The organism is Streptomyces afghaniensis (assembly GCF_044327915.1).
Classification (GTDB): Bacteria; Actinomycetota; Actinomycetes; order Streptomycetales; family Streptomycetaceae; genus Streptomyces; species Streptomyces afghaniensis.
The window spans coordinates 113,229-565,579 of record NZ_JBIRGJ010000006.1; the positions used below are offsets into that span (position 1 = coordinate 113,229).

Here is a 452,351-nt window from a genome sequence, read left to right on the forward strand (position 1 = left end):
TCCCGTCAGGGCGGCGCGGGCCGGGCCGAGTTGGAGGCGATCGCCGCCCTGCCTGCACGGCTCTTGACTTCGCAAGGCTCTCGCGCGACATTCCCCACCCCTTCGCGTTCCTCTTCGGGCTGGAGTGGCCATGACCATGAGCACGAACTCCGTCGGGACTCCCGGGGCCCCGTCCCGAAGACGAGTGCTGGCCGGTGCCGCGGGCGCCGGCCTCGCGGTCGCCGCCGGAGTGCAACAGGGCGCCCACGCCGCCGACTTACCCACGCTCGGCACCTACGACGTCGTCGTCATCGGCTCCGGCGCGGCCGGGATGACCGCCGCGCTGACCGCCGCCGGGCAGGGCCTGAGCTGCGTCGTGGTGGAGAAGGCCTCGACCTTCGGCGGCTCGACCGCCCGCTCCGGCGCCGGGATCTGGATCCCGAACAACCCGGTGATCCTCGCGGCCGGCGTCCCCGACACCCCGGCCAAGGCCGCCGCCTACCTCGCCGCAGTCGTCGGCCCGGAGGTCCCCGCCGACCGGCAGCGCGCCTTCCTCACCCACGGCCCGGCGACGATCTCCTACGTCATGGCCCACAGCCCCCTGCGCTTCCGCTGGATGGAGGGCTACAGCGACTACTACCCCGAGCTGCCCGGCGGCTTGCCGAACGGCCGTTCCATCGAGCCCGACCAGCTCGACGGCAAGCTTCTCGGGGCCGAACTGGCCCGGCTGAACCCGCCGTACATGGACGTCCCCGCCGGGATGGTGGTCTTCAGCGCCGACTACAAGTGGCTGGCCCTGGCCGCCGTGAACGCCCGGGGCGCCGCCGTCGCCGCCCAGTGCCTGGCCCGTGGCACGAAGGCCGCGGCGCTCGGCCAGCAGCCCCTGACGATGGGCCAGGCCCTGGCGGCGGGCCTGCGAGCCGGACTGCGTTCCGCAGGCGTACCGGTATGGCTGAACACGCCCCTGAGCGACCTGCACGTCGAGAACGGCAGGGTCACCGGCGCGGTCGTCACCCGCGACGGAAGTCCGGGGCTGGTCCGCGCCCGCCGGGGCGTGATCGTCGGCTCCGGCGGCTTCGAGCACAACGCGGCGATGCGCGACAGGTACCAGCGCCAGCCCATCGGCACGCAGTGGACGGTCGGCGCCAAGGAGAACACCGGCGACGGCATCCGGGCGGGGGAGCGGCTCGGCGCGGCGCTCGACCTGATGGACGACGCCTGGTGGGGCCCGGCGATCCCGGTCCCCGGCCAGCCGTACTTCTGCCTCGCCGAACGCACCCTCCCCGGCGGGCTGCTGGTGAACGGATCGGGCAGGCGCTTCGTCAACGAGGCCGCGCCCTACAGCGACGTCGTCCACACCATGTACGACGTCCACGACACCGACCCGGCCATCCCGTCCTGGCTGATCGTCGACCAGAACTACCGCAACCGGTACCTCTTCAAGGACGTCCTGCCGGCCCTGCCCCTCCCCGACGGCTGGTACGACTCGGGCGCCGCGCACAAGGCCTGGACCCTGGACGCCCTGGCCACGTCGATCGGCGTTCCGGCGGCGGCCCTGCGCACGACCGTCGACCGCTTCAACGCGCAGGCACGGCGAGGCCAGGACCCCGACTTCAACCGCGGCGACAGCGCCTACGACCACTACTACACCGACCCGTCGGTCCTCCCGAACCCCTGCCTGGCCCCCCTCTGGCTGCCGCCCTACCACGCCTTCCGCATCGTCCCCGGCGACCTCGGCACGAAGGGCGGCATGCGGACGGACGCCCGGGCCCGCGTCCTGCGCCCCGACGGCTCGGTGATCCCGGGCCTGTACGCGGCGGGCAACGCCAGCGCGGCGGTGATGGGCCACAGTTACGCGGGCGCGGGCTCGACGATCGGGCCGGCGATGACGTTCGGGTACATCGCGGCGAGGGATGTCGCGGGGGTGTTGTAGGGGAGTGTCGTGGGGGGCGGGTACTCCTAGGACACCGGCTCGGGGGGCCTGCGGGCGACCAGGCACGCCTGGCGGACCGGCTCCCCGGTTTCCTCGTCGGGCTCCCGGACGGTCCGGGAGCGCAGGACGAAACCGGCGGCTTCCAGCAGGGCGGCGATCTGCTCCGGCTGCCGCCGCCGGAAGGTCAGGGCAACCCGGTGCCCGAAGGCCTCCTCGTAGCGGCGGGGCTCGTCACCGGCCTGGAAGCCGAGGAGCAGATGCCCTCCGGGCCGCAGAACCCGACGGAACTCGGCGAAGACGGCCGGCAGCCGGTCGAACGGGGTGTGGATGGTCGAGTACCAGGACACGACGCCGTCGAGCGAGGCGTCGGGCAGGTCCAGCTCCAGCATGGAGCCCTGCTCGAACCGCAGGCCGGGATGCTCGCGCCGGGCGATCGCGAGCATCGACTCCGACAGGTCCAGCCCGAACACGGACAGCCCTCGTGACGCCAGGTACGCGGTCACCCGCCCCGGCCCACACCCGAGATCGGCGACCTCGCCCCCCTCACCCACGAGTTCCGCGAATCCGTACAGCACCCCCCGGTCCAACGGCGTCCCCACGAGCGGCTCGCTGAAACGGACGGCGTAGTCCTCCGCCACGGCGTCGTAGAAGGCCCGGGTCTCGGTCAGGAAGTCGACTTCGGTCATGGCCCGACCCTAAAGCGGGGGTCTGACACCGCGGGGCACTCCTACGGAGTCCCGCCACCGCACTGCCGCGCTCCGGTCAGGCGGGGGCTGTCGTCACGGGTTCGCCTCGTGTCCGGGTGGTGATGGCGGGGGCTCGTGCACCGCCCGGGCCGGTCAGCGTGGGCGGCCGACCCGGCCGGAGTCCGCCACCGCGCCGGGGCGGTCACGACGGGGCCGTGGTCACGGGTTCGTCCACCGTCTGGGTCGGTGATCACGGGGTACTCCGGGACCAGCCCGGCGTGCCCGTCACCCACAACGCTCGCCACGGCCGGCGTCCGCCGTGGAGTGCCCGTCGTGGCCGGTGGTGGTTGCCGTCGGCGTGTCCGTCACGGGCACGCGTCCGCCGCCGGAGTGCCCGCCGGCCAGCGTCCGCCGTCGGCGTGTCCGTCAGGGCCGGTGGTGGTCGCCGTGGGCGTGTGTGTCGCGGCCGGTGCCGCTCGCCGTGGGGGAGTCTGTCGTGGCCGGTGGTGGTCGCGGTGGGTGTGTGGGTCGCGGCCGGTGCCGCTCGCCGTGTGGTGTCCGTCGTGGCCGGTGGTGGGCGCGGTGGGCGTGTCCGTCACGGCCGGCGCCGCTCGCCGTCGGCGTTCCCGTCACGGCCAGTGCCCCTCGCCGTCGGCGTGCCCGTCACGGCCCGCGCCCCTCGCGACGCGGGCCCCGGCCGCGCTGCGGTCGGCGTCGGGGCGGACCCGGTACGGGACCGGGCCCGGGACCGGCGGGCGGCCCGACTGGGCAGGCGATCTGTGTCCTACCGGGTCGGTCCGTCTCTCCGGTCCTCGCCCGTCTGCCGTGCCCCGAGCCCGGCCCCCGCGCCGATCGCCGTGCCCAAGCCCATGCCCAGGGCCAGGCCCAGGCCGATGTTGTCGAAGACGGTCAGGCCGAGGGCGAGTCCTGCTGCCGTGCCGATCGACAGGCCGAGGGACAGGCCGAAGGCCAGGCGTTTGTCGGCGGGGGTGCCGTTGTCTTCCCCCTCGTGCTCCGGGTCTGTCTGCATCCGGCCATCCTCTCAGGGGACACGAGGATCAACGGCCACGGGAAGAATTCGCCGGGAATTCACCGGGGGGTAAGGGATAAAAGGCAGGAGCCCCGCCGCCTGACGGCGCGGGGCTCCTTGGGTACTACTGATCAGACCGGCGTGACGTTCTCAGCCTGCGGGCCCTTCGGGCCCTGCGTGACGTCGAAAGACACCTGCTGGTTCTCCTCGAGAGAGCGGAAGCCGCTCGCGTTGATCGCGGAGTAGTGGACGAAGACGTCGGGGCCGCCGCCCTCCTGGGCGATGAAACCAAAGCCCTTTTCGGCGTTGAACCACTTCACGGTTCCGGTAGCCATAAGCCCTCCTTGGGCCCAAAAGGGTTGCCCTGCTCCAGAACCAGCAAGTGTGAAGATGAATTCTGCACAACTGCATACGTCTGAGAATGACGAGAGCCCGCGGTCACATGCTCCGCAGGCTCTGTACTGCAAGGGAAACCAAACTGCAACTTGCGACGAGCCTAGCACGCAGGCCCCGGAATGCAATAGGGGTCAAGATCACGTCACCCGAATGTTTGAACACACACCGCCGACTGGCCGTGCAGGCGCCGACCACCTGTCCCGGGCCCACGGCGGGGCCGGGCGCAGCCCCTTACGCCATGAGGGCTAGCCTCACGATGTGGACAATCCTCGCACCCGGCCGCGCGTCGGCCACATCCAGTTCCTGAACTGCCTGCCCCTGTACTGGGGGCTCGCCAGAACGGGCACGCTCCTCGACTTCGAGCTCACCAAGGACACCCCGGAGAAGCTCAGCGAGAAGCTGGTGCAGGGCGATCTCGACATCGGTCCGATCACCCTGGTCGAGTTCCTCAAGAACGCCGACGACCTCGTCGCCTTCCCCGACATCGCCGTCGGCTGCGACGGCCCGGTCATGTCCTGCGTGATCGTCTCGCAGGTCCCGCTGGACCGCCTGGACGGCGCCCGCGTCGCCCTCGGCTCGACCTCCCGCACCTCCGTCCGCCTCGCCCAACTGCTCCTCGCCGAGCGCTACGGCGTCCAGCCGGACTACTACACATGCCCGCCCGACCTCAGCCTGATGATGCAGGAGGCCGAGGCCGCCGTCCTCATCGGCGACGCGGCCCTGCGCGCGAACATGCTCGACGGGCCGCGCTTCGGCTTGGACGTGTACGACCTCGGCGCGCTGTGGAAGGAGTGGACGGGCCTGCCGTTCGTCTTCGCCGTCTGGGCGGCGCGCCGCGACTACGCGGAGCGCGAGCCGGTCATCACACGCAAGGTGCACGAGGCCTTCCTGGACTCCCGCAACCTCTCCCTGGAGGAGGTCGGCAAGGTCGCCGAGCAGGCCGCCCGCTGGGAGGCCTTCGACGAGGAGACCCTCGCCCGCTACTTCACGACGCTCGACTTCCGCTTCGGCGGCCCGCAGCTGGAGGCGGTCGCCGAGTTCGCCCGCCGGGTCGGCCCGACGACCGGCTTCCCCGCGGACGTGAAGGTGGACCTGCTCCACCCCTGAGCGGGCCCGCGCTCCCGCACTACTCTGCTGGGACGTGCGCGCGTACGGGGGCCGGCGTGGGCCTGCGGGCGCCTACGGGGGAGGGGTGACGCCATGCGGCCGCTCGAAGTCGACGAACCCACCGTCGTCGGGCCCTACCGGCTGCTCGGCCGGCTGGGCTCCGGCGGCATGGGCCGGGTCTATCTGGGCCGCAGCGCCGGCGGCCGTACGGTCGCGGTGAAGATCGTCCATCCGCACTTCGCGCTCGACGAGGAGTTCCGGGCCCGCTTCCGCCGCGAGGTCGAGGCCGCCCGCCGGGTGGGCGGCGCGTGGACGGCGCCCGTCCTGGACGCGGACCCGGACGCGCGCGTGCCGTGGGTGGCGACGGCGTACGCGGCGGGCCCCTCACTGTCGGCCGCGGTCGGCGAGGGCGGCGCACTGCCGGCCCACACCGTACGGGCGCTGGGGGCCGGGCTGGCCGAGGCGCTGGCGGCGGTGCACGAGCTGGGCCTGGTGCACCGGGACGTGAAGCCGTCGAACGTCCTGCTCACGCTCGACGGCCCGCTGCTGATCGACTTCGGCATCGCCCGGGCCACGGACGGTACGGCGTCCCTGACGTCCACGGGCGTGTCGGTCGGCTCGCCCGGCTACATGTCGCCCGAGCAGATCCTCGGCAAGGGTGTCACGGGCGCGGCGGACGTCTTCTCACTCGGCGCGGTCCTCGCCTACGCGGCGACCGGCGAACCGCCCTTCCCCGGGGACTCCTCGGCGGCCCTGCTCTACAAGGTCGTCCACGAGCAGCCGGAACTGGGCGGGCTGGACGGGCAGTTGCGGGAGCTCACGGCGGCCTGCCTGACGAAGGACCCGGGCGCGCGGCCCGCCCCCGCCGAAGTGGCCCGGCGGCTGGCTCCCGAGGGCGCGGCCCGGATGGTGGCGGGCGGGTGGCTGCCCGGGGCGCTGGTGGAGCAGGTGAGCCGGAGCGCCGTGCGGTTGCTGAACCTGGAGGCGACGGGGCCGGGGGCCGGGGGCGGGGCGGGGGGCCCTTCAGGGCCGGTCGGTTTCAGCAGCCCGTCCGTGGCCCCGCAGGAGACAGTGGCCCCGCAGGAGACAGTGGCCCCGCAGGAAACAGTGACGCCGGCGGAGGCAGTGACGCCGGCGGAGGCAGTGACGCCGGGGGATGCAGTGACGTCGGCGGAGGCGGGTACGGCCGGGGCCGGTGTCTTCGGACCGCCGCCGGTGATGCCCACGCCGCCAGTCCCCTCCACCGCCGTACCCGCGGCCGTACCCGCACCCCGGGACGCCGGTCCGCACGACGACACCGCCGCCCCGTCGTCCACCGGCCGGCGCCCCGGCAGGGTGTCCCTCTCCGTGGCGGCGACGTCCACGCCGGAGGGCGGCGGGCGGGTGCGGAGGCTGAGCTGCACCGTGGCGCTGGCGGTCGCCGGGGCGCTGGCGGCCGTGACGATCGGCTCGGTGTTCGTGTTCGACCTGCTGCCGGGCCGGGGCGGCCAGGACGACGCGGACTCGGGCAGTGGGTCCGACTCGCCTCCGGCGGCGACCGCGAGCTCCGCCCCCTCCGCCGGCGCGGTGCCCGCCGCGTACCTCGGCACCTGGGAGGGCCAGGGCGTGGCCCTCGACGGCAGACTGCCCCTCGGCACATTCCGCATCACGATCGAACGGGTCGCCGTCGGCAAGGAGTTGGGCAGGCTCCGTCAGACCGACCAGATCGGCGGCGTCTGCGTCGACGTGCTCACCCTGAAGCAGGTGACGAAGAAGGAGCTCGTCGCGACGTCGGTCGGCGCGAAGACCAACCACGGCGGCTGCAACCCGGCCCCCACGACGGTGCGCCTCACGCCGGTGGGTGACGATCTCCAGTACCGGTCGGAGAGCGCGGAGTCGGGCCGTCCGCAGGCCCGGATGTCGAAGGTGCGGTAGCGGACGACCTGCGCGAGTCCATCAGGATCAACGGCCACACCCAGGCGATGAACACCAGCGGCATCAGCAGGACGTGCTCAACGCCTCACCCCGGGACGACGACCGTACGCAGCTCCCCGTCGCCGAGGTGGAGCATGCCCTTGCCGGGGGCGACCTGGCCGCCGACCATGCTGCGGGACAGCCGGACGCCGATCAGGTCGCCGCTGGAGGACTCCTGGGGGGAGAGGAGGATGCCGCGGCGGGCCTTCTTCGCGTCGACCTGCCAGCCGGAGAAGCCGCTGCACACGTCCTCCTCGTCACCGGCGATGACGAGGGCGAGGCCGCGTTCGGCGCCGCGTGAGACGAGCTTCTTCAGCTGGCTCTCGGCGTCGCAGTCCTCCAGGATCTCGCCGTCGTCGATGAGCACCGCGATCGGCTCCTCCAGGGACGCCTGGTCGACGAGCTCCTCGAACTCGTCCTCGTCGATGTCGTCGCCGGTGAAGATCTTCAGGACGCCTTCCGTGCCGTCGAGCCCGCGCAGCGGCGACTGGCGCGGCGCCGCGACGACCAGGCGCGTGCCCTGGGCCAGGAAGGAATGCGCGAAGTTCAGCAGGACCGTCGAGCGGCCCGACTTGGCCGGGCCCGCGACGACGAACGCCGGTACGCCCTGGGCCAGATCGGGGCCGAAGCCGATGATCTCGTCGCCGCCGATGCCGACCAGACCCCACAGGCGCGAGCGGGACGCGTCCGGGTCGCGCAGCTCCCATGCCTCCGGGAAGGAGATGCGGCTGGGCAGGCTGTCGACGCGGAACGGGCGGCGCGCGCGAGGGACGGAGGCGTCGCGTGCCGTGGCCGCCTCGCCGATCGCCGCCAGCGCCGCGGCCTGGCCCTGACCGCTGGTGTCCTCGGCGAGCAGCGCGAACTGCGTCTCCGTACCGAACTCGTTGCGGAACGCCCGGCCCGGCGGAATCTCCTCCGGCACCTTGCGGACCGGGATGCCGAGCGCCGAGAAGTCGCTGCGGTCGGCCAGCCGCAGACCGTACTTGTCCTCGGTGAGGGTCGCGATACGGCCCACCAGCAGGGTCCGGTCACCCGTCAGGACCAAGTGGATGCCGACGCTCGCGCCCTCGCGCATCATCGTCTGCAACTCGTCGGTGAGCGAACCGTGGTCGATCTCGCCGAGCGTGGGCACCCAGCCCTCCCAGCGGTCCAGCAGCACCACGATGTGCGGCAGCCGCTCGTCCTCGGAGACCGAGGCCCGCTGCTCGCCGATGTCCGCGAAGCCCTTGTCCGACAGCAGGTCCTGGCGGCGGCCCATCTCGCCCTTGAGCCGGTTGACGAGCCGCACGACCCGCTCGGTCTGGTTACGGCCGACGACCGCGCCGCAGTGCGGCAGCCGGGTCAGCGCGTTGAGGGCGCCGTTGCCGCAGTCGATGCCGTAGAGGTGCACGTCGGCGACGGAGTGGGTGCGGGCGATGGAGCCCGCGAGGGTGCGCAGCACCTGGGAGCGGCCACTGCGCGGGGCACCGCCGATCATCAGATGGCCGAACGACGAGAAGTCCACGACGACCGGGCGGCGGGACTGGCTGGAGGGCAGGTCCTCGATGCCGTACGGGGCCGGCGGCAGCTTGCCGGGGCCGCCCGCGAACGCCGGGACCTCGATCTCGTCCAGGAGCAGCGTCTCGTCGAGGGCGGGCAGCCACGGGCTGTGCTGGGGCGGGATGCCGAGCGACCTGTTGGCGTCCCGGATGGTGTCGACGAGGACCTTCAGGTCGGTGATCTCCTCGTCCTCACGGGCCTCGGCCTTCGGCTTGACCAGCGCCGCCCGGCCCAGATCCTCCCAGGTCAGCGGCCCCACCCAGGGCATCAGCACGGCAGGGTCGGCGGCACCGGGCCGACGGCCACCCACGCGCCCGGACTGGAACGGCACCAGGGAGGCGTGCCCGAGCCGGGCGTAGGCACGACCCGGGGTGTTCTTGGAGATGTGCCCGGCCTCGGGCGAGTCGATGACGTCGGTCGACTCGCCGCCGTCCGTCACACGCAGCGCGATACGGAGGTTGGTGTTGGCACGGATCTCGGGAGACACGACACCGGACGGCCGCTGCGTCGCCAGCAGCAGGTGAATGCCGAGGGAACGGCCACGCTGGGCGATGTTCACGAGCCCCGTGACGAAGTCGGGCAGGTCACGCACCATCGAGGCGAACTCGTCGATGACGATGAGCAGCCGCGGCACCGGCTGGTGGGACGGGTCCCGGCGCACCAGGTCCTGGTAGTCCTCGATGTCCTTGGCGTCGGCGGCGGCCAGGATGTGCTCGCGCCGGTGCAGCTCGGCACCCAGCGACTCCAGGGCCCGCTCCACCAGGTGGGCGTCGAGGTCGGTGACCATGCCGACGGTGTGCGGCAGATGCACACAGTCCTTGAAGGCCGCGCCACCCTTGTAGTCGACCAGCACGAACGTCATGTTCTCGGGCGTGTTCGCCACGGCCAGCGCCGCCACGATGGTCTGCAGCAGCTCCGACTTACCCGAACCGGTCGTACCGGCGATGAGACCGTGCGGGCCGTCCTTGCGGATGTCGATCCCGAACGGCCCGTCGTACGACTCACCGATGACGGCCAGCGTCGACTGCCCGCCCATCCGCCACCGTGCCACGATCGCGTCGCTCGTCGGCGGCTCCAGCTGCAGCACGTCCAGCAGCCGACTGGACCCCGGCAGGGCCGAGTCCTCGGTCTCGCCACTGATGTCCCGTAGCGGCGACAGCGCCCGGGCGAGCCGCAGACACCAGGCGGGCGAGACGAAGTCGGGCCGTACGTCCTTCAGCCGCTCGGCACCGGCCTCCTCCACCCGCAGCCGCAACTTCTCGGTGTGGCCGGCCCGTTCGGGCTGCCGGTCGGTGGCGTGCCAGGCCTGGAAGGAGGGGAAGGCGCCGGCGACCTGCTGGGACTGCTGCTGGACCTGCTGGGCCGGCTCGTACTCCTCGGCCTTCGGCTCGGCGACGACGTACGCCTGGCACTCGCCGGGCAGGAACCGCTCCTCGGCGTCGAGGCAGATGGCGAACATGGACACGGAGGGCCCTTCGCGCAGCAGCCGCACCACACCGGGGAGCGACCGCAGCCGCCGCGACCCGTCCCACACGACGACGATGTCGGGGTCGCTGAAGCTCGAACCACCCTGCGACTTGTTCTGCTCGGCGGCCTTCTTGCGCGCGTCGAGGATCTGCGTCAGCTCGCCGATGCGGGCGCCGACGGTCTCGGCGTCGGTCCCGATGAGCACGTTGACGTCCTGCCCGCCGGACGGCCGGGCGTGCGGCAGCCAGCGCACCCAGTCCCAGGACTCCTGGGCGGCGTTCTCGCTCAGCACGTAGAACTGCACGTCCATCGGGCTGTGCAGCGCCGCGGCCTGCGCGACGGCCCACCGCCCGAGAGCCCGGGCGGAATCCCCGGGCCCGGCCATGCCGATGACACCGAGGGTGCGCAGGTGCAGCGCGACCGGGGCGTCCTCGATCTTCCAGGTGACCTGGCGACGGTGGTCGTCCTGCTCGGGGTCGTCGAGGACGACCTCGGAGGGCAACTGCCCCGTCCCGACCCGGAGGAGGAGATGGTCGCGGTCGGTCCGCCGCCGCTCCCACAGACGCGTACGCGGCCCGGTCCCCAGGGCGAGAACGGTGGCGGGGTCGGGTATGGCGTGCCGCCGGTCGTTCCGCTCCGCGACCAGCGCGTCCTGGGCGTCCTTCTCGATCCGCTCCTTCTGCTCCTCGTACTCCTGGACCTGCTTGGCGTGCGACTTACGCCCGTGTTTCTTGTCGTTGTAGTAGTTCGCGAAGAGCAGGAACGGGCTCAGCGCGGCCATGATCAGGTAGTACCAGCGCTGGAAGATCATCACGGACACGACGGCACCGACCAGCGGCGTCAGCGCCATCAGCCAGGGCAGCGGCCGGGCCTCGTACTCACGGGGCGGCGAGGGCAGCCGGAAGTTGGTCTGCCGCTCGGGCGGACGCAGCCGCGGGGGCCGGTTGTAGTCGAGGCCGATGCCGTCGTCGGACCACTTGAGGGCGGCGTTGGGGGGTGTGTAGCGGGTGAGTTCGAGGAGGGTGTTGCCGAGCCCGATCTGAGCACCGAGGGGCCAGTCGGCGGGCCCGCCCTTCTTCTCCTCCTTCTTCTCCTGCCCCTTCTTCTTGCCGCTCTTCTTCTCGCCCTGGTCGTCTTTTTCGTCCTCGGCGAGGGACTTGCCGTCGAGGGTGACGAGGTCCTTGTCCATGTGCACGGCGACCTGGCAGGTGCCGTCGGTGGCGACGGAGAGGGTCAGGGCCCGGGCGTCGACCTCGGGATCGTCGATACGGACGTAGGAGGCGGCTCCGCTGCCGATGTCGTAGCGCCCGACGCCGAGCCGGTGCACGAAGCCGGCCGCGGGCCCGCCGACGACCCGGAGCTCGACGAGCCCGGTGGGCTCACCGGGCAGACACCCGGAAGGATCCTGGAGGCTGACGACGGCACCGTCGCGCAGGGGCGATCCGACGACGGTGGCGTTCGGATCGACGGCGTACCCGTCCACGTACACGAGGGGCGCGTTGTTGGCCGGCACCTGCCGGTGCTGTCCCAGCGGGATGATCTGCGCGCCACTGTGCCCGACCTGCTTGGCGAGCTCCTGGGCGATGTCCCCCACGGTGGACTCAGGATCGGCATCGAGCACCACGTCGGCGGTCACACCGCCGTACGGGTCGACGACGGTCAGAGTCAGGCGCACGACTAGTCCTCCCCGTGCCACTGGGCCGGTGTGGCCGCGGTGGTTGTGTGGCGGCTGCCCCGTCCGCATCAGTCACACGGGTCACAGCCGTAAGGGACGATATCCGTTCGGTGCGGCGGCGAGGCAATGGGGAGGCGCCGGGACGTTCCCGATGGCAACGTCGTACACGACTTCATGACGGCTCGTTCACAAGCCGGGGATGTGGCACCACAGGTCACACCCGTAAGCTGCTGACGCAAGAGCGGACGATCACACCGGTTGCCACGTGCGACCGGCAACTCGGCCCGGAGGCCGATGAGTCCGCAAACAGGGAGCCACGGGGGTTGGCCCTGCGGCGTTGTGAGAGGGAGCGGCTTCATGGCCAAGGACCTTGACATCACATATCAGGACATGCGGGAAGCTGCCAAGCATGTCGTGAAGGAGAAGGAAAAGCTCCAGGAGAAGCTCGAGGGCCTCCGCAAGTACATCAACAACCTCGTGCAGTCCGGCTACGTCACGAAGTCGTCGTCGAAGGCGTTCGACGAGAACTTCGACGAGTTCGTGCAGGGCACGAAGACGACGCTGGACGGTCTGGACGGCATGGGTGACTACCTGACCATGGCTGCGGACAAGTTCGAGCAGATTGACGAGGAGCTGGCGAAGCAGGCTCGCAAGTAGGCGGACGACGCCTGAGTAGCCGGACGACGCCTGCCCGGTGCGGCAGCGGATGCTGAACGCGCCGGGCAGGCGTCCGGTCGGCCGAGGCCCGTCAGCTGTCGGTCAGGGGCTGCCGGAGCACGTACATGTGAAGATCGCTGCGGAGTTCTTCCGTGTCGACGCGCAGCCAGGATCCGTCGCGGAAACGTATGAGCAGGATCCTCGTCTCGAACTCGCCGGAGAAGGGGTCGACGAGGGCTGCCTCGGAGGCGGGGATGCGGGCGACGATCTGCATGTGCTTCTCCCGCCCCACACTGACGCGCCGCGGCGGGGCCGCCAAGACGATCCCCTCCTTGGTCGCAAGCAGCATGCGCTCGTGGTGGGTGGAGTGGCTGTACCAACGCAGCAGGAACTGCCCGGCGTTGCCGTGCCAGTTTCCGTCGAAGACGTTGTCGAGGTCTTGTTGGGCGATGGTGGCGTCCCGGCGCCTGTCCTCCTCCTCCTTGGCGCGCCGCTGCTCCTTCTCTTCCTTCCTGTCGAGGGATCGCTTGACGGCTTCTTCCGCAGCGGACAGAAGGCGCAACAGCATGAGGAGAGGTATGAACGGTGCACCGAGCAGCGCGCCGATCATGCTGAGTGGAGGCAGTCTGGCAGGGCGGAGACGGGGGTTGCCTGCGGCCTGGAGTACGTCGGCGGGGGGCTGCGGGATCTTGCCGATCCAGCACCAGTCGCCGGCTTCGGCGTGGATGCCCAGGCGGTCCATTGCCACGCGCTGCTTGCCCGTAGGTGTCACGTCAAGACTCTCCTCGCCGACGCGGAACAGGATTGGTGTATCGAGAGCGTATCTCGTACGGGCGCCAGGAGGAATGAGGGAGTCCGCAATCGGGCCCGCCCTCGTCAGATTCGCTCCGAGAAAAGTTGCAGAGCCATAGAGAGGCATCGCTGATGGGGGACCACATAAAGGCGGATCTCGCCGCCATTAAACAGTGTTCACGCGATCTGACCAAGATCCATGGCGAGTTCGAGCGGAACGGTAATCCTGCGGACGAGTACGGCCAGGCGGTAGGCCACGGTGGCCTCAAGGACGCCTTCTCGGAATTCGGGGACACCTGGAAGAAGACCCGGAAGAACCTGATGAAGGAACTTGAGCAGCTGGCCGAGTTCACCAAGACCGCCGCCAAGGCGTACGACGACATCGATCAGGAGCTGGCCAAGGCCATCCGGGATGCCAAGGCGCAGAGTAAGGGGAAGAAGTGAGCAGGACGGACGCCGACTGGCCGCCTCTGTGGCATGACGACCCGACCCCTGGCGACCCGGAGGAAGTCGCTGAACTGGGTCGCAAGTTGCGCAAGATGGCCGACATGATCGAGGAGCAGTCCCGGGTCATCAAGGCGCTCGCCTCGGTGGAGGGTTGGGACAGTGAGGCCGGAAAGGGCTTCCACGAACTGGCTGGTGGCACGGCGGACAAGCTGAAGAAGTCCTTCGAGCGCTATGACGAGGCGGCCAAGGCCATCGGGGAGGACGTGCGCGAAGGCAGCTCGGACCAGTTCGCCAGTGAAATGCGCCGCGCGCAGCGGAAGGCGGACAAGGCACTTGCTGACTATCGCGAGGCCAAGGCCGACCATGACCTCGCGGACGACGAGGTGAAGAAGTTCACCGAAAAGTATCCCGCGCAGAACATCCCCGCCGCGGACAAGGAAGAGTACGAGCGGTGGGTCAAGAAGCGTGATGAGGCCCTGCATCGCATCGGTGATGCGCGCAGGGCGGTGAAGGACGCCAGGGAAATTTATGACGACGCGGGAGACAAGGCGGCCCGTCATATCAGAAACGTGGTGCACCACGATGCGGTCCGGGACCCGGGCGGATTCATGAATCTCCTGGCGGACTGGGCGGATATGTTGTCGAACATCTCGGCCGTCCTGTCCGTGCTTGCGGTGATCTGCGCATTCGTCCCGCCCCTTCAGTTCCTGGCTCCCATATTCGCGGCCCTTGCCGTGGTGACCAGCGCGGCTGCGCTCGCCGGCCATGCATACGACATGACAGTGCGTGGCGGAAAGGTCGATTGGATGAAGCTGGGAGCCGATGCACTGGGAGTGTTCCCCGGACTTGGCGCCCTGAAGGGGATCAAGGCTCTCAAGGGTGTCAAGGGGCTGGCGAAGCTCAAGTTGGGAGGCTCCGCCGCACTCCGCGGTGTGGGAGACAACTTCATGAACGGGATCGCCGTCAAGGGCGTCAACTGGGTTCTGGGCAAGGCAGGTCGCAGCGCAATAGAGGGCAGGAAGATCACCGGAGTGATCAAGGGGGCCGGTCTCGGCAGCGCCCTGCACAGGATGCTCAGCGGCGAGAACGGCGAGAGGACCGGTTACCAGGAGCCTGCCGCCAGCACACCCACACCCACACCTGCGCCGTCGCCTTCGCCCGGTCCCGCTCCGAACGTTTCGCCGAAGCCGTTCAATGCGGCCCTGGCGGCCTAAGGCTTGGCAATCCGTTCAAGGAGGACAGAAGCCATGAGCGAGGCTAATCGGAACCTCGGGCCGCGGGAGTTCATCGGGCGGCGGGGTGGTGACGTGGCTACGTTGGTCGAGAGCTCAGTGATCGCTGCCGTGCCCGAGGCGAAGCGGGCCGCGGAGGAAGCTCGACGAGAGCTTCGGTTCGACTTCCTGGACGACCGAGCGGTGCTCGAACTGCTGCGCCGGCGTCATGTCGACGAAGAGGACATGTTCAACGCGGGCTTCAAGCACGGAGTCCCGCTGGCGCTCGTCGGCTTCGGGGCCGTGACCTATTGGGCCGGCGTGGCTCAGTACTGGGAGACCGCAGCAGCCCGCAACGCCTATCTCGCGGTCGCCGGAGCCGTCCTGGCGCTTGAGATCTTCTTCTTCGTGCGAAGTGCCATTTCACAATGGGGCGATCCGGTCCGGCAGAACCTGCGGGCCCGGGCGGCGAAGTACCGGCAGATCGCCCACGTCGCTCGTCGGGGAGGAGCTGACATTCCCCCTCACTACCCGCACTACGGGCCCTACCCCTTCGCCGCGAGATTCCGTCCCGAAGTGGCTGATCGCGAACAGTCCGAGAGCAAAGGCGCAGATGACCACGGACACCGTTGACGAAGCCCAGCGCAGCCTCACAGAAAGCGGCGGCATAGAGGTTCGCTGGATCATGCCGGAGGGCTTCCTCGAGCTGCCTTTCGAGGCTGATGACTTGGAAGAGCTGGGTAAGCAACTGCTCGAGTTGGCCAAGCAGGCGCTGCCCGGTGCCGACGAGGAAGTGCAGGTGCAGTACGCCGCGATGTGCGTGGCGCACTACGACGAGTTCATCGAGGCGGGTGTGCAGTATGCGGGCTTCGTCACCACGGAGGTCGACGGTGTCCGCTGCACAGCGACGGTGAACGTCAGCCTGCTGGACCTCGATGAGCGAGCCGGCAGCAATCCGGTGGGCTTCATCGCCACCACGATGCGGCACCTGGAGCTCGGACAGATCGGTGAAGTGCAGCTGCCCTGCGGCCCGGCAGTGACGTGCGTCGGCAACCGGCCGTCCAGCATCGACGGGAGCCTGACGCAGTCGGGTCAGGACGAGTCGATATGGACCTCGTTCATACAGGTCCAGATTCCGCTGACCAACGGGACCGTGCTCCTGTTGGAAATGGGCACGCCGACGGTCGAAGGGTGGGACGTCTTCTCCGCCATGTTCGCCGGCATCGTGAAGAGCGTCCGTCTCTTCGACAGCGACGGAGCCCCGCTGGTGATGCCGGGATGAAGGAGACAGCACCAGGCGATGCCTCACCGACGGTGGGGGTGCCCAGGGACTACCGGCTGCTGGTTCCGCGGGAGTGGTTCCGCATCGACCTCATGCAGGATCGCTGGCGCGCCCAACTCAAGACCTTCGTGGACCGGCAGGCAGAGGGCCGGAATGTGTCCGCGGAGCTCACCCGGAATGTGTGGGCCACGCTGCGCAACACCGCGGAGGCCGGCCGGGCGCGTGGCGCCATGGAGTTCTTCCTCCTGACCACATCACGGAACGGCGGCCTTCCGGCCTCGCTCCTCGTGTCCCTCGTGCCGCTGGGTGAGACACCAGCAGATCCGGACAAGTACGCGGCGTGGCTCGACGTACGGGAGCCCGAGGGCCCTTCACGGCGGCAGATCTCGGTGGTGGATCTCCCGGCGGGCGCCGCGGTGCGGGTACTGGGTGCCACGACACTGGACGTCCATACCTTGATGCCCGGCGGCGTGGGCTACTTGACGCTCTCCTTCTCGGCACCGCTCACGGGGATGTCCGGCACGATGGAGCGGTTGTGCGATGCCATCGCGGGTTCCCTGCGGTGGGTCTTGTGACGCGCGCGGGCAGTCTGCGGAGCGGCCTGGGGATGGTCGGGGTGATCCTCGGGCTGGTCGTCGGCGCGGGCGTGCTCCTGCTGGTCATGGGCCTGGGGAAGAGATTCGCCCGTGAGGTGGTGCCGACGTTGGTGGACTTGCCCGGGGGCGCCTGGGCGGTCGGTGGTGTCCTTGGTGCGGTCACCGTGCTCGGGGTGGCCGGCTGGCTGCGGTGTGCCTCCGGGCTCTCGGATCGAACCCGCCTGGCGCGAAACCTGCACGCCGTCGGCACGGCGGTCTGCTGCGCGGCGGCGTTCGGGCCGTTCTTCCTTCTGCTGAGCGGCCTGCCCGGCAGGAACTGCCGGTCGGAGAGTTGTGCCTACATCTCCGGGACCGGCAGCGCGTTCCTGGCCTACGTCCTCAGCGCCGGCCTGGTTGGCTGGTCCGTCCACCGCTGGACCGGCGCGCGGGCCGCGGAGCGGGCGGCCGTGGAGCGGGAACGGGTGCGGAGGCTTCGGAAGAAGGGCAAGGGGAAGAGCCGGGCTGCTGGTTCGCGGTAGCCGACCCCAAGCCCGACCTGACTACCCTGGCGCAGTCGGATGCACTCGTTGATTTGTGCCTGCGCGTAGTGGAGCCCCTCGCCGGTGGCGTAGGCGGTCACGGCGCGTCCTTGGACGTGCGCTCACGGCCGACTGCCCGGTGACGCGGGCCGTCGACTGCGGCTCGGCGACGGTTCGGTCGAGCTGTACGCGACCGGCCGCTATGTGGCAGTCACTCGGCGGACGTTCGGCGACTCGCCGCGGCGCCTCGGCGACCTGCAGCGCGTCATCGACCAGCTGGTGAAGCTGTAGGGCTCGGGTCGGGCGGGGCATCTGCGTCGCGGACCGCCTCACGAAGCGTAGGTCCTCCGAAAATCAGCAGTGCAGCAATTCCCGTAATGCCCAAGATGCTAAGGAACTTAGCCTCGCGCTCGTCTGAAAATGACATGCGAGTGCCTTCTCTGACCCTGGCACTCAGTGAGTGCCTCGGTGTCAGCTTGGGATCGCTACCGTCGAGCAATAGTTTGTAAGTGACGTCCTGCCGATCGTGAATAACATGTGGCTGAACACTCAGCGTGTTTCCGCGAATAACAACAGGCGGTTCCCGTCGATTGTCTGTGCTGTGGGATTCCAGCACGGCTACGATCCGGGCGTTCATATCGAAGTCGATGGCGCTCCGTTGAATTGGTTGGCCTCAAGCTCGCGATGGCCGATGTTGGACAGCCTGAGTGTTGCGGTGTGAGGCTCCGCAATCACGTCTGCACCGAGGCTGACAGTCAGCCCACTATGGACGGAGGAAAGCAAAGGTGTGAACTCAACCGCATACGCAATCTTCCGGCGGGGTACCGTGCGCACTCCCCACCAGCCCACCCACACAGCCGCAGCGATTGCGCCCACACCCGCTAACGCACTAACCGTCGCCTGCCAATCGGCAGCCAGTGTCACAAGAGACATGACGAGGTTATAGCAGCACGCGACGCCCCTTTGCGGCGAAATCATGAAACACCAACGTTTCCTCGGGCGCGCGGCCGGCGAGCCGGTTGGCTGGCCGTGGCATTCGCTGCGTACGCCGCTCGTGCGTATCGTCGCGGTGACCGAGGATCAGACCGACAACCCATGGACGCCGTTGCTGGAGATGGCGCGCGGCCGGTCGCTGTCGACCGCCTACGGGCTCGAAGTCCTCCGCGATCTATCTGCCGCGCCGCGAGATTTCCCCGATCACGTCGTCGGCGACAAGCGCGACCTCGTCTGTTTCGCAAGCCTCGACCAGACCGACGAATGGAAGGCGTTGAACGGCGACGTCAAGCTCGCGAAGCTGATGCGGTTCAACGCCGCGAAGCTGGGCGGGTCGCTGATCGAGACGCCGAACGCTTGAGCCGCGTGGCGGGTTGGGAGGCGGCGTTCGGGCCGTGGCTGCAGGTGCAGGCGACCAGGCAGCATCCGATCGAGTGGCGGGGGTGCAGTCCGCATCAGCAAGACCGGTCACACCCCTAAACTGCTGACGCAAGAGCGGACGATCACACCGGTTGCCACGTGCGACCGGCAACTCGGCCGGGAGGCCGATGAGTCCGCAAACAGGGAGCCACGGGGGTTGGCCCTGCGGTGCTGTGAGAGGGAGCGGCTTCATGGCCAAGGACCTTGACATCACATATCAGGACATGCGGGAAGCTGCCAAGCATGTCGTGAAGGAGAAGGAAAAGCTCCAGGAGAAGCTCGAGGGCCTCCGCAAGTACATCAACAACCTCGTGCAGTCCGGCTACGTCACGAAGTCGTCGTCGAAGGCGTTCGACGAGAACTTCGACGAGTTCGTGCAGGGCACGAAGACGACGCTGGACGGTCTGGACGGCATGGGTGATTACCTGACCATGGCTGCGGACAAGTTCGAGCAGATTGATGAGGAGTTGGCCAAACAGGCCCGCAAGTGACTTCCTGTTGAGGGTTGTGAGGCGGTGTGGCGAGGTGCGCGGGCGCCGCGCCGCACCGTCAGTCTTGAGGATCGACAGCGCGGTACAGCGGGGGCGTCATGTCTGGTGAGGGTGACCACACTCGGGCCGATCTCGATGTGATCAAAGAGATGGGGACCGGGCTCAGTAACGTCAAGAAGGCTTTTGATGGCCTGGAGAAGTTGAGCGGAAAATACGGGGATGACTTCGGGCATGGAGGGCTGGCCGACAAATTCGAGGATTTTGCCAGCAACTGGGAGATCACCCGAGAGAAGCTGACGAAGGAAGTCGAGGCCTTGGCGAAGATCGCTAAGACGGCGGCCAAGGCTTACGAGGACATTGATCACGGGTTGGCCGAGGCGATCCGCGGCGCGCGGAACCCGAAGCCTGCCAAGAGGGGGAAGTAGGCCATGTCGGGACGGCCTCGTGACTGGCATCCGATTGAAGACAGTGATCCGATTCCGGGTGATCCGGATCGAGTTGCTGCGCTCGGTCGCCAACTCCGGAAGACCGCCGAAGAGCTGGAACGGCAGATCAGAAATCTCAAGGCGGTCAGCGAAGTCGACTCCTGGGACAGCAAGGCAGGCAAGGAGTTCCGCGCGAAGGCGAAGGGCAATGTCAAGAAGCTAGAAGCCGCGCTGAAGCGGTACGACACCGCAGCGGATGCCCTTGGCACCAAGGTGACAGAGGTGGGAGGCGGGTACCAGGACAAGCTCCATGCCAAGCCCACTGATTATGCATCGGACTTGAACCGAGCACAGGAGATCGCCGACGCGGCCCTCAAGGACGCCAAGGACGCGGAGGACCGTAAAGGCACGGCCCAGAGGAGCCTGGACGGGCTCGCAGAGAAGGACAAGGGCGACAAGAAGAAGCTGGAAGAGCAGCGGGAGTCCGCCGGAGACGATATCGCCGCCGCCCGAGAAAAGATAGTCCAGGCTAAGGAGATTCGCGACAATGCGGCAAAACGGGCGTCTGAGGCGCTCGAAGCAGTTATCAGCAATGACTCACTGAAGGACGGTTTCTGGGACAAGTTCGACGATTGGGTCGACACGATTGGCAGTTTTGCAGAGACCGCTGCGACTTGGCTGGGATGTGCCGCACTTGCCGTGGGGTGGATCCCCATCGTCGGGCAGGCGTTGGCCGGAGTGCTCGGCGCACTGGCCACCTTTGCCACCCTGGTGAGTACCGTTGCCACGGTTATCCAGGTCATCCGGGGTGACAAGGGGCTGAAGGATCTGGGGTTCGCTGTGCTCGGGCTCGCCATGATGGGAGTAGGGAAGGCATTTTCCAAAGTTGCAGGCAGATATGCAAAGAATGCCCTCAGTACAATGAACAAGGCCGGTGCTGCGAGAACAACAAAACAGTTGGGTCGGGCCGGTAAGAGGCTGAACAAGGCGGCAGGGGATAAGTTCAGAGTCGAGAAGGGGAACGCTTGGGACTCGCTCAAGGACTCCACCAGGAAGAAGCTGGAACCGTTCAAGCTGGAGCCTGGCGATGGATGGAAATCCATGAAGGAAGTCTTCACGGAGCCTTTCTCAAGTAAGTCGTATGGGGAGAACCTCAGAGCCCTGAATCCTTGGTCGGGTAACTACGGTGCTGCCTGGAATAAGGTTGTGATCAGAGGGGAAGGTAACGCGGCAGTGGGGGCGGGGCGTTCCTTCTCCCTAGCAGACCCGGGCGTCGCTTCGGATCTGAAGGATATTAAGTTTGCTGCTCAGGGGCTGAGCGACCACGCGGCAGTAAGCCGGATCTCGAATGTTGCCACGGGAGTCTCCATGGTCGGGGTCGGCGTCACGTCGGTCGGCATGGCCTTGGACAGCAATCTCAATCCCTTGTTGGACTGATAGGAGTCATGGTGGACGAGCACGAAGATGACCGATCGATTGCCGATCATGTGTGTCGTTTTGACTTTCAACCGGGTTGGATCGATCTGACGCTGGACGACGGGACACATTCCGAGGCGTTGGGAATGGCCGGTGCGGCGATGAGGCGTTTCAATCCCTTGGAGCTGACAGTCAAGGAACGCGACCTGTTGAGCGACCTTGTGGATCGGATCCGTGATCTAAATTCGGATCAACCGACTCTCGCGTCCGCATTCTATACCCCTGGTGGGGTAGCACTTGCAGACCTCCGGGTCGATACGTATGGCGAGGATGAGACACCCAGGCCTTCTCCCGCCGAAGCCGTGCCGCTCCTGCTGGACTGGTCGAATGCGGAAGTTGTTGGTGAACCAGATGTCAGGAACCTTGGATTGGGTGTCGGTCCTGCGGTGCGTATCCAAGCAGTACTGAAGACGAAGAGACTGCTGGGTTTTGGTCGCCAGATCGGTGAGTTCATCAAGTATGCTGTATTCCCTCCGGGGGTTAATTACCTGATCGTAATCAGAGTAACGTGGCGGAGTATGCAGCATAGTGATGAAATCGTGCGACTGACGGACGAGCTAGTGTCCACTATGCAGTATATCCCTGTGGATGCCGACGGGAATGAAGTCGGCCATGCTGGCTGATTGGCGTACAGATGAAGACGGCTGATTACTTCTCCTCACCGCCTGCGGACTACAATCTGATCGTCCCCGATGGTTGGTTTCAGATCTCGCTCGATCCAGATGAGCGTGATCAAAGCATTCTTGCTCTAGCTGACCTGCAGTTTCGAGGCATCGACAATGCGCCGCATCTCAAGAAAGAGTTGATGCGTGACCTGCAGAAGCGAGCGCAGAGCGCGTACGGGATCGGTGGCACGGAGATGTACCTTTCTCTGCTCACTGTTGGACCTGTTCCTCTGGCGTCATCCCTGCTCATCAGCGTCCCGGCGGCGGACGAGTGGCCCGTGTGCTCGGATGCGAATGAGTTGGCGGAGCACCTCGCCGTCCGCAATGCAGGGGCTGAGACCGAGCTCGGAGTGACGCAACTGGAGGCGGCCGGCACGGCCGTTCGGCTCCGCCGTCGTGATGCCCCCGATCCCGAGAATCAGATGGGGAACACGCTGCCGACTACGACGCTTACGTACTACGTTCCCATCCCGGCTACGAAGCGCTGGCTCATGCTGAACTTCTCCACCCCGGTGGACCCGTTGGCCGACCAGATGGTGCGCCTCTTCGACACAGTGGCCGGCACGTTGCACTGGACGTGACGGGGCAAGGTGAGGCAGGTCAGGTGAGGATCACTGTGGAGCTGGGCCGACGTGTCCCTTGTCGATGTTGCCCAGCGCGTCGTGGGCAGTTGCCCGACGTCGTCGGCGGTTGTTGACCATGAAAACCCAGATGAGCGCGGTGATGGTTGCCATGGTGGACAGCAGCCCAACGGCCCATAGCCATGGGTAGTTGCTGAACACCCAACTAGGAGAGGTAACGGCGCTTTGGCGCAGCTTGCCACTGTCTTGGGCGTTGAAGACCAGAGAGATGTATGGCACAAGTGCGGTAGTACTTGCGCTGCCCACCACTGTGTTGGCCACAGTGCGTGCTGTGTGTTCCCTCCAGGACTTCCAGTCCATGCGGCTCAGGCAGATGACCGAGAGTGCCGCGGCCAATGGCCCGCACACGCCGACACAGACGGCGAAGCCGTACGCGCCGCCTGGCCAGGCTTCGGATGCCCACTGCCACGTGTCGTCACCCCAGAGCCAGTCAACTGTGGCCAGGAGGACGAAGAGACCGGTTCCCCCCAGCCCGATCAAGCACCCAGGGACGGAAACTTCACTGTCCCTCTCCTTACCGGATGGGCGCCTTGTGGTTGGCTGCTCGCAAGCGAACGCCGACGCCGTTACTGGGCGACGCCTGGGCTGGGGAGATCGTCCCACCTGTAGTCCCTTTCGTGTGGCGTCCGTCCGCTGTGGTCCCTGCCAGAGCGGACGGACGGACCTTTCGTCAAGCCGGTCAGGGGTAATCACACAGATCCGCAGGTAGCCAATCGTCCACGGTCGCAGTCATCGCCGGCCACTCGCTCTTCGTCTCTCGAACGAGTGAATGAGTGGACGACACAGGAACGGACATGACGACGAACACCACCAACGGTCACCCCCCAGCCCGCGCCTCGCTCTTTCGAGCGGCGCCGCTACCCGAGCCTCCCGGCGCACCGGACAGTTGGCCGGACCGCGGTTCCCGCCTGCAAGATCAGGCGAAGGCACTGGGCATGCTGGTCCGCGAGGACCTGTCCCGCGGCCGCGCCCTTGTCTTCCTGCTGTGCGCAGGCGTCGTGACCCTTGTCGCCGGGCTCGTGCCCGCAATGGTCATCGCTGCCGCCGACTCCGAGTCGAGCGACAGCACCGACGTCGCGGTAGCGGTCGTGCTGGCTATTGTGCTGGCCATCCTCGCTGTTCCGGCTCTGCTCGTCCTCCGCGCACTGCGCAAGCGGTCGGTCCGGCGTTTCGAATTGCTTCGGCAGTGGGCAGCAGTGGACCGCGGTCACGACGCGGACTTCCCCACCAGCTACGGCACGGAGGGGTATCCGCACGGCCGTTTCTTCTATTCGGCGCTGATTCTTGTCCTGGCGCTCATCTCGGCGGTCGCTGTCTTCGCGGGAATGTCCGACCCTTCCGTCCTCGGGCTGCTCCCTTGCCTGGTCGTGGTGGGGCTCTTCGCCTGGAGCACGATCAGGAAGTACGGGGCTCGGTACGGCTGGGCCGAACGCGAACGAGTGATCCGTGCCCGGGCACGCAGGAGAGAGCTGCATCGCACACAACTGGAACGGCAGGCGTCGACCCGTGCCGAGTCGCCGAAGACCTACCTGTCCGGCATGCGAATTCATCCGGCGCTGCTCTACGCGGCTCTGTTCGCTCCCGCTGTCATCGTCACCGTGGTCTTCGTCATCGCACGCCCCCAAGACGCCTCTGGTCTGGCCGTAGCAGGACTGCTGGCGCTGCTGGTCATCGTGGTGGGGGTGCCAAAGATCGTACGCATGCGCCGCCGTGAGCAGGCCGAACTCGATTCCGCCGCGGCTTCCCTCGCCCCGGCCTTCGCCAACGGAGCCGTGGTCCACCCAGTGCGCTACGGGCTCGGGGAGCCGGACAACCAGTCCGCCGGGTCGTCCTTCTCTGTCTGGGACCTCGGCCCTTCGCGTACCGGGGCGCTGACAGTCGACACAGGCGTCCTGCTGGCTCGCGGGACGGACGGGGCTGCCCTCGACCTGCCACTCGTTGAAGTACAGGGCGCAGTCCTTGTCGGCAGTGGGGTGGCGTGGCTTCCGTCCTCGGTCGACGTGCTGCTTCGCTCGGGAGAGGCAATCGAATTCCGGTCGCCCGATGCCAAGGCCATCACGGAGGCGCTGGCCGACGCGGGCGTGCCTGTGACGACTGCCTAGCGATACCTTCGCCCGCTGGGTGGTGCAACGGCGAGGCTCCCCCCCCCCGAACCTCGAAGGCCTCAGGCCGAGCTGGTCGAGGGCACTATGCCTGTCCAGGCGTGCTCTGTGCTTCGTTCGACACTCGCAGCTCTACTACGTACGAGTGAGGACTGACACTGAGCCTTTTCCAACTTCGCGTTGGGTGGTGCGTGGCGGAGAGGAATGCCCTGGTTCCTTGCATTTGCTCGCCCGACCACGACGTGACGTCGGCCCGGCACTGGTGATCAGCTGCGGTCTTCGGCGCTGCTGCGGGCGATCTCTCGGAACAGCTCGCGAGCCTGCTCGCAGAACTGCTCGACTTCCGCGATGTCGGGCTCGTCACCGTCCGCCAGCATCCGGGCCTGGAGTTGCTCGGAGCGCAGCCCGCCGTAGCGGGCCCGCACCTCTGCGGTCACCGGCTGGACCGCGATGTGCAGGTGCTTGCGCGCGTCGCGGCCGTGCGACCACATGCAGACGTAGGTCTGCTCAGGCCGACACAACGTCTCCACGACACGAGCGGTATCGCGCAGCAGGGGGCCGAGTTCCGCCGCTGCCGTGTCGTCGAGCTCCGCGATGGCCACGACGTGCTCCCGCGGACCGACGATCAAGGTGCCGAGATTCAACGGACCGACGACGTGGTTCACCACCCAGGCAGCGGTTTCGTGCAGGATGCCTCCGGGCAGCTCGTGGCGACCGGCCAGAAGGTCACACCCAAGGCACCCCGCCACATCCACGCGTACCAGCCTATACAGAGCCACAGTGATGAAGCCGACTGCTTCGGAAGAAGGGGAAGGGTAAAGCCGGGCCGCGTAGGGGACCCGCGACGTTGTCGCCGATTCCGGCGATGTTCCGCTCGATTGTCGTGACGCCATGCCAGGGATGGCCCCGAGCGCTTCGAGGCCCATGCTGAACCAACTGACGTCAGCGCCTCCTGCTTTGGCCAGAAGGTGACTGATCAGCGCGATGCCAGCGGTCACAGCCGCGGCCGTCGCGAAGATGGCTCCCAGAGGCGGGAAGGGCATGGTGATGATGGCCAGCATGCCGAGGATGCCGCTCAGGCCTCCGACCAGGTCATCGATCGTCTTGAAGAGATCGGCGTTGTCGTGGAGCCACCCCTTGGTGTCGTCCCAGAAGCTGTCCTGTTATGAAGGCTTGGCTCTCAGCGGTTGACGGCTTGGATTTCCTGGACGGTGACGTCCTGGTCGTTGCCGAAGGTGCCGTTCGGGAGGTCGCCGCCGGCGCCGCCGGTGCCGGTCCAGTTGATCTCCCAGGTGATGGTGGCCCGGAGCTTGTACGTGCCGTCGCCGGAGGAGCGAAGGTACTTGACCCCGCACGGCGGTGCCTCGTCGGACTTGCCCTTGGCGTAGGGCTCACCGATGGAGTCGTCGGCGTTGATGGTGCACTCGCCGGAGGCGGGGTAGGTCTCGGCGTCCTCGGTGCCCGGCTCCAGCTTGAGGGAGACCGGCTTGGCGGTGGTGGTGGCCTGGATGTTGAAGCCGGGGACGTTGAGGGCCGCCGTGGCCTGGACCTCGTCGAAGACGGCCTTGTCGAGCCAGGCCCAGGTCGGCAGGTTCACCTTGGTGGTGGCCTCGGGAGCGAGGGTGACCTTGGTGTCGGGGAGCTCCATGTGCTGGTAGGCGAGAGCGGCGAGGATCTCCGGGGTGATGGCCTCTTCATACTGGGGCGGCGGGGCATCGCCGTTCTCGACCCAGAAGGGGAGTTCCGTGCACGAGGACCGCTTGAGGGGATCCGGCTCGTTGGGGTTCTCGACGCCGGCCCAGAACATTCCCTTGCCGTCGTTCTCGACGTTGTAGTCCTTGTAGCCGGGCTTCCCAGTCCAGCCGACCCCGTCCTCGTAGTGGCGCTTTGTCTCGCCGAGCGCTGAACCGGCGGTCCCACCCATTCCGGGTGTGTTCAGTTGGCTCTCGATGTGCTTGGACATCTCCTTCTTGAAGTCCTTGGCACCGAGGTAAGGGGCGTACCAGCAGGGAGGCGGTGTCCAGTTGACGTCCGAGGACGTCACGTTTCCGGTCCCGCCGCCCTTGGCGACGGATCCGGAGTACTGGATACGGGCGGCGGCGTAGATGCCCTTGCCGTTGCCGCCACCCGACTGTTCTGTGTTGGCGCCCTGGGTATTGGCCGGCTCTTCCCCGGCGTAGGCCGGTGCCGCGAGGGCGAGTACGCCCATGGTCAGCCCCAGAGCAGCTGCGCCTGTACTGAGGGCCAGGTTAAGTGACCTGTTCACTGGCACTTCGCCGCCTTGCCCTCGACGTACACCTTGGACGCCTGCCACAGACCATCTCCGGTGGGGAGCTTGACCATGATGATCTTGAAGTAGTCGAAGTCCGTGATGCTGGGGGCGCCCTTCAGCACCTTTCCGGTCTTGATCTCTCTGGAGTAGAACTTGCTCGAATCCACACAGAACGCAACCTCCACTGAGTTGCCGTTCGGTGCGGACCGGGTGGTGGCCTGGTAGTGGCGCCGTGTGCCCTGTGCCGTCCAGCCGCCTTCTAGCCGGGCGTTGATCTGCGTCTTCGCGTACCTCGTCCCATCGCCTGTCGAGTAGGCGACCAAGGAGGCGTCCTTGGTCGTGCGCTTGTCGACGCCTCGGTAGATGGCCCGGACGAAGTTCGCCGCATCCTGCATCGCAGCCGCTTCGTTCTTGTCCTTCGGCTCGTCCCAGTCGAAGACCAGGTCCATGTCCTTCGGCAGGGACACGTCCACGCCGTCCGGTTTGTCCCCCGCTGGCACTCCCGAGGGCGATGCTGACTTCGTCGGCGTCTTCGTTCCCTGGTCGGCTCCGGCGATCTTGTCGTTGTCGCCGGGCTTGTCGTCCCCGCTACCGCAGGCCGTCAACAGCAGTGCCGCTGTCGCCGCAAGCGCGGCAGCAACGGGCAATGGGCGGCGCTTCACAGTGGCTCCCCGTGAGAAACAGAAGTTCAGTTAGGGCACTGACGGTACCGGTGAGGTTTCCGGTTTCACCAGAGCGAACTTCCGCGAGAACAGGGGCAATTCGGGATGTGTGGGGCTCCCGCAGGGGTTGCTGTGTCCTGATCGTGCCCGTACAGGGATGGCGCTGGTTGCCGTCGTGGCCCGGCGATCCGGCGCCCTACTGCTGACGGGCGGATTTGTTGAGCGTGTTGCGGAAGCCCGTGATCTGCGCATCTTTCTTGGGGGCGCGAGGTGTCGAGGGCTGCCTCGCCAGCGACGGCGTGCCCAGTCATCCAGTGGCTGCGGATCACAGCCGCAATTGGCGGTATGTCCGTTTGATTCGCCAGTGAGGCGATAGTGCGGCACTGTGACGTTCCCGATGGCAACAGTGTGCGCGACTTCATGACGGCTCGTTCGCGAGCCTGCTACGTGGCATCCCAGGCCACACCCGTAAGCTGCTGTCCCAGAGTGGACGATCACTCTGCTTGCAGAACAACAGCACACGGGGTGGGCCCTCGCGGCCTACCCATCGGGCTGCGCCACTACGTTTCTCAGTGGGGGCTTCGTGTCGGATCAGACTGCCGATATCGAACGAATCAAGGAGAGCGCCAGGTCTCTCTCGAAGATCCACCGGGAGTTCGACAAGAACGCAAATCCTGCCGAAGGGTTGGGGACGGACATCCTGGGCGACCAGGGATTGGTTGGTGTCTTCGACGAATTCAGCGACAACTGGAAGATTCATCGGGAGCGTCTCACGGAAGAGCTTGAGAATCTCTCGAAGCTTCTTTCCACTGCGGCGAAGTCGTATGAAGACATCGACCACGCACTCGCCGAGGCCCTGCGGAATGCGGGCAAGGAGAAGCCGAAAGGGGGAGGCGCTCAGTGACGCGTCCACGCGCTGAAGAGTGGGCAGTGATCGGCGAGGCGTCCGACCCGATTCCAGGGGATCCGGAGGAAGTCGCCAAGCTCGGCCGAGAGCTCAGGAAGACCGCCGAGGCCATCAAAAAGCAGGCGGATGAGATCAAGGCACTTGCATCTGTCGACGAGTGGAAGAGTAAGACCGCCGAAGAGTTCCGTAAGGACGCCGAAGAAGCCGAGGGGAAGCTGCGGAAAGCATTCAAGCGCTACGACGCCGCCGCTGATGCCCTCGGGGAGAAGGTGATCCATGGCGTCTGCTCCAGTCAATACGCCTCGGAACTCGACCGCGCGCAGACCATGGCCGACAAAGCGCTTCGTGATGCACGAGACGCGCACGACGAGCACAACGCGAGCAGTACGGCGATCGATAAACTCCCGAAGGCCACAGCCGACGAAGATCCGGACCGCAAGAAGCTGGAGAAGCGCCAAGATGCCGCGAGTTCGGCATTGGAGCGGGCGAAAAAGCATCTCGAGGCAGCCAAGGAAGTACGCGATGCTGCCGCGCGAAGAGGGCGCGTGACTCCATCCGGTACGCCATCGATCACGACGGCCTGAAGGACGGTGCCTGGGACAAGTTCAAGGACTGGGTCAACGATAATTCCGGATGGATGGAGACGGCGCTCAACGTGTCGGGTTGGGTCTCGATTGTTTGCGGGACGCTGGCGCTCATGGTCGGATGGATCCCCATTGTTGGGCAGGTACTTGCCGGGGTTCTCGGCACCATCGCGCTTGCAGCCACCCTGTTTTCGCTCGTTGGGCACACCCTTCTTGCTCTGGCCGGCAAAGGCAGCTGGTTCGATGTCGCCCTCGACGTCGTAGGCATTGCGACGCTGGGTATCGATCGGGGCGCCCTCGCTGGGGCCAAAGGGGCGTCGGCGGCAGCCAAGAGCCTTGGCCGATCTGCGAGGGCGAGGGCGCTCAGGGAGGGCATCAAGGCGAAGCCCGGCTCCGCCGCGTACAAGAAGGCCGTCAACAATGCCTGGAAGCAGGCCAACCGAGAAAGCGGTGGAGCCCTGCGCGGCAAGGCCGGCGCCGAGGCGATCGCCAAGGCGCCAAAGGGCTGGTTCCCTGGTGCCCAGCGGATGGCGGATGCTTTCAATCCGAAGCTGATCTGGAAGGAGTCGGTGGACAGCCTCAAGGCGGTCAAGGACCTGAGCCCGAGTAACCTCCGGCAACTCGGACGGGCCGATACATGGTCGGGGGTCCGGCCAGGGTTGAATGATCCTGGTGTCACGAGCTTGCAAAGGAGCCTCGACCAGATGTCCGAGGGTCTGCGGGCGGACAGCGCGGTGAAGGCCGCAACCGACGTGTTCGAGACCCAGACCCGGATCTGGGCCGGTTCCACCGCTGTCGCGTCGACCACCGACTTGCTCGACAAGGGCAAGATCACGGGGGAGATTGGTGATCTTGTGGGAGTGCAAGGACTGGGCGACGGGGTTTGGTCGGCAACCGGGATCAAGGATGCCACCACAACGAGTAACGGATGATCAGGGCAAGCAATGGTTGAGCAGCCTGGACTGAGTGCGTCGCTACGGCAACCGGCCGAGCCAGTCGCGCGCCCCGCGGGTGCGCAGCCCCACAATGCCCACGTCGTGCGCCGGGCCCGGCTCTATGCCGAAGGGCACACCCTGGTGGTGCGCGACGCTCGGTTTCGGGAGCGTCGGTACGCGGTCGGTGCCGATGGTATCCGGCAAGCGGTCTTCTACCCGCCTGGCGACCTCTGGGACACCGTGCAGAAGCGTCCCATGGAACGCTGGGGCGTCCTGGCCTTCAAGGGTGAGGGAGAGCGGGACGTTCTGCGTGTACCGCTCGCAGCATGGTTGCCCGAGGCGGGTGTGGTCGGGGCCATGGACCTGGCGCCCTCGAAGTGCTTTGACCGGACCGGACTCAGGGACCTTGTCGCGACTCTTGAAATTCCGCTGAAAGAGGGCTCGCAGCCCGCAGGCGGCGTTGAAAGAGAGGGAAACAGCCGTGGTATCCGACCGGACCGAGCTGTCCATGCCGACCTGCCCCGGTGGCACAGCTGGGCAAGAGGGCTCGGCATGTTCGGGTGGTTCGTCGCAGTCGTGATCGCTTTCTCCGCTGATCTGGTTTGGGCCATGCCTGTTGCGGCGTGCGCCCTCCTCCTGATTCCCGCATCAGATGGCGTCGTGCGAATCGCGGCGTGGTGGCGGAACAGGAAAAGCGACTGGTTCGCCGGAGCCCTGATGTTCAGGCCTTCGCCGGGAGCCGGAGCGACGCGGCGGTTCTTGCGAACGGCGTCCGTTCGGGTACTTCCCGACGACGTGGTCTTGACCAACACGGTGGGGGAAGAACGCTGGCTTGGGCGGGCCGGTGTGCACGGAGTGGCGAGGCTGGTGCGACTTGCCGATCCCACGACAGGGGAACTGATGGCTGTCGAGTTCCAGGATCGCAATGGTGAGGCGCGGGCGCTGCTGCCGTGGAAGCACTGGTTCACGGGACACCAGGGGCGCGATCGGTGGGCTGAGCTGAAAGCGGCCTTGGAAGTTCCTGTTGTGGACGAGAAGCTCCGGCATGCCAAGAACGCCAATGTCTGGTGGCAGGGACACATGCTCAGTGCGGACGTCCGCAAAATGTCACCGATGGAAGCAAAGGAAGCCCGCAAGGAGACCGATTGGCACCGCTCTGTCATCGGCCGGAACGAACTCCTCGCACTCCCGCTCTTCGGTGCTGTGCTGCTGGCCGGCCTCTTCAGTGACGAACTGCCGGCGTTCTTGGCAGGCTTGTTGTCTGCGCTGACCATCGCGGCGGCGCTGGTTCCCGCGCTGGCGAGTGCGCTTGCAAGCCGCTTCTCGTACGACAAGGTGATCGAGAAGGAAGAAGCCAACGTATGAGGCCTGCCGACCACATCGGAGCTACCACGACCACGGCTGGAGGCAGTGACAGCATCGCACCGCCGACTGATTACCGGCTGCTCCTGCCGGAGGGGTGGTTCCGTGTGCGCATCGAACCGGAGCTCCGCGAGCGCTCGGTCGACGCACTGATCAACCGACAGTTCGAGGGAGTCGACAACGCCCCTCACCTCAAGCGGCAGTTGCGTGAGAGCCTGCTGGCGCAGGCAGCCGCGGCGTTCCGGGACGGTGGCATTGAGCTGTACCTGAGTCTGCAGCAGGCTGGCGCTTTCACCATCCCAGCCTCTCTGCTCGTTACGCTCCTGCCGCCGCTGCCCGGCGAAGGTCAGTCGAATGTGCAGGACATCGCCGCCCGCCTCTCCGCCGACGATGAGCTGGAAGTGTCCGTTGTCGAACTGTCTTCGGGGCCTGCGGTGCGCACCCGCAGGTCGACAGGACAGCCCGATCGCCCGGCCCCACCAGGTATGCCGGGTAGTAGTGCCGAGACTCTCCCCTCGGTCACGCTCGACTATCAACTGCCGGTCCCGAGAGCCGGCGCGTGTCTGCTACTGACCTTCTCCACCCCCCTGGTGCAGATCGCGGACGCGATGGTCCAGCTCTTCGACGCGGTGGCCGCGTCGCTGGTGTGGGTGGGCAGTGAGGGCGATCATGAGTGAGATCAGTGCATGCGGCATCGTCGTTCCGACCGACTGGGTGCCGCTCCCGGTCGAGCCATTGGATGACGTCAAGGGCTGGGCCAAGAACACGGCAGCGGAGCTGCGCGACCGTGGCAAGGCAGCGGGCTACGAACTGGACAAACGGACGCTGAGGAAAGAGCTGCAAGCTCGGGCCGAAGACAGCCGCAGCCGAGACCCTTTCTATGCGTTCGCGTTCTTTCCTGACGGCTTCGACACCGCCCTGGCGATTCTGGAAGTCGATTTGATTCACCCCGATGAGACAGTTCCCAGGATTACGTTGGACTGGCTGGCCGAGACCTTCAGCGCCGATGACTTCGGTCCTCCGCAGATCTCACAGCCCGAATTGCCGGTCGGCCCCGCCGTGCGCATCCGTCAGGACTTCGCCGCCGACAATCCTCGACGCGATGGCCCAGGAATGCTGATGGAGACACTGACGTACGGCATCCTGCCAGCTGGGGCCGAGAGCGCCGTCATGCTGTTGGTGTCATGGACGGTGCCCGGTATCACGGACGAAATGGAAACGGCGGCGGACAGCATCGCGCAGACTGTGACGGTGGACTTCTGAAGCCGCGTCCCGGGGCGACCGACAGGGCATGGCGGTATGTCCTCGCGGCTTTCAGACGCGACACGTACGGCGGAGAGGACAGCCGAGGCCGTCCCCGACGGACGAAGTCCCACTGAGGGCTGGAGCCCGTTGGAGCTGACGTAGCCACTGAGCCGCAAGTCCGACACTTGAGCCTGGGAAGTCGGTCCGGCTGTTCGTATCCCGTCGATGCGAAGCAGAGGAGACGCCTTGATCTCGGCCTCTGGCGGCCGGCCTTACCAGTTCACCTTGTTCGCTCCAGGGCTGAATGATCAGCGGAGCCGGAGAAGGGCGGACCCCTCACAGCGGGTCAAGCGTCTTCGTGCGGATCCTCCGATGACTCATTACCCATACCCTCCGCCGGATCGACAAAGGACACCGTCTGCAGCAAGGCCGACATCAATCGGTAGATCTCGGTCCAATGGTCCATCGAGGCCGTATAAAGCGTGAAGATCGCTGTGTACGGGCCCGTCGGGAACGGCACGTGAACCTGGATCTGGCCCGTGAGGAGCTTCGTCTCCTCGCCCCCCGCGGCCAGTTCGGGGCCAAGGCTGTACTCACGCAGGGTGATGCATGACACCGCCGGGCCGCACGGCAGGTCGAGCCAGATGGCGTCGTTGTACGGGTCGCCGGCCAGAGTGGCCAGGATGCCCTGGGCGACGACATCGGTGTCAGCGTCGGCCTGATCCGTTGGGGCAATGGCCACGGTGAGGGCACATTGCGCGATGCCTTCGGCTGGTTCATGCCTGAGCGCCTGGCCGTCTGGGACGTCGCCTTCCTCCGCTGTGGAGAACAGGCCCATCGCCGCGTAGGAGACACCGGTGTCTCCCACGAGTTCGGCTATAGCGGCATAAAAGGGAGCGGCAGGCTCCCATATGCTTTCGTCGCCTCGCGAGTACAGCTCTCGCACGAAGGACAGCGCGCGCTCACTGCGTTCCTCCGGGGTGGCTGCTATGGGAAGGGCGAAGAAACCCTCGGGAGCGAGGAACCAGAGGGGTGGCAGGTTCCCGCCGGCGGCACTTTCGTGCTGTGTGTTCGTGGAGGCAGTGGCGGGGATCATTCGAAGCAGTACGCCGTTCGGGTCGAGTGCAGAGCCAGGGTCAGGTCAGGAAGTCTTCCTGGTGGTACTCCGTCAGGCGGAGTTCGGTGCCGTTCGCGTCCATCACCGTGTTCAGCCCGGAGTGACCGAAGGATGCGTGAATGGTGCTCGGAGCCACAACTTCGATACGGAAGCAGCCGCATGGATTCTGCTTGACCAGAGGCGGTTGGGCATCTGGAGCCTGGGCCGCTGCGAACCTCTCGGCAGTGTTCCGCTGGGCCTGTGTGAGCGATGTCAGCGGGATGAATTCGGGAGGTTCGATCAGATACCGAGTGAGCCGCTCCCGGTTGATGCTGCCCACCCTGCACCAGGAGCCGTCAGCGAATACGATCTTCGCGTCGTTGCCGATCTTGAAGTCCCGTAGTTCCACCCTTGTGATGGCAGCTCGAGGGACCTCCCAAAGGAAGTCATCATCGATGCGTTTCTCATCGCCCTTGATATAGGGGAAGCCCACGATCACGAGTCGGCGGTCGGTGATGACCGCGTGCGTGCGGTACTGGTCCTGAGGGGAGCGGGCGGGGTCCAGTTGCCAGGGCAGGGTGCGGGCGATGGTGCCAGGATCGGCCCACATGACAGGGAAGTCCTCGACCTCGTCGGCCCGGTCGTGAGATGTGTTCGAGCCCTTGTCTGAACGGCCTGGGCCGACGCTGCCGGCCTGGGACGACAGGAGACCCATGACGGCTACGCCTACGGCCATCGCGGCGCCCTTCAGGGTGTTCCTGGCGGCGGTATCGCCTGCGGTCCGGGCGGTGTAGGCAGGGCCCTCGGGCCAGCCGACGAGTTCGTTCTGGATGTCATTGCGTTCGGTGTCGCGAAACCATCGCATTCCTTTGACCTGCGTGGCCTCTCCCGTGGCGAAAGCCAGCGGAGCACGGGCGATCAGGGTTTCGCCTGATGCGGGCAGCCAAACGCTCATATCCTCACAAATCCCTTACTCGTGGTCGCCTGGAGTGAGATGACGAGACTTCGGGCTAGTCGCCCGCCACATGGCCGTAGATCTTGGGGGCAATCTTGAGGCCGGCGTCGAGGGCAATACCTCCTGCCCCGAACGGGTTGATGTTCACCCCCGGAATCAGGTTGGCGCCCTTGGAGCCGATCAACTGTCCTTGATGGTAGCCCGCGTAAGAGAGGCCTCCCATCCGGGACATCAAGCCGCTGCTGCTGTGTGCGACCTCGAAGACGTTGTCGGACATCCCGCCGATCTTCACCAAGCCGGCCTTGCCGAACCCGCCGACAATATCTGCGGACTCTTTTCCGAAGGACATGAGGACTCGAGAGCTGCCGATCTTGGTCGCATTGAAGCTTGTGCCGAGCCGCTCTGCGGTCAGTGCCGCCTTGCCCGCGCCGACCACCTTGATTCCCTTACTGAACATTCCGATGCCGGGCAACAGACCCACTGCGTCGAGTCCGAGCTGGGCCCAGCTCACATCCGCACCGGCAGCCTTGGCCACTCCATGAGTTGCCAGCGTCAGGCCCGCGCCGATGAGCGCGGCCGTGCCGAAGATGGCCGCGAGCGGCGGGAACGGGAGCGTGACGATGGCCAGCATGCCGAGTACCGCGGTGATGTCGCCGAGCACGTCACCGATCGCCTTGATCAGGTCGGCGTGCTCCTTGAGCCAGTCGCCGGTCGCGTCCCATGCGTCCGAGATGCCCTGGCCCAGCTTCTCCCAGAAGCCCGGCTCGTCAGGGGCGATGTCGGCGGCCTTGTCCAGCTCCTTGCTGATTTTTGCCGCGGCCTGCTTGTAGCGCTCCTCGAGGTCGTGCAGCTTGCCGAGAAGGCCGGTCACGTCGCCTGAGGCCTTGCCGTACTCCGGGGTGCCTTCCTTGGCCTCGGCTCTGGCGTCGAGTTTCTCTCCGGCCGCCTTTTCCAGCCGGTCCGCCTCGTCCTGGAAGTCCTGGAGTTCGTTGGCCCAGCGGTGGAGCGCCCGGGACGCCTTGTCGAAGGACTCGTGGCTCTTGCGGATGAGCGGGGTGACGTCCTGGCCTATGTATTCGGTGAAGGCGATCGCGGTCTTGCCCTTCCAGGCGCCGCACTCGATTCGCTCCAGCTCCTGTACCGCTGTGCTCAGTTCGCCGGCCAGCTTCCCCAGCCGTTTGGCGAGTTCCCGGGTGTCCTCCACGCTGCCCGGAGTGGGGTCCCGGCCGATGTGCGGAAACGGGGGCCGCTGCCCAGCCACGTCACTTGCCCTTCTTCTTGGCCTTGAGGGATTCGGCCAGCTCCAGGTCGAGCCCGTCGAACGTCTGGCCGATCTTGTTGATCATCTTCACCGCGCCGTGGGTGTGCTTGCCGAGCTGCTTGATGCCGTAGCTCCAGTCGTCGGCGAAGTCCTGGACATCTTCGATGAGTTGACTCTCACCGACCGCCGAGGCGTCGGCGCCTCGAAGGCTGCGGCGGGCGTCCTCCATGCGGTCGCTGATGGAGGAGAAGGTCTTCTTCAAGTGCTCGAATACGGTGTCTTCGAGGCGCAGGTCACTCATCTTGATCAGGTCTCTGTCGGTTGTGCCGTGGTGGATTACGTGGACGGTCAGAGGTCTTTCGGAGTGATGGCGCCCTGCCTGCCTGACTCGGTCATGAAAAAGCTATGCGTGAGGATGCCGAGTTCGGCTCTCACTCGTTCCTCCATGGCGACTTCGACAAGAAGCTTTCCGCTCGGGCGGCGGGTGATTACAGGATCGACAGAGTGGGCTCGGTTCGGCAGGGACTCCAGGTAGGAGTCGACGTACTTGCGCTGCCGTGGGGTGAGGGCGTCGAGCGGGAAGAGTTCGATGGGGTGGGCGAGATGACGCAGGACGGTCCAGTGCTGCCGGGCGCTCGGGGGAGCGAGCCGGCACCATGAACCGTCCGTGAAGTGGATCCTGGCCTCGCCGCCCACATCGCTGAACCGCATCCGATCGACGCGGGTGATCTTCGACCGTTCGACGGCCCAGAGCACCTCGTCGCGTCGAGGATCGCCCTCCGGCAAGCCGAGGACGATCAGGCGTCGGTCGGTGACGATGACGTGGGTCCGGTAGTCCTCCGGGCGGCGAGCGGGGTCGAGTTGCCAAGGCAGACTTCTGGCGACCGTGTCCCGAGCCGCCCACATGACGGGGAAATCGTCGACCTCGTTCTCCGGCTCCTGTACGCGGCCCGGGCCGCGACCCGGGCCGGGCAGGGCGCTGCCGGTGCCGGCGAGGGTCTCGAGAACGCCGATGACCAGAACGTAGAGTGCTTGCAGCCCGAACAGGCCGGCGGTGCGGACGGGGCGCTTCTGTTCCTCGCGAGGGGAGAAGGCGGGGCCTTCGGGCCAGCCCGGCAGTTCGTCCTGGATGTCCTCGCGCTCAGGGTTGCGGAACCAGCGCATGCCGGCCACCTGCTGGGCTGTCCCGGTCGCGAAGGCGGCCGCGTCCCGGGCGAGGATCGTCTCACCGCTATCGGGTGTCCAAATTGCCATCTTTGTTGTGTTCTCAGTGTGGTGCGGCAGCTGCCTGAGGGCGTCGCCGGGTGGAGGTTTACCGCAGGGTGGTGAACAGGCCGTCCGGTGGGGCTGACGGTATCCGTGAGGTCGCCTGTTTCGCCACCGCGAACATCTCGGAAGTCTCAGTCCGTTGTGGATGTGTGGGTGCGCTGGTGCGTACACCGTGTGAAGGTCACCATCTTGGAGTGGGGACTGTGAACCTCCGCTGAGAATCAGTGGTCGCTACTGTGAAGCCTGCTTCGTGAATGTCGCACAACTGCACAAGTCCCTCACGGCACTTGGATCGGCGGCCGCCCCTCATGGGATCATCCGTTGTCACGCCGATCATCTACCTCTGAGGACGAGCGCCATGCTGACCACGCGCCGGAAGGTGGCTGCGGCCTGCCTCCTAACTGCCGTCACTTTCCCTGTGGCTGGTTGCAGCAGTGATTCGGACGAGGGCTCGGGCGGTGACAAGATCGCGGGAGCTGAAACGGGAGCCGGTTCCCCCACGCCGTCCGCCTCCGCCTCGGCCGAGGAGAATGCGCCGACCTTCGACTTTCCATCAGGCCTCTCGGTGGCCGTCGAGCGCGACTCGACCGGGGACGCCACGAAAGACGCGATCCTGCGGGACACGGCGTACTCCGCCCAGGCCAACATCGAGGCCTTCGCCCTGGGGAACGACCAGACCGCCAACATGAATCGTTATTTCGCGGGGCCTGCCTTGACCCACTGGACCAAGCAGGTGGCGGACTTCAAGAAGGACGGGCTCACGCTCACGGGTGAGTACCGCTACTACAAGTTCGAAGTGACAGACGTCGCGAACAGCAGGACGGCGGCGGTCCGTTACTGCGAGGACCAGAGCAAGGCATTCAGCAAGGAGATCAAAACGAACAAGGTCCTGCGCACCAAGGCCAGCGACAAGAGCTTCGTCCTCTACACGCTCCAGGCGCAGAAGGATTCTGCCGGGGACTGGCAGGTCACGCAGCAAAACTGGAACAAGGGCGATGCCGCGTGCGTGCAGGGGTGAGGGGCGGGGCCGCTCAGCCAGTTCTCAGGGCGACTGTCGTAGCCGGGCTCCTGTTGGTGCTCGGGCAGGGCTTGCCGGCGTATGCGGACGACACCCGAGGTGACGGCAGCACAGCCGGGGGAACCGGCCAACCGAACGCCGACTCAGGCGCCAACTCAGGTAAGGGTTCCATCGGCGCCCACATCCGCATCAACCAGAACACCCCCGCCTCAGGCGGCTCCACCGCAACCGCCACATCCTCCGACGCCAACTGGGAACCTCCGGTGTGCTGGTACGAGCCCATGTACACGCCGGAGGAGTACGAGGAGTTCATCAAGGGCGCGTATGGCGGCGCTGCGGGGGGAAGCCCGGCGGCGGATTACGCGAAGAAGCGGGAGACGGAGAAGTACCACAAGGGTGACGACGGCCTGTGGTGGCAGGTTCAGTTTCCCGATGACACCTACGACAAGGCCTGCCCCGTCACGACGGACAACTGGGAGATCTGGGTTCCTCCGGCGGACCCGCAGCCGGACCCCAACAAGGTGACTCCCGAGATCCTCTCCGAACTGGCCTTCAACTCCACCAAGTTGCCCACTCCGCCGGTGGAGTTGCAGCCGCGTGCGGACCGGCTGCTCGTGAACCTCGGTACACGGGTGGCGTTCAAGGGTGATCTCGACCGCGTCTGGACGACCGCGAGCCTGGACTACAAGGGCGTTCAGCTGGCCGCGACCACCGTCGCCACTCCCGTGGCGCTCAAGGTGGACGCGGGTACCGCCGACGCCGATCCGCAGAGCTGCACCTATGACCTGGTCAAGGGCAAGGACGGCTACACGGCCGACAGCGAGGATTCCGGCTGCAACGTGACGTACCTGCGTTCGTCAGGCACCGGCACCTACCCGTTCAAGGCGTCCATCACCTGGAAGGTGACGTGGACCGACTCGGCCGACCCGGACGGGCCGCCACAGCAGCCGGGTCTGCCCGACGGGCTGTCCACGTTCGAGCAGGACGTGACGGTCAAGGAGGCCCAGGCCGTGAACCGAGCAAGTGGCATAAGCAATGGCTGAGGGCGTGGTTCGAGCCGGGCGGAGTGGGCCCGGGGTTTGGTGGCGAGCCGACGTCGTCCGGTGGTCGGTCTTCAACCTTGCTTGCGCTGGTGGCTCCTTGGGGCTCGCCTGGATCAGCCCCGTCGTGCCGCTGTGGGCGCCGCTGCGCGCGGTAGCCCTGCTCCTTGCCTGGATCGTGCTGCCACTCGCATCGGTCCTGGTACCGGTCCTGCTGTTGCGGAGAGTTCCGCGCAAGCGGCGGAAGGTCGCCTGGCAGCTTGTCGTTCCCGTCGTCGCGGGGGTGGCGTTGGGTATCTTCGGAACCGGGGAAGGCGATCGGGTCGCCCTCGCGGAGCGGGGCGAGTGGGCCGACGCCGTGGTCGTTCGCAAGGACGACGCCAAGACCAACTACTGTGACCTGCGGCTGGTCGGCGGTCGCGAGATGTCTCCCGCGCTCTCGGAAGGTGGAGGGTGCGGGGACTGGGTGGAGGCCGGGGACAAGCTGCGGGTTCGGTACGACCCCGCTGGCGTCGCCAGCCCGACCACCGATGTGGAGCGCAGCTCGAACGCCGGACTCCTCGCGGTTCTTTTCGGTCTCGCGGTCGTGATGGGCACATGGGGCGGCGTGCGGCAGAGTCGGTGGGACAGGGAGTACGTCCCGGCCTGAGCGGACGCCCGGGCTCAGTACATGGCTTCCTTCGGCACCTCGATCTGCCTGAGCTGCACCCACCGCCCCAGCCGTTCATACCCCCCTGCCACCACAAACAGCACGTACGGAGCCGCAAGGCCTACCAGGGCCACCGCCCACACCGGTAGGAGCCAGCCCAGTTGGGACGCGCACAGGCAGCAGGCCAGCATCGACGCTGCCGTGCGGGCGAACGACTTCGCGTCGGCGGTCATCCTGCGGCGGCTGTCCGGCGAGTTCGTGATCAGGGCGCTGGTGCACATGCCCAGCGCGGCGCCCGCCAGCGCGCCCCAGAGGAGGCCGCCCGGCAGGAACATCGCCGGGTAGCCGTCGTGGGGGAAGCTGAAGTTGAAGCCGGAGATCAGGCCTGTGACCGCGCCGAGGAAGGTACAGCAGAGCACGGTGACCGCGGTGAGTTGGTCTCGGATCTGTGTGGAAAGGGAGGTGTCCTTGTCGCTACGTACCTCTCGTACCTCACGGAAGACGCCACCCGAGCCGACGACGAACACCGGCGTGCCGATCACCATCAGGATCGCGCCTCCGAACAGGCCCCCCTCCTTGCCCGAGGAGTCCGGCGCCGGGAAGAAGTCCCGTACCTGCCACGCAACCGCCGCCATCAGTACGACGTACAGCCAGTAGCTTGCGATCAGCGCCCAGCCCGCGCCGATCCGGGCACGGCGTGCGAGTGCAAGGGGGGTGTGGAGCAGGCCTGCGACGGGGAGTGCGACCAGAGCCCAGGCGAAGATGAAGGCGTCCGAGGCGTGGTCCTCGGCCCGGAACCTCTCGGAGACTTCCGGGAACGACGTCAGCAGGAGTGCCAAGGCCAGGGAAACGACTCCCGCCGTGATGCCTGTTGTGATGCGCACGACCTTGGCTCGCCTGGTCGATGTTCTGCCGACCGTTCCACGGCCCGTCCGCGCGGTCATCCCGTTGCCTCCCTGTAGAACCCCATGAACCCTGTGAAGCTCACCGTTCCGCCCCTACAGCCAGACCTCCGAAACTACACTCGCGCCCCATGCGTAACTCCCGCAGCACGAAGACGTCCGCTTCACCCGGTGAGTTCTACGGAAGCGTGTGGAGAAGACGGTCCGCGGGAGTCGGTGTCCGGTCCGGGCCCGGGGGCGGTGACGCGCCCTGACCTCCGCCAAATCCAAAGCCCGAGCCCGTCACAAACAGTCCCGAGACCCCCGCGCCCACTGGCTGTTACTCGCCCTCACCCTCCCCCTCGTCTTCGCCCTCCTGATCTTCGAGGGCTGGACCCAGCACGAGGTCGACGCCGCCAAGACGCGGACGCCCTGTGCCTCGCCCGTGCCGGACGCCGTCGCCAAGGGCGGGCCCGTGATCGGGATCAACCGGGACGGGATCCGGTCCGGCTCGATGCCCGCCCGTACTGTCGCGCTCACCTTCGACGGCGGACCCGATCCCGTGTGGACCCCGCGGCTGCTGGATCTGCTCCGCAGGAACAACGCTCGTGCCACCTTCTTCCTGCATGGCGCACAGGCAGCCCGGCACCCGGAACTCGTCCGTCGGATCCGGACCGAGGGGCACGAGATCGGTTCCAACACCTACACCGGAGCCGTGCTGGGGGAGTCCTCCGCTCCCCGCTTCCGGTCCGAGCTCGAACTGACCCAGAGCGCGCTGGCCGGCGCCACCGGGCTGCGTACCAATCTGCTGCGGATGCCGCGGACCACCACCCCCGAGACCCTGTGCGGTCGTGAGTGGCAGGCGGCGCGGCGGGCCACCGGGTACGGGTACGTGCTCGTCGCCGCCGACAAGGGGGCGCGCAAGCCGGCGCAGGGGATCGTGCGGCAGCTCAGTCAGACGGAGAGTGCGTATCTGGAGGCGCGCAGGCTGCTGAAGAACCGGGCCGTCGACCGGTTCACCACCGTCTCCGATGGGCTCGGGCTCGTTCCCTACACGTCCCCGTCCCTCGTCGAGCGGTGGCTGGGGCAGGGGCTCATCCAGGTCACGAGCCTCGGGCAGGTCTTCTCCACCGCCATGATCTGGATCCTCGGTGTCGCCGGTGGGCTCGGCGTGCTGCGGCTGTTGCTGCTCGCCCTGTTCGCCCGGGCCCATGTGCGCCGGCTGGAGCGGTTCCGGACCGGGGCGCCCTGGATGCGGGACACCACGGGGCCTGTGACCGTGCTCGTCCCGGCGTACAACGAGGAGGCCGGGATCGGGTCGACCCTGCGGTCGCTGCTCGACTCCACCCATCGGGAGCTGCAGGTCGTCGTCATCGACGACGGGTCGAGCGACCGGACCGCCGACATCGCCGAGAACATGGGGGACCCGCGGGTGGAGGTCGTACGGCAGCCCAACTCCGGCAAGGCCGCCGCCCTCAACACCGGGCTCGCGCACGCCCGGTACGACATCGTCGTGATGGTCGACGCCGACACCGTCTTCGAGCCCGACGCCATCGAGCGGATCGTCCAGCCGCTCGCGCATCCCGCCGTGGGCGCCGTCAGCGGCAACACCAAGGTCGGCAACCGGCGCAGTCTGCTGGCCCGTTGGCAGCATCTGGAGTACGTCTTCGGGTTCAATCTCGACCGGCGCATGTTCGAGGTGCTGGAGTGCATGCCGACCGTGCCGGGCGCCATCGGGGCGTTCCGCCGGGACGCGGTGATCGGCGTCGGTGGGGTCAGCGAAGACACCCTCGCCGAGGACACCGACCTGACGATGGCCCTGTGGCGGGCCGGCTGGCGGGTGCTGTACGAGGAGTCCGCCGTCGCCTGGACCGAAGTACCTACCAGCGTCAGGCAGTTGTGGCGGCAGCGGTACCGGTGGTGCTACGGCACGCTGCAGGCGATGTGGAAGCATCGCGGGGCCTTCTTCGCCATGGGCCCCGCCGGGCGGTTCGGGCGGCGTGGGCTGACCTACCTCGCGCTCTTCCAGGTCGCCCTGCCGCTGCTCGCGCCCGTCATCGACGTCTACGCCCTGTACGGCGTGCTGTTCCGCGACCCGTGGGAGTCGGCGGCCGTGTGGTTCGCGTTCCTCGGCGTGCAGATCGTCTGCTCCGGCTACGCGCTGAGACTCGACGGCGAGCCGGTCCGGGCCCTGTGGTCGATGCCGTTCCAGATCGTCGTCTACCGGCAGTTGATGTATCTCGTCGTCATCCAGTCGCTCGTCGCGCTGCTGCTCGGCAGCCGACTGAGGTGGCAGCGGATGAAGCGCTCCGGGACGGCCGCTGAACAGATCGGCGGGCCGGTTCCGTATAGGAGCGTGCCTATGCGTTGACCCACGTGAACCAGCGGGATGGAGGGGCCGATGAACGACTGGACCGACCCTCCGGGAGACCACCGGACGGGGCAGGACCCGAGGAGGGTCCCGCCCCCGTCCCTCCTGGCACCACCGCCGTCGACCCGCACGGCCCCCCTGCCCGGTATGCCCTCGCCGGCCGTGCCCGGCCGCTACGACAGCAGCGGCCACGAGCGCGGGCGGCGGGGCGGCGGCAGCAGGAACCCCCGGCGCCGAGCCGGCAAGGGCCGCCGGTTCGTGCGGACGGGGGCCGTGCTGTCGACCGTCCTGCTGCTCGCCGGCGCCGGTACGTACGTCTGGGCCGACACCCGGCTCAACCAGGAGGTCGATCTCGGAACGCTTCAAGGCCGGGCGCAGCCCGGGCAGGGCACCAACTACCTGGTCGTCGGCTCCGACAGCCGCGAGGGACTGTCGCAGCAGGACCGCAAGGACCTGAACACCGGCTCGACCGACGGCCGTCGTACCGACTCGCTGATCCTGCTGCACACCGGGGCGAACGGCACCACCATGCTCAGTCTCCCGCGCGACTCGTGGGTCACGCTCCCGCCCTACGTCGATCCCGACACCGGGCGCAGCTACCCGGCCGCGCCGGACAAACTGAACGCGGCGTTCTCCCTGGGCGGCCCCGACCTGCTGGTGCGGACCGTGGAACGCAACACCGGTGTGCACATCGACCACTACGCGGAGATCGGCTTCGCCGGGTTCGTCGGGGTGGTGGACGCGGTCGGCGGCGTGGACCTGTGCCTGGACAAGGCCGTACGGGACAAGGACTCCGGCGCCGACCTGCAGGCCGGCTGCCAGACCCTCGACGGTGCCGAGGCGCTCGCCTTCGTACGGCAGCGCAAGCAGGAGGCCCAGGGGGACCTGGGCCGCACCCGCAACCAGCAGAAGTTCCTCGCCGCCCTCGCCCGCAAGGCGGCCACCCCGTCCACCCTCGCCGACCCGTCCAAGTCCTTCCCGACCCTGCGCGCCGGCCTCGACACGCTCATCGTGGACGAGGAGACGGAGCTGCCCGACCTGATGTCGCTGTTCGAGGCCCTGCGCAAGGCCGCGTCCGGCGGGGGCAGACAGCTCAACGTGCCCGTGGCCGACCCGGACCTGCGTACACCCAAGGGCAGCGCGGTGAAGTGGGACGACCGGCGGGCCCGCGCCCTGTTCACGGCACTGCGGGAGGACCGGCCGACCGGCTGATCAACGGGTAGTCGTTCGGCGGGCGTTGAAACCGTCCAGAGGCGACAGCAGCGAGCCGTACCCCGTCGCCGCCCACACACTCCGCGCGGCAGGCAGCTCGAAGTAGGGCACGGTACGGCCGTCCTTGTCCGTGTCGGTGAGCACCTCGGGCGCCCTGCGGGCCTGCAGCGCGTCCGCGCACTCCTGGCACACCGCCACGTCGAGCCGGTCGCGTCGGCCGATTCGGCGCCAGCCGGTGCGCAGGGCGGCGCGGCCGTGCAGGGGGTTGAAGAAGCAGAGGGGGAGGCCCAGGGAGCCGGCGAGGGCGTCGCGGCCCTCCTGCGCCAAAGCCAGGACGCCCGCCAGGTCCGACAGGCCCCGGGCCTCGTCGAGGACCGTGCCGGCGGCGGCGTAGGCGTCGAGAGCGCGCTGGAGATCGGGTGTCGTGGTGGCGTCCGCGGCCTGGGTCGCCTCGCCGAGTGCCAGCACCTCCGCCTCGGCACGGCGCCGCAGCCCCGCCTCGTCGGCGGCCCGGGCCGTCGCGAACACGAGCTGGGGGATGTCCGAGGGGGTCCTGCGGGAACGGACCAGGGCGCGGGTCGCGAGGGCGGTCAGGGCCAGGGCGGGCACGGCGATGAGCGGCCAGAGCCACCACCCCCCGGTGCCGTCCGAGGACGACTCGGACGCCGGTGACCCGGAGGCCTGCGCATCGGGTGCTGCCGAGCCGTCCAGCTCCTTCATCGCCTCCTCGTACCGCTGCTCTCCCTTCCCCTCCGCCACCAGATCCACCGCCTTCGCGCTCAGGTCCGCCAGCCCCGCGTCCCGCGTCTCGTCCAGCAAACCGGCGGCGATCACGGCGTCTCGCGTCTGGTGGGTTTCGGCGGGCCACTCGTAACCGTTCAGGGAGTCCGGGAACTCGCCGTCCGTCGTGATGAGGATGAGTTCGCGCTGGTCCGGGAGCCGGTCACGGACGATTCCGGCCAGCACACCGGAGTCGCCGTCGAAGGCGTCGCCCTTGGTGAGCGGCGTGAGAACGACCTTGATGGGCAGGCCCGTCCGGCGGATCCGGTCCGCCAACTGCCGCTGCCGGGAGGGCGGTACGGCATCGGCGTACGCCTCGTCGACGTAGACGGGCGAGGTGCGCAAGGCGCTCGCGATGCGCTGCCCGGCGCTCAGGCCGTCGCCGTCGGCCGCCTGGGCGGTGGCCGTGGTGAGCACCGCCAGCAGCAGCGCCGCGAGGACGGTGATCAGGCGCTTGCCGTCAGTGGACACCTGCGGTCTCCCTCACCTTGTCGACGAGCCGGGCGATTCCGTGGGGCAGGGCGGTCAGCGGTCCTTCGGTCACGTCGTAGTACGGCAGGCGGTTGTCGCCCGAGGACGGGTCGGGCAGCTTCAGCAGACTGCCCGGGATGCCTCTCGGGTCGGCGATGGCCGTGTTGCGGCAGAACTCGCAGACGGGCAGCAGGCGGCGGGCGACACCCTCGGTCGAGACGCGGACGTGGTGGCGGCTGACGCCGGGCCCGTGCAGGGGGTTGACGCCGCAGCACAGGTCCGTCGTGTCGCCGGCGAGCGCGGCACGGCCCGCACGTGCGAGCACGATGACCGCTACCAGGGTCGCGGGGTCGGTGCCCGACTCCCTGACGCGGTCGAGGTCGCCGTCGACGAGGAGCAGCGCCGCGTCGAGGTGGTCCCAGGCGCGGCCGCGTTCGTCCCGGTCGGCGAATTTCTCGGTGAGGTCGGTGAGTTCGGCGTAGGCGGTACGCCGGAGGTAGGACACCGACGGCTCGGTCGGGGCCGTGAGGGGCAGGCGGTGGGTCGGCTCGGGGGCGGGAGAGCGCCACCGCAGCAGGCCGCCGATACCCCACGTCAGTCCGGCCACGACACCGGACAGCACAAGAGCCAGGAAGGCGCCCACGAACAGGCCGGGCCAGAAGTCGGTGGCGAACAGGGGAGGGAGGGTGTTCTCGTCGGCGGCCCTCGGGGCGGGGGCCGGGGCGGACTCGGATTGCGGCCGGTCAGTGCGTGGGGTCTTGTCGATGAACGTCATGAGCTGGTCGAGGCGCTCGCCGAGGAGGTGGTCGTCGGCCTCGTCCGCCCTGCTGTCGCCCAACGTGACGGAGTCCGGCAGGTCGAAGGAGAGGCGCGTGGAGTCCAGCCGCAGCCCGTGGTTGTAGACGTCGATCGTGCCGTCGTCCGGATCGGCGACGACGTACACCCCGTCCTCGCCCACCTTGGCGTGCACCGCCGCGGCGAACAGCATCGAGTCACCGGCCGACTCGCTCTCGGGCGTCTGCGGCACGAGGGAGACGTACACCGGGCCGCCGCCGTCGGAGCGCCGGAAGTCCCGGATCCGGTCGTGCAGCCGGTCGAGTTGGCGGGAGTCGAGTACGCGCGGGCTCTCCGGGTCGGCATAGACCGGGTCCTGCTTCAGTCCCGACGCGACGCGTTCCACACGGGCGGTCAGATCGGTGGGGGTGGGCGGCTGAGCCGCGCTCGACTTGGTCTGGTCGAAGACGACGGGAGCGGTGAGGGCGATCGCCGTGGCGGTGAGGACCGCCGCCCCGGGTACGACCCACCGGGGGACGCGCCGCTCCGCCCCGCAACGCCGGCGGCGGCGCCGCACGTACCAGGCCCCCAGCACGATCAGCAGCGGTACGCCGGTCAGCAGGCTCCCCGTGAGGAACGACTGGTTGCGGCGGTCCGACGGGCCGATGTACATCTCGGCGGGCTCGTCGTCCTGGTACTTCTGGCGAGCGGCCTCCGCACGGGCGGTGGCCTTCTCCTCGCCCTGCGCGATGACGTCGACGAAGCGCTCGAAACTGCGCAACGGGCCCGCGTCGTAGGGAAGTTCGTACAGAGCGACGGTGGCGGCGGCGTCGGCGGGGGCGCGGACGCCGTAAGCCGTGGCCTCCGCGATATCCGTCCCCTCGAACAGGACGTACAGCCCATCACGCCCGAGCCGGTCGTGCACCGCGCCGAGCAGCTGCTTGCCGTCCGTGCTGCTCTGCATGGGCAGGACCAGGACGTAGGTCGGGACGCCGGTCTTCTTCGCGAGCCTGGCGAAGTCGGGGGCGGTGGACCGGGGGACCTCGCGGGGGAGTTGGTCGGTGACGTGGACCGGATTCTCGCGGAGGCGGTCGGCGAGGTAGGCGGCCTGGGTGACGGGGCTCATGTCCGCTGCTCGGGCCGAGGTGGCGGTTGCGAAGACGGCCGTCAGCGCCCAGAGGGCGACGAACAGCCAGAGGACAAGGGTCCCGCCACCGCTTCTTGCCCATGTCCGTCCTGCGTAGGACTCGTTTGCCGTGACTGCCCTCACCGGTGTGACCCCCCGCGGTCCGATCACTGTCCGCGCCGACTCTACTCGGGGCTTCGCGAGTGCTACAGGTCGGCTGGTTGCGGCCTCGCGCGGCCCCGGGGGCGACAGGGGGGACTGATACTGGTGGCCGAGGACTCGTACCGGCGGCTTCAGCCCAGCTTCGCGTTCTGCGCCTTCACCACCTTCGCGGGAATCTTGGCGTCGCTGGGCCGGGTGCTGTCGGCGATGGCGAAGCCGTTCGCCGAGAAGTAGACGGCGAGCACGTCGCCGTGGCGGACGGCTTCGGTGCGCAGGGTGTGGGTGACACCCCGGAACGTCATCGTCGTTCGGAAGGCGACGGCACCAGTCGTCATGCCCTTCTCGGTGGTGACCGAGTCGTAGGCCGTGGTGTTCTTGCCCGCCTTCGCAGTGAAACCGTCACCGCACTGAGACACGGCCTTCGCCAGACCGGCCAACTCCGACTCGGCCTTGCCCGCCGGCTCGTACGAGGCGAGAGTGATGGACGTGATCTCCTTGCCGTAACCCGCCCCGGCACTGTGCGTGAGGTCGGCCTGCGGTTCACCGAGGGGGAGTTGGTTCATCGCGTAGGCCAGCGGGGCGCAGCCGGGCTTGTCGACCGTGACCTCGTCCGAGGACTTGGCGAAGGCGTACTGGGCTTCGGGCTTGGACACGTTGTAGCCGGGCAGGTCGTCCTTCGTCACCATGACCTTCGCCAGCCGCTGCGCCGCAGTGACCGGCTTGGCCTTGGGCGCCGACGGCGAACTGGCGGACGCGTCCTCGCTGCCCGAGCAGGCGGTCAGTGCGGAGGCCGAGGCCAAGAGGGAGACGGCTGCCAGGGTGACGCGCTTCACGAAGTGACTCCTGCTGGGGGGATGGTGACCGAGATGAGGTCGCTGCCGCACTCTACTGAACCCGCTGTCCGCTCCCGACGGGCCCATGCAGGGCTGCGCGCGCCTTGTGAGTGAATCGTGCAGGCATGATGGCCGGGAGGTGTTGACCGCCCCAGGGCGGGTGCGCACCCGCTCCCGCGGCGAGTTCGCTGCAGCACACCTGACCTGATCGTTCGGCCCTTGTCGCAACGGGCCTTTGCCTGCCAGAAGTTGCAGATGGGTAACGGTGTGGGTGGTGCGTTCCCTGAGTTCGGACGCGCCTTGAGGGGCTTATGTGCGGCTGATACGGTGCCATGGCTTGACACTCACTTCGGCGCTGGCTATTCGGCCAGCTCAGGCACCAATCCAACGGGCCGAGAAGTGCGAAGTGTCCTATTTGGTAAATAACTTCTTGGGTGTACGGGGAGCGGTTGCGTGAAGATCCAAGAGCGTACGGGGGCGGGCGCCGGTCGTTCCGCCGCTCCGGCTCAGCCGTCGGTCGGTGACCGGCTTCCCACACCACCTCGCGAGCGCAAACCGGCACTGGCGGCGCTCGCCGTTCTGCTCATCCTGGTGGGTGCGCTGGGCGCGACGATGCTCGTGCTCCAGGCCGGCGACCGGATCGAGGTCGTCAAGGTCACGAACGAGGTCCAGGCCGGGGAGTCCCTCAAGAAGAGCGACGTGACCTCCGTCATGGTCGCCAAGGACGACGACATCCACTACGTCGAGTGGTCCCAGCTGGCCACCATCCAGACGTACAAGGCCAAGTCCACGATCTACCCGGGGACTCTCGCGGTCGGAGAGATGTTCGCCAAGAAGTCGAGCCTGCCCGCCGGCAAGGCCTCCGTCGGTCTCGCCCTCAAGGCGGGCCAGTACCCGTCGGACATCAAGGCCGGTGACGTCGTCTCCGCCTACCGCGTCGGCACCACCGGCTCCAGCTCGAACAGCTCCGACGACAGCACCGGCTCCGGCGGCACCTCGACCTCCGGCGGCGGCGCCCTCGTCGACAACGCCCGTGTGAACACCGTCGAGGACGACAGCGACGCCACCGTGAGCACGGGCAACCTCTCGCTCACCCTCCTCGTCGACCAGGCCGACGCGGCCGCGCTCGCCTCGGCGGCGGCCGCGAACGAGGTCGCCATCGTGCACGTCCCCGGCAACTAGAAGGCGGCACCCGACCCATGGCGCTCATCGCTCTCGCCGCCGACAAGGGTTCCCCCGGCGTCACCACCGCGGCCGTCGCACTCGCGGCGGTCTGGCCGCGGCGCGTCCTGCTCGCCGAAACGGACCCGGCGGGCGGTGACCTCGTCTACCGCAGTGCCGCCGCGCACGGCGGACCTCTCAACCCCAACACCGGCATGCTGTCCATCGCCGCCACCGCGCGCCGCGGACTCGTACCGGACCAGCTCTGGGACCACGTACAGCCGCTCAGCGGGGGACTGGAGGTGCTCGTCGGGCTCGGTATCGCCGAGCAGGCCGCCGGGCTCGCGGGGCTGTGGCCCACCCTCGGGCACGCCTTCGCCTCCCTCGCCGACTCCCCGAACGCCGCCGCCGACGTCATCGCCGACTGCGGACGCATCAGCGGGGACACCCCTGCCGTCGAGCTGTTCCCGCACGCCTCCCTCGTGCTGCTGCTCTCCCGCACCGAGCCGGAGGCGATCGCACGGGTGCGTGACCGTGCCGCGGCACTCGCCGGCAAGCTGCACGGCGGACCGCGCGGCGCCGCGAGCCTCGCCAACCCGGTGATCGGCGTCGTCCTGATCGCCGACACGGGCAACGCCGGCAAGCTCGCCTCGCAGGTCAACGACATGCTCGTGCACGCCCAGACCGGCGCCCGCGTGGTCGGCACCATCGCCGACGACCCGGCCGGCGCCGACCAGCTGGCCGGCCGCAGGCGCGGCCGTCTCGACAAGTCGCTGCTGATCCGCTCGGCCCGCAAGGTCGCCGCCGACCTCTACCAGCAGTACGGCGCCGCCTGGGCCGCCTCCGCCCAGGCGAACCAGGCCCACCACGTTCAGCAGGCCCACCACGTTCAGCACAACCACCCGGGCCAGATGCAGGGCCACGCGGGGGCCGGCACATGACCGCTGTCGACCACCAGTTGGTCAAGCGGTTCCGCCAGGATGCCGGCGACCGCATCGCCGAGCAGCGCCGACAGGACCAGATCAACAACGTCACTCCGATGTCCACGGAGGACGAACGGCAGTACGCGCGGGCCGTCATAGCCCAGATCCTGGAGGAGTACGCCCGCGCGGAGATCAACGCGGGCCGTACGCCGCTGGACGCCGAGACGGAGGAGCAGTACGCGGCCGCCGTGCACGCGGCGCTGTTCGGCGTGGGCCGGCTCCAGCCGCTGCTGGACAACCCCGAGGTCGAGAACATCGACATCAACGGGTGCGACCAGGTGTTCGTCGGCTACGCCGACGGGCGCGAGGTGAAGGGCGACCCCGTGGCCGAGACCGACGAGGAGCTCATCGAGCTCATCCAGGTCCTCGGCGCCTACTCGGGTCTGTCCTCCCGCCCCTTCGACTCCGCCAACCCGCAGCTCGACCTGCGGCTGCCCGACGGTTCGCGTCTGTCGGCCGTCATGGACGTCGCCCGGCGCCCCGCGCTGTCCATCCGCCGCGCGCGCATGGGCAAGGTGTTCATCTCGGACCTCGTCGGCAACGGCACGCTGTCCCCCGAGGTCGCCCACTTCCTGGCCTGCGCGGTCCGCGCCCGCAAGAACATCATGATCGCCGGCGCCACCAACGCCGGTAAGACGACGCTCCTGCGCGCCCTCGCCAACGAGATCCCGCCGCACGAGCGCCTCATCACCGTCGAGCGCGCCCTGGAGCTCGGGCTCGACACCTTCCCCGACCTGCACCCCAACGTCGTCGCCTTCGAGGAGCGCCTGCCCAACTCCGAGGGCCAGGGCGCCATCTCCATGGCGGAACTGGTGCGCCGCTCGCTGCGTATGAACCCCTCCCGCGTCATCGTCGGTGAGGTCCTCGGCGACGAGATCGTCACCATGCTCAACGCCATGTCGCAGGGCAACGACGGCTCGCTGTCCACGATCCACGCCAACAGCTCCAGCGAGGTCTTCAACCGTATTTCCACCTACGCGCTGCAGGCCTCGGAGCGGCTGCCCATCGAGGCCAGCCAGATGCTGATCGCCGGCGCGGTGAACTTCGTCGTCTTCATCCAGCGACGCAACAACTTCGGCAACGGCGGCCGCCTCCAGCGCATGGTCACCTCCGTCCGCGAGGTCAACGGCGTCGACGGACGCGTCCTGTCCAGCGAGGTGTTCGCGGAGGCCCCCGACGGCCGGATCGTGCCGCACGCCCCCATAGCCTGCCTGGAGGAACTGATGGCACACGGCTACCGGCCGTCCGGGACCTGGGGGTGAGCCGGGGATGAACCAGACTCTCGCAGCACTCGGCTCGCTCGGCTCCATGGGCGGCCTGTTCTCCACCACCGTCCTGTACTCGATAGGAAGCGGCGTCGCCGTCGGCGGCGGCATCGCCCTCCTCCTCGTCGCCGTACGCGGACTGCCCGTCAAGCCCGACCACGAGAAGCAGAAGGCCGCTCAGCGGGCGAGCGAACTCATCCGGTTCGCCGGCCAGCGCGGCTCGCTCGCCGCCATCGTCGGCCTGGTCGTCCTCGTCCTCACCCGCTGGGCCGTCGCGGGTATCGCGGCCGGTGTCCTCGTCTTCTTCTGGGACCGCCTGTTCGGCGGCGCCGGTGAGGAGCGGGCCGCCATGCGCCGCGTGGAGGCCCTGGCCTCCTGGACGGAGTCCCTGCGCGACACGATCGCCGGCGCCGTCGGCCTGGAGCAGGCCATCCCGGCCTCCGCCCGCGCCGCCGCTCCGGTCCTGCGCCCCCACCTCGACGCCCTCGTCGACCGCCTGCGCGCCCGCACCCCGCTGCCCGAGGCGCTCCAGCACCTCGCCGACGAGATCGACGACGCCTCCGCCGACATCATCGTCGCGGCCCTGATCCTCAACGCCCGCCTGCGCGGGCCCGGTCTGCGCCAGGTGCTCGGCGCGCTGGCCAAGTCGGCGCGCGAGGAAGTGGACATGCGGCAGCGGGTGATGGCGCAGCGCGCCTCGACCCGGAGGTCCGTGCAGATCGTCGTGGCGGTCTCGATCGCCTTCGTCCTCGGCCTGTCGATCTTCAACCGTGACTTCGTGGAGCCGTACGGCACCCCCGTCGGCCAGCTCGTCCTGGCCTGTGTCTGCGGCCTGTTCGCGCTCGGCTTCTGGTGGCTGCGCAAGCTGTCCACCATCGAGACGCCCGAACGCTTCCTGGTCCGCGACGAGGCAGCCGTCCAGTTCGTGCGTCCCCGGACGCCGTCGCAGCAGCAGCCCCAGCAGCAGCTGCCGCAGGAAGAGGGGGCACGCCGGTGAACCTCACGATGCCGCTCGTCGTCGGCGCCGTCATCGGCCTGGGCGTCTACGCCCTCATACGCGCCCTCATGCCCAGCAGGCGCAGCGCCATCTCGCAGGTCGCGCGGATCGACGCGATGCGGGCCCGCGGCTCGGCGTACGAGTCGGCGCGCACCGAGCGTGACAAGGGGCGCCTCGGCGCCCTGCGGGCCGAAGTCGGCCTGCGGGTCTCCGAGTTCTACCTCCAGCAGGGCTGGGAGCAGCGCTCGCTGCGCGCCGACCTGGCGGTCCTGGACCGCAGCTGGGAGAAGTTCCTGGCGACGAAGGTGCTGCTGGGTGTGGCTGGCCTGTTCTTCGGCCCCTTCCTGTTCGCCATCGTCTACACGCTCGGCGTCGGCCGCAGCCCGATCATCCCGGTGTGGCTGGCGCTGCTCTTCGCGGTGATCTTTTTCTTCCTGCCCGACCTGGAGGTACGGCGGGACGCGGCCGAGAAGCGGCGTGACCTGCGGCGCGTGATCGGTGCGTACCTCGACCTGGTGTCGATGAGCCTCGCCGGCGGACGCGGTCTGCCCGAGGCCCTGATGGCGGCGGCCGAGATCTCCGACGGCTGGGCCAACCAGCGCATCCGCAACGCCCTCTCCGACGCCCGCATCACCGGCCTCAGCCAGTGGCAGGCGCTCGGCCAGCTCGGCGAGGAGATCGGCGTCGAGGAGCTCAAGGACCTCTCCGCCTCCCTGGCCCTGGTCGCGGACGACGGTGCGAAGGTGCGCGAGTCCCTCGCCTCTCGGGCCGAGACCATGCGCCACCGCGAACTCGCCGAGATCGAGGGCAGCGCGGGCGAGAAGTCCCAGTCGATGCTCGTGGCGCAGCTGCTGCTGTGCGCCGGGTTCCTGGTGTTCCTGATCTTTCCGGCGGCGATGCGGGTGTTCCAGGTGCAGTGAGCCGTGCAGTGAGCGGGCCGTCAGCCGTGCAGTGAGCCGACCTTCACAACTCCAGAACTTCCCGGAACTGATTTCGAAAGGACAAGTCGTCATGATCGGACGCAACTTCCACACGGGCATCCCGGCCGTGGACTTCCTGGTCACCTTCCTCCAGGCCCGTACCGAGCGCGCCCGCTCGGGCGAGCTGGACCGCGGTGCCTCCGCGGTCGAGTGGGTCATCATCTCGGCGGTCGTCGTGGCGATCGTCGGTGTCGTGGCCGCCATCATCAACGCCGCGCTGAGCGAGGGCGCCAACAAGGTCGGCGACTGCATCAAGGGCGCGGACGCGGGCAAGACCTGCTGATCCGTCACAGGGACGGTCGCAGGGGCAGTCACAGGGACAGTCGTACGGACAACGGGATTCACGGGGATGCTGGCGGACGTGAGCAGACGGATACGCCGCAGGGTGCGGGCCGCGCGGAGAGCGGCGGCCGCCCGCGGTGACTCCGGCATGACCGCGATCGAGTTCGTGCTGCTCACTCCCGTACTGTTCTTCATGATCTTCGCGACCGTGCAGTTCGCCCTGTACTTCTTCGCGGACCATGTCGCCCAGGCGGCGGCCCAGGCCGGAGCGCGCAAGGCGCGTGCCACGGCCGACGAACAGCCGGGCGCGTGGCGGGGCGAGGCCCAGGACGTGGTGGACAGCTACATCCGCCAACTGGGCCCGCAGCTCGTGCTCGCGCCGGACGTGAAGATGCTCCAGCCGGACCAGAACACGGTCGGTGTGGAGATCTCGGCCCGGGTGCCGACGGTGTTCCCGGGGCTTGACCTGACGGTGCACGCGCAGTCGGCCGGCCCGGTGGAGCGGTTCGTACAGGAGGAGAACTGATGACTCTCTCTCCTCCGGCTTCCCGGAAGGACGACCGACAGGCGGACGACCGCGGCCTGTCCACGATCGAGGTCGTGATCCTCGCCCCGGTGATGATCCTGTTCATCCTCGTCCTGGTGGCCTTCGGCCAGCTCGTCGACGGCCGTGGGGCGCTCGACGGAGCGGCCCGGGACGCGGCCCGCGCGGGCTCGATCCAGAAGGACCACGCCACCGCCATGGCCGAGGCCGAGAAAGCCGCCGAGGCGAACCTGGCGGACGTCTGCTCCGGCCCCGTGTCGGTCGTCCAGACGAGTCAGGGCTTCGAGCCCGACACCATCTTCACCGTCGAGGTGAGCTGTCAGGTGCGCGGCCTCGCCATGCTCGGCCTCGACGTCCCGACGACGCTGTCGGCGAGCTTCAGCTCACCGCTCGACCCGTTCCGGAGGTCGGCGTGAGACACCTCCCGGCCCACGGGCGGTCGTGGTGGGCGGCCCGTCGCGCACACCTGGACGACCGAGGCTCCGGCGCCGGCGCGGTCATCATCTTCGCGCTGGTCTTCCTCTCCCTCTCCGCGTTCGTGATCGACGGCGGCCTGTCCATCTCCAAGCGGGAACGGGCGGCCGACATCGCGGAACAGGCAGCCCGCTACGCCGCCCAGGACATCGACCGCGAAGCCCTCTACGACAACGAGGGCGGCCCCGCCCCGATCAACTTCGAGAACTGCAACGCCCGCGTGAAGACCTTCGCCCGCGAGATGGACATGACGGGCGCGGACATCGCGGCGACCCACTGCGTGGCGGCGGACGCCCAGCAGGTGCAGGTCGAGGTGCAGCTCACCTACTCCCCGGTCTTCACGGGGATGTTCTACGGCGGCGACGTGGTCGTGCACGGGCAGGCGGTGGCCGAGAACGAGGTCGGTTGACGCCCGCCGCGCCCGTTTCCCGACCCTCTCGGCTCCGCTGAGCACTGAGCACGATCCCCCCACTGGAGGTACAAACCCATGCGCACACGCACGACCACGGCGGCCGCGACCGCCCTGACCGCGGCGGTGGCGCTGCTGCTGACGGGCTGTGGCGGCTCGGACTCGTCGGGCTCGAAGGACTCGGACAAGATCGCGGGAGCGGATGCGGGCTCGGGATCTTCGAAGCCGTCGGCGTCCGTCACCGGTGACGACATCGAGCGGCCGGAGATCAAGCTGCCGTCCGACGTGGAGAACGTCTTCGAGGGCGGTACGACCGGGGATCCGGCGAAGGATGCGGTGCTGGCGGACAACGAGCGGATGATCAACTCGATCGACGAGGCCATCACCGTGGATGCCGACAAGCACCCGGCGCTGAAGTTCTACAGCAAGGACGACGCCCTGCTCGCTGCCGCTACGTACGTCAAGTCGTTCTACGAGTCCGGGACGACGTGGGCCGGCGTCACGCGCTACTACGACCGCGAGGTCACTCTGGACGGCAAGACGTCCGCCACAGTGACGTACTGCGGCGACGAGACGAAGTCGTACAGCAAGGACCGCAAGACCAAGCAGGTCAAGAAGACACCCGGTGACGCGGACGACTACGTCTCGTACACCGCGCGCATGACGAAGAACGCCAAGGGCGTTTGGCAGGCGGTGAAGGTGACCTCCCAGCGAGGAGCGGAGCAGTGCCGGCCGTGACCCTCATGCGCATGCGAGTGCAGATCGCCACCCTGCTCGCCCTGCCGTTGGCTCTCGTGCCGACGATGGCGCAGGCCGGAAGCAAGACGGACGGCGGAGCCAGCCTGGGCGACGCGCAGGGCGGAACCAAGGGCCAGAACATCACCGTACGGACCAAGGTGCGCACGACGGTCAACGGCGCCTCCAGTACTGCCAAGACCGGCTCACTGTCCTCCGCCGACAGCAACTGGACGCCCCCGGCCTGTTGGTACGAGCCGGCGTTCTCGCCCAAGGAAATCGAAGCCACGGTGAAAACCTGGCGGGGCATGGACGGTATCGCGTTCCTCGACGGGATCGGGGACATCATCGGTGAGATGCTGGACCAGCGGTACAAGGAGGGGCACCCGTACAAGAACTACAACCTGGACAAGCAGGGCGAGGGCATGTTCTGGGCGGCCGCGGTGAACCCCAACCGCAAGGACGAGCCTGCGGCCATGTCCTGTGACAAGCCGCCCTTCTGGGTCGACGAGGGTGAACCCCCCAACGAGCCCCTGGCCGTTTCCCCCCAGGTCCTCGCGGAATACGCCTACGACGAACTCCCCGTCCCCGACACCGAGATCGAGATGGCCCCGACGGGCAGGTCGACCGTCAACCTGCCCACTTGGATCTGGCTCGACAAGGCCAGGTTCAAGAAGCTGTCGGTGACGGCGAGCCTGCCCGGCACGGGCCTGTCCGCGACCACAACCGCCGAACCCGTCTCCCTGCACATCGAGCCGGGCACGGCCGACGCCCAGACGTACCCCGCCTCCGGCGAATGCGCGATCAACGAGGACGGCAGCATCGGCGCACCGTACGCGAAGGGCAAGGCCGACCAGACCCCGCCCTGCGGCGTCAGCTACCTGCGCTCCTCCGGCTCCGACGGCCCGTACCCGCTGCGCGCCACGGTCACCTGGAAGATCAGCTGGACGAGCACGAACGGCGAGGGCGGCGACCTTCCCGACGGCACATTCGGTACGACGCAGGACGTGACGGTGCAGGAGATCCAGTCGGTGAACCGCTGATCCGGAACATTCGGCGGATCTGCACACCGTTCACCGCGAGGTCGTGAGAAACGAGGGCGGGAACCGAGCACCACTCACTCACCCCGCAGTGCATTGCCCTCCGGTACCGCGCAGTGGCGGAACATGTGAAGACGACGGGTATTTCGGTGACCGAAGGGTCACATTCATGACTTCGGTCACCGAATTCCGTCGCAACCCGATAACCACTGACTGGCCGTCCCTTCTCCCGACGTGCTTTGATCGGTCGCACTCCAGCACTTCGACTGTTTTAAACGAAGGGAACCGCCCTCCATGGCCTTCACCCCGCAGATCCAGACCGCCCACATGTCCGACGCCGAGCTGGACACCATCGCCGGCGGCCAGGCGGGCGGCACCGCGGGTGCCGGCGCCGCGGCCGGTCTCTACGTCGAGACGTCGGCCGCCGGTGTCACCACCGGTGTCGGCGGCGGCGTGGGCCTCGCCGTCTCGCCCGCGGGCATCGCGGCGGACCTGCACCTCAACGCCGCGGTCGCTTCCTGACCCCAGGCGCGCGAAAGGCCCCGGATCTCCTGATCCGGGGCCTTTTCACGTCAAGGCCGCGGTTTACTTACCGCCGCCACCGCCTCCCTTGCCGCCCTTCCCGCCCCGCTTGTCCTCCGTCTTCATGGCATCGTTGACCTGCTTGGCGAGCTCGTCATCAAGCTTCTTGAATTCACGGACGACGGCATCGGACATACTCGCCAGCGCATCGAGCTGCTGCGTGATGTCCTCACGCCCGTCCTCCCAGTTGGACTCGAAATCCTCGAGCGCGTCATTGACACTGCCGTCGCCGATGTCGTCCTTGTAGGACTCGAAGAGCTTCTTGGTGTGATTCAGACGTGTCTTGATGGAACGCAGTCGGCGCCCGTAGCTCTCCAACTCACTCAGCGGGAGCGCGAGGTCGCTCTTGCTGTTGCCCATATGGCAGCCCCCTGACGTCCAACGCTCCGATCCCACCAGCACCGTACCCCGAGCCGATCTTTCCGTCGAACGACTGTGCCTTGTAAGTTCACGTGTGCATACGGTTGTTGACGTAGATGTGCGCGTGACGGGGGTTGCGGTATGGCGGGGCACAGGCCTGCGGACTGGCATGTCCTGGATCTGGACAAGGACCCGACCCCCGGTGATCCGCAGCGGGTGCGCACGCTTGCGAAGCATCTTCACGACTTCGCCGACGACGTCTCCGAGGCGCTGCGCTTGGTCAAGGGCATGGCGGGCGAGGGCACGCTGCTCGAGTGGGCGGGCAAGTCGGCGGATGTGTTCAAGGAGGACTTCGCCGATGTCCCGAAGAACCTCAAGAAGCTGAAGAAGTCCTATGAGATGTGCGGGGACGCGCTGGCGGACTTCTGGCCGAAGCTGGAGCGGGCGCAGTCGCTGGCGGACAAGGCGCTGATCAAGGGCCGTGAGGCGCGGGACAACCTCTCCGCAGCCCAGTCGCGTCTCGCCTCGGCGGACTCGTGGGTGACGCGGGCCGGCAAGGAGGCGGACAAGTACAAGGACGACCCGGCCGGCAGGAAGTCGGACGCGGACAAGCCGGACGAGGCGAAGGTCCGCACCTGACGCCCGCGCCGGACGTGGAACACCGAGACGAACGTGGAAGGAACCATGGATCTGCTGTCCACCATCAAGGCTTTCCGTGATGTCGCCCCGCTCGAAGGCCTCGACCAGGCGTGGAAGTGGAGCCTGAACCCGGTGCTGCACTTCGCGGGAGCACTTACCGGTGACGGAGCGCGGCTGCTCCAGACCAATCAGCGCGGTAAGCATGACGAGTCCCTCGCGCGAGCCGTGCTGTCCTTCGCCCGGGAACACGAGAAGACGCTCATCGGCGAGGGACAGTACATCGGCTGCGTGGACGGCTTCAGCGCACCCGGCTACGCGTTCGACGCCGTCGCGGCCGCCGTACCGGACGTCCACGGTCATCACAAGGCACAGAACCCCGACCTCACGGCTGTGACGTACATCGTCTTCCCTGCCTACGCCTGCGAATTCTCAGGACGGGAGACGCTGCCCGAAGCGGAAGCCAGGTACACGAAGATGCTCCACCCCGCGGAGATCGGCCGCGAGCCCGTGCCGTTCGTGAAGATGGCCTTCGACAACCCCCGCACCGGTGGCGGCAGCACCAATCCCGGTCGGGCCCTGACCTACCCGAGCATCCTCCTCCAGGAGATTCCCCAGCTGGAGAACTCTCCTGGCGGCTTCGTCCAGTACGAGAATCGCGAGGGCAAGATCTGGCGAGTGGAGTGGGACGGGGGTGACTGGGTGCTCTCGGGAGAATCGGGGCGGCGCGACATGACCCTCGAAGAGGTGCTCTCGTTCACGGAGTCGAGCCTGCGCTGAGGTATTTCACGGCGGCGCTGGTCTCCAACGAGAACCCGTCTGTCTGACCCCTTCGGTTGCAGTGCGGACGTCGCGTCAGCGGTTGATCGACTGAATTTCCTGGACGTTCATGTCCTGGGTCGTCTCGAAGGTGCCGTCGGGGAGGTCGCCGCCGGTGCCGTCGGAGCCCTGCCAGGTGATCTGCCAGGTGACGCTGGCGGACAGTCGGTACGGGGTGCCGTCGGTGGCGCGGAGGTAGCGGAGGCCGCAGGGCGGGGTCTTGTCGGCGTCGCCCTTGGTGTAGGGAGTGCCGATGGAGCCGTCCTCGTTGATCTCGCAGTCGCCGGAGGCGGGGAAGGTCTCGGCGTCGTCCGTACCCGGTTCCAGGTGCAGGGCGACCGGCTTGGCGGTGGTCTCGGCCCACAGGCCCGTTCCCGGGAGTTCGGCGCGGACCTTGACCTCCTTGAAGGTGCCCTTGTCCAGCCACACCCACGTCGGCAGGTTCACGGTCGACCTGGCCGCCGGCTTCAGCTGCACCTCGGTCTCGGGGACCTTGACCTTGTTGTAGGCGTAGTCGGCGAGGGTTTCCGGAGTGGGGGCGTTGGGGACGTCGGGGATCTCGCCGGCGTCCTGCCAGAACATCAGCCGACTGCACAGTGAGGTGTCGTCGACCTCGCTGACGTTGGGAGAGACTCCACGCCAGAAGTAACCGTCCTTGCCGAGGTTGTAGTTCTTGTAGCCCTTCACCGTGCTTGGCGTGCCGAAGTAGTTGCTGGCGTCCTTCTCGTCCCTGAAGTGGTCGGTCCAGAGCTTTGAGCCGACCCAGCCCTGGCGGAGGGCTACATCACCGTTACCGTCGTTCTCCGAGAAGTTCTTCAGCTGCTCGGGCGTGAAGACCGGCTCGTACCAGCAGGGCGGCGGCTCCCAGTTCACGTCTGTCGATGAGAGGGTGCCCTGCTTGCCGCCGGTGGGGCCGGTCGTCTGTGTGACCTTGATCCGGGACTGCTTGGCGGAGGCGGACACTTCGTTGCCGTTGGCTCCACCTCGCGTGTCCGAGCCGGCGCCTCCGAACGCGCCGGCCGGCGTCGATCCCAACAAAGCCACGACAAGTGACGTGGTGATCACAGGTATTGCCCGGTACCGCATCCTCACCTGGAGCATGCCCCTCGCTCGGAATGCACCGACGCGTTCTGCCACACGCCCTGCTCGTTCTTCGCCAGGGAGACCGAGTAGAGGACGTAGGGGTCCGTACCTGCCGGATTCCCCTCAACCTTGCTGGTCTCGCGGTTCTTGGTCTTCGCCTCGCTCTCGTCCGTGCAGTAACTGAGCGATGCTCCCTTGCCGGTCTTGGCCAGGTTCACCTTGGGGTTGAAGGCGGGCAGTTTGCCGATGACGGTGAGGTTCTTGTCCGTGTAGGACTTGATCCACTGCTTGGTCTGCCCGCGGACCCCTTCTGTGTCGTAGAAGGCGACGGCCTCACTGTCCGGGTCGTTCTCGATGATCGCGGCGTACCCGGCCCGGATTTCCTCCTGCGCGTCGCTGAGTACGGCCTGCTCGGCGGGGTCGCTGCTCTTCCAGTTCTCGAAGGTCAGCTGGAAACTGCTCGGGAGAGTGATCTCAGGGCGCTTGGGGCCGGACGGCGTCGACGCGGATGCCGAAGCCGACGGGCTCGATCCTGAATCCGCGCCCTTGATGTCGTCCGACTGCGAATCGCCACCCCCACAGGCGGTGAGCAGCAGCCCCGCTGTAGCGGTAAGTGCGGCGGCAGTGGTGGCCAGAGCGCGGCGTGCCACGGTTCGTCTCCCCCGGTGTTCGGTGTATGCGGCAGAGAACGAAGCTATCAGGGGCCGGGTAATGGACCCTTGAGAGCCCACGGTGGGTTGCGTGGCGAACGTGAAGAGTGTGCGTGGCAATCGTGAAGGGGGTGAACCCTGAAGCCGGCCACACGCGCGAGGGCAGACAACCATGAGGGCAAATCGGACGTCAACGCCGTTCGTTCCCCACGCCCTTCGACGACCTCAATAAGAGTCCATAAGATCTCTGTAGGCTCAGCACACCTCAGGCTCAGCCCACCTCTCGCCCCCAGTTCGCCCCACCGCACTCACACACGACCCCAGGACACCCGCCATGCCGCGACGCCGCACCTCCAGCTCGTCAAGCTCGACGGGAAGTACGACGGGAACGACGGCCCCGACGACGACTCCGAGGAACCGGACGCCGCAGCCGGTGAGGGTGCGGCGGCGGTCGTTCGGGGACTTCGTCAAGGCGTTCCTCGCCTTCGTCGCCCTGGCCGTTCTCCTCGTCGGCGTGCCCGGCGCGCTGGCCACGCAGATCGGGTGGCCGTTGCCGAACGGGGTGCCGAGTCTCGACTGGCTCCAGCAAGAGATCACCGTTCAGACGTTCCTGAACATCCTCACCGTCGTGGTGTGGCTCGCGTGGGCCCAGTTCACCGCCTGCGTGCTCGTGGAGATGAAGGCCGCGCTGTCCGGTGTCGGTGTGCCGGGGCGGGTGCCGGGCGCCGGGCCCAGTCAGTTGCTCGCCCGGCAGCTCGTCGCGGCGCTGCTGCTCGTCGGCGCCACCGCGGCCAGCTTCACACCCGGGCTGTCGCAGCTCGGGCAGAGCGGGTACGACGCCAATCAGAAGCCCACGGTCGCAGCGGCCCAGCAGACCCCGGGCTTCTTCGCCCAGCAGCAGGAGCAGGCCGCCGACACCGCGTCCGCCCTCGCCGAGCAGGCCTCGCACGCCGCCTCGCACGCCGACGCCGGTGGCAGCACCGCCAAGCAGGGCGACACGAAGTACTACCGGATCCAGCCGCCCGAGGGGCGTCACCACGACTCCCTGTGGGAGATAGCGGAACGGCACCTCGGCGACGGGCGTCGCTACAAGGAGATCTTCGACCTCAACAAGGACCGCATCCAGCCCGACGGGTCCAAGCTCTCCGAGGCCAGCCTCATCCGGCCCGGATGGATCATGGAGATGCCGGGCGACGCCCGCGGCGGCGAGCTCGTGGAGATGCCCGACGAGGCTCCCAACGTGTCGCCGGACGTGCAGCAGCAGATCGCCGACTATGCACAGAGCGGGGATCACGCCCAAGGCGGCGGGGGTTCCGGCGCCCAGGGCGGTGGGCACGAGCACGCCGGTGGCGGCGCCACCCAAGTGTCCGTCCCCGAGCAGCAGCGGCCCGCTCCCGACTCCGGTCACCAGCAGGCCACCTCCGTCGACGCCGAGTCCGGCAGCTCCTTCGGTCTGCCCGAAGCCCTCCTCACCGCACCCCTCCTCGCCGCCGGTCTCCTCGGTGCCCTGGGGCGGCGGCGCCGGCAGGCGCTGTGGCAGTCGGCGTTCGGAGCCGTCGGCGGACGGCGCGGTATGGAACCGCCCACGCCGAGCGGGGACGCGCAGGACGTGCAGGACGCGCTGCTCGTCGGGGCCGACCCCGAGGGTGTGCGGTTGCTCGACCGGTCGCTGCGCGGCCTCGCCGCCTCCCTCGCCGAGGAGTCGCGCGCGCTGCCGGTCGTGTACGCGGCCTGGCTCAGCAACGGCGACCTGCACCTCCAGCTCGCCCAGCCCGCCGGGAAGCCCCCGGCTCCCTGGCAGCAGGGGCAGGACCAGACCTTCTGGATGCTGGCCCGGACGGACGCCGAGCGCTACGAAGACGTCGACACGGCCGCGCCCTACCCGGGGCTCGTCAGCCTCGGCACCATGGACGACTCGCGGCTGCTGCTCAACCTGGAGGCCGTGCCCGGCATCGTCTCCCTCTCCGGCCGGGAGGCCGACCGGGCCGCCGTCTTCGCGTCCGTCGCCGCCGAGTTGGCGACCAACGGGTGGTCCGACCGCATGACCATCACGCTCGTCGGCTTCGGTGAGGACCTGACGCCGCTCGCCCCCAACCGGATCCGGCACCTCGAGGACATCGAGGCGCTCGTCGAGACCATGGAGGCCGAGACGCGGCAGCGGCGCGGAGCGCTGGGCGCGGCCGGGCACGACTCCGTCCTCACCGGGCGCACCGGGCCCGCCCAGCACACCCGCTGGGCCCCGCACCTGGTCCTGCTCGCCGCTCAGCCGTCCCCCGAGGACGCCGTCAAGCTCGCCGAACTCGCCTCCGACGCGAGCCGGCTCGGCATCGGCTACCTCGTCGGCACCGAGACCGGCGACCTGCCGGGCGCCGCCTGGGAGATGGAGATCACCGGCCAGGGCAAGCTCCTCGCCCCCCTCCTCGGACTCGAACTCGACGCCCAGTTGCTGCCGGTCGCGCAGCAGCGGGCCGTGGTCGAGCTGTTCGTCGAGGCGGACCCGGAGGGCGAATCCGACAGGCCCGCGAACACCCCGCCGTTCCTCGTCGACATCAGCGAGCAGGGCCGGCCGGCCGTCTACGCCCGGCTCGTCGGGCCGTACGAGATCATCGGCCTCGACACCCCGGACGGGGACCGCAGCGCCCTCCTCCACGAGGCGCTCGCCCTGCTGCTCCTGCACCGCGAGGGCGTGCACCCGCGTGTGCTGTCCTCCGCGCTGTGGCCGCGCGGCGTCACCGACGACGTACGGGGCGCGCTCCTGGACCGGCTGCGCGACTGGCTCGGCGCCGACCCCGACGGCACGCCCCGCCTCGGCAGGGACTCGACCGGACGGCTCACCCTCGCCAAGTCCGTCGTCTCCGACCTGGACGTCCTGCGGTCCCTCTACCACGAGGCCACGCAGGGCAAGGGCGTCGGCAGCCGGGCCGTGCGCGGGCGGCTGCTCACCGACGCCCTGGTGCTGGTGCGCGGGCCGCTGCTCGCCGACCGGCCCGAGGGCCGCTACCGGTGGCTCACCCACGAGATCGTCGACGCCCAGCTGCCCCTGCTCGTCGCGGACACCGGGCTCGCGCTGTGCGAGTTCCACATGGAGAAGAACCGCGCGGAGAAGGCCATCGAGGCCCTCAACGCGGCCCTGCGCACAGCCCCGGCCGACGAGCGCCTGTGGCACGAGCTGCTGCGCGCCACCCACGCCACCGGTGACACGTCCCGGCTGACCGCGCTCGCCACCGATCTCATCGGCCGCAGCGGGGCCCGCGGTCTGCCGCCGCGCACCGAGGCACTGCTCGACGAGCTGCTGCCCACGTGGCGCGACGCGATCGCCGCGGTGGGATGAACACCGGGGTCCTGGTCATCGCCGCCGCGCTGTGGGGCGCGGCGGCGGGCGCGTTTCTGCCGCGCGCGGCATATCGGTTCTCGGCCCCCTCGGGGGAGCCGTGGCGGGAGCGGTGCCCCGGCGGGCACGCCCTCACGGGCCGGCTCACGGGCTGGCTGGGACGGGCCGCGTGCCCGGAGTGCGCGGAGTCCGAGGGGGCCGGGTACGGGCCTCGTACGACACCACTGGTGATCGCCACCGCGCTCGTCTGCGCCGCCCTCGCCGCCGCCACCGGCACCCGGCCCGAGCTCGGCGTCTGGCTGCTGCTCGCGCCCGTCGGCGTGCTGCTGACGGCCGTCGACTTCCGGGTGCGGCGGCTGCCCGACCCGCTCACGCTGCCGTTCGCCGCGGCCGCGCTCGTCCTGCTCGGCCTCACCGCGCTCGTTCCCGAGCACGCGGGGGAGTGGACGACCGCCCTGCTCGGCTCGCTCGCGCTGGGCGGCGGCTACTTCGTGCTGTTCCTCATCAACCCCGCGGGCATGGGCTTCGGTGACGTCAAACTCGCCCTGGGCGCGGGGGCGGTGCTCGGCTGGTACGGGTGGCCGACGGTGATGCTCGGCACCTTCGCCGGGTTCCTGCTGGGCGCGCTGTACGGGGGTGCCCTCGTGGTCGCGCGGCGGGCCGGGCGCAAGACGGCCATCCCCTTCGGGCCGTTCCTGATCTCCGGCGCCTTCCTCGGACTCCTGGTCGGGGCCTACGCGGCCTGACGTCCAGCGGCCCGAACGGCTGGCGTACGCTGGGCTGGTCCGTCCACAACCCTTACGAAAGGGACGCCCGGTGACCGAGAAGGCCGACCTTCAGCCCATCCTCGACCGTGCAGCCGCCGGTGGGCGGATCACCCCCGACGAGGCGCTCCTGCTGTACCGGGACGCCCCGCTGCACGCGCTGGGCGCCGCGGCCGACGCCGTACGCCGCCGCAGGTACGCCGGCACCGAGCACATCGCGACGTACATCATCGAGCGCAACATCAACTACACGAACGTCTGCGTCACGGCGTGCCGCTTCTGCGCCTTCTACGCCGCCCCCAAGGACACCGCCAAGGGCTGGACGCGCGACCTGGACGACATCCTGCGCCGGTGCGCCGAGACGGTCGAGCTGGGCGGTACCCAGATCATGTTCCAGGGCGGACACCACCCGGACTACGGCGTCGAGTACTACGAGAAGCACTTCGCGGCGATCAAGAAGGAGTTCCCGCAGCTGGTCATCCACAGCCTGGGGGCGTCCGAGGTCGAGCACATGGCCCGCATCTCGAAGGTGTCGGTCGAGGAGGCCATCCGGCGCATCCACGCCGCCGGGCTCGACTCCTTCGCCGGTGCCGGTGCCGAACTGCTGCCCGAGCGGCCCCGCAAGGCCATCGCCCCGCTGAAGGAGTCCGGCGAGCGCTGGCTGGAGATCATGGAGATCGCGCACGGCCTGGGCGTGGAGTCCACGTCCACCATGCTCATGGGCACCGGCGAGACCAACGCCGAGCGCATCGAGCACCTGCGGATGATCCGGGACGTCCAGGACCGCACGGGCGGCTTCCGCGCCTTCATCCCGTACACCTACCAGCCCGAGAACAACCACCTGAAGGGCCGGACGCAGGCGACCCTCTTCGAGTACCTGCGGATGATCGCGATCGCCCGGCTGTTCATGGACAACATCGCCCACATCCAGGGCTCGTGGCTGACCACGGGCAAGGAGGTCGGGCAGCTCTCCCTGCACTACGGCGCCGACGACCTCGGCTCGATCATGCTGGAGGAGAACGTCGTCTCCTCCGCGGGCGCCAAGCACCGGTCCAACCGGATGGAGATCATCGACCTCATCCGGAAGGCCGGGCGGGTGCCCGCGCAGCGATCGACCACGTACGAGCACCTCGTCGTGCACGACGACCCGGCGAACGACCCCGTCGACGACCGCGTGGTCTCGCACATCTCGTCCACGGCGATCGACGGCGGCACGGCTCACCCCGAGCTGAAGCTGCTCGCCTCCAACTGAGCGCCGCGGAGAGGTAGTTGGAAACCATTCACACGGCCGACGCCGTCCGCGTCACCTGGGACTCCGAGCCCGTCAAGGGCGGTGCCGTGGCCGTCGGACGGGACCGGATCGGTGCGGTCGGAAAGCTCGACGACGTACGCGAGGCGTTCCCCCGGGCCCGGGTCCGCAGGTGGCCCGGGACCCTCGGTCCCGCCCGGGTCCACGAGGGCCCGCTCCCGGACGCCCCGAGCCCGCGCGAACGCGTCCACGAGGTGCTGAAGCTCGGCGCGGTCGCGGTCCTGGAGGAGCACGTCGACTCGCCGGAACTCCGGTCCGCAGCCGAGCGCAACGACGTCGTCGTCCTGCCGGGTGCGCGCAGCACCGCGATCGTCCCGACCGGCCGTGCCGACCTCGCCGTCTTCGACGACGCGGGGGAGTGCGTCGTGACGGTGTGCGCGGGGCGGCTCGTGCACCGGCGGCGCTGATCAGCGCCCCTTGACCCGGCAGTCCGCTTGACCCGGCAGTCCGCTTGACCCGGCAGTCCGTTTGATCTGTCGGTCCGCTTGATCCGTCGGTCCGTTTGATCTGTCGGTCCGCTTGATCCGTCAGCCCGCGAAGGCCTCCCCGAACGCCCCCGAACGCTGCTTCACCCCGCTGCAATCGGTCGCCGGCCGGTCCGACGCGGAGCCGTCCGCGCACTGCCGGTCCCGCGCGGCCGACCACATCGACACCCAGCCGATGCCCTTCTCCTCGGCGAAGGCCCGGACCTCGGCCGCGTCGGCGAGCGTGAAGGTCTCGCCCTTGACGTCGTTGACGCCGATCATCGAGGTGAGCGCCATGCCCCGCCAGGCGACCGCGTCCGAGGTGCCGAAGACCTCCTTCAGCTGGGCGTGCGCGGCCTTGGCGGCCGAGAGCGCGTAGCCGCCCATGTCGCCGTCGTACGAGCTGCCGTAGTTCATCGTCATCAGGTTGACCGTGGCGACCTGTACGCCGTTGTCGTTGGCGGAGCCGAGCAGCGCCAGGCTGTCCTTGCCCAGGCCCGAGGGCATGACCGGGAGCGTGAAGGAGACCTCCAGATCCGTACGTTCCTTCTGGAGCAGCGCGATCGCCTTCGAGCGCAGGTCGACGGAGGCGGAGTCGGCCAGTTCGTCGCCCTCGACGTCGAAGTCGGCCCGGGTGGCACCGGCCGCGTCGAGGGCCTTGCCGTACGCCGCCGCCAGTTCCGTCGCGCTGTCGCACACCGCCGCGAGTTCCTTGCCGGAGGCGCCGCCGAAGGAGACCCGGACCTGGCCGCCGTCCTTCACCAGTCGCGCGATCCGGGACTTCACCGCCGAGTCGTCGATCGCGTGGCTGCCGTCCCAGCGCGGGGTGCAGTCGTCGCCGTCGGCCAGGACGAAGGCCAGGTTGTACGTCGTCGGGGAGCCGGCCGAGTCCGTGCCGGCGGCATCGGTGGCGCTGACGTACGGGGCGTACGCGGTGCCGGTCCCGGCAGGGGGCGAGGTGCCGGTCCCGGCAGGGGACGAGGTGCTGGGGGCGGCTGTCGCCGAGGGCGCCGGGCGTGCTCGGTCGACCGGTTCGGCCTGTTCGGAGCACCCCGTGGTGACCAGGGCGAGCAGGCCGCCCAGCCCGACCGCCGCCGGTTTCCGGTAACTCCTCATGGCGCACGCTCCCGTTCTCCTGATGTGACTGTCCGCGGTTCAAGACCCCATACGTTTCCCGGCCGCAAACGTCTCACAAGCACATAAACGCCTCCTGGTGTCCGGGGAATGCGTTCCGGGCCTGCCCTCGAAAGCCGCGTCACCCGCGGTCGCCGCCGCAAACGCGGCAATGAGCCCGCAGAAGGGCCCGTGTTCGCTGACAACTCCGGACGCTGCTGTCCGGGTGGGTGCAGGACGTGGCGGCGCGGCGCAAGCCGCGGCTTCTCCCGGGCGGGCGTACTGCAACAATGGGCCCGTGACCCGCGCATCCCTGGACAAGCAGCCGCACGAAGTCGCCTCGATGTTCGACGACGTGGCGGAACGGTACGACCTGACCAACGACGTGCTGTCCCTCGGCCAGGACCGGCGATGGCGCAAGGAGGTCGCCAAGGCGGTCGACGCGCGCCCCGCGCAGAAGGTCCTCGACCTGGCGGCGGGCACGGGCACGTCCTCGCTGCCCTTCTCCCGCACGGGCGCCTACGTCGTCCCCTGCGACTTCTCCCAGGGCATGCTCAAGGTCGGCAAGCAGCGGCAGCCCTGGCTGCCCTACACCGCCGGGGACGCGACGCGGCTCCCCTTCAGGGACGACACCTTCGACGCCGTCACCATCTCCTTCGGGCTGCGCAACGTGCAGGACACGGACGCCGCCCTGCGGGAGATGTACCGGGTGACCCGGCCCGGCGGGCGGGTCGTGATCTGCGAGTTCTCGCACCCGACCTGGCCGCCGCTGCGCACCGTCTACACCGAGTACCTGATGCGCGCCCTGCCGCCGGTGGCGCGGGCCGTGTCCTCCAGCCCCGACGCCTACGTCTACCTCGCCGAGTCCATCCGGGCCTGGCCCGACCAGCCCGCGCTGGCCGAGCGGCTGGGCAAGGCCGGCTGGTCCCGGGTGGCCTGGCGCAACCTGAGCGGCGGCATCGTCGCCCTGCACCGGGGCTTCAAGGAGAGCTGACCCCTACGGGGAGCTGAGAGCCGGGTACGGGTCGCCGGGCTCGTCCAGCTCCCGCTGGAGACCGCCCCTGGGCGGCCTCGGGAGCCGCGGTTCGTGCACGCCCCCGCCGCCCTCGCCGGGGCCGAAGTCGAACCACACGTAGACCATCGAGTCCCGCGGCACCTCGGCACCGGGGTGCGGGTACTGGCGGACGACGTAGTCGACGACGGCGAGATGGATGTCGGGCCGGTCCGGTGCGTTGAGGAGCAGGCCCTGCGCCCGGGCCGTCTCACGCGCGTCCACGGCCATCAGGCCCACCAGTCGCGGTACACGCACTCCGGGTGTTTTGCGGGATATGTGCACAGATGTCACCCCCAGCGGTACAGGAAGGGTAACTCCCGCTCCACAGCGGCCGGAAGCGACAGGTGTCTTTCTGTGACAGTCGACTACTCTCCGCTGCTGGACGCCCGGTTCGCGAAGGCGGCCCTTCAGCCGGGTGATCAGTGCCGCTGCATAGACTGCCCGTGTCCAGTGCCGGTCGGCACGCAGATTCCGAACTGGGGGAGATCCCGCCGTGACCGTCGTGACCGAGCCCCTCTCCGAGAACACCGCCGATGTGATCGTCGTGGGCGCGGGGCCGGCCGGCTCCACGACCGCCTACCACCTCGCCAAGGCGGGCCTCGACGTCCTTCTGCTGGAGAAGACCGAGTTCCCGCGCGAGAAGGTCTGCGGCGACGGCCTCACCCCACGCGCCGTCAAGCAGCTCGTGGCCATGGGCATCGACATCTCGGAGGAGGCCGGCTGGCTGCGCAACAAGGGCCTGCGCATCATCGGCGGCGGGGTGCGGCTCCAGCTCGACTGGCCGGATCTCGCCTCCTTCCCCGACTACGGCCTCGTCCGCAAGCGTGACGACTTCGACGAGCAGCTCGCCCGGCAGGCCCAGAAGGCGGGCGCCCGGCTGTTCGAGCGCTGCAACGTGGGCGCGCCGATCGTGGACGACCGCACGGGCCGTATCACCGGCGTGCACGCCAAGCTCGGCGAGGAGAAGCGCGAGGTCACCTTCCGCGCCCCGCTCGTCGTGGCCGCCGACGGCAACTCCACGCGCCTGTCCCTCGCGATGGGCCTGCACCGCCGCGAGGACCGCCCGATGGGCGTGGCCGTACGGACGTACTTCACCAGCCCGCGCCACGAGGACGACTACCTGGAGTCCTGGCTGGAACTGTGGGACCGCCGCGGCCCCGTGGACCGTCTCCTGCCCGGTTACGGCTGGATCTTCGGCATGGGCGACGGCACGTCCAACGTCGGTCTGGGTGTCCTCAACACCTCCGACTCCTTCAAGGAGCTGGACTGGCGCGAGGTCCTGAAGGCCTGGTGCGCGTCCATGCCGGAGGACTGGGGCTACACCCCCGACAACATGACCGGGCCCATCCGCGGCGCCGCCCTCCCCATGGCCTTCAACCGCCAGCCCCACTACACCAAGGGGCTGTTGCTGGTGGGTGACGCCGGCGGCCTGGTGAACCCCTTCAACGGCGAGGGCATCGCCTACGCCATGGAGTCCGGCCAGATCGCCGCCAACGTCATCGTCCAGGCGCACGCGCGGGCGACGCCGGCCGGCCGTGAGATGGCCCTCCAGCGCTACCCGCGCGTCCTCAAGGACACCTACGGCGGCTACTACACGCTCGGCCGTGCCTTCGTGAAGCTCATCGGCAACCCGAAGGTCATGCAGATCGCGGCCCAGCGCGGTCTCACGCACCCGATGCTGATGAGGTTCACGCTGAAGCTCCTCGCGAACCTCACCGACCCGACCGGCGGCGACGCGATGGACCGCATCATCAACGGGCTGAGCAGGGTGGCGCCGAAGGCCTGATCAGGCACTCACTCGCTCACTCGCGTACTCGGGCCTTCGGTGCCGAAGGCCCGATCAGCCGCTCAGCCGCTCAAGGCCGCGATGTTGGCGGCCCGGCGCGCGAACACCGCCTCGCGCCGGGCCGCCATCTGCCGCAGTGCTTCCTTGCGCTCCCGCCCGGACAGCCGGTCCAGGTACACCTGTCCGTTCACATGGTCGGTCTCGTGCTCCAGGCAGCGGGCGAAGTAGCCCGTGCCCTCGATGACGAGCGGTTCGCCGTCCCGGTCGTAGCCGCGCACCACGGCCCGGTCCGGACGCGGCAGGTCCATCGTGGCCCCCGGCACCGACAGGCATCCCTCGCCCTCGTCGAGCAGCCTCCGGTGAGCGGCGTCCAGCGGCTCCAGCACCGGGTTGACGATGTGCCCGACGTGCCGCACCCCCTCGTCGTCCGGGCAGTCGTACACGAACAGGCACAGATCGACCCCGACCTGGTTCGCCGCGAGTCCGGCACCGTCCGCGGTGTACATCGTCAGGAACATGTCGTCGATCAGCGCGGCGAGGTCCGGACCGAACTCGGTGACGTCCCGGCACGGCTTGTGCAGGACCCCCTCACCGACCTCGGTGATCCGCCGGACCCGGCCGCGCCGGGCCTCGGGCGCGAGCCTCGGGTACGAGTCGACGGGCCGTCCCTGTACGAAGACGCTCGGCATCTGTCTCTCCCTGTCTGCTGAGCATGCTGTGGGTGGCAGGGAACGGGCAGCTTCCGCCTCGGAAGCCCCTCCCCGCCCTCAGGGAGCATCACAGCAGAACACCCGCAGCGGTCCCAGCAGCAGTCCGGCCACACCCGCAGACGCCCCCTGACGGCCGCCAGGGAGCCGCCGGGGCCGTCGCCCAAGGAGTCAGGCCTCGCGGCCGCCGCGAGGCCTCCAGCGGCAGCCAGGCGCCTCGCCCCTCCTCCGGACATGCCGGGAGGGCCGCTGCCCCCGAGTGGCAGCGGCCCTCAAGCCCGTATGCGTGCGGTCAGAGGACGCGCACGGCGCCCGACGCCGGGTAGCCCGACAGGTCCTGGATGACGACGCCCTTGGACGGGTTGGCCGCGTCCAGGTACTGGCCGTCGCCGATGTAGACACCGACGTGGTACGCGGAGCCCTTGCCGCCCCAGTAGAGGATGTCGCCGACCTGGACGTCGGACAGCGGCACGTCCGTGCCGGCCATCGACTGGTCCTGCGAGACGCGCGGCAGGTCCACACCAACCTGCTTGTACGCGGCCTGCACGAGGGAGGAGCAGTCCCAGGCGTTGGGACCGGTGGCACCCATGACGTAGGCGTCGCCCACCTGAGCCTTCAGGAAGGCGATGACGGTCGCGACGCTGCCGCTGGAGGGCGCCGACACCGACGTGGAGGCGGACGCGGACGCGGAGGCGGAGAGCGTGGCACGGTCGGCGCTGCGCGTGGCGCGCTCGGCGGCGGCCTTGCGGGCGGCCTCGGCGGCCTTCTTCTTGGCCTCCGCCTTCTTCTTCGCCTCGGCGAGGTCCTTCTTGGCCTCAGCGGCGGCCTTGGCGGCGGCGGCGTCACGCTCGGCGCGCAGCTCGTAGTTCGCGGCCGCCTGCTGGGTGGCGGCGGCGGACTGGGCGACCTGAGCGGACATGTCGGCCGTCAGGGTGGGCAGTTCAATGGTCTGGGTGACCGGCTCGGCGGCGTTCGCCGAGGCCGACGCACCCGCCGCTGCCATGCTGAGAACGCCACCGGCAACTCCGGCACGCAGGGCGATCGAAGAGGTCGCGCTGCGGCGGGGCTTCCGGTGGCTGCGTATGTGAGCGGTGTGGGACATGGGAACAACCGGTACCAGGGGCTCCTTCATATCTTCAAGAAACGTGGGCTGCGCCACAGTTGTTCAATCGGGCCCTCAAAACCCCCGCCCGAGGCCCTTTATTGACGCCGTAACGGACATTGCGGGCGCACCGTGACCGGGCTGTGATCACGGTCTTTGATCAATACGCCCGAATTGCCCCGCGCCTACCATCGGTTGGGTTCATTGGCCAAGCCCCGTTCTCATGGATCTCTCATGCGTGTGACGGAGGTCACGGAACGGCTGCCATGGCGGGTGCGTCCGGGGCTGGAGATCACGGCCGGATCACGGCCTCGCGAAGATCGTGAACGGATGCACGCGTCCACACCCCGCTCCGCACGCCCTCTGACGTGTGAACGCGCCTCTATCAAGAGATCGATTCCATCGCCAATTTGCATGCAAGGGAACTCTCTTGATATTGAGACGCCCCCTCCGGCCTGCGCTGACGAGCCAAAATGTCACGTCTGGTGATCACTCGGACGCTTCGGGTGTGAAGATCACCGCTCATCCGACTTCATGATCGATCGTCAGGTGGTGGAGATCACAAAGCTTGTGCAATACCCCGTGTCGCAGATCACAGAGCGTCGGGCATAAGATGCACGCGGTTGGGCTTGTGACCTGCTTCACATGTTCCCGATCTTCGCCGGGGCGGGCGGGGTTCGAGGGACAGGTGGGCCGGATGTGAGCCCGACGCAAACCGCCAGCAGTCAGTGCCGACTGAGAGGAGCGAGGAGCGGTGAACGCTTATGCGCCCATCCTCGTACTGGGAGCCCTCGGGGCAGGCTTTGCGATCTTCTCCGTGGTCATGGCCACGTTGATCGGGCCCAAGCGGTACAACCGGGCCAAGCTCGAGGCCTACGAGTGCGGAATCGAGCCGACCCCCACGCCGGCCGGCGGCGGGCGCTTCCCGATCAAGTACTACCTGACGGCGATGCTCTTCATCATTTTCGATATCGAGATCGTCTTCCTCTACCCCTGGGCCGTCACCTTCGACGCCCTGGGGATTTTCGGGCTCGTGGAGATGCTGCTCTTCGTGCTCACCGTCTTCGTCGCGTACGCGTACGTATGGCGGCGCGGCGGCCTGGAATGGGACTGAGGGGCCACAAGTCATGGGACTCGAAGAAAAGCTGCCGAGCGGCTTCCTGCTGACCACCGTCGAGCAGGCCGCGGGCTGGGTGCGCAAGTCGTCCGTCTTCCCCGCCACCTTCGGCCTCGCCTGCTGCGCCATCGAGATGATGACCACCGGCGCGGGGCGATACGACCTGGCTCGCTTCGGCATGGAGGTCTTCCGGGGCTCACCGCGCCAGGCGGACCTGATGATCGTCGCCGGCCGGGTGAGCCAGAAGATGGCGCCGGTGCTGCGGCAGGTCTACGACCAGATGCCGAACCCCAAGTGGGTGATCTCCATGGGGGTCTGCGCCTCCTCCGGCGGCATGTTCAACAACTACGCCATCGTCCAGGGCGTCGACCACATCGTGCCGGTCGACATCTACCTCCCCGGCTGCCCGCCCCGGCCGGAGATGCTGATGGACGCCATCCTCAAGCTCCACCAGAAGATCCAGACCTCCAAGCTCGGCGTGAACGCCGAGGAGGCGGCCCGCGAGGCGGAGGAGGCGGCGCTCAAGGCCCTGCCCACGATCGAGATGAAGGGGCTGCTGCGGTGAGCGACGCGAACGGCACCAACGGCGCGAACGGGTCGAACGGGGTCAACCCCGAGAAGGACCTCTCCGCCTCCAACCTCCCCGGCCAGCGTGGTCAGGGCGGCGAGGAGATCCGAGTCCAGCGCGGCATGTTCGGCGCCAACAACGGCGGCGACACCTCCGGCTACGGCGGCCTGGTCCGCTCGGTCCGGCTCCCGGGACCGGCGACCCGCCCCTACGGCGGGTGGTTCGACGAGGTCGCCGACGAGCTGGAGGGCGCCCTGGAGGAGCAGGGACTCCTCCCCGGGAACGCCATCGAGAAGACGGTCGTCGACCGCGACGAGCTGACCTTCCACATCGAGCGCGAGCACCTGGTCCGCGTCGCGCGCACCCTGCGCGACGACCCGGCCCTGCGCTTCGAGCTGTGCACCGGCGTCAGCGGCGTCCACTACCCGAACGACAAGGGCCGCGAGCTGCACGCCGTCTACCACCTGCGCTCGATCACCCACAACCGGCTGATCCGCCTGGAGGTCAGCTGCCCCGACAGCGACCCGCACATCCCGTCGCTGTTCTCGGTCTATCCGACGAACGACTGGCACGAGCGCGAGACGTACGACTTCTTCGGCATCGTCTTCGACGGCCACCCCGCCCTGACACGGATCATGATGCCGGACGACTGGCAGGGCTTTGCGCAGCGCAAGGACTATCCCCTCGGCGGCATCCCCGTCGAGTACAAGGGCGCCCAGATCCCGGCTCCGGACCAGCGGAGGTCGTACTCATGAGCACGTCGCACGCATCCGACGCCGCCGCCGCGGCCGCCGCGGCGCGCGAGACCACCGAGGGCACCGTCTACACGGTCACCGGCGGCGACTGGGACGAGGTCGTCCAGTCCGCGGCCCGCGCCGACGACGAGCGCATCGTCGTGAACATGGGCCCGCAGCACCCGTCCACGCACGGCGTGCTCCGCCTGATCCTGGAGATCGACGGCGAGACCGTCACCGAGGCCCGCTGCGGCATCGGCTACCTGCACACCGGCATCGAGAAGAACCTCGAGTACCGGACGTGGACGCAGGGCACCACGTTCGTGACGCGCATGGACTACCTGACGCCGTTCTTCAACGAGACGGCGTACTGCCTCGGCGTCGAGAAGCTCCTCGGCATCGAGGACCAGATCCCGGACCGCGCCTCGATCATCCGCGTGCTCCTGATGGAGCTGAACCGGCTGTCGTCGCACCTGGTGTGCATCGCCACCGGCGGCATGGAGCTCGGCGCCACCACGATCATGATCTACGGGTTCCGTGATCGTGAACTCATTCTCGATATCTACGAGCTGATCACCGGCCTGCGGATGAACCACGCGTACATCCGTCCCGGCGGACTCGCCCAGGACCTGCCGCCCGGCGCGGTGGACCAGATCCGCGAGTTCGTGAAGAAGATGAAGAAGAACCTCCCGGAGTACGACAAGCTCGCCACCGGGAACCCCATCTTCAAGGCCCGCATGCAGGACATCGGCTACCTCGACCTGGCCGGCTGCATGGCCCTCGGCGCCACCGGCCCGATCCTGCGCTCCGCCGGCCTGCCGCACGACCTGCGCAAGACGCAGCCCTACTGCGGCTACGAGACGTACGACTTCGACATCCCGACCGCCGACACCTGCGACGCCTACGGCCGCTTCCTCATCCGCCTGGAGGAGATGCGGCAGTCGCTCAGGATCGTCGAGCAGTGCCTGGACCGGCTCCAGCCCGGCCCGGTCATGGTCGCCGACAAGAAGATCGCCTGGCCGGCCCAGCTCGCCCTGGGACCCGACGGGCTCGGCAACTCCCTCGACCACATCAAGAAGATCATGGGCACCTCCATGGAGGCCCTGATCCACCACTTCAAGCTGGTCACCGAGGGCTTCCGCGTCCCGCCGGGACAGGCGTACGCGGCGGTCGAGTCGCCCAAGGGCGAACTCGGGGTGCACGTCGTGTCCGACGGCGGCACCCGCCCCTACCGGGTCCACTTCCGCGACCCGTCCTTCACCAACCTGCAGGCCATGGCGGCGATGTGCGAGGGCGGCCAGGTCGCCGACGTCATCGTCGCCGTCGCGTCCATCGACCCCGTGATGGGAGGCGTCGACCGGTGACCACCTCTTCTTCCGAGCGGGGCGTCAGCCTGGGCATGCCCGAACTGCCCGCACCCGCCTACCCGGACGACGTCCGGGCCCGTCTGGAGACCGACGCGCGCGAGATCATCGCCCGCTACCCGGACTCCCGCTCCGCCCTCCTGCCGCTGCTGCACCTCGTGCAGTCCGAGGAGGGGCACGTCACGCGGACCGGCATGCAGTTCTGCGCGGACATGCTCGGCCTCACCACGGCCGAGGTCACCGCCGTCGCCACCTTCTACACCATGTACCGGCGCCGGCCGAGCGGTGACTACCAGGTCGGGGTGTGCACCAACACCCTGTGCGCCGTGATGGGCGGGGACGCGATCTTCGAGGAGCTCCAGGAGCACCTGGGCGTCGGCAACGGCGAGACCACCGACGACGGCAAGGTCACGCTGGAGCACATCGAGTGCAACGCGGCCTGCGACTTCGCGCCGGTCGTGATGGTCAACTGGGAGTTCTTCGACAACCAGACCCCGGCGAGCGCCAGGCGCCTCGTCGACGACCTGCGCGCGGGCCGGCCGGTCACGCCCACGCGCGGGGCGCCGATGTGCACCTTCAAGGAGACCGCCCGGGTCCTGGCCGGTTTCCCGGACGAGCGGGACGGGGCCGTCGAGTCCGGGGGAAGCGCGGGACCCGCCTCCCTGGTCGGCCTGAAGCTCGCCAAGGGCGAGTCCGCTCCCGCGCGCGTGGTGCATCCGCGCGGTGAGGCACCCCGGGACGACAAGCCGCACGAGCCGTCACCGACGGAGCACTTGAGCTCGCACGACGCGCCGCAGGACACGTCGGCCTCCGACCCCGCCCACCCGGCCGGGCCTGTAGCCGAGGAGGGGGAGTGATGACCTTGGCACCCGAGCTGAAAGACATGAGCCCCGAGAAGCTGCTCGCACCGGTCCTGTCGGCCTTCTGGGACGAGGACAGGTCCTGGACGCTGGACGTGTACCGAAGGCACGACGGCTACGAGGGGCTTCGCAAGGCGCTCGCCATGTCGCCGGACGACGTGATCGCGTACGTCAAGGAGTCCGGTCTGCGCGGGCGCGGCGGCGCGGGATTTCCCACGGGGATGAAGTGGCAGTTCATCCCTCAGGGAGATGGAAAGCCGCACTATCTAGTTGTCAACGCCGACGAGTCGGAGCCCGGGACGTGCAAGGACATCCCGCTCCTCTTCGCGAACCCGCACAGCCTCATCGAGGGCATGATCATCGCGTGTTACGCCATCAGGTCTTCGCATGCCTTCATCTATCTGCGTGGTGAAGTCGTACCGGTGCTGCGGCGGTTGCACTCTGCCGTACGCGAGGCGTACGAGGCGGGCTTCCTCGGCGAGAACATCCTGGGCAGCGGACTCGATCTCGACATCACCGTGCACGCGGGCGCGGGCGCGTACATCTGTGGTGAGGAGACCGCACTGCTCGACTCGCTCGAAGGCCGCCGGGGTCAACCGCGGCTTCGTCCCCCCTTTCCTGCCGTCGCGGGCCTGTATGCGTGCCCGACTGTGGTGAACAACGTCGAATCGATCGCGTCGGTTCCCGCGATCATGAACCGGGGCAAGGAATGGTTCCGGTCGATGGGGAGTGAGAAGTCGCCCGGCTTCACGCTCTACTCCCTGTCCGGCCATGTCGCCAGCCCCGGCCAGTACGAGGCGCCGCTCGGGATCACGCTCCGCCAGCTCCTCGACATGAGCGGCGGGATGCGCCCCGGGCACCGCCTCAAGTTCTGGACGCCGGGCGGCTCCTCGACCCCGATGTTCACCGACGAGCATCTCGACGTCCCTCTTGATTACGAAGGAGTGGGCGCCGCGGGTTCCATGCTCGGCACAAAAGCCCTCCAGTGCTTCGACGAGACGACCTGCGTGGTGCGGGCCGTGACGCGCTGGACGGAGTTCTACGCCCACGAGTCCTGCGGCAAGTGCACGCCCTGCCGCGAAGGGACCTACTGGCTCGTGCAGTTGCTGCGCGACATCGAGGCCGGCAAGGGACGGATGTCCGACCTCGACAAGCTGAACGACATCGCCGACAACATCAACGGCAAGTCCTTCTGCGCCCTCGGCGACGGCGCCGCCTCGCCGATCTTCTCCTCGCTCAAGTACTTCCGCGAGGAGTACGAGCAGCACATCACGGGCCGGGGATGCCCCTTCGACCCGGCCAAGTCGACGGCCTGGGCCGACCGCACGGAGGTGAACGCATGACCGTGACCACCAGCGCTCCCTCAGGCGGGGGAGAGGCGGCGGTCCCGCCGGAGGACCTCGTGACGCTGACGATCGACGGCGTGGAGATCAGCGTGCCCAAGGGCACCCTGGTCATCCGGGCCGCCGAACAGCTCGGCATCGAGATCCCCCGGTTCTGCGACCACCCCCTCCTCGACCCGGCCGGCGCCTGCCGGCAGTGCATCGTCGAGGTCGAGGGCCAGCGCAAGCCGATGGCCTCCTGCACCATCACCTGCACCGACGGGATGGTGGTCAAGACCCACCTCACCTCGCCGGTGGCGGAGAAGGCCCAGAAGGGTGTGATGGAGCTCCTGCTCATCAACCACCCCCTGGACTGCCCTGTCTGCGACAAGGGCGGCGAGTGCCCGCTGCAGAACCAGGCCATGTCGCACGGCGACGCCGACTCCCGCTTCGAGGGCCGCAAGCGGACCTATGAGAAGCCCGTCCCGATCTCCACGCAGGTGCTGCTCGACCGCGAGCGGTGCGTGCTGTGCGCCCGCTGCACCCGGTTCTCCAACCAGGTCGCGGGCGACCCGATGATCGAGCTGATCGAGCGGGGCGCCCTCCAGCAGGTAGGCACCGGCGAGGGCGACCCGTTCGAGTCGTACTTCTCCGGCAACACCATCCAGATCTGCCCCGTGGGAGCGCTGACCTCGGCGGCGTACCGATTCCGCTCCCGCCCCTTCGACCTGGTCTCTTCCCCGTCGGTGTGCGAGCACTGCTCCGGCGGCTGCGCCACGCGCACCGACCACCGGCGCGGCAAGGTCATGCGGCGGCTCGCGGCGAACGACCCCGAGGTCAACGAGGAGTGGATCTGCGACAAGGGGCGGTTCGCGTTCCGGTACGCGCAGCAGCGGGACCGGCTGGAGACGCCGCTGGTACGCAACGCCGAGGGTGAACTGGAACCGGCCTCCTGGCCGGAGGCGCTCCAGATCGCGGCCCAGGGGCTGCTGGCCTCCCGGGGCCGCACCGGCGTCCTGACCGGCGGACGGCTCACCATCGAGGACGCCTACGCGTACAGCAAGTTCGCGCGCGTGGCGCTCGACACCAACGACATCGACTTCCGCGCGCGCGTGCACAGCAGCGAGGAGGCCGACTTCCTCGCCGCGCAGATCGCCGGGCGCGGCCGGGACCTCGACGGCACGGGCGTCACGTACACCGCGCTGGAGAAGGCCCCCGCCGTCCTGCTGGTCGGTTTCGAGGCGGAGGAGGAGGCGCCCGGCGTCTTCCTGCGTCTGCGCAAGGCCTGGCGGAAGCACGGGCAGAAGGTCTTCTCCCTGGCCACGCACGCCACGCGCGGTCTGGAGAAGGCCGGTGGGACGCTGCTGCCGGCCGCCCCCGGCACCGAGACCGAGTGGCTGGACGCGCTCGCGAGCAACGTCGGCCTGGAGGGCGATGGCGCCGCGGCCGCCGAGGCGCTGCGCGCCGAGGGCGCCGTGATCGTCGTCGGTGAGCGGCTGGCCGCGGTGGCCGGCGGTCTCACCGCCGCCGTGCGCATCTCCTCAGCGACCGGTGCCCGGCTGGCGTGGATCCCGCGCCGTGCCGGGGAACGCGGCGCCATCGAGGCGGGCGCGCTGCCGTCGCTGCTGCCGGGCGGGCGTCCGGCCACCGACCCACGCGCGCGTGACGAGGTCGCCACCGTCTGGGGCGTGGCAGGCCTCCCGCACCGCTACGGCCGTGACACCGGCCAGATCGTGGAGGCCGCCGCGACCGGCGAACTCCAGGCCCTGCTGGTGGCGGGCGTCGAGATCGCCGACCTGCCCGACCCGGCACGCGCGCGTGCGGCACTCGACGAGGTCGGCTTCCTGGTCTCGCTCGAACTGCGGCCCGGCGAGATCACCCGCAAGGCGGATGTCGTCCTGCCCGTCGCCGCGGTCGCCGAGAAGGCCGGCACCTTCCTCAACTGGGAAGGCCGGGTCCGCTTCTTCGAGGCCGCGCTCAAGCCCGACCAGATGACCCGCCGTATGGCGCCCACCGACGCGCGCGTGCTGCAGATGGTGGCCGACGCCATGGACGTCCACCTCGGCCTGCCCGATCTGCGCACTGTACGGGCGGAGATCGACCGGCTCGGCGCCTGGGACGGCCCGCGGGCCACCGAACCCCTGGAGACGGCGGGCGCCCTGCCCCGTCCGGCCGCCGGTGAGGCGGTGCTCGCCGGACACCGGCTGCTGCTCGACCAGGGCGTCCTCCAGCAGGGCGACGAGGCGCTCGCCGGCACCCGCCACGCCGCCCGCGCGCGTGTGTCGGCCGCGACGGCCGCCGAGGCGGGCGTCAAGGACGGCGACCTCCTCGCGGTGACCGGCCCCCAGGGAGTCGTCGAACTCCCGCTCCAGATCAGCGAGATGCCCGACCGGGTGGTGTGGCTCCCGCTGAACTCCACCGGCGGGGGCGTCGCCTCCGACGCAGGGGTGCGGCCCGGCTCCCTCGTCCGCATCGGCCCGGCGACCCTCGCCGGCGAGGCCCCCAAGGAGGTGGAGGCATGAGCCCGTCGTACCTCGCTGCTGAAGACCTCTCGATGTTCGGCACCGACCCCTGGTGGCTGGTGGTCATCAAGGCGGTGTTCTGCTTCGCCTTCCTGATGGTGACCGTGCTGATCTCCATCGTCATGGAGCGCAAGGTCGTCGCCTGGATGCAGCTGCGCATCGGCCCCAACCGGCACGGCCCCTGGGGCATGCTCCAGTCGCTCGCCGACGGCATCAAGCTGATGCTCAAGGAAGACGTCATCGTCAAGCGCGCGGACAAGGCCGTGTACGTCCTCGCGCCGATCGTCGCGGCCATCCCGGCCTTCATGGCGATCGCGGTGATCCCCTTCGGCCCGGCCGGCAACGAGATCTCGATCTTCGGCCAGCGCACCACGATGCAGCTCACCGACCTGCCGATCGCGATGCTCTACATCCTCGCGGTCGCCTCCGTCGGCATCTACGGCATCGTGCTGGCGGGCTGGAGCTCCGGATCGACGTATCCGCTGCTGGGGGGCTTGCGCTCCTGCGCGCAGATGATCTCGTACGAGATCGCGATGGGCGCCGCCTTCGCCTCCGTGTTCCTCTACTCGGGGTCGATGTCGACGTCGACGATCGTCGAGCAGCAGACCGACCGGTGGTACATCCTGCTGCTGCCGCTCTCCTTCGTCATCTACATCGTGACGATGGTCGGCGAGACCAACCGCGCCCCGTTCGACATGCCGGAGTCCGAGGGCGACCTGGTCGGCGGCTTCAACACCGAGTACTCGTCGATCAAGTTCGCGATGTTCATGCTCGCCGAGTACGTCAACATGGTGACCGTCTCGGCCGTCGCCACGACGCTGTTCCTGGGCGGCTGGCGGGCCCCCTGGCCGATCAGCACCTTCTGGGAGGGCGCGAACCACGGCTGGTGGCCGATGCTCTGGTTCACGGTCAAGGTCCAGTTGCTGCTGTTCATGTTCATCTGGATCCGCGGCACGCTCCCACGCGTCCGCTACGACCAGCTGATGAAGCTCGGCTGGAAGGTCCTCATCCCGGTCTCGCTGGTCTGGCTGATGCTCGTCGCCAGCGTGCGCGCCCTGCGGAACGAGGGCTACGACTTCGCCGACATCGCCCTCTACGTCGGCGGCGGCGTGCTGGCCCTGCTGGTGCTCTCCTTCGTCGTCGACATGTTCCGCGAGAAGACGAAGCAGGCCGAACAGCCGGCCGAGAGCCCGGCCGCCTTCGACCCGATGGCGGGCGGATTCCCCGTACCGCCACTGCCGGGACAGGAGCTGCCACCGGTCCCGCGACGCCGCTCGCGCCGTGAGCGGGAGCTGATTGTCAGTGGTGGGCCCGATACTCAGAGTGACGGATCTCTGGGCGGAACTACGGATGGAAAGGAGGCGTCCGATGGCTGAGGAACCGAAGGACACCAAGCCCGGTTTCCAGAACCCGGTGGCCGGTTTCGGCGTGACCTTCAAGGCCATGTTCAAGAAGCGGCTGACCGAGCAGTACCCGGAGCAGCAGAAGACCACGGCTCCGCGCTTCCACGGACGGCACCAGCTCAACCGCCATCCGGACGGCCTGGAGAAGTGCGTCGGCTGCGAACTGTGCGCGTGGGCCTGCCCCGCCGACGCGATCTACGTGGAGGGCGCGGACAACACCGACGAGGAGCGCTACTCGCCGGGCGAGCGGTACGGCCGCGTCTACCAGATCAACTACGCCCGCTGCATCCTGTGCGGCCTGTGCATCGAGGCGTGTCCCACGCGCGCGCTGACGATGACGAACGAGTTCGAGCTCGCCGACTCCAGCCGGGCCAACCTCATCTACACCAAGGAGCAGCTGCTCGCGGGTCTGGAGGAGGGCATGGTCGACACGCCCCACGCCATCTACCCGGGCACGGACGAACAGGACTACTACCGGGGCCTGGTCACCGAGGCCGCGCCCGGTACGGAGCGGCAGGTCGCCCACTCCAAGGGCGAGGTCGTCCAGGAGGCCGACTCGACCTTCGGCGGGACGGAACCGGCGTCAAAGAAGGTGATCGACCGATGACCACCCAGCTCGCCGCCTACTCCACCTCCACCGGAGAGGCCGTCCAGTTCTGGATCCTGGGCACGGTCGCGGTGATCGGCGCCCTGTGCACCATCCTCATGAAGAGGGCCGTGCACAGCGCGCTCTGCCTCGCCGGGACCATGATCATCCTGGCGGTGTTCTACCTCGCCAACGGCGCCTACTTCCTGGGCGTCGTACAGATCGTCGTCTACACCGGCGCGATCATGATGCTGTTCCTGTTCGTGGTGATGCTCGTCGGCGTCACCGCGGCGGATTCCCTGAAGGAGACCATCAAGGGCCAGCGCTGGCTGGCCCTGCTGTGCGGGCTCGGCTTCGGTGTCCTGCTGATCGGCGGCATCGGCAACGCATCCCTCAGCGAGTTCAACGGCATCGGCCAGGCCAACGCCGGCGGCAACGTGGAGGGCATCGCCACCCTCCTGTTCACCCGGTACGTCTTCGCGTTCGAGATCACCGGCGCCCTGCTCATCACGGCCGCCGTCGGCGCGATGGTGCTCACGCACCGCGAGCGCACCGAGCGCGCCAAGACGCAGCGCGAACTCTCCGAGGAGAGGGTCCGCGAAGGCAGGCAACTGCCGCCCCTGCCGGCCCCTGGTGTGTACGCCCGGCACAACGCGGTCGACATCGCGGGCCTGCTGCCCGACGGCACACCGTCCGACCTCACCGTCAGCAAGACGCTGCGGGAGCGGGGCCAGATCCGGGACGTGTCGCAGGAGGCGCTCAACGACCTGCGGGCCCTGGAGCAGCGTGCCGAGGAGCGCCTGGAGCGGAAGGCCATCGAGCCGACCACGTTCAAGCGGCCCGAGGAGGCGTCGAAGTGAACCCGGTCAACTATCTGTACCTCGCGGCCCTGTTGTTCACGATCGGCGCCACCGGCGTGCTGATCAGGCGCAACGCGATCGTCGTGTTCATGTGCATCGAGCTCATGCTCAACGCCTGCAACCTCGCGTTCGTCGCCTTCTCCCGGATGCACGGCAACCTCGACGGCCAGATCATCGCCTTCTTCACGATGGTCGTCGCCGCCGCGGAGGTCGTGGTCGGGCTCGCGATCATCGTGTCCCTGTTCCGCGCCCGTCACTCGGCCTCGGTCGACGACGCCAGCCTGATGAAGCTGTAAGGGGTCGGAAGAATCGTGGAGAACCTGATTGCGCTGCTGGTGGCGGCGCCTCTGCTCGGAGCGGCGGTCCTGCTGTGCGGCGGACGCCGGCTGGACGCCGTGGGCCACTGGATCGGCACGCTGCTCGCGGCCGCCTCCTTCGTGCTCGGCCTGGTGCTGTTCAGCGACATGCTGGCCCAGGACCCCGAACACCGCGTCATGTCCCAGCACCTGTTCAGCTGGATCCCGGTGGAGGGCTTCCAGGCGGACGTCGCCTTCCAGCTCGACCAGCTGTCCATGACGTTCGTCCTGCTGATCACGGGTGTCGGATCGCTGATCCATCTGTACTCCGTCGGGTACATGGAGCACGACGAGCGGCGCCGCCGCTTCTTCGGCTACCTGAACCTCTTCCTCGCGGCGATGCTGCTGCTCGTCCTCGCCGACAACTACCTGCTGCTGTACGTCGGCTGGGAGGGCGTCGGTCTCGCCTCCTACCTGCTGATCGGTTTCTGGCAGCACAAGCCCAGCGCCGCCACGGCCGCGAAGAAGGCCTTCCTGGTCAACCGCGTCGGCGACATGGGCCTGTCCATCGCGATCATGCTGATGTTCCTGTGGTTCGGCACCTTCGCCTTCGGGCCGGTGCTCGGCAGCCACACGGAGGCCGGGCTCGCCGGTGCCGCCGGTGAGGACAAGCTCACCGCGATCGCGCTGATGCTGCTGCTCGCCGCCTGCGGCAAGTCCGCCCAGGTGCCGCTGCAGTCCTGGCTCGGGGACGCGATGGAGGGTCCGACCCCGGTCTCGGCCCTCATCCACGCCGCGACCATGGTGACGGCGGGCGTCTACCTGATCGTCCGCTCCGGAGCCGTCTTCAACGGCGCGCCGGACGCGCAGCTGGTCGTCACGATCGTCGGCGCGGTCACGCTCCTCTTCGGTGCGATCGTCGGTTGCGCGAAGGACGACATCAAGAAGGCCCTGGCCGGCTCGACCATGTCGCAGATCGGCTACATGATCCTCGCCGCGGGCCTCGGCCCCATCGGCTACGTCTTCGCGATCATGCACCTGGTGACGCACGGCTTCTTCAAGGCCGGGCTCTTCCTCGGCGCCGGTTCGGTCATGCACGGCATGAACGACGAGGTGGACATGAGGAGGTACGGCGGTCTGAGGAAGTACATGCCGGTCACCTTCGTCACCTTCGGCCTCGGCTACCTGGCGATCATCGGCTTCCCGGGCCTGTCCGGCTTCTTCTCCAAGGACAAGATCATCGAGGCGGCGTTCGCCAAGGGCGGCACCGAGGGCTGGATCCTCGGCGCCTGCGCCCTGCTCGGCGCCGCCATCACCGCGTACTACATGACGCGCGTGATGCTGATGACGTTCTTCGGTGAGGAGCGCTGGCGCAACGCCCCGACGCCGTCGCCGGCCGAACCGGACGTGGAGCCCGCCGCCGAGACGCGCGGCGAGTACACCCCGCCGCACCCGCACGAGTCGCCCAAGGTCATGACGATCCCGATGATCGTGCTGGCCGTCGGGTCGGTGGCAGGCGGTGCGTTCTTCAGCATCGGCGACCGCTTCCTGCACTGGCTGGAGCCGATCACCGGGCACAGTCACGGCAACCCGCCGATCAGCGCGGGTGTGGTCACCGGTGCGACCGTCGCGTGCATGATCATCGGTGTCGCCCTGGCCTGGGCGCAGTACGGCCGCCGCCCGGTCCCGGCCGTCGCCCCGCGCGGCTCGCTCCTCACCCGGGCCGCCCGGCGCGACCTGCTCCAGGACGACTTCAACCACGTCGTCCTGGTCCGTGGCGGCGAGCACCTCACGCGGTCCCTGGTCTACGTCGACCACACCCGGGTCGACGGCGTCGTCAACGGCACGGCGGCCTCGGTCGGCGGCCTCTCCGGGCGGATGCGCAGGCTGCAGAACGGCTTCGCCCGCTCCTACGCGGTCTCGATGTTCGGCGGCGCGGCGGTCATCGTCGCCGCGACCCTGCTGATGAGGGCGGTCTGATACCGATGTCCTTTCCTCTGCTGACAGTGACAGCGGCGCTCCCGGCCGTCGGGGCGATCGCCACGGCAGCCGTACCGGCCGCGCGGCGCACCGCCGCCAAGTGGCTGGCGCTGCTCGTCTCGCTCGCCACGCTCGTCCTCGCGATCACCGTCCTGGTGCGCTTCGACCCGGACGGCGAGCGGTACCAGCTCACCGAGTCCCACGCCTGGATCGCGGACTTCGGCGTCCGTTACGAACTGGGTGTGGACGGCATCGCGGTGGCGCTGATCGCGCTGACCGCGCTGCTGATCCCGTTCATCATCCTGGCGGGCTGGCACGACGCCGATCCGCTGGAGACCGGCAGTACCCGGTGGCGGCCGACGCAGGGCTTCTTCGCCCTGATCCTGGCCGTCGAGGCGATGGTGATCCTCTCCTTCGAGGCCACCGACGTCTTCCTCTTCTACATCTTCTTCGAAGCCATGCTGATCCCGATGTACTTCCTCATCGGCGGCTTCGGGGACCGTGCCCACGAGCACGGCGAGAAGGCGGCGGCGACGCAGCGGTCGTACGCGGCGGTGAAGTTCCTCCTCTACAACCTGGTCGGCGGTCTGATCATGCTGGCCGCGGTGATCGGCCTGTACGTGGTCGCCGGGAACTTCTCGCTCCAGGAGATCGCCGAGGCCCGTGCCAACGGCACGCTCGACATGGCGACCAACACCGAGCGGTGGCTGTTCCTCGGCTTCTTCTTCGCGTTCGCGGTGAAGGCGCCGCTGTGGCCGCTGCACACCTGGCTGCCCAACGCGATGCAGGAGTCCACGGCTCCGGTCGCCGTACTGATCACGGCGGTCGTCGACAAGGTCGGCACCTTCGCGATGCTCCGCTTCTGCCTCCAGCTCTTCCCGGAGGCCAGCAAGTGGGCGACGCCCGCGATCCTCGTCCTGGCCCTGATCAGCATCATCTACGGGGCGCTGCTCGCGGTCGGCCAGCGGGACATCAAGCGGCTGGTGGCCTACGCGTCGATCTCCCACTTCGGCTTCATCATCATGGGCATCTTCGCGATGACCAGCCAGGGCCAGTCCGGCGCGACGCTCTACATGATCAACCACGGCATCTCGACGGCCGCGCTGATGCTGGTGGCGGGCTTCCTGATCTCCCGGCGCGGCTCGCGGCTCATCGCCGACTACGGAGGGGTGCAGAAGGTCGCCCCGGTGCTCGCCGGCACCTTCCTGATCGGCAGCCTCGCGACCCTCTCCCTGCCAGGCCTCGCGCCGTTCGTCAGTGAGTTCCTGGTCCTGGTCGGCACGTTCACGCGCTACCCGGTGATCGGCATCATCGCCACCTTCGGCATCGTGCTCGCCGCGCTGTACACCCTCGTCCTCTACCAGCGGACGATGACGGGCCCGGTGAAACCGGAGGTCGCGGCGATGCCGGACCTCAGGGTGCGTGAACTCGTGGTCGTCGCCCCGCTGGTCGTACTGCTGATCTTCCTGGGCGTCTACCCGAAGCCCGTCACGGACATCGTCAACCCTGCGGTGAAACAGACCATGTCCGACGTACAGAAGAAGGACCCCCAGCCCGAGGTGGAGGCGGCCAAGTGAGCGCAACAGCCGTCCACAGCCTGTGGACAACCGCGGCCGAACCGATCGCCAAGATCGACGCGCCGAAGTTCGAATACGGACAGTTGGCGCCCACGCTGATCGTCGTCGGCGCGGCGATCCTCGGGATCCTCATCGAGGCGTTCGTACCGCGTAAATCCCGTTACTACGTCCAGATGTTCGTGTCCGTCGTCGCGCTCGCGGCCGCCTTCGCCGCGGTCGTCGCACTCGCGGCCGACGGATACGGCACGACCAAGGCGCGCATCGCGGCGATGGGCGCGATCGCCGTCGACGGCCCCGCCCTCTTCCTCCAGGGCACGATCCTGCTGGCGGCCCTGGTCGGCCTGTTCACCTTCGCCGAGCGGCGGCTCGACCCGGTGGTGCACGGCAACCGCGTCGACTCCTTCGCCGCGCAGGCCGCGTCCGTGCCGGGCAGCGAGAGCGAGAAGGCGGCGGTCAAGGCCGGGTTCACCACCACCGAGGTGTTCCCGCTGCTGCTGTTCGCCGTCGCCGGCATGCTGATCTTCCCGGCGGCCAACGACCTGCTGACGCTCTTCGTGGCGCTGGAGGTCTTCTCGCTCCCGCTGTACCTGCTGTGCGCGCTGGCCCGCCGCAAGCGGCTGATGTCGCAGGAGGCGGCGGTCAAGTACTTCCTGCTCGGCGCGTTCGCCTCCGCGTTCACCCTGTTCGGCATCGCCCTGCTGTACGGCTACGCGGGCTCGATGTCGTACGCGACGATCGCGCAGGTCGTCGACGGCACGGTCGCGGACGTCAACCCGGCGCTCGCCGACACCATGGGCAACGACGCGCTGCTGCTGATCGGTGCCGCGCTGGTGGTGATGGGCCTGCTGTTCAAGGTGGGCGCGGTGCCGTTCCACATGTGGACGCCGGACGTGTACCAGGGCGCGCCGACGCCGGTGACCGGTTTCATGGCGGCGGCGACGAAGGTGGCGGCGTTCGGTGCGCTGCTGCGGTTGCTGTACGTCGTCCTGCCGGGCCTGCGCTGGGACTGGCGGCCGGTGATGTGGGCCGTGGCGATCGTCACCATGCTGGGCGGCGCCATCGTCGCGATCACGCAGACCGACATCAAGCGGCTGCTGGCGTACTCGTCGATCGCGCACGCCGGGTTCATCCTCGCGGGTGTCATCGCGACCACGCCGGACGGTGTCTCGTCCGTCCTCTTCTACCTGGCCGCGTACTCGTTCGTGACGATCGGCGCCTTCGCGGTGGTCACGCTCGTACGCGACGCGGGCGGTGAGGCGACGCACCTGTCCAAGTGGGCGGGACTCGGCCGGCGTTCACCGCTGGTGGCGGCCGTGTTCGCGGTGTTCCTGCTGGCCTTCGCGGGCATTCCGCTGACCTCCGGCTTCGCCGGGAAGTTCGCCGTGTTCAAGGCGGCGGCGGAGGGCGGGGCCGCCCCGCTCGTCGTGATCGGTGTGATCTCGTCGGCGATCGCGGCGTTCTTCTACATCCGTGTCATCGTGCTGATGTTCTTCAGCGAGCCGCGGCCGGAGGGCCCGACGGTGGCGGTGCCGTCGCCGTTGACGATGACGGCGATCGGGGTCGGCGTGGCGGTCACGCTGGTGCTCGGTGTGGCCCCGCAGTACTTCCTGGATCTGGCGGGGCAGGCGGGGGTGTTCGTGCGCTGACGCTCCGCTTGCTGCTGAACAGCGGCCCGGTTCCCCTCAGGGGGTGCCGGGCCGCTGTCACATTCAGACCATTCGCAGGAAACGGGCAGGTCTCCCGCGAACGTGTGAACGACGATCGTGTCCTTGACGCAGGCGTTCGGAGCGGCCTGTGGATAACTCGGGGGCTGTCGGTGCGGGCGCCTATGGTGGACGCAGTGGTCGAGGCGCGACACACGGGGGACGGGACGATGGGCGCTACGGGCGGGACGGGTGTGATGACGGAACTGGACGCGGTGACCGGGACCGGGAGCGGTGCGGGCAGCGGCCCCGCCGGGCCCCTCGGCGCCGACGCGAGCGAGGCGCTGGCCGCGCTGCACCGGGTCTTCGGCTACGGGGCCTTCCGCGGTGAGCAGGAAGCCGTCATCGACCACGTCGTGGCGGGCGGTGATGCTGTCGTGCTCATGCCGACCGGTGGCGGCAAGTCGTTGTGCTACCAGATCCCGTCCCTGGTCAGGCCGGGTACGGGTGTGGTCGTCTCCCCGCTCATCGCCCTCATGCAGGACCAGGTGGACGCGCTGCGGGCGCTCGGCGTACGAGCCGGGTTCATGAACTCCACGCAGGACTTCGACGAGCGGCGGATGGTGGAGGCCGAGTTCCTCGCCGGCGAGCTGGACCTGCTGTACCTGGCGCCGGAGCGGCTGCGGCTGGAGAACACGCTCGGCCTGCTCTCACGCGGGAAGATCTCCGTCTTCGCGATCGACGAGGCACACTGTGTCTCCCAGTGGGGCCACGACTTCCGGCCGGACTACCTGTCGCTGGCTCTGCTCGGCGAGCGCTGGCCGGACGTACCGCGGATCGCGCTCACGGCGACGGCCACGCGTGCGACGCACCAGGAGATCACCGAGCGGCTGAACATGCCGGCGGCCCGGCACTTCGTGGCGAGCTTCGACCGGCCCAACATCCAGTACCGGATCGTGCCGAAGGCGGACCCGAAGAAGCAGCTGCTGAGCTTCCTGCGCGAGGAGCACGCGGGCGACGCGGGCATCGTCTACTGCCTGTCGCGCAACTCGGTCGAGAAGACCGCGGAGTTCCTCAGCCGCAACGGCATCGAGGCGGTGCCGTACCACGCGGGCCTGGACGCGGGCACGCGCGCGGCCCACCAGTCCCGCTTCCTGCGGGAGGACGGCCTGGTCGTGGTGGCGACCATCGCCTTCGGGATGGGCATCGACAAGCCGGACGTCCGCTTCGTCGCCCACCTCGACCTGCCCAAGTCGGTCGAGGGCTACTACCAGGAGACGGGCCGGGCGGGGCGTGACGGACTGCCGTCGACGGCCTGGATGGCGTACGGGCTGAACGACGTCATACAGCAGCGCAAGCTGATCCAGTCGGGCGAGGGCGACGAGGCGTTCCGGCGACGGGCCCAGGCCCACCTGGACTCGATGCTGGCGCTGTGCGAGACGGCCCGGTGCCGCAGGGGCCAGCTCCTCGCCTACTTCGGCCAGGACCCGGACCCGGCAGGCTGCGGCAACTGCGACACCTGCCTGACCCCGCCGGAGACCTGGGACGGCACGATCGCGGCGCAGAAGGTGCTGTCGACGGTGGTGCGGCTCCAGCGGGAGCGCGGACAGAAGTTCGGCGCGGTGCAGATCGTCGACATCCTGCTGGGCAAGCGGACCGGCAAGGTCATCCAGTTCGACCACGACCAGCTGTCGGTGTTCGGCATCGGCGACGATCTCACCGAGGGCGAATGGCGGGGCGTCATCCGGCAGTTGCTGGCCCAGGGGCTGCTCGCGGTGGAGGGCGAGTACGGCACGCTGGTGCTGACCGAGGCGAGCGGGGCGGTGCTGCGGCGGGAGCGTGAGGTGCCGCTGCGCAAGGAGCCGAAGAAGCCGGTGACCTCCCGGTCGGGGTCCGCGTCGTCCTCGGGCTCGGGGAGGGGCGAGCGCAAGGGCAAGACGGCTGCCGCCGAGCTGCCCGAGGAACTGCTGCCGGCCTTCGAGGCACTGCGCGCCTGGCGGGCCGAGCAAGCGCGCGAACAGGGCGTTCCGGCGTACGTCATCTTCCACGACGCCACGCTGCGGGAGATCGCGACGGTGTGGCCGGGCTCGGTGGCCGAGCTCGGCGCGATCAGCGGGGTGGGGGAGAAGAAGCTCGCGACGTACGGGGAGGGCGTGCTGGAGGTGCTCGCGTCGCTGGGCGGGCCGGCAGGCTCTGCTCCTGCGGGCGACTCGGCCTCGGCTCAGGCGTCCGGCCGGGCTCCGGCCCACGCCGCCGCCGGTCAGGACGCGGGGGAGCCGGACCACTGGCCGGAGACGGACGCGGAGCCGGAGCCCGACGACTGGATATAGGGCCGGGCTCCGGCCGAGGTCACAGGGGGTGGGGAGCCGGGCCGGTCACAGCGCCCGTCCCGCGTACGCCCTGACATCCGCGTCGGAGTCCGTCGTCGCTGTGGCGAGGGCCGCCCGGGCCTCCTCGGTGGTGCCGTGCCGGGTCAGGGCCAGGACGGCGGCCTTGCGGACATCGGCGTTGCCGTCCGCGAGGGCCTTGGCGAGCGCCGGGACGGCCACCTCGGGGTCGGCGACGGACAGGGCCGTGGCGGCTCCGGCCCGGACCTGCCAGGCCGACTCGGACAGGGCGGCCACCGCGCGTGCGGTGAGGGGCTCGGGGCAGCCGGTGGTGCCCAGTGCTCCGTAGGCCGCCGCGCGGACCAGGGCGTCGGGGTCGTCGAGGAGGCCGGTGAGGGCCGCTTCGATGGCGTCGGCGGCGGGATCGGCGGCGGCCGTGGTGTCATGCGCCGGCCGCTCGGCACCCACCGTGGCGAGGCCCTTGGCGATCGCCACTCGGACTTCGCGGGACGGGTCGCCGGCCGCCGCCCGGGCCAGTTCGCCGGCGGCGTCGACCGATACGAGGGCGCGTACGGCCTCGATGCGGACGGCGATCTCGGAGTCGGCCAGGGAGACCGCGAACAAGGTGGCGTCTCCCAGGCGCAGGGCACGCAGGACGTCCAGCGCCGCGGCGCGGACGACCGGGTCCGGCTCGGCCAGGGCGGCGGCGAGGCCGTCGCGCAGGTCGGGCTCGGCCGGGAGCGTCTCGACGAGCTCGCGCAGTGACGCTGCGGCGGCGGCACGCACCTCGGCGGCGGTGTCGCGCAGAGCGGCGGCGAGGGCGGTCCCCGTCCCCGGCGGCAGCGTCTCGGTGAGCACGGCGACGGCCTCACGGCGGACAGCGGGCACCGGGTCGGTCAGGTAGGGGAGAAGGGCGTCGAGTTCGGGCTCCTCGTCGGCGAGGGCGACGAGTTCGAGGAGGCGGGCGGCGGACCGCTCGCCGGACGGCGCGGCGGGCGAGACATGCGGAGCCGAAGCCGCCTCCGGTTCCGCCGTCCCCGCCCGGCCCGCAACTGGCGCCACGTCCCGCGACCCCGCCGTCGCCACGTCCTCGGCGTGGACCTCGCCGAGGGACCGGGACAGACCGCCGACGGCCGTGAAGCCGTCGACCGGAACGAGATAGGGAGCCACGGGACGGGCCGTGAACTCCATCGCACCAGAGGGGGACTTGTGCAGATCGAGATGGTGGAACCAGGACGCGTCGTCGCGAGCGGGATGGTCGAGGCGGTCGTGGTAGAGGCCCCAGCGGGACTCCGTGCGGGCCAGGGAGGACCGCGCGGCCATCTCCGCGCAGTCGCGGATGAAGGTGACCTCCGCGCACCGCATCAGCTCGTGCGCGGTGCGGGCGCCCATCGCCGCGATGTCGGCGCGCATCCGCTCGAACGCCTCCAGGGCCAGCGACAGGCGGGCACCGGACTTCGGCGGGGCCACGTAGTCGTTCACGAAGCGGCGCAGCTTGTACTCGACCTGAGGCTGCGGCGGGCCGTCGGGGTTGCGCAGCGGACGGTAGATCAGCTCGTGCGCCTCCCGGAGCTGCTCACCGGGCAACTCACCTTCGTACGCCGAGTACTGGGAGGCGTCCGCGCCTGCCAGGTCGCCGAAGACGAACGCGCCGATCATGTAGTTGTGCGGGACACAGGCCAGGTCGCCGGCCGCGTACAGGCGCGGGACGGTCGTGCGGGCGTGGTCGTCCACGCGGACGCCGGAGGCGGAGTGGCCGCCGCACAGGCCGATCTCGGAGATGTGCATCTCGACGTCGTGGGTGCGGTAGTCGTGTCCGCGGCCGGAGTGGAAAGTGCCGCGGGTCGGGCGTTCGGTCGAGTGGAGGATCGTCTCCAGGGCGGAGACGGACTCCTCGGGGAGATGGCTCAGCTTCAGGTAGACCGGGCCCCGGTCGGAGGCCACCTCCGCCGCGAACTCGGCCATCATCTGGCCGGACCAGTAGTCGGAGTCGACGAAGCGTTCGCCGTGCCGGTTGACCTGGTAGCCGCCGAAGGGGTTGGCGACATAGGCGCAGGCGGGCCCGTTGTAGTCCTTGATCAGCGGGTTGATCTGGAAGCACTCGATGCCGGTGAGCTCGGCGCCCGCGTGGTAGGCCATGGCGTAGCCGTCACCCGCGTTGGTGGGGTTCTCGTAGGTGCCGTAGAGGTAGCCGGAGGCGGGCAGGCCGAGGCGGCCGCAGGCGCCCGTCGCGAGGATCACCGCGCCCGCGCGGACCTGGACGAACCGCCCCGTACGGGTGTTGAAGCCGGCCGCCCCCACGGCCCGGCCCCCGGCCGTGAGCACGCGCACCGGCATCACCCGGTTCTCGATGCGGATCCTCTCCCGCATCTCGCGCCGCCGCAGCTGCCGGTACAGGACCTTCTTGACGTCCTTGCCCTCCGGCATCGGCAGGACGTAGGAGCCGGAGCGGTGGACCTGGCGGACGGCGTAGTCGCCGTGCTCGTCCTTCTCGAACTTCACGCCGTACGACTCCAGCCGCTGCACCATGGCGAAGCCGCGGGTGGCGGTCTGGCGGACGGTGGACTGGTCGACGATGCCGTCGTTGGCCCGGGTGATCTCGGCGACGTAGTCGTCCGGTTCGGCGCGGCCCGGGATGACGGCGTTGTTGACGCCGTCCATGCCCATGGCGAGCGCGCCGGAGTGGCGGACGTGGGCCTTCTCCAGGAGCAGCACGTTCGCGCCGTGCTCGGCGGCGGTCAGGGCCGCCATGGTGCCGGCGGTGCCGCCGCCGATGACGAGGACGTCGCAGGTCAGTTCCTCGGCGTCGGTGAGGGACGGGACGGCCAGGGGAGTGTCCGCAGGGGGGTTCACGGAGGTGGTCACCGGGGTGCCTTTCACGTACCGAGCGAGGTGAGGACGTCGCGCCGCAGGGCCAGGCGCGCAGGGTCGTCGAGCGCGCCGCGGTCACGCGGGCGGGGCACGTCCCGTACGGCGACGAGGCGGCCCGCGCCGAGCAGGGCCACGCGGTCGCCGAGGAAGAGCGCCTCGTCCACGTCGTGGGTGACGAAGACGACGGTCGCGCCGGTGCCCTGCAGCACCTCGACCAGCAGGTCCTGCATGCCCGCGCGGGTCTGGGCGTCGAGGGCGCCGAACGGCTCGTCCATCAGGACGGCGCGGGGGCGTGCGGCCAGGGCGCGGGCCAGCTGGACGCGCTGGCGCTGGCCGCCGGAGACCCGGTGGGGCAACTGCCGTGCCTGCGTGCCGAGTCCGACCCGCTCCAGCCAGGCCTGGGCCTGTTCCCGACGCTCGGCTCGGGGCACGCCGCGGATGGCGAGGGGGAGTTCGACGTTGGCGCGCAGGGTGCGCCAGGGGAGCAGGGCGTCCTCCTGGAAGACCAGGGCGCGGTCGGCGGAGGGGCCGGTCAGCGGGTGCCCGTCCTGGGTGATCTCCCCGGCGAGCGGCGGCAGCAGGCCGGCCAGGGTGCGCAGCAGGGTCGACTTGCCGCAGCCGGAGGGACCGACAACCGTGAGGATCCCGCCGGGGGCGACGTGCAGGTCGACGCCGTCCAGGGCGGGCGCGCCGGGGCGGCCGAGACAGGCGCCGGTCAGCGTGAGCCGGGTGCCGGGGACCGGCGCGCCGGCGGCGACGGCCTCGGACGAGGTGCTCACGACGGTCTCAGACGAGGTGGTCATCGCGTACCTCCTCGGATGCGGGGCCGCCGGGTACGGCGGCGGGGGCGGTGGGCGCGGGCTTCACCGGCCGGGCGGGCCTGGGCGGCCGGGCGCCGGGGACGTACGCGGTGCGGGGCAGCCAGCGGGTGAGGCGGCGACCGAGCAGTTCCACGGCCGTGGAGGTGACCCAGCCGAGTACGCCGATGGTGACCATGCCGACGAACACGCCCGGGTAGTCGACGACGGTGTAGTCCTGCCAGGTGCGGTAGCCCACGCCGTACTGGCCGGAGATCATCTCGGCGGAGATCACACAGATCCAGGACACGCCGATGCCGACGGACAGGCCGCCGAACACCCCGGGCAGGGCGCCCGGCAGGACGACGGAGCCGAGGATCCGCCACCGGCCGCCGCCCATGGTGCGCACCGCCTCCTCCCACGTGGGGGTCAGGTCGCGCACCGCGTGCCGGGTGGAGACCAGGACCGGGAAGAACGCGGCGGTGAACGTGATGAAGACGATGCCCTGTTCGTTGGAGGGGAAGAGCAGGATCGCGACGGGGACGAGCGCGATGGCCGGGATCGGCCGGACCACTTCGAGCAGGGGGCCGAGCAGGTCCTCGGCGAGACGCGAGCGGGCCACGAGCACGCCCGTGGTCACGCCCAGGACGGTGGCCAGCAGGAAGCCGGTGAGGATCCGGGTGAGGCTGTCGGTCAGATCCGTCCAGTAGTCCGGCCCGGACAGCCGGGCGGCGAAGGCCCGGGCCACGTCGGTGACCGTCGGGAACTGCGAGAAGCGCAGCCACAGGTCGATGTTCAGGCTGGTCAGCGCCTGCCACAGGCCGAGGGCGGCGGCCAGCGAGACCACGCGGAGCGCATACCGCCTCACGACGCCCGCTCCAGAGCGTCGGCGTACGGGACGACCCGCGCCCCGCCGTGCCCGGCGACGTACGCCTGCGCGGTGTCGGGGGCGACGAAGGGCAGCAGTTTGTCGCCGTCGGCCACCCACACGGCCTTGTCGGCGAACCAGAGGGTGCCGGTGGTGGTGTCGGGGACGTAGGCGGCGCGCAGGGCGTCGCGGTGCCCGGCCACATAACGCAGCAGACGGGAGGGGGAGTTGAAGGTGACGGTCTTCGAGGCGCCCTTGGGCCAGGCCTCGCTCGCGGCCGGTGCGGGCTTCGCGGCGAGCCGCTCGGCGTACGCCTTCGGTCCGAGGGCCTTCTTCAGGTACTGGTCGTCGACGAAGGAGTCGACGTCCACGTCGCCGGTGAGTTTCGCCGACTTGAGGATCGAGACGTCCTGCTTCAGCGCGGAGACCAGCCGGGGTTTGATCGCCGGGTCGAAGGTGGCGATGCCGTGAGCGCCGTTGTAGAGGTAGACGACCTCGGCGGGCAGCCCCGTCGCCTTCGCGACCTTCTCGGCGGCGTCCACCGGGTGGTCGTTCAGGTAGTCGGTCGCCTCCGCCTGGGCCTTCAGGAACGCCTTCAGCACGGCGGGGCGGTCTTTCGCGAAGTCCTCGCGGACGGTGACGCCGTGGAACGTGGGCAGGTCCAGCCGGGCGCCGTCGTAGATCGCCTTCGCCTTGCCCTGGTAGGCGAGCAGGCCCGGCCAGGCGACGAACTGCGACAGTGCGTCCGTGCTGCCCGCGGTGAGGGCGGAGGCGCCGACGGAGGGCTGCTGGTTGAGCTTCTCGATGCCGCTGTCCGGGTCGATGCCGGCGCGCTGGAGAGCCCGTACGAGGGTGCCGTCGGCGGCCGAGCCGACGCTCGTGGAGACCTTCTTGCCCTTCAGGTCCTGCAGCGAGGCCAGCTTCGAATCAGGCGCGGCGACGATGGTGTTCAGGCCGCCGCGCAGGTTGTAGCCGGTGACCGAGACCAGCCGGGTCGGGCTGTTCAGCTGCTTGCCGCGGGCCGCGTTGATGAGCAGCGGGAAGTCGCCCATCGAGCCGATGTCGATCTTTCCGGCGGTCATCTGGGCGGTGATGGGCGCGCCGGTGGCGTAGTCCTGCCAGTCGACCTTGTAGCGGACGCCGTCGTGCAGGGCGTTCAGCTGCTTCTCGAAGGAGCCGAGGGAGCGCAGGAGGGTGCCCGCCGTGACGGTGTTGATCGTCCTGGACTGGTAGCCGACGGTGACGGTGACCGTGGAGCCGCTGCCGGCCTCGGCGTCACCGCCGCAGGCGCTGAGCGGGAGCAGGAGAGCGACCGCGGTCACGGCGACCGCTGTGCGTTTCATGAGGATTCTGGAACGGGTGGTTCGGGACATGGCGGTTCGGGCCTCTCACCGGAGCAGATAGGGCATGTTGACCGTGACGGCTCCGGTGGGGCAGCGGGCCGCGCACGGGCCGCAGTACCAGCACTCGTCGACATGCATGTAGGCCTTGCCGTTGCGCTCGTCGATGGCGAGGGAGTCCAGCGGGCACATGTCCACGCAGAGCGTGCAGCCGTCGATGCACTTCGACTCGTCGATGGTCACGGGCACGTCGGCCCGCTGGGGCGCCAAGGGCATGGATGTCTCCAGGAGAGTGCGCGAGCGGGTGGGCTACTGGGAGCGGTGCAACAGGCCGCTCATGGTGATGCGGTCGCCGCGGAAGCGGATGAACTCCAGGTCGACCGGGCGGCCGTCCGCGAGGTGGGTGAGGCGTTCCAGCATGAGGACGGCGGCGCCACGCGGGGCCTCGAGCACAGCGGCCGAGTGGGCGTCCGCGCTGACCGCTTCCAGGGTGATCTCGGCGTGGCCGAGGCGCCGGCCGGTGACGGCTTCCAGGAGGCGGAAGACGTCGGTGTTCTCCAGGTCGGCGCCGAGCAGTTCGGTGCCGATGTCGAGGGGGATGTAGGTGAGGTCGAGGGACAGCGGGAGGCAGTTCAGGCGGCGCAGGCGTTCGATGCAGAGGACGTCGGTGCCGGGCGCGAGCTGGAGGCGTCCGGCGACGGGCGCGGGTGCCGGGGCGGGGCCCATGGTGCGGACCTCGTTGGTGACCCGGCCGTGTTCGCGGAGGGTTTCCGCGAGACCCATCAGACGGTCGAGGCCGTGGGGGTACTTCTGGGCCACGACCACGGTGCCGACGCCTGGCTGGCGCGCCACGAGGCCCTCGGCCCGCAGCAGGTCGAGCGCCTCGCGGACCGTGTTGCGGCTGGTGCCGTAGTCGCCGGCGAGGGCCGACTCGTGGGGGAGGGCGCCGTCGGGGAAGGCGCCCGTGAGCAGCTGCCGGCGGAGCAGGTCCGCCAGTTGCCGGGCCCGGTCGGCGCGCAGCCGGCGCCGCGCGCGGTGGGCGGCGACGGTCGTCGCGGCTCCCTGGCCGGCGTGGTCTCGGATGCGGTCGCTGGGCATGGCTCGGACCATACCTATCCGATAGGAAAAGTGGTGTTGCGGGAATGTTGCGCCATCTCGGGCGCGACCAGGTGGGCTGTTGAGCTGGACTTTCCGCGTGCGGGTCAGGAGATCCGCCACCGGCCGCCGCTCCGGTACGGCTACGACAGGGCGGTCAGACCCGGCGCGAACGCGATCAGCAGGGGCAGCAGCGGTACCAGCGCGGCCGTGGTCGTCGTCAGGGCCCGGTGCCGACGGCCCAGGCGGGGCGGCGGTTCCAGGAGCCGGTCGACCCGCTCGCCCAGCAGGCGGTGGCTGGAGGCGCAGGACAGGACGCCGCGGTGCTGGTTGAGCTCGATCAGCGCCAGGGCCGTGGTCAGGTGGCCGCAGCGGCGGGAGGCGGTGTCGTCGGCGGCCAGTTCGACCAGGCGGTGCGTCTGGTCGCAGAAGTGGGCGAACAGCGGGATGCGGGGAAAGCCCGTGGCCAGGGCGGTGGACAGGTGCAGCAGCCAGTCGTGGCGGGCACGGGCGTGGCCGCGCTCGTGGGTGAGGACGGCGTCGAGCTGGTGGTCCGTGAGGCGGTGCAGGGCGCCCGTGGTGACGATCAGCTGGGGCGGGCTGCCGGGCATCCACCAGGCGTCGGGGTACTCGTCCTCCAGGACCAGCAGTGGTCCGCGGGCGGCGGGCAGTCCGGCCGGCAGGTCGGGGGCGCGTTCGCGGAGGTGGGCGCGGGCCTGGGCGCGGCGCCGGCGCGCCTCGACGAGCTCACGCGCGAGCATCGCGGTCGTCCAGGCGGCACCGCAGGCCAGCAGCAGGGTGAGGGCGGCGGCCCACAGCGGGGCGGTGGACAGGTCGTACGCCGCCGTCACCGCGGGCGGAGCCGGGGCGAAGAGCTGGGCGCGGACCGTGCCGAAGACGGCGGCGGCGCCCAGGGCGAGTGCCGTCACGCAGCACAGCAGGACGGTGGCGACCAGGCACTGCCACACCCACAGCCCGACCACCGGTTCCCGCTCGGGCCAGGCGGCCCGGGTCAGCGCACGGGGAACGGGTACGGCGGCCGTCACGGCGACAACGCTCAGCAGGAGCAGGCAGACGGTCATGGCCACGGGCTCCGGTGGGTCGGAAAGGGGGCGGCTACGGGTCGTGCGGGGGAGGGCGGCTGCCGAGCGCACCGGTGACGCGGCTGAAGTGCACACCGGCGAGCGCCCCGAACGTGCCGCGCACCGCGCACGTGCGGGCACACCGCCCGACGCCCAGTATGACGGTGCCGGACGGTGTGAGTCAGGAGTCGAGCGGCATCAGGAGCTCCGGGAGGGGCGACCGCCGGCCGGACCAGGGCCGCGCAGCACCGTCAGGCCGGCACCACCCGCCCCGTCACCTCGCCCAGCCCCACCCGCGCACCGTCCGGCCCCGGGGCCCAGGCCGACAGGGTCACCACGTCGCCGTCCTCCAGGAACGTCCGCTTGCCGTCGGGGAGTTCGAGCGGGTCGCGGCCGTTCCAGGTCAGTTCGAGGAGGGAGCCGCGCTCGCGGTCCGCCGGGCCGCTGACCGTGCCCGAGCCGTACAGGTCGCCGGTGCGCAGGGAGGCGCCGTTGACGGTCATGTGGGCCAGTTGCTGGGCGGCCGTCCAGTACATGGTGGAGAAGGGCGGCTCGGAGACGACGTGGCCGTTGACGGCGACGCTGATCCGCAGGTCGTAGCCGCCGGGTTCCTCGTCGCTGTCGTCCAGGTAGGGCAGCAGCCCGTGCGTCCGGGCCGGCGGGGTCACCCGGGCCTCCTCCAGGGCGTCCAGGGGGGTGATCCACGCCGACACCGACGTGGCGAAGGACTTGCCGAGGAACGGGCCGAGCGGGACGTACTCCCAGGCCTGGATGTCGCGCGCGGACCAGTCGTTGAGGAGACAGAGGCCGAAGACGTGCTCGCGGAAGCCGTCGAGGGACACCGGCGCGCCCATCCGGGACGGCACGCCGACCACGAAGCCGACCTCCGCCTCGATGTCCAGACGGACGGACGGGCCGAAGACGGGAGCCGGATCCGTGGGCGCCTTGCGCTGGCCCGAGGGGCGAACGACGTCCGTGCCCGAGACGACGACCGTGCCGGAGCGGCCGTGGTAGCCGATCGGCAGGTGCTTCCAGTTGGGGGTCAGGGAGTCCTCGGCGTCGGGGCGGAAGATCCGGCCGACGTTCCGGGCGTGGTTCTCGGACGCGTAGAAGTCGACGTAGTCCGCGACCTCGAAGGGGAGGTGCAGGGTCACCGAGGACAGGGGGTGGAACATCGGTGCGACGGTCTCGCGGTGGGACGGCACGGTCACCCACGCCGTCAGCGCCCGGCGGACGTCCGACCAGGCCGTGCGGCCCGCGGCCAGCAGCGGGTTGAGGGTCGGCTGCGCGAGCAGGGAGGCGTACGGGGAGCCGAGCGCGTGGGCCGCCGCGCCGGCGTCCAGTACGTGGTCGCCGAGCCGGACGCCCACGGTCCGGTGGGAGGAGCCGGGGAGGGAGAACACGCCGTACGGCAGGTTGTGCGGGCCGAAGGGGTCGCCCTCGGGGACATCGAAGGGGGGCATCGGGTGCTGCCTCGCTTTCGGGTGTGCCGTGTCGTCGCCACGTGTTCGTGGTCGTGCCACACGTTACGGGTGGCACACCGGTCCTGGGCAGTGTCCGAGGAGGCGGATACGGGCGAACGGGGCAGGTGGGTCCGGGTGGGACCGGACGGTGCGACTCCGGCGCGGCGGACGGGACGTCACATTCGTGCGTGCCGGAAGTTATCCACAGGACGCGACGCAATCTTGACGGAGCGGTGCGAACGGGGCGACTCTGGGCGGGTGCCGGAAGGCCTCGGGGAGGGGGCGTTCCGATGGCACACCAGGGGGGCGGATGGCCATTGGGGAGGCCGGTCCGGGCTCGGTGCGGCGTGGTTTGCAGCCGAAGCGGCTGGAAGAGACCATGCGCGTGCGGCTCGGCCGGGAATGCGTGTATGTACCGTCGTGCCGTTTCGGGCTGTACGTGGCACTGCGCCACTGGTGCCCGCCCGGCGGGCGGGTGCTGATGTCGCCGGTCAACGACGACGTGATCTTCTTCGTCGTGCTCGCGGCCGGACTGCGTCCGGTGCAGGCGCCGTTGAACCCGCTCGACGCGTCCATCGACGTCGATGCCGTGCCGGACGAGACGTGGAGATCGGTGTCGGCCGTGCTCACGACGAACCTGTACGGGAACCCGGACCCGGCCCCGAGCCTCAGGCAGAAGTGCGACGCGCTGGGGATCCCGCTGTTCGAGGACGCGGCGCACGCCATCGGCAGCCGGGTGGGGGACCGGCCGGTCGGGGCGTGGGGCGAGGCCTCCGCGTTCAGCCTGTCCAAGCACGTCGGGGCCAAGGCCGGAGGCATGCTCTCCCTCGCCGACCCGGGGTTACGGGAAGCGGTGGAGAAGACCTGCGCGGGGCTGCTCACGCCGCGCCGGCCGAGCTCCGAACTGGCCTATGCGATCCGGCCGTACGCGGAGGCGGCGGTGCGCGGGCTGCGGCTGCGGCGCGCCGCCTGGGCCGCGATCCGGCTGCTGGGGCTGGCGGATCGCGAGGAGATCCGGATGCCGCTGCGCCCGGACGAACTCGCGCGGGCCGCCCGCCATGCGCCCGGGCTCGACGCCCACCACCCCTGGGTACGCGTCGACATGCACGACTACCGCCAGGAGTCCGGCCGGCTGCGGCTGCGGCGCGTCGGACGCAAGCTCGACCGGCTGGACGAGGTGCTGGACGCCTGCCGGGCGGGTACGGAGCTGCTGCTGTCCACGCCCTGGGCCAAGCCGCGTGACGGGCACGTCATCCAGCCGTTGTTCCGGGTCCCGCTGTTCGTGGCGGACCGGGACGCGGCGATCGCGGCGCTGGCACGGCAGGGCATCATCGTCGGCTACCTCTACGACCCGCCCCTGGACGACTACGCCGGGGAGCAGTTCACCGACGTCTCACCGGCTCCCGAGGCGGCCCGCTGGTTCGCGCGGCACGCGCTGCCCGTGGACCCGCTGCGGGCCCGGACGGTCGTCGAGGCGCTGGAGCGCTCCGGCGCGCGGCCGGTCGAGGCACCGGGGGAACCTCCCGGCGGCAGGCCGGCACCGGGAGGGCCGGTTCAGTCCCGTGGCTGAGATCCAGGTGCACGAGCCCGCCCCCACGCGCGCCGACGGCGGCGGACCGAAGCCCGCCGCCGACGAGCACACGCACGACTCGCTGTTCAAGAACGCCTACTTCCTCATGCTCAGCACCGGCGTGTCCGCCGTACTGGGCCTGGGGTTCTGGCTGGTGGCCGCCCGTTACTACTCCGAGGAGGCCGTCGGCCAGGGCTCCGCCGCCATCGCCGCGATGCGGCTGCTCGCCAGCATCACGGCCACCACGATGATCGGTGCCGTCGTCCGTTTCGTCCCCCGTGCGGGCCGGGAGACCGGACGCCTGGTGTGGGGCACGTACGCGGCCAGTTCGCTGGTCGTGGCGCTCGCCGCCGCCGTCTTCCTGCTCACGCTCGACGCGTGGGGAGCGTCGTACGCCCCGCTGGGCACGCCCATGGCGGGCGCGGTGTTCGTCGCGGCGTGCGTGGCCTGGGCGCTGCTCACGCTCCAGGACGGGGTGCTCACGGGACTGCGCAAGGCGGAGTGGGTGCCGGCCGGCAACGCGGTGTTCTCGGTCGGGAAACTGGCCCTGCTGGCCGTCTTCGCCGGCACGCTGCCCGTCCTCGGCATCTTCGTCTCCTGGGCCGTCGCGATCGCCTTCTCCACACTGCCCCTGGGCTGGCTGATCTTCCGCCGGCTCATCCCGCGCCAGGCCGAACTCGAACGTGAGAAGGAGCCCCCCAAGCTCCGCGACATGGGCCGCTTCCTGGCCGGGGACTCGCTGGGCGCGCTGTTCAGCCTGGCGATGATCAACCTGCTGCCGGTGATGGTCGCGGTCCGCTTCAGCGCCGCGGAGAACGGCTACTTCTACGTGGCGTACACCGTCGGCGGCACGATGGAGTTCATGGCCATCAACATGGCCTCGTCCCTCACCGCGCACGCCTCCCACGACCCGCGACAACTCGCCGACGGCGTCCGGGGGGCCCTGCGGCGCATGACGCTGCTGCTGGTCCCGGTCGTGCTCGTGCTGGTCCTCTTCGCCCCGTACATCCTCACGCCCTTCAGCCCGGACTACGCCGAGCACGGCTCGACCGTGCTGCGGCTGCTCGCCCTCGGCGCGCTGCCGCGGGTGGTGGTGGAGCTGTACATCGGCGTACTGCGCGTGCAGGGGCGTACGGGTGTGCTTGCCGCGCTCCAGGGCGCCATGTGCGCCCTGGTGCTGGGCAGCGCGGCCGTGCTGTTCACCCCGGCCGGGATCGCGGGCGCCGGCTGGGCGGTGCTGCTGAGCATGACGCTGATCGCGGTCGTCTCCACGGCCGGGCTGAGGGCGGCCCTGCGGCACAACGACAGCGCGCCCGCGGCCCGTACGCCGGCCGATGCCTCCCATCCCTCCTACGGCACCCGCTGGGCGAAGCTGAACGCCACCGCCGGGTACGGCACGACCTGGGCCCGCCGGGCCGCGTACCAGCCCAAGGACGGCGACGAGGACACGGTCACGTTGTTCATCGGGCGCCCCGGATACGAACGTGAGGCGCTCCAGGCGGACACGCTGGCGCTGATCGTGCGGCCGGATGGGCCGGCCGGTGAGCCACCGCGCCACGAGTCGGCGAAACCGGCGGAACCGGATCAGGAGCCGCAGGAGCGGCGGCTGAGAGGCGCCCTCTGGAGCCTGCTCGGCGTCGCCACGGTCTTCTTCTGGGCGCCGTTGCGCGACCTGCCCTGGCTCGACGGCGCCGGCGAAGCGGCACTGACGGGACGTCAGCTGCTGGAGGGCCTGCCGTTGCCGTCGCTCACGGCGGGAGGCCTGCTGCTCGTGGTGTTCGTCGCCGCCGTCACGCTGTGCGCCCGGCGCGACCCGTGGCTGCCCGGTGCGGCGCTGTACGCCGCCCTGCTCGCCCTGTACGCCGCACCGGCCGCCCTCGGGCGGGAACCGCGGCCGGTGGACGGGGCGTTGTATGTGAAGACGGCCGGCTTCCTCGCGGACGCGGTCGGGCTCGACGGGCCCGAGCCGTTGCTCCGCTGGGCGCCGCCGGTCTGCCTGTTGCTGTGTCTCGTACCGCTGTGGCTGCTGCTCGCGAGCGCGGGCGGACGGCTGACGTGGCCGGGGCGCTGGGGGGTTCTGTATCTCGTCGCGGTCGGCGGCTGGGTGTGGCGTGAGGAGCTCGCACCGGTCGCGCCGCCCCTGCTCGCCGTACTTGTCGTACTCGTCCTGCTCCTGCCGCTCTGCCGCCGTGCCGCGTCGGCCGTAGGACCACCGCACCGCAGACAGCCGAACGGCCGACCCAGCGCCTGATCAAGCACCAGAGCCGAACCGCCAGGGGGGAACCACCGTGCGTCCGCCAGTAACTCCGAGGGAGAGATCCACGCCAGAACCCACACCGGCACGGGACGGCGCGAGCACCCCCGGCAGCAGCCCCGAGACCTCGAGCCAGTCCTCCAGCTCCTCCTCCTCGGAGTCGTCGAGCCCCGCCCATGAGCCCGTGACGGACCTGTCCGACCTGCCCCCCGCCTGGTCCGGGCGGCGCGCACTGGCCTGGCCCGGCGTTCCGCTGCTCGTCGCGCTCGCCCTGTGGGCGTACGCCGTGCGGCACACCGACGTCTCGCGGCTCGACGACTACGGGCTGGTCACCGCGCTGCACCCGGCCTTCTGGGCCGGACTCGTGGTGCTCACCACCGGCTTCTGGTTCACGGTCCGCGATCCACGCCGGCCGGGCGCCTGGGCCGCGGCCTACGTCCTCGGGCTGCTGGTGATGGAGCGGGCCACGCAGGCCGTGCTCTACCCGACCCCGCTGTACGCCTGGGCGTGGAAGCACGAGGCGGTCATCGACCATCTGCTGACGGCCGGCGGTCTGCAGACGGCCGACCAGGTCGGCGACATGGCGGTGTACGACCAGTGGCCCGGCTTCTTCGCCGCGCAGGCCGCCCTGCTGCGGTTGCTGGGCGTGGACTCGGTGGCGATGTTCATGGCATGGTGGCCCCTGGTCTCCAGCCTGATGCTGCTGCTCCCGCTGCTGCTGATCTACCGCACCTTCACCGAGGACCGGCGGCTGATCTGGACCGCGGTCTGGCTCTTCTACGTCGCCAACTGGGTCGGTCAGGACTACTTCTCCCCCCAGTCCGTGGCCTACGCGCTGCACGTCGGCGTCCTGGCCCTGGTCCTGCGCCGCTTCGGCCGGTCCGCCGTGCGGGGCGGGCGGCCCCGGCAGGCCGTGTGGACGGTGGTGCTCATCGTCATGGTCGTGGCGATCGTCATCTCCCACCAGCTCACCCCGGGCATGCTGGTCGTCTGCCTGCTCGCCCTGTGCCTGAGCCGCCGCTACCGCGACTGGGTCCCGGTGGTCACGACCGTCGTGATCTTCCTGGCCTGGTGTCTGACGGCCGCACTGCCCTTCCTGTCCGCTGCGATGCCGGACATGATCCGCTCCGTCGGTGACGTCGGCGCCAACGTGGAGACGGGGTACGGCGCCACCCCGACCGGCACCGGAGCGATCGCCACATCCTGGGCGGCCCGGCTGCTGTCCGCCTCCGCCTTGCTGCTCGCGGCCGTCGGCGTACTGCGCCAACGGGTGCTGCGGCACCGGGCCCGGCCCCTGCTGCTGATCGCGGCGGCACCGCTGCCGATGTTCGCGGCGAGCAGCTACGGCAGCGAGATGATCTTCCGGGTGCTGCTGTTCATGCTGCCCGGTGCCGCGTTCTTCGCCGCCGCCGCGCTGCTGCCCAAGGTCCGCACGCTGGCCGCCGACGCCGCCGCGAAGGAGGCCGGCAGCCGGCAGGCCGCCCCGGTGAAGGCCCGCAGACGTGGGCTCGGCACCTGGGTGGGGCTGGCCGCACTGCTCGGCGGAACCCTGGCGTTCGTCCCGGCCTACTCGGGCAAGGACCGGATCAACTACTTCCCGCCGCAGGAAGTGGCCCTCGTACGGCAGCTCTTCGACCAGGCGCCCGAGGGCTCGCTGGTCGTGGCCGCCAACCGCAACTACCCGCTCGCCTACGCCTCCTACTGGAGCGTCGACCACTACTGGTTCCTGGACGACGCCCGCAGCCACGTCGACCGGATCGTCCGCGACCCGGCCGGCACCCTCGCCAGTGACATGGCCGGGGTGGAGCGGCCGGCCCGGGCCTACTTCCTGCTCACCCAGGGGCAGCTGGCCAACTCCGAGATGAACGGGCAACTCGACCACGCGCAGTTGAGCCGCATCCAGAAGTCCGTCGCCGCCTCACCCCGCTTCCAGCTGGTGGCGGAGAACAGCGCGGGATGGCTCTACGCACTGAAGCAGACTGGGGGAGCGGAGCGATGACACCGCAGGAACTCGTGGTCCGGATGCTGCCACCGTTCAGCGGCTGGCTCGCGCTCGCCGCTCTCGCGCTGCCCGGCGGATCGCCGCTGCGGGGCGCCGCCGTCGCCCTCTTCCTGGCGGCGGGCCCGGGTGCGGCCGTGGTCAGAGTCTGCGCCCCCGCGCTGGGGGCGCGCCCCGCCCAAGGCCCCGTCGAGCGCCGCGACCCGGACTTCGCCCGCCACTCCGACCTGCTGGAGCGGCTGATGCTGGTGCTGTTCGTCAGCATCGGCGCCGTGATGCTCGTCGCGACCGTGCTGATCGCCACACACGCCTTCAGCGCGCAGCGCGTGCTGCTGACGCTGACGCTGCTGACCACACTCGCCGCGTTCTGTCCGCCGCTGCGCGCCTCCCCGCCGCCGAGGACGACACCGAGGACACCGAAGGGTTCTGCTCCGTGAGGTTCAACCGTCCCCACCGTCCCTTTCGCCGCAAGCCGACCACGACCGGACAGCACCGCAGGAGGCCACAGCCACACGAGGAGCAGCCGTCCGCCGGCCCGTTCACATCGAGCCGGCGGCGTCTGCTGATCACGTCCGCCACCATCGTCAGCGCGGTCCTGGTCGGTGTACTCGCCCTCCGGAACGCCTCCGGGCCGGACCCGGGAGCCGCCGGTTCCCAGGCGGACTGCCGCCCCTCGGCGATCCTGGAACCGCCCTGCGGCGCCTGGTTCGGGGCGTTCGTGCCGCACGAGCGGGACGACCTGCCGGAGAAGGTGCGCGCCTACGAGAAGCGCGTCGGCCGTGAACTCGACATCGTGTACACGTACCACGACATGTCCCTGCCCGAGGGCACCCGCCGCGAGGGCCAGTTGCTCACCCCGGAGGAGCAGCGCGTCGGCGAGGACCGTCTGCTGCTGCTGTCCTGGGAGAGCAAGTGGTGGGGCGGCACGAAGGAGCAGCAGCCGACCTGGAAGCAGATCGCCTCCGGCGAGCTGGACAAGACCGTCATCGACGTCCAGGCCGAGCGCGTCAAGGACTACGGCAAGAAGGTGTTCCTCTCCTTCGACCTGGAGATGGACACCCGCACCCCGGCCAACGGCACCCCCGCCGAGTACGTGAAGGCGTACCGGCACATCCACGACCGGTTCCGCGAACTGGGCGTCGACAACGTGGTGTGGACGTGGATCACCACCGGCTACCTCGAGCACGCCGACGAGATGAAGCGAATGTATCCCGGCGACCAGTACGTCGACTGGATCGGCTACAACCAGTACAACTACTACCGCTGCCACAACACGGGCTGGCGCACCTTCGCGCAGACACAGCACTCCGCGCACGACTGGATCCGCGAGAACATCTCCGACGACAAGCCGCTGATGCTCTCGGAGTTCGGCACCGCCGCGGACCCGTCCCGCCCGCAGCGGCAGGCCGAGTGGTACGCACAGGTGCCCGCGGTGCTGAAGGGCCTGGACGGCGTCAAGGCCGCCCTCCAGTGGAACTACCGCGACCCCGGACCGCACTGCAACCTGGCCCTGGCGAACGATGCGGCCTGGGACAGCCTGCGCAAGGCGGTCGCCGACCCGTACTTCGACCAGCCGCTGAAATGACCCCGCAGCACCCTCAGCCCGCGAACTCGGGCCCGCGCACCACCGCGCGGGCCCGCCGGTACCAGCGCCACGCGATCGTCCTGGGCCCGTCCCGGTACGGCGCGACCCGGGCCCCCGCACCCGCCAGCCAGCCCTCGACGTCGGCGACGGTGTGGGTACGCCGGACGATGAGCCGGGCGATGCGGTAGCGCTCGTCGCGGTCGGAGCTGAGCGCGTGCCGCACGGCGGTAGCCGTCTCGTAGCCGGCCCGGGCCGACATCGCCCGCACGCGCGGGCTGTTGTAGCCGTGCGGATAGGCGAGATGGCGGACCTCGTGCCCGAGGGCGTCCTCCAGCACGGCCTTCGACGAGCGCAGTTCGTACGCCAGGTCCGTGCCGGACAGGGTGTCGAGCTGCGCGTGCGTGACCGTGTGGCTGCCGATCTCCATGCCGTAACGTTCCAGCTCCGCCGCCCGGTCCAGGGTCATCATCGGCGCGGGCGGCAGCAGACTGCGGCCGCCCGGGGCGATGGCACCGGTGGTGAGATAGGCGGTGGCGGGCAGCGCCCGCTCGGCCAGCGCCTCGGCGGTGGGGCCGGGCAGATCGGCGAAGCCGTCGTCGAAGGTGAGCAGCACGGGCCGGGGCGGCAGGGGCGCGCGCCCGGCCAGATGGTCGGCGATCGCACTGATCGTGACGGGTGTACGGCCGCTGCGGACCACGGCGTCGAGATGCGCGGCGAACTGCTTCGGCGTAACCGTGAACTCGGCGATCCAGTCGGGCGGATCGTCCATCACCGAGTGGTACAGGAAGACGGGGATGGCCGGGGAGCCGACAGCACCCGGTGGCGCTATCGGCCCTTCACCGTCCTGCGCGCTCTTCTCCGCCCGGCCTCTGCCGTCCCCCTGGCCCTCGTCCCGCGCACGTGCCGACGTCTTCATCTCGCCCCCTCACCCCGCGTGCGCAGCGCCCGCCGCGCGCGCAGATAACCGACAGGCCCGTACACCATCCCCCGGCGCTGCAACCGCGACAGCCGCCGCGGCCACGGATGTGTCCGCGTGTCGTGGTCGCCCGGCGCCCCGCCGCCCTCCGTCTCGCGTACGGCGGTCAGCGCGCGGGCGTGGGCGAGGCCGCGGGGCAGTTTCGCGAGGAACGCCGGCAGCAGCGCGGGGCGGTTCACCAGAACGGCGGTGAGGTACGCGGTGAGTCCGGCGCCGTAGCCGTAGGCCTGGGTCTCCAGGTCCTGCCAGGTCTCCCGGTGGTGGTGCCACACCAGGGCGGACGGGGTGTAGCGCAGCCGGTGGCCCTGGGCGAGGACCCGGACGAAGCCGTAGAGGTCGTCGCCGCCCCGGGCGGCCGTGCCGGCACCGGTCGCCGGGTCGAAACCGCCGACGGAACGCAGGGCGGCCGTCCGGAAGGCCATGTTGGCACCGGAGCCGAACCGCCCCGCCGTGAAGGGGAACAGCGGCTCGTCGCCCGGCGGACGCGCCGGGTCGTACGTCCTTGGAGTGAAGCCTTTGGCGAAGCCGCCGTGGCTCTCCAGCAGTACCTGGGCCGGGGTGGTCAGCCGTGCGGGCAGGATCAGCCCGGTGCTGCACCCGAGTCCGGGGTCGGCGGCGAAGGGCGCGGTCAGCTCGGTCAGCCAGCTCGGATCGGCGACCACGTCGTCGTCCGTGAAGGCGACGACCTCTCCCCGCACGGCCGCGAGCCCCGTGTTGTGAGCGACCGCGAGGCCGGGCACCGGCTCGCGGACGTACCGCACGCGCTCGGCGTACTTCCGCTCGATCAGCTCCCGCGTCTCGCTCGTCACCGGGGCGTTGTCCACGACGACGATCTCGAACCGCGGATGGTCCTGTGCCAGCAGCGAATCCAGCGCCCGGGCCAACTGCCCGGCACGCTCCCGGGTGGCGACGACGACACTCGTGTACGGAGGCTCACCGGCCTCACGAGCCTGCCCGGGCCCGCGACCTTCCCGGGCCTCAGAACCTTCCCCGGCCCCGCCACCGTCCCCGGGCTCACCACCCCGCGCGGCCGCACACTCCGCCCGCGCCCGCGCCGCGAGCACCGCCTTCGCGTCCGCCCCCTCAGGCACCCGCCCGAGCAGCGTCCCCACCGGCCGCCCGCTCCGCCTGACCAGTACGAACACCTCGCCATGCGTCACCGGCGGGCTCCCCGGGCCCGGTCTGAGCACCGCCTCGTCACCGTCGAGGTCCAGCTCGGCGACCTGCACCGCCCCGATGTCCAGGAACCGCCGTATCTCCTCCTGCGCACGTGCTGAACGGGCCATGGGCCCTCCCCCCTCGTCGTCAGGTACGGCGCAGCCGAGCCGCGCCCTTCAGGGTCCGCGCGGCCAGCGCCGCGAGCCGTGGCCTGCCGCGGACGTAGCTGTGCACGCGGCGCGCCGGCTCGCGGCTCAGCCAGTGCAGCGCCGCGCCCGCCCCGGGGCGCGTCACCGCACCCTCGTACACGGGCAGTTCTCCCGTCTTCAGCGCGTCCTTGTACTCGGCCGCGCCCCGCCCCAGATCGAGCATGCCGATGCCCTCGGCGGCCGCCGCCTCGGCCATGCGCAGGTGCAGCACCAGACCGGGCGAGTACTTCGCGAACTCCGGGTCGTAGGCCGGGAACCAGCAGGCCAGGACCGACGCCGAGCGCAGTCCGAAGTGCGCGGCCAGCGGCCGTTGACCGGCGTACAGCACGGACAGCGTGCCGCTGCACTCCGGTGCCCGGGTCGCGGCCAGCCGCCCCACGAGCCGGGTGATCCACTCCTGGGCGAACCGGTCCCGGCGGCCGGTCCTTCGGTACTGCGCCGACTTCCACTCCATGAGCGTGCGCAGCGCGGCCGGCTCACGCTCGTCGAACACGAACCGCAGCTCGCCGACCTGCCGGCCCAGCCTGCGCTCCTTGGCCAGGGTGGTCTTCAGGAACTTCGGCGACTGGGCGCGCAGCACCGACTCGTACGTCTCGTAGCCCTTCTCCACGTCGATGACGTAGGTGGCGTGCTCCTCGGCCGCGTACCGGACGAACAGCCGCTGCTCGGCCTCCAGGTTGTCGAAGGCGAAGCTCGACAGCGAGCAGCGCCGCAGCAGTTCGCCCGTGTCCAGCCGCAGCCCCGGCCGCAGGATCGCGCCCTGCGTGTCCGAGACGCCCAGCCCGATCGCACGGCCCTGCCCCAACGGGCCCCGCTCATGGGGCAGGAAGCCGGCCGGCTCCAGCCCCTCGTACACCACCGCGACCCGTGCCTGTGGCCTCACCAGCCCGACGGCTTCGGTGAACTCCGGTTCCATGAAGGGGTTGCGCGGTGTCTCCGACGCCGCGCGCAGCGCGCGCCAGCGCTCCTTCTCCCCCTCGCCGAGCTCCCCGGGCACACCCACACGAACACGCCCACTGCTCAACCCGACCCCCCGATCAAGTCCCCCCTGGACACTTGGAAGGTACCGCCCGAGACGGCCTCGACGGTAGGTAGCGGACCATGTTGTTGCCAACTGGTGCAGAGGCCTTCAACCGGGCAATCGGTGTCCGCCGCGGGATGAAACGAAAGGGCGCACTGTCCGTATTCTCTGATCATGGCCGCACCCATCGCATATTCACTCATCGCCACCGACCTGGACGGGACGCTGCTGCGCGGCGACGACACCCTGTCCGACCGGTCCCTCGCCGCGCTCGCGCGGGTGGCGGACGCCGGTGCCCAGCACCTCGTGGTGACGGGCCGGCCGGCGCCCAGAGTGCGGCCGCTCCTGGACGACCTCGGCTGTACGGGGCTCGCGGTGTGCGGGCAGGGCGCGCAGGTGTACGACGCCGGCGCGGACCGGCTGCTGTGGTCCATCACCCTGGACCGGGAACTGGCGGAGACCGCCCTCGGCAAGATCGAGGCCGAGGTGGGGCAGGTGTACGCCGCGGTCGACCAGGACGGGGTCGACGGGCTCACGCTCATCGAGCCGGGCTACCTCATGCCGCACCCGACCCTGCCGGCGGTGCGGGTCGACCGGCGCGACGACCTGTGGGGCGCGCCCATCAGCAAGGTGCTGCTGCGCCACCCCTACCTGAGCGACGACGAGTTGGCGGCGACGGCCCGCTCGGTGGTCGGTTCACTGGCGACCGTGACGATGTCGGGGCCCGGCACGGTCGAGCTCCAGCCGTGCGGCGTCACGAAGGCGACGGGCCTGGCGCTGGCCGCCGAGCACCTGGGGCTGCGGCCGGCGGACACCGTCGCCTTCGGGGACATGCCCAACGACATCCCGATGTTCGACTGGGCCGCCCACGGCGTCGCCATGGCCAACGCCCATCCCGAACTCAAGGCCGTGGCCGACGAGATCACCCTGTCGAACGAGGACGACGGCATCGCCGTCGTCCTCGAACGGCTGCTGGGCGGGACGGCTCAGTACGGGCCGTTGACGTTGTCGATCGAGCCGTAGCGGGCCGCCGCGTAGTTGCAGGCCGCCGTGATGTTGGCGACCGGGTCGTACGGGTCGAAGGAGGTGCCGGGCACGTGGTAGGCGGCGAAGGTCGGGTCGATGACCTGGAGCAGACCCTTGGACGGGGTGCCCTTGGCGGCGTTCGAGTCCCAGTTGTTGATCGCCAGGGGGTTGCCGGACGACTCCCGCATGATGTTGCGGTAGATGCCGTCGTACGAGCCCGGGATCCCCTTCTGCGCCATGACGTCCAGCGCCTCGCGGATCCAGCCGTCCAGGTTGTTCGCGTAGGTCTTCGCGGAGGCCTGGGTGGCCTGGGCGACGCCGCCGGCCGGCTTGGCGGGGGCCGAGGACTTGGTGGCCGTCTTCTTCACGGCGTCCGTCTTGGCCGTCTTCACCTTCAGCTTCAGACCCGGGTGGATCAGCTTCGGGTCGTCGCCGACGGCGGCGCGGTTGTCCTTGTAGAGCTGCTTCCAGCCGCCCGACACGTCGAATTTGTCCGCGATGCGGGCGAGCGAGTCGCCCTTGGTGACGGTGTACGTGACGGACTTGGAGGTCTTGGCCTGCGGCACGGACTGCGCGACGGCGGATGCGCTCTGGGCCGGCTGGGCGGCGCCGGCCTGCGTCGCGCCGAGCAGCGGGAGGGTGAGTGCCGCTCCGCCGGTGCCGACGGCTGCGACACGGCGGGTGAGCTGGCTGCTTCTGGGGCGACGGTGCTTGCCTCGGGGCATGGCGATGTTCCTCTCCGGCGCCTGCGAGGTGAGCTGTCGGGTTCGGGCCGGGAGGTGCCCGGCCGCCTACGGCGCTGTGTGCCGTACGCGGCTTCACCCCGAGCCGTTCCGCTGCGCGGACCGGCGACTTACCTGGGTCCCCCGCTCCTGCCCTGCGTGAGTGAGTCGGATGGTGTGGGGCGTCCGGGCGGCGGCAGGATTCGGCGTCCGCCGGACAGGCCCGGAACGTATGCGAGAGCACATGTCGGGAACAAGCACCGGAGTCACATCTCGAGCGGTTGACCTTGGTCAGAGGCTTATGAGGCGCTTGATCCTTTGCTGAAGCCAAGGCTCAACTTGCGTGCGGCGGAAGGAGGTACGGGTCGGTGCCGGAGTGGGATGTCACAGGGGATAACGTGATTCAACTCACTGATCACGAGTCCGTGGGGCAATTTGCACCAAGGGGAATTCGCTTATCCATCACGGCAAATCGTGCATACGTCACTACCTCCTGGTAAGTCGATAAATGTCTGCTCTTATGAGCTGATCAAAAACATGGCGGTCGTGATCGGATACCACCCGGCCTGTAACCCTGGGCGCTGGTGGTGATCGAAACGTGACCGGATACGCTGACTCGAGTGATGGCAGCGACCTATCGACAAACCGCGTGATCACCGGCAGACACCAGCAGACAGGAGACCCCTCGTGACCGACGTCGGGCCGTTCGGGCTGAGCGTGCGGGACCAGGCTCTGGAAGCCGATGTCCAGGCCGGATTGGCGGCTGTCGAGGAAGGCTTGCTCGAGGCCACCAAGAGTGAGGTGCCCTTCATCACGGAGGCCGCCCAGCACCTGGTCCGGGCCGGCGGCAAGCGGTTCCGTCCGCTGCTCGTGATGCTCTCGGCCCAGTTCGGCGACCGGTACGCGCCCGGGATCGTGCCGTCGGCCGTCGTCGTGGAGTTGACCCACCTCGCCACGCTGTACCACGACGACGTGATGGACGAGGCCACCGTGCGGCGCGGGGTGGCGAGCGCGAACGCCCGCTGGGGCAACTCCGTCGCGGTCCTCACCGGTGACTTCCTCTTCGCCCGCGCCTCGCACATCCTGGCCGACCTCGGCCCGGAGGCGGTGCGGGTGCAGGCCGAGGCGTTCGAGCGGCTGGTGACCGGGCAGATCCTGGAGACGGCCGGACCGCAGGACGGCCGCGACCCGGTCGAGCACTACCTGGACGTGCTGGGCGGCAAGACCGGCTCGCTGGTGGCGGTGTCCTGCCGGTTCGGCGCCATGATGTCCGGCGCCGACGAGACGGTCGTGGACGTGCTGACCCAGTACGGCGAGCGGCTCGGCGTCGCCTTCCAGCTCGCGGACGACGTCCTGGACATCGCCTCCGACTCCCACGAGTCCGGCAAGACCCCCGGCACCGACCTGCGCGAGGGCATCCCCACGCTGCCGGTGCTGCGGCTGCGTGAGCGTGCGGCCCGGCTCGGGCTCGCGGACGACATCGCCCTGTGCGAGCTGCTGGACTCCGACCTCACCGACGACGACCGGCACGCCGAGGCCCTGCGCCTGCTGCGGGCCCACCCGGCGCTGGAGCAGGCCCGGCGGGACACCGTCCGCTACGCCCAGGACGCCCGCTCGGCGCTGGCACCGCTGCCCGAGTGCGCCGCGAAGACGGCGCTGGTGGAGCTGTCCGACGCCGTGGTGCACCGGGCCGGCTAGCGCGTTTTCCCCCACGACCCCTACGGGTCGGGGGAGAAGCAGCCCTCTCGTGTCATACCGGAGCAGTACGTGGAGTTGAGCCCGGGGTCTGACGTATCTCGCCGGCCGATTTGGTCAGATAGTCACCACGGAAAACACCACTCCTCACCAGTTCGGGTGAGAATGGCGGCTCAGGGACGAGTGCGTGCACGACACGGACAGCCGCCGCCGATCACGGAGGTAGGGCACACATGGCACCGTACGCATCCGACGACAGCACGACCGCCGGGGAGGTCGACGAGCAGCGCTCCGGGCGGCGCAAAGCCGCGCGGTACATCGTCCCGGTCACGGTGGTGGGGGTGGCGGCCGCGACGATCGGGCTGGTCCCCGCACTCGCCGACTCCGGTGACCCCGACCTCCCGAAGATCACCGCACAGCAGCTCATCGAGAAGATCGCCAAGTCGGACGTCCAGCAGCTGTCCGGCACCGTGAAGATCAGCACCGACCTCGGCCTGCCGGACCTCGGCGGGCTGGAGAGCAGCCTGATGTCCGGTGCCGCGGGCCAGGGCGAGGGCGGCTCCTCCGCCGACCCGACGGCCAAGCTCACGGAACTGGCCTCCGGCACGCACACCCTGCGCGTCGCGGCCGACGGCCCGGACAAGCAGAAGCTGTCGCTGCTGGAGAACGCCGCCGAGTACAGCATCGTCCACAACGGCAAGGACGTCTGGGGCTACGACAGCAAGTCGAACGAGGTCTACCACGGCACCGCCTCCGACAGCCCGGAGCGCGGGAAGGACCAGCAGCCGCCTGCCACGCCCAAGGACTTCGCCGAGGAGGCCCTGAAGGCCACCGACGACACGACCTCCGTCACGGTGGACGGCACCGCCCAGGTCGCCGGCCGGGACGCCTACAAGCTGGTCATCAAGCCCAAGCAGTCCGGCTCGACCGTCGGCGCGGTCACCGTGGCCGTGGACGCGAAGACCGGCATGCCGCTGAAGTTCACGCTGACCCCGGCGAGCGGCGGCGCCGCCGTCGTCGACGCGGGCTTCACCCAGGTCAGCTTCGCCAAGCCGGCCGCGTCGACCTTCGACTTCACCCCGCCCAAGGGCGCGAAGGTCACCGAGGAGAAGGACGCCGCCAAGGACTTCGGCAAGGGCTCCCACAAGGGCTCCGAGAAGGACTTCGGCAAGGGCTTCGAGAAGGGCGGGGCGCGCGAGCACGCCCCCAAGGCCGGGGAGCACCCCGGCAAGGGCCTCGACGGCATGAAGACCATCGGCGAGGGCTGGAGCTCCATAGCCACCTTCGACACCGGCGGCGAGGGCATGCCCTCGGGCAAGGCCGGCGGCGAGTTCGGCGGCTTCATCGACTCGCTCGGCGACAAGGTCACCGGCAAGTTCGGCTCGGGCACGGTCTTCTCCACCCGCCTGGTCAACGCACTGATCACGGACGACGGCAAGGTCTACGTGGGCATGGTCACCAAGGACGCGCTCGTCAAGGCGGCCGACGCCGGGAAGTAAGCCCTCTCGAGAGAACGAGGAAGCCGATGGGCGAACTGTCCGCAGCGGAGCCGGACGGCGCGCGGGCCGAGGACGTGGAACCGGTCATCGCCACCCGCGCGCTCACCAAGCGCTACCGCGGCGGACAGCTCGCCGTCGACGGCCTCGACCTGACCGTCCCGGCGGGCAGCGTCTTCGGCTTCCTCGGCCCCAACGGCTCCGGCAAGACCACCACCATCCGCATGCTGATGGGCCTCATCGAGCCCACCTCCGGCACGGCAACGGTGCTCGGGCAGCCCATGCCCCGGGCCACCCGCGCCGTGCTGCCGCACGTCGGCGCCCTCATCGAGGGCCCCGCCCTGTACGGCTTCCTCTCCGGCCGCGACAACCTCATCCGGTACGACTCCGCCGACCCGGCCGCCGATCCGCGCACCCGGAAGGCCCGGGTCGCCGCCGCGCTGGACCGGGTGGGCCTGACGGCCGCCGCGGGCAAGAAGGCCAAGGCGTACTCGCTGGGCATGAAACAGCGCCTGGGCCTCGCGGCCGCGCTGCTCCAGCCGCGCCGGCTGCTCGTGCTCGACGAGCCGACCAACGGCCTCGACCCGCAGGGCATGCGCGAGATCCGCACCCTCATAAGGGAGTTGGCTTCGGACGGTACGACCGTCTTCCTCTCCTCCCACCTGCTCGACGAGATCGAGCAGGTCTGCACGCACGCGGCCGTGATGACGCAGGGCCGTCTGATCACCCAGGGCCCGGTCGCCGAGCTGTCCGCCGGGGCGCGCGGCCGGCTGGTGGTGACCACGCCCGACCCGGTGGAGGCGGCCCGGGTGCTGAAGGAGCAGGGCGTCGGCGACGTCGTCGTCACGGACGACCGGGTGACCGGCGAACCACCGGACCGCGACCTCGCAGAGGTGAACGCCGCGCTGGTCACGGCCGGTGTGCGCGTCCGCGGCCTCACGGTCGAACGGGCCTCGCTGGAGGACGCGTTCGTGGCGCTGACCGGGGAGGGTTTCGATGTCGCAGGCTGAAGTCGTGGAGACCGTACGGCCGGTGAGCCCGCTGTGGACCTTCGGGCTGCTGCGCAGCGAGCTCACCACCACCTTCCGGCGCTGGCGCACCCTCGCGCTGCTGGCCGTGCTGGCGGGCGTGCCCGTCCTGGTCGGCATCGCCGTCAAGATGGAGACGAGTGACGGTTCGTCACCGGGCGGCGGTGGCGGCGGGGGTCCGGCGTTCATCTCGCAGATCACCAACAACGGCCTGTTCCTCGTCTTCACCGCGCTGGCCGCCACCCTCCCGTTCTTCCTGCCGATGGCGATCGGTGTCGTCGCGGGCGACTCGATCGCCGGTGAGTCGAACGCCGGCACGCTCCGCTACCTGCTCGTCGCCCCGGCCGGCCGCAGCCGCCTGCTGCTCACGAAGTACGCGACCGTCGTCATCTTCTGCCTGGCCGCCACCCTCGTCGTGGCCGTCTCGGCGTTGACCGTCGGCGCGCTGCTGTTCCCGCTCGGCGACCTGACGACGATCTCCGGCACGCAGATCAGCTTCGCCGAGGGCCTGGGCAGAGCCCTGCTGATCGCCCTGGCCGTCGCCGCGTCACTGATCGGCATCGCGGCGCTCGGGCTGTTCGTCTCGACGCTCACGGGCAGCGGCATCGCGGCGATGGCGACCACCGTCGGCCTGCTGATCACGGTCCAGATCCTCGACCAGATCCCGCAACTGCACGCCCTCCAGCCGTACTTCTTCTCGCACTACTGGCTGTCCTTCGCCGACCTCATGCGCGAACCCGTCTACTGGGACGACCTGGCGAAGAACCTCGGCCTCCAGGCCCTGTACGCGGCGGTGTTCGGCTCGGCGGCCTGGGCCCGCTTCACGACGAAGGACATCACGGCGTAGCGCCAGTCCTCGTAGCGCTCAGTCCTCGTAGCACTGAGTCCTCGTAGCCCTCAGTCCTCGTACACGAACCGGGCCGGCGGTGCCTCCTGCGCGAAGAACGTCTTCGCGCGGGTCAGCGCGTCGGTGTCGTTCAGAACGTCACCGGCCTTGCTGCCGTTGCCGAGCAGCACTCCGCCGAACCGCATCCCCAGGTACGCGGCCGAGTTGTTGAGCGTCCCGACCAGCGGGTCGGCCACTTCCGGCTGCGTGTCCGCGAGCGCGGTGACGCCCCACAGGGTGCGTCCGGCCATGGTCGCCTTGAAGTCGAGGCCGGGCGTGCGCAGCCAGCCCGACCAGTAGTCCAGGTAACGCTTGGTGTGCGCGGAGACCGAGTACCAGTACAGGGGCGAGGCGATCACGATGTCCGTGGCCGCCAGGGTGGCGTCGAGCAGCAGCGCCAGGTTGCCCTCGGTCGGGCGGACGTGGTCGCTGTCGTGCCGCAGGTCCTGGAAGTCGGGCACCGGATGCTCGGCGAGGTCGATCCACTGCTGTTCGACATCGGGGGACAGTTGCTCGGCGGCCCGGCGGGCCAGCAGTTCGGTGTTGCCGTCGGTACGGGCGCTGCCCAGGACGAAGAGGAAGCGACGGGTCATGGGTGTCCCCCAGAAAAATAGGCGCGGGTCAATTACACGCGCTTGCATCATATGCGTGCGCATCTAAGCCCGCCAGGTGGGCGTCAGCTCCCGATGCGCAGCTCCGCCTCCCGCGCCACGCCCAGCAGCAGCGCCTCCCGGCCGTGCGGCGCCACCAGCTGCAGCCCGGCCGGGCAGCCGTCCCCGCCGAAGCCCGCCGGGAGGCTCAGCGCCGGATGTCCGCTGAGGTTGAACGCCCAGGTGAGTGAGGTGGAGTAGCGGTCGCCCGGGCCGTCGTGACCGTGCGGCGGGGTGGGTGTGGCCGGCGTCAGCAGCAGCTCCGCCTCGGCGAACAGCCCGGCCAGCCGCCGGTCGTTCTCCGCCCGGACGCGGCGGGCTTCGCCTGGATCGGCACCGGGGGTGCGCAGGGCGAGCCAGGCGGGCCCGGGGTCCGTGAGCCGCACTGGCACCCGCGGTCGTACGAGCCGTACGACGCCCGCCGCCACGAGCCGTTCGACCGCCGTCCGGGCGAGCGCGACGGGCTCCGGGTCGGGCCCGGCGAAGCCCAGGTCGGACGACCAGACGGCGGTGACGGGAAGCCGTGTGCCGGTCGGCACCGGCTCGTCCGACACCACGTGCCACCAGCTCGCCGCGTCCGACGCCGAGCGCGCCAGCACACCGGGGACGGCGAGCCCCGCACGGTCGGCGGAGGGCAGCCGTCCGGCCGTGGTCTTCAGGCCGGTCACCCCGCACCACGCCGCCGGTATCCGCACCGACCCGGCCCCGTCGCTGCCCGTCGCCAGCGGCACCAGCCCGGCCGCCACCGCCACCGCGGCCCCGGCCGACGAGCCGCCCGGCGTACGGTCCGCCCGCCATGGATTGACGGTCCGGCCGCGGGCGCCGAGCCCCCAGGTCTGCCAGGGCGTTCCCGGCCCGGGCACGGAGGTCGCGCCCACGGCGACACCACCGGCCGCGAGCAGTGGCGCCGCCGCACGCAGCCCGTGCCGCCCCTTCACGGCGATCGGCACCCCGGCCAGCGGCAGCGCTTCCCCCTTTCGGGTGACATCCGCGGCACGCCCTTGGAGCAGCGCGTCCACCTCGCGCGCCCGCCGCAAGGCGTCCTCGTGCCACACCTCGATGAACGCGCACAGCTCCGGGTCGGCCCGCTCGATCCGCTCCAGCGCCGCCGTGACCACGTCGACCGCGTGCAACTCCCGAGCCCGTACGCCCGCGGCGATCTCCCTGGCCGACAGGGGCACCGCCGTCAGCGTGCCGCTCCCGTCAGCCGGACCAGGGCCGATGTCTCGCGCGGCGGATGACCCAGCTCGCCAAGCCGCCAGGCCGGCACCCACGGCACGCGGTACACGTCGATGACCGACTCCAGGGACCTGACCCGCTGGGCGAGCGGACGCGGCAGCCGGCCCGGGGCGTCCGCCACGAGGACGACGGCGTCGAGGTCGAGTCCGGGCGGGGCCTGACCGCGCCGGAAGATCTCCACGGCACCGGCGACCGTGTCCAGCCCGGCCGCGTGTGTCCGCGCGACCAGCAGTACCGACGACGGATCGCCCGGGCCCGGCCAGGCGCGGCCGCTGTCATGGCCGCCGTAGACCGCGGCGAGGGTGGAGACACCCGCGCCGCCGTGCGTGCCGACCCAGGAGAAACGCCGTGCCGCGGCATGGGCGTGAGCGGGCTCCGGCGGCCCCGGCTCCCGGGTGGCCACCGGGCCGCGGATCCAGATCTCCGGCCCTTGTCGCATGCCTGTTTGCATGCCCCTCTCCTCCCTCGTGCTACCGATCCTCATGCCATCCGGAACGATCCATACCGGGACCTGGAACCCTTGGGACGAGCCTGTGACACCGCGGTGACGTGAGAAACGGGAGCGAGCGGACACACTCGACAGTAGGACGACGCCGAATGAGGGGACGATGGCTCGACTCAGCCGCGAGAAGAAGCGGGAACAGAAGCAGGCCGCGCGCGCGGCGACCCCGGCGGCGCCGATCGACGTCCGTGTCCCCGGGGCCGGAGCGGACCCGGCAGGAGCGGACCGGGCAGGAGCGGTACCGGGAGCCGGCGCGGGAGGTGTCTCCGACGGTGCGTCGGTCGGCGGTGTCCCCGTCTTCGCGGCCCCCGGCGAGGAGATCCAGCAGGCCGTCCTGAACCGCCTCCACCACATCGCCCTGGCCACCGGCCATCCCGTCCTCGCCACGGTCCACGACGAGCGCATCGGCTACGTCGTGCCGCTCCAGGTCGACCCGGACGGCTCCAGCCGCTTCACCGCCGAGCCGGTCCGCACGGCCCCGCCGGAGGACGCCGTCGCCGCCGGAACGCCTGCGGCAGGTGCGGCGTCGGAGCCGCCCGTTCCACCGCCCGGGCCGACAGCACCCGTTCCACCGCCCGGGCCGACACCGCCCGCGCCAGAGCCGGAGCCGCAGCACCCGCAGGACGACAGGGCCACGCACGTCCTGCGCCCCGTGCCGGAGCCCGGCCGCGGCCCGGCCTCGACGTTCCCGCTGCGGGCCGTGACCGAACCGCAGCCGGCCGATCAGCCCGTACCGACCTTCGAGCTGCGCGCCGTACCGGAACCGCCGCAGTCCGAACCGGAAGACGCACCACCGGGCCCGGCCACGACGCCCCCCGGCACCGTCGCACCCCCGACCGGTGAGTTCGGTCCGCCTCCGCTCATGGACGTCAGGCCGCTCCCCGTCCCCGGCACCGGTCCGGCCCCGCACCGCAGGCGGGAACCCGAGCCGATGTCCGAAGCGGAGCTGCTCGCTGCCGAAGCCGACGCCAAGCCGACCCCCGCCCGCGGCTTCGACGCCGTCGCGGAGGCCGTACTCGGCGACGAACCCCTCGGCGCCCCGGGTGACCCCTCCGCCCCCGCCCTCCTCGCGGAGCCGATCGCCCGGATCAACGAAGCCGTCAAGGAAGGCCGGATCGACGCGGCGGCCGGGCTGGCGGACCGGACCGTCGCGGAGGCGTCGGGGACGCTCGGGCCGGAGCACCCCGAGGTGCTCCGGCTGCGCGAACTCACCGCTTACATCTCCTACTTGGCCGGCGATCCGCTCCGCGCCTTCCGGCTCTCCCTCGACCTGGCCGGTGCCCGCCGCCGTACGGGCGACGCGGAGGCCGCCTACGGCAACGTGCAGAGCGCGGCCACCGCCTGGCGTGCGGTGCGCGACCCGGCGGTGGGGCTGGAGCTGGGGCGGGACCTGATCGGCCTGTGGACCGAACTCGCCGCCGAGGACGGCCCCGCCGCCGAGGAGATCGAGCAACTGGAGTCGGCCCGCGCCCGCATGGGCCGGCTGACCGAACGCGCCCGCAACCAGTAGGCGCCGTTACTCCGACAGCTCCCACACCGCGTACGCGACGGCGTCGCTGTTGCGGTCCAGGGCGGTGTCGTCGATGTTGGCGGTGGTGTCGCAGGAGGAGTGGTAGCAGCGGTCGAAGGCCCGCCCGGCCGTACCGCCCCACTTGGCCGCCTGCGCCGCCGTCTTCGTCCGGCTGGCCCCCGTGAACAGGCCGCCCACCGGTACACCCGCGCTCTTGAAGGGCGCGTGGTCGGAGCGGCCGTCGCCCTCGGTCTCGATCTCGGTCGGGACGCCGAGGCCGCTGAAGTACTCCTTGAAGGTCTTCTCGATCGCCGGGTCGTCGTCGTAGACGAAGTAGCCGGGGTTCGGGGAGCCGATCATGTCGAAGTTGAGGTAGGCGCTGATCCGTGAACGGTCGCCGGTGGCCAGCCGGCTGACGTAGTGGCGGGAGCCGACCAGGCCGAGCTCCTCCGCGCCCCACCAGGCGAACCGCAGGTGCTTGGTGGGCTTGTACTGCGCCCGGGACACGGCGAGGGCGGTCTCCAGGACGGCGGCCGAGCCGGACCCGTTGTCGTTGATGCCGGGCCCGGAGGAGACGCTGTCGAGGTGCGAGCCGGCCATCACGACCTGGTTCGCGTCGCCGCCCGGCCAGTCGGCGATCAGGTTGTAGCCGGTGCGGCCGGAGGCGGTGAACTGCTGGACCGTGGTGGTGTACCCGGCCGCGTCCAGTTTGGCCTTGATGTGGTCGACGGAGGCCTTGTAGCCGGGGCGGCCGTGCGCGCGGTTGCCGCCGTTGGCTGTGGCTATGGACTGGAGCTGGGACAGGTGCGCCTTGACGCCCGCCAGGGGTATGTCGGGCGCGGCAGCCGGTCTGGGGGGAGCGGACGCGGCGTCCGCCACGGCCCCGCCGGTCAGGAGCATGGCGGTGGCCACGGCACCGGCCGCCACGGCACGCGCGGAAACGGAGAGCTTCATGTGGGGGCTCCGAATTCCATGGGGAAGCCCGTGGGGGTGTCCACGGGCAGCCCACAGTGAATGGGGTGCCTGGATGGTGAAGGTGGTACTGACTCTCCGTCAAGAGACGTATTCAGCCAGGGCGTTGGGATGCGCTGGACCGCCCGGCAAGCTCACTGCACGCAGAACTCGTTCCCCTCCGGGTCCGCCATCACGACCCACTCGCCGCCCTGCTCCGCCACCCGCCGCAGCACACGCGCGCCGAGCCCTTCCAGCCGCGCCACCTCCTCCTCGCGCCGCCCCTCGCCCGGGTGCAGATCGAGGTGGAGCCGGTTCTTGACCGTCTTCGCCTCCGGCACCCGCTGGAACAGCAGCCGCCGGCCCAGCCCGGTCCCGCTCTCCTGCTCGAACGGGTCCTCGGGGTGCCGTACGGCGATCAGGTCCCGGAAGGCGCGGCGGCCGTGGAACTCGACCGTGGCCTCTTCGGGCAGGGCGCCGAAGCCGAGCAGCTTCTCGATGAGGGCGCTGTTGTCCTCGGCCTCGTACCGGAGGGCAGCGGCCCAGAAGTCGGCCTGCGCGTGCGGATCGTTCGCGTCGATGACGATCTTCCAGTGCACGGGGGTGGGCGGTGCCGGGGTCTGTGTCATGTAACCACTTATACTGGTTATGTGAGTGGACGCGGAGGGGAAACGCCGGACCGGGCACCCGGCCTGACGCTGGTCTCGCACCAGGGGAAGGCCTACCGCTTCGACCCCGGCGCCCTGTGCCTGGAGCTGCTGACGACGGGCGGCCCCGGGGAGTTCGCGCGGTACGAGGTGCTGCATGAACCCGCCGACCTGGTCGCCTGGGCCGCGCGCAGTCGCCTCCCGGACGGCCTCGACGTCACCGTCACCGAGGATGAGCTGGAGCGTGTGCGCGCCCTGCGCGACGCCGTGTTCCCGCTCGCCGCCGACCGCGCCCACGACCGCCCGCTGCAAGCCGCCCCCTTGGACGTCGTCAACGCCGCCGCGGCCAGGCCCCCGCTGGTCGCCCGCATCGAGCCGGACGGCACCCGCGCCTGGGCCCCGGGCGCCACCGGAGCCCAGCTGCTCGCCACGGTCGCCCGGGACGCGATCGACCTGTTCACCGGCCCCCACGCCCACCGCATCCGGGAGTGCGGCGCCCACAACTGCTACCTGCTCTTCGTCGACACCTCCCGCCCGGGCCGCCGCCGCTGGTGCGCGATGGAGCACTGCGGCAACCGCGAGAAGGCCCGGGCACACCGGTCCCGCCGGGCTCCTAGGACGCCGTAACCTCCGCGGCCCGAGCCTTCGCCGCACGGGCGTCGTAGGCGCTGCGGGCCGCAGCGATCTCCTCCTGGTGCCGCTCCGTCCAGGTCACCAGCGACTGGATGGTCGTGTGCAGGGTCCGGCCGAGGGAGGTCAGTTCGTACTCGACCCGCGGCGGCACCACCGGGTGCACCGTCCGCTTCACCAGGCCGTCCCGCTCCAGCGACCGCAGGGTCACCGTCAGCATCCGCTGGCTGACCCCGTCGATCTCCCGGCGCAGCTCGGTGAAGCGCAGCCGCCGGTTCTCCAGCAGCGCGATGACGAGCAGCGACCACTTGTCGGCGATCCGGTCGAGGATCTGCCGGACCTGGCAGTCCTCCCGGGTGTCCCACTGGAAGGGATCGGCGTCGCCGTGGTCCACGGTGCTCTCGCAGTTACTCGGTGACTTCGAAGTGCCTTCTTCCATGTCTGTCGATGCTGCCGCAGGGTGGTCCTGGTTACAAGAAGGAACCGACCCTCACTTGCGTAACCGATCCCTGGAAGAGGAGTGTTGACTGATGGGCACCCGTGCCTGGGCGCTGCTGTTCGTCCTCTGCGGAACGATCTTTCTCGAAGGCATCGACGTCGCGATGATGGCGGTGGCGATCCCGGACATCCGCTCCGACCTCGGGCTGGCCACCGACACCGCGGCCTGGGTGATGAGCGGCTATGTGCTCGGTTACGCCGGCTTCACCCTGCTGGGCGGCCGGGCGGCCGACCTGCTCGGGCGGCGGCGGATGTTCCTGCTCTGGCTGGGCGTCTTCCTCGCGTTCTCGGGGCTCGGCGGCTTCGCGACCGAGGGCTGGATGCTGGTCGTCGCCCGCTTCGTCACGGGCGTCGCCGCCGCGTTCATGACCCCGGCCGCGCTCTCCCTGATCACGACCTCGTACGCCGAGGGCCCGCAGCGCAACAAGGCCCTGCTGGTCTTCGCCGGCACGGGCGCGGCCGGCTTCTCCCTCGGTCTGGTCATCGGCGGTCTGCTCACCCAGCTCGGCTGGCGCTGGGTGTTCTTCGCGCCGGTACTGCTGGCCGCGGCGCTGCTCGTCGCGGCCGTACGCCTGGTACCCCGGCAGGACGGCCCGCCGGCGCGTCGGCGCGGGTTCGACCTGCCCGGTGCGATCACCGCCGCCGGCGCCATGCTGCTGGCCGCCTACACCGTCATCCGCCTCGAACACGGCCTGCACGACTGGCCGCTCACCCTGGTCTGCGGCCTCGCGGCGCTCGTCCTGGCCGGTGCCTTCGTCGTGGCCGAACGCCGCTGCCCGGATCCGCTCGTCCGCCTCGGCATCCTGCGCCAGGGCCCGGTGGTGCGCGCCGACCTGGGAGCGCTGCTCTTCCTCGGCGCCTTCTTCGGCTTCCAGTTCGTCGTCACGCTCTACCTCCAGGAACTGCGCGGCTGGTCGCCCCTCCAGACGGCGGTGGCCCTGATCGTCATGGGCGTCGACGCCGTCCTCGCCCCGACGCTCACCCCGCGACTGGTCGCCCGTTTCGGCAACGCCCAGGTGATCGTCGGCGGCTTCGTCCTGGCCGTGATCGCGTACGGGCTGTTCCTGCCGGTCGGCATGGACTGGTCCTACGCCGCGATGTTCCCCACCCTGTTCCTCTCGGGTCTCGCCTTCGCCCTGGCCTACGGGCCGCTGACGATCGCGGCTACGGACGGGGTCACCGGGTCGGAGCAGGGCCTGGCCGGCGGGCTGCTGACCACCGCCACGCAGTTCGGCTCCGCCATCGGCATCGCGGCGGTGACCGCGGTCTACGGCCTGGCGTCCACCGGGTCCGGCCCCGAGGCCACGCTGTCGGCGTTCCGGGTGGCACTGACCGTGCCCGTGGCCCTGGTGGTGCTGGGCGCGCTGATCTCGCTGGTCAGTGCCCGGGAGGCCCGGCGGGCGGTGCGCAGGGCGTCCCAGGTGAGCAGTGTCAGCGCCAGCCACACCAGCGCGAAGCCGGCCCAGCGCTCCGGCGGCATCTCCTCGTGGAAGTAGAAGACGCCGAGCAGGAACTGGAAGACCGGCGTCAGGTACTGCAGCAGGCCGATCGTGGACAGGGGCACGCGGATGGCGGCGGCGCCGAAGCAGACCAGGGGCAGCGCGGTGACGATCCCGGCCGAGGCGAGCAGCGCCGCGTGCCCCGCGCCCTCGGCGGCGAAGGTGGACTCGCCCCGCGCGCTCAGCCACACCAGGAAGCCGAGCGCGGGCAGGAACTGGACCACGGTCTCGGCGGCCAGCGACTCCACGCCGCCGAGGTTCAGCTTCTTCTTCACCAGCCCGTACGTGGCGAAGGAGAAGGCGAGGCCGAGGGAGATCCACGGGGGCCGGCCGTAGCCGACGGTCAGCACGACGACCGCCGCGACCCCGGTCCCGACCGCCAGCCACTGCACCGGCCGCAGCCGCTCCTTCAGCAGCAGCACACCCATCGCGATGGTGACAAGCGGGTTGATGAAGTACCCGAGCGAGGCCTCGACGACGTGCCCGGAGTTCACGGACCAGATGTACAGGCCCCAGTTGAGGGTGATGAACGTCGCGGCGATCGCGACGAGGCCCAGCCTGCGCGGCTGCCGCAGCAGCTCACCGGCCCAGGCCCAGCGGCGCAGCACGAGCAGGGCGGCGCCCACGAAGACCAGCGACCACACCATCCGGTGGGCCAGGATCTCCATCGCCCCGGCGGGCTTCAGCAGGGGCCAGAACAGCGGGACGAGGCCCCACATGCCGTAGGCCGCGAAGCCGTTCAGCAGTCCTATGTGCCGCTCGCCCCTCGGCTTGCCGCTCACGGGCCCCTCCTCCGTACGTGTGTTCCGCCACGACGGTAACGCCGAGCACCCCCGGCTGTCATGCCCGTATCGGTATACGGTCATGACAGCCGGGGGTGGGGCTGCTCAAGGGCCCGCCGGGGGAGTTCAGCCCTTGAGCGCCGCGGCGATGGCCTCGGAGAACGGGGTGGTCGGGCGGCCGGTCAGGCGGGACAGATCGCCGGTGGAGACGACCAGCTCACCCTTCTCGATGGAGGCGTCCACGCCCGCGAGCGTCTGTGCCAGCGGCTCGGGCAGGCCGGCGCCAGTCAGGATCCCGGTGAGCACCTCGGTCGAGACCGGGTTGTAGGTGATCTCCTTGCCGGTCTGACGGCTCAGCTCGGCCGCGTACTCGGTGAAGCTCCAGGCGGTGTCGCCGCCCAGCTCGTACGTCTTGTTCTCGTGCCCCTCGCCGGTCAGCACGGCGACGGCCGCGGCGGCGTAGTCGGCACGGGCGGCGGAGGAGACCTTGCCCTCGCCGGCGGCGGCCACGACCGCGTTGTGCTCCAGCACCGGGGCGAGGTTCTCGGTGTAGTTCTCGTGGTACCAGCCGTTGCGCAGCAGGGTGTAGGGCACGCCGGAGTCCAGCAGCAGCTCCTCGGTGCCGCGGTGGTCGTCGGCGAGCGCGGCGGTCAGGGTGCCCGGGGCGCTGGTGTAGGCGAGCAGGGCCACACCGGCCGCCTTGGCGGCGTCGATGACGACCTTGTGCTGCTGCACACGACCCTTGTCGAACTCGTTGCCGGAGACCAGCAGCACCTTGTCACCGGCGGAGAAGAGCCCGTCGAAGGACGCCGGGGCGTTGTAGTCGGCCAGTGCGATCCGCACACCGCGCTCCGCGAAGTCGGCGGCCTTCTCGGCGTTGCGGACGACCGCGGTGATCTGCTCGGCGGGGACCTTCTCCAGCAGCTGCTCCACGACGTGACGGCCGAGGTTTCCGGTGGCTCCGGTGACGATGATGCTCATGAGGGCGACTCTCCTTGTGGGGTGCGATGGCACTAACCCTACGAGAGGCGCTAACTCTTGGAAAGTACCCACTTTGAAGTAAGGTACTGGCATGGCAGTAAGTAATGGCGAGGCTGAGGCCCTGTGCCCCTACCGGCTGGTGCTGGAGCACGTCACCAGCCGCTGGGGCGTGCTCGTGCTGATCGAGCTCCTGGAACGCCCCCACCGGTTCAGCGAGCTGCGCCGGGCGATCAGCCGTTACGGCGGCCGTGGCGTCAGCGAGAAGATGCTCACGCAGACGCTCCAGACCCTGGAGCGCGACGGCCTCGTCCACCGCGACGCCAAGCCCGTGATCCCGCCCCGCGTCGACTACTCCGTCACCGACCTCGGCCGCGAGGCAGCCGAGCAGGTGCGGGCCCTCACCCAGTGGACGCACCGGCGCATGGACGAGGTGGAAAAGGCACGCCGGGCATACGACGAGGCCCGGTCCGCGTCCTGAGACGGTCCCGGGCCCCGCGTCGAGGAGCATGCTCAGCCGACGACCGTCCAGGTGTCGCCGCCCGCCAGCAGCGCCGCCAGGTCGCCCTTGCCGTGCTGCTCGATCGCGCTGTCCAGCTGGTCGGCCATCTGCGTGTCGTAGACGGGCCGGTCGACGGAGCGCAGGACACCGATCGGCGTGTGGTGCAGGGTGTCCGGGTCGGCGAGGCGGGACAGGGCGAACGCCGTGGTCGGGGACTCGGCGTGCGCGTCGTGGACGAGTACCGCGTCCTCGTTGTCCGGCGTCACCGCCACCACCTTCAGATCACCGGTGACCGGGTCCCGGACGACCCCCTTGGCCAGGTCTCGGCCGAACCGGATCGGCTTGCCGTGCTCCAGGCGGATCACGGCGTCCTCGGCCTGCTGCTTGTCCTTGAGGGCGTCGAAGGCGCCGTCGTTGAAGATGTTGCAGTTCTGGTAGATCTCGATCAGGGCCGTGCCCTGGTGGGCGGAGGCCTGGCGCAGCACCTCCGTCAGGTGCTTGCGGTCCGAGTCGACCGTCCGCGCCACGAACGACGCCTCCGCGCCGATCGCCAGCGACACCGGGTTGAAGGGCGCGTCCAGCGAGCCCATCGGCGTCGACTTGGTGATCTTCCCGACCTCGGAGGTCGGCGAGTACTGGCCCTTGGTCAGACCGTAGATCCGGTTGTTGAACAGCAGGATCTTGAGGTTGACGTTGCGCCGCAGGGCGTGGATCAGGTGGTTTCCGCCGATGGACAGCGCGTCACCGTCACCGGTGACGACCCACACCGACAGGTCGCGGCGGGAGCTGGCCAGGCCCGTGGCGATGGCCGGGGCGCGGCCGTGGATGGAGTGCATCCCGTAGGTGTTCATGTAGTACGGGAAGCGGGAGGAGCAGCCGATGCCCGAGACGAAGACGATGTTCTCCTTCGCCAGTCCCAGTTCGGGCATGAAGCCCTGCACCGCGGCGAGGATGGCGTAGTCGCCGCAGCCGGGGCACCAGCGCACTTCCTGGTCGGACTTGAAGTCCTTCATCGACTGCCTGCCCTCGGCCTTGGGGACGAGGGAAAGCGCCTCGATGGTGCCCGTGCCGTGTGTGGACGTCTCAGCCATCGATGGCCTCCTTCAGAGCCGTGGCGAGCTGCTCCGCCTTGAACGGCATACCGTTGACCTGGGTGTACGAGTGGGCGTCCACCAGGTACTTCGCCCGGATGAGCATGGCGAGCTGCCCGAGGTTCATCTCGGGGATCACCACCTTGTCGTAACCCTCGAGGACCGTGCCGAGGTTCCTCGGGAAGGGGTTCAGGTGGCGCAGATGCGCCTGCGCGATCGACTCCCCGGCCCGGCGCAGCCGCCGCACCGCGGCCGTGATCGGCCCGTACGTCGAGCCCCAGCCCAGGACGAGGGTCCTGGCTCCGTTCGGGTCGTCCACGTCGAGGTCCGGGACCTCGATGCCGTCCACCTTCGCCTGCCGGGTGCGCACCATGAAGTCGTGGTTGGCCGGCGCGTAGGAGATGTTGCCCGTGCCGTCCTCCTTCTCGATGCCGCCGATCCGGTGCTCCAGACCCGGCGTGCCCGGGATCGCCCACGGGCGGGCCAGGGTCTGCGGGTCGCGCTTGTACGGCCAGAACACCTCGGTGCCGTCGTCGAGCGTGTGGTTCGGGCCCTGCGCGAACTGCACCCGCAGGTCGGGCAGCTCCTCCAGGTCCGGGATGCGCCACGGCTCGGAGCCGTTGGCCAGGTAACCGTCGGACAGGAGGAACACCGGCGTGCGGTACGTCAGCGCGATCCGCGCGGCCTCCAGCGCGGCGTCGAAGCAGTCCGCCGGCGTACGGGGCGCGACCACCGGGACCGGAGCCTCGCCGTTGCGCCCGTACATCGCCTGCAGCAGGTCCGCCTGCTCGGTCTTGGTGGGCAGACCGGTCGACGGGCCACCGCGCTGGATGTCCACGACCAGCAGCGGCAGCTCCAGCGAGACCGCGAGACCGATCGTCTCCGACTTCAGCGCCACACCGGGGCCGCTCGTCGTGGTCACCGCCAGCGAACCGCCGAACGCCGCGCCCAGCGCCGCCCCGATACCGGCGATCTCGTCCTCGGCCTGGAAGGTCCGCACCCCGAAGTTCTTGTGCTTGCTCAGCTCGTGCAGGATGTCCGACGCCGGCGTGATCGGGTACGACCCCAGGTACAGCGGCAGATCCGCCTGCCGGCTCGCGGCCACCAGGCCGTACGACAGGGCGAGATTGCCCGAGATGTTGCGGTAGACACCCGGCGGGAACGCCGTGGCCGCCGGGGCGACCTCGTAGGAGACGGCGAAGTCCTCGGTGGTCTCGCCGAAGTTCCAGCCGGCCCGGAAGGCGGCGAGGTTGGCCGCCGCGATGTCGGGCTTCTTCGCGAACTTCGCTCGGAGGAATCTCTCCGTGCCCTCGGTGGGCCGGTGGTACATCCAGCTCAGCAGGCCCAGCGCGAACATGTTCTTGCTGCGCTCGGCCTCCTTGCGGGTGAGGTCGAACTCCTTCAGCGCTTCCACGGTGAGCGTGGTCAGCGGCACGGGGTGGACCTGGTAGCCGTCCAGCGACCCGTCCTCCAGCGGACTGGTCTCGTAGCCGACTTTCTGCATCGCCCGCTTGGTGAACTCGTCCGTGTTGACGATCACCTCGGCACCGCGCGGCAGGTCGCCGATGTTCGCCTTCAGCGCCGCCGGGTTCATCGCCACGAGCACGTTCGGCGCGTCACCGGGCGTGAGGATGTCGTGATCGGCGAAGTGCAGCTGGAAGGACGACACGCCCGGCAGGGTCCCGGCGGGCGCCCTGATCTCGGCCGGGAAGTTCGGCAGCGTCGACAGGTCGTTGCCGAACGACGCGGTCTCCGAGGTGAAACGGTCACCGGTGAGCTGCATGCCGTCACCCGAGTCCCCCGCGAACCTGATGATCACTCGGTCGAGGCGACGAACGTCCTTCGTGCCCGCCGCTTTGCGCTGCTCTCCTACGACTGTTTCGTCGGCCTGCTCCGCTGGGCTACTGACCTGGCTGGTCACTGAACTGGACCTCCCTCGAGGCGGCTGTCCTGGGAAGGCCTTCCCGCAGGCGTTCCCAGGATCAACACTACGACCGCAAGGGTCGCCTTCTTCGGGTCATTCGCATCTTGGACACGACTTTGAGATGATCACGGGCCCAGACTTGTCCTGTTTTCCGCTCTCCGGTGTCCGGAATCGCCGCCGGTCAGGAATTCAGATACGTCAGCACGGCCAGCACCCGGCGGTGGTCCCCCTCGCTCGGGGAGAGCCCCAGCTTCAGGAAGATGTTGCTGACGTGCTTCTCGACCGCTCCGTCGCTGACCACGAGCTGCCGGGCGATCGCCGAGTTCGTCCGTCCCTCGGCCATCAGCCCCAGCACCTCCCGCTCCCGCGGGGTCAGCCCCGCGAGCACGTCCTGCTTACGGCTGCGGCCCAGCAACTGCGCGACGACCTCCGGGTCGAGGGCCGTACCGCCCTCGGCCACCCGCACGACCGCGTCCACGAACTCACGCACCTCGGCCACCCGGTCCTTCAGCAGATAGCCGACGCCCCGGCTGGACCCCGCGAGCAGTTCCGTGGCGTAGCGCTCCTCCACGTACTGCGACAGCACCAGCACGCCGAGCCCCGGGTGCGCCTTGCGCAACTGCACCGCGGCCCGCACCCCCTCGTCGGTGTGCGTCGGCGGCATCCGCACATCGGCGACCACGACGTCCGGCAGCTCGCCCTGCGCGTCCAGCTCCGTGATGGTCTTGATCAGCGCCGCGCCGTCGCCGACCCCGGCGACCACCTCGTGCCCCCGGTCGGTCAGCAGCCGCGTCAGGCCCTCTCTGAGCAGCACTGAATCCTCGGCGATGACGACCCGCACCCTGTCCTCCACGATGTTCGGCCCCCCACAGCCCGACGCCGCCCGTCCGCAGCCCACAACGGCTCCGCGCCCACCCGTGCGACGGGTCCAGCATTTCAGGAACGGGCGCTGGATGGGGGTGGACCGGCTTGTTGCCCGGCCGATCCGACCGATTCGGGTGGGGGTGATCCGACCGATGCGGGTGGGGAGCCGAAGGGTCACCTGCCGAAGGTCACCTCACGTGCGCGCCCCGCCACGGCAACTCCGCGGTCACCCGGGTCGGCCCGCCCGCCGGCGAGTCCACCACCAGGATCCCGTCCACCGCGTCGAGCCGTTCCGCGAGCCCCGCGAGGCCGGACCCCTGGGACACGTCGGCCCCGCCCACGCCGTTGTCCACGACCTGGAGCATCAGCCGGTTCTCCGTCCGCCAGACCTCCACGCCGGCCCAGGTCGCCCGCGCGTGCTTGCTGACGTTCTGGAGCAGCTCCGACACCGTGAAGTACGCGATCCCCTCGATCGCCGGCGCCGGCCGCTCCGCCAGGTCGACCTCCACCTGCACGGGCACCGTGCAGCGCGAGGAGACCGCGGACAGGGCCGCGTCCAGACCGCGGTCGGTCAGCACCGCCGGGTGGATGCCCCGGGCCAGGTCGCGCAGCTCCTGGAGCGCCGTCTTCACCTCGCCGTGCGCCTCGTCCACCATCCGCGCGGCCGTCTGCGGATCCTCCTGGAGCTTCTCCTTCGCCATCCCCAGGTCCATGGCCAGCGCCACCAGCCGGGCCTGCGCCCCGTCGTGCAGATCCCGCTCGATGCGCCGCAGATCGGCCGCCGCCGTGTCGACCACGACCCCCCGGTCCGACTCCAGCTCCACCACCCGCGAGGCCAGCCGCGACGGTCCGAGCAGCCCGTACACCAGCAGCCGGTCCACCATCGTCAGCGCTCGCACGATCCACGGCGTGGCGATCGTCAGCAGCAGACCCACCAGCGCGGTCACCGTGATCTCGAAGGGGTTGTCGAGGTAGACCCGGTGCGTCTCGTCGCCGTACAGCTGGACCCCGTCCTGCCCGGCGTACATGGGGAGCACCCAGAACCACAGCGGGTACGTCAGCAGCGCCCAGCCCAGCACCCAGAGGTTCACGGCGACGACGAACGAGAGCACCGCCCACGGCAGATGCAGCACCGCGTACAGCAGGGCCCGCCACGAGGCACCGCTCTTGAGCACGGCCCCCATCCACGCCATGGCGCCCGGCTTCTTCATCCGCAGCGGCTCCGGGCCGGCCACCTCCAGGTCCAGCAGCGCCCGCGCCCGCATCCGCTCCAGGGACCCGAGGCCCCGGCACCCGGCGAGCGCCGCCGCCAGCACCGGAATGCCGAGGAACGTCACCAGCAGTCCCGCCCCCAGCGACACCATCGTGACCGCGTAGGTGAACAGCAGGATGCTGATCGGCAGGCTGAGCAGCACATATCCGAGCTCGCGCCAGGTGCGGCCCTCGACCGGCGCCCGCAGCGCGGCGGGCAGCGGGTGCCGCCGCCCGGTGCTCCCGGAGAGCCCGGGCCTGCCGTCGAGCCCGTACTCCTGTCCGTACTCCGTGGCCATCGGCGTCGTCCTTCTCCCTCGTCCTGCGGCTGTCTTCCCGTACCACCACCCTGCTCCGCCGCAGGTCGGCGGACCATGGAGTCCGTCGGCGTCTTGGACGGGGGGTTTTCCCTACCTCCGGGCACCCCTCAGGGGCTGCCCGTGCCGGAGTCGTCCGTTCGGTCGCGCCAGGGCAGTTCCGCCGTGACCGTCGTCGGGCCGCCCTCGGGGGACTCCAGGACGAACAGCCCGTCGACGGCGTCCAGCCGCTCGGCCAGGCCCCTCATCCCCGTACCGCCGTCGAGACTCGCGCCTCCGCGGCCGTCGTCCCACACCTGAATGAGCAGCCGGTCGTTCGTCCGCCACACATCCACCGACGCCGACTTCGCCGCGCTGTGCTTGCTGACGTTCTGCAGCAGCTCCGAGACGGTGAAGTAGGCGATGCCCTCGATGGCCGCGGCCGGCCGTGCCGGCAGGTCGACCGTCACCTTGACCGGGACCGTGCAGCGCGAGGAGACCGCGGACAGGGCCGCGTCCAGACCGCGGTCGGTCAGGACCGCCGGGTGGATGCCCCGGGCCAGGTCGCGCAGCTCCTGGAGCGCCAGCTTCACCTCGCCGTGCGCCTCCTCGACCATCGCCGCCGCCGCGTCGGGGTCCTCCAGCACCTTCTCCTTCGCCAGGCCCAGCCCCATGGCCAGGTTGACCAGCCGGGCCTGCGCCCCGTCGTGCAGGTCCCGCTCGATGCGCCGCAGGTCGGCCGCCGCCGTGTCGACCACGACCCCCCGGTCCGACTCCAGCTCGGCGATGCGCCGCTCCAGCTCGTCGGAGGGCGACAGCAGCCCCCGCACCATGGCCCGGTCGGCGTTGGCCAGGCCCCGCGCGATGAACGGCAGCACCGGCCACAGCACGAACAGCGAGGTCAGCGTGATGGCGAAGGTGAGGACACCCCACGGCAGCCGTATGAACTCGTACAGCACCGTGCGCCAGCCCACCGGGTCCTTCAGCGACATCCACAGCTTCTGGAGAAAGCCGCCCCGGCCGCGCAGCGGCAGCCGGCTCGGCTCGTCCACCCGCACGCCGAGCAGCGCCCTGGCCCTCGTCCGCTCCATCCGGCCCAGCAGCCGCGCGCCGCCGAGCCCGGCCGCGAGCAGCGGGAACCCGATCACCGTGACCGTCAGCCCGAGGCTGGTGAACATCGCCGTCACGACATAGGTGAAGCCGACCAGCGCCACCGGAAGGTTCGCCAGGAGATGCGCGATCTCCTTCCAGGTGTGCCGGTCGTAGGCGAGACGGGGCGGCGGCGGGCGGTCGTCCGGCCCGGCCGCGGTCGGGGCCGCGCTCGTGCCCAAGGGCGGGATGCGTTCGGTCATATGCCTTAGCGTGCCCGGCGGCGGGCACCCGCGCCATGAGGCAGACCGCCAGGATCGACTGAGGTAAACCCCACCCCCGCATGCCAGGGCGTGACGGGCTGCTTACCCTGCCTTTATCAGGGCCTAGACTCCCGTGCGTACAGATCGTCGAACGGCGGCACCCGTTGTTCGTCGAACGGCGGCGTCCGTTGTTCCCGGCCGTGCCCCGGAGCCGCGGAACCGTCGCAGGATCCAGTCCGAGTTTTCAGGGAGCGAGGGACGGACGTGCCGGAACCGACCGTCGTCACCACGACCGTCGTCGCGGCGGACTACTTCCAGTCCTATTCGGTCGTCGGACTGCTCGCCGTCGTCGGCGTGCTGTTCGTCGCCGTCGCCTTCGGGGCCGGCCGCCTGCTGCGACCCGTGGTCCCCACCCCCGAGAAACTCCTGACGTACGAGTGCGGCGTCGACCCCGTCGGCGAGGGCTGGGCCCACACCCAGGTCCGCTACTACGTCTACGCGTTCCTGTACGTGATCTTCGCCGTCGACTCGATCTTCCTGTTCCCCTGGGCGACCGTCTTCGCCGCCCCCGGCTACGGCGCGACGACCCTGGTGGAGATGTTCATCTTCCTCGGCTTCCTGGCCGTGGGCCTGCTCTACGCATACAAGAAGGGCGTCCTGGCATGGACGTGACCCCCGCCGGCACCGAGCCCGTGCTGCTTCCCGAGCCGAAGCGGCTCGGCGCCCTGGCGCGTCTCGCACCCGAGCCGATGAAGGTGATCCTGAACTGGGGCCGCCGCTACTCGCTCTGGGTCTTCAACTTCGGCCTCGCCTGCTGCGCGATCGAGTTCATCGCCGCGTCGATGGCCCGCCACGACTTCATCCGGCTCGGCGTCATCCCCTTCGCGCCGGGCCCGCGCCAGGCCGACCTGATGGTGGTGTCCGGCACGGTCACGGACAAGATGGCGCCTGCGGTGAAGCGCCTCTACGAACAGATGCCGGAACCCAAGTACGTCATCTCCTTCGGCGCGTGCAGCAACTGCGGCGGCCCCTACTGGGACTCGTACTCCGTCACCAAGGGCGTCGACCAGATCATCCCCGTCGACGTCTACGTCCCCGGCTGCCCGCCCCGGCCCGAGGCCCTGCTCCAGGGCATCCTCAAGCTCCAGGAGAAGATCGCCCGCGAGTCGCTGGGGGAGCGGTACGGAAGCGGCGCCGCCCGTCCTTCGGCAGCGGCGCTCCAGAGCGGTCTGGTGCAGCCGCCGACCCCCGCCCCGGGCTCCGACGCGACGCCGGGGGAGGGACGATGACCGCGGTCGGCTGGCTCCCCGCCGACGCGGAGGAACTCTTCGGGCCGGACGCCACGGCCGAGGAGTCGTACGAGGTCCTGACGGTCGACGTGCCGCCCGCGACCTGGATCTCCGCCCTGGAGACCGCACGCGACCGCCTGACCTGCACGTACTTCGACTGGCTGAGCGCGGTCGACGAACCGGGCACGGGCTTTCGCGTCACGGCCCACGTCGCGGCGCTGTCTCCGCTCCGACGCCTCCTCCTGCGTACGACGGTCCCGCACGAGGCCCCGACCCTGCCCTCGGCGGTCGGTGTCTACGCGGGCGCCGCCTGGCACGAACGCGAGACGCACGAGATGTTCGGCATCACCTTCGAAGGCCATCCGGCACTGGACCACCTGCTCCTGCCCGAGAACTTCGAAGGCCACCCCCTGCGCAAGGACTTCGTCCTGGCCGCCCGCGTCGCCAAAGCCTGGCCCGGCGCGAAGGAACCCGGCGAGTCGGAGCACGGCGGCCCCAAGCGCCGTCAGATGCTTCCCCCCGGCGTCCCCGACCCGAACGAATGGGGTCCCCTGAAGGGCCAACTCCCCCCGGCCCCGGCCCGCGGCGCCGGCCGCGCGGCAGCCGACCGCCCGGCCCGGGGCACCGCCCGCCCCGCGGGCGAACGCCCGGTGCGGCGGACCCGTTCGGCTGCGGCGGGCTCGGCAAGCCAGTCCGCTGCCGGTGACACGGCGACTCCGTCCCCGGCCGCTCCGGCTGCCCCGGCTGTCCCGGCTGTCCCGGCTTCGGAACGACCGCGTCGTAGCCGCTCGGCGGCGGAGGGTTCGGCGAGCCAGACGTCCAAGGGCCCCGAATCGGCGACCTCCGGTCCCGCAGCCACGACCTCCGGCGCCGAATCGGCGACCTCCGGTTCCGAAGCCACGACCTCGGGTTCCGGAGACACCACCTCCGGAGCCGAAGCAGCGGCGACCGCGACCGGCTCTCCACCACCGGCCACCGAGCCGGAGCCCTCGGAAACCGGGCCCGGAACCCCCGCCGCCTCGGCGGAGTCCGCCCCCGGCGACAGCCGGCCGGGCAGGGCAGCACGACCCCCGCGCAGCTCGGACGCCCCCTGGCATCACGCCCGCCCGGCCTTCGAGGAGCCGGCTCCCGAACCGTCCCCCGAGGCCGGCGCGCTGCCGGCTCCCGAGCCGTCGGATGACCCGAAGACCCCGAACCCCACCTCGGAGTCACCGGACACCCCCGAGCCCTCCGGCACCCCTGAACCCTCCGACACCCCCGAACCCTCAGAACCGGCGGACACCCCGCAGCCCACCGACAACCCCGATGACCCGACAGGAGGCCCGCGGTGAACGACGTGCTCGACGTCACCCTGCGTCTCCTGATCGTGTTCGTCGTCTTCCTCACCTTCCCCCTGATCATCGGCCAGACCGAACACAAGGTCATGGCCCACATGCAGGGCCGCCTCGGCCCCATGTACGCCGGCGGCTTCCACGGCTGGGCCCAGCTGATCGCCGACGGCGTGAAGTTCGCGCAGAAGGAGGACGTCGTCCCCGCTGGCGCGGACCGCCGTATCTTCCAACTGGCCCCCGCGGTCGCCCTCCTGCCGTACCTCCTCGTCCTGCTCGCCATCCCCATCGGCCCGGACGAGGGAGCCGTCGGCCAGGTCGTCGACGCCGGTGTCTTCTTCGTCCTGGCCGTCATGGGCGTCGGCGTCCTCGGCTCGCTCATGGCCGGCTGGGCGTCCGCGAACAAGTTCTCCCTCCTCGGCGGCCTCCGCACCGCCGCCCAGCTCCTCGCCTACGAACTGCCGATGCTCCTCACCGCCGCCTCGGTGGCGATGGCGGCCGGCACCGTCTCGATCCCCGGCATCCTCGACGCCTTCGAGTGGTGGTGGCTCCCCTGGCAGATCGTCGGCGCGATCGTCTTCTTCGTGGCAGGCCTCGCCGAACTCCAGCGCCCGCCCTTCGACATGCCCGTCGCCGACTCGGAGATCATCTTCGGCGCGTACACCGAGTACACAGGCCTCCGCTTCGCCCTCTTCCTCCTCGCCGAGTACGCCGGGATCGTCGTCCTGTGCGGCCTGACCACCGTTCTCTTCCTGGGCGGCTGGCACGGCCCGTGGGGCGCCGACGGCCTCGGCTGGGTCTGGACCCTGCTGAAGACCGCCGTCCTCGCCTTCCTCGTCATCTGGCTGCGCGTCACCTACCCCCGCCTGCGCGAGGACCAGCTCCAGAAACTGTCCTGGACCCTCCTCGTCCCCCTCTCCCTCGCCCAGATCGCCCTCACCGGCATCGTCAAGGTGGTGATCCAGTAACCATGGCCCCGATCCCAGGAAGTGGCCTGGCCAAGGGCCTGGCCGTCACCCTCCGCACGATGACGAAGAAGTCCGTCACCGCGCAGTACCCCGACGCCCAGCCCGACCTCCCGCCCCGCACCCGCGGTGTGATCGGCCTGTTCGAGGAGAACTGCACGGTCTGCATGCTGTGCGCCCGCGAGTGCCCGGACTGGTGCATCTACATCGACTCCCACAAGGAGACCGTCCCGGCGGCGACCCCCGGCGGCCGCGAACGCAGCCGCAACGTCCTCGACCGCTTCGCCATCGACTTCTCCCTGTGCATGTACTGCGGTATCTGCATCGAGGTCTGTCCTTTCGACGCCCTGTTCTGGTCCCCGGAGTTCGAGTACGCCGAGACCGACATCCGCGATCTCACCCACGAGCGCGACAAGCTCCGGGAGTGGATGTGGACCGTCCCGGCCCCGCCGGCCCTCGACCCCGGCGCGGAGGAACCGAAGGAACTCGCCACCGCCCGCAAGACCGCCGACAAGCTGGCCGCCCAGCAGGCCCCGCCCGCCACCGAACCGCACGCCGACGAGCAGGCCCGGGCAGCCGAGCGACCGACCCGTCCGCAGGGCGACTCGAAGCAGCAGACGGATCAGCCGGCCCCGCAGACGGATCAGCCGAAGCCGGGGCAGGAGGGCCGGGAATGACCGCGTTCACCACGGCCGCCGAAACCCACGGCTTCCTCTCCCCGACGGGCGTCGAGATCGCCTTTCTCCTCGTCGGCCTGGTCACCTTCGGCGCCGCACTCGTCACCGTCACCACCCGGCAACTGGTGCACGCCGCCCTGTGGCTGGTCGTCACCCTCGGCGGCCTGGCCGTCGAGTACCTCCTGCTGACCGCCGAGTTCATCGCCTGGGTACAGGTCCTCATCTACGTCGGTTCCGTCGTCGTCCTCCTCCTGTTCGGTCTGATGCTCACCAGGGCCCCCATCGGTCGCTCACCGGACGCCGACTCCGGCAACCGCTGGGCCGCCCTCACCGTCGCGGTCGCCGCCGCTGCCGCCCTGGTCTGGGTCGTCGTCGACGCCTTCCGCACCACCTGGATCGACCTGGACGGCCCGGCCGCCGGCTCCACCGAGGCCACCGGCGCGAGCCTCTTCCAGAACTGGGTCCTCCCCTTCGAGGCCCTCTCCGTCCTGCTCCTCGCCGCCCTGGTCGGCGCGATCGTCCTGTCCCGCAAGGCGAAGGCCGCCTCGGCGACCGCGTCCGAGAGCACCCCCGCCGCCCGGAGCGAGAAGGACCGCAGCGAGAAGGACCGAAGCGAGAAGGACCGCAGCGAGCAGGACCGGCGCGAGAAGGAAGGGACGAGCTGATGCACCTCGCCTATCCCGCCGTCCTCTCCGCTCTCCTCTTCTGTACGGGCCTGTACGGCGTCCTCGCCCGCCGCAACGCGATCCTGGTCCTGATGTCGGTCGAGCTGATGCTCAACGCCGTCAACCTCAACCTGGTCGCCTTCGACGTCTGGCTCAGCAGGACCGCCGAGGAGAGCCTGCACTCCGGCCAGGCCCTGACCCTGTTCACCATCGCCATCGCCGCCGCCGAGATCGGCATCGGCCTGGCGATCGTCCTAGCCGTCCACCGCAACCGCGGCACCGCGGACATCGACAAACTCCGCGACACCGCCGAACGGCACGACCCCGACGGCACCGACCACGACGCCCTTACGGCCGAGCAGTCCGGCGAGGCCCAGAAGGCTGAGGCCACCGCGTGACCACGACCACCCTCGCCGTCCTCGTCCCTCTCCTTCCGTTCCTCGGCGCCGTCGCCGGCCTGCTCCTGGGCCGCACGGCACCCGGCTTCGTCCGCCCGCTCGCCGTCCTGCCGACGCTCACCTCCCTGGTGCTCGCCGCGCTGGTCGCCGTCCGGCAGGGCGGTGACGCGGCCGTCAACGCGGCCACGGAACTCACCCCCACCGGGTCCGTCCCGATCGAACTCGCCCTGCACATCGACGGCTTCGCCGCCCTCGTCGCCGTCCTGGTCGGCCTGGTCGCCTCCTGCGTGCAGATCTACTCGACGGGCTACCTGCGCGACGACCCGCGCTACCCCTCGTACGCCGCCCTGGTCTCCCTGTTCACCTCCGCGATGTTCCTGGTCGTCTACTCCGGTGACCTGATCGTGCTGCTGGTCGGCTGGGAAGTCATGGGCATCTGCTCCTACTTCCTGGTCGGCCACTACTGGGAGACCCCTCAGGCCCGCGCCGCCTCCATCAAGGCCTTCCTGGTCACCAAGCTCGGCGACGTCCCCTTCCTCATCGGTCTGTTCGCCCTGGCCACCGACGCCGGTTCGTTCCGCATCACCCGGGTCCTCGGCGCCGTGGCGAGCGGCTCGCTCGACCACCCGACGCTGATCGCCCTGCTGCTCCTGGCGGGCGTGGCGGGCAAGTCCGCGCAGTTCCCGCTGCACACCTGGCTCCCCGACGCGATGGCGGGCCCGACCCCCGTCTCCGCGCTGATCCACGCCGCGACGATGGTCGCCGCCGGTGTCTACTTCATCGCCCGTCTCCTGCCGGTCTTCGAGGCCTCCCAGGCCGCGATGGTCGTCCTCGCCGTCATGGCCGCCGTCACGATGGCCGGCTCGGCGCTGGCCGCGCTCGCCCAGGACGACATCAAGCGCGTCCTCGCCTACTCGACGATCGGTCAGCTCGGCTACATGACCGGCGCCCTCGCCGTCGGCGACCGCGGAGCCGCCGTCTTCCACCTCCTGTCCCACGGCGCCTTCAAGGCGCTGCTGTTCCTCGCGGCCGGCGTGATCATCCACGCCGCCGGCACCAACTCGCTCGCCGCCATGTCCCGCATGCGGAACCTGCGCGACCGCATCCCCGACGCCTACTGGACGATGACCGTGGCGCTCCTCGCGCTCGCCGCGATCCCGCCGTTCAGCGGCTTCTTCTCCAAGGAGGCCGTCCTCGGCGTCGCCGAACACGTCGTCACCGGTCACACCGAGCACGCCCCCGCCGCGGCGGGCTGGATCGTCCTCGTCGCCGGCCTGTTCACGGCCGTGCTCACCGCCGCCTACGCGATGCGCCTGTGGCTGCTGGCCTTCCGTGGCCGGGGCGCCGAAGCCCCCGACCACGGCAGGCAGCCGCTGTCGATGACCGTCGTGCTGTGGGTGCTGGCCGTGCCCTCACTGGCCCTGGGTGGGTTCGCCTTCCGCCTCCTCCCCGACTGGTTCGACGGCCGCGACCTCAGCCCGACCCTCACCACCTCCGTGCTCGGCACGGGCCTGGCCCTGGTCGGCGGCATCGTCACCTACGGCGCCTGGCGGCACACCACCGCGCTCACCGCACGTGTCCCGCTGGGCGCGGTCGCGGCCCATCCCGAGGGCGACGCCGCCCAGGTCGAGGCGGAGGCCATCGCCACCCACGAGCCGGCCTACGGCGACATCGCCTACGCGCCCGACCCCGCCGACCCCGGACGTCTCCTGCTCGGCCCGCTGCACCGCCACGCGGCCGGCGGCTTCCACCTGGACGCCGTGTACCGGGCCCTCTTCGTCCGCCCGGTCCAGGCCGGGGCGAGCCTCGTCCGGTTCCTCGACCGGGAGGTCGTCGAGACCTACGTCCGCGGTGCGGGTGCGCTGCCCCGCTGGCTGGGCGCCGCCGTACGGCGCGCCCAGACCGGCAACGTCCAGACCTATGTGAGCGCGCTGCTCGCCGGCACCGTCGTCCTCGCGGTCGCCGTCGTCCTCGTCGCCACGGGAGCGTGAGCAGGCGTGATCGATATCAACGAGTCCGTGATGCAGTTCCTTCTGGCATTCGTCGTCGTCGGCCCGCTCCTCGGCGCCGCCGCGGCTCTCCTGCCGGCCCCGCCCGGGCTGAAGGGGAAGTCGCCCGAGCAGGCCGTGCTCCGGCACGGCGTCACCGTCACCGGCGCGGTCCTCATCGCGGCGATCGTCCTCGCGCTCGGCTTCGACCACGACCAGCCGTCGAAGATGCAGGCCAGCACGGACATCAGCTGGATCCCCGCACTCGACGTACGCATCCACCTCGGCATCGACGGCATCTCCCTCCCCCTTCTGGTCCTGACCGCGCTGCTGACCTTCCTCTGCGCGCTCTACTCGTACTTCAAGATGCCCGCGGGTCCCACCCCGAAGGCCTTCGTCGCGCTGCTGCTCGTCCTCGAGTCCGGCACCCTCGCGACCTTCGCCGTCCTCGACCTGCTGCTGTTCTTCCTCGCCTTCGAGATGGTCCTCATCCCGATGTACTTCCTCATCGCCCGCTGGGGCGGCGAGGGCCGGAGCCAGGCCGCCTGGCGGTTCATCCTCTACACGCTGCTCGGCTCCGTGGTCATGCTGCTCGGCCTGCTCCTGATCGGGATCAAGGCGGGCACGTTCGACATGATGGCACTCGCCACTGACAACGGCCGGTCGCTGAGCACATCCGTGCAGGTCATCGCCGTTCTGGCGATCGGGATCGGCCTCGCGGTCAAGACGCCGATGTGGCCGCTGCACAGCTGGCTGCCCGACGCCCACACCGCCGCGCCGACCGTCGGCTCGGTCCTCCTGGCCGGTGTCCTGCTCAAGATGGGTACGTACGGGTTCGTCCGGATCCTCCTCCCTGTCGCGCCCGACGGGTTCCGCACCTTCGCGCCCTACCTCGCCGCCCTGGCCGTCGTCGGCATCATCTACGGATCCCTGGCCTGCCTGGCCCTCGCCAAGCGGGGCGCGAAGGGCGACCTCAAGCGCCTCATCGCCTACTCCTCCGTCGGCCACATGGGCTTCGTCCTGCTCGGCATCGCCACGATGACCCCGACCGGCGTGAACGGCGCCCTGTTCGCCAACATCGCCCACGGCCTCATCACCGGCCTGCTCTTCTTCCTCGTCGGCGCCCTGAAGGACCGCACCGGCACCACCGACCTCGACACCCTCGCCGAGGAGACCGGAGCCGCGCTCTACGGCAAGGCCCCGCGCCTCGGCGGCCTGCTCGCCTTCGCCGCCGTCGCCTCGCTCGGCCTGCCGGGCCTGGCCGGGTTCTGGGGCGAGATGCTGGCCCTGTTCGGCGCGTTCCAGCCGGCAGCCGGCCTCAGCCGTCCCGCCTTCCTCACGTTCATGGCGATCGGCGCTTTCGGGACGCTGCTGACAGCCGCGTACCTGCTGGTCGTGGTCCGCCGCGTGTGCATGGGCGCCCTGCCGCAGGACGCCCCCAGGCTCACCGACGTCCGCAGTTACGAGTTCGCGGCCTGGACCCCGCTCGTCGTCCTCACCGTCGTCGCGGGCCTGTGGCCCAAGGCTCTCCTCGGCCTGAGCGACCCGGCCGTCCAGCAGCTCCTCGCAGGAGGCACCCGATGAGCTCCCCGGCCCAGCCCCTGGCCGCGTCGCTGGTCCAGTCCGTCGATTGGCTCGCGATCGCGCCGCCCACCATCGCGGCGGTCGTCGGCCTCGTCGTCCTGGTCGCCGACCTGTTCGTCGCCGAGCACCGCAAGACGCTGCTCGGCTGGACGTCCGTGGCCGGCCTGGCCGCCGCCACGCTGATGCTGCTGCCCCTCCTGGACGCCGACCGCAGCACCTTCTGCCTGACCGGCGACGCCACCGTGTGCAGCTACACGGCCGACCGCTTCACCCTGGTCATCCAGTTCCTGGTCCTCGGCGGCGCCCTCCTCGCCGCCCTCCTGTCGGTCACCGCCCTGAAGGACGCCCGCAAGGAGCTGCCCGAAGGCGAGTACTGGTTCCTGCTGCTGTCCTCCGCTGCCGGCGCCGCCCTCCTGCCCGCCTCCCGCGACCTCGCGACCCTGATCGTCGCCCTGGAGGTCGCCTCCCTGCCCGCCTTCGCGCTGGTCGGCCTCAGGCACGGCGACCGGAAGTCCTCCGAGGCGGCCCTGAAGTTCTTCCTGTCCTCGGTCACCGCGACCGCGGTCAGCCTCATGGGCATCAGCTTCGTGTACGCCTCCACGGGCACCCTCTACCTCACCCAGGTCGCCGACCGCATCCAGAACGTCGACGGACAGCTCCACACGCTGGCCCAGACCGGCGTCGTCCTCACCCTGGTCGGCTTCGCCTTCAAGACGGCCGCCGTGCCCTTCCACTTCTGGGTGCCCGACACCTACGTGGGTGCGCCCCTGCCCATCGCCGCCTATCTGTCGGTCATCGGCAAGGCGGTCGGCTTCAGCGGCCTGATCCTCGTCACGGTCGTCGCCCTCCCCTCGTACGCCGACGTCTGGGGCCCGGCCTTGGCCGCCCTGGCCGCGCTCACCATGACCGTGGGCAACGTCGGTGCCCTGCGCCAGCAGGCCACGCGCGCGTACAGCGCGGTACGCCTGCTCGCCTGGTCGTCCGTCGGCCAGGCCGGCTACCTCCTGGTGCCGATCGCGGCCGCCGCGTACTCCGGGGACGCCGAGAAGTCGATCGGCTCCACCGTCGCCTACGCCCTGATGTACGGCGCGGTGAACCTCGGCGCCTTCGCCGTGGCCGCGCTCGTCGGCCGGACGAAGTCCCTCAACCGCGTCTCCGACTACCGCGGCCTGTACGCGTCGAGCCCCCTGTCCGCGCTGCTCCTGGCGTTCTTCCTGCTCTGCCTCGCCGGGCTGCCGCCCGGCATCATCGGCCTCTTCGCCAAGGTCACCGTCTTCTCGGCGGCCGTCGACGCCGGCCTCGGCTGGCTGGCCGTGATCATGGCGGTCAACGTCGTCATCGCGCTGTTCTACTACCTCCAGTGGACGGCCCTGCTCTTCCGCGCCCCGGAGGGCGAACCCATAAGGCACCGCGTCCCCGCCCCGCTCACCGCCGCGATCGCCCTGACCGCAGTCCTCGGCATCGCCCTGTCCGGAGCACCCCAGCTGGTTCTGCGGTTCACCGACACCGCCCTCTTCTGAACAACAGCCGCATTCGCCACGCGCGCGTGGGGCACCCGCCCTCCACGCGCGCGTGCCGCTTTCCCGGCGCCGTTCACCCGGACGGTCCACACCCCCCGCCGCGCGCACAAGGGAACTAGTGCCTCCCGCCTGGCGTTGACCAGTACGGGAAGGTCCACTGGACGTGAACATCACGGCACCAGTGGCACCGCAATCAGCAAGCAAGGGTCCCCCTGCCGCACCACTTGGAGGGCGTACCGTGCACCGCCGGCACAACGGGCTCAGGACAGCAGTCCTCCTCGGAGGACTGTCCGCACTCATCATCGTCATCGGCAGCTTCTTCGGCCGCATGGGGCTCGTCATCGCCGTCCTGGTAGCGCTGGCCACCAACGCGTACGCGTACTGGAACAGCGACAAGCTGGCCCTCCGCGCGATGCGCGCCCGCCCGGTGAGCGAGTTCGAGGCACCGGGGCTCTACCGCATGGTCCGCGAGCTCTCCACCCAGGCCCGCCAGCCCATGCCGCGCCTGTACATCTCCCCGACGGAGGCGCCCAACGCCTTCGCCACGGGCCGCAACCCGCGCAACGCCGCCGTGTGCTGCACCGACGGCATCCTGCGCCTCCTGGACGAGCGCGAGCTGCGCGGCGTCATCGGCCACGAGCTCAGCCATGTCTACAACCGCGACATCCTCATCTCATCGGTCGCCGGTGCCCTCGCCTCGGTGATCATGTTCCTGGTCAACTTCGCCTGGCTGATCCCGATCGGGCGCTCGGACGACGACGACGGCCCCGGCCTGCTCGGCATGCTGCTGATCATGATCCTGGGCCCGCTGGCCGCCTCGCTCATCCAACTGGCCATCAGCCGCTCCCGGGAGTACCAGGCGGACGCCTCCGGCGCCCAGCTCACCGGCGACCCGCTCGCCCTGGCCAGCGCCCTGCGCAAGCTCGAACTCGGCACGAAGCAACTCCCGCTGCCGCCCGAGCCGCGCATCGAGACCGCCAGCCACATGATGATCGCGAACCCGTTCCGCCCAGGCCAGGGCCTGTCGAAGATGTTCTCCACACACCCGCCGATGGCGGAACGCATCGCCCGGCTCGAGAAGATGGCAGGTGGGAACCAATGAAGACCATCCTGAACGTCATATGGCTCGTCTTCAGCGGCTTCTGGCTGTTCCTCGCCTACATGCTCGCGGGCCTGCTCCTCTGCATCACCATCATCGGCATCCCGTTCGGCGTCGCGGCCTTCCGCATCGGCGTCTACGCGCTGTGGCCCTTCGGGTACACGACGGTCGAACGCCGTGACGCGGGCGCGCCGTCCTGCGTCGGCAACGTGCTGTGGCTGGTACTGGCGGGCTGGTGGCTGGCCCTCGGCCACATCGCCACCGGCATCGCGCTGTGCGTCACGATCATCGGCATCCCGCTCGGGGTCGCCAACTTCAAGCTCATCCCGGTCTCGCTGCTCCCCCTGGGCCGCGACATCGTGCGGACGAACGAGCCGTTCACGGCCCGCTGACGGCGGGCGACGCGGCCCGTTTTCCACAGGGCCGGGGTTGTCCACAGGCCCGCCCGGCTGTCAGCGGCGGCCTGCATCATGAATCCATGACCGCGATCGAGCAGTTGAGAGTCCCCTGGCCGGCCCAGCGCACTCCGGCAGCAGCCAGTAAGACGGGGCCGTGGCCAAGAAGGCCCGGAACACGGCCAAGAGGGCAGCCCTACGCCCTCCCAGCCTTCGCCCGCACCGACCGCCGCACTCCGTACGCAACCGCCCCCACCACCAGCACACCCGCGCCCACGACCACCGAAACGCCGGGCAGCGAGAACGCCAGCACCGCACACCCGAGCAGCCCGACCACCGGCACCACCCGCGCCGCCGGCGCCGAATCAAGCGTCCACGCCGAGGCGTTGGCCACGGCGTAGTACGCCAGCACCCCGAAGGAGGAGAACCCGATCGCGCCCCGGACGTCCACCGTGGCGGCCAGGACCGCGACCACCGCACCCACGGCGAGCTCCGCCCGGTGCGGCACCTGGAAGCGCGGATGCACGGCCGCCAGCGCGCCCGGCAGATGCCGGTCCCGGGCCATGGCCAGCGTCGTCCGTGAGACGCCCAGGATCAAGGCGAGCAGCGACCCCAGCGCGGCCACGGCCGCACCGACCCGCACCACCGGCACGAGCCAGGGCATCCCGGCCGCCCGCACCGCGTCGGCCAGCGGCGCCGTCGCGTCCCCGAGACCGTCCGACCCCAGCACCGAAAGGACAGCCACCGCCACCCCCGCGTACACCACCAGGGCGATGCCCAGCGCCAGCGGGATCGCCCGCGGAATGGTGCGCGCCGGGTCCCGTACCTCCTCACCGAGGGTCGCGATCCGGGCGTACCCGGCGAACGCGAAGAACAGCAGCCCCGCCGCCTGAAGCACACCGCCCGCACCGTCCGAGGCCCCGATGTCCAGCCGTCCGGCATCGGCCTCGCCCGACACCAGACACCCGACCACCACGGCAGCGAGGACAGCCAGAACCACCGCCACGATCACCCGCGTCAGCCACGCGGACTTCTGGACACCGCCGTAGTTCACCGCGGTCAGCGCCACCACGGCCGCCACCGCCACCGCGTTCGCCTGCCCCGGCCAGACGTACGTGCCCACGGTGAGCGCCATCGCCGCACAGGAGGCCGTCTTCCCGACCACGAACGACCAGCCCGCGAGATACCCCCAGAACTCCCCGAGCCGCTCACGCCCGTACACGTACGTGCCGCCCGAGGCCGGGTACAGGGCGGCGAGCCGCGCCGACGACATGGCGTTGCAGTACGCGACGACAGCGGCGACGGCGAGCCCGAGGAGCAGTCCGGAGCCGGCCGCGTGCGCCGCGGGCGCGAGGGCGGCGAAGATCCCGGCTCCCACCATCGAGCCGAGTCCGACGACGACCGCGTCCCCGACGCCGAGAGTGCGGCGCAGTCCAGGATCGGAGGCTGTCATGCATCGCACCCTACTGATCAGTGCAACCGGCGGGCGCTGCGAGGGCGTCCTCCCCACCAACACGGCGTGACGCGCGCGGCGAGGACGACGCACGCGGAACGCCCGGCGTACGACGCACGAGCACGGCCTGCCGGGAGCAAGATCACATGGCAGGGACAGTGCGGGCACAGCGTGAAAGGGCAGGTTCACGGCATGACCATCATCAGCTGGATCATCCTGGGACTGTTGGCCGGAGCCATCGCGAAGTTCCTGCTGCCGGGACGTGACCCGGGCGGCCTCATCGGCACGACTCTGATCGGCATCGCGGGCGCGTTCATCGGCGGCTGGATATCGGCTCGCTGGATGGACCACCCGATCACCAAGGACTTCTACGACGGCGCGACCTGGGCCGCGGCGATCGGCGGGTCGCTCGTCCTCCTGGTCGCCTACCGCCTCCTGTTCGGCAACTCCCGCAACTGACCGCGCCCACGGCCCCCGGCAGGCTCGCGCCCATCGACCGCAGCCAGCAGGCGAGAAGGGTGGGCACCCAGCAGGTGCCCACCCTTCCTCGTCACCGCGCAGGCCGGGAGCCCATCCCGTTCAGGATCCCCGAGGACCCGACCGGACCTACCGGTAGTTCACGAACTGCATGGCGAAGTCGAAGTCCTTGCCCTTCAGCAGGGTGATGACGGCCTGAAGATCGTCACGGCTCTTGGAGCTGACCCGCAGCTCCTCGCCCTGCACCTGCGCCTTCACGCCCTTGGGGCCCTCGTCGCGGATGGTCTTCGCCACCTTCTTCGCGTTCTCCTGGGAGATGCCCTCCTTGATCGACGCGAAGATCTTGTACTCCTTGCCGGAGAGCTGGGGCTCGCCCGCGTCCAGAGCCTTCAGCGAGATGCCACGCTTGATCAGCTTGGACTGGAAGACGTCGAGGATCGCCTTCACCCGGTCCTCGGAGTTCGCCTCCATGAGGATGTTCTCGCCGGACCACGAGATCGAGGCACCCACGCCCTTGAAGTCGTAGCGCTGCGAGATCTCCTTGGCGGCCTGGTTGAGTGCGTTGTCGACCTCCTGCCGCTCGACCTTCGAGACGATGTCGAAACTGGAGTCGGCCATGTCCTGTGGCTCCTTGTATCGGGGTGCGGATCGTGCGTACCGGCGTACGTGGGCGGCCGCCGGGCCTGTTCAGGTCCCGGGCCGCATCCGGACAAGCCTAGCCACCCCCCGCCCTACGGGCGCCGATCAATCGGGTGGCGAAGCACCCCTCTGCATCAGGTATTGTTTACGTCGTTGCCACGGAGCACCGCCCCAGAAGGCGGTACGACGGGCAGCAACCCCGGCGGTGTGCCCGAGCGGCCAAAGGGAGCAGACTGTAAATCTGCCGGCTCAGCCTTCCCAGGTTCGAATCCTGGCGCCGCCACACGGGAACGAAGGGCCCCTGACTTGCGAAGAACGCAGGTCAGGGGCCCTTCGTCATGCAGTCGCCAGATCATCCGGCTGTCTCACTGTGTCTCGTGTCCGACCGTCTTCGACCGTCCCGTCCCGGGCTGTGTGGACGGGGCGAGGACGGCCGTCCACGCCGGTCAATAGTGCGTGAGGAAGATCATAAAGGCCCACTGCGTGGTCGGCGGGCCGCCGGCGGCCGGACCTAGTCGCCCCCGCCGCTGCCCTGTGAACGGGAATTCCGGCTCGCGCTACGGGCCAGTTCGCTGCCGAGCAGCGTCGCCTTGGCCACACCACGTGCCCAGCGCGGGGCGTCGCCCCGGGCCGTCCAGAAGACGCAGACGCAGCCGCCGATGACGAGCAGGACGACGACCGACAGTATGAGCACCAGCATGCTCGACCCCCGTTTCCTGTGATGGTCCGCGCCATCCTGCCAGGCGGGCCTCACCTCCAGCAGGAGGCGAAAAAGAATCGGAACAGCAAGAGGTCGGCGTCGAAGCACGGCAAGAGGCGGAGACGCGGTGGGCGACGGAGGAACCGCGAGGCGGTCCACAGGAATACGCGAGCCGCACGCGCGGCACACTGGCCCCATGTCCTCCCGTCGCAGAACCTGCCCCGAGTGCCGTCGCGAGATCGCCGTCGTCGCCGGGCGGTACGCGCGCCACGACCCGCCCGGCGCCCGGGAACACGGCGAACTCACCTCATGCCCGGGCTCCCGCCGCCAGGCCCGGCCCGGCCCGGAACAGCCCTCCCTGGACGGCTACGCGGTGCCCGACTTCCCGGGGCAACTGCCCCTGTTCTAGGGGAGCTTCCCGGCGGTGTCAGTTCCCCGCCACCGACTTCACCGCCACGGACACCGGAGCCGGCCCGCTGATCAGCTCCAGCGTGAGGCCGGCCGTCGCGGGCGTGTCCACCAGCTCCGCCAACACGGCGGCCACGTCGTCACGCGGAATCGGCCCGCGGCCCGTGTGCGCCTCCAGGCGTACGAGGCCGGTGCCGGCGTCGTCGGTGAGCTGACCGGGGCGCAGAATCGTCCAGTCCAGGGCGTCCAGCCCGCGCACGTACGCGTCCGCCTCGCCCTTGGCCCGCAGGTACACGTCGAAGATCTCGTCACCCTGGTGCCGCGGGTCGGCGCCCATGGACGACACGATCACGAAGCGCCGTACGCCCGCCTGCACCGCCGCGTCCGCGAAGAGGACCGCCGCGGCCTTGTCCACCGTGTCCTTGCGGGTCGCCCCGCTGCCCGGGCCCGCGCCGGCCGCGAACACCGCCGCGTCGGCCCCCCGCAGCCGCTCCGCGACCTCGTCCACGGACGCCGACTCCAGGTCGAGCACGACCGGTTCGGCACCGGCCTCCCGCAGATCGTCGGCCTGTTCGGCCTTGCGGATGATCCCCGCGACCTCGTCCCCGCGCGCGGCGAGCAGCCGTTCCAGCCGCAACGCGATCTGACCATGACCACCAGCGATGACAGTACGCATGCCTTCGACCGTACGCCCGGACAGCCCCGTCCGCCGCACGACTTGAGCCACACCCCGACCCCACGCCTCGACTCCACACGCCGACGCCACCCACCAAGGGCCCTACGACAACTGCCCCCGCCCCTGCCGCGGCAGCCCCAGCTCCACTGAAGCCGCCGAACTGCAGTACTCCCGCACCGCGCTGGTCCGCGCCACCACGAGCCCCCGGTGCACCACCACCCGGCTGTACGCCAGCGAGAGCACCCCCGCGAGCCCGCCCCCGCGCACCGCGAGCAACTCGGCCGGGAAACCCGCCTCCACCCGCACCTCCGGCAGCCCCAGCACCGCCCGCGCCGACCCGCTCACCGTGTCATACGCCTCCTCGGGCGACAGGCCGTAGCGCGAGGCCAGGAGGAACGCCGCCTCCAGCGGGTCCCCGCGGCCCACCGGGTTCGACACGTCCCGCAGCGCTCCGCTCCCGGCGGCCACCCGCACCCCGGCCGCGCGCAGCAGCCGTACCGGAGCCGCGCCCCGCCGGTCCACGCCACCGCAGCCGCCCTGCGGCAGGCACACCACCGTCACCCCGGCCGCCGCCAGTTGGTCGGCGGTTCGCGAGGCCACCTCGGAGGGCAGCCGGCCGAGATCGCCGCACGGGCTGAGGGTCACCCCGGAGCGCAGCCCGCCCGCCATCGCCGCGAGCCGGGCCAGCCGGGCCGGATCCCCGGCGTCCGTGTGCAGGTCGACGGGGCAGCCGTGCTCGGAGGCCACCTCCAGGACCGCCTCCACGTACCCCGTCGGATCCGGGTCGAGATCCGGCCGTCCGCCCACGACCGAGGCGCCCATCTTCACCGCGTCCCGCAGTACTGCCAGCCCGTCCGCCCCGGCCACCCCGGTCAGCACCCGGGGCATCGCCACCGTCGTCAGCTCGGCCAGCCCCCGCAGCGCCCGTCGCGCCTGCAACACGGCCGCCAGCGCGCCCAGCCCCTGGACGTCCCCCACGCGCACGTGCGCCCGCACCGCCGTCGCCCCGTGCCCGAGCTGGAGCAGCGCGGCCTCGGTCGCCCGCCGCTGTACGTCCTGGGGCTCGTAGGAGACCGGGCCTCCGGCGTCGGCCGACAGCGCAGTGTCGGCATGAGCGTGCGGCTCGGCCGGGGCCGGCAGCAGCAGATAACCGCCGAGGTCCACTCGCGCCCCGCACGCGCGCGTGCCGCCCGCCGCCAGGCTGCCGGCCGTGCCGACCGCCTCGATCCGGCCGCCGCCCAGCCGGACGTCCACGGTCCGGCCGTCGGTGAGCCGCGCCCCGCACAGCAGCAGCGACGAGGGGTCGGCCGGACCGGGCGAGGGCGGCGGCGGGGGTAGCTGCGGCTGGCTGTCGGGCATCGCGCTCCTGGGGCTCGGCTGCGCACGCGAGGACGCATGATCACTCAGAGTGAGTCGAGCCTAGGACGGCCTCCTGCCTGTCGCGGGGAGGAGCGCAATAGTCGTACCGGCGTGGTCCGTCGCACGGAACGAGATCGGAACGACAGGCACGCACGAGGCTGCTGTGAGGACGGTCGCGCGGCCCGGGCGGGTACCCCGAAACGGATTTGGGCGAACGGCCGCGGAGCGTGTAATGTCTTCATCGCTCGCCCCAATAGCTCAGTCGGCAGAGCGTCTCCATGGTAAGGAGAAGGTCAACGGTTCGATTCCGTTTTGGGGCTCTGGTGTGACTGGTTCCCGTCGCGAGGCGGGGCCCGGACCACATCAAAGCGGTGTAGCTCAGTCGGTAGAGCAAGCGGCTCATAATCGCTGTGTCACCGGTTCAAGTCCGGTCACCGCTACTGACAGTAGCCGATTGCGGGGTCGGTCCTTCGATCGGCTACTCTTCTTGCGTTAAACAGTCCATCCGTTCGTCTTAGGAGCACTCACGTGGCTGCCACCGACGTCCGCCCGAAGATCACGCTGGCCTGCGTGGAGTGCAAGGAGCGGAACTACATCACCAAGAAGAACCGGCGTAACAACCCGGACCGTCTTGAGATGAAGAAGCACTGCCCGCGTTGCAACGCGCACACCGCGCACCGCGAAACGCGATAAATCAGGCTCGTACGCGAGGCCGTTCCCGAGTGATCGGGGGCGGCCTCGCGTCGTTGAATGACCCGTACCGTTCAGCAGCGCAACCAGGAGGTGCCGGGCCATGGCGCTCGACCAGTCCTTCGTGGGGCGGACGTACCCGCCCACCGAGCCCTACGAGGTGGGCCGGGAGAAGATCCGTGAGTTCGCCGAGGCGGTCGGGGACGCCAACCCGGCGTACACGGACGCGGAGGCCGCCAAGGCGCTCGGCCACCCCGATGTGATCGCGCCGCCGACCTTCGTCTTCTCGATCACCTTCAAGGCCGCCGGGCAGGTCGTCCAGGACCCCCAGCTCGGTCTGGACTACAGCCGGGTGGTGCACGGCGACCAGAAGTTCGCCTACCGCCGTCCGGTCCGCGCCGGCGACCGGCTCACGGTCACCTCCACCATCGAGGCGATCAAGTCCCTCGCGGGCAACGACATCCTGGACATCCGCGGCGAGGTCCACGACGAGGCCGGCGAGCACGTCGTGACCGCCTGGACCAAGCTCGTGGCCCGCGCGGCCGAGGAGGCGTGAGCGATCGCATGACGGCGAAGATCTCCTACTCCGACGTCGAGGTCGGCACCGAACTGCCCGCCCAGACCTTCCCGGTGACCCGCGCGACCCTCGTCCAGTACGCGGGCGCCTCCGGCGACTTCAACCCGATCCACTGGAACGAGAAGTTCGCCAAAGAGGTCGGCCTGCCGGACGTCATCGCGCACGGCATGTTCACCATGGCCGAGGCGATCCGCGTGGTCACCGACTGGGCCGGTGACCCGGGTGCGGTCGTCGAGTACGGCGTCCGCTTCACCAAGCCCGTCGTCGTCCCGAACGACGACCGGGGCGCAGTGATCGAGGTCGGCGGCAAGGTCGCGGCCAAGCTCGACGACAACACCGTCCGCGTGGACCTCACGGCGACGAGCGCAGGGCAGAAGGTGCTCGGCATGTCGCGTGCGGTCGTGCGGCTGGCCTGAGACGGCGGACTGACGGGTAAGGGGCGCTCTCCATTGCGAGGCGCCCCTTACGCGTACGGGTCGTCGTGACCGCTTGACGAAGTTAGTGATTGAGTACTAACTTACTCGCATGGCCAGGATGAGCGCGGAGGAGAGGCGCGAGAGCGTCATCCGTGCGGCGACGATCGAGTTCGCCCGCGGCGGTTACCACGGCACGTCGACCGAGGCGATCGCCCGGCGGGTCGGCGTCTCGCAGCCGTATCTCTTCAGGCTCTTCCCCGGCAAGAAGGCGATCTTCCTGGCGGCGGCCGAGCGGTGCGTGGAGGACACGATCCGCACATTCGCGGATGCCTCGGAGGGGCTTGAGGGCGAAGAGGCCCTGCACGCCATGGGGAACGCGTACACCAAGGTCATCGCGGAGCGGCCCGAGCGGCTCATGATGCAGATGCAGATGTACGTCGCAGTGACGGCCGCCGAGGAAGAGGGCGACCACGAGTTCGGCGAGTCGGTGCGCGCCGGCTGGATGCGGCTGTGGGACACGGTTCACGTGCCGCTGGGCTCCGACGTCAACGAGACGACGACCTTCATGGCCTACGGGATGCTCGTCAACTGCCTGGCGGCCATGGGCTTCCCTCCCGAGCACCGTGTCTGGGAGGGGCTGTACCCGTCGGCGCGGCTCAAGGGCCGGCTGGAGATCTGACAGGGAAGGCGAGAGTGCTGCGCTTTTTCATGATCTCGAAAGTTAGTGATCAATAACTAACCGATCAAGCGAATCACCTCTCTGGGGGAGAGATGTCACAGCAGACCGCACGCCGCGGGGGAGCCGCCTGGGCCCTCGTCATCACCAGCGTCGCCGGATTCATGGCGGCTCTCGACAATCTCGTCGTCACCACCGCCCTGCCCTCCATCCGTGAGGACCTCGGCGGGGGCCTGCACGATCTGGAATGGACCGTGAGCGCCTACACGCTCACCTTCGCCGTCCTGCTGATGTTCGGCGCGGCCCTCGGCGACCGGTTCGGCCGCCGCCGGCTCTTCATCGCCGGGCTCGCCGTCTTCACCGGCGCCTCCGCCGCGGCGGCCCTGGCGCCCGGCATCGACTCCCTCATCGCCGCCCGGGCGATACAGGGCGCGGGTGCGGCGGTGATGATGCCGCTGACGCTCACCCTGCTCACCGCGGCCGTGCCCGCCGCCAAGCGGGGCATGGCCTACGGCATCTGGGGAGCCGTCAACGGACTCGCCGTCGCCTCGGGGCCGCTGGTCGGCGGCACCCTCACCGAACACATCTCCTGGCAGTGGATCTTCTGGCTGAACGTCCCGCTCGGTCTGGCGCTGCTGCCCCTCGCCCGCCTCCGCCTCACCGAGTCCCACGGCACCGGAGCCCGGCTCGACATCCCCGGCACCCTGCTCGCCAGCGGCGGCCTCTTCGGCATCGTCTACGGCCTGGTCCGGGGCCCCGTCGACGGCTGGACCGGCTCGATGGTCCTGACGGGCCTGTTCGCGGGCTCCGCGCTCCTCGCCGGCTTCGTCCTCTACAGCACGCGCGCCGCCAACCCCATGCTCCCGATGCGGCTCTTCCGCTCCCGGGCCTTCTCCGGCATCAACGCGGCGAGCCTGCTGATGTTCCTCGGCATGTTCGGCTCGATCTTCCTGCTCAGCCAGTACATGCAGGGCGTCCTCGGCTACTCGCCCACCGAGGCGGGCCTCAGGATGCTGCCCTGGACCGGCATGCCGATGCTGGTCGCCCCGATCGCCGGCATCCTCGCCGACCGTATCGGCGGCCGCCCGGTCGTCGCCGCAGGCCTGTTCCTCCAGGCCCTGGGCCTCGGCTACATGTCGGTCGTGGCCACGGCCGACGCCTCCTACGCCGCCCAGCTGCCCGCCCTGATCGTCAGCGGCATCGGCATGGCCCTGTTCTTCGCCCCCGCCTCCCACCTGGTGATGTCCAGCGTCCGGCCCTCGGAGCAGGGCATCGCCTCCGGTGCCAACAACGCCCTGCGCGAGGTGGGCGGAGCGCTCGGCATCGCCGTCATGGCGTCGATCTTCTCAGCGCAGGGCGGCTACGAGACCGGCCAGACCTTCGTCGACGGCATGCGCCCCGCGCTGGTGACGGGCTCCGCGGTGGTCGCCCTCGCGGGCGTCGCGGCCCTGCTGATCCCGACCCGGCGACGCGCCGAACGGCAGACCGCCCCGGCCGAACCGGCCCCCGTGCTGGAAACCGCCTCCCACTGACCGCGACGACCCGAAGGAGAAACGGTCATGCCGACCCTTCCCTGGACCGTCCCCAACACTCCGCCCCGCGACACCGAGGTGCACGTCTTCGCCTCCCGCTTCGAGACGCGCACCCTGTGGGGAGCCCTGAAGTTCCTCGCCGGGACACCCGCCGTCTGGCGCCAGGTGCGCCGCAGCCCCGGCGTCTACGGGGCGACCCTGAAGGCGAAGCCCCTCAAGCGGACCTTCTGGACGCTGTCCGCCTGGGAGTCGAAGGCCGCGCTCCAGGACTTCGTCCGCGCGGGCGCCCACGGACCCGCTGCCCGGGGCCTCGCCCCGCAGATGAGGGACGCGAGCTTCACCACCTGGCAGGCGAGCAGCGACGACCTCCCGCTCTCCTGGCAGGAGGCGTTCCGCCGCCTGCCCTGAACCGACACCACGCGCGCGTGCGGCCCTCGTCTCCCGGACGGGGGCCGCACCCACGCGTGCCGGAGGCTGTCGGTGCCGTCTCGTACTCTTGAGCCCGTGCAGGAACTCCACGACGCCCCCCTCGCCCCGCTGACCACCTTCCGGCTGGGCGGCCCCGCGACCCGGCTGGTCACCGCGACGACGGACGACGAGGTGATCGCCGTCGTACGCGAAGCCGACGAGACGGGCACCCCGCTGCTGCTCATCGGCGGCGGCTCGAACCTGGTCATCGGCGACAAGGGCTTCGAGGGCACCGCCCTCGTCATCGCCACCAAGGGCTACTCCCTCGACGGCACGAGGCTGGAGCTGGCCGCCGGCGAGGTGTGGACCGACGCCGTCGCCCGCACGGTGGAGGCGGGCCTGGCCGGCATCGAGTGCCTGGCCGGCATCCCCGGCTCGGCGGGCGCGACCCCCATCCAGAACGTCGGGGCGTACGGCCAGGAGGTTTCCTCGACGATCACGGAGGTCGTCGCCTACGACCGCCGCACCGGCGAGACGGTCACCCTGGCCAACGAGGACTGCGCCTTCTCCTACCGCCACAGCCGTTTCAAGTCCGACCCGGAGCGATATGTGGTCCTGCGCGTCCGCTTCTCCCTGGAGGACGCAGACGGCCTCTCCGCCCCCCTCCGGTACGCCGAGACGGCCCGCGCCCTCGGTGTCGAAGCCGGCGACCGCGTCCCGCTCGCCTCGGCCCGCGACACGGTCCTCAAGCTGCGCGCCGGCAAGGGCATGGTCCTGGACCCCGAGGACCACGACACCTGGTCGGCCGGGTCCTTCTTCACCAATCCGATCCTCACGGACGCCGACTTCGCGACGTTCCGCGCGCGCGTGCGTGAGCGGCTCGGCGAGGGGGTGGAGCCGCCCGCGTATCCCGCGGGGGAGGGCCGCACCAAGACCTCCGCGGCCTGGCTGATCGACAAGGCGGGCTTCACGAAGGGGTACGGCGACGGGCCGGCCCGTATCTCGACGAAGCACACGCTGGCCCTCACCAACCGGGGCACGGCGACCACCGAGGACCTGCTCGCCCTGGCCCGCGAGGTCGTGGCCGGGGTGCGGGAGGCCTTCGGGATCACGCTGGTGAACGAGCCGGTGACGGTGGGAGTGAGCCTGTAGGCACCCGGCGTCGGTGCCGGGGCCGGCTGGGTGCGCAACCCGGCGGAGCGGGGTGCCGCTGCGCCCACCCGTGCCGCCCTTAGCGGCACGCATGCCCGCAGCTAAGCGGACCTGCACCCGCCGGACGGCGCAAGGGGCCGTGTCGGGGGGTGTCCGCCCGCAGCGGTTGGCGCGTCAACGCCGGTTAGTTGGTGTGTGACCCCATCGCGCCGTTCCGAGGACGGACACCCCCCGGCGCGGCCCCGACCCACCACCGGCGAGCAGGCGCTACGACAGCAACCAGTCGTCCACCCCGGCCAGCAGCTTCGCCTTCACATCCTCCGGCGCCGCCGACCCCCGTACCGACTGCCGCGCCACCTCCGCCAGTTCCTCGTCCGTGAATCCGTGATGCCGCCGCGCGATCTCGTACTGCGCCGCCAGCCGGGAGCCGAACAGCAGGGGATCGTCCGCGCCCAGCGCCATCGGGACGCCCGCCTCGAACAACGTCCGCAGCGGCACGTCCTCCGGCTTCTCGTACACCCCCAGCGCCACGTTCGACGCCGGGCACACCTCACACGTCACCCCCCGCTCGGCCAGCTGCCGCAGCAGCCACGGATTCTCCGCCGCCCGCACCCCGTGCCCCACCCGGTTCGCCCCCAGGTCGTCCAGACAGTCCCGCACCGACGACGCCCCCGCCAGCTCACCCCCGTGCGGCGCCGACAGCAGCCCGGCCTCCCGGGCGATCGCGAACGCCCGGTCGAAGTCCCGTGCCATGCCCCGCCGCTCGTCGTTCGACAGCCCGAACCCGACGACGCCCCGGTCCGCGTACCGCACGGCCAGCCGCGCCAGGGTGCGCGCGTCCAGCGGATGCTTCATCCGGTTCGCCGCGACCAGCACCCGCATCCCGAGCCCGGTCTCCCGCGACGTCGTCTCCACCGCCTCCAGGATGATCTCCAGCGCCGGGATCAGCCCGCCCAGCCGCGGCGCGTACGACGTCGGATCGACCTGGATCTCCAGCCACCCCGACCCGTCCCGCAGATCCTCCTCCGCGGCCTCCCGCACCAGCCGCTGGATGTCCTCCGGCTCCCGCAGACACGAGCGCGCCGCGTCGTACAGCCGCTGGAAGCGGAACCAGCCTCGCTCGTCCGTCGCCCGCAGTCTCGGCGGCTCCCCGCCGGCCAGCGCATCGGTCAGCGCGTCAGGAAGACGCACCCCGTGCTTGTCGGCCAGTTCCAGCACGGTCGAGGGCCGCATCGACCCGGTGAAGTGCAGGTGCAGATGGGCTTTCGGCAGCTCAGAGACATCACGTACACGCTCCATTCCAGGATCCTGCCGTACGCCCCAGCCGTCCCGGAAGCCGTTTCCCCTTTCGTGGTCTTGCTCGCACAAACAAATGGGGCACATACCGAATCCGGTATGTGCCCCAGGCCGACGAAGCGGACGTCAGTCCCGCGCCTCCGCCAGCAGCTTCTGCATCCGGCTCACGCCCTCGACGAGATCCTCGTCACCCAGCGCGTACGACAGCCGCAGATACCCGGGCGTACCGAACGCCTCACCCGGCACCACCGCGACCTCGGCCTCCTCCAGGATCAGCGCGGCCAGCTCGACCGTGTCCTTGGGCCGCCGGCCCCGGATCTCCTTGCCGACCAGCGCCTTCACCGACGGGTAGGCGTAGAACGCGCCCTCCGGCTCCGGGCACACCACGCCGTCGATCTCGTTCAGCATCCGCACGATGGTCTTGCGGCGCCGGTCGAAGGCCTCCCGCATCTTCTCGACCGCGACCAGGTCACCGGAGACGGCGGCCAGCGCGGCGGCCTGGGCGACGTTGGACACGTTCGACGTGGCGTGCGACTGGAGGTTCGTCGCGGCCTTGACCACGTCCTTCGGGCCGATGATCCACCCGACCCGCCAGCCGGTCATCGCGTACGTCTTCGCGACACCGTTCACCACGATGCACTTGTCGCGCAGCTCGGGCAGCACCGCCGGCAGCGACACGGCGGAGGCGTCGCCGTAGACCAGGTGCTCGTAGATCTCGTCGGTCATCACCCACAGACCGTGCTCGACGGCCCAGCGGCCGATCGCCTCGGTCTCCTGCTCGGTGTAGACCGCGCCGGTCGGGTTCGACGGCGAGACGAACAGGACGACCTTCGTCTTCTCCGTACGGGCCGCCTCCAGCTGCTCGACGGTCACCCGGTAGCCGGTGGTCTCGTCGGCGACGACCTCCACCGGGACACCCCCGGCCAGCCGGATCGACTCCGGGTACGTCGTCCAGTAGGGCGCGGGGACGATGACCTCGTCGCCCGGGTCGAGGATCGCGGCGAAGGCCTCGTAGATGGCCTGCTTGCCGCCGTTGGTGACGAGGATCTGCGACGCGTCGACCTCGAGGCCGGAGTCGCGCAGCGTCTTCGCGGCGATCGCGGCCTTCAGCTCGGGCAGACCGCCGGCGGGCGTGTAGCGATGGAACTTCGGGTTCTTGCAGGCCTCGATCGCGGCCTCGACGATGTAGTCCGGAGTCGGGAAGTCGGGTTCACCGGCGCCGAAGCCGATCACCGGCCGCCCGGCGGCCTTGAGGGCCTTGGCCTTGGCGTCCACGGCGAGGGTGGCGGACTCGGAGATCGCGCCGACTCGGGCGGAGACCCGGCGCTCGGTGGGAGGGGTTGCAGCGCTCATGCGCCCCATCGTTTCAGACTGGAAACGTGCGCGGCACGGGGGTTTCACAGACTGAACAACGCCGGGCAAACCCCTGAACAACAGTCCGGATCGACCGCACGGCCTGGGCGATCTTCAGTCGGAGTCCGGCCGTCCGCACCCCGTTCCGCAGGCGATCTTCCGCCAACGAGGCCCCGCCGGAGCCCTTTCTGTTCGACGACCGGCCGCAGACCACGTACACTCTCACCTCGTTGGCCTCTCGCAGGCCGCGCCCGTTCGGTGCACACCAAGCATCCGGACGGATGCGGTACGTTGGGGGACACACAAAGGGTCGTAGCTCAATTGGTAGAGCACTGGTCTCCAAAACCAGCGGTTGGGGGTTCAAGTCCCTCCGGCCCTGCTACACACTCCTTCGCCAGGATGTGTGCGCATGTACGTACAGCAATGCACCGCCGTGCGGCTCAGACCGGGCGCGGCACGGCCACGACCCGGAATCAGGTGAGGACGAGTGACGGACGCCGTGGGCTCCATCGACATGCCTGATGCCCAGGACGAGGCGCCGGAGTCCAAGAAGGCCCGCAAGGGCGGCAAGCGCGGCAAGAAGGGCCCGCTCAAGCGGCTTGCCCTCTTCTACCGCCAGATCGTCGCGGAGCTGCGGAAGGTCGTCTGGCCGACCCGCAACCAGCTGACGACATACACGACCGTGGTGATCATCTTCGTGGTCGTCATGATCGGCCTCGTCACCGTGATTGACTATGGACTCAGCAACGCCGCCAAGTACGTGTTCGGCTGAGCCGCCCGCGAAGAGCGCCGAGGTACCCGGCGCTCCTTTCGCATGTTCCACCCCTATGTATCCAGGAAGAAGCAGCCACCGTGTCTGACCCGAACGTGAACGACGCCATCGAGCCTGTCGAGTCCGTCGAGGACGAGCTCGACACCGTCGAGGGCGCGGACAGCGAGGACACCGAGACCTCCGCCGAGGTCGAGGCTGCCGACGCCGTCGCGGACGACGCCGCCGAGGCGGAGACCGAGGACGCCGAAGAGGCCGCGGAAGAACTCGAGGAAGAGCCCGAGGACGACCGCGACCCGATCGAGAAGCTCCGCGAGGAACTGCGGGTCCTGCCCGGCGAGTGGTACGTCATCCACACCTACGCCGGCTACGAGAACCGCGTGAAGACCAACCTGGAGCAGCGCGCCGTCTCGCTGAACGTCGAGGACTACATCTTCCAGGCCGAGGTGCCGCAGGAAGAGGTCGTCCAGATCAAGAACGGCGACCGCAAGACGATCAAGCAGAACAAGCTCCCGGGCTACGTCCTGGTCCGTATGGACCTGACGAACGAGTCCTGGGGCGTCGTCCGCAACACCCCGGGTGTCACCGGCTTCGTGGGCAACGCCTACGACCCGTACCCGCTGACGCTGGACGAGATCGTCAAGATGCTCGCCCCCGAGGCCGAGGAGAAGGCCGCCCGCGAGGCGGCCGAGGCCGAGGGCAAGCCGGCTCCGCAGCGCAAGGTCGAGGTCCAGGTGCTGGACTTCGAGGTCGGCGACTCGGTCACCGTCACCGACGGCCCGTTCGCCACGCTCCAGGCGACCATCAACGAGATCAACCCGGACTCGAAGAAGGTCAAGGGCCTCGTGGAGATCTTCGGCCGCGAGACGCCGGTCGAGCTCTCCTTCGACCAGATCCAGAAGAACTAGCACCACCCCGGCTTCCGAGCAGGTCAGACGGGCTCCTGGAGTCCGCCTGACCTGCTCGGTTTTTGGCCGCGCATAGATACCCGTTATCGTTGTGCGGTATGCCTCCATCCGGCTGATCCGGATCGGAGGCTGGAAAACTCTCACTAGGACCCGGAGAGAGCACATGCCTCCCAAGAAGAAGAAGGTCACGGGGCTCATCAAGCTCCAGATCCAGGCCGGTGCCGCCAACCCGGCCCCGCCTGTCGGCCCCGCGCTGGGCCAGCACGGCGTCAACATCATGGAGTTCTGCAAGGCCTACAACGCCGCGACCGAGTCGCAGCGTGGCTGGGTCGTGCCGGTGGAGATCACGGTCTACGAGGACCGTTCCTTCACCTTCATCACCAAGACCCCGCCGGCCGCGAAGATGATCCTCAAGGCCGCGGGCGTGGCGAAGGGCTCGAGCGAGCCGCACAAGACCAAGGTCGCGAAGATCACGCGTGACCAGGTCCGCGAGATCGCCACCACCAAGATGCCCGACCTCAACGTCAACGACCTGGACGCCGCCGAGAAGATCATCGCCGGCACCGCCCGTTCCATGGGCGTCACGGTCGAGGGCTGAGCCCCAACCCCATCAGCAGAAGTGGCAGGGCCTGCTCGGCCCGGACCACGACTCCTAAGAATCCACAGGAGCAGTAGTGAGCAAGCGCAGCAAGTCCCTTCGCGCTGCGGACGCCAAGATCGACCGGGAGAAGCTCTACGCCCCGCTCGAGGCCGTCCGTCTCGCCAAGGAGACCTCCACGACCAAGTTCGACGGCACCGTCGAGGTCGCCTTCCGTCTGGGTGTCGACCCGCGCAAGGCCGACCAGATGGTCCGTGGCACCGTGAACCTCCCGCACGGCACCGGTAAGACCGCCCGGGTCCTGGTCTTCGCGACCGGCGACCGTGCCGAGGCCGCGCGTGCCGCGGGCGCCGACATCGTCGGCGCCGACGAGCTGATCGACGAGGTGTCGAAGGGCCGTCTGGACTTCGACGCCGTCGTCGCCACCCCGGACCTCATGGGCAAGGTCGGCCGCCTCGGCCGTGTGCTCGGTCCGCGTGGTCTGATGCCGAACCCGAAGACGGGCACCGTGACCCCGGACGTGGCCAAGGCCGTGACCGAGATCAAGGGCGGCAAGATCGAGTTCCGTGTGGACAAGCACGCGAACCTGCACTTCATCATCGGCAAGTCGTCCTTCGACGACACCAAGCTGGTGGAGAACTACGGTGCGGCGCTGGAGGAGATCCTCCGTCTGAAGCCGTCCGCCGCCAAGGGCCGGTACATCAAGAAGGCCGCCATCACCACCACGATGGGCCCCGGCATCCCGGTCGACCCGAACCGCACCCGCAACCTCCTCGTTGAGGAGGACCCGGCCGCGGTCTGAGCCTGACGGCTCACGCAACCGGTCACGGGCCCCGCACCTCTCACAGGTGCGGGGCCCGTTCCCTTTTCCGGTACGTACGCCGGTGGCCTGGGTTAACGTGCGGGAACCGGATGCGAACGGGGGGACGTATGCAGGGCAGGACCGTGCGCGGCGTGGGCCTGGTGATCGCGGTGGCGAGCGCGCTGACGGGCGTGGCCGCCTGTACCTCCCCCGACTCCTCCGACGGCCTCGGCAAGGACGACCGCGCCGCGCACGGCCGGTCCGTCGCGGCCCTGCGCTCCGCCGAGCGCGCCACCGAGCGGGCCGGATCGGCCCGGGTCGAGTCCACGACGACCATGGGCTCGCTGATGTCCATGACCGCCGACGGCACCCTCGGCTGGGGCGACGGCATCACCGGCACCCTGAGCATCACGTACACCGGGGGCACCCTGGCCGACACGATGCGCAGGCTCGGCAGCACCTCCATGGAGGCCCGCTACCTGCCCGACGCCTACTACGCGCGCATGGGCGAGAAGTTCGCCGAGCAGACCGGCGGCAAACACTGGATCCGGTACGCCTACGAGGACCTGGAAGCCCTCGCCGGCGGCTCCGGCGCCCGCCTGGGCGACCAGATGCGCACCACCACGCCGAACCAGTCGGTGAAGCTCCTGCTGGCATCCGGGGACGTCCGGAAGGCCGGCGAGGAGTCCGTGCGCGGCCGGCGCGCCACGCACTACTCCGGCACCGTGGCCGCCGCGGACGTCACCGACGCCGCCCTGAAGAAGCAGCTCACGGAGGCCGGTGTCACCACCGAGACCGTGGACATCTGGATCGACGAGCGGAACCTGCTGGTCAAGAAGGTGGAGAAGGCGCGGATGAGCACGGGCCTGATGACCCAGACCGCGCACTACGGCGACTACGGCGTGCCGGTCCGGGCTGAGCGGCCGCCGCTGTCCGACACCGGGGACTTCGAGGACCTGATGCGGAAGAAGGCCGGTACGCCCTGAGCTCCCCGTGAATCCGCATAGATCACTTGTGCCCCTCTGGGATAGGCTCACGGCCTTGCTGTGAAGCAACCACGTATTCCTTGGGGGGAATCAATGAAGACATCCATACCTGTCGCCGGGCTGGGCGCCCTGGTTCTCGCCGCCGGCGCCGTCGGCTGCGGATCCGAGCAGTCGCCGGAGATGACGCCGGCCGCCGCCGTCGCCAAGGCGGCGAAGAACACGGAGGACATCACGTCCCTCCGCTACCGCATGAGCGGCACGGTGCCGGAGTCGGGCCAGGTCAAGGGTGAGGCGTCGATGCGCCTGAAGCCCACGATCGCCATGAGCATGAAAATGACGGCACCCGCCCAGGGAGCCGCCGAGGCCGTGGAGATCCGGCTCGTCGACAAGGCCATGTACATCGGTGGGGGAGCCGAGATGGCCAAGGAGATGGACGGCAAGACCTGGATGAAGTTCGACCTGTCCGGGTCCAAGGCGGGCAAGGACCTGGACCAGCTGGGGTCCGCGAGCCAGGCCGAGCAGAACCCGGCCGCGGAGTCCACCTTCCTCACGGGCGCCAAGGACGTGAAGAAGGTCGGCTCCGAGAAGGTCGAGGGCGTCGAGACGACCCACTACACGGGCACCGTCACCCTCAAGGACCTCCGCGCGTCCCTCAAGGACGGCAAGGCGGACACCCGCGAGCAGCGCGAGAAGAGCATCAAGCAGTACGAGAAGCTGGGTGTCGACAAGCTCACGATGGACATGTGGGTCGACGGCGACGACCACACCAAGCAGTTCCGCATGAAGGGCGACGCCGACAAGGGCCCGCTCGACATGACCATCACCTTCCTCGACTACAACAAGCCGGTGAACGTGACGGCCCCGCCGGCCAAGGACGTCGCCGACCTCGCCGACCTGTTCAAGGAACTCGACGCCGGCTGATCCGTCGTACGGGCGGATTTGCTTGACGGCGATCCGTTCCCGTACTCTCCTACAGAAGCCAAAGACCGCTGGTCGTTTACCGCGCGCTCGGACGAGGGCGCGGTGGCCGAAGGATCCGCTGAACGGCGGACGGCCCGCGCAGGTGACACTTGGAGAAGCTCCCGTAGTCCGCCGCCCCATGCGTGCGTGCAAACGGTCGAGCTGCGCCCCGTGCCCCTGCGCCGGGGCGTTTCGTTTTGCCCAGTCCTCCTTCGGGTCCGCGCGGTCCGAATCACCCGGAAGGAGGCCGAGGCTCATGGCGAGGCCTGACAAGGTCGATGCCGTCGAGGAGATGCGGGACAAGTTCCGCGACTCCAACGGCGCTGTCGTTACTGCGTACACCGGTCTCACCGTGGCGCAGCTGCAGCAGCTGCGTCGTTCACTCGGTGAGAACGCTCATTACCGTGTGGCGAAGAACACGCTGACCAAGATTGCGGCCAACGAGGCCGGGATCACCGCGATCGACGACCTCTTCACGGGTTCGTCGGCCGTCGCCTTCGTGACCGGTGACCCGGTCGAGGCGGCGAAGGGTCTCCGTGACTTCGCCAAGGACAACCCCAACCTGGTCATCAAGGGCGGCGTCCTTGACGGCAAGGCGTTGTCCGCCGATGAGATCAAGAAGCTTGCGGACCTCGAGTCCCGCGAGGTTCTGCTCTCCAAGCTGGCCGGTGCCATGAAGGGCAAGCAGTCCCAGGCTGCCTCTGTCTTCCAGGCGCTGCCGTCGAAGCTCGTCCGCACCGTGGACGCGTTCCGTGCCAAGCAGGACGAGCAGGGCGGTGCCGAGTAACTCGGCTCGCATCCCGGCCCCCGCTGCCTGAACGCGGAGGCCGTCGCGGGCCAGTAGTACGCCCGCCTCACATGTACATCCGGCACCTGCCGATTTAGTGGAAGGACCGCCAATCATGGCGAAGCTCAGCCAGGAAGACCTGCTCGCGCAGTTCGAGGAGATGACCCTCATCGAGCTCTCCGAGTTCGTGAAGGCGTTCGAGGAGAAGTTCGACGTCACCGCCGCCGCGGCCGCCCCGGTCGTCATGGCCGGTGGCGCCGGTGGCGCCGCCGCCGCCGAGGCCGAGCCGGAGAAGGACGAGTTCGACGTCATCCTCACCGGTGCCGGCGACAAGAAGATCCAGGTCATCAAGGTCGTGCGTGAGCTGACCTCCCTGGGCCTGAAGGAGGCCAAGGACCTGGTCGACGGTGCGCCGAAGCCGGTTCTGGAGAAGGTCAACAAGGAGGCCGCCGACAAGGCCAAGGAGTCCCTCGAGGGCGCCGGTGCCTCCGTCGAGGTCAAGTAAGACCTCCCGGATCCGCCAGGATCCACGACACGTCCCGCTGGGCGTGTAACGCGTAAGCGCGGAAGAGCGATCATCCATCCGGGTGGTCGCTCTTCGGCGTTTCCGGGGTCCGGCCACGGTTGCCTTGCACCCTCTGTGGCGGGGGGTATGGTGATCTTCGTCGTGTCTCTGGGCGGGGCCCCGGTTCGGGCAGGGGGGCCTTGACGAACCGCACGCAGCGCGCAATTCTCAGGACGCGTCGTCACAAGGATCCGAATCCGAGGTATGGATCGGCGACGAAGAGGGCAGTATCAACGTGCGTTGAGGGCAGCGCCTTGTTGCAGGAGTGGAACAACGAGGGTCAACACGGGTTTCACAACCCGGACTGGACATCAGTGTGCCAAGTGGCTACACTGACCCTTTGCGCTGCCTGTTAGCTGTCCCCTGCCCGTCACCAGGGGTCTGCCCTCGCCCGAGCATCGACGACAAGAGCTGTCTGACCTGGCCTTTAGGCCGGACCGACGCAGCTTGTCTCTGTGTACGGGAGAGGGGCCGGTACGCGCGTAGTGAGTCCGAGCCCTCGGAAGGACCCCCTCTTGGCCGCCTCGCGCAACGCCTCGACCGCGAATACGAACAACGCCGCCAGCACTGCCCCGCTGCGCATCTCTTTTGCAAAGATCAAGGAGCCTCTCGAGGTTCCGAACCTGCTCGCGCTGCAGACCGAGAGCTTCGACTGGCTGCTCGGCAACACCGCCTGGCAGAGTCGGGTCGAGGAGGCTCTCGAGAACGGTCAGGACGTCCCCACCAAGTCCGGGCTCGAGGAGATCTTCGAGGAGATCTCCCCGATCGAGGACTTCAGCGGGTCGATGTCGCTGACCTTCCGCGACCACCGCTTCGAGCCGCCGAAGAACTCGATCGACGAGTGCAAGGAGCGCGACTTCACGTACGCGGCCCCGCTCTTCGTCACCGCCGAGTTCACCAACAACGAGACCGGTGAGATCAAGTCCCAGACGGTCTTCATGGGCGACTTCCCGCTCATGACGAACAAGGGCACCTTCGTCATCAACGGCACCGAGCGTGTCGTGGTGTCGCAGCTCGTCCGTTCGCCCGGCGTCTACTTCGACTCCTCCATCGACAAGACGTCCGACAAGGACATCTTCTCCGCGAAGATCATCCCGTCCCGGGGTGCCTGGCTGGAGATGGAGATCGACAAGCGCGACATGGTCGGTGTCCGCATCGACCGCAAGCGCAAGCAGTCCGTCACCGTCCTGCTCAAGGCGCTCGGCTGGACCACCGAGCAGATCCTCGAGGAGTTCGGCGAGTACGAGTCCATGCGCGCCACCCTGGAGAAGGACCACACCCAGGGCCAGGACGACGCGCTGCTCGACATCTACCGCAAGCTGCGTCCGGGCGAGCCCCCCACGCGTGAGGCCGCGCAGACGCTGCTCGAGAACCTCTACTTCAACCCCAAGCGCTACGACCTGGCCAAGGTCGGCCGCTACAAGGTCAACAAGAAGCTGGGTACGGACACCCCGCTGGACGCCGGGATCCTGACCGTCGAGGACATCATCGCGACGATCAAGTACCTGGTGAAGCTGCACGCCGGCGAGACCGAGACGGTCGGTGACAACGGCACGTCGGTGGTCGTCGAGACCGACGACATCGACCACTTCGGCAACCGCCGCCTGCGCAGCGTCGGCGAGCTCATCCAGAACCAGGTCCGCACGGGTCTGGCGCGTATGGAGCGTGTCGTCCGCGAGCGGATGACGACCCAGGACGTCGAGGCGATCACGCCGCAGACCCTGATCAACATCCGGCCGGTCGTCGCCTCCATCAAGGAGTTCTTCGGCACCAGCCAGCTGTCCCAGTTCATGGACCAGAACAACCCGCTGTCGGGTCTGACGCACAAGCGGCGTCTGTCCGCGCTCGGCCCGGGTGGTCTGTCCCGTGAGCGGGCCGGCTTCGAGGTCCGTGACGTGCACCCCTCGCACTACGGCCGCATGTGCCCGATCGAGACCCCTGAAGGCCCGAACATCGGTCTGATCGGCTCGCTCGCCTCCTACGGCCGGGTCAACGCGTTCGGTTTTGTCGAGACCCCGTACCGCAAGGTGTTCGAGGGCCAGGTCACCGACGAGGTCGACTACCTCACCGCCGACGAGGAGGACCGCTTCGTCATCGCGCAGGCCAACGCGCCGCTGACGGACGACCTCCGCTTCGCCGAGGCCCGCGTCCTGGTCCGCCGTAAGGGCGGCGAGGTCGACTACGTCGGCGGCGAGGACGTGGACTACATGGACGTCTCGCCGCGCCAGATGGTGTCGGTCGCGACCGCCATGATCCCCTTCCTGGAGCACGACGACGCCAACCGTGCCCTCATGGGCGCGAACATGATGCGCCAGGCCGTTCCGCTGATCCAGGCGGAGGCCCCGCTCGTCGGCACCGGCATGGAGTACCGCTCCGCGGTCGACGCCGGCGACGTGGTCAAGGCCGAGAAGGCCGGTGTGGTCCAGGAGGTCTCCGCGGACTACATCACCACCGCCAACGACGACGGCACGTACATCACGTACCGCCTGGCCAAGTTCGCCCGCTCCAACCAGGGCACCTCGGTCAACCAGAAGGTCATCGTGGCCGAGGGCGACCGGATCATCGAGGGCCAGGTCCTCGCCGACGGTCCGGCCACCCAGCAGGGCGAGATGGCGCTGGGCAAGAACCTGCTCGTGGCGTTCATGCCGTGGGAGGGTCACAACTACGAGGACGCGATCATCCTGTCGCAGCGCCTCGTGCAGGACGACGTCCTCTCCTCGATCCACATCGAGGAGCACGAGGTCGACGCCCGTGACACCAAGCTCGGCCCCGAGGAGATCACCCGGGACATCCCGAACGTCTCCGAGGAGGTCCTCGCCGACCTCGACGAGCGCGGCATCATCCGTATCGGTGCCGAGGTCATCGCCGGTGACATCCTCGTCGGCAAGGTCACGCCCAAGGGTGAGACCGAGCTGACGCCCGAGGAGCGCCTGCTGCGCGCGATCTTCGGTGAGAAGGCCCGTGAGGTCCGTGACACCTCGCTGAAGGTGCCGCACGGCGAGACCGGCAAGGTCATCGGCGTGCGCGTCTTCGACCGCGAGGAGGGCGACGAGCTTCCCCCCGGTGTGAACCAGCTGGTGCGCGTCTACGTCGCGCAGAAGCGCAAGATCACCGACGGTGACAAGCTCGCCGGCCGGCACGGCAACAAGGGCGTCATCTCGAAGATCCTGCCGATCGAGGACATGCCGTTCCTGGAGGACGGCACCCCGGTCGACATCATCCTCAACCCGCTCGGTGTCCCGTCCCGAATGAACCCGGGACAGGTGCTGGAGATCCACCTCGGCTGGCTCGCCAGCCAGGGCTGGGACGTCTCCGGTCTCGCCGACGAGTGGGCGCAGCGCCTCCAGGCCATCGACGCCGACCAGGTCCCGCCGCGGACCAACGTCGCGACGCCGGTCTTCGACGGTGCCCGCGAGGACGAGCTGGCCGGTCTGCTGGAGCACACCATCCCGAACCGCGACGGCGAGCGCATGGTGCTCCCGTCCGGCAAGGCGCGGCTGTTCGACGGCCGCTCCGGTGAGCCGTTCCCGGAGCCGATCTCGGTCGGCTACATGTACATCCTCAAGCTGCACCACCTGGTCGACGACAAGCTGCACGCCCGTTCGACCGGCCCCTACTCGATGATCACCCAGCAGCCGCTGGGTGGTAAGGCCCAGTTCGGTGGCCAGCGGTTCGGCGAGATGGAGGTGTGGGCACTCGAGGCGTACGGCGCCGCCTACGCGCTCCAGGAGCTGCTGACCATCAAGTCCGACGACGTGACCGGCCGCGTGAAGGTCTACGAGGCCATCGTCAAGGGCGAGAACATCCCCGAGCCCGGCATCCCCGAGTCCTTCAAGGTGCTCATCAAGGAGATGCAGTCTCTCTGCCTGAACGTGGAGGTGCTGTCCAGCGACGGTATGTCCATCGAGATGCGTGACACCGACGAGGACGTCTTCCGCGCTGCGGAGGAGCTCGGCATCGACCTGTCCCGGCGCGAGCCGAGCAGCGTCGAAGAGGTCTGACGGGAGTCCGGCGGGCCTTGGGAGACCAAGGCCCCGCCGGCCCCAGGACCCCCGTATCAGACCAAAGACTTACAACCCTGAGAGGGATTGACGCATAGTGCTCGACGTCAACTTCTTCGACGAGCTCCGGATCGGTCTGGCTACCGCTGACGACATCCGTCAGTGGAGCCACGGCGAGGTCAAGAAGCCCGAGACCATCAACTACCGCACGCTCAAGCCCGAAAAGGACGGACTCTTCTGCGAGAAGATCTTCGGTCCGACCCGGGACTGGGAGTGCTACTGCGGCAAGTACAAGCGCGTCCGCTTCAAGGGCATCATCTGTGAGCGCTGTGGCGTCGAGGTCACGCGCGCCAAGGTGCGCCGTGAGCGGATGGGCCACATCGAGCTCGCCGCGCCCGTGACGCACATCTGGTACTTCAAGGGCGTTCCGTCGCGGCTGGGCTACCTGCTCGACCTCGCCCCGAAGGACCTGGAGAAGGTCATCTACTTCGCGGCGTACATGATCACGTACGTCGACGAGGAGCGCCGTACGCGCGACCTGCCCTCGCTGGAGGCTCACGTCTCCGTCGAGCGCCAGCAGATCGAGCAGCGCCGCGACGCCGACCTGGAGGCCCGGGCCAAGAAGCTCGAGACCGACCTGGCCGAGCTGGAGGCCGAGGGCGCCAAGGCCGACGTGCGCCGCAAGGTGCGCGAGGGTGCCGAGCGCGAGATGAAGCAGCTGCGCGACCGTGCGCAGCGCGAGATCGACCGGCTCGACGAGGTGTGGAACCGCTTCAAGAACCTCAAGGTCCAGGACCTCGAGGGCGACGAGCTGCTCTACCGCGAGCTGCGTGACCGCTTCGGCACGTACTTCGACGGCTCGATGGGTGCCGCGGCGCTGCAGAAGCGCCTGGAGTCCTTCGACCTCGACGAGGAGGCCGAGAAGCTCCGCGAGATCATCCGGACCGGCAAGGGCCAGAAGAAGACCCGTGCGCTCAAGCGCCTGAAGGTCGTCTCCGCGTTCCTGCAGACCAGCAACAGCCCCAAGGGCATGGTGCTGGACTGCGTCCCGGTCATCCCGCCGGACCTTCGCCCGATGGTGCAGCTGGACGGTGGCCGCTTCGCGACCTCCGACCTGAACGACCTGTACCGCCGTGTGATCAACCGGAACAACCGACTGAAGCGGCTTCTCGACCTCGGTGCGCCCGAGATCATCGTGAACAACGAGAAGCGCATGCTCCAGGAGGCCGTCGACGCGCTGTTCGACAACGGCCGTCGTGGCCGTCCGGTCACCGGTCCCGGTAACCGCCCGCTGAAGTCCCTCAGCGACATGCTGAAGGGTAAGCAGGGTCGCTTCCGTCAGAACCTGCTCGGTAAGCGTGTGGACTACTCCGCGCGTTCCGTGATCGTCGTCGGTCCGCAGCTGAAGCTGCACCAGTGCGGTCTGCCGAAGGCGATGGCGCTGGAGCTCTTCAAGCCGTTCGTGATGAAGCGCCTGGTCGACCTGAACCACGCGCAGAACATCAAGAGCGCCAAGCGCATGGTCGAGCGCGGCCGCACGGTCGTGTACGACGTGCTGGAAGAGGTCATCGCCGAGCACCCGGTTCTGCTGAACCGTGCGCCCACGCTGCACCGCCTCGGCATCCAGGCCTTCGAGCCGCAGCTGGTCGAGGGCAAGGCCATCCAGATCCACCCGCTCGTCTGCACCGCGTTCAACGCGGACTTCGACGGTGACCAGATGGCCGTGCACCTGCCGCTGTCCGCGGAGGCGCAGGCCGAGGCCCGCATCCTGATGCTGTCCTCGAACAACATCCTCAAGCCGGCCGACGGCCGTCCGGTGACGATGCCGACCCAGGACATGGTCCTCGGTCTGTTCTTCCTCACCACCGACGGCGAGATGCGCGACCTCAAGGGCGAGGGCCGTTCCTTCGCCTCGGTCGCCGAGGCGATCATGGCCTTCGACGCGGGCGAGCTGTCGCTCCAGTCGAGGATCGACGTCCGCTTCCCGGTCGGCACCATCCCGCCGCGTGGCTGGACCCCGCCGGCGCGTGAGGAGGGCGAGCCCGAGTGGCAGCAGGGTGACAGCTTCCGGCTGAACACCACGCTGGGCCGTGCGCTCTTCAACGAGCTGCTGCCCGAGGACTACCCGTTCGTCGACTACGAGGTCGGCAAGAAGCAGCTCTCCGAGATCGTCAACGACCTCGCCGAGCGGTACCCGAAGGTCATCGTGGCGGCGACGCTCGACAACCTGAAGGCGTCCGGCTTCTTCTGGGCGACCCGCTCCGGCGTCACCGTGGCCATCTCCGACGTCGTCGTTCCCGAGGCGAAGAAGGAGATCGTCAAGGGCTACGAGGCGCAGGACGAGAAGGTCCAGAAGCAGTACGAGCGTGGTCTGATCACCAAGGACGAGCGCACGCAGGAGCTCATCGCGATCTGGACCAAGGCGACCAACGAGGTCGCCGAGGCGATGAACGACAACTTCCCGAAGACCAACCCGATCTTCATGATGGTGAACTCGGGTGCACGAGGCAACATGATGCAGATGCGTCAGATCGCCGGTATGCGTGGTCTGGTGTCGAACGCGAAGAACGAGACGATCCCGCGTCCGATTAAGGCCTCCTTCCGTGAGGGCCTGTCCGTGCTGGAGTACTTCATCTCCACGCACGGTGCCCGTAAGGGTCTGGCGGACACCGCTCTGCGTACCGCCGACTCGGGTTACCTCACCCGTCGTCTGGTCGACGTCTCCCAGGACGTCATCATTCGCGAGGAGGACTGCGGCACCGAGCGCGGTCTGCGTCTGAAGATCGCCGGCCGGAACGCCGAGGGCACGCTGCTCAAGGCGGAGGACGTCGAGACGTCCGTGTACGCGCGCTGCCTCGCCGAGGACATCGTGGTCGACGGCAAGGTGCTGGCCCCGGCCGGTACCGACCTCGGCGACGTGCTCATCGACGAGCTGGTCCGTCACGGTGTCGAGGAGGTCAAGACCCGCTCGGTCCTGACCTGCGAGTCCGCCGTCGGCACCTGCGCGATGTGCTACGGCCGTTCGCTGGCCACCGGCAAGCTGGTCGACATCGGTGAGGCGGTCGGCATCATCGCCGCCCAGTCCATCGGTGAGCCCGGTACCCAGCTGACGATGCGTACCTTCCACACCGGTGGTGTGGCCGGTGACGACATCACCCAGGGTCTGCCGCGTGTCGTCGAGCTCTTCGAGGCCCGTACCCCGAAGGGTGTCGCCCCGATCTCCGAGGCCTCCGGCCGCGTCCGGATCGAGGAGACCGAGAAGACCAAGAAGATCGTCATCACGCCGGACGACGGCAGCGACGAGACGGCGTACCCGATCTCGAAGCGTGCCCGGCTCCTGGTCAGCGAGGGCGAGCACGTCGAGGTGGGCCAGAAGCTCACCGTGGGTGCCACCAACCCGCACGACGTGCTGCGCATCCTGGGCCAGCGTGCCGTCCAGGTCCACCTGGTCGGCGAGGTCCAGAAGGTCTACAACTCGCAGGGTGTGTCGATCCACGACAAGCACATCGAGATCATCATCCGGCAGATGCTCCGCCGCGTGACGATCATCGAGTCCGGCGACGCCGAGCTGCTGCCCGGCGAGCTGGTCGAGCGCTCGAAGTTCGAGACCGAGAACCGTCGTGTGGTCCAGGAGGGCGGTCACCCGGCCTCCGGTCGTCCGCAGCTCATGGGTATCACCAAGGCCTCGCTGGCCACGGAGTCCTGGCTGTCGGCGGCGTCCTTCCAGGAGACGACGCGAGTCCTCACGGACGCGGCGATCAACGCCAAGTCCGACTCGCTCATCGGCCTCAAGGAGAACGTCATCATCGGTAAGCTCATCCCGGCCGGTACGGGTCTGTCCCGCTACCGCAACATCCGGGTGGAGCCGACCGAGGAGGCCAAGGCCGCGATGTACTCGGCCGTCGGCTACGACGACATCGACTACTCGCCGTTCGGCACGGGCTCCGGCCAGGCCGTGCCGCTGGAGGACTACGACTACGGTCCGTACAACCAGTAAGCGAGCAGCCATGTGAAGGGCGGCCACCCCTCGGTGAGGGGTGGCCGCCCTTCGGCGTACAGGTCAGAAGGTGGAGACGTCCCAGGTGACGTTGAGCTCGCTGAGCCCGTGGTCCGAGAGCAGCATGGAGCGCTGCAGGCGCCTGAGCGCCGGCGAGGGTTCGAGGCCCAGTTCGGTGACCAGAGTGGCGCGCATGCGCTGGTAGACGTCCAGGGCTTCCGATCGGCGCCCCGAGCGGTACAGCGCGAGCATCAGATGCGCGCACAGGCCTTCATGGGTCGGGTGCTGCGCGATGATGCTCCGCAGTTCGCTGAGCAGCTCGTGGTGCCTGCCCAGGCGAAGGTCGGATTCGATCCTGCGGTCCAGGCAGTTGAGCCGGGCCTCCTCTATCCTCTCCACTTCCCGTTGCAATCGGGGGCCGGCCTGCACGTCCGCCAGGGCCTCGCCGCGGCAGAGCCCCAGCGCCTGCGCGAAATTCTGCGATGCGGCCTCGAAGTCGCCCTTTTCCCTGGCCCGGTGGCCGGCCGCGGCCAGCTGCTCGAAGTTGTCCAGCACGACTCGCCCGACAGGGGCCCGCAGGAGGTAGCCGCCGGGCAGGGTGACCAGGATGTCCTTGGCCTCGGGCGTCTTGGCGGGACAGCCGTCGGGATCCCTTCCGGCGGCCGTGGCGATGTTCTTACGCAGATGCAGGATGTAACTCTGCATCGCTGTTTTGGCGCTGGCCGGCTTCTTCTCCGTCGACCACAGTTCGTCCATCAGGGACGCGAGAGGGACGAACTGGTTGGCCTGCACCGCAAGCATGGCCAGCACGGTCCGCGGTTTGGCGGCCGTCGGTACGATCGAAGCGGTTTGCTGGGAGACCGCGAGCGGTCCCAGTACATCGACCTCCATGGAATTCCCCCGTTGTGAGACACATGCGGTTGATGCTGGCTACTGAGGAAACGATTTTCCCGTGGTAGCAGAGAAACAGACGGGAACAGAGAAACGAACGGGAACAGAGAGCTCACATTGTCCTGGCGCTGAATCCTTGGCACCGCACGACGCCACCTGCGCCGTCATGCCTCGTCGAGGCCGGCTACCCGGCTCCTCGCCGCCGACGAGGAGTCACTGTGATCGCCGCTCTTCTTTCTCTCGACTGCTCCCGCACGGGCACCTGTCCCCCGACCTGTGAAACATGCTGGATGCTTGATCGTATTTGCGACACCTGACATTACGGGAAGTTCAGTTGATCTTTCCTGGCCATGCGTGGAAAGTGGCCAGCACATCATGGTGCAAAAGGAAAGCGATTTCACTGGAGCGCTGTTTAGTGGCCGCTGAGGCAACCCGCAGATGAGACGTGATACGTGGCCAATACAGCGATATGCCCGTGCGGTGGCGCTCCGGTGCAGTGGTCGGAGGGCAGCGCCCGGATCGACCGTTCGCGACTCCTGGTGAGCGGTGTCGCACGCCGTGTTTCCGTCTCAAAAGCGACGTACGCCGGCCAGCCCGGAGAGCACCGTCAGGGCGTCCGTCTCATAGAGGACCTCACAGGCGCGGCTCACCGCGTAGCAGAGGAAGTAGCGCTCCGTGAGGGTCAGCCCGGCACTGTGCAGACCCAGATACAGCAGGCTGGTCAGCAGGCGCGCGGCCAGGAAGGCCGGGTCGCCGTTGAGGAAGTCGCGCAGCCCGTCGGACGCGCCGACGATCCGGTGGAAGGCGCTCTCGTCCAGCGCGGTGGCGTCCTGTTCCTCGTCGTCCTCCAGCAGTCTCAGCTCGTCACCTGACCGGAACAGATCGGTCGCCGTGGGCTTCGCCGGGCGGACGGCCTCGAACCACTGCCGGGCAGGTTCGGACACCACCGGTCCACGGCCCTCGCACTGGGCGAGCACCGCCTCGACCAGGCCCAGCAGCGTGGGGGCGACCCGCTCGTACTGCTCGCTCATCGCCGACCGCGCGGCCTGCGGATTCCGGCTGGTGGCGAGGAAGGCCTCCGCGTGCGAGCGGTAGCTGAGGAAGCCGAGCGGCACGCCGTCCCTGCCGAGCTCGTAGTCCCGTGCGGTCGGCGCCCCCGAGGCGCTGACGCCGCGCAGGTGGGCGGCCATCAGCGCGGCGGCGGCCGCCAGCAGGGCCGGGCGGCCCGCCTCTCCGGCCGCACCGACCGCGAGGAGGGCGGGGCACAGGTCGGCCAGCACGGTGCGGGTGAACGGTGCCAGGGCAGGACCGTCGAACACGGAGCCGGTGAGCGGAACGAGCCGGGCGGGCCCCGTCACGACCCGCACTTCCGTACCGACCCGGCCCCTGGAACCGGTCCCGGCTCCGGCGCCCAGTCGGCCCGCCAGCTCCCGTGCTCGTGTCGCGTACTCGCGCGCGGCCTCGCCGTCCTCCGGCCCCAGGGCCAGCTGCACGGACAGGGTGGGCTGCGCCGGACCGGTACCGCGTACGAAGAACGCCGGCGGCGGCGCGTCCGTGGCCGGGGGCTCGGTGAGCAGCGGTCGCACGATCCCGGCCAGCAGCAGGTCGGCGGTATCTGGTGGCGCCGTCAGCGCGATCTCCAGCCATTGCCGAGGGTGAGCGGTGCTCCCGGCGTCCGTCCCGGGCGGGTGCGCCGTCATACGAGTTCCGGCTGGGACATCGCCATCTCGAAGGCGAGCTCGATCAGGGTGAGACCGGCCTGCCGGCGCGGCAGCCGGATGCCCCGGTCGTCCTCGATCAGGCCCCGGCCCCGGAGGAAGTCGGCGAGCGGGGCGATGGCGGGCCGGGTGAGGACTTCGGCCAGGTCCGTGCCGGTCCGGTAGGACCAGTCTTTCCTCGGTACACCGTCGAACATCGCGAGGCCCGCCTGGAGGAGCGAGACCAGCACCCGGTCCTGGCCGGCGGGCACATCGATGTCGAAGCCGAGCGGATCGGCGATGTAGGGGTGCAGCAGGCCCTTCGCATGGGACTGGAACTGCTGGTTGACCAAGGAGATCGCGCCCGACCCGAGGCCCACGGTGTCGGCTCGCAGCTGGAAGTACATGGCCGCGAACGGCGACACCTTGCCGAAGTACCCGTTGGCGTATTCGGTGAGCCCGGAGGCGTCGATGGCCCGGCGGGCGCGGGTGAACAGGACCTGCTGACGCCGCAGATAGTCCCGCCGCTCGGAGGTCTCCATCCTGCGGCGCATGAAGGTGCCCGGTGTCGGCCGGAACGAATAGAGCGACAAGTGGTTGACGGGCAGTTCCAGGGCCTTGTCGACGGTCCGGGCCAGCTCGTCGCCCTCCTGGTCCGGAAAACCGGACATGAGGTCGATGGACACGTCCTCGAAGCCGGCCTCGCGGGCGGCGTGGACGATACGGGTGGCCTGCGCGGCGCTGTGCCGGCGACCGAGGCGGCGCAGCCGGGTGTCGTCGAAGGACTGCACTCCGCTGGACACCCGGTTGAAGCCCAGGCCGCGGAAGAACGCCAGCTTCCGCGCGTCCACGGTGTCGGGGCTGCACTCGATGGTGGCCTCGGCGACCTCGCTCAGGTCGAAGGAGGTGCGCAGCGCCTCCATGACGGCGGTCGCCTCGCGCTCGTCGAGGCTGCTCGCCGTACCGCCGCCCCAGTAAATGACGTACGGAATGTCCCCGGCGGACCGGTGGGCCGCACCGCGTACCTCTATTTCCTTGCACAGTGCGGTGATGTATTTCTGCCGTACCGAATCATCCGGCTTGCGGAGGAGGTCCTTGGTGGGAATCGCCTGGACCCAGTCGCAGAAGGTGCACTTGGAATGGCAGAAAGGTACGTGCACATAGAGCATCAGCAGGTTCCGCTGCGGAGAGCTGGAGGGGAGTTCCGCGAGTTGAGTGTCCAGTAGTCGTGTCTCCAGGCCGCCCATGGGATTCCTTTCGATGCTGACGCTGCTGAGGACTTGCAGCGGTGCCCCGGGCCGGAGATTCGGCCCGGGGCACCGGTCGGCACATCACTGTGCCGCTGGCTCACCCGACCTGGCGCAGCGCGTCAGGAGGAGCAGGAGCAGCAGCACTCACAGGTGGTGCAGGAGGCCGACATGACCTTGGCCACGACCTCGCTGTCCTCGAGGCGGCTGTCGTCCAGGAACTCGGAGATCTCAAGGGCGTCGACGTCCAGCTCGGACAGGTGCACAGCGTCCACTGGAGGCTCCTTTCGTTTCCGGTGAAATGTAGAGCGCAATTTTTGCGCACGACCCGGAGGCTATGCGGGTTGGATTGTCGGCGTCAAGGAACAAGATATTCAATTTTCCCGCTGCCTTCTCGCTGTGTTGCCGCTAAATTGCCGCTAAAGCCGCGCTCAACCGCTGCTGTACTGCTGGTGTGTTTCCGTCATGGAGTCAGGGTTCTGGTTTTCCTCTTCCTTGTTCCCGCTGCTTTGCGGCAGATATAAATTCAGCGTCTCTTCCGGAGTCCACCGCAGGGAGATCTTCGTATGACGCAGAGCCCAGAAGCAGTTGCCGGCGACTTCACGCTCCCGGAACTGGAGGACGTACGACGCGAGGCCGCCAAGGTCGACACCCATGCCGTTCTGGCGCTTCCGGAGAGCGAGGAGCCGGCCTGGTCCAGGGAGGCGATGGCCCTGGCGCTGTGGGAGGACCGGTCGATCAGCACCGAGGAGCTGAAGGCCGCCGCCGAGGCCCGGTGCGCCGCCCGCACGCCCCGCCTGCACACCTTCGTGCCGCTCTACACGACCAACTACTGCGACTCCGAGTGCAAGATGTGCTCCATGCGGAAGGGCAACCTCCGCCTCGACCGCAAGTTCTCCGGCCGCAAGGAGATCACCGCACAGCTGGAGATCCTCTACCACCACGAGGGCGTCCGCGGAGTCGGCTTCCTCACCGGCGAGTACGAGGACAAGCACACCCGGCTCAGCTCGGCCTTCCGGATCGGCTGGGCCATCCGCACCGCCCTCGACATGGGCTACGAGCGGGTCTACTTCAACATCGGCAGCATGGAGCCGGACGAGATCGACGTCCTCGGCGAGTGGATCGGCCGCGAGGAACCGGTCACCATGTGCGTCTTCCAGGAGAGCTACGACAAGGGGACCTACGGCCGGTTCATGGGCCAGACCTCCGCCCAGGTCCCCAAGGCGAACTTCGACCGCCGGGTGGTCTCCTTCGACCGCTGGCTCGACGCGGGCTTCCGGTACGTCAACCCCGGCGTGCTGGTGGGGCTGCACGACGACCTCTCCGCCGAGATCGTCAGCCTGGTCTCCCACGGCGCGCACCTGCGGGCCCGGGGTGCGGTCGTCGACCTGTCGGTGCCCCGGATGCGCCCCGCGATGACGTCACGGGACACCACCCGGGTCAACGACGACGACTACCTGCGGATGATGTCGGCGGTCGCCTTCACCTGCCCCGAGCAGCGGCTGGTCCTCACCACCCGGGAACCGCAGGAGTTCCAGGACGTGGCGATGGGCCTGGCCGGGGTGATCTCGCCCGGCAGCCCCGACGTCGCCCCCTACCGACCGGATTCCCGCGCCCGTAACGACGAGTCCAGCTCGCAGTTCCTGGTGGCCGACCTGCGCAGGCCACGGCACATCCTGAGCCGTATCGAAGCGGGGGGACGCCCGGTAGACCACTTCGTGGACCCGTCCTCGTCGGCTCCCACGGCGGGCTGACGTCCCATGGCGGAGGAGACCGCGGGCGGCGGGAAACCGACCGTCTACCTGGTGCACGGCCTGCTCGGTACGGGCTACGCCCACTTCAGCCGGCAGATCAGGGCGTGGCGCGACCGCTACCGGGTGATCCCGGTGGACCTGCCCGGCCACGGCCGCTGCCCACGGGACGCGGAGGAGGACTACTTCGACGGGGCCCTGCGTCACCTCGTCGCGCTTGTGGACGGTTTCGGCCGGGGACGGCTCGTCGGCGCCTCGTACCTGGGCGGTCCGCTGGCCTTCCGCTGCGCGGCCACCCGGCCCGACCTGGTCTCCTCCCTGGTCCTCACCGGCTTCGCCCCGGACGCCGGCAGGGACGCCTTCCTCTCACTCATCGCGGGGTTCGACCGGCTGGCCGCGGAGCAGCCGGCTCTGGCGGCCGAGTACGAGCGGCTGCACACCGGGCGCTGGAAGCAGACGCTCGCCGCGGTCACGGGGCACTGCGGCCGGGACTTCGAGCGGACGGTGCTCGTGCGCTCGGAGGACCTCGCCTTGCTGCCCGTCCCCGTGTTCATCCTCAACGGCTCGCTGAAGTCGGCCGAGAAGGCCGCGGCGGAGCGCGCCGACGGCGTGGGCGGGCGGGTGCGCGGGCGGGTCGTCGAGGGAGCCGGGCACCTGGTCTGCCACGACAGGCCTGAGGAGTTCAACGAGGCCGTCGAGGCCTTCTGGCAGTCGAGCGAGAGGGACAGCGCGTGACAGCAGCGACACCACCGCCAGGAACGGAGCCGGGAACGGAAACGGAGTCGGAGCTGCGCGCCGGACTCACCGCCCTCCTTCAGGAGAGCGACCCGCACCGGCAGCTCGACTCGCTCGAAAACGTCGTGGTGAGGGCGTACTTCACCAAGCGCATCCCGGAAGCGGGCGCCGTCCCCGGACCGGGCGACGCCCCGCAGACCATCGAAGGGTGGGTGACATGGGCCGTCCGGCGTTCCTCCGGTTCCTGACGGGCCGACAGCACACCGCCGCGGGGACGCCGCCCACCGGAGTGCGGTGGGACGGCGCGTTCGTCACCTGGGACGCCCTGCTGGCTCGCGGCCGTGAACGGTCGTCGGAGGTCCGCCCCGGAGCGACGTACGCCGTGGACCCGGCCGCCGGGCCGGAGTCGCTGGCCTCCCTGTTCGCCGTGGCCACCGTCGCCGGCACGGTACTGCTGTGGGCGTCCCCGGTGACCCTCGGCGTGACCCACCGGCAGGTCGCGCCGGCCCTGTTCGAGGTGGCGGACGGTGAGCTGCCGCTGCCCCGCGAGGACGACCGCTCGCTGTGGGGTGTGTGCACCTCCGGCAGCTCCGGCCGCCCCAAGGCAGCGATCGGCTACGCGGACGAGTGGGAGCTCATCGCCCTGCACTGCGAGGCCGCGATGTACGGGGACGTCTTTCCCGGCGGCCCGCCCGAGGCCCTCGCCACGTGCCTGCCGCTGGGCTTCTCGGCCGCCTTCTTCATGTCCGTGCTGCCCGCCCTGTACTTCCGCCGCGACCTGCTGGTCTTCCCGGCGCACGACTGGCGGCCGCTGTACGAGCTGGCAGCCGGCCGGCGGGTGCTGGCGCTCGGCGTGCCGGCCCTGGCCGCCGCCGCCTGCCTGACCGAGGACTCCGCCGTCGACCTGAGCTCCGTCGCCCTGTTCCTCGGCGGCGGACATCTGAGCGCCCCCCGGGTGGACCTCATCAGGGAGCGGTTCACCGGCGTGGCCGTCAGCAACCTGTACGGCACCGCGGAGACCGGCGCCATCGCCCTCGACCACGACCCCGGACACAACCGGCACGTCGGCCGCCCGGTGCCCGGCAAGGCCGTCTGGGTGCGGGACGCCGACCAGCGCGGCATCGGAGCCCTCGCCGTGGACGGGCCGGGCCGCTGCCATCACCTGTGGCGTCCGGGTACGGACCCGGTCGCCAGCCCGCCCGGCCACGCCACCGGCACCGACTACGCCCGGTTCGACGCCGACGGCAACCTCTGCCTGGAAGGACGCGTCGACGGTGGCGAGAAGCTGGCCGGCGTCCTGGTCTACCCGCGGGAGATCGAGCGCCACCTCCTCGGTCTGCCCGGCGTCAGCGACGTACGGGTCACCGTCGAACGCGCGCCGACCGGCCTGGAGTTCCTGACCGCCAAGGTCGTCGGCAGCGTCGACGAACACACGGTGCGCGAGCACTGCGCCGCCCTCCCGGAACGGAGCCGGCCCGCCCGTATCACCTGCGCGTCCGAGCGCGAGGCCGCATCCGCCTACAGCACGCACGGGAAGCTCTGACATGGCATCAGGCATGGCACCAGACGAGGCAACCGACACCACGACGCGCACCGCGACGACGCCCGCTCCGGCCGCGGCCGCCGACCCGGGGCTGAACAGGACCTTCCGCGTCCGCGCCGACGCCTTCTACGTACGCCAGCAGGACGGCGTATGGCTGGGCAACAACACCGGCTCCTTCTCCGTACGCGGTCAGGGGGCGTACGAGCTGGTCAGCTCCCTCTTCGCGGGCCTGGACGGCGAGCGCACCCTGCTGGACATCTACGGCAACGTCCCGGAGCGGGCCCGTCGCTCGGTGCTCAGCGTGGTCAACGCGCTGCTGCGCAACGGCCTCATCAAGGAGGTCTCGCACCCGGCTGAACCGGTCCCCGCGTGGATGCGCGAGCGGTACGCCACCCACCTCGCCTTCCTGGAGCACCACGCCGACCGGCCGGTCACCCGGCTCCAGCGGGTCCGCACCGGCCGCGTGGTGTGCGCCGGGCGGGGTACGGCGCTGCGCGCACTCCTCGACGCGCTCCGCGACTTCGGCATCGCCCGGGTGGACGTCCTGGCCGACGGCGACCCCGGTCTCGAGCCGCTGCTGGCGGAGACGGCCGCGGCGGATCCCGGCGCGCGCTGGCGCCTGCACGACGGCCTCGACCCGGCCGCCGTCGCGGACCATCCCACGGTGGCCGGGGCCGACGTGGTCCTGCTGGCCTACGACTCCGCGGACGCGACCGGGCTGGCCCGGGCGCAGCACGCGCTGTGGGCGCGCGGGGCCGCCGTGGGCGTGCTCGCCAGGTGCGGTGACTTCGTGACCGCCGTGGCACCCGGCCGGGACACGCCCTGGTGCTGGGAGTGCGTCCACCGCTCCGTGGCGGGCAGGGCTGTCGGGGAGACCGAAGGACTCGAACCGGCCGTCGCCCCGTCGGCCGTCGGCGCCCTGCGGTTGGCGGAGCACACCTTCGTCCTCCTGGCCGGGGTCGAGCCCGCCGACGGGACACCGCTCGACGGGAAACCGGTGACCACGGTGGAACCGCTCGCCCCTGTCGTACGCAACCACTCCGTGGCGCGCCACCCGTGCTGCCCCCAGCATCCACCGCTGCGGCCGGTGACGGCGGACGCCTCGTCCCGGGTGGTGACGCCGGAGGACGCGGTACGGCCCGACATACCCGCCCCCGAGGACCCGCCGGCCCGGGTCGAGGTCTCGGACCGCATCGTCGCCGCGAGCGCACGCCTCACCGACCCGCTCACCGGCCCGCTGCTCGCCCTCGGCGAGGACGACCTCGGTCAGCTGCCGCTGTCGGCGAGCGCCTGCCGGATCGCCGACCCGGCGCGCGACGCCGACGACCCCGGCGGTCTGCGGGTGGTGTGCCGGGCGCTGGCTCCCCGCGAGGCCCGCAACCAGGCCGTGCTGTTCGCGATGGAGTGGCTGGCCGAACGGGTCGCCCGGCAGAACGGGCTCGCCGCGGCCGCCGCTGACGGCGCGGCCGCTCCGGGCCGGGGCTACCGGTTCGGTGCCGGATGGTCGTTCGCCGAGGCACACTGCAGGGCCCGCCTGAACGCCGCGCTCGCCGCGCCGGCCGGCGCCCTCGACTGGGCACCGGCTCCCGGCGGCCCGGACGTCGGCGGGCCGGAGTCACGGTTCCTCGCCGGGGCGCTGACCGTGGAGGGCGACCCCTGGAAGGCGACGGCGGTGGAGACGCTGCCCCACGGTGTGGTCCGCGCGCACGTCCGTACCGGAAGCGGAGCCACCGTCACCGGCGTGGGTACCCACCGCGACCAGGCGGTCGGGCACGCCCTGGCCCGGGCCGTCGCACGGCACGCCGCCCCGGGCGCGGGCGGCACCGCCGGGGCGGCCGACCGGGAAGTGGTGGCGTTCCTCGCCCCGCCCGTCGGGACCTGGACCGACACGCTGCGGGAACCAGGACCCGACGGTGCCCTGGAGGTCACAGCCCTGCTGCCGTTCCTCGGCTCCGGTGGCCCCCGTGTCGTCGCCGTGCCGTCGCCGGAGGTGCCCGCATGAGCCCGGTGACCGCACCGGCCGTCGTCGGCAGGGGGGTGCTCGCCGACCACCTGGCCGAACGGTTCGCCGCCGACGGAGCCGGCCACCGCACGGCACAGGGGGCGGCACAGGGCATGGCACTGGGGGCGGCGCACGGCGCGGCACCCGCGACGACGGTGCTGGTGGCCGAACTCGACGGGATCGGTGACTTCCAGGACACCGTGGTGGACTGTCTGGTGACGGGCGGTCCGCTCCTGTTCGTCGGCACCTGGCGGTCGCTGGCCTACCTGGGACCGATGTGGGTTCCCGGCTCGCAGGGCTGCTGCCCCAACTGTCTGGTCACCCGGACCGCGAACTCCCCGTTCGGCCCCGACCTGGTGGGCGACGACTTCGCCGAGTCCTGGTCGCACGGGCCCGAGGTCCGCGTGTGGGGGCCGGGCGTGCTGCGCCTGGTCGAGCACCACGTCCGGGCCTGCCTCGCCCGGCGGCGCCCGGGCCCCGGCGGGAAGGTCGTCGTGGTGGACGGCGCCACCGGGACGGTCGAGGAGCAGACCCTCCTCGCCGACTCCGCCTGCCCGAGCTGCGGTGTGCTGCGCGGGGACACGGCACCCGCCCTCACCCCGCGCGACGTACCGCTCACCAAGATCACCCCGTCCGTGCTGCGTACGCGCGAGCTGGACCAGGAGACCGTACGCCGCGACTACCTCTATCCCGGGCTCGGCCTGTTCAAGGAACTCCGCCAGGACCTGCAGAGCCCCTTCGGCGCCTGCTCGGTGGAGCTGCCGGCCCGCTGGGGCCGCCGCGAACCCGCCATCGGCCGGGCCGCCGACTACCGGACGAGCCGCACCATCGCCGTACTGGAAGGGCTGGAGCGGTACGCCGGCCTCCACCGCGGCGGCGCCGCACCGCCCGTACGGGCGCGGTACGCGGACATCGAGGACCGCGCCCTGTACCCGCCGGACCTGGGCACGCACCCCGAGGAGAGCTACCGGTCGGAGGGGTTCCGCTACCGCCCGTTCGACCCGGGCACCGAGGTCGACTGGGTCTGGGCGTACTCCTTCCGCAGGGACGACCGCGTCCTCGTACCGGAGCGGGCGGCGTTCTGGGGTCCACGCCACGACGACGAGGTCTCGTTCTTCTACGACACCTCCAACGGCTGCGCGCTGGGCAACTCGGTGGAGGAGGCGGTCCTGCACGGCCTGCGTGAGCTGGCCGAACGGGACGCCTTCCTGCTCACCTGGTACCGCGAACTGGATCTGCCCGAGGTCTCCATGGAGGGCGCCGACAGAACCCTGGACCATCTGCTCGCCAAGGCCCGGCTGTTCACCGGGTTCGGGTTCCGCTGCTTCGACGCCACGATGGAGTACGGCATCCCCGCCCTCGTCCTGACGGCCGAGAACGAGGACGCAGCAGGCCCACGGATCTTCGCGGGCTGCGGCTCCCACCCCGATCCCGTACAGGCGGTCGCGGGCGGGTTGCAGGAGCTCGTCGGCACGATCCTCGCCACCCGCGACGCCTACGAGCGCCGCCGGCCCGAGGCCCTGCGCATGCTCGACGACCCGTACCTGATACGGCGCATGGAGGACCACTCCACGGTGGGGGCCCTGCCCGAGGCACGGACACGGTTCTCGTTCCTCCTCGACCGGGACGACGGCGGACCGGGCCCCGGTCCGGTGCCGCTGGCCCGGGTGCCGAAGACGCTCCGCTCCGACGCGCCCGATCTGCGGGCGGACCTGTTCACCGCCGTGTCGGGGATCCTCGACCGCGGCCTGGACGTGCTGGTCGTCGACCAGACCATGCCCGAGCTGGGGCGCAACGGGCTGAACTGCGTACGGGTCCTGGTCCCGGGGCTGATCCCGATGACCTTCGGCCACCGCAACCGGCGCACCCGGGGCCTGCCCCGGCTCACGGAGGGGACGGGGGTGCCCTACCGCAGCCGGCTCGCGCCGGACCGCGAGATCGGCTCCGTCCCGCACCCGTTCCCGTGACGCGCACCGGACCGGCAGGCTCCGGAAGGGAGAGCACACAGTGACGAACGAGCCGCGCACCTCCACGACCGGCACGGCGACCGGCGTACCGGCCGCCCTCACGGCCGACGAGGCGTACGCCTACACCTCCGGGCTCCGGCTCGACCCCCGGACGGCCAACCCGGAGGACTGGCGGGTCGACTGGCACGACGGGCCGTGGCCGGTCAAGGTCTACACCGGCGGACGCCGGCTGCGGCTGGGGCCGGACGGCGCCCCGCACCTCGCCGCCCTGCACCGGCTGCTGTACGACGCCTTCGCGATCAGCCGGGTGCGCGCCGACCCGGCGGGCGGAGTGCACGCCACCCCGTCCGACCCCCGGCCGCACCGGGGCTCCAGCGTGCAGCTGCGCCGTCCGATCCCGTCGGGCGGGTCGATGTACCCGACGGAGGCGTACACCGTCCTCACCGGCGAGGACCTGGGATGCCACTACGACCCCTACCGGCATGAGCTGACCCGCGTGCGGGGCCGCGGGACCGTCCGGGCCGTCCGTACGGCCCTGGGCATGTCCGCCCACGAGCCCCTCCCGCCCGCGCTGCTCGTGATCACCAGCCGCTTCTGGAAGAACTTCTACAAGTACGGCGACTTCTCCGCCCGGCTGGGTGCGGTCGACGCCGGTGTGGCAGTGGGACGGGCCGGACGGCTGGCCCGCGCCGCCTTCGGACACGCCGATGTGCGCTCGGCGTTCGACGACGCGGCGCTGCACGCCTGCCTGGGCCTGGACGAGACGGTGGAGAACGTCCAAGCGGTCATCGGCCTCGGCCACCCGGGCACGGGCACCGGGAAAGGCGCCCCGCCACCTGCCGCCCCCGAACCCGTGCCCGCCGTACTGGAGCGCTCGCGTGTGATCAAGCGCTCCGTCCGTTTCGACGCGCTCCAGCGGGCCGCTCGCGCCCCCGGCCGGACACCGCCACGCCCGCCGAGTCCTGCGCCCACCGTCCCGGCCGATGACGTGCCCCTCGGCCTGCCCGCCCCGCACCGCCCCGACCTGCTGGCCGCGCCCGTGCTCGCCCGGCGCGCCTCGCGCGGGCGGCTGTTCACCGGTTCCGAGGTGACCGGAGAGCGGCTCGCGACCGTGCTGCACCACACCGCCGAGGGGCTGCGCGAACTGGCACGCGACTGTCCCGACGGACTCGGCGCGCGAGCGGCGGAGACGGCGCTGTACTGCGCGGTGCACCGCGTCCACGGTGTCGCCCCGGGCTGGTACCGCTACCTGGCGGGTCCGCACGCCCTGCTGCCGGTCGGGGCGGGAGCCGACCCGGGCTGTGCGCGGCGGGTCCAGGAGGCTCTGTTCGCGGCCTCCTTCAACGCCGAGCTGGCCGCCTTCACGGTGCACGTGGTGACCCCGCTCGACTGGCGCGACGCGGCGGGGGCGCGGCCCTACCGCGAGCAGCAACTGGCCGTCGGCGCGGCGGTCGAGGGCGTGACGCTCTGCGCGGCGGCCGCGGCGGAGGACCTCAGCGGGCACGCGGTGCTCGGGTTCGACGTGACGGCGATGGACCGGGCCTACGGCCTCGAAGGCAGCGGCAGCGGCACACAGGCGCAGGTCTGCGTGGGGGCGTTGCGCTCCGATCCGAACTGGGAGATTGCGGTGATTCCGCGGTGACGACGACCGACCATGACACGCCACGACACGCAACAGCACGGGACGCGGCAGCGCTGAACGGCGCAGCGCAGGACGTCACGCCACGCGACCGGGCACAGCAGGCGGCCGGATTCAGCCCGTACTACCTCTTCCGCCGCGGCACGCTCGGCCTGCCCGCGCTGGAAGGGCTGGCACCGAGCCGGACATGGCCGCTCCTGGCGGAGGCCGAGCGCGCGAGGGCTCGCCGCGAGGAGCTGCGCGACCGGCTGGCGGACGCGCTGTACGAAGCCGTACCGGCGCTGGCCGCGGACGAGCGGCGCGAGATCCTGCGGCTGCGCCGTGCCGTCCACAACGACCGCCTCCCCGGCGTCCCGGACGCCGTCCGGCTCCTGGCGGACGAGCCGCGCGAGCTGCTGGAGGCATGGCTGCGGCACCGCGCCGACGGCACGCGGCTGATGCGGGAGGCGGAGGCCGCGCTCGCCGCCGAACTGGACGCGGGCCGCCGTGTCCTGGCGGACACCGCCCACCAGGAGGACTTCCAGCGAGGGCTCCAGCTGTCGGACGAGCGCACCTGGCGCACCGTGCTGGACTACGCCGCCGATCCGTTCTCACCTCGCCGCAAGCCCAGCCGGAGACGCCGCGTCGAGAACACCCTGACCAGCTTCGCGTACCGGGTCGTCTTCAAGCCCTCGCCGTTCGCGTCCTTCACCGAGATCGGCGCCGCCCCGTGGCGACCGGGCACCACCGAGCACCAGCCGGAGCCCGCACCCAAGGGACGGCCCGTGCAGGCGCGGCTCAGCGCCGGCCTGCTCTCCTGGATGGCGTACGAACTGCACCGGCTCGACCGCGCCGACGAGCTGATGCGGATCCGGCTCAACAACTCGCTCACCACGCGAGGCGACCGGGTCTTCTGCGTCCAGCGCGCCCCCGACGGCGCCGAGGAGGCCGCGTACGGCACCTCGCGCGTCGTCAGCGCCCGCGACACCGCCTTGCTGCACCTGCTGCGGCAGCTGCTCGCGGACGGCGAACGGCCCGAACGGTACGTACGCGACAGGCTGGTAGCGGCCGGACTGGCCCCGCAGGCCGCGGCCAAGGCCCTCGACCAGCTCGTCCGAGCCGGTATCTGCCACCGCGGACTCGGGCTGCCGGACCAGCACCCGCGTCCGGCCCAGGCCATCGCCCAGCGGTTGCGCGGACTGGACACCGACCAGGCGGGCAGTTGCGCCGTGGTCTTCGAGCGCCTGCAGGCCATCGAGGACGGTTTCTCCGCCGCGACGGCGCGGCGCCGTACCGCGCTCCTGGCCGAGGTACGGGAACAGGTCGACGCCTTCGTGGCCGCCGTCGGCTGCCGGGCACCGGCCCTGGAGGCCATGCGCTCCACGCTGTACGAGGACGTCGGCACCCGGGAACCCGCCCGCACCTGGCAGCCCGCGCTCCTGGAGGAGAACCGCTGGGCCCTGGAGCTGTTCCAGCGGGTCGTCCCCGTGCTGGACGACGCGAGCATCGAGAAGGCGGGCCTGTACGCCTTCTTCACCGGCCGGTACGGGGAGTCGGCGGCCGACGTGCCGTTCACCGAGTTCTACCGGGCCTTCTCCGAGCTGTCCCCGGCCGAGGCGAGCGCGGTCGCCGGCGGCCTCGGCGACCCGCACTGCGACGACATCCGCCGGCTGCGCGGGGAGTTCACAGAGCTGCTGCGCACCGAACTGCGCACCGGACGGCATACCGAGGCACGTACCGAAGCAGGTGCCGAACTCCGCCTCGACCCGGACCGGTTGCGCGCGTTCGCGGACCGGCTGCCCCCGGCCCTGGCCCCCTGGCGGTCCGCCGCCTACCGCGTGCAGTTCGCCGCCGACCCCGGCCGGCGGATCGCCGTCGTCAACGGCGTCACCACCGGACACGGCGTGTTCTTCTCCCGCTTCTGCGAACTGCTGGAGCCGGACCGGCCGGACACCTGGAGCCTCACCGAGGCTCTGCGCGACCGGATCGCCGCGACGACACCCCGGCAGTGCGACATCACGGCGGTGCTCGGCCTCAACTTCAACCTGCACCCACGCCTCAGCCCGTACGAACTCGTCTACCCCGGCTCCGTCCCGCGCACCACCGCCGACCGCGACCGCACGCTCACCCTCGCGGACCTCGTCGTGCGGCCCGATGCGGCGCGGCGCGTGCTGACCCTGGTCAGCGTCCGGGACGGGCAGCCGCTGGACCTCGTACCGCTCAACTTCCTCTACCCCGCGGCGGCGCCGGCCCTCTACCGGCTGCTGTGCGCGTTCGCCCCCACACGTACGTACCGGGGCGGGCTGTGGGACCAACTGGACCGGGCCGACGCCCTCGCGGGACGGGCCGCCGGGCACACCGGCGCGCCGACGGCCGAGCGCGCGCGGCCGCGCGTACTCCTCGGCGACATGGTGCTCGACCGCGCGTCGTGGCGGTGTCCCACCGATGCCGTTCCGGCAGGGGAGGGGCTGGAACGCCAGGAGGCCGGCGCCCTCGCCGCGTTCGACCGCTGGCGCCGGGACCGGGGCATACCCCGGCACACCTTCTTCCGCATCACCGCGGCACCGGCCGTCGCGCCGGGCGAGCACGACCTGCTGGCGGAGACCCGGCGCTGGGCTCTCGAAGCGCGTACGGCCAGGCTGCACAAACCGCACTACCTCGACGCCCGCAACCCCTTCCTGCTCCAGGTCCTGGCCCGGCAGCTCGCGGAGGCCGGCGACGGGGCCACGGTCACCTTCCACGAGTGCCTGCCGCACGCCGAGGACTACGACGGACGGGACGGCCGCCCCACCGGCGCCGAGGAGTTCTTCGTCGAGCTCACCCTCGGACCCTCGGCGGCCCAAGCGGACCCGCACACCCGAGGGGACGACGATGCACACGACTGAGTGGTACGGCCTCCACATCCACCGCTACACCGAGCAGGACGCCTTCCTGGTGGACGCGGTGGCCCCGGCCCTCGCCCCGCTGTACGACTCCGGGGTCCTGGAGCGCTCCTTCTTCCTCCGCTACTGGCAGGGCGGCCACCACATCCGCCTGCGGCTGCGCCTCGCCGGGCCCGGCCCCGAGTCCGGGGAGCGGCACGTACGGGAGGTGGCCGGCCGGCTCGCCGCCCACCTGGCCGAGTTTCCCGGAGGCCCCGGCCCCACCGCCGAGGAGTTCGGGGACGCCCAGGCCACCATGGCGGCGCTGGAGTCGGAGACGCCCGACGAACTGCGCCCGCCGGACTCCATCCACCGGGTCCCGTACACGCCGGAGTACGGCAAGTACGGAGGAGAGGACGGCGTCGCCATCGCCGAGCGGTTCTTCGACCGCAGCAGCGCGGTGGCCCTGGCCGCGCTGCGCGCCATCGACGGCTCCTCCGCCAAGCGGCTCGGCACGGCCTTCTCCATGATGCTGCGCGGTCTGGGCGCCGCCCGGCTGTCCCCGGCCGAGATGGCGGCCTTCTTCGCCCACTACTGCCTGGTGTGGTCGCCGTACGTCTTCGACCGGTTCCTCGACACCTGGCCGGACCTGCTGAGCCAACGCCGGGCCCCCGCAGCCGCGCACGCCGCACGACTGCTGGGCCTGCCGCACCCGCCGGACGCGCCGTCGGACCCGTTCGGCCGGGCCGTGCACGAGGCGTGGCAGGCGCTGGACGGCGCGAGCGGCACCGTGCTGCCCGCGGTCACGCTCGGCGGCGACGACGCCTCGCCGGAGCGCCGGCGGCAGATCGTCCTGCTCAGCTACCTGCACACGCACAACAACAGGCTGGGTCTGATCCCCGAACAGGAGTCGTTCCTGGGATACCTCGGCCACCACGTCGTCAGCGACGTCGCCGGTACCGACCCGTCGGCCGGCCTGCTCGACCGCGTACGCGAACACCGCAGGGCACGTCTCGCGGCGCATCCCGAAGTGCCGTCCGGGCACTACTGAGCAACAGGAGACCTCCCTTGGACATCGCCGACCGTACCTATCCCTTCACGCGCCACGTCCCCTTTCAGATGCCGGAGGAGTTCGCCTGGCTGCGGGAGAACCGGCCCGTCAGCCAGGTACGCCTGGAGAGCGGCGACACCGCCTGGCTGATCACCCGGTACGACGACGTGCGCGCTGCCCTCACCGACCAGCGCTTCAGCCGGACCATCAACCGCGAAGGCGCCGCGCGGGTGGACACCGGCTTCCAGGCCGACGCGTCCAGTCCTGTCTTCAACTTCGGCGGTTCGATCTCCGAGCCGCCCGGCCACACCCGCTGGCGGCGGATCGTCAACCAGGCGTTCACCGCACGGCAGGCGGAGGCCATGCGCGGCGCGATCGCCGCGCACACCGACGAGCTGCTGGACGACCTGGCCTCGCGTGACGGCGGCTTCGACCTGATGGCCGACTACGCCTACAAACTGCCCATCCGGGTCATCTGCGACCTGCTGGGCCTGGAGGACGAGGCCCGCCCCGAGTTCACCGCGCTGGCCGCCCAGCTCACCCGGCGCGACATGCAGTCCTCCTTCATCGAATTCGGCCAGGCACTCCAGTCCATCGGCCGGTACGCCATCGGCCTGATCGTCCGCAAACGGCAGCACCTCGGCGACGACCTGCTGAGCACCCTGATCGGCCTGCGGGACGAGGAGGACGGGCGGCTCAACAACGAGGAGCTGGTCTCCACGGTGATCCTGCTGCTGATGGCCGGCTACGAGTCCACCGCCGTCCAGCTCGGCAACGCCTTCTACGCGCTCTTGCGCCACCCCGAGCAGATGCGCAGGCTGCGGGCCGAGCCGGAGCTCATCCAGGGCGCGGTCGAGGAGATACTGCGCTACGCCCAGATGGGCACCGGCTATGCGATCGCCAAGTTCACCACCGAGGACCTCGAGGTGTCGGGCACGAAGATCCCGGCCGGCTCCACGGTCTTCGTCTCGCTCGCCTCGGCCAACCGGGACGAGAAGATCTTCGGCGACGACGCCGCCGTGTTCGACATCGGCCGCGGCTGCGCCCACCGGCAGACCGCCTTCGGCCACGGGCCCCACTTCTGCCTGGGCGCGGCACTGGCCAGGGCCGAGATGCAGGAGGGCATTGCCCGGATGCTGGCCCGGTTCCCGGACCTCCGGTTCGACGGCCCCGATCTGGACGGCGTCCCGCTCGCCAGCAACCTGTTCACGTTCTACCCGTCCGTGCTGCCGGTACGGGTCTGAGGAGGCGGTCGTGGAAGCAGCAGCTCAGAGCGTCTACCCCTTCGAGCAGAAGTGCCCCTTCGCCCCGCCGGAGGAGCTCACCTGGCGGCGCCGGAACGCCCCCGTGTCCCAGGTGCGGCTGGCCAACGGCAGCACGGCGTGGCTCGTCACGCGGTACGACGACGTCCGCACCGTGCTGACGGACCCGCGCTTCAGCCGCCGTCAGGTCCGCGAGGCCGCCATGCGCGGCGGCCCGCCGGGCGCCCCGGCTCCGGCTCCGGCCCCGGCCCCGGCGCCCCAGGGCGGCAGCGCCCGTACCAGCCCGCCTCCGTCCGGCCGGTTCGACTTCGGGATGTCGCTGTCCGACCCGGACCGCCATGCCGCATGGCGGCGCACGCTCGCCTCGGTCCTCACACCCCGGCACGCCGAATCGCTCCGGGAGAGGGTCGCCCGGGCCGTCGAGGAGACCCTGGACGAGCTCCAGGGCGGCCCGCAGCCCGCGGACCTGGTCTCCGGCTTCGCCTACCAGGTGCCCGTGCGGGTCCTGTGCGAGCTGTTCGACCTGCCCGAGGACATGCGCCCGGCCTTCCGCGCCTGGGCCGCGCAGATCCGAGCCGCCGCCCCCTCCACGGCCGCCTTCGGCGAGGCGATGGGCTCGCTGTACGGCGTCGCGAGGCGCCTGGTGGACAAGGAACGCGCCGCCCCCGGTGAGGGCGTCATCGGTCTGCTGCTCACCGCCGCGGGGGAGGAGGCCGCGCCGGCCGACGAGGAGCTGCTCACGACGGTGATGCTGCTGGCGACCGCCGGCTACGAGTCCACCGCCGTCCAGTTCGCGAACGGACTGCTGGCGCTGCTGCAGCACCCCGGCGAGGCGGCACGGCTGCGTGCGGGCCAGGTCTCCGCGGCGGCGGCCGTGGAGGAGATCCTCCGGTACGCGCAGGCCGGCACGGGCTTCGCCGGTACGACCGTCACCACGGAGGACGTCCGGCTGGGCGGGGAGACCATCCCGGCCGGATCCACCGTCCTCATCTCACTGGACTCGGCGGGCCGGGACGAGAGCCACACCGACCGCCCCGACGAGTTCGACCTGGGCCAGGGCGCCCCCCACCACCACCTCACCTTCGGCGCGGGTTCGCACTTCTGCCTGGGCGCCGCGCTCGCCCGCGTGGAACTCCAGGAGGGGATCGCCCGGCTCCTGCGCAGGTTCCCCGCACTGCGTCCCCACGACGATCCGGCGGCGGTGGAGTTCACCGCCAACCTCTTTCACCGCTATCCGCGCGAACTCCTGGTGGTGTGGTCATGACCGAGAAGACGTCCGGGGAGACGTGCCCGCTGTACTGCACGGTCATCCTGTGGGACCTGTCCCGCTCGCAGCAGACGGTCGCGTCACTGCGGAGTTACCTGCGTGATTACGCGGTCGAGGCGTACGCGAAGACGCCGGGGCTGCGCCAGAAGGTGTGGATCTCCTCGACCGGCCCCGAGGGCGAGCAGTGGGGCGCCGTCTACCTGTGGGACACCGAGGAGGCGGCGTACGGACGGCCGCCCGGAGTGTCGAAGGTCGTCGAGCTCATCGGATACCGCCCCACCGAACGCCGGTACTTCAGCGTCGAGGCGGCCACCGAGGGCCCGAGCCCGGTCGGGCCGCTCGTCGCGGGACTCGGGCTGGCCTACCGGGAGGGGGCGCCGGAACCGCTGACCCGGCCCCGCGAGTTCCTGCCGCCCGGCAAGGACGCCTTCATCCCCGCGTCCGCGGCGCCACACCCCCCGCACCCCCCGCAGCGGCCGGTCGGCTGAGGGCCGAGCCGATCCACTCGCGCACCTGGGCGTGGTGGGCGGACCAGGCGTCCGACACCTCCGCGCCCCAGGCCCGCAGCAGCGTCCGGTACTCCTGGGCGCCCGCCGCGCGCACCACGTCGGCGGCGGACATCCGGGAGTGCAGTGTCTCGGCGGACGGCCGCGGTTCCAGCGGGCGGAACCCCCCGTGGGCCACTATGCGCTTGTGGAGCCGCGGGCCGAGCCGGGGATCGGCACCGTCCGCCACGAACATGCCGAGGGTCATCAGGCAGATCGACAGCCGCTGCACCGCGCGGTGATCGTCGCCGCCGGGGTGCTGGACGAAGTAGGCGTCCACGAGGATCTGGTGCAGCGGCCGGCGGTCCTCGTCGATGTACGACGCGGCGAGCAGCTCCATATAGGGCGCCCGGCACCGCTCACAGTCGAAGGTCTCGTACATCAGGTCCGTCCTCGCCTTTCCCGCGAGCACGACGCGTGCCCACTCCTCCACCGTCTCGCGAGTCCGGCACCACCCGCGGCCAGCTCGTCCGGCGTGTTGGGGGCCGACCCATTGTTTTGACCGGAGTGGTTGCGATAGGTACGCTCAGACCTTGTGCCTGGGGTGTGCCCTGGCTCTCGTGCGTGCCATCACCCGCACTGCGAGCTGACACCGGCCACCGCAATCTGCGCTTAATTCTGCCTGGCGGCGGGAGTCCGCGAGATTCGACACACCCGACCGCGTGGGTCGGCGACGTTCCAGGTTAGCTTCACCATTCGGCACACAGAAACCGGAGAAGTAGTGCCTACGATCCAGCAGCTGGTCCGCAAGGGCCGGCAGGACAAGGTCGAGAAGAACAAGACGCCCGCACTCGAGGGTTCGCCCCAGCGTCGCGGCGTCTGCACGCGTGTGTTCACGACCACCCCGAAGAAGCCGAACTCGGCCCTGCGTAAGGTCGCGCGTGTGCGTCTGACCAGCGGGATCGAGGTCACCGCTTACATTCCGGGTGAGGGACACAACCTGCAGGAGCACTCCATCGTGCTCGTGCGCGGCGGCCGTGTGAAGGACCTGCCGGGTGTTCGCTACAAGATCATCCGCGGCTCGCTCGACACCCAGGGTGTCAAGAACCGCAAGCAGGCCCGCAGCCGCTACGGCGCCAAGAAGGAGAAGTAAGAATGCCTCGTAAGGGCCCCGCCCCGAAGCGCCCGGTCATCATCGACCCGGTCTACGGCTCTCCTCTGGTGACCTCCCTGATCAACAAGGTGCTGCTGAACGGCAAGCGCTCCACCGCCGAGCGCATCGTCTACGGCGCCATGGAGGGCCTGCGCGAGAAGACCGGCAACGACCCGGTCATCACGCTGAAGCGCGCTCTCGAGAACATCAAGCCGACCCTCGAGGTCAAGTCCCGCCGTGTCGGTGGTGCCACCTACCAGGTCCCGGTCGAGGTCAAGCCCGGCCGTGCCAACACCCTGGCGCTGCGCTGGCTCGTCGGTTACTCCCGCGCCCGTCGCGAGAAGACCATGACCGAGCGTCTGCTCAACGAGCTCCTCGATGCCAGCAACGGCCTGGGTGCCGCTGTGAAGAAGCGCGAGGACACGCACAAGATGGCCGAGTCCAACAAGGCCTTCGCGCACTACCGCTGGTAGTCGCAGACCCCATCGAGACCGAGAGAAGACTGAAGCCTTATGGCTACCACTTCGCTTGACCTGGCCAGGGTCCGCAACATCGGGATCATGGCCCACATCGACGCGGGCAAGACGACCACCACCGAGCGGATCCTGTTCTACACCGGCGTTTCGTACAAGATCGGTGAGGTCCACGACGGCGCCGCCACCATGGACTGGATGGAGCAGGAGCAGGAGCGTGGCATCACGATCACCTCTGCTGCCACCACCTGTCACTGGCCGCTCGAGGGCAACGACTACACCATCAACATCATCGACACCCCGGGTCACGTCGACTTCACCGTCGAGGTGGAGCGCTCCCTGCGCGTGCTCGACGGTGCCGTGACGGTGTTCGACGGTGTCGCCGGCGTTGAGCCCCAGTCCGAGACCGTGTGGCGTCAGGCGGACCGCTACGGCGTTCCGCGTATCTGCTTCGTCAACAAGCTCGACCGCACCGGCGCGGAGTTCCACCGCTGCGTCGACATGATCAGCGACCGCCTGGGCGCGCAGCCGCTGGTCATGCAGCTGCCGATCGGCGCCGAGGCGGACTTCAAGGGCGTCATCGACCTCGTGACGATGAAGGCCCTGGTCTGGTCGGCCGAGGCGACCAAGGGCGAGATGTACGACACCGTCGACATCCCGGACACCCACGTCGAGGCTGCCGAGGAGTACCGCGGCAAGCTGCTCGAGGCCGTCGCCGAGAACGACGACGAGCTGATGGAGCTGTACCTGGAGGGCACCGAGCCCACCGTGGAGCAGCTCTACGCAGCGATCCGTCGCATCACCATCGCGTCCGGCAAGGGCGGCGGCACCACCGTCACCCCCGTGTTCTGCGGTACCGCGTTCAAGAACAAGGGCGTTCAGCCCCTGCTCGACGCGGTCGTGCGCTACCTGCCCACCCCGCTCGACGTCGAGGCCATCGAGGGCCACGACGTCAAGGACCCGGAGCAGGTCATCGCGCGCAAGCCGTCGGACGAGGAGCCCCTCGCCGCGCTCGCGTTCAAGATCATGAGCGACCCGCACCTCGGCAAGCTCACCTTCGTCCGCGTGTACTCCGGCCGCCTGCACTCCGGCACCGCCGTGCTGAACTCGGTGAAGGGCCGCAAGGAGCGCATCGGCAAGATCTACCGCATGCACGCCAACAAGCGTGAGGAGATCGAGTCGGTGGGCGCCGGCGACATCGTCGCCGTCATGGGCCTGAAGCAGACCACCACCGGTGAGACGCTGGCGGACGAGAAGAACCCGGTGATCCTGGAGTCCATGGACTTCCCGGCTCCGGTCATCGAGGTCGCCATCGAGCCCAAGTCGAAGGGCGACCAGGAGAAGCTCGGCGTCGCGATCCAGCGCCTGGCCGAGGAGGACCCCTCCTTCCAGGTGCACACCAACGAGGAGACCGGCCAGACCGTCATCGGCGGTATGGGCGAGCTTCACCTCGAGGTGCTCGTCGACCGCATGAAGCGCGAGTTCAAGGTCGAGGCCAACGTCGGCAAGCCGCAGGTCGCGTACCGCGAGACGATCCGCAAGGCCGTCGAGAAGGTCGAGTTCACCCACAAGAAGCAGACGGGTGGTACCGGCCAGTTCGCTCGCGTGATCATCGCGATCGAGCCGATCGAGGGCGGCGACGCCTCCTACGAGTTCATCAACAAGGTGACCGGTGGCCGTGTGCCGAAGGAGTACATCCCTTCGGTGGACGCCGGTGCGCAGGAGGCCATGCAGTTCGGCATCCTCGCCGGTTACGAGATGACCGGTGTCCGCGTGACGCTGCTCGACGGTGCCTACCACGAGGTCGACTCCTCCGAGCTCGCGTTCAAGATCGCCGGTTCGCAGGCCTTCAAGGAGGCCGCGCGCAAGGCCAGCCCCGTACTGCTCGAGCCGATGATGGCCGTCGAGGTCACCACGCCCGAGGACTACATGGGTGAGGTCGTCGGTGACATCAACTCCCGCCGTGGCCAGATCCAGGCCATGGAGGAGCGGGCCGGTGCCCGCGTCGTGAAGGGCCTCGTGCCCCTTTCGGAGATGTTCGGCTACGTCGGCGACCTGCGCAGCAAGACGTCCGGCCGCGCCAGCTACTCCATGCAGTTCGACTCCTACGCCGAGGTTCCGCGGAACGTCGCCGAGGAGATCATCGCGAAGGCCAAGGGCGAGTAACGCACAGCGTCTGCACGCCGTAGGCTTGACTCCGGAGCCTTGAGGGGCATTCCGCCGCAATCATGGTGAGAGTGCCCCGGGGCCCGGGCTTTCCAGCAAAGATCACCTGGCGCCGATGAGTAAGGCGTACCAGAACCACTCCACAGGAGGACCCCAGTGGCGAAGGCGAAGTTCGAGCGGACTAAGCCGCACGTCAACATCGGCACCATCGGTCACATCGACCACGGTAAGACGACCCTCACGGCCGCCATTACCAAGGTGCTGCACGACGCGTACCCGGACCTGAACGAGGCCTCGGCCTTCGACCAGATCGACAAGGCTCCTGAGGAGCGCCAGCGCGGTATCACCATCTCCATCGCGCACGTCGAGTACCAGACCGAGACGCGTCACTACGCCCACGTCGACTGCCCCGGTCACGCGGACTACATCAAGAACATGATCACGGGTGCGGCGCAGATGGACGGCGCCATCCTCGTGGTCGCCGCCACCGACGGCCCGATGCCGCAGACCAAGGAGCACGTGCTCCTGGCCCGCCAGGTCGGCGTTCCGTACATCGTCGTCGCCCTGAACAAGGCCGACATGGTGGACGACGAGGAGATCCTGGAGCTCGTCGAGCTCGAGGTCCGTGAGCTCCTCACCGAGTACGAGTTCCCGGGCGACGACGTTCCCGTCGTCAAGGTCTCCGCTCTGAAGGCCCTCGAGGGCGACAAGGAGTGGGGCAACTCGGTTCTCGAGCTCATGAACGCCGTCGACACGGCGATCCCGGAGCCCGAGCGTGACGTCGACAAGCCGTTCCTCATGCCGATCGAGGACGTCTTCACGATCACCGGTCGCGGTACGGTCGTCACCGGCCGTATCGAGCGTGGTGTCCTGAAGGTCAACGAGACCGTTGACATCATCGGCATCAAGCAGGAGAAGACCACCACCACGGTCACCGGCATCGAGATGTTCCGGAAGCTCCTCGACGAGGGCCAGGCCGGTGAGAACGTCGGTCTGCTCCTCCGTGGCATCAAGCGCGAGGACGTCGAGCGCGGCCAGGTCATCATCAAGCCGGGCTCGGTCACCCCGCACACCGAGTTCGAGGCGCAGGCCTACATCCTGTCCAAGGACGAGGGTGGCCGCCACACGCCGTTCTTCAACAACTACCGCCCGCAGTTCTACTTCCGTACGACGGACGTGACCGGCGTGGTGACCCTCCCCGAGGGCACCGAGATGGTCATGCCGGGTGACAACACCGAGATGAAGGTGGAGCTCATCCAGCCCGTCGCCATGGAGGAGGGCCTGAAGTTCGCCATCCGTGAGGGTGGCCGGACCGTGGGCGCCGGCCAGGTCACCAAGATCAACAAGTGAGTCTTCGGACTGGCTTGAGGGTCCACTGACCTGAGTGGCTCGGAGGGGCCCGTACGACTTCGGTCGTGCGGGCCCCTTTGCTGTGCCCGATGCCCGTTCACGACTGCTGGGCAGCCGTCCCGGACGGTCCGAGGGCCAGGAGAACCAGGACCGTCACCCGCACGATGACGCCGCCGAGCAGGGCGGCGAGGAAGCCGTCGACGTGGAGGCCGTACTCCATCGCCTTGGCGAAGGCGTCGTCCTTGCTGGCCTGCCTCATGCCGATTCCAAGAGTTCGGTCCGGTCGTGTCGGCAGTCGCGGCAGTGGCCAGGGGTCGGCGCGCGGAAAGCGCGGTCGCAGCCGTCGCAGGTCTGGAATCGGTGTGGTGCGGTCGGCCGGGGCTCGGGGGCGCGGAACGGGGGCGGAGGTGGCAGCTGGGCCGTGAGGCGGTGGGCCAGGAGGGCGGCCGGGCGGTGGAGGGCCTCGGGTGGGAGGTCAGTCGTCAGGGCGTGGCGTACGGCGCTGGGAGAGACGTCGCGTTCCAGCCAGGCGGCGACGCCGGGGGCGAGGTGGGCGGTGTCGCGTGTGGAGAGGAGAAGGCGGGGGTTGTCTCGGCGGAGGCCTGCGAGGAGGTCCGTGGCCTGCTGGAGGAGTGCGGAGGCGGGGAAGGCAGGGTGCGGTACGGCGGGGAGGAGCTTGCTGCCGGGCCGCCCCGTCCGTTTCCTCGGGGCCTGGCGGGGGGCGTCCGTACCGCTGTGACCCGGCTGGTTGCAGGAGATCGTGCGGGTGATGATCCGGCCGTCGGGGACGCGTTCGCGCACGCGCCGCAGATAGCCGTGGGCCTCCAGCTCGCGCAGAGCGGCGGCGATACGGGTCGTGCCCTCCGGGAAGCGGGCGGCGAGGGACTTGATGTCGACTCGGGCGCCCGCGGGGAGCGACTGGATGTGCACACCGAGCCCGATCGCGAGCAGCGACAGCTCCGCGTGCTGGGCGAGGTGGTTGCCGATCACCGTGAAGCGGGCGGTGTGGCGGGTGTTGTCGTGAATCAGGCCGGCGCGCGGGTGCCGCCGGTTCGGGTGCTTCTTCCCGGTTACGGGGGTGTGGGCGTGCGAGGGCACGTTAGGGTTCTGCGTATCCATCAGGAGGGGTTGGAGCCTTCCTTGGTGGTCAGGCCCTCGCACTGGGATTGCCGTCCCGGCGGGGGCCGTCGCATGTCTGCGGTTGTTGCGCTGAGCGTAGGGCAGGCAAGGGCTCCTGAATCCAGCTGAGTTGGCGATGTTCACTCGCGTGAGTGAGGCGGCGGCCTGGGCGGGAGGGGTGGGGTTTGGTGGGGTTCTTTCATCTTCGTGTTCCTTGAGGGAGACCGACTGCGGCACCGGAGCGCGAGATGTTGGGACCCGGTGCTTCAGGTCAGAGGGTGAGTTCGGCCCACACCGTCTTGCGTGGTGGCAGGCCCGGGGTGACGCCCCAGCGGTCGGCGAGTGCGTCCACGAGGAGCAGGCCTCGGCCCGACTCGGCATCCGGGGGCGGGAGTTGAGGCGTCGGCAGTCGGTCACCCCGGGTGTCCGTGACCTCGATGCGGAGGGTGTCGGCCACGACGTAGAGGAGCAGGCGGAAGTCGCGGCCGGGGATGCGGCCGTGGGTCGCCGCGTTGATCGCCAGCTCCGCGACGATCTGCTCCGCCGGGTCCGGCGGCAGTCCCCAGGAGCGCAGTTGTTCCGTGGCCAGGAGACGGGCCAGGCGGGCGCCGCGTGGGGTGGGGGAGAGCTGCAGACTGAAGTGGCGGATGGGGGTGGCGAGTTCGGGGGATTTCTGCGTCACGTCACTCAGCGTGGCGGTCCGTGCCTACTGTGAACAGTGACTCAGCGGGTGCGTACGGTAACTGTCCGGAGCTTGTCCGGTCGTGTCCGGGCTGTCGGGGCCGGGCGTACGGGTAGGGCGCTGGGCACGGTCGTACGACGGAAGGGTACGGGATGACGGCGGTCGAGGCGGACGCGGGTCGGCTCAAGGGCGAGGCGGACGAGCCGGGTTGGGAGGTGGATCCGGACGACGAGTGGGGTGTCGCCGTCATCGCGACCGTCGGACGGCAGCTGAAGCTGCGGCGGGAGGCGGTGGGGATGCGGGCCGCCGAGTTCGGGACGGCGGTCGGGTACGGCGAGGACATGGTCTACAAGATCGAGGGCGGGAAGCGGATTCCCCGGCAGGACTATCTGGTCAGGGCGGATGAGGTGTTGGGGGCGGGTGGGCTGATCGCGGCGACGTGGGAGGACGTGAAGAGGGTCCGGTATCCCAAGAAGGTGCGGGAGCTGGCCAAGTTGGAGGGGCAGGCGGTTGAGATCGGGGTGTACGAGTGCAACAGCGTCCATGGGCTGTTGCAGACACCGGAGCACGCGCGTGCCTTGTTCGAGGCGGCGCAGCCCCCGTATTCGCCGGACGATGTGGAGCGGATGGTGGCAGCTCGAATGGCCCGGCAGGCGGTCTTCGAACGCGATCCGGCCCCGTCGGTGCACTACGTCCTGGAGGAGGCGGTGCTGCGGCGACGGGTCGGGGGCACAATGGTGTGGCGACAGCAGCTCGAACACCTGCTGGAGGTGGGGCGGTTGCGCAGCGTCACACTTCAGATCATGCCGACGAACACCGATGCCCACCCGGGGGTGGACGGCAAGATCGAGCTGCTGAAGTTCCCGGACGGTTCGGCGGTGGGGCGTTCCGACGGTGCGTTCAGCGGGCGGCCGACCACCGATCCGAAGCAGCTCCGCATCCTTGAGCTGCGGTATGGCACCATCCGAGCGCAGGCACTCCCGCCGCGGGAGTCGCTGGCCTTCATCGAGCAAGTGCTGGGAGAAACATGATCCGCAACGCTTCTGCCGGGGACACCTCCGAACTGGCTTGGTTCAAGAGCAGCTACAGCAGCGGCACGGACGGCAACTCCTGCGTAGAGATCGCGATAGTGCCCCGCACTGTGCACGTCCGCGACTCCAAGCACACCGCAGGCCCCCGGCTCGCCCTCGCGCCGGAGGCCTGGTCGGAGTTCGTGGCGTCCGTCTAGTGCCGCTTGGCGTATGACCAGGTCACCGCGGTCATCAGGGCCGGGATGGCGAACAGCGGGGCGAAAGCGAACCCCCAGACGGTCTGGGCCGTACCGCTCGACATGTACGTCTGGCTCTCGGCGGTGAAAGCGACGACGAGTTGCCACAGCGCCACCAGGACGAGGACGCCCGAGGCGGTCCAGGCCAGCGGGGCGAGGACCCTGGGGTGCAGCGGCCTCCACCGGTCGCTGACGAGCAGCAGCGGAAACAGGGCGGCCAGCTCCGTGAGGACGGAGAGGCCGACGACGTATGCGATGCCCCAGCCCGGGATGTCGAAGACGTCGCGCAGCACTTGGTCGCTGTAGCCCACATGGACGCCGGATGCCATGGCGATGCGCCACAGGCCGGACGGGACGGCGCACAGCGCGATGGCGTGGGCGGCGCGGCGAGCCCAGACAGGCGCAGGTGCGGAGGCGGGCAGAGGTGCGGTCGCTGTCGTCATGACGTACATGCTGGCCTTGGACATGGCGGCCACGCTTCGTCCGCTACGGCGGGCCGTATCCGCCGTGCGGAGGAGGGCGCACCGGAATCGCGTAACACTGGGGCATGACTTCAGAACCGGCTCACGAAGACCTCGACCTGGACGCGATCGAGGAACTGTGTACCGCCGCGACCCCGGACCTGGTATTCGCCGTCAGAGCCAGGGAAGCGGTGCCGCGACTGGTGGCGGAGGTCAGGCGCCTGCGCCGGCTCGTCGAGTACGGGGCGTGTCCCACAGCCGGCGCGACGGGCACGGAGTTTGTACTTCCGCTCGATGAGGAGATGCTCGCGTACTTCCGTGAGATGGCTGAGGTGCTGGTGGAGCGGGTCGGTATCTCCCGTGCCGAGGCGGTCGCGCGGATCAACGCGACGTACGGGGCGGGAGAGTCGGCCGCTTGGGGTGTGGGCCTGATGGCCCACGAGCTGCCGGAGTACTGGGCGTACGGGACGTACTACAGCCCGGATCACCGGGACCGCCTTCCCATCGGAGACCCGACCGCGGACGCGGACATCGACTTCAGCAAGCTCCCCGTACGCCCCGCACCTCCGAAGGCCTCACCGTTCTGGACGCTGGAGGAGTAGTGGCACGATGAGCGCACGAGTGATCGACTGATCGTGTGATCGAGCGAAACGGGGAGGCCGGCGCCATGGCCCGCTACATGGAGGCACTGACCGTCGAGAGGGGCGGTTTCCGGATCAAGGTGCCGGAGTCGTGGTGGGAGTTCGACGTACGGCCGGAGTCGCGGGACGACTCGATCCGCCGGATGGTGAACGAACGGGTGCGGCAGCGCCCGGAGTTGGAGCAGTACCGGGACACGTACGTCGACTTCCTCAAGAAGGCCGCCGCGGACGCGTGGAAGTCGGGCGCGCTGTACTGCGGCTGCATGGCGGAGAGTTTCGGCGGGGACACGCCGATCACGGGGTCGGTGACCGTCTCCCTGGTGGGCGGGCGTAACGAGCGGGGTGAGCCGCTGTCGAACGACCCGGCCGTCATCGCGAGCCAGCTCGCGGTCAAGGAGGCCAAGCGGGACGGGGACTCCTGGCGGAAGGTGACGACCGTCGACATCCCCGGAGTCGGCCCGGCGGCGCGGACCTACGGCATCGAGGACATCCCCGTACCCGGCGACGCGCTCAACCGCACGGTCAGGGCCGTGCTGATGCAGACGTACGTTCCCGTGCCGGGCCAGGAGGGCAAGGTGGCCCTGGTGGCGGGCAGCAGCCAGGTCCTCGACCTCGCGGACTCGTTCTTCGACATCTTCGACGCGATCACGTCCACGTTCCGTTTCACGGGTTGAGTGGGGCAGGCATGCGGCAGGCATGCCGTCACGGGCTGCCGAAGCCTGAAGCCCGGACTCCCCCATGAACGGGGCCACTTCCCGCACGCGGTGAGCACGGCCGTCCGCCTGATCGTCGAGGCGACACGCGGCGGCTAAGAGTTTGTAACGAGCCATTGACAGGAGCTCCGGCCATGGGCACTCTCGTGTGCACACGGTTGGCTAAACGATTTACCAACCCGGAATCCACTACTTTGGGCAGGGGCAATGGCGCGCCGGATCGGGATCAAGGACGTGGCCGCGGCGGCAGGCGTGTCGACCGCGACCGTGTCCCACATCCTGAACGGCGTCGAGGGCAAGCGGGCCAGCGCACAGACGCGGCAGCGTGTCCTCCAGGTCGCCGAGGAGCTCGGGTACGCGCCGAACGGACTCGCCCGTGGGCTGAGGCTGCAGCGGTCGCAGACCATCGGCTTCGTCAGCGACGAGATCGCCACCACCCCCCATGCCGGCCGGATGATCCTGGGCGCCCAGGAGGCAGCAGCGGCCGAGGGACTGGTGCTGCTGCTGGTCAACACCAGCGGTGATGCCGAACTGGAGCGCACCAGCATCGAGATGCTGCTCCAGCGGCAGGTGGACGGCGTGCTGTACGCGGCGATGTACCACCGCACCGTGCGCCTGCCGGAGAGCCTGCGCTCGACTCCCACCGTGCTGCTGGACGCGCGCTCGGAGGACCCCGCCATCCCGTCCGTCGTGCCCGACGAGGTCCACGGCGGCTACACGGCGGTACGGGAGCTGACCGACCACGGCCACCGCAGGATCGGCGTGACCGTGCAGACCGTGGACCTTCCCGCCCGGCAGGGCCGCCTTGAGGGCTACCGCAAGGCGCTGGCCGAGGTCGGTGTTCCCTACGACCCCTCCCTGGTCGCCGCCGAGACGGCAGTGCCTTTCGGCACGACCCCGGGTGACGTGGAGACGGGCTACCGGGCTGCGCGGCGACTGCTCACGGCGGAGCACCGGCCGACGGCGTTGTTCTGCTTCAACGACCGGATGGCCGCAGGCGCTTACCGGGCTGCCGCCGAACTGGGGCTGTCCATCCCCGGCGACCTGTCGGTCATCGGGTTCGACAATCAGGAGCTGGTCTGCGAGTCCGTCTACCCCGCGCTGAGCACGGTTCAGCTCCCGCACTACGAGATGGGGGCACGGGCTGTGGCCCGGTTGCTCGAACTCAACAAGCCTCCGGGCCGGCCACCGGGCCCGGATACTCAGGAGATGCTGCTTTGCCCGCTGGTGGCGCGGGCATCGGTCGCTTCGCCGCCCCGACTCTGACCCCGGGACGGCGAAGCAATTCACACCATGACAGGCGACCGTTGCGACCGGTCGTCATCCCTGTCAGTACTTGGAACACAGTGAGGGTACACACATGTCCCCTGAGATTTTCAACGAGCCGTCGAGCCGCCGCGGCCTGCTGACGCCCGACAGCGCCCCCGCCGCCCGGGCAGGCGCGGGCGAGCCGTGCCCCGCGCGTTCCTCCGGTTCCCGCACCACCCCGGCCTCTTCGGTGCGAGGGCACTGACACCTCGCATTCCTCACCCACCGGGCGTCGGCCCCGCCCGTCAGCAAGCCGCCACCGCAACTCGCCGCCGGCCTCACGCCGGACCACACGCCCGTCGTCATGCCGTCGGGCGGGCCACGAGTGCCGGTGGAGGCCACCTTCTCCTACGAGGGAATCGTGACCGGCGCCGTCCGCTGATGGCCCTTCGCACGCTCTCTGTACATACCGAAAGGCACGTGTGTGTCCACCGCGCCCTGTGATCCGTACCGGCCTGTCGCGCACCTGCGGCCGCCCCGCAACTGGATCAACGACCCCAACGGGCTGGTCTTCCACGACGGCCACTACCACGTCTTCCACCAGTACAACCCCTACGGTGCGACCCACGCGAACATGCACTGGGGCCATTTCCGCAGCCCTGACCTGCTGAGCTGGGAACAGCTGCCGATCGCGCTGTCCCCCACCTCGGGTGGCGAGGACGCCGACGGCTGCTTCTCCGGCAACGCCGTCTCCGACGGCGACCGGCTGATCGCCTTCTACTCCGCGAACCGCTGGGACCGCTCGCCCCAGCATCAGCCGGTCACCACCGCCACCTCCCTCGACGGCGGACGGACCTTCGCCCCGCGCGGGGAACTGCTCATCCCCGAGTGGCCCGAGGGCTGCACCATGTACCGCGACCCGTACGTCTGGCAGGACGGCGACGGCTGGCGGATGCTGGTCGGCGCCGCCCTCGCGGACGGCCGCGGCGCGGCTCTGCTGTACGAGTCGGCTGACCTGGAGGCCTGGACCTACCTGGGCCTTTTCGACGCCCGCGAGCAGGAGCCGGTCGGCGGTAGCGACCTGCACACCGGTGAGGGCTGGGAGTGCCCTCAGTACCTCCCGGCAAAGTCCGGACAGCCCGGTGCCCTCATCTTCAGCGCATGGAACCTTGCTGACGGCCCGCGCTGCGTCACCGCCCTGATCGGCGAGGAACGCGGCAACACCTTCGAGGCCGGCTCGCCCGTCTTCGTCGACCACGGCCCCGACTGCTACGCCCCCGCACTGCTGCGCGCACCGGGCGGCAGGTGGCTGCTGTGGGGCTGGGCCGGGGAAGCCCGGGAGGAATCCTGGGCGGTGGCGGACGGATGGGCCGGCATGCTCACCCTTCCCCGCGAGATCTCCGTCGACGGCGACGGCACGCTCCGGCAGCAGCCCGCCGCCGAACTGCTCGGCCGGCGCGGCGAACACACCGTCCACGCCGAGGGCGTCGCCCACGGTCCGGAGCCGGTGGAACTCGGCAGTGTGGGCAGCGCCTTCGACATGACAGCCCGTCTGGAGCCGGGCCCGGCGGCTGGTCTGCGGCTGCTCACCACCCCGGACGGCCACGAGTACCTCGACATCCGGCTCGACGCCGCCGCCGGCGAACTGGTCGTCGACCGCGAGCACGCCTCGCTGGACAAGCGTGCCCAGGGCGGCTCCTACCGGATGCCCTGCCCCTCCGGTCAGCCGGTGGAGTTGCGCGTGGTCGTCGACCACTCCATCGCCGAAGTCTTCCTCACCGCCACCGGACAGGTGCTCACCCTGCGCTTCTACCCGACAGGCGGCGGCCCGTGGCGCCTACAGGCGCGCAACCCGACCGACGCGCCCCTGGGCTTCGCGGTCGACGCCTGGGAGCTGCTGCCTCTCACGATCAAGGAGCCGAGCACCGGCACCGAACTGCCGCAAGGGCAGTCCACATGACGGATCCATCGCCACGTCGCCGTGGCCGAGGCCCGTGGCGATCCCGGATCGCCCCCCTGCAACGCCGCACCACCCACCCTCACCCGCACCACATACCGGAGGCACCCACCATGAACGCCGGAAGCAGAAGGTTCCGTCGGGCGGTTCCGGCCGCCCTGGCCCTCGCCCTTCCCCTGGCCGCGCTGGCCGCCTGCGGTGGAGGCGGCACCACCGGCGCCACCGCCGAGAAGGGCAGCGGTACCGGCACGATCACCGTCTGGGCCCACCAGGGCCAGGAGAGCGAGGCCACCGCCATGCAGAACGCGGTGAAGTCCTTCAACTCCTCGCAGGACAAGATCAAGGCCAAGCTGACCCTGATCCCCGACAACGACTACACCAAGACCATCACCACCACCGACGCCTCCAAGCTGCCGGACGTGATGGAGTTCGACGGCCCGACCATGGCGAACTTCGTCTACAACAAGAAGCTCGCCCCGATGGACGACTACGTCTCCAGCAAGACCCTGGCCAACGCCACGGACGCCATCAAGGCGCAAGGCGAGATCGACGGCCGGCACTACGGGCTGGGCATGTTCGACTCCGGGCTCGGCATCTACGGCAACAAGAAGCTGCTGGACGCGGCCGGGGTGAAGTACCCCACCGGCGTGTCGGACGCCTGGACCGCGGAGGAGTTCACCGCGGCCGTGAAGAAGCTGGCCGCCAAGGACTCCGACGGCAAGAGCCTGGACCTGCAGGAGAACAACGGCTACGCCACCGAGTGGGGCACCTACGGCTTCGCCCCGATCGTCTGGTCGGCCGGCGGCTCGCTCCTGGAGAACGGCAAGGCCGAAGGCGGCCTGGACACCCCGGAAGTGGCGTCGGCGCTGAAGACCTTCCAGGGCTGGAAGAAGTACACCGACTCCAACACCGACGGAAACGCCTTCGCCAAGGGCCGCGTGGGGCTGAGCTGGGTCGGACACTGGATGTACCCCACGTACAGCAAGGCCCTCGGCAAGGATCTCGTCGTGCTGCCCCTGCCCGACTTCGGCAACGGCTCCAAGACCGGCCAGGGGTCCTGGCAGTGGGGCATCGGCGCCAACACCAAGAACGGCAAGGCCGCCGGCGCCTTCCTCGACGCCCTCCTGAACGACACCAACGTCGCCGCGATGACCACGGCCAACGGTGCCCCTCCCGGGACCAAGTCCGTGCTCGCCAAGAGTGAGCTGTACAAGCAGGGCGGCCCGCTCCAGCTCTTCGCCGACCAGCTCGCCAAGCCCTGCGGCGACAGCAAGATCGACAAGTCGTGCGTGGCCGTGACCCGCCCGGTCTCCGCCGGATACCCCACGGTCACCGCCAAGTTCAGCCAGGCGCTGAGCGACATCTACGGCGGGACCGAACCGAAGACCGCCCTGGAGAAGGCCGCCCGCGCCATCGACCAGGACTTCTCGGACAACGCCGGTTACCAGCTGCCGTAGCCGACATCCAGCAGCCGGGAGGGACGGGCACACCCCGACCGTGCCCGTCCCTCCCCGGCCGGAAGAGGACTCCTACCGTGACCACCGTGAATCCCGCACCCGCCACGCCCGCCGGGCGAGAGCCGTCCCCGCCACCGACCTCCGCCAAGCCCAGACGGTCCGGGCACAGGAACCGCGACGGGCTGCACGGACTGCTGATGTCCGCACCCGCCCTCGGCGGCCTCATCGCCTTCGTCGGCGTGCCGTTCGTCTACGCGGTCGTGCTCTCCTTCTACAACGTGCGGCTCGGCTCCCCGCTGGAGCCCACCTTCTTCGGCCTGGAACAGTACCGGCGCCTGTTCACCGACCCCGACATGTCCGGCCCGTTCCTGCGGGCCCTGCTGAACAACCTGACCTTCGCCGTTGTCGTGGTCCCCGTCCAGACCGGTTTGGCACTGGCGCTGGCGATCCTGCTGAACCGCAAGCTGAAGGCCATCGGCCTGTTCAGATCCCTGTTCTTCATGCCGGTCGTCTTCCCCATGGCCCTGGTCGCCGTCATCTGGCGGCTCATCCTGGCCCGCAGCGGCGACGGGCTCCTCAACTCCGCACTCGACGCAGTGAGCTTCGGCAACTGGGGCGCCTTCGACTGGCTCGGCGACGGACTCACCGCCATGGCCTCGATCATCGTGCTGTCCATCTGGCAGGGCGTGGGATTCCAGATGGTCATCCTCCTCGCCGGACTCCAGCAGATCCCCGGCGAACTCTACGAGGCCGCCCAGCTCGACCGGGCCTCCCGCTGGCAGCAGTTCCGCCACGTCACCCTGCCCGGCATCCGCGGCACCCTCGTCTTCGTCGCCACGCTCACCTCGGTGCTGTCGTTCCGCGTCTTCGACCAGGTCTACATCCTCGTCAAGGGCGGCGGACTCGACGAAGGCGCCACCCGCACCGTGATGTACCAGGCCGTCACCACCGCCTTCGACCAGAACAACATCGGCCAGGCCTCCGCGATCACCGTCGTCTTCTTCCTGATCGTCGTCGCCCTGACCCTCATCCAGCGCCGCGCCGTCCGCGCCGGCAACGAGGACTGACCATGACCCGCACACCCTTGCGCCGCTTCCTCGACTACGCCGTCCTGAGCGTGCTGGCCTTCGTCTTCGTCCTGCCCGTCCTCTACCTGGTCCTCGGCAGCTTCAAGCCCTCCGACGAAGTGCTCAGCGGCCTGACCGGCTTCCTGCCCACCCACCTGTCCCTGGACAACTACAGCGCCGTCCTGAACAGCTTCAACTCCGATGCCACCGGCTACTACTGGCGCTTCATGGGCATCTCGGTGCTCGTGTCGACCGTCGTGGTCCTCGGCGGGCTGATCGTGAACTCCATGGCCGCATACGGGCTTTCCCGACTGCGGTGGCGCGGCCAGGGCGCCCTCTTCACCCTCGTCCTGCTGCTCATGATGGTCCCGTTCGAAGCGGTGGCCGTCCCGCTGTTCTACCTGCTCAACGACCAGCGCAACACCATCTACATCCAGGCCCTCCCCTTCATCGCCAACGCCTTCTCCATCTACCAGTTCGCCACCTTCTTCCGCGCGATCCCGCCCAGCATCGAGGAAGCCGCCCGCATCGACGGCGCCGGCCCCTGGCGCACCTTCTTCGCGATCATCGTCCCGATGTCCAAGCCGGTGTACGCCTCGGTCGCGATCCTCACCTTCCTCATCCAGTGGAGCTCCTTCCTCTGGCCGGTCCTCATGGTCTCCGACCCCGCCGTACGCCCCCTGCCCCTGCAGATGAGCGTCTTCCAGGGCCAGCAGCCGGTGGACTGGGGCCAGGTCCTGGCATTCGGTGTCCTGCTGGTCCTGCCCGTGCTGATCGTCTTCGCGTTCTTCCAGCGGTGGTTCGTCCAAGGTGTCGCGAGCTCGGCGGTCAAGGGCTGAAGGGGTTTCACCGAGGGCTCGCTGCTCCGGGAGCGGGAAACCGGTCGCGCGCGGGCACGGTTCGGGACGTGGGATCCCGCGTTCCATCGAACGACTGTGCCCTGTAAGTTCACGTGTGCATACGGTTGTTGACGTAGATGTGCGCGTGACGGGGGTTGCGGTATGGCGGGGCACAGGCCTGCGGACTGGCATGTCCTGGACTTGGACAAGGACCCGACCCCTGGTGACCCGCAGCGGGTGCGCACGCTCGCGAAGCAGTTGCACGACTTCGCCGACGACGTCTCCGATGCCCTGCGCTTGGTCAAGGGCATGGCGGGCGAGGGCACGCTGCTTGAGTGGGCGGGCAAGTCGGCGGATGTGTTCAAGGAGGACTTCGCCGATGTCCCGAAGAACCTCAAGAAGCTGAAGAAGTCCTATGAGATGTGCGGGGACGCGCTGGCGGACTTCTGGCCGAAGCTGGAGCGCGCCCAGTCGCTGGCGGACAAGGCCCTGCGCAAGGGCCGTGAGGCGCGGGACAACCTCTCCGCAGCCCAGTCGCGTCTCGCCTCGGCGGACTCGTGGGTGACGCGGGCCGGCAAGGAGGCGGACAAGTACAAGGACGACCCGACCGGCAGGAAGTCGGATGCGGACAAGCCGGACGAGGCGAAGGTCCGCGCCGCGACCCGGGATGTGCAGCACGCCAAGTCGGCCCAGTCCAAGGCGCAGTCGGATGTCTCCGAGGCGCAGGATGCCCTGGCTGCCGCGAAGTTGGGTAACGAAAGGGGTCGGGCGTATGTCGCTGATCAAGATGAAGGGCCAGCGCCGTCAGCACCAGCCGGGTGACATCTTCGTGCTGCAGCCAGAGGGGCACGGATTCCGGTTTGGTCGAATTGTGAAGATCGGGCAGAGTGGACCGGAGGGCAGGTTCCCCGGAGGGATCCTCGCCTATGTGTATGACGTCCCTGCCGAGACCGATAAGCCGGACCTGTCGGCCCTGATGCCTGACCGGCTGCTGCTGCCGCCGTTCTTCACGGCGCCCTGGCCCTGGACCAAGGGTTACTTCAGGACTGTCGAGCACGAAGAGCTCAAGTCGGCCGACCTGCTGGCTCAGCACTGTTTCTTCGACCCCGCCCGAAGTGCCTACGTCAATGAGAACGACAAGGTGATCCCTGAGCGAACCGAACCCTGCGGTGTGTTCGCCCTGGCCAATTTCGCACTCTTCGAGAACCAGGTGGACGACGCTCTGGCCGGCCGGCTCGCACCGGCGCCATCTCCCAAGGCATAGTGACCGACACTTGATGCGGCGCCGGCCTTCCGCCTGCCGCGGCAGCGGACGAGTCGACTGATCTCGGTGAGGCAGAAAAGCGGGTGAATTCATTGGGTGATCCAGTAATGAAGGGAGGCCGCGTCCACCACTTCGCTTCCCGCGACCTGATGAGGAGGACGGGATCTACCGTTCGTTCCCGGCGCGGATCGACTCCTGGTAACGGAACACTTCCCCGTGATTTCGATCGGGAGAAGGTGGCGCTGCAGATTGAACAAAATGACCTGGCCGTCACCACGGGGGATACCTTCGTCGCTGACACTCTCAATCCCGAGGAATGGCATTGATGCCCGTAAATGTTGACGTAAGCGAAGAGCTGAGTCGGCTGTGCGACCTTGACCGGCTCACTGGTCAAGCCGTCGAAGCGGTTCTCGCCGCATCGGGATGGGAAGGCGAGCGCAGGAATCCGGCAAAGGAATGGGCGACAACCTGGAGGCGGGACGGCGCCGGCGCCTGGATCCAGGGCGACGGGCCGGTGGAGGTGGAGTTCACCCTCTGGTTCCGTGAGGTCGCCGACGAGTGGCCCGACCCGGACACGTACCTGGACGAGCTGTACGACGCTGCTGTCGCCGAACTCCCGGCCGTCGTCTCCCGGCTTGAGTCCGGAGCGCTCGGCGCTCGCCTCGAAGTGTCCGACGAGGACCTGACCAACGAGGCTGACTTCATCGACCACACGGCATGGAGGGTGTCCGGCAAGGTCCTTCTGGCAGGGGTCAAGCACGACGACACCGAAGCACCCGTACAACTTGTCGTCGTCCTGCGTGAGGGTGGTGCAAGTGGCTGCTGATCCGACACGTGGCTGGTCCCGGCGGACCGATGAAGTGCTGCGCCGCGCGGGCTGGCGGTCAGGCCGGCTCGGGGCCGACGGACACCTGGGAGTCGATCCTGCGTGAGCGTGGGTCCTTCGTGGCCCATGCTGCTGCGCGCCGGTTCCTCTCCGAATTCGGGGGGGCTAGTGACGTACGGCTGGCCCGCCGACACGATCACCACGTCGTCGGCGAGCCGTTTCGACCCTCTGAAGGCCGGTTGGCGCGACGAGCGGTTCGCGGGGACGAGCCGGGGAGCGGGGGCGTCCCTCTATCCCGTCGGCACGGCCGACGAAGGCGCCAGCTTCCTCGGCATCACCGAGCACGGGGCGCTCCACCTCGTAAGGGACCGTGTGGATCTGCTGGCCGAGACCACCGACCGGGCGCTGGACCGCCTGGTCGAAGTGCAGGCGGCCCGCCAAGATCGAGCGACAGGCTTGCAGGGGAGGGGCCGCCTTTACGGGTCCGACTTCGCAGGTCGCAGCTTCGCGAGAACCGCCTGCCGACCTTACGGCTGATTGTCCTACCGATCTTTTCATCCAACGTCTGTGCCTTGTAAGTTCACGTGTGCATACGGTTGTTGATGTAGATGTGCGCGTGACGGGGGTTGCGGTATGGCGGGGCACAGGCCTGCGGACTGGCATGTCCTGGATCTGGACAAGGACCCGACCCCTGGTGACCCCCAGCGGGTGCGCACGCTCGCGAAGCATCTTCACGACTTCGCCGACGACGTCTCCGAGGCGCTGCGTCTGGTCAAGGGCATGGCGGGCGAGGGCACGCTGCTTGAGTGGGCGGGCAAGTCGGCGGATGTGTTCAAGGAGGACTTCGCCGATGTCCCGAAGAACCTCAAGAAGCTGAAGAAGTCCTATGAGATGTGCGGGGACGCGCTGGCGGACTTCTGGCCGAAGCTGGAGCGCGCCCAGTCGCTGGCGGACAAGGCCCTGCGCAAGGGCCGTGAGGCGCGGGACAACCTCTCCGCAGCCCAGTCGCGTCTGGCCTCGGCGGACTCGTGGGTGACGCGGGCCGGCAAGGAGGCGGACAAGTACAAGGACGACCCGACCGGCAGCAAGAACGCCGAGAAACCGGACGAGGCGAAGGTCCGTGCCGCAACCCGGGACGTGCAGCACGCCAAGTCGGCCCAGTCCAAGGCGCAGTCGGACGTCTCCGAGGCGCAGGATGCCCTGGCTGCCGCCAAGAAGATGGCCGAGGACGCGCGCAAGATGCGCGAGGAGGCGGCGCGCGAGGCGAAGTCGAAGATCGACGAGGCCTCGGACGCGGGCATTCAGAACCGGTCGTGGTGGGAGGAGGTCGGCGACTGGTTCACGGACAACTGGGACAGCATCGTCGCGGTGTGCAAGGTCGTCGTGACCGTCCTCGGGATCGTCGCGATGATCATCGGCGGGCCGATCCTGGGAGCGATCGTGCTGATCGCCGCCGCGGTCGTACTCGCCGACACGCTCTATAAGTACTCCAAGGGGCAAGCGTCCCTATGGGACGTGGGGCTCGCCGCGTTGGACTGCATCCCGGGCATGAAGGGCCTGACCACCCTCGGCGGCCTCGCCAAGGGGCTGAAGGCCTTCGGTAAGACCGGCCTCAAAGGCATGGCACTCGGCGTCAAGGGGTTGGGTAAAGGCACCCGAGCGCTCAGCCGACAGATGAAGAAACTCGTCACCTGCGGCGACCCGATCGACATGGCCACCGGCCAGATGGTCATGTCCGAAACCGACTTCGTCCTGGACGGCGTACTCCCCCTGGAACTGGAGCGCCACCACCGCACGGGCCTCCGGTCCGGCCGCTGGTTCGGACCCGCTTGGGCGTCCACCCTGGACCAGCGACTGATTCTCGACCCCGACGGCGTCCGTTTCACCACGGCCGACGGCATGGTCCTCACCTATCCGGTCCCGGAGCAGGGCGCCCCTGTTCAGCCGGTCGAGGGGCCACGCTGGCCGCTGGAGTGGGACGGATCGGACGGCGGCACCATGATCGTGCGCCAGCCTGACTCCGGCCTGACCCTCAGCTTCCGGCCGCTGCCCGCCCGATCAGCCGCCGACCTCCCGCTGACCATGGTCAGTGACCGCAATGGCAACGCCATCGAGTTGGCGTACGGGTCTGACGGGGGCCTCGAAGAGATCACGCACACGGGCGGCTATCGCATCGGCGTGGCCACGAACCAGGACCGGATCACAGCGTTCACCCTGCTCAGTGACCCCGAGCAGCCGATTCTCATGCGTTATGCATACGACGCCGAGGCCAACCTCACGGAGATCTACAACGCCTCCGGGCTGCCGCTGCGGCTCTCCTACGACGCCCAGCGCCGCATCACCGGATGGGACGACCGTATCGGGACCTGGTACCGCTACACGTACGACTCTGCGGGCCGCTGCACCCGCACCACCGGCAAGGACGGCATCCTCGACTACACGTACGTCTATGACACGGAGAACCACACCTCCGTGGCGACGAACTCACTCGGCCACAGCACCACGTACCGCTTCAACGACGCCTATCAGCTCGTAGCCGAGACCGACCCGCTCGGGCACACCACGACCCGTACCTGGGACCGGTACGACAATCTCCTCTCCCTCACCGACCCGCTCGGCCGGACCACCACCTACGAGTACGACGAAATGGGCAATGTCCTACGGGTCGTTCACCCCGACGGCAGCTTCGCCGCGTACGCGTATGACACCGATGGCGCACTGATCTCGGCCACTGAACAGGACGGTGCCCGGTGGCAGTACGCGTACGACGAGCGTGGAAACGTCGTCACGATCACGGACCCCGCCGACGCGACCACTGGTTACGGCTATGACGAGCGCGGTGCGGTCGCTTCGGTCACCGACGCGCTCGGAAACGTGAGCCGGATGCGCAGCAACGCCGCGGGACTTCCGACGACGGTGCTCTCTCCGCTGGGTGCAGCCACGTGCTACGCGTACGATGCGTTCGGCCGTGTCCGGGAGGTCGTCGAGCCCGATGGCGGAACGACCGTGGTCGGCTGGACGACCCAGGGGCGCCCGGCCCAGCGAGCTCATCCCGACGGTTCCGTCGAGCAGTGGACCTACGACGCCGAGGGCAATCTCCTCACCCACACCGACGGGCGGGACCAAGTCACCTGGTTCGAACCCGCCCCCTTCGACAGAACTGCGGCCCGAACGGCCCCGGACGGCAGCCGGATCGAGTTCACCTACGACACCGAGCTCCGCCCCGTGTGCGTCCGCAACGCCCTCGGCCAGACCTGGACGTACGAGTACGACCCCCTGGGCAACGTCGTCGGTGAAACGGACTTCAACGGCAGGGCCGTCACCTACCGCTACGACGCGGCGAACCGCATCACCGAGCGCACGAACGGCGCTGGGCAGACTGTCCGTTACCGCCATGACCTCCTCGACCGGGTGGTCGAGCAGCGGGACTCGGAAGGCCGTGTCACCACCTTCGAGTACGACCAGGCCGGAGGCCTCGTCCGGGCGGTCAACCAAGATGCGGAGCTCCGCTTCACGTACGACCCGCTCGGCCGCGTACTGACGGAGAGCTGCAACGGCCGGACCCTGACCAACTCATACGACGCCGTGGGGCGCCGTCTCCAACGTCGGACCCCTGGCGGAGCGCTCAGCGAGTGGCGTTATGACGCCGCTCACCAGCCGGTTGAACTGCGCGGCTCCGGCCGGACGGTCGGGTTCGGGTACGACGCGGCGGGGCATGAGGTCCTGCGGGCCCTTCCAACGGGAGTGTCACTGCTCCAGGAATGGAGTGCCGCCGGCCATCGACTGCGCTCCCAAGCCGTGCGGACACCGGAAGGCACGGCCCACGGCATCGACCGGCGCTACTCCTATCGGCCCGACGGTCTGCCCAGCGCCATCACCGACTCCGGCACGGGCGCTGTGGCCTACGAGCTCGACTCGATCGGACGGGTCACCTCGGTCACTGCCACGGACCGGCGTGAGACGTACGCGTACGACGTCCTGGGCAACCTGATCCATTCCGACACGTCCGCAACGGCCGGCGACAGGGGCGCCGAGGTCCAGGGTCCGATGACCTACAGCGGCACACTGGTGCAGACCGCCGGCCGGTCCCGGTACGAGCACGACGCCCAGGGACGCGTGGTCCGTCACACGCGTGCCCTCCTGTCCGGCGGGACCCGCACCTGGCTCTTCACCTGGGACGCGGAGGACCGTCTGCGTGCCGTCACGACCCCCGACGGGCGTCACTGGCGTTACCGGTACGACCCTCTGGGCAGACGCATAGCGAAGGAACTCCTCTCCGCGGACGGCACGGCGGTGGTCGAGCGCACCGCCTTCGTGTGGGACGGCACACGGCTGGCCGAGGAGAGCTGCTCCGGCGGGGAAGCGGAGGGCGAGAAGCGCCTCACCACTTGGGACTGGGAACCGGGCGGGGACCGGCCCTTGGTCCAGCGCACCCGGTCCGGCGAGAGGCAGGCCGACGACGCGTCGGTGGACGAGCGGTTCTACTCCATCGTCACCGACCTCGTCGGCACGCCCACCGAGCTCGTCGACGAGTCAGGACAGACGGCATGGCGTTCCCGCCGCACCCTCTGGGGCCTGCCGCTGCGGGACCCGTCCCCGAGCACCGCCGACTGCCCGCTGCGTTTTCCGGGGCAGTACTTCGACGCCGAAACGGGGCTGCACTACAACCACCACCGTTACTACGACCCGGCAACGGCGCGCTACCACAGCCCTGATCCGCTTGGTCTGGAACCGGCACCGCACCACCACGCTTACGTCGTCAACCCGCTCGTGTGGATCGACCCGCTGGGCCTCGCGCCTTCGTGCAAGGCAGTCATCCGGCACTACACGGACAAGACCGGCTACAACAAGATCATGGGTGGTGGCGGCAAGGACGGCATCACCCTCAAGGTCCCGAGGAACACCAAGAGCAAGAACGCGACAGCGGTCTATGTAACGCCCATGAGCCCGGCCGACATCGCCAAGAAGCCCGGCGGCTTCAAGTCCTATCTCGGTCTCACCAAGGAAAAGAGCGAGTACATGATCGAGTTCGAGGTCGAGAAGAAACTCTTCTCGGGGCGCCTCAGGGGTGGTCGCGATCACATCTGGTTCTCCAACAACGACGTGGCCATCCCTCGGGACGCGATCAGGTATCACGGTCCGACATCGGGCTGGAAGGCCTGACCGAAGCACCGGCCGCAGACACTCCACACCACAGCGAGGCACTTTCATGGATCTCACAGGACACTCGACCGACTTCGTCGTGGACGCGTCGTTCCCCGAGGTCATGCGCCGTTTCGTGCGACTCGGCCAGCAGCGGTGGCCAGGGATGTTCCTGTACGGGGAACCGCTTGCGCCCGGCGTCCCTGCCGACTGGCAGTTGCCCGAACCGGAGGAAGACGGCCTCTCGGGCATCGTCACGTTCAGCTCTGGCCAGGCGATGGAGGATTTCTGGGAGGAACACGGCTACGCCCTCGACACCGAGGGGCAAGGGCCCTACGCCGTCTTCTACCGTCATCACGCGCAGCCGCTGCACGCGACGACGGTTTCCGGGGTCCATGCTTCATCCCCGGAGAACGAGGCAGCCGTCGAAGGGACGGGGCTCCTGCTGTCCGAGTACTACGCCGTCAGCATCGTCACGCCCGAGGATCCGGATACGGACCCGTTCTCCAGGAGTGTCGTCGATGACTTCCTGGCGTCCTTCGGCGAGCCCACGGCCGCCCCGGTTTGACCTACGTCACCCCCGGGGTATTCTCTCCGGCTCGATTGGCGTCCGCCATGCCCCGTATGGCAGACTGTCCGAGTTGCTCGGTCGAGTGTTGATGCTGCGCGCCTCCCGCCGGGGGGACCGGAAGCGAGTCCCACAGTACTCGTCGCCCTAACTGCCACACGGCAGCGCTGGGGCGGACGTACGGGAATCTTTCGGGAAGTGTCAGTGCGGCGCCGGCCAGGCACCCGGTGGGCTTTCGCCTCCGGCTCGCGGTACCGGAAGGGCCGTGTGCAATCCCGCAGGGATGTTCGAACAAGGGACATCTGTGTCAGCGGGAGCGCGACACGCCCGACCGCGTGGGTCGGAGAAGGAAGAGAAACGGAACCACCGGGTTCCAGAGCGTTACGAGAGACAGGACTACTGAGTAGCCATGGCGGGACAGAAGATCCGCATCCGGCTCAAGGCCTACGACCACGAGGTCATCGACAGCTCGGCGAAGAAGATCGTCGAGACGGTGACGCGTACTGGTGCGTCGGTCGCGGGCCCGGTGCCGCTGCCCACTGAGAAGAACGTGTACTGCGTCATCAAGTCGCCGCACAAGTACAAGGACTCGCGCGAGCACTTCGAGATGCGCACGCACAAGCGCCTGATCGACATCCTCGACCCCACCCCCAAGACCGTTGACTCTCTGATGCGACTCGACCTCCCGGCCGGTGTCGACATCGAGATCAAGCTCTGAGGCCGGTGATCTGAGAGATGGCTAAGCAGATCAAGGGCATCCTGGGCGAGAAGCTCGGCATGACGCAGGTGTGGGACGCGAACAACCGCGTCGTCCCGGTCACCGTCGTCAAGGCCGGCCCCAACGTCGTCACCCAGGTCCGTACGAACGATGTCGACGGCTACGAGTCCGTCCAGATCGCTTTCGGCGAGATCGACCCGCGCAAGGTGAACAAGCCCCTCAAGGGCCACTTCGCCAAGGCCGACGTCACCCCCCGTCGCCACCTCGTCGAGATCCGCACCGCGGACGCCTCCGAGTACACGCTGGGCCAGGAGATCACCGCTGAGGTGTTTGAGGCCGGCGTGAAGGTCGACGTGACCGGCAAGAGCAAGGGCAAGGGCTTCGCCGGTGTCATGAAGCGCCACAACTTCCGTGGCCTCGGCGCCGGACACGGCACCCAGCGCAAGCACCGCTCTCCCGGTTCCATCGGTGGCTGCGCCACCCCGGGCCGTGTGTTCAAGGGCCTCCGCATGGCGGGTCGCATGGGCAACGAGCGGGTCACCACCCAGAACCTGACCGTCCACGCCGTTGACGCGGAGAAGGGTCTGCTGCTCATCAAGGGCGCGGTTCCCGGTCCGAACGGCGGCCTCGTCCTGGTCCGCACCGCGGCCAAGGGGGCCTGAGGTAATGAGCACTGTTGACATCCTTTCGCCGGCGGGCGACAAGGCCGGTTCCGTCGAGCTCCCCGCGGAGATCTTCGACGTCGAGAAGGTCAGCATTCCGCTGATCCACCAGGTCGTCGTCGCGCAGCTGGCCGCTGCCCGCCAGGGCACGCACAAGACCAAGACCCGTGGCGAGGTCCGCGGCGGTGGCAAGAAGCCGTACCGCCAGAAGGGCACCGGTCGCGCCCGTCAGGGTTCGACCCGCGCGCCGCAGTTCGCCGGTGGTGGCGTCGTGCACGGTCCCGTGCCGCGTGACTACTCGCAGCGGACGCCCAAGAAGATGAAGGCTGCCGCGCTGCGTCACGCCCTCACCGACCGGGCCCGTCATAACCGCATCCACGTCGTCTCCGGCGTGGTCGAGGGTGAGACGCCGTCCACGAAGGCCGCCAAGAGCCTGTTCGGCAAGATCAGCGAGCGCAAGAACCTGCTCCTGGTCGTCGACCGCGCCGACGAGGCCGCGTGGCTGTCCGCCCGCAACCTGCCCCAGGTCCACATCCTGGAGCCGGGCCAGCTGAACACGTACGACGTTCTCGTCTCGGACGACGTGGTCTTCACCAAGGCCGCTTTCGAGTCCTTCGTCGCCGGCCCGAAGGCCAACGACACCGAAGGGAGCGAGGTCTGATGGCCATCCGTCACCCCGCTATCGCCTCGAAGGCCGCGAAGAAGGCCAAGGAGGCTCGCGTCAAGAAGGCGCGTCGCCACGCCACCGAGGGCAAGAACACCGTCGAGACCCCGCTGAGCAAGTCCTTCACGGACCCCCGTGACGTGCTGCTCAAGCCGGTCGTCTCGGAGAAGAGCTACGCGCTCCTCGACGAGGGCAAGTACACCTTCATCGTCGACCCGAGCGCCAACAAGACCCAGATCAAGCAGGCCGTCCAGGCGGTCTTCTCGGTCAAGGTCACCGGGGTCAACACGATCAACCGCCAGGGCAAGCGCAAGCGGACCCGCACGGGCTTCGGCCAGCGCGCGTCCACCAAGCGCGCGATCGTGACCCTCGCCGAGGGCGACCGTATCGACATCTTCGGCGGTCCGACCGCGTAAGCGGTCAGGATCGTCCGGAATCGGACGAGGACTGAGAAATGGGTATCCGCAAGTACAAGCCGACGACTCCTGGCCGTCGTGGCGCCAGCGTCGCCGACTTCGTCGAGGTCACGCGGTCCACGCCGGAGAAGTCGTTGGTCCGCCCCCTGCACAGCAAGGGTGGCCGTAACAACTCCGGTCGTGTGACCGTCCGCCACCAGGGTGGTGGCCACAAGCGCGCCTACCGCGTGATCGACTTCCGTCGTCACGACAAGGACGGCGTGCCGGCGAAGGTCGCGCACATCGAGTACGACCCCAACCGCACCGCGCGCATCGCGCTGCTGCACTACGCGGACGGCGAGAAGCGCTACATCCTCGCGCCGCGTGGCCTGTCGCAGGGCGACCGCGTCGAGAACGGTCCCGGGGCCGACATCAAGCCGGGCAACAACCTGGCCCTGCGCAACATCCCGGTCGGTACCACGCTGCACGCCATCGAGCTGCGTCCGGGCGGCGGCGCGAAGTTCGCCCGCTCCGCCGGCGCCTCGGTGCAGCTGCTCGCGAAGGAGGGCCAGATGGCCCACCTGCGCATGCCGTCCGGTGAGATCCGCCTGGTCGACGTCCGCTGCCGCGCCACCGTCGGCGAGGTCGGCAACGCCGAGCAGAGCAACATCAACTGGGGCAAGGCCGGTCGCAAGCGCTGGCTGGGCGTCCGCCCGACCGTGCGTGGTGTGGTCATGAACCCGGTTGACCACCCGCACGGTGGTGGTGAGGGCCGTACCTCCGGTGGTCGCCACCCGGTGTCCCCGTGGGGCAAGAAGGAAGGCCGTACTCGTTCGCCCAAGAAGGCGTCGAACAAGTACATCGTCCGCCGCCGCAAGACGAACAAGAAGCGCTAGGAGCGGGTTTAGATGCCGCGCAGTCTCAAGAAGGGGCCCTTCGTCGACGACCACCTGATCAAGAAGGTGGACGCCCAGAACGAAGCCGGCACCAAGAACGTCATCAAGACCTGGTCCCGCCGCTCGATGATCGTCCCGGCCATGCTCGGCCACACGATCGCGGTGCACAACGGCAAGACCCACATCCCGGTGTTTGTCACCGAGTCGATGGTCGGCCACAAGCTCGGCGAGTTCTCGCCGACGCGCACCTTCCGGGGTCACGTCAAGGACGACCGGAAGTCGAAGCGCCGCTAGTCAGCGGGGTGTGAATGATCATGACAGACACTGAAGGGACAACCATGGAAGCCAGGGCCCAGGCGCGGTACATCCGCGTCACGCCCATGAAGGCCCGCCGCGTGGTGGACCTCATCCGTGGCCTGAACGCCACGGAGGCTCAGGCGGTCCTGCGTTTCGCCCCGCAGGCCGCGAGCGTGCCGGTCGGCAAGGTGCTGGACAGCGCCATTGCCAACGCCGCGCACAACTACGACCACACCGATGTCGACAGCCTCTACATCTCCGAGGCCTACGTCGACGAGGGCCCGACCCTGAAGCGGTTCCGTCCGCGTGCCCAGGGCCGTGCCTACCGGATCCGCAAGCGGACCAGCCACATCACCGTGGTCGTCAGCAGCAAGGAAGGAACCCGGTAATGGGCCAGAAGGTAAACCCGCACGGGTTCCGGCTCGGCGTTACGACCGACTTCAAGTCGCGCTGGTACGCCGACAAGCTGTACAAGGACTACGTCAAGGAAGACGTCGCCATCCGTCGGATGATGACGTCCGGCATGGAGCGCGCCGGCATCTCCAAGGTCGAGATCGAGCGCACCCGTGACCGTGTGCGTGTGGACATCCACACCGCTCGTCCGGGCATCGTCATCGGCCGCCGCGGCGCCGAGGCCGACCGCATCCGCGGTGACCTCGAGAAGCTCACGGGCAAGCAGGTCCAGCTGAACATCCTCGAGGTCAAGAACCCCGAGACCGACGCTCAGCTGGTCGCCCAGGCCGTCGCCGAGCAGCTCTCCTCCCGCGTCTCCTTCCGCCGCGCCATGCGTAAGAGCATGCAGTCGGCGATGAAGGCCGGCGCCAAGGGCATCAAGATCCAGTGCGGTGGCCGCCTCGGTGGCGCCGAGATGTCCCGCTCGGAGTTCTACCGCGAGGGCCGCGTGCCCCTGCACACGCTCCGCGCGAACGTGGACTACGGCTTCTTCGAGGCCAAGACGACCTTCGGCCGCATCGGTGTGAAGGTCTGGATCTACAAGGGCGACGTCAAGAACATCGCCGAGGTCCGCGCCGAGAACGCCGCTGCCCGTGCGGGTAACCGCCCGGCCCGCGGCGGTGCCGACCGCCCGGCCCGTGGTGGCCGCGGTGGCGAGCGGCGCGGTCGCAAGCCGCAGCAGGCTGCCGGCGCCGAGGCCCCCAAGGCCGAGGCTCCCGCGTCCGCCGCTCCGGCTGAGAGCACCGGAACGGAGGCCTGACCGAAATGCTGATCCCCCGTAGGGTCAAGCACCGCAAGCAGCACCACCCCAAGCGCAACGGCATGTCCAAGGGTGGCACGCAGGTTGCGTTCGGCGAGTACGGCATCCAGGCGCTGACCCCGGCCTATGTGACGAACCGCCAGATCGAGGCCGCTCGTATCGCCATGACGCGTCACATCAAGCGTGGTGGCAAGGTCTGGATCAACATCTACCCGGACCGCCCCCTCACCAAGAAGCCCGCCGAGACCCGCATGGGTTCCGGTAAGGGTTCGCCGGAGTGGTGGGTGGCCAACGTCAAGCCCGGACGCGTGATGTTCGAGCTGTCGTACCCCAACGAGAAGATCGCGCGCGAGGCCCTGACCCGTGCGGCTCACAAGCTGCCGATGAAGTGCAAGATCGTCAAGCGCGAGGCAGGTGAAGCGTGATGTCGGCCGGTACCAAGGCGTCCGAGCTGCGCGAGCTGGGCAACGAGGAGCTCCTCAACAAGCTCCGCGAGGCCAAGGAAGAGCTGTTCAACCTCCGCTTCCAGGCGGCGACGGGCCAGCTCGAGAACCACGGTCGGCTCAAGGCCGTCCGCAAGGACATCGCGCGGATCTACACCCTGATGCGTGAGCGCGAGCTGGGCATCGAGACGGTGGAGAGCGCCTGATGAGCGAGAGCAACGTGACTGAAGAGACCAAGACGGACCGCGGTTTCCGCAAGACCCGTGAGGGTCTGGTCGTCAGCGACAAGATGGACAAGACCGTCGTCGTCGCCGTCGAGGACCGCGTCAAGCACGCGCTGTACGGCAAGGTCATCCGCCGTACGAACAAGCTCAAGGCGCACGACGAGCAGAACGCCGCCGGCGTCGGCGACCGGGTTCTCCTGATGGAGACCCGCCCGCTCTCGGCGACGAAGCGCTGGCGCGTCGTGGAGATCCTCGAGAAGGCGAAGTAACCAAGCGGGGGCGCAAGCTCCCTGCTGACCCCCGCCGGGGGCGGCCATGCGGCCCCCGGCGTGGGTTTTCGCCCGCAGAGGCTTAAGTAATTCCTTCGGGGGCTACCCCGCAGGACAGTTCCGCCAGGCTCGCAGGTGCGTCCCGAAAGGGCCCTGCGGGAACCGGCAGACAACCAGGAGATAGACGTGATCCAGCAGGAGTCGCGACTGCGTGTCGCCGACAACACGGGTGCGAAGGAGATCCTCTGCATCCGTGTGCTCGGCGGCTCCGGTCGCCGCTACGCGGGTATCGGTGACGTCATCGTCGCCACCGTCAAGGACGCGATCCCCGGTGGCAACGTGAAGAAGGGTGACGTCGTCAAGGCGGTCATCGTTCGCACCGTCAAGGAGCGCCGCCGTCCGGACGGCTCGTACATCCGCTTCGACGAGAACGCCGCCGTCATTCTGAAGAACGACGGCGACCCTCGTGGCACCCGTATCTTCGGCCCGGTCGGCCGTGAGCTGCGCGAGAAGAAGTTCATGAAGATCATCTCCCTCGCGCCGGAGGTGCTGTGAGCATGAAGATCAAGAAGGGCGACCTGGTCCAGGTCATCACCGGTAAGGACAAGGGCAAGCAGGGCAAGGTCATCGCGGCCTTCCCCCGCGAGGACCGTGTCCTGGTCGAGGGTGTCAACCGGGTCAAGAAGCACACCAAGGCCGGTCCGACGGCTCGCGGTTCGCAGGCCGGCGGCATCGTCACCACCGAGGCGCCGATCCACGTCTCCAACGTCCAGCTGGTCGTGGAGAAGGACGGCAAGAAGGTCGTGACCCGCGTCGGTTACCGCTTCGACGACGAAGGCAACAAGATCCGCGTTGCCAAGCGGACGGGTGAGGACATCTGATGACGACCACCACCACTCCGCGCCTGAAGCAGAAGTACCGTGAGGAGATCACGGGCAAGCTGCGTGACGAGTTCAAGTACGAGAACGTCATGCAGATCCCCGGTCTCGTGAAGATCGTGGTCAACATGGGTGTGGGCGACGCCGCCCGCGACTCCAAGCTGATCGAGGGCGCCATCCGCGACCTCACCACGATCACCGGTCAGAAGCCGGCCGTCACCAAGGCCCGCAAGTCCATCGCGCAGTTCAAGCTGCGTGAGGGCCAGCCGATCGGTGCCCACGTCACGCTCCGTGGCGACCGCATGTGGGAGTTCCTGGACCGCACCCTGTCGCTCGCGCTGCCGCGCATCCGCGACTTCCGCGGCCTGTCCCCCAAGCAGTTCGACGGCCGTGGCAACTACACCTTCGGTCTCACGGAGCAGGTCATGTTCCACGAGATCGACCAGGACAAGATCGACCGCGTCCGGGGTATGGACATCACCGTGGTCACCACGGCGACCAACGACGCTGAGGGCCGCGCGCTCCTCCGTCACCTCGGCTTCCCCTTCAAGGAGGCGTGAGCGAGATGGCGAAGAAGGCTCTGATCGCGAAGGCTGCTCGTAAGCCCAAGTTCGGCGTACGTGGCTACACGCGCTGCCAGCGCTGTGGTCGTCCGCACTCCGTGTACCGCAAGTTCGGCCTGTGCCGCGTGTGCCTTCGTGAGATGGCTCACCGTGGCGAGCTGCCGGGCGTGACCAAGAGCTCCTGGTAATCCCCCCAATCAGGGATTAGCAGGGCTCTCGGTAAGCATCTGGGGCGGCAGGACGTCCAGCTCACATGCCTTAGGCTTGTGGGGTTGGGCGTCTGCCGCCGCCCTTACGACTTACTACGCCGTAGGTCCACCGCGCCGCACCCGTCCCGTCTCGGATCGGGGAGAGGGATGGCGCACCAGGAAACCCCGGCGAGAGAGGCCGAAGGCCAATTCATGACCATGACTGATCCGATCGCAGACATGCTGACGCGTCTGCGGAACGCGAACTCGGCATACCACGACACCGTGGCGATGCCGCACTCGAAGATCAAGTCGCACATCGCGGAGATCCTCCAGCAGGAGGGCTTCATCACGGGCTGGAAGGTCGAGGACGCCGAGGTCGGCAAGAACCTCGTCCTGGAGCTGAAGTTCGGCCCCAACCGTGAGCGCTCCATCGCGGGCATCAAGCGGATCTCCAAGCCCGGTCTCCGGGTGTACGCGAAGTCCACCAACCTGCCGAAGGTTCTCGGCGGCCTGGGCGTGGCCATCATCTCCACGTCCCACGGTCTCCTGACCGACAAGCAGGCGCAGAAGAAGGGCGTGGGTGGGGAAGTCCTCGCCTACGTCTGGTAGTTCGGGAACGGAGGAGAGACACAATGTCGCGTATCGGCAAGCTCCCCATCCCGGTTCCCGCCGGCGTGGACGTCACCATCGACGGCCGTACGGTCGCGGTCAAGGGCCCCAAGGGCGAACTGACCCACACCGTCATCGCGCCGATCGACATCGCCAAGGCCGAGGACGGCACCCTTCAGGTGCTGCGGCCCAACGACGAGCGGCAGAGCAAGGCCCTGCACGGCCTGTCCCGCACGCTGGTGGCGAACATGATCACCGGTGTGACCCAGGGATACGTCAAGAAGCTCGAAATCAGCGGTGTCGGCTACCGCGTCGTGGCGAAGGGCTCCAACCTGGAGTTCTCCCTCGGCTACAGCCACCCGATCCTGGTCGAGGCCCCCGAGGGCATCACCTTCAAGGTGGAGTCCCCGACCCGTTTCTCGGTCGAGGGCATCGACAAGCAGAAGGTCGGCGAGGTTGCGGCCAACATCCGCAAGCTGCGCAGGCCCGACCCGTACAAGGCCAAGGGCGTCAAGTACGAGGGCGAAGTCATCCGCCGCAAGGTCGGAAAGGCGGGTAAGTAAGCCATGGCATACGGACAGAAGATCCTTAAGGGCGACGCCTACAAGCGCGCCGCGATCAAGCGCCGCCACATCCGGATCCGTAAGCACATCAACGGTACGGCGGAGCGTCCGCGTCTGGTCGTTACCCGCTCGAACCGCCACATCGTGGCCCAGGTGATCGACGACATCAAGGGTCACACCCTGGCGTCGGCGTCCACCCTGGACAGCTCGATCCGCGGTGGCGAGGGCGACAAGTCCGCGCAGGCCAAGCAGGTCGGCGCCCTGGTCGCCGAGCGCGCCAAGGCCGCCGGTGTCGAGGCCGTCGTGTTCGACCGTGGTGGTAACCAGTACGCGGGGCGCATCGCCGCCCTGGCGGACGCCGCCCGCGAGGCCGGACTCAAGTTCTGAGTCCTGGTTCCGTAGCTAGCGGAGACAGAGAGAGGTAATTCCAATGGCTGGACCCCAGCGCCGCGGTGGCGGTGCCGGTGGCGGCGAGCGGCGGGACCGGAAGGGCCGTGACGGCGGCGCAGCTGCCGCCGAGAAGACCGCGTACGTTGAGCGCGTTGTCGCGATCAACCGCGTCGCCAAGGTTGTGAAGGGTGGTCGTCGCTTCAGCTTCACCGCGCTGGTCGTGGTGGGCGACGGTGACGGCACCGTGGGTGTCGGATACGGCAAGGCCAAGGAGGTGCCGGCCGCCATCGCCAAGGGCGTTGAGGAGGCCAAGAAGCACTTCTTCAAGGTCCCGCGTATCCAGGGCACCATCCCGCACCCCATCCAGGGTGAGAAGGCTGCCGGCGTCGTCCTGCTCAAGCCCGCGTCGCCCGGTACCGGTGTTATCGCCGGTGGTCCGGTGCGTGCCGTGCTCGAGTGCGCCGGTATCCACGACGTGCTGTCGAAGTCGCTCGGCTCCGACAACGCGATCAACATCGTGCACGCCACCGTGGAGGCCCTGAAGGGCCTGCAGCGTCCCGAGGAGATCGCGGCCCGCCGTGGTCTGCCCCTCGAGGACGTCGCTCCCGCGGCTCTCCTGCGTGCGCGTGCCGGGGCGGGTGCGTAATCATGGCGCAGCTCAAGATCACGCAGGTCAAGTCCTACATCGGCAGCAAGCAGAACCACCGTGACACCCTGCGCTCCCTTGGTCTCAAGGGGATCAACACGCAGGTCGTCAAGGAGGACCGCCCCGAGTTCCGCGGCATGGTGCACACCGTCCGCCACCTCGTGACGGTCGAGGAGGTCGACTGATCATGGCGGAGAACAACCCGCTCAAGATCCACAACCTCCGTCCCGCCCCGGGCGCCAAGACCGCCAAGACCCGTGTCGGTCGTGGTGAGGCGTCGAAGGGTAAGACGGCCGGTCGTGGTACCAAGGGTACGAAGGCCCGCTACCAGGTTCCGGAGCGCTTCGAGGGTGGGCAGATGCCCCTCCACATGCGTCTCCCGAAGCTGAAGGGCTTCAAGAACCCGTTCAAGACCGAGTACCAGGTCGTGAACCTCGACAAGCTGGCCGCCCTCTACCCCGAGGGTGGCGAGGTCACCGTCGAGTCGCTGGTGGCCAAGGGCGCTGTTCGCAAGAACAGCCTCGTCAAGGTCCTCGGCCAGGGCGAGATCTCCGTGGCGCTGCAGGTGACGGTCGACGCCGTCTCCGGCTCCGCCAAGGAGAAGATCACCGCCGCCGGCGGTTCCGTCACCGAGCTCGTCTGAACACCACAGGCGTCTCGATGACCTGAGCGATCCCGACCGGGGATACCCCAACATATGGGGTATCCCCGGTTGGTCGTTCCTAGGGCGGCAGTCTCGCCGGTAAGGTGGCCTGCACTGCCCTCTTTTCACAGGGTGCTGCACTTCGGGCACTCTGAGCGGCAGTTGCCCGTTACTTATTCGTCGAACCTCAAGACCGTCACCCTTGACGCAGTTGCGCGGGGGTCGCAGGAGGCACCGTGCTCACCGCGTTCGCCCGGGCGTTCAAGACGCCCGACCTGCGCAAGAAGCTGCTCTTCACGCTCGGCATGATCGTGATCTACCGGGTCGGTACGCACGTCCCGATCCCGGGTGTCGACTACCGGAACGTCCAGACCTGTATCGACGCCGCTCAGGCCAACCAGGGCTTGTTCGGTCTGGTGAACATGTTCAGCGGCGGCGCGCTGCTCCAGATCACGATCTTCGCGCTGGGCATCATGCCGTACATCACGGCGAGCATCATTCTGCAGCTGCTGACCGTGGTGATTCCGCGCCTGGAAGCCCTGAAGAAGGAGGGCCAGGCCGGTACGGCGAAGATCACGCAGTACACCCGTTACCTGACGGTGGCCCTCGCCATCCTTCAGGGCACCGGCCTCGTCGCCACCGCCCGCAGTGGCGCACTGTTCTCCGGGTGCCCGGTGGCCAGCCAGATCGTCCCCGACCAGTCGATCTTCGTCACCATCACCATGGTCATCACCATGACCGCCGGTACGGCGACCGTGATGTGGCTCGGCGAGCTCATCACCGACCGCGGCATCGGCAACGGCATGTCGATCCTGATGTTCATCTCGATCGCCGCCACCTTCCCGTCCGCCCTGTGGGCCATCAAGGAGCAGGGCTCCCTGGCCGGCGGCTGGATCGAGTTCGGCACGGTCGTCGCGGTCGGTCTCGTCATGATCGGCCTGGTGGTCTTCGTCGAGCAGGCTCAGCGCCGCATTCCGGTCCAGTACGCGAAGCGCATGATCGGCCGCCGTTCCTACGGCGGCACGTCGACGTACATCCCGCTGAAGGTCAACCAGGCGGGCATCATCCCTGTGATCTTCGCCTCGTCGCTGCTCTACATTCCGGCGCTGATCGCACAGTTCGCCGGCGGAAACTCCGGCTGGAAGGTCTGGATCGAGAAGAATCTTGCGCTGCCGGACGCCCCGGCGCACATCGTTCTCTACTTCTTCCTGATCATTTTCTTCGCCTTCTTCTACGTGGCCATCTCCTTCAACCCCGAGGAAGTCGCCGACAACATGAAGAAGTATGGTGGCTTCATCCCGGGCATCCGGGCTGGCCGACCGACCGCTGAGTACCTTTCGTACGTGCTCAACCGGATCACCTGGCCGGGTTCGCTGTACCTGGGGTTGATCGCTCTCGTGCCGACGATGGCGTTGGCTGGTTTCGGGGCAAACCAGAACTTCCCGTTCGGCGGGACCAGCATCCTGATCATCGTGGGTGTCGGTCTCGAGACGGTGAAGCAGATCGAGAGCCAGCTCCAGCAGCGCAATTACGAAGGGTTCCTCCGCTGATGCGTATCGTCCTCGTCGGGCCGCCGGGTGCCGGTAAGGGAACGCAGGCCGCGTTCCTGGCCAAGAACCTGTCGATCCCGCACATCTCCACGGGCGACCTGTTCCGGGCCAACATCAGCCAGCAGACGGAACTCGGCAAACTGGCGAAGTCCTACATGGACGCGGGCAATCTCGTGCCCGACGAAGTCACCATCGCGATGGCGAAGGACCGCATGGAGCAGCCGGACGCCGAGAACGGCTTCCTGCTGGACGGCTTCCCCCGCAACGTCTCCCAGGCCGAAGCGCTCGACGAGCTGCTCGAGACCGAGAGCATGCAGCTCGACGCGGTGCTGGACCTGGAGGTCCCCGAGGACGAGGTGGTCAAGCGGATCGCCGGCCGCCGCATCTGCCGCAACGACTCCGCGCACGTCTTCCACGTGACGTACAAGCAGCCGGCCCAGGAGGGCGTCTGCGACGTCTGCGGCGGCGAGCTGTACCAGCGGGACGACGACTCCGAGGAGACCGTCCGCAAGCGGCTGGAGGTCTACCACACGCAGACCGAGCCGATCATCGACTACTACAAGGCGCAGGGCCTGGTGGTCACGATCTCGGCGCTCGGCAAGGTGGAGGACGTCACGACGCGCGCCATGGAGGCGCTCAAGCGTGGTGACGAGGACGGCAAGTAGTCGTTCGCATGCAGCTACGGCCGCGGTTCCCGTCGGGGACCGCGGCTGCTGTGTGGGTGGGGCCGTCGCCCCGCCCCGTATCGTTGAAGGCGTTCACCGCCGCCGAAGGTCCAGAAAGGCCGTAGCCCCCATGGTGCAGATCAAGACTCCCGAGCAGATCGCCAAGATGCGTGAGGCGGGGCTGGTCGTCGCCGCCATTCACGCGGCGACCCGCGAAGCCGCCGTGCCGGGGGCCACGACGAAGGATCTGGACCAGGTAGCCCGCAAGGTGCTCGCCGAGCACAACGCCAAGCCGAACTTCCTCGGCTACGGCGGCTTCCCGGCGACCATCTGCACCTCGGTGAACGAGGTCGTCGTCCACGGCATCCCGTCCGACGACGTCGTCCTCAAGGACGGGGACGTGATCTCCATCGACTGCGGCGCGATCATCGACGGCTGGCACGGCGACGCGGCCTTCACGGCCTTCGTGGGCTCCGGTCATGCTCCGGAGCTGATCGAGCTCTCCCGGGTGACCGAGGAGTCGATGTGGGCCGGCATCGCGGCCATGAAGCAGGGCAACCGGCTGGTCGACGTCTCCCGGGCGATCGAGACGTACATCCGCCGCCAGCCCAAGCCCGGCGGCGGTCGCTACGGGATCATCGAGGACTACGGCGGCCACGGCATCGGCACCGAGATGCACATGGACCCGCACCTGCTGAACTACGTCGACCGGCGCCGGGGCAAGGGGCCCAAGCTCGTGCCCGGGTTCTGCCTCGCCATCGAGCCCATGGTCTCCCTCGGCACCCCGAAGACCGAAGTCCTCCAGGACGACTGGACGGTCGTCACCACGGACGGCACGTGGTCGTCCCACTGGGAGCACTCCGTCGCGCTGACGGAGGAGGGGCCGCTGGTGCTGACGTCTCCCGACGGGGGGAAGGCGAAACTGGCCGAGCTGGGGATCGTTGCCGCGCCGGATCCTCTTGGCTGAGTCCGCCTACCGGGCCGGGGCGTCCTGTCGGCCGGCGGCTGCGGGTGCGTGGGGGCTTGTCGCGCAGTTCCCCGCGCCCCTTTGGGGCGCGCTTAAGGATCTGCCTTCCGGGGCAGGCTTTCTCGATTCGTGTTTCCGAGGGCCCTGACGTAGACTGACTCGTCGGCTCTTGTGCATCCGCATGTCTGCATGCGCTCGCACTGAGTCGATCAAGGTAGTCGATTCGAAGGGCGAAGCGTGGCCAAGAAGCAAGGTGCCATCGAGATCGAGGGCACTGTCGTCGAGTCTCTTCCGAACGCCATGTTCAAGGTCGAGCTCCAGAACGGCCACCAGGTCCTGGCACACATCAGCGGCAAGATGCGTATGCACTACATCCGCATCCTCCCTGACGACCGGGTCGTGGTGGAGCTGTCTCCGTACGACCTGACGCGTGGCCGGATCGTCTACCGCTACAAGTAGATCTTGCCCGCGCCCCGGCTTCCGGGGTGGTGGCACTGACCCGGAGAACCTCACCCATGAAGGTCAAGCCGAGCGTCAAGAAGATCTGCGACAAGTGCAGGGTGATCCGCCGTCACGGCCGGGTCATGGTCATCTGCGACAACCCGCGCCACAAGCAGCGCCAGGGCTGACGCACGACCGATCCCTCTGCCTTCATCGCAGGGATTCGCGCGACGCAAGCTGAATATGTTCATACGCAGGACCCAGACCCCCGGGTCTGACACCCCCGGTCGGAGGCCGGGGACCCAGTTCGTACCTCATACGGCGGCTGGGAGTCGGTTCTGCGGAAGACCTCCGTCAAGTAACTGGAGCCATTGAATGGCACGCGTTTCCGGTGTTGACATCCCGCGCGAAAAGCGCGTGGAGATCGCCCTCACCTACGTGTTCGGCATCGGCCGGACCCTCTCGCAGCAGACGCTGGCCGCCACCGGCGTCGACCCGAACACCCGCGTTCGCGACCTCTCCGAGGAGCAGCTCGTCGCGATCCGCGAGTACGTCGACAACAACATCAAGACCGAGGGTGACCTCCGTCGCGAGATCCAGGCCGACATCCGCCGCAAGGTCGAGATCGGTACCTACCAGGGTCTGCGTCACCGCCGTGGTCTGCCCGTCCGCGGTCAGCGCACCAGCACCAACGCCCGCACCCGCAAGGGCCCGCGTCGCGCCATCGCCGGCAAGAAGAAGCCGGGCAAGAAGTAGTCCTCAGCGGACGCTCGTCAGCGGTCTTCGCTGCAGGACCGACCACCTCCCGTAGGAGTTATAGATGCCCCCCAAGGGTCGTCAGGGCGCTGCCAAGAAGGTGCGCCGCAAGGAAAAGAAGAACGTCGCTCACGGCCACGCGCACATCAAGAGCACGTTCAACAACACGATCGTCTCGATCACGGACCCGTCCGGCAACGTGATCTCCTGGGCCTCCGCCGGCCACGTCGGCTTCAAGGGCTCCCGGAAGTCCACGCCGTTCGCCGCGCAGATGGCCGCCGAGTCGGCTGCCCGCCGCGCCCAGGAGCACGGCATGCGCAAGGTCGACGTGTTCGTCAAGGGCCCGGGTTCCGGTCGTGAGACCGCCATCCGTTCGCTCCAGGCGACCGGTCTCGAGGTCGGCTCCATCCAGGACGTCACCCCGACCCCGCACAACGGCTGCCGTCCGCCGAAGCGCCGCCGCGTCTGACGCGACGCCTTCGGGTTCTCGGTTTTCGGGCGGTACGGCTCCTTCGGGCCGTATCGCCCGTACCCTTGCAGTACCCGTCCCTTTTTGTCGGGGACGGTCGAGTCGGGCGTCATATAGCGGGCGCCCCCGACTGAAGGATCTGATCCACACATGCTGATCGCTCAGCGTCCCTCGTTGACCGAAGAGGTCGTCGACGAATTCCGCTCCCGGTTCGTGATCGAGCCGCTGGAGCCGGGCTTCGGTTACACCCTCGGCAACTCCCTGCGCCGGACCCTCCTCTCCTCGATCCCGGGTGCGGCGGTCACGTCCATCCGCATCGACGGTGTCCTGCACGAGTTCACCACCGTGCCGGGCGTCAAGGAGGACGTCACCGACCTGATCCTCAACATCAAGCAGCTGGTCGTCTCCTCGGAGCACGACGAGCCGGTCGTGATGTACCTGCGCAAGCAGGGCCCGGGTCTGGTCACCGCCGCCGACATCGCGCCCCCGGCCGGTGTCGAGGTGCACAACCCCGACCTCGTCCTCGCCACGCTCAACGGCAAGGGCAAGCTGGAGATGGAGCTGACGGTCGAGCGCGGCCGCGGTTACGTCTCCGCCGTGCAGAACAAGCAGGTCGGCCAGGAGATCGGCCGGATCCCGGTCGACTCGATCTACTCGCCGGTGCTCAAGGTCACGTACAAGGTCGAGGCCACGCGTGTCGAGCAGCGGACCGACTTCGACAAGCTGATCGTCGACGTCGAGACCAAGCAGGCCATGCGTCCGCGTGACGCCATGGCGTCCGCCGGTAAGACCCTGGTCGAGCTGTTCGGTCTCGCCCGCGAGCTGAACATCGACGCCGAGGGCATCGACATGGGCCCGTCCCCCACGGACGCCGCCCTTGCCGCCGACCTGGCGCTGCCGATCGAGGAGCTGGAGCTCACGGTCCGCTCCTACAACTGCCTCAAGCGTGAGGGCATCCACTCCGTGGGTGAGCTCGTCGCCCGCTCCGAGGCCGACCTCCTGGACATCCGTAACTTCGGTGCGAAGTCCATCGACGAGGTCAAGGCGAAGCTGGCCGGCATGGGCCTGGCCCTCAAGGACAGCCCGCCCGGATTCGACCCGACCGCCGCCGCCGACGCCTTCGGCGCGGACGACGACGCGGACGCCGGGTTCGTCGAGACCGAGCAGTACTGAGAGCTCGGGCCTTCCGGCCCGTACCCGGGCGCGGGTGCGCTGTGCTTGATCGCGCAGTTCCCCGCGCCCCTTCCGGGGCGCATCCCGGATCTCCGACGGGCAACCGCTCGCTCGGATACTGACCCCGGTACCTGATACGGCCGGGGCAGACACCTAGGAGAAACACCATGCCGAAGCCCACCAAGGGTGCCCGTATGGGCGGCAGCGCCGCGCACGAGAAGCTGCTCCTCGCGAACCTCGCGAAGGCGCTGTTCGAGCACGGTCGCATCACCACCACCGAGGCGAAGGCGCGCAAGCTGCGTCCGTACGCCGAGCGTCTGGTCACCAAGGCGAAGAAGGGCGACCTTCACAACCGCCGTCAGGTGCTCCAGGTCATCACGGACAAGAGCATCGTCCACACGCTCTTCACCGAGATCGGCCCGCGCTACGAGAACCGTCCGGGTGGCTACACCCGCATCACCAAGATCGGTAACCGCCGTGGCGACAACGCGCCCATGGCTGTCATCGAGCTGGTCGAGGCGCTGACGGTGGCGCAGGAGGCGACGGGTGAGGCCGAGGCCGCGACCAAGCGTGCCGCCAAGGACGCCGAGGCTGCTGAGGCTCAGGTCGATGTGACCAAGGCCGATGACGCCGAGGAGTCCAAGGACGCCTGAGCGTCTGCCGGGGGCTGTTCGTCGGCGGCTGCGGGCTCGTTGTGGCTTGTCGCGCAGTTCCCCGCGCCCCTGAGAGGGCGTTGGCGGGTCCGTTCCTTTTCAGGGGCGGGCCCGCTTTTGTGTTGCTGAGAGGATCTGTGCGTGAGTGATGAAGCAGCAGCCGGTTACGTTCGTGTGCGTCTCGACCTGTCGTACGACGGGAGCGAGTTCTCCGGGTGGGCCAAGCAGGCCGGGGGACGGCGGACAGTGCAGGGGGAGATCGAGGACGCCCTGCGGACCGTGACGCGGTCGGGGCAGACGTACGAGCTGACCGTGGCGGGGCGTACCGATGCCGGGGTGCACGCCCGGGGGCAGGTGGCGCATGTCGATCTGCCGCGTGAGGTCTGGGCCGAGCACCACCAGAAGCTGCTGAAGCGGCTCGCCGGGCGGCTGCCCAGGGACGTACGGGTCTGGGCCCTCCGGGAGGCGCCCAGCGGCTTCAACGCGCGGTTCTCGGCGATCTGGCGGCGGTACGCGTACCGGGTCACCGACAATCCCGGGGGCGTCGATCCGCTGCTGCGCAACCACGTGCTGTGGCACGACTGGCCCCTGGACGTCGATGCCATGAACGAGGCCGCGCGGCGGCTGCTCGGGGAGCACGACTTCGCCGCCTACTGCAAGAAGCGGGAGGGCGCGACGACGATCCGGACGCTCCAGGAGCTGAGTCTCGTCAAGGGCGACGACGGCATCATCACCGCGACCGTGCGGGCCGACGCCTTCTGCCACAACATGGTGCGCTCGCTCATCGGGGCGCTGCTGTTCGTGGGCGACGGGCACCGGCCGCCGGACTGGCCCGCGAAGGTGCTGGCGGCCGGCGTACGGGACTCGGCCGTGCACGTCGTACGGCCGCACGGGCTGACGCTGGAGGAGGTCGGCTACCCGGCCGACGAACTGCTGGCCGCGCGCAACAAGGAGGCGCGGAACAAGAGGTCGTTGCCGTCGGCGGGGTGCTGCTGACCGGACTTCCACCGTCCCTCACCGGCGGGCGGAGTTCCAGGTCTCGACGAGCCCGGACAGGGCCCTCGCGGCGGCGTCGGCGTCGGTGCCGTCGCCGCGTGCCTTGGGGGAGAGCTCCACGTGGAGGAACCTGGCGTGGTGGCGCTCCGCGGCCTTGCCCTGGACGTTCGTGGCGCCTTCCAGGGGGCAGCGGGCCGACCAGCCCCGGCACACCCGCAGCCCGTCGGACTGCATGGCGTCGGCCAGGGCGGCGGCCTCGGTGAGGGTGCTCCGCGCGGCTCCGGTGGACAGGACCGCCTCGTAGGGGCGGTCCGAGTCCTTGGCGAAGCCGTGCAGTTGCACGCCCGGGACGTCGCGTTTCTGGAGCTCCACGACGATGGCGTGGAAGACGCTGTCCGCCCGGTGGGCGACGTCGGCGGCGTCGCGCCGGCCCGCGTCGCGGTGTGCGCCGGCGAGGACCAGCGAGCCGCCGGGGTTGTCCTCCAGGAGCCGCACGCCGAGGCGTTCGGTGTCCTGGTCGGAGACCGGGTGCGGTACCTGGGCGTTCCAGCGGACGTCGGAGTCGGCGGTCAGGTAGAGGCGCCCCCAGCGTTCGGCCCGGCCGGGGCCGGAGGCGGCGATCTCGTCGTACCTGCGGCCGGACTCGGTGTCGGTGAGGCGGGTGAGCTTCAGGCCGAGGGGGTCGAGCAGTCGTTCCGCCTTCGTGGCGTCGCCGTCCAGGAGGTGTCCGACGCTCTCGGCGACGCGCTCGCGCTGGGTGTCGTCCGGTGGGGAGTACGGGGCGTCGGGCTCCATGGCCGCCGTGTACGTGAGGATCCTGCTGCGGAGGTCCACCAGCTCCCGGGCACCCGGGGTGGAGTCGTCCGCTGACCGGTCTGGTGCCGATTGGCAGCCGAACAAGGCCAGGACAAGTCCGATTTGGACCATAATTCGAGCCAAGTGTGACTGTCTTGTGACGGTAACTCCCGTGGTGGATGTGTGCTTCATGTGAATATGATGCGGTGACACTTCGTAAACCTCTCCGGATCGCCCGGGCGGCAAGCGTTTTCGCGGCCATTGTCGCCGTGACGACCGCGTGTACCTCCGCGGCCTCCTCGCCTCAGGTGAAGCCGGATGGCCGCTCGTTCACCGTCGCCGCCGCCGGTGACGTGCTGATCCACCCCGAGCTGGTCGACCAGGCCGCCAAGGATGCCAAGAAGACCGGCGAGGGCGAGGCCGGGCTGGACTTCGGGCCGCTGCTCGCCGGGATCAAGCCGGTCATCAGCAAGGCCGACCTGGCCATCTGTCACATGGAGACGCCCGTCGGAAAGCCGCGGGGGCCCTTCGAGGGGTACCCGGAGTTCCTCGTGCCGCCGCAGATCCTGACGACGCTCAAGGACGTGGGCTACGACACCTGCTCGACGGCCTCCAACCACACTTACGACCACGGCCTCGGGGCCGTGCGGCGCACCTTGAACGCCATGGACAAGGCCGGCCTCGGGCACACCGGCTCCGCTCGCACGCCCGAGGAAGCGGAACGGATCAACATCCGTGACGTCAACGGCGTCAAGGTCGCCCACCTCTCGTTCTCCTGGATGTCGTTCCTGAACCCGACGCCGGAGAAGGAGAAGTGGGCGTTCAACCAGATCGACACGGACGCGATCAAGGACGCCGAGGCCCGCGCCCGCGACAAGGGCGCCGAGGTGGTCATCCTCTCGGTCCACTGGGGCCTTGAGCACTACAACGAACCGAGTGTTCCCCAACTGCAGCTGGCGGAGCGGCTCACCGAGGAGACCGGGGTCGACCTGGTGATCGGGCACCACGCCCACGTGGTGCAGCCGATCCAGAAGGTGAACGGCACCTGGATCGCCTACGGCCTGGGCAACCAGGTCGCCCGTCACTCCTCGCCCACCGGGCTCACCGAGGAGGGTGCGATCGGCTGGTTCGAGTTCCGCGAGACGACCGACGGCTGGGACGTCTCCGCCCGCTACGCCACGACGCTGGTGGACATCCCGCCCGAGGTGGAGGCCGGTGACAAGCCGCCCGCCGGCGCGGTCGAGGACCACCGGGTGGTGGACGTACGGCGAGCGCTCGACGCGCCGGGCGACCTCTCCGAGGAGCGGCTCGCCCGCTACCGGCTGGCGGCCGACCGCACGCGTGGCTTCCTGTACAACCGCGGGGCGCCGGGGGGCGACGGTCTGAAGGAGCTCACGCTGGAGCGTGACTAGCGCCACAGCGCATACGGGGCGACCGGCACAACTTCGGCGCTCCCCAACAGTCTTGTATACGGCGGTCCGTTGCCTCTCCCGCGGGAGCGGTGTTCTGTGCGGCCGTTCTTACCCAGAGAGGCCGGAGGAGACCACCGGTGACACCCACCCGCGCCGTGCGCCCCGCGAAGGGGGGACGGCGGCGCAGCCGGAGACGCGCGGACATGCCGCTGCTGGGCGGCGTCCGTCCCCCGATCGCGCTGCTGTGCGTGCTGGTGCTGGCCCTCGCCGGCCTCACCGCCCAGGTGCTCGGCCCCGCCGGCGAGCAGGCCGTACCGCAGGCGGTGCTCTCCTCACAGCGGCACTTCGCGGAGGACGGCGCCATCGCCCTGCGCGCCTCGATAGACGAGCGGGTCACCGACCTCAACCGCACGGCCGCCGCGCTGAACGCGGGGCCCCCGGTGAAGCCCGAGCGCGTCCTGTCCGACCTGGGGAAGACCTACCAGAAGTGGACGGGCACCACGGTCCTGGACCTGGAGAGCGGCAAGGTGCTGGCCGCCAGAGGTGAAACGATTCCCCTCGGGTGGCTCGACAAGAAGGTCCTCACCGGGGACACGGCCCTCAAGCCCCGCATGGTGCGGCTGGAGACCGGTGACGTACGCCTGATGACCATGGCGGTCCTGGACTTCGAGGGCCAGCCGCAGCAACTGCTGCTCGCCTCCAACAGCCTGTCCGTGCCCGCCATCAACCTGGGTCAGTTCCGCTCCATGGCGGTCGTCGCCACCGGCGGGGAGATCCTCGCGACGGCCGGCTTCGAGCAGTCCGAGGCGCTCAACTCCGACCAGGAGCGCAAGGAGCTGGGCTTCCTCCAGAAGCAGATGAGCGGGCTGTCCGCCCAGGCGGCACGGGAGACCGAGCAGGACCCGGTCAGCGCCAGGGAGCCGGGCTCCCGCGGCTACCCCGGTGTCAGCGGGACCCTGGTCGGCGGGAGCTACAACGGCCGTGTCGCCACGGCCGGCTACGCCTCCCTCTCGTCCGCCGACCCGGAGGAGAAGAAGAGCGTCGGCGCGGGCCTCGGGCTCACTGTCGTCGCCCTGCTGCCCGTGGTCCAGCAGCAGGCCGCCGGTCCGGACCGGGAGCTCTACGGGCTGCTGGCGGCCGGAGCTCTGGTGGTGCTCGGACTGCTCGCCGCTGCCGTGCTGTGGGTGACCGTGCAGCGGCCGCTGCTGCGGCTGTTCCTGGAGTCCCGCCGACTGGCCCGGGGCGACCTGACCCGCCCGGTGGACGTGCCCCGCTGGGGCGAGGCCGCGCGCATCGGTTCCGCCCTGGAGAGGCTGCGCGCGCAGCTGGGCGGCCCGGCCGGTGATGCCGGCGGGCGCCAGCGCGTCAAGGGGCGGTTCGGGGTGCGCGGGCCGCTCGCGCTGACCGCCGTCCTGCTGCTGCTGTGGTGCCTGCCCGTCGGCCTCCTGCTGAACCGCACCGACGACTCCGTCAGCATCCCGGCCAGCATGGTCGCGGACCAGCGCGACCGCACCGACCTGGTCGCCGACCGGGTGCGCCGGGCGCTCAACGAGGCGCAGGCGGACCTGGTCTCCACGTCCCGGCTGATCGACCCGGACGACGCCGACGCCGGCCGCGCGCTGCTGGAGGAGACCCTGCGCGAGCACACCCGCTACCAGGCGCTGTACCTCCTCGACGAGGACGGCGAGGTCGTCGCCCGCGCGGGCAAGGAGCCGGGCGCCGGTTTCGCCGACGCGGAGGACCTGCCGCTGGTCCGGGTGTCGGGCAAGGGCGACAAGAAGCCGGTGGTGCAGGCCGCCGCGCCCGTGCCGGGACACAAGGGCATGAACCTGGTCGGCGAGGTCCGGGTCGAGTTCCTCAACTCGCTGCTGAAGCGGCCCGGGCTCGGCGAGGTCCGCGTGGTGGACTCCAAGGCGGAGACCATCGCCGCCAGCGACGGCTTCCTGGCCTTCGAGGAGCTGCCGCGCGACGCGCTCGCCGACCTCGTCCGGGCCGGCAGCGTCCACGTCGGTGCCGGTCCCGTCGAGAACGGCCTGCTGATCCGCGAGGGACGCGGGACCACGGTCGCCGCGGCCGCCCCGTTCTCCGGCGGCGGCGTGGCGGCCGACATCGGCTGGACCGTGGTCAGCTGGCAGAACGCCAAGGACTTCCAGATCACCCCGTACCAGCGCGAGGACCGCAGCGTCCTGGCCGGGCTGCTCGGCCTGGCCCTGATCGTCGTCTGCCTCGGCTGGGTGTACCTGGTCGTGGCCCGGCCGATGCGGGCCCTGGCGGCCAGTGCGGAGAAGCTGGCCGACGGCGACCTCAAGTCCGTGCTGTACCCCCGCTACCAGGACGAGGTCGGCGCCGTCGTGCGCAGCCTCGAACTGCTGCGCCAGCAGCTCCACGCCCGTAAGCAGACCCAGGCGCGCCGGCTCGTGGAGCCGGAAGCCGGCGTTCGGGGAAGGTGACCCAGCCGTGCTCTATCTGTACTTCGTCCTGCTCACCGGCAGCGTGCTGCTGCTGGTGGCGGGCATCGTGGAACAGCGCCGGCACTACGCCAGCCTGCACAGCATCCCGTCGCGCGTGCTCGTGAACGGCATCCGCGGCAAGTCCTCCATCACCCGGCTGTGCGCCGGAGCGCTGCGCGGTGGCGACCTGGTCACCGTGGCGAAGACCACGGGTACGGCGGCCCGGTTCATCCACCCGGACGCCACCGAGGAGCCGGTCTACCGCAAGTTCGGCATCGCCAACGTGGTGGAGCAGATCGGCATCGTGCGCCGGGCCGCCACCTACCGGCCCGACGCCCTCGTCATCGAGTGCATGGCCGTGATGCCGGCCCTGCAGGAGGTCAACCAGAGCAAGCTGATCCGCTCCACGATCGGCGTGCTGTGCAACGTCCGCGAGGACCACCTCGCCGAGATGGGACCCACCCTCGACGACGTGGCCCGGTCGCTGTGCCGCTCCATGCCGGAGGACGGCATCTGCGTCACCGCCGAGAAGGAGCGCTTCCACATCCTCCAGGAGGAGGCGGACGCCCGTAACTGCAAGCTGATCTACGCCGACCCGGAGACGGTGACCGACGAGGAGCTGCGCGGCTTCAGCTGGTTCACCTTCAAGGAGAACGTCGCGATCGCCCTCGTCGTGGCCGAACTGCTCGGCGTGGAACGGCAGGTCGCCCTGCAGGGCATGTACGACGCCCCGCCGGACCCGGGCGTGCTGTCCGTCGAGCGCTACGCGGCGCCCGAGGGCAAGCGGCTCGCCTTCGCCAACGTCTTCGCGGCCAACGACCCCGAGTCGACGCTGATGAACATCAACCAGCTGCTCGACCTCGGAGCCATCCACCGGCCGCTGAACGTCGTGATCAACTGCCGGCCCGACCGCGTGGAGCGCAACGGGCAGATGGGCGAGATCATCCCCGATCTCCAGCCGGACCACGTCTTCGTCATCGGGCACCCCGCCAAGAGCGCGATCGACGCCATCCCCGCCGAGTGGCGCGACCGCGCGGTCGACCTCGGGGGCGAACGGCGGTCGGCCGAGGAGTTCATGCCCGCCCTGCTGGGGCGTCTGTCCGCCGACTCCTCCCTGGTCGCCATCGGCAACATCCACGGCCAGGGCGAGGAACTGCTGGAGTACCTGGCCGAACTCCCGGCGGACGAGTCCGCCACCGCCGACGCCGCCCGGCCCTCGGCCACGGCCGCACCGGCCCAGCCGGCGCGCCTGGACCCCTACGCCTCGTACCCCATGGCCTACGAGGAGCGCTACCAGGCCTCCCAGACCCAGGAGATCCCGGTGGTCCGCATCCCCGTCCAGCCGTCGGGGCCGTATGCCGACGCCCGGTACGCCGACCCGGCTCCCTACCAGCGGGGGCCGTACGCCGCTCCGGCCCAACAGCCCTGGCAGCCGTACGCCGACGAGCCCTACGGGTACGTCCCGGCCGACGAGGGGGGACAGCCTCCCCGTCCCTGACGTCCACGGGCGGGACCCCACGACTCACGCCCACCGCTCGCCCGCACCCGCACCCGTGCCCGGAGACCTTCGTTGACCACCGCCGCCCTGACCCCCGAGATGGCCGCCCTCGGCATCGCCATCGGCCTGTTCTTCTCGCTGCTGTGCTACCTGACCACCAACCTGTCGCCCGGCGGCATGATCACGCCCGGCTGGCTCGCCCTGACCCTCATCGAGGACCTCCAGCGGGCGGCCATGGTGGTCGGCGTCACCGCCCTCACCTACGCGGGCACCAAGGTCATGCAGCGGCTGGTGATCCTCTACGGCAAGCGGCTGTTCGCCGCGGTGGTCCTGCTGGGCGTGCTGCTCCAGGCCACCGTGATGATCGTGCTCTCGATCGAGTTCCCGCTGCTGTACGGCAACCAGACCCTCGGCTTCATCGTGCCCGGCCTGATCGCGTACCAGATGGTCCGCCAGCCCAAGGGGGCGACGCTGCTGGCGACCGGCACCGTCTCGCTCATGGCCTACATCGTCGTCGCCGCCGGACTGCTGCTCGGCATCATGCCCACCGTCTGAGACCGGCGTCCCGGCGACCGACCACCCAGGAGAGAACACATGGCAGGGAAGAAGAAATCGAGGCCGGTCCTCTCCGGCCTCGTGGTGCTGGGGCTCGTAGCGACCTCCGGCTACCTCACCGTGGAGCTCCGCAAACAGGAGGACAAGGGCGTCCCGGAGATCACGAACGTCGGTGTGCTGGACGGCTCGGACCGGGCCGGCGGCGCGGCGAAGACCCGCGACAAGGGCGGGGAGAGCTGGTCCCGGCTGGAGAACCCCGCCCGCTCCGTGCTGCGCGGGTCCGACGGCCAGGTCAAGGCGGTGTTCACCGACGGGGCGCGCACCGCGACCCTGACCGGACCGGCCCGCACCTTCGCCGAGCCCTCGTCGACGAGCTCCAAGGTCTCCACGACGGACTGGGTCCGCCTCATGCCCGAGCCCTGGAAGAAGGGCGCGGACAAGGAGAAGTGGTTCAAGGACTGGTACGGCGAGTACGCGTCCAGCAAGGAGGACGACCTCCTGGCCATCTCCTTCCAGTACGTCGCGGGCGCCAAGGAGAAGAAGGACGAGCAGGGCACCGTCTACGCCGGTGACGCCAACTTCGGGCCCCTCAACACGAGCGGGGCGGAGGGCGGCGACCTGCGCCTGGAGCAGTCCGACTTCTACGACTACCTCGGCGTCCAGTACCCCTTCCGGGACGGCGTGATCGGCCAGCCGGAGACCGCGCGCGCCCGGTCGGTCGACTGCTCGGGATACATGCGGATGGTGTTCGGCTACCGCGCCCGCTACCCGCTGATGTCCTCGGACGACTCGGGCGACGGCCTGCCGCGCACCGCCAACGGCATGGCCCGCTCCAAGCAGGGTGCCGACATCCTGCCGCTCACCGGCATCTCGCCCGCCGACCGGCCCACCGGCATCGACCAGCTGCAGCCCGGGGACCTCGTCTTCTTCAAGCTCGACACCCGGACGAAGCAGCGCCTGGACCACGTCGGCATGGTGCTCGGCTACGACACCGAGGGCCACCTGCTCTTCGTCTCCAGCCGCGAGGAGGTCAACGGACCGACCATCGGTGATGTCGGCGGAGTGTCCCGGCTGGACGGCAACGGCTACTACGCCAAGACGCTGCGCAGCGCGAAGAGGCTGTGACGGGCGGGCGGCGGCCGGTCACCCGTTGGCCGCTGCCGACGCCTGGGCCTGGCCGCGGCGGTGGATCTGACGGAACGTGAACAGCTGGAGGTTGTCGCCCGTGGTGAACACCTCGGTGTCCTTGGTCGTCACGTCCTTGCCGCTGGTGAAGCCGGCGTTGGTGAAGTAGGCGTAGCGACCGTAGGAGTTGCTGGTCGTACGGCAGACCCCGGACTCGCAGAAGGGCTTCACGCCGCCGCCGGAGAGCGACTTGACGAAGCTCTTCTTGTTGGTCTGGCCCTTGGCCTTGGCGGCCTGTGCCTCGGTGTCGAAGACCGCCACGCCGACCGTCACGGCTATCCCGTCCGCGGAGTAGGTGACGCGTATCAGGCGCGTGCAGTCGTTCGCCGTGAGGATCTTCGGGAGCGTGCCGCCCGACGCCGACGCGCAGTTCTTGGTGTCGGCCGTGGGGCCCTTCTTGTACGTCGTCTCGCCCATGGTCAGCTGCGTGCCCGGGAAGAGCGTCTCCGGGCTGAGCGGAGCCGTGTCCTTCTTCGCGCTGGCGATGAAGTCCTTCGGGTCCAGCGGGGGCGGGGCGCTGGTCGGGGCGAAGGACGGGGCCGAGGCGGACTCGCTCGGGATGTCGGCCGAGGGCACCTGGGAGGTCGGGCTGCCCGCCTGGCTGTCGCCGCCCGCGGAGACCACGGCCACGGCGACGGCGGCGCCGATCGCGACGGTGGCGAGCGCGCCGCCGCCGACCAGGAACAGCCGGCGTCGTTTGTTACGTGCCTCGGACGCCTCGGCGAGCGCGGCCCAGTCCGGAGACTGGCCGCCCCCGCTGTTCCAGGGCTGCTGCGACTGCGGTTTCCAGGGATCCCACTGGGACTGAGGTCCCCCCTGCCCAAAGCTCATGGGGCGCATCTTAGACGGGACATGGGGCGTGCTGGTCCGCCTGGATGGGCCCCGCAGCACCTAGCGTTCCTCCCATGCGGACGGGCAAAGGCGACATCTGCGGGTGGTTGGGGCGGCTGCTGCCGACCGTGGTGCTGCTGGTGTGCCTGCGGTCCTGGCCGGCGGCCACGGCCGCGATCGGGGTGTGGCCGTCGGTCGCGGCCGGGGTGTTGCGGGCGCTGCGCCGTCCGCGCGGTGGCGGCTCGCTGCCGCGCCGGTGCGTCGCGGTGCTCACCGACGTGCTGCTTTCGTCGGTGTTTCCGTACGTGCGGCCGGTGCGGCGCCGGACCCTGCGGAGGGCTGTGACTCTCTGTGCCGGGCTGTGCGTCTCCGTAGCCGAGCGGCGGCGATGATCCCGCGTTTTGACCCTTGTGGTGAGCCCCGGTATTCTGCTCTTTCGTTGTGTATTGGCTTGCTCATTCTCACGGGACGGGCCCTTACACCGGTCCACCGGGCCGATGACCAGCGACCAGCACGCGGTTTGCGTCACCGCTGTGCGGTCAAGGCTGTCGTGATCGTTTCGGTGACCTGTTCAGGACCATTCACTCGAAGCGAAGGCTACGAACCGTGCGTACGTACAGCCCCAAGCCCGGCGATGTGACGCGCCAGTGGCACGTCATCGACGCTCAGGACGTTGTCCTGGGTCGTCTCGCCACCACCGCAGCGACCCTTCTCCGGGGCAAGCACAAGCCGATCTACGCGCCCCACGTCGACGCTGGTGACTTCGTCATCATCATCAACGCGGACAAGGTGCACCTGTCCGGCAACAAGCGGACCCAGAAGATGGCGTACCGCCACTCCGGCTACCCGGGTGGTCTGCGCTCCGTCCGTTACGACGAGCTGCTCGACAAGAACCCCGAGAAGGCCATCGAGAAGGCCGTCAAGGGCATGCTCCCCAAGAACACTCTGGGCCGTCAGATGCTCTCGAAGCTGAAGGTCTACAAGGGTGACCAGCACCCGCACGGCGCGCAGCAGCCGCAGCCGTACGAGATCACCCAGGTCGCGCAGTAAGTCCGGCCACCCCCTAAGACTGAAGAGAATCTGAGGAGAATCGTGGCCGAGACCACTGCCGAGCAGCCGCTCGAAGAGCTTGACATCGACAGCTACACCACCGAGTCCGAGGTCCCCGTCGAGGGCGAGTACACCTCGGAGTCCATGGCCTCCCGCTTCGGCGAGCCCCAGCCGGCCGCCGGCCTGGGCCGTCGCAAGAACGCCATCGCCCGCGTCCGGATCGTCCCGGGCACCGGCAAGTGGAAGATCAACGGTCGCACCCTCGAGGACTACTTCCCGAACAAGGTGCACCAGCAGGAAGTCAACGAGCCCTTCAAGGTGCTCGAGCTCGAGGGCCGCTACGACGTCGTCGCCCGCATCGCCGGTGGCGGTGTCTCCGGCCAGGCCGGTGCGCTCCGTCTCGGTGTCGCCCGCGCGCTGAACGAGGCGGACGTCGACAACAACCGCGGCCCGCTGAAGAAGGCCGGCTTCCTCAAGCGCGACGACCGTGCGGTCGAGCGCAAGAAGGCCGGTCTGAAGAAGGCCCGCAAGGCCCCGCAGTACAGCAAGCGTTAATCGCGTCGCTGTCCTTGCGACTGTCTTCGCAAGTTGCGACTGTTTTCGCAACGATCGCCCCGGCGGCACGTTCTGTGCCGCCGGGGCGTTCCCGTACACAACCCCTGCGGATGCCGGACCGAATCAGGTCTCAGGGGATGTACTGGAGCCGCACTCTCTCGTAATTCGGAGGACACCACAGTGGGACGACTCTTCGGCACGGACGGCGTGCGCGGTGTCGCCAACGCGGACCTGACGGCGGAGATGGCCCTCGGCCTCTCCGTGGCCGCGGCGCACGTACTGGCCGAGGCGGGCACGTTCGAGGGACATCGGCCGACCGCGGTGGTCGGACGTGACCCGCGCGCGTCCGGGGAGTTCCTGGAGGCCGCCGTGGTCGCGGGCCTCGCCAGCGCCGGCGTGGACGTCCTGCGGGTCGGCGTGCTGCCGACCCCGGCGGTGGCGTTCCTGACCGGAGAGCTCGGCGCCGACCTCGGTGTGATGCTCTCCGCGAGCCATAACGCCATGCCCGACAACGGCATCAAGTTCTTCGCCCGCGGCGGGCACAAGCTCGCCGACGAGCTGGAGGACCGGATCGAGTCCGTCTACGAGGAGCACCGCACCGGCGCCCCGTGGGACCGGCCGACCGGCGCCGGAGTGGGCCGCGTGCGCGAGTCCGAGGAGGGCGCCGACCGGTACGTCGAGCATCTGCTGCGCGTCCTGCCCAACCGGCTCGACGGGCTGAAGGTCGTCCTCGACGAGGCGCACGGCGCCGCCTCCCGGGTCTCGCCCGAGGCGTTCCAGCGGGCCGGTGCCGAGGTCGTCACGATCGGCGCCGAGCCGGACGGGCTCAACATCAACGACGGGTGCGGCTCCACGCACCTGGACAAGATCAAGGCCGCCGTCGTCGAGCACGGGGCCGACCTGGGCATCGCGCACGACGGGGACGCCGACCGGTGCCTCGCCGTGGACCACACCGGCGAGGAGGTGGACGGCGACCAGATCCTGGCCGTGCTCGCCCTGGCCATGCGGGAGGCGTCCACGCTGCGGGCCGAGACGGTCGTGGCGACGGTGATGTCCAACCTGGGCTTCAAACTCGCCATGGAGCGAGAGGGCATCCGGCTCGTGCAGACCGCCGTGGGCGACCGGTACGTGCTGGAGGAGATGAAGGAGCACGGGTTCGCCCTCGGGGGCGAGCAGTCCGGGCACGTGATCATCCTCGACCACGCGACGACGGGCGACGGCACGCTGACCGGGCTGCTGCTGGCGGCGCGGGTCGCGCAGAGCGGGCGTTCGCTGCGGGAGCTGGCCTCTGTGATGGAGCGGCTGCCGCAGGTGCTGATCAATGTGCGGGATGTCGACAAGTCCCGGGTGACGACGTCGGCCGAGCTGTCCTCGGCGGTGGCCGACGCGGAGCGGGAGCTCGGGGCCACCGGGCGGGTGTTGTTGCGGTCCTCGGGGACCGAGCCGTTGGTGCGGGTGATGGTGGAGGCGGCTGATATCGAGCAGGCTCGGTCTGTTGCGGGGCGGCTTGCCGATGTGGTGAAGTCCGCGCTGGGTTAGTCGGCCTTGGTGAGGAGGGGGTGGGGGTTCTGCCGAGTGCGGGCTGCGGGTTGTCCGTGGCTTGTCGCGCCCGCGCGGCGGAGCCGCATACGGATACAGCCCCGCGCCCCTGAGGACGCTGCCCTTACGGCGTTCTCTCACGCTGTGAGGACCAGAGCCATTTCTGCACCAGCAAGGTCAGCGTGCCCGCGACGATGATGCCCAGCAGGTTCAGCAGGAGTTGTTCCGTGGAGCCCCAGGTCTGGTTCGTGTCGCCGTAGCTGAGGGCTACGGCGGCGTTCGCGGCGGCCGGGACCGTGGTCACCGAGATGGCCACGCCCACCAGGGCGCCCGACTTGGCGGAGGTCAGGGAGAGCGTGCCGGCGATGCCGGCCAGGACCGCCACGACGAAGGAGAACCAGTCGGGGGCGTAGATGAAGCCCGTGTTGGGGCGGTCCGCCATGAGTTGCCGCTCGCTGAACAGGTCGACGGCGTCCATGAAGAGGCTGAAGCCGACCGTCACCGCCATGGCCACCGCGAAGCCCACCAGGAGGGCGATCGCGGAGCGCAGGGCCAGGCGTGCCCTGCGGCGGACGACGGCGGTGCAGATGCCGGCGAGCGGGCCGAACTCCGGGCCGACCGCCATGGCGCCCACGATCAGGATCGCGTTGTCCAGGACCACGCCGCAGGCCGCGATCATCGTGGCGAGGGTGATGAACGCGAGGTAGGTGACGGAGAGGGTCGACTCCTCGTGCGTCGCGTCGCTGAGGTGCTCCCACAGGACCGCGTCGGCGCCCTCGCCGGGTGCGTCGGCCGCGGCCTGCTCGGCCCGCTCCGACAGCGACAGGTCGATGGTCTCGACGGCGATGGAACCGCTGGTGTCGATGCCGAGTTCCCGCAGGCCGGTGAGCAGTTCGTCGCCCGCCTCCCGCGCGACGTCGCACATCACGACGTCCCCGGCGGGGTCGCGGGCGGCGTCCGGCAGGACGACGAGGTGGGTGGTGCCGACCGTCTTCTCGATCAGCCGCACCACGTCGTCGGTCTGCCCGGACGGTGTGATCAGTCGCAGGTGGAGCATGACGACTATCTAACCGGCCTTTCCCCGGGGCGTCACAGCTTGCGCAGGCTGAGGCGCTGCACCTTGTGGTCCGGGCCCTTGCGCAGGACGAGGGTGGCGCGGCCGCGGGTGGGGGCGATGTTCTCGACCAGGTTGGGCCGGTTGATCGTGCGCCACATCGTCCGGGCGTAGTCGAGGGCCTCGTCCTCGGAGACCTGGGTGTACTTGCGGAAGTACGAGGACGGGTTCTGGAAGGCGGTCGCGCGCAGCTTGCGGAAGCGGTTGAGGTACCAGCGTTCGATGTCCTCGACACGGGCGTCGACGTAGACGCTGAAGTCGAAGTAGTCGGCGAGGCCGACCCGGGTGCGGCCGTCCTTGCCGGGGAGGGCGGGCTGGAGGACGTTCAGGCCCTCGACGATCAGGATGTCGGGGCGGCGGACCGTGAGCTTCCGGTCGGGGACGATGTCGTAGATCAGGTGGGAGTAGACGGGGGCCGTGACCTCGTCCTTGCCGGCCTTGATGTCGGCGACGAAGCGGGTCAGCGCGCGGCGGTCGTAGGACTCGGGGAATCCCTTCCGCGACATCAGGCCGCGGGTCTGGAGCTCCTTGGTGGGCAGCAGGAAGCCGTCGGTGGTGACCAGCTCCACGCGCGGGTGTTCCGGCCAGCGCGAGAGCAGGGCCTGGAGGAGCCTGGCGACCGTCGACTTGCCCACGGCGACCGAGCCGGCGACTCCTATGACGAACGGGGTGCCGGACTGGGAGCCCTGCTCGCCCAGGAAGGTGTTGAGCGCGCCTCTGAGGCCGTCCGTGGCACCGACGTAGAGGTTGAGAAGTCTGGACAGCGGGAGGTAGATGTCCCGCACCTCGTCGAGGTCGATGACATCGCCGAGACCGCGCAGCTTCTCGACCTCCTCGGCCGTCAGCGGAAGCGGCGTCTTGTCGCGCAACGCGCTCCACTCGGCTCGGGTGAGGTCGACGTAGGGAGTCGCCTCCGGCCGCTGCCGGTGGGCGCTCCGGGATATCGAGGAGACCGGAGAGATCACAGTCCATTGTTACGGGCGTACGAACGGACGGTGAGGTGGGATCCGTCACGCAGCGTCCTCGGCTTCTCCCGTATGGGAGAAAAGTGGCCAACGGGAGGAATGTCAGTGGTGTGCGTCACAGTTGTGGGAGGAATGGGCCCGGGCCAGGGTCCAGGAACGCCGAGGGGTGACCCATGACGTATGCGATAGAGGCGGAAGGCCTGGTCAAACGGTTCAAGGAGACCGAGGCGCTGGCCGGTGTCGACCTGGCGGCCCGCAAGGGCACGGTGCTCGGGCTGCTGGGCCCCAACGGTGCCGGGAAGACGACCGCGGTGCGGATCTTCGCGACGCTGCTCCGCCCGGACGGGGGCAGGGCCCGGGTGGCCGGCCACGACGTGGTCCGGGAGGCCGGGGTCGTGCGGGCCACGGTCGGGCTGACCGGGCAGTACGCGGCGGTCGACGAGAACCTGACCGGCACCGAGAACCTGCTGCTCATCGGCAGGTTGCTGGGGCTGCCGAGACGGGAGGCGAAGGCGCGGGCCGGGGAGCTGCTGGAGCGCTTCCAGCTGACGCACGCGGCAGGCCGGGCCACGAAGACCTTCTCGGGAGGCATGCGCCGGCGCCTGGACCTCGCGGCCAGCCTGGTGGGGCGGCCCAGCATCCTCTTCCTCGACGAGCCGACCACGGGCCTGGACCCCCACAGCCGCGGTGAGCTGTGGGACCTGCTGCGCGGACTGGTCGCGGACGGTGCGACCGCCCTGCTGACCACGCAGTATCTGAACGAGGCCGATGTGCTCGCCGACGACATCGTGGTGATTGACAAGGGCCGGGTGATCGCCGAGGGCGCGCCGGACCAGCTGAAGGCCCAGGTCGGCGGCCAGGTGCTGGAGCTCCGGCCGGTCCTCGGGCAGGACCTCACGCGGGCGCACGCGCTGGTGGCCGCCGCCGCAGGCCCGGAGGCCCGGATCGACGGCGAGAGGATCACCGCGCCGGTGAAGGACCCCGAGCTGATGCCGGCCGTCGTGCGCGCGCTGGACCGGGAGGGGATCGCGGTGGGCGAGCTGGCCCTGCGCCGCTCCTCGCTCGACGAGGTCTTCCTCGCCCTGACCGGCCACCGGGCCGAACCGGGCGAGCCCGAGCAGAACGGCGGCACGGCCGACCGGGACGACGACGCGCTGGAGAAGGCGGTGAGCCGGTCATGACCGCCACCACCACCATCACCGCGCCGGTCACCGCGTCGGGCCGCGTGCCGCCCCTCGCCGGGGCGCGGCAGACCTTCACGATGGCCTGGCGGAGCCTGGTCGCCGTCAAGCACAACCCGCTCGAACTGGTCGACTACAGCATCACGCCGATCATGTTCGTGTTCCTGTTCACCTACGTGCTGGGCGGGCAGATGGCCGGGTCGCCCGAGGCGTATCTGAAGTACGCACTGCCCGGGATCATCGTGCAGAACACGCTGTTCATGACGATGTACACGGCCATGGCGCTCAACACCGACCTCACCAAGGGCGTCTTCGACCGGCTGCGCAGCCTGCCCATCGCGCGCTCGGCACCGCTGATCGGGCGGATCACCGCCGACCTCACGAAGCACGTCTGGGCGATGGTGCTGATGATCGGCCTCGGGCTCGCCCTCGGCTTCCGGGTGACCGGCGGCTTCGGCGGGTTCCTGCTCGGGCTGCTGCTGGTGGTGGTGTTCGCCGCGGCCGTGTCGTGGAGCGCCGTACTGATCGGGATGCTGGCCGGTGACGCGGAGAAGGTGCAGGCCTTCGCCTTCACCCTCATCTTCCCGATCACCTTCACCAGCAGCGCCTTCGTCGTCGTCGACACCATGCCGGGCTGGCTCCAGGCGTGGAGCGACGTCAACCCGGTCACCCACCTGTCCGACGCCTTCCGCGGGCTGCTGCTCGGCGGGGCGGTGGCGGAGCCGGTGCTGTGGTCGCTGGTGTGGGCGGCGGGGATCGCGCTCGTGTTCTATCCGCTGGCCATGAGGGCGTATCGGGCGAAGGTCTGAGGGCAGGGGACCGAGAGCTGTTCGTACCCCGGTGGGAATTTCCGATTTCGGGCACGCTGCGGCCGGTTCGGCGCGGAAAACGACCCTAAGCTGCCGCCCATGTGTGGAATCGTGGGATACGTGGGGCCGCAGTCGGCGCTCGAGGTCGTGATGGCCGGGCTGAAGCGGCTGGAGTACCGAGGGTACGACTCGGCGGGCGTCGCCGTGCTGGCCGACGGCGGGCTGGCGACGGGGAAGAAGGCCGGCAAGCTCCTCAACCTGGAGAAGGAACTGGACGGCCGGCCGCTCCCGGCCGGCACGACGGGCATCGGACACACCCGGTGGGCCACGCACGGCGGCCCGACCGACGCCAACGCCCACCCGCACATCGACAACGCGGGACGGGTCGCGGTGGTGCACAACGGCATCATCGAGAACTTCGCCCTGCTGCGGGGCGAGTTGGAGGAGCGGGGGCACGAGCTGGCCTCCGAGACCGACACCGAGGTCGTCGCGCATCTGCTCGCCGAGGAGTTCTCGTCGTGTGCCGACCTCGCCGAGGCGATGCGGCTGGTGTGCCGGCGGCTGGAGGGCGCGTTCACGCTGGTCGCGGTGCACGCCGACGAGCCGGACGTGGTGGTGGGCGCGCGGCGGAACTCGCCGCTGGTGGTGGGCGTCGGAGAGGGCGAGGCCTTTCTCGCCTCGGACGTCGCCGCGTTCATCGCCCACACGCGGTCGGCGATCGAGCTGGGACAGGACCAGGTGGTGGAGCTGCGCCGGGACGGCGTGACGGTGACGGGCTTCGACGGCCGCCCCGCCGACGTCCGCTCGTACCACGTCGACTGGGACGCGTCGGCCGCGGAAAAGGGGGGCTATGACTACTTCATGCTCAAGGAGATCGCCGAGCAGCCCAAGGCGGTCGCCGATACGCTGCTGGGCCGGATCGACGGCTCCGGTTCGCTGAGTCTGGACGAGGTGCGGATCCCCGCGGGGGTGCTGCGGGAGATCGACAAGGTCGTCATCGTCGCCTGCGGTACCGCCTTCCACGCCGGGATGATCGCCAAGTACGCCATCGAGCACTGGACGCGCCTGCCGTGCGAGGTGGAACTGGCCAGTGAGTTCCGGTACCGGGATCCGATCCTGGACGCCCAGACCCTCGTCATCGCCATCTCCCAGTCCGGCGAGACCATGGACACGCTCATGGCGCTGCGGCATGCCCGCGAGCAGGGCTCGAAGGTGCTGGCGATCTGCAACACCAACGGCTCGACGATCCCGCGCGAGTCGGACGCGGTGCTGTACACGCATGCCGGTCCTGAGGTGGCCGTCGCCTCCACCAAGGCGTTCCTGACGCAGCTCGTCGCGTGCTATCTGGTCGCTCTGTATCTCGGCCAGGTGCGGGGCACCAAGTGGGGCGACGAGATCCGGGCGGTGATCCGCGACCTGTCCTCGATCGCCGGTGCGGTGGAGCAGGTGCTGGGCACGATGGAGCCGGTGCGGGAGCTGGCGCGCACGCTCGCCTCGAAGAACACGGTGCTGTTCCTCGGCCGCCATGTGGGGTATCCGGTGGCGCTGGAGGGCGCGCTGAAGCTCAAGGAGCTGGCGTACATGCACGCCGAGGGGTTCGCGGCGGGGGAGTTGAAGCACGGGCCGATCGCCTTGATCGAGGAGGATCTGCCGGTGGTCGTCGTGGTGCCGTCGCCGCGCGGGCGGTCCGTGCTGCACGACAAGATCGTGTCGAACATCCAGGAGATCCGGGCGCGGGGTGCGCGGACGATCGTCATCGCGGAGGAGGGGGACGAGGCGGTGGTGCCGTACGCGGACCACCTGATCCGGGTGCCGGCCACGCCGACCCTGCTCCAGCCGCTCGTGACGGCGGTGCCGCTTCAGGTGTTCGCGTGCGAGCTGGCGACGGCTCGCGGGAACGAAGTGGATCAGCCTCGGAACCTGGCGAAGTCGGTGACGGTGGAGTAGCGGAACAACGGAAAGGGGCGAACGGCCGCTCGCCGTTCGCTCCTCTTCAGCCGGTGGTGAGGGCCGTGGCGAAGAGGGCTATCGAAGGCGCCGCGATCCCCGTTCAGTACGGAAAGTTCCAGGGCGGCGGCGGCTTGGGGCTGTAGGGGAGCTTGGTCCAGCCGTCGGGGGTCACGTGGTAGAAGTCCCCGTTGTCGCCGTCCATCCGCGAGCTGCCGTGCACGTGCACGATGTCCGCGTGAAGGCGGTAGTGGAAGCCGCCCATCATGCCGACCACCCGGAAGAAGATCCGCACGTCCGCACCCTCCGTCAGGGGGGACAGCGGTGGCAGGAGGTGCTCGATCTCGTCGAAGCAGCTGCCGGTGCGCTCCCGCAGCATCGCGTGGAAGTGGCGCTCCAACACTTCGGAGGGAGCGGGGAGTTGCCGCACCGCGACCGGCTCCAGGAGCTCCAGCAGGTGCGTGTGACCCCGCTCCCGCGCGATGTCCACCGGGCGCCGTCCGTCCCGGGTGCGCTGCGTGCGCCAGGCGCCGTGCGCGATCAGCCGGGAGACGACCGCGATCGTGGCGCCGTGCCAGGCGGCCTGGTGCAGCGGGGCGAATCCGCTGCGGTTCCCGGGGCGGGCGAGATTGACCCGCTCGGGATTCTTCACCAGCTCCCCGATCAGACCGTCCCAGTCGGCGTCCCGGGCCAGGTCCGAGAACCGGTCCCGCTCCTTCAGGTACCAGTCGTTGTAGCGCTCGCGGTCGGTGAGGCCGTCCCAATCCATGCTGATCATGCTAGTCGCCGCCGTCGAGTCCGAAGTCGGCGCGAGACTCGCCGTAGGGTGCTCGGCATGAGCATCATCGGGGTCGGGATCGACGTTGCCGAGATCGATCGGTTCGCGGCATCGCTGGAGCGTACGCCCGCGTTGGCCGGACGGCTGTTCGTGGAGCGGGAGTTGTTGCTGCCGAGTGGGGAGCGCCGGGGGGTCGCCTCCCTGGCTGCCCGGTTCGCCGCCAAGGAGGCCCTGGCCAAGGCGCTCGGGGCTCCGGCCGGGCTGCTCTGGACCGATGCCGAGGTGTGTGTCGAGGACAGTGGGCAGCCGTGGCTGCGGGTGACCGGGACCGTGGCCGCGCGGGCCGCCGAGCTCGGCGTGCGCTCCTGGCATGTGTCCCTGAGCCACGACGCGGGTGTCGCCTCGGCCGTGGTGATCGCGGAGGGGTGAGCCGGAGGCCGGGGAGCTGGGACATGGACCAGGAGGGCACATGGGCACGGTGAAGGGGATCGACCCTCGCGGTACGCAGCACTGCGAGACGTCGGCTCTGGGGGTGCTGCTGCGGCACCAGGGACTCGATCTGTCCGAGCCCATGCTCTTCGGCCTCGGGGCCGGGCTGTCCTTCATCTACTGGGACAGCAAGAACCTGGACTTCCCCTTCCTCGGCGGGCGCGTCAAGCCCTTCGAGCTCACCAGGAACCTGGCCGCCGGGCTGGGGCTGGAGCTCGTGGTGCAGGAGACCGGCTCCGCCCGTAAGGCGTGGGAGAACGTGGCGACCGCCATCGACGCCGGCCGGCCCGTCGGGCTCCAGCTCGACAGCTACCACCTGGACTACTTCACCTCGAAGGTGCACTTCGGCGGTCACGTCGTCGCCCTGTACGGCTACGACGAGCACGACGCCCATCTGGTGGACACCGACCAGCAGGGCGGAGCCGTGTCGACCAGCCTGGGCAGCCTCGCCCGGGCCCGGGCCGCGCGCGGGCCGATGACCGCCAGGCACCGGTCCTTCACGCTCACCGCCGCCGGGAAGGTGCCCTCCCTGGAGAGCCGGATCATTCCGGCCATCATCGAATGCGCCGGCGCCTTCCTCGACCCGCCCATCGCCAACCTCGGCCACCGAGGTATCGAGAAGGCCGGGAAGCTCGTACCCGGCTGGCTCCAGCGCACCGACGACCCCCGGCGCGACCTGCCGCAGGCGGCCCTGCTGATGGAGAAGGCCGGCACCGGCGGTGCACTGTTCCGCAACCTCTACCGCGACTTCCTCGCCGAATGCACCCAGATGGTCGACAGCAGCCGGCTGCGCACCGGCCACAGGCTGTACTCGGAGGCGGCCGGCCTGTGGACGGACGTGGCGGCGCTCATCACGAACGCCGGTGAGTCGGGCGATGAACAGTGCCTCGTGGAGGCGGGTGCTGTTCTCGCTGATATCGCCCGTATCGAACGCGAAGCCATGGAGGCGCTGAGCCGCCTGCGTGGTGAAGCCCCCGCCGGGTGACGGCGAGGGCTTCACGGGCGCGGGCTTCGCCGGCGCGGGCGTCAGCAGATCGTCTGGCTGCTGTTCACCCGTGTGATGTTGCGGAACGTCGTGTTCTCGCCGCACGGGCTCTCCCTGATGGCCGAGTTGGTGACCGTCAGGTTCTGGATGGTGATGTCCTTGTTGTTCGGGAACTCCGAGCGGGCGGCCAGGCGCAGTTCGCCGCCGCCCGAGATCGTGCCGCTCTGCGCCGCGAGGTTGACGTTGTAGCAGTTCTCGATCAGGACCGAGTTGTTGCCGGTGTTGGAGATCGTCACCTTGTCGATCGTCGCGCCGCCGCTCTCCGAGACGCAGAACACCCCGCGTCCGCCGCCGCGCGCGATGACCTCGCCGACCCGGATGTTGGTCGGGTAGCCGCTGCCGACCCGGCCGTTGCGGTTGGCCATGCGGAAGGCCGCGTAGCCGGTGCCGGTGCCGGCGTTCTCCGCGTCCACCTTGGTCACGTTGGCGTTGATGGTCTGGTTGAGCAGCAGGCCGGACTCGCCCACGTTGCGGGCGGTGACGGTGCCGATGGTGATGCCGTCGACGCCGTAGGTCTCAACGGCGTGGCTGGACGCGCCGGAGACGTAGACGTTGTCGATGCGGACGTTGCGCGTCCACTGGCTGGTGTCGCCGCGGTTGTCGATGCGCACGCCCAGGCCGCGGGTCAGGCGCATGTCTATCTGGCCGAGCACGACGTTCTGGACGTTGCGCAGGAAGATGCCGTAGAGCGGGGCGCCGGTGAGCTTGAGGTTCTGGACCTCCACGTCGCGGGTGCCGCGGGAGTAGACCGGCGCCTGGTCGCCGGAGCCGCTGCCGGTGACGTTGATGGTGCCGCAGACGTCGAGGACGGTGTAGCTCGGGAGCGAGATGCGTGAGCCCGCCGAGATCGAGCCCGAGCCGCGCACTACGACCCGTTCCTTCGAGGTGCGGCCGGAGCTCAGGCTGTTGACGGCCGCTTGGACGGCCGCGCGCATGTCGGTGCCGGTGTAGACCGTGCTGCCGCCGCGCCTGGCGGTCCAGTTGCTGCCGTTCTGCACGGCCTCGGCCTGGAAGGAGCCGTCTCCGCAGGCAGCCGCTCGTGTCGGGGCGGCGGTGGCGGGGGCGGTCAGGGTGCCGGCGGCGGTGAGGACGGCGGTGGCACCGGCGGCGGCGAGGAAGGCGGCTCTGCGTCCCATGGTGGCCTCGGTTTCTTCGAATGTGGGGGGTGTGCAAGCGCTTTCTGCGCGGCCGGTGAGTCTGGCAAAGGGCAGGCAAAGCGTCAATGGATGCGACACGCTTCGGAGTTGCGGGAGATACGGGGGAGTGGCCGGGCGGTCGTACGGGAAACTCGACCGCATGCGTAGTGCGTACAGCGTGGAGACGGTCAGGACTGCCGAACGGGAGCTGATGGCGCGGCTGCCGGAGGGGGCGCTGATGCAACGCGCCGCCGCCGGACTCGCCGCGGCCTGCGCCGACCTGCTGGGGCGGGTGTACGGCAGCAGGGTCGTGCTGCTGGTCGGGAGCGGAGACAACGGGGGTGACGCGCTGTACGCCGGGGCCCGGCTGGCCCGGCGGGGGGCCGGTGTGACGGCGGTGCTGCTCGCGCCGGAGCGGGCTCACGCCGGGGGACTCGCGGCGCTGCGGCGGGCCGGGGGGCGGGTCGTGAGCGCCGGTGGCGCTGAAGGTGCCGGCGGGAGCGCGCGGGGTGTCGAGGAGCTGGTCGAGCGGGCGGACCTCGTCGTCGACGGCATCGTCGGGATCGGCGGGAAGGGCGGGCTGCGGCCGGACGCGGTGCCGCTGGCCGCCGCCGCCCAGCGGTCGCGGGGCGCCGTCGTCGCCGTCGATCTGCCGAGCGGGGTCGACGCCGACACCGGGGAGGTGCGCGGCGCCGCGGTCCGGGCCGATCTGACGGTGACGTTCGGGACGCACAAGCCGGGGCTGCTGATCGATCCGGCGCGGGAGTACGCGGGGTCGGTGCGGCTGGTCGACATCGGTCTCGATCTGCCGGTCGAGCCGGAGCTGGAGGCGTTGCAGCACGCGGACGTGGCGGAGTTGCTGCCGGTGCCGCGGGCCGAGAGCGACAAGTACCGGCGGGGTGTCGTCGGCATCGCCGCCGGGTCCGCGCGCTACCCCGGAGCCGCCGTGCTCGCCGTCGCCGGTGCGCTGCGGGGCGGGGCCGGGGCCGTGCGGTACGTCGGGCCGGCCGGGGAGGCCGTCATCACCCGGTTCCCCGAGACGCTCGTGTCCGACCAGGGGCCGAAACACGCCGGGCGGGTGCAGGCGTGGGTCGTCGGGCCGGGGGCCGGGGACGACGCGGCGACGGTGGGAGAGGTGCTGGCGGCGGACGTCCCGGTGCTGGTCGACGCGGACGGGTTGCGGTTGGCCGAGGCGGGGGTCGTACGGGCGCGGCGGGCGCCGACGCTGATGACGCCGCATGCCGGGGAGGCGGCGGCGCTGCTCGGGGTCGACCGGGCGGAGGTCGAGGGCGGTCGGCTGGCGGCGGCTCGGGAGCTGGCCGGGCGGTACGGGGCGACCGTGCTGCTGAAGGGGTCCACGACCCTGGTCGCCGACTCGGGAGGCGGCGCGGTGCGGGTGAATCCGACGGGGACGTCCTGGCTGGCCACGGCGGGCAGTGGGGACGTGCTGTCGGGGCTCGCCGGGTCGTTGCTGGCGGCGGGGCTTTCGGCGGTGGACGCGGGGAGTGTGGGGGCGTATCTGCACGGGCTGGCCGGGAGGCTGGCGGCGGACGGGGCGCCGGTGGGGGCGCATGACGTGGCGGAGGCCGTTCCGGAGGCCTGGCGGAATGTGCTCGGCTGAGTGAGGGCGAGGGGTGATGTGGGGGTGCACGGGCTGACATACGGCTGATGCGTCTGGGTGACCCACGCCGCGCGGCGACCCGGGCCGCCCCCACCACCCCGTTTCTCTGATCACATGACCAGCAGACGCACTGCCGGGCGCGCCCTCGCCCTCCTGCTCGCCGCTGTCACCGCGCTGCCCGCCGGTGCCGCCGGTGCCGCTCCCGTACCGCCTGCTCCCGTACCGCCCGCTCCCGGCCCCCTCGGCGAGCTCGTCCCGGGCGTCGCGCCGGGGCCCGCGCAGCCCTGGTCCGTCGACACGCCCGACCAGGCGCTGCCGCCGGTGGTGTACACGCCGTCGGCCGAGGAGGAGGCCGTCGAGCCGCGCGGGGCGGTGGCGGGGACCTACGCGCTCGTCGAGTACGTGCCGTTGGGGGAGGCGGTCGCGCGGGTGAGCTGTACCGGGAAGGCCGGGCCGTATCAGCGGCAGGTCGAGCGGTGGCTGGGGCTGAGGGTGGACGGGGTGCAGTCGGCGGCCGACTGCCGGGTCATCCGGGCCTTCCAGGTGCGGCAGGGGATCAAGCCGGCCATCGGGTTCGCCGGGCCCGTGACGTGGGGCCGGATGCAGTACCTGTCGGCGCGCCGGGACCCCAATGCCGCCGGTCGGTGCCCGGTACGCAGCCATCCCGTGGCGTGTGTGGATCTCAGCCGGCAGCTGACCTGGGTGCAGAAGGGGCGGAAGGTCGTGTTCGGGGCGGTGCCGATCCGCAGCGGGCGGGCCGGGTACCGGACCCGGGCCGGATGGCACAGAATCTACTGGCGGCACAAGAACCACTGGTCGACGCTGTACAACACGCCAATGCCGTACGCCCAGTTCTTCAGCGGCGGGCAGGCCTTCCACGGCGTCTACGGCAGCCTCCACACCACCGTCGGCTCCATGGGCTGCGTCAATCTCTCCGTCCCCGACGCGCGGAGGCTGTGGAGCGTGCTGAAGAAGGGTGACCGGGTGTTCGTGTGGGGGCGCAGGCCCGGGACCTAGGGCCCCTCTGATGGTTGCCGTCGGGGGCCGCTGCCTCGGGCGGGGCGGGCCCCTCTGAGACACTGGGCGCGATGAGCGAGAGAACAGCCCCGCGGACCGCGCCCCTGCGGGCCCGCGCGGAGATCGACCTGGCCGCCCTGCGGGCCAATGTGCGGGCGCTGCGTGCCCACGCGCCGGGCGCGGCCCTGATGGCCGTGGTGAAGTCCGAGGCGTACGGCCACGGGGCTGTGCCGTGTGCCCGCGCGGCCGTCGCCGCGGGGGCCGACTGGCTGGGCACGGCGACGCCCGAGGAGGCCCTCGCCCTGCGGGCCGCCGGGCTGCCGGGCCGCATCATGTGCTGGCTGTGGACGCCGGGCGGGCCCTGGCGCGAGGCGATCGAGGCGGACGTCGACGTGTCCGTCAGCGGGATGTGGGCCCTGCGGGAGGTCACCGAGGCCGCCCGGCGGACGGACCGGCCCGCGCGCGTGCAGCTCAAGGCCGACACCGGGCTCGGGCGGGGCGGCTGCCAGCCCGGTGAGGACTGGGCCGAGCTGGTCCGGGAGGCGCTGCGCGCCGAGGCCGAGGGGCTCCTGCGGGTGACGGGGCTGTGGTCGCACTTCGCCTGTGCCGACGAACCCGGCCACCCCTCCATCGCCGCACAGCTCGGCCGCTTCCGGGAGATGGTCGCGTACGCCGAGGAGCGGGGCGCCCGCCCCGAGGTCCGGCACATCGCCAACTCACCGGCCACGCTCACGCTCCCCGAGAGCCACTTCGACCTGGTCCGCGCCGGTATCGCCACCTACGGCATCGCGCCCAGCCCCGAGCTGGGCACCCCGGCCGACTTCGGGCTCCGCCCGGTGATGACGCTGTCCGCCTCACTCGCCCTGGTCAAGCACGTGCCGGGCGGGCACGGCGTCAGCTACGGCCACCGGTACGTGACCCCCGGCGAGACCACCCTCGGCCTCGTCCCGCTCGGCTACGCCGACGGCATCCCGCGGCACGCCTCCTCGGCCGGGCCGGTCCTGGTCGAGGGCAAGTGGCGCACGATCGCGGGGCGGGTCGCCATGGACCAGTTCGTGGTCGACCTGGGCGGCGACGAGCCCGCGCCGGGCGCCGAGGCGGTGCTCTTCGGCCCCGGGGACCGCGGCGAGCCCACCGCCGAGGACTGGGCCCAGGCGGCCGGAACCATCGCCTACGAGATCGTGACCCGGATCGGAACGCGCGTTCCTCGCGTCTATGTGAATGAGGAACAGGACGGGTAACTCGCACAGAGAACCGGTCACGCGAAGAACAACAGGCACCCTGACAACACCAGCACCACCATTACCAGCACCATCATCACCACAAGCATCGGCAGCAGCCCGGCGAAGAGGAGCGGTACGTGAGCGAGAGCAGTGCGGAGGTCGTCGCGCACGCCGCCGGCGCGGCCGTCGCGGCCTCCGCCGCGGGGGCGGCGGGAGGCTGGCGCCGGGCGACCGGCATCGCCGGTGTCGCGATAGGCGTGGTGGCCGCGGGCGCGGCCGCCGGTGTCGCCCTGGAGCGGATGACGGTCGGCCGGGGCATGCGGCAGAAGGCCCGGCTCGCCCTCGACTCCGCGGGACCCTACGGCTCGCTGCGCGGCATGCCCGGCAAGGCGTTCGCCGACGACGGCACGGAGCTGTACTACGAGGTCGACGACCTCGACCCGGAGGCCGCCCCCGCCGCCATCGGCCCGCGCCGCCGGCGGCTCTTCGGCCGCAAGGCCCCCGCCCCCGTCACCGTCGTCTTCAGCCACGGCTACTGCCTCAGCCAGGACTCCTGGCACTTCCAGCGGGCGGCGCTCAGAGGCGTCGTACGGACCGTCCACTGGGACCAGCGCAGCCACGGCCGGTCCGGACGGGGCGTGGCCCAGGGACGGGACGAGCCGGTCACCATCGAGCAGCTGGGCCGCGACCTGAAGGCCGTCATCGACGCGGCCGCGCCCGAGGGGCCGATCGTGCTGGTCGGCCACTCGATGGGCGGCATGACGGTGATGGCGCTGGCCGACCAGTACCCCGAACTGGTCCGGGAGCGGGTCGTCGGGGTGGCCTTCGTGGGCACGTCCTCGGGGCGGCTCGGCGAGGTCAACTACGGGCTTCCGGTGGCCGGGGTCAACGCGGTGCGGCGGGTGCTGCCCGGCGTGCTGAAGGCGATGGGGCAGCGGGCCGAGCTGGTGGAGAAGGGGCGCCGGGCCACCGCGGACCTGTTCGCCGGGGTCATCAAGCGGTACTCGTTCGCGTCCCGGGACGTCGACCCGGCCGTCGCCCGGTTCGCCGAGCGGATGATCGAGAGCACGCCCATCGACGTGGTCGCCGAGTACTACCCGGCGTTCAACGACCACGACAAGACCGAGGCGCTCGCCCACTTCGCCGACATGCCGGTCCTCGTCCTGGCCGGGGTGCAGGACCTGGTCACGCCGAGTGAGCACAGCGAGGCCATCGCCGATCTGCTGCCGGACGCCGAATTGGTGCTGGTGCCGGACGCGGGGCACCTGGTGATGCTGGAACACCCGGAAGTGGTCACCGACCGCCTCGCCGACCTGCTCACCCGCACGGGTGCCGTGCCCGCAGGGGCTACCGTGAAGGGCTATGGAAGCACCAGCACCGCACAGCCCGGCTGAGCCCGGGTCCGTCCAGATCGTCGTCACGTCCCCCGAGCAGATGCGGGAGCTGGGTCGCCGGCTCGCGAAACTGCTGCGCGCCGGTGACCTGGTGATGCTCAGCGGAGAGCTCGGGGCGGGCAAGACGACACTGACGCGTGGGCTGGGCGAGGGGCTCGGCGTGCGCGGGGCCGTCACCTCGCCGACGTTCGTGATCGCCCGGGTGCACCCCTCGCTCGGTGACGGGCCGCCGCTGGTCCATGTCGACGCGTACCGGCTGTCCGGCGGGCTGGACGAGATGGAGGACCTCGATCTCGACGTCTCGCTGCCCGAGTCCGTGGTCGTCGTGGAGTGGGGCGAGGGCAAGGTCGAGGAGCTGACCGAGGACCGGCTGCAGGTGGTGATCCACCGCGCGGTGGGCGACACGACCGACGAGGTCCGGCAGATGACGATCACCGGTGTGGGGGAACGCTGGGCGTCGGCGGACCTGAGCGTGCTCGCGGCGTAGCTCCCGGCGCGTGGTGTTTTGATGAACGTTCCGACAAGGCGTCGGCAAAATGTTGCGTTCGGCGTCTTGTGCGTGGTCACATGGTACCCAGTCCGTAGTTAGGTGTACCTAACTACGTCCGCCCCGCCTTCGGGAGGCGTCCATGTCGGCTACAGAGAGCAAGGGGCGGCCGCTGCCGTTCGCGGTCGCCGGGGTGTCCATGCGTGACCTGCTGGCGGCGGGCGAGGCGGCGGCGCTGATCTCCACGCCACCGCGGGCTCCCGAGCCGGAGCTCGCCGAGCCGGTCGAGGACCACCGCGAAGCGGCCTGATCCGAACGACAGGGCTCCAGGGGACGAGGGCCCCAGGGGACGAGTGCCCTAGGGGACGAGTGCCCTAGGGGACGACCACGACCTTGCGGCCGATCGTTGCGAACGTCCACATCGCCTCGCCGTCCGCGCGGGACTCGCGGATGCCGCCCGTGCGTACCTTCGTGGCCGGTGCGGCGGTCGAGCCGTCCACGGCCGCGCTGAATCCGATCACGACGCCGCCCACGGTCGTGAAGCGCACGACGTGCTCGACGGGGACACCGTCGGAGCCGGTGATCGCGTTCGAGCGGGACGTGACCGCGTAGTTGCCCGGGGCCGGGTCCACCGCGCTCGGGGCGACCTCGAACGTGCGGGTGATCACCTCGTCCGCGCCGACCAGCCACACCCGGTCGCCGCGCAGGGAGTACACGACCCGTGCGCCCTCGCCGGATCCGACGGGCAGCGCGGCGGGGTCCTTCCTGGTCCGGGGCGGCGCCTTCGAGGCGTCGGCGGACGGTGCGGCGCCCGCGTGCGCCCGGCCCAGGCCGGCCGGGAGGGTCTGTGCCGCCTGGTGGGCGAGGTAGCCGACCGTCGCGAGGGCCGCGGCGGTGAGCCCGGCCACGATCCCCGAGCTGCTGACTGCCACCGGCGCCCACCTCCGCGTCGTACGTCATTGTCGTGCACGGTGCGCCTGCCGCGCCGTGACGGAAGGTGACGGTAGCAGCAGGTGACGGCTCGACAGGTACGTCCGACACGGGCCCCGGGGAGCCGTAGGCTGTTTGCGTGCTCTTGCTCGCTCTGGATACCGCCACACCCGCCGTCACCGTCGCGCTGCACGACGGCCGGGACGTCATCGCCTCGTCAAGTCAGGTGGACGCGCGCCGGCACGGGGAGCTGCTGCTGCCCGCGATCGACCGGGTGCTCGCCGACGCCGGTCTGAAGCTCGACGCCGTCACCGGGGTCGTCGCCGGCATCGGTCCCGGCCCGTACACCGGACTGCGCGTCGGCCTGATGACCGCCGAGACCTTCGGGCTCGCGCTCGGCGTCCCCGTGCACGGGGTGTGCACGCTGGACGGTCTCGCCTACGCCGCCGACCTCGAGGGCCCGTTCGTCGTGGCGACCGACGCCCGCCGCAAGGAGGTGTACTGGGCGCGCTACGCCGACTCCCGCACCCGCGTCACCGACCCGGCCGTCGACCGGCCCGCCGACATCGCCGAGCAGGTCGCGGGCTTGCCCGCGGTCGGGGCGGGCGCGCTGCTGTACCCGGACACCTTCCCGCAGGCGCACGAACCCGAGCACGTGTCCGCCGCCGCGCTCGCCAGGCTGGCAGCCGAGAAGCTGGCGGCGGGTGCGGAACTCACCGCGCCCCGGCCGCTGTATCTGCGCCGCCCCGACGCCCAGGTCCCCAAGAACTACAAGGTGGTCACCCCCAAGTGACCGGGTCCGAGACGTGTGTGCTGCGCGAGATGCGCTGGTGGGACATCGACCCCGTGCTGGAGCTGGAGCGGGACCTGTTCCCCGACGACGCCTGGTCGCGGGGCATGTTCTGGTCCGAGCTGGCCCATGCGCGCGGGCCGGAGGCGACCCGGAAGTACCTCGTGGCCGAGGCGGGGGACCGGATCGTCGGGTACGCCGGTGTCGCCTCCTCCGGCGAGCAGGCCGACATCCAGACCATCGCCGTCACCCGGGAGTACTGGGGGACGGGGCTGGGCGGCCGTCTCCTCACCGAGCTGCTGCGGGCCGCGACCGCCTTCGAGTGCGCCGAAGTGATGCTGGAGTGCCGGGTGGACAACGTCCGCGCGCAGAAGCTGTACGAGCGCTTCGGCTTCGAGGCCATCGGCTTCAGGCGCGGCTACTACCAGCCGGGGAACGTGGACGCCCTGGTGATGCGACTGACCACGAAACCCGACAGCGGCTCCGCCGCGGGTTCGGCTCCCGTACAAGGAACGCAGATCAATGACTGACTCACGCGACGAGCCTCTCGTTCTGGGCATCGAGACCTCCTGCGACGAGACCGGCGTCGGCATCGTCCGCGGCACCACCCTGCTCGCCGACGCCGTCGCCTCCAGCGTCGACGAGCACGCCCGGTTCGGCGGTGTCGTGCCCGAGGTCGCCTCCCGGGCGCACCTGGAGGCGATGGTCCCGACCATCGACCGCGCACTGAAGGAGGCGGGAGTCAGCGCCCGCGACCTCGACGGCATCGCGGTCACCGCCGGTCCCGGCCTCGCCGGGGCCCTCCTGGTCGGCGTCTCGGCGGCGAAGGCGTACGCGTACGCGCTCGGCAAGCCCCTGTACGGCGTCAACCACCTCGCCTCGCACATCTGCGTCGACCAGCTGGAGCACGGCGCGCTGCCCGAGCCGACCATGGCCCTGCTGGTGTCCGGCGGCCACTCCTCGCTGCTGCTGTCCTCGGACATCACCTCCGACGTCCGCCCGATGGGGGCGACCATCGACGACGCGGCCGGTGAGGCCTTCGACAAGATCGCCCGCGTGCTGAACCTGGGCTTCCCGGGCGGCCCGGTCATCGACCGGTACGCACGCGAGGGCGACCCGGACGCGATCGCCTTCCCGCGCGGCCTGACCGGTCCGCGCGACCCGGCCTACGACTTCTCCTTCTCCGGGCTGAAGACGGCCGTGGCGCGCTGGATCGAGGCGAAGCGGGCGGCGGGGGAGGAGGTGCCGGTACGGGACGTGGCGGCCTCCTTCCAGGAGGCGGTCGTGGACGTGCTGACCCGCAAGGCCGTCCGGGCCTGCAAGGACGAGGGCGTCGACCACCTGATGATCGGCGGCGGGGTGGCCGCCAACTCCCGGCTGCGCGCCCTGGCGCAGGAGCGCTGCGAGGCGGCCGGGATCCGGCTGCGGGTGCCGCGGCCCAAGCTGTGCACGGACAACGGCGCGATGGTCGCCGCGCTCGGCGCCGAGATGGTGGCCCGCAACCGGGCCGCGTCGGACTGGGACCTGCCGGCGGACTCCTCGCTGCCCGTGACGGAGCCGCACGTCCCGGGCCACCACCACGACCACGACCACGTGCACGAGATCAGCAAGGAGAACCTCTACTCGTGACGGTCGCCCTGATGTGGGAGGCGCGGGCGGTGCCCGGCCGCGGCGAGGACCTGCTGGCCTGGGCACGGGCCCAGGAGCTGGACGCCGAGCCCCTGCGCCGCGAGACCTTCCGCGCGCCCCAGGACCGGGTCCTGGTCATCACGTGGTGGGACGCTCCGTACGACGGGGATCTTCCGGAACTTCCGGAGCCGGGGCCGGAGTTGGTGACCCGGGCCGTGCACCGGTGGCGGTTCGAGTCGGTGGGCGTCGGCTGACCGAGAGCTCCCAGGGCCTGCTGCTGACGCGGCCCCGCCACAGCAGCAGGCCGTTGCGGCGCTCCCAGTGGGCGGCGACCGCGGCCTCGCTCAGCCAGTCGAGAGCCGACCACAGGAAGATCCCCGTCGTCAATGGTTGCCACAGGGCCAGCGGTACCGCGCCCAGCACGTACCCCACGAAGAGCCGCGGGCTGAACGGCCGGTGGCGCAGGAGCCGCTCGGCGGCCTGTGGGGGGTCGATGTCCTCGACCGGTATCGCCTTCTCGAAGTTCCGTACCTCGCTGAACCACCTGAGCCTGGACGCCCTCAGCAGGGTCCACACCAGCAGGAGGGCGAGCACGCCGGTGGCGTACAGGGCCAGCCGGCCGGCGTCGGACGGCGGGGAGAAGCCGTGGAACAGCACTGATGCCGTCAGGGCGACGGCAGAGGCGGCCAGGACCGAGAAGACGGCCCGCAACTCGTGGTGCACCAGCCTGTCCATCGCCGCCCCCTGAGATCCCCTGAGGGTCACTCCACCCCCGACACCTCCGCCTCGCACCGCAGCCGCCGGTCGCCCCCGGTGACCCGGACCGGGCCCGTGAGCGTGAGGTGCGCGGTGTGGCGTACGTCCGTGCTGGACGCGGCCAAACGTAGTTCCAGGGCGCCCGGTTCGACCACCCTGCGACCTGAACGGTCGGTGAACGCCGAGAGATCGGTGTGGAACCGGAATGTCAGCCGGCTCGCCGCGCCCGGCGCCAGTTCCACGCGCTGGTAGCCGATCAGGCGCACGTCGGGCCGGGTGACGGAGGCCACCGGGTCGTGGAGGTACAGCTGCACGACCTCCGCGCCCTCGCGTTCGCCGGTGTTGCGGACGGTCACGGAGACGTCGTACGAGTCGTCCGTGCCGATCACGGCCGGTTCGGTCGTCGTGAAGTCGTCCCAGGTGAACGTCGTGTACGAGCGGCCGTGGCCGAAGGCGTACAGCGGGGTCGGGTCGAGGTTGCTGACCTCGCCCGCGAGGCCGAGGGGCGGCTGGAGGTACGTCCAGGGCTGACCGCCGGGAACCTGCGGGACGCTCACCGGGAGGCGGCCCGACGGGTTGACGCGGCCCGACAGCACTCCCGCCACCGCCGGGCCGCCCTCCTCCCCCGGGAAGAACGCCTGGACGACGGCGCCCAGGCGGCCGTGCCAGCGGCCGAGCGCGTAGGGACGGCCGGTCAGCAGCACCAGCACCACGGGGACGCCCGTGGCCACCAGCGCGTCCAGCAGCTCGCCCTGGGCGCCCGGCAGGGCCAGGTCCGTCGCGTCGCAGCCCTCGCCCGAGGTGCCGCGGCCGAACAGGCCCGCCCGGTCGCCGAGGACCGCCACGCACACGTCCGCCTCGGCGGTGCGGGCGATGGCCTCCTCGAAGCCGGAGGTGTCCGGGTCCGTCACGTCGCAGCCCGGCGCGAACGTCACCTTGGCGTCGGGGAGTTCGGTGCGCAGGGCGTCGAGGACCGTCGGAATCTCGATGCCGGTCGGGACGCCGGGGTGGTGGGTGAGGACATGCGACGGGAACGAGTAGCACCCCAGCATGGCCAGGGCGTCGGCCGCCCGGGGGCCGATCACCGCGATCCGGGTGTCGGGGGCCAGTGGGAGCAGGCCGTCGGGGTTGTCGAGCAGGACGACCGACTCCTCGGCCAGACGGCGGGCCAGGATCCGGTTGCCCGTCGAGTCCAGGTCGACCGTGGCGGCCGGCTCGGGGGTCCAGTCCTCGTCCAGCAGGCCCAGTTCGCACTTCTGGAGCAGGACGCGCCGGGCCGCGCGGTCCACGAGCTCCTCGGGGATCTCGCCCGAGCGGACCGCGTCCACCAGCGGATCGCCGTAGCACTTCAGGCTCGGCAGTTCGACGTCGATGCCGGCCTCCAGGGCCGCGTGGGCCGCCTCGGCCGGGGTGCCGGCCACCCGGTGGAGGGTCTGCAGGAAGCCGATGCCGAAGTAGTCCGCGACGACCGTGCCGGTGAAGCCCCACTCCTCGCGCAGGAGTCCGGTCAGCAGCTCGGGGTCCGCCGAGGCCGGGACGCCGTCCCGTTCCGTGTAGGCGGCCATCACCGAACGGGCCCCGCCCTCGCGCAGCGCCATCTCGAAGGGCGGGAGCGTGACGTCCGCGAACTCGCGGGTGCCGACCCGGACCGGGGCCAGGTTGCGGGCGCCGGCCGAGGAGGCGTACCCCGCGAAGTGCTTCAGCGTGGCGACGACTCCCGCCGCCTCCAGGCCCCGCACATAGGCCGTACCGACCGTGCCGACCAGGTACGGGTCCTCGCCGATGGTCTCCTCCACGCGGCCCCAGCGCGGATCGCGTACGACGTCCAGGACGGGCGCGAGGCCCTGGTGGACGCCGGCCGAGCGCAGGTCGGCGCCGATGCGGCGGGCCATCTCCTCGACCAGCGGGGGATCCCAGGTCGCGCCCCAGGCCAGCGGGACCGGGTAGGCCGTGGCCTGCCAGGCGGTGAAGCCGGCCAGGCACTCCTCGTGGGCGACCGCCGGGATGCCGAAGCGGCCGGCCTCGGTGATGCGGCGCTGGGCGCGGGCCAGTGCCTGCGCGCCCAGCGCCGGGTCCACTGGGGCGGTGCCGAAGGAGCGCGTGAGCTGGCCCAGGCCGCGGGTGATCAGCTCGTCCCACTCGTAGTCCACGGTCATGTCGTGCTGGTGCGGAGCGACTCCGTCGCCGTCCGTCGAAGCGCCCACCCACACGCCGTACAGCTGGGCGGTCTTCTCCTCCAGGGTCATCCGGGAGAGCAGGTCGTCGACGCGGGCGGTGGCGGGCAGGGCGGGGTCACGCCAGGGCGCGGTGGTCATGAAGCTCCTGTCGGGTGGACGGACGGCCCTCTCACGAACGGTGCTCACGAGCGTCTTTCACGCCCGGTTCCACGAATGTTTCGGTCAGTATGTCGAATGTTCCGGGAACCTATGGCGCCCGAGGGACTTCGTCAAGGGGGCCCGCAGGGATACGATCGCCGCCATGACATCCCCGGAGCCGGTTGAAAGCCGGACGCAAACCCGGACGCAGGGGCGCAGCGCGCAGACCGCGACGCTCGCCGAGATCGCCCGTGAGGCCGGTGTGTCGGCACCGACTGTTTCGAAGGTCCTCAACGGCCGGGCCGACGTCGCCCCCGCCACCCGCGCCCGCGTCGAGGAACTGCTGCGCGCCCACGGCTACCGGCGCCGCCGCGCCGAGGCGACCCGCTCGCCCCTGATCGACCTGGTCTTCCACGAGCTGGAGAGCGCCTGGGCGCTGGAGGTCATCCGGGGCGTGGAGAACGTGGCCCGGGACGCGGGGCTGAGCGTGGTGCTGTCGGAGAGCGCGGGGCGGCTCACCCCCGGGCGGACCTGGGCCGACCAGGTCGCCGCGCGCCGCCCGCACGGTGTGATCCTGGTCCTGTCCGGGCTCGACGAGTCCCAGCGGGCGCTGCTGACCAGCCGCGCCATCCCGTTCGTGGTGATGGACCCGGCCGGCGACCCGGGGGCCGACGTGCCCTCGATCGGCGCGACCAACTGGCAGGGTGGTCTCGCGGCCACCCGGCATCTGGTCGAGCTGGGGCACCGCAGGATCGGCGCGATCAGCGGGCCGACGCAGATGATGTGCAGCCGGGCCCGGGTCGACGGCTACCGGGCCGCGCTGGAGACGGCCGGGCTGCCGGTCGACCCCGCGCTGATCGCGAACGGCGACTTCCACCACGAGGCCGGCTACCGGCTGGGCCTGGAGCTGCTGCGCCGCCCGGACCGGCCGACCGCCGTCTTCGCCGGGAACGACCTCCAGGCGCTCGGGCTGTACGAGGCCGCGCGCGAGCTGGGGTTGCGCATCCCCGAGGACCTGAGCGTGGTCGGGTTCGACGATCTGCCGCTGGCGCCCCTGGTAGGGCCGCCGCTGACGACCGTGCGGCAGCCGCTGACGGAGATGGCCGAGGCGGCCGCCAAACTGGTCCTCGACCTCGGCCGGGAGGCGGGCACCCCGGCCGCCACCCGGGTGGAGCTGGCGACGAGCCTGGTGGTGCGCAGCAGTACGGCGGCGGCGCCCGCGGGCGGCTGAACACTGATGCCGTATTGACGGGTGTTCCGGGCGTCGCCTCCACACTGCACCGAAGCCAATCGGTTACACCGCCGAAACTTTCGGAGCCTCGCAATGAGATCGTGGAGATCGGGCTTGCTCACCTCCCTGCCGGCGGGAGTACGGGAAGTCTGAGAATTTCCGAAGAAAAAGCGTCCTGGGGTCCCTGCTCGTCATAATTCGGACTTACGTTCCTGCCCGTGACGGGACGTGACGGGTACGGGGACGGGAACGAGGACGCGGGCAGAGCGGTGGGCCGGCGGTCGAGAGCACTGCGGATCGCCGGCCTCGCCCTGGCGGGTGCGCTGGTGCTGGGCATCGGCTCGGCGGGCTGGGCCTACTGGCATCTCAACGACAACATCACCAGCGTCGACATCGACAACGCGCTGGGCGACAACCGCCCGCCCAAGCCGGTGGTCACGCCGTCCCCCTCCGCATCGCCCCTGCCCGGCGGGGCCCTCAACATCCTGGTCCTGGGGTCCGACTCGCGCAGCGGCGAGGAGAACCAGCGGCTCGGCGGCGGCGACAGCACCGGTGCCCGCTCCGACACGGCGATGGTCGTCCACCTCGACGCCGGGCGCACCAGCGCGACGGTGGTGAGCATCCCGCGCGACACCCTGGTCACCCGCCCCTCCTGCCCGCGCCCGTCCGGCGGGTCGACGGCCGTCGCCTACAACTCCATGTTCAACAACGCGTACGCGGTGGGCGGTCCGGTGTGCGCGGTGAAGACGGTCGAGTCGATGACCGACGTCCGCATGGACCACTACATCGAGATCGACTTCTCCGGCTTCGCGAAGCTCGTGGACGCGCTCGGCGGCGTCACCGTCACCACGGACGAGGACATCGCCGACGACGACAGCCATCTGCGCCTCAAGGCGGGCACCCACCACCTGGACGGCACACAGGCCCTCGCCCTGGCCCGCACCCGGCACGGCATAGGCGACGGCAGCGACCTGGGCCGCATAGGCCTCCAGCAGAAGCTGGTGAAGGCACTGCTGGACCAGATCGCCGCACAGGACCTGCTCACCGACCCGGCGAAGCTGTACCGGGTCGCGGACGCCGTGACCGCCGGCCTCACCACCGACACCGGCCTGGACTCCCTCGCCGAGCTGACCCGGCTCGGGCAGAGCCTGCAGGGCCTGTCGGCGAGCGCGGTGCGGACGGTGACGATGCCGGTGGTGCGGGCGCCGTCGGATCCCAACCGGGTGGTGGCCGAGGAGCCGGAGGCGCGGAAACTGTGGAAGTCACTGCGCTGACCTGCGCGAACGCGCTCCGCGAAAAACCCGGGAGAAAAATCCGGCGAGCGTGTCGATCCGGAGGTCTCCCGATCGACGCAGGGGTGAGAGCGAGGAAGGACCTCGCTCCGCAGAGCCCCGAGGAGTCACCATGCCGCGCTTTCTCACTCTGATCCGCATCGACGAGAAGAACGCCCCCGCCGAGGGCCCGAGCCCCGAACTCCAGGAGCGCATGGGCAAGCTCCTGGAGGAGATCACCAAGGCCGGGGTCATGCTCGACACGGCCGGGCTCACCCCGACCTCGGACGGCACCCGGGTGACCTGGGACGGCGGGCAGCTGTCCGTCACCGACGGGCCGTTCACCGAGTCCAAGGAGGTCATCGGCGGCTACTCGATCAGCCAGTGCAAGGACAAGGCCGAGGCGATCGAGTGGACCAAGCGGTTCCTGTCCCTGCACGAGGACTACTGGACGATCACCGCGGAGGTCCGGCAGATCGCCGAGGGCTGACCGGTCCTCCTTGGCCGGGCGGCGCCGGGGGTGTCTGATGGTGGGTTGTGACCTCGCAGCCCACCCCTCCCCGGCGCCCCGGCCCGACCGGACCGCCGAGGCCATCGAGACGGTCTTCCGCATCGAGTCGCCCCGCATCATCGCCGGCGTCGCCCGGGTCGTCCGGGACATCGGCATCGCCGAGGAACTCGCGCAGGACGCGCTGGTCGCCGCACTGGAGCGGTGGCCGCGGGACGGTGTGCCCGACAACCCGGGCGCCTGGCTCATGGCCACCGCCCGCAATCGCGCCGTCGACCTGGTCCGCCGCCGCGAGAACTACGCCCGCAAGCTGGCGGAGATCGGCCGGGACCTGTCGACGGTGTCTCCCCCGGAGGAGCCCGCCGACCCGGACGACATCGACGACGACCTGCTCCGCCTGGTCTTCACCGCCTGCCACCCGGTCCTGTCCACCGAGGCCCGCACCGCCCTCACCCTGCGCCTCCTCGGGGGCCTGACCACGGCCGAGATCGCCCGCGCGTTCCTGGTGCCCGAGCCGACCGTCGCGCAACGCATCGTCCGCGCCAAACGCACCCTGGCCGCGCGGAACATCGCCTTCGAGGTGCCCTACGGCCCCGACCGCGAGGCCCGCCTCGGCTCGGTCCTCGACGTCATCTACCTCGTCTTCAACGAGGGGTACGCCGCCACGGCCGGCGACGACTGGCTCCGTCCGTCCCTGTGCGAGGACGCCCTGCGCCTGGCCCGGGTGCTCTCGGCCCTCATGCCGAAGGAACCCGAAGTGCACGGCCTGACCGCGCTCCTGGAGTTCCAGGCGTCCCGCACGGCAGCGCGCACGGGCCCCTCCGGCGAACCCGTCCTCCTCAAGGACCAGAACCGCGCCCGCTGGAACCGCATGCTCATCGCCCGCGGCGTCGCCGCGCTGGGCAGGGCCGAGGCCACCTCCTCCGGCGCCCCGGGCCCGTACCTCCTCCAGGCCGCCATCGCCGCCTGCCACGCGCACGCGTACGCCTACGAGGAGACCGACTGGCCCCGCATCGCCACGCTGTACGGCCTGCTGGCCGCCCGTACCCCGTCCCCGGTCGTGGAACTGAACCGCGCGGTGGCCGTCTCGATGGCCGAGGGGCCGGAGGCGGCCATGCCCCTCATCGACGCTCTGTGCGGCGACCCCGCCCTGCGCGACTACCACCTGCTGCCCAGCGTCCGCGGTGACCTCCTCGCCCGCCTCGGCCGCAGGGCGGAAGCCCGGGCGGAGTTCGAACGGGCGGCGTCGCTGACGCGCAACGAGCGTGAGAGGGAGCTGTTGGCGCGGCGGGCGGCGGAGTGTGGGTGAGGGAGGCACGGAGGTCATCCGCGCAGCCAGTCACCGGTTTCCCAGAGCCGCACGGTCCCGTCGTCGCTGATGGTGGCGAGCAGGTCGCCTTGCGGGCTGAAGGTCAGACTGAAAACGCGGTCGGTGTGCCCCTTCAGAGCCTTGATGTACACCGGCGAGCCGCCTGTGCAGTGCCAGACATGTACGCCGGGTCCGTCCTGATCGCTGGTGACGAGGAACGGAGCCCTCGGGTGGACGGCCACGCTGTAGGCCTTGCGGGGCCATGGCGTCTCCGACCAGGGCGCGTGCGGGTCGGTGCGCGTCCACAGTCCTGCATGGTGCAGCTCGGAGTCGTAGTCGATTCTGATGAAGGCGAGCAGGCCGTTGTGCCAGCCGGCCGCGAGACCGGAGAAGGTGTCCCGGGCCTCCTGCTCGTGCGCGGAGGCCAGCGGTTCCTTTTCGGGTTCCAACGAGTCCGTGGAATACCGCCTCACTCTGCCGGTGTCGTCCAGAGCGACCGGCTGGGAGGTGGTGGGGTCGAAAAGAAGAGACGCATAGCCGCCGGCGCCATGATCCACTTTTCGTGAAACCGGGGTGTCGGTGAAGCTCCCGTCGGTTCCTGACTCCCATCGACGCATCACCTCGCCGTCGCTGGCTACGAGAAGGTGTCCGCTCGGGGAGAACGCCAGGTCCGACGGCGTCCTGGTATCTGTGAGGAGCTGCTTGACGAGGGCCCCACTTCTCGTGTTCCGGATTTCCGTGCTGTAGTCGTCGCTGACGACGAGCAGGGGACGAGACGGGTGGTGAGCCAAGCGCGACACTGTGGGGATGTCCTTCGGCTCCTTCCTGATCCGCTGTTCTCGAGGTGGCAGCCGTTCCTCGTAGTCCCAGCGCCACACCGCTCCGTAGTCCGTACCGATGAAGAGCCGAGTCCTCGATCCCGGGCGGAAGGCGAGGGCGGACGGTGACGGGGACGACGACCACGCCTTGACGCTCTCGTCCTGCTTTCTGTTCCAGAGAGCAGCGGTCGTCACCGTCATGGCGCCGGCCACGAGGACGACCCGACGGCGAACAGTCCGGTCATCCGTCCCGGTGTGCGGTCCGTCCCCATACAGCGGCCGGCCCGCGAGCGTTTCCTGGAGCCGGACGTGACGGAACTGGTAAGCACCCCCGGACTGCCGCAGCAGCTCCCGTCGGCGCGCATCGGCGAGGAACCCCATGAGCCGTAGCGGGAGTCGGCGCCGTGCCGCGAGGAAGAGTCGGACGACGAGGAACCGGGGCCAGGCCCGGGTGAGCAGGAGCAGCAGCGCGAACACGGTTCCCGGCAGCACGACGGTCAGCCCGATCCACACCGGCGCCTTGTCGCCCACTGAGCGGAACACCGCCTCCCACTTCGCTGCGGCGAGCAGCGCCACGTTCCGGTCTCCGGGCCAGCCCGTCCAGTCATTGACCTCGCGGTGAAACCATGCGCCCGTCAGCAAGCCGGCGTACCAGCCCATGAGGCCGGTGGCCGCGACCATGCAGCCGGCGACGGCCGCGCCGGCGAGAGCCGAACCGCGGTCCTGGGCCAACGAGTTCGTGGGGCTCACCTGCGTCGCATGATGCGGGGGCGCGTTGAGCCCGTTGTGTGCCGCCAGCGCCAGCCCGATCACGAGCATCAGACACAGACCGACGGCGAACATCTCGTAGTACAACTCGGCCGCGGTGTAGGTGTACTCCGACTCATCCAGCGCGGCGACGCTTGTCACCCCGACGAGCAGGGGGGCCACAGCGAGAGCCGTGAGCCGGGCCCCGCTGCGGAATCCGTGACGCAGGCGGCCCCATGCCCCCTGCACCGAGAACGAGAGCCGTCCGGGCAGCGGGTGCGGGGCGGCGTACCAGACGATCGTGGACAGGAGGGCGAATCCACCGCCGATGGAGCCCGCGATCACCGGAAGGATCGCGTATCTGCTCGTGAGGTCCGTACCGACGATCCAGGCCACGGAACCGATACCGAGCAGCAGACCGGCGGCGACACCGAGTGCCGGTGGGAACCACGGTGACAGCAACCGACCGCTCATGCGCCACCAGGCGAGGTCGCGCTCGCGGTGGTCGTGGAGGTAGCGGGCGAGGAACGTCAGCCATTCCCTGGCCTGTACGGCGGTCCAGCGACCGCCGCTCCGTTCCGCGTCGGGCAGCCGGGGATCAGGTGCGTACGCGGCGTCGATCAGCTTGTCGGTGATGTGCTGCTCGACGGCGTACCGGCAGTCGAAGCGTGTGCCGTCCAGCAGTTCCGTCGGGTCCAGGTCCGCCAGTCGCTGGTACACGAGCCGTGCTGAAGTGACCATCAGGGGTGTGGACAGGGCCGCGGCTACCGGGCCCTGGCGAGCCGATCGCAGGTGTGCGTAGACAGGGGTCCAGTCGGTTCCCGGGGGCCAGTCCACGTCCCGCAGATAGGCGATCGCGTCGCCGGGCGACACGGGGCGGATCTCGACGACCGGCGCCTCGCGCAGGGCAGGGGCACCGCCCCGGATCAGATCCTCGTACTCGGCTGCTCGGCAGGTGACGACGACCGGCCGCTCCGCGCCGATCGCCAGGTTGATGCTCCGGATGGCGCTGCGGCGCGCGGACTCCGGGATCTCGTCCAGGCCGTCCAGGACGGGAAGGAGCAGACCGTGGGTGAGAAGGGCGCGGGGAATCTCCTCGCGGCCGCTGTAGTGGGGCAGGGCGAGGGCCCTGACGATCCAGTCGTCGAGGGGTTCGCGAACCGGGTCCCAGGACGACGCGGGCAGGAGGACCGGCACCGGGCCGCCGGGCTCCCGCGCGCCCAGGAGGCCGAGGGTGAGCAGGATCGCCAGCACGCTCTTGCCGGAGCCGGGCTCGCCGATGGCAACGAGCCGGCGATTGGGCAACTGGTCGTACCCGGCGGCGAGCTGGGCGACGGACTCGTCGAAGCGGCCGTCGAGTCTGCCGTTGAGGCGCATGCGCAGCACGCGGGCGTTGGCGGTGCGGGGCAGCCGGGCGACGTCGCGGTCGGTGGCCGTCCAGGCCAGGGGCAGGACTCGTGGGTCGCGCAGTCCTCGTGCGGTCGCTTCCTCCAGCCACTGCTCCTTCAGCGCGAGGGCGAGGTCGTCGGCGAGCGCGCCCGGGTTCAGCGGCGGGGGTTCCTGGCGGAAGAAGTCGACCAGCGCGAGGAAGAGCGTGACGATGCCGACGAACAGGCTGCCCACCGTGGCCACGGCGTTCGAACTCTCCTGGTCCAAGAGCATCCACCCGGCGAGTCCCCCGCACACGGCCGCGACGGCCATGAGAAGAACACGACGGACCAGTCGCTGCCGGGCTCGTCGCAGTGCGCTCCAGGTCACGCCAGCATGGTGGGCCGCCGGTGACGGGGACGTCCGGAGAGTGCGTGGACGTCACCCCATCGGGTGCCCGATGAGCATCGCCGGTGCTCCGGCCACCCGGGTCAGGAACACCGTGGCCGAGTGCCGGCCCTGCGGCTTGACCTTCCTGCGGAGTTCCTCCGGCTCGACCGCCGAGCCGCGTTTCTTCACCGTGAGGTTGCCGACCTCCCGCTCCCGCAGCAGCGCCTTCAGCTTCTTGACGTTGAAGGGGAGGTGGTCGGTGATCTCGTAGGCGGTGGCGTACGGGGTCGGGTGCAGCTCGTCCGCGGTGACGTACGCGATCGTCGCGTCCAGCAGGCCGCCGTCGAGTTCCTCCGCCACCTCGGCGACCAGGTGGGCCCGGATGACAGCGCCGTCGGGCTCGTACAGGTAACGGCCGGGCGGGCGGACCTCCGGGTCGGGCAGGCCGCGGGAGAGCAGGGTGCGGGGGCCCGGCAGCAGGGTGGCCCGTACCGCCCCGGGTTCGGTGCCGAACCACAGGACCGCCTCCTTCACGTCGCCGCCGTCGGAGATCCACTCGGCCTCGGCGTCCTCGGGGACCGCCTCGTGCGGGATGCCGGGGGCGATCTTCAGCGCGGCGGTGCGAGGGGCGCGGCGGGCCGCGGACACCGCCCAGGACAGGGGCGGTGAGTACGCCTCGGGGTCGAAGATCCGGCCCCGGCCGCCGCGCCTGGCCGGGTCGACGAACACGGCGTCGTAACCGGCTGTGTCCACCTCCGTGACATCCGCCTCCCGCACCTCGATCAGGCCGGCCAGCCCCAGCACCTCGGCGTTCGCCCGCGCCGCCGCGGCCGTCGCCGGGTCCCGGTCGACGGCCAGGACCCGGATCCCGGCCCGGGCCAGCGCGATCGCGTCACCGCCGATGCCGCAGCACAGGTCGGCGACCGAGGTCACGCCCGACTCCGCGAGCCGCCGCGCCCGGTAGGCCGCCACACTCGCCCGGGTCGACTGCTCCACCCCGTTCGGCGTGAAGAACATCCGCGCCGCGTCCTGCGCCCCGAACTTCACCACCGCCCGCTGCCGCAGCCGCGCCTGGCCCAGCGCCGCCGACACCAGCTCGGCGGGGTGCTCGCGGCGCAACCGGGTCGCGACGGCCAGCTCCCGCGCCGGATCGGTGTCCCGCACCTCGTCGAGGAGGGCGCGGCCTTCGGGGCTGAGGAGGAGGGCGAGGTCGTTCACCGGATCATTGTGGGCCACTCGGTGGACGGCGCGCCGTCGGCCGCGGTGTCGGGGCCGATCCGGCGGGACCGGCTGCGAGGATCCCGCATCATGCGAGTAGTCGTACAAAATGACAAAAGCCGGGCATCTGGCGGTGTGCGGATCGGCCTCGTCGTACTCACCCTCGCCGCCATCGCCTCGGGCTGCGCGCAGGGCGACAGCGGACGGATCCCCGCGGCCGGCGGCCAGCAGCCCCTCGACGCGCCCCCGGCCCGCGCGCTCGACTCCTACGCCTCCAAACTGCGCGGCGCGCATGCCGTCCGGGTCGCCGCTGCGCGGCGCTGGGGAGTCAGGGCGGTCCCGCTGACCGCCCCGCCGGCCCCCGCGAAGAAGCCGAGGATCAGGACCCGCGAGGGCTTCGAGGTGCGCGGCCACCGCAGACTGAACCTCCCGCCCGTCTTCACCACCGTCCCCACCCGGGACAAGGTCGTCTTCCTCACCATCGACGACGGCGCCGAGAAGGACCCCGCGTTCCTGCGCATGATGACCGACCTGAGGGTCCCCTACAGCGCCTTCCTCAGCGGTTACCTGATCAAGGACGACTACCGCTACTTCGAGAAGATGCGGGACCGAGGCGTGGTCCTGAACAACCACACCCTCCGCCACCGCTACATGCGCGGCCTGTCGTACCGCGCGCAGAAGCGCGAGATCTGCGGCATGCAGCGCCTCATCGAGAGGCGCTACGGCACCCGCCCGACCCTCTTCCGCCCGCCGTTCGGCAGCTACGACAGGGCGACCCTGCGCGCCGCCAAGGCGTGCGGCATCGAGTACGCCCCCCTGTGGAACCAGGAGGTCTTCGCCGACCGCTGGGAGTACCGGGAGTGGGACCGGAGGCTGCACCCGGGCGACATCGTCCTCACCCACTTCCGCGGCCGTGACCAGTGGCCGGGCACGATGCCGGACATGATCCGCCGCTTCCTGGACAAGGTCACCGCCGAGGGGTACGCGGTGGGCCGGCTGGAGGACTACCTGTGAGGCGGCGGTCGTCGGCCGCCGTGGTGTGCGCCGGAGCGATCCTGCTGGCCGGCTGCGCCGGAGCCGCGGGGGAGCGCGCGGGCGCGGACGGCCGGGGCCCGTCCCCTACGCAACGGTCGAGCGACGTCCGCGGGCCGGACCGGGGCGACCTCCCACCCGTCGTGGACCACGTCCGTACCCGCGACCGGGTGGTCTTCCTGACCTACGACGACGGCGCCGAGCGCGATCCCCGCTTCGTCGGCCTCGTCCGCGAACGGCGGCTTCCGGTGAGCATGTTCCTCACGGACAGCGTCGTAGGGCCCGGCTACGGCCACTTCGCCCGCCTCCGCGCGGTCGGCGCGTCCATCCAGAACCACACCCTCGACCACCCCGCCCTGCGCGGCCTGCCCTACGCCGGCCAGCGCGCCGAGATCTGCGGCCAGCAGCACAAGCTCCGCTCCCTCTTCGGCATCCGCCCCCGCCTCTTCCGCCCGCCCTACGGCACGTACGACACGACGACCCTGCACGCCGCCGCCGACTGCGGCATCCGGGCGGTCGTCCTCTGGCGGGCCTCCCTGGAGCCCGGCGGCGCCCTGACCTACACCCGTGGCACGCCCGGCCTGCGCCCCGGCGACATCGTCTCCGTGCCGTCGGGCGAGCCCGGGTCCCCGACCCTGACGGAACGGACCGTGCGACTGCTGCGGGAGATCGAGGCGCGAGGACTGCGGGTCGGGCGGCTGGAGGACTACCTGTGATGTCTCCCCGGCATCACCCCCTGGCCGACGCGCCACCCCGGCAATTGGCACTCCGCTTGACCGAGTGCTAATCACAGTCATAGTCTCGGCTCTGGCACTCCCCACTGGAGAGTGCCAACACAGCGACGGGCAGGTCCGGCACCCGCGACGACGGATCCACCTGGTCGCCACCTCAGACAGTTAACCCCGTGAGATCTCCGAAGGGGGAGGTCGGATCGTGACGACCACCAGCTCCAAGGTTGCCATCAAGCCGCTCGAGGACCGCATCGTGGTCCAGCCGCTCGACGCCGAGCAGACCACCGCCTCTGGCCTGGTCATCCCGGACACCGCCAAGGAGAAGCCCCAGGAGGGCGTCGTCCTGGCCGTGGGCCCGGGTCGCTTCGAGGACGGCAACCGTCTTCCGCTCGACGTCTCCGTCGGCGACGTCGTGCTCTACAGCAAGTACGGCGGCACCGAGGTGAAGTACAACGGCGAGGAGTACCTCGTCCTCTCGGCCCGCGACGTGCTCGCGATCGTCGAGAAGTAATTCACCCCAAGCACATTGCTTTGAGCTGCGCCCCTGGCCCCCCGCGATCGCTAAGAAGCCGGGCGCCCGGGGCGCAGTGCCGTTACCCCTGATTCCGGAAGAGGGCTCACGCTCCCATGGCGAAGATCCTGAAGTTCGACGAGGACGCCCGTCGCGCCCTCGAGCGCGGCGTCAACAAGCTTGCCGACACGGTCAAGGTGACGATCGGCCCCAAGGGCCGCAACGTCGTCATCGACAAGAAGTTCGGCGCCCCCACCATCACCAACGACGGTGTCACGATCGCCCGCGAGGTCGAGATCGAGGACCCGTACGAGAACCTCGGTGCCCAGCTGGTCAAGGAGGTGGCGACCAAGACCAACGACATCGCGGGTGACGGTACGACCACCGCGACCGTGCTCGCCCAGGCACTCGTGCGCGAGGGCCTGAAGAACGTCGCCGCCGGTGCCTCCCCGGCCGCCCTGAAGAAGGGCATCGACGCCGCCGTCGCCGCGATCTCCGAGGACCTGCTCGCCTCGGCCCGCCCGATCGACGAGAAGTCCGACATCGCCGCCGTCGCCGCGCTGTCCGCCCAGGACCAGCAGGTCGGCGAGCTCATCGCCGAGGCGATGGACAAGGTCGGCAAGGACGGTGTCATCACCGTCGAGGAGTCCAACACCTTCGGTCTTGAACTGGACTTCACCGAGGGCATGGCCTTCGACAAGGGCTACCTGTCGCCGTACTTCGTGACGGACCAGGAGCGCATGGAAGCCGTCCTGGACGACCCGTACATCCTCATCACGCAGGGCAAGATCTCCGCCATCGCGGACCTCCTGCCGCTGCTGGAGAAGGTCATCCAGGCCAACGCCTCCAAGCCGCTGCTGATCATCGCCGAGGACGTCGAGGGCGAGGCCCTGTCGACCCTCGTCGTGAACAAGATCCGCGGCACCTTCAACGCCGTCGCGGTGAAGGCCCCCGGCTTCGGCGACCGCCGCAAGGCGATGCTGCAGGACCTGGCGGTCCTCACCGGCGCCACGGTCGTCTCCGAGGAGGTCGGCCTCAAGCTCGACCAGGTCGGCCTGGACGTCCTCGGCTCCGCCCGCCGCGTCACCGTCACCAAGGACGACACCACGGTCGTCGACGGCGCCGGCAACAAGGACGACGTGCAGGGCCGCGTCGCCCAGATCAAGGCCGAGATCGAGACCACGGACTCCGACTGGGACCGCGAGAAGCTCCAGGAGCGCCTCGCGAAGCTGGCCGGCGGGGTGTGCGTCATCCGCGTGGGTGCCGCCACCGAGGTCGAGCTGAAGGAGCGCAAGCACCGTCTGGAGGACGCCATCTCCGCGACCCGCGCCGCGGTCGAGGAGGGCATCGTCTCCGGTGGTGGCTCCGCCCTCGTCCACGCCGCCAAGGTGCTGGAGGGCAGCCTCGGCAAGTCCGGCGACGAGGCCACCGGTGTCGCGGTCGTCCGCCGCGCCGTCGTCGAGCCGCTGCGCTGGATCGCCGAGAACGCCGGCCTGGAGGGCTACGTCATCACCTCCAAGGTCGCCGAGCTGGACAAGGGCCAGGGCTTCAACGCCGCCACCGGCGAGTACGGCGACCTGGTCAAGGCCGGCGTCATCGACCCGGTCAAGGTCACCCGCTCCGCCCTGGAGAACGCCGCCTCCATCGCCTCCCTCCTGCTCACGACCGAGACCCTGGTCGTCGAGAAGAAGGAAGAGGAGGAGCCGGCCGCCGCGGGCCACGGCCACGGCCACGCCCACTGAGGCACCGACCTCTGCGAGAAGCCCCCGTTCCGCCACGTGCGGAACGGGGGCTTCTCCCTTAACGGGGGCTTCTCCCTTATGGGGGTTCCGTCACAACTCCAGCGGGTCCAGCGCCCCGAGCTGCTGCATCAGCCCCAGCCGGTCGTACTGCCACCACCCCTCGGCGACCTTCCCGTCCGGCGTGCACCGGTGGACGGTCGTCCCGGTCATGGTGACGTCCTTCCCGGTCGGCGGAATCCCGAGGAACTCCCCCTTGTGGTGCCCCTTCCAGGTCCACCGCGTGCACACCCGGTCGCCCTGGGCGATCTGGTCCTCGATCGTGAACGAGAAGTCGAACCCGCCCCGCCACACCTCCACCTCGCGCCGCAACGCGTCCAGCCCGATGACGTCCTGCACATTGGCCGGATCGTGGTCGTGGTAGTCCTCGATGAACACGTCGTTGAACGCGGGCGCCGCACCCTGCCCGGGCGCCAGCTCGAAGAACCTGCGCGCGGTGGCCGAGTTCAGCTGCTCGTCCCGTACCACGTCCAGGTCCGTGAACGTCGGCGTCTCGTCGCAGAGCGCCACCATGTCCTGGAAGATCCGGTCGGTCTCCGGAAGCCCGGAGTTCCGCATCGCCTCCTCGTACGACGGGAACTCCACGATCTCGACGATGTGCGAGGAGTCGGCCCGGTCCTTGGCCACCACACTGTGCGTCGCGGTCCGCTTCCCCTTGGTCTGCTCGACCCACCTGTCCATCAGCCGGTTCATCTCGTCGAGCCGGCTGGTCCTGCATTCGATGAGCTGTACGAAGGTCATGGCCTCGCCTCCGGCCCCCCTGGGTCCGGCTGAACAGCTCCATTGTCCCAACGGGAGCTGCTCGTCGCCTCCCGGCACTTTGGCATCATGAGGCCATGCGCTGGTGGGGGAAGCGGGGGGAGCGGTCGGTGACCGCGGGCGGTGACATCACGGTGGCCGTCACCGGCGATCACAACCGCGTCCTGCTCACCCCGCCGGTACGGTCGGCGTACTGGGAGCAGGTCCGCCGCATCGCCCCGCCCCAACTCGTCGACCGTGAGGAGGAGTCGGCCGAGCTGTCGGCCTTCTGCACGGCCGACTCCGGCCCGGCGTACGCCTGGTGGCGCGCGGGCGCCTGGGCCGGCAAGACGGCGTTGCTGTCCTGGTTCGCCCTGCACCCCCCGCAGGGCGTACGGATCGTCCCGTTCTTCATCACGGCCCGCCTGGGCGCCCAGAACGACGTCGCGGCGTACGTGGACGTCGTACTCGAGCAGCTGGCGGAGCTGTCCGGAGAAGCCCTCCCCGCCCACCTGACCGTGGCGACCCGCGAGGCCCACCTCCTGTACCTGTGCGGCGCCGCCGCCCGCGCCTGTGCCGAGCGCGGTGAACGTCTGGTCCTCCTGGTGGACGGCCTGGACGAGGACCGCGGCGTCACGACCGGCCCGGATGCCCACAGCATCGCGAGCCTGCTGCCCACCCGCCCGGAGGCGGGGATGCGGGTCCTGGTCGCGGGGCGGCTCAACCCGCCGTTGCCCGGTGACGTACCCGAGGACCATCCGCTGCGCGACCCCGCGATCGTCCGGACGCTGTCGCCGTCCCCGTACGCCCGGGCGATCCGCGCGGAGGCGGAACGGGAGCTGAAGCGGCTGATCGAGGCGGGCGGCCTGGAGCACGACCTGCTGGGCCTGGTGGCGGCGGCGGGCGGCGGCCTGACGGCCGAGGACCTGGCCGCGCTCACCGGAGCCGTTCCGTACCGGGTACGGGATGTCCTGAGCACCCGGGCGGGACGGACCTTCGGCCTGCGAGTCGACGTCTACCTGCTCGGTCACGAGGAGTTGCAGTCCCAGGCGGAGGAGATGCTCGGCACGTCCGAGATGGACCTCTACCGCTCGAAACTGCACGCGTGGGCGGAGGAGTGGCGCGGGCGGGGCTGGCCGGAGGAGACCCCGCAGTACCTGTTGCGGGGGTACTTCCGGATGCTCCGGTCCGCCGGTGACCTGGAGCGGATGCTCCGGTGCGGGACGGACACCCGGCGTCAGGAGCGCATGCTGGCCCGCACCGGCAGTGACGCGTCCGCCGTGAACGAGATCCACCTCACCGAGGACCTGATCATCGAGCGCGGTGCGCGCCGGCCGCTCGACTCACTGCGCCTGGCGATCCACCGGGAACGGCTGGCCGACCGCAGCGCGGGCGCCCCGGACTCACTGCCGCACGCCTGGGCCCTGGCCGGGCACACCGGCCGGGCCGTCGCACTGGCCCGCAGCCTCCCGGACGGTCATCGCCGGGCCATGGGCCTGGCCGCCGTCGCCGATGTGCTGCTGGAGCGCGGCGACCGTGACGGGGCGCTGGACCTGCTCGTCGAGGCGGCCGAGGCCGCCCGCCAGGGGGAGGGGCAGAGCCGGGACGACCTGGCGCGCTGCAAGGTGGCGGACCTCTTCGCCCGGGCCGGGCAGTTCGACAGTGCGGCAACGCTCGCGCGGACGGTCAGCACCCAGCACTTCGACGTCCAGGCGTACGTTCAGGTCGGCGAGGCCTGCCTCGCGGCCCAGCGGTGGGATCTCGCACAGCACCTGATCGACGGCGCGCCCAACGAGGCCTGCCGCACCGGTATGGAGAACACCGTGATAGCGGCTCACGCCGCCGCAGGCCGTCACGCCGAGGCGGAGGCGATGGCGAGGGCCACCCAACCGGGTGCCCGCGCCGGCGCGCTGATCACGCTGGCCGCCGCACTGCGCGAGTCCGGACAGCACCGCCGCGCCGATGCCCTCTGCGCCGAGGCCGTGGGATGGGCGCGGGACCGTGCGGAAGCCGAAGAGGTGGTGGGCCTCCTGGCCGAGGCAGGCGAGTTCGACCAGGCCGAGGCGTTCCTGGCCGGCCTGCGGGGCGAGCCGGATCACGAGGCGGCCGCGGGGGAGTTGACCGGGTGGCTGGCGTGGGCCGGAGAGCTCGACCGGGCCGAGGCACTGCTCGGCATGCTCGACCCTCGCGCACACCACCGCGCGCTGCTGGATGTGGCACAGGCCCGGGCGAGAGCCGGGCGCTACGAGCAGGCCGAGGCCCTGGCCCGGGACATCCCTCTCCCGGATGTCGCGCAGGCAGCGCTGCGCTCGATCGTGCGCATCATGGCGGACGGGGGCGAGACCGACCGGGCCGAGTCGCTGGCACGCATCCTCGGCCCGCGAATGGAGGGCCTGTCAGCCCTCCACGAGGTCGTCGAATCCCTGGCGCAGTCCGGAGACCCGGACCGGGCCCGGACGCTCGCCGATTCCCTGCCCCACCCGGTGGAGCACGCGCATGCGTCTCTCGAAGTGGCTGCCGCACTGGCGCGGGCGGGACGGCGCGAGGAAGCCGCGTGGATCCTGCTGGCCGTCGAGAACCGGACACGAGTGCTCCATCCGCTGACGGCCGCCCGGAAGCTCGGCGTCGCCGCCACGGCGCTGGCCGAAGCGGGGCACCGGGAAGCGGCGCTCGCGGTGCTCGACGGGACCGAGACGCTGGTCGCGGACCCGCACGCCTCCGCGTGGGAGTACATCTCGTCCCTGCGGGCGCTGGTCGCCGCCCGCACGGCCACCGGCCAGCTGGACCGGGCGGTGACGCTGGCCGGCCGGGCACCCGACGACTACGAACGGCGAAACCTCCTGGCCCCGGTGGTGCAGGGATGGGCCAGGTCCGGTGAGGTGGCCCGGGCCGTAGCGGTGATGACGGCCGAGGCCGAGGCGGACTACGCACTCGCGGGACTCCTGGCGTCGCTGGACGTGCCGTTCGCTCGCGGGCTGGCCGAAGCCGGCGACGTGGAAGCGGCCGAGGAGCATGTGCGCAGGAGCGCCGGACCGGGAGCCCGGACCTCAGCGCTCTGCGCGCTCGCCGTGACGATGACCGAGTCGGGTCACACCGACAGGGCACGGCGCATCGTCGATGAGGTGATCACGATGGAGGGCGAGTACGACCGCCCCTCCACGTTGGAGCTGAGCGCTCTGGTCAGGGCCCTCGCCGCGGCCGGGGAGGTCGAGGCCGCCCGGGCCGCGCTCGACGCCATACGGCCGCTGGGCCGGCCGAGTGGTTCCGCCTGGTACATCGGGGCCACAGCCGTTGCCGAGGCCCTGACCGCCCTCGGGCACCACGACCGTGCCAGGGAAACGCTGCAGACCATCGAGGACCCGTACGACCGCGCTCAGGGGACGCTCGCCCTGGTCGAGGTGCTGGCCGCGTCGGGAGAGTGCGCCCGTGCCGAGGAACTCGCACGGACGTTGTCCGCTCCGGCGACGCTGTCCAGGACCTGGGCGCGCATCGCGGCCGCGACGACCGACGGCGAACAGGCCCGACGACTGACTGCCCTGGCCCTCCAGGGCGGTGAGTGGGCGTCGGCCCTGCCCGCCCTCCTCAGGCAGGCACGCGACGTGGTTCCGCTCGTGGTGGAGGCCGCCGACGCGATGAAGTCCGCCTGCGGGCAGCACGCCGGGGCTGCTACTGGGGCCCGTACTTCCGCCCCGTCCTGGACGACACCGCCCCGAGCATCCCCCGCGGCACCAGCTTCGCCGCCCCCATCAGCGCCTTGTACCTCGGGTCCGGGATCGACACCGTCTTCCCCCGGGCCAGATCGTTGAGCGCCGCCGCCACCAGCTTGTCCGCGTCGAGCCACATCCAGGCCGGGATGTTGTCCGTGCCCATGCCGGCCCGCTCGTGGAACTCGGTGCGCACGAAGCCGGGGCAGAGCGCCATCAGCCGTACGCCGCTGCCGGCCAGGTCGCGCGCGGCGCCCTGGGAGAACTGCACGACCCAGGCCTTGGACGCGCCGTAGGTGCCCCGCGGGACGAACGCGGCCACCGACGCGACGTTCACGACGCCGCCGCGGCCGCGCTCCCGCATGGCCTCCGTCGCCGCCGACGTCAGCCGCAGCACCGCCTCGCAGTGCACCTTCAGCATCCGCAGCTCGTCGGCCATGGGGACGTCGAGATAGCGGCCCTTGTTGCCGAAGCCGGCGTTGTTCACCAGCAGGTCGACGGGGTTCTTGCGGTCGCCCAGCCGGTCGGCCACCGACTCGATGCCCTTGTCCTCGGCGAGGTCGGCCGTCAGCACCTCCGCCTCGATGCCGTGCCGGTCGTGCAGCTCGGTCGCCTGTTCCCGCAGTCGCTTGGTGTCGCGGGCCACCAGCACGAGGTTGTGCCCGTCCGCCGCCAGTCGCCGCGCGAACGCGGCCCCGATGCCTGCCGTCGATCCCGTAATCAGAGCCGTTGTCATGGCAGAAGGTTAGTGACCTGGACCATGTGCATCCGCTTCCCTCCGGGGGTCTCGCCGGTGAAGGGTCGGTGCAGACCCGCACGCCGACGGGCCGTCGGGCCCGGCCGGCGAGCGGCCGTCAGGCCCCGTGCTTCTCCGCGTACTCCCGCGCCAGCCTCAGCGACTCCGGGTGCAGCGCCTCGCCCGCCGGCAGCAGCCGCGGCAGCAGCGTCCGCTCGGTGGTCACCGCCCGGAACTGGAGGGCCACCGTCACGTCGTGGTCCGGCCGGTGCACGATCTCGACGGAGTCGCCCGCCCGTATCTCGCCGGGCTCGATCACCCGCAGATACGCCCCGGGCGCACCGCGCTGCGTGAACCGCTTCACCCAGTGCTTCTCGTCCAGATGGGCCTGGAACGTGCGGCACGGGATCCGGCCGCAGGTGACCTCCAGCACCACCTCGGGCCCGATGCGCCAGCGCTCGCCGATCCGCGCGCCGGACACGTCGACACCCTGTGTCGTGAGGTTCTCGCCGAACGCCCCGGCGGGCAGCGTCCGGCCCAGCTCGCGTTCCCACGCGTCCATGTCCTCGCGCGCCATCGCGTAGACCGCCTGGTCGTCGCCGCCGTGGTGCTCCAGCTTGCACACCGCGTCCCCTGCCAGCCCGCTCCCGCCGACGCCCTTGGGCCCGGGCGCCGAGACCCGCACCGGCCCGTCCACCGGCCGCTTGTCGATTCCGGTCACACCCTCCGGGTTGTCCGTGTACGGCACAGCCTTGGCCCGGCCCAGATTCACAGACAGAAGCTTCATGCCCGCACGGTAGGGGACCCGGCCCCAAAGCGTCGACGCATTATTCGGAGTGCCTTAAAAGGGGCGCTTATCCTCGAAGGGTGATCGAAGCCCGTCATCTCCGCGTCCTGCGCGCCGTCGCCGCCACCGGTTCCTTCTCCGCCGCCGGCCGAGAACTGGGCTGCACCCAGCCCGCCGTCAGCCAGCAGATGAAGGCCCTGGAAGCCTCCGTCGGCACTCCTCTGCTGATCCGCACGGGACGCGAGATGCGCCTGACCCAGGCCGGCGAGGCGCTGGTGCGGCACGCCGCCGGGATCCTCGCGGGACTCACGGCCGCCGAGGAGGAGGTCGCCGCCATCGCCGGGCTGCGGGCGGGCCGGGTGCGGCTCGTCTCCTTCCCCAGCGGCAGCTCCACGCTCGTGCCGACGGCCCTCGCCGCGCTGCGCGACGCGCACCCCGGCACCCGGGTCTTCCTGGAGGAGGCCGAACCGCCCGCGTCCGTCGGCATGCTGCGCGAGGGTGACTGCGACGTGGCGCTGGCCTTCCGCTACGAGGGGGCGGCGGGCGCCGAGGAGTGGGAGGACCTCGTCGTACGGCCGCTGCTGACGGACCGGCTCGTCGCGCTCGTGCCGGAGCGGCACCGGCTCGCGGGCGCGCAGGCCGTCGCGATCGGGGAACTCGCGCGGGAGCCGTGGATCGCGGGCTGCCCGCGCTGCCGTGGCCAGCTCGTCGAGGTGTGCGCGGCGGCCGGCTTCACCCCGCGCATCGACTTCGCGACCGACGACTACCCGGCGGTCGCCGGCCTCGTCGGCGCCGGTCTGGGCGTGGCCGTACTGCCCCAGCTGGCCATCGAGTCCGTACGGCCCCGGGGGGTACGGACCGTGACCCTGGAACCGGCGGTGCGCCGGGAGATCGTCGCGCTCACCCTGCCCGACCTCGCACAGGTCCCGGCGGTGGCGGCGACGCTCGGCCAGCTGGCACGGGCCGCCCACCGCTAGCCACAGCGCAAGCGCGTCAAACACCAATGGCACGCATGCGCGTGCCTGTCTCGCAGAAACGTTCCTTCAGCTGTTCGAGGCGGCGTGCCCGCCCGATGTCGACGCCGACACCAGCCGGTTGCGCGCCCGCCCCATCAACTCTTCGCGCTCGTCCTCGGTCAGTCCGCCCCACACGCCGTACGGTTCCCGCACCGCCAGCGCATGGGCGGCGCACTCGGCACGCACAGGGCACCTCATGCAGACCTCTTTGGCCGAGTTCTCGCGAGCACTCCGAGCCGCACCGCGCTCGCCCTCCGGATGGAAGAAGAGCGAGCTGTCCACCCCGCGACAGGCAGCCAGCAGCTGCCAGTCCCACAGGTCCGCGTTCGGTCCGGGAAGGCGGGAGAAATCTGCCATTACGTGACCCCTTGTAGCCGTTCTGGGCGGATCCGGTGTCCACGACCGTACAACTACGATCTAAGGAGATGAAAATATGACTCATTGCGAATCTAGCTCCAGACACTGGCAAAGCGGAAGAAATAGGTCCGAACGGGGCATAGGTTGTGATGAAAGTTCGAGGGTCTGTTGCGCATGTCTGCACCGTGTCCGGCCCCTCACGTAGAGTGCCGAAGATGGCAACCGCCCCCGTAACTCTTTCGAGTGACCGTCGTTGAGAGTGCGAGGCGGTTGAAGGAACAAGCGCTCGGGCAGGCGTCCGAGACGGTCGACCGCACAGGTGACGATTTCGTACCAGCCTGGAGGCTCAAGGTGACGCGCATCAGCTGCGGAGGGCGGTCATGACTTCCGTCCTCGTCTGCGACGACTCCCCGCTTGCCCGAGAGGCGCTCCGTCGTGCGGTGGCGACCGTGCCCGGCGTAGAGCGCGTGACGACGGCGGCCAACGGCGAGGAAGTCCTCCGCCGCTGGGGGGCCGACCGCTCGGACCTGATTCTGATGGACGTACGCATGCCCGGCCTGGGCGGCGTCGAGACGGTCCGGCGGCTGCTGTCCGCCGACCCCGGTGCGCGCATCATCATGCTCACCGTCGCCGAGGACCTGGACGGCGTGGCCCTCGCGGTCGCCGCCGGTGCCCGCGGCTATCTGCACAAGGACGCCTCCCGCGCGGAGCTCCGCGCGACGGTGACACAGGCCCTTGCCGACCCGACCTGGCGGCTCGCCCCGCGCCGGCTGCGCTCGGCCGAGATGGGCGCCGCGCCGACGCTCACGGCGCGTGAGATCCAGGTCCTCGAAGGCATGAGCCACGGCCGCTCGAACGCGGAGATCGGCCGCGAGCTGTTCCTCTCCGAGGACACCGTCAAGACGCACGCCCGGCGCCTGTTCAAGAAGCTCGGCGCCTCGGACCGGGCTCACGCCGTGGCGCTCGGCTTCCGGTGGGGTCTGGTGCGCTAGGGCCTGTCCTTCGGATCCTCCGGACCGGGCCGGCTTCGACGCGCGGTATCCGGCCGGGGGCGGAAAGCGGGGGCACGCGAATGCCCCCGCGCGAGCCGTACACGCGTGTGCCGAAGCCGGCGGCCGACGACGGTCCCGCAGGGGATCCGTCCCTGCCCGGGCAAGGTCGAGAGCCCGGGAGGGCGCACGCGAGGAGCCACGGCCCCGGGATGATCCGAACGGCAGGCCCCAGGGGCGATCGCGGCGGTCAGAGTGGGGGCACGGAAAGCCAGGTCGGCGGGGGTGGACCCGGGGTCCGCCGGGAGCCCGCTGCTCGTTTCGCCGCGGATGCCGCATCCTTGAGGGTGTGGAGTTCCTCGGGGACGAGTCGGTCGAGCGGAAGGGGAGGGCGCAGGGGATGAGTTCCGGCGCACCTGCTCATAACGCTTCGGTGCACAACAACGGGCGCGGTGCCACGGACCCGGCGGCCGCAAGGCACCATGGACCGATGCGCGACGACGAGGCGGTCAATGCCCAAGGGGCGATCGGCGCGCTCGTCCACCGCGCCGTCGACGGGGACGAGCAGGCCACGCACGACCTGCTCGCCCATGTCCACCCCTTGGCCCTGCGCTACTGCCGCACCCGCCTGTCGCGCCTCCCGGGCGACGCCCGGCACTTCGTGGAGGACCTCGCCCAGGAGGTCTGCGTGGCGGTGCTCCTCGCACTGCCCCGCTACCGGGACACCGGGCGCCCGTTCGAGGCGTTCGTCTTCGCCATCGCCGCCCACAAGGTCGCCGACCTCCAGCGCGCGGCGATGCGCCACCCCGGCTCGACGGCCGTCCCCTCCGACGAGATGCCGGAGCGGCCCGACGACTCCCTGGGACCGGAGGAGCGCGCCCTGCTCAGCAGCGACGCGGAATGGGCCAAGAAACTGCTGGCCAACCTGCCCGAGAACCAGCGGGAGCTGCTGCTGCTGCGGATCGCGGTGGGTCTGACGGCCGAGGAGACGGGCCAGATGTTGGGAATGTCACCCGGCGCGGTCCGGGTGGCGCAGCACAGGGCGCTGAGCCGGCTGCGGGCGCTGGCCGAGCAGTAGCTCTCGGGAACAACCCCTTTGTTGAACAGGCGGTGCGCTGCTTCCGTACGAACATACGAAGCCCGGAGCCAGGCGGAACCGTGGAATGAGACAGCTGCGCTTCCCGTTAGCATGGACATCCGCACCGATCAAGGCCATTTGGGGAAGGTGTCATGACTGCCAACGTCGACGGAGTGCCCGGTAAATTCGCGACACTCGGGCTGACCTACGACGACGTGCTGCTGCTGCCGGGTGCATCCGAAGTGCTCCCCAACGCGGTCGACACCTCGTCCCGCATCTCCCGCAACGTGCGGGTCAACATCCCGCTGCTGTCCGCCGCCATGGACAAGGTCACCGAGTCGCGCATGGCGATCGCGATGGCCCGCCAGGGCGGCGTCGGCGTCCTGCACCGCAACCTCTCCATCGACGACCAGGTCAACCAGGTCGACCTGGTGAAGCGGTCCGAGTCCGGGATGGTCACCGACCCCATCACGGTGCACCCGGACGCGACGCTCGGCGAGGCCGACGCCCTGTGCGCCAAGTTCCGCATCAGCGGCGTCCCCGTCACCGACGGCAACGGCAAGCTGCTCGGCATCGTCACCAACCGCGACATGGCCTTCGAGACCGACCGCTCCCGTCAGGTGCGCGAGGTCATGACCCCCATGCCCCTGGTGACCGGCAAGGTCGGCATCTCCGGCCCCGACGCCATGGAGCTGCTGCGCCGTCACAAGATCGAGAAGCTTCCGCTGGTCGACGACGCGGGTGTCCTCAAGGGCCTCATCACGGTCAAGGACTTCGTCAAGGCGGAGCAGTACCCCAACGCGGCCAAGGATGCCGAGGGCCGTCTCCTCGTGGGCGCCGCCGTGGGTGCCAGCCCCGAGGCCCTGGAGCGGGCCCAGGCGCTCGCCGCCGCCGGTGTGGACTTCCTGGTCGTCGACACCTCGCACGGCCACAACAGCAACGCCCTCAGCTGGATGTCCAAGATCAAGTCGAGCGTCGGCGTCGACGTGATCGGCGGCAACGTCGCCACGCGCGACGGCGCCCAGGCGCTGATCGACGCCGGTGTCGACGGCATCAAGGTGGGCGTCGGCCCCGGCTCGATCTGTACCACCCGGGTGGTCGCCGGTATCGGCGTCCCGCAGGTCACCGCCATCTATGAGGCGTCCCTCGCCGCCCGCCCGGCCGGTGTGCCGCTGATCGGTGACGGCGGTCTGCAGTACTCGGGCGACATCGGCAAGGCGCTCGCCGCGGGTGCCGACACGGTCATGCTGGGCAGCCTGCTCGCCGGCTGTGAGGAGTCCCCGGGCGAGCTGCAGTTCATCAACGGCAAGCAGTTCAAGTCGTACCGCGGCATGGGCTCGCTCGGTGCGATGCAGTCCCGCGGCCAGGCCAAGTCGTACTCCAAGGACCGCTACTTCCAGGCCGAGGTCGGCTCCGACGACAAGCTCGTGCCCGAGGGCATCGAGGGCCAGGTGCCCTACCGCGGCCCGCTGGCCAACGTGCTGCACCAGCTCGTCGGCGGTCTGCGCCAGACGATGGGCTACGTGGGCGCCGCCTCCATCGAGGAGATGGAGACCAAGGGCCGCTTCGTCCGGATCACCTCCGCCGGTCTCAAGGAGAGCCACCCGCACGACATCCAGATGACGGTCGAGGCACCCAACTACAGCCGTAGTAAGTAGTCCCCAGGCCTGCCGAGGGCGGTTCCGGAGCATCCGGGGCCGCCCTCTCCATGCCCGTCGGCGATACTGGAAGACGCTGAAACGCAAAGGGAAAGGCCACCAACGTGACTGAGATCGAGATCGGGCGCGGCAAGCGCGGCCGCCGGGCGTACGCCTTCGACGACATCGCCGTCGTCCCCAGCCGCCGTACGCGGGACCCGAAGGAGGTCTCGATCGCCTGGCAGATCGACGCCTACCGCTTCGAGCTGCCGTTCCTGGCCGCCCCCATGGACTCGGTCGTCTCCCCGGCCACCGCCATCCGCATCGGCGAGCTCGGCGGCCTCGGCGTGCTGAACCTCGAAGGTCTGTGGACGCGCTACGAGGACCCGCAGCCGCTGCTCGACGAGATCGCCGAGCTGCCCGCCGAGGCCGCGACCCGGCGCCTCCAGGAGATCTACGCCGCGCCCATCAAGGAGGAGCTGATCGGCGCGCGGATCAAGGAGGTGCGCGACTCGGGCGTGGTCACGGCCGCGGCGCTCTCCCCGCAGCGCACGGCCCAGTTCTCCAAGGCCGTCGTCGACGCGGGCGTGGACATCTTCGTCATCCGCGGTACGACGGTCTCGGCGGAGCACGTCTCCGGTTCGCACGAGCCGCTGAACCTGAAGCAGTTCATCTACGAGCTGGACGTCCCGGTGATCGTCGGCGGCTGCGCCACGTACACCGCGGCCCTGCACCTGATGCGCACCGGCGCGGCCGGCGTGCTGGTCGGCTTCGGCGGCGGCGCCGCGCACACCACGCGCAACGTGCTGGGCATCCAGGTCCCGATGGCGACCGCGGTCGCCGACGTGGCCGCGGCCCGCCGCGACTACATGGACGAGTCCGGCGGCCGGTACGTGCACGTGATCGCGGACGGCGGTGTCGGCTGGTCCGGCGACCTGCCCAAGGCGATCGCCTGCGGCGCCGACGCCGTCATGATGGGCTCCCCGCTCGCCCGCGCGACCGACGGGCCGGGCAAGGGCCACCACTGGGGCATGGAGGCGGTGAACGAGGAGCTGCCGCGCGGCAAGAAGGTCGCCCTCGGCACGGTCGGCACGATCGAGGAGATCCTCACGGGCCCGTCCCACACGCCCGACGGCTCGATGAACCTCTTCGGCGCGCTGCGGCGGGCGATGGCCACGACCGGGTACAGCGAGCTGAAGGAGTTCCAGCGGGTCGAGGTGACGGTGGCGGACTCGCAGCACCGGCGGTAGTCCGTTCCAGAACTGATAAGGGCCTGGTCACTCGGGGGAGTGGCCGGGCCCTTTTGCGTGCCCAACTGGCTTGCGCGGGGCGCGTGTTGCCGTAGGGGGGCGCCCATGGGACGCCACCGCAAGCCCACCCGCTGGGACCGACTCCGTCTTCGGATGGTGCAGTGCCGGAGGAGGTGGGTCTTGCGACTTTTCGGATGGTGAGCGGCCGCCCCCAAGAGACCTAGGGGCGGACACTCCGTGATCCATCCAGGAGCCTGCCGCAGTGGCCACTGCGGTGGGCTCCGCCGTCTCCCAAAGGTACTGGCGGCGGGGTGCCCCGCGCCACCAGCCCAGGGGGCTCAGCGCCCCCACGCGCCCCCCTTCACAACCGATGCGCCGCCCCCGTGGGCGCCGCCCCCCGCGTGTCCAGCAGCAGCTGGGCCTTCACCGACAGGCCCTGGAGGTCGTACGTGCGGTGCTGCTGGAGCAGGATCGTCAGGTCCGCGTCGGCGACCGCCTCGTAGAGGGAGTCCACGCGGGGGACGGGGCGGTCCAGGACGCTCCAGGCGGGGACGTACGGGTCGTGGTAGCTGACCGAGGCGCCCAGTTCCATCAGGCGCCGGGCGACCTCCTGCGCGGGCGTGCCGTGCAGGTCGGCGAGGTCGGGCTTGTAGGTGACGCCCAGGAGCAGCACGCGGGCGCCGCGGGCCGACTTGCCGTGCTCGTTGAGGAGCGTGGCGCCGCGCTGCACGACGTAGCCGGGCATGCGGCTGTTGACCTGCTGGGCCAGTTCCACCATGCGCAGGGTGCGGCCGCCGTGGGCGGTCAGGTCCTGTGGGACGGCGTGGCCGCCGACGCCGGGGCCGGGGCGGAAGGCCTGGAAGCCGAACGGCTTGGTCTCCGCGCAGCGGACGACATCCCACAGGTCGACGCCCAGGTCGTGGCAGAGGACGGCCATCTCGTTGACCAGGGCGATGTTGACGTGCCGGTAGTTGGTCTCCAGGAGCTGCACGGTCTCCGCCTCGCGGAGTCCACGCGCGCGTACCACCTTGTCGGTGAGCCGTCCGTAGAAGGCCGCGGCCGACTCCGTGCAGGCCGGGGTGAGGCCGCCGATGACCTTGGGGGTGGTGGCGGGCGTGAAGTCGCGGTTGCCGGGGTCGACGCGGCTCGGGGAGTAGGCGAGGTGGAAGTCGCGGCCCGCGCGCAGACCCGATCCCTCTTCGAGGAGGGGGCGCAGGATTTCCTCTGTCGTCCCCGGGTACACAGGGGACTCCAGGATCACAGTGGTGTGCGGGCGCAGGTACGCGGCCAGGGTGCGGGCGGCCGCCTCCAGCTGGCTCAGGTCGAGTCCGCCGTCCGCGCCGCGCGGGGTCGGTGCGCAGATGACCGCGGTGCGCACCCGGCCGAGCTCGGCGGCGTTCGTGACCGGCCGGAAGCCCCCCGAGAGCATCCGGCGCTGTTCGGCGGCGCTGAGCGAGCCGGCCTCGGGGCCGGTCCGGTAGCCGATGGTGGCGACACCGGCGGCGACGGCGGCCTGGGCCAGGGGCAGGCCGTACGGGCCGAGTCCGATGACGGCGAGATCTGCGGGCATGGCGTGGCCGTCCTTCCCGATAGCCGAAGTGGGACAGGTGCGCAAGCCCTGTGGACAGGACGGGCGAGCGCAATGTCAGACTAGGAGTAAATATGACCGTTATGCGGGATTACTCGCCCGAATTTCGGTGAGTGTCCCGTGGGCGTTGTCCACAGGCTGTCGGTCCGTGGTGGCTGAAGTCGGGCAAGCCGGTCAGAATTTGGGCATGGGATACGGACGTGGTCTCACCCGACGGGTGCGGCCGGCGCGACCGAGGCGGCACCAGCCGCCGCGATGAGCGGGAGGCAGCGGTGAGGACAGCGACACTCGGGCCGGCGCAACGCGCCGAGTCACTCGCATCTATGGCCGAGCGCGAGCTGGACGTCCTGGTGGTGGGCGCAGGCGTGGTCGGTGCGGGCACCGCCCTCGACGCCGCGACCAGAGGCCTGTCCACGGGACTGGTCGAGGCGCGTGACTGGGCGTCGGGCACCTCCAGCCGGTCCAGCAAGCTGATCCACGGCGGCCTGCGCTATCTGGAGATGCTCGACTTCGCGCTCGTCCGGGAGGCCCTGAAGGAGCGCGGTCTGCTGCTGGAGCGGCTCGCCCCGCATCTGGTGAAGCCCGTGCCGTTCCTGTACCCCTTGCAGCACAAGGGCTGGGAGCGCCTGTACGCCGGGTCGGGCGTCGCGATGTACGACGCCATGTCCATGGCCCGTGGGCATGGCCGCGGCCTGCCCACGCACCGCCATCTGACCCGCTCTCACGCCCTGCGCGTGGCGCCCTGCTTGAAGAAGGACGCGCTGGTCGGGGCGCTGCAGTACTACGACGCCCAGATGGACGACGCCCGGTACGTGGCGACCCTGGTGCGCACGGCGGTGGCGTACGGCGCGCAGGCCGCCAACCGCGCCCGTGTGACGGGTTTCCTGCGCGAGGGCGAGCGGGTCGTCGGCGCGAAGGTGCAGGACGTGGAGGGCGGCGGCGAGTACGAGATCCGCGCCAAACAGGTCGTCAACGCGACCGGCGTGTGGACGGACGACACCCAGGCGATGGTCGGGGAGCGCGGCCAGTTCCACGTCCGGGCGTCCAAGGGCATCCATCTGGTCGTACCGCGCGACCGGATCCACTCCACGACCGGGCTGATCCTGCGCACGGAGAAGTCCGTGCTGTTCGTCATCCCCTGGGGCCGGCACTGGATCGTCGGCACCACGGACACCGACTGGGACCTCGACAAGGCCCACCCGGCCGCGTCCAGCGCGGACATCGACTACCTGCTGGAACATGTGAACTCGGTGCTCGCGGTGCCGCTCACCAGGGATGATGTCCAGGGCGTGTACGCGGGCCTGCGGCCGCTGCTCGCGGGCGAGTCGGACGCCACCAGCAAGCTGTCGCGCGAGCACACGGTGGCGCATCCGGTGCCCGGGCTCGTCGTCGTTGCGGGCGGCAAGTACACGACCTACCGGGTCATGGCCAAGGACGCGGTGGACGCGGCGGTGCACGGGCTGGACATGCGTGTCGCCGAGTGCGTCACCGAGGACGTGCCGCTGCTGGGCGCCGAGGGCTACCGGGCGCTGTGGAACGCACGGGCGCGGATCGCGGCCCGGACCGGACTCCATGTGGTGCGGGTGGAACACCTGCTGAACCGGTACGGGACGATGACCGAGGAACTCCTCGCGCTCATCGCCGAGGACCCGTCCCTGGGCGAGCCCCTGCCGGCGGCCGACGACTATCTGCGCGCCGAGATCGTCTACGCGGCCTCGCACGAGGGGGCGCGGCACCTGGACGACGTGCTGACCCGGCGGACGCGCATCTCCATCGAGACCTTCGACCGGGGCACGCGCAGCGCACGCGACGCCGCCGAGCTGATGGCGACCGTCCTCGGCTGGGACAAGGACCAGATAGAGCGCGAGGTGCAGCACTACGAGAAGCGGGTGGAGGCGGAGCGGGAGTCGCAGCGCCAGCCGGACGACCTGACGGCGGACGCGGCCCGGCTGGGAGCGCCGGACATCGTGCCGCTGTAGGCGGCTGCCTCCGCGAACCGGGCGGGTGCCTTCGACATCACCCGACATCACCCGAACGAGTGTCGGGGACCGGGATCCTCGTTCGGAACCCGGTCGTTCTACGAGGTGCGGGGGCAGAACTCGGCCGCGAGCAAAGCAGGTTCGAGACCGGGGTCCGCGATCGCGTCCGTGTTCACGCGGAAGGTGAGGACACGCCGGCCGTCGACGGTGGCCGCGGTGCGCACGTAGCTGCCGGAGATGTGCCCGTTGTGCCCCCACACCGTGGTGCCGCACGGCAGCTTCTCGGGAAACAGCCCCATGCCGTACGCGCCGTGTGCGGCACGGGTGTCGAGCATCTCGCGCAGCCGGTGCGGGGGCAGCAGTCGGCCGCCGAGCAGGGCCGAGTAGAAGCGGTCCAGATCGGCGAGCGTGGTCACCAGCTCGCCCGCGGCGCCGGCCACCCGCGGGTCGAGATCGGTGACGTCGGTTCCGTCGGCGGCGTAGGCGCGGCCGTGCGGAGAGGGCAGCGAGGAGCGGGATCCGGGGAAGGAGGTGCCCGTCAGACGCAGGGGAGTGATGATGCGCCGCTCGGCCTCGGTGGCGTACGAGTGGCCGGTGACCTGCTGGACGACCAGGCCGAGCAGGACGTAGTTGGTGTTCGAGTAGGAGAAGCGGCCGCGTTCGGCCGGGGGGTGGGTGAGGGCGATGCGTAGGGCCTGACGGGGTGTGACGGGTGCGGTTCCGCCGGTGTCCCTGGTGTAGTCGTACAGGCCGCTGGTGTGGGTGAGCAGGGAGCGCAGGGTCAGCGCGCGGCCGTCGTTGCCCGCTCCCCGCACCAGGCCGGGCAAGTGCTGTTCCACGGTGTCGGACAGCGACAGCCGGTGCTCGGCGGCCAGTTGCAGCACGACCGTCGCGATGAACGTCTTCGTGACGCTGCCGCCGCGGAAGCGGTCCGACCGGGCGATTTCCTGCCCGGCGTGGGCATAGCGGGTGGTGGTCCCCTCCTGGGCGAGCAGGGCCGCGGCGGGCGCTCTGCCCCGGGTCACCAGCAGGGGGAGCACCGCGTCCGTGGGCGGAGCGGAGAGAGCCGACGAGTCGGCCGGAGGCAGGCCGAGCAGGGCGACGGACACAGGCAGGGCCAGCAAGGTCCGAAAGGGCGGCACGCCGGCTCCTCCCTGGTCGGGGCGTCGGGGACCCATCATGCAAGGCGGTGTGCGCGGCGTCGTACCCGGGTTCCGGACGGGCGGGCCGGCGGGGGCGTGTCGCCAGGGGGCCCCTGGGCGCTGGGCACTTGTCGGGTGAGAGACAATGGAGGCTCTGTCAGGGCGGGTTGTATGAGGGGACGCATGTCGGAGGCGGAGCGGGCGGGCACATCTCGTCAGGACACTCGTCAGGACAACAGGGAGCGTCTCCTCGCGGGGCGTTACCGGCTGGGCGAGGTGCTCGGCCGCGGGGGCATGGGCACGGTGTGGCGGGCCCAGGACGAAACCCTCGGGCGGACGGTCGCCGTCAAGGAGCTGCGGTTCCCGTCGAACATCGACGAGGAGGAGAAGCGGCGGCTGATCACGCGGACGCTGCGCGAGGCCAAGGCGATCGCGCGGATCCGCAACAACAGCGCCGTGACGGTCTTCGACGTGGTCCAGGAGGACGACCGGCCCTGGATCGTGATGGAGCTCGTCGAGGGCAAGTCGCTCGCCGAGGTCATCCGGGAGGACGGCCTCCTCGAGCCGAAGCGGGCCGCCGAGGTCGGGCTCGCCGTCCTGGACGTGCTGCGGTCCGCGCACCGCGAGGGCATCCTGCACCGCGACGTGAAGCCGTCCAACGTGCTCATCGCCGAGGACGGCCGGGTCGTGCTGACGGACTTCGGCATCGCCCAGGTCGAGGGCGACCCCTCCATCACCTCGACCGGCATGCTCGTCGGCGCGCCTTCCTACATCTCCCCGGAGCGGGCGCGCGGGCACAAGCCGGGCCCGGCGGCCGACCTGTGGTCGCTCGGCGGGCTGCTGTACGCGGCGGTGGAGGGCACGCCGCCGTACGACAAGGGGTCGGCCATAGCGACTCTCACGGCGGTGATGACCGAGCCGCTGGAGGAGCCGAAGAACGCCGGCCCGCTGAGGGACGTCATCCACGGGCTGCTCACCAAGGACCCCGCCAAGCGGCTCGACGACGCGGGCGCCCGGGCGATGCTGAACTCGGTCATCCACGCGCCGGCGACGGCCGAGCCGGAGCCGATGGACGCGACGAAGGTCGTGCCGCTGCCTGCGCAGCCGGACAAGTCCTCGCGCAAGGGGAGTTCGGCGGGTTCCGGGAGCAAGCGGGGCGAGGAGGCCGGGGAGCGGTTGCGCGGGGCGCTGCGTTCCGTGCGCAAGGCCGCCGTGGGAACGGCCGGGGCGTCGGCCGCGTCGCGGACCGGAGCCGAGGACGGTACGACCGCTTCCGGCCCGGAGGGCGGGAAGCCCGGGGCCGGGGACGCGGGTGCGTCCGTGCCGGAGTCCGGTTCGGCGTCGGCGTCGGCCTCGGGGGCGACCGGCGGCGCCGGTGCCGGGGCTGGTGCGCAGGGGTCGAAGGCCGAGTCCGGGGGCCAGAGTTCAGGGTGGCCCGTCATGCAGCGGCCGGACCTGCCGCCGCGGCCCGCGCCCAGGGCGCCGCTCACCGATGTGGTGCCGCGGCGGACCATGGTGATCATCGCGGCGGTCGTGGTGCTCGCCGTGATCGGCACGGTACTCGCCATCGCGCTCAGCGGAGACGACAAGGACTCGAAGGGGGCCGCCGGCGAGCGCGGCGGCAAGACCGTCGCCACCGCGTCGAGCAGCGCCGACACCAAGGGCGACGAGAGCGACGGCACGCGCACCGACAGCACGGCGACGCAGCCCGCGCCGTCGGGGTCCGCCTCGAACAGCACACCCAGCGGCAGCGCGAGCGGGTCTTCCGGTGGCGGCAAGGGCACCGCCGCGGAGTCGACGCACCAGGGCAGCCAGGGGTACTCGATCGGGCTGCCGAAGGGGTGGAAGTACCAGTCCACGGGGAGCGCGGGCGACCGGTTCACCGGGCCCGACGGGCAGAAACTGCTCATCGCCTGGACGTCCACGCCCAAGGGCGACCCGGTGGCGGACTGGAAGAGCCAGGAGCGCTACATGCAGCGCGCGCAGTACAAGAAGATCCGAATAGAGCAGGTGGACTACCGCGGCTGGAACACGGCCGACTGGGAGTTCACCTACGTGGAGAGCGGCACCAAGTACCGGACCATCGACCGGGGTTTCGTCGTCGACGACCGGCAGGGCTACGCGCTGATGTACACGGCGAAAGCGGCCGGCTGGGGCGATGAGCTGCGCAAGCAGACCTGGCGGACGCTGACCAAGACCTTCGAACCCAAGTCCTGAGCATGAGCGGCCCCGGGTTTGGGGAGTGAGATCTGGCATCCCCGCATGCGGGTTGCCTGCGGCACGTATCGTAAATGTTTGCGGACCGTACGCAGCCGGAACGGACCGTGGGGCGAACGGATGTGACCGATCAGGCTGCCGGGGGAGGCATCGTGGACGACTATGCGGGACGGGTGCTCGCCGACCGCTACCGCCTGCCGCTGCCGCCGTCCGACGAGTACGAACTCACCGAGTCCCGGGCCTTCGACACCTACAGCGGACAGGAAGTCCTGGTCAGGGCAGTGCCGTTGCCGGAGGTGGTCGAGGCGGAGGTCCTCGACGCCGAGGGGCTGCCCGACGGCTTCACCGCACGTGATGGTGGCTCGCGCAGGCCCGGCGCCCGTCCGGGCACCCGGCGGCCCACGGATCCGGTGGTACGGCGCGCGGTCGAGGCCGCGCAGGCCGCGGCGGCCATTCCCGACCATCCCCGGCTCGACCAGGTCTTCGACGTGTTCGCCGAGGGTGGTTCGCTGTGGATCGTCAGCGAGCTGGTGGCCGCGCGTCCGCTGGCGGCGCTGCTCGCCGAGAAGCCGCTGACGCCGTACCGGGCGGCCGAGGTGGCCTCCGACGTCCTCATGGCGCTGCGGGTGCTGCACGCGCACGGCTGGGTGCACCGGAACATCACCGCGCGGACGGTCCTGGTCTGCGACGACGGCCGGGTGATGCTGACCGGGCTGGCGGTGGGAGCGGCCGAGGAGGCGCTGTGCGGGTACGACCCCGTGCCGGCTCCGGCCTTCGACGAGCCCGGCCAGGAGACCGGTGGCGCCGCGATGGTCAATGGCGCGGGCGGTGCCGGTGGTCCGGGGGGACCAGGCGGTGCCGGTGGCCCGGTAGGCGTCGGTGGCGCGGGTGATCCCGAGGCCGCGCGGCGGGCCGCCATCGAGGCCCGGGAGGCCCGGGGACTGCCGACGGCCGGAGTCGACACGGGCGGCGGAGGCTCACCCGTGCCGGCCCGCAGGAGTGCGGAGGACCGCGAGGACCCGCGAGCCGCGCGAGCCGGGGCGATCGCCGCCTACCGGGCGGGTGCCCGGGCCGCGGCCCGGGTCCATGAGACGCAGCAGAACGGCCGGGCGGCGCTGCCCGGTGCCCGGCCCGCCCCGGACGGCGGACCCGGGCCCCACGCCAACGGCTCGGCGCAGTCGCCGTACGTCCCCGGGCAGAGCACTGGGCCCGGGGCGGCCCCGCCAGGGCAGATAGCCGACCCCTACGGCGTGGGCGGCGCCCCCAGGACGACCGCCTGGCACGGAGCAACACCCCGCGGCGCAACCGGCAGCACGTCCCTGCCGCAGGGACAGGAGCAGACGGCTCTCTCCCCGGCCCCGGACCCCGCTGCCCCCGGCGAGCCCACTCGGTGGGACGACCTGGTCGCCCACACCCCCGCGCCCCGGCGCGGCCCGGCCACGGCGCTGGCCGCCGAGCGGGCGCGGCAGGCGCGGATGGCCGTGGTGGGGCCCGTGACGGAGCGCTGGGCGCCCGAGCAGGCCGGACCGGTGCACGAGAACTGGCAGTTGGCCGCGCCGATCGGTCCGGCCACCGACCTGTGGGCGCTCGGCGCGCTGCTCTTCAGGGCCGTACAGGGGCATGCGCCCTACCCGGAGGAGTCGACGGCCGAGCTGGTGCAGATGGTGTGCGCGGAACCGCCCGCGTACGCCGAGGAGTGCGGGCCGCTCAGGCCGGTCGTGGAGTCGCTGCTGCGTCAGGACCCGACCGAGCGCCTCGACTTCGAGGAACTGCGTGGCTGGCTGCGCTCGCTCGTGCGCTCGGCGCCGGAGCCGGAGGCCGGTGTGCACGTCGTCGCGGCGCCGCCCGCCGACGCGAGCCGGCTGCCCGTCGTACGACGCCGGGGCGAGCTCGTGCGCAGGCGGAAGGCCGGGCTGCCCGCGCACCACGGGCGGCACAAGCGGGCCAGGAAGGAGTCCCGGTCGCCGCACCGCCTCGGCCGCACCCTGCTCCTGCTCGTCCTGCTCGTGATGGCCGCGGCGATCGCCTACGCCATGCTCTTCATGCCCAAGTCGCAGACCGACGGCGCACAGGGCACGGACCGCACCGGTGCCGCCGGTGAGGCCGGCCGGGCGCCCGAGCCGGACGCCAGCGGCGAGCCCCGGACCGACCGGACGTCGCCCGAACCGGAGAAGAGCCCGTCGACGTCGGCCGGTTCCACTCAGACGCAGACCACCGGCCCCGAGGTCGCCGACGGCTTCACCCTGCGCAAGGACTCGGCGGGCTTCCAGGTCGCCGTCGCCAAGGGCTGGGACCGCACCTCGCGGGGCAGCGGCCAGGTGGTCTACGCGAAGGGCGACTTCGAGCTCATCGTCGTACCGGGCAGGGACAGCGCGTCCGAGTACGGCGGCGATCCGATGGTCTACCAGCGGGAGAAGGAGCGCGAGTTGCAGCCGTACCGCGACTCCAGCTGGGCCACCTCGACGGGGCTGAAGACGATCGAGGTGGGCGGGCGGACCATGGCCGAGGGGCAGTTCACCTGGACCGGCGACGACGGGGGCGAGCTGTATGTGCGCAACCTCGCGATGCTGGTCGGCGGGCGGTACCACGTGGTCCAGGTGCGCGGCCCGGAGTCCGAACGGGACGAGGTGACGCGGCTGTACGAGCAGGCGGCGGCGACGTACAAGGCGACGAAATGATCTTCTGACCCGACTGCCGTGCGCTGGAGTTCACCTCATGGTTCCCTCTCGTCTCAGGCGACGACAACCGTCACAGTGCGGTCACCGTGGTACCCCGCTTGTTCCCTGGGGAAGGGCAGGTCCTTACGCTGACCCTGTCAAGACCATTGCGGGGCAACGTGAATCAGATGCAGGGCCTGCTCGTCGCGGGCCGCTACCGGCTCGCCGACTCCATCGGCAGTGGCGGTATGGGTCGGGTATGGCGGGCACATGACGAGGTGCTGCACCGGTCCGTCGCCATCAAGGAGCTGACGGCCGCCCTCTACGTCTCCGAGAGCGAGCAGGCCATTCTGCTGGCGCGCACCCGGGCGGAGGCCAGGGCCGCCGCGCGGATCAACCACTCCGCGGTCGTCACCGTGCACGACGTGCTGGAGCACGACGGCCGCCCGTGGATCGTGATGGAGCTGGTCGAGGGCCGCTCCCTGGCCGACGCGGTCAAGGAGGAGGGGCGCGTCGAGCCGCGCGAGGCGGCGCGCATCGGCATGTGGGTGCTGCGGGCCCTGCGCGCCGCGCACACCGCCGGCGTCCTGCACCGCGACGTCAAGCCGGGCAACGTCCTCCTCGCCCGGGACGGGCGGGTCCTGCTCACCGACTTCGGCATCGCCCAGATCGAGGGCGACACCACCATCACCCGAACCGGAGAGGTCGTCGGCTCGGTCGACTACCTGGCGCCCGAGCGCGTGCGCGGCCACGACCCCGGCCCGTCCTCCGACCTGTGGGCGCTCGGCGCGACGCTCTACACGGCGGTGGAGGGCCGCTCGCCGTTCCGCCGTACCACACCGCTGACCACCATGCAGGCGGTGGTCGAGGAGGAGGCCGCCGAGCTCCAGCACGCGGACGCGCTCACACCCGTGATCACCGCCCTGCTGCGCAAGGATCCCGCCACCCGGCCCGACGCGTCCGAGGCCGAGCAGATGCTCGCCGAGGCGGCGGAGGGCCGGCGGCCGAGCGGGGCGCAGGCGTATGTGCCGACGCAGTACGGGGGACCGTCGCCGTACCGGGAGGCGCACAGCGGCACGGGCACGTCCGGCACGCATCCGTCCGGCACGCACCCGTCCGGCACGCACCCGTCCGGCACGGGCACGGTCGGTACCGGCTCCGGATCGCACACCCGGACGCCGCTCCCGCCGCTGGCCGGGACACCGGCCGGCGGGACGCCGACCGCCGGCGCCGCCACGGCCGGCACCCCCGCAGCCGGGGCTTTTGCCACCGGGCACGGGACCCCCGAGCCCACCATGATCGGCCCGACGGCGACGGGTCGGCAGCCGACCGGCTCGGGCCGGCGCCGCCGGCTTCGTACCCTCGCCCTCGTCGTCGCTCTCGCGGCCATCATCGGCGGAGGCACCGCGGTGGTGCTCCAGCAGTGGAACGAGAGCCGGCAGACACCGGGCAGCGCATCCGGCTCATCCAGTACCACGAGCACGCAGGCCGGGGGCTCGGTTCCCGCCGGCTGGACCCGCCGCGACGACCCCGCGGGTTTCAGCCTCTACCTGCCCAAGGGCTGGAAGCGCCAGACCTTCGGCCCGCAGGGCGAGCTCAAGCAGATCGACTACACGCCCGACGGCGGTCGGCACTTCGTCCGGATCGCCGTCGACACCTCCCCGGACTTCGCCGACCCGTACGCACACCAGCTCGACCTGGAGCAGCAGTTGCAGCGGCTGGTCGACTACAGGCGAGTGAAGCTGGAACGCAACGTCTACCGCGACCGGGACGGCGCGCTGTGGGAGTACACCTGGACCGCGCAGGCGAAGGACACCAAGTTCCCCGGTCCGCGCAGGGCCATCGAGGAGACGTACGTCGCCCGTGACGGCACCGAGTACGCGCTCTACATGTCGGCGCCCGCGCAGGACTGGGCGAAGGCGCGCAAGCAGTTCACGTCGCTGCTGCAGGGCTGGCACGAGAAGACCCCCTGACGCGGGGCCGTGTGTTTCGGCCACCCGCGGGCCGCTGCCCCGGAGGCCACCCCTCCGGTGGGGCATGATTGCCGCATGGGGACCGAGGGGCACAACATGCGTGTCATCGCGGGCCGGTACCGGCTCGAGGCGAGGCTCGGGCGCGGTGGCATGGGCGTGGTCTGGCGGGCGACCGACCAACTGCTCGGCCGGGGCGTGGCCGTCAAGGAGCTCCCCTTCGACGAGACGCTCTCCGCGGCGGAAGCGCGCCGGCAGCGGGACCGTACGCTGCGCGAGGCGCGGGCGGTCGCCCAGCTGAGCCATCCGCACATCATCGTCGTTCACGACGTCGTCGAGGACGACGAACGCCCGTACATCGTCATGGAGCTGATCGAGGGCGGTTCGCTCGCCGACCGACTCGCCACCGAAGGCCCGGTCGACGCCGCCGAGGCCGCACGCATCGGCATCGCCCTGCTCGGCGCGCTGCGCGCCGCGCACGGGGCCGGGGTTCTGCACCGCGACCTCAAGCCCGACAACGTGCTGCTGGAGGCCGGTACCGACCGGGTCGTCCTCACCGACTTCGGCATCGCCCAGGTCGCGGGCGCTCCCACGCTCACCGAGAACGGGTCCTTCGTCGGCTCGCCCGAGTACACCGCGCCCGAGCGGATGTCCGGAGTCAGGACCGGGCCCGAATCCGACCTGTGGTCGCTGGGCGCGCTGCTGTGCGCGGCCCTCAGCGGCGAGTCGCCGTTCCACCGCGACTCGCTGGGCGGCGTCCTGCACGCGGTCGTCGTCGGTGACATTCGTCCGCCCGCGCAGGCCGGGCCGCTCCTGCCCGTCGTACAGGGCCTGCTGGAACGCGATCCGGACCGGCGGCTGGACGCGGACCGGGCGGAGCGGATGCTGCGGGTGTTCCGCGAGACGGGCAGTACGCCGCAGGCTCCGCCGCCCGGGTACGCGCCGACGGTGCGGGGTGCCCCGCACGGACGGCCGCAGGACAGCGCCGATCGGCAACCTCCGATGCCGCCGACGGACCTGCCCGGCCCGGACCAGCGGCACGAGCAGTTGCTCCGGCAGCCCACGCGCCGGGTGCTCGTGGCCGCGCTGCTGGTCGCCGCGATGGCCGGTGCGGGTGTGTCGGCGGCGGCCCTGCTCATGGACGAAGGCGGCGGGGACGGCGGCCGTACGCCGAAGAGTTCGGCGCCCAGGACGCCTTCGGCCGGACCCTCCTCCCACGGCACGGACGCTCCGAGCACCCCGGCCGCCACCAGCGCCACCACCACCGCGGCCGTCTCCCCCTCGCCCTGACGCGGTGTGCGGCGGCGTGCTGCTCCAAGACCGTCCGGGCACGGCCTCACGTCGACAAGCGGCCGCCCCGCGGGGTACTGATGGGGCATGAGCAACGACGGGGGCGGGACGGGCGCCCAGGGCCGGTCGGTCGGTGGGCGGTACCGGTTGATCGAGCGCATCGGCTCCGGCGGTATGGGCACCGTCTGGCGAGCCTACGACGAGCTCGTGCAGCGGGAAGTCGCCGTCAAGCAGCCCCGGTTGCCGGGCGGTCCGGACGACCCGGAGGACGACAGCCGCCGGCGTGCGGCCCACCGGCTCTACCGCGAGGCCCGCGCCGCCGCCCGCGTCGACCATCCCGCCGCCGTCACCATCCACGACGTGGTCGTCGAGCCGGAGCGGCAGCCGGAGGCACACGCCGGCCGGATCGATCGGCCCGGCCGGCTCGGACGCGACGGGCTGGACGCCATCGACGCGGTGCTCGACGGATTCCCCTGGATCATCATGGAGTTGGTGCCGGGCGAGTCCCTGCACGAGGTGCTCCGGCGCGGCCCGGTGGAGGCGCGCGAAGCCGCCCGGATCGGTCTCGCCGTCCTCGGTGCCCTGCGTGCCGCGCACTCCGTCGGCATCGTGCACCGGGACGTGAAACCGGCCAATGTGCTGCTCGGCCCGCACCGGCGTGTCGTCCTCACCGACTTCGGCATCGCCCATGTGCAGGGCGAGGAATCGCTCACGGCCGGCGGCGAGTTCGTCGGCTCGCTGGAGTTCGTCGCACCCGAGCGGATGTCCGGCCGCATCGCGGGGCCCGCCTCCGACCTGTGGTCCCTGGGCGTACTGCTGTACGCGGCCGTCGAAGGGGCGTCCCCGTTCCGCCGGGACACGCCGGAGGCCACCATCGCCGCGATCCTCGCCGCCGAGCCGCCCGAACCGAAGCAGGCCGGACCGCTCGGACCGCTGATCGCACGACTGCTGGTGCAGGAACCCGAACAGCGGCCGGGCGCCGAGGAGGTCGAGAGGGCGCTGGAGGCGGCGGCGGGGCAGTGGCCGGCGGCGGAGGAGATACCGAGGGAGCCTCAGCAGGCCGCGAAGGAGGACCCCGACACGCTCCGGCTCGCGGACCCCACGGCCGCACCGCCGGAGGAACCCCGTTCCGGCCTCGTGACGCGGAACGGCTCCGTGACGCAGAACGACCCCGTAACACAGAACGACCCCGTACCGCCGAAGCGCCAGAGCCTGCTCCGCCCCGGCCCCCTCGCCCTGATGAGCGCCCTCCTCGCCGGCGGCATAGGCGCCGCCACCCAACTCGGCGACACCAGCAGCGCGGAGACCACCGAAGCGACGGAGACCTGGACCCCGCACCGCGAACCGGACCTGGCGGCCGTACTCCATCTCCCGAGCCACTACCGCGAACTCGACCGGACCGGCAGCGCGACCGACCAGCCCCGCACGGTGCTCTACGGCGACGAACAGGGCGGCACCGTCCAGGTCCGCCTCCTCCGCTGGGACCGGCCCCACGGCTCCCCGATGGACCAGGTCCGCAACGCGCCCGTCGTTCAGGGGGACACGCAGTACACCCGTACCAGCGTCCAGGGCTACGAGGCCGCCCTCGCCGACACCACCTACGACCTGGACGAGGACCCCAGGCGGGTGATGCGGGTGGTGATCCGCACCGACGACGACCGCATGTACGAACTGCGCGTCGACATGCCCAAGGGCACGCCCGAGGAGAAGGAGGGCACCTCGGTGTTCAAGGGCGCCCGGGACCGGCTCGGGATCGTAAAAGGCTGAATCACACCAACTGGTCACCGCACAACGCCCTGATCAGGGCGTTCGTTGCCAGCAGCCACTGGCGCCTTGTGTGTAGTCGGTGAAGCCGTATTACCGACGGGTACCCAAAGGCTCCGCCGGGGCATACCCTGCGCCTCATGACGGACGCGCACGCCCCGGAGAAGACCGGCACGGCACAGACCGGCACGAACCCCCTCGCCCCCGCCCCGGCGGGCGCCCGCACCGCCGCCGACGTGGTCACCCCCGAGCTGGTCGCCCAGCTCACCAAGGGTGTGGCCGGCTCCGGCCGGACCGCCAACCACACGCCGTTCACCGGCGAGAAGCTGGCCGACCTGCCCGAGTCGACGCCCGAGGACGTGGCGAAGGCCTTCGAACTGGCGCGCGCCGCCCAGGCCGTGTGGGCGCAGACCCCGGTCCGGCAGCGCGCCGCCGTCCTGCTGCGCTTCCACGACCTGGTGCTGGAGCGCCAGGCCGAGGTGCTCGACCTGATCCAGCTGGAGACGGGCAAGGCCCGGCTGCACGCCCACGAGGAGGTGCAGGCCGTCGCGGTCGCCGCCCGGCACTACGGCCGCAAGGCCCCCGCCTACCTCCGCCCGAAGCGGCACGCCGGTGCCATGCCGACCCTCACCAAGGTCACCGAACTGCGCCACCCGCGCGGCGTCGTCGGCCAGATCGCGCCCTGGAACTACCCCCTGGAACTGTCGGTCGGCGACGCGCTCCCCGCCTTCGTCGCGGGCAACGCGGTCGTCATGAAGCCCGACACCGAGACCTGCCTGACCGCCCTGTGGGCCCGTGACCTGCTCATCGAGGCCGGCCTGCCCGCCGACGTCTTCCAGGTCGTCCTCGGCGACGGCCCGGTCGTCGGCCCCGAGGTCGTCCGGCACGCCGACTACGTCTCCTTCACCGGCTCCACCCGCACCGGCCGCGAGGTCGCCCAGGGGGCCGCCGCCCGGCTGGTCGGTGTCTCCCTCGAACTCGGCGGCAAGAACGCCATGCTGGTGCTGGAGGACGCCGACATAGAGAAGGCCGCGGCCGGAGCGGTCCGGGCCTGCTTCTCTTCCGCCGGCCAGCTCTGCATCTCCATCGAGCGGCTCTACGTCCACGAGTCGATCGCGGACGCCTTCCTGGAGCGCTTCGCCGCCCGGACGAAGGCCATGCGCCTCGGCACCTCCCTGGCGTACGGCGCCGACATGGGGTCCCTGGTCGGGGAGCGGCAGCTCGAAACGGTCACGCGGCACGTCGAGGAGGCCGTCGCCAAGGGCGCGAAGGTCGTCGCGGGCGGTGTGGCGCGGCCGGACATCGGCCCGTACTTCTTCGAGCCCACGATCCTCGACGGGGTCGCCACGGACATGTCCGTCTGCACGGAGGAGACCTTCGGCCCGGTCGTCTCGGTCTACCGCTTCACCGACGAGGACGAGGTGATCGAGCGCGCCAACGCCACGGCGTACGGCCTGAACTCCTCGGTCTGGACGAAGAACGGCCGCCGCGGCCAGGAGGTCGCCGCCCGCCTGCGCACCGGCACGGTCAACATCAACGAGGGCTACGCCCCCGCCTACGGCAGCGTCCAGTCGCCCATGGGCGGCATGAAGGACTCCGGCCTCGGCCGCCGCCACGGCGCCGAGGGCATCCTCAAGTACACCGAGGCCCAGACGGTCGCCCACCAGCGTGTCCTCCCGATGGCGCCCTCACTGGGCATGGACGACGAGAAGTACGCCCAGTTCATGAGCAGGAGCCTCCGCCTGATGAAGGCCTTCCGGTTCCGCTAGAGCCAGACCACACCCGTTCTCGACGAGGAGAGCCCGTGCCCCAGGACACCTACGACTACGACGTCATCGTCGTCGGCTCCGGCTTCGGCGGCTCGGTGACCGCCCTGCGCCTCACGGAGAAGGGGTATCGCGTAGGCGTCCTGGAGGCCGGCCGCCGCTTCACCCGCGAGACCCTCCCCAAGAACTCCTGGGACCTCAAGAACTACCTCTGGGCGCCGAAACTCGGCATGTACGGCATCCAGCGCATCCACCTGCTGGGCAACGTCATGGTCCTGGCGGGAGCGGGCGTGGGCGGCGGCTCCCTCAACTACGCCAACACCCTCTACGTCCCGCCCAAGCCGTTCTTCGAGGACCCCCAGTGGCGGGACATCACGGACTGGCAGGAGGAGCTGAAGCCGTACTACGACCAGGCCCGCCGCATGCTCGGCGTACGGCTCAACCCGACCATGACCCCGTCCGACGTGCACCTGAAGGCCGCGGCGGAGCGCATGGGCTGCGGCGACTCGTTCCACCTCGCACCCGTCGGCGTCTTCTTCGGCGACGGCGAGGACGCCGACGGCACGGCGAAGGCGAAACCGGGCCAGGAGGTGCCCGACCCGTACTTCGGCGGGGCGGGCCCGGCCCGCAGGGCCTGCGCGGAGTGCGGTGAGTGCATGACCGGCTGCCGCCACGGCGCGAAGAACACCCTCAACGAGAACTACCTGTACCTCGCCGAGAAGGCCGGTGCGGTCGTCCACCCCCTGACGACGGTCGTCTCGGTCACCGACGACTCGCGCGGCGGGTACGCGGTCGCCACCCTGCCCACCGACGACCGCCGCAAGGCCGGGGGCCGGACCTACCGGGCCCGCCAGGTCGTCCTCGCCGCCGGCACGTACGGCACCCAGACGCTGCTGCACCGCATGAAGGCCGGCGGTCAGCTGCCGTACATATCGGACAAGCTGGGTGGGCTGACCCGCACCAACTCCGAGGCCCTGGTCGGCGCCCAGACCGACGACCGGCGCTACCGCAAGGCACACGGCGCACCGAAGGCCGACTTCACGCGGGGCGTGGCCATCACGTCCTCGATCCACCCGGACGAGAACACCCACATCGAGCCGGTCCGCTACGGCAAGGGCTCCAACTCGATGGGCAGCCTGTCGATCCTCCAGGTCCCGTACGCCGGGAGTGGCTCGGGCACCTCACGGGTCCTGGGCTTCCTCGCCCACGCGGCGAAACACCCCTTGCTGGTGCTGCGCTCCCTGTCCAACCGCCGCTGGTCGGAGCGGACCATCATCGGCCTGGTGATGCAGTCGCTGGACAACTCCCTGACGACGTACCTCAAACCGTCGGGCGTCGGCCGCGGCCTGCTCACCGCCCGCCAGGGCCACGGCGCGCCCAACCCGAAGCAGATCAAGGCGGCCACACAGAGCGCGTCGGCCCTGGCCGCCGAGATCAACGGCTTCGCCGGCTCGAACGTCGGCGAACTGATGGGCACCCCGCTCACGGCACACTTCCTGGGCGGCTGCCCGATCGGCGACTCCCGCGAGACCGGCGTGATCGACCCGTACCACCGCCTCTACGGCCACCCCGGCATCTCGGTGGTCGACGGCGCCGCGGTCTCCGCCAACCTGGGCGTCAACCCGTCCCTCACCATCACCGCCCAGGCCGAGCGGGCGATGTCGTTCTGGCCCAACAAGGGCGAGTCCGACCCGCGACCGCGGCAGGGCGCGGCCTACCAGCGTCTCCAGCCGGTCGAGCCGAAGTCCCCGGCGGTCCCGGCGGAGGCGTTCGGCGCGCTGCGGCTGCCGTTCCTGGGCCTGCCGGCGGTACCGCCGAAGAGCTGACCGGCAGCGGACAGCAGAAGAGGGACCTGCGCCCCCCTCCGAGCGCAGGTCCCTCTTCTGCTTGGTGCAACGGCCTGGCGGCCGCTGTGGCTTACGCCTGAACGCCGGCCTTGCGACGACGCACGACGAAGATCGCACCGGCACCGGCGACGACCGCGGCACCGCCGACGAGGCTGATCATCGGCAGGGCGGAGCTGGAGCCGGTCTCGGCGAGGCTGCCGGTGACCTCCGGCGTGTTGCCGCTCGGCTTCTCGTCGGTGACCGGCGCCTTGCCGCCTTCCTGCGGCTTGGTGCCACCGGTGTCCGTACCGGCCGAGACGATCTGGAACTTGTACGACACGTCGCCGAAGCCGGTGCACTCGGCGTCGTTGTCGCCGTAGATCGTCGCGCCCAGCGAGAAGCCGGCGCCGACCGGGGCGGACGGCTTGACGTTGAGGCGCAGCGGGATGTTGACCTGGTAGTCGGGCTTCAGCTCGTCGGTGTAACCGACGTAACCGACCGCGTAGCCGCCCTCGTTGAGGTCGACCCAGATCTTGTCCTGGGGGTCCCAGGCCTGGAGCTGGACCTGCTTGCTGGAGAACAGCTCCTCGCCGTTCTTGTCGGGGGAGGCCCCGGCGAAGAAGTCGAGGTCGTTGAGCGTGGAGTCGGAGTTGTTGAGCACGTTCAGCGAGAACTTGTGCCAGCCGCTGCCGGCCGCGATCTTGCCCGGCAGGCCGGAGATGCTGACGTCGACCTTGGTGTCCTCGCACACGGACGGCTCGGGGTCCGGGGACTCCGACTCCTCGGGCGCGGATGTGCTCGGCGCCGGGGCGGACTCGCTCACGGACGTGCTCGGGGAGGGCGACGTCTCGGGAGCGGACTCACTCGCGGACGTGCTCGGGGACGGCGACGTCTCGGGAGCGGACTCGCTCACGGACGTGCTCGGGGAGGGCGACGTCTCGGGGGCGGACTCGCTCACGGACGTGCTCGGGGAGGGCGTCGTTTCGTCGGTCGCGTACGCGGCCGGTGCCGCGAGCAGTGCGACCGGGGCTATGACCGCCGTAGCGGCCGCTGCTGCCATGGCGCGGCGAAGCTTCATGAAGACCTCGGAGAGTCCGGGCGTACCGCAGGGTGCGGTACGAACGTTGGGGGAGGCCTCCGCGTGTGGGGCGCGGGAGTGCCCTTGGTTCGGCAGGTTTGATCCGTGAAACCTGTGAATGGTTGTGCTGGCATTCACAGAATTCTTATGTGGCCTGAGTCACATCCAAGACCTTCTTGTGAAGGCGCCTCCCACCCGCTTAGATCTTGGCTTCGTGTCTGAAAAGCCGTCCGACGATGAGCCGTCGGCCTCGGAGCTCCCCGACGACGTCTGGGAGCAGTTCATCCGCGATGCCGAGCGGGACAGCCGTGCCTCCGCCCCGAAGGAGCCGTCCGCGCGGGCGCGCATGGTGACCGAGCGCCTGCGACAGCAGGAGGCCCGGGGCGAGGTGCCTCCCGGGTGGCGAACGGGTCCCGCATGGCAGGAGACGAACGGCCGGGCGGCGCGGCGCCGCAAGCTGTGGGCCGTACTCGGCGTGCCCCTGGCCGTCGCCGTTGCGTTGGTGGCGCTGAAACCGTCGCTGCTGCCCGGCGACCCCTTCGGCACGGACGGCTCCGCGGCCTCACCGCTGCCCGCCGAGACCGCGACCCCCAGTGCCGCGCCCGGGGCGACGGACCCCGAAACCCCCACCCTGGACAAGCCGTTCGCCGGCTCCCCGGCGCTGCGCTGGGCCGACGGCGAGGCCGGCATCGTGCTGCCCGAGGCCGAAGCCGTCGGTCCGGTCCCCAAGGACCGTGTGGAGCAGGCGCTGAAGCTGACGAAGAAGCTGCTGGTGGGCGCCAACCTCGACCCGAAGGCGGTGCGCGGCGCCCGCCCCGAGGCCGCGCTCTCCGTACTCGATCCCAAGCAGCCGGACCTCCTCGACAACCTCGGCACCGCCCTGCGCTCCCCGAGCAGGAAGCACGACCCGGTGACGCTGTTCAGCCGTTTCGACCCCGACGAGGTACGTCCGGTCGGCGACGTGATCAAGACCCGCGGCCGCATGACATTCGAGAAGGGAACGCAAGGGGGTGTGGCCGTGCACGCCGACTACACCTTCGTCTACCCCGTCGTACGGGCCGACGGCCCCACCGAGGTCACCCGCACCATCGTGCGCCGGGTGCTCGACGTCGAACTCGCCGACCCCGCGCGGTACCAGGTCACCCAGGGCCGGCTGCTGCTCATGGAGTACGACCAGGAGATCGGCAACTCCTCCTGCGACGTCTACGACGGCTATCTGCACCCGGAGTTCCCGTCGAGCGCGCCCACGGGCGCCGAGCCGAGCGGCCCGACGACGGATCCGTACGACCGGAGCAAGGACATCGACCACGACCAGGACGAGTGCGGGACGGTGTCGCGCACCTGACGCCCCTCGGGACGGCCGGCGACGCAGAGCGAAGGGCCCCGCGGGGTGGAGCCGCGGGGCCCTTCTTCTCGTCAGCACCGACGTCAGGGCAGCGCCGGTGCCTGGAAGCGGCGCCGGGGGGTTGCGCCGCTGGTCTGTACCTCTGGCAAGGGGGCAATGCGGATGCCGATGAGGGGACTTGGGCTTTCTACGCATCGTGCTGGATGAACGCGGCGCCCGCAACCGTTCGACCCAGGCTTGTGCGTTTTTGCAAGGTCCGCCGGTCGGCCCCGGGCGTCCCCGGAGCCGACCGTTCTCTTGGGTGACCGGGCTGCTGTCCCCTGCCGTCCGGTCACTTTCCTGGAGCGAGGTCCCACGACGCACGGCACGATCCGTACGTCTCATCGCTCCAGCGAGCCACGCGTGGTTCTCTCGGGCCCGCGCCTGGCTGGCACGGACACCGGGACAACGAAGCGGCTCGCGGGACGGTCACGCGCCGTACGGGTGAGAAGGGGGCGCACGTCTGTCCCGGGAACGGGGATTCAGATCCTGCCCCGGCACAGCTCCAGCAGGGTCATCGCGAGGGCCGTGCCCGGCTTGCCCAGCGCCTCCCGGTAGCGGCCGAGGACCTCCATCTCGCGGGAGAGGTTCACGCGCCGTCCGCCGGAGGAGATCCGGGCCTCCTGGATGACCGCGGAGACGGCCGCCCGTTCCTGGATCAGGCCGATGATCCGGTCGTCCAGTGCGTCGACGCGCTCACGCGCGCCGGTGATCACGCCGGCGGCCTCGGGAGTACGGGCGCCGGTCACGTCGGTGGCGTTCATGGGGGCTCCTTGTCGTCAAGGGGTGCCCCGGAGCGGCAAGGCCCGGAAGACGGCAGACGCCCCGGACCTTGTCGGCCCGGGGCGCCTGGGAAGTCGCTTGTCAGTTGCTCAAGCAGCACGACCATGGCAGCCGGCGGGCCGGATGCCATAGGTAAAGCGGAACGTCTGGTGCTGGAGCATGGGGCAAGTATGCCCCGCTCCCCGGGGGTGTCCAACACGGTTCGCATCCTGAGACGGCCCCGGCTCCCGGCGCCCGGACGACGCCCTGCGCCACCCCGGTAGAATCGGGTGGCACAAGACCCCCGCCCCACCGCCGGAAGGCACCCTGTGTCATCAGCGACTCCCGCTGCCAGCGCCGCCGACACCGTCCTGGTCGTCGACTTCGGCGCGCAGTACGCCCAGCTCATCGCCCGTCGTGTCCGCGAGGCGCGGGTCTACAGCGAGATCGTGCCGAGCACCATGCCGGTCGCCGAGATGCTCGCCAAGAACCCCGCGGCGATCATCCTCTCCGGCGGCCCCTCGTCGGTCTACGAGGAAGGCGCCCCGCGCCTGGACCGCGCGCTCTTCGAGGCCGGCGTCCCCGTCTTCGGCATGTGCTACGGCTTCCAGCTGATGGCACAGACCCTCGGCGGCACCGTCGACAACACCGGTGCCCGCGAGTACGGCCGCACCGACCTGCACGTCTCGAAGTCGTCCTCCACCCTCTTCGAGGGCACCCCCGCCGAGCAGGCCGTCTGGATGTCGCACGGCGACGCCTGCTCCGCCGCCCCCGAGGGCTTCTCCGTGACGGCCTCCACGGACGTCGTGCCGGTCGCCGCGTTCGAGAACGACGAGAAGAAGCTGTACGGCGTCCAGTACCACCCCGAGGTGATGCACTCCACGCACGGGCAGCAGGTGCTGGAGCACTTCCTGTACCGGGGCGCCGGCCTGACCCCGTCCTGGACCACGGGCAGCGTGATCGAGGAGCAGGTCGCCGCGATCCGTGAGCAGGTCGGCGACAGGCGCGCCATCTGCGGGCTGTCCGGCGGCGTGGACTCCGCGGTCGCCGCGGCCCTCGTCCAGAAGGCCATCGGCTCCCAGCTGACCTGCGTGTACGTGGACCACGGCCTGATGCGCAAGGGCGAGACCGAGCAGGTCGAGAAGGACTTCGTGGCCGCGACCGGCGTGCAGCTGAAGGTCGTGGACGCCGAGGAGCGGTTCCTCAAGGCGCTCGCCGGGGTCTCCGACCCCGAGGAGAAGCGGAAGATCATCGGCCGTGAGTTCATCCGGGTCTTCGAGCAGGCCCAGGCCGAGATCATCGCGGACGAGGGCCCGGCGGTGGAGTTCCTCGTCCAGGGCACCCTCTACCCCGACGTGGTCGAGTCCGGCGGCGGCACCGGCACCGCCAACATCAAGTCCCACCACAACGTGGGCGGTCTCCCCGAGGACCTCGAGTTCCAGCTGATCGAGCCGCTGCGCAAGCTCTTCAAGGACGAGGTCCGCATGGTCGGCCAGGAGCTCGGCCTGCCGGAGGAGATCGTCCAGCGCCAGCCCTTCCCCGGCCCCGGCCTCGGCATCCGGATCGTCGGCGAGGTCACCAAGGAGCGCCTGGACCTGCTGCGCGAGGCCGACGCCATCGCCCGCGAGGAGCTCACGGCGGCCGGCCTCGACCGGGACATCTGGCAGTGCCCGGTGGTCCTGCTCGCGGACGTCCGCAGCGTCGGCGTCCAGGGCGACGGCCGTACGTACGGCCACCCGATCGTCCTGCGGCCCGTCTCCTCCGAGGACGCGATGACCGCCGACTGGTCGCGCCTGCCGTACGACGTCCTCGCCCGGATCTCCACGCGCATCACCAACGAGGTCAAGGACGTCAACCGGGTTGTCCTCGACGTCACCTCGAAGCCCCCGGGGACGATCGAGTGGGAGTGACCCCTACGTGCGCTTGATCGTGCGCAGGGGCTCACCGGGCGTCCAGATCTGGACGACGAGGTATTTGTCGTCCTCGACGTAGGTCCGCACGACCTCCGTGAGCTCGGTGCTGAAGAGGTGGAACGGCTCCGGCGGTTCCACCTCTTCGACGTACCGCGCCTTCGTCTCCACGTCGTCGACCTCGATGGCCCGCCCGCTGATCCGCACGTCGCCGCCGCCCATGCCCGTGCCCTCCCCGGGGTTCGCCTGGAGCGCGAAGCGCGGGTCGCGGCGCAGGTCGAGCGCCTTGAGCGAGTCCGGCATCATGCCGAGCCACAGCTCGCCGTTCAGGAACCGCACCTCCAGGCCGCTGGTGCGGGGCGAGCCGTCCTTCCGGAGGGTGGCGAGGACGTGGTGGGTGTAGGCGCCGAAGCGCTTCTCGACGGTGTCGGCCAGATCCGGTTCGGCGGTGGCGAAAGCCGCCCAGTTCGCTGTCATACGGAGAGTCTGGCGCCGAAAACCGACATCTTCTGTCGGCTATTCGTGGGGTGGGAGAGACCGGGGGCGAACGGGGTGCGCACGGGTGCTCGTCGGCGCGCACGGGTACTCGTGGGCGCTGACGGAGCGTTCGCCGGGGCGCTCGTCTCATCTTCACCAAACGGTTCTGTTCTTTCCGGCCCGACCGGCGGTAGCTTCCGCCCCGTACGTTGAACCAGCGCTGGAGGACCTATGCACGGGCCCACCCCGCCCCTGCCGCTGCCCACCGACCGGCTGCGGTTCGCGATGCCGCCCATGCACGAGTCGGTCGAGGACGAGCGCCGGCACCGCAAGGAACGGCTCGCGGGCGCCCTGCGGATCTTCGGGCGGCTCGGCTACGAGGACGGCGTGTCCGGGCACATCACCGCCCGCGACCCCGAGTACACCGACTGCTTCTGGGTCAACCCGTTCGGGATGCCCTTCCGGCACGTCACCGTGAGCGACCTGGTGCTCGCCAACCAGGACGGCCAGGTCGTCGACGGCGGCTACCACGTCAACCAGGCCGCCTTCACCGTGCACGCCCAGGTCCACGCCGCCCGCCCCGACGTGGTCGCCGTCGCCCACTGCCACTCGGTGCACGGCCGGGCGCTCGCCGCCCTCGGCGAGCTGCTGGAGCCGATCACCCAGGAGAGCTGCGCCTTCTACGAGGACCACGCCCTCTACGACGCCTACACCGGCGTCGCCGTCGACGCCGAGGAGGGGCGGCGCATCGCGGCCGCGCTCGGCTCCCGCAAGGCGCTCGTGCTGCGGAACCACGGCCTGCTGACCGTCGGCGACTCGGTGGACGCCGCCGCCTGGTGGTTCGTGTCGATGGAACGGTCCTGTCAGGTGCAGCTGACGGCGCAGGCCGCCGGGCGGCCGGTCCGCATCGACCACCGGATGGCGGTCGCGACACGGGAACAGCTGGGCGGCGACCTGGTGGCGTGGATCAATTACCAGCCGATGTGGCAGGAGGTCAGCCGGAGCGAGCCGGATCTGCTGAGCTGAGCGGCCGCCGTCAGAAGCCGCGGAGCACCACGGCCTTCGTCCTGGCGAACTCCTCGTCGGTGAGCACACCGTCCCGGTGCAGCTCGCCCAACTCGCGCAGGCGGCGCAGCAGTACGTCGTGGTGGTCGGCCGCGGGCGGTACGGCGGGGGCCCGGCGGGGGCCGTGCGCGCCGGCCTCCTGGTTCCCGGCCGCGGCGCGGGTGGACGGGTGCGGCAGCCGGGCGGTGACCGCCGTCGCGACCAGCGCGGTCAGCAGGTCGCGGCGGACGCTGCCCCACAGGTCCAGGGCGTACGGATCCTTCTCCGGCGGCAGTTTCGAGAACACCGTCTCGCGGGTCACGAAACGCAGAAAGCCGTCATCGTGGCCCGAGTTCGGCAGCCACTCGACCCGCACCAGGTCGCCCAGGTCGATGATGCGCGGGCCGGTGGCGCGTTTGACCCGCTCGGAGGTGTCGGCCCAGTCGATGCGTACCCGGGTCCCGTCGAAGGAGACCGTCCCGTCGGACGAGCGCACCGACACCGGAACCGGCGGACCGGGCAGCAGGTAGGCCTTCGCCGGTTCCTTCGGGACCTGGTCGAGAAGCAGCGCGCGGCGGATCTCCTCGGCGACGTACTCGGCGACCCCCGTCCGGTCGACCTCCACCGCCAGCCGGTACGGATTCGCCGCGTCCGGCAGCCGCCCCCCGGTCGCCTGGAGCAGCGGGTCGGCGCCCTCCCGCAGCCGCAACCGGAGCCGTCCGCGCTTGCGTTCCGGTTCGAGGACGACACCCGAGACCGCCTCCAGCGGCACGGAGACCTCACCGTACGTCTGCCGGAACAGCGGCACGGAGCGGTGCAGACCGGGCGTGATCCGGACCGTACTGCCGTCGAAGGCCCAGGTCCCGTCACGCTGGATGATCTCGGCCATAAGGGAATTCTCGCAGCCGGGTCAACACGGCACGCCGAACTTCACCCGTGTTGACCAGACGGGGCGGACGCGGACCCGGTGGTGACGGGATAATCCGCTGTCGTCGCACGGGAGTTGTACAGCGGTGTTTCCGGGGTCCGGAAGACCGACGGTGGTTGGGTCGCGGGAAGGCGGGCGTCGGGCGTGACGGTGCGCGAGGCGGGACAGGGCGGTGCGGACGCGGGTGCTTATGCGGGGCGGTACACGGGTGGAGCCGCGGGTGTGTATGCCGGTGGGTACGCGGGCGGGCGCGACGGCGTGCGGGGGAGTGTGCCGGGAGGTATGGACGGCGGCGGCCACGGTGGTGTGCACGACGCTGGGCATGGAGGGGGGTGCGCCTGCGGGGACTGCCCGCACGGGGCGCGTGAGGGGCACCGGAGGGCCGTCGCCGCGTTTCTGCGCAGGCGCGACGAGTTCGCGGCCGGGCACGGGCTGCCCGCCGCGGTGGCCCACTCCGCCTCGGCTTCCCGGCAGTGGGTCTCGGAGGAACTGGCGCAGTCCGCTGAACTCGTCGCCGAGCGCGGCCGGGCCGAGGGCCAGGCCTGGTTGGCCGGCCTGTGGCGCCGCACGGCGGGTGTCGTGTGGGCGGCCGTCGTACTGTTGCTGCTCGGCCAGTCCCTCACCGCGGTCGGCGCCGGCTGGACTTCGGCGCGCACGGCCGGGCTGGCCGCCGCGCTGGTGGTCGCCGGGGCGCTGACGGCGGCGTCATGGTTCCACCGGGCGAAGGGCGGTGCGCTGGCGCCCTTCATCGGTGAGGACAACCGGCTGTCCACCTCCCGTACGGTCGCCGGGGCGTGGGTGCTGTTCGTGGCCTACTCGGTGCTCGTGCTGGCCGGGCGGCTGGCGGGCGCCTCCCGGCACACGGACCGGGACGCGCTGCTCTCCGGGCTGGAACTCGCTCGCGGGGCGGGGGTGGTGACCGTGCTTGCCGTGGTGTGCGGGATCGCCGTGCTCGTGCGGCGAGTGGTCGGTCTTCGGGTGCTGGGGCAACGGCTCCAGAAGGTACCCGCCGACCGGCCGCGAGCCGCCGACCTGCTGACCGACGACGCGGGCCGGGGCACCTTCGCCGACATCCAGTACGTGGTGATCAGCGCCGTCGCCCTGGTCTTCGCCGCGGTACGGCTGGCCAGGCGGCCGGACCAGTTGCCGGATCTGCCGTGGGGGCTGGCGGTGGTGGTCCTGGTGTCGGCGGCGACGTACCTGGCCGGCAAGTACGCGGAGGGCGGCCGGCCGGTCATCCTCTCCGTCGTGCGGTCACGGGAGGCGGGTGACCTGGACGGGCCGATCCGCACGGGCGACGACATCGAGATCCGGGGCTCCGGGTTCGTGCCGCCGGGTGCGCAGGGGCCGGACCGGCTGGCCCGGATGGTCGTCCGCGTCGGTGCCGTACATGTGCACGTGCCGTTGGTGCCGGTGCCCGGGGGTTTCGACAACCCGACGAACACGCTGCTGACCGTGCCGGTACCGGCGGATGTCGAGCCGGGGCGGGTGGAGGTGCAGGTGGTCACGGCGGCGGGCGTGGAGACGAACCGGTATGCGGTCGACGTGACGGAATGACGGCCCCAGTAACAAAAGCCGCCGCACAGGATTGAGCCGGGTCGGTTTGTCGTACGTATGGTCGTTGAGGGGGTCTCGGCACCGGCGGGCGAGAGGCGGCTAGCAGCGATGACTCACGGTATGAGAACGGACACGCACACCCCCCACTTCGGCGACGGAGGAGACTGGCGGGACACCGCCGTCCGCTACGCCCTCCTTCCCCTACGGGTCTTCCTCGGCGTCACCTTCATCTACGCCGGCCTGGACAAACTCACCGACAGTGCCTTCATGAAGGACGCCGGTTCCGGCTCGATCGGTGACATGATGCGTGCCGTCCGGGACTCCTCCGCCATCCCCGCCCTGGTGGACCTCTCTCTGAAGAGCCCTGTCGGCTTCGGATATGCCATCGCCTTCGGAGAACTGGCCGTCGGCATCGGCACCCTGCTCGGCCTCCTCGCCCGTCTGGCCGCACTCGGCGGCGCGCTGATCTCCCTCAGCCTGTGGCTGACCGTGAGCTGGGCCTCCGACCCGTACTACTACGGCAACGACCTCGCCTACCTCATGGCCTGGATCCCCCTCGTGCTCGCCGGCGCTCCCCTGTTCTCCGTGGACGCCGCCTTGCGGTCGCGGCGACGGCAGCGGACAGGGGGTTACCGGTAGCGCCCGGGGGCTGCGCGGTGGGCGTGGCCTGCGTCAGGCGGCCATGTCCGGGCCGGGCTCGTCGGTGGTACGGCCCGCCGCCCGGCGCCGGCGTATCCGGCCCGTCACGAACGCCACCGCGCCGGCCAGGAAGAGCCCGCCCGTGACGAGGGGTATCGCCACGAACCACGGCGTCTCCCAGGCGCCGCCCGCGTCACCGGCGTAGAGGACGCCCGCCAGGGCGAGGACGGTGCCGGCGACCAGCTTCCCGGGCTGGAGTTCATGACGCAGCACGGGCCACCTCCGCCTGTCCCATGCCGACCTGGAGATCCAGGTCGATGGTGCCCGACTTCTCGACGCCCTGGGCGGGGGAGAGGGTTATCTCCTTGTGCCGGCCCGGTTTCACGTCCACGTCCTTCTCGTCGTCGCCCGGCAGCTGGAGGTCTCCGATCCCCACGTCGACGCTCAGCCGCACGGTCACGTCCTCGGGCACGAGCACCTTCACCCGGCCCACGCCGACTTCGGCGCGGGTCGTGACGGTCTGGTCCCGGTCCACGGCCACCTTGGTCAGGTCCAGGGTGCCGACGCCCGTGCCCAGGTCGTACTGCCGGTGTACGCCCGCCACCGTCGTGGGCTGCCAGGTCGTGCGTTCCCACTGCGTGCCGATGTCCTTGGGCAGTGCCGCCGAGCCGGCGAGCAGACCGGCCGTGATGATCGCCAGGAGGATCGAGCCGGCGCCGGTCCGCCCCAGGAAGGCGCTGACCGCTATGCCCAGGCCCAGAACGGCGAGCGCACAGGACAGGCCGGTCTGCAGACTCGTACCGAGCGGGTGCTGGTCCCACGTCAGGCTCGTGCCCAGCGCGCCCGCGAGCAGGGCCAGCAGGAAGACCCAGCCGCCGATCCGGCGGGGGCCGCGCCGCTCGGGCGGCCGCGTGCGCGGGACGGGTATGTCCTCGCGGTCGCCGGCCTGGGTGCCGAGGCTGATGTTGATGGCCGCGGCGACGTCCAGGTCGCGGGTGTCGCGCGGGCCCCAGAGGTAGCCCGTGCCACCGATGTGGGTGCCGTCCTTGACGATGGGATCGCGCCACCAGGACGGGTAGGTGATACCCACCGGCGGCGCCTGGGGTTCGGGCGGGGCGTCGGCGGCGGCCTGGGCGGCCAGCGGGTCGGGGCTGGGCGCACCGCGCTGGCGCGACCAGTAACCGGCGCCCGCGAGGAGGAGGGAGAGGACGACGGCGAAGGTCAGCACCCCGCCGTTGTTCAGCAACGTCAGGAACACACCGCAGCCGACCAGCGCGAACAGCACCGCTGTCAGGGCCTGGCCGTCGACACGGCCGGTCAGCAGCTTGCGCACCTCGTTCTCGTCCTCGTCGTCGTACGGGACGACGAGCCAGGCGAAGCCGTAGAAGAGGAGGCCGATGCCGCCGGTGGCGGACAGCACCGCGAGGGTGATCCGGAAGATCACCGGGTCCATGTCGCACTGCCGCCCGAGCCCGGCGCAGACGCCGGCCAGGGCCTTGTGGCGGCGGTCGCGCCGGAACCTGTGCGGTGGTCCGGGCGGGGCGGCCTCCCCCACGGGGCCGGCCGCGGCGGGCGCGGCATCCTGCGGCCCGGCGCCCGGGGCGGGGCGCGGGCCGGAGCCGGGTCCCGGACCCGTCGCGGCGTGCTCGTGATCGGTCATGGGTCCATGGTGACGGGCGCGGCGGCCCCGCGGCAGCCGGAATGACCCTGGCCGGACCCTGATATCGGCCCTGAGGGACGGCTCGGGAAGCGTTCGAAGGCCTGGGCTCGGAGATCAGGGGAGTCTTAGGGGCCGACCCTGATGCTCCGGACTTCCGGCCGTGTGACCATCAATGGCATGTCGGAAGCCGCAGCAGCGCCACTCGCCGAACCGCGGCCGCCGCGCAAGCTCTACCGCAGCAGTGACGGACGCTGGCTCGGTGGTGTGGCGCGAGGGCTCGCCGGGCACCTCGGGCTGCCCGTGATCTGGGTCCGGCTCGTCTTCATCGGCCTGTTCATGGCCGACGGTCTCGGCGCGCTGTTGTACGCCGCGTTCTGGTTCTTCGTCCCGCTCGGCGTCGGCGGCGTCGAGGCGCAGAAGCCGCCGTCGCCGGTCGCATCGGAGACCGCGCCCGACGGCCGCCGCAGACTCGTCGCCCGCAGACCCGACAAGGGCCAGATCGTGGCCCTGCTCCTCATGGTCGTCGTGGCCATGGTGTTCGTGGGCAATGTGAACCTCAGCGGCGGGGCCAGGGCGTACCTCTGGCCCATGGTGCTCGTCGGCGCGGGCGTCGCCCTGGTCTGGCGGCAGGCCGACAACGCCCGCAGGGCCCGCTGGGCCGAGGTCGGCCGCCGTCGGCGTACGGTCACGCTGCTGCGCTCCGTGGGCGGTGTGCTGCTGGTGACGGCCGGTGTCTCCGGCATCTTCGTCATGCAGGGCTCCGCCGCCCACCTCGGCTCCGTCCTGCAGGCGGCGCTCGCGGTCCTCGTCGGGATAACGCTTCTCGCCGGGCCGTATCTGGTGCGCATGACCCAGGACCTCTCCGAGGAGCGCCTGATGCGCATCCGTGCCCAGGAGCGCGCGGAGGTCGCCGCGCATGTGCACGACTCGGTGCTGCACACCCTCACCCTGATCCAGCGCAACGCGGAGAACGCGAGCGAGGTGCGCCGCCTCGCCCGCGCCCAGGAGCGCGACCTGCGCACCTGGCTGTACAAGCCGGAGGGCACGGGCAAGGACGAGGCCGACGAACCCACGACCCTCGCCGACGCCGTGCGGCGCAACGCGGCGGAGGTGGAGGACAAGCACGGCGTGCCCATCGAGGTCGTGGTCGTCGGCGACTGCCCGCTCGACGAGAGAATCGGCGCGCAGATGCAGGCCGCGCGCGAAGCAATGGTGAACGCCGCCAAGTACGGTGGCGAGGGCGGAGCCGTACAGGTCTTCGCCGAGGTCGAGGGGAAGACGGTCTTCGTGTCCGTCCGGGACCGCGGCCCCGGCTTCGACCTCGACTCGATACCCGCCGACCGGATGGGTGTCAGAGAATCGATCATCGGCCGCATGGAGCGCAACGGCGGTACGGCGCGACTGCGCGCGGTGCCGGACGGCGGCACGGAGGTCGAGCTGGAGATGGAGAGGGCGGAGAAGACGTCATGAGCGACCCGACCGAGGAGAACGGTACGGCGGGATCGGCGGAGGCGGCCGGGTCCGCGGAGTCGGACGGCGGCACCGGCGGTCGCCGTGTGCGCGTGGTCCTCGTCGACGACCACCGCATGTTCCGTACGGGGGTCCAGGCCGAGATCGGGCAGACCGAGCAGACCGGAGTCGAGGTCGTCGGCGAGGCCGCGGACGTCGACCAGGCGGTCACGGTCATCACAGCGACCCGGCCCGAGGTGGTCCTCCTCGACGTGCACCTGCCCGGTGGCGGCGGTGTCGAAGTGCTGCGCCGCTGCGCCCCGTTGATGGCCGACGCCGAGCAGCCCGTCCGTTTCCTCGCGCTGTCCGTGTCGGACGCCGCCGAGGACGTGATCGGCGTGATCCGCGGCGGGGCCCGTGGGTACGTCACCAAGACGATCACCGGTACGGACCTCGTCGACTCCATCTTCCGTGTGCAGGAGGGCGACGCGGTCTTCTCCCCGCGGCTGGCCGGGTTCGTCCTCGACGCCTTCGCCTCCACGGACGCGCCGCCGGTCGACGAGGACCTGGACCGCCTCACCCAGCGCGAGCGCGAGGTGCTGCGGCTCATCGCCCGGGGATACGCGTACAAGGAGATCGCCAAGCAGCTGTTCATCTCCGTGAAGACGGTCGAGTCGCATGTCTCGGCGGTCCTGCGCAAGCTCCAGCTCTCCAACCGGCACGAGCTGACGCGCTGGGCGACGGCCCGCCGGCTGGTGTGACCCGGGCGCGGCCCTGGTCAGACCACCCGGGTGGCACCCGTGAACGGCATCTCGTCGAGCGGGGCGACCCGGACCGGGGCGGAGGGGCTCGGGGCGTGGATCATCCGGCCGTCGCCCACATAGATGCCGACGTGACTGATACCGGCGTAGAAGAACACCAGGTCCCCGGGGAGCAGTTCGGAGCGGGAGACGCGGCGGCCCGCGTCGATCTGGGAGTACGTCGTGCGGGGCAGGGAGACGCCCGCGGAGCGGTACGCGGCCTGGACGAGGCCCGAGCAGTCGAAGGCGTTCGGGCCGGTCGCGCCCCAGACATAGGGGCTGCCGAGCTTCCGGTAGGCGTAGGACACGGCGGCGGCCGCGCGGGAGTTGGGCGCCTGTGCGCGGACGGACCCTGGGGCGGTCAGGCTGTCACGCGCACCCGTCGAGGAGCGTGAGGCGCGGCCCGTGCCCCTCGTGTCGCCGATGCGGGCACGTTCCTGCGCGGTGAGCCGGGACAGCAGCTGACGCGCGGATCCCAGCTTGCCGGTGATCGTCTTCTTGTGCCGTCGCAGCTCCGTCTGCCGCGATTTCAGGGAGGTCAGCTCGATGTGGGCGGCCCCGCGCAGCTGCTCGATCTCCCGGAGCTGCCGGCGTACGCGCGCGACATCGGCCCGCTGCCGGTTGCCGGCCCGCTCGACGAACTCGGCGTTGTCGAGGTACCGGTCGGGATCGTCGGACAGGGCGAGCTGGAGCGCGGGGTCGAGGCCGCCCGCGCGGTACTGGGCGGCGGCGACCGAACCCAGTGCCTCGCGTGCGGAGTTGAGCCGTTCCTCCTTGCGTGCCGCCTGGTCCTGGAGGTCCTTCAGCCGCCGTCCGGCCGCCTCGGCCTTCTCCTTCGCGCCGTTGTACTTCTCGGTGGCGACCTCCGCCTCCTGGTACAGCTCGTCCACCTTGGCCTTGACCTGCCCGGGGGTGAGCTCGGGTTCGGCGTGTCCGGTGCCGTCGAGACCCGTCGCGGTCGCCGCGCCCGCGAGGGCGATCGTGGCGGCCGTACGGGCCGTGTTGCCGCTCGCGGAGTGCCGGCGGGGCTTGCGGTGCGCTGCCACCTGGGGGCCACGTCCTTTCCTGCGACCGCCGACGGGTGCGTACGGCCGCCAGGGGGAGCGGACGGGCGGCCTGCGCGTCCGGCGGCGGCCCGCACAGGGGAAGCGGACCGCCGCCGGATCTTCTCGGCGGTGGCGTCCGACTGCCGCCCCTGGCCCGGGCGGCGGTGGGGAGCCGGACACCTGGGGGAGGACGCTAAACGTCGCCGCGGCGGCCCGGTGGCGGCTGCGCGGAAGTGTCCCGAGAGGACCGGCGGTGACCGTATGCGACCGTGCCCTCGTCCCGCCGCCGTCGACTTGACTCAGCGTGATGACCGATGCGCCGAATCATGGGTTCGAGGCGGCGGGCGGGTGCTATGGGGCGCATATATGCACCCGACGGGCCGGTGTCGGGCGGCTGTGGAGCCCCTGATTAGGCTCCGGCCTCATGGACGTACTCATCCACCTCTTCGTCGGCCTCCACATCATCGGCATCGCATCCCTCCTCGGCGGTTTCCTCACCCAGATGAAGGCGATGGGCGAGGGCACCGCCCGCTACACCCCCGCGATGCTGCACGGCGCGCTGACGATGCTGGTCACCGGTGTGATCCTGGTCGGCCTCAACCAGGCCGACGACCAGTCCGTGAACAACATCAAGATCGGCGTGAAGCTGGCCCTGCTGATCGTGATCCTCGGCCTGGTCTACGTGAAGCGGGACGACGAGCAGGTGGACAAGGGCCTGTTCGGCCTCGTCGGGGCGCTGACCACGGCGAACGTCTTCATCGCCGTGCTCTGGACCTGACCCGGCCGGGCACGGCGCAGGCCCGGGCCGAGGCGACCGTCCAGGCGGTGACCACGAGCCACGCGGCCACCGAGACCCACAGCAGTACCTCCCCCAGGCCGTCGAGCCAGGAGACGTCGAGGGCGGCGGCGACGGCCAGTGCGGCCGTCGCCGTCATGGCCCAGGTGAACACGGTCGCCCAGCGGCGGATGTCGGTGCGGGGCCGGGGCCGAAGGAACTCGGCGGCGAGCAGGACGGCGCAGCAGACCAGTGTGAGCACGAGCAGCGCGACCGTCACATGGCTCAGGGTGCCGCGGTCGTCGACGTTCCACAGGTACAGCTGCGCGCTGTCGGAGCTGATCAGCCGTGCCCCGGCCAGCGCCGAGAGCGCGAGCGCCCCGGCCACGAGCCAGTGGTCGCCGCGCCCCTCCGCCACCTGCCGCACGTCGAAACGGGCCAGGGCGAGGACGTACAGCACGAGCCCCAGCCAGAACAGCACCAGCGCCGCGTGGGCCAGCCAGGCGGCCGACTCGGCAGCGGCGAGCGTGGCGCCGAGCACGGCGAGCCCCTGTGTGGCCATGCAGCGCGTGAACACGGTCCCGGGCCTGCGCCGCTCCCCGTCCTGCGCGGGGAGGGCCAGCGGCACGGGCCAGAGCAGTACGGCCAGCACCAGCAGGGCCGCGGCCAGAGCCTGCGAGCCGGCCGCCGAGAAGCCGGTGCCCAGGACGGCCGTCGCCGCCACGGTGGTGAGGGCGGCCGCCGCCACGGTGTCCACAAGGCCCGGCACCCCCGCGTACGACCGCCACCTCGTGCCGGCCGGCAGCAGCCGCAGGGTGAAGTCCGCGGCGAGCATCAGCCAGGCCGCGCAGGCCACGCCGAGGGCGATACGGGAGAGGACGCCGTACCCCGCCAGATCCAGACCGACCGACAGGGTGCCGGTCGTCAGTACGGCGGCACTGGCGGACGGCGCGCGCTGCGCCCACCAGTCGGTGGAGGGGGAGGGGCCGGGCATGGGGCCGATGCTAGGAGGCGCCGCGCGCGATGTGAGCGGGGCACGCGCGGGCGCCTCAAAAACGCGCGAGCGCCCTCACGCGCGCGTGCCCTCAGTGATCCGCATGCCGTGACCTACGGCCCTCAGGCGGGCCGCACCACGCTGTGGATCGCCGACTCGCCGTCGTAGTAGATCGACTCCTCGCGCACGTAGGTGCCGGGCTTCGGGGCGTGGATCATCATGCCGTTGCCGATGTAGATGCCGACGTGGGTGACGTCGTCGTAGAAGAAGACCAGGTCACCGGGCTGGGCGTCGGCCAGCGGGACCGTGGTGCCGGCGTTGACCTGGTCGTAGGTCGTGCGCGGCAGGGTGACGCCCGCGGCCTTCCAGGCGGCCTGGGTGAGGCCGGAGCAGTCGTAGGAACCGGGGCCGACGGCGCCCCAGACGTACGGCTTGCCGATCTGGGCACGGGCGAAGGCGAGCGCCTTCTCGGCCTTGGTGGCGTAGGAGGAGTCGGCCGGGGCTGTCGAGGAGGACGAGCCGGAGCCGGCCGACGAGGAGCCGCTGTCCTGCTGCTGGGCGGCCTCCTCCTGCGCCTTCTGCTGCGCGGCCTGCTGCCGGGCCAGCTCGGCGGCCTTGCGGGCGGCCTCCTGCTGCTTCTCCCTCTCGATCGCCGCGAGCCGCGCCTTCTCCTCGGCGGTCAGCTTCGACAGCAGCTCGCGGGCGTCGGCGAGCTTTTGCTGGACGGTCGCCTTGGCCGTCTTCAGGTCGCCCTGCGTCTCGGTCAGCGTCTCGAGGCTCTCGGTGGCCTCCTGGCGCTTCTTCATCGTCTCGGACTGCTGGGTGACGTAGTCGTCGACCGCGACCTTCTGACGGCCGGTCATCCGGTCCATCAGCTGGGTCTGGTCGAAGTAGTCCTGCGGGGTGTCCGCGAGCAGGAACGTCGCCGTGTCCGGGGCGGAGGCGCCGGTGCGGTACTGGGCGGCGGCGAAGGAACCGAGTTCCTCCCGTGCCTCGTTGAGCTTCTGGGTGCGCTTGGCGACGTCGTCGAGAAGGGTGTCGACGCGCTTTCGCTGCTTGGTGGTCTTTTCCTTGGCCGAGTTGTACTTGTCGGTCGCCGACTCGGCCTGGCGGTACAGGTCGTCGACCTTCTTCTCGACTTCCTCGAGACTCGGCTTGCCGTCGGCCTCGGGGGCGGCGTTGGCCGACTGGGACAGCAGGGCCACGGACGTGAGGGCCGCCGTTGCGAGGGCGGGGGTCCGTATGCCTGCGACGCGCGTACCAGCGGGACGCGACTTGCGGTGCGACGCCAAGGGAGGCGACTCCTTCCATGCTCCGCCTACCGGGTTAGCTGTCGGGTTCGGGCGGGTACATCGGAAGGGTTGCCCTACGGCCGTCTCCGTGGAGGGAGTCGGGCCGATTCACCCCAGAGTTTCTCGGTTGGGTCCCCGGCTCCGGCTGCCGCTGCGGCACACCGGACTCGGCGGAGGCCGCGCGGCCCGGCGACGTTCGCCGGTGGGGGTCGTGCGGCCTGCCCGCACGGTAGCCAACTGGTGTGGCCCTTGTGAAGGTTGATGGGTGATATGCCCGATACATTTTCGTGACCTTATCCCGGAGCGTCGCCGAGAGTGACCGGTCAAGGGGGGTTGGTCACGAGTCGTCCATAATCGTGACGTCTGTAGCGGACTGTGATCATGCGGGGATGCAGGGTGACGAAGGGGTCGTTTCGGCGATGTTCTCAGGGCGGCGGCGGGCTGTCAGTGGGGCGCCCTAGACTCGGAGAGCGATGAGCAGCCTCTTTGACGACAGCTTCCTGGCGGACCTCCAGGCCCAGCGGGGCCCCGCGGACGAGCCCCCGCCGCCACCCGAGGACGATCACGTACCGGAGCCGGTTCCGGACGATCTGTTCGGCGGGAAGTTCGACGTGCCCCCGGACCGGGACGCCTATTACCGCGACGGCGCCCCGCGCCCGGTGGTGGACACCGCCGCCCTCCTGGAGGGGCTGAACGACAACCAGCGCGCCGCCGTCGTGCACTCCGGCTCCCCGCTGCTCATCGTGGCCGGCGCCGGCTCCGGCAAGACCCGCGTGCTCACGCACCGCATCGCCCACCTGCTCGCCGAGCGGGGCGTGCACCCGGGCCAGATCCTCGCGATCACCTTCACCAACAAGGCCGCGGGCGAGATGAAGGAGCGCGTCGAGCAGCTCGTCGGCCCACGGGCGAACGCGATGTGGGTGATGACCTTCCACAGCGCGTGCGTGCGCATCCTGCGGCGCGAGAGCAAGAAGCTCGGCTTCACGTCCTCCTTCTCGATCTACGACGCCGCCGACTCCAAGCGCCTGATGGCCCTGGTCTGCCGCGACCTCGACCTCGACCCCAAGCGCTTCCCGCCGAAGTCCTTCAGCGCCAAGATCAGCAACCTGAAGAACGAGCTGATCGACGAGGAGGACTTCGCCGCCCAGGCCACGGACGGCTTCGAGAAGACCCTCGCCCAGGCCTACGCGATGTACCAGTCGCGGCTGCGCGAGGCGAACGCCCTCGACTTCGACGACCTGATCATGACGACGGTCAACCTGCTGCGCGCCTTCCCGGACGTCGCCGAGCACTACCGCCGCCGCTTCCGCCACGTGCTGGTGGACGAGTACCAGGACACCAACCACGCCCAGTACGCCCTCGTGCGGGAGCTCGTCGGCACCTCCGAGCACCCCGTCGACGTACCGCCCGAGGCCGAGGTCCCGCCCGCCGAGCTGTGCGTCGTGGGTGACGCAGACCAGTCGATCTACGCCTTCCGCGGCGCGACGATCCGCAACATCCTCCAGTTCGAGGAGGACTACCCGGACGCGACGACGATCCTGCTGGAGCAGAACTACCGCTCCACCCAGACGATCCTCAGCGCGGCCAACGCGGTCATCGAGCGCAACGAGTCCCGCCGCCCCAAGAACCTGTGGACCAACGCGGGCGCGGGCGCCACGATCACCGGGTACGTCGCCGACACCGAGCACGACGAGGCGCAGTTCGTCGCCGACGAGATAGACCGCCTCACGGACGCCGGCGAGGCGAAGGCCGGCGACGTCGCGGTGTTCTACCGCACCAACGCCCAGTCCCGTGTCTTCGAAGAGATCTTCATCCGCGTCGGCCTGCCCTACAAGGTCGTCGGCGGGGTCCGCTTCTACGAGCGCAAGGAGGTCCGGGACGTCCTGGCCTACCTGCGCGTGCTGGCCAACCCGGAGGACTCGGTGCCGCTGCGCCGGATCCTCAACGTCCCCAAGCGGGGCATCGGCGACCGCGCCGAGGCGATGATCGACGCCCTCGCCCAGCGGGAGAAGATCAGCTTCCCGCAGGCGCTGAAGCGTGTGGACGAGGCGTACGGCATGGCCGCGCGCTCCACCAACGCCGTCAAGCGGTTCAACACGCTGATGGAGGACCTCCGGACGATCGTCGAGTCCGGCGCCGGACCGGCCACCGTGCTGGAGGCCGTCCTGGAACGCACCGGGTACCTCGCCGAGTTGCAGGCCTCCACCGACCCGCAGGACGAGACCCGGATCGAGAACCTCCAGGAACTCGCCGCCGTCGCCATGGAGTTCGAGCAGGAACGCGGCGAGGACGAGCAGGGGACACTGTCCGACTTCCTCGAACAGGTCGCGCTGGTCGCCGACTCCGACCAGATCCCCGACGAGGAGGACGGCGACGGCGTCATCACGCTGATGACCCTGCACACCGCCAAGGGCCTGGAGTTCCCGGTCGTCTTCCTCACCGGCATGGAGGACGGCGTCTTCCCGCACATGCGCGCCCTCGGCCAGACCAAGGAGCTGGAGGAGGAGCGGCGCCTGGCGTACGTCGGGATCACGCGCGCGCGGGAACGGCTGTATCTGACGCGGTCCACGCTGCGCAGCGCCTGGGGCCAGCCGTCGTACAACCCGCCCTCCCGCTTCCTGGAGGAGATCCCGCCGGCCTACGTGGAATGGAAGCGGACGGGAGCCACCGCGCCCGCGTCCTCCGGCCCGGTCTCCGGGGTGGCGGCCTCTCTGTCGTCGTCCCGCTCGCGTTCGTCCGCGTCGGGCGCGTCCGGTTTCGCCACGCGCCGGACCTCCGAGAAGCCGGTCGTGTCCCTGGCGGTCGGGGACCGGGTCACGCACGACCAGTTCGGGCTCGGGACCGTCGTGGCGGTGAAGGGTACGGGCGGGAACGCGGAGGCGACCATCGACTTCGGGGACACCAAGCCGAAGCGCCTGCTGCTGCGGTACGCGCCGGTGGAGAAGCTGTAGTCGGACCGGATCAGCCCCCGCCCGACGGGCGGGGGCTGCGGGCTGGGGGACGTTACGTCGGGTCGATGCCGTGGCTGCGCAGCCACGGGAGCGGGTCGATCGCCGAGCCGCCGGCCGGGCGCACCTCGAAGTGCAGATGAGGGCCGGTCGAGTTGCCGGAGTTGCCGGAGCGTGCGATCGGATCGCCCGCCTTCACGGTCGTACCGGAGGGGACCGTGTAGGTGGAGAGGTGGCAGTACCACGTCTCCGTGCCGTCCTTCGCGGTCACGATCATCATGTTGCCGTACGCGCTGTTCCACTGCGTGCGGACCGTGCCGTCGGTCGCGGCCATCACGGTCGTGCCGTACGAGACGGGGAAGTCGATGCCGGTGTGCAGGGACATCCAGTTGATGCCGGACTGGCCGTAGTAGGCGCTGAGTCCGTGCCGGGCGACCGGCAGGGCGAACTTGGGGCGCAGCCGTTCCTTGCGGGCCGCCTCCTCCGCCGCGCGCTTGCGCTCGGCCGCCTGCTGGGCCTTGAGGTCGATGCGCTCCTGCGTACGGCTGGCCCGGTCGGCGAAGTCGTCCGCGCCGGCGGCGAGGCTCTGGAGCTGCGTGTCCAGCTTGTTGTTGGCGGTGGCCGGTTTCACCGGCTGCACGTCCGCCGCGGTCGTCTGCGCCTCCGCGGCGCCGTCGTCGGTGAAGGTGCCGACGGAAGCGGCGGCGATGCCCGCGACGCCCATGACACACGCCGAGGGCACCGCGATGGTCAGCAGCGCCGAGCGCTTGGGCGGCGTACGGCGGCGGGAACGGGACCCGGCGCGCGAGGCCGCCCGTGAGCCGGCGCGCGGGCTCACCTCTTCCTGGCCGTCCAGCAGCGGGGCGACGGTGGGCAGTTCGCCGGTGGCCGGCTCGCCGCCGTCGGTGGCGGGGTCGTGGTAGGTGGCCCCGTCGGCTTCGTCGTAGGTGACCTGCTCGAACGTCGCGGTCTCGTGCTGCTCGAAGGTTTCGCCGTGCTGCTCGTACGCGTCGGGGGCCGGGGCGCCGGCGCCGTCGGTGTTCCACTGCGTGGCGTCGTAGGCACCGGTGTCGAAGGCCTGCGTGCCCCATTCCCACTGCTGGGTCTGGTCGGCCGGATTGCCGGACTGGTCGGGCTGGAGCCAGGCACCGGCGTCCCACTGCCCGGTGCTGTCCGGGGAGGTGGCCTGCGACGGGATGACCGAGAGCGGCTGCTGCGCGGCCGTCCAGGTCGTCGTGTCGTAGACGCCGGTGTCGTAGGCGGCGTGGTGCTGGGCCGCGTACGCGTCGTAGTGCGGGTTGTCCTGCGTGCCGGTGGGCCAGTGGCCGGTGTCGTACGTGCCCGTGTCGTGACCGCTGCCCGGCATGTCGCCGAAGAGGGGGTCGGTGGCGAACGTCGCGGTGGTGTGGCCGGTGGCCTCGAAACCGGTGCCGTCCGTACCGGTGGCGTCAAATCCGGTGGCGGCGTAGTCGCCGTACGTGGTGAAGTCGCCGTACTGGGCTTCCTGGGTGCCGTACGACGCGTAGTGCGCCGAGTCGGCGTCGGAAGCCGGAGCCGGGGTCATGGTCCCCGACGGGTGACGGTCGTTCACCAACTTCTCTTTCGCCTCGACAACAGGGGCTGCCAGAGCAGTGCGGCGACTGTACCCGGCGGTACGCGGGCACGACAATCTTCGGCAGGTTTCGCGCGCGCAGGAAACGGGCATTCGGCCGTGTTTTGGCGGACTGCGGGCACGGGCTTGGCCCTGTGTTCGAAGTTTGTTCGAGGTCGGTCGGTGCTTCGACGCTGTGTGCCGGCTGTATGACGAGTCTCAGGCCACCGTCAGACCATCGGTCCGGCCGGCGGACGGTTCACCCGGGCGGGCCGTGTCGAGAACCTGCCGTATCCCGTTGGCGACGGCGGGGTGCACCGGCAGGGCGAGGTGACCGATGCCGGTCACCCGCACGTTCTGCACCGTCAGATCCGGATGGTCGATGCAGGCCGTCTCCAACGGGTCCATCACGTGGTCCAGGTCGCTCCAGAAGCTGACGAAGTGCGTACGGCAGCCCGGGGCCGGCCGAGTGAGCTCCTCGAGCACCGGTGAGCCGGGGCGCATCTGGCGCACGATGGGGTGCGCGTTGGCCAGGGGCACCACCCGGGTGCCCGAGTGCGGCGTGCCGAGTGTCACGAGGGTCCGCACGCGCGTGTCGCCGCCGAGCCGCTGCACGTAGTAACGCGCGATCAGGCCGCCGAGGCTGTGACCTACGACGTCGACCTGCTGGGCTCCGGTGCGCTCGCAGACCTCCTCTATGTGGCGGCCGAGCAGCTCGGCCGCGGCGCGTATGTCGCAGGTCAGCGGCGAGTAGTTGAGGGACTCGATCTGCTGCCTGCCGTGCTGGGCGAGGCTGCGGCGCAGCAGGACGAAGACCGAGCGGTTGTCGATGAAGCCGTGCAGCAGGACGACGGGAGGCTTGGCCTCCGTGGGCAGTTGGGCGGCTCCGGCCGTGGGCAGGGCCGGGGTGGGGGTCCGCCGCTCCTGCGTGATGCCGGAGGGATAGAGGAGGAGATGCCCGGCCAGGATCGCGATCTCCAGGGCGGTGGCCTTCAGGAGTGCCAGGGAGAGTCCCGCCAGCCGGCTCGGCAGCAGACGCTGGCAGAACGGAAGAAAGGGCAGAGCAGCCCCGGTGACCTTCATGGCCGACCTCCTGTCGGCATGCGGGAGGCCAGCCGCCCCCCGTATGCCCTCGTGGAAAGCAGCGGCGAAGACGGCTGATGACTGCGTGAGCGGCGTGAGCCGCGGGGTCGGAGCGCGGCTTGTGGCGCGTGTGACGCCGGTGGTGCGACGAGGTCCCCTGTCGGTGCTGCGACGAGGTTCCCCGCTGTTGCGCCGTGTCTGCCCTGCGTGCTGTGCGTGCCCTGCGTGTCCCGCGTTCCTTCCCCGAAGTGCCGTACCGCCGCCGTGCGTGGTGGGTGGGGCGGTGGTACGGCGACCTCGTCGCGGCTCCCCTTGCGCTTGTCCCATCGTGTGATTTCCCCCTCGGTCCACACCGCGAAACTGCCGGTCGCGGGATCCTGGAGATAACGTTCGTTCACTTGCCCGGACGAATCGGGGCAGGGTGTCCGTGCGGTGCGGCGTGTACGGCAAGCGCGATATGTGCGGTACTTGTCGATACGGATGGATGTAGTCGCTTCATGGAGGCAGTGATGGGTGTGGCAGCCGGTCCGATCCGCGTGGTGGTGGCCAAGCCGGGCCTCGACGGCCACGATCGCGGAGCCAAGGTCATCGCGCGGGCCCTGCGCGACGCCGGTATGGAGGTCATCTACACCGGGCTCCACCAGACTCCCGAGCAGATCGTCGACACGGCGCTCCAGGAGGACGCCGACGCGATCGGGCTGTCCGTCCTCTCCGGCGCGCACAACACGCTCTTCGCGGCGGTGATCGACCTGCTCAAGGAGCGGGACGCGGAGGACATCCTGGTCTTCGGCGGCGGGATCATCCCCGAGGCGGACATTCCCCTGCTGAAGGAGAAGGGCGTCGCGGAGATCTTCACGCCGGGCGCGACGACGGCGTCGATCGTGGACTGGGTCCGGGCGAACGCACGCCAGCCGGCCGGGGCGTAGGCCTCCGGCGGCGGTGCCGGGGTGCGGGCCGGTGCCCCGGAGTGTCAGCGAGTCGTTCTGGTCTGCCAGGGTCGGCCTCGGTGGGTGGCTACCGGGCTCCGTGACGCGGGCCGGGGTCAGGAAGTGTTCAGCTCCTCCGCCATCGCCGCGCGCAGGCGCAACGTCGTGACCAGGCGCTGGAAGGCCTCCGCCCAGTAGCCGCCGGCGCCGGGAGACGCGTTCTCCGGCTCGTCCGGTACGGCCAGCAGACCGTCGAGGCGGGCGGCCTCGGACGGGTCCAGGCAGCGCTCCGCCAGGCCCATGACTCCGCTGAAACTCCATGGATAACTCCCCGCGTCCCGCGCGATGTTGAGCGCGTCCACCACGGCCCGGCCGAGCGGCGGCGCCCACGGCACCGCGCACACCCCGAGCAGCTGAAACGCCTCGGACAGGCCGTGCGTCGCGATGAAGCCGGCCACCCACTCGGCCCGCTCGGCCGCGTCCAGCGTGCCGAGCAGCTTGGCGCGTTCGGCCAGGGACACCGCGCCCGGGCCGCCCGCCTCCGGTGCCGAGGGCTCTCCGAGCAGCGCGCGCGACCACTCGGCGTCCCGCTGGCGGACGGCGGCCCGGCACCACGCAGCGTGCAGTTCGCCCTGCCAGTCGTCGGTGACCGGCAGTGCCACGATCTCCCGGGGTGTCCGCCCGCCCAGCCGCCGTGACCAGGTCCCGAGCGGAGCCGCCTCCACCAATTGGCCGAACCACCACGAACGTTCACCCCGGCCGGCCGGCGCCTTCGCCACGACGCCGTCGCGCTCCATGCCCGGGTCGCACTCGTGAGGCGCTTCGACGGTGATCGTCGGCGTGGCCATGACGGGCTGCATGTGGTCGATGGCGACGCACGCCTCCGCCCTGACCGCCATCCGTGCCGCGAGCGCCGAACCGGGCAGCGCCGACAGCAGCTCCGCCGCCGTCGCCCGGACGTTGCGGCTGCGGTCGGCCAGGGCCTGTTCCAGGAACGGCTCGTCGTCCGGGCCCAGGCGCGTGCGCAGGGAGTCGAGGAACATCAACCGGTCCTCGGCCCGTTCCGTCGCCCAGGTCGTCGCGAGCAGTTCGCGCGCCGCGGCCGGGTCATGGGAGCGCAGGGCGGACAGGAGGGCGACCCGTTCGGCGAACAGTCCCTCCTGCCACAGCTGCCGGATGCCGTCGTCGTCGGCGAGATGCGGCAGGGCCGCTCCACCGCCCGGAGTCGAGCGCAGGGCGAACCGCCAGTCCGGGTTCAGCCGGGCCAGCCACAGGGCCCGCGGCCCCGCGAACTCCAGCGCCGCCGGCCGCAGGTCGGTACGCCCCCGAGCCGCGTCCAGCAGTGCGGGCAGCAGCTGCGGAGGCGGGGCGAAACCACGGGCGTTGGCCGCCGCGAGCCACTGGGGCAGCAACTCCGTCAGGTCGGGCGTGGTGCCTCGGCGGCCGCCACCGGATGCGCCGGGGCGGTCGGCCAGCAGTATGGCGAGTCTGTGGGCGGCCGCCTGGGGCAGCGGCGGGCGCGGGTCATCCGGTGCCGGTTGCGGACGCTCGGCCGCCCGCGCCGGACGCAGACCGGCCCGTCGTCGTACGGTCTCCACGGCCGCCGCGTCCAGCAGGGCCACCGGTGCCTCCGGGCCCGGACCGGTGCCCGGCGGGGTGCGCCGGTCCGTGCCCAGCAGTGCCGTGGTGACGAGACCCTCCCAGGCGCCCGTCGCGGGCGCGTCCACAGGAGCGGAGGTCCTGGTCATGAGCTTCCTTTCCGTGCGGCGCCCGGGGGTGGTTGAAGGCTCACCCTTACCGGTTGTCCCGGGATGCCTGAAAAATTCGCGGATTTGTGGGGGAGGCGGGGCGGGTCGGAAAGGCCGGGCCATTGGCGTCGGCGTCGGCGTCGGTGTCGGGGTTGGCGGTCGGCTCAGCACAGGGCTATCGCGTCGCCCGGGCCTTCGGGCCAGGCCGTCAGCGGAGTGAAGCCCTGGTGGCCGCATTCGCCGAAGACCCGGACAGGGGCGCCGCCCGACAGCGCGACGAGCCGCCACAGGCCCGGCCGGGAACGCGCGGCGGGGGTGAGCGGCAACGCCGCGTCCTCGTCCGCGTCCGCCAACTGCCAGGAGTCGCCGTCCGGAGTGGGGACGACCCGGTCCAGCGTCACCGGGACGGACTCCAGCCAGGGGTCGTCGCGCAGGGCGTCGCCGTAACGGGCGGCCGCCCGGGACGTCGTCATCCCCTGCGGGCGTATCGCCGTCGGCGCGGGTGGGGCGAACTGTTCGCCCAGGGCCACCCGCAGCTGACCGGCGCCCGGGTAGGCGGACACCTCGGCCTCCAGGGTCAGCCCGACCGGCAGCGCCAGTTCCGGGGCGCGGCCGGCGGCGCCGTAGGAGAGGAGCAGCGCGGTGCGGTCCGAATCGGCGCCGTACAGCCAGATCCGGCGGGTCGTCAGGCGAGAGTCCGCCGTGTCGTACTGGGCGAGCACCAGCCAGCGGTCCCGCACCGGCGGTCCGTCCGCGGTGACCGGCAGACCGATGCGGGAGCGGACCGTGGCGGCGAGGGCGCCGGGAAGCCGCTCGCGGCGCAGCCAGCCCTGACCGAGGAGATGCAGCAGCGCGCACTCCTCCAGCAGACGCACCGGCCAGCCCGGGCCGGTGGACGGTATGGCGCCCAACTCCCTCACGCGCGAGGCGAGGCCCTGTGCCTGGGCGTCGACCATGCGGGCCGCCGTCTCCTCCCACAGGCCGTAACCCGACTGCTCCGCCGAGGCCAAGCCCCCGCGCAACAGGTCCGTCAGGCGCTGCTCCAGCTCCGCCGCGCCCGCCGTGACCCGCTCGGCCCGCCGCTCCGCCCGGCGGCGCGCCGCCTCCGGATCAGCGGACCCGGACGGCGAACCGGAGCTGTCCCCGCTCCCCTTCTCCTCCGCCCGCTTGCGCCGCCCCGCTATCCACTGCCCGGCCCATTCCGGCGCCTCTCCCGTCGGCACCGCTCCGTCGCCGCCCGCCCAGAGCAGCAGCAGCCCCAGCGCGTGCTTGCACGGGAACTTGCGGCTTGGACAACTGCACTTGTACGCGGGCCCGGAGGCGTCCGCGATGTCCACGATCGTCTGATACGGCTTGCTTCCGCTGCCCTTGCACAGCCCCCACACCGTCCCCTCGTCGGAACTCCCCGCCTCGGACCACGGCCCCGCCGCACCGAGTTTGCTTCCCGCTTTGCGTGATGCGGCGTCAGGCGCCAGTGCCAGCACCTGGTCCGCGGTCCAGCGCACCCCCTGCTGAGTCATGCCATCGAAGGTAGATCCCACCACTGACAATCGGGACCGCGAGCAGCTCCGGGGAGGCGTTTGCGCAGGTCAGAACGCATTGTCAGTGGTGTGGTGCAACGTGGATGCCAGATCCGAACCGGCCGAGCTGGAGGGGGACTCAGCCATGCCTGTGTCCGTTGAACCGACGACCGTGGAACCGAAGCCGGGGGAGCCGTCCGAGGCGTTGCGGCCGCATGCCGAGGACGCCTTCGCCCATGAACTCGCCGCGCTCGCCGCGCAGGACGACCGTCCGCGTCCGGCCCGCTGGAAGCTGTCGCCGTGGGCCGTCGCGACGTACCTGCTCGGTGGCACGCTGCCGGACGGCACGGTGATCACACCGAAGTACGTCGGCCCGCGCCGCATCGTCGAGGTCGCCGTCACCACGCTCGCCACCGACCGCGCCCTGCTCCTGCTCGGTGTGCCCGGCACGGCGAAGACCTGGGTCTCCGAGCATCTGGCCGCGGCGGTCAGCGGCGACTCCACGCTGCTGGTGCAGGGCACCGCCGGCACACCGGAGGAGGCCATCCGGTACGGCTGGAACTACGCGCAGCTGCTCGCCCACGGCCCGAGCCGCGACGCCCTCGTGCCCAGCCCGGTCATGCGGGCCATGGCCGAGGGCATGACCGCCCGCGTCGAGGAGCTGACGCGTATCCCGGCCGACGTGCAGGACACGCTCATCACCATCCTGTCGGAGAAGACGCTGCCGATACCGGAGCTGGGCCAGGAGGTGCAGGCGGTCCGCGGCTTCAACCTGATCGCCACGGCCAACGACCGCGACCGCGGGGTCAACGACCTGTCCAGCGCCCTGCGCCGCCGGTTCAACACGGTGGTGCTGCCGTTGCCGGAGAGCCCCGAGGCCGAGGTCGACATCGTCTCGCGCCGTGTCGACCAGATCGGCCGCTCCCTCGACCTGCCGGCCGCGCCCGACGGCCTCGACGAGATCCGCCGGGTGGTCACGGTCTTCCGTGAGCTGCGCGACGGGGTCACGACCGACGGCCGGACGAAGCTGAAGTCGCCGAGCGGCACGCTGTCCACGGCCGAGGCGATCTCCGTCGTCACCAACGGGCTGGCCCTGGCGGCCCATTTCGGTGACGGCGTGCTGCGGCCGGGCGATGTGGCCGCGGGCATCCTCGGCGCGGTGGTCCGCGACCCGGCGGCCGACCGCGTGATCTGGCAGGAGTACCTGGAGACGGTGGTCCGTGAGCGGGACGGCTGGAAGGACTTCTACCGGGCCTGCCGGGAGGTGAGCGTGTGAGCGACGCGGAGCGGGGGTCGGTTGCGGGACCGGGTCGGCGATGGGAGGGGATCAGGTGACCGGCTCGGAAGAAGCTGTGGGCCGTGCGGCCGGGGCGGGTCCGTTGCTGCTCGGGGTGCGGCATCACGGGCCGGGGTCGGCGCGGGCCGTGCGGGCGGCGCTGGAGGAGGCCCGGCCGAGGGCCGTGCTGATCGAGGGGCCGCCCGAGGCCGATGCCCTGATTCGGCTGGCCGCCGACGAGGAGATGAGGCCGCCGGTCGCCCTGCTCGCCCATGCCGTGGACGAGCCCGGCCGCTCGGCGTTCTGGCCGCTGGCCGAGTTCTCCCCGGAGTGGGTCGCCATCCGCTGGGCCCTGGAACACGACGTCCCGGCCCGCTTCATCGACCTGCCGGCCACGCACACGCTGGCCTGGGGAAGGCAGGAGGACGAGGCCGGAGTGGAGGGGGAATCACCGCTGGAGGCCAAGACGGCGGACAGCGAGGGTGACTCCGGACCGGGCCCCCGGCCCGGACCCGCCTCCGCATCCGAACCCGCCTCCGGACCTGGCCCCGGCCCCGCCGACGTGCGGATCGATCCGCTGGGCGTACTCGCCGAGACCGCGGGCTACGACGACCCGGAGCGGTGGTGGGAGGACGTCGTGGAGCACCGGGGAGTTGGGAAGGGGGACGCGCTCGCGCCGTTCACCGTGCTCGAGGAGGCGATGGGGGCGCTGCGGGAGACCTACGGCAGTGGGGGACACGACCGGGACCTGGTGCGCGAGGCGTACATGCGGCTCCAGGTGCGGGCCGCGCAGCGGGAGTTCGAGGACGGTGTGGCCGTCGTGTGCGGGGCGTGGCATGTGCCCGCCCTGCGGCGGAAGACCACCGTCTCCGCCGACAAGGCGCTGCTGAGGGGGCTGCCCAGGGTCAAGACGGACATGACGTGGGTGCCGTGGACGCACCGCCGGCTGTCCCGGGTGAGCGGCTATGGGGCCGGCATCGACTCGCCGGGCTGGTACGGGCACTTGTTCAGCGCCCCGGACCGGCCGGTCGAGCGGTGGATGACCAAAGTGGCGGGGCTGCTGCGCGCCGAGGACCGGCTCGTGTCCTCCGCGCACGTCATCGAGGCCGTGCGGCTGGCCGAGACGCTCGCCGCGATGCGCGGCCGTCCGCTGCCCGGCCTGAGCGAGACGACCGACGCGGTGCGGGCGGTGATGTGCGAGGGCTCGGACGTGCCGCTGGCGCTGGTGGAGGACCGGCTGGTCGTGGGGGACGTACTGGGGGAGGTGCCGTCGACGGCACCGGCGGTTCCGTTGCAGCGGGACCTCGCCCGGCTCCAGCGTCGGCTGCGGCTGAAGCCGGAGGCGCTGGAGCGGGAGTTGGAGCTCGACCTCCGCAAGGAGACCGACGCCGCCCGCAGCAGGCTGCTGCACCGGCTGCGGTTGCTCGGCATCGCGTGGGGCGAACCGGCCGCCTCGCGGGGCGGCACGGGCACCTTCCGGGAGACGTGGCGGCTGCGCTGGGAGCCCGAGCTGTCGGTGCGGGTCGCCGAGGCCGGCGTGTGGGGGACGACCGTCCTGTCCGCCGCGACCGCCAAGGCCGAGGCGGACGCCGTCACCGCGCAGGGGCTGGCCGACGTCACCGCGCTCGCCGAGCGCTGCCTGATGGCCGAACTGCCCGACGCCCTGCCCACGGTGATGCGGATCCTCGCCGACCGCGCGGCCCTCGACACGGATGTCGGCCAGCTCGCCCAGGCGCTGCCGGCCCTGGTCCGCTCCCTGCGCTACGGCGATGTGCGCGGCACGGACACCGGGGCCCTGGGAGAGGTCGCGGCGGGTCTGGCCGAGCGGGTCTTCGTCGGCCTGCCCCCGGCCTGTGCGGCTCTCGATGCGGACGGCGCCGAGGAGATGCGGCGCCACGTCGACGCCGTGCACGGGGCCGTGGGGCTCCTGGGGGACGCCCCCGCGGCGGGGCAAGGCCACTTGAGAGGCCGTTGGCAGTCGGTGCTGCGGGTGCTGTCCGGGCGGGACTCCGTACCCGGGGTGATCAGAGGGCGGGCCGTGCGGCTCCTGCTGGACGACGGGGAGTTGGCGCAGGAGGAGGCGGCGCGCCTCATGGGGCGCGTCCTGTCCCCGGGCACGCCACCGGCGGACGCGGCCGCGTGGATCGAGGGCTTCGTCGGAGGAGGCTCCGGGGGCGGCATGCTCCTGGTGCACGACGAGCGGCTGCTCGGGCTGGTCGACGCGTGGCTGACCGGGGTGCCGGCGGAGGCGTTCACGGACGTGCTGCCCCTGCTGCGGCGGACGTTCTCGGCGTACGAGCCCGGTGTGCGGCGGACCCTCGGCGAGCTGGTCCGACGCGGGCCCGGGGCCGGGGCCGGTGCGACAGGGGCCGGCTCCGGCATACCCGGCTTCGCGGCAGAGCTCGACCCGGTGCGCGCGGACGCCGTGCTGCCGGTCCTGCGGCTGCTGCTCGGGCTGGACGAAGTGGCAGAGGACATCGGCAAGGACCTGGTGGGGGTGACGGGATGACGACCGAGGAACTGCGGCAGTCGGTGCCGAGCGCGGGCGCGGAAGCGGGAGACCTCGACGGGAACGGGGCACGGGCGGAAAACCGGCCGACGACGGCCGTGCACGTGATCCCGCTGTGGGAACGGCCTCGCAAGGGAGCACACGGATGACGGCCGAGGTGACGGACCCGGCGCAGGAGCGGTTGCGGCGGTGGCGGCTCGTGCTCGGGGGCGACGCGGCGGACGGCACCGGGTGCGAACTGTCCGGGCGGGACGCGGCGATGGACGGAGCGCTCACCGCGCTCTACGGAAAGGGGGAGAAGCGCCAGGGGGGCCGGGACCGTTCGGCGGGGCTCGGGGCGTCGGCGCCGTCCGTGGCGCGCTGGCTCGGGGACATCCGGACGTACTTCCCGTCCTCCGTCGTACAGGTCATGCAGCGCGACGCCATCGACCGGCTCGGTCTCGCCACGCTCCTGCTGGAGCCGGAGATGCTGGAGGCGGTGGAGGCCGACGTGCACCTCGTCGGCACGCTGCTGTCGCTCAACAAGGCCATGCCCGAGACGACGAAGGAGACGGCACGGGCCGTCGTGCGCAAGGTCGTCGAGGACCTGGAGAAGCGGCTCGCCACACGCACCCGGGCCACCCTCACCGGCGCCCTCGACCGCAGCGCCCGGATCAGCCGGCCCCGCCACCACGACATCGACTGGAACCGCACGATCGCGGCCAACCTCAAGCACTACCTGCCCGAGTACCGAACGATCGTGCCGGAGCGGCTCATCGGGTACGGGCGGGCGTCCCAGTCCACGAAGAAGGAGGTCATCCTCTGTATCGACCAGTCGGGATCCATGGCGGCATCGGTCGTGTACGCATCGGTGTTCGGAGCGGTGCTCGCCTCGATGCGGACGATCTCCACGCGACTCGTCGTCTTCGACACGGCGGTCGTGGACCTCACGGACCAGCTCGACGATCCCGTCGACGTCCTGTTCGGGACGCAGCTGGGCGGCGGCACGGACATCAACCGGGCACTGGCCTACTGCCAGTCGCAGATCACCCGGCCCGCGGAGACGGTGGTCGTGCTGATCAGCGACCTCTACGAGGGAGGCATCCGGGACGAGATGCTCAAGCGTGTCGCGGCGATGAAGGCCTCGGGGGTGCAGTTCGTGACGCTGCTGGCGCTCTCCGACGAGGGGGCACCGGCGTACGACCGGGAGCACGCGGCAGCGCTCGCCGCGCTGGGGTCACCGGCGTTCGCGTGCACGCCCGATCTGTTCCCCGAGGTGATGGCGGCGGCGATCGAGAAGCGCCCGCTGCCGATACCGGATGCGGCGTGAGGTAAGGAGGGCGCGCCCCGGCCGACCGCGGTGGTGCGGGGCGGTGAGAGGGCTCGGATGGCGACTTGTCGATGCATCGTCGTCCAACGTCGGCCAGCAAAACGGACATGACTGACCATCAGCGGGGAAGCGCTTGCGTAACCTCCGCACTCCCGTGCGAGGATCGGCGCCTGCTCGGCGGTCGTCGCGCTGCGCTTGTTCCCAAGCACGGGAGGAAGCTCCCCCTCTTGATCTGGTCAGCAGCCCTGCCCGGTGCCGCTGTGCGCATGCTGCGCACGGCGGCCGGGTGGCGTGCGCTTCGGGTGGCGCTGCTGGTGGGCGGGGTTCTCGTCATCGGGCTCCTGTGCCGGGAGCGGGCGTATGCGGCGGACGGCGTGCGGGCGCTGACGGATGCGGACGTCACGGCCGGGCGGATCGACTCGCCGGGTCCTCGCTCCCTGTCCGGAAGGCACCGGCACCGGCCCTCCCGGAGTCGCCGACGCTGCCGGGCCTGCCCGCGCTGCCCAAGCTGCCGGTGTCGCCAGACCTACCAGACCTGCCACACCTGCCAGACCCCCCGAACCTGCCAGGAGCCGACGGGCGGACCAGTGCGACGGATGTCGTCCTTGCTGCGACTGCGGACATCGCGGTGCGCGGTGGCGACCACCACGCCGTCGGCCGCGCAGAGCACCCGGGCCACACCAGACGCGCCGACCACGCCGGCCGGTCCGCTCACGTCGGACACGGCCCGGGCGGGCCCGTGCCCGCAGACCGGCCTGACGGCACGCTCGGCAACCGGTCCTCGGCCGACGGCGGCACGTCACGCCACGGCGACGCGTACGGCGTCGTCACCCCGAGCGATTGCGCCCCGCTGAGACTCCTGTCCGGTGTCGCGGCACGCTCCTGCACGGCCGGCACCCGGGGCAGTCACCGGGACATCCCGGTCTTCCCCGGCTAGCACGGGCGGACCGCCGCCGCGGACAGCCGCTCCCCTGTGCCGCTTCGTACGAGCGCCCCGCAGCCCGCAGCCCGCAGCCCGCAGCCCGCAGGCCCACAGGCCCGCAGGCGCGGCCCGCAGCCCGCGGCCCGCGCACCCCCTTCCCTCACCCCACCGACTCCACGAGGCATCACCTCCGGGCGGTCGAAAACCGTCGGTCGTCCGAGGCCGAGACCTCGTGGATGGGGTCGGGTGGTCCCCATTGGGGTGGGGACCAACCACCCCGCACCCGGAGAGCCGGGCCCTGAACTGGGCCTTCGTGTTCCTTCGGGGGTGTCGGACGGGCCTCACCGGGTCAACCCCAGCTCGGTGAGGCCCCTCACCCCCGGCACGCCGTGCCAGAGAGCGCGGCATCATGTGACAGGTATCACCGCTCAGGTGTGACCCTCGATTTAGAGGCCCCCCGCAAGCAGCGATAACCTGCGAGACGGACATGCCGCGCGCTCGGACACCGTGTGCGCCTCCCTTGTGACAGACAGCGGACGTCACGTTGCCCTCGCGGCACGCCCACGCAGACAACGAACCGCGAGATCACTGATAGGGACGGAAGCGCGTGGACCTGTTCGAGTACCAGGCGAGGGACCTCTTCGCCAAGCACGATGTACCGGTGCTGGCCGGTGAAGTCATCGACACGCCTGAGGCGGCCCGCGCAGCCACCGAGCGCCTCGGTGGCAAGTCCGTCGTCAAGGCCCAGGTGAAGGTCGGCGGCCGCGGCAAGGCCGGTGGCGTGAAGCTCGCCGCCACCCCCGACGAGGCGGTCGAGCACGCGACCAACATCCTCGGCATGGACATCAAGGGCCACACGGTCCACAAGGTGATGATCGCCGAGACGGCCCCGGAGATCGTGGAGGAGTACTACGTCTCCTTCCTCCTGGACCGTGCCAACCGCACCTTCCTCTCCATCGCGTCCGTCGAGGGCGGCATGGAGATCGAGGAGGTGGCGGCCACCCGCCCCGAGGCCGTCGCCAAGACGCCGATCGACGCCAACGAGGGTGTCACCGAGGCCAAGGCCCGCGAGATCGTCGCGGCCGCGAAGTTCCCGGCCGAGGTCGCCGACAAGGTCGTGAACGTCCTCGTCAAGCTGTGGGACACCTTCATCAAGGAGGACGCCCTCCTGGTCGAGGTCAACCCGCTGGCCAAGGTCGCCTCCGGCGACGTCATCGCCCTGGACGGCAAGGTCTCCCTGGACGAGAACGCCGAGTTCCGTCAGCCGGAGCACGAGGCCCTCCAGGACAAGGAGGCGGCCAACCCGCTCGAGGCCGCCGCCAAGGAGAAGAACCTCAACTACGTCAAGCTCGACGGCGAGGTCGGCATCATCGGCAACGGCGCGGGTCTCGTGATGAGCACCCTGGACGTCGTCGCGTACGCCGGTGAGGCGCACGGCGGCGTCAAGCCGGCCAACTTCCTCGACATCGGCGGTGGCGCCTCCGCCGCCGTCATGGCGAACGGCCTGGAGATCATCCTCGGCGACCCGGACGTCAAGTCCGTCTTCGTCAACGTCTTCGGTGGCATCACCGCCTGTGACGAGGTCGCCAACGGCATCGTGCAGGCGCTGCAGCTGCTCAAGGACAAGGGCGAGGAAGTCACCAAGCCCCTCGTCGTCCGTCTGGACGGCAACAACGCCGAGCTGGGTCGCAAGATCCTCTCCGACGCCAACCACCCGCTGGTCCAGCGCGTGGACACCATGGACGGCGCGGCCGACAAGGCCGCCGAGCTCGCGGCTGCGAAGTAAGGGACGAGGGACTAAACAGCCATGGCTATCTTCCTCAACAAGGACAGCAAGGTCATCGTCCAGGGCATGACCGGTGCCACGGGCATGAAGCACACCAAGCTCATGCTGGCCGACGGCACCAACATCGTCGGTGGCGTGAACCCCCGTAAGGCGGGCACGTCGGTCGACATCGACGGCAACGAGATCCCGGTCTTCGGCACGGTCGCCGAGGCGATCGAGAAGACGGGCGCGAACGTATCCGTCCTCTTCGTCCCGCCGGCCTTCGCCAAGGCCGCCGTCGTCGAGGCCATCGACGCCGAGATCCCGCTCGCGGTCGTCATCACCGAGGGCATCGCGGTCCACGACTCGGCCGCGTTCTACGCCTACGCCGTGTCCAAGGGCAACAAGACCCGCATCATCGGCCCGAACTGCCCCGGTCTCATCACGCCGGGCCAGTCCAACGCCGGCATCATCCCGGGCGACATCACCAAGCCGGGCCGCATCGGCCTGGTGTCGAAGTCCGGCACGCTGACGTACCAGATGATGTACGAGCTGCGGGACATCGGCTTCTCCTCCGCCGTCGGCATCGGTGGCGACCCGGTCATCGGGACGACCCACATCGACGCCCTCGCCGCGTTCGAGGCCGACCCCGACACCGACCTGATCGTCATGATCGGTGAGATCGGCGGCGACGCCGAGGAGCGGGCCGCGGCCTTCATCAAGGAGAACGTGAAGAAGCCGGTCGTCGGCTACGTCGCGGGCTTCACCGCGCCCGAGGGCAAGACCATGGGCCACGCCGGCGCCATCGTCTCCGGCTCCTCCGGCACGGCCGCCGCGAAGAAGGAGGCCCTCGAGGCCGCCGGCGTCAAGGTCGGCAAGACGCCGACCGAGACGGCGAAGCTGGCGCGCGCGATCCTCGCCGGCTGAGCAGGGGCAACGCCCTACGGCTCGGTCGTACAGCTCATAGGTGGGCCCGCTCCCTGCACGGGGGCGGGCCCACCGCCTTTTCATGACACAGGCGTCAGCGTGCTTGCCGAGAAACAGGCGTCACCGTGCCTGCGGCACCAGCCGGTCCGGCCCCCGCTGCTCCTCCCCGCGCAGCTTCGCCCGCAGCTCCTGCTCCGACTCCGACAGCGGCCCGGGCGCGACCGGTGGCGGCACGTCCTGGACGGTCTCGCCCTGCGGCACCGGTGGCTCGTAGCGGGTGGGGGCCGTGCGCGCGGTCAGGGCGGTGGCTCCGATCAGGGCGACCGTGAAGGCGATGGCGGCCCGGGTCCAGAAACGGGCCCGGCGTTCCCCGGCCCGGCGCACCACCAGCGGTTTGGCGGCCCGCAGCCGTTCGATGGAGGCCAGTCCGACCAGCTGCCAGTGGAGCACCTCCGGGTCCGCCAGCTCCGGCAGCCGCTCGGCGACCGCCTCCCGCGCGTGCATCAGCCGGTTCGCGGCCGCGCGGCTGCTCGCCTCCGTCTCCGCCGCCGTCTCCGGCAGGCCGAGACCGACACCGTCGTACAGCAGCAGCGTGCGGCGGTACGAGGGCGGCAGTTTCAGCAGGGTGTCCAGCAGTGCGCGGTCGAGCGGGTCGGAGGGCGGCGGCTCCGGGCACCGGTGGCGTAGGCGGAACCGCTGCCACGGAGAGAGGGCGCAGTCGTAGGCCACCGCCCGCACCCAGCCCGCCGGGTCGCGGTCGCGGGCCACCTCGGGCCAGCGCTGCCAGGCGATGTGAAAGGCCCGCTCGACCGACTCCCGCGCCAGCTCGCGGCGGCCGGTCAGCAGGTAGGTCTGCCGGACGAGCGCGGGCGCGCAGAACGCGTACAGCGCGTCGAAGGCCTGATCGGGTGTCAGGTCGGCGGTCGCGTCGTCCGGCCGGCGCAGGGCCGTTGCCCGGGCGGGGCCGGGGCGGCGGTCGGAGACGGTGGTGGGGCTGCCGTCGGTGACGGCGACGGCAGTGGCGTGCCGGTGGTCGGCAACGGTGGTGTGGCGATGGTCGGCGGCGGGACCGCGGCTCTGCGGGGTGCCGGCGGTACGGCCGTGTTCGGTGGCCGAGGCGCGGCTGCGGTGGCCGACCGTGGTGCGGTCCTGGTCCGTGGCGGAGGTACGGCCCCGGTTCCTGCCGGAGGCGCGGCCGCGGTCCCCGGCCGAGGGACGGCTCCGATCGCTCGCGGCGGCGGCCCCGCGCTCCGCATGAGGCGGCGGCACCTCCGCCTCCGTCTCCGTCTCCAGTGAGTTCAGCAGCTTCGCGTACCTCTCCCCTTTCCGGCCGCGCGGCGTCGAGCGGCCGGTCTCCCATCCGCGCACCGTCTCGCTGGTGACGCCCACCCGGGAAGCCAGTTGAGCCCGCGTCAGCGCGGCGGCCTCGCGCAGGCGCCGGCGTTCCTTGGGCGGCGGGAGCGGGATGGCAGGGCTCTGTGTCACAGGGCGCCCCTCCCTGCGGAAAAGTACATAAACGTATATTGAGCGACACAACGATGGTTCGCCTGTTACGACGGGAAAGCGCGTGTCGTTGGGAGCATGGCGGGCGTGATCGAGATGACCGCTCGCCGACGTCTGCCGTCGCCCCTGCTCACCCGGATGCGCGACCGTTCGCCCGGACTGGGCGGGGCCCTCATGGGGGGTGCGGTCGCGGCGGGCCTCGGGCTCGCGTCGTTCGCCGTGCTGGTGATGATGCTGTGGATCACCTCGCCCTACCCCGACAGCGGGCCCGGCGGCGCGCTGCACGTGGCGGCGGCGCTGTGGCTGCTGGCCCACGGCGCCGAACTGCTCCGCACCGACACGCTCGCCGGCGTCGCGGCCCCCGTGGGTGTCCCGCCGCTGCTGCTGCTCGCGCTGCCGGTGTGGCTGCTGCACCGGGCGGCGCGGGACGCCACGGACGGCGGGGCGGGGGACGGGGACGACGGCATCGCCGAGGACGTCGAGGAGGTGGTGGACATCGCGGTGGTCGCGGGACCGCCGCTGGTCTCCGCCCGTAACGCGTGGACGGGCGTCGTCCTCGGGTACCTCGCCGTCGCCGCTCCCGCGGCCCTGTACGCCGCGGGCGGTGCGCTGCGGCCGTCGTGGGTGTCGGCCGGGGTGTGCGTGCCGCTGGTCGCCGCCGTGGCCGCCGGAGCGGGCGTGTGGTCGGCGTACGGCCGTCCGGGCGGGCCGCTGCGTCGACTGCTGGGCGTGCTGCCGGTGGGCGTACGGCCGCTGGTCCTCGGGCCGGACGGACGCCCGGGTGTCGCCGCCCGGGCCGCGGCGGCCGGGGCGGCGGTGCTCCTCGGGGGCGGTGCGCTGCTGGTGGTGTTGTCGCTGGTGGGGCATGGCGCGGCGGCCCAGGCGGCGCTGCTGCGGCTGACGGAGGGGTGGTCGGGGCGGTTCGCGGTGCTGCTGCTGTGTGCGGCCCTGGTGCCGAACGCGGCGGTGTGGGGCGCCGCCTACGCCCTCGGCCCAGGCTTCGCCCTCGGCGCCGGCCATGTCGTCAGCCCGCTGTCCTCCGCGCCGGCTCCGTTCCTGCCGCCGTTTCCGCTGCTGGCGGCGGTGCCGGAGGCGGGGGAGGGGCGGCTGGTGCACTGGGCGGCGGCCGGGGCCGTGCCGGTGGTCGCCGGGGTGGTGGTCGGCTGGGTCGTGGCGCGGGAGGCGGCCGCCGGGGAGTGCGGCGGGCGGGGTGTCGTCCGGTCGCCGGGGCGCACCGCCCGTGCCGCCGCCCTCGCGGCCGTCCTGTGTGCGGCCGTACTCGCGGGGCTCGCCGCGCTGGCGGGCGGTCCGCTCGGGGTCACCGTCCTGTCCCGGTTCGGGCCGGTGTGGTGGCAGGTGGGTACGGCGACACTGGCGTGGCTGGTGCTGGTGGCCGTCCCGACGGCGATGTCCGTACGGGCCTGGCGAATCCGGGCGCCCCGGACGGACGGGCCGAACATCGGCAGGCAGCGGGAAGAACCGGCCGACGGCGCGCAGCAGCCCGCCGGCGGCCCGGAAAGCGCCGGAAGCGCCGGGCTCAACGGCAGCGCGGGAGCCGCCGGAGTCTCCGGGGGCGGTGCCTCCCCGCCCGACGGGACCGCGGAGCCGGGCACCTCGTCCCCCACGCCGGACGACCCCTACGTCCCTTACGCCCCCTACGACGACGCCCCCTACGGCCTCCAGGACCTGGACGACACCCCGTTCGAACCGTACGACTTCCTACCGGCCGACCCCGCCCACAAACCGGACACCCCCTGAAGCGGCAGACCGCCCGTCAGCCGTCCGTGCCCAGGAAGCCCCGCAGCTCCTTCGGCAGAAGCTCGGTGCAGGACTGCTTGGCCTCGTTCGTGAGGGCGTCGTTCGTGCAGGTGTAGTAGTCGCGGTAGACCAGCTGGGCCGTGAAGGACGCGGCGACCAGGGCGATGGCCAGGGACGCCGTGACCAGGCCGCTCACCGCGGCGGTCGTCTGGGGGCGGCCCTGCTGCTCGGGGGCCGGGGAGTCCGGGTCGGGCCTGCGGGGCTTGGCGCGCAGGGCGCTGATGCCCCAGTAGAGGGCGAGCGCGCCGAGCAGCAGTGCCACGTACGGCCAGCTGAAGAGGGCGAAGAAGAAGGCCCACATGCCCGACAGCAGGGCATAGCGCGCGCGGCGCTGGGCCGGGTCCGTCGGGTCCCAGCGCGGGTTCGGGCCGCCCTGGGGGCCGCCCGGGCCCTCGGGGCCACCCCGGGGACGCTCACCGAAGCCGCCGGAGGAGCGGCCGGGCTGCCGGTCGCTCCACTGCCTGCCCCAGGGCGCGCGGTCGTCCTCGCCGTCGTCCTGGGAGTCGTCGCCCGAAGGGCGCCGCGGCTGCCAGGGCCGGTCCGGGGTGCCCTCGGGCGGCGGGGCGAACGGGTTGTCCTCCTGGGACCCGCGCCCTCGCTCGTCGCCGCGGTCGCCGTCCGACGGCGCGTCGGGTGGTGAGCTGGGGCGCTCCCGCAGCAGCACGCTGCCGCGCTCCCCTCCCTGCGCCGACAGCTGGGGGAACGTGAGGAGTCGCAGGCTGCGGTCCGGCATCAAGTGAGCGTCTTCCCGTTGATGAGTAGGAACGAGTTGCTGAGCAGGAATGGGTGGACAGAACTGAACGGTGTCGGACCCGGGCCCGCCACCTCTTGAACGCCTCGCGTCCGGACGGCGTTCCCGAACCTGCTCCGCCCAGACGCTACCTTCCGGCCAAGCCCCCGTCCCGTGGGGGCTGCCCGGTGTGCCGGTATCGTTGCTGACGGTCGGCCGGTTCGTAGGCTTCCCCGTATCCGGGGGCGCGAAGCATTCGTATGAATGTACAAACGCCAAGGCCGGCCACCTGGACAGACGCTCCCTTCGAGAAAGGCCCCCACCGTGGCCGCCAAGCCCGTGGCCCAGCGCGCCAAGCGCCTCGTCGTGCTGGTCTCCGGATCCGGCACCAACCTTCAGGCGCTGCTCGACGAGATCGACGCCGCCGGTGCGCAGGAGTACGGGGCCGAGATCGTGGCCGTCGGCGCCGACCGCGAGGGCATCGAGGGGCTGGCCCGCGCCGAGCGCGCCGGGCTGCCGACCTTCGTGCGGAAGGTCAGGGACTACGGCAGCCGCGAGGAGTGGGACGCCGCGCTCGCCGAGGCCGTCGCCGCCTTCGAGCCCGACCTCGTCGTCTCCGCCGGGTTCATGAAGATCGTCGGCAAGGAGTTCCTCGCGCGGTTCGGCGGGCGGTTCGTCAACACGCACCCGGCCCTGCTGCCCAGTTTCCCGGGGGCCCACGGCGTGCGGGACGCGCTCGCGTACGGCGCCAAGGTCACCGGCTGCACCGTCCACTTCGTCGACGACGGCGTCGACACCGGCCCGATCATCGCCCAGGGCGTGGTCGAGGTCCGGGACGAGGACGACGAGAGCGCTCTGCACGAGCGCATCAAGGAAGTCGAGCGAAGGCTGCTCGTCGAGGTCGTGGGGCGGCTCGCCCGCAACGGCTATCGCATTGAGGGACGAAAGGTAGTTATCCAGTGACCGCCGAGAGCAACAAGCGGCCCCTTCGCCGGGCGCTCGTCAGCGTCTACGACAAGACCGGGCTCGAGGACCTCGCGCGCGGACTCCACGAGGCCGGGGTCGAGCTCGTCTCCACCGGCTCCACCGCCGCGAAGATCGCCGCTGCCGGCGTTCCCGTCACGAAGGTCGAGGAGCTCACCGGCTTCCCCGAGTGCCTGGACGGCCGCGTCAAGACGCTGCACCCGCGCGTGCACGCCGGCATCCTCGCCGACCTGCGCCTGGACAGCCACCGCGAGCAGCTCGCCGAGCTGGAGGTCGAGCCGTTCGACCTCGTCGTCGTCAACCTCTACCCGTTCCGCGAGACCGTCGCCTCCGGCGCCTCGCCCGACGAGTGCGTGGAGCAGATCGACATCGGCGGTCCCTCGATGGTCCGCGCCGCCGCCAAGAACCACCCCTCGGTCGCGGTCGTCACCAGCCCGGCCCGCTACACCGACGTGCTCAAGGCCGTCCAGAACGGCGGCTTCGACCTCGCCACCCGCAAGCGGCTCGCCGCGGAGGCCTTCCAGCACACGGCCGCCTACGACGTCGCCGTCGCGTCCTGGTTCGCCTCCTCCTACGCGCCCGTCGACGAGTCGCAGTTCCCCGACTTCCTCGGCGCCACCTGGGAGCGCGAGCACACCCTGCGCTACGGCGAGAACCCGCACCAGCCGGCCGCGCTCTACGTCTCCCCGGAGGGCGGCGGTCTCGCCCAGGCCGAGCAGCTGCACGGCAAGGAGATGTCGTACAACAACTACACGGACACGGACGCCGCCCGCCGTGCCGCGTACGACCACGCCGAGCCCTGCGTCGCGATCATCAAGCACGCCAACCCCTGCGGCATCGCGATCGGCGCGGATGTCGCCGAGGCGCACCGCAAGGCGCACGCCTGCGACCCGCTGTCGGCGTTCGGCGGCGTGATCGCGGTCAACCGCCCGGTCAGCAAGGAGATGGCCGAGCAGGTCGCGGAGATCTTCACTGAGGTCGTCGTCGCGCCGGACTACGAGGACGGCGCCCTGGAGGCCCTCACCAAGAAGAAGAACATCCGCGTGCTGCGCTGCCCCGACGGGCCCTCCGCCCCGGTCGAGGTCAAGCCGATCGACGGCGGCGCGCTGCTCCAGGTGACCGACCGGCTCCAGGCCGACGGCGACGACCCGGCCAACTGGACGCTGGCGACCGGCGAGGCGCTGGACGCCGACGAGCTCCAGCAGCTCGCCTTCGCCTGGAAGGCCTGCCGCGCGGTGAAGTCCAACGCGATCCTGCTCGCCAAGGACGGTGCCTCGGTCGGTGTCGGCATGGGGCAGGTCAACCGGGTGGACTCCGCGAAGCTGGCCGTCGAGCGGGCCGGTGCCGAGCGCGCCGCGGGCGCGTACGCCGCGTCCGACGCGTTCTTCCCCTTCCCGGACGGCCTGGAGATCCTCACCGAGGCCGGGGTGAAGGCCGTGGTCCAGCCCGGCGGTTCCGTCCGTGACGAACTGGTCGTCGAGGCCGCGCAGAAGGCCGGCATCACGATGTACTTCACCGGCACGCGGCACTTCTTCCACTGACAGCGGCGGGAAAGGGGGCCGGCGGCGCCGCCGGCCCCCTCCGTGTGTCTCAGCCGTCGACCTCGTACCGCCCGACCTCCAGGAAGTACCGCAGCTCCTCCGGAGTGCCGTCGATGGCCTCCTCGGCGGCGGCCCGGAGCGCGTCGCTGATGGTCGGGTCGGCCAGGATGCGGGCGATGGCGACGCGGTCGTCCTCGGCCTGGGCGAGGCGGTAGCCGGTCTCCAGGAACGCGCGCAGGGCCTCCGGGGTGTTCGCGTCGAGTGCCTCGCCGGCTTCCCGCTTGACGCCCCGTCCGGAGTCCGGGTCGGCCAGGATGCGGGCGATGGCGACGCGGTCGTCCTCGGCCTGGGCGAGGCGGTAGCCCGTCTTCAGGAACTCCCGCATGTCCTCCACGGTGCCGTCGAGGGCCTCGTTGGCCTCCCTGATGACGCCGCGGCCGCTGTCCTCGTCGGCGATGATGCGCAGGATCGCGATCCGCAGATCGTCCTCCGACATCTCGTCCACCGGCGTGCCGTCCGTCACCGTCGTGGCGGTCACGGCGGGGGTCGCCGGGGCCGGTCCGGCCGCGAGGGCCGGGGTGGTGAACAGGAGGGCCGGCGTCAGGGCGGCGGCGACGATCAGAGCACCGCGGGTGCGTCTCATGCGTGAACCTTCCTCAGGGTCAGGGGAGTTGGTGAAGCCAGGTGATGTCAGGCGGGTGCCTGGGCCCCGGTGCGGACATCCTCACATTCCCCGCCGCGTGAGGCAGCTCCCTTTTTCAGGTCGGGGAGCGCAGCGCCGCCCATGTCCGGGGGCCCACCTTGCCGTCGGCGGTCAGCCCCTTGCCGCGCTGGAAGCCGCGTACCGCCGTGGCGGTGTCCTTGCCGAACCGGCCGTCCACACCCGCGCCGCCCACGTCGTAGCCGCGCTTGGCCAGCATGCACTGCACCTGCACGACGCGCTGGCCGCTGTCGCCGCGGCGCGTGAGTTCGGTGCCGGAGTAGTAGGTGCAGTCGGTGAGCCACGGGGGCCCGGCCGGGGCGGTCGGCGTCTTCGGCGGTTGCGTGGCGGAGGGCCGGGGCTTCGTCGTCTCCGGCGAAGGAGCGGGGGCGCTGGTACGGGTGTCCGCCTCGGCCTCGTCGCCCGAGGGGCTGGGCGAGGTGCCCGTCGTCCCCCCGCTCTGCGGGAGCTGCCTGGACGGTGAGGCGGAATCCGGGCGGTCGAAGCCCGGCCGGGACGTCCGGTCGTGACCGTCGCGGGACGCACCGGCCGTGGGGGCGGCGGAGCCGGTGTCGCCGGCCGAGGAGGGACGGGTGGCCAGAAAGGCCGTCAGGGCGAGGGCGCACACGGTGACCAGGGCGGCGAGGGCGGCGTACGGCTTCAGCCGCCGCCGGGCGGGAGTTCCGGCCGCCGTCGGCGCCACCGGCGTACTCCCCGCTCCCGGCGGCCCGAAGCCCGCCTGCCCCGCCGCCGGTACGCCGGCGGCGGGCGCCGGTCCGGGCAGCCCGAACCCAGGCACCGCGGCCGCCGGATGCCCCACAGCTCGCTGCACCCGCGGCGGGGGTAACGGACTGTCCTTCAGCGCCTCGTACGCCTGCTGCCGGGCCAGGATGCGGCTGCCCAGCGGCTCCTGCCAGGAGACGGACCGGGGCTGTGCCGAGGCCGTGTCGACCAGGTCCTGGGGGCCGGGGCGCAGGGCCGGCTCCTTGGAGAGGCACGCCGTGAGGAGGTCGGCCAGGTCCGGGTCGGCCGTCCGCACCTCGGACATGACCTCCGCGTTCGGCTCCTCGGAGGCGATGCGGTGCAGGACGTCCACACCAGTGCCGTCGCCGAACGGGGCGTGTCCGGTGACCGCGTGGACGACCGTGCTCGCGAAGCAGAACACGTCGGAGGCCGTGTCGCAGCGGCCGTCCCTGAGGTACTCGGGGGACATGAAGGCGGGCGTGCCGACGCGGTTGCCGGTCGTGGTGATCGCGCTGGCGTCGACGGCCTGGGCGATGCCGAAGTCGACGACGTGTGCGCCCTGCCGGGTCAGGAGAACGTTGGAGGGCTTGAAGTCCCGGTGCACGATCCCGGTCGCGGCCAGCGCGCCGAGCGCCCGCCCGAGGTCGGCCACCAGCCGCCAGGCGTCGTCCGGTGGCAGGACACCGCAATCCCGCACCGCCTCCGCAAGGTTGAGACCGGGTAAGTACACCGTCGCCATCCACAGCAGCTCGCTGTCCGGCTCGAATCCCGTGCCCAGCAACTCGGGCGTGTAGGGCGCGCCCACGCGCGCGTGCACGGTCGCCTCCCGCTCGAACCGCCGCCGGAAGGGCACGTCCTCGGCGTACTCGGGCCGGATGACCTTCACCGCCGCGAGCCCGGGCGCGCCGTCCCCGTGCCGCGCCAGATAGACCCGGCCCATGCCACCCCTGCCGAGCAGCCCCAGCGGTACGTACGGTCCGACCCGCACCGGATCGGTGGGCCGCAGCGGCACGCAACCGGTCTGCGCGAAGGCGGCGTCTGACATGGATCCCCCGGCTTTGGTCCTGGCAGCGATGCGGGAAACGGTACCGGAGCAGGGCCGCCGGCCTGACGTGCCCGGCGCCCCGGGAGTACCTCTGAACTCTGAGGGTCACTTCTTCGCGGCCGGCGTGTACTCCTTGAGGTAGTGGGCGACGCGGGCGGCGTAGGCGCGGTACTTCGGGGGAACGCCGCCCGCGTTGTTCACGCTCTTGTACGACGTCCGGTACGCGGCGGCGACCAGCACCCGTCGGTCGCCGCTCAGCCCGGCCTCCAGGCGCGGTTCGGCGAAGCACAGGTAGCGGGCCATGGCCGGGATGGACTCGGAGGGGGTGAGCGGCGGCCTGGGCGTCTCCTTCGCGGGGACGCCGTCGGCGCGGATCCACCAGCGCAGGATGCTCGGGGTCCAGCGGGCGATGCCGTACTCTCCCTCCTCGCCCGCGTCGGGGTCGGAGAGATCGGGGTCGAAGTCGCTCTCCACCTTCAGCATCGCGGCGATGAGCGCCGGGGTGATCTCCGGCTGGACGCAGTCGTGGGCCGAGTCGACGATGAGCCGCCGGTAGGCGACCGGGACGCCCTTGTCCGTGCGCAGTTCGGAGGCGCCGTAGGTGGCGGGCGTCACCTTGCGGGTCTCGCCGGCCTTGCTCCCGCCGTCGTCGCCGGGACCGGTCCAGGTGGTGATGCCGTAGCCCAGGGCGGCGACGGCGGCACCGGCCGCCAGGACCGCGATGCGGCGGGAGCGGCGGCGGGCCGGGCGCAGGCGGGGCAGGCGGAAGGAGCGGTGGCCGGTGCCGGCGGCCGCCCGGACGAGGTCCAGCAGGGTCTCGCCGGAGACGCGGTCCTGGTGGGTGCGGGTGAGGCAGGCGGAGATGATCCGCCGCCAGTCGTCGGGCAGTTCGGGCGACAGCCGCAGCTCGTCGGTGCCGCGGGCGTAGGCGGCGGCCGCGTCGCGGCGGGCCGTCGGAGTCCCGCCGGGCAGCGGGAAGGAGTCGGTGAGGACGAGGTGCGCGAGGACCCCGAAGGCCCATACGTCGGCGGACGGGCGGATCCGGCGGCCCCGTTCGCCGATCTCGGTCCACAGGAGCTCGGGCGGGGTGTAGTCGGGGGTGGAGAACGCCGGGGTGTAGGCGTGGGTGCCCTCCAGCTCGGCGGCCATGTTGAAGTCGGCGAGCCGGGCCGAACCGTCCTCCATCAGCAGCACGTTGGCCGGCTTCAGGTCGCCGTGCACCCAGCCGGCGCCGTGCAGCTGGGCCAGGCCCTCGCAGATCTGCGCGAGCAGCGCGGGACCGGCCTCGGGCCGGGGCGTCGCGGTGAGCAGTGAGGACAGGGAGCCCTCGGCCCGCTCCAGGACGAGCACGGTGGCGCCGTCCAGCTCCGGCCGGTCCGGGTCGTCGACCGTCAGCGTCTCGTACATCCGCACCAGGCGCGGCTGCTTCAGCCGCCGGTACAGCTCGACCTCCCGCTCGATCAGCTCGCGCAGATGAGTCAGCCGGCGGGGCGTGGCCGTGCCCGTGGGCAGGAACTTCAGGGCTGCCGTCCGGGGCAGTTCCGTGCTCTCCCCGATGCGCCGGGCCGCGTACACACTGCCGAAGGCGCCGGTCGCGAGGGGCTCGCGCACCTCCCAGACACCGACCCGGTAGCCCTTCGGCACCGCGACGGCGTAGGGCTCGGTCACCGGGTCACCCGGCCCGACGACGGGCTGGGCAGGACGGCCAGGTCGTCCTCGCGGACCAGGTCGAAGCGGAGTGCCAGGGAGACCAGGGTCTCCTTCTTGCCGTTGAGCCGCGGGCCGGTGTCCGCGCTCTCGGGGCCCGGCTTGAGGCGCAGTTTCACGGCGAGGTAGTCGATGTTCCACTGCACCGACGTGCGGGACGCGGCCGGCCAGGTGGGGCGCAGGCGGTCGGCGACCTGGTCGACGGTGGGCAGCGGGGCGTGCGGGGTGCCGCGCAGGCGCGGTTCGCACAGGGCGGCCAGGACCGCGAAGTAGCGTTTGGTGCGGTCGAGGGAGAAGGCCGGTGCGGTCGTGGCGCCGTCGAGGCCGCCCGTGCCGCTCAGGTAGTCGTGGCGCGGCGCCCACACCTGGAGCGCCAGCAGGTCGCCGGCGGCGGGCAGCACGATCCGCGAGAACTCGAAGGGGATCGGCGCGTCCAGCCGCCCGGGCGCGACCTTGACGTGTTCGCCCGCGCCCTCCGGGTTCTCCACCACGTAGGTCTGCTCGCGGCTGAGGTTGCTGAGGATCCAGAAGGCGCCCTGCGCGGTGATCTCACCGGCCCGGCGGGAGACTCCGTCGTGGGTGATGCGGAGGTCGTTGTCGGGCGCGGACCGGCCGAACGTGAGGCGTTCACCGGGCGCGAGTCGGATCTGGCTCAGGTCTCGCTCGTCCTCCGTGGTCGGCGGAGGTACCACGATGATGCTGTACAAGGTGTGCTCTCCCCGTGCCTGACGGCTATGACGTCAGACTAGGGCGACGCACCAGGGCCGTGCCCCCCTCGTACGGGTGAGACACGGCCCTTGGTTGTGATTGGCGTGAACTGGTCCGCTCGCCGGGGTCCGTTCAGTAACGGGGGCGGTTGAACCAGGCCTTGCCGCCCGCGTTGCCGACGAACACCGCGACCAGGATGGCCAGGACGGTGTGCACCAGGCCCACGAGGAGGAACGGGTAGATGCCGAGGACGGCGGTGATGATGGCGAAGACCAGGATGGTGACGCGGGCGCCGTTGCCGCCGTTCTTGAACTTGGTCGCCAGCACGGCCGCGAACACCAGCCAGGCCAGGCCGAACACCACGTAACCCCAGATCACGCCGGTCGACTGGCCGACCAGGTCCTGGAAAGCGGTGTTGTCCTTGAGGGATTCGTCGTCCTTCGCGGCGTTGAGGGCCGCGGCGGCGAAGGCGAAGAACGCCACGCCTATGACCTGGAGGCCGACGATGACCCACATCATCACGCGGGCCGCGCCCACCGAGCCCGGCATCGTCGTCGGCGCCGCGGGACCGCCGTAGGGGGACACCGGAGGGGCCTGCGGGTAGCCGTAACCGGGCGCCTGCCCCTGCTGCTGCGGGTAGCCGTAGCCCTGCTGCGGCTGCTGCGGCTGCCCCTGGGGAGCGCCGTAGGGGTTGTTCGGATCGCCGTAGCTCATGGGGGACTTTCCTCCGTTGTTCCGAGTGCGGGGACGCGCGTGGCATCCGCACGGAGGAGAGTTCTTCAGACAGCGACCGTCCCCCCGTTGAGCTGCCCGCGGCACTTGTCAGGTCATCGTTCTTCACCACTGACGGGCTTGTCCAGCCGCATTCCCGATGTGTTGTGCAAGTGCAACATCACTGATCATGGGCGGATACGGGAGGAGGAGCCCCGCGGTGCCCGTATTGCGGCCGGATTGGAACCGTGGGCGGGTCATCCGCGAGGATGGGGCCATGACCGCCCAGATTCTCGATGGCAAGGCCACCGCAGCCGCGATCAAGTCCGATCTGACCGCCCGCGTGGCGGCGCTGAAGGAGAAGGGCGTCACGCCCGGCCTCGGCACGATCCTGGTCGGGGACGACCCCGGCAGCCAGAAGTACGTCGCCGGCAAGCACCGTGACTGTGCGCAGGTCGGCATCGCCTCCATCCAGCGCGAGCTGCCGGCCACGGCGACGCAGGCGGAGATCGAGGCGGCCGTCCGCGAGCTGAACGAGGACCCGGCCTGCACGGGTTACATCGTGCAACTGCCGCTGCCCAGGGGCATCGACGAGAACCGCATCCTGGAACTGATGGACCCGGACAAGGACGCGGACGGCCTGCACCCGATGAACCTCGGCCGCCTGGTCCTGAACGAGCCGGCTCCGCTGCCCTGCACCCCCAACGGCGTCCTCACCCTGCTCCGCCGGTACGGCGTCGAGATCAAGGGTGCGGAGGTCGTGGTGGTCGGCCGCGGTGTGACCATCGGCCGGCCGATGCCGCTGCTGCTGACCCGGCGCAGCGAGAACGCGACCGTGACCCAGTGCCACACCGGCACGCGTGACCTGTCGGCGCACCTCAAGCGCGCGGACATCATCGTCGCCGCGGCCGGTTCCGCCCATCTGATCCGGGCCGAGGACGTCAAGCCGGGCGCGGCCGTCCTCGACGTCGGCGTCTCCCGCAGCGCCGAGGGCAAGATCGTGGGCGACGTCCACCCCGACGTGGCCGAGGTCGCCGGCTGGATCTCCCCGAACCCCGGCGGAGTCGGCCCGATGACCCGCGCCCAGCTGCTCGTCAACGTGGTCGAGGCGGCGGAGCGCAGTGTCGGCTGAACGGAGCGCGGGCAGCGCCTCGGAGACCGGGGACACGGAGAGCGCCCCGGCCGTCACGACTGCGCACGCCGTGCACGGTGAGCACGCCGTGCAGGGTGAGTATGACGCGCCTGGTGGGGTCGACGGTGACGCCGATGCGGTGGTGCGCGACGAGGACGGCGATCTCACCGTGCGGGATCCCGTCAGTGCCCCCGATGCCGAGGGACGGCCGCGGCGGGTCACCCGGCGGTTTCCGTTGTTCACCAAGGACACCGCGCGGCCCGAGGGCGGTGGCCGGGCCGCGCCCGGGGACGCGTTCGCGCCGGCGCGGCAGTGGCCCGTCCTCGCCGTGCTGGGACTGGTCGGGGCCGGGCTGCTCGTGACCGCGTTCGGGCAGTTCCGGCTCGGGACGCTGCTGATCGGCACCGCCCTGCTGGGCGGTGGCGTGATGCGCTGGCTGCTGCCGGACGTCGGTATGCTCGCCGTCCGCTCCCGGTTCACGGACATCGTCACCTACGGGATCATGGGCCTGGCGATCGTCCTGCTGGCGATGATGGCGCAGCCGAATCCCTGGCTCCAGATCCCGTTCCTGAAGGACACGCTGCACTTCACGGTCACCAGCGAGTGACCGAACGGCGGTCCGTCCTCTCCCCCGAGGAAGGACGGGCCGCCGTCACGGCCAACCCTCCTGCACGGCGAACGGCCTGTTCAACGGCTGTCAGTGCGCTGTGGCACGGAAGTGACGGTTCCGGTACGTCTGTCGGGAGATTCGGCAGGAAGTGGTGCAACCAGGGGCTCGGCATGGACAATCAGGACGGTCCAGGGTGTATCGCGCGCCGGTGCTGTGCTCCTGTGCGCCCCCGGTCTGGGAACTGAGATCCTGGGTGGGCGCATCCCTGTGGGTAGCCAGAACGGGGACTCGGCCAAGGCCGCCAACGCGCGGGGCGAACAGCGCGGGACAGAACAGCACGTACCGGGGGGAAGAGGGGGGACGCAATGCCTCGTTGGAGAGCCTTGCCGGATGAGCTCGATCCACAGATCAGGGAGTTCACCAGCCAGCTGCGCAGACTCGTGGACCGCAGCGGTCTGAGCATCGCGTCGGTGGCGGACCGCACGGGCTACAGCAAGACGTCGTGGGAGCGTTATCTGAACGGCCGGCTGCTCGCGCCCAAGGGCGCGATCGTGGCGCTGGCCGAGGTCACCGGGACCAACCCGGTGCACCTGACCACCATGTGGGAGCTCGCCGAGCGCGCCTGGAGCCGCTCGGAGATGCGGCACGACATGACGATGGAGGCCATCCGGATCTCCCAGGCGCGTGCCGCGCTCGGTGAGTTCGGCGGGCAGGACTTCGGGAGTCCCCCGGCCGGTTCCAAGGGTGACGGCAAGACGTCCTCCGCGGGCGGTGGCGGGACGGCCCGCAGAAGCGGCAGCGCCACGGTGACGCCGGGGATCGCGGGGCCGGCGGGCGTCGCCCCGACCGTGCCGGCGCAGCCGACGGCCCCCGAGGTGCAGGACTCCACCGGCAGCGGCGGGAGCGGGGTCAACTCGTGGGGAGTGGCCGGGTACCAGGGCCCGTCCCAGGGCCGCGGGCGTCCCACCGGCACGGGGACCGGCTCCACGCCTGCTTCGGGTCCCGGCACCACTCGGATGCCGAGCGTCGGGGCGGGCTCGCACGGCGTACCGCCGCGGGACGCCGTCCCAGGGGGCGCCGGTGGTGCCGGCGGCAGTGGCAGTTCTGTCAGCTCCGGTGGCTCTGCCGGCTCCGGCGGCAAGCGGCGGACCGCGACCTTCCTCGCGGGTGTCGTGGGCGTGCTCGTGGTGATCGCCGGCGCGTTCTACCTCACCGGTGGCGGTGGCGACGACGAGGCCAAGGGCGGCACCAAGTCGCCTACGCCGACCGCCGGCACGAACCAGGAGCTGCCGCCCGGCGTGAAGTGCAGCGGCGACGGCTGCACGGGCAAGGACGCGGAGAACATGGGGTGCAGTGGTGACCTGGTGACCACGGCCGAGACCGCGACCGTCGGCACGACCGTCGTCGAGGTCCGCTACAGCGAGACCTGCAAGGCGGCCTGGGGCCGGATCACCCAGGCAGCCCAGGGCGACGAGGTCCAGGTCAGCGCGGGCAAGGCGAAGCAGACCGGGAGCATCACCGCCACGGGCGACACCATCGCGTACACGCCGATGGTCGCCGTCAAGAACGCCGCCGACGCCAAGGCCTGCGCCATCCTGGCCTCCGGCGACCAGGGCTGCACGGAGTAGGGGGCGACCGCTGGCATCTGGCGGGAGGAGTGGCTTCGGGAGCGGCCGGGGCGATCGGGTCTGGGTGATCCGGCCGGGGGCTGAGGTGGTCCGGCCGGGGGCTGGGGTCGGGCGGGCGCCTGGAACGGGGCCGGGTGTCTTGTCTCTGGCGGGCGCCTGGTGTGCGGGCCGGGGCTTCTGTTCGGCGGGGTGTGTGGCTTCTGGCTGGGGTCGGGTGGTGTCTGGGGCCGGGGAGGGGTGTCTTGTCCCTGGCGAGTGCGTGGTGTGCGGGCTGAGGCCTCTCCTTGGCGGGGCATGTGGCTTCTGGCCGGGGATTGGATTCGGTGGTGCTCTGGGCGCGGTGGGCTGCTGCCCTGGGCTCGGCGGTTGACTGGCTTGCAGGCCGAAACCTCAGGGCCGGCGAGTGCCCGGCACTCGGCGCGTGCCCGGGCCCGACGAGTGCCCGGCACCCGGCGAGTGCCTCGCGATCGGGTGGAATCCAGCACTTGGCCCGAGCGCCCGGCCAGGGCTGTCCCGGCGGGCGCGGCGCCGAGCTTGCGGCCGCGGGCCTGGATCGGGGTGCTCTGCACGCGGCGGGCCGCCCCGTCCCTGGGGGGCGTGGCTTCCAGCCGGGGGTGGGACCGGGTAGTGCCTGGCGCGCGGCGGGTGCCTGGGCCCGGTGGGGTGCCTGATCTACGGCCGCAGGTCCGAGGGCCCGTCGGTGCCCGGTGAAACGCGGGGCGTTTCGCGCCCGGGTGGGGTTCATCGTGCCTGGTCGCAGCGTACGGCCGGCGGCCGCCGGCGTCGGTGGCAGGGCCGGGCGGGGATGAATTTCGAAGAGGGTGGCATGGCCGGGGGAATCGGGGGCACGCGAACCGTACCCCCACGGGAGTCCGGCTTGGTCGGTTCCCCCCCCGGCGGCCGCCTTCGTCCTCCTCTCCCGGACAGGCGGCCGCCTTTTTGTACGGGTGTCGGTCGGTTGTGGGGTGGGCCACACCGACCCGGCCGTCCGGGATCCCGGATGCGCGATAGCCTGACCGCTGGATGGATCTCTTGACGCCAAGAGATCGATCAAACGTCCGGGGCAGGGACGCCCCACCGCCAGCTGTCATACGGAGAACGCCATGACCCGCACTCCCGTGAACGTCACCGTCACCGGCGCGGCCGGCCAGATCGGTTACGCCCTGCTCTTCCGCATCGCCTCCGGTCAGCTGCTCGGCGCGGACGTGCCGGTGAAGCTGCGCCTGCTGGAGATCACGCCCGCCCTGAAGGCGGCCGAGGGCACGGCCATGGAGCTGGACGACTGCGCGTTCCCGCTCCTGCAGGGCATCGACATCACGGACGACCCGAACGTCGCCTTCGACGGCACGAACGTGGGCCTGCTCGTCGGCGCCCGCCCCCGCACCAAGGGCATGGAGCGCGGCGACCTGCTGGAGGCCAACGGCGGCATCTTCAAGCCGCAGGGCAAGGCCATCAACGACCACGCCGCGGACGACGTCAAGGTCCTCGTCGTCGGCAACCCGGCCAACACCAACGCCCTCATCGCGCAGGCCGCCGCGCCCGACGTACCCGCCGAGCGGTTCACGGCCATGACCCGTCTGGACCACAACCGCGCCCTGACCCAGCTCGCGAAGAAGACCGGCTCCACGGTCGCCGACATCAAGCGGCTCACCATCTGGGGCAACCACTCCGCCACCCAGTACCCGGACATCTTCCACGCCACGGTCGCCGGCAAGAACGCCGCCGAGGTCGTGAACGACGAGAAGTGGCTGGCCGAGGACTTCATCCCGACCGTCGCCAAGCGCGGCGCCGCCATCATCGAGGCCCGCGGCGCGTCCTCGGCCGCGTCGGCCGCCAACGCCGCGATCGACCACGTCTACTCCTGGGTCAACGGCACCGCCGACGGCGACTGGGTTTCGATGGGTATTCCGTCGGACGGTTCGTACGGCGTCCCGGAGGGCCTGATCTCCTCCTTCCCGGTCACCTGCAAGGACGGCAAGTACGAGATCGTCCAGGGCCTGGAGATCAACGAGTTCTCCCGCGCCCGGATCGACGCCTCCGTCAAGGAGCTCGAGGAGGAGCGCGAGGCGGTCCGCGGCCTCGGCCTCATCTGACCGGAGCCTCTCCGCGTTCGCGCGCAGGCCCCGTACCGGTTCCGTCCGGTGCGGGGCCTGCGGGCTTTCCGGCGCCCTTCCGCGCGCCCCCGTACCCGGCGACCACCGCTGCCGTGGCCGCCAGGACCAGCAGGGCGACCGTGCGCAGGGCGGGGGCCATGCCCGCGTGGAGGTCGCCGCGGGAGGCCAGGACCGTCCCGGTGACGGCGACGCCGAGCGCCGCGCCGATCTCCCGGGCGGCGGTGCCGAGGCCGGACCCGAGCCCCGCCTGGTGGGGCGGCAGGGACGTGACGACGCCCAGGGTCAGCGTCGGCATGCACAGCCCGGTGCCCGCCGAGATGACCAGGAGCCAGCAGGCGTACACCGCGTAGGGCGTGCCCGCGCCGGCCGTGGACACGCCGAGCAGGCCGAGGCCGATGAGGGCCAGGCCGCCGCCGATGACCGGCCGGGGGTGCGCGGTCCAGCGTGCCGCCAGCCTCGGCACCAGTGCCATGCCGACGATGAGCGGGACGATGGCGACGCCGGTGCGGGCGGGGCCGTAGCCCTTGACGCCCTGGAGGTACTGCGAGTTGAGGTAGAAGAGGGCGAACAGGCCGAAGAAGCCGGTCGCCATCCCGAGGGTGGCCGCGCGCAGCCGGGGCGCCGCGAAGACGCGCGGGTCGAACAGCGGGGTGCGCGAGCGCAGGGACTGGACCGTGAACAGGGCGATCAGCAGGGCGCCCGCCGCGAACGCGAGCAGGATCCGCGGTGCGCTCCAGCCGTACTCCGGGCCCTCGATGATGCCGAAGAGTACGGCGACCAGCCCGGTGGTGAGGAGCAGGGTGCCGCCCGGGGCGAGGTGGCTGTGCGGTGAGCGGTCGGTGCGCGGGGTGGTGACGGCCACCGCGAGGGCGAGCAGTGCGGCCAGCGGGACCATGGCGGCGAACAGGGCGCGCCAGGACAGGAACTGGCCGGCCAGCCCGCCGCCGAGATTGCCGACGAGCCCGCCGAGGCCGATCGCCAGCGTCCAGGAGGCCATGGCCCGGGCGCGCCCGGGCGGGCCGGCGAGGTGCAGCAGGATCGACATCGTCGCCGGTGTGATCAGCGCGGCCCCGGCTCCCGAGACACCGCGCCCGGCGATGAGCAGCGCCGGGTCCCGGGCGAGGGCGCTGAGGCCGGCGCCCGCCGCGAACAGGGCGAGTCCGGTGAGCAGGGCGCCTTTGCGCCCGTACCGGTCGCCGAGGGCGCCGGCCGGGATGAGGAGCCCGGCGAAGACGATGACGTACGCGTCGACCGTCCACAGGATCTCGCTGGACGAGGGGCGCAGGGACGACGAACTCAGCTGCGGGATCAGCAGGTTGATGGCGGCGACCATGCTCTGGGCGACCAGGACGCAGGCGCACAGGGCGAGCAGGGTCCGCCGTTTCAGGGCGTGCGGGGGCAAGGCTCCTCCCGGGAGCTCGGTGGATGGGGGATCGCCTCGTCACCGTAGGCTCGGGCCGTACCCGTACTCCAGTGCAACCTTTGCAAGGGATCGATGTGTGTGACGCAATCAAGCGGCCTGGACCTGAATCTGCTGGTCGCCCTGGACGTGCTGCTGGAGGAGCAGAGCGTCGGCGGTGCGGCACGGCGGCTGCATCTGTCCGAGCCCGCGATGAGCCGCACCCTGGGCCGGATCCGCAAGGCGCTCGGTGACCCGGTGCTGGTGCGGGCCGGGCGGCGGATGGTGCCGACGCCGCGTGCGCTGGCCGTCCGGGCCGAGGTGAGCGCGGTGGTGGAGCGGGCCCGGGCGCTGTTCGCGCCCGCCGACACCGACCTGAGGACGGTGACCCGGACGTTCACCGTCCTCTGCCACGACGCCGTCGCCGCCGCCTGCGGTCCGGACCTCTTCACCCGGGCGGCTCGCGACGCCCCCGGGATCCGCCTCCGCTTCCTCACCGAGAGCCATGTGGACGGGCCGTTCCTGCGCGAAGGCACGGCCGATCTGGAGGTCGGGGTGATCGACACGGTGGCGCCGGAGGTGCGGGTGGAGTCGCTGCACGAGGACCGGATGGTGGGGGTCGTACGGGCCGGGCATCCGCTGCTGGAGGGCGAGTTGACGCCCGAGCGGTTCGCCTCGGAGGCCGATCACCTGACCGTCTCCCGGCGGGGGAAGCTGCACGGGCCGGTGGACGAAGCGCTCGCCGGACTCGGCCTGGCCCGGCGGGTGGTGGGGTCGGTGGGTACCTTCCCCGCCTCCCTCTTCGTCCTGCGGGCCACCGACCTGGCGGGTCTGATCAACGCCTGGAGCGTGCCGCTGGCGCGGGCCCTGGGCCTGGTCACCTTCGACGTCCCCCTGCGGCTCCCACCGGTCCGGATCGGACTGGCCTGGCACCCGCGCCACGACGCCGACCCCGCGCACGACTGGCTCCGGGGGGCGGTGCGGGAGATCCTCGCCGAGTGGCCGGGGTCGTAGCAGCTGCGGCGTGGCGTTGTCAGACCCGGGTCGTAGTCTTCGCCGCATGACTCAGGATGGGGAAGAGGTACTGATCGAGCCGCCCGTCGCGGGGGACGAGACGGACACGCTCGTCGGCTCGCTGGAGCGCCAGCGCAGGACGTTCGCCTGGAAGTGCGAGGGGCTGGACGCGGTCGGCCTGAGCACGCGGGTGGCCGCCTCGGCTCTCACGCTGGGCGGCCTGCTCAAGCACCTTGCCCACGTCGAGGACGCATACCTGTCCGTGCGACTGCTGGGCAACAAGCCCGCGCCGCCGTGGGACACGGCGGACCGGGAGACCGAGCCGGACCAGGAGTGGAGCCCGGCCGCCGGGGACACCCCCGAGCAGCTGTACGCCCTGTGGGCGCGGACGGTGGCCCGGTCCCGGGTGAACCTGCGCGAGGCACTGGCCGGTGGGGACGCCGGCCGGCTCGCCGCGTACACCACCCGCGACGGCCGGTCCCCGAGCGTGCGGCGCCTGCTCGTCGACCTCATCGAGGAGTACGCCCGCCATGTCGGCCACGCCGACCTCATACGCGAGGCGATCGACGGACGCGTGGGCGAGGACCCGCCGGAGGGCTTCCGGCCGCACACTCTCTGACGTCTCCGCTCCTGATCTGCGCCCGCTTTGCCCCTGATTGCCCGCATCTCCAGTGACACAGCGCACTTTCGACCACGGATCGCGCATGCATCCGGGGGAGAGGGGCAGGCGCACTCGGTCTCTTAGTGACACATGTGTGACACAGGGGCGCTGATCAGGAACGGAAGGCGAAAGCGATCATGGCGGAAAGCAACGAACTGCAGGCGCGAAGCACCATCCACGCGGGAGGGGAATGGCGTGCGGCCGTCTCCGGCGCCACGCGCGAGATCCTCGACCCCGCGGACGCCCTGCCGTTCGCCGTGGTCGCGGAGGGCGACGAGAAGGACACCGATCTGGCGATCGCCGCCGCCCGGCGCGCCTTCGACGAGGGGGAGTGGCCGCGGACGCCCGCCGGGGAGCGGGCCGCGCTGCTGCGCCGCGTCGCCGACCTGCTCGTGCGCGACCGCGAGCAGCTCGGGCTGCTGGAGAGCCGTGACGCCGGCAAGACCGTCGAGGAAGGGCGCGTCGACATCGACTGCGTCGCCGACGCCTTCCGGTACTTCGCCGACCTGGTCGCGGCCGAGAGCCCGGGCCGGGTTGTGGACGCCGGCTCGTCCGACATCCACAGCGTCGTCGTGCACGAGCCCATCGGCGTCTGCTCGATGATCACGCCCTGGAACTACCCCCTGCTCCAGGCCAGCTGGAAGATCGCCCCGGCCCTCGCCGCAGGGAACACCTTCGTCATCAAGCCCAGCGAGATCACCCCGGTGACGACCATCGCGCTGATCGAGCTGCTCGTCGAGGCCGGACTGCCCGCCGGGGTCGCCAACATCGTCACCGGGCCGGGTCATTCGGTCGGCGCCCGCCTCTCCGAGCACCCCGACGTCGACCTGGTCTCCTTCACCGGCGGCCTGATCAGCGGCACCAAGGTGGCCCAGGCCGCCGCGCCGACCGTGAAGAAGGTCGCCCTCGAACTCGGCGGCAAGAACCCCAACGTCGTCTTCGCCGACGCCTGCGCCACCGACGAGGGCTTCGACACCGCCGTCGACCAGGCCCTCAACGCCGCCTTCATCCACAGCGGCCAGGTCTGCTCGGCCGGCGCCCGCCTCATCATCGAGGAGTCCGTGCGGGACCGTTTCGTCGCCGAACTCGCCCGGCGCGCCGAGAAGATCCGCCTCGGCCGGGGCACCGAGGACGGGGTCGAGTGCGGCCCGCTGGTCTCCGAGCAGCAGCGCGCCAAGGTCGAGATGTACGTCGAATCCGCCCTCAAGGAGGGCGCGGTGCTGCGCTCCGGCGGCAAGCGCCCGGCGCCCTCCCCGCAGCGCCCGGAGAACGGCTACTTCTACGAGCCCACCGTCCTCGACCACTGCCACCGCGAGATGCGCGTCGTACGGGAGGAGGTCTTCGGGCCGGTCCTCACCGTCGAGACCTTCCGTACCGAGGACGAGGCCGTCGCCCTCGCCAACGACACCGAGTACGGCCTCGCGGGCGGCGTCTGGACCACCGACGCGGGCCGCGCCCGGCGCGTGGCCGGCCGGCTGCGGCACGGCACGATCTGGATCAACGACTTCCACCCCTACCTGCCGCAGGCGGAATGGGGCGGTTTCGGCAAGAGCGGAGTGGGCCGCGAGCTCGGCCCGGCCGGCCTCGCCGAGTACCGCGAGACCAAGCACGTCTACCAGAACCTCGCGCCGAAGCCCGTGCGCTGGTTCGCGGGCTGACCTTCCCCCAGGGCCGACCCCGCCACCCTCCGAGCCCGATCCCTTCGTCCCTCTGGTTCATCCCCTCTGGAGCAAGCACGCCATGTCCCACAACCATGAGTACGACTATGTCGTGATAGGCGGCGGAACAGCCGGTTCCGTCATCGCCTCCCGCCTGACCGAGAACCCCGACGTCTCCGTCGCCGTCATCGAGGGCGGCCCCAGCGACGTCGGCCGCGACGACGTGCTGACCCTGCGCCGCTGGATGGGCCTGCTGGGCGGCGAGCTCGACTACGACTACCCCACCACCGAGCAGCCACGCGGGAACTCGCACATCCGGCACAGCCGGGCCCGGGTGCTGGGCGGCTGTTCCTCGCACAACACGCTGATCGCGTTCAAGCCGCTGCCCGCCGACTGGGACGAGTGGGAGGCCGCCGGCGCCAAGGGCTGGGGCGCGGTGCAGATGGAGGCGTACTTCGCGCGTCTGCTCAACAACATCGTCCCCGTCGACGAGCAGGACCGGAACGCCATCGCCCGCGACTTCGTCGACGCGGCGCAGGCGGCGCTGGACGTGCCGCGCGTGGAGGGCTTCAACCAGAAGCCGTTCACCGAGGGCGTCGGCTTCTTCGACCTCGCCTACCACCCCGAGAACAACAAGCGGTCCTCGGCGTCGGTGGCGTATCTGCACCCGGTGATGGACGAGCGCCCCAACCTGACGATCCTGCTGGAGACCTGGGCGTACAAGCTGGAGCTGGACGGCAATCGCGCCGAGGGCGTGCACGTGCGCACCAAGGACGGCGAGGAGATCCTCGTCCGGGCCCGCAACGAGGTCCTGCTGTGCGCCGGCGCCGTCGACTCGCCCCGGCTGCTGATGCACTCCGGCATCGGCCCGAAGGCGGACCTGGAGAAGCTCGGCATCCCCGTCACGCACGACCTGCCGGGCGTCGGCGAGAACCTGCTCGACCACCCCGAGTCGGTCATCGTGTGGGAGACCAACGGCCCCATCCCGGAGAACTCCGCGATGGACTCGGACGCGGGCCTGTTCGTGCGCCGCGACCCCGAACTGCCGCACCCGGACCTGATGTTCCACTTCTACCAGATCCCCTTCACGGACAACCCGGAGCGACTGGGCTACCAGCGGCCGGAGTTCGGCGTCTCGATGACCCCGAACATCCCCAAGCCGAAGAGCCGCGGCCAGCTGTACCTGACCAGCGCCGACCCCGAGGTCAAGCCCGCCCTGGACTTCCGCTACTTCACCGACGAGGACGACTACGACGGCCGCACCCTCGTCGACGGCATCAAGATCGCCCGCGAGATCGCCAAGACCGAACCGCTGGCCGGCTGGCTCAAGCGCGAGGTGGCCCCCGGCCCGGACGTCACCGGTGACGAGGAGCTCGGCGAGTACGCCCGCAAGGTCGCCCACACCGTCTACCACCCCGCCGGCACCTGCAAGATGGGCGACGCCGACGACCGGCTCGCCGTCGTCGACCCCGAGCTGCGCATCCGCGGCCTGGAGGGCATCCGCATCGCCGATGCCTCCGTGTTCCCCACCATGACCACCGTGAACCCGATGATCGGCGTGCTCATGGTCGGGGAGCGTGCCGCCGAGCTGATCGGTGGTGGTGCCAAGTGACCGCGACCCTCGAACCCCCCACGGAGCAGACCATGGACACGACCCCCGTCTTCTCGGTGGAGGGCCTGTGGAAGGTGTTCGGCCCCAAGGCCGACCGCGTTCCGGGCGACCCCGAGCTCACCGCCCTCGACCCCGCCGAACTGCGTGCCCGCACCGGCTGCACGGCCGCCGTCCGGGACGTCAGCTTCGACGTGCGCAAGGGCGAGGTCTTCGTCGTCATGGGCCTGTCCGGCTCCGGCAAGTCCACGCTGGTGCGCTGTCTGACCCGGCTGATCGAGCCGACCGCCGGCACCATCGCCATCGACGGCGAGGACGTCCGCGCCATGGACCGCTCCCGGCTGCGTGAACTGCGCCGCCACCGCGCCGCCATGGTCTTCCAGCACTTCGGCCTGCTGCCGCACCGCACGGTCCTCGACAACGTCGCCTACGGCCTGGAGATCCAGGGCATGGGCAAGGCCGAGCGGCGTGAGCGAGCAGCCGAGGTCGTCGCCAAGGTCGGCCTGGAAGGCATGGAGCACCGCCGCCCCGGCCAGCTCTCCGGCGGCCAGCGGCAGCGCGTGGGCCTCGCCCGCGCCCTCGCCGTCGACCCCGAAGTCCTGCTGTTCGACGAGCCGTTCAGCGCGCTCGACCCCCTCATCCGGCGGGAGATGCAGGACGAGGTGGTCCGGCTGCACCACGAGGAGGGCCGCACCATGGTCTTCATCACCCACGACCTCCAGGAGGCCCTCAAGCTGGGCGACCGCATCGCCCTGATGCGCGACGGGCAGGTCGTACAGCTCGGCACGCCCGAGGAGATCGTCGGCTCGCCCGCCGACGACTACGTCCGCGAGTTCGTCCGGGACGTGCCGCGCGAGCAGGTCATGACCGTCCGTACGGCCATGCGCCGCCCCTCGGCGGACCAGGACGGCAGCGGACCGGCGGTCCGGCCCGAGGCGACGGTCTCCGAGGCGATCGAGGCGGTCGCCCGCGCCGGCGCACCGGCCCGTGTCATGGACAAGGGCCGCTGCGTGGGCGTGGTCGACTCCGACACGCTGCTCGGTGTCGTCGCCGGCACGGAGCAGCCGGCCCCGCCGGGGACCGAGCAGCCCAAGGAGGCGGTGTGATGGCGACGATCACCGCCTCCCCGCCGCGTATCGGCCTGCCCGGCCTCCTCAAGCGCCCGGCCGTCCGCAAGCTTCTCTTCCTGGCCCTCGCGGCAGCGATCCTCGTCCCGCTGGCGAACGCCCGTTGGGCGAGCGGCACCTGGCCGAGCGCCCTGACCGTCGACTTCTCCGAGCCGCTCGCCAAGGCCAGCGACTGGATCATCGACAACCGCGACAGCCACCCGCTGTTCCTGTACTTCCTCGGCCACGTCAGCAACGTCGTCGTCATCGCCGTACGGGCCGTCTACCTCACCCTCCTGGCCGTGGGCTGGGCGGGAGTCACGGCCCTGGGCGCGCTGGTCGCCTGGCGCGTCGCCGGCATCCGGCTCGCCCTCGGCACGGGCACCGCGTTCCTGGCCTGCGGCCTGCTCGGCATGTGGGTGCCGACCATGCAGACGCTCGCCCTGATGGTCGTCGCGGTCGTCGCGTCGGTCGTGGTGGGCCTGCTGCTCGGGCTCGCCGCCGGGCTGTCCGACCGGATGGACCGCGTCCTGCGCCCTGTCCTGGACACCATGCAGGTACTTCCGGCCTTCGCCTACCTGCTGCCGGTCGTGCTGATCTTCGGTATCGGCGTCCCGGCGGCCGTCCTGGCCACCGTCATCTACGCCGCCCCGCCCATGGCCCGGCTCACCTCGCTCGGACTGCGCGGCGCCGACGGGGAGGTGCTGGAGGCCGTCGCGTCGCTCGGTTCCACCGCACGCCAGCGGCTGCTGACCGCCCGTCTGCCGCTGGCCCGCAAGGAACTCCTCCTCGGCGTCAACCAGACGATCATGATGGCGCTGTCCATGGCCGTCATCGCGGCCGTCATCGGCGCGGGCGGTCTCGGTGACCGCGTCTACCAGGCACTGGCCTCGGTCGACGTCGGCGCCGCGCTCGCCGCCGGAATCCCGATCGTGCTGCTGGCCGTGGTCCTGGACCGGGTCACGGGCGCGGCGGGGGAGCGGCTGGGCGCCGAACCGGAGCCCCGGCGCGGGCTCGGCTGGCTGTACGCCCTGGCCGGTGTCGTCGCCGTGGCGGTCGCCGGGCGTCTCGCGGGCCGACTCGACTGGCCCGACTCCTGGGTCGTCGGCATCGCCGAGCCCGTCAACCGCGTGGTCGACTGGATGACCGCGCACCTGTACTCGGGTGTCCCCGTGATCGGCGGCACCGCCGACTGGGCCGGTCACTTCACCACCTGGGTCCTGGACCCGATGCGTGACGGCCTGCAGGGGCTGCCCTGGTGGTCGGTCCTGCTGATCGTCGCCGCGCTGGCCTGGGTGATCGGCACCTGGCGCACCGCGCTGACCGCCGTCCTCGCCATGGCCGCGATCGGAGCGCTCGGCGTCTGGAAGCCGTCCCTCGACACCCTGTCGCAGGTCCTCGCGGCCGTCGCCGTCACCCTCGTCGTCGGCTTCGCCACCGGCATCGCGGCGGCCCGCAGCGACCGCCTGGAACGGCTGCTGCGCCCGGTCCTGGACGTCTTCCAGACCATGCCGCAGTTCGTGTACCTGATCCCGGTCGTCGCCCTGTTCGGCGTCGGCCGCGCACCGGCCGTCGCGGCCGCGATCGTGTACGCCCTCCCGGCCGTCGTCCGTATCACCACCCAGGGCCTGCGCCAGGTCGACCCGGCCGCGCTGGAGGCCTCCGGCTCGCTCGGCGCGACCAGCTGGCAGCAACTGCGGCAGGTCCAGCTCCCGCTGGCCCGCCCGGCCCTGCTGCTCGCCGTCAACCAGGGCCTGGTCCTGGTCCTCGCCGTCGTCGTCATCGGCGGCCTGGTCGGCGGAGGCGCGCTCGGCTACGACGTCGTCTTCGGCCTCGCCCAGGGCGACCTGGCGACCGGTCTGGTGGCCGGCGCGGCGATCGTCTGCCTCGGACTGATGCTCGACCGGGTGACCCAGCCCACCGAACGCCGCGCGAAGAAGGGAGCGTGACATGCGAGTCCGTACGACAGCCGCGGTCGCCGCGGTGAGCTCCCTGGCGCTGCTCACCGGCTGCGGTGCCGCCGACATGACCAAGCAGGCCTCGCCCTTCGCCAACGCGCAGGGCGCCAAGACCGTGACCATGTCCGTGCAGTCCTGGGTGGGCGCCCAGGCCAACGTGGCCGTGGCCGAGTACATCCTGGAGCACGAGCTGGGCTACCGCGTCGACACCGTCCAGGTCGACGAGGTGCCCGCCTGGGACGCCCTCAGCCAGGGCCGCGTCGACGCGATCCTGGAGGACTGGGGCCACCCCGAGCAGGAGCAGCGGTACGTCAAGGACAAGAAGACGATCACCGCCGGCGGTGAACTCGGCGTCACCGGACACATCGGCTGGTTCGTCCCGACGTACCTCGCCAAGCAGCACCCGGACATCACGAACTGGAAGAACCTCAACAAGTACTCCCACCTGTTCCGCACCCCGGAGAGCGGCGACAAGGGCCAGCTGATGGACGGTTCGCCGTCCTACGTCACCAACGACAAGGCGCTGGTGAAGAACCTGAAGCTGGACTACCAGGTGGTGTTCGCCGGGTCCGAGGCCGCGCAGATCACGCAGATGCGGCAGTTCGCCAAGGAGAAGAAGCCCTTCCTCACCTACTGGTACTCGCCGCAGTGGCTCTTCAAGAAGGTCCCGATGACCGAGGTGAAGCTGCCGCCGTACAAGGAGGGCTGCGACGCCGACCCGGAGAAGGTCGCCTGCGCCTATCCGCACACGCCGCTGCAGAAGTACCTGAACTCGGGCTTCGCGAAGAACGGCGGCAAGGCGGCGGCCTTCCTGAAGAAGTTCAAGTGGACGACCGAGGACCAGAACGAGGTCTCCCTGATGATCGCCGACAAGAAGATGACGCCGGAGGACGCGGCGAAGAAGTGGGTGGACAGCCACCGCTCCACGTGGAAGAAGTGGCTGTCCTGAGCGTCCCTACGGTCGCAGGCCGGCGGCGATCTCCCGCAGCGCGCGGGTGGCCCGCCGCTGGAGCCCCGGCCCGAACGTGATCCGGGTGGCCCCTCGCGCGCCGAGTTCGGCGGGCGTGGGGCCGCCCTCGGTCGGGGCACCCACGTTGATCGGCCCCTGGATACCGGCCCGCAGCAGCGGCAGCACCTCCGGCGGTGCCCCGATCGGATAGACGCAGTCGGCGCCCGCGGCGACGTACAACGCGGCCCGCTCGATGGCCGCTTCGGGATCGGCGACCCCGCAGGAGAAGGTGTCCACGCGCGCGTTGACGAAGAGCCGCCCGCCGGCCGCCTCCCGCACCTCGGCCAGCCGGTCGGCGTGCGCACGCGGATCCTTGAGCACCCCGCCCTCGGAGTCCTCCAGGTTGCACCCCACCGCCCCCGCCTCCAGCAGCCGTTCCACGAGCTCCTTCGGCGCGAGCCCGTACCCGCCCTCCACGTCCGCCGACACCGGCACGTCGACGGCCCGGACGATCCGGGCGACCGCCGCGAACATCTCGTCGGCCGGGACCTGCCCGTCCTCGTACCCGAGGGAGGCGGCGACCCCGGCACTGGGCGTCGCGAGCGCCGGGAACCCGGCCTCCGCGAACACCCGGGCGCTGGCCGCGTCCCAGGGCCCGGGCAGCACCAGGGGATCGCCGGGCGCCCGGTCGTGGTGCAGGGCGCGGAACATCTCGGCCTTGCTCATGGCGTGTGACCTCCCGGCGGAACCCGGCGGCTGACCATCACCCGGTTCCAGTTGTTGATGGCGACGACCAGGCCGATCAGATGGGCGAGCCCGGCCTCGTCGAAGTGCTTCGCGGCCTGCTCGTACACCTCGTCCGGCACAGAACCGGTGGTCAGCACCGTCACCGCCTCCGTCAGCGCGAGTGCGGCCCGCTCCCGCTCGTCGAAGACGTCCCCGGCCTCCTCCCAGGCCGCCAGCAGATCGAGCTGCTTCTCGCTCACGCCGTGCTCGCGGGCGATCGCGAGGTGCATGTCGAGGCAGAACGCGCAGTGGTTGAGCTGCGAGGCGCGGATCACCACGAGTTCGGCCAGGGCCGGGTCGCCGAGGCCCTTCTTCGCCGTGGCGCTCAGAGCTGACAGGGCCCGGCCGACCGCCGGGTCGAGCGCCCGCGTCCGAGCCGTCACTTGTACTGGCCCGGCTGGTAGTGCCCCGGCGTCATCCGGCAGGTCACCCCGAACCGGTTCCAGGCGTTGATCGTCGTGATCGCGGCGATGAGCTGCGCCAGCTCGGCCTCCTCGAAATGCTTCGCGGCCTTCTCATACACCTCGTCCGGCACGAAACCGTCCGTCAGGACCGTCACGGCCTCCGTCAGCTCCAGGGCCGCGAGCTCCTTCGCGGTGTAGAAGTGCCGCGACTCGTCCCAGGCGCTGAGCTGGAGGATCCGCTCGACGCTCTCGCCCGCCGCGAGGGTGTCCTTGGTGTGCATGTCGATGCAGAAGGCGCAGTGGTTGATCTGGGAGGCGCGGATCTTCACCAGCTCGTACAGCTTGTGGTCGAGGCCCTGCCGGGCGGCGATCTCCAGTCGGACCATCGCCTTGTAGACCTCGGGCGCGTGCTTGGCCCAGTCCAGGCGGGCGGGCTCCTCGGGGGCGTACTCCACGGTCGTGTCGGTCGTGCCATCGCTGTGCGTCGTCATGTCCTCGACCCTAGGAAGAAAGCAGCCCAGGGGTATGGTCCATTTCCATGGCGGAACAGTGGGCCACTTTGGGCATCGACCTGCACCTGGAGCCGACCGGCCCGGGCCTGCGCCGGGGGCTGACCGACGCCCTGCGCGAGGCGGTGCGCTCCGGCCGGCTGGCCCCCGGCACCCGGCTGCCCTCCTCCCGCGCGCTCGCCGCCGACCTGGGCATCGCCCGCAACACGGTCGCCGACGCCTACGCCGACCTGGTCGCCGAGGGCTGGCTCACCGCCCGGCAGGGCTCGGGGACCCGGGTCGCCGCCCGGACGGTGGTACCGCCGGCCGGCACGGCATCCCACCCCCGTGAGCGCGGCCGCCCCGCCTACGACCTGCGGCCCGGCAGCCCCGACCTGGCCTCCTTCCCGCGCGCGGAGTGGCTCAAGGCCGCCCGCCGCGCCCTGACCGACGCCCCCCACGACGCCCTCGACTACGGCGACGCCCGGGGCCGCCCGGAGCTGCGCGCCGCGCTCGCCGGCTATCTCTCCCGGGCCCGGGGCGTACGCGCCGACCCCGAACGGATCGTGGTGTGCTCCGGGTTCGCGCACGGCCTGAAGCTGCTGGGCACGGCCCTGCGGGCGCGCGGGGCGCGGACGGTCGCCGTCGAGTCGTACGGGCTCGACGTGCACTGGAGACTCCTGGCCGCGTCCGGTCTGCACACGGTCCCCCTGCCCTTCGACCAGTTGGGCACCGACCCCGGCGCGTTGTCCGCCGCCGACGCGGTCCTCCTCACTCCCGCCCACCAGTTCCCCATGGGCGTCCCCCTGCACCGCGACCGCCGCGCGGCCGTCGTGGACTGGGCGCGCCGCACCGGCGGCCTGGTCCTGGAGGACGACTACGACGGCGAGTTCCGCTACGACCGTCAGCCCGTGGGCGCGCTCCAGGGGCTGGACCCCGACCGGGTGGTCTACCTCGGCACCGCGAGCAAGGCCCTCGCCCCCGGGCTGCGGCTCGCCTGGATGGTGCTGCCGCCGGGCCTCGCTGAGGAGACCGCCGCGGCCAAGGGCGGGATCGACACCTGCGGGGTGCTGGACCAGCTGACCCTGGCCGAGTTCCTCGACGCCGGGGCCTACGACCGCCATGTCCGCGCGACCCGCCTGCGCTACCGGCGCCGCCGCGACGCCCTCGTCGCCGCCGTCGCGGCCCGGGCGCCCCAGGCCCGGGTCACCGGCATCGCGGCCGGGCTGCACGTCCTGCTGCGGCTGCCGCCGGGCACCGAGCAGTCGGTGGTCCAGGCGGCCCACTGGCAGGGCCTGGCGGTCCACGGACTCGCCCGCTACCGGCACGCCGCCGCGGTCGCCGAGCCGGCCGACGCCCTCGTCGTCGGCTACGGGACACCGCCGGACCACGCGTGGTCGGGGGCGCTGGACGCGCTGTGCACGGTACTGGCGGGATAATCGCGCGAATTCCCCTCCGGAATGCCGCTCAACGGATATGGTCACCCCATGAGCGAAAGCACTTCTCTGCCCCGCGTGGCCCTGAAGAAAATAACTCCCGACGTCTCCGCCGCAATGGGCTCCCTGCACGCCGCCGCCGTTTCCGCGGCGCAGGACGCCAAACTCGAACCGGAACTGCTGGAACTGGTCAGGATCCGCGCCTCGCAGATCAACGGCTGTGCGTTCTGCATCGACATGCACACCAGGGACGCCCGTGGCCAGGGCGAGACCGAGCAGCGCATCTACGCCCTGAACGCCTGGCGGGAGACGCCGTTCTTCACCGAACGCGAGCGTGCGGCACTGGCGTTGACCGAGGCGGTGACGCTCGTCCACGACGGCCGCGTCCCGGACGCGGTGTACGCCGAGGCGGCCGGGGTGTTCGAGGAGAACCAGATCGCGGCACTCATCTGGTCGGCCACGGTCATCAACGCGTACAACCGGATCGCGATAGCGACGCGCATGGTTCCGAAGAACTGAAAAAGGAATTGAAGCAGTCAGCGAAAAACGCGCCGGGTCGAATTCGACCCGGCGTCGCCATTTCCTCGAGTCAGTCGGCCGGCAGTGGCTCCATGAGTCCGTCCAGCCAGTTCCGCCATTCCCCGGCCCGCTGAGCCGGAGGCACCCGCATCGGCCGCCCGACCCAGCCCGTCACGGGCCGGATCCCGTGCAGCGCGTTCACCAGCCACACTTCACGGCCGTCCAGCTCTGCCACGGTCCGCTCCCGGTGCGCGATCCGGATCCCGGAGCGCAGTGCCCGCTCCTGGACCAGCCCGGACGTCACGCCCGGCAGGACGGGCAGCCGGGGCGGGGGCAGGCACAGGGTGTCGTCCTCCCACCACAGGACACTGGCCGTGGCCGACTCCAGCACCGTGCCCGAGGGCGCGATCAGCACCGCCTCCTCCGCGCCCTCGCCGCAGGCCCGGCGACGCACCCGCGCCAGGGTGTCCAGGTCCGGGCCCTTGCGGCGGGGCACGGTCCGCGGATCGGACTGGCCCGCCGCCCACAGCCGCACCCCCGTGCCGAGCGGCGGCGCGGGCCGCAGCAGCAGCCGCAGCTCCAGGGAGCCCGCCGCGAGCTCCACCCGCGGGAACCACGCACCCGTGCGCGGCAGAACGGCGGTCACGTCCTGCCAGAAGGCGACGAGCAGGCGCGGCTGTGGCCCGCCGCAGTCGGCGCAGGCCCGCGCGAACCGCTCCCGGTGCCGGTCATAGGCCCGCACCCGGCCCTCGCGCACCAGCCACGAGTCCGCGACCAGCAGCCGCCCCCCGGCCGCCTGGTCCGCGGCCGGGGCCAGCCCACGGCCGGGCGCCCACGTCCACAGGCCTTCCGCCACCGCCGCTCTTGTCACCGACAGCCTCCTCAGTACTTGCGTCCCGCCACGGCCGGCGCCCCGTGCCGGGGCCCGTACGGCGCGTGTTCCAGCCATGACCCGCACCACGGCAGCACCGGCGCCAGTGCCGCCGCCGTCCGCTGCCTGACCCGGACGATCCGGCGGCGCGGCCGCAGATGGTCCAGGGCGGCACCGGCGGCGGCGCTGTTGAACAGGGCCGCCGCCCGCCGCACCTCCGCGAACCCGGCGACCGCCTCGCCGGTCCCCGCGGCGATCGCCTCGGCGGCGGCCGCCGCGTCCGCGATCCCGCTGTTCATGCCGCGTGCCCCGAACGGCGGGAAGAGATGCGCCGCCTCGCCGGCCAGCAGCACCCGCCGGTGCGGATCGGTGAACGCGGCCGCCACCTTGCGCAGGAAGCGGTACGTCGACACCCACAGGATCCGCTCACCGTAGCCGTCCCCGACGACCGAGGGCAGCCAGCGCCGTACGGCCTCCTCGGTGCCGAACTCCTCCGGCCGGTCGTCGTCCCGGCACTGGAGGTCGACCTGGAAACCCCCGGTGAACGGCACCCGCATCACACTGCGCCCGCCCACCCCGGGATGCTCGTAGTGGAAGACCCGCTCCAGCGGCAGCTCAGCGCCCGGCACGTCGGCGACGTCCACGACCACGTGGAAGCCCTCGCCGTGCGTGCCCTCCAGGGCGATGCCCAGCTCGCGCCGGACCCTGGAGCGGGCCCCGTCGGCGGCGATCGCGAACGCGCCGGACCACACCCGCCCGTCCTCACCCGTCAGCCGGACCTCCCTCTCACCGGCGCTCACGCCAGTCACGCGCGCGCCCCACACGAACTCCACCCCGGCCTGCGCGCAGGCAGCGCGCAGGAACCGCTCGGTGTCCGTCTGGCGCAGGCTGGTGAAGGGCGGCGGACCGGACGACGGCGGGAACGTGCGGGAGTACACCTCACGTCCCCGGTAGAGGGTGCGCCTGGTGTGCCAGGTCCGCCCGTAGGAGGTGATCTCGGCGGCGAGGCCGGGCCGCATCGCGTCCAGCAGGCCGAGGGTCTCCCGGTGCACGAACAGGGCCCGGCTGCCCGGCCGTTCACGGTCCTCCGGCTCCGCCTCCAGCACGACGGCCGGCAGCCCGTGCGCCCGCAGCGCCAGAGCCGCCGACAGGCCCACGGGACCGGCGCCCACGACCAGGACCGGGGTCATGCCCGGACGCCTTCGGAGAGCATCCGGGCGATCTCCACCCGCTTCACCTTCCACGTCGCGGTCATCGGCAGGTCCTCGAACCGCCACTGCCGCGGCTCGGCCATCGCCGGCAGTCCCGCAGTGGCCCGGCGCCAGCGCTCCGGGTCCAGGGGCCGCTCGCCGCGCACGCACACCACCGGCACCGGCTCCCGGTCCGCGCCCGGCACGATGACCACCTCGCGCAGCTCCTCCAGCCGGGACATCAGCGTGTCCTCGACCTCCAGATTGCTGTGCACGGCGTCGATCTGATCCACCTCACGGTCGATCAGGTACAGCGCGCCCAGCCGGCTCCGGTAGCCCATGTCGCCCATCTCCCACCAGCCGTCGGTGAGCTGACGGTCGTAGCGCTCCGGCATGCCGAGGTAGGTGAGGATCCGGCCCCGGGTGCGGGCCTCGATCCGGCCCGGGGTGCCGGGCGGGACCCGCCCGCCCCCGGCGCCGGTGACCCGGACCCGGGTGAAGCCCGGTATCCCGAACCCGACCCGGCGCCCGTCCGCGCGGGCCGCGCTGCGCCGGGTCACCACCTGGAACGCCACCGGGCCCGTCTCGCTCTGCCCGTACAGCTGGACCAGCCAGGGCGCACGGCGCCGCGATGCGCCCAGCAGCCGCCGTACGGTGCGCGGATGGATCGCGTCGAACGTGGAGCCGTACGCCCGCACCCGGGACAGCGGGGCACCGGGCGCGTCGGCCAGCTCCTCCCACAGCACGAACGTGTTGGGGTGCGTCTCCACGATGCCGGGCCGGTGCCGGACCAGCAGCGGGCCCACCGCGGCCGGATCCGGGTCGGTGATCAGCACCAGCGGGCTGCCGAAGTGCAGCAGGACGCCGAGCAGATGGTAGAAGCGCGAGTGCACGAACGACATGTGCAGCGCCGCCGGCTCGCCCCGCGTGGGCCAGCCCATCGCCTGCTGCGGCACGAGCCGGTTCCACATGGTGTGCGCGCAGTGCACGGCCAGTTTGGGGACGCCGGTGGTGCCCGAACTGTGGGTGATCAGGGCTGGTTCGCGGGGGTGCAGCCGGACCGGCGGGGGAGGCTCGGCGCCGGCGTACTTCGCCAGGGACTCCGCCCCGGCCGCGTCGTCCACGCTGAGCGTCCGCCGCACGAGCCCGGACAGGGCGAGCTCTCGCAGGCCGTCCAGGGTGGCGCTGTCGGTGATCAGCCAGGGCCTGCGCAGCCGTTCGAGCAGCTGCCCGGCCACGGCGGGGGCCAGCGCGGGCGACAGCAGCACCGGCACGGCGCCGATACGGGAGACGGCACAGGTCAGCAGCATGATGTCGACGTTGTCCGCCTTGTGCACGACGACCTGCTCCGAGGGCCGCACCCCGGCCTCCCACAGCCGCCCGGACAGGTCCTCGACCAGGTCGGCCAGCACGGTGTAGCTCAGGTCGACCCCGAGGGCGGGGGCGACGTCCAGCGGCCGGTCCAGGGTCACGAAGACGGCCCCGTGCCGGTCGGCCGCACGCCGGAAGACCGGTCCGAGATAGAAGCCGCGGTCGGTGAACAGGGGTGCTCGCATGGGGTCGTTCCTCTCTGCGGGGTTCACCAGGCGCCCGTCTACGGGGTTCACCAGGTGCCCGTCTGCGGGCTTCACCAGGCGCCCCGTCGCACCAGATGGCGGCGCAGCTTCCCGGTCGGGGTGCGCGGCAGCGACGGGACGAAGCTGACGCTGCGGGGGACCTTGAACGCGGCGAGGCTCTCCCGCGCCAGGCCGATGAGCTCGTCCGCCAGACCGTCCCGCACCGGCGCGGAGGGGACCACGAAGGCCCGCAGCCGGCTCGCGCCCCGCCCGTCGGGCACGGCCGCGACGACCACCTCCCGCACCGCCGGATGGCCGCGCAGCACGGCCTCCACCTCCAGCGGGGAGACGGTGATGCCGCCGACCATCTCCATGTCGTCGGCCCGGCCCAGATGCCGGTAGGAGCCGTCCGGTTCGCGGCACGCCCGGTCACGGGTGGCCAGCCAGCCGCCCACCAGGGTCCGGGCGGTCTCCTCGGGCCGGTTCAGATAGCCGGGCGTCACCGTCGGCCCGCGCACCCACATCTCGCCCTCCTCGCCGTCCGGCACCGGGCGGCCGTCCCGGTCCCGCAGCTCCACCTCGAAGCCGGGCACGGGACGGCCGACGGTGCCCGGGTGGTTGTGGGCGAAACCGTTGGCGCAGAACGCGTGACCGGCCTCCGTGGAGCCGATCTGCTCCAGCACGGGCGCGCCGAGCAACGCGCTCACCTGCTTGGCGAGCCCCTCGGGCAGCCCCTCGCCGGCCGACACCGCGGCCCGCACCGAGGCGAAGCAGCCCTCGTGCCCGTGGCCCCGCTCGGCCACCAGCGCGGCGTACGCGGACGGCACGGAGTACAGCAGCGTCACCCGGTGCCGGGCGACGAGTTCGTCGATGGTCGCAGGGGTGGGGCGCCGGTCCACCAGCACCGCGGACGAGCCGGAGAACAGCGGGAAGACGAAGGCGTTGCCGAAGCCGTAGGCGAAGAACAGCTTCGACACCGACAGGGTGACGTCCTCCGCGGTGATCCGCAGCACCCGCCGGCCGACGAGGTCGTGGTACGTCCGCGGGTCGCCGTGCGTGTGCACGACGCCCTTGGGGCGGCCCGTGGTGCCGGAGGTGTACTGGACGTAGAGCGGGGTGTGCGCGTGGACCTGGTGGGCGGGCGCGGGCTCGGCGGCGGGGGCGAGCGCCATGAGCTGGTCGGCGCCCAGGCGGGCCCGTCCGGCGAACCGCTCCTCCAGGCCCGGGCCCGTCACACAGAGCACGGCTTCGGTGTCCTCGGCCAGGAACGCGTGGTCGGCCGCGGGGAGTTCGGGGTTGACCAGGACCGCGACGGCGCCGAGACGGGCGGTGGCGAGGAAGGCCGTCACCCAGGCGAGGGAGTCGGGCAGGGCCAGCAGTACGCGGTCCCCGGGGCGCACCCCGTGCCCGGCGAGCACGGTGGCGGCCCGGGCCGCGAGGTCGTGCACCTCGCCGTGGGTCCAGGCCCGGTGCCCCTGGTGGAAGGCGGTCCGCCCGCCCCATCCGCGCCGCTCGGCGAGCTCTTCGAGCTGGGCCGCGAGGTTCCCGGGCGCCTCGGCCTCGGCGGGGTGCAGCACCGCCTGCGGACTGGTCATCGCCGCGCCTCCTCGGTGGCCCCGGCCCGGTCACCCGGCGGGGCCTGCCACCGGATCCGGTCGGCCGTGTGCTGGTGCAGGGCCCGCATCGGGGCCGCGGTCTTCAGCAGCATCTCCTCGTACTCCGCGTCCGGATCGGAGCCGAGGACGATCGCCCCGCCCGCCCCCAGATGCATCTGGCCGTCGGCGAACACGGCCGTACGGATGACGATGCTGAGGTCCGCGCCGCCGCCGCACCCGAAGTAACCGAGGGCGCCCGAGTACACGCCCCGGGCCTCGGACTCCAGCGAGTCGATGATCTCCAGCGTGCGCAGCTTCGGCGCGCCGGTCATCGAGCCGCCGGGAAAACAGGCCCGGACACAGTCCACCGCGTCCGTGTCCGCCCGCAGCCTGCCCTGCACGGTCGAGACGAGCTGGTGCACGGTGGCGTACGTCTCCGTGGCCATGAGCTTGGAGACCCGCACCGAGCCCGTCCGGCAGACCCGGCCCAGGTCGTTGCGGAGCAGATCGACGATCATCAGGTTCTCGGCCCTGGTCTTGGCGTCCGACGCCAGCGCGTCCCGCAGCCGGGCGTCCTCCTCCGGCCCGTCCCCCCTCGGCGCGGTCCCCTTGATGGGCCTGGCCTCGGCGGTGCCGTCCCGCCCGATCCGCAGGAACCGCTCGGGCGAGGACCCGGCCACCTCCAGCTCCCCGAATCTCAGGAACGCCGCGTACGGGGCCGGGTTGTCGCGGCGCAGCGTCCGGTAGAACTCCAGCGCGTCGGGCGGTGCGGGTAACCGGGCGGCGTTGGTCAGGCAGACCTCGTAACTGGTGCCCGCGCGCAACTCCCGCTTGCACGCCTCGATGTCCGCGAGATAGGTCGCCCGGTCGCGCACCAGCCACGGCTCGGCGGCGCCCGGGTCCGCCGGGGCCGGCGGCACGGGCAGGGGCGGCCGCTGCGTCGCCACGCAGGTCAGGTCGGCCAGGGTGCTCTCCAGCCAGTCGGCGGCCTCCCGCGCGGCCTGCGGGGTGTCCTCCGCGAGGCAGACGGCGTACGTGAAGCCCTCCTGGTGGTCCACCGCGATCACCCGGTCGGCGAACAGCCAGGCGGCGTCCGGGACCGGGGAGCGGTGCCGGTTGGGCGACCCGCAGTCCGCCTTCACCTCGTAGCCGAAGTAGCCGACGTACCCTCCGGTGAAGTCGAACGGCAGCCCGGTCGCGTCCACACGGCGGTTGCCCAACTGCCGCTTGAGATAGTCGAAGACACTGGCCGCGACCTTTCTCACCGGCCGCCCCGCCCGCTCGATCTCACAGCGCCCGCTTTCGACGTCGTACCGCACGAACTCGGCGAGCGGCCCGCTGCCGTCCCCGAAGAACGAGAACCGCGACCGCCCCGGCTCCACGAGCGAACTGTCGAGCCAGAACGCCCGCGGGGCCCCCGCGTACATCCGCCCGAAGGCCGCCTCGACATCCACGGCCCCGACGATCCGCCGACTGTGCAGCCGGTACCCGACACGGTGGGGGCGCCGGGGGCGGGGGATGGTGGCGCTGGGCGGCGCCACGGAGCCGGAGGGGCCGGAGTCCCCGACCGCCCCGTCCTCGCCCCGCCCCGCGCCCGGGTCACCCTCGCGCTCCACCCCGCCGACCGAGCCGGCCCCAGCCCCTGCGGACGAACCGGCCACGACGACCCGACCAGGCCCACCAACCGGACCGGCTCCGGAGGCGACCACGCTCCCGGCGGACGGCACCGCCCCGTCGGCCGTCCCGGCGGCGTCGGCCGACCTGGCCTTGTCAGCCGTCCCGGCCGGGTCAGCGGTCCCGGTCGCGAAGGACGGGCTGGCTTCGGTGGAGGGGCGGGTTCCGGGGGCGGGCTCGGTCGTCCCGGTGGGCGTTACCGCCCCGTCGGCCGTCCCGGCCGGGTCAGCGGTCCCGGTCGCGTCGGACGGGCTGGTTCCGGAAGCGGGCACGGTCCCGGTGGACGGCACCGTCCCGCCAGTCGTCCCTGCCCCGTCAGTCGTCCCTGCCCCGTCGGACGGGCCAGACCCGGTGGATGGACCGGCCCCGGAGGGCGACGCGGCCCCTCCGGGCAGGACGCTCCCGCTCGACCACCCGGCCGGCGCCATCCCGCCCAGCCGCCCACCCCCGGCGGCCGGTGCAACTGCCCCGGTCACCGGGATCACCGCTGCCTGGAGCGCGGCCGCAGGCCAGCGGCGCGGCGCCCATGGCCGAGCGATCCCGGCCTCGCACTCCGGTACCACCACGCGGCGTCCGGCCGCCTCCGGTGACGGCACGGCCGTGTTCTTCGTCCGGAGCTTGCCGGCCCGCTCCGCGGTCAGGTTGCGGAAGTTCACGAGCATGCGATGGCCGTACTCCGTGAGGACGGACTCCGGGTGGAACTGCACGCCCCACAGTGGCCGGGTGCGGTGCCGCAGTCCCATCAGGACGCCGTCCTCCGCCCAGGCCGTGGCCTCCAGCATCTCCGGCAGCGGCTCGCGCACGGACAGCGAGTGGTAGCGGACGGCGGTGAAGTTCTGCGGCAGGCCATGGAACAGGTCGCGTTCGTCGTGCCGGATCGTGGAGAGATGCCCGTGCCGCGGCTCCGGCGCGGGCCCCACCACCCCCCGCTCCCCGAGCGCGATCCCCTGATGGCCGAGACACACACCGAGCACCGGAACCGGGGAGGTCGCGACCAGCCTCGCCGCGATGCCGAAGTCACGCGCGTCCGCCGGGTGCCCAGGGCCCGGGGACACCACCAGGTTGTCGAAATCCCGGAGATCCGGAACCCCGTCGACGGCGGCGTCGTTGCGGACGACCACCGGCTCCTCGCCGTTGACCTCGGCGATCAGCTGGAACAGGTTGTACGTGTACGAGTCGTAATTGTCGATGAGCAGGGTCTTCACCCGCCCACCTCCCTCTGTTCGTTCGCGGGCCTACGTGGCCCGGCGTTTGTGCCGACCGCGGAGCGCCTGGAGCGACGGGTACAGCCATTTCCTGAAGAAACGCTGGAGCCGCGGCATGAGAATCCAGGTGACAAGGGCCGTCACGCACAGACATAACAACAACGTGCGGATCAGTGCATTGAGGTCACCGAGATAGGGAAGCACCGTCAGATTGAACAGGAGCACCGGGGGAAAAACCGCGCTCATATTCACGAACCACAGTTTCCATTTCGACGGCGGAGCCGGCGGCGCCGGTGTCAGAGTCTGCGCCTCGAACCAGGCCCGGGCCCCCCGCACCCGCCTGCGCGCCGCCTCCTGGGCAAGTCCGTCCAGCCGGGCGTCCCACTGTGCCCGGGAAGGCGATTTCTCCCAGGCCAGGGCCGAACCCTCGCTGGCGAAGCGATAGACGACATGCCACTCCGCCCCTCCGTCGACAAGTACCCCACCCCCCAGAAACCCCGGTTGCCGCGCGGTCGCGCCCAGCATGGCCCACCCCCAGGAGTGGAAGTCGGCCGCACGGCCCGGCGTCACGCGATAGGCCACGGTGACCGTGACGGGATTACTGGTCACGCCGTCCCATACGGAAAGCGGTTCACCCGCGTTCAAGATTCAACAAACAATTTTCCGATCGTCCGGAAAGTGAAGCTTTTGGGCAGGTGGGAAACACCTCGGAGCGCGGGGGCGTGAGCCTCGATCACCTGGGCGTGACCGCGCTCTCCTCCTGCTCGACCGGCGCCTCCCCGAACCGCGACAGCGCCAGCGCCCCGGCCACCGCCACCGCGAAACCGAACACCGCCAGCCAGCCCAGCCCGGGCCGCGTGCGGTCCCCGAGCCACACCACTCCGATCAGTGCCGGCGCGACGGTCTCCCCGAGCACCAGCCCGGCGGTCGCCGTCGTCACCGACCCGCGCTGGAGGGCGGAGGTCAGCAACAGGAACGCGGCCCCGCCGCCGAGCAGCAGCGCGTACACCGCGGGGTTCGTGAGGAGCGCACCGGGCGTCAGCCCGTCGATGAGCCGCACCGCGACCTCCACCACCCCGAACCCGAGCCCGGCACCCAGCCCGAGCGCCAGCGCCCGCCCCCGCTCGGGCAGCCGCCCGCCCACCGCCCCGAGCAGCAGCACCCCGCCCGCCGCCGCGAGCATCGCCCACTTCAGCCAGACCGGCCCGCCCTCGTCGCCCTCCGCGCCGGAGGCCAGCCCCAGCAGCGCGAGCCCGGCGCACACGACCCCCACCGCCGCCCACTCCACGCGGCTCAGCCGCGCCTTGAGCAGCCGCGCCGCCACCACGGCCGTCACCGCGAGGCTCGCGGCCAGCGCCGCCCCCACGGCGTAGATCGGCACGGACCGCAGCGCGACGATCTGGAGCAGGAAACCGAGCCCGTCCATCCCGAGCCCGGCCAGATACCGCCACTGCCGCAGCGCCCGCCACAACAGCGCCACGTCCCCGCCCGGGCCGCTCGCCACCGCCCGCGCGGCCATCGCCTGCAGCACCGTCGCCGTGCCGAAGCAGACCGCCGCACCAAGGGCGCACACCATTCCAAAGATCACAAAACGACAGTAGGGGAGAGGGCGTGAGCCGGGGGGTCGTGCGGGCCCGTTCACACCGGTCTCTAGGCTGACTGCTCGGCAGTACATGACAGGGACACGCAGTACACGGGGACACGGGGAGACACGCACATGGCTGAAACACGGCGACGACTGCGCTCGAGCACGGTGGTGCTGGGCGGCATGGGTGTCCTCGCGGCGGCCCTGTCCGCGTGCGGCTCCGACCCGGACCGCCGCTGCGTGGACCGGGACAGCTACGACTACATCAACGGCTACAAGATCGTCGCCGACAAGAACTGCAAGTCGGGCTCCTCGTCCTCCTCGTACGGCAAGGGTCGCAAGAAGACCGGCAGGACCGGCACCACGAACGCCGACTGGTACTACGACGCCGACGTCAGCGGCCGCTACGCCGACAACGGCACCTTCAGCCGCAGCGAGGCCGTCGACCGGGGCGGCTTCGGCTGCTCGGGCTCCGGCAGCGGCGGCGGCTGACCGGGGTCGTACGCACATGGAACGCCGCACCATCACCCCCCGCCCCGACTGGCAGCAGACCGTCGAGGAACAGGGCCTGATCTACCCCCTCACCCGCTACCCCGACGACTCCCTGCGCCCCTACTGGGATGAAAGCGCCTACTACGCCTTCACCCTCCCGGAGATCGAGGCCCTGGAAGAGGTCGTCGAGGAACTCCACCGCATGTGCCTGGCGGCGGCCGAACACATCGTCACGGAGGACCGTTTCGCGGACCTGGGCATCACCGACCCCCGCGTGGCCCGGACGGTCGCCGAGTCCTGGCACCGCCGTGCCGAACTCCCCTCCGTCTACGGCCGTTTCGACCTCCGCTACGACGGCACCGGCCCGGCCAGGCTCCTGGAGTACAACGCCGACACCCCCACCTCACTGGTGGAGGCCGCGTCCGCCCAGTGGTTCTGGATGGAGGACCGCTTCCCCGGCGCCGACCAGTGGAACTCCCTCCACGAACGCCTGATCGACGCCTGGCGGAAACAGGCCGCCCTCCTGCCGCCGGGCAGCCCCCTGTACTTCGCGTACTCCTCCGCCGACGAACTCGGCGAGGACCTGATGACGGTCGCCTACCTCAAGGAAACCGCCGAGCAGGCAGGCCTGGACACCGACTGGATCTCCATGGAGGAGATCGGCTGGGACCGCCTCTCCGGCCGCTTCGTCGACAACCGCCTCCGCTTCATCCGCAGCATCTTCAAGCTCTACCCCTGGGAGTGGCTCACCACCGACCGCTTCGCGGACCACGTCCTGGACACCCTCGACAACGGCGGCGGCACGGGCACGACCCTCTGGATCGAGCCGGCCTGGAAAATGCTCCTCAGCAACAAGGCGCTCCTGGCCATCCTCTGGGAGCTGTACCCCGGCCACCCCAACCTCCTCCCGGCCTACCTGGACGGCCCCCGGGACCTGCCCGCCAAGGGCTGGGTCGCCAAGCCCCTCCTGGGCCGAGAGGGAGCCGGCGTCACGATCCACGAGCCCGGCTCACCACCCGCCCTCCGCGACGAACCCTGCTGCTACCAGCAGCTGGCCCCCCTGCCCGACTTCGACGGCAACCGCGTGGTCCTGGGCGCCTGGGTGGTGGAGAACGAGTCGGCGGGCCTGGGCATCCGCGAGTCGTCGGGCCTGATCACCGACGAGTACGCCCGCTTCCTGCCCCACGTGATCTTGTAAACGGAGCTCAGGGGGAACGTACCCAGGGGCGCGGGGAACTGCGCGACAAGCCACGACGCGCCCGCACTCGGCAACGCTCACCAACCCGGCAGACGCTCCCCGGGCCCGCCCGGTAGGCTGATCCCCGGGCCGTGACTGGCGCGCTGGGATGGATCAACCATCGGGGAGCGGCCCGAGCAGAGAGAGCCGTGCGCCTGGGCCGTACCGTGAACGCTGAACGCAACGTCCGGAGGTCCCACATGCCAGCCGAGCCCCTCTCCACCGCTTCCACCGCCTACCGCGCCGCCCTCGACGTCATCCGCGCCGTCGAGCCGCGCGTAGCCGACGCCATCGGCCAGGAGGTCGCCGACCAGCGCGAGATGCTCAAGCTGATCGCCTCGGAGAACTACGCCTCCCCGGCCACGCTGCTGGCGATGGGCAACTGGTTCAGCGACAAGTACGCCGAGGGCACCATCGGCCGCCGCTTCTACGCCGGCTGCCGCAACGTCGACACCGTCGAGTCCCTCGCCGCCGAGCACGCCAAGGAGCTCTTCGGCGCCCGCCACGCCTACGTCCAGCCGCACTCCGGCATCGACGCCAACCTCGTCGCCTTCTGGTCGGTCCTCGCCCAGCGCGTCGAGGTCCCCGCCCTGGAGAAGGCCGGCGCCCGCCAGGTCAACGACCTCTCCGAGGCCGACTGGGCGGAGCTGCGCCGCGCCTTCGGCAACCAGCGCATGCTCGGCATGTCCCTGGACGCCGGCGGCCACCTCACCCACGGCTTCCGCCCGAACATCTCCGGCAAGATGTTCGACCAGCGCTCCTACGGCACGGACCCGGCCACCGGCCTCATCGACTACGAGGCCCTGCGCACCTCGGCCCGCGAGTTCAAGCCGCTGATCATCGTCGCGGGCTACTCGGCCTACCCCCGCCTGGTGAACTTCCGGATCATGCGCGAGATCGCCGACGAGGTCGGCGCGACGCTCATGGTCGACATGGCGCACTTCGCCGGCCTGGTCGCGGGCAAGGTCCTCACCGGCGACTTCGACCCGGTCCCGCACGCCCAGATCGTGACGACGACCACCCACAAGTCGCTGCGCGGCCCGCGCGGCGGCATGGTCCTGTGCGACGACTCCCTGAAGGACCAGGTCGACCGGGGCTGCCCGATGGTCCTCGGCGGCCCGCTCCCGCACGTCATGGCCGCCAAGGCCGTCGCCCTCGCGGAGGCCCGCCAGGAGTCCTTCCGCGACTACGCCCAGCGCATCGTCGACAACTCCCGGGCCCTGGCCGAAGGCCTGATGCGCCGCGGCGCGACCCTCGTGACGGGCGGCACGGACAACCACCTGAACCTGATCGACGTCGCCTCCTCCTACGGCCTCACCGGCCGCCAGGCCGAGGCCGCGCTGCTGGAGTCGGGCATCGTCACCAACCGCAACGCGATCCCCGCCGACCCGAACGGCGCCTGGTACACCTCCGGCATCCGCATCGGCACCCCGGCCCTGACCACCCGCGGCCTGGGTACGGCGGAGATGGACGAGGTCGCCGGCCTGATCGACCGCGTCCTCACCACCACGGAGCCGGGCACGACCAAGTCGGGCGCCCCCTCCAAGGCGGCCCACGTCCTCGACGCGAAGATCGCCGACGAGATCTCCCGCAGGGCGACCGACCTGGTCGCCGGCTTCCCCCTGTACCCGGAGATCGACCTCGGCTGAAGCGCCCCGTAAGGGGCGCGGGGGACTGCGCGACCAGCCACAAGGGTCCGCAGTTCCCCACCGCCGAAACCACCCGCGGCCCTCTGAGACAATAAGCAACATGGCCTCTGACCGACCCCGCGTGCTCTCCGGAATCCAGCCCACCGCCGGCTCGTTCCACCTCGGCAACTACCTCGGCGCCGTCCGCCAGTGGGTGGCCCTGCAGGAGACCCACGACGCGTTCTACATGGTCGTCGACCTGCACGCGATCACCATCCCGCAGGACCCGAAGGACCTGCGTGCGAACACGCGCCTGGCCGCCGCCCAGCTGCTCGCCGCGGGGCTGGACCCGGACCGCTGCACGCTCTTCGTCCAGAGCCACGTCCCCGAGCACGCCCAGCTCGCCTGGGTGATGAACTGCCTCACCGGCTTCGGCGAGGCCGGCCGGATGACCCAGTTCAAGGACAAGGCCGCCAAGCAGGGCGCCGAGCGCGCCTCCGTGGGCCTGTTCACGTACCCCATCCTGCAGGTCGCGGACATCCTGCTCTACCAGGCGCACGAGGTCCCGGTCGGCGAGGACCAGCGCCAGCACGTCGAGCTCACCCGCGACCTCGCCGAGCGCTTCAACGGCCGTTTCGGCCAGACGTTCACCGTCCCGAAGCCGTACATCCTCCGGGAGACGGCGAAGATCTACGACCTTCAGGACCCGTCGATCAAGATGAGCAAGTCGGCGTCCACGCCGAAGGGCCTCATCAACCTCCTCGACGAGCCGAAGGCCACCGCGAAGAAGGTCAAGAGCGCGGTCACGGACACGGACACGGTGATCCGCTACGACGCCGAGAACAAGCCGGGCATCAGCAACCTCCTCACGATCTACTCGACCCTCACCGGCGAGACCATCGGTGAGCTGGAGGAGAAGTACACCGGCAAGATGTACGGCGCGCTCAAGACCGACCTCGCCGAGATCATGGTCGACTTCGTCACGCCGTTCCGGGAGCGCACCCAGCAGTACCTGGACGACCCGGAGACGCTCGACTCGATCCTCGCCAAGGGCGCCGAGAAGGCCCGCGCCGTCGCCGCGGAGACCCTCGCCCAGGCGTACGACAAGGTCGGCTTCCTGCCCGCCAAGCACTGAACCCGCTCCCGCGCACAGCCGTACCACCGAACAGCGCTGTACATCACTTCGGTTGCGCCTGCCCGTAACCGGGTCGTGGCCGTACAGTCGATAACCGGGTGGTCGTATCAGCGACCCGCAAACTTAACGACAGGAGACGACGTGGGGACCGTAACGATCGGTGTCTCGATCGCGGTCCCGGAGCCTCACGGCAGCCGGCTTCAGCAGCTGCGCGCGGGCTTCGGCGACGCCGCGGCTCACGGCATTCCCACGCACGTCACCCTGCTGCCGCCGACGGAGATCGACGACTCCGCTCTGCCGGCCGTCGAGGCGCATCTGACCGAGGTCGCCGCGGCCGGCCGGCCCTTCCCGATGCGGCTGTCGGGGACCGGGACCTTCCGGCCCCTGTCCCCGGTCGTCTTCGTCCGGGTCGTCGCGGGAGCGGAGGACTGCACGCGGCTCCAGGAGCAGGTCCGCGACCCCGCCGGGCCGGTCGTACGGGAACTGCAGTTCCCGTACCACCCCCACGTCACGGTGGCGCACGGCATCGAGGAGGCGGCGATGGACCGCGCCTTCGAGGAACTCGCCGACTACGAGGCCGAGTGGCCGTGCACCGGCTTCGCCCTCTACGAACAGGGCGCCGACGGCGTCTGGCGCAAGCTGCGCGAGTTCCCCTTCGGCGGTTCGATCGTTCCGCCCCAGGCCGGGCACGTGGAGCGCGGCTCGGTCCCGACCTGGTGATCCGCCCGTAGATCAGATCGGCAGCCGCCGGAACAACCCACGCGGCATGTGCCGCAGCGCCGCCATCACCACGCGCAGCGCCCCCGGCACCCACACCGTCTCCGAGCGGCGCCGCAGCCCCAGCTCGACGGCCGTCGCCACCGCCTCGGGCGTGGTCGCCAGCGGCGCCTCGGGCAGCCCGGCGGTCATCCGCGTCCGCACGAATCCGGGGCGTACGACCATGACGTGCACGCCCGTGCCGTGCAGCGCGTCGCCCAGGCCCTGCGCGAAGGCGTCGAGTCCGGCCTTGCTGGAGCCGTAGATGAAGTTCGCGCGGCGGGCCCGCTCGCCCGCGACGGAGGACATCACGACCAGCGAGCCGTGCCCCTGGGACTGGAGTGAGCGGGCGCACACCAGGCCCGCCGAGACCGCGCCGGTGTAGTTGGTCTGCGCGACCCGTACCGCCGCCTCCGGGTCCCGCTCGTCGCGTGCCTGGTCGCCGAGGAGGCCGAAGGCGAGCAGCACCATGTCGATGTCGCCCTCGGCGAAGACCTTGCCGAGCACGGCCTCGTGGGAGGCCGGGTCGAGCGCGTCGAAGGCGACGGTGTGCACGTCGGCCCCGAGCCCGCGCAACCGCCCGGCGGCCTCCTCCAGGGCGGGCGACGGGCGGCCGGCCAGCCAGACCGTGCGGGTGCGGCGGGCGATCAGCCGGCGGGCGGTGGCCAGCGCGATCTCCGACGTACCGCCGAGGACCAGCAGGGACTGGGGGAGACCGAAGGCGTCCTTCATGACAGCTCCTAGGGATCGCTCAGAGATGGAGGCGGCGGGCCAGGTCGGACACGAACACCCCGTGCGGGTCCAGCTCGGCGCGCAGGGCGCGGAAGTCGTCCAGCCGCGGGTACATGGCAGCGAGCAGTTCCGGGCGCAGCCGGGCGTCCTTGGCGAGGTAGACGCGGCCGCCGGCGGCGGCGACCTCCTCGTCGAGTTCGTCGAGGAACGCGCCGAGGCCGGGCAGGCCCGCCGGGATGTCCAGCGCCAGCGTCCAGCCGGGCACCGGGAAGGACAGCCAGCCCGGGTCGGACTCCCCGAAGCGCTTGAGGACGGCCAGGAAGGACGGGCAGCGGCGCTCGGAGATACGGCGCACGATGCGGCGCAGGGCGTCCTCCTGGCCGTGGCCGACGACGAACTGGTACTGCACGAAACCGCCCCGGCCGTAGACGCGGTTCCAGTGCGGCACGCCGTCCAGGGGGTGGAAGAAGGCGGAGATGCGCTGGAGTTGGCCGGACCGCGCGCGGGGGGCCTTGTGGTACCAGAGCTCGTTGAAGAGGCCCACGGTCGTGCGGCTGAGCAGGCCCTCGGGGAGGAGGGACGGGGCGGCCGGGAAGCGGGAGGTGCGGAAGGACAGCGGGTCCCGGCGCAGGCGGGCGGGGAGCGTGTCCAGGGGCGCGTGGTCGCCGCGGGTGAGGACCGCGCGGCCGGTGGCGGCGCCCCGGGCCAGCAGGTCGATCCAGGCGACCGAGTAGCGGTAGCGGTGGTCGGTGTCCGCCAGCCGGGCCATCAGGTCGTCGAGGTCCTGCGCGCGTTCGGTGTCGACCGACATCAGCGAGGTCTCGACCGGCTGGAGCCGGATCGTCGCGGTGAGGATCACCCCGGTCAGTCCCATGCCGCCCGCGGTGGCGTCGAACAGGGGCGTGCCGGGGATCACCGTGCGGATCTCGCCGTCGGCGGTGAGCAGTTCGAGGGCGAGCACATGGCGCGCGAAGGAGCCCGAGACGTGGTGGTTCTTGCCGTGGATGTCGGCGCCGATCGCCCCGCCGACGGTGACGTAGCGCGTGCCGGGGGTCACCGGCACGAACCAGCCGAGCGGCAGCAGCACCTCCATCAGCCGGTGCAGGGAGACGCCCGCGTCACACAGCACGGTGCCGCCGGCGGCGTCGATCGCGTGGACGCGGTCCAGGCCCGTCATGTCGAGCACGGACCCGCCCGCGTTCTGCGCCGCGTCCCCGTACGCCCGTCCCAGGCCCCGGGGGATCCCGCCGCGGGCCCCGCAGTCGCGGACGGCCGCCACGGCCTCCTCGTACGTCCGCGGGCGGATCAGCCGGGCGGCGGTGGGAGCGGTGCGGCCCCAGCCGGTGACGGTGGTGTGGTCCAGGCCCGAGACGTCCGGGACGGATGCGGTGTCGACAGACATGTCCGTGACCGTATCGTCCCCATGTGAGCTCTTAGTTAGAGAACATGGCGCCCCTCCCCGAAACGGGTGATTAATGGGATGTCGCTCAATATTGCCGGAGTTCAGGCCATGTGGGCGTGAACAGTGAGTCCACATGGACGACCTCGACGACCTGCACGACATGGATCACCGGATCGTTTCGGCGCTCAGGGCGTGCGGCACCGACCCGCGCGTGGCAGGCGCCGCACGCGCCCTGTCCTGGGCGGGGGAACACGCGGCGCTGTGGCTTGCGGCGGGGCTCGCCGGAGCCGCCGTCGACGGCAGGAGACGCGGCGCCTGGCTGCGCGGCACAGTGCTCACCGCGGGGGCGCACCTCGTCAGCATGGGGCTGAAGCGGGTCGTGCGCCGACCGCGCCCCCCGCACGTCGAGCCCCTGGTGCGCACCGCCGGGCGGCACTCCTTCCCCAGCTCGCACGCCACCTCCGCCGCTGCCGCCGCCGTCGCCTTCGGCGCCCTGGGAGCCCGTACCGTCCCGCCGCTCGCCGCCGCCGTGTGCGTCTCGCGACTGGTGGCCGGCGTCCACTACCCCTCGGACGTCGCGGCGGGCGCGGCCCTCGGCGTGCTCACGGCCCGGCTCGGCGCCCGCTGGATGAAGGGAGAGGCCCACCATGACTGAGGCGGCCGTCCTGCGGCAGCGCACCCACGAGGAGCGGCCCGCGCCACCCCGCAAGGGCGGTCTCCCGGCCGGTCTCCTCCGGACCGCGCGGCCCAAGCAGTGGGTGAAGAACGTCCTGGTGGTCGCCGCCCCGGCGGCCGCGGGCGAGCTCTTCTCCCGGCACGCCCTGATCCAACTCGCCCTCGTCTTCGTCCTCTTCACCGCCTGCGCCGCCGCCGTCTACCTCGTCAACGACGCCCGCGACGCCGACGCCGACCGCGCCCACCCCACCAAGCGGCACCGCCCGGTCGCCGCCGGACAGGTCCCCGTACCCCTCGCCTACGCCGTCGGCGGCGGCCTCGCCGTCCTCGCGCCCGCCGCCGCGGCCTGGCTCTGCCCCCCGGCCGTCACCGCCCTGCTGACCGCCTACCTCGGCATGCAACTGGCCTACTGCGTCAGCCTCAAGCACGTCCTCGTCGTCGACCTCGCCGTCGTCACGACCGGCTTCCTGATGCGGGCGATGGTCGGCGGGCTCGCCCTCGGCATCCCGCTGTCGCGCTGGTTCCTGATCACGACCGGCTTCGGCGCGCTGTTCATGGTGTCGGCCAAGCGCTACTCCGAAGCCGTGCAGATGGCCGGAAAGGAGGGCGTCACGCGCGCGTTGCTCACCGAGTACACCACCGGCTACCTCCGCTTCGTCTGGCAGCTCGCCGCCGGTGTCGCCGTCCTCGGCTACTGTCTGTGGGCCATGGAGGAGGGCGGCGTCCCGCACACCAGCGTGCTGCCCTGGCGGCAGCTGTCCATGGTCGCCTTCATCCTCGCGATCCTCCGGTACGCCGTCTTCGCCGACCGCGGCACGGCCGGCGAACCCGAGGACGTCGTCCTGCGCGACCGGGCGCTCGCCCTCATCGGCCTGGTGTGGATGGCGATGTACGGCCTGGCGGTGGCCAATTGGTGACCACGCGCGCGTGGGCGGGCCCCACGACCCCCCGCCGCCGGGAGCTCCTGGGTTTCGCCGCCGTCGGTCTCCTCGCCTACGCCGTCGACCTGGCCCTGTTCACCTGCCTGCGCGGCCCCGCCGGACTCGGCCCGCTCACCGCCAAGGCCCTGTCCTTCGTGGCGGCCTGCTCGGTCGCCTACGCGGGCAACGCCCTCGGCACCTACCGGGACAGGCGGGTCGGCGGCGGCCTGCGCCCGTACGCCGCGTTCTTCCTGGTGAACCTCGCCGGAGCCGCCGTACAACTGCTGTGCCTGGCCGTCAGCCACTACGGTCTCGGACTCACCTCGCAGCGCGCGGACACCGTCTCCGGCGCGGTCGTCGGTATGGCGTTGGCCACAGTCCTCCGGTTCTGGGGTACCCGTACATGGGTCTTCCGGGCGGAGGGCAGAGTCGGATCATGGACTGGCTGAAAAGGCTCCCGGTCATCGGGCCGTGGGCGGAGCGGCTGATGATCACCCACGCGTGGCGGTCGTACGAGCGGCTGGACCGCGTGAAGTGGACACGGCTGGCCGCCGCGATGACCTTCACCAGCTTCGTCGCGCTGTTCCCGCTGCTGACCGTGGCCGCCACGATCGCCGCCGGCACGCTCAGCACGGAGCAGCAGAACAAACTCCAGGACAAGCTCGCCGAGCAGGTGCCCGGCATCTCCGACCAGCTGGACATCGCCGGCCTGGTGGAGAACGCCGGCACGGTCGGCCTGATCGCGGGCGCCCTGCTGCTCTTCACCGGCATCAGCTGGGCCGGCTCGATGCGCGAGTGCCTGCGCGCGGTGTGGGAGCTGCCCGACGACGAGGAGAACCCGGTCCTGCGCTACGCCAAGGACGCGGGCGTCCTGATCGGCCTCGGCGGCGCGCTCCTCGTCACCATCGCCGCCTCCACCGTCGCCTCCGCGATGATCGGCTGGATCACCCGGCACCTGGGCATCGACGAGGGCGGCTGGAGCGGCGTCCTGCTGCACATCGCCGCGTTCCTGATCGCCGTACTCGCCGACTTCCTGCTCCTGCTCTACGTCCTGACGCTGCTGCCGGGCGTGGAGCCCACGCGCCACCGCCTGTTCGTGGCGGCGCTGACCGGCGCGGTCGGCTTCGAGCTGCTGAAGCTGCTGCTCAGCGGCTACTTGCAGGGCGTGGCCGCGAAGAGCATGTACGGCGCGTTCGGCGTGCCCGTCGCGCTGCTGCTGTGGATCAACTTCACCTCGAAGCTGGTGCTGTTCTGCGCCTCCTGGACGGCGACGCAGAGCAAGGCGGACGAACTCCCGGACGTCCCGGAGGTCCCGGACGTCAGGGGCGGGTCCGGCGGCGCACCAGATCCGGCAGCGGCCAACGGCGGTTGACCAGGAACGCGCCGCCCGCCAGCAGCACCAGCACACCGCCGGTGATACCGAGCGCGGTCCCGATGCCGCTGGAGCCGTCCGCGGTCGGGGCGCCGGCCACCGGCTTCGAGCCGGTTCCGGCCGTGCCGCTCCCGGAGCCGCCGGCCTCGCCGGAGGGGTTCGCACCGGGCTGGGAACCGGCCTGCTCGGCGCCCTTCGGAGGCACCAGCTCACCCACCGGCTGCACCTTCCCGGCCGCCTTGAAGCCCCAGTCGAACAGCCGCGCGGTCTCCTTGTAGACCTCGTTGTGCTCCTGCTTCTCCGGGTTCATCACCGTCACCAGCAGCACCTTGCCGCCCCGCTCGGCGACACCGGTGAAGGTGGCGCCGGCGTTGGTGGTGTTGCCGTTCTTGACGCCGGCGATGCCCTGGTAGACGGGCACGTCCGAGTCGCCGGACAACAGCCGGTTGGTGTTCCGGATCTCGAAGGACTCACGGACCGGCTTGCCCTTCTTGCCCTTCTTCGTCTGGCCCGGGAACTTCGCGCTGACCGTCGAGCAGTACTCCCGGAAGTCCTTCTTCTGCAGCCCCGAGCGGGCGATCAGCGTCAGGTCGTACGCCGACGAGACCTGCTTCTCGGCGTCGTAGCCGTCCGGGCTGACGACGTGCGTGTCGAGGGCCTGGAGCTCCTCGGCGTGCTCGTTCATCTCCTTGACGGTGTTCTGGACGCCCTTGTTCATCGCGGACAGCACGTGCACGGCGTCGTTGCCGGACTGGAGGAAGACCCCGAGCCACAGGTCGCGGACCGTGTACGTCTCTTCCTCCTTTATGCCGACCATGCTGGAGCCCGGGCCGATGCCCGCCAGGTCGGAGGGGACGACCTTGTGCTTGGCCGTACTCGGGAACTTCGGCAGCAGCGTGTCCGCGAACAGCATCTTCAGCGTGCTCGCCGGGGCCAGCCGCCAGTGCGCGTTGTGCGCGGCCAGCACATCACCGGTCTCGGCGTCGGCGACGATCCAGGAGCGGGCGCTCACGTCCTTCGGCAGCACCGGCACGCCGCTCGCGAGGTTCACCTGCGTGCCCGGCTGCCCGAGCCGGGCGCCGCCCACGGTCGACATCGACGCCGGGGGAGTGGCCGACGGGCTCGCCGACGGGCTGCCCGAGGGACTCGGGGCCGCGACGGCGGCGGGCGCGGCCAGGGCGAGGGACGACAGGACGGCGGAGGTGACCAGCAGGGATCGCCTGGCAGTCTTCTTCGGAACGGGCACGACCGGAAACGTACCTGCAGCACGCACGGAAGTCCCGCCTCCGCCCCCACCCCGCGAACGGAACCGGACAGGCTCTGGCGATACTGGAGCCATGAAGCTCAGCCGCCCCGTCTCCTGGTTCCTGCTCGCCTTCGGGGTGTGGAGCTGGGTCATCTGGATCACTTTCGTCAAGAACCTTGTCAAGGACAGCAGCGGGCTCGCCTTCGACGACGGTCACCCCACGGCGTACTTCTGGGTGCACCTGCTGCTCGCAGTCGTCTCCTTCGTATTGGGGACGGTCATCGGGGCCATCGGGTTGCGTGGTCTGCGCGCACTGCGCCGGACGTCATAACGGCAATCGGGAGACACGACACCGTGGCCATCGTCTTCGTACTCGTCGCAACGCTCGTCCTGGCCGTCATCGTGACGGCCAACTGGTACGTGTGGCGCCGCCTGTTCCGCGATACCACCCGCGGCCCGGGCCTCACCCGCCGCGCGGGCGCGACCCTGATCGCCGGCGGCTGGCTCCTCGCGATCACGGCCCTGGTCGCCGAACGCACCGGCGCCCCCTTCTGGCTCCAGCAGGTCCTCGCCTGGCCGGGCTTCCTGTGGCTGGCCCTGTCGATATACCTGCTGCTCGCGGTCGTGGCGGGGGAGGTCGTACGGCCGCTGCTGCGGTGGTTCCTCGAACGGCGGGCGAGGGTGCAGGGGACGGCCCCTGAGCACGGACCGGTGGCGACGGCCGACGCCTCGGCGCAACCCGAGGCGGCCTCGGACGCCGCCCGAGCCCCACACGAGCCCGGCGGGCCGACGCCTGCGACGGCGGAGGCCGTGCCGCAGGCGGACGGTGCGAGCGTGCCCGGCGGAGCGCCCGCTGCCGCGACAGCCGCTGCTTCACCGGCGGAGGGTGTCGCCGGTGCGGCTACCGCTTCCGCCACCGCGCCCCGCCCCCACGCCGACCCCGCACCCGCCACCTCACCGCAGCCGCTCACCACCCCGGGCACCACCGACACCACCGCCTCCACCCCCACCGGCCCGTCCCGCCGTCTCTTCGTCTCCCGGGTCGTCGCCGGGGCGGCCGCGGCCGCCGCTGTCGGGACCGTGGGGTACGGGACGTACGGCGTGCTGCGTGGGCCCAAGGTGAAGCGGGTCACCGTGCCCCTGGCCAAACTGCCGCGCGCAGCGCACGGGTACCGGATCGCCGTGGTCAGTGATGTGCACCTCGGCCCGGTCCTGGGCCGCGGCTTCGCGCAGAAGGTCGTCGACACGATCAACGCGACCCAGCCCGACCTGATCGCGGTCGTCGGCGACCTGGTCGACGGCAGTGTGAAGGACCTGGGCCCCGCGGCGGCCCCGCTGGCCCAGCTGAAGGCCCGTCACGGGTCCTACTTCGTCACCGGGAACCACGAGTACTTCTCCGGCGCCGAGCAGTGGGTCGAGGAGGTCCGCCGCCTCGGACTCACCCCCCTGGAGAACGCCCGCAGGGAGATGCCGCACTTCGACCTGGCCGGAGTCAACGACGTCGCCGGCGAGGACGAGGGCCAGGGCCCCGACTACGCCCGCGCCCTCGGCGACCGGGACACGGCACGTGCGTGCGTACTCCTCGCCCACCAGCCCGTGCAGATCCACGACGCCGTCGAGCACGGCGTCGACCTCCAGCTCTCCGGCCACACCCACGGCGGCCAGCTCTGGCCCGGCAACCTCATCGCCGCCGCCGCGAACCCGACCCTGGCGGGCCTGGAGCGCTACGGCGACACCCAGCTCTATGTCTCACGCGGCGCGGGCGCCTGGGGCCCGCCCACCCGGGTGGGGGCACCGTCGGACATCACCCTGATCGAGCTGGCTTCGAAGCAGGCCTGACCCTGTGAGAGCACTGTGAAACCGGACCGAAAGGCCCATCGGTAAGTTCTTTCCCAACTCGGCAGATCTCCCTTCCGCCCGCTCAAACACCTGTGATTGGGTGAGGCCGCCACAAAGGGGTGTGGCACTGGCACAAGGGCCCACGGGCCTGGGAGGGCAAGGCCGATGCGATCGGTTCGCATGCGGATACTCGCGGGACTGCTCGTCCTGGCGGCCGTGGGGGTGGGCGCCTGGCAGCTCGTGCCCTCGAAGAAGGACGGCACGGCCATCACGGTCGGCACGACGGACGCCGTCACGTCCCTCGACCCGGCGGGCGCCTACGACGCCGGTTCCTGGGCCCTGTTCAGCAACGTCTTCCAGTCGCTGCTCACCTTCGCCCCGGGCGGCACCGCGCCCGTACCGGACGCGGCCAGGAGGTGCGCGTTCGCCGACGGCGACCTGACCACGTACCGCTGCGAACTGCGCTCCGGCCTCACCTTCCCGAGCGGCCGGACGATGACCGGCGAGGACGTGAAGTACTCCTTCGACCGGATCAGGAAGATCAAGTCCCCGGTCGGCCCGGCGTCCTTGCTCGACACCCTCCGTTCCGTGGACGCCCACGGGCTGACCGTCACCTTCCACCTGTCCTCACCCGACGCCACGTTCCCGTTCAAGGTGGCCACCGGCGCGGGCTCGATCGTCGACCACACCGCTTACCCGGCCGGCAAGCTGCGCACCGGCAGCGGTGTCGACGGCACCGGCCCGTACACCCTCACCAGCTACACGAAGGACACCACGGCGGTCCTCACGCCCAACAGCCGCTACCAGGGCGCGGACAAAGGCGGTGCGAACAGGCCCGTCGACCTGCGCTACTACGCCACCCCCGGTGCCCTGTACACCGCATGGAAGGACAAGCGGGTCGAGGTCACGACCGACCAGCTGCCGCCCGCGGTCCTCGCCGACCTGAATCCGAGCGACCCCGCGCAGCGCGTCTTCGAGGCGGACGGTTCCGAGACCCGCAACCTGTACTTCAACACCCGCGCGGGCAAGCCCCTGCACAATCCGAAGGTCCGGCAGGCCATGGCCTGGCTGATCGACCGCGAGCGGCTGGCCGCCACCGTCTACGACGGCACCGTGGACCCGCTGTACTCCCTGATCCCGGCGGGCCTCACCGGGCACACCGCCTCGTTCTTCGACGACTACCCCAGGCAGGACCCGGGGAAGGCGCGGAAGCTGCTCGCCCAGGCCGGCGTGACCCTGCCCGTCCGCTTCACCTACGGCTACGCCAAGGGCCGCGGCGCCGGTGAGCAGGAGGCCGCCGAGATCAAACGGGAGCTGGAGGCGAGCGGCCTGTTCAAGGTCACCCTCAAGGGCTACGAGTGGACCGACTTCCAGAAGCGCTGGGCGAGCGGCGAGCTCGACGCGTACGCCGTCGGCTGGGTCGCCGACTTCCCCGACCCGGACACCTTCCAGGCCGCGCTCGTCGGCACCGGCAGTGCCATGAACACCGGCTACAGCAGCAAGACCGTCGACCGCCTCATCCAGGACAGCCGGCGCTACGCCGAACGCGGCGAGGCCGACCGGGACTTCCAGTCGGTGCAGCAGACCGTCGCCCAGGACGTGCCGGTGCTGCCGCTGTGGCAGGCGAAGGAGTACGTCGTCACCACCGAGGACATCGGCGGCGGCCAGTACCTGTCGGACGGCACGGGCGTGTTCCGCCTCTGGAGCCTCACGCAGCTCTGACGTGCTCCGGCGCCGGCCCTCTAGGAGTCGGTCCGGCGCGCGGCCGGGTCCGGGACCGCCCGGGTCATGCCCGGCAGGAAGTCCGTGAACAGCTCGTGCACCTCGCGCACCAGCGGCCGCAGCACCCGGAAGCGGGCCAGCGAGACGCCCCGCGCGGTGAGCCGGGCCCCGCGCTCGGCGAGCCGGTAGCTGCGCTCCCGGCCCTCGGTCCGGTCGAAGATCCAGTACAGGACGAGGCCCATCTGGGACAGCCACATCAACTCGGGCAGGATGTCCCGCAGTTCCTCGGCCACCTTGGTCTTCGTCGCCCCGGCCAGCACCTCCCGGTGGACGCTGATGGCCTCCTCGCGCGCGTGCTCCGACTCCGGGGAGAAGGGGCTGAGCGGGCTGTCCGGGTCGGCGGCGTTCTTGAAGAACTGCACCGCGAACTCGTGGTAGGGCGCGGCGATGTCCAGCCACGCCCGCAGCACGCCGGCGAGCCGGGCCTCCAGTTCGGTCTCCCGGTCCAGGATCTCCCGGACCGCCACCTGGTGCTCGGCGGCGATCCGGTCGTAGAAGCCCTGGATCAGGTGTTCCTTGCCCTCGAAGTAGTAGTACGCGTTGCCGACGGAGACCCCGGCCTCCTTGGCGATGGCCCGCATCGTCGTCTTGTCGTAGCCGCGCTCCTGGAACAGCCGCATGGCCGTCTCCAGGATCAGGGCGCGGGTCTGCTCGGACTTGCTCGGGGTGGCGCCGTCGTCGGGGCCGTCGTTCTTCGCGGACACGGGAAGAGAGCCTAACGTCAGCGCCCCGGCGCCCGGTGAGGGGCGCAGGTGCCGTCGGCGCAGCCCGGCGCGGTATAGGTCCAGCCGAGGTCCGGGTCGTACGCCCACCCGTCCGCCCGCCGGTACACCCGGCCGCCCCACTGCACCCCGCCTCCCTGCCTCCGGTTCCACTGCGCACCGCGCCACTTGGCGGCGGCCAGCACCGCGCCCTTGGCGAGCCGGGCGCCGGACGGGGTGCTGAGCCGGTGGGCGAGCGGCCGGTACTCGCGCAGCGCCCACAGGGTGACGATCCAGGCGGCGGGGCCCCGGTAGACCTGCCCGGCGTCGCCGACGACGGTGATCTCCTCGAGGGTGGCGCCGTGGTCGAGGCCGGGAAACCGCCCCCGGGCCTCCTCGGAGGCGGCCGGGACCAGCTCCAGCGGCACCAGCTTCGGCTGCCGCAGGAGCCAGTCGCGCAGGAACGCGCACAGGGAGCACTCGGCGTCGTACAGGACGGTGAGCCGGCGGACCGGGGTGGTGGCGTTCATGAAGCGCTCCGCTCAGGCCTGGGCCTGCGGGGCGGCCCAGCCCTGCGGCGGCACCGGCGGCACCTGCTCGCGCTCCATGGCACCGCGCCGCCGGATCCGGTTGAGCACGTAGACGTTGCCCAGGTGCATCACGCCGAGCACCAGCAGCACGACGCCGAGCTTCGTCGACAGGGCCTCGAAGATGCCGCGGGCGTCGGTGATGGTCCCGTCGCCGCTCAGGTACAGCGCGACGAACCCGAGGTTGACGAGGTAGAAGCCGACCACCAGGAGGTGGTTGACGGCGTCGGCGAGCTTCTCGTTGCCGTGCAGCACGTCGGCGAGAAAGACCCTGCCGTTCCGGCTGAGCGTGCGGGCCACCCAGACGGTCAGACCGATGCTGACCAGCAGGTAGATGACGTAGGCGACGACCGTACGGTCCATTGTCCCACCCTTCTTGAACACGTTCAAAAACGCTGTCGAGGATGACTGTAGACCTCTTTTTGAACATGTTCAAGTACAGGGTTCAGTCCGGTCTCGCATTCCGACCCCACGGGCTTGTGGATCGATGACGGAACGGGCCACAGCGAACCGCGCCGCGATGGCGGTCCGACGGGCCCGCAGAACCCGAACGGGCCCGGCGTGCCCTGGGGTGGCACCGGTCCGGGTGGCTGTTACTACAGCTGTAAGCCCAAATCCGGTTGGGTGGAAAAACAGACTCCGGTCACGAACAACACGCAGCGGCTGCTGGACTACTTCTACGAGTACGGCCCGAACGGACGCTTCCCGGACGGTAATTACTGGTACACGCCCGTCATCGAAGAAGGCGGCACGAGCAATGCGTGCTTCGGGCGGGAAGGCTGCCGCCTGGCGTACAAATTCCTGTTGAAGAGCGACGATGTCGCCGAGGCGAAGCGCATAGCCGCCAACTACTGCCTTCAGAACTTCGACAGATGCCTGGACGACGCCGAATCCTATGACCGGGGAAAGCGGTGGGAAACTCTCCCGTACGCCTTCATCCCCGGAGGCGGCAGGGCCGGTAAGGGGGCGGCCAGTGGCTGTAAATGCTTCCTGGCCGGCACCGATGTCCTCATGGCGGACGGCACCACCAAGGACATCGAAGACGTCGAAGTCGGCGACAGGGTCCAGGCCACCGATCCCGAGACCGGCGAGACCGGCCCACGGAAGGTGACCCGGCTCATCCGGACGGAAGCCGACAAGCACTTCAGCGAACTGTCCATCGCCACCGAGGACGGTGTCGAGAAACTCACGGCCACTCATGAGCACCCCTTCTGGTCCCCGTCCCAGCAGGACTGGATCGAGGCGGGCGACCTCAAGCCAGGCATGACCCTGCGCGCCGACGACGGCGACACCGTCATCGTCACGGGCAACCGGCCGTTCACGAAGCACGCACGGACGTACAACCTCACGGTTGATGACCTGCATACGTACTATGTGCTGGCGGGTGCCACGCCGGTACTCGTTCACAACAGCCACTGTGACGTCTCGGATCTGGCATCGAAGATCGATGTTGAGAACCTTTCAATGACCAAGACCGTCGAAAATCACACATGGGACATTGCTGGTACTCGGGATGTCGATGCCCCCAACTTTGGTAAGGCCGCACGCCCTTATATGAATGGCAACAACGGGCTGCTCCTCCGGGGAATCATGGAGGGATCTACACCCAGGATGGATTCCCGTGGCGCTCCTGGAGTTGTCGAGTGGAGAACGCCCGGAACGATGAACGGAAGTAACGGGATCTGGGAGCTCAACATCGACGCAAATTCCAACAGGGTCGTCCACTTCCTCTTTAAAAGCACAAAGGGCTAGCGTCGAAATGAAATTCTCCATCCGAGGCGGATATCCCCTTGAGGGTGTCCTCACTTATGACGAGTCCGAGTATGGATTCTCATTCAGTGCCCAGAGCGGGGACTCGCTGAGTGGGAGACTCGGCTCAGAGGGGGTTGCGAGCGTGCTGGTCGGCACGCTCCAACTGGAGGTCGACATTGAGTCCCGGGAAGTCCTGTTCGCCTGGGGATACTTCCCGAACGTTCGGGGTGTTGTCGCCGAGTTGAGTGCTCCACAGTTCATCCCTGGGCGGGTATTCATCTCGTCAGACCACTCTTTCGAGCCGGGTGTTTCTTTCGAGGTCCCTGGAGACAGGTGGCGCGTTTCATATAACCCATCATCCAGGTGGGTCGCCATTCGTCTGAACGATTCCACCGACGCTAAGTTCGTCCAAATCGCCAGCGGAACTGTCTTGGGGATCGACAACGGCGATCTCGTTTCTGTCTGGCTTAGTCCTGTCTTTGTAGAGTGACAGGCGTGAGGTAAACGAGTAAACGGAAGATCCGTTAGCGTCAGCAAAAATGAAACCCCGCCAGGTGCGCCCTGGCGGGGCTTCTGCGTGGGGTGACGGCAGTGGTTGACGGCAACGTCAGCGGACGAGGGCGGGGCAGGGTGGCGGTTCGTCACCGTCGGAGTGTGCCGTCTCGGTGGTCTCCCGGCCGACGAGCGCGGTGCCGAGGGTGTCGATGGCGTTGCGCTGGAGGCGGAGTCGGACGTGGGCGTAGACGGTGGCGGTGACGCCGATGTGGGCGTGGCCGAGGAGTTCCTTGACCATGACGAGTTGGACGCCCTGTTCCAGGAGCAGGGCGGAGGTGGAGTGCCTGAGGTCGTGGAAGCGAATCTGGCGGAGGCCGGCCTTGCGGAGGAGCGTGGTGAAGGCGCGGGTGAGGTTAGTCGGGTCGATCGGGCTGCCCTGCGCGGTGGTGAACACGTGCCCGTCGTGCTGCCACGTGGTGCCTGCGGCCTGGGATTCCGGTCTCGGCGCCGACGCGGTTCACCGCCCGCGCGAACTGGTGGTGAGTCCAGCGGCTCTCGGTGAGCAGGCGCCCGAGCGCAACGTTCGGTTCACGCTTGGCCATGCCCTCAACTCCCCGTGATCTTGCGAACTTTCAAAGCTCGCATCTGTCAGCCCGAGCACCGGACCACACCCCAGCCGAGCGATCAGACGACGGCCACGGCGTACCACCAAGGCGGGATGCGTCCCAAACTTTCTCGACGTCTTCAAGGCGACCCGCTGACGCGGGCCGCGCGCGGCACGGCCGCCCACCCGGCCAGCTCTCGGCTCCGCCACCGCGGGCCAGCCAGCGACCAGGTCGCGCAAAGACAGCCCAGCGGACCACGGAAGCGCGGAGTAGATCGGACGCGCCCGCATGGCGAGCGCCAGGCCGACGGCGAGGCGACGGGGGGGAGAGAGTCGGCAGGGGCGCGAACCCGGAGGTGGGGCCGGTCGGCTGCGTGGGCTTTAATTCCGGGCAGTATCACGACCTGCCCGAGTTGCCGGGCCAGCGTACGGCCCCTGACCATGCCCGACCCCAGCCCGGGCAGGACACCGGCCAAAGCCCACTCCACTGCCCTCACACGCGCAGCCGTCTGACGGCAGCGCGTGCGGCAACACGGGCGCACAACACGGCACTTCCACGCACGCCCGCGTGCAAGCCTTACTGCAGATGGAAGAAGTGGTGAGGTTGAATGGCTGCTAAGTCGCTGACCGCGCCGGCTGTGTTGCGTGCAGCCATACAGTTCGGGCTCGTCCCTTCCGAGGCTGAGGTGTCGCGGCGGGGCGAGGTGCGGTGGGAGTCTGAGGGGTTGGCGTACCTGGGGTGGATCTCCAAGGAAGCCGGGGGCATGTTGACCTGGTACATGAACGTGGGTGACGCCAAGTTCGGCCCGGCTCTGGAGAAATACGGGCGTATGTCGGTCCCTATTCGTGCGTCGAGTAACGAGATGCCGTGGCCTCAGGTGGTGGACAGCTCGTTGGAGGAGTTTCTTCGGGAAGGGCTGGGGCGGGCAGCACGCTTTGTAGCGGATCGTATTGACCTGTGTGAACTGCTCTCCGCATCTGAAGACGTGCGGCGAGGCAACCTCTATGCATGGCTTCCTGTAGCCAACTATCCGGCTCGTCTGGTGCAGTCCCTGGTACTCGTGCGTGATATTGGCGCTCCCGCATTGGAGTCCCAAATTCGGGCACGGCTGGAACAAGGTCCGATTCGCTTGTCCAATGGGCGGTCCATGGATGTTCTTGAGTCAGCCAAGGGGTGGGCGAGCCGATACTCGAGCGCGCTGGGCTTCGACATCCCGGTCTGATACCGCAGGCCACAGTGCGCGACTCGTCGCGGAACAGCTGGGCTACGAGGGTTCGTGGGCAACCGCACCGCCGCCGTCTGCGTCGGTGTCATGAACGCGGGGCCGAACACCTCCGGGCCCCTCAAGCCCCGCACTTCCCGGTCCTCCGCGTGCTCAGGGCGATGTCGTCCAGTCGGATGTCGTACGAGGACGGGCTCGGGTCGGCCTGGTACAGCTGCCAGCCCAGCTTGAGTTTGTCGAACGTCGGGAAGACGAACGGGTCCGACGTACCGCCGTGTTGGTCGGTGGAGACGGTCAGGTCGGGCTGGGGCACGCCGTCGAAGTAGACCGTGACGCGGTTGTCGGTGGCGTCCAGGTGGAACTCGACGCACTGCCACTTCCCGGCCGTCGCCGGCGCGGAGGTCTTCCACGCGGTCCAGTCGCCGGTGGGCCCGAGGTCGGAGCCGACGCCGTAGAAGTTTCGCTTCTCCGTGGGCACGTACTGGCCGCCGAGCGGGCGGACCAGGGTCGGGGAGTCCGGGCCGGAGGCCTCCGCCAGGGTCCAGTGCGCCCAGTCGGGGGCGGTCGGGAACGCGTCCACTCTCAGCCGCATCCGGGCCCAGAAGCTGTTGCCGGGCGGGGCGAGGTGCCCGAACACCAGGAATGCGCGGCCGTTGCCCTCGGTACGGATGCGGAGTTCACGGCCGTGGCCGGCGGAGGCGCGGGTGACGGTCAGCGTGCCGTCGGAGGTGTCCGAGGTCCAGTCGCGGCCTTGCGTGACCGGGCCGAGGGGGAGGCGGTCGAAGCTCTCCCGCGCGAGGACCGGAGAGGCGGTTGCAGAGGCTGTGGGGGATATCGAGAGCAGCGCGGAAGCCGTGGCCAGCAGCGCGGCGGCGGCCCTTCTGAGGTATGCCATGCGGGCAGTCTGGCCACGGGAGTTACAGCCGTGACAGTAGCTGTGCCCCAAGTGGCCGGTCGGGTTCCGTTTCTGGCCGGATCGGGTCACTCGATCTTTTTGCCTGACCTGCTTTCTGACATTCCTGAGTCCTCCACCAGGTCGCGGCGCGGACATCCTCTCCGTGCCGACGCGCGGCGTACCGATCGACCCTGGGCAACTCACTCGAACGAGGCGCGGCGAGGGCCCCGCCCCGGTGCAGAACCGGAGACGGGGCCCTCGAAGGACTGGCGAGGAAGACCTCAGTACCGGCGCGTGATCAGCGCCCTCTTCACCTCGGCGATCGCCTTCGTGACCTCGATGCCGCGCGGGCAGGCGTCCGTGCAGTTGAAGGTCGTGCGGCAGCGCCAGACGCCGTCGCGGTCGTTGAGGATCTCCAGGCGCTGCTCGCCCGCCTCGTCACGCGAGTCGAAGATGAAACGGTGCGCGTTGACGATGGCCGCCGGGCCGAAGTACTGGCCGTCGTTCCAGAAGACCGGGCACGACGTGGTGCAGGCCGCGCAGAGGATGCACTTCGTCGTGTCGTCGAAGCGCTCGCGGTCCTCGGCCGACTGCAGACGCTCGCGCGTGGGCTCGTTCGTGTCCTTCGTGATGAGGAAGGGCATGACGTCCCGGTACGCCTGGAAGAACGGCTCCATGTCCACGACCAGGTCCTTCAGGACCGTCAGGCCCTTTATGGCCTCGACCGTGATCGGCTTCTCGGGGTTGATGTCCTTGATCAGCGTCTTGCAGGCAAGGCGGTTCTTGCCGTTGATCCGCATGGCGTCGGAGCCGCAGATGCCGTGCGCGCAGGAACGGCGGAACGTCAGCGTGCCGTCGAGGTCCCACTTGATCTTGTGGAGGGCGTCGAGGACACGCTCCTTAGGGTCGATCTCCAGCTGGAAGTCTTCCCAGCTGGCCTCCGCCGCGACCTCCGGGTTGAACCGGCGGATGCGGAAGGTGACCGTGATGTAGGGGGAGTCGGCGAAACCGGGCTCGGGCTTGCCGGCCGCGTCTTCCTTGTCCAGAACGGGGGTAGCCATCAGTACTTACGCTCCATCGGCTGGTAGCGGGTCTGGACGACCGGCTTGTAGTCGAGACGGACGGTTTCGGAGCCGTCGGCGCCGACCTCGCGGTACGCCATGGTGTGCCGCATGAAGTTGACGTCGTCGCGGTTCGGGTAGTCCTCGCGGTAGTGACCGCCGCGGGACTCCTTGCGGGCCAGCGCGGAGACCGCCATGACCTCGGCGAGGTCGAGCAGGTTGCCCAGCTCGATGGCCTCCAGCAGGTCCGTGTTGAACCGCTTGCCCTTGTCCTGGATGGACACGTTCTTGTAGCGCTCGCGCAGCTCCGCGATCTTCTCGACCGCCGTCTTGATCGTCTGCTCGGTGCGGAACACCATGACGTTGGCGTCCATGGTCTCCTGCAGCTCCCGGCGCAGCGTGGTCACGCGCTCGGTGCCGGTGGAGTCGCGCAGCATCTCCACCTGCTTGAGCACGAACTCGGCCGGGTTCTCCGGCAGCTCGACGAAGTCCGCCGTCTGGGAGTACTCGGCCGCGGCGATGCCGGCCCGCTTGCCGAAGACGTTGATGTCCAGGAGCGAGTTGGTGCCGAGGCGGTTCGCGCCGTGCACCGACACGCAGGCGACCTCGCCGGCCGCGTACAGGCCCGGGACGACGGTGGTGTTGTCCGCCAGGACCTCACCCTCGACGTTCGTCGGGATGCCGCCCATCGCGTAGTGGGCCGTGGGCTGGATCGGGATCGGGTCCGTGTACGGCTCGATGCCGAGGTACGTACGGGCGAACTCGGTGATGTCGGGCAGCTTGGCGTCCAGCTGCTCCGGCGGGAGGTGGGTGAGGTCGAGGTAGACGTGGTCGCCCTCGGGGCCGCACCCGCGGCCTTCCCGGATCTCCGTGTAGATGGAGCGGGACACGACGTCACGGGACGCGAGGTCCTTCATGACCGGCGCGTACTTCTCCATGAAGCGCTCGCCGTCCTTGTTGCGGAGGATGCCGCCCTCACCACGGGCGCCCTCCGTCAGCAGGATGCCCATGCGCCAGATGCCGGTCGGGTGGAACTGGAAGAACTCCATGTCCTCCAGCGGGATGCCCCGGCGGTAGACCGCCGCCTGGCCGTCACCCGTCAGCGTGTGCGCGTTCGACGTCACCTTGAAGAACTTGCCGCAGCCGCCGGACGCGTAGATCACGGCCTTCGCCTGGAAGATGTGGATCTCACCGGTGGCCAGCTCGTACGCCACCACACCGGCCGAGCGCTTGACGCCGTCGACCTCGGTGATCAGCTGGTCCAGGACGTAGAACTCGTTGAAGAACTCCACGCCCTCCTTGACGCAGTTCTGGTACAGCGTCTGGAGGATCATGTGGCCGGTGCGGTCGGCCGCGTAGCAGGAGCGGCGGACCGGGGCCTCGCCGTGGTTGCGGCTGTGACCGCCGAAGCGGCGCTGGTCGATGGTGCCGTTCGGCGTGCGGTTGAACGGCAGGCCCATCTTCTCCAGGTCGAGGACGGAGTCGATGGCCTCCTTCGCCAGGATCTCGGCGGCGTCCTGGTCGACCAGGTAGTCACCGCCCTTGACCGTGTCGAAGGTGTGCCACTCCCAGTTGTCCTCCTCCACGTTGGCCAGCGCGGCGGCCATGCCGCCCTGCGCGGCGCCCGTGTGGGAGCGGGTGGGGTAGAGCTTGGTCAGGACGGCCGTGCGGCTGCGCTTCGTGGACTCGATGGCCGCGCGCATGCCCGCGCCACCGGCGCCGACGATGACGGTGTCGTACTTGTGGATCTTCATGATTCTCGCAGCCCCGTGCCTAGCGGATGTTCGGGTCGAAGGTGAAGATCACCAGCGTGCCCAGCAGGATGGTGAACACCGTGGCGGTGTAGAGCAGGCCCTTGAGCCACAGCCGGGTGTTCGCGCGCTCCGCGTAGTCGTTGATGACCGTGCGCAGGCCGTTGGCGCCGTGCAGCATCGCGAGCCACAGCATCAGCAGGTCCCAGACCTGCCAGAAGGGGCTCGCCCAGCGGCCCGCCACGAAGGCGAAGCCGATCTTGGAGACACCGCCGTCCAGCACCAGCTGGATCAGCAGGTGGCCGAGGACCAGCACGACCAGCACCACGCCGGACAGGCGCATGAACAGCCACGCGGCCAGCTCGAAGTTGCCCCGGGTGGACTTCGGGGTCTTCTTGGTGCGCTTGCGCGGGGCCTCGATGAAGGGCGCGGGGTTGTCGACGGTGTAGACGGCGCCACCCTCGACGGGGCCGACGCCGGCGGCGGTCTTATCGGTCGTGGACATTGGCGTCAGCTCCCGAACAGTTCACGAGCGGCGTGGCCGAGGACGGGGTAGATCGCCCCGAGCATCAGCACGACCCACAGGGCGACGACGGTCCAGAGCATCTGCTTCTGGTAGCGGGCGCCCTTGATCCAGAAGTCGACGGCGATGACGCGCAGGCCGTTGAGCGCGTGGAAGAGGATGGCGGCGACGAGGCCGTACTCCAGCAGCGCGACGATCGGCGTCTTGTACGTGGCCACGACCTTGTCGTAAGCCTCGGGCGACACACGGACGAGTGCGGTGTCCAGCACGTGAACGAACAGGAAGAAGAAGATGAGGACGCCGGTGACTCGGTGAGCCACCCAGGACCACATTCCTTCCCGGCCGCGGTACAGCGTTCCAGCCGGCACGGAAGTTTCCTCCGGGAGCGGGGATTGGGGCCGCGCCGGCTTGGTGTGTCGGTCGGGCCCGGCCGGGTACGGTCCACCGGCCCCCAGCATCGTAGCGAGGCGCTGCCGCTGGGCTGAGCCGGGGTCTGGCTGTGTGATCAAACTGGCATGCGTACGGGCTAGCCTTGCGGCTTGTGGGGTGGGGTGTCCTGTTATCTGCCGGGTGCGGGTCGCGTGTGGCTGGTCGCGCAGTTCCCCGCGCCCCTTAGGGCGGCGACCAGCCGTTCCCTTGCCAGGCGCCGTAGCTCGTCGGCCACCACCATCCGCTCTTCCTCCGGATCGTTGGTCAATCGTGACCGGATGGCTTCCAGGAGGCGGTCCAGGGTCTCCGTCGGCGCAACGTCAGCCAGGCAGATGACGAACACATGTCCGAAGCGGGCCTCGTAGGCGGCGTGGGCCGCGCTCAAGGCCGTGTGGGCCGCTGAGTACGTGCCGGGCGGGAGCGTCGGCAGGCACTCCGCCGCCAGGGCCTCGGTCAGGTCGGCCCAGGTGAGGTCGTAGGCCGCCTCGTCCGCCGCGGCCAGCAGGGAGTCCAGGTCCGGGTAGGGGCGGTGTTCCGCGACGCGCCGGCACCAGCGGGGGCTGCGCAGGCAGGACAGGAGCGTCTGCTCCAGGGCCTCCTCGGAGGCCGCGTTGAAGTGCTCCACCGGTATGGCGAGCCGGCCGGGGAGGTCTGGGAGACGGTGCGCAGGCAGCGTGGGTCCTCGTGGGCGTCACGTGTGTCGGCAGGGCGTGTTGTGAGAGATGTGACGTCACGCTATCGAGTACGACCATGACGTGTCCGACGGATGCCCGAATTTCACCCGGCAGAGAGAGTTTCGGAACGCGTGGTGGACGGGCGTGAGGTGGCACGGGGACTTAGGTTGGCGGTGTGAGTCAGCACAGGCGCCGAGGTGCGGCGAAGCAGGGAAAGCAGGGGAAGCAGCGGCAGGTGCTGGTCCTGGCCATGGCCGTCGCCCTGGTCGTGATCGCGTCCGGGGTGGGCCTGGGGCTCTGGGTGGCCTCGGGCGGCGACGGCGGGGCCACCGGGCCGGAGGCCAGACCCTCACAGGGCCGTTCCGCGGCCGCCCCGCACGGCACCTCGCCGGAGGACGGCCCGAGTCCGAGCCGCTCGTACGCCCTGTCCAAGGCGCCGCAGACGATCCCCGCCGTGCGCGAGCACACCGCGGCGCGCGGCCCGGGCTGGCGCCCCGCGAGCGGGGACCGCGTCGTCGTGGACGACCCGGCGCTGGCCGACGAGGGCCGGCTGATCGCCGGTGAGCTCGGGCTGAAGTACGACGGCGAGAAGGACGACCGGCGAGCCGGGGACGTACGGCTGACGCTGGACGACGACGAGAAGGCGAATCCCGAGTCGTACGTCATGACCGTGCGCGACGGGCGGGTGGAGATCAGCGGGCCCGCCGACGCGGGCGTCTTCTACGGCACCCGCACCCTCAAGCAGGAGGTGCACGACGGCGGCACGGCGCCCGAGGGCGTGGTGCGGGACGAGCCGGCCAAGCCGCAGCGCGGGTTCATGCTGGACATCGCGCGCAAGAACTACACGGCCGGCTGGATCGAGGACCGGATCCGCGAACTGGGCGATCTGAAGTTCAACCAGCTCGGTCTGCACTTCTCCGACGACCAGGGGTTCCGGATCGAGTCCGAATCCCATCCGGAGATCGTCTCCCGGGAGCATCTGACCAAGGCGCAGGTGCGGAAGATCGTCGACCTCGCGGAGAGCCGGCACATCACCGTCGTGCCCGAGATCGACTCGCCCGGGCACCTCGGCGCCGTCCTCGACGCCCACCCCGACCTCCAGCTGCGCACCGCGCAGGGGTCGCCGGTGCAGGGGGCCATCGACATCTCCAAGAGCGAGAGCGCCAAGATCGTCGACGACCTGCTGAACGAGTACGCGGACCTGTTCCCGGGCGAGCCGTGGCACCTCGGCGGTGACGAGTACCAGGCACTGGTGCGCTCCGACCCCGGGGCGTCGTTCCCGCAGCTGGCCGCAGCCGCCCGGGAGAAGTACGGCTCCGGCGCGACGGTCGCCGACCTCACCACCGGCTGGCTCAACGACCGGGCCGCCACCGTCCGCAAGCACGAGCGCGTCCCGCGCGCGTGGAACGACGGTTTCTTCCGGGACACCTCCGTCGAAGCCGACAAGGACATCCAGGTCGGCTACTGGACCGGCAAGGAGATCGGGGCCCGGCCGCCGGCGGTGTACCTGAGCGCGGGCCGGAAGGTGATCAACTACAACGACGAGTTCCTGTACTACGTGCTCGGCGAGCCGCAGACCTTCGTCTATCCGACGGGGCAGCGGATCTACGAGCAGTGGACGCCACGGGTACTGCGCGACACGCAGGCCGTGCCGGAGCGTTACGACGGGCAGATCCTCGGCGGGGTCTTCGCCGTCTGGGGAGACATCCCGACCGCGCAGACGCAGGACCAGGTGGCGGCCGGGATCCGGATGCCGCTGCGGGCGACCGTCCAGAAGCTGTGGGACCCGGACCGGCCCGAGCTGTCCTGGGCGGAGTTCCGGGCGCTTGCGGACAGGCTCGGCTGATCGCACACGAATTGGCCCGTACGGCTGCGAACTGCCGTACGGGTGTGGTGGTCTTCTGACGCGAGCCGAATCGAATATGCCGGGCGGAACCGGAGCATGGGGTACTGGGGGTACTTCGTCGTGGGCCGTGCGGAGCGGCCGCTGGCGGAGCTGGACGCTCTGACGGGTGTGACGGACGGGATGGTGCGGCGCACCTCGGCGCCGGGCGGATGGCAGGTCTGGGAGTACCCGAGCAGCGACGGCGACATGGGGAACATGAACGCCCTCGCCCGGGAAACCGGGGCGCCCGCGCTGTTCGGGTACGTCATGAACAGCGAGTGCGTGGTGCTGGAGGCCGCGGCGCCGGAGAGCGGGACGTGGACGACCTGCCTCGCCCGGGCCGCCATGGCCGGGTACCTGGGGGCCGGCCGGGAGGGCCTCACCCTGGAGGACTACTTCCTCGAACCCCGCGACGCCGCCGAGCGGGCCGTGCGCTGGGCCGCCGAGGCCGGGCGCGAAGTGAACGCCGACGCTCTTGTGGACGTACTCACTTCAGACCCTGATCCGATGGCCGAAAACCTCTTCTTCCGCTTCCTCGACCGACTGGGCGTCGTGCCCCTGTGACGTTCCGGGGCCGTTGCGCGCAGTAAGGGGAAGTGCGGGTTCCGTGAGGGGTGAGGCCGGAAGCGGCCTGGTAGGGCCCCTGCAAGGCCCGCGGAGGGAGGCGTGGATGAGCCTGGTGGAGTTGATCGCACAGGCCGACGAACGCGGGCTGGCCGCGAGCGGGCTGGCTTGTCTTGATCGGTGCGTGCCCCTGCTGGGCGGCGACGACGAGATCCTGCGGCCGCTGTGGGCGAGCCTCAGCGAGGGCGCCGGTACCGGCGACTGGGGTGAGGGGCTGGAGCAGGTCCGCAAGAAGCTGGACGCCGCCGGCTCCGGGGACGAGGCTGCCGTGCTCGCCCACCGGATGCTCGAGGCCGCTCCCGCCGAGCGGTCCCCCGGGGTGCGGGTGTGGGCCGACGCCTGCTCCGTCGCGTCACTCCAGATCCACCGCCTCCTCGACACCGCAGCCGACGACGCCTCGTCGGTCGCCGTGCGCCGCGAGGGCCGTACGGAGGGCATGTCGCCGCTCGTCGCCGCGGAACTGCGCCGCCAGATCACCGTCCTGGAGGTCCTGGCCGGACACGGACCGGCCGGGCTGCGGCGGGCGCTGGAGGTGTCGACCGAGGGGCGACGGGTGCTGCGCGCGGTCGTCTCGCGCCGGAGCCGGCAACAGACCTGACGGACACCGCGCCCGGCCCCCTGACCGGCCTAAACCTCGTTCCTGGGAGAGTCCTGTGACCGTCCGTCGGGCGAGGTGGGGCGGTTCTGCGCCGCTTCGGGGAAGTCGCCGATTCCGTGTGACGAAACGCCACGTCGCAGCGCTTTCCGGGGTGTGACGACTCAAGCGGAAACCAGGCCCTCGGCCGCGGCGAAGCCGCTGCGGTGGGCGGCGGACACGGTGGCGACGATGCGCGAGGGAGCACGGCTGCACCTCGACTACTCGGCACAGAGCCTGTGGAGCATCGACCGGATGATCGAGGGGATACGGCGGGAAGGAGCGCCGTACGCCGCCGTGCAGGAGGTGCTGCGCGGATTCGGGGCCTACGCCGGTGAGGTGATGGCGCGTCAGGCCGGGGCCGAGTGGTGGGCGACGGGCGGCGACCACTGGATCCGCACCCCCGACGGGCGCCTCTGGGACCCGATCGACGAGGCCCGCCGCTGTTACGCCGGGCACGGCTCGCTGCGGCTGCTGTGCCGGGACGCGACGACGGCCGCGCCCCGGCGGTAGCTCAGCGCGGGAACGCCACCGTGGGGTCCTCGGCCGCGGAACCGGCCGGATCCGCGGCCATCTCGTCGGGCCCCGCGACCACCTCGTCGGACCCCGCGGCCATCTCGTCGGGCGTGGCGGCCATCTCGTCGGGCGTGGCGGTCATCTCGTCGGGCCTGGCGGCCTTCCCGGCGAGGGTGCGGATCCCGGGCAGGTCGCCGTAGAGGTGCCGGCCGGGGCACTCGGTCGGGTAGCCGTCGCGGTGGCCGGAGATGCGGTGCAGCGTGGCCTTCTGGCCCGCCTTGTACTTGCCGTTGTCGGCACCGGCGGTCAGCACCACCGTGCCGGTCGGGTCGATGCCGTACAGGCCGAGCTTCCAGGCCGCGACCTTGGCGACCGACTCGCGCACGGCGGTGTTCGCGGTCGTCTTGCTGTAGTCGCCGAGCACCGAGACGCTGCTGGTGGCGGTGTTGAAACCGTAGGTGTGCGCGCCGAGGACGGGCTTGTCCATGCCGCCCGCGCGGCCCTCGAAGACCGTGCCGCACTTGTCGACGAGGAAGTGGTAGCCGATGTCGTTCCAGCCGTTGCTCTGCACGTGGTAGAGGAACACGCCGCGCACGATCGACGCCGACTGGGCGCAGGTGTAGTCGTTGGTGCCCGCCGTGTGGTGGACGAACATCGCCTTGGTGCCGGTGGTGTAGGTGGGCGGGTCCTTCACCAGGGACTCGTCGGCGCCCCAGGCGGAACGCGACGTGACGGCGGGACGTTCGGCGTGGGGCGCACCGGCGGCCGGTTCGACGACGTCCGGTTCCACTACGTCCGGTTCGAGGCCGTCCGGGTCGACGGACGTGGTCTGTACGGCGTCCGACCCGCCGTCCGGGTCGACCAGTTCGACGCGCAGTCCCCCGGGAAGCCGCCCGCCCGACACCCGCACCTGGACGCCGTCCGAAGGCCCGGTCCACAGCGGCTGGGTGCCGCCGCGGACTCCGGCGCGGTGCCGGTCGGGGCCCGTCTCGGGCGTCCGGACGTCGGTGTCGAGTGCGCGCCACGCGCTCCATTCGCCGCTCTCGCGGGAGCGGGTGCGCACATGCGCGGTGCCGTTCAGGACAGCGTCCGGATCGTCCCAGGTGACACCGATCATGCTGAACGGCTCGGTGGTGCGCGGGGCGAGGGACCGCTCGTGCGGGTCACCGTCCGGCACCCGGACGGTGTGCACGCCGTCGGAGGAGGAGGTCCGGGCGGGCTGGGTCAGGCCGAGCGTGCCGGCGGCCAGGGCGGTGGCGACGGCGGTGTGCAGCAGAAGGCGTGTCATGCGTGGCTCGATTCCGGTCCTCTCGGGGGCGATGGGGGAGCCTTTCCCCCATCGCCCACCCGTCCGTTCGGTCTGCCGGAGAAATCCGGCAAACGGCCGAGGACCGGTCGAGTCGTCACGGCGTCAGCGTCTGGCCCAGGTGAGCGTCCGTCGGGGTGCCCAGCGTGGACTTGCCGAAGACGACGGAGTCGGCGTAACCGAGGCCGGTGCTGTTGCTCGGCAGGTACAGCAGGACGCCGTCGCCCCCGTCCTCGCCGTCGGCGCCGAACGTGAGGTCCGCCCGGCCGTAGCCCGACAGGTCCGTCAACGACACAGAAGAGCCGAAGCGGTCGCCGGTCTCCGTCGAGCCCGGGACGCCGGAGGTGTCCTGCGAGATCCCCACCGAGCCGGAGCCGGTCAGACCGGACGCGGTGCCCTTGACGAGGATCGCGTCGCCCGCGTCGGCTCGGTTGACGCCGTCCCGCGTCAGGTCCTCGCCCGGGGCGCCCGCGAGGGCGTCCGCGTAACCGTCGGCGTTGTAGTCACCGACCGAGACGGAGGTGCCGAGGGCGTCACCGGACTCGTTGCCGCCCGGCACGTACGTCGTGTCCTGGTGGATCACGGTCATGCCGGTGGTCGTGAAGCCCGTGGCCGTGCCCGGGACCATGGTGATCTGGCCGCCGGACTTCCCGCCGGACTCGGACGCGACCGGCTGGCCGATGACGATGTCGTCGTAGCCGTTGCCGTTGATGTCACCGGCGGCGAGGGAGCGGCCGCCCTTGACGGAGATGACGCCCACCTTGGTCAGACCGGTCGCGGAGCCCGCGAAGCGGACGACCCGGCCGATGCCGCCGGTGTCGCGGTAGTTGAGGGCGATGTCCGCGTAGCCGTCCCGGTTGAAGTCGCCGGTCGCGGCGTCGAGGTAGGAGACGGCGCCCGTGGCCGTGGTGAGCGTGCCGTACTTGGTGGCGCCGCCCGTCAGCCGGGCGTTCCAGTTGCCGCCCTTGCCGGTGCCGGCGGAGAAGACGTCCGCCTTGCCGTCGCCGTTGAAGTCGCCGACGGCGACCGTGGAGCCGAGCCCGGCGCCCGTCGAGGTGACTCCTGACGTGGTGTAGGAGAAGCCGGTGTCGAGTGCGGGGCCGTACATCACCGTGACCGCGCCGCGGTCGGCGTGGCCGCTGGTGTCGTCCTCGCCGGGTGCGCCGATCGCGAGGTCGGCGTAACCGTCGCCGTTGACGTCGCCCCACGCGGTGGACGTGCCGAAGCCGTCACCGGACTCGTGGGAGCCGGGGACGCCGGGGCTGCTCTGGGTGAGCGTCACCTTGGCGGCGGTGACCGGGCCGTCGATGCCGCCCGGGACGACGGTGACGGTGCCGCCGCCGCTCAGCGCCTTGGGCGTGCCCGCGACCAGGTCGGTGAGGCCGTCGCGGTTGTAGTCGGAGGTGGCGAGGGCGTGCGAGATGCCCGGGGTCCTGGCGACCTGGGCGATGCGGGAGAGCTGGGAGTAGAGGTTCGCGCCGGGGCAGGCGGTGGCGTTGGTGTCCCGGTGGCCGAAGACCCGGGGCAGGGTGATCGCGACGCCCTTGTCGACCTTGTTGCCGTCCTGGCCGGCCGGGCTGCCGGAGGTGAGCGTCACCTTGCCGGTCGGGTCGATGCCGTACATGCCGAACTTCCAGGCCACCAGGCGGGAGATCGCGTCGAGCGCGGCGCGGCTCGGCCGGGCCTTCTCGAAGTTGCCGATGTAGGAGATGCCGACGGTGTCGGTGTTGAAGCCGACGTCGTGGGCGCCGGTGACCGGCAGGTCCATGCCGCCGCTGCGGCCCTCGAAGATCTGGCCGCACTTGTCGACGACGAAGTTGTAGCCGATGTCGTAGTAGCCGCGGGCGAAGTGCTCCTGCTGGATGGAGCGCATCCGGGCGCGGGACTGGGCGCAGGAGAGCGTGTTGTCGCTGTCCATGCCGGTGTGGTGGACGACGGCGGCCTTGATCTCGGTGCCGTAGGCCGGTGTGCCGTCGTAGTCCGTGGAGGCGCCCCATTCGGCCTGCGTGATGATCGGCGGCTTGACGACCGTGGAGGGGCGGGGCGCGGGGACCGTGGAGGTCGGGGAGGGGGAGGCCGTCGGGGTGGGGGACGCGGACGTGGTCGGGGAGGCCGTGTCGCCGGGGGTGCCGGTCGGGGTGGCCGTCTCGGTCGGCGTTGCCGTCTCGGTCGGAGTGGGCACGGGAGCCGTCGGGCTCTGGGTGGGGGCCGTCGGCGCCGTCGTCGGGGCGGGGGTCTCCTCGGCGTAGGCCGCGGGCCGTATGCCGCCCTTCGGGTCGGTGCCCGGGTCGAGGAGCTTCACGTCCATGCCGGCGGGCTGGCCGCCCGCCTCCGTGCCGTCCGCGTTCACGACCCGCACCTCGACGCCGTCCGCGTCGCCGGTCCAGAGGGACTCGGTGCCGCCGCGCAGCGCGGCCCGCTCGCCCTCCGCGCCGTCGGCCTGGACCGGGTCGGCCGACAGCTTCTGCCAGCCCGACCAGCGCCGGCTCTCCAGGTCTCTGGTCCGCACCTCGGCCGTGCCCCGGACCCGGGCGTCCGGGTCGTTCCAGGTCAGCAGCACCGCGCTGAACCGGTCCGTGTCCTGCTTGGCCAGGCCCTTGCGCCCGGAGCCCTTCTCCTGGAGCTTCACGGTGTGGACGGCCGGCTTGCGGCTCGGGGACGCGCCGCCGGAACCGCCGGGCGGATCGGCCATCGCGTACGTGACGACCCCCGCTCCGCTCAGGACGACGGCGCCGATGGTCAGCCACGCCCGTCTCTTCAGACTGAGCGGTTTGTACGCACGCGTGCTGCGAGGACTCAACTACCCCACCCCTAGAACTGGTCACATTCGCACCCGTTGTCACACAGGCGCCATTCACCCAGCGCACAGCTGTGGCCAAACGTCACGCGTTGTGTCGATGCCGCGCCCTACCGGGCCGGAGCCTCCTCCCTGCTGTGACATTTCTGCGGAGCCCGGCGCTGATGATCGTGGAGGGCAACTCAGTACGGACGAGGACGGTTCTTGGGCCAGCGAGAGGAACCCCGGCGCGCGCAGGCGCGTGACGGGGAACTGGGCGAGGCCGTCGAGCGGGCTCAGGACGGTGACGAGGCCGCCTTCGCGGTCGCCTACCGGATCGTGCAGCCCGGACTGCTCGGCTATCTGCGCGGACTGGTCGGGGACGACGCGGAGGACGTGGCCTCCGACGCCTGGCTGGAGATCGCCCGGGACCTGGGGCGGTTCAAGGGCGACGGAGCCGGGTTCCGTGGCTGGACGGCGACCATCGCCCGGCACCGGGCGCTGGACCATCTGCGCCGTCGGCGCGTACGGCCGAGGTCGTCCGCGCTGGAGCAGGACGTCCTGGACCTGCCCGGGCCGCACAGCACGCACGACCAGGCGCTGGAGGCCATGTCCACCGAGCAGGCGCTGCGGCTGGTCGGGGACCTGCCGCAGGACCAGGCCGAGGCCGTGCTGCTGCGTGTCGTGGTGGGGCTGGACGGACCCGCCGCCGCCCGGGTCCTGGGCAAGCGGCCGGGTGCCGTGCGGACGGCCGCGTACCGGGGCCTGAAACGCCTCGCCACCCGGCTGGGCGCCGAAGGTGTGACGGATGAGGCTCCCCGGACGCTGGGGGAGTCGAAATGAACGATGCCGGCGGGCCGGGCGGAGTCGCCGGGTCCGGTGCCCTGAACAGGGCGGACGAACGATACGTATGGATCGGACCCGGAATGCCGGGCCGATCGGCCGGGCCGGCCGGGTCGCAGGGACCGGGCGGGCACCGCGGGACGCGTGGATCGAGCAGGGACGGAACAGGACATGGGTGACCATCGGAGCGGCGGCGGGTTTCCGGGCCGTCGGCGTGTGCACCCTGGGGACTCCGCCCGCGACCACCGGGCGGCGCCTGACGCCGACGGCCGGCTGTCCGGCCACCGCGGGACGGCCGGCCTCGACAGCCCCGGCCTCGGCACCCGGCACGTCGTCGACGAAGCCGAGCTGGAGGCGCTGCTCGTGGCCGCCCTGGTCCAGGACCGGGTCGACGCCGAGGCCGAGCAGCGGGCGGTGGCCGCGTTCCTGGCCGCCCGGGACGCCGGCGTGCACCGGGCCCGCACTCGCCGCCGCGACGACTGGCGGCCCCGGGAACGGCGGCATCCGGGGCGTTCGCTGAAGGCCACGCTCTCCGTGCTGCTCGCCAGTCTCACGCTGGGCGGGGTCGCGGTCGCGGCGATCGGCTCGGTGGGATCCACGGACGGCGCCGGCGACCGCGGTCGCCCGCCCGCCGCCACCCGCGCCCCCGGCGCCTCGGCGGGCGAGGCCATCGGCACTCCGTCCGGTTCCGCGTCCGGTTCCGCGCGCCCGGACCGCCCCGCCCCCTCCCAGGACACCGAGGCCCACTGCCGTGCCTACGAGCAGGCCGACGGCCGGGGCAAGGCCATGGACGCGACGGCCTGGAAGCGCCTCGTCGAGGCCGCGGGCGGTGAGAGGAACGTCACGGCGTACTGCGCCGAGCAACTGGCCCGGGCCGAGGCGAAGCCAGGCAGCACCGCACAACCGGAGAAGAGCGAAGGTGCCTCCGGTGCCGCGGGCGTAGAAAACGGCGCGGGCAACGCGGACCGCGGCGCGGGCAACGCGGACAACGGCTCGGGCAACGCGGACAGCGGCGCGGGCAACGCGGAGAACGGATCGGGAGCCGCCGGCAGCGGCCCGGACGACGCCGCCGACGGCACCTCGTCCGGGGCCAAGGGCAAGCCCGCCCAGCCCGACGACCGCCGTCCGTAACAGCATTCCGCGACAGGAGACAGAGAGCCACGTGTCCACGCCCGGCCGCACCGCCCGGGTGCGAGGCCGTATCGCGCAGGTGCCCGGCGCCTCGCCAGGTCACTGGTGGGTCCCGCCATGGCAACGGCCGAGGCCGCCACCCCCCACAGGAGAGGCCCCGGCCGTCGCGCGGCACGGGCCGCGCGGCGGCCCGTACTACCTACAGCGCCCGGGGTGCGTTTTCTGTCACACCCCACCGTGTCACGGCTTAGTTGCATCCTGGGCGGACATGGACGGGGAGTGGTTTCAGGTCGTAACGTGCCTTTCGCGCCAACGCGGAGGCACCAAGACCACCGCAACCACCTGCGGTCCTGCTACCGCAACCACCTGCGGTCCTGCTACCGCAACCATCAACCGAGGAACGACGACGGCGAGAACCCGGTCCGCGAAAGCGGCGCCGGCTCAGGCGCAGAAGGGCGCGCGGTGCTGGGGGACGACGCGGAGCTGACCGCCGCGGTGCGCGCGGCACAGGACGGAGACGAAAACGCGTTCCGGACTGTGTACCGGGCCGTGCACCCGCGGCTGCTCGGGTACGTACGGACGCTGGTCGGCGACCCCGACGCCGAGGACGTGACCTCCGAGGCCTGGCTGCAGATCGCCCGGGACCTGGAGCGGTTCACCGGTGACGCGGACCGCTTCCGCGGCTGGGCCGCCCGTATCGCCCGCAACCGTGCGCTGGACCACATACGCATGCGCGGGCGCCGGCCCGCGATCGGCGGCGACGAGACGGAACTGACCGGCCGGGCCGCCGAGTCCGACACCGCCGACGAGGCCATCGAGGCACTCGCCACCGACGGCACGTTCTCCCTGATTTCCCGGCTGCCGCAGGACCAGGCGGAGGCGGTCGTGCTGCGCGTGGTGGTGGGGCTCGACGCGAAGACCGCCGCCGAGACCCTCGGCAAGCGCCCGGGCGCCGTCCGTACGGCGGCCCACCGGGGCCTGAAGCGGCTCGCCGAACTGCTCGGCGACGATCCGGAGGCCGATCCGGAATCCGCCGGAGTCCTCGACGCCCTGCCGCCCCAGCGAGAACCGCGCGGCGGTGCCATGGCGTCCGCACGTGTGACGCAAAGCGTCGCGCGGACGCAGAAGGATGTGTGATGGCCGACGAGCAGTACAGGTGGCTGGACCGCGAAACGGCGGAGCGCTTGCTGAGCGGAGAGCCACCCGAAGCTGTCGACGGCGCCTCCCGGGCCGAGGCCGAACGGCTCGCCGCAGCGCTCCGCGCGCTCTCCGCCGCACCCCCGCCGACCAGCGACGAACTCCCCGGTGAGGCCGCGGCGATGGCCGCCTTCCGCAAGGCGCGCGCGGAACGCGCCGACACCGCGGCGGCCCCCGCGGCCGACGGCGGACGGGCCCGTACCGAGGCCGCCGACGCCGGGCTGGTCCGGATCGGAACCCCGCGCGGCAGCGGCTCCGGCGACGTCCGGCGGCCTCGCTGGGCTCGTCCGGCGCGCCTCGCCCTGGCCGCCTCGCTGGCCGTCGGCATGGCCGGCGGTGCCGCCCTCCTGGCCGGAACCGGAGCCCTGAAAGCACCGTTCGGCAACGACGGGCCCCGGCCCGGCTCCTCGGTCTCGGCCGCCGTCACTCCCGCCGAGCGCCCGCTTGTGTCGCCCTCGCCGAGCGACGCCGTGCAGGGCGGGTCCACGCCCGACGACAACCCGAGTGGCGGTGACCCCGGACGGAACGTGGCAGGCGACGACCCGGCCCAGAAGCCCGGCTCCGGCGACCGGGGCGAGCGGGGAGACAGCCACGGCGACAGCCGCAGGAAGCTCGCTGCCGCCTGCCGCGACCTCCGCGACGGCAAGCGGCTGGACGCCGACCACAGGCGTGCCCTGCGCGACGCGGCGGGCGGCTCCCGGGTCTGGAAGTACTGCAAGGGCGTCCTGTCCGGGGCCGGCGGCCGCTCGGCGGAGCGGCACGACGAGGACACCGACCGGCGCGATCGCGACGACAGGTCCGGGAAGCACGACCGCAGGCAGGACCGTGCGCAGGACGAGGCCGAGAAGAAGGCCGGGCGGAAGGCCGAGAAGCGGGCCGGGGAGCGCGCCGAGCGGCAGGACGGCGACGCCGCCGCGGACCGCGGCCGGTCCACACGGTCTCTCGCACCCCTCCGACCTGCGGTTTCGTACTCGGCGAAAATATCCTGGCCGAGGGTGTGACGTTTTCGGCCGCTCCGGCGCAGTAATGAGTGAGCCGACTGGTCATCGGCCGTCGCACGGAGCCGGGGTTCCCCCCGTACCTACGGCTCGTGCACCTGAGCGCGGGCGGGACACGTTCCCCCGGTCCCGCCCGCGCCCCAATTCCCCTTCCGCGTCCTCACCAGGACACGACGACCTTGTCGCCGTCGCGGACCTGCGCGTACAGCTCCGCGATCGCCCCCTCGTCCCGTACGTTGACGCAGCCGTGCGAGGCGCCCGCGTAGCCCCGGGCCGCGAAGTCCGGGGAGTAGTGCACGGCCTGGCCGCCGCTGAAGAACATCGCGTAGGGCATGGGCGAGTCGTAGAGCGTCGACACGTGGTCGCGGGACTTCCAGTAGACGGTGAACACACCCTCACGGGTCGGTGTGCCGCGTGAGCCGAAGCGGACCGCCGTCGTCGACACGGTCCGGCCGTCGATCATCCAGCGCAGCGTCCTGCTGGTCTTGTCGATGCACAGCACCCGTCCGGTCCTGCAGCGCGGGTCCGGTGGATCGGCCGGCTGCCCGCCCATGAGGTAGAGGTCCCAGGTGCCCGGCTCGCGGGTCATCCGCAGCAGGCGCCGCCAGGTGACGGTGTCGGTCTGCCCGGTGCGCGGCAGCCCCCGCTTGCCCTGGAAGCCGCTGACCGCCCGCTGCGTCGACTCGTCGTACGTGCCGGTCGGCCCGTCGAAGAGCCAGGCGACCTGCCGCAGCCGGGCCTGGAGCTCGCGGACGTCCCGGCCGGTGTCGCCGCGGGACCACAGCACACGGGGCGGCACGGCGGCGGCGCTCGGTTTGTCGTCGCCGGGCGGAGCGGGGGCGGTGGTGCCCGGTCCGTCGCCGTCGGCGGAGGTGCGGGGCGGGGACGGGGTGTCGCCGGGTAACTCGATGTGCACCGGTGAGCGGCTCTTCCCACTGCCGTCGGGGGCCTGCACGGTGCAGCCGGCCAGGACGGCCGCCCCGGCGACTGCCACTGCGATCGCTGCTCTCCCCATGCCCGTGGTACGCACGCGGCCCTCCGTCGTCTCACCGGTGTGCCCGGATGTCACCTGAGATGTTCCCCGGGGATGACCCGTCGCGAACCAAGGGGCATGGTGGTGAGCGAGGTCCCTACAGTCCGTCCTGCGGGAGGCATCAGACCATGGCGCGCGAGTCGGAGTCCGGACTGCCCATCGAACCGGTCTACGGGCCGGAGGACCTGCGGGATTGGGACCCGGCACAGAAGCTGGGGGGGCCGGGGGCGTATCCCTTCACCCGTGGCGTGTACCCGACCATGTACACCGGCCGGCCCTGGACGATGCGCCAGTACGCGGGCTTCGGCACCGCCGCCGAGTCCAACGCCCGCTACCGGCAGCTGATCGCCCACGGGACGACGGGCCTGTCGGTCGCCTTCGACCTGCCCACCCAGATGGGCCACGACTCCGACGCCCCGCTCGCGCACGGCGAGGTCGGCAGGGTGGGCGTCGCCGTCGACTCGATCGACGACATGCGGGTGCTGTTCGGCGGCATCCCGCTGGACCAGGTCTCGACGTCGATGACGATCAACGCCCCCGCGGCCCTGCTGCTGCTCCTCTACCAACTGCTCGCGGAGGAACAGGGCGTCGACGCCGGCCGGCTGACCGGCACGATCCAGAACGACGTGCTGAAGGAGTACATCGCCCGCGGGACGTACATCTTCCCGCCGAAGCCCTCGCTGCGCCTGATCGCCGACATCTTCAAGTACTGCCAGGCCGAGATCCCGAAATGGAACACGATCTCGATCTCCGGCTACCACATGGCCGAGGCGGGCGCGAGCCCGGCGCAGGAGATCGCCTTCACCCTCGCCAACGGCATCGAGTACGTCCGCACGGCGGTGGCGGCCGGCATGGACGTCGACGACTTCGCGCCCCGCCTGTCCTTCTTCTTCGTCGCCCGTACGACGCTCCTGGAGGAGGTCGCCAAGTTCCGCGCCGCGCGCCGGATCTGGGCGCGGGTGATGAGGGAGGAGTTCGGCGCGGAGAACCCCAAGTCGCTGATGCTGCGCTTCCACACGCAGACGGCGGGCGTCCAGCTGACGGCCCAGCAGCCGGAGCTGAACCTGGTCCGCGTCTCGGTCCAGGCGCTGGCGGCGGTGCTGGGCGGCACCCAGTCGCTGCACACCAACTCCTTCGACGAGGCGATCGCGCTGCCCACGGACAAGTCCGCGCGCCTCGCCCTGCGCACCCAGCAGGTCCTCGCCCACGAGACGGACGTGACGGCGACCGTCGACCCGTTCGCGGGCTCCTACGCCATCGAGAGGATGACGGACGACGTCGAGGCCGCGGCCGTCGAGCTGATGGCCAGGGTGGAGGAGCTGGGCGGCGCGGTCGAGGCGATCGAGCGCGGCTTCCAGAAGGACGAGATCGAGCGCAGTGCCTACCGCATCGCGCAGGAGACCGACTCCGGCGAGCGGGTCGTGGTCGGCGTCAACCGCTTCCAGCTCGACGAGGAGGAGCCGTACGAGCCCCTGCGCGTCGACCCCGCGATCGAGGCCCAGCAGGCGGAACGCCTGGCCGGGCTCCGCGCGGAGCGCGACCGGCCGGCGGTGGACGCGGCCCTGGCCGCCCTGAAGAAGGCCGCCGAGGGCGAGGACAACGTGCTGTACCCGATGAAGGACGCGCTGAAGGCCCGGGCCACGGTGGGCGAGGTGTGCAACGCCCTGCGGGAGGTGTGGGGGACGTACGTCCCGAGCGACGCGCTCTGATCCTCCTGCCGCCCCCGTGCGACACTCCCTCCCATGTTCGGTGTCATCGATCTGCCCACCTACCTGGCGGGCCTCGTCCTGATCGTGCTGCTGCCCGGTCCCAACTCCCTGTACGTCCTGTCCGTCGCCGCCCGGCGCGGTGTGCGTGCCGGGTACACCGCTGCGGCCGGTGTCTGGTGCGGCGACACCGTGCTGATGACGCTGTCGGCGGCCGGGGTCGCGTCCCTGTTGCAGGCCAACGCCGTGCTGTTCGGCATCGTGAAGTACGTGGGGGCCGGCTATCTGGCGTGGCTGGCCGTCGGCATGCTGCGGGCCGCGTGGGCCATGTGGCGGACGCGTGCGGAGCGGTCCGCCGGTGCGGAGGCTTCCGCGCCCGCCGGGGAGCGGCCCTTTCGCCGTGCCTTCGTGGTCAGTCTGCTGAATCCCAAGGCGATCCTCTTCTTCGTCGCCTTCTTCGTGCAGTTCGTCGACCCGGGGTACGCCTATCCCGCCCTGTCCTTCGTCGTCCTCGGCGCTCTCGCCCAGCTCGCCAGCGTGCTCTACCTCAGCGCGCTGATATTCGGCGGCACCAGGCTGGCCGCCGCCTTCCGCCGCCGCAGGCGTCTGTCGGCGGGAGTGACCTCGGCGGCGGGCGCGTTGTTCCTCGGGTTCGCGGTGAAGCTGTCCCTCGCGAGCGCGTGATCAGAGTGCTGGGCCACCGGGACGGGGCCAAGGTGTTCAGCGGCTCACGCTTCACCGGGAACAGGGCGTCCAGCCGCTGCCGGGCGAGCGGCGCGCGGGCTACGACAGGGACGAACGCGCCCGCCTGATGGCCGACTTTCCCTTGTCGGCCCAGGCGGGCGCGGAGATCTTCGAGGACTACGACGGGCACTTCGAGGAGGGACTCGCGCTCGTGATCGAGGGGATCGGGGCGCGGTACGGGGTCTCATGACACCCCTGGGTCAGGACCGCTGCGCGCGTGCCCGCCGTACGGCCCGTGTGACCACGGGGGGCAGCAGGTCCTTGGCGAGCCGGCGGGCCCGGGAGGGGGCGGGCCGGGCCGGGCGCGCGGCGCGGGACTCGGTGACCCCGGCGGCCGGGGCACTGGCCGGCACCGGTGCCACGTAGTGCCGGGAAGGCGGGAAGGGCGGCGGCTTCATGCCCCTGGACCGAGCGCGGACCAGCCGGTGCCCGGCCGCCTCCTGCACGCTCAGCCCGACGTCCGTGCGCTGCCGCAGCATCTCGAGCAGCTCCTCCTGGACCGGCTCGGGGTCGCCCCAGGTGCCGTAGAGCTTCTGCGTGCTGAGGCAGACCGGGCGCAGACCCCGGTTGAGGACGGCCTCCCAGGCGGCGACCGAGACACCCGGCGTGTGCTCGGAACGGAAGTCGTCGAGGACGACGATGCCCTCGGGCACCAGGATGTCGTGGGCGGCGCCGATGTCGCCGTACACGTGCTCGTACAGGTGCGAGGCGTCGACGTGGACGAAGCGGCAGCTGCCCGGGGCCACCTTCTCGGACACCACCGAGCTGGGGGCCGCGATCACCGTCGGCAGGGTGTCGTGGAAGGAGAGGTAGTTCCGCTCGAAGGCCTGCTGGGTGAGCGAGGCGTACGACTTCGTGGACTCCGCCTTGTTGGCCTCGTCCGGGGCGTCGCCCTCGAACAGGTCGCAGACCGTGAACTTCTCACCGCCCTGGAGGTGGTGTCCGAGGAGGATCGCGCTCTTGCCCATGTAGACACCGAGCTCCAGCAGGTCTCCGCTCATCCCCTGCTTCTGCTGCCGCTCCAGGAACCAGGTGAACAGCATCTGGTCCAGCGGCGGGAACCAGCCCGGGACGTCGGCGAGTTCGCCGGGGTACGTGTCGGTCGCTTGTGCGTTGGTCATGAGACGAGCCTTCTCTCTGAGCGTTGCCCAAACCGACGGTGGGTTGAACGTCCCGTGAACAGCTCAGCGGGTCTTGGCCAGCGCCGCCCGCAGCCGTGGCGTCAGTGGCTTCTCGACATACTTGTTCAGCAGCCACGCCAGCAGCAGCATTGAGGCCACGGTCAGGGCGAATGTCGCCCCGGATGGCAGGTCCAGGCCGCGGTGCAGGGCGTGTATCACCACCCAGCCGAGGTGTTCGTGGACGAGGTAGAACGGATACGTCAGCGCCCCGGCCACCGTCAGCCAGCGCCAGTTCGCCCAGCGCAGCCAGCCCAGCGCGATCGCCGTGACCGCCACGAAGCCGAAGGTGACGACGAGCATGATGCCGACCGAGGAGCGGTACGAGAAGCCGCCCGCGTCGGGCGCGTGCCACAGGCTCTGCACCGCGTAGTGCTGCCCGATCAGCCAGCTCACGGCGACGATGCCCCAGCCGTAGACGTCCCGGCGGTCGAGGTGGACGAGGTAGAGACCGACACCGCCGATGAAGAAGGGGGCGTACTCGGGCATCACGACGATGTCGAGCAGCGGCATCTTCGCGTTCTGCGCGATCACCGCCGCCAGCGTCCAGCCGGCGCAGAACATGATCACCCGGCGGCGGTTCGCCCCGGGGAGCACGACACACAGCGCGAACAGCGCGTAGAAGCGGACCTCCGCCCACAGCGTCCAGCACACGCCGAGCACCCGGTCCACGCCCAGCGGCATCTGCAGCATGGTCAGGTTCACCAGCGCGTCGCTCGGTGAGACCGCCTTGTACGCCACCACGGGCAGCGCGAACACCGCCGTCACGAGCACGACCGCCACCCAGTAGGCGGGCAGCAGCCGGGAGGCGCGGGAGGCGAAGAACGACTTCAGCGGCCGGCCCCAGCCGCTCATGCAGATCACGAACCCGCTGATCACGAAGAAGACCTGGACGCCGAGGCAGCCGTACGCGAAGTACTCGTGCAGCGTCGGGAACTGCTCCTTGGGCGAGGTGCCCCAGGCCTGGGAGACCTCACCGTCGCGCCCGCCGTAGTGGTACGCCGCCACCATCAGCGCGGCCACCAGCCGCAGTCCGTCCAGAGCGCGCAGCCGGCCGCCGGAGTCCTTCCGGCGTGGGACGGTCGTGGCGCCCGGTGGTTCGACCAGCACGGCGACTTGGGGCCCGGGCTTACGGGTGCTGACGACCGTCTCGGTCACGCTGAAAACCTCTGTAGCTCGTATGTCCTTCACCTGAGCCGCCCGTGGGCGGGCAGGACGCCGACTGTCACCCTAGGACGGAGGTTGACGCTAAAACGTTCGACAGAGGCAGCCTTCGCCTGCCGGTCTCCATGGGTTCATCTGGACGTTGCCGAGCCCGGCCGCCGGACACACCTTCTTCAGCGGCGCACCGCCTTGCGCAGCGCCCGTGCCCGCCGGACCACCCGGCGTGCCGTGGAGTTGCGGGGCAGGAAAGCCAGCCGCTGCGGAATGCCGCCGGGCAGTCCGAGCGAGGTGAGACGGCGCTTCTTGAAGTACCGCCGGGTGCGCGGACCGAGGTGCCGGGACAGGAACGCTTCCGCCTGCGGGCGCAGGTCCGGATAGATCTGCGGCTGCATGGTGAACCCGACGGCGGTCACCAGGTCGGACAGCAGCTCCGCGGGCAGCAGGTCGCCGTCCTCGCCGCCGTCCAGGTCGGGCAGCAGCGCGTCCGCCAGGGTGGTGGGGATCCGGTTGCTGTTCTGGTACGGCGTCAGCCGCTCCAGCAGCAGCTCGGTGCCGATGCGCGCGACCGGCAGCTCGTAGAGCACCGAGGCCGTGAACAGTGCGGTGGAGAAGCAGCCGATGACGAGCGCGGGCCGGGTCCGGTCGAACAGCACCTCCGCGAGCACGGGCGTGTCCAGCACGGTGAGGTCCACACCGAGCTTCTCGGCCTCGGTCTCCAGGGCGCGGCTGTAGCGGGCCGGTGCGGTCGGGTGCGGCTTGAAGACGACCGTGCGGTGGCCGCGGGCGACCGCGCCCCGCATCATCCGCACGTGCAGGTCCTCTTCCTCCTCGGGGGAGAGGATGTTCAGCGCCGACAGGTACTGGCCGAGCAGCAGCGCCGCGTCGCCGGGCAGGTCGGGCAGTTCGGGCACGGTCTCGGTGACCTCGCCCAGCACCTTCAGGAACGCGGGCGACGGCACCAGCCGCGCCGGCACCTCGAACTCGGTCAGCAGCATCGGCGTGAGCCCCGGCACCAGGTCCAGGTGCAGCAGCCGCCGCACGCGCGTGCCGACCAGCGGGTCGAGCTTGTTGCGCGTGGGGCCGTAGCTCATCAGCCCGTCTGCGTAGACGTCGATGGGGGCGTCGGTGAACAACTGCGCCACCGTGAGCGCGGGCGCGACCTGGATGGACTCCAGGACCAGGCTCACCCGGTCGTCGCCGAGGCCCCACAGCATCCGCAGATAGCGCTCGAAGAGCGGGATGTCGTCGGAGCGCGGCGTCCACGCCCCGGGGTGGAACGGGCGGATGGCGTCGTTCCAGGACAGCACGTCGTCGAAGTGCTCGCGCAGCGGCGCGAAGCCCGGCATCTCGTCGAGGGCCGGGGTGGTCTCCGGGTTCGCCGAGTTGTTGAACACCAGCAGCACCCGGCGGTCCGGCTCCTCGAAGAGGTCGGAGTCGATCGCGGCGGCCAGGGTGGCGACGCCGTACAGCGTCGAGGCGCAGAAGATCTGTGTGGTCCCGGGCATCAGGCGGCCGCTCCCGCCGGCGTGACCCTGCGCCGCAGCCGCCGCAGCTTGGACGAGCGGTCCATGTCCATGGCCTCCAGTGCGTCACCGAGCGCGTCCTGCGGCATGCGCTTGATGGCCGCCGCGCTCATCGACCGCAGCTGCCTCGCCACGGCCGGTTCGAACCTGTCTTCGTTGGAAAGGTGGTGCGCGATGATCGCGCAGTACGTCCGTACCGCCTTCGGCAGCAGCCGGTCGGCCTCACGGTCGGCGGCCGTCTCCTCGATCACCTGGTCGAAGGCGCGGATGAAGTCGAGCTGGCGGACATCGCCGATCTGGGTCAGGGACGAGGCCACGCCGCGCCGGTAGAACACGCCCAGCAGGCTCACCACGGCGAACGACTCCGCCTCGCGGTGCAGCTTCCAGATCCACGGCCGGTCCTCGGCCGTGCGCAGTCCGTCGGTGAAGTGGAGCACGCCCCTGTCGAGGAGGCGGCGGTGGTAGGCGCCGGCCCAGGCGTAGGCGTAGTCGACCGAGGTCGAGCGGTGGGAGGGGAGGATCGCGTCCCGCGGACTGAACGCCTCCCAGCGCCGGCCGACCGGGACCCGGGAGACGGAACGGGCGCGCGCGGTGGCCTGCACATGGTCGGTGCGGATGAAGTCGCAGCCCAACTCGTCCAGGGCGGACACCAGTTCGGCGAGATAGCCGGGGGCCAGCCAGTCGTCGCCGTCCAGGAACGTCAGGTACTCGCCCTGCGCCGCGTCCAGGCCGGTGTTGCGGGCGGTGGCGAGGCCTCCGTTCTTCTCGTGTCGGATGTAACGCACCTGCGCGACATCCGAAAGATCCTCGGCCGCCCGTTCGAGAATGGCCGGTGTTTCGTCCTTCGAATGGTCGTCGACCAGAATGAACTCGAAATCACGGTCGGCGTTCAACCGAAGGCTTCTGAGGGTGTCCGGGGCGTATTGCTGCACGTTGTAGAACGGCACGATCACGGAAAGCTTAGGCACCCGCAAAACGTTAGGAGGCCGTCCGGCTCCGGAACTTTCCGGTGAACATACACTGGGTGAACTCAATGTGTCAGAACGGTGCACCCCGTGTACTTCCCCGTTCGCCACGGGCCAGTTCGGCTCCCGGTGGGGTGTTGTTAACTTTTCGTTGAGTCGTGGTTCCGCCATACCTAGGAATTGCTTCCTAGCGTCTTCGATGTGCCAGCAAGTACACCGAAGCGCCCGCGAATCGCCGTCCTCGCGGACTCCGACACCCGATGGAAATGGGGTGCGCTCACCGCGCACCGCATCGCCCCGGGACAGTCCATGGAAACCGGACCGCGCGAGAGCGCGCAAGCCGGCCCCGCCCTCGACGGATTCCTGCTGCGCGGCCGGGCCACGCCCACGCCGCGCCAGCTGGAGGAGGTGGGCGTGCGCGCCGACTCGCTGCGGGAGGTCACCGCCGTCGAGTTCCTGCGCACCATGGCCGAGGAGTCCTACGACGTCCTCGTCCTCGCCCTCGTCGGCGGCGGTGTGCAGGCGATGCTGCACGGCCTGGGGCGCGCCTGGCAGAACCGGACCTCGCGGCCCGTCGTCGTCACCGGCTACGTCGGTGTCGTCTACGAGAAGCTCGCCGACGGCCTGCTGCTGCGGCACGGCGCGGACCTGGTCCTCGCCAACTCCCGCCAGGACGCGGACCGTTTCCGGGCCGTCTACGAAGGGGTGGGCGCCGACGCCACGTCGGTGACCGAGGTGGCCCTGCCGTTCCTCGGCGGCGCCCCCTACACCGGCGAACACGAGCCCTACACGGTCGTCTTCGCCGCCCAGCCCTCCGTGCCGGAGAGCCGCAAGGACCGTACGTACCTGCTGAACCGGCTGGTGCAGCACGCCCGCAGGCACCCCGAGCGCGAGGTGCTGCTGAAGCTGCGGTCCAAGCCGGGCGAACACACCACCCACATCGAGGAGTTGCCGTACCAGAAGCTGGTGCAGCGCCTCGATCCGCCGGCCAACTTCCGCCTGGTCTACGGGAACATGGGCGAGGTCCTCGACCGCACCGACCTGCTCGTGACGGTCAGCTCCACGGCCGCCCTGGAGTCGCTGCACCGCCGCATCCCGACCGTCGTGCTGACCGACCTGGGCGTCCGTGAGGCCCTCGGCAACCACCACTTCGTGGGCTCCGGCTGCCTCGCCTCCTGGGACCAGCTCGACGCCGGGCACCGGCCGGCGCCCGACGAGGAGTGGGTCGCCCGGCAAGGCGTCGTGGCCGACGGCTCCTACGCATCCGCCTTCGACGCGGCACGCGAACGCATCGCCAAGCTGCTCGACCGGCCCGGCGGCCTGCCGCCGCTGGCCCCGTACTACACACCCGTCACCGCGCCCGGCTATCTGCCCGGGATCCTCGCCCGCCACCACCTCGGCCCGGACGGCACCCCGCTGCCCGGCGCGCCGGCCGCCGACAAGGAGCCCGGCCCGGTCCGGCAGATCGTGCGCCGGGCGGCGCGCGGCGCCTACCGGCACGGCGTGCAGCGCGTGGCGCCCGTCATCCGGCGGATGGGGGAGCTGTGAGCCGCACCGAGCCCTCCGCCCAAGGAGCCCAAGGAGTACACCCCATGTCCCATCCGGAAGCGAGCCGAGGCGCCTCGGTGCGCCGCGTGCTCGCGGTGATCCCCGCGCGCGGCGGCTCCAAGGGCGTCCCCGCGAAGAACCTCCTCCCCGTCGGCGGTGTCCCGCTGGTGGCGCGGGCGGTGCGCGAGTGCCGCGCCGCCCGGCTCGTCACGGACGTCGTGGTCTCCACCGACGACCAGGCCATCGCGTCCGCCGCCCGCCAGGCCGGCGCGGAGGTCGTACTGCGGCCCGCCGCCATCGCCGGCGACACGGCTACCTCCGAGGCCGCCGTGCTGCACGCCATGGACGCGCACGAGGCCCTGCACGGCGCGCCGGTGGACGTGGTCCTGCTCGTGCAGTGCACCAGCCCCTTCCTGATCCGCGAGGACATCGACGGAGTCACCGGGGCCATCACCGAGAACGGTGCCGACACCGCGGTGACCGTGGCGCCCTTCCACGGATTCATCTGGCGGGACGCCGACGACGAGGTCGCCGCCGGGTCCGTCGCGGAGAGCGACGCGGCCGTCGGCGGCGGCTACGGCGTCAACCACGACAAGTCCTTCCGCCCCCGCCGCCAGGACCGCCCCCAGGACCTGCTGGAGACCGGCGCCGCCTACGCCATGGAGGCGGCCGGCTTCCGCAAGCACCAGCACCGCTTCTTCGGCCGGACCGAACTGGTCCGCACCGACGCCGCACGCGTGCTGGAGGTCGACGACCCGCACGACCTCGCCCGCGCCCGGGCCCTCGCGCCGCTCTTCGACGCGGACCGCCCCGGCTCGCTGCCGACCGCCGACGACATCGACGCGGTCGTCCTCGACTTCGACGGCACCCAGACCGACGACCGGGTGCTGGTCGACTCCGACGGACGGGAGTTCGTCTCCGTGCACCGCGGGGACGGACTCGGCATCGCGGCCCTCCGCAGGAGCGGCCTGAAGATGCTGATCCTGTCCACGGAACAGAACCCTGTGGTCGCCGCCCGGGCCCGGAAGCTCAAGCTCCCGGTGCTGCACGGCATCGACCGCAAGGACCTCGCGCTGAAGCAGTGGTGCGAGGAGCAGGGCATCGCGCCGGAGCGCGTGCTCTACGTCGGCAACGACGTCAATGACCTCCCGTGCTTCGCCCTCGTGGGCTGGCCCGTGGCGGTCGCGAGCGCCCACGACGTCGTGCGCGGCGCCGCACGCGCGGTCACCACCGTCCCCGGCGGCGACGGCGCGATCCGAGAGATCGCCAGCTGGATCCTCGGCCCCTCTCTCGATTCCCTCACCAAGTAAGGACATCTCTGCCATGAGCACCAACTCCCGTATCCGCCGCTTCGGTTCGCGCGAGGTCGGCCCGGGCCGCCCGGTCTACGTCTGCGGCGAGATCGGCATCAACCACAACGGCGAGCTGGAGAACGCCTTCAAGCTGATCGACGCCGCCGCCGAGGCCGGCTGCGACGCCGTCAAGTTCCAGAAGCGCACCCCGGAGATCTGCACCCCGCGCGACCAGTGGGACATCGAGCGCGACACCCCCTGGGGCCGGATGACCTACATCGACTACCGCCACCGCGTGGAGTTCGGCGAGGACGAGTACCGCGCGATCGACGAGTACTGCAAGTCGAAGAACATCGACTGGTTCGCCTCCCCGTGGGACACCGAGGCCGTCGCCTTCCTGGAGAAGTTCGACGTCCCCGCCCACAAGGTCGCCTCCGCGTCCCTCACCGACGACGAGCTGCTGCGCGCCCTGCGCTCCACCGGCCGCGCGGTGATCCTCTCCACCGGCATGTCCACCCCGAAGCAGATCCGCCACGCGGTGGAGGTCCTCGGCTCGGACAACATCCTGATGTGCCACGCCACGTCGACCTACCCGGCGAAGGCCGAGGAGCTCAACCTGCGTGTGATCAACACGCTGGAGAAGGAGTTCCCGAACGTCCCGATCGGCTACTCCGGCCACGAGACGGGCCTGCAGACCACCCTCGCCGCGGTCGCCCTGGGCGCCACCTTCGTCGAGCGTCACATCACCCTCGACCGCGCCATGTGGGGCTCGGACCAGGCCGCCTCCGTGGAGCCGCAGGGCCTCACCCGCCTCGTCCGCGACATCCGCACCATCGAGGCCTCCCTCGGTGACGGCGTGAAGAAGGTCTACGAGTCCGAGCTGGCCCCGATGAAGAAGCTGCGCCGCGTCGCCGGCGTGGTCGCCGAGGCGGAGATCGCCGACGCGGCGGGCGAGCCGGTCGGCGTCTGAGCGCACCACCCCCACAACCCCCCTTACGACGGGACGGTCGTACGTCGATGAGCCCCCGCGCCGGGAACGCCGGCCCCCACACTCTCGCGTTCGTCGAGAGTCCGGTACAGCTGCTGAACGTGCTGGAGTGGGCGCACGCGCATGCGCCCGGCGTGGGGCTCACCCTCGTGGTGCTGTCGCCCGTCGACCCGATGACGCGCGGCCAGCTGCGGCGGATGTCCGACCTGGCCCGCGACGAGGGGCACCAGGTCCGCTGGGAGGAAGCGCGCGGCGGGCCCCTGGCGCCCTTCCAGACCATCGGCGGCCTGACCGGCCTGCTCCGCAGGGCGCGCCGGGTCGTACTGGGGGACCCCTTCTCCCGCTACGTCCAACTGCTGCTGACGATCACGAGGGCCCGTGACCTGGTCGTCGTCGACGACGGCACGGCGACCATGGAGTTCGTCGGCCAACTGGCCCGGGGGGAACGGCTGGTGCGCTGGCACCGCAAGGGCGGCCGCCCCGGCCCGCGCGACCTGGTCTTCGCGCCGGTGTCGGCCTCGGCCCGCCGCCGCCTCACCCCCGGAGGCGATCGCCACGTCGAGATCTTCTCCTCCATGCCGATGGAGGAGACCCCGGCGGGCGTCACCGTCAGCGCCAACGACTTCGCCTGGACCCGGGCCCGCTTCGGCCCGCCCCGCATCACCAAGGGTGCCGACATGGTGGGCACGTCCCTGGTGGAGACGGGCGTGGTCGACGACGACCACTACCTGGAGGCCGTCCGCACGCTGGCCGGGGCCCACGGCGCGACCCGCTACTTCGCCCACCGCCGCGAGAGCACGGACAAGCTCCACCGGCTCGCGGTCGAGACGGGCCTGGAGATCGTCCGCCCCGAACTCCCCCTCGAACTGATCGCCCGCCGCGGCCCCATCGGCCGGACGATCCTCAGCTTCCCCTCCACGGTCGTCCACACCCTTCCGCTCGCCCTCTCCGGCACGGAGGTCCGCGTCGCGGTCTGCGACATCGACCCCACCTGGCTGACCGACCACGCCTCCCCTCGCGCCCAGGGCTTCCTGTCGGGGGTGACGGGGGCGGCACGGGACGTGCACCGGCTGTCGGCTGCGGGGCCGGGGGAGGGGACGGGCGATCAGGAGGATCCGGCGAGCACGGCCGGGACGGGTGGTCCGGCGAGTACGGCCGGCTCCGGTGGCCCGAGGGGCTCGGCGCCCGCCGGGGGCCCGACCGGTCCGGCGGGTACGGCCGGCCCGGGGAGTGTCACGGGCACGGCGGGCTCGGCTGGGACGCCGCGCTCGGCGGGCTCGGCGGGCCCGGGGAGCATGGCCGGCTCGGCTGGGGCGGTGGGTTCGGCAGGTATCGCCGGCCCGGCGGGTGCGGCGGGTGCGGTGACTGCCGGCTGACGTCCCGGAGGCGCCTTGGCGGGGTCGACCGCGTCAGCGGACTGTCAGGCGAGTAGGCGACCAGCCCTTGACGGCCCGGCGGCTCACGCTCCGGCAGGAGCCGGCTTGCGTGCCAGCAGGAACGCCCGGGGACGCTGCTCCTCGCCCTCTGCCTCCCGCAGAACGCGGGCATGAAGCTCCAGGCCGGCCTCCCTGAGCCGCGCCGCGACGGTCTCCGGCGTGCGCCAGTAGCAGTCGAGCGAGATCTCCTGCCCGAAGCGCTCGGTGAGACGCGCCCGGCCGTCCTCCGCACCGGACTGGAACCCGAGCAGCACGGGCGCCCCCGGCACCAGGACGCGGTGGAAACCGGCGAGGACCGAGGGCAGATGCTCGTCCGGCACATGAATGATCGAGTACAGCGCGACGATGCCGCCGAGCGTCTCGTCCGGCAGGTCCAGCGCCGTCATCGAACCGACATGGAACCGCAGCCCCGGGTGCGCCCGGCGGGCCAGGGCCACCATGCGCGGTGAGACGTCCACCCCGAACACCGGCAGCCCCAGGTCGTGCAGCCGGGCCGTCACGTACCCGGGCCCGCTGCCGATGTCGGCGACCGGCGGCTGCACCGGCGCCCCGGGGGCACGCACCAGATCCACGAAGGCCGCAAGGAGGGCCCGCTCCAGCGGCCTCCCGGCGAGACTGTCCGGGAACCCGGCGGCATAGTCCTCGGCGATGGCGTCGTACGAGGCCTGGGTGGACTGGACGAAGTCGGGGCTGTCGGCGCGCACGGGGCGCACACTATCCGGGCCGGGCGTCCGCCAGACGAACAAGGCCGTGTTCCCCGCGCAGGGCGTGGTATCCGTGGAGGAGGATGGGTGGATAACGGCGCCGAGGCGCAGATGTGGTCGATGTCACACTCTGTGGGTCGTGGTGACCGGCTCGGCCCTAAAGGCGGGCGAGTTTACCCATCTCACTTGATAGCTATACGTTCGGCGGTCATATTTTCTGCCCCTAACGGGTTGAAGTTTTGTTGATCGAGGGTCAGCCGACCGCCCTGGCGCCCTACCCTTCAGAGGGTGAAGCAATTGATGTCACTGGAGTCCGAGGTCGATCTTCCCGGGGGAGCCGTACTTCCCGGTGCGCTGCCCGACGCTCTGCGCGCCGAGCTCATCGCGTTCCGACGCGACCTGCACATGCACCCGGAGCTGGGCAACCAGGAGTTCCGCACGACAGCCGCGATCAAGGAGCGGCTGGAGAGGGCCGGCCTCAAGCCGCGCGTACTCGCCGTCGGGACAGGGCTCGTCTGTGACATCGGTGTAGAGGGCGAACAGTGGGCCGGGGGCCCCAGCATGCTCGCCATGCGGGCCGACATCGACGGCCTGCCCATCCCCGACATGAAGAGCGACTGCCCGTACCGCTCGACCGTGCCCGACCGCGCGCACGCCTGCGGCCACGACGTGCACACCACCGTCGTCCTCGGCGCCGGTCTCATCCTGGCCGAACTGCACAAGCAGGGCCTGCTGCCGCGTCCCGTCCGGCTGATCTTCCAGCCCGCCGAGGAGGTCCTGCCCGGCGGTGCCGCCGACGTCATCAAGTGCGGGGCGCTGGAGGGGGTCGGCGCGATCATCGCCGTGCACTGCGACCCCCGGGTGGACGCGGGGCAGGTCGGACTCCGGGAGGGCCCCATCACCTCGGCCTGCGACCGGCTGGAGATCGCCCTGAACGGCCCGGGCGGGCACACCGCACGCCCCCACCTCACGACCGACCTGGTCACCGCGGCCGCCCGCGTCGTCACGGACGTGCCCGCCCTGGTCGGCCGGCGCTTCGACAGCCGGAGCGGGCTCGCCATCACCTGGGGCCGCGTGGAGTCCGGGCACGCGCCCAACGTCATCCCGCAGCACGCCGAGCTCTCCGGCACCGTGCGGTGTCTCGACATCGAGGCGTGGCGGCAGGCGCCCGACGTCGTGGTCGCCGCGATCGACGAGATCGCCAACCTGTACCGCGCCAAGTCGGAGATCAATTACGTCCGAGGCGTCCCGCCCGTCGTCAACGAGCCCGGTGTGACCGAACTGCTGCGCGACGCGATGATCGCCCGACGCGGCGTCGACTCGGTCCTCGGCACGGAGCAGAGCCTCGGCGGCGAGGACTTCTCCTGGTACCTGGAACACGTCCCCGGCGCGATGGCCCGCCTGGGCGTACGCACCCCCGGCGAACGCCACGTACGCGACCTCCACCAGGGCGACTTCGACGTCGACGAGTCCGCGATCACGGTAGGAGTGGAACTCTTCACAGCAGCGGCCCTGGTCAACGGCCTGCGCTAGTCCCTCGTGAGGGCGCTGGGATCCGGGCGCGGCTGAAGCGACCTGCTCGGGGGCGCGGGGAACTGCGCGACCAGCCACGACGGCACCGCCCGGACGCCGGGGCCCCGGCGACGACCACCCCCGGCCACGCCACGGCCCCGGCCACCCGCCGGGCGGCGCCTCCGGTTGCCCGGCGAACGCTGGGGGCGCTGGGATCCGGGCGCGGCTGAAGCCACCTGCTTGGGGGCGCGGGGAACTGCGCGACCAGCCACGACGGCACCGCACCCGGACGCCGGGGCCCCGGCGACGACCACCCCCGGCCCCGGCCACGCCACGGCCCCGGCCACCCGCCGGGCGGCGCCTCCGGTTGCCCGGCGAACGCTGGGGGCGCTGGGACCGGGCGCGGCTGAAGCCACCTGCTTGGGGGCGCGGGGAACTGCGCGACCAGCCACGACGGCGCCGCACCCGGACGCGGGGCCCCGGCGACGACCACCCCTGGCCCCCGGCCACGCCCCGGCCCCGGCCACCCGCAGGGCGGCGCCTCCGGTTGCGGGCGGCGCAGCCCCACGGCAGCCTGGTGCGCGTGACCAGCAGGCATGCGCCGTGTGCCCGAGTACACCTTTCGACCCCGTTCGATCCCGTGGTTCACAAGGGCGTAACCGGCCATCGGCACGAATGGATAACGGCCCCGCGACGAACCGTTCCCAGGAGTGTCTACGCGCGTTAATGTGCGCCGAACCGAGCACCCGCTGCGGGGCTTTGGAGAATGGGGAACTTCACGATGCGTCGGATTTCCAAACTGACCCGCGTCGCGGTGGGGGTCGCGTCGCTCGGGCTCGTCGCCACGGCGTGTGGCGGCACCAGTGGTGACAGTGGTGACAGCGACAACAAGGACCGCGGCGTCGCCATCGCGTACGACGTCGGCGGCAGGGGCGACCAGTCCTTCAACGACGCCGCCTACGCGGGCCTGACGAAGGCCAAGAACGAGTTCGGCTTCCAGACGGCCGACATCGAGCCCACCGAGGGCGAGACCGACGCGGACAAGGAGCAGCGTCTGGTCTCGCTGGCCAAGCAGGGCTACAACCCGGTCATCGGCGTCGGGTTCGTCTACGCCCCGGCGATGAAGGCCGCGGCCGCCAAGTACCCGGACACCACCTTCGGCATCGTGGACTCCGTGGTCGAGGGCAAGAACGTCGCCTCCCTCGTCTTCGCCGAGGAGCAGGCCTCGTACCTCGCCGGTGTCGCCGCCGCCAAGGCCACGAAGAGCGACGTCGTCGGGTTCGTGGGCGGTGTGGACACCCCGCTGATCCACAAGTTCGAGGCCGGCTACAAGCAGGGTGTCGAGGACACCAAGCCCGGGGTGCAGGTCCTGTCTCAGTACCTCACGCAGACGGCCGAGGAGGGCGGATTCTCCAGCCCCGACAAGGGCAAGGCCGCCGCCGAGGGACAGCTCGAGAAGAAAGCCGACGTGCTCTACGCGGCCGCCGGTCTTTCCGGTCAGGGCGTGATCGAGGCCGCCGCCAAGGCGAAGGCCTGGGCGATCGGTGTCGACTCCGACCAGTACAAGCATCCCGCTCTCGCTCCGTACAAGAACTACATCCTGACGTCCGCGCTCAAGGATGTCGGCGGCGCGGTCTACGCGCTGACCAAGTCGGTCCAGGACGGCAAGCCGCTGACCGGCACCCAGACCTTCGACCTGAAGGTCAACGGCGTCGGCCTCTCCGAGTCGAACCCTGAGTTCGCCAAGGTCGCGGGCCTCAAGGAGGCCGTGGAGAAGGCCAAGGAAGGCATCACCGACGGTTCCATCAAGGTCAAGACCGAGTAGTGCGTCAACGGTCTGCGACTGCCGGAGCGGGGGGGGCCCCCGGGGGGCCCCCCCCGCTCCGCCGTTCTCATGGAGACCCAGGAATCAGAGGCCGGGAACCGGGAACCGGATCACCCAGCGCCACCCTCCGTTCGCGGTCGGCAACGCCCCGGCCAAGGCCGGGTGATGGCTTGGCCACGGGCGCATAACAAGGTGGACAGAAGGGGTTTTCAGGCAGGTCTACGCGCGTTAATCTGCGGCGAAGCCAGCGCCGAAGCTGAACCGTCCCGGCGCTATGCGGCCCCGGTAGTACGACAGGAGCACCCACACATGCGCCGGATTTCCCGGATCACGGTCGCAGGCGCAGCGACCGCCTCCCTGGCCCTCGCTCTCTCCGCCTGTGGCAGCACCTCGACCTCCGGGTCGTCGGATTCGAAGGGGAACAAGGGCCTCGCCATCGCGTACGACGTCGGCGGCAAGGGCGACCAGTCCTTCAACGACGCCGCGTACGCGGGCCTGGAGCAGGCGAAGAAGGAGTTCGGGTACCAGACGGCCGACCTGGAGCCCACCGAGGGCGAGACGGACGCCGACAAGGAGCAGCGTCTGGTCTCCCTGGCCAAGCAGGGCTACAACCCGGTCATCGGCGTCGGCTACGCGTACGCCGCGGCCGTCAAGGGCGCCGCGGAGAAGTTCCCGAAGACCACCTTCGGCATCGTCGACGACGCCACGATCAACACCAAGAACGTCGCCGACCTCGTCTTCAGCGAGGAGCAGGCCTCGTACCTGGCCGGTGTCGCCGCCGCCAAGAGCACCAAGTCGAAGGTCGTCGGCTTCGTCGGCGGTGTGGACATCCCGCTGATCCACAAGTTCCAGGCGGGCTTCGAGCAGGGCGTCAAGGACACCGACCCGAAGGTGAAGGTCCTGTCGCAGTACCTGACGCAGACGGCCGAGGAGGGTGGTTTCTCCAGCCCTGACAAGGGCAAGACGGCTGCCGAGGGCCAGATCGAGAAGAAGGCCGACGTCGTCTACGCGGCCGCCGGCCTGTCCGGTCAGGGCGTCATCGAGGCCGCCGCCGCCAAGAAGGTGTGGGCCATCGGTGTCGACTCCGACCAGTACAAGCAGGAAGCCCTCGCCAAGTACAAGGACTCCATCCTGACCTCGGCGATGAAGGACGTCGCCAAGGCGGTGTACAACCTGGCGAAGTCGGTCGAGGACGGCAAGCCCGAGACCGGTATCGTTCGTGGCGATCTGAAGACCGGCGAGGTGAGCCTGTCGGACTCCAACCCGAAGTTCGCGGACGACGCCGAGCTTCAGGAAGCCATCAAGACGGCCAAGGAGAAGATCATCAGCGGCGAGATCAAGGTCAAGAGCAGCTGACGACCGACTGCCTCGAAGCAGGCGGTAACCCCCGGGGTTACGTCCGCTCGACGGGGTACGGGGAGGCTGCTCCTCGTACCCCGTTGTCGCGGTTCGTCGGCCCCTTTGTATGCCGTAGGGGCGCTACGCGCGTAGACGGCCCCCGTCCCCAGGAGAGTGCGCCATCAACGCGTCCAGCAGCCCTCCGGCCGGAGCGGCGGTCAAGGAATCGGTGACCGCCGTCGAGCTCGCCGGGATCACGAAGCGTTTCCCGGGCGTCGTGGCCAACCACGACATCCACCTCAGCGTCCGCAAGGGCACCGTGCACGCCCTCGTCGGCGAGAACGGCGCCGGCAAGTCGACGCTGATGAAGATCCTCTACGGCATGCAGAAGCCGGACGAGGGCACCATCGCCGTCGACGGCGAGCAGGTCAGCTTCTCGTCGCCGGCCGACGCCATCGTCCGCGGCATCGGCATGGTCCACCAGCACTTCATGCTCGCCGACAACCTCACGGTCCTCGAGAACGTCGTGCTCGGCAGCGAGAAGCTGTACGGCATCGGCGCCAAGGCCCGCCGCAAGATCAAGGAGCTCTCCGAGCGCTACGGCCTCGACGTCAGGCCCGACCTCCTGGTCGAGGAGCTCGGCGTCGCCGCTCGCCAGCGCGTGGAGATCCTCAAGGTCCTCTACCGCGGCGCCCGCACCCTCATCCTGGACGAGCCGACCGCCGTGCTCGTCCCGCAGGAGGTCGACGCCCTCTTCGCCAACCTGCGCGAACTGCGCTCCGAGGGCCTGTCGGTCATCTTCATCTCGCACAAGCTCGGCGAGGTGCTCTCCGTCGCCGACGAGATCACCGTCATCCGCCGCGGCACCACCGTCGGCACGGCCGTCCCCGCCGAGACCACCCCGCGCCAGCTCGCCGAGATGATGGTCGGCAGCGAACTGCCCACGCCCGAGACGGCCGAGTCCACGGTCACCGACCGCCCGGTCATCAGCGTCGACAAGCTGCGCCTGGCCGCCCCCGGCGGCAAGGCCCTCCTCGACGACATCAGCTTCACCATCCACGCGGGCGAGGTCCTCGGCATCGCCGGTGTCGAGGGCAACGGCCAGACCGAGCTGGTCGACGCGCTCATCGGCCTGAAGGCCGCCGACTCCGGCACCATCCGGCTCGCCGACGAGGAGATCACCGCCTGGCCCACCCGCAGGCGCCGCGAGCAGGGCATCGGCTACATCCCCGAGGACCGCCACCGCCACGGCCTGCTCCTGGAGGCACCCCTCTGGGAGAACCGCATCCTCGGCCACGTCACCGAGAAGCCGCTCGCCAAGGGCGTCTGGCTGGACCCGAAGGCGGCCCAGGAGGACACCCGCCGGATCGTCACGGAGTACGACGTCCGCACCCCCGGCATCGACGTCACCGCCGCCTCCCTCTCCGGCGGCAACCAGCAGAAGCTGATCGTCGGCCGGGAGATGAGCCACAAGCCGCGCTTCCTGATCGCCGCGCACCCCACCCGGGGCGTGGACGTCGGCGCCCAGGCCGCCATCTGGGACCACATCCGCGAGGCCCGCCGCGAGGGCCTGGCCGTCCTGCTGATCTCCGCCGACCTGGACGAACTCATCGGCCTGTCCGACACGCTGCGCGTGATCTACAACGGCAAGCTGGTCGCGGACGCCGACCCGGCCACCATCACCCCCGAGGAGCTCGGCTCGGCCATGACCGGTGCCGCCACCGGGCACCTCGCGCACGAAGAGACCCCCGAGATCTC

Annotated in this window: 411 protein-coding genes, 4 tRNA genes, 6 pseudogenes and 3 riboswitches (1 of these 424 only partly in view); of the genes and pseudogenes, 285 read left to right on the forward strand and 136 right to left on the reverse strand. The window is 70.6% G+C overall.

Annotated features, from left to right (window positions below; all coding sequences use genetic code 11):
- Positions 1-130: 130 nt before the first annotated feature.
- Positions 131-1,912 carry a 3-oxosteroid 1-dehydrogenase gene (gene kstD, locus ACH4G3_RS22940; protein ID WP_397626278.1) on the forward strand — a complete coding sequence of 594 codons (1,782 nt, stop codon included), beginning with the start codon at positions 131-133 and terminating at the stop codon, positions 1,910-1,912.
- A gap of 26 nt (positions 1,913-1,938) precedes the next feature.
- On the opposite strand, the gene ACH4G3_RS22945 is transcribed toward kstD, so the two are convergent.
- From ACH4G3_RS22945 to ACH4G3_RS22955, 3 genes are all read right to left on the reverse strand, one after another.
- Positions 1,939-2,598, reverse strand: a complete 660-nt coding sequence (locus ACH4G3_RS22945) for a class I SAM-dependent methyltransferase (protein ID WP_397626279.1) — start codon at positions 2,596-2,598, stop codon at positions 1,939-1,941.
- A gap of 784 nt (positions 2,599-3,382) precedes the next feature.
- Positions 3,383-3,628, reverse strand: coding sequence for a hypothetical protein (locus tag ACH4G3_RS22950; protein ID WP_397626280.1), 246 nt, complete (start codon positions 3,626-3,628; stop codon positions 3,383-3,385).
- A gap of 131 nt (positions 3,629-3,759) precedes the next feature.
- On the reverse strand, positions 3,760-3,963 hold the full coding sequence (locus ACH4G3_RS22955) for a cold-shock protein (protein ID WP_003992177.1): 204 nt from the start codon (positions 3,961-3,963) through the stop codon (positions 3,760-3,762).
- Between the two features lie 319 nt (positions 3,964-4,282).
- On the opposite strand from ACH4G3_RS22955, the gene ACH4G3_RS22960 reads away from it, so the two are divergent.
- Together ACH4G3_RS22960 and ACH4G3_RS22965 are read left to right on the forward strand one after the other, a co-directional pair.
- Entirely contained in the window at positions 4,283-5,131 is an 849-nt protein-coding gene (locus ACH4G3_RS22960) for a menaquinone biosynthetic enzyme MqnA/MqnD family protein (protein WP_354743998.1), read from the forward strand.
- 93 nt (positions 5,132-5,224) lie between these two features.
- Positions 5,225-7,045 carry a protein kinase domain-containing protein gene (locus tag ACH4G3_RS22965; protein ID WP_397626281.1) on the forward strand — a complete coding sequence of 607 codons (1,821 nt, stop codon included), beginning with the start codon at positions 5,225-5,227 and terminating at the stop codon, positions 7,043-7,045.
- An 85-nt stretch (positions 7,046-7,130) separates the two neighbouring features.
- On the opposite strand, the gene ACH4G3_RS22970 is transcribed toward ACH4G3_RS22965, so the two are convergent.
- Positions 7,131-11,765 (reverse strand): FtsK/SpoIIIE domain-containing protein, encoded by a 4,635-nt coding sequence (locus ACH4G3_RS22970; RefSeq protein WP_397626282.1) that lies wholly within the window; start codon positions 11,763-11,765, stop codon positions 7,131-7,133.
- 357 nt (positions 11,766-12,122) lie between these two features.
- On the opposite strand from ACH4G3_RS22970, the gene ACH4G3_RS22975 reads away from it, so the two are divergent.
- Positions 12,123-12,422, forward strand: a complete 300-nt coding sequence (locus tag ACH4G3_RS22975) for a WXG100 family type VII secretion target (RefSeq protein ID WP_082319687.1) — start codon at positions 12,123-12,125, stop codon at positions 12,420-12,422.
- 91 nt (positions 12,423-12,513) lie between these two features.
- On the opposite strand, the gene ACH4G3_RS22980 is transcribed toward ACH4G3_RS22975, so the two are convergent.
- On the reverse strand, positions 12,514-13,194 hold the full coding sequence (locus tag ACH4G3_RS22980) for a hypothetical protein (RefSeq protein WP_397626283.1): 681 nt from the start codon (positions 13,192-13,194) through the stop codon (positions 12,514-12,516).
- 152 nt (positions 13,195-13,346) lie between these two features.
- Here ACH4G3_RS22980 and ACH4G3_RS22985 point away from each other — a divergent pair, with 152 nt between their 5' ends.
- The 12 genes from ACH4G3_RS22985 (at position 13,347) to ACH4G3_RS23040 (ending at position 22,319) form a co-directional block, all read left to right on the forward strand.
- On the forward strand, positions 13,347-13,658 hold the full coding sequence (locus tag ACH4G3_RS22985; protein ID WP_397626284.1) for a WXG100 family type VII secretion target: 312 nt from the start codon (positions 13,347-13,349) through the stop codon (positions 13,656-13,658).
- Positions 13,655-14,875 (forward strand): putative T7SS-secreted protein, encoded by a 1,221-nt coding sequence (locus tag ACH4G3_RS22990; RefSeq protein ID WP_397626285.1) that lies wholly within the window; start codon positions 13,655-13,657, stop codon positions 14,873-14,875. The genes ACH4G3_RS22985 and ACH4G3_RS22990 overlap by 4 nt, the downstream gene beginning before the upstream one ends.
- Positions 14,876-14,908: 33 nt before the next feature.
- Positions 14,909-15,505 (forward strand): hypothetical protein, encoded by a 597-nt coding sequence (locus tag ACH4G3_RS22995; protein ID WP_397626286.1) that lies wholly within the window; start codon positions 14,909-14,911, stop codon positions 15,503-15,505.
- A complete protein-coding gene (locus tag ACH4G3_RS23000; RefSeq protein ID WP_397626287.1) occupies positions 15,486-16,154 on the forward strand; it encodes a hypothetical protein in 669 nt (222 codons plus the stop codon). Before ACH4G3_RS22995 ends, ACH4G3_RS23000 begins: the two co-directional genes overlap by 20 nt.
- Complete coding sequence (locus ACH4G3_RS23005; protein ID WP_397626288.1) at positions 16,151-16,729, forward strand: hypothetical protein; 579 nt, start codon at positions 16,151-16,153, stop codon at positions 16,727-16,729. The genes ACH4G3_RS23000 and ACH4G3_RS23005 overlap by 4 nt, the downstream gene beginning before the upstream one ends.
- Before the next feature lie 32 nt (positions 16,730-16,761).
- Positions 16,762-17,268: a hypothetical protein gene (locus ACH4G3_RS23010; RefSeq protein ID WP_397626289.1), complete on the forward strand. Its 507-nt coding sequence runs from the start codon at positions 16,762-16,764 to the stop codon at positions 17,266-17,268.
- 976 nt (positions 17,269-18,244) lie between these two features.
- On the forward strand, positions 18,245-18,622 hold the full coding sequence (locus tag ACH4G3_RS23015; RefSeq protein ID WP_397626290.1) for a hypothetical protein: 378 nt from the start codon (positions 18,245-18,247) through the stop codon (positions 18,620-18,622).
- A 250-nt stretch (positions 18,623-18,872) separates the two neighbouring features.
- The gene (locus tag ACH4G3_RS23020; protein WP_082319687.1) at positions 18,873-19,172 is read left to right on the forward strand and encodes a WXG100 family type VII secretion target; all 300 of its coding nucleotides are present in this window, start codon (positions 18,873-18,875) and stop codon (positions 19,170-19,172) included.
- Positions 19,173-19,270: 98 nt separating this feature from the next.
- The gene (locus tag ACH4G3_RS23025) at positions 19,271-19,597 is read left to right on the forward strand and encodes a hypothetical protein (RefSeq protein WP_397626291.1); all 327 of its coding nucleotides are present in this window, start codon (positions 19,271-19,273) and stop codon (positions 19,595-19,597) included.
- Positions 19,598-19,600: 3 nt separating this feature from the next.
- Complete coding sequence (locus ACH4G3_RS23030; protein WP_397626292.1) at positions 19,601-21,034, forward strand: hypothetical protein; 1,434 nt, start codon at positions 19,601-19,603, stop codon at positions 21,032-21,034.
- A gap of 8 nt (positions 21,035-21,042) precedes the next feature.
- Positions 21,043-21,696: a hypothetical protein gene (locus ACH4G3_RS23035; RefSeq protein WP_397626293.1), complete on the forward strand. Its 654-nt coding sequence runs from the start codon at positions 21,043-21,045 to the stop codon at positions 21,694-21,696.
- A gap of 11 nt (positions 21,697-21,707) precedes the next feature.
- The gene (locus ACH4G3_RS23040) at positions 21,708-22,319 is read left to right on the forward strand and encodes a hypothetical protein (protein ID WP_397626294.1); all 612 of its coding nucleotides are present in this window, start codon (positions 21,708-21,710) and stop codon (positions 22,317-22,319) included.
- A 30-nt stretch (positions 22,320-22,349) separates the two neighbouring features.
- Here the strand turns inward: ACH4G3_RS23040 and ACH4G3_RS23045 are convergent, their stop codons facing one another.
- Positions 22,350-22,859 (reverse strand): hypothetical protein, encoded by a 510-nt coding sequence (locus tag ACH4G3_RS23045; protein WP_397626295.1) that lies wholly within the window; start codon positions 22,857-22,859, stop codon positions 22,350-22,352.
- Positions 22,860-23,173: 314 nt separating this feature from the next.
- Between ACH4G3_RS23045 and ACH4G3_RS23050 the strand changes: the two genes are divergently transcribed.
- Positions 23,174-24,481, forward strand: coding sequence for a hypothetical protein (locus ACH4G3_RS23050; protein ID WP_397626296.1), 1,308 nt, complete (start codon positions 23,174-23,176; stop codon positions 24,479-24,481).
- Positions 24,482-24,747: 266 nt separating this feature from the next.
- Here ACH4G3_RS23050 and ACH4G3_RS23055 read toward each other — a convergent pair whose 3' ends face one another.
- The 3 genes from ACH4G3_RS23055 to ACH4G3_RS23065 form a co-directional block, all read right to left on the reverse strand.
- Positions 24,748-25,542 carry an HIT family protein gene (locus tag ACH4G3_RS23055; RefSeq protein WP_397626297.1) on the reverse strand — a complete coding sequence of 265 codons (795 nt, stop codon included), beginning with the start codon at positions 25,540-25,542 and terminating at the stop codon, positions 24,748-24,750.
- Between the two features lie 119 nt (positions 25,543-25,661).
- The gene (locus ACH4G3_RS23060; protein WP_397626298.1) at positions 25,662-26,690 is read right to left on the reverse strand and encodes a hypothetical protein; all 1,029 of its coding nucleotides are present in this window, start codon (positions 26,688-26,690) and stop codon (positions 25,662-25,664) included.
- Between the two features lie 53 nt (positions 26,691-26,743).
- Entirely contained in the window at positions 26,744-27,415 is a 672-nt protein-coding gene (locus ACH4G3_RS23065; RefSeq protein ID WP_397626299.1) for a hypothetical protein, read from the reverse strand.
- 583 nt (positions 27,416-27,998) lie between these two features.
- Between ACH4G3_RS23065 and ACH4G3_RS23070 the strand changes: the two genes are divergently transcribed.
- From ACH4G3_RS23070 to ACH4G3_RS23095, 6 genes are all read left to right on the forward strand, one after another.
- A complete protein-coding gene (locus ACH4G3_RS23070) occupies positions 27,999-28,319 on the forward strand; it encodes a hypothetical protein (RefSeq protein ID WP_397626300.1) in 321 nt (106 codons plus the stop codon).
- Positions 28,316-28,906, forward strand: a complete 591-nt coding sequence (locus ACH4G3_RS23075; RefSeq protein WP_397626301.1) for a putative T7SS-secreted protein — start codon at positions 28,316-28,318, stop codon at positions 28,904-28,906. The genes ACH4G3_RS23070 and ACH4G3_RS23075 overlap by 4 nt, the downstream gene beginning before the upstream one ends.
- 53 nt (positions 28,907-28,959) lie before the next feature.
- Entirely contained in the window at positions 28,960-29,838 is an 879-nt protein-coding gene (locus ACH4G3_RS23080) for a hypothetical protein (protein WP_397626302.1), read from the forward strand.
- Between the two features lie 105 nt (positions 29,839-29,943).
- Positions 29,944-31,206, forward strand: coding sequence for a hypothetical protein (locus tag ACH4G3_RS23085; protein WP_397626303.1), 1,263 nt, complete (start codon positions 29,944-29,946; stop codon positions 31,204-31,206).
- Between the two features lie 104 nt (positions 31,207-31,310).
- Positions 31,311-31,880 (forward strand): hypothetical protein, encoded by a 570-nt coding sequence (locus tag ACH4G3_RS23090; protein WP_397626304.1) that lies wholly within the window; start codon positions 31,311-31,313, stop codon positions 31,878-31,880.
- Positions 31,873-32,466: a hypothetical protein gene (locus tag ACH4G3_RS23095; RefSeq protein WP_397626305.1), complete on the forward strand. Its 594-nt coding sequence runs from the start codon at positions 31,873-31,875 to the stop codon at positions 32,464-32,466. Before ACH4G3_RS23090 ends, ACH4G3_RS23095 begins: the two co-directional genes overlap by 8 nt.
- A 328-nt stretch (positions 32,467-32,794) precedes the next feature.
- On the opposite strand, the gene ACH4G3_RS23100 is transcribed toward ACH4G3_RS23095, so the two are convergent.
- The 5 genes from ACH4G3_RS23100 to ACH4G3_RS23120 form a co-directional block, all read right to left on the reverse strand.
- Positions 32,795-33,316 (reverse strand): hypothetical protein, encoded by a 522-nt coding sequence (locus tag ACH4G3_RS23100; protein WP_397626306.1) that lies wholly within the window; start codon positions 33,314-33,316, stop codon positions 32,795-32,797.
- 268 nt (positions 33,317-33,584) lie between these two features.
- A complete protein-coding gene (locus ACH4G3_RS23105) occupies positions 33,585-34,499 on the reverse strand; it encodes a hypothetical protein (protein WP_397626307.1) in 915 nt (304 codons plus the stop codon).
- Positions 34,500-34,554: 55 nt separating this feature from the next.
- Positions 34,555-35,760: an enoyl-CoA hydratase/isomerase family protein gene (locus ACH4G3_RS23110; protein WP_397626308.1), complete on the reverse strand. Its 1,206-nt coding sequence runs from the start codon at positions 35,758-35,760 to the stop codon at positions 34,555-34,557.
- Position 35,761: 1 nt separating this feature from the next.
- On the reverse strand, positions 35,762-36,061 hold the full coding sequence (locus tag ACH4G3_RS23115; protein ID WP_397626309.1) for a hypothetical protein: 300 nt from the start codon (positions 36,059-36,061) through the stop codon (positions 35,762-35,764).
- 47 nt (positions 36,062-36,108) lie between these two features.
- Positions 36,109-37,014 carry a hypothetical protein gene (locus ACH4G3_RS23120; RefSeq protein ID WP_397626310.1) on the reverse strand — a complete coding sequence of 302 codons (906 nt, stop codon included), beginning with the start codon at positions 37,012-37,014 and terminating at the stop codon, positions 36,109-36,111.
- Between the two features lie 373 nt (positions 37,015-37,387).
- On the opposite strand from ACH4G3_RS23120, the gene ACH4G3_RS23125 reads away from it, so the two are divergent.
- The 3 genes from ACH4G3_RS23125 (at position 37,388) to ACH4G3_RS23135 (ending at position 39,736) form a co-directional block, all read left to right on the forward strand.
- Complete coding sequence (locus ACH4G3_RS23125) at positions 37,388-38,047, forward strand: hypothetical protein (protein ID WP_397626311.1); 660 nt, start codon at positions 37,388-37,390, stop codon at positions 38,045-38,047.
- Positions 38,048-38,328: 281 nt separating this feature from the next.
- Positions 38,329-39,090 (forward strand): hypothetical protein, encoded by a 762-nt coding sequence (locus ACH4G3_RS23130; protein WP_397626312.1) that lies wholly within the window; start codon positions 38,329-38,331, stop codon positions 39,088-39,090.
- Between the two features lie 97 nt (positions 39,091-39,187).
- Positions 39,188-39,736, forward strand: coding sequence for a hypothetical protein (locus ACH4G3_RS23135; protein WP_397626313.1), 549 nt, complete (start codon positions 39,188-39,190; stop codon positions 39,734-39,736).
- 14 nt (positions 39,737-39,750) lie between these two features.
- Here ACH4G3_RS23135 and ACH4G3_RS23140 read toward each other — a convergent pair whose 3' ends face one another.
- Positions 39,751-40,620, reverse strand: a complete 870-nt coding sequence (locus tag ACH4G3_RS23140; RefSeq protein WP_397626314.1) for a hypothetical protein — start codon at positions 40,618-40,620, stop codon at positions 39,751-39,753.
- Between the two features lie 442 nt (positions 40,621-41,062).
- Here ACH4G3_RS23140 and ACH4G3_RS23145 point away from each other — a divergent pair, with 442 nt between their 5' ends.
- A complete protein-coding gene (locus ACH4G3_RS23145; protein ID WP_397626315.1) occupies positions 41,063-42,988 on the forward strand; it encodes a bifunctional polysaccharide deacetylase/glycosyltransferase family 2 protein in 1,926 nt (641 codons plus the stop codon).
- A gap of 30 nt (positions 42,989-43,018) precedes the next feature.
- Entirely contained in the window at positions 43,019-44,200 is a 1,182-nt protein-coding gene (locus tag ACH4G3_RS23150) for an LCP family protein (RefSeq protein WP_397626316.1), read from the forward strand.
- Here the strand turns inward: ACH4G3_RS23150 and ACH4G3_RS23155 are convergent, their stop codons facing one another.
- The 3 genes from ACH4G3_RS23155 to ACH4G3_RS23165 form a co-directional block, all read right to left on the reverse strand.
- Complete coding sequence (locus tag ACH4G3_RS23155; protein ID WP_397626317.1) at positions 44,201-45,451, reverse strand: hypothetical protein; 1,251 nt, start codon at positions 45,449-45,451, stop codon at positions 44,201-44,203.
- A complete protein-coding gene (locus tag ACH4G3_RS23160) occupies positions 45,441-47,351 on the reverse strand; it encodes a hypothetical protein (protein ID WP_397626318.1) in 1,911 nt (636 codons plus the stop codon). The genes ACH4G3_RS23155 and ACH4G3_RS23160 overlap by 11 nt, the downstream gene beginning before the upstream one ends.
- A gap of 293 nt (positions 47,352-47,644) precedes the next feature.
- A complete protein-coding gene (locus ACH4G3_RS23165; protein ID WP_397626319.1) occupies positions 47,645-48,346 on the reverse strand; it encodes a hypothetical protein in 702 nt (233 codons plus the stop codon).
- A gap of 453 nt (positions 48,347-48,799) precedes the next feature.
- Here ACH4G3_RS23165 and ACH4G3_RS23170 point away from each other — a divergent pair, with 453 nt between their 5' ends.
- From ACH4G3_RS23170 to ACH4G3_RS23225, 12 genes are all read left to right on the forward strand, one after another.
- Positions 48,800-49,528 (forward strand): hypothetical protein, encoded by a 729-nt coding sequence (locus tag ACH4G3_RS23170; protein ID WP_397626320.1) that lies wholly within the window; start codon positions 48,800-48,802, stop codon positions 49,526-49,528.
- 17 nt (positions 49,529-49,545) lie between these two features.
- Positions 49,546-50,448 (forward strand): hypothetical protein, encoded by a 903-nt coding sequence (locus tag ACH4G3_RS23175; RefSeq protein ID WP_397626321.1) that lies wholly within the window; start codon positions 49,546-49,548, stop codon positions 50,446-50,448.
- On the forward strand, positions 50,445-51,752 hold the full coding sequence (locus ACH4G3_RS23180) for a TadA family conjugal transfer-associated ATPase (protein WP_086563998.1): 1,308 nt from the start codon (positions 50,445-50,447) through the stop codon (positions 51,750-51,752). The genes ACH4G3_RS23175 and ACH4G3_RS23180 overlap by 4 nt, the downstream gene beginning before the upstream one ends.
- 7 nt (positions 51,753-51,759) lie before the next feature.
- Positions 51,760-52,752 (forward strand): type II secretion system F family protein, encoded by a 993-nt coding sequence (locus tag ACH4G3_RS23185; protein WP_354744070.1) that lies wholly within the window; start codon positions 51,760-51,762, stop codon positions 52,750-52,752.
- Positions 52,749-53,672, forward strand: coding sequence for a type II secretion system F family protein (locus ACH4G3_RS23190; RefSeq protein WP_397626322.1), 924 nt, complete (start codon positions 52,749-52,751; stop codon positions 53,670-53,672). Before ACH4G3_RS23185 ends, ACH4G3_RS23190 begins: the two co-directional genes overlap by 4 nt.
- A gap of 91 nt (positions 53,673-53,763) precedes the next feature.
- Entirely contained in the window at positions 53,764-54,015 is a 252-nt protein-coding gene (locus ACH4G3_RS23195; protein WP_020272654.1) for a hypothetical protein, read from the forward strand.
- Between the two features lie 66 nt (positions 54,016-54,081).
- Positions 54,082-54,540 (forward strand): TadE family protein, encoded by a 459-nt coding sequence (locus ACH4G3_RS23200; protein ID WP_397626323.1) that lies wholly within the window; start codon positions 54,082-54,084, stop codon positions 54,538-54,540.
- A complete protein-coding gene (locus ACH4G3_RS23205; protein WP_397626324.1) occupies positions 54,540-54,974 on the forward strand; it encodes a TadE/TadG family type IV pilus assembly protein in 435 nt (144 codons plus the stop codon). Before ACH4G3_RS23200 ends, ACH4G3_RS23205 begins: the two co-directional genes overlap by 1 nt.
- On the forward strand, positions 54,971-55,441 hold the full coding sequence (locus tag ACH4G3_RS23210) for a TadE/TadG family type IV pilus assembly protein (RefSeq protein WP_397626325.1): 471 nt from the start codon (positions 54,971-54,973) through the stop codon (positions 55,439-55,441). The genes ACH4G3_RS23205 and ACH4G3_RS23210 overlap by 4 nt, the downstream gene beginning before the upstream one ends.
- A gap of 78 nt (positions 55,442-55,519) precedes the next feature.
- Positions 55,520-56,179 carry a hypothetical protein gene (locus tag ACH4G3_RS23215; protein WP_397626326.1) on the forward strand — a complete coding sequence of 220 codons (660 nt, stop codon included), beginning with the start codon at positions 55,520-55,522 and terminating at the stop codon, positions 56,177-56,179.
- 5 nt (positions 56,180-56,184) lie between these two features.
- The gene (locus tag ACH4G3_RS23220) at positions 56,185-57,219 is read left to right on the forward strand and encodes a hypothetical protein (RefSeq protein ID WP_397626711.1); all 1,035 of its coding nucleotides are present in this window, start codon (positions 56,185-56,187) and stop codon (positions 57,217-57,219) included.
- Between the two features lie 291 nt (positions 57,220-57,510).
- The gene (locus ACH4G3_RS23225) at positions 57,511-57,738 is read left to right on the forward strand and encodes a hypothetical protein (RefSeq protein ID WP_392045540.1); all 228 of its coding nucleotides are present in this window, start codon (positions 57,511-57,513) and stop codon (positions 57,736-57,738) included.
- Positions 57,739-57,801: 63 nt separating this feature from the next.
- On the opposite strand, the gene ACH4G3_RS23230 is transcribed toward ACH4G3_RS23225, so the two are convergent.
- On the reverse strand, positions 57,802-58,158 hold the full coding sequence (locus ACH4G3_RS23230; protein ID WP_397626327.1) for a hypothetical protein: 357 nt from the start codon (positions 58,156-58,158) through the stop codon (positions 57,802-57,804).
- A gap of 141 nt (positions 58,159-58,299) precedes the next feature.
- Here ACH4G3_RS23230 and ACH4G3_RS23235 point away from each other — a divergent pair.
- Both ACH4G3_RS23235 and ACH4G3_RS23240 read left to right on the forward strand, forming a co-directional pair.
- A pseudogene (locus tag ACH4G3_RS23235) lies at positions 58,300-58,791 on the forward strand (putative T7SS-secreted protein); the annotation flags it as partial.
- Positions 58,792-58,842: 51 nt separating this feature from the next.
- The gene (locus ACH4G3_RS23240; protein ID WP_397626328.1) at positions 58,843-59,574 is read left to right on the forward strand and encodes a hypothetical protein; all 732 of its coding nucleotides are present in this window, start codon (positions 58,843-58,845) and stop codon (positions 59,572-59,574) included.
- 75 nt (positions 59,575-59,649) lie between these two features.
- Here the strand turns inward: ACH4G3_RS23240 and ACH4G3_RS23245 are convergent, their stop codons facing one another.
- Positions 59,650-60,699, reverse strand: coding sequence for a hypothetical protein (locus ACH4G3_RS23245; protein ID WP_397626329.1), 1,050 nt, complete (start codon positions 60,697-60,699; stop codon positions 59,650-59,652).
- 2 nt (positions 60,700-60,701) lie between these two features.
- Positions 60,702-61,346 carry a hypothetical protein gene (locus ACH4G3_RS23250; protein WP_397626330.1) on the reverse strand — a complete coding sequence of 215 codons (645 nt, stop codon included), beginning with the start codon at positions 61,344-61,346 and terminating at the stop codon, positions 60,702-60,704.
- Positions 61,347-61,680: 334 nt separating this feature from the next.
- On the opposite strand from ACH4G3_RS23250, the gene ACH4G3_RS23255 reads away from it, so the two are divergent.
- From ACH4G3_RS23255 to ACH4G3_RS23270, 4 genes are all read left to right on the forward strand, one after another.
- Positions 61,681-64,677 (forward strand): BTAD domain-containing putative transcriptional regulator, encoded by a 2,997-nt coding sequence (locus ACH4G3_RS23255; RefSeq protein ID WP_397626331.1) that lies wholly within the window; start codon positions 61,681-61,683, stop codon positions 64,675-64,677.
- Complete coding sequence (locus ACH4G3_RS23260) at positions 64,674-65,423, forward strand: prepilin peptidase (RefSeq protein WP_397626332.1); 750 nt, start codon at positions 64,674-64,676, stop codon at positions 65,421-65,423. Before ACH4G3_RS23255 ends, ACH4G3_RS23260 begins: the two co-directional genes overlap by 4 nt.
- 70 nt (positions 65,424-65,493) lie before the next feature.
- Positions 65,494-66,693, forward strand: a complete 1,200-nt coding sequence (gene mqnC, locus ACH4G3_RS23265; protein ID WP_397626333.1) for a cyclic dehypoxanthinyl futalosine synthase — start codon at positions 65,494-65,496, stop codon at positions 66,691-66,693.
- 17 nt (positions 66,694-66,710) lie between these two features.
- On the forward strand, positions 66,711-67,157 hold the full coding sequence (locus ACH4G3_RS23270; RefSeq protein WP_397626334.1) for a hypothetical protein: 447 nt from the start codon (positions 66,711-66,713) through the stop codon (positions 67,155-67,157).
- Between the two features lie 120 nt (positions 67,158-67,277).
- Here the strand turns inward: ACH4G3_RS23270 and ACH4G3_RS23275 are convergent, their stop codons facing one another.
- Positions 67,278-68,330: a chitinase gene (locus ACH4G3_RS23275; protein WP_397626335.1), complete on the reverse strand. Its 1,053-nt coding sequence runs from the start codon at positions 68,328-68,330 to the stop codon at positions 67,278-67,280.
- Between the two features lie 295 nt (positions 68,331-68,625).
- Here ACH4G3_RS23275 and ACH4G3_RS23280 point away from each other — a divergent pair, with 295 nt between their 5' ends.
- Positions 68,626-69,321 (forward strand): demethylmenaquinone methyltransferase, encoded by a 696-nt coding sequence (locus ACH4G3_RS23280; protein ID WP_397626336.1) that lies wholly within the window; start codon positions 68,626-68,628, stop codon positions 69,319-69,321.
- Positions 69,322-69,324: 3 nt separating this feature from the next.
- On the opposite strand, the gene ACH4G3_RS23285 is transcribed toward ACH4G3_RS23280, so the two are convergent.
- On the reverse strand, positions 69,325-69,636 hold the full coding sequence (locus ACH4G3_RS23285) for a PASTA domain-containing protein (protein WP_397626337.1): 312 nt from the start codon (positions 69,634-69,636) through the stop codon (positions 69,325-69,327).
- A gap of 238 nt (positions 69,637-69,874) precedes the next feature.
- On the opposite strand from ACH4G3_RS23285, the gene ACH4G3_RS23290 reads away from it, so the two are divergent.
- Positions 69,875-71,167 carry a geranylgeranyl reductase family protein gene (locus ACH4G3_RS23290; RefSeq protein ID WP_397626338.1) on the forward strand — a complete coding sequence of 431 codons (1,293 nt, stop codon included), beginning with the start codon at positions 69,875-69,877 and terminating at the stop codon, positions 71,165-71,167.
- 62 nt (positions 71,168-71,229) lie between these two features.
- Here the strand turns inward: ACH4G3_RS23290 and def are convergent, their stop codons facing one another.
- Positions 71,230-71,856: a peptide deformylase gene (gene def, locus ACH4G3_RS23295; protein WP_397626339.1), complete on the reverse strand. Its 627-nt coding sequence runs from the start codon at positions 71,854-71,856 to the stop codon at positions 71,230-71,232.
- A 310-nt stretch (positions 71,857-72,166) separates the two neighbouring features.
- Positions 72,167-73,006 carry a C40 family peptidase gene (locus tag ACH4G3_RS23300; protein ID WP_397626340.1) on the reverse strand — a complete coding sequence of 280 codons (840 nt, stop codon included), beginning with the start codon at positions 73,004-73,006 and terminating at the stop codon, positions 72,167-72,169.
- A gap of 724 nt (positions 73,007-73,730) precedes the next feature.
- Here ACH4G3_RS23300 and ACH4G3_RS23305 point away from each other — a divergent pair.
- The 15 genes from ACH4G3_RS23305 (at position 73,731) to recQ (ending at position 92,138) form a co-directional block, all read left to right on the forward strand.
- On the forward strand, positions 73,731-74,090 hold the full coding sequence (locus ACH4G3_RS23305; RefSeq protein WP_003974383.1) for an NADH-quinone oxidoreductase subunit A: 360 nt from the start codon (positions 73,731-73,733) through the stop codon (positions 74,088-74,090).
- A 13-nt stretch (positions 74,091-74,103) separates the two neighbouring features.
- Complete coding sequence (locus tag ACH4G3_RS23310) at positions 74,104-74,658, forward strand: NuoB/complex I 20 kDa subunit family protein (protein WP_010041554.1); 555 nt, start codon at positions 74,104-74,106, stop codon at positions 74,656-74,658.
- Positions 74,655-75,416, forward strand: coding sequence for an NADH-quinone oxidoreductase subunit C (locus ACH4G3_RS23315; RefSeq protein WP_397626341.1), 762 nt, complete (start codon positions 74,655-74,657; stop codon positions 75,414-75,416). Before ACH4G3_RS23310 ends, ACH4G3_RS23315 begins: the two co-directional genes overlap by 4 nt.
- Positions 75,413-76,759 carry an NADH-quinone oxidoreductase subunit D gene (locus ACH4G3_RS23320; RefSeq protein ID WP_397626342.1) on the forward strand — a complete coding sequence of 449 codons (1,347 nt, stop codon included), beginning with the start codon at positions 75,413-75,415 and terminating at the stop codon, positions 76,757-76,759. Before ACH4G3_RS23315 ends, ACH4G3_RS23320 begins: the two co-directional genes overlap by 4 nt.
- Positions 76,756-77,616 (forward strand): NADH-quinone oxidoreductase subunit NuoE, encoded by an 861-nt coding sequence (gene nuoE, locus ACH4G3_RS23325; protein ID WP_397626343.1) that lies wholly within the window; start codon positions 76,756-76,758, stop codon positions 77,614-77,616. The genes ACH4G3_RS23320 and nuoE overlap by 4 nt, the downstream gene beginning before the upstream one ends.
- The gene (nuoF, locus tag ACH4G3_RS23330; RefSeq protein ID WP_397626344.1) at positions 77,616-78,962 is read left to right on the forward strand and encodes an NADH-quinone oxidoreductase subunit NuoF; all 1,347 of its coding nucleotides are present in this window, start codon (positions 77,616-77,618) and stop codon (positions 78,960-78,962) included. The genes nuoE and nuoF overlap by 1 nt, the downstream gene beginning before the upstream one ends.
- Positions 78,959-81,463: an NADH-quinone oxidoreductase subunit G gene (locus tag ACH4G3_RS23335; RefSeq protein ID WP_397626345.1), complete on the forward strand. Its 2,505-nt coding sequence runs from the start codon at positions 78,959-78,961 to the stop codon at positions 81,461-81,463. Before nuoF ends, ACH4G3_RS23335 begins: the two co-directional genes overlap by 4 nt.
- Positions 81,460-82,839 (forward strand): NADH-quinone oxidoreductase subunit NuoH, encoded by a 1,380-nt coding sequence (nuoH, locus tag ACH4G3_RS23340; protein ID WP_397626346.1) that lies wholly within the window; start codon positions 81,460-81,462, stop codon positions 82,837-82,839. The genes ACH4G3_RS23335 and nuoH overlap by 4 nt, the downstream gene beginning before the upstream one ends.
- Complete coding sequence (gene nuoI / locus ACH4G3_RS23345; RefSeq protein WP_274818317.1) at positions 82,832-83,473, forward strand: NADH-quinone oxidoreductase subunit NuoI; 642 nt, start codon at positions 82,832-82,834, stop codon at positions 83,471-83,473. Before nuoH ends, nuoI begins: the two co-directional genes overlap by 8 nt.
- Positions 83,470-84,312, forward strand: a complete 843-nt coding sequence (locus tag ACH4G3_RS23350; protein WP_397626347.1) for an NADH-quinone oxidoreductase subunit J — start codon at positions 83,470-83,472, stop codon at positions 84,310-84,312. Before nuoI ends, ACH4G3_RS23350 begins: the two co-directional genes overlap by 4 nt.
- Complete coding sequence (nuoK, locus tag ACH4G3_RS23355) at positions 84,309-84,608, forward strand: NADH-quinone oxidoreductase subunit NuoK (RefSeq protein ID WP_003992252.1); 300 nt, start codon at positions 84,309-84,311, stop codon at positions 84,606-84,608. Before ACH4G3_RS23350 ends, nuoK (ACH4G3_RS23355) begins: the two co-directional genes overlap by 4 nt.
- Before the next feature lie 15 nt (positions 84,609-84,623).
- A complete protein-coding gene (gene nuoL / locus ACH4G3_RS23360; RefSeq protein ID WP_397626348.1) occupies positions 84,624-86,588 on the forward strand; it encodes an NADH-quinone oxidoreductase subunit L in 1,965 nt (654 codons plus the stop codon).
- A gap of 5 nt (positions 86,589-86,593) precedes the next feature.
- Complete coding sequence (locus ACH4G3_RS23365; protein ID WP_397626349.1) at positions 86,594-88,165, forward strand: NADH-quinone oxidoreductase subunit M; 1,572 nt, start codon at positions 86,594-86,596, stop codon at positions 88,163-88,165.
- On the forward strand, positions 88,162-89,811 hold the full coding sequence (gene nuoN, locus ACH4G3_RS23370; RefSeq protein WP_397626350.1) for an NADH-quinone oxidoreductase subunit NuoN: 1,650 nt from the start codon (positions 88,162-88,164) through the stop codon (positions 89,809-89,811). Before ACH4G3_RS23365 ends, nuoN begins: the two co-directional genes overlap by 4 nt.
- 227 nt (positions 89,812-90,038) lie before the next feature.
- Positions 90,039-92,138, forward strand: a complete 2,100-nt coding sequence (recQ, locus tag ACH4G3_RS23375) for a DNA helicase RecQ (protein WP_397626351.1) — start codon at positions 90,039-90,041, stop codon at positions 92,136-92,138.
- A 45-nt stretch (positions 92,139-92,183) separates the two neighbouring features.
- Here the strand turns inward: recQ and ACH4G3_RS23380 are convergent, their stop codons facing one another.
- From ACH4G3_RS23380 to fahA, 8 genes are all read right to left on the reverse strand, one after another.
- Positions 92,184-95,000 carry a fumarate reductase/succinate dehydrogenase flavoprotein subunit gene (locus ACH4G3_RS23380; RefSeq protein WP_397626352.1) on the reverse strand — a complete coding sequence of 939 codons (2,817 nt, stop codon included), beginning with the start codon at positions 94,998-95,000 and terminating at the stop codon, positions 92,184-92,186.
- 11 nt (positions 95,001-95,011) lie between these two features.
- Positions 95,012-95,809 (reverse strand): ABC transporter ATP-binding protein, encoded by a 798-nt coding sequence (locus ACH4G3_RS23385; RefSeq protein ID WP_397626353.1) that lies wholly within the window; start codon positions 95,807-95,809, stop codon positions 95,012-95,014.
- The gene (locus ACH4G3_RS23390) at positions 95,793-96,671 is read right to left on the reverse strand and encodes an ABC transporter permease (RefSeq protein WP_397626354.1); all 879 of its coding nucleotides are present in this window, start codon (positions 96,669-96,671) and stop codon (positions 95,793-95,795) included. Before ACH4G3_RS23390 ends, ACH4G3_RS23385 begins: the two co-directional genes overlap by 17 nt.
- Positions 96,668-98,014, reverse strand: coding sequence for an ABC transporter substrate-binding protein (locus tag ACH4G3_RS23395; protein ID WP_397626355.1), 1,347 nt, complete (start codon positions 98,012-98,014; stop codon positions 96,668-96,670). Before ACH4G3_RS23395 ends, ACH4G3_RS23390 begins: the two co-directional genes overlap by 4 nt.
- Before the next feature lie 45 nt (positions 98,015-98,059).
- Positions 98,060-98,287 carry a 4Fe-4S dicluster domain-containing protein gene (locus tag ACH4G3_RS23400; RefSeq protein WP_003992261.1) on the reverse strand — a complete coding sequence of 76 codons (228 nt, stop codon included), beginning with the start codon at positions 98,285-98,287 and terminating at the stop codon, positions 98,060-98,062.
- 33 nt (positions 98,288-98,320) lie between these two features.
- On the reverse strand, positions 98,321-99,109 hold the full coding sequence (locus ACH4G3_RS23405; RefSeq protein WP_397626356.1) for a GntR family transcriptional regulator: 789 nt from the start codon (positions 99,107-99,109) through the stop codon (positions 98,321-98,323).
- A 140-nt stretch (positions 99,110-99,249) separates the two neighbouring features.
- Positions 99,250-100,188: a M56 family metallopeptidase gene (locus ACH4G3_RS23410; RefSeq protein ID WP_397626357.1), complete on the reverse strand. Its 939-nt coding sequence runs from the start codon at positions 100,186-100,188 to the stop codon at positions 99,250-99,252.
- A 251-nt stretch (positions 100,189-100,439) separates the two neighbouring features.
- Positions 100,440-101,651, reverse strand: coding sequence for a fumarylacetoacetase (gene fahA / locus ACH4G3_RS23415; RefSeq protein ID WP_397626358.1), 1,212 nt, complete (start codon positions 101,649-101,651; stop codon positions 100,440-100,442).
- A gap of 310 nt (positions 101,652-101,961) precedes the next feature.
- On the opposite strand from fahA, the gene ACH4G3_RS23420 reads away from it, so the two are divergent.
- From ACH4G3_RS23420 to ACH4G3_RS23440, 5 genes are all read left to right on the forward strand, one after another.
- Positions 101,962-103,221 carry a DegT/DnrJ/EryC1/StrS family aminotransferase gene (locus tag ACH4G3_RS23420; RefSeq protein WP_397626359.1) on the forward strand — a complete coding sequence of 420 codons (1,260 nt, stop codon included), beginning with the start codon at positions 101,962-101,964 and terminating at the stop codon, positions 103,219-103,221.
- Positions 103,214-105,472: a lipopolysaccharide biosynthesis protein gene (locus tag ACH4G3_RS23425; protein ID WP_397626360.1), complete on the forward strand. Its 2,259-nt coding sequence runs from the start codon at positions 103,214-103,216 to the stop codon at positions 105,470-105,472. Before ACH4G3_RS23420 ends, ACH4G3_RS23425 begins: the two co-directional genes overlap by 8 nt.
- Before the next feature lie 187 nt (positions 105,473-105,659).
- A complete protein-coding gene (locus ACH4G3_RS23430; protein ID WP_397626361.1) occupies positions 105,660-107,474 on the forward strand; it encodes a glycosyltransferase in 1,815 nt (604 codons plus the stop codon).
- A complete protein-coding gene (locus ACH4G3_RS23435) occupies positions 107,471-107,911 on the forward strand; it encodes a hypothetical protein (protein WP_397626362.1) in 441 nt (146 codons plus the stop codon). Before ACH4G3_RS23430 ends, ACH4G3_RS23435 begins: the two co-directional genes overlap by 4 nt.
- The gene (locus ACH4G3_RS23440) at positions 107,908-109,059 is read left to right on the forward strand and encodes a glycoside hydrolase family 26 protein (RefSeq protein WP_397626363.1); all 1,152 of its coding nucleotides are present in this window, start codon (positions 107,908-107,910) and stop codon (positions 109,057-109,059) included. Before ACH4G3_RS23435 ends, ACH4G3_RS23440 begins: the two co-directional genes overlap by 4 nt.
- Before the next feature lie 13 nt (positions 109,060-109,072).
- Here ACH4G3_RS23440 and ACH4G3_RS23445 read toward each other — a convergent pair whose 3' ends face one another.
- The 3 genes from ACH4G3_RS23445 to ACH4G3_RS23455 all read right to left on the reverse strand — a co-directional run bounded on the left by ACH4G3_RS23445 (position 109,073) and on the right by ACH4G3_RS23455 (position 112,426).
- Entirely contained in the window at positions 109,073-109,828 is a 756-nt protein-coding gene (locus tag ACH4G3_RS23445; RefSeq protein ID WP_397626712.1) for a polysaccharide deacetylase family protein, read from the reverse strand.
- 143 nt (positions 109,829-109,971) lie between these two features.
- The gene (locus ACH4G3_RS23450; protein ID WP_397626364.1) at positions 109,972-111,321 is read right to left on the reverse strand and encodes a glycosyltransferase family 2 protein; all 1,350 of its coding nucleotides are present in this window, start codon (positions 111,319-111,321) and stop codon (positions 109,972-109,974) included.
- A gap of 19 nt (positions 111,322-111,340) precedes the next feature.
- Entirely contained in the window at positions 111,341-112,426 is a 1,086-nt protein-coding gene (locus ACH4G3_RS23455) for a GNAT family N-acetyltransferase (RefSeq protein WP_397626365.1), read from the reverse strand.
- A 171-nt stretch (positions 112,427-112,597) separates the two neighbouring features.
- On the opposite strand from ACH4G3_RS23455, the gene ACH4G3_RS23460 reads away from it, so the two are divergent.
- Positions 112,598-113,446, forward strand: a complete 849-nt coding sequence (locus tag ACH4G3_RS23460; protein WP_397626366.1) for an HAD family hydrolase — start codon at positions 112,598-112,600, stop codon at positions 113,444-113,446.
- On the opposite strand, the gene ACH4G3_RS23465 is transcribed toward ACH4G3_RS23460, so the two are convergent.
- The gene (locus ACH4G3_RS23465; RefSeq protein WP_397626367.1) at positions 113,410-114,174 is read right to left on the reverse strand and encodes a transglycosylase SLT domain-containing protein; all 765 of its coding nucleotides are present in this window, start codon (positions 114,172-114,174) and stop codon (positions 113,410-113,412) included. The genes ACH4G3_RS23460 and ACH4G3_RS23465 overlap by 37 nt on opposite strands.
- A gap of 3 nt (positions 114,175-114,177) precedes the next feature.
- Positions 114,178-114,347: riboswitch (cyclic di-AMP (ydaO/yuaA leader) on the reverse strand.
- Positions 114,348-114,858: 511 nt separating this feature from the next.
- On the opposite strand from ACH4G3_RS23465, the gene ACH4G3_RS23470 reads away from it, so the two are divergent.
- The 4 genes from ACH4G3_RS23470 (at position 114,859) to ACH4G3_RS23485 (ending at position 119,237) form a co-directional block, all read left to right on the forward strand.
- Entirely contained in the window at positions 114,859-115,869 is a 1,011-nt protein-coding gene (locus tag ACH4G3_RS23470; RefSeq protein ID WP_354744170.1) for a polyprenyl synthetase family protein, read from the forward strand.
- A 230-nt stretch (positions 115,870-116,099) separates the two neighbouring features.
- A complete protein-coding gene (locus ACH4G3_RS23475) occupies positions 116,100-117,365 on the forward strand; it encodes a LolA family protein (RefSeq protein ID WP_397626368.1) in 1,266 nt (421 codons plus the stop codon).
- Positions 117,366-117,391: 26 nt separating this feature from the next.
- Complete coding sequence (locus tag ACH4G3_RS23480) at positions 117,392-118,372, forward strand: ABC transporter ATP-binding protein (RefSeq protein WP_397626369.1); 981 nt, start codon at positions 117,392-117,394, stop codon at positions 118,370-118,372.
- Positions 118,359-119,237, forward strand: a complete 879-nt coding sequence (locus ACH4G3_RS23485; protein ID WP_397626370.1) for an ABC transporter permease — start codon at positions 118,359-118,361, stop codon at positions 119,235-119,237. The genes ACH4G3_RS23480 and ACH4G3_RS23485 overlap by 14 nt, the downstream gene beginning before the upstream one ends.
- A 50-nt stretch (positions 119,238-119,287) precedes the next feature.
- Here the strand turns inward: ACH4G3_RS23485 and ACH4G3_RS23490 are convergent, their stop codons facing one another.
- The 3 genes from ACH4G3_RS23490 to ACH4G3_RS23500 form a co-directional block, all read right to left on the reverse strand.
- On the reverse strand, positions 119,288-119,869 hold the full coding sequence (locus ACH4G3_RS23490; RefSeq protein ID WP_397626371.1) for a flavodoxin family protein: 582 nt from the start codon (positions 119,867-119,869) through the stop codon (positions 119,288-119,290).
- 83 nt (positions 119,870-119,952) lie between these two features.
- Entirely contained in the window at positions 119,953-121,107 is a 1,155-nt protein-coding gene (locus ACH4G3_RS23495; protein ID WP_397626372.1) for an amidase, read from the reverse strand.
- 5 nt (positions 121,108-121,112) lie between these two features.
- Positions 121,113-121,616: a DUF6668 family protein gene (locus tag ACH4G3_RS23500; RefSeq protein ID WP_397626373.1), complete on the reverse strand. Its 504-nt coding sequence runs from the start codon at positions 121,614-121,616 to the stop codon at positions 121,113-121,115.
- 157 nt (positions 121,617-121,773) lie between these two features.
- Here ACH4G3_RS23500 and ACH4G3_RS23505 point away from each other — a divergent pair, with 157 nt between their 5' ends.
- Entirely contained in the window at positions 121,774-123,177 is a 1,404-nt protein-coding gene (locus ACH4G3_RS23505) for a tetratricopeptide repeat protein (protein WP_397626374.1), read from the forward strand.
- A gap of 6 nt (positions 123,178-123,183) precedes the next feature.
- Here the strand turns inward: ACH4G3_RS23505 and ACH4G3_RS23510 are convergent, their stop codons facing one another.
- Complete coding sequence (locus ACH4G3_RS23510) at positions 123,184-124,131, reverse strand: M28 family metallopeptidase (protein ID WP_397626375.1); 948 nt, start codon at positions 124,129-124,131, stop codon at positions 123,184-123,186.
- Between the two features lie 152 nt (positions 124,132-124,283).
- Positions 124,284-124,757 carry a VOC family protein gene (locus ACH4G3_RS23515; RefSeq protein ID WP_397626376.1) on the reverse strand — a complete coding sequence of 158 codons (474 nt, stop codon included), beginning with the start codon at positions 124,755-124,757 and terminating at the stop codon, positions 124,284-124,286.
- Between the two features lie 21 nt (positions 124,758-124,778).
- Here ACH4G3_RS23515 and ACH4G3_RS23520 point away from each other — a divergent pair, with 21 nt between their 5' ends.
- Positions 124,779-125,402, forward strand: a complete 624-nt coding sequence (locus ACH4G3_RS23520) for a CGNR zinc finger domain-containing protein (protein WP_397626377.1) — start codon at positions 124,779-124,781, stop codon at positions 125,400-125,402.
- On the opposite strand, the gene ACH4G3_RS23525 is transcribed toward ACH4G3_RS23520, so the two are convergent.
- Complete coding sequence (locus ACH4G3_RS23525) at positions 125,389-125,844, reverse strand: winged helix-turn-helix transcriptional regulator (protein ID WP_397626378.1); 456 nt, start codon at positions 125,842-125,844, stop codon at positions 125,389-125,391. The genes ACH4G3_RS23520 and ACH4G3_RS23525 overlap by 14 nt on opposite strands.
- Positions 125,845-126,010: 166 nt before the next feature.
- Here ACH4G3_RS23525 and ACH4G3_RS23530 point away from each other — a divergent pair.
- Positions 126,011-127,090: pseudogene (locus tag ACH4G3_RS23530) on the forward strand (MFS transporter); the annotation flags it as partial.
- An 80-nt stretch (positions 127,091-127,170) separates the two neighbouring features.
- Here ACH4G3_RS23530 and rarD read toward each other — a convergent pair.
- Both rarD and ACH4G3_RS23540 read right to left on the reverse strand, forming a co-directional pair.
- A complete protein-coding gene (gene rarD / locus ACH4G3_RS23535) occupies positions 127,171-128,184 on the reverse strand; it encodes an EamA family transporter RarD (protein WP_397626379.1) in 1,014 nt (337 codons plus the stop codon).
- 126 nt (positions 128,185-128,310) lie between these two features.
- Positions 128,311-129,165 (reverse strand): SDR family oxidoreductase, encoded by an 855-nt coding sequence (locus tag ACH4G3_RS23540; protein WP_397626380.1) that lies wholly within the window; start codon positions 129,163-129,165, stop codon positions 128,311-128,313.
- Positions 129,166-129,256: 91 nt separating this feature from the next.
- Between ACH4G3_RS23540 and ACH4G3_RS23545 the strand changes: the two genes are divergently transcribed.
- Entirely contained in the window at positions 129,257-129,643 is a 387-nt protein-coding gene (locus ACH4G3_RS23545) for a winged helix-turn-helix transcriptional regulator (protein WP_397626381.1), read from the forward strand.
- A 32-nt stretch (positions 129,644-129,675) separates the two neighbouring features.
- Here ACH4G3_RS23545 and ACH4G3_RS23550 read toward each other — a convergent pair whose 3' ends face one another.
- The 5 genes from ACH4G3_RS23550 to ACH4G3_RS23570 all read right to left on the reverse strand — a co-directional run bounded on the left by ACH4G3_RS23550 (position 129,676) and on the right by ACH4G3_RS23570 (position 136,442).
- The gene (locus ACH4G3_RS23550) at positions 129,676-130,755 is read right to left on the reverse strand and encodes a 2-oxoacid:ferredoxin oxidoreductase subunit beta (protein ID WP_397626382.1); all 1,080 of its coding nucleotides are present in this window, start codon (positions 130,753-130,755) and stop codon (positions 129,676-129,678) included.
- Positions 130,748-132,676, reverse strand: coding sequence for a 2-oxoacid:acceptor oxidoreductase subunit alpha (locus tag ACH4G3_RS23555; RefSeq protein ID WP_397626383.1), 1,929 nt, complete (start codon positions 132,674-132,676; stop codon positions 130,748-130,750). Before ACH4G3_RS23555 ends, ACH4G3_RS23550 begins: the two co-directional genes overlap by 8 nt.
- A gap of 184 nt (positions 132,677-132,860) precedes the next feature.
- Positions 132,861-133,532 (reverse strand): LuxR C-terminal-related transcriptional regulator, encoded by a 672-nt coding sequence (locus ACH4G3_RS23560; protein WP_397626384.1) that lies wholly within the window; start codon positions 133,530-133,532, stop codon positions 132,861-132,863.
- Between the two features lie 199 nt (positions 133,533-133,731).
- Positions 133,732-135,093 (reverse strand): sensor histidine kinase, encoded by a 1,362-nt coding sequence (locus tag ACH4G3_RS23565; protein ID WP_397626385.1) that lies wholly within the window; start codon positions 135,091-135,093, stop codon positions 133,732-133,734.
- Positions 135,094-135,221: 128 nt separating this feature from the next.
- Complete coding sequence (locus ACH4G3_RS23570; RefSeq protein WP_397626386.1) at positions 135,222-136,442, reverse strand: sensor histidine kinase; 1,221 nt, start codon at positions 136,440-136,442, stop codon at positions 135,222-135,224.
- Between the two features lie 264 nt (positions 136,443-136,706).
- Here ACH4G3_RS23570 and ACH4G3_RS23575 point away from each other — a divergent pair, with 264 nt between their 5' ends.
- The 12 genes from ACH4G3_RS23575 to ACH4G3_RS23630 all read left to right on the forward strand — a co-directional run bounded on the left by ACH4G3_RS23575 (position 136,707) and on the right by ACH4G3_RS23630 (position 148,347).
- Positions 136,707-137,114, forward strand: a complete 408-nt coding sequence (locus ACH4G3_RS23575) for an NADH-quinone oxidoreductase subunit A (RefSeq protein WP_010041427.1) — start codon at positions 136,707-136,709, stop codon at positions 137,112-137,114.
- The gene (locus ACH4G3_RS23580; RefSeq protein WP_397626387.1) at positions 137,105-137,731 is read left to right on the forward strand and encodes an NADH-quinone oxidoreductase subunit B; all 627 of its coding nucleotides are present in this window, start codon (positions 137,105-137,107) and stop codon (positions 137,729-137,731) included. The genes ACH4G3_RS23575 and ACH4G3_RS23580 overlap by 10 nt, the downstream gene beginning before the upstream one ends.
- On the forward strand, positions 137,728-139,062 hold the full coding sequence (locus tag ACH4G3_RS23585) for an NADH-quinone oxidoreductase subunit C (protein WP_397626388.1): 1,335 nt from the start codon (positions 137,728-137,730) through the stop codon (positions 139,060-139,062). Before ACH4G3_RS23580 ends, ACH4G3_RS23585 begins: the two co-directional genes overlap by 4 nt.
- On the forward strand, positions 139,059-140,027 hold the full coding sequence (locus tag ACH4G3_RS23590) for a complex I subunit 1/NuoH family protein (RefSeq protein WP_354744216.1): 969 nt from the start codon (positions 139,059-139,061) through the stop codon (positions 140,025-140,027). Before ACH4G3_RS23585 ends, ACH4G3_RS23590 begins: the two co-directional genes overlap by 4 nt.
- 2 nt (positions 140,028-140,029) lie before the next feature.
- The gene (locus ACH4G3_RS23595) at positions 140,030-140,701 is read left to right on the forward strand and encodes a 4Fe-4S binding protein (protein ID WP_397626389.1); all 672 of its coding nucleotides are present in this window, start codon (positions 140,030-140,032) and stop codon (positions 140,699-140,701) included.
- On the forward strand, positions 140,698-141,366 hold the full coding sequence (locus ACH4G3_RS23600; RefSeq protein ID WP_397626390.1) for an NADH-quinone oxidoreductase subunit J family protein: 669 nt from the start codon (positions 140,698-140,700) through the stop codon (positions 141,364-141,366). The genes ACH4G3_RS23595 and ACH4G3_RS23600 overlap by 4 nt, the downstream gene beginning before the upstream one ends.
- Positions 141,366-141,764 carry an NADH-quinone oxidoreductase subunit NuoK gene (nuoK, locus tag ACH4G3_RS23605; RefSeq protein WP_397626391.1) on the forward strand — a complete coding sequence of 133 codons (399 nt, stop codon included), beginning with the start codon at positions 141,366-141,368 and terminating at the stop codon, positions 141,762-141,764. Before ACH4G3_RS23600 ends, nuoK (ACH4G3_RS23605) begins: the two co-directional genes overlap by 1 nt.
- Positions 141,761-143,755: an NADH-quinone oxidoreductase subunit 5 family protein gene (locus ACH4G3_RS23610; RefSeq protein WP_397626392.1), complete on the forward strand. Its 1,995-nt coding sequence runs from the start codon at positions 141,761-141,763 to the stop codon at positions 143,753-143,755. The genes nuoK (ACH4G3_RS23605) and ACH4G3_RS23610 overlap by 4 nt, the downstream gene beginning before the upstream one ends.
- Before the next feature lie 6 nt (positions 143,756-143,761).
- Positions 143,762-145,336 carry a complex I subunit 4 family protein gene (locus ACH4G3_RS23615; protein WP_397626393.1) on the forward strand — a complete coding sequence of 525 codons (1,575 nt, stop codon included), beginning with the start codon at positions 143,762-143,764 and terminating at the stop codon, positions 145,334-145,336.
- The gene (locus tag ACH4G3_RS23620; RefSeq protein WP_397626394.1) at positions 145,333-146,856 is read left to right on the forward strand and encodes an NADH-quinone oxidoreductase subunit N; all 1,524 of its coding nucleotides are present in this window, start codon (positions 145,333-145,335) and stop codon (positions 146,854-146,856) included. Before ACH4G3_RS23615 ends, ACH4G3_RS23620 begins: the two co-directional genes overlap by 4 nt.
- A gap of 238 nt (positions 146,857-147,094) precedes the next feature.
- Positions 147,095-147,958 carry a zinc metalloprotease HtpX gene (htpX, locus tag ACH4G3_RS23625; protein ID WP_020275035.1) on the forward strand — a complete coding sequence of 288 codons (864 nt, stop codon included), beginning with the start codon at positions 147,095-147,097 and terminating at the stop codon, positions 147,956-147,958.
- Positions 147,955-148,347: a YccF domain-containing protein gene (locus tag ACH4G3_RS23630; protein ID WP_397626395.1), complete on the forward strand. Its 393-nt coding sequence runs from the start codon at positions 147,955-147,957 to the stop codon at positions 148,345-148,347. The genes htpX and ACH4G3_RS23630 overlap by 4 nt, the downstream gene beginning before the upstream one ends.
- Positions 148,348-148,546: 199 nt before the next feature.
- On the opposite strand, the gene ACH4G3_RS23635 is transcribed toward ACH4G3_RS23630, so the two are convergent.
- Positions 148,547-149,803 carry an APC family permease gene (locus ACH4G3_RS23635; protein ID WP_397626396.1) on the reverse strand — a complete coding sequence of 419 codons (1,257 nt, stop codon included), beginning with the start codon at positions 149,801-149,803 and terminating at the stop codon, positions 148,547-148,549.
- Between the two features lie 192 nt (positions 149,804-149,995).
- On the opposite strand from ACH4G3_RS23635, the gene ACH4G3_RS23640 reads away from it, so the two are divergent.
- Positions 149,996-150,262, forward strand: coding sequence for a GlsB/YeaQ/YmgE family stress response membrane protein (locus tag ACH4G3_RS23640; RefSeq protein ID WP_020275032.1), 267 nt, complete (start codon positions 149,996-149,998; stop codon positions 150,260-150,262).
- 147 nt (positions 150,263-150,409) lie between these two features.
- Here the strand turns inward: ACH4G3_RS23640 and ACH4G3_RS23645 are convergent, their stop codons facing one another.
- Positions 150,410-150,898, reverse strand: a complete 489-nt coding sequence (locus ACH4G3_RS23645; protein WP_020275031.1) for a YajQ family cyclic di-GMP-binding protein — start codon at positions 150,896-150,898, stop codon at positions 150,410-150,412.
- A 222-nt stretch (positions 150,899-151,120) separates the two neighbouring features.
- On the opposite strand from ACH4G3_RS23645, the gene ACH4G3_RS23650 reads away from it, so the two are divergent.
- A tRNA-Tyr gene (locus ACH4G3_RS23650) sits at positions 151,121-151,202 on the forward strand.
- Positions 151,203-151,430: 228 nt separating this feature from the next.
- Here ACH4G3_RS23650 and ACH4G3_RS23655 read toward each other — a convergent pair.
- Complete coding sequence (locus ACH4G3_RS23655) at positions 151,431-151,619, reverse strand: hypothetical protein (protein WP_397626397.1); 189 nt, start codon at positions 151,617-151,619, stop codon at positions 151,431-151,433.
- Between the two features lie 196 nt (positions 151,620-151,815).
- Here ACH4G3_RS23655 and ACH4G3_RS23660 point away from each other — a divergent pair, with 196 nt between their 5' ends.
- On the forward strand, positions 151,816-152,028 hold the full coding sequence (locus ACH4G3_RS23660) for a hypothetical protein (RefSeq protein ID WP_020275027.1): 213 nt from the start codon (positions 151,816-151,818) through the stop codon (positions 152,026-152,028).
- An 18-nt stretch (positions 152,029-152,046) separates the two neighbouring features.
- Here ACH4G3_RS23660 and ACH4G3_RS23665 read toward each other — a convergent pair whose 3' ends face one another.
- Positions 152,047-152,703: an NAD(P)H-binding protein gene (locus tag ACH4G3_RS23665; protein ID WP_397626398.1), complete on the reverse strand. Its 657-nt coding sequence runs from the start codon at positions 152,701-152,703 to the stop codon at positions 152,047-152,049.
- 102 nt (positions 152,704-152,805) lie between these two features.
- Entirely contained in the window at positions 152,806-154,062 is a 1,257-nt protein-coding gene (locus ACH4G3_RS23670) for an amidohydrolase family protein (RefSeq protein WP_397626399.1), read from the reverse strand.
- 247 nt (positions 154,063-154,309) lie between these two features.
- On the opposite strand from ACH4G3_RS23670, the gene ACH4G3_RS23675 reads away from it, so the two are divergent.
- From ACH4G3_RS23675 to ACH4G3_RS23715, 9 genes are all read left to right on the forward strand, one after another.
- Positions 154,310-154,382 (forward strand) — tRNA-Thr (locus ACH4G3_RS23675).
- A gap of 47 nt (positions 154,383-154,429) precedes the next feature.
- A tRNA-Met gene (locus tag ACH4G3_RS23680) sits at positions 154,430-154,502 on the forward strand.
- A gap of 88 nt (positions 154,503-154,590) precedes the next feature.
- Positions 154,591-154,755, forward strand: a complete 165-nt coding sequence (rpmG, locus tag ACH4G3_RS23685) for a 50S ribosomal protein L33 (RefSeq protein WP_003948671.1) — start codon at positions 154,591-154,593, stop codon at positions 154,753-154,755.
- Positions 154,756-154,855: 100 nt separating this feature from the next.
- Complete coding sequence (locus ACH4G3_RS23690; protein ID WP_010036815.1) at positions 154,856-155,308, forward strand: MaoC family dehydratase N-terminal domain-containing protein; 453 nt, start codon at positions 154,856-154,858, stop codon at positions 155,306-155,308.
- Between the two features lie 8 nt (positions 155,309-155,316).
- Positions 155,317-155,745: a MaoC family dehydratase gene (locus tag ACH4G3_RS23695; RefSeq protein WP_397626713.1), complete on the forward strand. Its 429-nt coding sequence runs from the start codon at positions 155,317-155,319 to the stop codon at positions 155,743-155,745.
- A gap of 109 nt (positions 155,746-155,854) precedes the next feature.
- A complete protein-coding gene (locus ACH4G3_RS23700) occupies positions 155,855-156,424 on the forward strand; it encodes a TetR/AcrR family transcriptional regulator (RefSeq protein WP_397626400.1) in 570 nt (189 codons plus the stop codon).
- 92 nt (positions 156,425-156,516) lie between these two features.
- A complete protein-coding gene (locus ACH4G3_RS23705; RefSeq protein ID WP_397626401.1) occupies positions 156,517-157,953 on the forward strand; it encodes an MFS transporter in 1,437 nt (478 codons plus the stop codon).
- 27 nt (positions 157,954-157,980) lie between these two features.
- Positions 157,981-158,361: a DUF3291 domain-containing protein gene (locus ACH4G3_RS23710; protein WP_397626402.1), complete on the forward strand. Its 381-nt coding sequence runs from the start codon at positions 157,981-157,983 to the stop codon at positions 158,359-158,361.
- A 96-nt stretch (positions 158,362-158,457) separates the two neighbouring features.
- Entirely contained in the window at positions 158,458-159,513 is a 1,056-nt protein-coding gene (locus ACH4G3_RS23715) for a UDP-N-acetylmuramate dehydrogenase (RefSeq protein WP_397626403.1), read from the forward strand.
- A gap of 267 nt (positions 159,514-159,780) precedes the next feature.
- Here the strand turns inward: ACH4G3_RS23715 and ACH4G3_RS23720 are convergent, their stop codons facing one another.
- Both ACH4G3_RS23720 and ACH4G3_RS23725 read right to left on the reverse strand, forming a co-directional pair.
- The gene (locus ACH4G3_RS23720; RefSeq protein WP_397626404.1) at positions 159,781-160,812 is read right to left on the reverse strand and encodes an adenosine deaminase; all 1,032 of its coding nucleotides are present in this window, start codon (positions 160,810-160,812) and stop codon (positions 159,781-159,783) included.
- Between the two features lie 123 nt (positions 160,813-160,935).
- On the reverse strand, positions 160,936-162,162 hold the full coding sequence (locus ACH4G3_RS23725) for a pyridoxal phosphate-dependent aminotransferase (protein WP_355844957.1): 1,227 nt from the start codon (positions 162,160-162,162) through the stop codon (positions 160,936-160,938).
- A 306-nt stretch (positions 162,163-162,468) separates the two neighbouring features.
- Here ACH4G3_RS23725 and ACH4G3_RS23730 point away from each other — a divergent pair.
- The 11 genes from ACH4G3_RS23730 to ACH4G3_RS23780 all read left to right on the forward strand — a co-directional run bounded on the left by ACH4G3_RS23730 (position 162,469) and on the right by ACH4G3_RS23780 (position 176,535).
- Positions 162,469-162,541 (forward strand) — tRNA-Trp (locus tag ACH4G3_RS23730).
- 108 nt (positions 162,542-162,649) lie between these two features.
- A complete protein-coding gene (gene secE, locus ACH4G3_RS23735; protein WP_020274892.1) occupies positions 162,650-162,934 on the forward strand; it encodes a preprotein translocase subunit SecE in 285 nt (94 codons plus the stop codon).
- Positions 162,935-163,014: 80 nt separating this feature from the next.
- Positions 163,015-163,839 carry a transcription termination/antitermination protein NusG gene (gene nusG, locus ACH4G3_RS23740; RefSeq protein WP_243379615.1) on the forward strand — a complete coding sequence of 275 codons (825 nt, stop codon included), beginning with the start codon at positions 163,015-163,017 and terminating at the stop codon, positions 163,837-163,839.
- Positions 163,840-164,002: 163 nt separating this feature from the next.
- Positions 164,003-164,437, forward strand: coding sequence for a 50S ribosomal protein L11 (gene rplK, locus ACH4G3_RS23745; RefSeq protein ID WP_010036796.1), 435 nt, complete (start codon positions 164,003-164,005; stop codon positions 164,435-164,437).
- 76 nt (positions 164,438-164,513) lie between these two features.
- Positions 164,514-165,239 (forward strand): 50S ribosomal protein L1, encoded by a 726-nt coding sequence (rplA, locus tag ACH4G3_RS23750; RefSeq protein ID WP_010036794.1) that lies wholly within the window; start codon positions 164,514-164,516, stop codon positions 165,237-165,239.
- Between the two features lie 128 nt (positions 165,240-165,367).
- On the forward strand, positions 165,368-166,225 hold the full coding sequence (locus ACH4G3_RS23755; protein WP_397626405.1) for an SCO4651 family lipoprotein: 858 nt from the start codon (positions 165,368-165,370) through the stop codon (positions 166,223-166,225).
- A 93-nt stretch (positions 166,226-166,318) separates the two neighbouring features.
- Positions 166,319-167,146, forward strand: a complete 828-nt coding sequence (locus tag ACH4G3_RS23760) for an SCO4651 family lipoprotein (protein WP_397626406.1) — start codon at positions 166,319-166,321, stop codon at positions 167,144-167,146.
- Between the two features lie 295 nt (positions 167,147-167,441).
- Positions 167,442-167,972 carry a 50S ribosomal protein L10 gene (rplJ, locus tag ACH4G3_RS23765; RefSeq protein WP_397626407.1) on the forward strand — a complete coding sequence of 177 codons (531 nt, stop codon included), beginning with the start codon at positions 167,442-167,444 and terminating at the stop codon, positions 167,970-167,972.
- Positions 167,973-168,087: 115 nt separating this feature from the next.
- On the forward strand, positions 168,088-168,477 hold the full coding sequence (gene rplL / locus ACH4G3_RS23770; RefSeq protein ID WP_020274897.1) for a 50S ribosomal protein L7/L12: 390 nt from the start codon (positions 168,088-168,090) through the stop codon (positions 168,475-168,477).
- Positions 168,478-169,052: 575 nt separating this feature from the next.
- Positions 169,053-172,538, forward strand: coding sequence for a DNA-directed RNA polymerase subunit beta (rpoB, locus tag ACH4G3_RS23775; protein ID WP_356103573.1), 3,486 nt, complete (start codon positions 169,053-169,055; stop codon positions 172,536-172,538).
- 97 nt (positions 172,539-172,635) lie between these two features.
- Complete coding sequence (locus ACH4G3_RS23780) at positions 172,636-176,535, forward strand: DNA-directed RNA polymerase subunit beta' (protein WP_397626408.1); 3,900 nt, start codon at positions 172,636-172,638, stop codon at positions 176,533-176,535.
- A gap of 63 nt (positions 176,536-176,598) precedes the next feature.
- On the opposite strand, the gene ACH4G3_RS23785 is transcribed toward ACH4G3_RS23780, so the two are convergent.
- The 4 genes from ACH4G3_RS23785 to ACH4G3_RS23800 form a co-directional block, all read right to left on the reverse strand.
- The gene (locus ACH4G3_RS23785) at positions 176,599-177,426 is read right to left on the reverse strand and encodes an AfsR/SARP family transcriptional regulator (protein WP_397626409.1); all 828 of its coding nucleotides are present in this window, start codon (positions 177,424-177,426) and stop codon (positions 176,599-176,601) included.
- A gap of 569 nt (positions 177,427-177,995) precedes the next feature.
- Entirely contained in the window at positions 177,996-179,126 is a 1,131-nt protein-coding gene (locus tag ACH4G3_RS23790) for a hypothetical protein (protein ID WP_397626410.1), read from the reverse strand.
- Entirely contained in the window at positions 179,123-180,370 is a 1,248-nt protein-coding gene (locus ACH4G3_RS23795; RefSeq protein WP_397626411.1) for a coproporphyrinogen-III oxidase family protein, read from the reverse strand. Before ACH4G3_RS23795 ends, ACH4G3_RS23790 begins: the two co-directional genes overlap by 4 nt.
- Before the next feature lie 122 nt (positions 180,371-180,492).
- Entirely contained in the window at positions 180,493-180,645 is a 153-nt protein-coding gene (locus tag ACH4G3_RS23800) for a thiocillin/thiostrepton family thiazolyl peptide (RefSeq protein WP_082319995.1), read from the reverse strand.
- A 291-nt stretch (positions 180,646-180,936) separates the two neighbouring features.
- Here ACH4G3_RS23800 and nocL point away from each other — a divergent pair, with 291 nt between their 5' ends.
- The 12 genes from nocL to ACH4G3_RS23860 are packed head-to-tail and all read left to right on the forward strand — an operon-like array spanning position 180,937 to position 196,915.
- A complete protein-coding gene (gene nocL / locus ACH4G3_RS23805) occupies positions 180,937-182,124 on the forward strand; it encodes a 3-methyl-2-indolic acid synthase (protein WP_397626412.1) in 1,188 nt (395 codons plus the stop codon).
- 6 nt (positions 182,125-182,130) lie between these two features.
- Positions 182,131-182,856 carry an alpha/beta fold hydrolase gene (locus ACH4G3_RS23810; protein WP_397626413.1) on the forward strand — a complete coding sequence of 242 codons (726 nt, stop codon included), beginning with the start codon at positions 182,131-182,133 and terminating at the stop codon, positions 182,854-182,856.
- Entirely contained in the window at positions 182,853-183,104 is a 252-nt protein-coding gene (locus ACH4G3_RS23815; protein ID WP_397626414.1) for a hypothetical protein, read from the forward strand. The genes ACH4G3_RS23810 and ACH4G3_RS23815 overlap by 4 nt, the downstream gene beginning before the upstream one ends.
- Positions 183,074-184,399, forward strand: coding sequence for an AMP-binding protein (locus ACH4G3_RS23820; RefSeq protein WP_397626415.1), 1,326 nt, complete (start codon positions 183,074-183,076; stop codon positions 184,397-184,399). The genes ACH4G3_RS23815 and ACH4G3_RS23820 overlap by 31 nt, the downstream gene beginning before the upstream one ends.
- Before the next feature lie 13 nt (positions 184,400-184,412).
- Entirely contained in the window at positions 184,413-186,401 is a 1,989-nt protein-coding gene (locus ACH4G3_RS23825; protein ID WP_397626416.1) for a hypothetical protein, read from the forward strand.
- Entirely contained in the window at positions 186,398-188,368 is a 1,971-nt protein-coding gene (locus ACH4G3_RS23830; RefSeq protein WP_397626417.1) for a TOMM precursor leader peptide-binding protein, read from the forward strand. The genes ACH4G3_RS23825 and ACH4G3_RS23830 overlap by 4 nt, the downstream gene beginning before the upstream one ends.
- A gap of 40 nt (positions 188,369-188,408) precedes the next feature.
- Positions 188,409-190,010 (forward strand): nitroreductase family protein, encoded by a 1,602-nt coding sequence (locus ACH4G3_RS23835; protein ID WP_397626418.1) that lies wholly within the window; start codon positions 188,409-188,411, stop codon positions 190,008-190,010.
- A complete protein-coding gene (locus tag ACH4G3_RS23840) occupies positions 190,007-192,871 on the forward strand; it encodes a lantibiotic dehydratase (RefSeq protein WP_397626419.1) in 2,865 nt (954 codons plus the stop codon). Before ACH4G3_RS23835 ends, ACH4G3_RS23840 begins: the two co-directional genes overlap by 4 nt.
- Positions 192,858-193,898, forward strand: a complete 1,041-nt coding sequence (locus ACH4G3_RS23845; RefSeq protein WP_397626420.1) for a lantibiotic dehydratase C-terminal domain-containing protein — start codon at positions 192,858-192,860, stop codon at positions 193,896-193,898. Before ACH4G3_RS23840 ends, ACH4G3_RS23845 begins: the two co-directional genes overlap by 14 nt.
- Before the next feature lie 17 nt (positions 193,899-193,915).
- On the forward strand, positions 193,916-195,142 hold the full coding sequence (locus ACH4G3_RS23850) for a cytochrome P450 family protein (protein ID WP_397626421.1): 1,227 nt from the start codon (positions 193,916-193,918) through the stop codon (positions 195,140-195,142).
- A gap of 10 nt (positions 195,143-195,152) precedes the next feature.
- Positions 195,153-196,424 (forward strand): cytochrome P450, encoded by a 1,272-nt coding sequence (locus ACH4G3_RS23855; protein WP_397626422.1) that lies wholly within the window; start codon positions 195,153-195,155, stop codon positions 196,422-196,424.
- A complete protein-coding gene (locus ACH4G3_RS23860) occupies positions 196,421-196,915 on the forward strand; it encodes a hypothetical protein (RefSeq protein WP_397626423.1) in 495 nt (164 codons plus the stop codon). Before ACH4G3_RS23855 ends, ACH4G3_RS23860 begins: the two co-directional genes overlap by 4 nt.
- On the opposite strand, the gene ACH4G3_RS23865 is transcribed toward ACH4G3_RS23860, so the two are convergent.
- Positions 196,857-197,384: a DUF5946 family protein gene (locus ACH4G3_RS23865; RefSeq protein ID WP_397626424.1), complete on the reverse strand. Its 528-nt coding sequence runs from the start codon at positions 197,382-197,384 to the stop codon at positions 196,857-196,859. The two genes, ACH4G3_RS23860 and ACH4G3_RS23865, sit on opposite strands and share 59 nt — an antisense overlap.
- Positions 197,385-197,693: 309 nt before the next feature.
- On the opposite strand from ACH4G3_RS23865, the gene rpsL reads away from it, so the two are divergent.
- From rpsL to tuf, 4 genes are all read left to right on the forward strand, one after another.
- Positions 197,694-198,065, forward strand: a complete 372-nt coding sequence (gene rpsL / locus ACH4G3_RS23870) for a 30S ribosomal protein S12 (RefSeq protein ID WP_003948652.1) — start codon at positions 197,694-197,696, stop codon at positions 198,063-198,065.
- A gap of 2 nt (positions 198,066-198,067) precedes the next feature.
- Positions 198,068-198,538, forward strand: coding sequence for a 30S ribosomal protein S7 (gene rpsG / locus ACH4G3_RS23875; RefSeq protein WP_003998848.1), 471 nt, complete (start codon positions 198,068-198,070; stop codon positions 198,536-198,538).
- Positions 198,539-198,577: 39 nt separating this feature from the next.
- Positions 198,578-200,704, forward strand: a complete 2,127-nt coding sequence (gene fusA, locus ACH4G3_RS23880; RefSeq protein WP_086559327.1) for an elongation factor G — start codon at positions 198,578-198,580, stop codon at positions 200,702-200,704.
- A 156-nt stretch (positions 200,705-200,860) separates the two neighbouring features.
- On the forward strand, positions 200,861-202,054 hold the full coding sequence (tuf, locus tag ACH4G3_RS23885; protein WP_020274921.1) for an elongation factor Tu: 1,194 nt from the start codon (positions 200,861-200,863) through the stop codon (positions 202,052-202,054).
- A 97-nt stretch (positions 202,055-202,151) separates the two neighbouring features.
- Here tuf and ACH4G3_RS23890 read toward each other — a convergent pair whose 3' ends face one another.
- From ACH4G3_RS23890 to ACH4G3_RS23900, 3 genes are all read right to left on the reverse strand, one after another.
- A complete protein-coding gene (locus tag ACH4G3_RS23890) occupies positions 202,152-202,313 on the reverse strand; it encodes a hypothetical protein (protein WP_397626425.1) in 162 nt (53 codons plus the stop codon).
- Positions 202,310-203,173, reverse strand: coding sequence for a helix-turn-helix domain-containing protein (locus ACH4G3_RS23895; protein ID WP_397626426.1), 864 nt, complete (start codon positions 203,171-203,173; stop codon positions 202,310-202,312). The genes ACH4G3_RS23890 and ACH4G3_RS23895 overlap by 4 nt, the downstream gene beginning before the upstream one ends.
- Positions 203,174-203,444: 271 nt before the next feature.
- Positions 203,445-203,855 carry an ATP-binding protein gene (locus ACH4G3_RS23900; RefSeq protein ID WP_397626427.1) on the reverse strand — a complete coding sequence of 137 codons (411 nt, stop codon included), beginning with the start codon at positions 203,853-203,855 and terminating at the stop codon, positions 203,445-203,447.
- 152 nt (positions 203,856-204,007) lie between these two features.
- Between ACH4G3_RS23900 and ACH4G3_RS23905 the strand changes: the two genes are divergently transcribed.
- Together ACH4G3_RS23905 and ACH4G3_RS23910 are read left to right on the forward strand one after the other, a co-directional pair.
- Positions 204,008-204,886, forward strand: a complete 879-nt coding sequence (locus ACH4G3_RS23905) for a helix-turn-helix domain-containing protein (protein ID WP_274818443.1) — start codon at positions 204,008-204,010, stop codon at positions 204,884-204,886.
- Positions 204,883-205,083 carry a DUF397 domain-containing protein gene (locus ACH4G3_RS23910; RefSeq protein WP_397626428.1) on the forward strand — a complete coding sequence of 67 codons (201 nt, stop codon included), beginning with the start codon at positions 204,883-204,885 and terminating at the stop codon, positions 205,081-205,083. Before ACH4G3_RS23905 ends, ACH4G3_RS23910 begins: the two co-directional genes overlap by 4 nt.
- Here the strand turns inward: ACH4G3_RS23910 and ACH4G3_RS23915 are convergent.
- Positions 205,080-205,574, reverse strand: coding sequence for a hypothetical protein (locus tag ACH4G3_RS23915; protein WP_397626714.1), 495 nt, complete (start codon positions 205,572-205,574; stop codon positions 205,080-205,082). The two genes, ACH4G3_RS23910 and ACH4G3_RS23915, sit on opposite strands and share 4 nt — an antisense overlap.
- Positions 205,575-205,669: 95 nt before the next feature.
- Here ACH4G3_RS23915 and ACH4G3_RS23920 point away from each other — a divergent pair, with 95 nt between their 5' ends.
- From ACH4G3_RS23920 to truA, 44 genes and pseudogenes are all read left to right on the forward strand, one after another.
- Positions 205,670-206,185 (forward strand): hypothetical protein, encoded by a 516-nt coding sequence (locus ACH4G3_RS23920; protein WP_397626429.1) that lies wholly within the window; start codon positions 205,670-205,672, stop codon positions 206,183-206,185.
- A 65-nt stretch (positions 206,186-206,250) separates the two neighbouring features.
- Positions 206,251-206,898: a hypothetical protein gene (locus tag ACH4G3_RS23925; protein WP_397626715.1), complete on the forward strand. Its 648-nt coding sequence runs from the start codon at positions 206,251-206,253 to the stop codon at positions 206,896-206,898.
- 246 nt (positions 206,899-207,144) lie between these two features.
- Positions 207,145-208,203 carry a LacI family DNA-binding transcriptional regulator gene (locus tag ACH4G3_RS23930; protein ID WP_397626430.1) on the forward strand — a complete coding sequence of 353 codons (1,059 nt, stop codon included), beginning with the start codon at positions 207,145-207,147 and terminating at the stop codon, positions 208,201-208,203.
- Between the two features lie 466 nt (positions 208,204-208,669).
- A complete protein-coding gene (locus tag ACH4G3_RS23935) occupies positions 208,670-210,145 on the forward strand; it encodes a glycoside hydrolase family 32 protein (RefSeq protein ID WP_397626431.1) in 1,476 nt (491 codons plus the stop codon).
- A gap of 110 nt (positions 210,146-210,255) precedes the next feature.
- Positions 210,256-211,599, forward strand: a complete 1,344-nt coding sequence (locus ACH4G3_RS23940) for an ABC transporter substrate-binding protein (RefSeq protein ID WP_397626432.1) — start codon at positions 210,256-210,258, stop codon at positions 211,597-211,599.
- 77 nt (positions 211,600-211,676) lie between these two features.
- The gene (locus tag ACH4G3_RS23945; protein WP_397626433.1) at positions 211,677-212,666 is read left to right on the forward strand and encodes a carbohydrate ABC transporter permease; all 990 of its coding nucleotides are present in this window, start codon (positions 211,677-211,679) and stop codon (positions 212,664-212,666) included.
- 2 nt (positions 212,667-212,668) lie between these two features.
- Positions 212,669-213,505 (forward strand): carbohydrate ABC transporter permease, encoded by an 837-nt coding sequence (locus ACH4G3_RS23950; RefSeq protein WP_397626434.1) that lies wholly within the window; start codon positions 212,669-212,671, stop codon positions 213,503-213,505.
- 162 nt (positions 213,506-213,667) lie between these two features.
- Positions 213,668-214,252 (forward strand): annotated as a pseudogene (locus ACH4G3_RS23955) (putative T7SS-secreted protein); the annotation flags it as partial.
- A 25-nt stretch (positions 214,253-214,277) separates the two neighbouring features.
- Positions 214,278-214,769 (forward strand): Imm26 family immunity protein, encoded by a 492-nt coding sequence (locus tag ACH4G3_RS23960; protein WP_397626435.1) that lies wholly within the window; start codon positions 214,278-214,280, stop codon positions 214,767-214,769.
- Positions 214,770-215,094: 325 nt separating this feature from the next.
- Complete coding sequence (locus ACH4G3_RS23965) at positions 215,095-215,595, forward strand: hypothetical protein (protein ID WP_397626436.1); 501 nt, start codon at positions 215,095-215,097, stop codon at positions 215,593-215,595.
- A gap of 126 nt (positions 215,596-215,721) precedes the next feature.
- Positions 215,722-216,132: an SUKH-3 domain-containing protein gene (locus ACH4G3_RS23970; RefSeq protein WP_397626437.1), complete on the forward strand. Its 411-nt coding sequence runs from the start codon at positions 215,722-215,724 to the stop codon at positions 216,130-216,132.
- 96 nt (positions 216,133-216,228) lie between these two features.
- On the forward strand, positions 216,229-220,758 hold the full coding sequence (locus tag ACH4G3_RS23975) for a DUF6531 domain-containing protein (protein WP_397626438.1): 4,530 nt from the start codon (positions 216,229-216,231) through the stop codon (positions 220,756-220,758).
- A gap of 79 nt (positions 220,759-220,837) precedes the next feature.
- Positions 220,838-221,305 carry a hypothetical protein gene (locus tag ACH4G3_RS23980; protein ID WP_397626439.1) on the forward strand — a complete coding sequence of 156 codons (468 nt, stop codon included), beginning with the start codon at positions 220,838-220,840 and terminating at the stop codon, positions 221,303-221,305.
- A gap of 409 nt (positions 221,306-221,714) precedes the next feature.
- Positions 221,715-222,023 (forward strand): 30S ribosomal protein S10, encoded by a 309-nt coding sequence (gene rpsJ / locus ACH4G3_RS23985; RefSeq protein ID WP_003948644.1) that lies wholly within the window; start codon positions 221,715-221,717, stop codon positions 222,021-222,023.
- Between the two features lie 17 nt (positions 222,024-222,040).
- Positions 222,041-222,685 carry a 50S ribosomal protein L3 gene (gene rplC / locus ACH4G3_RS23990; RefSeq protein ID WP_010036739.1) on the forward strand — a complete coding sequence of 215 codons (645 nt, stop codon included), beginning with the start codon at positions 222,041-222,043 and terminating at the stop codon, positions 222,683-222,685.
- 4 nt (positions 222,686-222,689) lie between these two features.
- Positions 222,690-223,346 (forward strand): 50S ribosomal protein L4, encoded by a 657-nt coding sequence (gene rplD / locus ACH4G3_RS23995; RefSeq protein ID WP_020272644.1) that lies wholly within the window; start codon positions 222,690-222,692, stop codon positions 223,344-223,346.
- Positions 223,346-223,765 carry a 50S ribosomal protein L23 gene (gene rplW / locus ACH4G3_RS24000; RefSeq protein ID WP_020272643.1) on the forward strand — a complete coding sequence of 140 codons (420 nt, stop codon included), beginning with the start codon at positions 223,346-223,348 and terminating at the stop codon, positions 223,763-223,765. The genes rplD and rplW overlap by 1 nt, the downstream gene beginning before the upstream one ends.
- A 38-nt stretch (positions 223,766-223,803) precedes the next feature.
- Positions 223,804-224,640 (forward strand): 50S ribosomal protein L2, encoded by an 837-nt coding sequence (rplB, locus tag ACH4G3_RS24005; RefSeq protein ID WP_037669203.1) that lies wholly within the window; start codon positions 223,804-223,806, stop codon positions 224,638-224,640.
- A gap of 12 nt (positions 224,641-224,652) precedes the next feature.
- Positions 224,653-224,934 (forward strand): 30S ribosomal protein S19, encoded by a 282-nt coding sequence (rpsS, locus tag ACH4G3_RS24010; RefSeq protein WP_010036728.1) that lies wholly within the window; start codon positions 224,653-224,655, stop codon positions 224,932-224,934.
- Positions 224,935-224,978: 44 nt separating this feature from the next.
- A complete protein-coding gene (rplV, locus tag ACH4G3_RS24015; RefSeq protein WP_010036727.1) occupies positions 224,979-225,326 on the forward strand; it encodes a 50S ribosomal protein L22 in 348 nt (115 codons plus the stop codon).
- The gene (gene rpsC / locus ACH4G3_RS24020) at positions 225,326-226,150 is read left to right on the forward strand and encodes a 30S ribosomal protein S3 (protein WP_086560684.1); all 825 of its coding nucleotides are present in this window, start codon (positions 225,326-225,328) and stop codon (positions 226,148-226,150) included. Before rplV ends, rpsC begins: the two co-directional genes overlap by 1 nt.
- A 5-nt stretch (positions 226,151-226,155) precedes the next feature.
- Positions 226,156-226,575, forward strand: a complete 420-nt coding sequence (gene rplP / locus ACH4G3_RS24025; RefSeq protein WP_004984526.1) for a 50S ribosomal protein L16 — start codon at positions 226,156-226,158, stop codon at positions 226,573-226,575.
- Complete coding sequence (gene rpmC / locus ACH4G3_RS24030; protein WP_010036720.1) at positions 226,575-226,799, forward strand: 50S ribosomal protein L29; 225 nt, start codon at positions 226,575-226,577, stop codon at positions 226,797-226,799. Before rplP ends, rpmC begins: the two co-directional genes overlap by 1 nt.
- Positions 226,799-227,086 carry a 30S ribosomal protein S17 gene (rpsQ, locus tag ACH4G3_RS24035; RefSeq protein ID WP_010036717.1) on the forward strand — a complete coding sequence of 96 codons (288 nt, stop codon included), beginning with the start codon at positions 226,799-226,801 and terminating at the stop codon, positions 227,084-227,086. Before rpmC ends, rpsQ begins: the two co-directional genes overlap by 1 nt.
- 186 nt (positions 227,087-227,272) lie before the next feature.
- Positions 227,273-227,641, forward strand: a complete 369-nt coding sequence (rplN, locus tag ACH4G3_RS24040) for a 50S ribosomal protein L14 (protein WP_003998823.1) — start codon at positions 227,273-227,275, stop codon at positions 227,639-227,641.
- Between the two features lie 2 nt (positions 227,642-227,643).
- The gene (rplX, locus tag ACH4G3_RS24045) at positions 227,644-227,967 is read left to right on the forward strand and encodes a 50S ribosomal protein L24 (RefSeq protein WP_010036713.1); all 324 of its coding nucleotides are present in this window, start codon (positions 227,644-227,646) and stop codon (positions 227,965-227,967) included.
- Entirely contained in the window at positions 227,967-228,524 is a 558-nt protein-coding gene (rplE, locus tag ACH4G3_RS24050) for a 50S ribosomal protein L5 (RefSeq protein WP_010036711.1), read from the forward strand. Before rplX ends, rplE begins: the two co-directional genes overlap by 1 nt.
- A gap of 5 nt (positions 228,525-228,529) precedes the next feature.
- Complete coding sequence (locus tag ACH4G3_RS24055; protein ID WP_003948630.1) at positions 228,530-228,715, forward strand: type Z 30S ribosomal protein S14; 186 nt, start codon at positions 228,530-228,532, stop codon at positions 228,713-228,715.
- A gap of 213 nt (positions 228,716-228,928) precedes the next feature.
- On the forward strand, positions 228,929-229,327 hold the full coding sequence (gene rpsH, locus ACH4G3_RS24060) for a 30S ribosomal protein S8 (protein ID WP_086601011.1): 399 nt from the start codon (positions 228,929-228,931) through the stop codon (positions 229,325-229,327).
- A 23-nt stretch (positions 229,328-229,350) separates the two neighbouring features.
- A complete protein-coding gene (gene rplF, locus ACH4G3_RS24065) occupies positions 229,351-229,890 on the forward strand; it encodes a 50S ribosomal protein L6 (RefSeq protein ID WP_010036705.1) in 540 nt (179 codons plus the stop codon).
- A gap of 3 nt (positions 229,891-229,893) precedes the next feature.
- Positions 229,894-230,277 carry a 50S ribosomal protein L18 gene (gene rplR, locus ACH4G3_RS24070; protein ID WP_003992369.1) on the forward strand — a complete coding sequence of 128 codons (384 nt, stop codon included), beginning with the start codon at positions 229,894-229,896 and terminating at the stop codon, positions 230,275-230,277.
- Positions 230,278-230,320: 43 nt separating this feature from the next.
- Positions 230,321-230,926, forward strand: a complete 606-nt coding sequence (gene rpsE / locus ACH4G3_RS24075; RefSeq protein ID WP_009190144.1) for a 30S ribosomal protein S5 — start codon at positions 230,321-230,323, stop codon at positions 230,924-230,926.
- A 2-nt stretch (positions 230,927-230,928) separates the two neighbouring features.
- Positions 230,929-231,111: a 50S ribosomal protein L30 gene (rpmD, locus tag ACH4G3_RS24080; protein WP_003974250.1), complete on the forward strand. Its 183-nt coding sequence runs from the start codon at positions 230,929-230,931 to the stop codon at positions 231,109-231,111.
- A gap of 2 nt (positions 231,112-231,113) precedes the next feature.
- A complete protein-coding gene (gene rplO / locus ACH4G3_RS24085; protein ID WP_338782542.1) occupies positions 231,114-231,569 on the forward strand; it encodes a 50S ribosomal protein L15 in 456 nt (151 codons plus the stop codon).
- A 236-nt stretch (positions 231,570-231,805) separates the two neighbouring features.
- Positions 231,806-233,119: a preprotein translocase subunit SecY gene (secY, locus tag ACH4G3_RS24090; protein ID WP_397626440.1), complete on the forward strand. Its 1,314-nt coding sequence runs from the start codon at positions 231,806-231,808 to the stop codon at positions 233,117-233,119.
- Entirely contained in the window at positions 233,119-233,784 is a 666-nt protein-coding gene (locus ACH4G3_RS24095) for an adenylate kinase (RefSeq protein ID WP_397626441.1), read from the forward strand. Before secY ends, ACH4G3_RS24095 begins: the two co-directional genes overlap by 1 nt.
- A 130-nt stretch (positions 233,785-233,914) precedes the next feature.
- A complete protein-coding gene (gene map, locus ACH4G3_RS24100) occupies positions 233,915-234,751 on the forward strand; it encodes a type I methionyl aminopeptidase (RefSeq protein ID WP_397626442.1) in 837 nt (278 codons plus the stop codon).
- A 237-nt stretch (positions 234,752-234,988) separates the two neighbouring features.
- A complete protein-coding gene (gene infA, locus ACH4G3_RS24105) occupies positions 234,989-235,210 on the forward strand; it encodes a translation initiation factor IF-1 (RefSeq protein WP_003948620.1) in 222 nt (73 codons plus the stop codon).
- Between the two features lie 56 nt (positions 235,211-235,266).
- Positions 235,267-235,380 (forward strand): 50S ribosomal protein L36, encoded by a 114-nt coding sequence (gene rpmJ, locus ACH4G3_RS24110; protein WP_003974245.1) that lies wholly within the window; start codon positions 235,267-235,269, stop codon positions 235,378-235,380.
- Positions 235,381-235,567: 187 nt separating this feature from the next.
- On the forward strand, positions 235,568-235,948 hold the full coding sequence (rpsM, locus tag ACH4G3_RS24115) for a 30S ribosomal protein S13 (protein ID WP_004984507.1): 381 nt from the start codon (positions 235,568-235,570) through the stop codon (positions 235,946-235,948).
- Between the two features lie 64 nt (positions 235,949-236,012).
- A complete protein-coding gene (gene rpsK / locus ACH4G3_RS24120; RefSeq protein WP_003956432.1) occupies positions 236,013-236,417 on the forward strand; it encodes a 30S ribosomal protein S11 in 405 nt (134 codons plus the stop codon).
- Between the two features lie 150 nt (positions 236,418-236,567).
- Positions 236,568-237,590 carry a DNA-directed RNA polymerase subunit alpha gene (locus tag ACH4G3_RS24125; protein WP_003966937.1) on the forward strand — a complete coding sequence of 341 codons (1,023 nt, stop codon included), beginning with the start codon at positions 236,568-236,570 and terminating at the stop codon, positions 237,588-237,590.
- 167 nt (positions 237,591-237,757) lie between these two features.
- Positions 237,758-238,243 (forward strand): 50S ribosomal protein L17, encoded by a 486-nt coding sequence (gene rplQ / locus ACH4G3_RS24130; protein WP_020272631.1) that lies wholly within the window; start codon positions 237,758-237,760, stop codon positions 238,241-238,243.
- Positions 238,244-238,384: 141 nt separating this feature from the next.
- Entirely contained in the window at positions 238,385-239,239 is an 855-nt protein-coding gene (gene truA, locus ACH4G3_RS24135; RefSeq protein WP_397626443.1) for a tRNA pseudouridine(38-40) synthase TruA, read from the forward strand.
- A gap of 18 nt (positions 239,240-239,257) precedes the next feature.
- Here the strand turns inward: truA and ACH4G3_RS24140 are convergent, their stop codons facing one another.
- A complete protein-coding gene (locus tag ACH4G3_RS24140; RefSeq protein WP_397626444.1) occupies positions 239,258-240,073 on the reverse strand; it encodes a hypothetical protein in 816 nt (271 codons plus the stop codon).
- Between the two features lie 140 nt (positions 240,074-240,213).
- Here ACH4G3_RS24140 and ACH4G3_RS24145 point away from each other — a divergent pair, with 140 nt between their 5' ends.
- The 5 genes from ACH4G3_RS24145 to ACH4G3_RS24165 all read left to right on the forward strand — a co-directional run bounded on the left by ACH4G3_RS24145 (position 240,214) and on the right by ACH4G3_RS24165 (position 247,074).
- Positions 240,214-241,446 carry a CapA family protein gene (locus ACH4G3_RS24145; protein WP_397626445.1) on the forward strand — a complete coding sequence of 411 codons (1,233 nt, stop codon included), beginning with the start codon at positions 240,214-240,216 and terminating at the stop codon, positions 241,444-241,446.
- 203 nt (positions 241,447-241,649) lie between these two features.
- Positions 241,650-243,896, forward strand: coding sequence for a HAMP domain-containing protein (locus tag ACH4G3_RS24150; RefSeq protein ID WP_397626716.1), 2,247 nt, complete (start codon positions 241,650-241,652; stop codon positions 243,894-243,896).
- A gap of 7 nt (positions 243,897-243,903) precedes the next feature.
- Positions 243,904-245,394 (forward strand): poly-gamma-glutamate synthase PgsB, encoded by a 1,491-nt coding sequence (pgsB, locus tag ACH4G3_RS24155; RefSeq protein WP_397626446.1) that lies wholly within the window; start codon positions 243,904-243,906, stop codon positions 245,392-245,394.
- A gap of 72 nt (positions 245,395-245,466) precedes the next feature.
- A complete protein-coding gene (locus ACH4G3_RS24160; RefSeq protein WP_020276280.1) occupies positions 245,467-245,949 on the forward strand; it encodes a poly-gamma-glutamate biosynthesis protein PgsC/CapC in 483 nt (160 codons plus the stop codon).
- A 39-nt stretch (positions 245,950-245,988) separates the two neighbouring features.
- Entirely contained in the window at positions 245,989-247,074 is a 1,086-nt protein-coding gene (locus ACH4G3_RS24165; protein WP_397626447.1) for an NlpC/P60 family protein, read from the forward strand.
- A gap of 18 nt (positions 247,075-247,092) precedes the next feature.
- Here ACH4G3_RS24165 and ACH4G3_RS24170 read toward each other — a convergent pair whose 3' ends face one another.
- A complete protein-coding gene (locus ACH4G3_RS24170) occupies positions 247,093-247,974 on the reverse strand; it encodes a hypothetical protein (protein WP_397626448.1) in 882 nt (293 codons plus the stop codon).
- 65 nt (positions 247,975-248,039) lie between these two features.
- On the opposite strand from ACH4G3_RS24170, the gene ACH4G3_RS24175 reads away from it, so the two are divergent.
- The 4 genes from ACH4G3_RS24175 to glmM all read left to right on the forward strand — a co-directional run bounded on the left by ACH4G3_RS24175 (position 248,040) and on the right by glmM (position 251,109).
- On the forward strand, positions 248,040-248,357 hold the full coding sequence (locus ACH4G3_RS24175; protein ID WP_397626449.1) for a hypothetical protein: 318 nt from the start codon (positions 248,040-248,042) through the stop codon (positions 248,355-248,357).
- 214 nt (positions 248,358-248,571) lie between these two features.
- Entirely contained in the window at positions 248,572-249,015 is a 444-nt protein-coding gene (rplM, locus tag ACH4G3_RS24180; RefSeq protein ID WP_010036634.1) for a 50S ribosomal protein L13, read from the forward strand.
- 42 nt (positions 249,016-249,057) lie between these two features.
- The gene (gene rpsI, locus ACH4G3_RS24185) at positions 249,058-249,570 is read left to right on the forward strand and encodes a 30S ribosomal protein S9 (RefSeq protein ID WP_020276276.1); all 513 of its coding nucleotides are present in this window, start codon (positions 249,058-249,060) and stop codon (positions 249,568-249,570) included.
- Positions 249,571-249,750: 180 nt separating this feature from the next.
- Positions 249,751-251,109, forward strand: a complete 1,359-nt coding sequence (glmM, locus tag ACH4G3_RS24190; protein ID WP_397626450.1) for a phosphoglucosamine mutase — start codon at positions 249,751-249,753, stop codon at positions 251,107-251,109.
- Between the two features lie 124 nt (positions 251,110-251,233).
- Here glmM and ACH4G3_RS24195 read toward each other — a convergent pair whose 3' ends face one another.
- Complete coding sequence (locus tag ACH4G3_RS24195) at positions 251,234-252,166, reverse strand: DUF389 domain-containing protein (protein ID WP_397626451.1); 933 nt, start codon at positions 252,164-252,166, stop codon at positions 251,234-251,236.
- Between the two features lie 32 nt (positions 252,167-252,198).
- Positions 252,199-253,188 (reverse strand): type I pantothenate kinase, encoded by a 990-nt coding sequence (gene coaA, locus ACH4G3_RS24200; RefSeq protein WP_397626452.1) that lies wholly within the window; start codon positions 253,186-253,188, stop codon positions 252,199-252,201.
- 173 nt (positions 253,189-253,361) lie between these two features.
- On the opposite strand from coaA, the gene ACH4G3_RS24205 reads away from it, so the two are divergent.
- The 3 genes from ACH4G3_RS24205 to glmS all read left to right on the forward strand — a co-directional run bounded on the left by ACH4G3_RS24205 (position 253,362) and on the right by glmS (position 257,125).
- Positions 253,362-254,369 (forward strand): ATP-binding cassette domain-containing protein, encoded by a 1,008-nt coding sequence (locus tag ACH4G3_RS24205; RefSeq protein WP_397626453.1) that lies wholly within the window; start codon positions 253,362-253,364, stop codon positions 254,367-254,369.
- Positions 254,366-255,178, forward strand: coding sequence for an ABC transporter permease (locus ACH4G3_RS24210; RefSeq protein WP_397626454.1), 813 nt, complete (start codon positions 254,366-254,368; stop codon positions 255,176-255,178). The genes ACH4G3_RS24205 and ACH4G3_RS24210 overlap by 4 nt, the downstream gene beginning before the upstream one ends.
- 99 nt (positions 255,179-255,277) lie before the next feature.
- Positions 255,278-257,125: a glutamine--fructose-6-phosphate transaminase (isomerizing) gene (gene glmS, locus ACH4G3_RS24215; protein ID WP_397626455.1), complete on the forward strand. Its 1,848-nt coding sequence runs from the start codon at positions 255,278-255,280 to the stop codon at positions 257,123-257,125.
- A 103-nt stretch (positions 257,126-257,228) separates the two neighbouring features.
- Here glmS and ACH4G3_RS24220 read toward each other — a convergent pair whose 3' ends face one another.
- Positions 257,229-257,894, reverse strand: coding sequence for an ankyrin repeat domain-containing protein (locus ACH4G3_RS24220; protein ID WP_397626456.1), 666 nt, complete (start codon positions 257,892-257,894; stop codon positions 257,229-257,231).
- Positions 257,895-257,960: 66 nt separating this feature from the next.
- Between ACH4G3_RS24220 and ACH4G3_RS24225 the strand changes: the two genes are divergently transcribed.
- Positions 257,961-258,332: a holo-ACP synthase gene (locus ACH4G3_RS24225; RefSeq protein ID WP_086601633.1), complete on the forward strand. Its 372-nt coding sequence runs from the start codon at positions 257,961-257,963 to the stop codon at positions 258,330-258,332.
- Positions 258,333-258,372: 40 nt separating this feature from the next.
- On the forward strand, positions 258,373-259,377 hold the full coding sequence (locus ACH4G3_RS24230) for a BtrH N-terminal domain-containing protein (protein WP_397626457.1): 1,005 nt from the start codon (positions 258,373-258,375) through the stop codon (positions 259,375-259,377).
- A 41-nt stretch (positions 259,378-259,418) separates the two neighbouring features.
- Here the strand turns inward: ACH4G3_RS24230 and ACH4G3_RS24235 are convergent, their stop codons facing one another.
- Positions 259,419-260,573, reverse strand: a complete 1,155-nt coding sequence (locus tag ACH4G3_RS24235) for a hypothetical protein (protein ID WP_397626458.1) — start codon at positions 260,571-260,573, stop codon at positions 259,419-259,421.
- A 160-nt stretch (positions 260,574-260,733) separates the two neighbouring features.
- On the opposite strand from ACH4G3_RS24235, the gene ACH4G3_RS24240 reads away from it, so the two are divergent.
- From ACH4G3_RS24240 to ACH4G3_RS24265, 6 genes are all read left to right on the forward strand, one after another.
- Positions 260,734-262,194, forward strand: coding sequence for an NAD(P)H-hydrate dehydratase (locus ACH4G3_RS24240; RefSeq protein ID WP_397626459.1), 1,461 nt, complete (start codon positions 260,734-260,736; stop codon positions 262,192-262,194).
- Between the two features lie 114 nt (positions 262,195-262,308).
- A complete protein-coding gene (locus ACH4G3_RS24245; RefSeq protein WP_397626460.1) occupies positions 262,309-263,211 on the forward strand; it encodes a L,D-transpeptidase in 903 nt (300 codons plus the stop codon).
- Positions 263,212-263,282: 71 nt separating this feature from the next.
- The gene (gene alr, locus ACH4G3_RS24250; protein ID WP_397626461.1) at positions 263,283-264,452 is read left to right on the forward strand and encodes an alanine racemase; all 1,170 of its coding nucleotides are present in this window, start codon (positions 263,283-263,285) and stop codon (positions 264,450-264,452) included.
- A gap of 119 nt (positions 264,453-264,571) precedes the next feature.
- Positions 264,572-265,828: an alpha/beta fold hydrolase gene (locus ACH4G3_RS24255; protein WP_397626462.1), complete on the forward strand. Its 1,257-nt coding sequence runs from the start codon at positions 264,572-264,574 to the stop codon at positions 265,826-265,828.
- Complete coding sequence (tsaE, locus tag ACH4G3_RS24260; protein WP_354740844.1) at positions 265,797-266,315, forward strand: tRNA (adenosine(37)-N6)-threonylcarbamoyltransferase complex ATPase subunit type 1 TsaE; 519 nt, start codon at positions 265,797-265,799, stop codon at positions 266,313-266,315. Before ACH4G3_RS24255 ends, tsaE begins: the two co-directional genes overlap by 32 nt.
- Positions 266,316-266,457: 142 nt before the next feature.
- Positions 266,458-266,625: a hypothetical protein gene (locus ACH4G3_RS24265; protein ID WP_354740846.1), complete on the forward strand. Its 168-nt coding sequence runs from the start codon at positions 266,458-266,460 to the stop codon at positions 266,623-266,625.
- 64 nt (positions 266,626-266,689) lie between these two features.
- Here the strand turns inward: ACH4G3_RS24265 and ACH4G3_RS24270 are convergent, their stop codons facing one another.
- Positions 266,690-267,247, reverse strand: a complete 558-nt coding sequence (locus ACH4G3_RS24270; protein WP_397626463.1) for a hypothetical protein — start codon at positions 267,245-267,247, stop codon at positions 266,690-266,692.
- Between the two features lie 137 nt (positions 267,248-267,384).
- Here ACH4G3_RS24270 and tsaB point away from each other — a divergent pair, with 137 nt between their 5' ends.
- From tsaB to ACH4G3_RS24290, 4 genes are read left to right on the forward strand one after another with little or no spacing between them, the layout of a single operon-like run.
- Positions 267,385-268,038 carry a tRNA (adenosine(37)-N6)-threonylcarbamoyltransferase complex dimerization subunit type 1 TsaB gene (gene tsaB / locus ACH4G3_RS24275; protein ID WP_397626464.1) on the forward strand — a complete coding sequence of 218 codons (654 nt, stop codon included), beginning with the start codon at positions 267,385-267,387 and terminating at the stop codon, positions 268,036-268,038.
- A gap of 29 nt (positions 268,039-268,067) precedes the next feature.
- Positions 268,068-268,565, forward strand: coding sequence for a ribosomal protein S18-alanine N-acetyltransferase (rimI, locus tag ACH4G3_RS24280; protein ID WP_397626717.1), 498 nt, complete (start codon positions 268,068-268,070; stop codon positions 268,563-268,565).
- A complete protein-coding gene (tsaD, locus tag ACH4G3_RS24285) occupies positions 268,558-269,664 on the forward strand; it encodes a tRNA (adenosine(37)-N6)-threonylcarbamoyltransferase complex transferase subunit TsaD (RefSeq protein ID WP_354740851.1) in 1,107 nt (368 codons plus the stop codon). The genes rimI and tsaD overlap by 8 nt, the downstream gene beginning before the upstream one ends.
- On the forward strand, positions 269,661-269,918 hold the full coding sequence (locus ACH4G3_RS24290; protein ID WP_397626465.1) for a hypothetical protein: 258 nt from the start codon (positions 269,661-269,663) through the stop codon (positions 269,916-269,918). Before tsaD ends, ACH4G3_RS24290 begins: the two co-directional genes overlap by 4 nt.
- Here the strand turns inward: ACH4G3_RS24290 and ACH4G3_RS24295 are convergent.
- Positions 269,803-270,399, reverse strand: coding sequence for a hypothetical protein (locus ACH4G3_RS24295; protein WP_397626734.1), 597 nt, complete (start codon positions 270,397-270,399; stop codon positions 269,803-269,805). The genes ACH4G3_RS24290 and ACH4G3_RS24295 overlap by 116 nt on opposite strands.
- A gap of 26 nt (positions 270,400-270,425) precedes the next feature.
- Positions 270,426-272,735: a beta-xylosidase/alpha-l-arabinosidase gene (locus tag ACH4G3_RS24300; protein ID WP_397626466.1), complete on the reverse strand. Its 2,310-nt coding sequence runs from the start codon at positions 272,733-272,735 to the stop codon at positions 270,426-270,428.
- A 163-nt stretch (positions 272,736-272,898) separates the two neighbouring features.
- Between ACH4G3_RS24300 and ACH4G3_RS24305 the strand changes: the two genes are divergently transcribed.
- The 4 genes from ACH4G3_RS24305 (at position 272,899) to ACH4G3_RS24320 (ending at position 277,054) form a co-directional block, all read left to right on the forward strand.
- Entirely contained in the window at positions 272,899-273,966 is a 1,068-nt protein-coding gene (locus ACH4G3_RS24305) for a LacI family DNA-binding transcriptional regulator (RefSeq protein ID WP_397626467.1), read from the forward strand.
- 218 nt (positions 273,967-274,184) lie between these two features.
- Complete coding sequence (locus ACH4G3_RS24310; RefSeq protein ID WP_397626468.1) at positions 274,185-275,240, forward strand: LCP family protein; 1,056 nt, start codon at positions 274,185-274,187, stop codon at positions 275,238-275,240.
- Positions 275,241-275,370: 130 nt separating this feature from the next.
- Positions 275,371-275,727, forward strand: coding sequence for a YciI family protein (locus ACH4G3_RS24315; protein WP_354740859.1), 357 nt, complete (start codon positions 275,371-275,373; stop codon positions 275,725-275,727).
- Between the two features lie 37 nt (positions 275,728-275,764).
- Positions 275,765-277,054: an RNA polymerase sigma factor gene (locus ACH4G3_RS24320; protein ID WP_397626469.1), complete on the forward strand. Its 1,290-nt coding sequence runs from the start codon at positions 275,765-275,767 to the stop codon at positions 277,052-277,054.
- Between the two features lie 14 nt (positions 277,055-277,068).
- Here the strand turns inward: ACH4G3_RS24320 and ACH4G3_RS24325 are convergent, their stop codons facing one another.
- Complete coding sequence (locus tag ACH4G3_RS24325; protein WP_397626470.1) at positions 277,069-280,377, reverse strand: hypothetical protein; 3,309 nt, start codon at positions 280,375-280,377, stop codon at positions 277,069-277,071.
- Positions 280,378-280,428: 51 nt separating this feature from the next.
- The gene (locus ACH4G3_RS24330) at positions 280,429-281,595 is read right to left on the reverse strand and encodes a THUMP-like domain-containing protein (protein ID WP_397626471.1); all 1,167 of its coding nucleotides are present in this window, start codon (positions 281,593-281,595) and stop codon (positions 280,429-280,431) included.
- A 135-nt stretch (positions 281,596-281,730) separates the two neighbouring features.
- Between ACH4G3_RS24330 and ACH4G3_RS24335 the strand changes: the two genes are divergently transcribed.
- From ACH4G3_RS24335 to groL, 4 genes are all read left to right on the forward strand, one after another.
- Positions 281,731-282,609: a polysaccharide deacetylase family protein gene (locus ACH4G3_RS24335; RefSeq protein ID WP_397626472.1), complete on the forward strand. Its 879-nt coding sequence runs from the start codon at positions 281,731-281,733 to the stop codon at positions 282,607-282,609.
- On the forward strand, positions 282,606-283,343 hold the full coding sequence (locus tag ACH4G3_RS24340) for a polysaccharide deacetylase family protein (protein ID WP_397626473.1): 738 nt from the start codon (positions 282,606-282,608) through the stop codon (positions 283,341-283,343). Before ACH4G3_RS24335 ends, ACH4G3_RS24340 begins: the two co-directional genes overlap by 4 nt.
- 217 nt (positions 283,344-283,560) lie before the next feature.
- The gene (gene groES / locus ACH4G3_RS24345; protein ID WP_003974211.1) at positions 283,561-283,869 is read left to right on the forward strand and encodes a co-chaperone GroES; all 309 of its coding nucleotides are present in this window, start codon (positions 283,561-283,563) and stop codon (positions 283,867-283,869) included.
- 116 nt (positions 283,870-283,985) lie between these two features.
- Entirely contained in the window at positions 283,986-285,611 is a 1,626-nt protein-coding gene (groL, locus tag ACH4G3_RS24350; RefSeq protein WP_397626474.1) for a chaperonin GroEL, read from the forward strand.
- 90 nt (positions 285,612-285,701) lie between these two features.
- Here the strand turns inward: groL and ACH4G3_RS24355 are convergent, their stop codons facing one another.
- From ACH4G3_RS24355 to ACH4G3_RS24365, 3 genes are all read right to left on the reverse strand, one after another.
- Positions 285,702-286,409 carry an ester cyclase gene (locus ACH4G3_RS24355; RefSeq protein WP_397626475.1) on the reverse strand — a complete coding sequence of 236 codons (708 nt, stop codon included), beginning with the start codon at positions 286,407-286,409 and terminating at the stop codon, positions 285,702-285,704.
- 3,663 nt (positions 286,410-290,072) lie between these two features.
- Positions 290,073-290,846: an SDR family NAD(P)-dependent oxidoreductase gene (locus tag ACH4G3_RS24360; RefSeq protein WP_397626476.1), complete on the reverse strand. Its 774-nt coding sequence runs from the start codon at positions 290,844-290,846 to the stop codon at positions 290,073-290,075.
- Between the two features lie 118 nt (positions 290,847-290,964).
- A complete protein-coding gene (locus ACH4G3_RS24365; RefSeq protein ID WP_397626477.1) occupies positions 290,965-291,633 on the reverse strand; it encodes an MOSC domain-containing protein in 669 nt (222 codons plus the stop codon).
- Between the two features lie 80 nt (positions 291,634-291,713).
- Here ACH4G3_RS24365 and ACH4G3_RS24370 point away from each other — a divergent pair, with 80 nt between their 5' ends.
- Entirely contained in the window at positions 291,714-292,610 is an 897-nt protein-coding gene (locus tag ACH4G3_RS24370; RefSeq protein ID WP_397626478.1) for a LysR family transcriptional regulator, read from the forward strand.
- A gap of 66 nt (positions 292,611-292,676) precedes the next feature.
- Here ACH4G3_RS24370 and ACH4G3_RS24375 read toward each other — a convergent pair whose 3' ends face one another.
- Positions 292,677-293,006, reverse strand: a complete 330-nt coding sequence (locus ACH4G3_RS24375; RefSeq protein WP_397626479.1) for a WhiB family transcriptional regulator — start codon at positions 293,004-293,006, stop codon at positions 292,677-292,679.
- A 380-nt stretch (positions 293,007-293,386) separates the two neighbouring features.
- On the opposite strand from ACH4G3_RS24375, the gene ACH4G3_RS24380 reads away from it, so the two are divergent.
- The 4 genes from ACH4G3_RS24380 to ACH4G3_RS24395 all read left to right on the forward strand — a co-directional run bounded on the left by ACH4G3_RS24380 (position 293,387) and on the right by ACH4G3_RS24395 (position 297,960).
- Entirely contained in the window at positions 293,387-293,998 is a 612-nt protein-coding gene (locus ACH4G3_RS24380; RefSeq protein ID WP_003948568.1) for a response regulator transcription factor, read from the forward strand.
- A gap of 487 nt (positions 293,999-294,485) precedes the next feature.
- Complete coding sequence (locus ACH4G3_RS24385; protein ID WP_010036508.1) at positions 294,486-295,073, forward strand: sigma-70 family RNA polymerase sigma factor; 588 nt, start codon at positions 294,486-294,488, stop codon at positions 295,071-295,073.
- A 152-nt stretch (positions 295,074-295,225) separates the two neighbouring features.
- The gene (guaB, locus tag ACH4G3_RS24390; RefSeq protein WP_397626480.1) at positions 295,226-296,731 is read left to right on the forward strand and encodes an IMP dehydrogenase; all 1,506 of its coding nucleotides are present in this window, start codon (positions 295,226-295,228) and stop codon (positions 296,729-296,731) included.
- 104 nt (positions 296,732-296,835) lie between these two features.
- Positions 296,836-297,960, forward strand: coding sequence for a GuaB3 family IMP dehydrogenase-related protein (locus ACH4G3_RS24395; RefSeq protein WP_355853900.1), 1,125 nt, complete (start codon positions 296,836-296,838; stop codon positions 297,958-297,960).
- Positions 297,961-298,321: 361 nt separating this feature from the next.
- On the opposite strand, the gene ACH4G3_RS24400 is transcribed toward ACH4G3_RS24395, so the two are convergent.
- Positions 298,322-299,530: a nucleotide sugar dehydrogenase gene (locus tag ACH4G3_RS24400; RefSeq protein ID WP_397626481.1), complete on the reverse strand. Its 1,209-nt coding sequence runs from the start codon at positions 299,528-299,530 to the stop codon at positions 298,322-298,324.
- A 290-nt stretch (positions 299,531-299,820) separates the two neighbouring features.
- On the opposite strand from ACH4G3_RS24400, the gene ACH4G3_RS24405 reads away from it, so the two are divergent.
- On the forward strand, positions 299,821-301,527 hold the full coding sequence (locus ACH4G3_RS24405) for a glycerol-3-phosphate dehydrogenase/oxidase (RefSeq protein ID WP_397626482.1): 1,707 nt from the start codon (positions 299,821-299,823) through the stop codon (positions 301,525-301,527).
- 98 nt (positions 301,528-301,625) lie between these two features.
- Here the strand turns inward: ACH4G3_RS24405 and ACH4G3_RS24410 are convergent, their stop codons facing one another.
- Positions 301,626-302,669 carry a serine hydrolase domain-containing protein gene (locus ACH4G3_RS24410; protein WP_397626483.1) on the reverse strand — a complete coding sequence of 348 codons (1,044 nt, stop codon included), beginning with the start codon at positions 302,667-302,669 and terminating at the stop codon, positions 301,626-301,628.
- A gap of 183 nt (positions 302,670-302,852) precedes the next feature.
- Between ACH4G3_RS24410 and ACH4G3_RS24415 the strand changes: the two genes are divergently transcribed.
- From ACH4G3_RS24415 to ACH4G3_RS24445, 7 genes are all read left to right on the forward strand, one after another.
- Complete coding sequence (locus tag ACH4G3_RS24415; RefSeq protein WP_397626718.1) at positions 302,853-304,886, forward strand: serine/threonine-protein kinase; 2,034 nt, start codon at positions 302,853-302,855, stop codon at positions 304,884-304,886.
- Between the two features lie 152 nt (positions 304,887-305,038).
- A complete protein-coding gene (locus ACH4G3_RS24420) occupies positions 305,039-307,564 on the forward strand; it encodes a protein kinase (RefSeq protein ID WP_397626484.1) in 2,526 nt (841 codons plus the stop codon).
- Between the two features lie 167 nt (positions 307,565-307,731).
- On the forward strand, positions 307,732-309,516 hold the full coding sequence (locus ACH4G3_RS24425) for a serine/threonine-protein kinase (RefSeq protein ID WP_397626485.1): 1,785 nt from the start codon (positions 307,732-307,734) through the stop codon (positions 309,514-309,516).
- A gap of 75 nt (positions 309,517-309,591) precedes the next feature.
- Positions 309,592-310,803, forward strand: coding sequence for a serine/threonine-protein kinase (locus ACH4G3_RS24430; protein ID WP_397626486.1), 1,212 nt, complete (start codon positions 309,592-309,594; stop codon positions 310,801-310,803).
- A gap of 87 nt (positions 310,804-310,890) precedes the next feature.
- Positions 310,891-312,570, forward strand: a complete 1,680-nt coding sequence (locus ACH4G3_RS24435; RefSeq protein WP_397626487.1) for a serine/threonine-protein kinase — start codon at positions 310,891-310,893, stop codon at positions 312,568-312,570.
- Between the two features lie 137 nt (positions 312,571-312,707).
- On the forward strand, positions 312,708-314,336 hold the full coding sequence (locus tag ACH4G3_RS24440; RefSeq protein ID WP_397626488.1) for a succinic semialdehyde dehydrogenase: 1,629 nt from the start codon (positions 312,708-312,710) through the stop codon (positions 314,334-314,336).
- Positions 314,337-314,371: 35 nt separating this feature from the next.
- Entirely contained in the window at positions 314,372-316,159 is a 1,788-nt protein-coding gene (locus ACH4G3_RS24445; protein ID WP_397626489.1) for a GMC oxidoreductase, read from the forward strand.
- Between the two features lie 91 nt (positions 316,160-316,250).
- On the opposite strand, the gene ACH4G3_RS24450 is transcribed toward ACH4G3_RS24445, so the two are convergent.
- Positions 316,251-317,237 carry an LAETG motif-containing sortase-dependent surface protein gene (locus ACH4G3_RS24450; protein ID WP_397626490.1) on the reverse strand — a complete coding sequence of 329 codons (987 nt, stop codon included), beginning with the start codon at positions 317,235-317,237 and terminating at the stop codon, positions 316,251-316,253.
- Positions 317,238-317,451: 214 nt separating this feature from the next.
- Between ACH4G3_RS24450 and ACH4G3_RS24455 the strand changes: the two genes are divergently transcribed.
- Positions 317,452-318,582: a hypothetical protein gene (locus tag ACH4G3_RS24455; protein WP_397626491.1), complete on the forward strand. Its 1,131-nt coding sequence runs from the start codon at positions 317,452-317,454 to the stop codon at positions 318,580-318,582.
- 521 nt (positions 318,583-319,103) lie between these two features.
- On the opposite strand, the gene ACH4G3_RS24460 is transcribed toward ACH4G3_RS24455, so the two are convergent.
- Positions 319,104-319,385, reverse strand: coding sequence for a chorismate mutase (locus ACH4G3_RS24460; protein ID WP_397626492.1), 282 nt, complete (start codon positions 319,383-319,385; stop codon positions 319,104-319,106).
- 327 nt (positions 319,386-319,712) lie between these two features.
- On the opposite strand from ACH4G3_RS24460, the gene guaA reads away from it, so the two are divergent.
- On the forward strand, positions 319,713-321,293 hold the full coding sequence (gene guaA, locus ACH4G3_RS24465; protein ID WP_397626493.1) for a glutamine-hydrolyzing GMP synthase: 1,581 nt from the start codon (positions 319,713-319,715) through the stop codon (positions 321,291-321,293).
- Between the two features lie 3 nt (positions 321,294-321,296).
- Here the strand turns inward: guaA and ACH4G3_RS24470 are convergent, their stop codons facing one another.
- Positions 321,297-321,770, reverse strand: coding sequence for a pyridoxamine 5'-phosphate oxidase family protein (locus ACH4G3_RS24470; RefSeq protein WP_397626494.1), 474 nt, complete (start codon positions 321,768-321,770; stop codon positions 321,297-321,299).
- 231 nt (positions 321,771-322,001) lie between these two features.
- Between ACH4G3_RS24470 and ACH4G3_RS24475 the strand changes: the two genes are divergently transcribed.
- Positions 322,002-322,796, forward strand: a complete 795-nt coding sequence (locus ACH4G3_RS24475; RefSeq protein WP_397626495.1) for a class II aldolase/adducin family protein — start codon at positions 322,002-322,004, stop codon at positions 322,794-322,796.
- Between the two features lie 10 nt (positions 322,797-322,806).
- On the opposite strand, the gene ACH4G3_RS24480 is transcribed toward ACH4G3_RS24475, so the two are convergent.
- Positions 322,807-323,703: a DUF4429 domain-containing protein gene (locus ACH4G3_RS24480; protein WP_397626496.1), complete on the reverse strand. Its 897-nt coding sequence runs from the start codon at positions 323,701-323,703 to the stop codon at positions 322,807-322,809.
- Positions 323,704-324,024: 321 nt separating this feature from the next.
- On the opposite strand from ACH4G3_RS24480, the gene ACH4G3_RS24485 reads away from it, so the two are divergent.
- A complete protein-coding gene (locus ACH4G3_RS24485) occupies positions 324,025-325,299 on the forward strand; it encodes a hypothetical protein (protein ID WP_397626719.1) in 1,275 nt (424 codons plus the stop codon).
- A gap of 108 nt (positions 325,300-325,407) precedes the next feature.
- Positions 325,408-325,938, forward strand: a complete 531-nt coding sequence (locus ACH4G3_RS24490) for a DoxX family membrane protein (protein WP_397626497.1) — start codon at positions 325,408-325,410, stop codon at positions 325,936-325,938.
- 33 nt (positions 325,939-325,971) lie between these two features.
- Here ACH4G3_RS24490 and ACH4G3_RS24495 read toward each other — a convergent pair whose 3' ends face one another.
- Both ACH4G3_RS24495 and ACH4G3_RS24500 read right to left on the reverse strand, forming a co-directional pair.
- Positions 325,972-326,211, reverse strand: a complete 240-nt coding sequence (locus tag ACH4G3_RS24495) for a hypothetical protein (RefSeq protein ID WP_397626498.1) — start codon at positions 326,209-326,211, stop codon at positions 325,972-325,974.
- Positions 326,198-327,598: a PspC domain-containing protein gene (locus ACH4G3_RS24500; RefSeq protein ID WP_397626499.1), complete on the reverse strand. Its 1,401-nt coding sequence runs from the start codon at positions 327,596-327,598 to the stop codon at positions 326,198-326,200. The genes ACH4G3_RS24495 and ACH4G3_RS24500 overlap by 14 nt, the downstream gene beginning before the upstream one ends.
- A gap of 177 nt (positions 327,599-327,775) precedes the next feature.
- Here ACH4G3_RS24500 and ACH4G3_RS24505 point away from each other — a divergent pair, with 177 nt between their 5' ends.
- Together ACH4G3_RS24505 and ACH4G3_RS24510 are read left to right on the forward strand one after the other, a co-directional pair.
- On the forward strand, positions 327,776-329,068 hold the full coding sequence (locus tag ACH4G3_RS24505; RefSeq protein ID WP_397626500.1) for an ATP-binding protein: 1,293 nt from the start codon (positions 327,776-327,778) through the stop codon (positions 329,066-329,068).
- Positions 329,065-329,808, forward strand: a complete 744-nt coding sequence (locus ACH4G3_RS24510; protein ID WP_397626501.1) for a LuxR C-terminal-related transcriptional regulator — start codon at positions 329,065-329,067, stop codon at positions 329,806-329,808. Before ACH4G3_RS24505 ends, ACH4G3_RS24510 begins: the two co-directional genes overlap by 4 nt.
- 17 nt (positions 329,809-329,825) lie before the next feature.
- Here the strand turns inward: ACH4G3_RS24510 and ACH4G3_RS24515 are convergent, their stop codons facing one another.
- A complete protein-coding gene (locus ACH4G3_RS24515; RefSeq protein WP_397626502.1) occupies positions 329,826-330,893 on the reverse strand; it encodes a C40 family peptidase in 1,068 nt (355 codons plus the stop codon).
- Positions 330,894-331,317: 424 nt separating this feature from the next.
- On the opposite strand from ACH4G3_RS24515, the gene ACH4G3_RS24520 reads away from it, so the two are divergent.
- Complete coding sequence (locus ACH4G3_RS24520; protein WP_397626503.1) at positions 331,318-331,671, forward strand: hypothetical protein; 354 nt, start codon at positions 331,318-331,320, stop codon at positions 331,669-331,671.
- Here ACH4G3_RS24520 and ACH4G3_RS24525 read toward each other — a convergent pair.
- Together ACH4G3_RS24525 and ACH4G3_RS24530 are read right to left on the reverse strand one after the other, a co-directional pair.
- Positions 331,649-332,662: an SLAC1 family transporter gene (locus tag ACH4G3_RS24525; RefSeq protein WP_397626504.1), complete on the reverse strand. Its 1,014-nt coding sequence runs from the start codon at positions 332,660-332,662 to the stop codon at positions 331,649-331,651. The two genes, ACH4G3_RS24520 and ACH4G3_RS24525, sit on opposite strands and share 23 nt — an antisense overlap.
- 122 nt (positions 332,663-332,784) lie before the next feature.
- A complete protein-coding gene (locus tag ACH4G3_RS24530) occupies positions 332,785-333,954 on the reverse strand; it encodes a C40 family peptidase (protein ID WP_397626505.1) in 1,170 nt (389 codons plus the stop codon).
- Between the two features lie 8 nt (positions 333,955-333,962).
- A riboswitch (cyclic di-AMP (ydaO/yuaA leader) is annotated at positions 333,963-334,137 on the reverse strand.
- 290 nt (positions 334,138-334,427) lie between these two features.
- Here ACH4G3_RS24530 and pcrA point away from each other — a divergent pair.
- Complete coding sequence (pcrA, locus tag ACH4G3_RS24535) at positions 334,428-336,905, forward strand: DNA helicase PcrA (protein WP_397626506.1); 2,478 nt, start codon at positions 334,428-334,430, stop codon at positions 336,903-336,905.
- A 52-nt stretch (positions 336,906-336,957) separates the two neighbouring features.
- Here the strand turns inward: pcrA and ACH4G3_RS24540 are convergent, their stop codons facing one another.
- On the reverse strand, positions 336,958-338,493 hold the full coding sequence (locus ACH4G3_RS24540; RefSeq protein WP_397626507.1) for a M23 family metallopeptidase: 1,536 nt from the start codon (positions 338,491-338,493) through the stop codon (positions 336,958-336,960).
- A gap of 219 nt (positions 338,494-338,712) precedes the next feature.
- Positions 338,713-339,576, reverse strand: a complete 864-nt coding sequence (locus tag ACH4G3_RS24545) for an esterase/lipase family protein (protein ID WP_397626508.1) — start codon at positions 339,574-339,576, stop codon at positions 338,713-338,715.
- 509 nt (positions 339,577-340,085) lie between these two features.
- On the opposite strand from ACH4G3_RS24545, the gene ACH4G3_RS24550 reads away from it, so the two are divergent.
- Positions 340,086-340,502 (forward strand): coenzyme B12-dependent isobutyryl CoA mutase small subunit, encoded by a 417-nt coding sequence (locus ACH4G3_RS24550; protein WP_397626509.1) that lies wholly within the window; start codon positions 340,086-340,088, stop codon positions 340,500-340,502.
- A gap of 116 nt (positions 340,503-340,618) precedes the next feature.
- Here the strand turns inward: ACH4G3_RS24550 and ACH4G3_RS24555 are convergent, their stop codons facing one another.
- Both ACH4G3_RS24555 and ACH4G3_RS24560 read right to left on the reverse strand, forming a co-directional pair.
- Positions 340,619-342,250, reverse strand: a complete 1,632-nt coding sequence (locus ACH4G3_RS24555; protein ID WP_397626510.1) for a DUF5691 domain-containing protein — start codon at positions 342,248-342,250, stop codon at positions 340,619-340,621.
- A 164-nt stretch (positions 342,251-342,414) separates the two neighbouring features.
- Positions 342,415-343,770, reverse strand: a complete 1,356-nt coding sequence (locus ACH4G3_RS24560; protein WP_397626511.1) for an SWIM zinc finger family protein — start codon at positions 343,768-343,770, stop codon at positions 342,415-342,417.
- A gap of 145 nt (positions 343,771-343,915) precedes the next feature.
- Here ACH4G3_RS24560 and ACH4G3_RS24565 point away from each other — a divergent pair, with 145 nt between their 5' ends.
- The 3 genes from ACH4G3_RS24565 (at position 343,916) to ACH4G3_RS24575 (ending at position 348,864) form a co-directional block, all read left to right on the forward strand.
- A complete protein-coding gene (locus tag ACH4G3_RS24565) occupies positions 343,916-345,046 on the forward strand; it encodes an ATP-binding protein (protein WP_397626512.1) in 1,131 nt (376 codons plus the stop codon).
- Between the two features lie 40 nt (positions 345,047-345,086).
- Positions 345,087-347,555, forward strand: a complete 2,469-nt coding sequence (locus tag ACH4G3_RS24570) for a DUF5682 family protein (RefSeq protein WP_397626513.1) — start codon at positions 345,087-345,089, stop codon at positions 347,553-347,555.
- Positions 347,556-347,700: 145 nt separating this feature from the next.
- Positions 347,701-348,864: a vWA domain-containing protein gene (locus tag ACH4G3_RS24575; protein ID WP_397626514.1), complete on the forward strand. Its 1,164-nt coding sequence runs from the start codon at positions 347,701-347,703 to the stop codon at positions 348,862-348,864.
- 526 nt (positions 348,865-349,390) lie between these two features.
- Here ACH4G3_RS24575 and ACH4G3_RS24580 read toward each other — a convergent pair.
- Complete coding sequence (locus tag ACH4G3_RS24580; protein WP_397626515.1) at positions 349,391-349,579, reverse strand: hypothetical protein; 189 nt, start codon at positions 349,577-349,579, stop codon at positions 349,391-349,393.
- 24 nt (positions 349,580-349,603) lie between these two features.
- Here ACH4G3_RS24580 and ACH4G3_RS24585 point away from each other — a divergent pair, with 24 nt between their 5' ends.
- The 3 genes from ACH4G3_RS24585 to sucD all read left to right on the forward strand — a co-directional run bounded on the left by ACH4G3_RS24585 (position 349,604) and on the right by sucD (position 352,478).
- Positions 349,604-349,801 (forward strand): hypothetical protein, encoded by a 198-nt coding sequence (locus tag ACH4G3_RS24585; RefSeq protein WP_397626516.1) that lies wholly within the window; start codon positions 349,604-349,606, stop codon positions 349,799-349,801.
- Positions 349,802-350,393: 592 nt separating this feature from the next.
- Positions 350,394-351,572, forward strand: coding sequence for an ADP-forming succinate--CoA ligase subunit beta (sucC, locus tag ACH4G3_RS24590; protein WP_354740950.1), 1,179 nt, complete (start codon positions 350,394-350,396; stop codon positions 351,570-351,572).
- 21 nt (positions 351,573-351,593) lie between these two features.
- The gene (gene sucD / locus ACH4G3_RS24595) at positions 351,594-352,478 is read left to right on the forward strand and encodes a succinate--CoA ligase subunit alpha (protein ID WP_010036416.1); all 885 of its coding nucleotides are present in this window, start codon (positions 351,594-351,596) and stop codon (positions 352,476-352,478) included.
- 120 nt (positions 352,479-352,598) lie between these two features.
- Here the strand turns inward: sucD and ACH4G3_RS24600 are convergent, their stop codons facing one another.
- The gene (locus tag ACH4G3_RS24600; protein ID WP_397626517.1) at positions 352,599-353,963 is read right to left on the reverse strand and encodes a sigma factor-like helix-turn-helix DNA-binding protein; all 1,365 of its coding nucleotides are present in this window, start codon (positions 353,961-353,963) and stop codon (positions 352,599-352,601) included.
- Positions 353,964-354,059: 96 nt separating this feature from the next.
- Here ACH4G3_RS24600 and ACH4G3_RS24605 point away from each other — a divergent pair, with 96 nt between their 5' ends.
- Positions 354,060-355,739: a cell division protein PerM gene (locus ACH4G3_RS24605; RefSeq protein ID WP_397626518.1), complete on the forward strand. Its 1,680-nt coding sequence runs from the start codon at positions 354,060-354,062 to the stop codon at positions 355,737-355,739.
- 16 nt (positions 355,740-355,755) lie between these two features.
- Here the strand turns inward: ACH4G3_RS24605 and ACH4G3_RS24610 are convergent, their stop codons facing one another.
- Entirely contained in the window at positions 355,756-356,532 is a 777-nt protein-coding gene (locus tag ACH4G3_RS24610; protein WP_354740955.1) for a hypothetical protein, read from the reverse strand.
- A 321-nt stretch (positions 356,533-356,853) separates the two neighbouring features.
- On the opposite strand from ACH4G3_RS24610, the gene purN reads away from it, so the two are divergent.
- On the forward strand, positions 356,854-357,492 hold the full coding sequence (purN, locus tag ACH4G3_RS24615) for a phosphoribosylglycinamide formyltransferase (RefSeq protein WP_397626519.1): 639 nt from the start codon (positions 356,854-356,856) through the stop codon (positions 357,490-357,492).
- Positions 357,489-359,054 (forward strand): bifunctional phosphoribosylaminoimidazolecarboxamide formyltransferase/IMP cyclohydrolase, encoded by a 1,566-nt coding sequence (purH, locus tag ACH4G3_RS24620; protein WP_397626520.1) that lies wholly within the window; start codon positions 357,489-357,491, stop codon positions 359,052-359,054. Before purN ends, purH begins: the two co-directional genes overlap by 4 nt.
- A gap of 49 nt (positions 359,055-359,103) precedes the next feature.
- On the opposite strand, the gene ACH4G3_RS24625 is transcribed toward purH, so the two are convergent.
- From ACH4G3_RS24625 to ACH4G3_RS24645, 5 genes are all read right to left on the reverse strand, one after another.
- Positions 359,104-359,697 (reverse strand): ALF repeat-containing protein, encoded by a 594-nt coding sequence (locus tag ACH4G3_RS24625; protein WP_397626521.1) that lies wholly within the window; start codon positions 359,695-359,697, stop codon positions 359,104-359,106.
- 115 nt (positions 359,698-359,812) lie between these two features.
- Entirely contained in the window at positions 359,813-361,543 is a 1,731-nt protein-coding gene (locus ACH4G3_RS24630; protein WP_397626522.1) for a protein kinase domain-containing protein, read from the reverse strand.
- A 105-nt stretch (positions 361,544-361,648) separates the two neighbouring features.
- The gene (locus ACH4G3_RS24635; RefSeq protein ID WP_397626523.1) at positions 361,649-363,211 is read right to left on the reverse strand and encodes a protein kinase domain-containing protein; all 1,563 of its coding nucleotides are present in this window, start codon (positions 363,209-363,211) and stop codon (positions 361,649-361,651) included.
- Entirely contained in the window at positions 363,208-363,957 is a 750-nt protein-coding gene (locus ACH4G3_RS24640; RefSeq protein WP_397626524.1) for an FHA domain-containing protein, read from the reverse strand. Before ACH4G3_RS24640 ends, ACH4G3_RS24635 begins: the two co-directional genes overlap by 4 nt.
- Before the next feature lie 133 nt (positions 363,958-364,090).
- On the reverse strand, positions 364,091-364,672 hold the full coding sequence (locus ACH4G3_RS24645; protein ID WP_397626525.1) for a hypothetical protein: 582 nt from the start codon (positions 364,670-364,672) through the stop codon (positions 364,091-364,093).
- Positions 364,673-364,946: 274 nt separating this feature from the next.
- Between ACH4G3_RS24645 and ACH4G3_RS24650 the strand changes: the two genes are divergently transcribed.
- The 4 genes from ACH4G3_RS24650 to ACH4G3_RS24665 all read left to right on the forward strand — a co-directional run bounded on the left by ACH4G3_RS24650 (position 364,947) and on the right by ACH4G3_RS24665 (position 370,132).
- Positions 364,947-365,801 carry a bifunctional methylenetetrahydrofolate dehydrogenase/methenyltetrahydrofolate cyclohydrolase gene (locus ACH4G3_RS24650; RefSeq protein ID WP_397626526.1) on the forward strand — a complete coding sequence of 285 codons (855 nt, stop codon included), beginning with the start codon at positions 364,947-364,949 and terminating at the stop codon, positions 365,799-365,801.
- Positions 365,802-365,940: 139 nt separating this feature from the next.
- Positions 365,941-366,408, forward strand: coding sequence for a DUF3017 domain-containing protein (locus tag ACH4G3_RS24655; protein ID WP_397626720.1), 468 nt, complete (start codon positions 365,941-365,943; stop codon positions 366,406-366,408).
- Positions 366,409-366,794: 386 nt separating this feature from the next.
- Positions 366,795-368,039, forward strand: a complete 1,245-nt coding sequence (locus tag ACH4G3_RS24660; protein WP_397626527.1) for a helix-turn-helix domain-containing protein — start codon at positions 366,795-366,797, stop codon at positions 368,037-368,039.
- Positions 368,040-369,142: 1,103 nt separating this feature from the next.
- Positions 369,143-370,132: a malate dehydrogenase gene (locus ACH4G3_RS24665; protein ID WP_020273344.1), complete on the forward strand. Its 990-nt coding sequence runs from the start codon at positions 369,143-369,145 to the stop codon at positions 370,130-370,132.
- Here ACH4G3_RS24665 and ACH4G3_RS24670 read toward each other — a convergent pair.
- Complete coding sequence (locus ACH4G3_RS24670; protein ID WP_397626528.1) at positions 370,125-371,555, reverse strand: MFS transporter; 1,431 nt, start codon at positions 371,553-371,555, stop codon at positions 370,125-370,127. The two genes, ACH4G3_RS24665 and ACH4G3_RS24670, sit on opposite strands and share 8 nt — an antisense overlap.
- A gap of 93 nt (positions 371,556-371,648) precedes the next feature.
- On the opposite strand from ACH4G3_RS24670, the gene ACH4G3_RS24675 reads away from it, so the two are divergent.
- The 7 genes from ACH4G3_RS24675 to ACH4G3_RS24705 all read left to right on the forward strand — a co-directional run bounded on the left by ACH4G3_RS24675 (position 371,649) and on the right by ACH4G3_RS24705 (position 380,507).
- Complete coding sequence (locus ACH4G3_RS24675; protein WP_397626529.1) at positions 371,649-372,566, forward strand: LysR family transcriptional regulator; 918 nt, start codon at positions 371,649-371,651, stop codon at positions 372,564-372,566.
- A gap of 46 nt (positions 372,567-372,612) precedes the next feature.
- Entirely contained in the window at positions 372,613-373,185 is a 573-nt protein-coding gene (locus tag ACH4G3_RS24680) for a DinB family protein (protein WP_397626530.1), read from the forward strand.
- A 179-nt stretch (positions 373,186-373,364) separates the two neighbouring features.
- Positions 373,365-374,885: an aldehyde dehydrogenase family protein gene (locus ACH4G3_RS24685; protein ID WP_397626531.1), complete on the forward strand. Its 1,521-nt coding sequence runs from the start codon at positions 373,365-373,367 to the stop codon at positions 374,883-374,885.
- Between the two features lie 82 nt (positions 374,886-374,967).
- The gene (locus ACH4G3_RS24690; RefSeq protein WP_397626532.1) at positions 374,968-376,497 is read left to right on the forward strand and encodes a GMC family oxidoreductase; all 1,530 of its coding nucleotides are present in this window, start codon (positions 374,968-374,970) and stop codon (positions 376,495-376,497) included.
- A gap of 32 nt (positions 376,498-376,529) precedes the next feature.
- Positions 376,530-377,600: a quaternary amine ABC transporter ATP-binding protein gene (locus ACH4G3_RS24695; protein WP_397626533.1), complete on the forward strand. Its 1,071-nt coding sequence runs from the start codon at positions 376,530-376,532 to the stop codon at positions 377,598-377,600.
- Positions 377,600-379,549, forward strand: coding sequence for an ABC transporter permease (locus ACH4G3_RS24700; RefSeq protein ID WP_397626534.1), 1,950 nt, complete (start codon positions 377,600-377,602; stop codon positions 379,547-379,549). The genes ACH4G3_RS24695 and ACH4G3_RS24700 overlap by 1 nt, the downstream gene beginning before the upstream one ends.
- 1 nt (position 379,550) lies before the next feature.
- The gene (locus ACH4G3_RS24705; RefSeq protein WP_397626535.1) at positions 379,551-380,507 is read left to right on the forward strand and encodes an ABC transporter substrate-binding protein; all 957 of its coding nucleotides are present in this window, start codon (positions 379,551-379,553) and stop codon (positions 380,505-380,507) included.
- A 6-nt stretch (positions 380,508-380,513) separates the two neighbouring features.
- On the opposite strand, the gene ACH4G3_RS24710 is transcribed toward ACH4G3_RS24705, so the two are convergent.
- Genes ACH4G3_RS24710 through ACH4G3_RS24720 form a run of 3 tightly spaced genes read right to left on the reverse strand, consistent with a single transcriptional unit; the run spans position 380,514 to position 382,188 of the window.
- A complete protein-coding gene (locus ACH4G3_RS24710; RefSeq protein ID WP_397626536.1) occupies positions 380,514-381,233 on the reverse strand; it encodes an isocitrate lyase/PEP mutase family protein in 720 nt (239 codons plus the stop codon).
- Entirely contained in the window at positions 381,230-381,676 is a 447-nt protein-coding gene (locus ACH4G3_RS24715; RefSeq protein ID WP_397626537.1) for a carboxymuconolactone decarboxylase family protein, read from the reverse strand. Before ACH4G3_RS24715 ends, ACH4G3_RS24710 begins: the two co-directional genes overlap by 4 nt.
- Positions 381,673-382,188 carry a carboxymuconolactone decarboxylase family protein gene (locus tag ACH4G3_RS24720; protein ID WP_397626538.1) on the reverse strand — a complete coding sequence of 172 codons (516 nt, stop codon included), beginning with the start codon at positions 382,186-382,188 and terminating at the stop codon, positions 381,673-381,675. Before ACH4G3_RS24720 ends, ACH4G3_RS24715 begins: the two co-directional genes overlap by 4 nt.
- Before the next feature lie 47 nt (positions 382,189-382,235).
- On the opposite strand from ACH4G3_RS24720, the gene pdxR reads away from it, so the two are divergent.
- Both pdxR and ACH4G3_RS24730 read left to right on the forward strand, forming a co-directional pair.
- The gene (gene pdxR / locus ACH4G3_RS24725) at positions 382,236-383,624 is read left to right on the forward strand and encodes a MocR-like pyridoxine biosynthesis transcription factor PdxR (RefSeq protein ID WP_397626539.1); all 1,389 of its coding nucleotides are present in this window, start codon (positions 382,236-382,238) and stop codon (positions 383,622-383,624) included.
- 48 nt (positions 383,625-383,672) lie between these two features.
- The gene (locus ACH4G3_RS24730; protein ID WP_354740997.1) at positions 383,673-384,140 is read left to right on the forward strand and encodes a carboxymuconolactone decarboxylase family protein; all 468 of its coding nucleotides are present in this window, start codon (positions 383,673-383,675) and stop codon (positions 384,138-384,140) included.
- A 70-nt stretch (positions 384,141-384,210) separates the two neighbouring features.
- On the opposite strand, the gene ACH4G3_RS24735 is transcribed toward ACH4G3_RS24730, so the two are convergent.
- The 7 genes from ACH4G3_RS24735 to ACH4G3_RS24765 form a co-directional block, all read right to left on the reverse strand.
- The gene (locus ACH4G3_RS24735; protein WP_397626540.1) at positions 384,211-385,011 is read right to left on the reverse strand and encodes an aminotransferase class IV; all 801 of its coding nucleotides are present in this window, start codon (positions 385,009-385,011) and stop codon (positions 384,211-384,213) included.
- A gap of 11 nt (positions 385,012-385,022) precedes the next feature.
- Positions 385,023-386,201: an FAD-dependent monooxygenase gene (locus ACH4G3_RS24740; protein ID WP_397626541.1), complete on the reverse strand. Its 1,179-nt coding sequence runs from the start codon at positions 386,199-386,201 to the stop codon at positions 385,023-385,025.
- Positions 386,198-387,757 carry a class I adenylate-forming enzyme family protein gene (locus ACH4G3_RS24745; protein WP_397626542.1) on the reverse strand — a complete coding sequence of 520 codons (1,560 nt, stop codon included), beginning with the start codon at positions 387,755-387,757 and terminating at the stop codon, positions 386,198-386,200. Before ACH4G3_RS24745 ends, ACH4G3_RS24740 begins: the two co-directional genes overlap by 4 nt.
- A 71-nt stretch (positions 387,758-387,828) precedes the next feature.
- Positions 387,829-389,352, reverse strand: coding sequence for an AMP-binding protein (locus ACH4G3_RS24750; protein ID WP_397626543.1), 1,524 nt, complete (start codon positions 389,350-389,352; stop codon positions 387,829-387,831).
- Positions 389,349-392,231 carry an aminodeoxychorismate synthase component I gene (gene pabB / locus ACH4G3_RS24755; RefSeq protein ID WP_397626544.1) on the reverse strand — a complete coding sequence of 961 codons (2,883 nt, stop codon included), beginning with the start codon at positions 392,229-392,231 and terminating at the stop codon, positions 389,349-389,351. The genes ACH4G3_RS24750 and pabB overlap by 4 nt, the downstream gene beginning before the upstream one ends.
- A gap of 30 nt (positions 392,232-392,261) precedes the next feature.
- Positions 392,262-392,876 carry an antibiotic biosynthesis monooxygenase gene (locus ACH4G3_RS24760; protein WP_397626545.1) on the reverse strand — a complete coding sequence of 205 codons (615 nt, stop codon included), beginning with the start codon at positions 392,874-392,876 and terminating at the stop codon, positions 392,262-392,264.
- Positions 392,877-392,964: 88 nt separating this feature from the next.
- Positions 392,965-393,807 carry a DMT family transporter gene (locus ACH4G3_RS24765; RefSeq protein WP_397626721.1) on the reverse strand — a complete coding sequence of 281 codons (843 nt, stop codon included), beginning with the start codon at positions 393,805-393,807 and terminating at the stop codon, positions 392,965-392,967.
- A 141-nt stretch (positions 393,808-393,948) separates the two neighbouring features.
- Between ACH4G3_RS24765 and ACH4G3_RS24770 the strand changes: the two genes are divergently transcribed.
- The 5 genes from ACH4G3_RS24770 to ACH4G3_RS24790 all read left to right on the forward strand — a co-directional run bounded on the left by ACH4G3_RS24770 (position 393,949) and on the right by ACH4G3_RS24790 (position 399,028).
- Positions 393,949-394,308 carry a hypothetical protein gene (locus tag ACH4G3_RS24770; protein WP_397626546.1) on the forward strand — a complete coding sequence of 120 codons (360 nt, stop codon included), beginning with the start codon at positions 393,949-393,951 and terminating at the stop codon, positions 394,306-394,308.
- Positions 394,309-394,324: 16 nt separating this feature from the next.
- On the forward strand, positions 394,325-395,506 hold the full coding sequence (locus tag ACH4G3_RS24775) for a glutathionylspermidine synthase family protein (protein ID WP_397626547.1): 1,182 nt from the start codon (positions 394,325-394,327) through the stop codon (positions 395,504-395,506).
- A 121-nt stretch (positions 395,507-395,627) separates the two neighbouring features.
- Positions 395,628-395,713, forward strand: a riboswitch (ZMP/ZTP riboswitch).
- Positions 395,713-397,194, forward strand: coding sequence for a glycine hydroxymethyltransferase (locus ACH4G3_RS24780; RefSeq protein WP_397626548.1), 1,482 nt, complete (start codon positions 395,713-395,715; stop codon positions 397,192-397,194). (Overlaps the previous riboswitch by 1 nt.)
- Before the next feature lie 100 nt (positions 397,195-397,294).
- A complete protein-coding gene (gene trpS, locus ACH4G3_RS24785) occupies positions 397,295-398,308 on the forward strand; it encodes a tryptophan--tRNA ligase (protein ID WP_397626549.1) in 1,014 nt (337 codons plus the stop codon).
- 141 nt (positions 398,309-398,449) lie between these two features.
- The gene (locus ACH4G3_RS24790; RefSeq protein ID WP_397626550.1) at positions 398,450-399,028 is read left to right on the forward strand and encodes a 2'-5' RNA ligase family protein; all 579 of its coding nucleotides are present in this window, start codon (positions 398,450-398,452) and stop codon (positions 399,026-399,028) included.
- Between the two features lie 12 nt (positions 399,029-399,040).
- Here the strand turns inward: ACH4G3_RS24790 and ACH4G3_RS24795 are convergent, their stop codons facing one another.
- Entirely contained in the window at positions 399,041-399,796 is a 756-nt protein-coding gene (locus tag ACH4G3_RS24795) for a decaprenylphospho-beta-D-erythro-pentofuranosid-2-ulose 2-reductase (protein WP_397626551.1), read from the reverse strand.
- 19 nt (positions 399,797-399,815) lie between these two features.
- On the reverse strand, positions 399,816-401,198 hold the full coding sequence (locus ACH4G3_RS24800; protein WP_397626552.1) for a decaprenylphosphoryl-beta-D-ribose oxidase: 1,383 nt from the start codon (positions 401,196-401,198) through the stop codon (positions 399,816-399,818).
- A 133-nt stretch (positions 401,199-401,331) separates the two neighbouring features.
- Between ACH4G3_RS24800 and ACH4G3_RS24805 the strand changes: the two genes are divergently transcribed.
- From ACH4G3_RS24805 to ACH4G3_RS24820, 4 genes are read left to right on the forward strand one after another with little or no spacing between them, the layout of a single operon-like run.
- Entirely contained in the window at positions 401,332-401,853 is a 522-nt protein-coding gene (locus ACH4G3_RS24805) for a phosphatase PAP2 family protein (protein WP_397626553.1), read from the forward strand.
- Positions 401,846-402,790, forward strand: coding sequence for a decaprenyl-phosphate phosphoribosyltransferase (locus tag ACH4G3_RS24810; protein ID WP_397626554.1), 945 nt, complete (start codon positions 401,846-401,848; stop codon positions 402,788-402,790). The genes ACH4G3_RS24805 and ACH4G3_RS24810 overlap by 8 nt, the downstream gene beginning before the upstream one ends.
- On the forward strand, positions 402,787-403,242 hold the full coding sequence (locus ACH4G3_RS24815; protein WP_397626555.1) for a GtrA family protein: 456 nt from the start codon (positions 402,787-402,789) through the stop codon (positions 403,240-403,242). The genes ACH4G3_RS24810 and ACH4G3_RS24815 overlap by 4 nt, the downstream gene beginning before the upstream one ends.
- Complete coding sequence (locus ACH4G3_RS24820) at positions 403,230-404,165, forward strand: YihY/virulence factor BrkB family protein (protein WP_397626556.1); 936 nt, start codon at positions 403,230-403,232, stop codon at positions 404,163-404,165. Before ACH4G3_RS24815 ends, ACH4G3_RS24820 begins: the two co-directional genes overlap by 13 nt.
- Here ACH4G3_RS24820 and ACH4G3_RS24825 read toward each other — a convergent pair.
- On the reverse strand, positions 404,113-405,411 hold the full coding sequence (locus ACH4G3_RS24825; RefSeq protein ID WP_397626557.1) for a D-alanyl-D-alanine carboxypeptidase family protein: 1,299 nt from the start codon (positions 405,409-405,411) through the stop codon (positions 404,113-404,115). The two genes, ACH4G3_RS24820 and ACH4G3_RS24825, sit on opposite strands and share 53 nt — an antisense overlap.
- 91 nt (positions 405,412-405,502) lie before the next feature.
- Between ACH4G3_RS24825 and ACH4G3_RS24830 the strand changes: the two genes are divergently transcribed.
- The 3 genes from ACH4G3_RS24830 (at position 405,503) to ACH4G3_RS24840 (ending at position 408,972) form a co-directional block, all read left to right on the forward strand.
- Entirely contained in the window at positions 405,503-405,742 is a 240-nt protein-coding gene (locus tag ACH4G3_RS24830; RefSeq protein WP_086604478.1) for an SCO4848 family membrane protein, read from the forward strand.
- A gap of 23 nt (positions 405,743-405,765) precedes the next feature.
- Positions 405,766-407,250, forward strand: coding sequence for a metallophosphoesterase (locus ACH4G3_RS24835; protein ID WP_397626558.1), 1,485 nt, complete (start codon positions 405,766-405,768; stop codon positions 407,248-407,250).
- Positions 407,251-407,430: 180 nt separating this feature from the next.
- Positions 407,431-408,972, forward strand: coding sequence for an ABC transporter substrate-binding protein (locus tag ACH4G3_RS24840; RefSeq protein WP_397626559.1), 1,542 nt, complete (start codon positions 407,431-407,433; stop codon positions 408,970-408,972).
- 20 nt (positions 408,973-408,992) lie between these two features.
- Here ACH4G3_RS24840 and ACH4G3_RS24845 read toward each other — a convergent pair whose 3' ends face one another.
- Genes ACH4G3_RS24845 through ACH4G3_RS24855 form a run of 3 tightly spaced genes read right to left on the reverse strand, consistent with a single transcriptional unit; the run spans position 408,993 to position 410,683 of the window.
- Complete coding sequence (locus ACH4G3_RS24845; protein ID WP_397626560.1) at positions 408,993-409,736, reverse strand: TetR/AcrR family transcriptional regulator; 744 nt, start codon at positions 409,734-409,736, stop codon at positions 408,993-408,995.
- A gap of 17 nt (positions 409,737-409,753) precedes the next feature.
- Positions 409,754-410,263 (reverse strand): thiol-disulfide oxidoreductase DCC family protein, encoded by a 510-nt coding sequence (locus ACH4G3_RS24850; RefSeq protein ID WP_397626561.1) that lies wholly within the window; start codon positions 410,261-410,263, stop codon positions 409,754-409,756.
- Positions 410,264-410,275: 12 nt separating this feature from the next.
- Positions 410,276-410,683, reverse strand: coding sequence for a hypothetical protein (locus tag ACH4G3_RS24855; RefSeq protein ID WP_397626562.1), 408 nt, complete (start codon positions 410,681-410,683; stop codon positions 410,276-410,278).
- Positions 410,684-410,770: 87 nt separating this feature from the next.
- Here ACH4G3_RS24855 and ACH4G3_RS24860 point away from each other — a divergent pair.
- Together ACH4G3_RS24860 and ACH4G3_RS24865 are read left to right on the forward strand one after the other, a co-directional pair.
- Positions 410,771-411,739 (forward strand): annotated as a pseudogene (locus ACH4G3_RS24860) (polymorphic toxin-type HINT domain-containing protein); the annotation flags it as partial.
- Between the two features lie 340 nt (positions 411,740-412,079).
- Complete coding sequence (locus ACH4G3_RS24865; RefSeq protein WP_397626563.1) at positions 412,080-412,562, forward strand: hypothetical protein; 483 nt, start codon at positions 412,080-412,082, stop codon at positions 412,560-412,562.
- 117 nt (positions 412,563-412,679) lie between these two features.
- Here ACH4G3_RS24865 and ACH4G3_RS24870 read toward each other — a convergent pair.
- Positions 412,680-413,063: pseudogene (locus tag ACH4G3_RS24870) on the reverse strand (tyrosine-type recombinase/integrase); the annotation flags it as partial.
- An 872-nt stretch (positions 413,064-413,935) separates the two neighbouring features.
- Here ACH4G3_RS24870 and ACH4G3_RS24875 point away from each other — a divergent pair.
- The gene (locus tag ACH4G3_RS24875) at positions 413,936-414,394 is read left to right on the forward strand and encodes a hypothetical protein (protein ID WP_397626564.1); all 459 of its coding nucleotides are present in this window, start codon (positions 413,936-413,938) and stop codon (positions 414,392-414,394) included.
- A 121-nt stretch (positions 414,395-414,515) separates the two neighbouring features.
- Here ACH4G3_RS24875 and ACH4G3_RS24880 read toward each other — a convergent pair whose 3' ends face one another.
- The 6 genes from ACH4G3_RS24880 to ACH4G3_RS24905 all read right to left on the reverse strand — a co-directional run bounded on the left by ACH4G3_RS24880 (position 414,516) and on the right by ACH4G3_RS24905 (position 419,678).
- Positions 414,516-415,289: a hypothetical protein gene (locus ACH4G3_RS24880; RefSeq protein WP_397626565.1), complete on the reverse strand. Its 774-nt coding sequence runs from the start codon at positions 415,287-415,289 to the stop codon at positions 414,516-414,518.
- Between the two features lie 281 nt (positions 415,290-415,570).
- Positions 415,571-416,350, reverse strand: a complete 780-nt coding sequence (locus ACH4G3_RS24885) for a succinate dehydrogenase iron-sulfur subunit (RefSeq protein ID WP_397626566.1) — start codon at positions 416,348-416,350, stop codon at positions 415,571-415,573.
- On the reverse strand, positions 416,350-418,104 hold the full coding sequence (gene sdhA, locus ACH4G3_RS24890; protein ID WP_397626567.1) for a succinate dehydrogenase flavoprotein subunit: 1,755 nt from the start codon (positions 418,102-418,104) through the stop codon (positions 416,350-416,352). Before sdhA ends, ACH4G3_RS24885 begins: the two co-directional genes overlap by 1 nt.
- Positions 418,105-418,123: 19 nt before the next feature.
- A complete protein-coding gene (locus ACH4G3_RS24895; protein WP_184591195.1) occupies positions 418,124-418,606 on the reverse strand; it encodes a succinate dehydrogenase hydrophobic membrane anchor subunit in 483 nt (160 codons plus the stop codon).
- Positions 418,607-418,611: 5 nt separating this feature from the next.
- Positions 418,612-418,992: a succinate dehydrogenase, cytochrome b556 subunit gene (sdhC, locus tag ACH4G3_RS24900; protein ID WP_037670267.1), complete on the reverse strand. Its 381-nt coding sequence runs from the start codon at positions 418,990-418,992 to the stop codon at positions 418,612-418,614.
- Positions 418,993-419,183: 191 nt separating this feature from the next.
- The gene (locus ACH4G3_RS24905; protein ID WP_397626568.1) at positions 419,184-419,678 is read right to left on the reverse strand and encodes a 2-oxo-4-hydroxy-4-carboxy-5-ureidoimidazoline decarboxylase; all 495 of its coding nucleotides are present in this window, start codon (positions 419,676-419,678) and stop codon (positions 419,184-419,186) included.
- A gap of 299 nt (positions 419,679-419,977) precedes the next feature.
- Here ACH4G3_RS24905 and ACH4G3_RS24910 point away from each other — a divergent pair, with 299 nt between their 5' ends.
- The 4 genes from ACH4G3_RS24910 to ACH4G3_RS24925 all read left to right on the forward strand — a co-directional run bounded on the left by ACH4G3_RS24910 (position 419,978) and on the right by ACH4G3_RS24925 (position 423,383).
- Positions 419,978-421,573: a beta-N-acetylhexosaminidase gene (locus ACH4G3_RS24910; RefSeq protein ID WP_397626722.1), complete on the forward strand. Its 1,596-nt coding sequence runs from the start codon at positions 419,978-419,980 to the stop codon at positions 421,571-421,573.
- Positions 421,574-421,669: 96 nt separating this feature from the next.
- Positions 421,670-422,176 (forward strand): hypothetical protein, encoded by a 507-nt coding sequence (locus ACH4G3_RS24915; RefSeq protein ID WP_397626569.1) that lies wholly within the window; start codon positions 421,670-421,672, stop codon positions 422,174-422,176.
- Positions 422,177-422,282: 106 nt separating this feature from the next.
- Positions 422,283-422,834, forward strand: coding sequence for a hypothetical protein (locus tag ACH4G3_RS24920; protein ID WP_397626570.1), 552 nt, complete (start codon positions 422,283-422,285; stop codon positions 422,832-422,834).
- Between the two features lie 153 nt (positions 422,835-422,987).
- On the forward strand, positions 422,988-423,383 hold the full coding sequence (locus ACH4G3_RS24925; protein WP_397626571.1) for a hypothetical protein: 396 nt from the start codon (positions 422,988-422,990) through the stop codon (positions 423,381-423,383).
- A 1-nt stretch (position 423,384) separates the two neighbouring features.
- Here ACH4G3_RS24925 and ACH4G3_RS24930 read toward each other — a convergent pair whose 3' ends face one another.
- Positions 423,385-424,674: a peptidoglycan recognition protein family protein gene (locus tag ACH4G3_RS24930; RefSeq protein ID WP_397626572.1), complete on the reverse strand. Its 1,290-nt coding sequence runs from the start codon at positions 424,672-424,674 to the stop codon at positions 423,385-423,387.
- 115 nt (positions 424,675-424,789) lie between these two features.
- A complete protein-coding gene (locus ACH4G3_RS24935) occupies positions 424,790-427,384 on the reverse strand; it encodes an N-acetylmuramoyl-L-alanine amidase (RefSeq protein WP_397626723.1) in 2,595 nt (864 codons plus the stop codon).
- A gap of 309 nt (positions 427,385-427,693) precedes the next feature.
- On the opposite strand from ACH4G3_RS24935, the gene ACH4G3_RS24940 reads away from it, so the two are divergent.
- From ACH4G3_RS24940 to ACH4G3_RS24955, 4 genes are all read left to right on the forward strand, one after another.
- A complete protein-coding gene (locus tag ACH4G3_RS24940) occupies positions 427,694-428,311 on the forward strand; it encodes an RNA polymerase sigma factor (RefSeq protein WP_397626573.1) in 618 nt (205 codons plus the stop codon).
- A gap of 171 nt (positions 428,312-428,482) precedes the next feature.
- Entirely contained in the window at positions 428,483-429,442 is a 960-nt protein-coding gene (locus ACH4G3_RS24945; RefSeq protein WP_397626574.1) for a hypothetical protein, read from the forward strand.
- 462 nt (positions 429,443-429,904) lie between these two features.
- Positions 429,905-430,579 (forward strand): RNA polymerase sigma factor, encoded by a 675-nt coding sequence (locus ACH4G3_RS24950; RefSeq protein ID WP_397626575.1) that lies wholly within the window; start codon positions 429,905-429,907, stop codon positions 430,577-430,579.
- The gene (locus ACH4G3_RS24955; protein ID WP_397626576.1) at positions 430,579-431,640 is read left to right on the forward strand and encodes a hypothetical protein; all 1,062 of its coding nucleotides are present in this window, start codon (positions 430,579-430,581) and stop codon (positions 431,638-431,640) included. Before ACH4G3_RS24950 ends, ACH4G3_RS24955 begins: the two co-directional genes overlap by 1 nt.
- A 157-nt stretch (positions 431,641-431,797) precedes the next feature.
- Here ACH4G3_RS24955 and ACH4G3_RS24960 read toward each other — a convergent pair whose 3' ends face one another.
- On the reverse strand, positions 431,798-432,652 hold the full coding sequence (locus ACH4G3_RS24960) for a L,D-transpeptidase family protein (RefSeq protein ID WP_397626724.1): 855 nt from the start codon (positions 432,650-432,652) through the stop codon (positions 431,798-431,800).
- Between the two features lie 146 nt (positions 432,653-432,798).
- Between ACH4G3_RS24960 and ACH4G3_RS24965 the strand changes: the two genes are divergently transcribed.
- From ACH4G3_RS24965 to ACH4G3_RS24975, 3 genes are all read left to right on the forward strand, one after another.
- A complete protein-coding gene (locus ACH4G3_RS24965; RefSeq protein WP_397626577.1) occupies positions 432,799-434,379 on the forward strand; it encodes an acyl-CoA mutase large subunit family protein in 1,581 nt (526 codons plus the stop codon).
- A 33-nt stretch (positions 434,380-434,412) separates the two neighbouring features.
- Positions 434,413-435,060: a leucine efflux protein LeuE gene (gene leuE / locus ACH4G3_RS24970; RefSeq protein ID WP_397626578.1), complete on the forward strand. Its 648-nt coding sequence runs from the start codon at positions 434,413-434,415 to the stop codon at positions 435,058-435,060.
- 76 nt (positions 435,061-435,136) lie between these two features.
- On the forward strand, positions 435,137-435,310 hold the full coding sequence (locus ACH4G3_RS24975; protein WP_397626725.1) for a TetR/AcrR family transcriptional regulator C-terminal domain-containing protein: 174 nt from the start codon (positions 435,137-435,139) through the stop codon (positions 435,308-435,310).
- Between the two features lie 10 nt (positions 435,311-435,320).
- Here the strand turns inward: ACH4G3_RS24975 and ACH4G3_RS24980 are convergent, their stop codons facing one another.
- The 4 genes from ACH4G3_RS24980 to ACH4G3_RS24995 form a co-directional block, all read right to left on the reverse strand.
- Positions 435,321-436,241 (reverse strand): class I SAM-dependent methyltransferase, encoded by a 921-nt coding sequence (locus tag ACH4G3_RS24980; RefSeq protein ID WP_397626579.1) that lies wholly within the window; start codon positions 436,239-436,241, stop codon positions 435,321-435,323.
- 63 nt (positions 436,242-436,304) lie between these two features.
- Entirely contained in the window at positions 436,305-437,456 is a 1,152-nt protein-coding gene (locus ACH4G3_RS24985) for an acyltransferase family protein (RefSeq protein ID WP_397626580.1), read from the reverse strand.
- A 179-nt stretch (positions 437,457-437,635) separates the two neighbouring features.
- The gene (locus ACH4G3_RS24990) at positions 437,636-438,967 is read right to left on the reverse strand and encodes an alpha-2,8-polysialyltransferase family protein (RefSeq protein ID WP_397617206.1); all 1,332 of its coding nucleotides are present in this window, start codon (positions 438,965-438,967) and stop codon (positions 437,636-437,638) included.
- Positions 438,967-439,953 (reverse strand): glycosyltransferase family 2 protein, encoded by a 987-nt coding sequence (locus ACH4G3_RS24995; RefSeq protein ID WP_037670434.1) that lies wholly within the window; start codon positions 439,951-439,953, stop codon positions 438,967-438,969. Before ACH4G3_RS24995 ends, ACH4G3_RS24990 begins: the two co-directional genes overlap by 1 nt.
- Positions 439,954-440,151: 198 nt before the next feature.
- Here ACH4G3_RS24995 and ACH4G3_RS25000 point away from each other — a divergent pair, with 198 nt between their 5' ends.
- From ACH4G3_RS25000 to ACH4G3_RS25015, 4 genes and pseudogenes are all read left to right on the forward strand, one after another.
- Positions 440,152-441,498: a DUF6716 putative glycosyltransferase gene (locus ACH4G3_RS25000; RefSeq protein WP_397626581.1), complete on the forward strand. Its 1,347-nt coding sequence runs from the start codon at positions 440,152-440,154 to the stop codon at positions 441,496-441,498.
- 44 nt (positions 441,499-441,542) lie between these two features.
- The gene (locus tag ACH4G3_RS25005) at positions 441,543-442,808 is read left to right on the forward strand and encodes a cytidylyltransferase domain-containing protein (RefSeq protein WP_397626582.1); all 1,266 of its coding nucleotides are present in this window, start codon (positions 441,543-441,545) and stop codon (positions 442,806-442,808) included.
- A 13-nt stretch (positions 442,809-442,821) separates the two neighbouring features.
- The gene (locus ACH4G3_RS25010; protein ID WP_397626583.1) at positions 442,822-443,760 is read left to right on the forward strand and encodes an N-acetylneuraminate synthase family protein; all 939 of its coding nucleotides are present in this window, start codon (positions 442,822-442,824) and stop codon (positions 443,758-443,760) included.
- 47 nt (positions 443,761-443,807) lie between these two features.
- Positions 443,808-444,857 (forward strand): annotated as a pseudogene (locus ACH4G3_RS25015) (hypothetical protein); the annotation flags it as partial.
- 380 nt (positions 444,858-445,237) lie between these two features.
- On the opposite strand, the gene ACH4G3_RS25020 reads toward ACH4G3_RS25015, so the two are convergent.
- The gene (locus ACH4G3_RS25020; protein ID WP_397626584.1) at positions 445,238-445,918 is read right to left on the reverse strand and encodes a class I SAM-dependent DNA methyltransferase; all 681 of its coding nucleotides are present in this window, start codon (positions 445,916-445,918) and stop codon (positions 445,238-445,240) included.
- Between the two features lie 300 nt (positions 445,919-446,218).
- On the opposite strand from ACH4G3_RS25020, the gene ACH4G3_RS25025 reads away from it, so the two are divergent.
- The 4 genes from ACH4G3_RS25025 to ACH4G3_RS25040 form a co-directional block, all read left to right on the forward strand.
- The gene (locus tag ACH4G3_RS25025; RefSeq protein WP_397626726.1) at positions 446,219-447,451 is read left to right on the forward strand and encodes a M20 family metallopeptidase; all 1,233 of its coding nucleotides are present in this window, start codon (positions 446,219-446,221) and stop codon (positions 447,449-447,451) included.
- A 760-nt stretch (positions 447,452-448,211) separates the two neighbouring features.
- The gene (locus ACH4G3_RS25030; RefSeq protein ID WP_397626585.1) at positions 448,212-449,255 is read left to right on the forward strand and encodes a BMP family lipoprotein; all 1,044 of its coding nucleotides are present in this window, start codon (positions 448,212-448,214) and stop codon (positions 449,253-449,255) included.
- A 309-nt stretch (positions 449,256-449,564) separates the two neighbouring features.
- Positions 449,565-450,611, forward strand: coding sequence for a BMP family lipoprotein (locus ACH4G3_RS25035; RefSeq protein WP_397626586.1), 1,047 nt, complete (start codon positions 449,565-449,567; stop codon positions 450,609-450,611).
- Positions 450,612-450,822: 211 nt separating this feature from the next.
- Positions 450,823-452,351, forward strand: the 5' portion of a protein-coding gene (locus ACH4G3_RS25040) for an ABC transporter ATP-binding protein (protein ID WP_397626587.1). It continues 43 nt past the right edge of the window; the window shows 1,529 of its 1,572 coding nt (coding positions 1-1,529); it begins with the start codon at positions 450,823-450,825; its stop codon lies off the right edge, out of view.

Excerpts from the sequence above, each read along its gene's own strand:
- ACH4G3_RS24320 (WP_397626469.1), top strand. The coding sequence starts at position 275,765 with ATGGTGGGTTGTGACCTCGCAGCCCACCCCTCCCCGGCGCCCCGGCCC.
- ACH4G3_RS23255 (WP_397626331.1), top strand. The coding sequence starts at position 61,681 with ATGCCGCGACGCCGCACCTCCAGCTCGTCAAGCTCGACGGGAAGTACG.
- ACH4G3_RS23335 (WP_397626345.1), top strand. The coding sequence starts at position 78,959 with ATGACCGTGACCACCAGCGCTCCCTCAGGCGGGGGAGAGGCGGCGGTC.
- glmS (WP_397626455.1), top strand. The coding sequence starts at position 255,278 with ATGTGTGGAATCGTGGGATACGTGGGGCCGCAGTCGGCGCTCGAGGTC.
- ACH4G3_RS23645 (WP_020275031.1), bottom strand. The coding sequence starts at position 150,898 with ATGGCCGACTCCAGTTTCGACATCGTCTCGAAGGTCGAGCGGCAGGAG.
- ACH4G3_RS23925 (WP_397626715.1), top strand. The coding sequence starts at position 206,251 with ATGGCCCGCTACATGGAGGCACTGACCGTCGAGAGGGGCGGTTTCCGG.
- ACH4G3_RS23160 (WP_397626318.1), bottom strand. The coding sequence starts at position 47,351 with ATGAGCCCCGTCACCCAGGCCGCCTACCTCGCCGACCGCCTCCGCGAG.
- ACH4G3_RS23435 (WP_397626362.1), top strand. The coding sequence starts at position 107,471 with ATGACACCGCAGGAACTCGTGGTCCGGATGCTGCCACCGTTCAGCGGC.
- ACH4G3_RS24910 (WP_397626722.1), top strand. The coding sequence starts at position 419,978 with ATGGCCGTCGCCCTGGTCGTGATCGCGTCCGGGGTGGGCCTGGGGCTC.
- kstD (WP_397626278.1), top strand. The coding sequence starts at position 131 with ATGACCATGAGCACGAACTCCGTCGGGACTCCCGGGGCCCCGTCCCGA.
- rplW (WP_020272643.1), top strand. The coding sequence starts at position 223,346 with ATGGCCATCCGTCACCCCGCTATCGCCTCGAAGGCCGCGAAGAAGGCC.
- ACH4G3_RS23275 (WP_397626335.1), bottom strand. The coding sequence starts at position 68,330 with ATGAGGAGTTACCGGAAACCGGCGGCGGTCGGGCTGGGCGGCCTGCTC.
- ACH4G3_RS23950 (WP_397626434.1), top strand. The coding sequence starts at position 212,669 with ATGACCCGCACACCCTTGCGCCGCTTCCTCGACTACGCCGTCCTGAGC.
- ACH4G3_RS22985 (WP_397626284.1), top strand. The coding sequence starts at position 13,347 with ATGGGGGACCACATAAAGGCGGATCTCGCCGCCATTAAACAGTGTTCA.
- ACH4G3_RS23595 (WP_397626389.1), top strand. The coding sequence starts at position 140,030 with ATGGCCCCGATCCCAGGAAGTGGCCTGGCCAAGGGCCTGGCCGTCACC.
- ACH4G3_RS23785 (WP_397626409.1), bottom strand. The coding sequence starts at position 177,426 with ATGGAGGTCGATGTACTGGGACCGCTCGCGGTCTCCCAGCAAACCGCT.
- rplE (WP_010036711.1), top strand. The coding sequence starts at position 227,967 with ATGACGACCACCACCACTCCGCGCCTGAAGCAGAAGTACCGTGAGGAG.
- ACH4G3_RS23830 (WP_397626417.1), top strand. The coding sequence starts at position 186,398 with ATGAGCCCGGTGACCGCACCGGCCGTCGTCGGCAGGGGGGTGCTCGCC.
- ACH4G3_RS24745 (WP_397626542.1), bottom strand. The coding sequence starts at position 387,757 with ATGCGAGCACCCCTGTTCACCGACCGCGGCTTCTATCTCGGACCGGTC.
- ACH4G3_RS23695 (WP_397626713.1), top strand. The coding sequence starts at position 155,317 with ATGACGGCGAAGATCTCCTACTCCGACGTCGAGGTCGGCACCGAACTG.
- ACH4G3_RS24865 (WP_397626563.1), top strand. The coding sequence starts at position 412,080 with ATGAAATTCTCCATCCGAGGCGGATATCCCCTTGAGGGTGTCCTCACT.
- ACH4G3_RS24400 (WP_397626481.1), bottom strand. The coding sequence starts at position 299,530 with ATGCCCGCAGATCTCGCCGTCATCGGACTCGGCCCGTACGGCCTGCCC.
- ACH4G3_RS24770 (WP_397626546.1), top strand. The coding sequence starts at position 393,949 with ATGGCTGAAACACGGCGACGACTGCGCTCGAGCACGGTGGTGCTGGGC.
- ACH4G3_RS23175 (WP_397626321.1), top strand. The coding sequence starts at position 49,546 with ATGGCGCTCATCGCTCTCGCCGCCGACAAGGGTTCCCCCGGCGTCACC.
- ACH4G3_RS24095 (WP_397626441.1), top strand. The coding sequence starts at position 233,119 with ATGCGTATCGTCCTCGTCGGGCCGCCGGGTGCCGGTAAGGGAACGCAG.
- ACH4G3_RS23540 (WP_397626380.1), bottom strand. The coding sequence starts at position 129,165 with ATGAGCATCATCGTCACCGGAGCCACCGGAAACCTCGGCCGTCACGTC.
- ACH4G3_RS24510 (WP_397626501.1), top strand. The coding sequence starts at position 329,065 with ATGAGCGACCCGACCGAGGAGAACGGTACGGCGGGATCGGCGGAGGCG.
- groL (WP_397626474.1), top strand. The coding sequence starts at position 283,986 with ATGGCGAAGATCCTGAAGTTCGACGAGGACGCCCGTCGCGCCCTCGAG.
- ACH4G3_RS23725 (WP_355844957.1), bottom strand. The coding sequence starts at position 162,162 with ATGAGCGCTGCAACCCCTCCCACCGAGCGCCGGGTCTCCGCCCGAGTC.
- ACH4G3_RS24355 (WP_397626475.1), bottom strand. The coding sequence starts at position 286,409 with ATGACCTTCGTACAGCTCATCGAATGCAGGACCAGCCGGCTCGACGAG.
- ACH4G3_RS23515 (WP_397626376.1), bottom strand. The coding sequence starts at position 124,757 with ATGACACAGACCCCGGCACCGCCCACCCCCGTGCACTGGAAGATCGTC.
- ACH4G3_RS23195 (WP_020272654.1), top strand. The coding sequence starts at position 53,764 with ATGATCGGACGCAACTTCCACACGGGCATCCCGGCCGTGGACTTCCTG.
- rpsS (WP_010036728.1), top strand. The coding sequence starts at position 224,653 with ATGCCGCGCAGTCTCAAGAAGGGGCCCTTCGTCGACGACCACCTGATC.
- ACH4G3_RS24850 (WP_397626561.1), bottom strand. The coding sequence starts at position 410,263 with ATGAACGCCACCACCCCGGTCCGCCGGCTCACCGTCCTGTACGACGCC.
- ACH4G3_RS23510 (WP_397626375.1), bottom strand. The coding sequence starts at position 124,131 with ATGAAGCTCTCCGTTTCCGCGCGTGCCGTGGCGGCCGGTGCCGTGGCC.
- guaB (WP_397626480.1), top strand. The coding sequence starts at position 295,226 with ATGACTGCCAACGTCGACGGAGTGCCCGGTAAATTCGCGACACTCGGG.
- ACH4G3_RS24545 (WP_397626508.1), bottom strand. The coding sequence starts at position 339,576 with ATGAAGGTCACCGGGGCTGCTCTGCCCTTTCTTCCGTTCTGCCAGCGT.
- ACH4G3_RS23905 (WP_274818443.1), top strand. The coding sequence starts at position 204,008 with ATGACGGCGGTCGAGGCGGACGCGGGTCGGCTCAAGGGCGAGGCGGAC.
- ACH4G3_RS24930 (WP_397626572.1), bottom strand. The coding sequence starts at position 424,674 with ATGACACGCCTTCTGCTGCACACCGCCGTCGCCACCGCCCTGGCCGCC.
- ACH4G3_RS23890 (WP_397626425.1), bottom strand. The coding sequence starts at position 202,313 with ATGAGGCAGGCCAGCAAGGACGACGCCTTCGCCAAGGCGATGGAGTAC.
- tsaE (WP_354740844.1), top strand. The coding sequence starts at position 265,797 with ATGGAAGCACCAGCACCGCACAGCCCGGCTGAGCCCGGGTCCGTCCAG.
- ACH4G3_RS23260 (WP_397626332.1), top strand. The coding sequence starts at position 64,674 with ATGAACACCGGGGTCCTGGTCATCGCCGCCGCGCTGTGGGGCGCGGCG.
- rplK (WP_010036796.1), top strand. The coding sequence starts at position 164,003 with ATGCCTCCCAAGAAGAAGAAGGTCACGGGGCTCATCAAGCTCCAGATC.
- ACH4G3_RS23965 (WP_397626436.1), top strand. The coding sequence starts at position 215,095 with ATGCCCGTAAATGTTGACGTAAGCGAAGAGCTGAGTCGGCTGTGCGAC.
- ACH4G3_RS24230 (WP_397626457.1), top strand. The coding sequence starts at position 258,373 with ATGGGCACGGTGAAGGGGATCGACCCTCGCGGTACGCAGCACTGCGAG.
- ACH4G3_RS24740 (WP_397626541.1), bottom strand. The coding sequence starts at position 386,201 with ATGACCCCGGTCCTGGTCGTGGGCGCCGGTCCCGTGGGCCTGTCGGCG.
- ACH4G3_RS23320 (WP_397626342.1), top strand. The coding sequence starts at position 75,413 with ATGAGCACGTCGCACGCATCCGACGCCGCCGCCGCGGCCGCCGCGGCG.
- ACH4G3_RS23395 (WP_397626355.1), bottom strand. The coding sequence starts at position 98,014 with ATGAAACGCACAGCGGTCGCCGTGACCGCGGTCGCTCTCCTGCTCCCG.
- ACH4G3_RS24800 (WP_397626552.1), bottom strand. The coding sequence starts at position 401,198 with ATGTCTGTCGACACCGCATCCGTCCCGGACGTCTCGGGCCTGGACCAC.
- tsaD (WP_354740851.1), top strand. The coding sequence starts at position 268,558 with ATGACTGACTCACGCGACGAGCCTCTCGTTCTGGGCATCGAGACCTCC.
- ACH4G3_RS23055 (WP_397626297.1), bottom strand. The coding sequence starts at position 25,542 with ATGCTGGCCATCATCACCATGCCCTTCCCGCCTCTGGGAGCCATCTTC.
- ACH4G3_RS23040 (WP_397626294.1), top strand. The coding sequence starts at position 21,708 with ATGAAGACGGCTGATTACTTCTCCTCACCGCCTGCGGACTACAATCTG.
- ACH4G3_RS23405 (WP_397626356.1), bottom strand. The coding sequence starts at position 99,109 with ATGCCCAGCGACCGCATCCGAGACCACGCCGGCCAGGGAGCCGCGACG.
- ACH4G3_RS24435 (WP_397626487.1), top strand. The coding sequence starts at position 310,891 with ATGAGCAACGACGGGGGCGGGACGGGCGCCCAGGGCCGGTCGGTCGGT.
- ACH4G3_RS24380 (WP_003948568.1), top strand. The coding sequence starts at position 293,387 with ATGACTTCCGTCCTCGTCTGCGACGACTCCCCGCTTGCCCGAGAGGCG.
- ACH4G3_RS24425 (WP_397626485.1), top strand. The coding sequence starts at position 307,732 with ATGCAGGGCCTGCTCGTCGCGGGCCGCTACCGGCTCGCCGACTCCATC.
- ACH4G3_RS24700 (WP_397626534.1), top strand. The coding sequence starts at position 377,600 with ATGGCGACGATCACCGCCTCCCCGCCGCGTATCGGCCTGCCCGGCCTC.
- rpsC (WP_086560684.1), top strand. The coding sequence starts at position 225,326 with ATGGGCCAGAAGGTAAACCCGCACGGGTTCCGGCTCGGCGTTACGACC.
- ACH4G3_RS23640 (WP_020275032.1), top strand. The coding sequence starts at position 149,996 with ATGACCATCATCAGCTGGATCATCCTGGGACTGTTGGCCGGAGCCATC.
- ACH4G3_RS23655 (WP_397626397.1), bottom strand. The coding sequence starts at position 151,619 with ATGCTGGTGCTCATACTGTCGGTCGTCGTCCTGCTCGTCATCGGCGGC.
- ACH4G3_RS23790 (WP_397626410.1), bottom strand. The coding sequence starts at position 179,126 with ATGACGGCGCACCCGCCCGGGACGGACGCCGGGAGCACCGCTCACCCT.
- ACH4G3_RS24765 (WP_397626721.1), bottom strand. The coding sequence starts at position 393,807 with ATGGTGTGCGCCCTTGGTGCGGCGGTCTGCTTCGGCACGGCGACGGTG.
- ACH4G3_RS23450 (WP_397626364.1), bottom strand. The coding sequence starts at position 111,321 with ATGGCCCGTTCAGCACGTGCGCAGGAGGAGATACGGCGGTTCCTGGAC.
- sdhA (WP_397626567.1), bottom strand. The coding sequence starts at position 418,104 with ATGAAGATCCACAAGTACGACACCGTCATCGTCGGCGCCGGTGGCGCG.
- ACH4G3_RS24205 (WP_397626453.1), top strand. The coding sequence starts at position 253,362 with ATGACGTATGCGATAGAGGCGGAAGGCCTGGTCAAACGGTTCAAGGAG.
- ACH4G3_RS23910 (WP_397626428.1), top strand. The coding sequence starts at position 204,883 with ATGATCCGCAACGCTTCTGCCGGGGACACCTCCGAACTGGCTTGGTTC.
- ACH4G3_RS24875 (WP_397626564.1), top strand. The coding sequence starts at position 413,936 with ATGTTGACCTGGTACATGAACGTGGGTGACGCCAAGTTCGGCCCGGCT.
- ACH4G3_RS23020 (WP_082319687.1), top strand. The coding sequence starts at position 18,873 with ATGGCCAAGGACCTTGACATCACATATCAGGACATGCGGGAAGCTGCC.
- ACH4G3_RS23920 (WP_397626429.1), top strand. The coding sequence starts at position 205,670 with ATGACTTCAGAACCGGCTCACGAAGACCTCGACCTGGACGCGATCGAG.
- ACH4G3_RS23600 (WP_397626390.1), top strand. The coding sequence starts at position 140,698 with ATGACCGCGTTCACCACGGCCGCCGAAACCCACGGCTTCCTCTCCCCG.
- ACH4G3_RS24695 (WP_397626533.1), top strand. The coding sequence starts at position 376,530 with ATGGACACGACCCCCGTCTTCTCGGTGGAGGGCCTGTGGAAGGTGTTC.
- ACH4G3_RS23410 (WP_397626357.1), bottom strand. The coding sequence starts at position 100,188 with ATGACCGTCTGCCTGCTCCTGCTGAGCGTTGTCGCCGTGACGGCCGCC.
- ACH4G3_RS23490 (WP_397626371.1), bottom strand. The coding sequence starts at position 119,869 with ATGACCCGTCGCTTCCTCTTCGTCCTGGGCAGCGCCCGTACCGACGGC.
- ACH4G3_RS24805 (WP_397626553.1), top strand. The coding sequence starts at position 401,332 with ATGGACGACCTCGACGACCTGCACGACATGGATCACCGGATCGTTTCG.
- rplD (WP_020272644.1), top strand. The coding sequence starts at position 222,690 with ATGAGCACTGTTGACATCCTTTCGCCGGCGGGCGACAAGGCCGGTTCC.
- ACH4G3_RS23755 (WP_397626405.1), top strand. The coding sequence starts at position 165,368 with ATGCAGGGCAGGACCGTGCGCGGCGTGGGCCTGGTGATCGCGGTGGCG.
- ACH4G3_RS23365 (WP_397626349.1), top strand. The coding sequence starts at position 86,594 with ATGTCCTTTCCTCTGCTGACAGTGACAGCGGCGCTCCCGGCCGTCGGG.
- ACH4G3_RS24165 (WP_397626447.1), top strand. The coding sequence starts at position 245,989 with ATGGCAGGGAAGAAGAAATCGAGGCCGGTCCTCTCCGGCCTCGTGGTG.
- ACH4G3_RS24210 (WP_397626454.1), top strand. The coding sequence starts at position 254,366 with ATGACCGCCACCACCACCATCACCGCGCCGGTCACCGCGTCGGGCCGC.
- ACH4G3_RS23125 (WP_397626311.1), top strand. The coding sequence starts at position 37,388 with ATGCTGACCACGCGCCGGAAGGTGGCTGCGGCCTGCCTCCTAACTGCC.
- ACH4G3_RS23220 (WP_397626711.1), top strand. The coding sequence starts at position 56,185 with ATGCGCATGCGAGTGCAGATCGCCACCCTGCTCGCCCTGCCGTTGGCT.
- rplJ (WP_397626407.1), top strand. The coding sequence starts at position 167,442 with ATGGCGAGGCCTGACAAGGTCGATGCCGTCGAGGAGATGCGGGACAAG.
- rpmD (WP_003974250.1), top strand. The coding sequence starts at position 230,929 with ATGGCGCAGCTCAAGATCACGCAGGTCAAGTCCTACATCGGCAGCAAG.
- ACH4G3_RS24265 (WP_354740846.1), top strand. The coding sequence starts at position 266,458 with ATGTCGGCTACAGAGAGCAAGGGGCGGCCGCTGCCGTTCGCGGTCGCC.
- ACH4G3_RS23930 (WP_397626430.1), top strand. The coding sequence starts at position 207,145 with ATGGCGCGCCGGATCGGGATCAAGGACGTGGCCGCGGCGGCAGGCGTG.
- ACH4G3_RS25030 (WP_397626585.1), top strand. The coding sequence starts at position 448,212 with ATGCGTCGGATTTCCAAACTGACCCGCGTCGCGGTGGGGGTCGCGTCG.
- ACH4G3_RS23760 (WP_397626406.1), top strand. The coding sequence starts at position 166,319 with ATGAAGACATCCATACCTGTCGCCGGGCTGGGCGCCCTGGTTCTCGCC.
- ACH4G3_RS23240 (WP_397626328.1), top strand. The coding sequence starts at position 58,843 with ATGGATCTGCTGTCCACCATCAAGGCTTTCCGTGATGTCGCCCCGCTC.
- rplF (WP_010036705.1), top strand. The coding sequence starts at position 229,351 with ATGTCGCGTATCGGCAAGCTCCCCATCCCGGTTCCCGCCGGCGTGGAC.
- ACH4G3_RS24525 (WP_397626504.1), bottom strand. The coding sequence starts at position 332,662 with ATGCCCGGCCCCTCCCCCTCCACCGACTGGTGGGCGCAGCGCGCGCCG.
- ACH4G3_RS24505 (WP_397626500.1), top strand. The coding sequence starts at position 327,776 with ATGTCGGAAGCCGCAGCAGCGCCACTCGCCGAACCGCGGCCGCCGCGC.
- ACH4G3_RS24375 (WP_397626479.1), bottom strand. The coding sequence starts at position 293,006 with ATGGCAGATTTCTCCCGCCTTCCCGGACCGAACGCGGACCTGTGGGAC.
- ACH4G3_RS25010 (WP_397626583.1), top strand. The coding sequence starts at position 442,822 with ATGAGCACCAACTCCCGTATCCGCCGCTTCGGTTCGCGCGAGGTCGGC.
- ACH4G3_RS23010 (WP_397626289.1), top strand. The coding sequence starts at position 16,762 with ATGGTCGGGGTGATCCTCGGGCTGGTCGTCGGCGCGGGCGTGCTCCTG.
- ACH4G3_RS23710 (WP_397626402.1), top strand. The coding sequence starts at position 157,981 with ATGCCGACCCTTCCCTGGACCGTCCCCAACACTCCGCCCCGCGACACC.
- ACH4G3_RS24575 (WP_397626514.1), top strand. The coding sequence starts at position 347,701 with ATGACGGCCGAGGTGACGGACCCGGCGCAGGAGCGGTTGCGGCGGTGG.
- ACH4G3_RS24485 (WP_397626719.1), top strand. The coding sequence starts at position 324,025 with ATGGACGGCGGCGGCCACGGTGGTGTGCACGACGCTGGGCATGGAGGG.
- ACH4G3_RS23485 (WP_397626370.1), top strand. The coding sequence starts at position 118,359 with ATGTCGCAGGCTGAAGTCGTGGAGACCGTACGGCCGGTGAGCCCGCTG.
- ACH4G3_RS23795 (WP_397626411.1), bottom strand. The coding sequence starts at position 180,370 with ATGGGCGGCCTGGAGACACGACTACTGGACACTCAACTCGCGGAACTC.
- ACH4G3_RS23940 (WP_397626432.1), top strand. The coding sequence starts at position 210,256 with ATGAACGCCGGAAGCAGAAGGTTCCGTCGGGCGGTTCCGGCCGCCCTG.
- ACH4G3_RS23245 (WP_397626329.1), bottom strand. The coding sequence starts at position 60,699 with ATGCGGTACCGGGCAATACCTGTGATCACCACGTCACTTGTCGTGGCT.
- ACH4G3_RS23500 (WP_397626373.1), bottom strand. The coding sequence starts at position 121,616 with ATGCAAACAGGCATGCGACAAGGGCCGGAGATCTGGATCCGCGGCCCG.
- ACH4G3_RS24980 (WP_397626579.1), bottom strand. The coding sequence starts at position 436,241 with ATGACCAACGCACAAGCGACCGACACGTACCCCGGCGAACTCGCCGAC.
- ACH4G3_RS24565 (WP_397626512.1), top strand. The coding sequence starts at position 343,916 with ATGCCTGTGTCCGTTGAACCGACGACCGTGGAACCGAAGCCGGGGGAG.
- ACH4G3_RS24520 (WP_397626503.1), top strand. The coding sequence starts at position 331,318 with ATGGACGTACTCATCCACCTCTTCGTCGGCCTCCACATCATCGGCATC.
- ACH4G3_RS24175 (WP_397626449.1), top strand. The coding sequence starts at position 248,040 with ATGCGGACGGGCAAAGGCGACATCTGCGGGTGGTTGGGGCGGCTGCTG.
- ACH4G3_RS23480 (WP_397626369.1), top strand. The coding sequence starts at position 117,392 with ATGGGCGAACTGTCCGCAGCGGAGCCGGACGGCGCGCGGGCCGAGGAC.
- ACH4G3_RS23505 (WP_397626374.1), top strand. The coding sequence starts at position 121,774 with ATGGCTCGACTCAGCCGCGAGAAGAAGCGGGAACAGAAGCAGGCCGCG.
- ACH4G3_RS22945 (WP_397626279.1), bottom strand. The coding sequence starts at position 2,598 with ATGACCGAAGTCGACTTCCTGACCGAGACCCGGGCCTTCTACGACGCC.
- ACH4G3_RS23120 (WP_397626310.1), bottom strand. The coding sequence starts at position 37,014 with ATGGCAATTTGGACACCCGATAGCGGTGAGACGATCCTCGCCCGGGAC.
- ACH4G3_RS24605 (WP_397626518.1), top strand. The coding sequence starts at position 354,060 with ATGGCGGGCGTGATCGAGATGACCGCTCGCCGACGTCTGCCGTCGCCC.
- ACH4G3_RS24560 (WP_397626511.1), bottom strand. The coding sequence starts at position 343,770 with ATGACTCAGCAGGGGGTGCGCTGGACCGCGGACCAGGTGCTGGCACTG.
- ACH4G3_RS24145 (WP_397626445.1), top strand. The coding sequence starts at position 240,214 with ATGTGTGCTTCATGTGAATATGATGCGGTGACACTTCGTAAACCTCTC.
- ACH4G3_RS23580 (WP_397626387.1), top strand. The coding sequence starts at position 137,105 with ATGGACGTGACCCCCGCCGGCACCGAGCCCGTGCTGCTTCCCGAGCCG.
- ACH4G3_RS25025 (WP_397626726.1), top strand. The coding sequence starts at position 446,219 with ATGTCACTGGAGTCCGAGGTCGATCTTCCCGGGGGAGCCGTACTTCCC.
- ACH4G3_RS23705 (WP_397626401.1), top strand. The coding sequence starts at position 156,517 with ATGTCACAGCAGACCGCACGCCGCGGGGGAGCCGCCTGGGCCCTCGTC.
- nuoK (WP_397626391.1), top strand. The coding sequence starts at position 141,366 with ATGCACCTCGCCTATCCCGCCGTCCTCTCCGCTCTCCTCTTCTGTACG.
- ACH4G3_RS24885 (WP_397626566.1), bottom strand. The coding sequence starts at position 416,350 with ATGGCTACCCCCGTTCTGGACAAGGAAGACGCGGCCGGCAAGCCCGAG.
- ACH4G3_RS24665 (WP_020273344.1), top strand. The coding sequence starts at position 369,143 with ATGACCCGCACTCCCGTGAACGTCACCGTCACCGGCGCGGCCGGCCAG.
- ACH4G3_RS24810 (WP_397626554.1), top strand. The coding sequence starts at position 401,846 with ATGACTGAGGCGGCCGTCCTGCGGCAGCGCACCCACGAGGAGCGGCCC.
- ACH4G3_RS24795 (WP_397626551.1), bottom strand. The coding sequence starts at position 399,796 with ATGAAGGACGCCTTCGGTCTCCCCCAGTCCCTGCTGGTCCTCGGCGGT.
- ACH4G3_RS24820 (WP_397626556.1), top strand. The coding sequence starts at position 403,230 with ATGGACTGGCTGAAAAGGCTCCCGGTCATCGGGCCGTGGGCGGAGCGG.
- ACH4G3_RS23895 (WP_397626426.1), bottom strand. The coding sequence starts at position 203,173 with ATGGATACGCAGAACCCTAACGTGCCCTCGCACGCCCACACCCCCGTA.
- nuoH (WP_397626346.1), top strand. The coding sequence starts at position 81,460 with ATGAGCCCGTCGTACCTCGCTGCTGAAGACCTCTCGATGTTCGGCACC.
- ACH4G3_RS23050 (WP_397626296.1), top strand. The coding sequence starts at position 23,174 with ATGACGACGAACACCACCAACGGTCACCCCCCAGCCCGCGCCTCGCTC.
- ACH4G3_RS25035 (WP_397626586.1), top strand. The coding sequence starts at position 449,565 with ATGCGCCGGATTTCCCGGATCACGGTCGCAGGCGCAGCGACCGCCTCC.
- trpS (WP_397626549.1), top strand. The coding sequence starts at position 397,295 with ATGGCCTCTGACCGACCCCGCGTGCTCTCCGGAATCCAGCCCACCGCC.
- ACH4G3_RS23205 (WP_397626324.1), top strand. The coding sequence starts at position 54,540 with ATGACTCTCTCTCCTCCGGCTTCCCGGAAGGACGACCGACAGGCGGAC.
- ACH4G3_RS23385 (WP_397626353.1), bottom strand. The coding sequence starts at position 95,809 with ATGACCACCTCGTCTGAGACCGTCGTGAGCACCTCGTCCGAGGCCGTC.
- ACH4G3_RS24125 (WP_003966937.1), top strand. The coding sequence starts at position 236,568 with ATGCTGATCGCTCAGCGTCCCTCGTTGACCGAAGAGGTCGTCGACGAA.
- ACH4G3_RS23630 (WP_397626395.1), top strand. The coding sequence starts at position 147,955 with ATGAAGACCATCCTGAACGTCATATGGCTCGTCTTCAGCGGCTTCTGG.
- ACH4G3_RS24720 (WP_397626538.1), bottom strand. The coding sequence starts at position 382,188 with ATGACGACGCACAGCGATGGCACGACCGACACGACCGTGGAGTACGCC.
- ACH4G3_RS23690 (WP_010036815.1), top strand. The coding sequence starts at position 154,856 with ATGGCGCTCGACCAGTCCTTCGTGGGGCGGACGTACCCGCCCACCGAG.
- ACH4G3_RS23860 (WP_397626423.1), top strand. The coding sequence starts at position 196,421 with ATGACCGAGAAGACGTCCGGGGAGACGTGCCCGCTGTACTGCACGGTC.
- ACH4G3_RS24685 (WP_397626531.1), top strand. The coding sequence starts at position 373,365 with ATGGCGGAAAGCAACGAACTGCAGGCGCGAAGCACCATCCACGCGGGA.
- pcrA (WP_397626506.1), top strand. The coding sequence starts at position 334,428 with ATGAGCAGCCTCTTTGACGACAGCTTCCTGGCGGACCTCCAGGCCCAG.
- ACH4G3_RS23975 (WP_397626438.1), top strand. The coding sequence starts at position 216,229 with ATGGCGGGGCACAGGCCTGCGGACTGGCATGTCCTGGATCTGGACAAG.
- ACH4G3_RS23550 (WP_397626382.1), bottom strand. The coding sequence starts at position 130,755 with ATGGCTGAGACGTCCACACACGGCACGGGCACCATCGAGGCGCTTTCC.
- ACH4G3_RS23570 (WP_397626386.1), bottom strand. The coding sequence starts at position 136,442 with ATGACCGAACGCATCCCGCCCTTGGGCACGAGCGCGGCCCCGACCGCG.
- ACH4G3_RS23310 (WP_010041554.1), top strand. The coding sequence starts at position 74,104 with ATGGGACTCGAAGAAAAGCTGCCGAGCGGCTTCCTGCTGACCACCGTC.
- ACH4G3_RS24570 (WP_397626513.1), top strand. The coding sequence starts at position 345,087 with ATGGGAGGGGATCAGGTGACCGGCTCGGAAGAAGCTGTGGGCCGTGCG.
- ACH4G3_RS23000 (WP_397626287.1), top strand. The coding sequence starts at position 15,486 with ATGACCACGGACACCGTTGACGAAGCCCAGCGCAGCCTCACAGAAAGC.
- ACH4G3_RS23525 (WP_397626378.1), bottom strand. The coding sequence starts at position 125,844 with ATGGAAGAAGGCACTTCGAAGTCACCGAGTAACTGCGAGAGCACCGTG.
- ACH4G3_RS23585 (WP_397626388.1), top strand. The coding sequence starts at position 137,728 with ATGACCGCGGTCGGCTGGCTCCCCGCCGACGCGGAGGAACTCTTCGGG.
- ACH4G3_RS25005 (WP_397626582.1), top strand. The coding sequence starts at position 441,543 with ATGTCCCATCCGGAAGCGAGCCGAGGCGCCTCGGTGCGCCGCGTGCTC.
- ACH4G3_RS23700 (WP_397626400.1), top strand. The coding sequence starts at position 155,855 with ATGGCCAGGATGAGCGCGGAGGAGAGGCGCGAGAGCGTCATCCGTGCG.
- ACH4G3_RS23300 (WP_397626340.1), bottom strand. The coding sequence starts at position 73,006 with ATGAAGGAGCCCCTGGTACCGGTTGTTCCCATGTCCCACACCGCTCAC.
- ACH4G3_RS23460 (WP_397626366.1), top strand. The coding sequence starts at position 112,598 with ATGGCCGCACCCATCGCATATTCACTCATCGCCACCGACCTGGACGGG.
- rpsG (WP_003998848.1), top strand. The coding sequence starts at position 198,068 with ATGCCTCGTAAGGGCCCCGCCCCGAAGCGCCCGGTCATCATCGACCCG.
- ACH4G3_RS24775 (WP_397626547.1), top strand. The coding sequence starts at position 394,325 with ATGGAACGCCGCACCATCACCCCCCGCCCCGACTGGCAGCAGACCGTC.
- ACH4G3_RS23420 (WP_397626359.1), top strand. The coding sequence starts at position 101,962 with ATGGCCATTGGGGAGGCCGGTCCGGGCTCGGTGCGGCGTGGTTTGCAG.
- ACH4G3_RS24235 (WP_397626458.1), bottom strand. The coding sequence starts at position 260,573 with ATGGGACGCAGAGCCGCCTTCCTCGCCGCCGCCGGTGCCACCGCCGTC.
- leuE (WP_397626578.1), top strand. The coding sequence starts at position 434,413 with ATGTTCGGTGTCATCGATCTGCCCACCTACCTGGCGGGCCTCGTCCTG.
- ACH4G3_RS24430 (WP_397626486.1), top strand. The coding sequence starts at position 309,592 with ATGGGGACCGAGGGGCACAACATGCGTGTCATCGCGGGCCGGTACCGG.
- ACH4G3_RS24470 (WP_397626494.1), bottom strand. The coding sequence starts at position 321,770 with ATGACAGCGAACTGGGCGGCTTTCGCCACCGCCGAACCGGATCTGGCC.
- ACH4G3_RS24300 (WP_397626466.1), bottom strand. The coding sequence starts at position 272,735 with ATGACCACCGCGCCCTGGCGTGACCCCGCCCTGCCCGCCACCGCCCGC.
- ACH4G3_RS24840 (WP_397626559.1), top strand. The coding sequence starts at position 407,431 with ATGCGGATACTCGCGGGACTGCTCGTCCTGGCGGCCGTGGGGGTGGGC.
- ACH4G3_RS23200 (WP_397626323.1), top strand. The coding sequence starts at position 54,082 with ATGCTGGCGGACGTGAGCAGACGGATACGCCGCAGGGTGCGGGCCGCG.
- ACH4G3_RS24305 (WP_397626467.1), top strand. The coding sequence starts at position 272,899 with ATGACATCCCCGGAGCCGGTTGAAAGCCGGACGCAAACCCGGACGCAG.
- ACH4G3_RS23215 (WP_397626326.1), top strand. The coding sequence starts at position 55,520 with ATGCGCACACGCACGACCACGGCGGCCGCGACCGCCCTGACCGCGGCG.
- ACH4G3_RS24990 (WP_397617206.1), bottom strand. The coding sequence starts at position 438,967 with ATGCCCGGGACCACACAGATCTTCTGCGCCTCGACGCTGTACGGCGTC.
- fusA (WP_086559327.1), top strand. The coding sequence starts at position 198,578 with ATGGCTACCACTTCGCTTGACCTGGCCAGGGTCCGCAACATCGGGATC.
- rpmC (WP_010036720.1), top strand. The coding sequence starts at position 226,575 with ATGTCGGCCGGTACCAAGGCGTCCGAGCTGCGCGAGCTGGGCAACGAG.
- ACH4G3_RS24680 (WP_397626530.1), top strand. The coding sequence starts at position 372,613 with ATGACTCAGGATGGGGAAGAGGTACTGATCGAGCCGCCCGTCGCGGGG.
- rplX (WP_010036713.1), top strand. The coding sequence starts at position 227,644 with ATGAAGATCAAGAAGGGCGACCTGGTCCAGGTCATCACCGGTAAGGAC.
- ACH4G3_RS24690 (WP_397626532.1), top strand. The coding sequence starts at position 374,968 with ATGTCCCACAACCATGAGTACGACTATGTCGTGATAGGCGGCGGAACA.
- nuoI (WP_274818317.1), top strand. The coding sequence starts at position 82,832 with ATGGCTGAGGAACCGAAGGACACCAAGCCCGGTTTCCAGAACCCGGTG.
- ACH4G3_RS24750 (WP_397626543.1), bottom strand. The coding sequence starts at position 389,352 with ATGACCAGTCCGCAGGCGGTGCTGCACCCCGCCGAGGCCGAGGCGCCC.
- ACH4G3_RS24960 (WP_397626724.1), bottom strand. The coding sequence starts at position 432,652 with ATGGGGAGAGCAGCGATCGCAGTGGCAGTCGCCGGGGCGGCCGTCCTG.
- ACH4G3_RS23665 (WP_397626398.1), bottom strand. The coding sequence starts at position 152,703 with ATGCGTACTGTCATCGCTGGTGGTCATGGTCAGATCGCGTTGCGGCTG.
- rpsH (WP_086601011.1), top strand. The coding sequence starts at position 228,929 with ATGACCATGACTGATCCGATCGCAGACATGCTGACGCGTCTGCGGAAC.
- ACH4G3_RS23150 (WP_397626316.1), top strand. The coding sequence starts at position 43,019 with ATGAACGACTGGACCGACCCTCCGGGAGACCACCGGACGGGGCAGGAC.
- ACH4G3_RS24195 (WP_397626451.1), bottom strand. The coding sequence starts at position 252,166 with ATGCTCCACCTGCGACTGATCACACCGTCCGGGCAGACCGACGACGTG.
- nuoF (WP_397626344.1), top strand. The coding sequence starts at position 77,616 with ATGACCTTGGCACCCGAGCTGAAAGACATGAGCCCCGAGAAGCTGCTC.
- ACH4G3_RS24710 (WP_397626536.1), bottom strand. The coding sequence starts at position 381,233 with ATGAGCAAGGCCGAGATGTTCCGCGCCCTGCACCACGACCGGGCGCCC.
- ACH4G3_RS24895 (WP_184591195.1), bottom strand. The coding sequence starts at position 418,606 with ATGTCCACGACCGATAAGACCGCCGCCGGCGTCGGCCCCGTCGAGGGT.
- ACH4G3_RS23475 (WP_397626368.1), top strand. The coding sequence starts at position 116,100 with ATGGCACCGTACGCATCCGACGACAGCACGACCGCCGGGGAGGTCGAC.
- rimI (WP_397626717.1), top strand. The coding sequence starts at position 268,068 with ATGCGCTGGTGGGACATCGACCCCGTGCTGGAGCTGGAGCGGGACCTG.
- ACH4G3_RS24500 (WP_397626499.1), bottom strand. The coding sequence starts at position 327,598 with ATGACCGATCACGAGCACGCCGCGACGGGTCCGGGACCCGGCTCCGGC.
- rpsK (WP_003956432.1), top strand. The coding sequence starts at position 236,013 with ATGCCCCCCAAGGGTCGTCAGGGCGCTGCCAAGAAGGTGCGCCGCAAG.
- ACH4G3_RS24555 (WP_397626510.1), bottom strand. The coding sequence starts at position 342,250 with ATGACCAGGACCTCCGCTCCTGTGGACGCGCCCGCGACGGGCGCCTGG.
- ACH4G3_RS24360 (WP_397626476.1), bottom strand. The coding sequence starts at position 290,846 with ATGACAACGGCTCTGATTACGGGATCGACGGCAGGCATCGGGGCCGCG.
- rpsE (WP_009190144.1), top strand. The coding sequence starts at position 230,321 with ATGGCTGGACCCCAGCGCCGCGGTGGCGGTGCCGGTGGCGGCGAGCGG.
- rplO (WP_338782542.1), top strand. The coding sequence starts at position 231,114 with ATGGCGGAGAACAACCCGCTCAAGATCCACAACCTCCGTCCCGCCCCG.
- ACH4G3_RS22995 (WP_397626286.1), top strand. The coding sequence starts at position 14,909 with ATGAGCGAGGCTAATCGGAACCTCGGGCCGCGGGAGTTCATCGGGCGG.
- ACH4G3_RS23825 (WP_397626416.1), top strand. The coding sequence starts at position 184,413 with ATGGCACCAGACGAGGCAACCGACACCACGACGCGCACCGCGACGACG.
- rplL (WP_020274897.1), top strand. The coding sequence starts at position 168,088 with ATGGCGAAGCTCAGCCAGGAAGACCTGCTCGCGCAGTTCGAGGAGATG.
- ACH4G3_RS23445 (WP_397626712.1), bottom strand. The coding sequence starts at position 109,828 with ATGGACGATCCGCCCGACTGGATCGCCGAGTTCACGGTTACGCCGAAG.
- ACH4G3_RS24610 (WP_354740955.1), bottom strand. The coding sequence starts at position 356,532 with ATGCCGGACCGCAGCCTGCGACTCCTCACGTTCCCCCAGCTGTCGGCG.
- ACH4G3_RS24150 (WP_397626716.1), top strand. The coding sequence starts at position 241,650 with ATGCCGCTGCTGGGCGGCGTCCGTCCCCCGATCGCGCTGCTGTGCGTG.
- ACH4G3_RS24630 (WP_397626522.1), bottom strand. The coding sequence starts at position 361,543 with ATGTCAGACGCCGCCTTCGCGCAGACCGGTTGCGTGCCGCTGCGGCCC.
- rpsQ (WP_010036717.1), top strand. The coding sequence starts at position 226,799 with ATGAGCGAGAGCAACGTGACTGAAGAGACCAAGACGGACCGCGGTTTC.
- ACH4G3_RS23225 (WP_392045540.1), top strand. The coding sequence starts at position 57,511 with ATGGCCTTCACCCCGCAGATCCAGACCGCCCACATGTCCGACGCCGAG.
- ACH4G3_RS23030 (WP_397626292.1), top strand. The coding sequence starts at position 19,601 with ATGTCGGGACGGCCTCGTGACTGGCATCCGATTGAAGACAGTGATCCG.
- ACH4G3_RS23660 (WP_020275027.1), top strand. The coding sequence starts at position 151,816 with ATGTCCTCCCGTCGCAGAACCTGCCCCGAGTGCCGTCGCGAGATCGCC.
- ACH4G3_RS24385 (WP_010036508.1), top strand. The coding sequence starts at position 294,486 with ATGCGCGACGACGAGGCGGTCAATGCCCAAGGGGCGATCGGCGCGCTC.
- ACH4G3_RS24830 (WP_086604478.1), top strand. The coding sequence starts at position 405,503 with ATGAAGCTCAGCCGCCCCGTCTCCTGGTTCCTGCTCGCCTTCGGGGTG.
- ACH4G3_RS23185 (WP_354744070.1), top strand. The coding sequence starts at position 51,760 with ATGAACCAGACTCTCGCAGCACTCGGCTCGCTCGGCTCCATGGGCGGC.
- ACH4G3_RS24855 (WP_397626562.1), bottom strand. The coding sequence starts at position 410,683 with ATGGACCGTACGGTCGTCGCCTACGTCATCTACCTGCTGGTCAGCATC.
- ACH4G3_RS24055 (WP_003948630.1), top strand. The coding sequence starts at position 228,530 with ATGGCGAAGAAGGCTCTGATCGCGAAGGCTGCTCGTAAGCCCAAGTTC.
- ACH4G3_RS24365 (WP_397626477.1), bottom strand. The coding sequence starts at position 291,633 with ATGAAGCTTCTGTCTGTGAATCTGGGCCGGGCCAAGGCTGTGCCGTAC.
- ACH4G3_RS23005 (WP_397626288.1), top strand. The coding sequence starts at position 16,151 with ATGAAGGAGACAGCACCAGGCGATGCCTCACCGACGGTGGGGGTGCCC.
- map (WP_397626442.1), top strand. The coding sequence starts at position 233,915 with ATGGTGCAGATCAAGACTCCCGAGCAGATCGCCAAGATGCGTGAGGCG.
- ACH4G3_RS24475 (WP_397626495.1), top strand. The coding sequence starts at position 322,002 with ATGCACGGGCCCACCCCGCCCCTGCCGCTGCCCACCGACCGGCTGCGG.
- ACH4G3_RS24650 (WP_397626526.1), top strand. The coding sequence starts at position 364,947 with ATGACCGCCCAGATTCTCGATGGCAAGGCCACCGCAGCCGCGATCAAG.
- ACH4G3_RS24730 (WP_354740997.1), top strand. The coding sequence starts at position 383,673 with ATGAGCGAAAGCACTTCTCTGCCCCGCGTGGCCCTGAAGAAAATAACT.
- ACH4G3_RS23545 (WP_397626381.1), top strand. The coding sequence starts at position 129,257 with ATGGCAGTAAGTAATGGCGAGGCTGAGGCCCTGTGCCCCTACCGGCTG.
- ACH4G3_RS23350 (WP_397626347.1), top strand. The coding sequence starts at position 83,470 with ATGACCACCCAGCTCGCCGCCTACTCCACCTCCACCGGAGAGGCCGTC.
- ACH4G3_RS22965 (WP_397626281.1), top strand. The coding sequence starts at position 5,225 with ATGCGGCCGCTCGAAGTCGACGAACCCACCGTCGTCGGGCCCTACCGG.
- ACH4G3_RS23080 (WP_397626302.1), top strand. The coding sequence starts at position 28,960 with ATGGAGACGGCGCTCAACGTGTCGGGTTGGGTCTCGATTGTTTGCGGG.
- ACH4G3_RS24675 (WP_397626529.1), top strand. The coding sequence starts at position 371,649 with ATGTGTGTGACGCAATCAAGCGGCCTGGACCTGAATCTGCTGGTCGCC.
- ACH4G3_RS24315 (WP_354740859.1), top strand. The coding sequence starts at position 275,371 with ATGCCGCGCTTTCTCACTCTGATCCGCATCGACGAGAAGAACGCCCCC.
- pdxR (WP_397626539.1), top strand. The coding sequence starts at position 382,236 with ATGGCGGAACAGTGGGCCACTTTGGGCATCGACCTGCACCTGGAGCCG.
- ACH4G3_RS24480 (WP_397626496.1), bottom strand. The coding sequence starts at position 323,703 with ATGGCCGAGATCATCCAGCGTGACGGGACCTGGGCCTTCGACGGCAGT.
- ACH4G3_RS24550 (WP_397626509.1), top strand. The coding sequence starts at position 340,086 with ATGGGTGTGGCAGCCGGTCCGATCCGCGTGGTGGTGGCCAAGCCGGGC.
- rplP (WP_004984526.1), top strand. The coding sequence starts at position 226,156 with ATGCTGATCCCCCGTAGGGTCAAGCACCGCAAGCAGCACCACCCCAAG.
- rpsJ (WP_003948644.1), top strand. The coding sequence starts at position 221,715 with ATGGCGGGACAGAAGATCCGCATCCGGCTCAAGGCCTACGACCACGAG.
- ACH4G3_RS23180 (WP_086563998.1), top strand. The coding sequence starts at position 50,445 with ATGACCGCTGTCGACCACCAGTTGGTCAAGCGGTTCCGCCAGGATGCC.
- rplQ (WP_020272631.1), top strand. The coding sequence starts at position 237,758 with ATGCCGAAGCCCACCAAGGGTGCCCGTATGGGCGGCAGCGCCGCGCAC.
- ACH4G3_RS23025 (WP_397626291.1), top strand. The coding sequence starts at position 19,271 with ATGTCTGGTGAGGGTGACCACACTCGGGCCGATCTCGATGTGATCAAA.
- ACH4G3_RS22950 (WP_397626280.1), bottom strand. The coding sequence starts at position 3,628 with ATGCAGACAGACCCGGAGCACGAGGGGGAAGACAACGGCACCCCCGCC.
- ACH4G3_RS23130 (WP_397626312.1), top strand. The coding sequence starts at position 38,329 with ATGTACACGCCGGAGGAGTACGAGGAGTTCATCAAGGGCGCGTATGGC.
- ACH4G3_RS24295 (WP_397626734.1), bottom strand. The coding sequence starts at position 270,399 with ATGGACAGGCTGGTGCACCACGAGTTGCGGGCCGTCTTCTCGGTCCTG.
- ACH4G3_RS23465 (WP_397626367.1), bottom strand. The coding sequence starts at position 114,174 with ATGCCCCGAGGCAAGCACCGTCGCCCCAGAAGCAGCCAGCTCACCCGC.
- ACH4G3_RS23720 (WP_397626404.1), bottom strand. The coding sequence starts at position 160,812 with ATGGAGCGTGTACGTGATGTCTCTGAGCTGCCGAAAGCCCATCTGCAC.
- ACH4G3_RS24955 (WP_397626576.1), top strand. The coding sequence starts at position 430,579 with ATGGCCGACGAGCAGTACAGGTGGCTGGACCGCGAAACGGCGGAGCGC.
- ACH4G3_RS22975 (WP_082319687.1), top strand. The coding sequence starts at position 12,123 with ATGGCCAAGGACCTTGACATCACATATCAGGACATGCGGGAAGCTGCC.
- ACH4G3_RS23820 (WP_397626415.1), top strand. The coding sequence starts at position 183,074 with ATGGGCCGTCCGGCGTTCCTCCGGTTCCTGACGGGCCGACAGCACACC.
- ACH4G3_RS23060 (WP_397626298.1), bottom strand. The coding sequence starts at position 26,690 with ATGGGCGTACTCGCCCTCGCGGCACCGGCCTACGCCGGGGAAGAGCCG.
- ACH4G3_RS24920 (WP_397626570.1), top strand. The coding sequence starts at position 422,283 with ATGAGCCTGGTGGAGTTGATCGCACAGGCCGACGAACGCGGGCTGGCC.
- ACH4G3_RS23915 (WP_397626714.1), bottom strand. The coding sequence starts at position 205,574 with ATGTACGTCATGACGACAGCGACCGCACCTCTGCCCGCCTCCGCACCT.
- ACH4G3_RS24220 (WP_397626456.1), bottom strand. The coding sequence starts at position 257,894 with ATGGATTGGGACGGCCTCACCGACCGCGAGCGCTACAACGACTGGTAC.
- ACH4G3_RS24625 (WP_397626521.1), bottom strand. The coding sequence starts at position 359,697 with ATGAGACGCACCCGCGGTGCTCTGATCGTCGCCGCCGCCCTGACGCCG.
- ACH4G3_RS24240 (WP_397626459.1), top strand. The coding sequence starts at position 260,734 with ATGCGTAGTGCGTACAGCGTGGAGACGGTCAGGACTGCCGAACGGGAG.
- ACH4G3_RS23845 (WP_397626420.1), top strand. The coding sequence starts at position 192,858 with ATGCACACGACTGAGTGGTACGGCCTCCACATCCACCGCTACACCGAG.
- ACH4G3_RS24460 (WP_397626492.1), bottom strand. The coding sequence starts at position 319,385 with ATGAACGCCACCGACGTGACCGGCGCCCGTACTCCCGAGGCCGCCGGC.
- sucD (WP_010036416.1), top strand. The coding sequence starts at position 351,594 with ATGGCTATCTTCCTCAACAAGGACAGCAAGGTCATCGTCCAGGGCATG.
- ACH4G3_RS23565 (WP_397626385.1), bottom strand. The coding sequence starts at position 135,093 with ATGGCCACGGAGTACGGACAGGAGTACGGGCTCGACGGCAGGCCCGGG.
- ACH4G3_RS24945 (WP_397626574.1), top strand. The coding sequence starts at position 428,483 with ATGGGTGACCATCGGAGCGGCGGCGGGTTTCCGGGCCGTCGGCGTGTG.
- ACH4G3_RS23095 (WP_397626305.1), top strand. The coding sequence starts at position 31,873 with ATGAGTGAGATCAGTGCATGCGGCATCGTCGTTCCGACCGACTGGGTG.
- ACH4G3_RS23970 (WP_397626437.1), top strand. The coding sequence starts at position 215,722 with ATGCTGCTGCGCGCCGGTTCCTCTCCGAATTCGGGGGGGCTAGTGACG.
- ACH4G3_RS24490 (WP_397626497.1), top strand. The coding sequence starts at position 325,408 with ATGACTCACGGTATGAGAACGGACACGCACACCCCCCACTTCGGCGAC.
- ACH4G3_RS23230 (WP_397626327.1), bottom strand. The coding sequence starts at position 58,158 with ATGGGCAACAGCAAGAGCGACCTCGCGCTCCCGCTGAGTGAGTTGGAG.
- ACH4G3_RS23635 (WP_397626396.1), bottom strand. The coding sequence starts at position 149,803 with ATGACAGCCTCCGATCCTGGACTGCGCCGCACTCTCGGCGTCGGGGAC.
- ACH4G3_RS24415 (WP_397626718.1), top strand. The coding sequence starts at position 302,853 with ATGTCGGAGGCGGAGCGGGCGGGCACATCTCGTCAGGACACTCGTCAG.
- ACH4G3_RS24645 (WP_397626525.1), bottom strand. The coding sequence starts at position 364,672 with ATGAGCTACGGCGATCCGAACAACCCCTACGGCGCTCCCCAGGGGCAG.
- ACH4G3_RS24440 (WP_397626488.1), top strand. The coding sequence starts at position 312,708 with ATGACGGACGCGCACGCCCCGGAGAAGACCGGCACGGCACAGACCGGC.
- rplC (WP_010036739.1), top strand. The coding sequence starts at position 222,041 with ATGGCTAAGCAGATCAAGGGCATCCTGGGCGAGAAGCTCGGCATGACG.
- ACH4G3_RS23035 (WP_397626293.1), top strand. The coding sequence starts at position 21,043 with ATGGTGGACGAGCACGAAGATGACCGATCGATTGCCGATCATGTGTGT.
- rpsM (WP_004984507.1), top strand. The coding sequence starts at position 235,568 with ATGGCACGCGTTTCCGGTGTTGACATCCCGCGCGAAAAGCGCGTGGAG.
- ACH4G3_RS24450 (WP_397626490.1), bottom strand. The coding sequence starts at position 317,237 with ATGAAGCTTCGCCGCGCCATGGCAGCAGCGGCCGCTACGGCGGTCATA.
- ACH4G3_RS24965 (WP_397626577.1), top strand. The coding sequence starts at position 432,799 with ATGGCGCGCGAGTCGGAGTCCGGACTGCCCATCGAACCGGTCTACGGG.
- ACH4G3_RS23960 (WP_397626435.1), top strand. The coding sequence starts at position 214,278 with ATGTCGCTGATCAAGATGAAGGGCCAGCGCCGTCAGCACCAGCCGGGT.
- ACH4G3_RS23810 (WP_397626413.1), top strand. The coding sequence starts at position 182,131 with ATGGCGGAGGAGACCGCGGGCGGCGGGAAACCGACCGTCTACCTGGTG.
- ACH4G3_RS23670 (WP_397626399.1), bottom strand. The coding sequence starts at position 154,062 with ATGCCCGACAGCCAGCCGCAGCTACCCCCGCCGCCGCCCTCGCCCGGT.
- ACH4G3_RS24705 (WP_397626535.1), top strand. The coding sequence starts at position 379,551 with ATGCGAGTCCGTACGACAGCCGCGGTCGCCGCGGTGAGCTCCCTGGCG.
- rplR (WP_003992369.1), top strand. The coding sequence starts at position 229,894 with ATGGCATACGGACAGAAGATCCTTAAGGGCGACGCCTACAAGCGCGCC.
- fahA (WP_397626358.1), bottom strand. The coding sequence starts at position 101,651 with ATGCCCCCCTTCGATGTCCCCGAGGGCGACCCCTTCGGCCCGCACAAC.
- ACH4G3_RS22955 (WP_003992177.1), bottom strand. The coding sequence starts at position 3,963 with ATGGCTACCGGAACCGTGAAGTGGTTCAACGCCGAAAAGGGCTTTGGT.
- alr (WP_397626461.1), top strand. The coding sequence starts at position 263,283 with ATGAGCGAGAGAACAGCCCCGCGGACCGCGCCCCTGCGGGCCCGCGCG.
- ACH4G3_RS23105 (WP_397626307.1), bottom strand. The coding sequence starts at position 34,499 with ATGAGCGTTTGGCTGCCCGCATCAGGCGAAACCCTGATCGCCCGTGCT.
- ACH4G3_RS24915 (WP_397626569.1), top strand. The coding sequence starts at position 421,670 with ATGGGGTACTGGGGGTACTTCGTCGTGGGCCGTGCGGAGCGGCCGCTG.
- ACH4G3_RS24245 (WP_397626460.1), top strand. The coding sequence starts at position 262,309 with ATGACCAGCAGACGCACTGCCGGGCGCGCCCTCGCCCTCCTGCTCGCC.
- ACH4G3_RS24880 (WP_397626565.1), bottom strand. The coding sequence starts at position 415,289 with ATGGCATACCTCAGAAGGGCCGCCGCCGCGCTGCTGGCCACGGCTTCC.
- ACH4G3_RS23115 (WP_397626309.1), bottom strand. The coding sequence starts at position 36,061 with ATGAGTGACCTGCGCCTCGAAGACACCGTATTCGAGCACTTGAAGAAG.
- rpmJ (WP_003974245.1), top strand. The coding sequence starts at position 235,267 with ATGAAGGTCAAGCCGAGCGTCAAGAAGATCTGCGACAAGTGCAGGGTG.
- rplV (WP_010036727.1), top strand. The coding sequence starts at position 224,979 with ATGGAAGCCAGGGCCCAGGCGCGGTACATCCGCGTCACGCCCATGAAG.
- ACH4G3_RS23015 (WP_397626290.1), top strand. The coding sequence starts at position 18,245 with ATGAAACACCAACGTTTCCTCGGGCGCGCGGCCGGCGAGCCGGTTGGC.
- ACH4G3_RS23620 (WP_397626394.1), top strand. The coding sequence starts at position 145,333 with ATGAGCTCCCCGGCCCAGCCCCTGGCCGCGTCGCTGGTCCAGTCCGTC.
- nocL (WP_397626412.1), top strand. The coding sequence starts at position 180,937 with ATGACGCAGAGCCCAGAAGCAGTTGCCGGCGACTTCACGCTCCCGGAA.
- ACH4G3_RS24935 (WP_397626723.1), bottom strand. The coding sequence starts at position 427,384 with ATGGCCGATCCGCCCGGCGGTTCCGGCGGCGCGTCCCCGAGCCGCAAG.
- ACH4G3_RS24225 (WP_086601633.1), top strand. The coding sequence starts at position 257,961 with ATGAGCATCATCGGGGTCGGGATCGACGTTGCCGAGATCGATCGGTTC.
- recQ (WP_397626351.1), top strand. The coding sequence starts at position 90,039 with ATGGGCGCTACGGGCGGGACGGGTGTGATGACGGAACTGGACGCGGTG.
- rplB (WP_037669203.1), top strand. The coding sequence starts at position 223,804 with ATGGGTATCCGCAAGTACAAGCCGACGACTCCTGGCCGTCGTGGCGCC.
- ACH4G3_RS24170 (WP_397626448.1), bottom strand. The coding sequence starts at position 247,974 with ATGCGCCCCATGAGCTTTGGGCAGGGGGGACCTCAGTCCCAGTGGGAT.
- def (WP_397626339.1), bottom strand. The coding sequence starts at position 71,856 with ATGCCGAGCGTCTTCGTACAGGGACGGCCCGTCGACTCGTACCCGAGG.
- ACH4G3_RS23400 (WP_003992261.1), bottom strand. The coding sequence starts at position 98,287 with ATGCCCTTGGCGCCCCAGCGGGCCGACGTGCCCGTGACCATCGACGAG.